The following is a 461,373-nucleotide window of genomic DNA, read 5'->3' as shown; positions in this document are numbered from 1 at the left end:
GGACATGGATCCCAGGGCCGGCATGTTGCGCCTGGTGCTCGGCTTGGGAACCCGTGCCGTGGACCGCGCGGAGAGCGATTACCCGCGCATTGTCGCCCTGGATCAGCCCGGCAAGATTCCCCAGAAAAACGCCTCGGATCTCCGCCGCTTTTCCCAACGGGACGTCGATGTGCTGAATGTAAATAAAAACGCTCCGGAAACGGTATCCTTGCTGACCCTTGCCGGACACCGGCTGAATATGGAGCTGGAGCGTTACGCGGTGCCGGACCGGGAGGCGCTGCAACGACTGGAAGAGCGCGGCCTCAAGTCGCGGCCCGCCTGGTTGCTGACGTTTGAAGGGCTGTTGTCCGAAACCGGCTTCGCAAAGCTGATGCAACGCATGCTCAAGACCCTGGAGAAAACCTACTGTTACCCGGTGGATATCGAATTTACGGTAAATTTCATCGGGGACGATGTGCCCCGTATCAACCTGGTCCAGTGCCGTCCGCTGCAGACCCGCGGTCTGGAGAAGGGCGGCAATATCCCCGAGGCTTTGCCCCAAGAGCGGGTTTTTTTTGAGTCAGAAGGGCATTTCATGGGGGGCAACGTTGTGCAGCCGGTGCACTGCATCATCTGGATCGAGCCGCAGGGCTATTGCCCTCTGCCGCTGTCCGACAAGTATGAAATCGCCCGGCTGGTGGGAAGGATCAATAAAAAGGTCTGTGACAAACAGGATCTGCCCACCTTGCTGATGGGGCCTGGCCGATGGGGAACCAGCACCCCTTCGCTGGGCATCCCGGTGAGATTTTCCGAAATCAACAATGTTTCCGTGCTGGTCGAAGTGGCATTTCCGCCGGGTGGCCTGATGCCGGAACTGTCTTTCGGATCGCATTTTTTCCAGGATCTGGTGGAGACCGAGATCTTCTATCTGGCGTTGTATCCCGAAGATGGGCACTGTTTTTTCAATCGCAGCCTGCTCGATCGGCACCCGAACCGCCTTCTGAGCCTGGAGCCGACCGCCGGAAGGTATGAAGAGATTGTCAAGGTCGTGTTTCTGGACGAAGGCGAACTGCAGTTGATGTCCGATGTGCTGGCGCAAAAAGTGATCTGTTTCGGTCGCTGAAAACAGAAAAGCCCGGCAAAAGCCGGGCTTTTCTGTTTTTCGTGAGCTGTATGGATCAGACCAGGCCCATGGCCAGCATGGCCTTGGCGACCTTGATGAAACCGGCGATGTTGGCGCCGTTGACGAGGTTGCCGGGGGTGCCGAATTCCATGGCGGTTTCGGCGACGTTTTTGTGGATGTTGATCATGATCTCGTGCAGACGTTTTTCGGTGTGCTCGAAGGACCACGAGTCGCGGCTGGCGTTCTGCTGCATTTCCAGCGCCGAGGTCGCAACCCCGCCCGCATTGGCGGCTTTGGCAGGGCCGTAGGCGATTTTGGCGTCGAGGAAGACGCTGACGCCTTCGGGAGTCGTCGGCATGTTGGCGCCCTCACCGACCGCGATACAGCCGTTCTTGACCAGAGCCTCGGCGTCCTTGCCGGTCAGTTCGTTCTGGGTTGCGCAGGGCAGGGCAACCTGGCAGGGGATGTCCCAGATGTTGCCGTTTTCGGTGTAGACGGCATCGCTGTGGTAGCTGGCGTAGTCGCGGACGCGGCGGCGTTCGACTTCCTTGAGTTGTTTGAGCAGGTCGAGGTCGATGCCCTTTTCATGGAACAGCACGCCGTTGGAGTCGGAACAGGCTACTACTTTGGCGCCAAGGTGGAACAGTTTCTCGATGGCGTAGATGGCCACGTTGCCGGAACCGGAAACGGTGCATACCTTGCCTTCCAGCGAATCGCCGCGGGCCTTGAGCATCTCTTCCACGAAATAGACCGTGCCGTAGCCGGTAGCTTCGGTGCGCACCAGGGACCCGCCCCAGGTCAACCCCTTGCCGGTCAGAACGCCGGCTTCGTACTTGTTGGTGATGCGCTTGTACTGGCCGAACATATAGCCGATTTCGCGACCGCCAACACCGATGTCGCCTGCCGGAACGTCGGTGTTTTCACCGATGTGACGATACAGTTCGATCATGAAGCTCTGGCAGAAGCGCATGATTTCGCTGTCGGATTTGCCCTTGGGATCGAAGTCCGAGCCACCCTTGCCGCCGCCGATGGGCATGCCGGTCAGGGAGTTTTTGAAAATCTGCTCGAACCCGAGGAACTTGATGATTCCCAGGTAAACCGAGGGGTGGAACCGCAGGCCGCCTTTGTAGGGACCAAGGGCGCTGTTGAACTCGACGCGGAAACCGCGGTTGATGTGCACGCGGCCCTGGTCGTCCTGCCAGGGTACCCGGAAGATGATCTGGCGCTCCGGTTCGCAGATCCTTTCGATGATTTTGTATTCGCGAAATTCCGGGTATTTGCTCAGAACGGGTCCCAGGGATTCGAGAACTTCGCGCACCGCCTGGTGGTATTCCACTTCCCCCGGATTGCGGGCCAGTACTTCCTGATAGATGGGGGAGACTTTTTCATCCAGTGTTACAGTCATAGTGCCTCCTGTTGCGTTAGATGTGTATGTGTTTTTGCCTAATAAATAGGCAGTCTTAAGCCAAAATTTAAGCAGATCGCATTTTAGTGTAAAAGTGTGGGACATGTCCAGAATAAAAAACAGGTAGGCCTTACCATGTATGACTAAAAATTAGGCAAAATTGCCGGAAATTTCATCAATTTTGCGCATCGGACCTGCTTCCGCCCTTTCCCGCATTGGATTAAACTTTTTGGTCGTGTCGGTCGATGAAGCAACAGGTCCGCTGGTTTGACGCCCAATGGTAATGGGGGTCATCCTTTTTTTTGCAGCGGTTCGGAATCGGCATGCGCAGACCAGGTTTGCACCGCCGGTAGCATGGCTTTTGCCGGTCCGGTTTCCGGACAGGACCCCGGAGGTTGCTTGTGACTTTACGTTTGCGAACCTTTTGCCTGGTTGCCGTGACCTTGCTGGGGTTTTATGCCGTTTTATACGGGATATCCTCAACCATTTTTCTCGGCAGTTTCAAACGGCTGGAACACAAATACATGTTGCAGCGGGTAGAGCTGGCAAGGCGGGTGGTGAACAGCCTGCTGGAAACCCAGTCCTTGTATGTCCGAGACTGGGCTTACTGGGATGATACCTATGCTTTCATGCAGGATGGCAACAGGCAATACGTGCGTTCCAATCTGCCGGTGGCCACTTTTCTGCAGCTGGATGCCGAGCTGTTTCTGTATTTTGGTCCTGACGGCTCCTTGTTTGAAGGCTTCTGGCACAATGGCAGCAATGTCGTGACGGCCCCACCTGCCGCCTGGGTCGCCGCAATTCAGGAAAGCGGAAGGTTCTCGCGTCTTTCGGCAAAGCATCCGCCCGCCAGCGGCTTGATAGGCGTGGAAGGTCGGCCCCTGCTGGTTGCCGCCGCGCCGATTTTGAACAGCAACGCCATGGGGCCAGGTCGCGGCACCCTGCTGGTAGGCCGTTTTCTCGATGACCGGCGTTTGCAGCAGGCCGCGCGGCCTGCCGGGTTGAACCTTTCCCTTGTTTCCCGGCCGAACGATGTGCCCGTTTCAGCAGCCTCACCTGTGGCGGTTCGCACGGAAGGCGCGGATGCCATCAGCGGATATGTTCTGATTGCCGACGATGCGAAGCGCCCGGCGGCTGTTCTGCGCGTTCAGGATGCTCGCTGGATTTATCGGCAGGGGAAAGCCGGACAACACTATCTGATGGCAAATCTGGCCGCGGCGGCGGTGGTCTTCCTGATAGTTCTGATGCATCTCATGCACCGTCTGGTTCTGGCGCGACTGAAACGTCTGGACCGGGGCCTGGCGCGTATCCGCGATGCCGGTGAAGCCGATTTGCGGCTGACGGTGGAAGGGAATGACGAACTGGGCATGATTGCCGTCAGCATGAATGAGACCCTGGACAGGTTGCAGAAGGTCCAGCAGGCGTTGCGCCACGAGGCGCTGCACGACCCTTTGACGGGGCTGGGCAATCGTTCCCTGTTTTTCCAGCGTGCGCATTCGGCCTTGCAGAGGTTAAGGGAAAACCAGTCTGCCGGTCTGGCTGTTTTGCTGATCGATATCGATCACTTCAAGCGGATCAATGATACCTTCGGTCATGGCGCTGGCGACGAACTGCTGACGGTAGCCGCGGAGCGCCTCGGCCGCTGTTTCCGGGAGAGCGACACCCTCGCGCGCATGGGGGGAGACGAGTTTGCCGTACTGCTTGATCCTGTGGCACGAAAGGTGGACGCCGTCCATCTCGCCTCGCGGCTGTTGGAATCCCTTCAGGAACCGGCTTTTCACAACGGCCATCCGGTGCGTTTTGCCGCCAGCATCGGAGTGGTTTTTGTTGGAGGTGGCCATATCGATATTGAGCAGTTGCTGCGCGAAGCTGACGCCGCCATGTACCGTGCCAAGCGGGAGGGCAGAAGCAGAGTGGTAGTGTTTCAGCAGGCCATGCACGAAGAGTTTTCGGCGGGGCTTCCGCTCTGAGTTTTGCAGGCGGTTTGTCAGGCATCAAACCGTGCATTGTGAAAAAAGGCGGCAGGATTTCCTGCCGCCTTTTGATCGTGGGTTATTTCCGAATCAGCCGAGGATTTCCTTGAGATCGGCATCCGGGGTGCTGATGGGGGCGATGTTGAAGTTTTCCACCAGGTAATTCAATACGTTCGGCGAAACAAAGGCCGGCAGGGTGGGGCCAAGCTTGATATTCTTGATGCCAAGGTGCAGCAGGGTCAGCAGGATGACCACCGCCTTCTGCTCGTACCAGGACAAAATCAGCGACAGAGGCAGATCGTTGACGCCGCATTCGAAGGCGCCGGCCAGGGCGATGGCGATCTGGATGGCGCTGTAGGCGTCGTTGCACTGTCCCACGTCGAGCAGGCGTGGAATGCCGCCGATGTCGCCGAAGTCAAGTTTGTTGAAACGGTACTTGCCGCACGCCAGAGTCAGGATCACGCAGTCCTTGGGGACTTTTTCGGCGAACTCGGTGTAGTAGTTGCGCCCCGGTTTGGCGCCGTCGCAACCGCCGATGAGGAAGAAATGTTTTACCGCGCCGGCCTTCACCGCTTCGATGACCTTGTCGGCTACGCCCAGCACCGCGTCGTGGCCGAAACCGACCATGATTTCCTTGCCCGGTGCTTCGGGCAGGTCGGGGCAGGCGAGGGCCTTGTCGATAACCTCGGAGAAGTCCCATCCTTCCAGATGCCTGACGCCGGGCCAGGCTACGCAGTCCCAGGTGAAAAGGCGGTCTTTATAGGAATCGGCCGGACGCTGGATGCAGTTGGTATTGAAGATAATGGCGCCAGAAAATTCGGGGAATTCCTTGGCCTGGTCCTGCCAGGCGCCGCCGAAGTTGCCGGCCAGGTGCTTGTATTTTTTCAGACCCGGATAGCCGTGGGCCGGCAGCATTTCCCCGTGGGTGTAGACGTTGATGCCCTTGCCCTCGCTTTGCTTGAGAACTTCCTCCAGCATTTTCAGGTCGTGTCCGGAAACCAGGATTCCCTTGCCCTTGCGGGTACCGGTGTTGACCATGGTCGGTTCGGGTTTGCCGTAATGTCCGATATTGGCCTCGTTGAGCATCCCCATGACGGTCAGGTTGACCTTGCCGCATTCCATGGCCAGGTTGACGAAATCCATCAGTCCCAGGTTGGGGTCGCAGGTGGCGGCCAGCGCCCGGTGGAAAAAGGCGAAAACTTCATCGTCGGTTTTACCCAGGATCATTGCATGGTGGGCATAGGCCGCCATGCCTTTGAGGCCGTAGATCAGGATTTCAATGGCTGAACGCACGTCCGGATCGGCGTGCAGATGCTCGATGCTGTAGCTTTCCCCCTGTTTGATCAGATCGGAAGTCGGTTTCCAGTCCTTGGCGTCCGCCGGCACCCCGGGTTTGAAGGCTTCCTTGATGCCGCTCACCAGCTTGCCGATGCCGCAGCAGGAGGTTCCGGCCAGATCCATGGCTTTTTTTTCCATGTTGTAGCAACGGGCGATGAGTTCTTCAAGGTGCTTGGGATCGAAGTCGACATTGGTCACGATGGCAAACAGCCCGGCCAGCATGAACTTGTCGATCTGCAAATCTTTTTTGCCTTGTTTGCGCGCCTCGTTGGCGTAGTAGGCCAGACCCCGCAGGCCCTGCAGCAGGTTGTCCTGCAGCGCCGCCGTTTCCGGTTGCTTGCCGCATACGCCGGTTACCGTGCATGCTACGCCTTTTGCCGCCTGTTCGCATTGGTGACAGTACATGTTTCCTCCTCGTCTTGGTGGGATATGCCTGGGCGATATCTGTTCAGAAGCGTTTCAGGGTGTCTTTGATGGCAACCTAACCCGGATCGACAAGAGAAAAATTGATGCCGGTCAACTTTGCACCGATTTACCTGACCGTCCTGTGAATTTATCAGAAACTTCTGCGAAATCAATTTCATGCGTTGATATTTCGCAGGGTTTTGCGCAGCGCTGCGATCAATGCCTGTTGCAGCCTTGCCCAAGTGTTTTTGCCGCTGAGCGGGATGGCCTGGTTGATTTCGATTTCGATGCCGAGATAGCTGTTTTCCCCAAAATTTTGGCGAAGAGAGGTAACCAGGGCGTCAGCGTTGCCGCGATAGGGGTAGTTACGACGGATGCGCAGTGTCGGTTGTGTTGCCGCGAGGGCTTTTTGCCACTGGCGGCAAAACAATTTTTCGGCGCTCCGCGACGGGTCGTACAGCAGGCCGATATCGGCATTGCGGACCTTTCCGTTGAGGATCGGCGTGAAGCTGTGCACCGAAAGGTGCAGCGCGCGATCGTTTTGAGCGATGATGCCGGCGACGATGTCTTTGGCGGTGCGCCAGTAGGGCCGGTGGTAGTGTTGTTGCAACAGTTGCTGCTCCGAGAAAGGCAGGTGGCGGCTGAATTCGGAAAACAGCGTACGGTTGGCGGCAGACCGGTTGAGGTCCACGAGCAGGCGGCTGACATTGGCGACAAGCAACGGTGCCTGGAAGGCTGCCGCCAGACTTTCGGCAAAAGGCAGTATGCCGATATCGTATCCACGATGGGTTTCGAGTACGGCCCGCCGATCTTCGAAAAGGTGCCGGTATCGCACTGGAATCCGATTGCTGGCATGTTCGCAACTGACAAAAATCCGGGGCGTGCAAGTCATGGGGTGATCCTTTGATCCGGTTGGGTCAGGAGTGCAAAGAGCCATGGGTTTATCTGCTCTGCCGCTCACTCGGCAAGAAACATGCGGCCTTTGCCAAGGCAGTCGCACAGGGCTCGGTAGATTGCGGCTATATTATCCAGACCGGGATGTTTGCCCAGGGCATCAAGGATGCGCCGCGCCAGTGGCCCCCGATCCAGGATGGTTGTCAACTCCGGCAGAAACGATTTCAATTCCCCCCATTGCTCCCGCCCCAGAGTGGTTACGAGGTGCCGCCACAACTCTTTCGCCGTGGCACGGTCGCGGTCGAGACCGAACATAGAGAGATAGGCGCGGTTGCCGATGACAGCTTGTTCGGCGTCGCGGATGGTGGCGGAAAGTATTTCCGCCAGTGGTTCCACCGGCCAGTCCCGCATCTTTGCCGGCGACTGCCAGCGTTGTTTGGTCAAGGCTTTGAGCGTGGCTACCACGGCAGCGGCAATCGCCAGGTCGGCCACCGGCGTTTCCTGCACATCCAGGGTGCGTATTTCGATGGTGCCCCGCTCGAACCGGGCGATGGCACCCCGCGAATTGAGCCATTCTTCCTGCAGAACGCCTTGCGGGTCGTCGGTGGCGATGGCGCGGTAGAGTGGCCACAGGATCTGCTCCCGGTAGGTCCGCCGGCTGAACACCGCTTCAGGGATTACCCGGCCGGTAATCATCGGGATACGTTTCTGATTGTCGCGGTAAACCTGCAGGCGGGTGTCGAGCAACCCGCTGAAGCGACCGTCCATAAAAGGCGAGCTGGCCGACAGTGCCGGCAGGATCGGCAGCAGCAGGCGAATGGCGGCGTGCAGACTGCCGAATTCCGCATCGCCGCAAAACGGCAGGTTGAGGTGACAACTCTGCAGGTTGGCCCATCCGTGGCCGCGACAGTCGAAAATCCGATGGTAGGTCTGGTAGATAAGGCTGTTGTCATGGGGCCACAGACGGCTGTCCCTGGCGGGGTCCATCCAGGGGTGCATGGCGGTGGGCATCAGCCGTGCGTTAAATGTTTCCAGACGCCGGTTGACCGCGGCAACACCTTCTTGAAAAATCGGCGCTAACTCGGTCAGGCCGGCGGCGGGGCCGTTGGTTTTCAGCTCGATCACATGCAGGACCAGCTCGTTGGACCAGCGCAGCGGTCCGGCCTCCACTTCGTCCGTAAGATGCCCGGCCTGGGCGGCCAGCAGCCGGTCGGCCATGGGTGCCACCGCCAGGGATTGCCGGTCGACGAGCATGTACTCCAGTTCCACGCCAATGCCTTCGAACAGATGCAGCCTTCTGGATGTTGTCATTTGCCCGGAATCCCCTTGCGCATCTCCACCCGCCGCATCAATCCCTGCATGATGATGCGATACAGGTTCTCCTTGAGAACGGCGTCTTCCACTCCTGCATCGATATTTGGATTGTCATTGACCTCGATGACATAGACCCGTCGGCCCACCTGTTTGAGGTCCACCCCGTACAGACTGTCACCGATGAGGTTGGCGGCCTTGAGCGCCGTGGAAACGACCCCGGCGGGGACGTCCTGGATTGGCAGCGTTTCCCAGCGGCCTTCGTCGAGCAGCCTGCCATCAAGATCGTGGCGCAGGATCTGCCAGTGCCGGGCCGCCATATAATAGCGACAGGCATACAATGGCTGACGATCGAAGATGCCAATGCGCCAGTCGAAAGTTGTTGGCAGGTAGCGCTGGGCAATCACCAGGTCGGAATGGGCCAGCAGGTGGATAAGTTCCTGACGCAGGTCTTCTGCCCGATCGACCTTGAGCACGCCGCGGGAAAAGGAACCATCCGGCTGTTTCAGAATGCAGGGCAGTCCCAAACTGGCGATCACCGGTTCCGGGGCGGGGCGGTGCAGGATCAGGGTATCCGGCACAGCGATGTGATGTCGGCGCAGCAGTTCTGCCAGAAATACCTTGTTGGTGCATTTCAGAATCGACTCCGGACTGTCGATGACGACCAGGCCTTCAGCGACAGCGCGGCGGGCGAAACGGAAGGTGTGGTGATTGACGCTGGTCGTTTCTCGCAGAAACAGCGCGTCAAACTCGGCCAGGCGGCCGAAATCATTGCGCCCGATGATCTCTGCTGAGAATCCGACCTGCCTGGCGGCATGCAGAAAGCGCTGCAGGGCTCGGGTGTTGGATGGCGGTTCGGCTTCATCGGGGTTGGTCAGGATAGCCAGGTCGAAGCGCGCCCGGCCGTGCCGCTGCGTTCGCGGTCGGGGACGCTGAAAATATTCGACGGCCTTCTCGAGGGCAAATGCTCGATGTTCTTCGGGGATTTCGCTGGCGGCCAGCGGCATGATGTTCTGCATCTGCCACTTTTCCCGTTTGGGGTTGTAGGCGAAGCAGGCCCTCAGAAACGGTGCCGGAAACAGGCTGAACAGTTGCTGGCTCAGTCGGTCGTAGCGTTTGGCAAAATTACGTCCAAGGTAGATGCTGAGGATGAATTCTCCGGAACGCAGGGGACGCAGGCTTTTCTGGATCGTATCGTCCAGTTCGTCCGACACGGTACGAATCATGCTGTTCGATTTCAGATCCTGAATCGCCGAGACATCCGGCAGCGGACGGTGACCGCGGGCCTGGGCCAGCAACGAGACGTAATACCCCAGGCTCTGGTAGCGGTAGGAGCGACAGAGGTTGAAAACCTTGACACGCCGCCGGTTTTGATATCCAGGGTCGGTCAGGTAGTGGCGTGCTTTAACGAGTTCCGTGCCGGGGATATCGATAGGCCAGGCGGCCGGGTCATCAACCACGATCAGGGTGTCGAGAGGCATGGCGTTGTCGCTCCTGTCGGGGTTGGATGATCAGCAGGTTGGCGTCATAGGTCAAAACACCCAGCAGTATGGCGCACAGCACCCGTTCGATGGGAACATTGTAAATCTGCCGATCCGCCACCGGATTGGGCAGCAGCGGGTCGGCCACGGCGATGGTGCGCCGTTCCTTGTCGTAGCCACATAAAACGACGAAATGTCCCGAAGGTTCGCCGCGGATATCGTCGTATTCGCAGAGTGGACCATACTCGCGGGGAGTGCGGTACAGGTAGGTGGCGCTGAGCCCGGTGATGATCGGCAGTTCGCGCTTGACGTAACGTCGGATAAGATCGAGGGTAAGATCCTCGAAGCGCAACTGCCCTCCCAGATCAAGAAAACGCAGGTAAGCCCGTGAGGCGGCCTGCAGTTTCGGATCGTTTTTGAACAGCATCTGTTTTTGCAGGCGGTCCCGAATATCCGGCCCGCCCGGCATCAGCCAGGTGGGGTCGAAAAGCTGCATCTTGTAGCTGTAGATGGTGGCGCGAAATCCCTTGTCCAGAGCGTGACAGGCCAGCAATACCGCCAGGGTGCCGCCGCCTTCGAGCATCGGCACCTCCCGGATCACCTGCGGCAGGGGCATTTCCTGGTTGAAATAGCAATAAAGCGCATGGAGGCAGGTCGGGCCGCAGGTTGTTTCATCCGGTTGCGGTAAAATATCAAAGGGCAGATGCATGTGCCGCATGCGACAGCCTCCTTTGAGCATGGGATTTCTTTCCTTATTCTAGCAGATTGACGGGTGGTGGCGTGGCATGCGGATCTGTAAAATGAATGCTTTTGGTTGCAGAAAAAACATAATAGATGTAAAAAATATCTATTAACAAAAAACATGATACACCAAGGGAAATGATATGGCTTTTGGTTTTGGCAGAGGTGGCAGACGAGGTGGAAATCCCTGGAGTGGCTGCAAACGGCCCGGCGGTCCGCCCAGCCATTGCGTGTGCCCGGTATGCGGGCTTAAACTTCCTCACCAGCTCGGAGTGCCCTGTTTCAAGCGGATCTGTCCTGAATGCGGCTCGCCCATGACACGGCAGCTCGTTACCGAAGAGAGGTAGCGGCATGACTGAGGTCTGTGTTCAACGAGCCCAGACGGCCCGGCTTCAGCGCGGCCAGAGAATCGCCCTGCTGGCGACGGCGGCCACCTTTGGTCTGGCCGTCGGCAAGGCTCTGGTGGGCTGGCATTACAATTCTCCGGTGCTGATCGCCGACGCTTTTCACAGCGGTGCGGATCTGCTGGCGATTTTTGCCAGCTTCTTTGGCCTCTGGCTGGCCGCCAAGGAAAAGACCGAGCGGTTTCCCTACGGTCTTTACCGGGCGGAAACCTTTGTCACCCTGCTTGCCGGGGCGGTGATCTGCTGGGCGGGACTGGAATTGATTCCGGAAGGGCTGGACAAACTGGGGCATGCTGCGGGCAGGGGAACCATGCCATTGGTACCGATGCTGGCCAGCGCCGTTTCCATGGTGGTATCCCTGGCGATCGCTTTGGCGGAAAGACACGTCGGCCGCGCCATCAATTCCCAGTCGCTGCAGGTCAATGCCGGCGAATCGTTTCTTGATATCGCGACCTCGAGCGTGGTGCTGGCGGGATTGCTGCTCGACTATCTGGGTATCCGTTATATCGAGGGGGCTGTCATTCTGCTGATCGCCTTTCTGATTATCAAACTGGGCTGGAGCAGCGTGCGGCAGTCTTTTCTGGCGCTGCTGGACGCCAACCTCGATCCCCGGTTGACCCATGCCATCGAAGCGTGTGTCAACAGCATCTACGGTGTCAAGGGCATCAGCGAGGTGCGTATTCGTCAGGCCGGCCCGTTTCGCATGGTCGATTGCGTCATCTATACCAGTCCCACCCTGCCTTTGTATCGCGCCCACCATCTGGCGGATCTGGCCGAGCAGGCCATCCGCAAGCAGAGCGAACACATTGAATCGGTTTTCGTGCATGTCGAGCCGGCCACCGATCATGAATTGACCGCTATCGTTCCGGTCAAGGATATCAAGGGACTGGAATCCCGGGTACACGGTCATTTCGGGCGTGCGCCCTTTTTCGTGGTGCTGCGTTTGCATGCGCAGGGCGAGGAAATCGAGGACTTTTATTCCAACCAGTTTCTCGACCAGAAAAAATTCATCGGCCTGAAGGTCATCAAGACCATGCTGGCGCAAAAAATCGACCTGCTGTTTACCCCCCGTATTGGCGAAATTTCCTTCTATATGCTCAAGGACAATCTGGTCGACATCTACCAGGTGGCCGAGGACCAGAGTGTCAGCGAAGTCATTGCCCGATTCCGCGAAAAACAGCTGCCGGTCCTGAGCGAACCGACCCATTCCGTCGAAGAATCCCTGGTGGAATAATCACCCTTGACAAGGCGGCACACGGGTATTATCTTTTAAGTGTAAAGAACATCTACAAGCAATTTGCGTGGATCGCAATAGTGAAAAGGATCCCGCAGAGGCCGCGCAAGCGGCGGAAAGGAGGGCGAAATGCCACGTGGAGATGGAACAGGACCGATGGGATATGGGCCGTTGACCGGTCGGCGGATGGGGTATTGCGCCGGTTTTGATATGCCTGGCTTTGCCTATGGTGCAGGTTTCGGCATGGGCCGGGGGCGCGGCGGTGGCCGGGCCATGGCCTGGCGGCGCGGTTTTGGCGGGTGGGGTTTTCCTGCTGCCTATCCTGTACCGGGTCCAATCGCGCAGGCTCCGGACAGCAACCAGCTCAAGGCTCAGATCGATGCGCTTGAGCAGTCGTTGACGGTGTTGAAACAGCAGCTTGAGGCCATGGAGAAAAGCAGCGAATAAATGCTGCCATTCATGAAATGAAAAGAGGTGATGCGGGAAATATCGGCATTGCCTCTTTTTTATTGAAAGACCGAAAAGTCCGCTGGATGCCGGAATATTAAAATTCCAACTTCCCGGTTTCGTCCATCGGGCCAATCTGTTAAAGTATGCAGTGATTTGGTTGCCGTTTGTTATGGAGGTATGTATGCGCCAATTATCCAGTCTGACAGCGGGCCTGCTGTTTGCGGCGTTGTTGTCGGGGTGCTCCGGCTCGGGAGACGCTCTTCTACGTTTGCAGGAAGAGAATCGGCTCCTGCAGCAGCAGCTGGTACTTGCCCAGCAGAACATCGCGGACCTTACCGGGGAGAAGGCTTCTCTGGACGAAAAGGTCGCCGATCTGACGCGGGTATCGGGTACCTTGCAGCGGGAAAAGCGCGCCAGGGTCGAAGAGGCGGAGCAATTGCGCAAGTCCATGCGCGGTTTCGTGCAGGCGCAGATGGATGCCCTGCGGGAATTCTCCATCAGGCAGGATTTTTTCGACTACATCGGTGCCGAACTGGTGAATCGCCAGCACAGCGGCGAAGAGAATCTCACCCTGGTCGACCATGGCAATCGCATCCCTGGCAGCGGAACCCTGCTGGCGGTGCGGGGGTACTTTATCGTGCCCTGCAGGTTGCGGGTGCTGGTACTGCGGCCAGCCCAGAACGTATGGGAGGTGGTGAAGGTGTCGGAATTGCAGGAAGTCGCCAAGCCCGGCATGGCCCAGGTCGAGCTTGATGTGCCCATGGCCGTGCAGGCCGGAGATATCCTCGGTTTTGCTTTCGCGGGCCCGGTGGGGGTTCCCTATGATGAGAAAACCGGAGCCACGGTGCTGTTTTCCGATCCCCTCAAGGCGGGCAGCCGCCTGCATATCCCGGAAATCAAGGGGACTCCCAGGCGGCGCGCCTATTCCATCGGCGGCGTGGGTTTATTTGATTAGACCGGTGCTCTCCGGCCGCGGATAATTCAATAGGAGTTTATTAAGGCAGGTCGGGATTTTCCCGGCCTGTTCTGTTTGGGGAAAGCTCCGGATTAAAAATGCATTGCGCGGCAGGGAGTGTCAACACCATGCCTGTGCCTGCCGGCTGTATGCTTCGGCCTGCAATCCGGATCAAGCTCTTGTGTCGTTTTTACAAACGATAATTTGGCGGCGGTCCGATTCCCGGCCCATCTGCAAAAATGTCTAAAGGAAAATAAGAGTGATCATCGAATGCGAGCAACTGTGTCACACCTACGGTGAAATGGATGTTTTGCACAACATATCCTTTAGTGTGCAAAAGGGCGGCGTGTTTGGGCTTCTGGGTAAAAACGGCGCCGGAAAAACCACCATTATCAATATCATCATGGGATTTCTGCGTCCCACCGCTGGATTTTGCCGGGTTCTTGGTGAGCCCGGTCACGCCTTGTCGCCTCCGACTCGCAGTCGCATTGGCCTTCTCCACGAGCGCTTCATTCAGTATGACTTCATGTCCATTGCCGAACTGGAACGTTATTACGCCGGTTTTTATCCCCGCTGGGAGCGCGAACTTTTTTTCGATCTGGTCAACCGTCTCCAGGTGCCTTATGAGCGTACGCTTGGCCGCTTGTCCTGTGGACAGCGATCTCAAGTGGTTTTGGGGCTCATCGTGGCGCAGCGCCCCGATCTGATGATCCTCGATGATTACAGCATGGGGCTTGATGTCGGTTATCGGCGGCTGTTCGTCGAGTATCTGGGAGAGTATGTGCAAAAATATGGAACCACCATTTTAATCACCTCCCACATCGTTCAGGAACTGGACCCGATCATTGATAATCTCATCATTCTCGACCATGGCCGGGTCTGCATTTCGGGCCGCAAGCAGGCCTTTATGGAGGAGTTCCAGTGCTTCAGTTTCGAGCGTTCGCCATCTGCGGAGCGGCTCGAGGAGGGTGAAATGTTGGTGCGCGTGGAGCATGTGGGTGGGCGGACCCTCGTGCATGGCTTTATTACCGGCGCAGAGTTGGCCGGCTATCTGGATGCGCACGGTGTTTCGCATGAGACGCTGCGGCGGTTGCCAATGAACTTTGAAGATGCCTTTATCGGTTTGACCGGAAAGTACTGAAAATGCTCAGGCGTTCACCTTTGCATTCCTTGCTGTTGAAGGAACGCATCAAATTGCGATACATAGTCTGGCTTTTGCCACTGCTGTTGTTCTATGCAACTGTAGACAGTTTTCTGATTCTCAAGGCCGTGCATCGCGCGCACGGAAGCTTCGGTCTGGTTTTCACACTGTTGACCCGGGAACCCCTTTTTTTCAGGAGTTTCCGGGTGCTGCTGGTGGCCGGCGTGCTGCTGGCCTTTATGCAGGTCTGGCCGGAAGTGCGTGGCAAGCGGTTGCGCCTGCTCTTTCACACGCCTTTGCCACCGGAGAAACTGGTCGGCATGACGTTGCTTTGTGGCATGATAATCATGCTGACGGCCAACCTGGTTGCTCATATGCTGCTTGCCGGCACCATGTTCTTTTTTCACATCCCGACCGATATTATCGGGCCGGTGTTGCTGACCTTGCTGCCGTGGAGTTTGTTGAGCCTGATTGTTTATCTGGGTTGCGCGGCGCTTCTCTATAACGACAGCATGGTTTTTCGCGGTTTTGTCTTGCTTGCCTGTATCGCCATGCATGGGTTGATGGCCCCTTTTGCGGGATACGGTCTGCAGGCGCACGCTTCCGGCCTGTATGCGGTTTTTTTGCTGTTTTTCAGCGCACTGGCTTTTTTCGCCTGTCTGCGCTTGTCAAGTGCCCCCGACCAGAGATTAATCTACCGTCTTGCCCGTGCCATCAGTCTGACCTTGATCATCCTGTCTTTGTGTTCGCTGCTTCCCGATCTGTACTGGCGTTTCGCCACGCCCAGGCAGGTGCGCCACAAGCTTTTTTACAGTCCGGTCCATGAACAGTTTGTCGTTGTAAAACAGTTCCCCGACAAGGTGATCGGTCCGTCGGGCACGGGGCACAGCCGCATCGAGCTGGAGGACGGCACGCCGCTGAGCCGTAGACAGATGGTTTATGCCCTGCCGATCCTGCATGCGGACAGCCTGCTCAAATGGAACGCTTTTCCCGACAATATTCAGGGGATCCACCTCACTCCGGAACAGGCCCGCAACAGCTGGCGATACCTGACCCTTCATCCGCATGACTGGAATGCGCCGGAACCCAGGCTGCACTTGCTGCTGGAAAGCGAACCGGAGGGGGCCAGGCTGGAGTTGCCGAGCGATTTCTTCCGCCTGAGCGCCGCCCGCAGCGCGTTGGAGTTTATCAACCCCCGGACCGGTTGTGTCGATCGGGGCAAGAGCACACACTTCACGGCGGCCCTGCGCGGGGCAGGATTCAGTTTCCCGGTGCGGGCTTTGGCCGGCAATCCCGACCCGCGCAAGGATTACGACGAAGGTTATCTGCTGCTTGATGGGCAAAACCGTTTGTTTCAGCTCAAAATGGCCCGTGGGGCGCCGGTCTGCCGTGCGGGCGGTGTGCTGCCGACAGGCGTGGTGCGGGGCATGATTCTGATGGAACACCGTAGCAGCGAATTGCTTGGTCTTATCATCACCGCTGCCAAGGTTTTTGGCGTCATGCAAAAGGATCTGTCTTTGCATGCTATCCCGATTTCCGGGTTTGATGCCGACCGGACCCGTTTCAGCCTGTGGGCCGATCTGCTTGGCAAGTGCGTGGTCAGCGGGGACGTAACGGATCCCTGCGGGGGCAGCCTGGGGCAGGCCATGACGCCCGATTTCAGTATCCGGCGGGAATATTACCAACCCCGGGAAGCGTCGGACATTTTATCCATGCGCCGACGGGAACAGGTTGCCGCCGTGCTGTTCCCGTTGCGCCTGGTTCAGCAGGACATCACCCGTACCTTTGCCCATTTGCGCCTGGAGCCGACCCGATTTGCCGGTCTCGGGGCAATCGGCAATCTGCTGTGTGTTTTGCTGCTGATGGTGCTCCGCTACTGGAAGCGGGTCTCTTTACGTTGGTGGGAATATGCCCTGGTCGGGATTTTCGGACTTGTAGCTCTGGTGTTGCTCTGGTTGGAAAAGTTCCCCGTAACGCCCAAATGGCGCCGGTTTGGAATGTAATATCATGCAGCCCTCGTTCCCCGGAGCTGGTCTGTAGCCGGCCCCGGGGACGAAAGCCCAGGGGAGGGGTCAGAATTCGAAAGCGAGCTGTGCGGTAAGCACGTCCTGGTTATCGTGGTTTTCAAATTCGCCGTGCAGATATTCGAGGGACAGGGTGGTGCTTTCGAACAGCCCGTAGCTGGCGGCGATTCCGTACTGGTTGTCCGGCAGCAGATCGCCGAGGTCGTCGCCGCCTTCGTATCTGGCGGCGACAGTCAGTTTGTCGGTGACCGCGTAGCCGAGTTCGGTGTTCCAGGTTTTGGGCTCCAGGGACTGCCCGTCGTCGAAGGCCAGTTCACCGGCTCTGAATTTTTCCAATGCACCGACGTATTCGGCGATCAGGGTCAGGCGATCCTGCCAGGTGGCGCTGAAAAAGGCTCCGACGCCATTGATTTTTCGACGGATGCTGTGGTCGATTTCCTCCGACAGCACATCGCTGTCGGCCAGGTTGGAAATCCAGGATACCCCGGCACTCAATGCCAGTCCGGGAATGGCTTCACGCGGCATGTTGTAGACCGCGCTGGCGACAAAGCTGTCAAGATGGCTGTCTTTGCCTGTTTCGTCGACATCGCCGTTAAAAACGCCGAAGGACAGCTCCAGCAAGTCACTGGCGTAGCCGATGACCACCGCCGATTCGCGGGTTTCACCCAACTCCAGCGTAAGCGGGTCGCTGATGAAGTGGGTTTCGAAGTTGCCGAAGGGGACATACATTTTTCCGGCCTGCAGGTACATGGGCACCACGTCTTCTCCGTCGAGACGGATGAAGGCTTCATCCACGTCCAACGGTTCGGTTTCGTCTTCTTCCCACAACAGCAGGACGTGGCCCGAGACATGTTTGACGAAATCGACATCGATGCCAAGTTCCACCGTCGCCAGGGTCAGGTCGCTTTCGTTGCCGTCAGCGTCGGGGTCATCGGAATCGACGTTGACATAGGCTGCTTCCACTTCGATCAGTCCGCCGATGCTGATGCGGTCCAGCCAGCTGTGCAGACCGCCAGCCGATTCCTCCAGCGTTGCGACGCGGTCGGCGAGACTCCGGGTTTCAGGTTCGGCGGCCAGAACCCAGGCCGGAAAAGTTAATGCGAGTCCCAGAATCAGAAAAATGGAACCTGATTTGCCCTTAGCGATCATGGCGTTGGGTTTCGCCTTCTGTCGATGCACGGTGTTTCTCCTTTTCGGATGTCAGTGGTTGATGGCAGGTGCCGCAATTTCCTGTGCAGCAATTCATGTTGGCTGTGTTGAATTTTTGGAGCAGTTGCCGGATGCCATAAACAGCGGCTATCAGAACAATCGTGCCAACCAGCAGTTTTTCCATGGGCCGTTATCCTCCAAACAGGGTTAAGGATCCGATCTGGTAGACCAGGGTTGCCAGGATGAAGGCCAGGGTGGTGTTGAAGATCACGGAAAAGGCCCCCCATTTCCATGAGCCGGCTTCGCGGGCGATGCACACCACCGTGACAAAGCAGGGGGCATAGAAGATGGTAAACACGATCAGGCTCAGGGCGACCGCCGGATTCCAGGCCGGCGAGCTTGCCAGGGTCTGGGACAGGGAGGCGGTTTCTTCCGGGTCGACTGCTCCAAGGGAATAGGCGGTGCCGAGAGTGGAAACCACCACTTCCTTGGCGGCAAAGCCGCCGACCAGGGCGATGTTGGTTCGCCAGTCGAATCCGGCCAGGCGTGTCACGTTTTCCATGGCGATGCCGATGCGACCGGCGATGGAATGGCGCAGGGCGGCCTCGGCCTGGCGGGCGTCGATGGCCTGCAGCTGTTTTTCCATGTCCCGCGGGGCGAGGGCGGTGACGGCGGCCCGTTCCGTTTCAAAGCTCTGCTCGCGGTTCTCCGGCAGGCCGGGAAAGGTCATAAGCGCCCACAGCAGGATGGAGATGGCCAGAATCACGGTGCCGGCTTTTTTGATGTATTGCCAGGTGCGTTCCCAGGTGTGGATCAGAAGCCCGCGAAACGTCGGCAGACGGTAGGGAGGCAATTCCATGACGAAGGGGGTCGACTCGCCTCGGATGATGGTGGAGCGCAGCAGCTTTGCGGCCAGCAGAGCACCGATCCAGGCCGTAATCGTGATGAAAAGCATGACCCTGGCTTCGTTTTCGGCGAAAAAAGCCCCTACCAGCAGAGCGAAGACCGGCAGTTTGGCGCCGCAGTTCATGAACGGAGCGGTGAGCAGGGTCGCCAGCCGTTCTCGCGGCGATTTCAAGGTGCGGGTGGCCAGCACGCCGGGTACCGCGCAGCCGCCGGCGATGCCGCCGGAGACGATGAAAGGCATGACCGACGCACCGTGCAGGCCGAAGCTGCGAAACACCCGGTCGAGCATGAAGGCGACCCGCGCCAGATAGCCGGAATCTTCCAGAATCGCGATGCCGAAGAACATGAACATGATGATCGGGGCAAACCCCAGCACGCCGCCGACGCCGTCGATGATTCCCGAAACAATCAGTGATTTGAGAAGCCCGTCGGCCAGGTTGGACTCGGCGATGCCGCCCAGCCATCCGAAGAGGCCTTCCAGCCAGGCGACGGGCCATTCGCTGTAGGTGAAGGTGAATTTGTAGAGGCCCATAATAACTGCAAGCATGATCAAGGGGCCGGCGATGCGGTTGGTGAGAACCTGGTCGATGCGATCGGAGAGAAACAGGCGATTGCGGTCCTGATTGTGGCTGACCACGCCCTGCCTGATCAGTGATTTGATATAGCCGTAACGGTGATCGGCAATCACTGCTTCGGGACAGGTGGCCAGCGTGTCGTCAATGTGCTTGACGACCTGCTTGCGGACGGCTTCCAGGGCGATGAACAGATCGATGCTTTGTTTCTGGCAAAAGGTTTGGATCTGTTCGTCGTTTTCCAAAAACTTCAGTGCCAGCCAGCGCGGCGGGCAGTTCAGGTCCGGCAGCACGGCGCAAATGATCCCCTGCATTTCTTGCAGGGCAAGGTCGATGTCCTTGCCATAGGACAGCGCCAGTGGTTCGGTTTTGCTGCCGTTTTCTATCAGTTGTGCCGCGGCGCGCATGAGTTCGGTTTTGCCCTGTCCGCTGCGCGCCACGGTAGGAACCACGGGGATGTCCATCAGCCTGGACAGCTTTTCGCCATGAATTTCGATGCCGCGTTTCCGGGCCGCATCGACCATGTTCAGGGCTATGCACACAGGTATGCCCAGTTCCCTGAACTGCACGGTAAGGTAGAGATTCCGCTCCAGATTGCTGGCGTCGACGATATTGACAATGGCCGCCGGTTTTTCCTGGATCAGAAAATCCCTGGCGACCATTTCTTCCATGGAGTAGGCGGTTAGGGAATACATGCCTGGCAGGTCGATAAGGTTGAACCGCTGTCCGTTGAGAACGTAAGCCCCCTCTTTTCTCTCCACCGTGACCCCCGGATAGTTGCCAACGTGCTGGCGCGCACCGGTAAGGGCGTTGAAAAGCGTGGTTTTTCCGGAATTGGGGTTCCCCGCCAGGGCTATGGTGATACCTGTGCTCATTTTTCAGTCCTCCACGGTCACGTCAATGTAATCGGCTTCACTGTTGCGCAGGGTGAGGGTAAATCCCATGATCCGGATGGCCACCGGATCGTACAGGGGCGCCCGTCCCTGGATCTTGACCTCGGCGCCGGGAACCAGCCCCATGTCCCGGATCCTTTTTCCCAGCTCTCCTTTTGCCCGCACCTCGGTGATAACTCCGCTCTGGTTTTCCTTCATTTCCCGCATGCTGAGTCTGAACATTGGCTGTCTCTCCCTGATGCATGTTGCGGCATGCCGCGGCACGCGAACACCCGTTCAAATGTGCAACGCCTGTTGTGAAATTGAAAACAATTTTCAGGAAAATAGACGACCGTTTCTGCGATGTCAAGTTTAAAATTGACAATCGTTTTCATTTGTTGCGACGCCATCGTCACTGTCAAGTTGCAGCGTTGATGTCTGTCGTTATGCCTTCGGAGTTTTTTTTGTCGCCGGTTTGGGGTAGTATGCGGCGGGGCGGACAGGCGGAGGCCGTTCGCCATTCTGAATCGGGCTCTTTTTTATCGGGAGGAATGTCGTGAAAAAAAACGATTGGTTGTTTATTCTGTGCCTGGGACTGTTTTTCGGCCCGTTCGTTGTGTCGCGCCAGCTGCTGGATCTGTATCTGGCGGCAGTCGGCTCCCGGCCCTTGTTGATGAGCTTCGTCAAGTTCGCCGTTCTTGCCACTTTGGGCGAGGTTATCGGGCTGCGGATTTCACGGGGCGTCTATTACCGGAAGGGCTTCGGCGTGCTGCCGAAGGCGTTCGTCTGGGGGTGTCTGGGTATTGCAATCCAGTTGGTTTTTGTGATGTTTGCCGTCGGCGCACCGGCGGTGGTGAGCAGATTCTTCACGGCATTGCCGGCGGATGTTTTAAAGCAGGGAGTCAGCGGCGCCAAGCTGCTGGCGGCTTTCGCCATCAGTGTCAGCATGAACCTGATTTTTGCGCCGATGTTCATGACGCTGCACCGGATAACCGACATGCATATCCAGCAGACCGGCGGTTCCTTGAGGGGTTTTTTCCGTCCTATCGATTTCAGTCGTATGCTGCAGCAGATCGACTGGCAGGTCATGTACGGCTTTGTGTTCCGGAAGACGCTGCCGCTGTTCTGGATCCCGGCCCATACCGTTACTTTCCTGCTTCCGGAAGTGCATCGGGTATTGTTCGCGGCCCTGCTCGGGGTCGTTTTGGGTACAATCCTGGCAGTAGCCGGCCTTGCCAGGGGAGAGCGTGCGGCGTCGGCGTAACAAGGCCGGGGCCGGGATGCGCATAAAAAAGACGCGTTGCTCAGGAGGTGAGGCAACGCGCCAAAAATGGAGGTGTTGGTTTGTGATTTGCCAACCGTTCTTATCGACGGCCTGTCGATGGACTGAGCATACCCCGCCCGCGGTTGTCGGGCCACGTGGATTGCCGTAAAAAATCAGCGGCAAACCCTCGCCGCAAAGCTGTGCTTTTGAACAGGCGGGTTCCGCTTTGGGGTTTTTCAGGCCGATTTTTCCATGCCTTGTTCCATAGCCATCACCAGATCCTCGATGCTGACCACGCTAAGGTAGTGACGTTCTGCAAAGGTGATGATTTCGGACAGGCGCGCCATGCTGCCATCTTCGTTGGTCAGTTCACACAGCACCCCCGCCGGTTTGTAGCCGGCCAGACGCATCAGGTCGACGGTTCCTTCGGTATGTCCGCGCCGGGTCAGGACGCCGCCGGGACGGGCGCGCAGAGGGAACACATGGCCAGGTCGAGCCAGATCGTCGGGGCGGCAGTCATCGGCGATGGCGGTGCGGATGGTGGTGACCCGGTCGGCTGCCGAAACTCCGGTAGTGACGCCGTGGCGCGCTTCGATGGAGAGGGTGAAGGCGGTCTGGTTGGCGCTGGTGTTGTTCCCAACCATCTGCGGCAGTTCAAGCTGTTTGAGTTTTTCATCGGTCAGACACAAACAGACGATGCCGCTGCACTCACGGATCAGCATCGCCATTTGCATCGGCGTGATGGTTTCGGCGGGAAAGATCAGGTCGCCTTCGTTTTCGCGGTTTTCATCGTCCACGAGCAGCACGCCGCGACCTTGGCGCAGGCGCTCTACAGCTTTGTTTACGCGTTCAACTGGGGTTCCGAAACGGTCGAGCAGAGACAGGGACATCACGACGCTCCTTGAAATGGTGAAGGGTTGCATCTCAAGGCGTGATGGGGTTGCGCGTGGTTCGCGGGGAGTCGAGGCGGCAGGCGCCTGCAGGCATGCATTCTCTCCCGTCCGGACTGTAACCGTCGGCCCCGGATTCCAACCGGGTCAGCTGGCCTTCCCTGGGGGACAGGCGCTCGCGGGCTTGTTTGCGCATGGCAACATCACCGCCGGTGGGGACTTTCACCCCGCCCTGAGAATTTTTATCGCGCTCAACATATCGCCGGTCGCCGAAGGTGTCAACGGTTTTTTACGCCAGCAGAATACAGCATGGCGTCCCGCCGGCAAGGCCCGAGTTGCAGGCTTTCCCGGCGGGACAGTCGCACCTGTTCTCTGTCACCCGACTGTTTCCAGAAGGGTGGCCTGCTTGCCCAATCGGCGGCTGAGTTTACGCAGCATGCTGTCTTTTTGCTCCGAGTCCGCGATTTGGATGGTCAGGCGGTCGCCTTCGATGAAAATGCGCCCCAGTTCGGGGTTGTCGGCAGCGGAAGGTTTGCGGTTGCCTTTTTCCAGCCAGGGGAAAGCCATGCGACGGGGCTGGCCCTGTTCATTTACCTCGGTATCCGGGGGTAACTCATCGTCACCCAGCTTCCAGCTCAGGGTGCGCAGCGCTTCGAAGGCCTCCCGGACAGTGCAATCCAGCCGGTACGCCAAGCGCGCCCCGTTCCCGGAAGTCACGGGAGACGTTTCCTGCTGTGCTGTGGCCACGGTATCCCCGGCGCTATTTTCCTGCTCTTCGTCCAGCTTTTGCATTTCGCTGCGGATTTCGAAATAGCAGCTCCTCAGCCGATCCGCCATGGCAAAGAGCGTGTTGCGATCGATACCGCCGAGATTTTTTTGCATGGCGTCGCGTACCTCGATAAGGCGTACCTGATAGGCGTCGGGGATGGCAAAGGGCGCACAGCCGAGCAGGATGGCCGCGTTGTCGATGGGCAGTACCTGGGTGTACAGGAGATTGCCGCGGGACAGCAATGTGGAGGCTTTCTGCTCGAACACTTCCAGTTCCCGCGGCCAGAACAGGTCGCGCAGGGTTATGGAGATTCCGGGGTTGAGGTCGGAGACGACGAAAAAGCTGAAGGGTTGACGGCAGGCTTCATCCAGAAATCGACGCTGCATGATGGGGAGTCGATGGCCCATGCGACGGCGATAGCGGCCGGCCAGGCTTTCAAGCGGCTGCTCGCCGGCTCCCGTTTGCCAATGCAGCAGCAACCAGGACAGGAAACAGGTATTGGCCTCAGGCTGGGACTGCGGATCGGGAAGGTCTTCCCGGCTTCCGCAAAAAACTCGCCAGGCCTCCGTAATTCCTTCGGGGCCCAATTGGTTTTGGGCCTGCTGGAACAGGATGTGGAACAATTCTTCTTCGGCTTTGCGCAACGGTTCCACCGGTGGGCGCGCCTGGCCAAGGTCGTTTTTTACGAGACAGCATTTCTTGAATTTCAGGCCGCTGCCGCAGGGGCAGGGCGCATTCCGGTTGATTTTGCTCATCGGGCTACTCCATGGGCTTTTCCGGAGGGTGGTATTCCGCCGGGCAAGGTGAATCGGGGTGAATCACGGTTTTATCGCATGATCGATCCAGTCTTCGATTGGGCCTCACGGCCAGGGGCGCCTGTCTGCACGGCGGGATTATGCGAATCCGGATAAAGCTCACTCCCAGTACAAAAAGCTTCTAGATATCACAGGTCAACCCGAAACTGCAAAAAAAACCGCAGAAGTTTCTTTGATGGATGCGATGTCGGGAAGCAAAACCCGTGGATCGGGAAATCGTCCGCGAAAATAAGGCATCAACGACGAATGGTCAGCTCAGGGCGCTTTGCGGTGATGGCGCAATCCGCGCCAGAGAGACAGTGTAAGCGTGATCGCGGTAAGGGGTATGAAGAAAAAAACCATGGCCTGCACGAAGGCCCCCATGCGGGGGTGATGCATGGAGTTGAGGACGGTGAAAGCGGTATAGGCTATAAAATAGGCCAGGAACAGCCCCCCTTCCCAGCGGGCGATGCGATGTTCAGTGAGGAAAATGGGCAGGCAGGCAAAGCTCGCCGCGAGCATGATCGGCAAGTCGACCATCATGGCCTGCCGGGGAATGTCGATGGCCACTGGTGCAATCCCGGAGGTCAGCCCCAGCACCACGAGAATATTGAAAATATTGCTGCCAACCACGTTGCCCACGGCAATATCCCGCTGACCGCGCAGGGCGGCCAGGGCCGAGGTGGCCAACTCGGGAAGGGAGGTCCCGACCGCCACCACGGTCAGACCGATGACCATATCGCTGACGCCGAACCAGGTTGCTATATCGACGGCGCCGCCGACCAGCCAACGGGATCCAAGCCCGAGCATCGCAAGGCCGGCGACGATCTGAACGATCTGCAGAAGACGTCTGGGCCGCGGTCGTCCGTCCAGTTCACATTGTGGCGCCTGGCCGTTGTTTTCGCGCCGGCTGCGCAGAACCGTCCAGGTGACATAAACCGCGGCGCAGGCAAACATCAGCAGCCCTTCCCCGCGGCTCACGCTGCCATCGAGGCTCAGCAGCATAAACAGCAGCGCCGCGCCGATCATGATAGGCACTTCGAGCCGCACCACCTGACGGGATACCACCAGGGGCGCGATCAACGCCGAAACACCGAGGATCAGGAGGATATTGCAGATATTGCTGCCCACCACGTTGCCGAGCGCCAGCCCGGCCTGACCGTTCCATGCCGAAAACGCGCTGACGGCCAGTTCCGGTGCGCTGGTGCCGAAGGAAACCACGGTGAGGCCGACCACCAGCGGTGAGATGCCCATATCCGAGGCCAGCTGCGCCGCTCCGCGAACCAGCAGTTCGGCGCCGCCGATAAGAATAATGAAGCCTGCCAGAAGCAGGATGAATGTCAAAAGCTGCATAATTTCCCCCGGGAAAGAATCGCATGAAAATCCGCGCCGCCGATAGCCATGGCGCGGTGGTGAACGCCCACGGTAATATGATGCAACCCGTAAATTTTTTCAAGGCGCTGCCGTTAATTGCCGGGGGGAACAGGCCCGCCAGGTTTTTTGCCCTTGTCCCGGCCGCCGTAACACCCGCCCGGACACCGCCGCAAAATGGGCTGGCACCGCCGAGCCCGGACCGGAAGCGCGGTTTTGCCGATGCGGAGGCAAGATTACTCCTGATCCTGCCCGGGCCACGGCAGGACCGACCCTTCGTTGCCCGGAGCGATAACGGTTTGCAAAATCCAGCCGGTATTGTCCCAGGGCAGGCGTTCGTAGCCGGGCTCGATGCCGCTGTGGAAGAATCTGCCCAGGGGCGTATCGTAGTATCCCCCGGATCCCTGGGCATCATGATCTCCTGTCCTTTGTAATAGAGCCGCCCCTCAAGGCCTTCACTGCGGGTGCCGGGGTTGCGGATTTTGACCGCGTAAGTCCAGTCATCCTTGCTGATGGTCCGGTTCTGGCTTTGTGACGGGCGCGCAACGACCATTTTCCCGATTTGATCAGCCGGCATCTGGCCGGGGGGACCGCCGCAGGCTGCCGCTGCCAGCAGACCCAGTCCGCCGGCCAGTGTAAGTATCCGTTTCATCGTTGAGTTCCTTTGTACTGGCTGCATATCAAAACGGCAGGCCCCGTCGCGGGGCCTGCCGTTTGTCACATTGCGAGCGGAGCTTATTTGTCCTTGCACTGCCGGTAGCCTTCGCGGCAGCCTTCCAGGGCCTGGTCGTCGCCGGCGGCCTGCTTGATGCAGTCCATGAACACTTCGGCACAGGCGGTGGTTTTGGCCTGGCGTTCCTCGCACTGCTGGCTTTGTTCCTGGCAGCGGTCGAGACAGCGCTGGTAAGCGTTGGCATTTTTGGATTGCTCGGCCATTTCGTCGCAGGCTTTTTCACAGCGCGAAGCCTGTTCCCCACAATGATAGTCCGGCATGCTCCCAGCGGAGGCGGGAATCGTGAGAATGGTCAGAAACACCATTGCCAGAGAAAACAAAAGCGTGCTTTTCATGGTAGCGATTTCTCCTTTCCGTTCATGTTTGCAAAAAACGATCGATACCTCTACCTATCATTAATCGGAGGAAATTTGAAGTTTTTTCACTCTGTTGGCATTTGTTGCCGGCTGCCGGCGGATGCTATCCCCGGCCTCGCGTTTTTGTTTTGCCGGGGCGGGTATGCTTTTCGATGAAGTGGATAATCGCGTCGGCGACATCCTTGCCGGTGATCGTTTCAATGCCCTCCAGCCCCGGTGAGGAATTGACCTCCATGACAATCGGACCGCGATCCGATTGCAGGATATCGACTCCGGCGACGTTCAGTCCCATGATGCGCGCCGCCTTCACTGCCGTGACACGCTCCGCCGGGGTGAGCCGCACGGTCGAGGCTTTGCCACCGCGATGGATGTTGGAGCGGAATTCACCTTCGGCTCCCTGGCGTTTCATGGCGGCGACCACTTTGCCGCCGACCACCAGGCAGCGGATGTCCGCACCGTGGGCTTCCTGAATGAATTCCTGCACCAGAATCTGCGCTTTGAGGCCCTTGAAGGCTTCGATGACGCTCTCGGCGGCTTTGCGGGTTTCGGTCAGTACCACACCGATGCCCTGGGTGCCTTCCAGCAGTTTGACCACCAGCGGCGCGCCGCCGACCCTGGCGATGAGATCCTGCGTATATTGGGTCGAATGGGCAAAACCGGTTACCGGCAACCCGATGCCCTCGCGGGACAGCAGCTGCAGACTGCGCAATTTGTCGCGGGAGCGGCTTATGGCCACCGACTCGTTGACGCTGTAGACGTTCATCATCTCGAACTGTCGCACCACTGCCGTGCCGTAAAAGGTGATGGAGGCTCCTATGCGCGGAATAATGGCGTCGAATCCGCACAGTTCGTCGCCCTTGTAATGGATGGTCGGGCGTTCCGAGGCGATGGTCATATAGCAGCGCAGCGGATCGATGATCCTGGCCTGGTGACCGCGGATAATGGCGGCCTCGTACAATCTGCGGGTGGAATAAAGTTCGGGGTCGCGCGACAGGATGCCGATTTTCATGGGTGGTGTCCCGGATCGTAGGCTTGGCTCAATTGACGTCCCCGCAGATAGGAGGCCGCCGGGTCGACCAGCAGCTGGCCGGCCATGGCCGAGCGGCCCAGCAACATGCGAAACCGCATGGTTGTACGATCGGTAAGGGCGATTTCGATGGGCCACTGCATTTCGCCGAAACGTACGGCGGTCTGGATGATATAGCGCATTTCCCGGTGGCCGCCGCTGTCGGTGATTATCCGGCGGTCCTTGACCGGCGCTTCACAATTCATGGCGATATCGGTGCGGCGCTGCAGGGGGTGCAGGCCGAAACGGACATGCTCCGCGCCGTTTCGGCGAAAGGGTTCGATAAACCAGGCATGCAGCGACGACGTGCGTGCGCCGGTATCGATCTTGGCCTTGATGGCGGGTACGCCCAGTTCGGGCAGGGCCAGCCATTCGCGCCAGCCTACGGATGATTTCATGGTGAAGCCTCTGCGGTGAAAGGGCACGGCCCGACCACGGGGATGGAAAGCCTGTATATGAAGCAAGCGGGCCCAATTTGCAACATGTATTATCGCGCCAAAGCGAATTTTATCGAACCGGGCATGAAAACATAACCCCGGCGTAATCCGTTTCTAATGGCGTCACGATAGCCTCCTGTCCGAACCGCTGATACAAGGAGGCGAGGCCGATGCAGCATAACTACGAAAACAATCCCTTTGACATTCCCTGGCCGATGCGTGGCAGTCGCATGGCGCAATCCCTGCTGATAACTCCCCTGGAACATCTGTTTGGCATCAGGCAGTTCCGCAAGCTGTATCAACTTCTGCCGGAGACATCTTCCCCCGAGGCGTTTTGCCAGGCAGCGCTTGAAGCGCTGTCCGTCGGCTGCGTCTGAGATGGCGGCTGCGCTCCCTGCAAAGGCAATGTGTCTTTTTGCAGAAGCGCATGCAGGCCGCCAGTCACTGAATCCATATGCGATTCTAACAAACACCTTACATGTTCGGGGAAGAATAAGACGCAGGTTGGCATTCGACAGATGCGGAGGTAAACGCCATGGCATTTCTTTTCGGCTTGCTGATGCTGGCTGGTTTTTGCGGTCTGGGCTATGCCTACTACCGGATTGTCCGCAAAGCTGCCCGCCGGTTGCAGCGGCTTTTCACGGACGAGACGTGACGGGCCGGCCGGCGCCACCGGCAATGATTTTTCTTTCGACATTGGAGGAGCGATGGACACATGCCGCTGAAGCTAACCCTGGTTTCCGAAACCTACATGCCGCAGATCAACGGCGTGTCCCGTACCCTTGAGCGGCTGGTTGAGCACTGCCTGCAATGCGGCGATCAACTGCAGCTTCTGGTGCCGCACTATCGGGACCGGGTCGCGGACAGCGCTGGCGTGGTGCGGCATGCCTGGCGCGGTATGCGGCTGCCATTTTACCGGGAAGTCTGTCTGCCCCTGGCGGTGACATCGCTGGTGCGCCGTCAGCTGCGCCGTTTCGGTCCGGACCTGGTGCATGTGGCCACGGAGGGGCCGCTGGGCCTGGCGGCGTTGAAGGCCTGCCGGCAGCTCGGCCTGCCGGTGGTGAGTTCTTACCACACCAATTTTCCGAACTATCTGGCTTCCTATCGATTGGGGCGGCTGGAACCGCTGGCATGGCGTTATCTGCGCTGGTTCCACAACGCCACATCAACAACCCTGTGCCCGACCCCGACAATTCGCGATATGCTCGCGGCACGCGGCTTCGAGCGTGTCAAGGTCTGGGGCCGGGGGGTGGATACCCGTCTGTTCGACGTTTCCCGTCGCGAGGAAGCGGTGCGCCGCAAACTGGGAATCGGTGCCCGGGAGGTGGTGGCGGTATATGTTGGACGGCTGGCGGCGGAAAAAAATCTTGAGCTGCTCATGGAAGCCTGGCGGCAGCGCTCACCCGGGGGCCCGGACCGTCTGCTGCTGGTCGGGGATGGACCCTTGCGGTCTCTTCTCGAAAGGCGGGCGCAACCGGATGTGATATTTGCCGGATATCGCCAGGGCGAGGACCTGGCGCGCTGCTACGCCGCCGGTGATTTCTTTGTTTTCCCGTCGCTTACCGATACCTTCGGCAACGTCATGCTGGAGGCTATGGCGTCGGGGCTGCCGGTCATCGGCTTCGACGTTGCCGGCCCGCGGGATATTATTCGTCACGGTCAGACCGGTCTCATTGTGGAAGAACGTAACGCGGCGGCGCTGGCGCTGGCCATGGGACAGCTGGCGGGCATGGCGCGGCAGCGGGCCCATATGGGCCGGGCGGCGCGCAAGTTTGCCAAAACACAGAGCTGGCAACAAATCCTGGAGCAAATTCGTGATCAGTACCGTGTTGTCATGTCCTTTGTCCAACATGGAGAAACTCGCCCCGGATATGCTGGCCGAGATCCTGAACGACATTATTGAAAACCGTCGTCTGACATTCGTCTGACATCTTTGTACCAACCGATCATCGAAATCAGGACCGGTGGTGTTGTGGGGCATGAAGCGCTGCTGCGCGGCCCTTCCGACAGCCCGTGAACGCGGCGAAACACAACTTTAGCGAACCTCTAATCAACCCGAAATTACGGGCCGCTATCCTTTGGCGCATAATCCCGGGCCGCGTCGCGGCATCTTTTGTCTTTTGCCAGGAGGGGGTGGTTATGTCCGGTTCTTACGCGCACAGAAGATGGGTTGCCGGTTACACACATTATGTAACACCTGTCGAGGCTGCTTTGATGCGGCGTCTTGGCTGGCTGCGCGATTATCCCTGGCTGACAGCAGGGTTCAAGTTGGTGAGCCGCCTTGGCGACGGCGTTCTTTGGGGAGCCGTCGCCGTCACTCTGCTGCTGGTCGGAGGTACGCGCGAACGGGCGGCGGTGGGGGCGGCAGCTGTAGCCGCTGTGTTGGCGATTGCCCTGTTCAGTATCATGAAACGGGTGATTCGCAGGCCGCGTCCCTTCGAGCGCTGGTCGGATCTTTCCTGCCTGATGATGCCTCCGGACCGTTTTTCCTTCCCTTCAGGTCATACCCTTACCGCATTTGCCATGTATGGCAGCCTGGGGGGGCTGCTGCCGGTATTGGTGCCTCTGCTGCTGACCTCGGCCGTGTTGATTGGTCTGTCGCGGGTCTACCTCGGTGCTCATTATCCGACCGATGTGTTGGTCGGTGGCCTGCTCGGCACCTTGCTGGGGCGCCTGATTGCCTGGAGTTGGTGCGCTTGGCTGCCTTTTTAAAGTGCCATGTTCTGATTGGTTTACCGATGTGCTGATCCAGAAAATCCTGCAGAAAGTTGAACTCAAATCCGCGGTGGCGGCGTCGACGTATCAGGCGTTGCGGGAAATGGCGCGACCTGGCCCGATCCTTGAAAAGAAAACGGTTTGGTGTAAGAATGGTCCGATATAAATCCAAGGACGACCTGACCGTTGATACGACTTTCGGTTTCACAAAAAATTGCCGCGGGATACCTGCTGGTGGTGGTTTTCTGCCTAACGGCCATCATTTATGCTCTGACGGTGCTCGGCGATCTGACCCGCCGTTCCGAACAGCTGGTGGTCAGGGAATTCGGGGCTGTGGTGCTGGCGCGGGATCTCTCCCAGGCATTGTGGGATCAGGAACGTCTGGAAAAGCAGGTCCTGATTCTCAAGGACGCCTCCATGATTCCCCTGATCGACGCGCGGCAGCAGTCTGTTGACACCCTTATGGAGCGGTTGCGGGCGCTCTCCCTCGGGCAGCGCCTTGATGCGGTTGAGCAGCGCTTTGCCAGCCTCGAAGCGGCGCAAAGCGAGGCCCGCGCTCTGCTCGATGAGGGGCTTTGGCAACGGGCCGAACGTCATTCCGCGGAGGTGGTCACGCCTTTGCACGAGGAGACGGTCGATAGCCTTGAAGCGTTTCGTCAGCGTCAGGAAGCTCTTATGGATCAGATGCTGCACGACTTTTCCGATCGGAGCGGCAACGCCTACCGTCTGACATTGCTGCTGGCCGCTGTCGGCATCGGGCTGGCCGCCCTGGTGGTTACCGCCGTCATTCTCAAGATGCAGCGTGCCCTCGCCCGCCTTACCGAGGCCACCCGGGTGATTGCATCCGGCCGCTTCAATCATGCCGTCGGGCTCGAAGGGGAAGACGAGTTCGGACGCCTGGCGCGTGACTTCTCTGAAATGGAGAACAAGCTCAACGAGTTGCAGCGACTCAATCTGGACGCCAATCCGCTGACCCGTCTGCCGGGAAACCTCGCCATCGACCGGGAACTGGAAAACCGCATTGCCTCCGATCGGCCCTTTGCCCATATTTATATCGACCTCGACTATTTCAAGGCCTACAATGATCGCTACGGGTACCTGTCCGGCAGCGAAATTATTGCCCGGGTCGGCTCCATGATCAAGGATGTTGCCGCGCGTCTCGGCAACGCGGAGGATCTCATCGGCCATATCGGAGGTGACGATTACGTGGTGTTGAGCACCCCCGACCGGGCCGAAGCCATATCGGCTGCCCTGATTCGGGAATTTGACGCCATGGTTCCCGGATTTTACTCGGAACAGGATCGCGTCGCCGGTTTCTTCAAAGGGCTGGATCGTTATGGGGTCGAGCGACAATTTCCGCTGTTGTCCATGTCCATCGCCATTGTCTGCTCGGACAATCTGCGCAACCCCTCCGCCGAAGCCATTGGCCGCGAGTGCGCCAAAATGAAGGAATATCTCAAAAAACTGCCTGGCAGCAATTACCTGCTGGACCGCCGGGAGAAACGGTAATGATGCGTTTGCTGTGCTGCCTGTGCCTTGCCTTGCTGGTCGGGGGGTGTGCCTCGCGACCCATGCCCGGGCTTTTTACTCCGCGCGATCAGCAATTGTTTGTCCAGGGGATGGACGATCTGTTGGCCCACAGGCATCCGTCACCCGCCTTCGCTGCTTTGCAGCAGGACTGGCCGGAGAGCCCCTGGACCCGCAAATCCCTGGAAATCGCGGAGCTGGTGAAAACCATCCAGACGCAGCAAAAGGCCATCGACCAGCTGCGACGCGACCAGGCTAACCGCGTTCGGTTGCAGAACACGCTTCAGGCCAAGGTCAAGACTCTGGAAAACGAGCGGGAAAAGTTGCGGCAGCTTCTGATCGATCTGGAAACCCGCGGCAGGTAGCTCGTCTACGGGTTGGTTCGTTTGGGGGCACATGGCTCCATGGTCGTCAGTGCACCGTTCCCCCAGGCCTCCCAGCCCGAGGTGCAGCCAGAGAGGCAGCCTTGTCGCGGCAAACAGATTTCCGTTGCCCGGCACCACGGCTTCCATGCAGTCGGTTGCTGGCCCGGAAGGCCGCAGCCCGGTTTTCACCGGCTGTTCTGCAGATACCTGTAAAAATCGCTGTCCGTACTGAGCACCAGTCTGCCATTTTTGCCGACCGATTTGCGGTAAGCTTCGAGGCTGCGCAAAAATGCGTAAAAGTCACGATCCCCACCGTAGGCGGCCGCGTAGATGGCCGCCGCTTCGGCGTCGGCCCGGCCTCGTATCTCTTCGGCCTGGCGATAGGCGTCGGAAGTGATGCTTTTGAGTTCCTTTCCCATCTGGCCGAGGATGTCGGCTTTTTCCCCTTCGCCTTCGCTGCGGAATTCCGCGGCGACTTTTTTGCGTTCGGAGATCATGCGCTCATAAACGCGCTTGCGCACCTGCTCCACATAGTTGATGCGCTTGATCTGTACATCAATCAGTTCGATGCCGTATTCCGGCGTGCTGGCGCGGGCTTTTTTCAAAAGATCGGCCAGAATTTCCTCGCGGCCGACCAGATGTTCGCTTGCTACGGGAACACCTTCAAGCTCAATCTGTTCCATCGCATTGCCGGGCGGGCGGTAGTCCTTGCCCCGTACCAGTTCGACCAGCAGATGCCCGGAAACGGCATCGCGCACCACCGAGTCCAGAATATCGTCAAGGCGGCTTTGGGCGCCGCGCTCGGTGGCGACGGTTTTGAAAAACAGCAGCGGATCGGCAATGCGCCAGCGTGCGGTGGTGTCGAGGAAGATGTAGCGCTTGTCCTTGGTCGGGATCTGGTTAGGGTCGCCGTCCCACTTGAGGATCCGGTTTTCGAAGCGATGCACTTTCTGGATAAAGGGTATTTTCAGATGCAGCCCGGGGCCGAGGACCCCGCCGACCGGTTTTCCGAACTGGGTCACCAGGGCCTGTTCGCCTTCTTCAACGATGACCAGGGGGGATTGCACAAAGCCCGCGATCAGCAGCATAAGTACCAGCAGCAACAGGGGCTTTTTCATGGCTGACCTCCTTTGGTCTCGCTGCGCAGGGGCAGCAGCGGCAAGGTGCCGGTGCCGGCGCGGTCCATGATGTAGATTTCCTCGAGCCTGGGCAGGATCTGCTCCAGCGTCTCCAGGTAGAGGCGCTGCCGGGTTACCTGTGGCGCCTTGCGGTATTCGGTCAGCAGGTCGAGAAACCGGCGGGTTTCGCCGCGAGCCTTGTTGATCCGCTCCACAGCGTAGCCCTCCGCCTCCTGGATGGTTCGACGCGCCTCCCCGCGGGCTCTGGGCACTTCGCGGTTGTACTGTTCCCTGGCCTGGAAGATCAGGCTTTCCTTCTGCTGCTCGGCTTCGTTGACTTCATTGAAAGCGGCTTTGACCGGATCCGGCGGATTGACGTCCTGGAATTTGACGGTGACGATACGGATGCCAATATCGTAGCTGTTAAGGATTTCCTGCAGCTCCCTGTGGGCCGCGTCGGCCAGCATTGCGCGCTCCGTGGTAAGCACCTCGGTGACTTTGGAATTCCCCACCACCTTGCGGACCACAGCTTCGGCCAGATCGCGGATGGTCGCTTCCGGCTGACTGATGCGGAACAGGTATTTGTAGGGGTCGGCGATCTGGTACTGGACGATCCACTCCACATCGCTGACGTTGAGGTCGCCGGTCAGCGTCAGGGATTCATCTTCAAGTGCTTGTTTGGTATAGAGGGAGCGTCCCTTGGTCTGCAGGGTGCGAAAACCGAACTCCTCCTTGAGTACCCGGCCGGTCTGCACTTTGTGGATGCGATCGATACCGAAGGGAAGTTTCAGGTGCAGTCCCGGCTCGGCAAAACCGCTGAAGCGGCCGAAGCGCAGAATCACGCCGGTTTCTTCCGTAGCCACCTTGTAGAAGCTGCTGAACAGGCCGATCACCAGCAGCAGTCCGGCCACGGCAGCAAACCGCAGCCGCGGTGACAAAGGGTGCGATCTGAGGTTTCTGGCCAGGTTTTGCAGATTGTCGCCGGAAAACCTTGCGGGCATGGTTCCTCCTGTCTGAATCCGGTTCGAAGCCTTGTTTTCGTCCGGGAACGGTCTTTTCCCCGGACGCAAACGGTGTTGTGTCCGTTTGCGTTTTGCGGATGAACGTCAGGTAGTGTCCATCATGAAACAAACGGGTCGTGGCAGGATTATAACAGAGATTTTATAAACTCCGGCAGAAAAGCTGCTGAACCATCACAGCGGCTGTCCGCCGCCGGGCATTCCGGGTTGCCGGGCAGGCTTGGAAGTTCGACGGCAAGTGTGATAGGATTTTTGAAAAACGACCGTGCAAGGGGGAGAAGGTGAGTCAGAAAAAAACGTCGGCGGATATTCATGTTCACGACCAGACCGCGGCCCGGACGGCACCGCCATCGCTCTACAGGGTATTGATGCACAACGACGACTACACCACCATGGAGTTTGTTGTGGAGGTTCTCGAGGGGATCTTTCATAAATCGGCAACGGACGCACATCACATTATGCTGAACATCCACAATGAGGGGACGGGCGTATGTGGAACCTTCCCCCATGAAATCGCCGAAACCAAGGTTGCCCGGGTTCATCGGCTGGCACGTCAGGCCGGTTTCCCGCTGCGCTGCAGCCTGGAAGAAGCCTGAAGGGAGCGATCTTATGTTCGCACAGGAAGTACAGATAACCTTTTCCCTGGCGGTGCGTGAAGCTCAACGGCGACGCCACGAATACCTGACCACCGAACATGTCCTCTATGCCATGCTGCTTGAACAGCACGGCAAGGATCTGATCGCGGCCTGCGGCGGTGACACCGAAGCCCTCAAGGTGCAGCTGGAAAGGTATTTTGCCGAGCATCTTGAAAGCCTTGTCGATGATGCCGATGCGGTTCCGGAGCAGACCGTCGGGCTGCAGCGGGTTCTGCAACGGGCGGTGCTGCATCTGCATTCCGCGGGCAAGAAAGAAATCACCATCGGCGATTTGCTGGCGGCCATGTTTGCCGAAAAGCACACCCATGCCGTCCATTTTCTCGAAGCTCAAGGCGTGTCGCGGCTCGATGTGCTCAATTACATCTCCCACGGCGTGACCAGGGTCCCGCCACGGCACGATGCCCCCTCCGCCGGGGATCCAATCCCTTCGGACAGCGGCAGCCGCGAAAAAAGCGACGAAGCACGAGACAAGCCGAAACAGGATCCTCTGGCCCTGTTCACCGTCGATCTGGTGGCGCGGGCGCGTCAGGGGCGCATCGATCCGCTTATCGGCCGTGAGGCCGAACTGAAGCGTACCGTACAGGTGCTGTGCCGCCGCCGCAAGAACAACCCCCTGTTCGTTGGTGAAGCGGGGGTTGGCAAGACCGCCATGGCCGAAGGCCTGGCACTGATGATCAGCCAGCAAACGGTGCCGGAAATTCTTCGCCAGTGCTCGGTGTTTGCTCTGGATATGGGGGCCTTGCTGGCAGGCACCAAGTTCCGGGGGGATTTCGAGGAGCGCCTCAAGGCGGTTGTCAAGGCGCTGGAAAAGCACCCCGATGCCATCCTGTTCATCGACGAGATTCATACCGTGGTCGGTGCCGGCGCCACCAGCGGCGGTTCCCTCGATGCGTCCAATATCCTCAAGCCGGTGCTGGCCAGCGGCGATTTCCGCTGTATCGGATCGACGACCTACGAGGAATACAAGAATCTGTTCGACAAGGATCGTGCCCTGTCCCGGCGTTTTCAGAAAATCGATATTGTCGAGCCGAGCGTCGAGGAAACCATTGGCATCCTTCACGGACTCAAGGATCGTTATGAAGAGCACCATGGCGTAACCTACACCGAAGACGCCATCCAGGCCGCCGCCGAGCTGTCCGCGCGCCATATCAACTTCCGCCACCTGCCGGACAAGGCCATCGACGTTATCGATGAAGCGGGGGCGGCCATGCGTCTGGCCGGGGGCCGGGTGGTGCATCTGGACGATATCGAACGGGTGGTGGCCGGCATCGCCCGCATCCCTGAACGCAGCGTCTCGACGTCCGACCGTCGTCGGCTTAAAACCCTGGCGCGGGATCTGAGCCGCAAGGTGTTCGGGCAGGATGAGGCGGTCGAGACCCTCTCCCGCGCCGTGCTGCGGGCCCGCGCGGGGCTGGGGCATCCGGAAAAGCCGACCGGATCTTTTCTGTTTACCGGCCCGACGGGTGTCGGCAAGACCGAAGCGGCCCGGCAACTGGCTTCGCAGCTGGGTGTGGCCTTTATCCGTTTCGACATGAGCGAATATATGGAGAAGCACTCCGTTTCACGGCTGATCGGTGCGCCTCCCGGCTATGTCGGTTTTGATCAGGGCGGGCTTCTGACCGAAGCCGTGATCAAGCAGCCCTACGCCGTATTGTTGCTCGATGAAATTGAAAAGGCCCATCCGGATCTGTTCAGCATTCTTTTGCAGGTCATGGATCATGGCAGCCTGACGGACAATAACGGCAAGAAAGCCGATTTTCGCAATGTTGTGCTGATCATGACCAGCAACGCTGGCGCCCGGGAAATGAGTGCCAACCCCATCGGTTTCGGCAAGGAGGAGGGGGGCAGCCCCCGGCAGGCGGTGGAGAGGACCTTCTCGCCGGAATTTCGTAACCGCCTCGACGCGATTATCCCCTTCCATGGTCTGGGCGAAGACACGATGCTCAAAATCGTCGACAAATTTATCGAAGAGTTGCGCAGTCGCCTGACGGAGCGCCGGGTCAAGCTGGCGCTGTCTCCGGCCGCCCGTTCCGATCTCGCCCGCCGCGGTTACGATCCCCGCTTCGGCGCACGTCCTCTTGCCCGGCTCATCCAGGCCGAAATCGGCGATACCATTGCCCAGGAAATATTGTTCGGGGAACTGCAGGATGGTGGGGAAGTGCGGATCGGCTGTCGCTCGGGCAAGTTGACCTACCATTTTTCCAAAGGGTAGCATGCCCATATATCAGCTGATCGATGACATGATCTTTCCGCCTGTGGAACATGCCGAGGATGGCGGAATCCTTGCGATCGGGGGGATCTTTCCCCCCGGCGCCTGTTGCTTGCCTACAGCATGGGCATTTTCCCCTGGTTCGGCGATGACCAGCCGATTCTCTGGTGGTCTCCCGATCCCCGCTGTATTCTTGAGCCCGGAGCGCTGCGCGTGAATCGCAGCATGGCCAAGGAGCTGCGACGCGCCCGTTTTAACATTACCTACGACCGCGCTTTTTCCCGGGTCATCGAGGCCTGTGCCAAAACCCCGCGCAGGGAAGGGCCCGGTACCTGGCTGACGAGGGATATGCTGGAGGCGTACAAACTGCTGCACGGTCTCGGTTATGCCCATTCCGTCGAAGCCTGGCTCGAAGACCGGCTCGTCGGAGGCCTGTACGGCATCGCGGTGGGGCGCTGTTTTTTCGGGGAGTCGATGTTTCACTCCATCGACAATGCCTCCAAGGTTGCTTTCGCAACCCTCGTAACCCGCCTCGCCGAGCTTGGATATCAGCTGATCGACTGCCAGCAGACATCCACACATCTGTTGTCCTTCGGTGCCCGGGAAATTGCCCGCGACCTGTTTCTGCAACGCCTGGAAGCCGCTGGCATATTGCCTTCCACGCATCCGGCCAAGGGGATTTTCCCTGTCTGATGCGGGCATGTTCCCTGCGCCATGCCGCTGCACCCTGATGCTTCGGCCGGCGGTTATGCAGCGGCCTGTCCTCGGGTTTTTACCGGGGGCAACCCGCCCTGTTTCTGGCTATTTCTGTCTGCTTAAAAAATATGCAAAGAGCCAGAAGTGCCCTTTGTATCAAGGGTCTGCGGGGGATGCATGCCCGTTCCCCACAGGGTTTTCCACGGATCTGTGGATGGATTGAAAAACATCTGTGAAAATAGCAAATTAAAAGTTGTGATGAAGGTGGTTTCAGGGGCGCTGCCGGTCTGCGCCGGGCCAACTGCGCGAATTTTAAACGGTCCCTGGATTTTCTCCAGTGGTTTGCCTGACAGCCAAATTTTTTCGGGAAGAGGTCGCTGTGAAAAGGCTGGACAGACCCAGCCTTTTCACTGGGGCGGGGCCGGCTTTTTTTGCCGATTCATGCGGGCAGTGCGGATGAATTTCTCGAGGCGTTTTTGATCTTCGGCCATGATGGCCGTGAATTGCAATCCTGCCATGCAGGTATCGGCGCTTCCATGTCCATGGCTCCACACTACTTCCGCCACAGTGCAGATCGGGGCGTCGTCGGGTTCGATCTGCATCAGCAGCAGGCACAGCTGGGCCTTGTCGATCGGGGTCTTGAAACCGAGGCGGATGCCGCCGCTACTCAGGTTGACCATGCCGCAAGGCAGCTTGGGCAGGGACCCGGGCGGGGTGTTGGCAAGTCTGTGGATATTCTGTTGCCACTGTTGACGCACCTCCTGCAGGTCTCCTGTTGAGCGGGTGTAACGAATGCCGATGGGCAGGTTGATCCGCTCGGCTGGCCGTATCTGAAAAAACTGCAGATGCCCGTCGAATCGCAGCTGAATTACATCCCTGCCAATATGATTGTGGTAGAAGGCCTGGGCTTTCAGACCCAGCCCCAGACTCTCGGAAACCACGGACAGCCGGTTGCCGGCGGCAAACAGGGAGGTGTCGGCCCGGTAAGGCAGGCTCAGCGTCAGGATGCCGTTTTCCACGGACTGGCAGCAGGCGGAAAAGTTTTCGATACGGTCCTCGCCTCGGTCGGGGCTGGCAGAATGGATGAGAACTTTTTGTCCTGGCTTGAAGTGTTTATTGTACATGGCACGTGTTTTCCGTTGCGGATTCCGGTTATAAGGCGCGATAAGAAAGGATGTCGGAACCTCAGATTAGCAGGTTTTGTGCCATGCTGGAGGATCCTGCCGGCTGGCCGGAACCGCCACCGGCATGGCGTGCAGGCAGGTACTGCCGCCGTGGGTATCAGGACGGCGTGTCCGCAGGGTGTCGGTCAAGCGCCAGGCGGCCCCTCAGATCATCGATGAACTGGCGGGCCACCAGTCCGGAAAACCGCCCGCGCCGTTCGGCCCACAACAGGGCGGCACGTTTTTGTTCCTCATCGTCCACCGATAGATTGTGCCTTTTTGCTAAGTGCCGGCAGATGTCGAGATAGGCGGCCCGTTGTGGCAGAGGCAGGTCCAGAACGACGCCGAACCCCGCGCAGGCTGCGAAGGGTGCTGTCTGCGGCGGTCCTTCCGGGGCGGCAAGCGTGTCGGGTGCAGCGTTGTCGGTGTTGTGCAGAGGCTGTAGCGAGGTGTCCATGGTCGCGTAGATCCGCAGGTTTTCCGGACAGGTTTCGATATTGCCCTGCAGCAGGTTTCTGAGTTCCCGGAAACACGCGGGATCCTTGCAGGGAAACACCTCCCGACAATACAGGATAAAGCGGAACGGGAGATTGCGCAGGCGGGAAACCATGATGGGCAACTGCTGCAAATCGTCGCTGCGGATCTCGATCATGCGCAGTCCCTGATCCTGGAATTTTTCCAGCAGCCCTACGATGGCCGAACGCTTGCCGGTGCCGGGTTCCCCCCGGAGAAGCACATGGTTGGACGGCAGGCCATGAGCGAACTGAGCTGTGTTCCGGCACAGGTTTTCGAGGATGGGGTCCAATCCTTTCAGGTCGGCATGGCTCTGCAGGCCAGGCCGGGCGATTTCCTCAAGATAGCCGGTATGGTGGTTTTTTATCCAGCGAAAGGCAATGTATTCATTGAACATCTGGGGAGCGGGAGCGTATTCGACCAGACTGCGTGTCAGGTACTCCTCGCCGAGATCAAGAAAACGCTCCAGCCTTTCGAAGAGATATTCCCAATCGATTTCCATATGGTTGAATTCCATGCCGCTTCTTTCCTTGCGTACCGGTGAAAAATGGACCCGTAATGAATAATAACAGAATTTTCTCCAGGTGTTCTCCATGCAAAGGCCGGCCTTGCTGACGGATCGGCAACAAATCATGCGAGACGCGGGACAGTGTTGGTCATGGCTGCGGGGAGGGTGTAAAATACTGCATTTTACGGGAGAGGTTCGTGGAAAAAAGAGTATTTGAGCTGTTTGCCGTAACGGCCCTTGGGCTGGAGGCGGTTTGTGCCGGAGAATTGTCGGCGTTGTCCTTGCCCGGAATCCGCATCGCAAAGGGCGGCGTCTGTTTCAGCGGCGGGCTTGAAGAGCTGTACCGCGCCAATCTGTGGCTGCGTAGCGCGTCGCGTGTCGTGGTCAGGCTCGGGGGTTTTGCCTGCAGGGATTTTCCCGCCTTCTACCGAAAGACCCTGCAGCTGCCCTGGGGCCGGTTTGTGCGGCCCGGGACCCCTTTGCAGGTCCGGGCGACCAGTCACCGGTCGCGACTGCAGCATACCGGCCGTATCGCCGAAACCCTGCGGCAGGCCGTGGACCGGGCCCTCGGAGGCGTCCCTCTCTGCACGGATCGGCCTCAACAGCTAATTCTGGTGCGTTTCGAGGACAACCAGTGCCAGATTTCCATTGACAGCAGCGGGGCTCTGCTGCATCGCCGCGGCTATCGGACCATGACCGGCGCCGCGCCACTCCGGGAAACGCTGGCCGCCGGGATTCTGATGTCGCTGGACTGGACTGCCGGCCAGCCGCTTGTCGACCCCATGTGCGGCTCCGGCACCTTTGTCATCGAGGCGGCCCTTTTGGGCATGGGGCGGGCGCCTGGCATCTCACGCGAATTTGCCTTCATGCATTGGCCCCGGTATCGTCCCGGTTTGTGGCAGGTTCTTCGAACCGGCGCTTTGAGCCTGGAACGTCCGCTAGATGTGCCGCTGATCGGTCGGGACCAAGATAACGCCGCCATCGACCTGGCCAACGCCAATGCGCAGGCCGCAGGGGCGGGGGCTGCCAGCCGTTTCGAGGTTGCCGAGCTCGGCACGGGCATGGTGCCGGACCGGCCCGGGCTGATGGTGTGCAATCCCCCTTATGGCCAGCGGCTTGGCCGCGGTGTCGACCTTGCCCGCCTCTACCGTCGACTCGGTGCATACTGTCGCGAATCCTGCAAGGGTTGGCGGGTTGCGGTCGTCTGTCCTGTCGGTCCCCTTGGCGCCGCCCTTGGCCCTGATTTTCAGTGTCACTCCGTGTTGTATAACGGCGGCATGGCGGTCGGTCTGCATGTTGCTCATCCGTAGCAGGGTTCTGAAAATCCACGTCTGCCGCTTCCGCAAGCTGATTCTTTTTCAGGAATCTGCTGGCTCGTGGCTGTTGGCGCATTGTCGACAGAGGTTGCTTATCCACTGTCTGGTACATATATTTTCCTTGCATTGAAACAACGTAGACACTATAATCCCCCTTCGTGTCGTCCGGCGGTGCCGGTCAGCACAACTTGATTGAAGGAAAGCGAGGTGAAGGTTACGTGGAAATTCAAGTCGTCGACAACAATGTCGAAAAGGCTATCCGTGTGCTGAAGCGCAAGTTGCAGCAGGAAGGTTTGTTTCGTGAAATGAAGCAACGCAAATTTTACGAAAAACCCAGCGTCAAGCGCAAGCGTAAGGAAAAAGAAGCACAGCGGCGTCTGCGCAAAAAAATGCGCCTGATGAAAAAAGCCTGATGCCTCGCAGCTATAGGGTTATGATACAAAAAGGGACGATTCTTTATGAATCGTCCCTTTTTGCGTTGTGCGCGGCATTCAGTGGTTTTTTACGGCGGCCGGGTTTTGGCAGGTATTCCCTGCTGGTCCGCGCGATAAAAAGCCGACCCTCCTGATGGCGGAGGTGCCGGCGTTTTTGTCAGGCAGACTGCTGAAAATCAGTTCGGCATGATCGGCAGTTCGATTCCGGCGATTTTCTGCAGCAGGCGAACGACCTGACAGGTGTAGCCGAATTCGTTGTCGTACCACACGTACAGTACGCAACGGTCTCCGTTGACAATGGTGGCCAGGGAGTCAACCACCCCGGCATGACGGGAACCGATGAAATCGCTGGAGACCAGCTCCGGTGAATTGACGAAGGCGATCTGATTCTGCAAATCGGAGTGCAGAGCGATGTCGCGCAGATAGTCGTTCAATTCTTCGACGGAGGTTGTCTTGCTAAGGGACAGGTTCAGAACCGCCAGGGATACGTTGGCTACCGGCACGCGAATGGCGTTGCCGGTGAGTTTTCCGGCGAGTTCGGGCAGGGCCTTGGCGGATGCCTTGGCCGCTCCGGTTTCGGTAATGACCATATTGAGGGCGGCGGCTCGGCCGCGGCGGCTCTTTTTGTGGTAGTTGTCGATAAGGTTCTGGTCGTTGGTGTAGGAATGGCAGGTTTCCAGATGTCCGTTGACGATGCCGAAACGGTCGTTGACGGCCTTGAGCACCGGCACCACGGCGTTGGTGGTGCAACTGGCAGCCGAAAAAATATTTTCGTTGGGCGTGGCCAGTTCGTTGTTGATTCCGAAAACGATGTTGGGGATGTCGCCTTTGCCGGGGGCGGTCAGGATGACCTTCGATACGCCTTTGGCCTTGAGGTGCCGTCCGAGTCCCTCCCGGTCCCGCCAGAGGCCGGTATTGTCGATAACGATGGCATCTCGGATGCCGTAAGCGGTGTAATCGATGTCTTCCGGTGCATTGGCATAGATCAGACGGATCATGTTGCCGTTGGCGATGATGGCGTTTTCCTCTTCGTCGAAGCTCAATACGCCATGAAAGGGACCGTGCACCGAATCTCTTTCCAGCAGACTGGCACGTTTCATCAGGTCGTTGTCGGTGCCTTTGCGGACCACGATGGCGCGCAGCCGCAACTTGTCGCCTCCTCCGGTTTTTTCCACCAGCACGCGGGCCAGCAGGCGGCCGATGCGACCGAAGCCGTAAAGCACCACGTCGCGGGGTTCGTTCAGCAGGGAGCCTCTGCCATTGTTGACCGCCGTGAGTTTGTCCGCAACAAATTGCTCTAAGGACAATTTATCCTTCTGCTCCCGGAACTGAACCGACAGTTTCCCGATGTCGATGCGGGACGGGGACAGGTCGAGCTTGCTCATGGCCTGCAGGACGGGATACGTATCAAGGATCGAAAGTTCGCTTCCGAGTACCTGTTGGGCAAAACCGTGGGCGTTCAAAACATCGATGACCGTTTTGTTGACCAGCGACTGACCGTAGACGTTGATGTTGACGCCACGGTCGCGGTAGAGGTGGCCGATCAGGGGAAGCATGGCCTCTGCGGCTTCATCTTGCCTGATCCAGTCATTCAGGTACTTTTCCTGCTTTTGCATGCTCATCGCTCCCTTCTGGAGCCCGATGGGAATATCGGGCCTGCGGTTGAAAAAACGGCCATCATCCTATAAAAACAGGAGAGGCATTTCAATGGTTTTGTGCCGCGCGGGGCACTTTGGGCTGGACTTCGCATCCGTATCTGATATTAATATGCATTAGGGTTGCCCGGCAGGCGGGGGCAGGGAGGCGATGCACCAGATTGCATCGGCGTTATGGGCAAACAGTCCCTGTCCGGGGTGGTTTCTCATTCTTTTTTAAACTTTTTTATTCTAAACCAACTGTCTTGCCTTTTCAATCAATTGTTGATAGTTTCTGGTACTTTTTACTCAATCTGGATGCCGTGCTCCTGGGCAGGGACACATGCGTGCCCGGCCAACAGGCAGGTGTCTTTTGCGAACCGAAGGGGAGGTGCGGGGAATGGTGGACAAAACCTTTTATCGGGAGCTGGGACTGGTCAATACGCGCGATATGTTCCGCAAGGCAATGGCCGGCGGATATGCCATCCCCGCCTACAATTTCAACAACCTCGAGCAGCTGCAGGCGATTATCCAGGCCTGCGCCCAGACCGGCTCGCCGGTCATCGTTCAGGTCAGTAAGGGCGCTCGAAACTATGCCAACGAGACCATGCTGCGCTATATGGCCATGGGTGCCGTTCGCATGGCTCGCGAGATGGGTTCCGAGATTCCCATCTGCCTGCATCTGGACCACGGCGACTCCTTCGAGTTGTGCCAGTCCTGCATCGAGTCCGGTTTCTCCTCGGTAATGATCGACGGCTCCCATCTTGCCTACGATGAAAATATCGCTCTGACACGCAAGGTCGTTGAGTACGCGCATGCCCATGATGTAACGGTGGAGGGGGAATTGGGGGTGCTTGCGGGTATCGAAGACGAAGTGTCGGCCGAGCATTCGACCTACACCAAGCCTGAGGAAGTCGAGGATTTTGTCGGTAAAACCGGTGTCGACTCCCTTGCGATATCCATCGGTACCAGTCACGGAGCCTACAAATTCAAGGTTCGGCCCGGTGAGCAGCCGCCACCGCTGAGGTTCGATATCCTTTCGGAGGTTGAAAAGCGCATCCCGGGTTTTCCCATCGTGCTTCACGGGGCATCGAGCGTGGTGCCCGCCTATATTGAACTTATCAATCGATATGGCGGAAACCTCGAAGGAGCCATCGGCGTTTCAGAAGAACAGCTGCGCAAGGCCGCGGCCAGCGCCGTATGCAAAATCAACATCGATTCCGACGGCCGCCTTGCCATGACGGCCAAGGTAAGGGAATACCTGGCGAACAATCCCCGGGAATTCGATCCTCGCAAGTACCTTGGCGCCGGGCGTCAGGAGCTGATCGATCTGATCACTCATAAAAACAGAAATGTGCTTGGCAGTGCCGGTCGGGTTTGACCACGACAGGCAGGGGCCGAGCCGGAAAAATTGGGATGTCACCAGAAAGAGGCCGCCGGTTGGGGCCTCTTTCTTTTATCGGGGCAGACCAAAATGGCAGTTGGTGTCTTTGTGTTGTTTCTTTGTTGCCCAGTGTCAGCAGGCCATGCGCGATGAAATATCGGCTCTGCCTGCAATGCGGGCGGATAGGGCCGCGGCTTATTCGCCTGGAGGAGGAGGGGAGTGTACGCTGAAGATTGTTCGATGGGAACAACACTGAAGTTTTCTGATCCGGATCTTGAGAAGCAGTTCCAGAATCAAAAGATTACGGATAATCTATTTGTTCCAAGATTAATTTATTTGTCCGGATCTTTTTTATACGCAGTATTTTTCGTACTCGATGTGTTTTTGCTGAAAAATGTAATATTTATATGTGCCTTTATAAGATTTTTGATTGTATGCCCCTTGCTTTTGGTTTCCTATTTTATGTTGGGAAAGCCATTATATAAAAAATATAGAACTTCTATTGAAGTCTTTAATGGTTTCGCTGCCAGTGGTGGAATTCTGGTGATGATTTCAATAGCGAATCCTCCTGGAAGTCACCTTTATTATGGTGGCCTCCTATTATGCTGTTTGTTTTTCTATGTCTTTGAACCAAGACAGATTATTTCGAATGTCCTTTCATGGGGTACCTTTTTTTCGTATTGCATTGTTGCAATGTGTTTTACGGAAACTCCAAGTTCAATATTTCTAAATAATGTTTTTATTTTTTTCTTTTTTAATATTGGCGCCATGTTTGCCTGTTATTCAATAGAACTTTTTCAGAGAAAAGAATTTTTGCAAAAGATTACCATACAGGATCAATCTGATCGTTTATATCAGGCTTTATGTGAAGTCGACCTTCAGCGTGAAAAAGCTGAAAAGCTGTCCCTTTTGGACCCGCTTACCGGACTGGCAAATCGGCGCCACTTTTTTTCCGTATTGCAGGTCGAGTTGGGAAAATCAGTCAGGACCCAAACCCCGCTAAGCCTTATGTTGATCGACATTGATTACTTCAAGGAGGTCAACGACCGCTTCGGCCATGTCGCCGGAGATAAGGTTCTTGCACTGGTTGCGGTCATTCTCCAGGATTCGGTGCGGCCCGGGGATGCCGCCTGCAGATATGGAGGTGAGGAGTTTGCGGTGCTGCTGCCCGATAGTGATCGAAACGTCGCGGAAAAGGTTGCCTTGCGGCTTATGGAAAAAATCAGATGTGCCCGGATCCCGGTTGGTAGCGAGCAGATCGCCCTGAGCATCAGCGTCGGTATTGCGGCTCTGACTGGAGGCTCGTCAAAGACCATGGAGGATCTGGTCCGCCAGGCGGATGAGGCATTATATGCAGCTAAAAACAGTGGTCGCAACCAGGTGTGCCTGGCGGATGAAGATTATCATCTTGCCGGGGCGATGTGCGATTGAGCCATGAATTGCCATGTTTTTGCCGTATTTATTGGGGAAACGGGCAGCGTGAAAGAGGCGGCCCAGGCCGTGCTGGGGAAAAAATCGATAGTGCAGGATTAAAAAGGGGCTGCCGCCCAGGCGTGGCATGATTCTTATAAACCAACGGGGCGATCCTGCTGCAGGGGTCGCCCCGTTGAAGTTTGTCTTAATACTGAAAAATTGCGGCCCGGCAGGGAGGGGTTCCATCATTGCGTCTGATCTTCCGGGAGAGGACTTCGGAAGATTCAGGCTTAAGTGGGTTGCATGGGGAGGACATGCGAATCACTGCCAGGCCGCATTGCATGGGTGTATGGTTATTTCCAGGACGCCGGAAGATATTTCAGTCTGCCCCGCCCAAAATCGGTGATGGTGAAGGTCTCCAGCAGCTTGCCCTGGGCATCGATGTCGACGTCGATTTCCTGGATGAGCCCGGAAGCACGCATGGAGGTCAGATGTTTTTCGAAACTTTTTACGCTGAACTGGCCTTCGTTGCCGTACTCGGCCTTCAGTTCCTTCATAAGATCGTGCACATTTGCCTGGTTCCTGGTGGACATCAGATGCAGCAGGCGAAACCGCAGTGGTAGTTTGATAGCCATGATTTATGCTCCCTGGCGCAGATTGAGAAGTTCTTTGGGGTTGGCCACAACCAGCACACCACCGATGGTGATGATCAGGCCGCCAACCACGAGGTTGGTGGTCAATTGCAGGTCGGTCATGAAATAGCCGAAGACAATCCCCCAGATGACATAGGTGATATTGAGGGCCATGGCGCGGCCGACGCCGGTCATGTTGAGGCTCTTGTACCAGGCCAGGTAGGAAATGCCGCCGATGACGCCGGCGCAGGCCAGAATCCACAGGCTGTTGAACGTGCCGAGGGACTCGCCGAGCAGCGCCCATCCGGCGACAAATGGCAGCACGCCGACGATCGATACGATACAGGACACCGATTCACGGATGCTGATGGCGATGTCCGGATCGACCATATCCATGCCGAAGGTGGAGAGCACGCCCTCGATGCCCCAGCCGAAACATGCCAGAAGCGCACAGCCGATGCCGAGATAGAAGTGGGGCATGCTGCCGCCTTCAGGAGGGGTCCAGCCGACGATAAGGGCGCCGACAACCGAAAGCGCAATGCCCGCCCAGACCAGCGGGGTGATTTTTTCCTTCAGGAAAACCGCTGCCATGATGGTTCCCACCACTGGGAACATGGCGGTAATCGACAACGCATAGGATGCGCCGGCGAACTCGATGCCGAGCAGGTATCCGCCCATGGCGATGGGGCCGCCAAAGATAGCGGCGAGACAGACCAGTATTCCCGGCCAGGTTTTCAGGGTGCGAAAAATTTCACTGCCACGTCCCGTGAAAATATTGGACAAGGTCAGGAAGATTCCGGCAAAGCCGTCGTGCATGGCGGCGCCGACCAGCGGCCCGGTAAAGATCGTGGCGCCACCGGTAAAGGGAGCCATCGCAAAGGCAATGCCCATGACGACACCGGCAAACCCCCAGGACATTCCGCCGAAGGCTCCCCAGAGCAAACCTGCCTTGGCGTGGCTCAGCTTTCGTTTGTTGCTCAGATCTCTCGCGAGGACCTTCGATGAGGAAGGCGCTCCAACCACTTGTGCTGCGACTCCATTGGCCATAATGTTTCTCCAGTAGAAAATAAATCGAATGTTCCCCCGCTATGGGGTCCGGGTGTTGAAGCTGTCCACGTTTTTTGCGGCACCTGCTGGTTTTCATCCGGAAACGGGAGCAGCGCTCTAGTCGGGCTGTGATTTACAAAACAAACAGGGTTGAACATTTTAAAACAATTTCGGTGCATCTCGGGTGCTGATGGCAGCGCCTTGCGAATCTATAATGATATGAAAATTTTGCTACTTTCTTAACATGTTTAACAACATCCAGAAAAACAAGGTTTGAGATTTTTCTTTCGAGTTGCAGCTGGCGTTACGATAAAATATGTTTGTTTTTGTTGTCAAGTGAAAGTTTTTGCCAAAAATGAAAAAAATATGCCCATTCGGAAGGGATGTTTTTCTGAGGTTCTGAGTGGATTTCCCGAATATAAGTTAAAATAAAAAGAAAAACAATTGGTTGCGATTGTCCTCTGAATGGTCAGGAAATGGTGAGGTTTGTTTGTCTTTGTTTGTTTTTATGTTGTGTGGGTTTTGATGTGCGTGAAAAGTGGGAGGACGTGGAAGACGTGCCGAAATATTCCGGCGGCCGGGACAGGGAATATCTCGTCGGTTTCGATGTTTGTGATATGCTTTCCAAAAAAACTTCACATCAAGGCGATAAGCAGGGGAGACAGTGTCTCTCTCCGGAGTTTCCGGATGGACACCAGCAAGGAAGAAATATCATGCCCCGGCGTGTCCTTATCGTGTTGCCGCACCGGCTTGGCCTTTAAAGCCGGAATCATCTGTTCCCTCAACATAGACAAGGAGAGAATCATGGCATTAACCGTTATCGCAAAATTTGTTGCCAAGCCTGGTAAGGAAGAAATTCTGAAAAAAGAACTGCTGGCACGCATCGAACCGACTCGTGCCGAAGATGGCTGCATCGTTTACGATCTGCATCAGGATGTCGACAATCCCGCGGTTCTGGTGTTTCTCGAAAGCTGGAAAAGCAGGGAAGATCTGGAGCAGCACCTGCAGATGCCTTACCTGCAGTCGCTTTTAGGCATGGTTGACGAAATTTGTGCCGAACCGCCGGAGATCCGCCTGGCCAATCAGATCGGCTGACCCCGCGCTGCGGCAGATGCCGGGACGAAACAAAAAACGGGGTCCGGCCAAGAGGCCGGACCCCGTCAATTATTCCCTTTGGTGATGGGCGGGCCTTAGCCGCCCCAAGGCATCTGGGCATATTCCTCAAAAGCCTTGTCATGATAGCGCTTAAAAAGACTTTCGTGGCCCCGCTCCCATTCAGCCAGCATGCTCAAGGCCTTTTTGGTATCGCCTTCGGCCTGGGAGGCAGCATGTTCATAAAACTCGGCAAAATCCCGCTCGATCAGGTAAGCCATGCGCAATACGGGCAAATCCGGAACCATAGACTCCAGAACTGTTTGATCAAGGATTTCGGTAACGGCCCTTTCTGAGAAAAATCCTTCCTTTTCAAGTGCTTTGCCCATCTCAAGGCTTGGCGCGCCGCCTTTTTTAATCTCCTCGATCTGATTTTCTATAAAGTCGATATGCTTCTGCTCCTCGGCCGCCAGATTTTTGAATGCACCAACGGCTGCAGCATGACCCAGCCGGTCTGCATTCTGCTCAAAAAAACGCTTGCCCTCATGTTCACGCTGCAGGGCATACTGATAGACTTTGAGGATGTCCATTGGCTTTGCCTTTCGGTTAAGGATTCATACCTGTCTTGCAACGTTTGCACTGTCTCAACATGTTACTTCCTCCGGGTTGGTTGTCAACACTATTGCCTTCTGATGTCTCTTTTCGAAGAGATTTCCCCGAGTTTTTCGACTTCATCAAGCACTGCTTCGGCAGCCTGAATCAGATCAAGAACAAGGCGCTCGCTGACTTCGAGAAGGCCCTCGTATTCCCCCCGGTTGCGCAAGTTGTGGCAGTGAGCCAAGACACGCCAGACTTCAGGGCCTGCACCTATCGTGTGCTGAAGACACTGAAAAACGATGTAGCAATTTTCCGAACGATATCCATGCCAGCGAAGCGCGGCTAGCGATAACGCATGTGCAGCATTGTAAGCCAGGTCGAAGCGACTCTCCAACGATAAGGCAGCCATCCGGGAGTCTTTGATCTGCGTGCGCCCTGAGTGGAGAAGCCCATCAAATTCTTTCTGATCACCTGGTTCTTGCTTTATCTGTCCGATATCAACCAGGTTTTTAAACTGTTGGGAGGTCATCTTGCGATCCAATCAGAAAAACTATGGGTTGCTCGATTACCCTGACAACAAAGCTGCTTTCCGCCGTAATTTTGCTTCGGAACTCTTCGTCAGTATAAATCGTCGGGTTGATCTGTCTTCCCAACTGGGTTTCCAGCTCAGAAAAGCTGACAAGCAGGTCCGGGTAGGTCAGCTGGTCTGAAATCAACATCAGATCGATGTCGCTTCCAGCGGTGTCCGATCCTTTCGCTACAGAACCGTAGATGAAGGCAACTTTGATTTTCTCCTTGAATTGGTCCAGGGCCAGACGCAACGGGCCGGAAAGACCAAAGGTTTTGCGGACGATTCCTTTCAGCTCTTCGAAAATAGGCGATGAAGGGTTTGCCTGGTAATGTTTCTGGTTCCCGATCTTTTTGACCGTCAGAAGGCCAGAAGCTGAGAGCTTTTCCAGTTCTCGCAGGACAGTCCCGGTGCCTATTCCTGCCCGATCGACAATCTCTTTCGAATAAAAGCTTTTATCCGGTTGCCCAAAGAGAAGGCGCAGAAGCTGCTGCTGTGTTTTGGTAAACAGAGCATCGCTGATGTTAAATGTTTTGCTGTTGATGTTTCCCATATTGGGAACTATATAACCCAAAATGGGATAATGCAAGCAGGTTTTGATATGAGGGATTTGAGTTCTGTGGGGTAAAATCATCCAGAACAAGAGGCAGTATTGCCAGCTCCTGCGGGAAGTGATGGAACGAGAGATATGGGAGCCCTGGATTCTCTATATGCTTGCCGCCGTGGAAGAAACTGCCCGCTGGACTTGCGGAAAAATCCTGGCGATCCGGGACCTTCTTGAAGAAACAGTTTCTTTTTGCCGGGAAAAGCTGCCTAGGCGCGTAAGAGTAGACGGTTTGGCGGAAGTATGAGAAAGAAGTTCGATTTTTTGAATTTCTCTAAGTGCTTGAAAATAAATCGTTATATGGATTTCCGACGACTTTTTTAGATCACAATGGACAAAGAAAAAGCCCCTGACGGATCAGGGGCCATTTTCTCTATTGGTGCCGAAGGCCGGAATCGAATGTGAGATATAAGGCTATGATATAAAATGAATTTTTATTATCGGAAAAATGATATGACCCCGGAATCTACCCCATGATGGACAAGACGAGCCCCTAAAAACCCAGTTTTTGTCTTAATGCATCAAGCATTATATTGAACTTGCCCGGGTTCCGCTTCTTCAGGATCTCAAGGTTCATGAGTTTCCACTTGATTGCGGGGAGGTCGGCGACGTCTGGAAGTCCCAACAGGTCCCAATCGGGAGCAAGCCTGTGGAGCGAATCAAGAAATGCTCGCTCGGTGTGGTCAAGAGCTAGCGGCAACTCCTCAAACAGCCGGTCGCGCGTCTTTTCAAGTTCCTGAAGGCTCACGTCCCGGGTCGTCATGCCGACAAATTCTTTTTCGTAGGCGTCATTCATGCTGTTTGTCTGCGGTGGCAACAACTCATGCATGGGACGATTATGCCCGGCCAGATAAATCACAAACGCCCGGCGCATTCGTGGCGTGATCCCGCCGTTTTCATTCAGCAGCAAAACATCAAAGAGATCCCGTGGGTGCTGACGATCAAGCGCCGCGACCAGCTTGCTGGCATAAAGCTCATCAATATCGAGCATCGGCACATTCAGTTCGCGCTCAAACAGTTCTTCGGCAGCCGCACTCAAATTGCCTTCAACGATTGGATAAACCGAGCCACGAAATACATGGTTTACTTCTATCTTGACCCGTGTGTCACCTCGACTGACAAAAAGTTTCGTTTCCTGATCAGAACCTGAAGTGGTTCTCTGGACTGTCACGTGCAATTTATGTTTCAGTTGTTCAGCAACATGTTGCAGACTCTCCTGGATTGCGGCAAGAGCTTCAGCCCTTTCAGGCGAGGTGGGATCAACGAACACCAGGTCAATGTCAACTGACAACCTCGGCATGTCACGGCAGAACAGGTTGATTGCCGTGCCACCCTTCATTGCAAAACATTTCTGCGTGAACACATGCGGTATGGCATCCAGCAGGAGAGCCACCGTGTCCCGGTAACGTTTATCCATTCGGGTTCCTCAGCACCAGGGTTTTTTCTCCCTGAAGGATGTACGCAGACTTTGAGCCGAAATCGATTTTAGTAGCGTCTATCTTTTTCAGCACCGGTAGACGCAGCTCTTCCGCAACCTGCCAGAAAAGCCTTTTAGCCTTGATTTTTTTACAGTGTGTCAGCAACTCCTGCATCTTCTTCGAGCGTAGCGATTGAAGCCCTTCCATGATCTGCCTGGCTTCTTCAAGGGTCTGTTGCTTCGGAACAAGATCCAGCATTTCCAGAACAGCGCGTTCCGGCTCGGAAACGAATGGAGCATCTGCCGTCTGGCTCAAACGTGATACGCAATACCGCTCGGCGGGTTCTTCTGGCTCATTGAACAGGAGACTGTTCGATAAGACAACTTTGAATTGTTGCTGAAACCATTTGGGCAGATTTCTCACCCCGCGTCCGTACAGAGTCAGGGTTGCCTCACTCATGCTCAGATAATGAGTAAAGCCTTTGAGGGACAAGGCACTTTTCCCGCCGATATGAACGGCCACACCGTTGGCTTGGAGAGAGGCAACCGATCCTGTTTTGGTCAGTTTGTCGCCGGGGCGGAGATAATAACCATAGCCCAGTTGCGTCAGCCAGCCGTGCTGAACATAGTGGTGGACAAGTTGACGGGATAGCCCAAACCCTTTTAAATGGCTCATCGTCACCGGCAGGCCCGGAGGCAAGCCAAATAGCGCTTTTTTTAACATTTCACTGGAATGTAAAGCTTGACTTGACATGTCTACGCTTTTCAAAATAGAGATAGCTTCCCAAGCAACCAATATTGGATTGTCGTAAAAAAGTAAAGCATTACTTTACATTTTTGCAATTTCTAAATAATGGTGCCCAGTCTCATTGCATTTTATATCAAAGGTGCTGGGGTTTGTGATGGACGACTCGGATCATTCACCCGTGTAACCACAGACTCCGGCGCGTGGCGAGTTGGGGATCGGTAGATAATCGGCTTCATCGCCGCAACTGTGCTGGGTTGCGCACTTCCGGCAAAGCCAGCCTTCACCCTCCCAATTGCATTCGGGGCAGATACACACAGCGGGACGCTGATCGCAGTCATCGCAGGGTATTTCCGGGGGATGATTGCGGGCCAGGATTGTTATCGACTTTCCTTTGGGCGCCAGGCCCTGATATGCACCGAGAACCTTGATCCGAAGCTCCGTGGTGTCGCCCATGTCGTAGTCATAATCAATTTCATCACCCGGTCTCAGCGACGTGGTCAGCCGTCCCTGCATACCGATGGTCTGCCGCCCGACGAAAAACTGGCTCATATGGCCACAGCATTCCAGCCAGAGCTTGCGCAAAAACGTATCCAGCGTCTTGAAGGTAGCTCGCTCATCCACGTGCAGATGCAGCCAATAGCCCGAGGGATAACGGGTCATGACCTGCAGGTGCAGGCTGAAACGCTCATCATCCACAATTGATTCTTCGGGTCGTTTCGTCAGGCAGCTGGCTAGGTGTTTGCCCATGCCCGAACGGGTATATTCTTTGCCGCAGAGGGTGCAGGCTCCCTTGGTGGCCTTGGGTGTCATGCAATGCACTCCTTCATGGTTTGAGTTGTCTGTATCTCCGCCTGCTCGTCATAGTTCCGGTCAGGGAATTGATCCTGACCCGTTACCACTCCCGATGCCCCCTCTGCTCAAGCGGCATTGCCAGGATCTCTGGAATCTGGTTGAGCAGTTGGGTCGCCAGTTCCCGAATCTTTGATGGGGTGACGCCTTCGAATTCATCGAGGCTCCAGAGATCCACCTAGTCCTGCGGATGGGCCTGGATGCCACGCAGATGTTTCTGCACGCCGCACAGCCAGTCGTCTTCGTGGCGATGGTCGCGGCTCATCGCACCAAGTTCCGCCTTCAGGGTGTCGGAGACTTGCGCTGCCTGTCGGAGGATGGCATAGGCAATGTCGGAAAAATCATCGGTGTCCATGGCCCACCCTGTCTGTTTCAGCGTTCATACCGGCTCCAGAAACTGGTTTTGCGGCCGTGCTGCCGGCGCAGCTGTTCAACATAGACCGTGTGCGGCTCAATGTCGCGCCAGTCGTTGACGGTTTGGGCCAGCAGGTCGAGTTTATGCAGGTAGCGCACGCCGTGGCCGTAGGTCGTGGTCCTGGCCCGGCGCAGGATTGAATCGAGCAGGGCACGGTAGAGCAGGCTGGCGGTCAGCGGGCGTGCCAGGGATTCGAAGGTTTCCGCCAGCGGCAGAAGAAACTGATAGTGATCGCCATCCAGTTGTTCAGCGCGGGCCTGAAGATAGCTTTCGGCGGCGTCCCACTGTTCCATGGCGGCCAGGAAGGCGGCATCGGTCAGGGAGAGGCGAGGGGCGTCAAGGATGATCCGCACCTCCTGGTTGAGCAGGTCGGTACGTTGATCGTCGCCGACGATCGAGATCCAGCGTTCAAAACCTGACCGGCTGCGCTGCCGGTGGAAGCTGCGCCGGGCGACTTCGGCCTGCCGCTGTTTGTCTCCCTGGCGGCCGTAGATGGCAAGCAGCAGTTCATCCCGCTCCTGCTGGTGAAAACTTTCACCGGCCGGAATCCGCTCCAGCCAGTCGAGGGCGGTCTGCTCCTCGCCACATTCCAGGTAGACCCGAGCGATGTCGACACAAGCGGCAATGCCGGGATCATCGCCCCATGCAGCGTGGCGGGTCTGTTCGAACAGCGGCGCATCCTTGAGCTGCCGGGCCAGGGATTCGACCTGGTAGAACCAGTGGCGGCGCTGAAATTCCTCTTTTTCCTCCTCCGCCAGCTGCTGGCACTGATCGATCAGCCAACGCAGTTGCGCTTCCGGCAGGAAATCGACGGCGCTTTTCACCAGGACATCGCGCACGCCGTAATCATCTTTCAGGCTGGTCTTGAGGATCAGCTTGGCGAGCCAGGACTTGTCGGCGCAGCGCTTCGCGTAGCTGACGAACAGCTCACAGGCGTCATAGCGGTAGATATCCCCCACATGACCGCTGGAATCGTCGCATCGGTCGAAGATGCTGCGGTCGCTAGTGTAGAAATCGGCCACCAGCGTGCAGCCGGACTTGGCATCCTCCACCTGATTCTCGATCTGCTGCAGGAGCTCGCGCAACTCCCGTGCCAGCACCGCCGATTCACCCCAGCGGACGAAGCGTCTGCTGCGTTTCAACGCCGCGAACCTGGATTTCAGATCATGTTCGACAGTCATTTGTTTGTTTTTCAAATAGGCTATGGTCGTTCAACATGGGCGGCTATATTCTCTGGCCTTGGTGCCTTCGTTGTCGTCATGGCACCGGATCAGGTCGGACGAGGATTCCATCATGGTCTTCCGGCACTGACATGGGCCACATCGGAAAACATCGCCTGGGCCGCCGGGTGCTCGGAAACCTGCTTCCCCGACACGCCCGACAGATCATGCACTCCACCACCTTCCAGCGCTTGATTTCAGCATCCATCCGGGATCTGGCTTCGTGGTTCTTAGGGGACTCCCCCCGCGCGCCTGGTTCTTCGTGGACATTCTGATCCAGATCCCTACTTCCATTTTTCTCACACAGATGAAAAGCTCTCTACACGTTTGTGTGTACTCTGTCCAGAAAAGACAGGTAGTGTTCCATGTCCAAGCAGGACAAGCAAAAGCGACCGCCTCTTTTCACACCTTTTTGCCGGTCCAGATGACACGCCCGACAATCCGCAGCGACTGTGCTCTTTCCTTGGGGATGATCTCCGGTTCGTAAAACGGATTGTCGCTTTTGATGGCCACCGAACCATCGAAGCGCCTCTGAATCCTTTTGACCAGAAGGGCCTCGTCGAACTCGATGACGTAAATGGCGCTGTCCTCGATCCGGTCTGACCTCATATCGATCAGAATGAGATCACCGTCATTCATGGTTGGAGACATGCTGTCGCCCTTTACGTTCAGCAGGGCCAGCTTCTGGCGGGGCACGCGCAAGTAGCTGCGCACCCAGTCCTCCTTGAACGACACAAAATCGACAACCTGCTCGCTTTCCACAAGCCGGCCCGGGCCAGCTCCTGCCTGAATTTCATAACGCGGAAACATGACATAGCCCTCCTGTGCCTGATGGTCCCCTCTGTGTCTGGCTCCTTCTCCCGTCAGCAGCCATCCGGGATTCGTGCCGGGAATTTCCTCAAGCAATTTCGCAAGAAATTCGGTGTCAGGCGACCTTTTGCCGTTTTCGTAATTCCTGATCGTGTTCGGGTGAACCCCCAATTTTTCGGCGAGTTGGTCCAGGTGGATATTGCCCCGAAGTTCTCTGATGCGATCCCCGATATGCGCCATATCACCAGACCCCATATTTATACGTTTGTCTAAATCCAAACATAAAATTTTCTTGACATACACGTATGGCTATTTTATACACAATTGTATAGATAAAATTATTTTCATATAGCTGGCCCAATTTATCCAAGTTTAAAAATGACTCATGCTAACACAAATTCTTGTTTTTCCAAAGCAACATTTGAATTTCGCGAGGTTGACCCCGACCTGGTGAAGGCTAAACACATTCGGATTATGAGGATTTTCGTCGAAGCGTTGCATCGGTAAATGGTGGAGAAGTCAGATATCGCGGCAACAAAAAACCGCAACAATCTAACCAGCGGGCGCTTGTGACAGCAAAAAGGTTACCGACATGGCTCACCCGCAGCGCGATTTCTTCGTAGCGGACATCCTCGATCCTTCACCGAAAGCAGACATGACCAGCATGGAGCATCCGCTATTTGCCCTGAAATCAGGCGACAAGCGAATCCGCAGCTACGGAAGAAACGGTTTCTCCGTGACCATCAAACCGGGGCATAGCGGCTGCGCAACCATCCACGACAAGGATTTGTGGATTTACTGCATCAGCCATCTCATGGAGGCGATCAACAGGGGCCGGGAGGATGTGGGGCGTACCGTGCGTTTCACGGCCTACGATTTCCTGGTAACCACGAACCGCCCCACCGCTGGTGTGGGCTATCAGCGCATGACCGAAGCGCTAGGACGCCTCGCCGGGACGCGGATCGAGACAAACATCAAAACGGACGATTACCGCGAGCGGCGCGGTTTCGGGCTGGTCGAATCCTGGCGCGTCATCGAACGCAACGAAGACAACCGTATGGTGGCCGTCGAAGTAACGCTTCCCGAATGGCTGTGGCGCTCAGTGAAAGCCCGTCATGTGCTGACCCTGAGCCGGGAGTATTTCCATCTGCGCAAGCCGCTCGAGCGGCGCCTTTATGAACTGGCACGCAAGCATTGCGGAGGACAACCCAAGTGGCGGGTAAAACTCAAGGCATTGCACGAGAAAAGTGGCAGCACCGCGCCACTGCGAAACTTCAGGGGCGATATCAAAAAACTTACCAGAACCAACGAACTGCCCGACTACCGCGTGGATTACGACCCCGAGGCCGACGCGGTGACATTCTACGTCCGAGCAACAAAGGGGGCCAAGGCGCAAATGGCCGACCTGGTTGCGAAGCTGGACAAACCCAGGCGGAGGCAGGGCCGATGACCCATGGCTTCAAAGGCTCCCGATCTGTGGATAGACACGTACTTTCACGTGCGCTGAACCTGTGGATAGGCACGTACTTTCACATGCGCCCCGACACGTACTTTTAGATGCACAAACAGGCAAAAAGTTTAAAAACGACAGGTAGTTGCAAAACCCGTAACACGCGCGCGCGTTTAACTTTAAACCTTAAAATCTTTAACGCGCAGGTGGCCAGAGGGGTCACCGGCAGCCAGATTTTCCGATGTTCCACTGGAAGATTGAGCGGAATCAGGGAGGCAACATGATGAAAAACAAGGAACCCACGAGCGAGGAGGCGGTTCGGTGGGTAAATCAAAACGCGAAGACTATCCTTGGCCATATACGGAAATACCTTCCCTTTGGCCCCTACGACCAGGAGGACTATCTTCAGGATGCCTATGCAGCGGCGTTGGCGGCAGTTCAAATCGCCAGAGATCGGCACATACCTTTCGTGCCCTGTTTCTGGATTATTTTCAGACGCCGCATAACGGAAGTGACTCCCCATCCGGAATCGAAACACCACGGGGGGTCCAAATCGCCTCCGGCAACTATCTGCCACTCAGAGGACGACCGCCCCTGGGATTTTGTGGACCGGCAGGACAAATCCAGATCCCAGGTCGACATCGACCGGCTCTACCTGCTTATTCAACATCACCTGACTGAGGCGGAAAAGAAGGTTCTGTCCAGGGCGCTCGGTATCCACGGCGGGCGGCAGGCTATCAGGGAAATCGCGCGAAATCTGGAATGCTCTCCAGCCAATGTCAGGCAATCGCTGAATCGGGTATACCGCCGCCTGGCTCGCCTTGTTGCCAATCGACAATTGGCGATTCAAAAGGCAGACATCGAGACCCGCAGGCTGGCTGTTATCGATGGGCTATCCCGACCGACACATCAACATTTAAGCAAGTCGAGGGGCAACAAAATCCATGAATACCGAATTGCCTGAAAAATTTTCGACCCTGGGCAAGAGAATCCGATACCTGCGAGGCACGAAAAAAGCCGCCGAATACGCCGAGAAGCTTGGGGTCCACGCAAACACCCTGCTGAATTACGAAAGAGGGGAGAGGCCGCCGAATTCAAATTTTCTGATCAAACTTTGCCATCTCGAGCAGGTAAATGCCGACTGGCTGCTCCTGGGCATTTCAGAAAACGAAAAGCCCGCGCTGAAAGTGGGGTACAAAAGACCCCTTCTTGAACATATCGGCAGCGCTGCCCGCGAGCTGGCTCCTCCCGGGCTTGGCCCACGGTTTGGAAAAATGCTGGCCATGGCCTATGAGCAGGCCGTGCTGTATGAAGTTGACCCGCAACGTGCCGGGGAGATCATCAAGAATCTGGTAGACCTTCTGGAGCCCAAATCAAAAAACGGAGGACGCGATGCAGGGAACGCCAATCAAACTTGCCGCACAGCTTGTTGAGCTTCCGAAAGCGGTCCTGTCCCGCTTGCACAGGGATGGCGTAATCACAGATCCTGTTTCCGACGACGACCTGCGCGGCCTTGTGCTCCTCGGGCATGTCTGGGGGAAGCCCTGGTACGCGCGAAGGATGTTGGCGCCACTTAGCAAGGATTATCGCCGGAAGCTGCTTCTGGAGCCCGATTTGAGCCGGGCCGAGAGATATGCGCTTTCCTGTTATTTGAATGCGAAGAAAGGCACCCGCGTGTACACCAGGGACATTATTGGCAGGGTCAGGCACTATCTGGGCGCGAATCTTTCAGAAGAACAGGTTAAAAAGGTAAGGACGATAGCCTACGACATTCGCCGTGGCAAGCGCCTGGATTTTCGAGAGGCAAAGGAATAGACAGGGACTGTCTCGTTGAGGCCGGAAACCGGCTCTTCCTGTTCATGATGATTTATTTTAACGGTCTGCGCTGCTTCGCACGGTATTGGCGACGGTAAAGACGCTGGTAGCAACGATTACATGCGCCATGGGCGGCAATAACCTCCAGCTTGTGGCAGATCCGGCAAACGCGTTTCTTGCGTTTATCATATCGGTAACGGTTTTCCCCAAGAGAGAAGCACTTCCGGCAATATCCCTTGATGGACACCTCGGCCTTTATGCCACACTTTTTGCAAATTCCTATTCGTGCCATGGTTCTTGCCTTTTGTATGCAATGTTGCAAGGCAGCCTATCACATCCCCGCGCTGCATTAAAACAGGCAAAATATTGCCGAGAGCGTTGACGTCCTCTTGGCAGCATCATGGTTCTCTGAATTTTCTTCCGCAAATTCCTCCCCCTTTTCCCGATCCATATTCAGAGGGCATATTTACATTTTCGGCTAAGTTGATTTTTTAGGAGACAAAAAGCCATAAAACACGTACATCTCCACATCTTAGTAGCCGAAACGGTCAACTGAAGTAGACACACTACCGGCGCCGTCAACATTTTTGTAAACAAGGGAGGATCAAGATGCTTTTTGTATGCGATTTGGGATTTTCCTCGCTGAAATGGATCTATGGGGAAAAAAGAGGAAGAATCTTTTCCGCCTACCGGCGCGGCTCGGACGGCCAAACGGTCGTGGGTGACGAGGCACTTCTCAGCGCCGGGTCCAGCTATATCAAAACGGTGGAAGAACTGGTTCACTGCTATCCGGTGTTTGTCGAAGCAGCTGCCTCGGCAGGAAATGTTACGCAAGACTCTCCGTTGGTGGTCGGCGTTCCCTACGGGGCCTGGACTACCGACAAGGGGCGGCCGGCCGGTTTGATAAGGACGTTGACCAAAGTGCTTAACGGCAGCGGGTGGACTGATGTTCGAGTGCTTCCGCAAGGGCTTGGTGGCATCCGGCTTTTTCTTAGCCAGCATCCCGATGAGAATGGAAATGTCCTGGCAGTGGATATCGGATTCAACACGGTCATCTTTACGCTCTTTTCCGGAGCCAACCGGGAGATCATCTACGGCGACACCTTCTACAAGCGTGGCGTCCATCAGATGGCAACCCAACTGCTCCTGCCGAACATCCGGGATTTCGCGCCCTCGCGCACCTTTACGCCGGTCGAGGTCAGCTACCTGATCGAGCAGGGCTATATCCAGTACGGCTTCGACCGCCACGATATCCGTCATGACATCGAAAAAGCGGCCAAGACGTACATCGAGGACGTTCTGCGGGATATCCACGGGGAACTTCAGGCCCACCTGGGACTTAAGGCCGATTTCGGAACGGTGTTGATTTTCGGGGGAGGGGCGACCTTGATCAGGGACACCATCTCATCGACGAAGGTGACCATCAAGATCCTGGCTGAACCCGAGTTCGCCAATGCTTCAGGGTTTGCCCTGGCGGACGGTTAAGGAGGTGAGGCGCATGGCAACCTGTCTTTTACGGCTCACCGTTCATGATCCCGATATTCTCAAGGCGTTGGATGCTCTGCGGGGGGCAAGGAAACAGTCTGCGTTTGTTGTCGCTGCGTTGCGGCACTATCTTCGGACGGAGGAAGGCCAAGCACAACTGGCTGCTTTTCTAAGGACCGTTCATCCTCAGGAGGTGGAACTCAAACCAGAGATGCTGGAACCTGCAATCACAGAAGATTGTGAAGAAGCAAAGGCGTCCAAAACAAATCTGGACGATATTTTTCGATGAAAAAGATGTGCGAAACTGGCAAAAGATCGCGAAATGTGTCGATTGAAATTCAATGTGCAAAAAAATTTGATCTTTTTATTCGCGGGGCTATTGCGCTCTTGACGAACGGGGTCCTGATAAGGGTTAGGCTTTCTCAGTGCCAGAATCGTCCACTAGAGTAGATCTTTCCATTTGGATGAGATCGCTCAGCGAACTCCCCTCTTGGTAAACCAATGAACTCCTGCGCTCTCTTATCCTCAAGAAATTTTGAGAAACCGTTGCGCCGCAGTGCTTGCTCAGCTTTATCAGACGTGGGGAACGGCATTTTGTCAAACACTCCGCATGTGTCGTCGTAGAACACGACAAGAACGTCGTCTTCTCGCTCGAGCACAACAGCCCAGTTCTGCTGTAAGAAATCAACGATCTTGAACCATGGGTCTTGTGCAAGTTCTTCTGGTATGTCTGTAATCATTTCCATTCTCCAACCTAACGCTCAGCATAACCAGCTGGGGAAAACTGCATAGCGAAGCGGAGCAGCTTTCCCCAGCTGGTTATGCTGTTAGGCAGAATTAGCCCCTTCCCTGCATTCTGGCCACAATGGCATCATGGTGAATGCCAGTATCCTTTCCGCAAACAGGACAAAGCATAGTATCCTTTCCAAACATATGAGAAGTACGGGTACTACGTTGAACAATGCAGTTGGAGCATATCCAGTGGCCACAATGCTTTGATTTCATTCCCGTATTTACTTTTGCACCGCAACAATCGCATTTATCTGAGCTAAAAAAACCCATGGTTTCTCCTTAATCGAATCCTTAGAAAACTCTTACCATTCAGCAAAATAAGAAAACAAAATCGACCCTTTACGTTTCTTTATTTATGGCCCTTCACATTTTTTCCTCCTTTGATAAGAGTTATAAATCGCAAATTTGGGCCTAACGTGGCCATCACCGGCGAGAATGAAGCGCAGCGGAATTCCCGTCCGAGTACATGGCGTTGTTGGCCCTTTCTTTATGTACAGTTACCAACGGGAGAAGTGTCGATATGGGGCCCACGGCAAAGGGTCGAGTCCGGCCTCAGCCAGCACCTCCGAAAACAACTTCAGGGCCTCACCCCGAGTCGCATCCATCCAGTGCCCCAGTTCGTGATCATTAATGCAGTAGGTTTCCAGGTCACGGCCGCGACCGTGGATTTTGATTGCTCCTGAAGCTGCTGCGATCTCAAAACGGCGCACGATCGTGTTCAGCAAGTCGATTACGGCCCCGATCTTCTCGCGCCATGACCGGTTTTCCAAAGCTGAACGCCCAATTGTCTGCGCCAGCACATTCCCATCACGGTCTCGAAGCGTGCCGGTTGAAAGTGCCACGACTGAATCCTGGATCGCCCGATCAAAGGCCGACATGCTCATCTCAACGTGGAAATGGTCTTTGAATGCACTCCGATCAAAGGCCCCCGCATAGATTTTGAGTGCCTCAATATCAGCCGCCTGCCGGGCTGGTAGTCCTTTGTCAAGCTCTTCAATCTCGAGCCGCGCAGCTTGCTCTGACAGTCGCTTCCATTCGCGAAGCAGTTCGACCGTGAAACGTTCCGGTGCATCGTCGACAAGCTTAGCGTGTACTTGGCAAAGCCAGATACCGTTCTCTGCCGAACGCCGCTCTTCCTTCGTTAAATGCGGGTCATAGCGTTTTCCGCCCTTCGCCGCGGCAGTGATATGTGCCGCAACACCCACGTCAACCGTTCCGTCGTCACCATCGCCTGGGCCAGCCGTGAGTACTCGGCAATTGGGATTTGAGCATCGATAGCCGACACGTCGCGCAAGCAGTTCCCTCACTGGCTTTAGAAAATCGTCTCGCGTTGCCATCAGCTTTCTCTTCCCTCTGTTTGCAGGCCAACTAGAAATATACAGTTTGTATAAGACAACTAATAAAGCTCTTCTGGTCTATATAAGCAAGATTTTAGGAATAAATCAAAACGCCGACAAAACCTAAAAATTCAACGTTCTATATATTTTTTAGACATTTTTTTTCCCGATTTATACAGTCTGTATCAGTGGTGTCCCAACGTTAAATCAAAAATTGTTCATAACTAACTGATATAAATAAACTATCGAGAAAAAATGGCTGTTATCGACTTGAAACAAAATCTGCTTCAGCATCATCCTGCGTGTGGTTGCATTACCTCACGACAGGAGCTGTGCTATGGCCACCGGCAAGCTGGTTTTCTCTCAAGTCATCGACCATCTTCCCTTGCACACGTTTCGGCAATGCGTGAAACGCTACCAGGGAAACCGCAAGGTCAAGTCATTCACCTGTCTCGACCAGTTTCTCTGTATGGCCTTCGCCCAACTGACGTATCGCGAAAGCTTGCGCGATATCGAAGCCTGTCTTCGTGCACAGAGCAACAAGCTCTATCACATGGGCATCCGCAGCCAGGTATCGAGGAACACTCTGGCCAACGCCAACAAGGTCCGCGACTGGCGAATTTATGCCGACTTGGCTCACAGCCTCATTCCGGTGGCGCGCAGCCTCTACCTGGACGAGGATTTTGGCATCGAACTCGACCAGGCCGCCTATGCCTTGGACGCAACGACAATCGATTTGTGTCTGACGCTGTTTCCATGGGCCGAGTTTCGGCAGACCAAGAGCGCAATCAAGCTACACACCCTTCTGGATCTGCGCGGCAGCATTCCTACGTTCATTTACATCTCAGACGGCAAAGAGCACGAGGTCGCAGTTTTCGACGATCTGCCTTTGGAAGCCGGAGCCACCTATGTGATGGATCGTGGCTACCTCGACTATTTTCGTCTTTATCGGATGACCAAGGCCCATGCCTTCTTTGTCATTCGGGCCAAGAAGAACATGGCCTTCCGGCGACTCTATTCCGCTCCCGTAAACCGAGAAACCGGGTTGCTTTGCGATCAAACAGTCAAGTTCACCGGGCATTACGCGACACGCGATTATCCGGAGAAACTACGTCGCGTCAGAGTGCGCGACCTGGAGACCGACAAAACCATCGTCATTCTGAGCAACAACTTCACGCTCCCGGCGGAATCGATTGCTTTGCTTTATCGTCGCCGGTGGTACATCGAGCAGTTCTTCCGCTGGATCAAACAGAACCTGCGGATTAAGAGTTTTTACGGCACCAGCGAAAATGCGGTCAAAACCCAGATCTGGATCGCAGTAACCGTTTATCTGCTGGTGGCCATTATGAAAAAACGGCTCAAGATCGAGGCCAGTCTCTACACAATTTTACAGATATTAAGCGTAACCTCGTTCGAGAGAATTCAGTTAAATCAGCTACTTGTTGACGCGGATTACACAGCCGCATCAACGGAAAACGATAACCAGTTGTTTTTATTCAACTAAACGTTGGGACACTACTGAGTCTGTATATATCCAATAAATAAAATCATCCGGACTGCACACGGACTGCACAATCCTTGGTCTCTTTCTTTAAGACCACAAGCATTTATCAGCCTCATTTGGCTTTATTAGACAGCGATTCAAGGATCGCTTGAATCGTTCAGCCGTCCTCCAGCTGATGGATGGCAAAAGAAAGACAGAAGGCATCGTTTCTGACAGGTTTGGCATGGCCGCCTTCAGAATTGATGTCGTTGCAGATCTCTGAAAAAAGTTTCACGGGAACGATGCAACATCTCTTAGGCTGGGTTCACACTATATGCCTTTTGAGGAAAAGTTCCAGAATTTTAATAATCCAACGTCCCGATCCACTGAGCCCACCCACCTCAGATCGTATTGGTTTCCGTGATTCCTGCGTCCCCCTTGGCAAGACTCCTTCCCTGCGGCCCGAATATGAGGAAGAGATCCATATCCCTTTGTCAGGAAACGGGAAGGAGGTTCTTGTGCGGCTGTTTTATGTTGTTTTGCTTCTGGCATCCCTGTCTGTTCCGGCATGGGCAGATACCATCTGCCGCCAGTATCACAATGCCGACTTCGGCGCTGCCGCCACCAGCTATTCCGCCAAAGCGTTCGTCATCACCAACGTTTGCGAGGAACCCAATCTTCCGGCTCAGCGGTCCGTATCCCTTTCCGTGCGGGTTGGACAGCAGACGGCAACTGCCAGTGCAATAGAAACGGGTTCTTTTCCACCGGAGGCTAATTCCAACAGATCGAACCTCGATCCCAAGAGAGATTCGTCGACCTGGACAGTCTGGTTCGATTTTGACCGGGCGGAACTGAGCGAATCGTCCAAAGCCGTCCTCGATGAAGTTCCTTGCACGGCCAAAGTTCGAGTTGCCGGGTATGCGTGTCGGCTCGGTAGCGAGCAACATAACCGGGATCTGTCGCGGTACCGCGCAGAAAGTGTGAGTGCCTACCTTCAGGATCGCGGCGTCACCGTGATGTCCAAAAACGGCCGAGGCGAATGCTGTCCGATCTCCACGGACAACCTGTCCCTTAATCGCCGCGCGGTCGTTGAACAGGTAAAGGAGAGCGCCAAATGAGAAGTTGTCTCTGTGCGGCTCTTGGGGCCTTGCTGCTGACGGGACCGTCCACGTCTGCCGCATCCGGCAATGGGGCAGAGGCTGCTGCCCAAATGAAGCGGATGTTCCCGCAGACGGGTATCGACGGCTTTCTGCCTTCTCCCATTCCAGGCCTTTACGAGGTGACTGCGGGTGGCCAGATTTTCTACTTCAGCCCCGAGGGCTATCTGGTGCTGGGAGAAATCTGGAGCAAGGACGGCCAAAGCATTACCGCCCAAAGGCGGGAACAAATCCTGGCCGGGAAGGTAAAAGAGCTGCCCCTGGATAAAGCCGTGACGATCGGCAACGGGCCTCATCAGGTCATTGAGTTCACCGATCCGGACTGCCCCTACTGTCGCAAGCTCGACGACTACCTGAGCGCCCGGGAAGATATCACCCGGCACATCTTTTTTTGCCCACTGGAAACTCATCCTCAGGCCCGCGACAAGGCCCTGTACATCCTGTGCAGTACAGACCGGGAAACAGCAAAACACGAGGTCTTCACCGGAATGTGGGACGGAACCCGGCCTTCTCTGAAGAACTGTTCAACAACCCTCCTCGATGAACACCTGAGACTTGCCGGTGCCGTAGGCGTGCGGGGGACGCCTACTCTCTGGGTCAACGGAAAAAGGATCGGAGGAGCGAACATCGAGGCCATCGCCTCGATTCTGGACAACCCGAACGCAAAGGTTCAAGCCAAGAAAAGGAGAGCAACCAATGATTAAACGCACGTCGTTGTTGACCGCCCTGCTGCTGATGGCGTTGGCCGGCCCGTCTTTCGCTATCACCGCGCCGACATCCGGCAGTTTCGGCTACACCGTTTATGACATCTTCGTTGTCAACATGCTCCAGGGTGCCTTCGGTTTTGTCGGGGCCTTGGCCCTGATCATCTGGGGAGCCAGCATGCTGCCGCGTGGCGCCTGGCTGCCGGCGGTTTTCTGCATCGTCGCCGGTGGGGCAATCATCAAGGCTGACTCCATCGTCTCCAGCCTGGGAATGTTGATCTGACCCAAGGAGGGGCCCCCGTCCCCTCCCGTTTCCCACCGTTTTCTTCTGGAGTGACCATGGACAAGAAGATGCCTCAATACCTCACCGCCCCCTATCAGCTTCTATGGTTCGAGCCGGACGATTTGGGCATCATGGTTGTCGGCTACATGCTGGCCATGATTTTCGGCGGGATCTTCTGGGTGGTGATGATTGCCGCACCGGTTGCCTACGGCAAGATCAAGCGTCGCTATCCCAGAGGCTTTCTGCGCCACATGTTCTATGTGGCCGGCTGGACCGACCTGCGAGGCTATCCCAGCTATTACGAAGAGGAATTCTTCGAATGAGACTCGATTTTTTCCTGTCGAAAACCAGCAACCTGTTTGCCGAGCGCAGGTTGCTGCGGCTGATGGTGATACTGATTGGCGGACTGACCGCCCTGAACTGCCTGCTGCTGTTTGCTGCCATGGACCGCCAGCGTACGATTCTGGTTCCGCCGGCCCTTGCCGGCCAGGCCGAAGTGGCGGGTTCGACCGCCGATCCAGACTACCTGCGGCTGATGGGCAGATATGTCACCGGTCTGCGTCTGAATTACACCCCCGCTACCGTCCGAAAGCAGTTCGATGAACTGCTGCCGCTGGTGGCCCCCGAGGAATATCCGTCCCTCAATAAAGAGCTTTATCGCATCGCGGATGCCGTGGAAATGACCGGAGCCACCAGCGTGTTTCACCTGGAGGACATGATCCACTTTCCGCAACAGCAGTGCCTGGAAATTCCCGGCCGGATGGAGTTGTACGTCAGGGACCAGAAAACCGAGGACAAGCGAATGGCTTACCGATTGTCCTACAAGATTCGGGATGGCCGTTTCTGGATCACTGGCTTTATGGAAAAGGAGGGTTGAGGTGCGCAGGTTTCTCATTGTGACGCTGGCTTTGCTGGCCGCGTCTCCCTGTTTGGCGGCTTCCTCCGAAAGTACGGAGCTCTGGCCTTCCGTGGTGCCGCCAGAGGTTGCCACCAGAATCCGGCTGTCGAACACGGACGTGAACCGGCTGGTCTGCGAGGAGAGCATCAAGGACGTGGTGTACAGCAAGGAGAAGGGCATCGAAGTCAAGATTTCCGGGCGTGACGCCTTTATCAAGTTCACGGCTTTGAAACGCGGGGACCAGTTGTTTTACACCGAGGTTCCTTCCGAGTTTCATGTTGTCTGCGGCGATGAAATTTACACGCTTGTCGGACTTCCCCAGAGGGTGCCCACCCAAACCATCCGGCTGTCGTCCGGGCGGAAGAAGCGTATTGAGAAAAACCTGTCCCTGTTCGCGGGGCTGCCTTTGGAGAAGAAGATCCTGACCCTGATAAAGCAGGCTTATGCGGGGGATATCCCGGAGAGCTACACGATTCGGCCGGTTGGCAGACAGATGGATCTCTTCCGGGATCTTTGGGTGACCGCCCGACAGGACATCATTGTCGAAGGAGAAGGACTGGTCGTCCGGGAATTTCTGGTGTCGCTGAAGTCGGGCATCGAGGCGCTGCGGCTTTCCGAGCAGGCGTTGCTGCGCAAGGAACTGACCCGCAGCCCGCTGGCCGTGGCACTGGACGAGCCCCTGCTGGAACCAGGAGGGATAACCCGGGCATTCATTGTGGAGTGCCGCGACGAGAACCATGCTCCGGCCTGGGTCGGAAAGGGGGGCGGTCATGGATTTTAAACGGCTGAAAGTGGCTTGGCGAAATCTGGAACCCGGGACCCGGAAAAAAGCCGTTCAGATCCTCGGCATTGCCGGGGTGCTGCTTTTGGCGACCCTTGCGTACATGGCACGGTCCAAGCCGGCGCCGCCACCTCCCGTGGCGGAAAAGCCGGTCTCCCTGACCTCCGATGCGCATCTTCTGGAAAAATCGCTTTACCAGAAAAGCCGGCAGGAGATGGAGCGCCGTGACCGGCAGATGGAGGAATTGCGCCGGCAACTTGACGAAATGGTTCTGCAGGATCGGCAAAAACAGGTTGAACCGGCTCTCGAACCCGCCAGCGAAGCGTCCCGGTCTCCTGCCGGGCTGCCCTCCTATCCGCCTCCGCCCCCGCCAGGCACGGTCAACCCGCACGCCGGAGCTTCCTCCGCTTCTGTGCCGGCTGCGGTTCCGGAGGAAATGGTCGTGGTGGGCGGCATCAGCACCGTGTCCGCACCTGCAGGCGCCATCCCGGACGAGAGTAAAAAAAAAGCCGAACGGAAACAGTCGATTTACCTGCCTCCCTCCTTCATGGCGGCGACCCTGCTTTCCGGCCTGGACGCGCCGACGGCGGAATCGGCGCGGGGCAATCCGGTTCCGGCGCTGTTGCGGATCAAGGATCTGGCAGTATTGCCGAACAGCGTCAAGGCGGACCTCAAAGGCTGCTTCGTTATCGCGGAGGGTCTTGGCAACCTCGCTGACGAACGGGCCCACATGCGGGCAGTGTCCCTGTCCTGCCTGACCCGGGAGGGACAGGCGGTAATCGACCACAAGGTCAAGGGGTTCCTGGTGGACCAGGACGGCAAGATCGGCCTGAAGGGCAGGGTGGTCAGCCGCATGGGCGCCGCCATCGCCCGATCAATGATCGCCGGGTTCTTCGGCGGCATGGGCGAGTATGTCGCCTCCCAGAACACCATCGTCAGCTCCAGCCCCCTTGGGACGACCCAGACCATCGACCCCGGAAGCGCGGTGCAGTACGGCGTCGGCAGCGGCCTGGCCGCCGCCTTCAAGGACACCCAGAAATTCTACCTGGAACTGGCCAAGCAGGCCCTGCCGGTCATCGAGGTCGGAGCGACCAAGGACATAACGCTGGTTATAGAAGAAGGGGTCACTCTCGAATTGCGCGACCCGACCAAGGAGGTCAACTGATGCGCTTGCGGACAATGCTTCTGCTGCTTCTGGCCCTGCCCATGGCCGGGTGCATGAATCCCTACGCGAGCAAGTTTGCCTGTCCCGATCCGGATAACGGCAAATGCGTGTCCATGGAGGACGCCTATACGGAATCCATGGAGTCCCGGCTCGATCCGGCCCGGCCACAGCGCCGGGCGGACAGCTCGGAGTACCAGGATGCCCTTTTGGGGAGAATCGCCGGCCTTCTGCGGGAGCCGGAAACGCCCGTGGTGGTGCCGCCGAAGGTCATGCGGGTGCTGATGCTCCCTTACGAGGGGGAGGGAAATGAGCTGTTCATGCTGCGTTATGCCTATATCTTCACCGAGCCGCCTCGCTGGGTATTGAGCGATCCCCTCCAAAAAAGCCAACGGTAGGAGGTTTGACGTGGGCCTGCTTTCCTTGTTTTTCGGTGACGACGGAGGCCTTGCCAAGGCGCAGCTCAAGGCCGATACCCGCCGCAGCAAACTGTCGGATTATCTGCCGTATGTCGCCTGGGACCCGGATACGGGCGTGTATGTCAACAGCGACGATACGGTTGGCGTGCTCTGGGAATGTTCCCCCGCGCTGGTTTTTGCCGGCGAGAAGACCATCATGGCGCTGAACGGCTTTTTCAGGATCGGGTTCCCGCCCGGCACCATCGCACAGTTCATTCTGCACGGTGATTCGCACATTGATCCGATCCTGGATTGCTACCAGACGCTCAAAGTCCGGGATGACGCATTGTTCAACAGGATTTCCGGCGCCTTGTCCGAGCATTTCCAGGCTGGGGCGGCGGGCCATTGGAGCGTTGGTCCGGTCCTGCGAAACTTCCGGGCCTTCGTGGCTGTCAAATGGCCCCAGAAAAGACGCGCCAACCTGGCCGACATCATCAGCATGGCGGAGGAATCCCTGGCCGGCGCCTCCCTGCATCCCCGCCTGGTGAAGCCCGGCAGCCTGCTGGAATGGCTGCGCCGGCTCCTGAACGATAAGCCAACCGGCGAACTGAGCCACTATGACGAAACCGTGCCGATCAGCAAGCAGGCTCTGTTCGGGGAAACGGTCACCCGCAAGGCCTTCGATCATGTGCGGATCGGGCAAAAGGAGTGGCGCTGCCTGACGCCGAAGGGGTATCCGCCCGCCGTCAACCTGTTTCAGACCAACCAGCTTTTCGGTGGGGTCGAAGGGGGAACCTCGGACGCCGACCAGATTCCCGGCCCCTTTCTCTATTGTCTCAACATTCTGCTGGACGATCAGAAAACCCGGCTCCACGCCAAGTGCAACATGATTCTGATGCAGCAGGGCGTCGGTTCCTTCGCCCCGAGCCTGGCGCGGAAAAAAGAGGAATACCTGTGGGCGACGGGGGAACTCGACAAAGGCTCGCGGTTTTATAAAATCCTGCCGGTGATGTGGGTCTACGACACCGCGGAAAAGTCCCGGCGGGCACTGGATCGCGCCCGGAGGCTGTGGGAGAGCCAGGGTTATCTGATGCAGGAGGACCGTGGCATCCTGCCGGTGCTGCTGATCTCGTCGTTGCCCTTCGGACTGTACGATGTCGGGAAAAATATCGAGCAGCTTGACCGCGACTATATCGTTCCCGCCGACACCCTTTCCTCGATCCTGCCGGTACAGGGGGATTTCAACGGCGTTGGCAGCCCGCAACTGCTCTTTGTCTCGCGCAAAGGGCAGGTTGCCGGCCTGGACCTGATGGCCAGGGGCGCCAACAACCATAATGCGTTCATTGCCGCCACCTCCGGTTCCGGCAAATCCTTTTTCCTCAATTACCTGGTCACCAACTATTTCGCCGCCGGGGCCAAGATCCGCATCATCGACATCGGCGGCAGCTACAAGAAGATGACCAAGATGTGCGGCGCCCGATACCTGGACTTCACCGACGCATCGAGTATCTGCATCAACCCGTTCTCGCGGGTCGTCGATGCCGAGCACGATATTCCGGTCATTGCCCCCATCATCGGCCAGATGGCCTACTCCTCGACGGGGACCGCGCCCACGGAAATCGAGATGACGCTGCTCAAAAACGCGGTGCGGTGGGCGTGGGCGCAAGAGGGTACGGAGGCGGAGGTGGATACCGTTCACCGCTATCTGTCCGAATTCCGAAACCACGGGCACGACGGGGAGATTCTGGAGGCGGCACGGAAGCTGGCCTTCAACATCGAGGATTTCACCCGCCGAGGGCCTTTTGGGCGTTTCTTCAACGGCCCTTCCACCTTCGACATCTCCAGCGATGAATTCGTGGTTCTGGAACTGGAGCACCTGGAGCCGAAGAAGGAACTGTTCCGGGTGGTAACCCTGCAGATCATCAATGCCGTCACCAAGGACCTGTATCTTTCCAACCGTAAAACGCCCCGGTTCATCATTTTCGATGAAGCCTGGAAGTTTCTCGGCAAGGCCGGACATCTGCGCGAGGTCATCGAGGAGGGCTACCGGAGGGCCAGAAAGTACAAGGGAAGTTTTTCCATCATCACCCAGTCGCCTCTGGACATCAAGCAGTTCGGCCCGGTGGGGGACGTCATCCAGGGCAACAGCGCCTTCAAGTTCTTCCTGGAATCCGGCGACTTCGAAAGGGCGGCGGCGGAAAAGATCATCACCTACGACGAGTTCGCGTTGCGGATGCTCAAGAGCGTCAAAAGCCGCAAGCCGCATTATTCGGAAATTTTCATGGATACCCCGTTCGGCTTCGGCGTAGGGCGCCTGATGGTCGATCCGTTCAGCTACTACGCCTTTACGTCAGACGGCGACGAAATAGCCGAAATCGAGGAACTGGTGCAGGGAGGGCTGTCCTATGCGGATGCGATCAAAGCGATGGTGGACAGGTATCGTCGCGGCTAGTTTTGCCCTGGCGCTGCAAACGGGCGTGGCGTGCGGGGATGAGGCGGAATCCATGGCGGAAGGACGAGGCAGCGGCCAAGCCGCCGGGCAGATGATACGAAGCAAGTTCGGCAGCAAGGACCTTCTGCGGCAGAACATCCTGAATCCGGCAACCTCTTCTGGAACCCCCTGAGGACCCTGGACGATGACACGGCCTTTCCCGGGCAAATGCTGTTTCCCAGTTCGAAAAAGTTCCTCGAAGCCTTCATGCAGCCGGGTCCGACCGGGGATCTGGCGACGGTGATTATCGGGGCGGATCTGGATTTCGACGGGACGACCGATTATTCCTACCAGGTTCCCTTTCCCGTCTCCGGCGTGTGTGGAAACGGCGTCATATCCTGCACACCCGGAACCTGGAGCGATTGCCGGCGATACATCTGGCAGGCGGACCCGGAGGGCCGAATCTGCCTGCAGGAGGACTTTTATAACCGAACCGGTGGCTGTTACTGCATCAACAGCGATTGCGGCAGCAATCTGGTCTGGAGCAATGCGAAGGTCGTGCTTCAGGATCTTGGCGGCGGGATTGTCGGCGCGATGCAACAGGCCAATTCTGGCTTTACCGTTTCCGACGTGAACGTTGAAGATACGACCATCGCCTATTACGGACAGGACACCACCCGAACCACCGGCCCTGACGGAACCCCTTCCGCCGCGTCGCCTGTTCCGCCGGCGCAGGCGGCCTACCTGTCGGCTCCCCTGGAAATCCGGGATGCGGCCCAAAACACGGTCGCCGCCCAGAGCGGGGACGCGAAGAGCCTTTACAGCCTGGTCAGCGGGATGGGCACGGGCCAGCAGCGGAATCAGTGCGAAATCCACAAGCAGGTCGTTATCGAGGAAAAAACCATCCATGACGTTATCACGCCACTGGGCGGAACAGGGTCCGTCCAGTACTGCGGCCCGGGCTGCATCGACGTGGTTCTGGGAAGGATAGGGGACAACTACTGGTCAGGCAACTGCACCATTTTCGAAAGGGATTTTCGTTTTTACATCCATTTTCCGGAACTGATCAAGTCGGCAACCATCATACGGGCCAAATGGGATGACTACATGCAGGTCTGGATCGGCGGCGAGAAAGCGTGGAGTGGCCCCAACGACAACTTCCCGCCAGAAACCGGGGGAGCCTGCGAATTGAATACAAACTGGAACCGGAATCCCAACAAGGATGTGACCGGCTATTTCCGGAAGCATGGCGAGGTGCAAGCCAAAATAAGGGTTTCCGTTACCGACAAGGGGGAAGGCTTTGCGTTCATCCGGGTTCGGCTCAAGGACAACTTGTGCGTCTCATCGATAACAATTCTGGACGGCTGCGACGCGCTCGCTTCCCGCTCCGATTGCACCCTCCAGGAAGAGAAGGTTGACGGTGTTTATACCTACCGCAATGCCAACCCGACCAGCCTTGCGCCACTACCCTCCATGAGGAGCATCCATCAGGGCAACTGTTCCGAAGATCTCCTCCAGGACTGGTGGGGAAAACAGCGCGTCTACCTTTGCGACGCCCCCGCTTATGACTTTTCCGACGCCAAAACCAGATTCGGCCAGGTTGTCGGCAGCCTGCACGAGGACGGAACCTCAGCCTGCTACCAGGATGCCCTGAAAGTCCCCGGTGGATGGGCATCGACCTCGGAATCGTTTGATCGAATGTCCCTCCCTGTCCACGATGAATGCGAGAAGGCGTGCAAGACGCGAAAGCCCCGGTTGGACTCACAGGTGGTTCTGGCGGGACATTCCGAGCAGTTCCAGACCGACACGGCCAGCTATGACATCGTTTATCACACCTGTGTCGATGGCCGGTGCCCGGTGGAGCCCGGCGAGGAGATACTGAAGGACTGCCAATGCCTCAACGAGTTTGCCGAGGCGGCGTCCATCATCCAGATGCTCAGACTGGCCGGACAGGACACGATCTGCTCGGACGGGATTCCCAAGACGCCGTAGGAGCCCGGTAATGAGAAGCGAAATGCGAAGCAAGGCCATCGCTCTTTTCACCCTTGGCGTTTACCTGCTGACAGGTTCGGGCCACGCCCTGGCCGATTATGCCTGCGGCCAGGATCTGGACGGCGACGGGTTTGCCGACGGACAAGGGGAAACCGCCCTTTGCCTCGGGACGGGCGGCGGCTGGTTCTGCCCGGTAGGCGCGGTTGCTTGCAGCCACACCCAATCCGCGCCGGTTTGCCCTCCGGGTGGCACATTCAGCCCTGATCTTGACGTGTGCCTGGCGGACACCACCCCTTCCTGTCCCGCCGGCTACACGTATCAACCTTTAGAGGACAGGTGCGCAGCAGATTTTTCCTGCCCGCAGGGAACGACCTACGATCCGGAGGGCGACCTGTGCCTGGGGGAGGAGACCTGTCCTCTGGGGGCACAGTACCCCTGTGTCGGTGCGCCGGGAGCGTCCCGATGCTCGCCCAATGTCTGCATCGATTTGTCCGAGCCCGGCAACGAGATAATGGAGTTGCCTGAGGAAGACGCCATGTATCAGAACGACGGCGAACTCGACGAGGACGGCAACTGCCTCGGGCAGCTTTATATTTTTTCCGGAAAGGCGACCCGCTGCCGGCCGCCCGGGGTAACGGTCGGCTATCTCAACGATTGCTGTGACAACGATGCCCAGGCCTTAAGCGACCCGACAACCGGCAGCCGTGTCACCACCATGGTGAACGCCGCCAAGCGAAGCTACGAGGTCGCCAAGGTAGCGTACTACTCCTACCAGATTGCCTCGGGAGCCATGACGGCCGTGCAGGGAGCGGGCGGTGCCGTTGCCATCGTGAATACCACAACAGGAGCAACAGTCGCCACCTTCGGATCGGGCTCGGCCATTGGCGCGGGGGTTGTGGCCGCCGAAGGAGCGGTCGCGGGAGGGGCCACCGCCAGCGGCGCCGTCAGCGCCGGGCTTCAAAGTTATGCCGGCGCTCTGATCAACCCGGGCACCATCGCGGTATCCGTGGCGGTGATGGTGGCTATGAAGGTGCTGTTCGGCGGTGGCTGCGACCAGAGAGATGTCGAAACCGCTCTGCTCAACGATTCGGACTACTGCGTTTACCTCGGGTCGGTCTGCGAAAAAAGATGGGCGATGGTGGGTTGCGTCCAGAGATCCAGAAGGTTCTGCTGCTTCAACAGCAAAATGGCGCGGATTATCCATGAGCAGGGCCGCCCGCAACTCAAGGCCTTCGGACCCGATGGCGGGTGGGGCGACAAGAAGAACCCCAACTGCCGGGGGTTTACGCCCGAGGAATTCCAGCAGCTCGACTTCGCAAAAATTGATCTCTCCGAATATTTTGGAGACATCACCAGGGATATGTCGCAAAAGATCCAGGGCACACAGGATCGGATTCAACAGGGCATCCAGCGACACTATGAGCAGGTCAGATAATGGCGATGACGATATTGCGATGCATGCCGGCTCTGGCTCTCTGCCTGTTTTTCTCCGGGACGGTTCACGCGAAAACCCTCGGCGTTGTCGGCAAGGTCTATCCGATTGCCGAAAGGGATGCGCTGGAGGAGATCGAGGAGCGGGCCGGACAAGTCGATTGGCAGTCCGCTCTGAACGAGCAACGTCCGGAGAATTTCAGGCCGCCGAATCTGGTCCCTCTGCCCAGGGCCGCCCGGGAACGATTCTTTCTGGTGGACATGACCTACACCCTCGACTTCAACATTCCGGACGGCCAAGGAGGCATCCTCTATCCAAGGGGGTTCCGGTTTAACCCTCTGGATTACGTGCCGTTCAATCAAACACTGGTGGTGATCGACGGCGAGGACCCGGAGCAGGTGGACTGGCTCAAGGCTTCCCCATGGGTCGGCCAGCCGGACACGTTGATTCTTTTGAGTGGTGGCGCGTTCTCCGAGATCGGTCAGAAATTGGGGCGGGCGGTATTTTATGCGGTCCGGGGGCTTGTCGAACGATTTCAACTGAAAGCGGTGCCGTGCGTGATTCGCCGTCAGGGCCGTATGATGGAGGTGCGGGAAATTGAGATTCCGGTCAAGTAGATATCTGGTTCAGGGGCTGGCGCTGCTGGCGTGTCTCGGCCTGCCCTGGACAAGCGTGGCGAAATGCACAGGGCGTCCAATCAACCCGGTTACGGATATCTGCTGGCAGTGCATTTTTCCGGTCCAGATGGGCGGTCGGCTGACGATGGGGAATTTTCAGGGGGATGAACCGCCGGAGGATATGTCTCCGCCGGTCTGTGCCTGTCTCAACGGAGGAAGCCTGACCATCGGGGTGACGGTAAGTTTTTACGAGCCGGCCCGAATGATCGAGACGGTAAGCGATGCCTACTGTTTCCCCTCGCTGGGAGCATCGATCAGCAATCCGCAGCCGGGCCTGCTCAGCGGTTCCACCGATGGCATGGATTTGACGGGCGGCACCCAGACGTTTCAGCAGGCACATTACTACATCCTGCCGGTATTCAGCATGATGGATCTGTTTTTTGATTTGCCCTGCCTGGAGCAGGAGGGGTTCGACCTGGCCTACATGACCGAAATCGATCCTCTGTGGAGTAACGATTCCTTGGCGTTCCTGATCAATCCCGAAGCCCTGTTGTTTGCCAATCCGGCCTCGCAGCTTTCCTGCATACCGGACAGCACGGCGGCGGCGCTGGGCTATCCGCTTGATTCGCTGTTCTGGTGCATGGGGAGCTGGGGCAGCGCTTATCCTTTGACCGGGACGATCGCGGACCGCAATCCGATCACGGCCAACGCGGGACTGGCGGCGCGGATGCTGTTCAAGCTGGGCCGGGAAATGCTGCTGTGGGATACCGGCAGCAACGCCTGCGGGGCGGTCATGTCCCCCATCTGGCGCAAGAGCCACTACCGCCTGCAGATTGCCAGGCCGGTGCGAGGCAGCGACTGTGTGCCCATCGGACGCAGTGACCTGCTGTGGGGCTCTGGCAAGAATCCCCCGGGTGGGGCGGGGGCGAATTCGGAAAGCAATTTCCTGTGGGTGCTGACGCGGAAGAACAAGTGCTGCGTGGGTTATTCGCCATGACAGGGGACAAAGCCATGTGGCTTTCACGCATAGCTGTTGCGAGCCTTGCGGCACTGCTGCCGCTGTCCCTTGCGGTTGCAGGGGAGGGTTCTATCGAGGCCCGCGCCGGGGAACTGGTGCAGCAGGCAAAAAAGATGGAAGTGCGAATGCCGAAATTCGATCCGGAAGGAAAAGATGCCGCCAGGGATTTGATGCGGCAATACCAGTCCCCGGAGTTCCAAAGAGAGCTTCAGAAAGAGCGCCAAAGGCTTGCAGAAACCTTTTTCGGGCAGAAGACAGCCGAGGATATTCACAAAGAATCGAAACCGGATCAAGGCGGCGTTCTGCCCCCCGGTGGGCGGATTTACATCTTTGTTTCCTCCTCCATGCCCTTGAATGCGCTACGCAACTATGCCGCCGACATGGAGCGGTTGGGCGACCAGGCCGTTGTGATGGTGCTGCGCGGGTTTGTCGGCGGGGCCAAGAGAATCGGGCCAACGGCCAAACTGGCCGGGGAGGTCCTGAAGACCCGACCGGCTTGCGATTTGGCGAGGGGTGGCTGTTCCCTGCGGAATCTTTCGTTCATCGTCGACCCGATGCTGTTCCGGAAATTCGGCATTTCACAGGTTCCGGCCGTGGTGTTCGCGCCCGCCACCAACGAGGCTGAAGCCATGATCGCTTACGGCGATGCCAGCCTTGGGTACATCCTGGAGTTGTTCGCGCGGGAAGGGGCCGGCAAGAAACTGGCCGGGGTCGCGGAAAGGCTCAGGGGCCGGTCTTCCCCCTGGCCCGATTAGCAAGGGAGAAAGAGGGGGAAAACACTTCTTCTCTGGAAATCGCAAAATTCGAATCTGGAAATCGCTGAACATAATAAAGAGTAGTTCTTATCTCTGGAAAATGGAGAGGAGTTCTTCGTGAACGAGTCGCCCCGCCAGCCACCCGGAAACGCTTCCTCCCCCGGGCCGGACCTAAGCCTGCCACTCCCCCTCCGAGGGCAGGTCGGGGACCGGTCCGGCTATTTTTTCTGATCGCTCTGGTTTCTCTTTCTGTCTCCATCGGCTCTGTCTGGGCCTATGACCGCTACTTCGCCCAAAAGGTCGTTGCGGTGGACATCCAGGGCTTTCTCGATATCCAAAAGCAGGAGTTCCTTCGCGGCGCCATCGACGAGAGGGAACTGGAGCGCCGCATGGATCGCCTGGAGAAAGTCGTGGACACCATCCCTTCCCGGTATGCGGTGCTCATGGGGGACGTAGTGATTCGCCATGTTGAGGTGATCAAGCCTTGATCGGGTTTCCGGCAAAAAAGCGTCTGGCTTTTCTTCTGGCGTTGCTGCTTGCTTCGGGGGCGGGCCTGGCTCTCCGGCGTGTCAGTATCACCCTGACGCCCTCGGTAAAATACCGGATATGGTGGCTGTCGGACGATCTGGCTCAGGTTCAGCGTGGACGGTATGTGCTGTTCCGGCTTCCAGGGGATAAGGCCAAAGGCGTGCGGGTCTCCGAAGCGGTTCGACAGGGAGAAGACATACGGGCCATCAAGCGGATCGGCTGCGATGAGGGGCAAGTGCTGCGTCGGCGGGGCAGGGTTTTCTACTGCGGTCGGGAGTTTCTGGGGATTGCCAAGGAGAAATCATTGTCAGGCGAGCTATTGACACCGGCCGATATTTCCGGACGGATTCCGGCGGGGAGCGCCTTTTTGATTGGCGACAATCCGGACAGCTTCGACTCGCGTTATTTTGGCCTGGTTTCAAAAGATCAATTCCTGGCCTGGGCAAGGCCCATCTTCTAGGAGCGTTCGCATGTCCTGGCTCGACACGTTCAATCCATTGACCCATGTGGAAAACGCAGAGTACGCCAACTTCTGGCAAACGCTTTTCGCCACCATCTTTCTCGGCTTCTGGAGCCGGGCCTTTGCCGTTGCCTTTCTGGCTCTGTCGTTTTGGTATGGCATTCGCCGTCGCAATTTCATCGTCGGCTTCTGGACGTTCCTTATCGCCGGATTCATTGCTTATGGCGCGGCATTGTTCCGGTTTTTCGGGCTTCTGGCCCGGTAGGAGGTTGTTGTGAGCAGAGGTGCAAGCCCCGACATCATGCCCATGCCGCCCGGCCAGGAGATCCATCCGAAAGGGTTTTTGGAGGCGATTTCATTCATCGAGCAGAATTTCGCCAATGAACTGGGAGGCGCGGTTATCCGCGATACCTTCCTGACGACGAAGCAGCGTATCGAGTTTTTCGAGGTCGGCTTTCGCAGTTCCTTTCTTTCGGGTCTGATCGCGGCGCTTTTGACCCCTGTCGCAATCGGCGTCGTGGAACGCTACATCCCCGTATTTGGCTCCACCGATCCCGACACTTTTGACCTGGTTTTCGCCTTTCTGCTGGCTGTGGGGTATTCGCTCGGGTTCGGTATCTTTCTGGCCTACGCCGCCACCAAGTTCATCGGCAACTACACCAAGGCGATGATTCGCAACCTGCTGGGCGGTGTGGTGGCCGGCGCGATCCTGAAAGCGATTCTGGCCTTCATTGCCTTTCATTTCCTTTATTTCGCGGTGCTGTCGGACGCACATATGCAGTGGGCGGCAAAGGCGCTGTACAGGCTCCACGTCCCCCAGTCCGCGGTTCTGGCCATTTATCACTGGGTCTATGGCTTCAAGCCGGTCTTGCTGACCTCGGCCTGGCTGGTTTTGGGCGTGACCGCCGTGTTCATCGCCATCCCAACCGTTGCCCTGCTCCTGGCGACCCGCCGCAACCGCAAGCTAATCGAAGCGGGTGTGGTACATGTCGATTGATCCGCCTGAGGGGAAAGAGGCCGCCACAACAGCGATCATAGGCGAAGCAAAACATTCGCACCATGCCGACCAATGGAGTTGCATCAATGCCTAAATCCCTTGTACCCCTTTTCGGCACCTTGTGCGCCATCCTGGCGGTGCCCGCCCCGGGTTTTTCCCTGGACGCTGAATTCCACACCTACAACGGCTTCGATCCGGTGGTCAGCGGTTTTCAGCGGCTGGCGCTGATTTTCAGCGATGGTGGTTACAAGGGCCTGTTTTTCTCGGTTGTCATAATGGCCCTGATTCTGGGTGGACTGGCCATAACCGTTCGGGCCGCCACCGGAGCCCGGGCCAATCCCATTACCTGGATGGTGCCCATCATGGTTGGGGTGATCCTTTACCTGAGTCTGGTCATCCCGACGGGAACCGTTCATATCTACGACCCCACCACCAACCGCTATCAGGCCGTGGCGGGCATTCCGGATGGCATCGTGGCCGTAGCCGGCATACTGAACCTGGTGGAGCGGGGCATGACGGAGATCATCGCAACCTCTGGCGATCCCCGAAGCTACATCAACCAGGCTGGTGGCAGCGGTTTTCTCGGACTGTTTCAGGCAACCACCAAGGTTCTCACTTCCGATGACACCCTGATCGACAGCTCGATCAACAAGTACCTGGAAGACTGCGTGGCGTTTGAGATCAACCGGCCGGGGGCCACCCTGACCGTGGATGAACTGCGCCGCACTGCCACGGATTTTTCCTCTTCTTTTGCAAAGGCCGATTCTCCCGCCATCTATACGGTGTATTACGACCTGGCCATGCCGCAGGGCCAGACCATGACCTGCCAGGAGGCATGGGGCAACATAAACACCTATCTCGCGTCGCCGGCCCACCTGGAGGAAAACCTGAAGGGGATTTGTTCCCAGCTTGGCTATGACTCCGGCGACACCGCAAGCTACCAAAAGTGCAAATCGGATCTTCAGGCCACCTTGCAGGATCTTGGAGTCAGCGGCATGACCACGGACGATTTCATGCGCCAGGCGTATCTCTCGCAGCGACTCCACGATGTGTTCCGTTCGGGCGATACCGCCGCTGTTGCCAACTACAAATTCCTGACCGGGGCGAGCGGCAGCATGAAGGCGGCCAACGAATGGCTGCCGGTCATGAAAGGGGTGCTGACGGCGATTGCTCTCGGCCTGGTCCCGTTTCTGGCGTTGTTCATTCCGACACCCCTGTTCGGGAAGGCATTGAGTGTCATGCTCGGGTTCTTTATCTGGCTGGCATCCTGGGGGATTACGGACGCTTTGCTGCATCAGTTTCTGATGGACTATGGCACCAAGGTGCTTGAAGGCCTGCCGGCGAAGGGCAGCGGCTTGGGCATGGACGCTTTTTATTTCGTGCCGGGAGAGATGGTCAAGGTTCTGGGCATGTTCGGCACGGTGAGAATGTCGGGCCTGATGCTGGCCACCGTCATGACAGGCATTCTGGTCAAATTCGGAGGCCATGCCCTGGCGACGCTGGCGGGAAATTTGACCGGGCAGATCAAGACAGCCGGGCAGCTGGCCGCCAATATGACGGAGGACCCTTCCGGTCGGGCTTCCGCCCTCAAATCCAACGCCTGGTCCATGCCAACGGAAACCATTGCCAACCATCCGCGTTACGGATTTGGCCCGATGATGGATGAAGGCATGGTCAATCAGGTTCGCGGGGTCGAAGGCGCTGCCGCCGTGCGCCGCAACATCGGAAACCTGCAACAGGCTGGGCAGATGCCGACGGGCATGAGCGACATGAGCAGCCTGGGTCATTACATGCGGCGCTCGCAGATGGGAGGCGCCATCCAGACCGAACAAGGCACGTTGAGCTTTGGCGGCACGGAAGGCGGGCTTGTGACATCCGCGCTGCGCGGCGGGCATACTACCGCGACCACCCTTGGTGCCGGCTGGAAACTGGACGCGAACGCTGAAAAGGATGCTTCGGGGAATGTTCTGGCGGAAAACCGGAGTCTTTCCAGTGAAGCGGTTGGAAAGATACACCATCTGATCGAACAGGGCGGCCAGGAGCGCTGGCGTGTCGAGGCTGCGGGCATGGGCGCCAGGTTTGGAAAGGCTTACCAGGAGCTGGCCATCGAGAAAGGGGCGCATACGCTATCGGCCGGCAAAAACTGGAATCAGCACTGGCAGGCACTGGAAGAAAGCAGAACCAACAGCGGGGAAGCCCGCTCCTACCAGGAGGAACTGAGCAACTCCATCAAGGATTCCGTCACGCAACGGGTGGCAAACGGTTCGGCCTTCGACCAGGTGTCAAAGCAGACCAGGGACCGCCTTTTTAAAGCGGGGGCAAGCATTGGACTCAACGCGGGTGCCCTTTTGAAAAACCTTACCCTGGGCATGCTGGAGATTAAAGCCGGGGTAAGTGGAGAGTACCAGATGCGAAATTCCAAGGGGCAATCGGCCACGTTCAAGGCCAGCGAAGAGGAAATATCTGCTCTTGAAAATACGGCAGCAAGCATCCGCAAGGAGGCTCTGGTGAAAACCATGAATACCTCGGCTGGCCGCGCTTATGCCGCGTCCACGGCCGCCCAGGCCAACGCCGCCGAGGGGTGGAGCCATCTGCGCGAGGCTGCGACCCGGGACACGACCTCTGCCGATCAAAACATGGAACTGATGACGGCCTATGCGATAGACCGGGCGCAGAGCCAGTATGGCATTGTCAGCGAGCAAGCCATAATGGCGGTACTGGATGACATGGCCGCAGCAAGGGGCGGTAGTGGCCAAGAACAGAATGCGCTCAATAAGGATATTCAGGGCTGGCTGGCCGAGCGGTACAAGCTTCTCGACACGGAAAAAGACGGTAACTGGGTTCTGCGGGACCAGGCCGCGATTCACAACCGGGTGGGCCAGCAGTTGGGACAAAGAAGGGACTTGGGAGAGGGTGCTGCCGAGCGGGCCAGAGAGGCCGTCGCGGAAATTTCCTTTGCCGATCCCCGACCGGGGAACCTTAATGCTCCCACCGATTCCGTGGCAAAGAAAAGGGAAGCTCGACGGAAGGCGCTGGAATCCTTGACTGATCCGAAGGGTTCCGAGACGAACTCAAATCCGGACAAGCCAAAACCTGGATTTTCGCTGCGCCCTGAAGCCTATGATCCGGCAAATTCCGGAGCTTCATTGCGTCCCGGAGCCTATGATCCAGAAAAATCCCGCTCATTTTTGCAGCCTGGGACCTACGATGCTGCAAAACCTGGATTTTCGCTGCGCCCCGAAGCCTATGACCCGGCAAAATCTGGATCTTCGCTGCGGCAGGTTCGTGATAATTCGCTTCAGTCACTGAAGCAGACTCAAATAAAAAAGAAGCCTAATTTGAGCAATCTGGATATGGAAGCCTTTTCCAAGCTGGAGGAGAAATTGAAGGAGTTGGATAAATATTGATTCAAGGAATTGGATTCATACGGATGGCACATTGGCGATCTTGTTCATTTTTTGTTCATTTTTTTTTTACCGGGTCGGTTTCATGTTTCCTCAAGTCTTTCCTTAACAAGACTACCTCTTCCCGTAGCAGACGAACCTGCTCTATAAGCACGGGTAGGCCAACTTCTATGGTGCCAAGGCCACTACGGACGCCATGGGCCCGCGCCAAACCAACATCCAGCAGCGAGCCCGGGAAAGGTTTGTCCTGGGTGTTTTCTTTTTCCTGCTTTTCCTCGCTTTGCGTTTGCTGGGATTGGTTCTTTCGACCATTCAGAAAATCCCACTCTTGGTTCTTCGCCCTTTTTCTGGATGCCGTCAGAATTCCCGCGTTGATCAGCAATATGACCGCAGTGCCTCCAAAAAAGATGAGGAAAATCGGTAAAAATTCCATTTCAAAATCCTTATTTTTGTTGGTAGAAAAACCAATTTTTAACCTTTTCCAGTTTTGATCGGGAACACGGGAACGTAGTAAAAGAGGGGAGGCTTAAAAAGCCAAAGGGGAAGGATGGGACCAAAATAATCTTCCGATTATTGCCGGAAGCCGGTCCAACATCTCTTAGATAAAGTGAGAAGCAATTTGAGACAAAATACAAGACAGCCCAACCTGAGTGAAATAGATTGGGCTATTTGGTGTTATTTAAATCGTGAATTATAGGGAATGAGATTTTCTTCAACTTAACAACTTGAAAGCCTGTCGTTTTCCTTACTAGTGTCGCCACAGGAGCCGTTCGGCGTCTGTTGAGTTCCTGCGGAGTTCTTTGGCTGTCTGTGTCAGATTAGTTGGAATGCCGTCTTGCTCACTTTGCCCTTTCGTGCTCGTCGAGCAGTTTCCGCCCCTTGTCGGTCAGGCGATAGCGCTGCTTGCTGCTGCGAGGTTTGCCCGGTATGGTCATTTCTACCAATCCAGCATCCAGGGCAGGTTGGAGATAAGAGTTTAGGTGCCTACCATTTCCCAAACCTAGGGTAGCTTGAACATCATTTCGACTCATTTCACCCTTAAGAGCAGAAATCAAAGCCTTGACTTTTTCGGAAGCGTTCGTTTTCTCAGGTTCTTGGAGAACCTCATCAGGCTTAATGTCCACGAGGCATTGCCAAAATGCTGGATCTATGGGAGTTCGAAAATGTCGACTCGCAAGGAGATCCAGCCATACCAGACCGGCTTTGCTGGCAGATGATTCGAATGGCTCCTTGACGGGAGATTCAGCGCGTGTCCTTATGATTTTCTTTCGCATTTCCTCGGCCTCCGATGGTACATCCACTGGCGCCTCTGAAATACCACTGTCCCACTGAGCCGGCCCCAGATACATGAAGTCATCGGTTTTCTGGTCTGGGTACCAAATCTGAAAGCAAGTGCCTTTCAGCGCATCTTTTAGGAACGCCACCAAATTTACATATGCTTGGTCTTCACCCAATACTGCAGCCCATTGAGCAATGATCGGTATCATCCAAGAGGTTTCTTTCAGCTTGGCCATGTCCACATCCTGCCTGTCGATTTCGAATGCAACAAGATCGTCGAAAGAATCGGTAGAAAGAGGGAACCATCGGCCGACTCGAAACCCAAAATTAAGCCGGCCGATCAATTCTCTCAACCAAGCCTTTGCATCCTCCCTTCGGCCAGCGAGAACTAGAAGTAGCAGCCCTAGAGAGATGTCTGCAACTTGCCCATCGTAGCAGGGCGACCCGGAACATCGATGCGAATGAAGAAACGCATTGAGGGTATCGGCTACCGCTCGAGCACCCTCAATGCGGTTTTGATCCTTAGTCTCAGCCCCCCAGAGAAAATGGGAGAGACCGATGCATGAAATTCGACCGATCTCCTCAAAGACACGCTCGGTAAGGAGTGCCGATTCCGAATAATACCGGGTCAATGAATCCCTCGTGTGGAGGTGGTCCTGAACCTTATTGAAGTACTCCACAGTAGTTCTAAAATAGAGGTCGATAAGCCTCATGTATCCCGTAAGAATCTTTTTGTCACGCGCGAAATCTCCATCTCTAATAGCATTCCATGCCCAAAGAAGCGTTCTTTCACAAGCGATTACAGCGTTTCGCAAGTTTCCTTCTTGGTCAGCCCATCGACAGACAACGCCCAGCGCAAGGCCGGTCGTGACGAGTGAGCGATGGCATTCGCGTTTATTCTTTGCCTTCTTGTCAGGCTTACTCTCTCCCCAATTGAGTAAAATTTTTAAAAGGTCAAAATAATGCTCCAAGTCGTAATCGGGCTCGCCAATGAGTGAGAGTGCGCGGCGCAGGTGAGAGCGAGCTTCAGGGGGAAGCGCGTATTCGTTGAAGAGATGCTTCTCAAGTAAAGCCGCAACTCGATCGCCATTCCAGAACTCGTATGCCCTTCCTGGTTGGGTATTCGCATCTGTGTAGCCAACCCGATTTTGCTCAAAGTCCTGTTTAAAATCACCGGTGGTAGCTACGACAATTTTAACCGGCAGTTCCGCATGCTCCGGGGCAACATGATTGCGCAGATAAACGTCCTTAACCTCATCTAAAGACTGGCGGACTGACTGAGACCCGGTGTCCCAGTCACGTCGCCCGAGGTCGCCTCGCTTGAGGAGAAAAAGCCATAGTGTCTTTTGACCGGCGTCATCATTTCCCACAGCGGCTATGTCTACGCCGGCTTGCCTGACGCCCACTTGGGGTTTGCTAACTGGGACAAGATTCATTGCCAGCAGAAGATCGGGGAGCAAAGCATCGAACTCCCCTGATTCTTTCAGCATGCCGAGGTATTCCCTGATAACGAGCCTCATTTTTTATCCCTTTTGGCTCTCCGAAAAAGCAGCCTGTCGCGCTCTGCTCCGGCCGGATCAGAGATTACACTTCGCGGTAAGGGAATCGAATGCGACATCCCCTTCAACTCCATCGGGTCGGTATACTTTCCTTCTATCGTTTGAAAACTCCGCACCCCCGCCTTCAAAGGGATGCGTGTTGCAAGCCGGTAGAAAATTGAGTTTTTACTCGCCTCCTCAATAGCTTCATCCATTTGACGCCTCCGTTCCTTCACAAAATGGCGCCTTTTCAATGATGACGGATGAAATTCTTTGAGATCGGGGAGGTTATCGAGGGCATCCAAACCGGCTTGCAAGTCGGCAATTACCTGGCCGCAAAGCGCCTTTATTTGGTCGGATTCGTTTTCATCGATCTGCTGAGCTTTAAGGTACTCTATTGTTTGGGAAGGATAGTTATACCCGACTTGGTCCAGTAGCACCGATGCAACATACCCGAAAGTTCTGATTTCCGCATCCCGAGTACGAACCAGAGAGAAAACAAGTTGAATCTCCGCTTTATAACCGATGACATACCCAAGAATGCGGCGCAGGAGGAACTGAATATCCTCGTCTCTTAGCTGGCCAATAATCGCGTGGTCGAGTTCAAGGGTGGGGCTTTCCGCAAGAAAGCGGGAAAGCAGTTTTTGTGCTACCAGTGGATAACGGGTATCGTCGTGCAGAAGCCATTCCGTAATTACTCGGGTAAGAATATCTGGTTTATTTGCCAATCCATGCATTGTGGCTGAGTAATATTCTTCCAAGCCATCTTCTTTGAAGACATGCATGGGTTGTTTGGAAATCCACCTGTTTAAAAATTCAATAACACGTGGGGTTTTCTCGGAGACCGCCACCCAGCCGTCTAGCACCATGTCGATGTTTTCGAGTATACCCTTATGCTCAGCTTTGGCAGAAACCAAATAAAGAAACATAGGCCAAAACCATTCTTTAGTCTCGACTGATTTTTCCTCTCTCAAAAGAAAATCCGACAGAGCCAAAAGAGCCTCCGGCTCCGCTCTTTTTCCAACCTCGTCAAGCATGCTGACAATATCGTTTTCACTCAGAAAGACCAGATTACATAGCGTGCGTACAGCCGTGCCGAGCAATTGATGGTCATTTGTTCGGATAATTTCACTGCATATTTGAACAGCTTTATTCAACGCAGCGCTGCGAGATGGGTCGGTGTAATCAACCAACCCCATTACATGGACGGCTGGTCTTGAAATCCATATATTCGGTGAATGACTGGCACTTTCCAATAGTTCAAAGGCACCCGAAAACTCCGTCGCACTCAAACCATGCAGGGAGCAAGCATATAGACCATGGCATTTCTCATCAGGGTTGCTCTCGTGGCGCAGGATAACCTTTCGCGCAATGTCAGGATGTTCAGCAAACCAAGGCCTAAGATTTGAAAAAATCATGCCCCCAGCGAGATCATTTTTGACATTGTCGTAGTGGCCAGCGAAGAATTGAAGAATTGATTCTGGTCGAGCAGTATCGAAATTATTGACGGCCCCTTCCATCACGTGAAGGACAGTGAATACCCTGACACCTGCAATGATTGCCTGTCTGCCCCAATCATACGCGTCGATTTTTTCAGAGTTGTGTAAACGGGCGAGTACACGCCCAGATACCCTCTCTTTCTTTCCGATTTCCTTCTTATAAATCTCATTTAGTTCTTCAAAACAGGTTTTAGGCGCACTGGTCAGGAGTGGCCCCTCGGCTTGAAAGATGTACTGAACGACCGCTTCGATGTAAGGTGATTCGTTTGCAAAACGGTACCTCTTCTCATCCTCTAAAAGTATTCCGGCCCGAACCGCGGGCTCGAGCTCTGCGCGGGTGCCTGCATCATCAACTTGGGCTGGGGAACCGTCACCGGACCAAATGTGCCAAGCGAGCGTAAGTAGCGCCTGAGTGGTGGGTTGATTCACTGACATCAGAGCCTCATTTCCCCGTGAATCGGTGATTGGTCGAAGTCTTTTCGGTGGTCGCTATCGGGAAAGTGATAAGTTGTTGATGGAACGCTTTTTAAGAGGCCGCTACGAGTTCCGCGACTGACACTACTTGGATTTGTGAAAGCTCGGTGAGCTGTCCAGCATTGATTTCACGACGGAGCGCCGCGCGCAATGGCTCGTCTTCGGTGACCAGCCATTGAATCTCTGGCCGGAACGAGACGTCGGCATCATCAAATCCATAGATCAATGAAGCGACTTGGCGTGCATCGCCGACAGACACGCCAGGCATTTGTTCAATACGCTGTTCAAATGCTTCAGCAATTGCCCAGTCAGGTCCAGCAATACGGAAAGAAACATCAAGGCGTGAGTATTGGTCGTCTGTTTTGCTACAGGGATAGCCTAGCCAGCGAACGCCTAGTCTTTCCGCAATCGCGAGTTTTGCTTGATCTCTCTGGGCAAATTCAGGAATCCGGTCTGGGTCGATACGCGGATTTTCACGACCGATGATCATCTCGACTTGTGTGATCTCGGCCATCCATAATTCGTAGTGCCCCATCAAAGCCTCAAACTCAAAGAGCCGTAGAGCGTCAACATGCTGCCCTTTGTAAATCCCGTTCGCCATGCGGTGCAGGTGGTCTATAACTTGATAGTCCAGAAAAGCAACTTTAGATGGCATCAGTCTACTCACCTAATTCGGAATCTATCTGGATTGCTCATTTTACCCTCCAGGAAATCCATCTAAATAAAGTAACCCCAATGTAACCTAGCAGGAAGCCTCGGTCAATCTTTCCAACCGTCTGATAATTTTTCCTAGGTTAGCAGTAGAGGGAATCGGAGGGATGGCATCTCTGATCTCAGATCCCCTGGTCTGAGAGAAAAGCCCGCCTGGCAGTCCGGACGTACATTGGTGTCTGACGGGCAGTAAATTTTAAGCCGACCGAAACCTCTTTAGCTGTTCGAATGCCCAGGCATCGCAATCTCGCTCAATCTCTCCGGTTGGCAAGTCCTGGTGCAAATCAAGCCTTAAGTAGTGTGCAATTTCGTGAAGCAGCAGGTGCATTGCAAAAACGGCCGGATCATCTAACTTTTCTATGTCTTCGCGTGGGAAGCCTCGTCCGCAAATTGGAACCATCGCGTCGACCGGGTCGGTGTGATCCCACAGAAGAAACATGGGGCCAGAGACAGACTTGATGCACTTCGCGGCGCGAGTGTTGCTTGTCTCAAGCTCTGGAAATCCAATCTGTGAACAGTATTCGCGAATCGACTGATTCCCGAGGATGACCAGCGCATCAATGGGCAGGCCGAACTCCGCAACAAGAGCTTCAAGCTGTGTCCAGAAGGGTGAAAATATAGCAGTCACTGGTTCACTATTCGTAATTTTTGGGATACCCACAAGTTAGGTTGAGGTGTCTATTTTATCAGGGGAAGGTCCTGAGACCGCTGCCCCCGCGGGTTAGCTCTCTATCGTTCTGAGGCATTCGACAGCATCATCAACTCTCCAAAGGGTCTTGCAGTTGAATAACTTGTCGTATTTAAGCAGGGCCTGTGTCACAAGATGACATAGCCTTTTTTCAGTGAAGAAATAGTCACAATACCCGAGTGCAGCCGTCGCATGTCGGAAATCATGCATATCATTGTCTTGATATTTTTGTTTCTTATCCCATCTAACAGCCGCATGAAGCCCCGCATGAATTCTGAATGATGGAAGCTCCTGTTTGACTTTGTTGAGCTTGAACAGATTGTATATCATGTTTGCGAACAGTTGGCCTGATTCACTCTGTTCAAGTTCGTCTGGATTTGGTGGGCAACCATATTGTTTCTCAAATTTGTAAGCGAATAGGTCCTTAAAGTCGGCCTTATAAGAGTCAACCATGCCTGCAATTTCAGATAGAAACATTTCATTGAATGTATTGTTTTGGTGCATATGCGCAAATTTCCCGGCATTCAGTCGCTCCGAATAACCTCGGATAGGCGGGAAATTAGGCGCACCATTCCGGGACATTGTTTCAACTATATCCATCAGTGACGCGGACCACATTTGATCAAAAAATGCCTTTTGAATCAGAGTGTTGGTGTGTTTAGGAAATTTGTCATGATAGGGAGACGAGTACCCAAGATTGTACGCCACCTTCGTCCAAACCAGCTCCTGCAGACAGAAAACAGAACTGCCGAGGCATGTCTCCAAAAAGTGAAACATCTCCAAGCGAATTCTTTCCTCTCCTGAGAGAAGAGATACTCCTTTCGAAAAAGAGTCGATCAAAACCACAGTAGATCTTAAGGTGTCTGGATCTGTCTGCTTTAAGACCTCTACAAAAATATCTTCACATATCGGAAAGATGTACCGTCCTGACGATGAAACTCGCTCTGCTAGGGCTAGCATCTGAACTTGCTTTTCATCTCTCGCCCGTCCAAGCTTTGCATCGCGCAACAGTAGCCAATATTTTGTATCAAGGTAGATTTTTTTCGTAGGGAGGAGACCAGCCCCCAACTCAAGCCTCCTCTCCTTCGCGTACGCGTCTGCCGACTTGTATGGCTCGCGTTGGTGTTTTTCAAATGTATCAACGAATTTCATTCTCATCCTAGAGCTAACCTTGAAAATAACCGGTGCAAAGGGAGCGCAGTGGAGTTTGCACCCGAGTTAATTTGCCTTGTTAGGGAAATAGAGCAGTGCTTGGTCAATCCGAACCAGCACTTGCCTTCAACGTTTCTTCCGTGACCTTATTGATCTCATGGACCATGTTTTTGATACTGCGGCTCTCTTCCTCTGTGAAATCACCTTCAACAACTGGCGCTTCAAGCTCGCCATCCTCAAGCAGCACCTTGATCATTTCGGCATAGATGAAGGTACGCTCATTGCCATCGACCGACTGAAGGACGGTGATCTCCTCTTGGTCGTTTTTCCTAAACACGAGTTTCATTTTCCCCCCTGAACCGCTTGAGGTTGTATTTTTTTACGCGCTTCTTGATTGATGACTTTCCGCCGTCGGTAGTGGCTGCTATCACATCCACAACATCGAGGTCTTCTATCTCACCTTCAAGAGGGCTTGATCGAATCGTCATGAACTTGTCCTCAGTCCTACACACAATCACGTTCTGAGCGTCGCCCAACATCGGTATCGTTGCGTTGTGTGAGACTAAGATGATCTGCCGTGCTGCCTTGCACTGCTTGATTGCCTTGAGAAGTCCTGTATTGATGTAAGTAGTCGCGAGATTGTCCTCTGGCTGATCAATGATCAGTGGAGCCGTGTCGGTTGCACATCCCAATACGAGGTCGAGTATCACCGATGTCTTCCATCCAGCGCTTAGCTGATCGAAATCCTTTCCTTCGCAGGTGGTGATGCGGTACTTCTTCCGGTTCATCGCTTGAAATCGATTTAGAACCTCACGATGTAGGTCTGCGTAGTTGGTAACCTTAGGCGCTCTCTTCCGGAATCCAACGGATGAAAGGGCCGCAGGAGTAATTTCCTCGAAATTGCGAATTTGATGACCAGACAGGAGGGTCTGGTTCAGAATTTCAACGAACTTGGCGGGAGAGAGTTCGAAGGCATTTTCGATGAACAGTCGGTGTCCCATGGACTCGACAACTCTGGTGCTGCACGTTATGGAGAATTTCGCGATTCGGTCTCGAGATGCGTAAAACACCCGGGTGTATCTCAGGTAGTTTCGAATCGCCCTTAGTAGAGTGTCAAACTGGTAACTCTTTGTCTTCGTCTCACGGTTTTCGCGAGTCTGCAACTGGTGTATAGTGTCAGCGTGCTCGATGATCACCTGACGGACGTTCGATTCAAAGCGTGCCGTTGAACGCGCCACATCAAGTTCTGCCTTCAGTCCTTCTACGAGGGCCTTGTCGTGGTCGACAAACGGGTTCGTTTCGAGAAAACTCTCGATGACATCTAGCGACTTCTTATGCTGCAAGTAAGTGGCCTCAGAATACTCAAAGGTTTCTACGTTTGAGTCGGTCGGCTTGAGATATTTCAGGGGGTTCCGCTTGATAAGTGTGGTCACCACAAGTCGCGACAGCACTGGAATTGTTTTCAACTCTTCTTCAATAGCCTCTATCTTCTCCGCGGCTTCCACCATCTGGCTGAGACTCTCGCTCAGTTGGGTCAGCCCTGTATCAATTGCGGTCCTTTCATCCTTGTCTCCAGGGAAGAGCCTCCGCAGCAGGGCGATGCTGTCAATCGTGTTGTCGTGGTCTTTCTGATCACACACCTTGACGATGTAGTTTTGCTCCAAGAAGTGCGGCACCTGACCTGTGGGGCTATCAACTAATATTTGGTCAACGCCATATGCAAGATAGTTGCTGTCTGAGAAGTCCCCCCGGAGCCTCCGGTACACCGAGTCGACGAACAGTGTCTTACCGCTGGATGATCCTCCGATGACCACATTGAGTCCCGGCGTAAGAGCCGCATCAATATCCAGATAGTCATTCGATAGCGATACGTGACGTATGAATTCAGCCCAAGTGTCTGGCCGTGTTCCGTATACAAGACGATCCGACTCCGACAGCGATAAGCGCAGTCCATTGAAAGTCGGACTCGCTAGCATCCAAGTGGTAACAAAAGGCTCTGCCTGCGTTGCCTTCGACTCTGGATACTTCTTCGGATTGTAGTTGTCGGTCGAGGTGATGAGGTTGACGAAATCTGAGATGCCAAGCCGGCGTAAGTAGTCCTGTGTATCCTCCAAACCAGAATTGCTGCGTGCTGTAAAACCGTCGAAGTGATTGTAGTAAATGCTCCGCTCAATTGTGGTGTCAAACTGCACACCCTTTGGAATCGACTTATCGAAGGTGGAATGCGATTGGCCGCCGTGAGGGAGGAGGACGAATTCGTAGGCATCAAAGTGCTTCGCAATCTCCTCGATACTTGGAATCTGGTCGGAGGCACACACTGTCTTCTTGGGATACAGCGCGTCAAGGACCATATTCAAGGCGTCGATGGTGACTGCGTCGACCGAACTGCGAAAGAAGATGTGGCAATGGTATGGCGGCTCATCTCGGTAGTTGCGAACGTGCAACTCTGCCCCAATCAACATATGGGGAAACAAGGACGCAGCATTTAAGTAGGCCACCTTGTTTATGGTGTTATGATCAGTCAGCGAGATGAGACACGGCGATCCCATAGCGCATTCCTGAACTTTTTTTTGCAGCGTGGCAATGTCGTATTCAGCATTAAGTTGATCGGGGTCCTTAGACGTGTGTATATGAAGGTCTAGGTATACAGGTTCCAAAGAATCCACCTCTCGGTTTTCGGTTCAAAGATAGCACCCGCCCTCGGCTGGCAGCATAGTCTCCACTGCACGCCAAGCGACGCAAACGTTCTGCATTTCCCACTCGCTCTATAACGGTTCGCAATAACTGGTGGCGACGCAAAGTTACGGCCACACCGCAATTTAGATTTTGCTTTTCAATTTTTCACAGACGGGGATGGCTCACGGGGACATTCTTGCTTTATTGAATTAGCATGCCCCAGTGGATCAGGGATAATCCTCGCTCAAAAAATAAAAAACCGCCAGTCGGCTAATGCCGATCTAGCGGTCTGGAGTTCGATTTTTTAAATTTGCGGTGACCTTGATTCTGCTAACCACGTCCACCCTCCTGCAAATCCACCCAAATAAGACGATGTCAATGTAGTGCATTAAAAATCATTGGTCAAGTTCCACGACTGTCCTAAAAGATATGTCGGATGGCATTATGAGCGGATCAGACGAGTATGGCCGGCATTTCCAACAATCCCTGACATAACAGAAAACCCCGCCTGGCGAACCGGACAGGGTTTGTGTGTTTTAGAACTCGTGAACTTTAGGGCTGGCTTTTTTTCATAGGAAAATTTCCTTTCTTGGATCACAGGTCAAGCCTGTTCACCCAGTTTACAATCCGCTGCTCTGCGTTTTGAATGCGGTCACGAGAGATAGTGAGACCGTCCAGAATCTTCGCCTCCGGCTCCAGTTGCTGGATCGTCTTGGGCGTTCTGGCAAATCTGCTGCCGCCGAGGGTGCTGAAGGGCACAATGGTTTTTCCAGCGAAGTCGTATCCCTCAAAGAAGGTATACAGAATCATGGGCATATCGCTCCACCAGATGGGATAGCCGATGAAGACCGTGTCGTACTGCGCGAAGTTTTCAATCTGCTTCGCAGTGGCTGGGCGGGCGTTTGCATCCTTTTCGTCCTCTGCCCGGTCGACCAGTGTCGCATGATTGGTGGGATAGGGGGTTACCGGCTCGATGCGGAAGATGTCCGCCCCAGTGGTCTTCTGAATTACATAGGCCATGTACTGGGTGTTGCCCAACACCTTGCCGTCGATGACCACGACGCTGTTGTCCTCATCGGTGGTCATTTTGTTGGGGTCGGTGGTCTCCGGCATGGAGAAGTAGACAATCAAGGATTTCTTTCCAGAAACAGTTGTGAGGCTTTCTGGATTGCTTTTCATTTCAGTCTCGTTTCCCTTTGCTTCTTTGCTGAAGCCGATGGTGCTACACGCCAACGCAGCGAGGATCACAGTTGTAAACAAGATTGTTTTCATGGTTTTTCTTCCTCGTTTTTAAAGGATGACCTGCTGGCGTATTGCTCGTCGCGGACATGTTCCATCCACTCCACGGTAGAACCATTCATGGGATCGGAAATTGCCACATGCGACATAGGGCTATCCGGCGTAGCACCGTGCCAATGGCGCTCATTTGCTGGAATCCAGACCACGTCTCCCGGCAGAATTTCCTGTATGGCATCTCCTTCAGATTGCACCAGTCCCCGCCCGGAAATAACGATCAAAGTCTGTCCGAAAGGATGGGTATGCCATGCGGTGCGTGCCCTGGGTTCGAAATTCACGATTCCGCCGCGATAGCTGTCAGGTGTTTCTGAAGAAAACCTCGATTCGACAGTGACATTGCCGGTGAAATAATCCTCCGAGCCTTTTGTCGGTGCTTGATTTTTGATGACCTTGACGGATGGATTCCGGCTCTCAGGAAGGTTGATACCCAGGAAATCGTTGAGTGTGTCAGCGGCTCTTTGAGCTGTCTCTACATTGACTTTTTGTTCCAGCACTTGGATAAAATCAGCGAGCTGGGATTTGCTCCACCCTACGTTCATGGAAACTCCGAAATGGGATCGTAGCTGGGGTTCTGTCCCTGTCTTCGCGGCCAGAATACTGATAGTCACCAGTTGACGTTCCTGATGAGTGAGAACATCTCTGACAAAAATCTCGGCAAACAGATGCTCCACTAAAAACTGATCGATAACGGGCGTAAATACCGCATACCCGCTGGTACGGTTTGAGATATCCCTGCCGACAAGGGCGTTCCGAACCTGATGGCCATAGGCATTTCGATCAAAATCGGCAGGTAAGGGACTTGCTTCTTTACCTGGGGTGTCGCTTATTCCCTGCTCCCGGCGCTGATCCAGCACCGCCATAAAGGTATTAATGCCGTTAAGGGCGCGGGGGAAACCGGCATAGGCATAGGAGTGCACCAGTATTTCCTTGATTTCATTAATTGTCAGACCGGCGTTTAACCCCTCAGCAAGGGCGGTTTCCAGCTGTGGTAAATTTCCCGTTGCCGTGAAAGCGGCGATGGGAATGATTCCTTTCTCCTTGGTGGTCAAGGTTTTGTTTTCATCAGCCTGTGCTTGAGAAAAGCTCACAATAGAGACCAGTACAACCATCAATGTCGTGATAGTTTTTGCGTATTTTTTCATGTTCTTTCCTTTTCATCTCGCCAGTCAGTGACTGATTGCTGTGTTCAAATGTTGTTCCCAGAACTGAACCGCAAGATCCAGCCATCCTTCGGCGTCTGTGCCTGTGCCTAGCCCGAAACCGGCCGTTCTATAGCGAAATCATTTGATCTCAACGCCGGTTTCACACAGATGAGTAAATTTGCTTTTTACCGGAGAACATTTACCACTGATACTCAGGTGCAAGGATCTTAATCAGATTCCGGTCATGCCCATGTACGAGAGTGCTTTTTGTGTCCAAAATCATGGTTGCTTCAGCAGCCCTAGTATATGGTTCCCAGGTAGGTAATGCTGTCGCTGCAGGCTTTCCGGTCTTGGCAAAAGAAATCCATGCATTGCTTACGGTATCAGCGACCTGTGCGGCCTCATCCCATTCCGCCTCGGTTCTTTCAGTGTTTGCGGAAATAGGAGATGGTTCTCTGACGTTATTGAACACATACGGTATTTCCGCCGTATGAACGGCAAGGGGAGATCCGTAGGTGAAGACGTAGCCGAATACGGGAGCACCGTTCTGATCAGCCTTATGGCTCATGATCTTTAGAATTGGCAGGCGGAGAAAAGTATCAAAATGCAGGGCGTCGCGTTTTGTTTTTGACGGATAAGCCTTAAGGAACTCTTCAACTACCCGGTCCTTTTTATCACCATAAGTAGCCTGCAGACGTGCTTCAATCTCCGCATCGGTAAAGGTTTTTCCTTTATCAGGGCCCATAACAAGATTCAGCGAGGCCCACTCATTGAGATTTGTCCCAATGAGCAGGGAAATATCTTTTCCGGCAGCAGCAAATGAATCGGCTGTCACAGGATTCGTCGGCAGAAAATCACCATCCACAACCGGTTCCCAATCCATGGAAACCTGGCCGCTCAAGGCGCCCAAGAGCCCAAACTCACCGGCAGTCTTAACCATAGCCTTCTGTGTTGCTTCTACCAGCTTTTCGTAAGGGACAGTCTGGATCGCATCGATGTTTTCCGGTGTGATGCCAAGATTTGCAAGCGTCAATTCTCCAAGACGGCGGCTGGCCTCAAGGATAGTAAAATTCACTCCCATTGATTCTGTAGCCCCGCTTTGCACAATACCTTTATGAAACAGTCCCTTGGCATAAGGACTTGTCATCAGCGCCAGTATTTTGGCACCACCGCCGGACTCTCCGAACAGTGTTACGTTGCTGGGATCACCGCCGAAACTCGCGATGTTTTCCTGTATCCATTGCAGGGAATCAACGATGTCCTGCACGCCGACATTTGCGGAGTATCTGTATTTCTCTTCATAGGCGGAAAGATCAAAATGCCCCATGATATTGAGACGGTGATTAACCGAGACGACGACCACATCGCCTTTTCTGCTCAGCTTTTCTCCGTTGTAGGAAGGCGATTCCTGGGCTGAACCAGATGAAAAGCCACCGCCGTGCAGCCACACCATGACAGCCCGTTTCTTACCGTCAAGACCCGGAGTCCAGATATTGAGGTTCTGGCAGTTATTGTTCTGAGTACCCTCTGGGACAGGAAAACCTGATGCAGATGACTGCAATGATATTGATCCGTATTCGACGGCATTACGCACACCGCTCCAGGGCTTTGCTTTTTCTGCAGGGACAAAACGTTCGTTGGCTTCGGCATAAGGGACTCCGAAATAGGTATAAATCCCGCCACTTTTGCCGCCTTGGAGGGCTCCGTATTCTGTCAGTACAATTCCGTTCCCGCCCGTAGCCCGTTTTTCATGAATGTTCGTTGTGCAACCTACTGCGACAAGTAGTATCGCAATAATAATGGTCAAGTTTTTCATCATGTAATCTCCGTTTTTATCTCGTCATTCAGTGACTGATCGTTTCATTCAAGTGTTTTTCCCAGAATTGAACCGCAAGATCCAGCCATCCTTCGGCGTCTGTGCCTGTGCCTAGCCCGAAACCGTGACCGGCCGTTCTATAGCGTCGATATTCGACCTCAACTCCGGCTTCACACAGATTCTTGACGCGTCTGTCGACAGACAAGACATTTGCAATACCGTCATTTGCGCTGGTTGTCATAAATGTCGGCGGAAAATCTTCAGAGAAACTGGACTGGCCGGTATAGGCGATAACAGCGGTTGACGGTTTCGGCAGATCGTCGCCCTGATACGCGGCGACTCCGCTTAAGGCGATATTGCCAACCATCCTGGCTCCGGCAGAGCCGCCCCATAGTGAGTAACCGGCAGTGCTGACCCCGAGTGCTTCCGCATTCTCGAAGATATAGGTTATAGCCGCCGCCAGGTCCTCCGTCGCCTTTTGCTGGCTACCGATGCGGTATCTTATGACAAAGGCGTTGTACTTCTTTTTGCTGATTTCCAAAGCAAGCGGATATCCTTCATGCAGAGAGCCGATATAGGAAAACCCTCCGCCAGGACAGACAATGGCAAACGGTGCCCCCTTTTCGCCCCGATAGAAGAAGAGTCCGGTGTTCTCTTTTGCGAAGTCGTCCCGCTTTTGCTGTTCGGCGTAGAAGTCGTAGAAAACAGCCTTGCCGTCGTTGACATCATCAATCATACGGTTCAGCGCCCCGACAACGGTGTCGGGGTGCACGTGGCCGTGGTAAGGCATGAGCGAGCGGACATTGCTGAGCGGCGTATCGAGGTAACGAGTGTCTTGCTCTGTCGGTAGGATGAGCTGACTGAAGCTTTCAAAAGCCGGGTGCTCCACGATGTCACGAACCGAACCAGCGGTCGTAAGATGGGCATAACGTCCTTGCCCGTTTCCTTTTGTACCCAAGGATGCGCCTGTCTTTGCTTCCGCCATGGCGACACCACCCGTGAAACAGGTCAGAAATAGCATCAGGATGAATATCGATCTGCTCATTGCTCCATATTCTTGCTGGGAAGACATAGGTTGTTCTTGTTCGCTCGGCTTAAACCCCACGCTGCTAGCCTTAATCCAGCTCTTTCTTTGCCAGCCAGGCGGATAAATGATCCGCGACCTCAACATTGTTCAGATCCGAGAACGGAAAATGCGTGTTGCCCTTGATCCCAACCTTGGGCAGGTGCACGACTGTCACGTCTCCGCCGTGTTTGTTGACCGTCTCGGCCCACTTTTCCGCCATTTGAACAGCGGCGTACCAGTAATCCAGGGCGGGATTTTCGTGGCGGGTGTCGGGGATATTGTCACCGTAGTAGATGACGATGGGAATCCGAGTCAGCTTTTTGAAGTCTTCCATCGGAACGCCGTAGGCTTCGAGTTTTTTGTTGAACCTGTTGGGAATGGGCGTAGGAACCTTGTTATCAGGAAAGGGAAAGCCGCTGCCCGATTCATAGGTCACCACGGCTTTGATGTTCGGGCTTTTCATAACGGAAGCCCAGCCCGGCCCGCCGCCTTGGGAGTGTGTGACCAGGATTCCCGGTCCGGTCCTGGCGTACAACGCCGCGATGGCGTCGGATATCACATCCATGTCGAACGGGCCGGTGTTGGGCGTCATCTGGCGGAAGTATTGGTTCAGGGATTCCTCGTTCTTCGGAAACTGCACTCCCGGATAGAAATCGGGCCATACGCCGAGGCGAAATTGCTGGAACCACATCTGCTCATCCGTATTCGGGGTAAGGTTCATGGCCACGGTACTGCGCCCGGCGTCACCGCGGCGGGGCTGGTCGAGCAGGTAAACGCTGAAATTGCGCCGCAGGAAGATGTTTTGAAATCCCTCACGACCGTCGGGCGTGCTCTCCCAGGTTTTGGAAAACTGTCCGGCTCCGTGCAGGAAGGTGAGGGGATATTTGCGGGCGTTCACCGGCTTCTGGTAAAATACGTAGGCATGGTCGCCGTGCAGGGTCTGCCCGGCCGGTTCAAACGGTTTGTTCGGGTTAAAGGTGCCTGGTGTGCTGATGACCGTTCCACCAACGGCAAAACTGCCTTGCTGCTGAATGACCAGCGGTTCAAGTTTGCCACTACTCTGGGCGACGGCACCGGCGGAGAAGCTCAAGCTGACCAATATCAGCGTGAGCGCAACGATTAAGCTACGAAAGGTTTTCTTCTTCATGGTTCAGCTCCTTATTTTAGCATCCTGCCGAAGAACTCGGTCAATTTGCCCATGGCCTGGTCCACATATTGCCGCTTCCAATAGGTTTCGATGTGGGTTGCACCAGCGATCATAAACAGCTCTTTATCTTTGGAACTGTGCGCTTCCTTGAAAGCATCCAGGGTCATGTACAGGGAATCGGCCTTGGCCCCTGCCATCATAAGTAACGGCTGGTTGATCAGGTCCATATTGCTGGCGGCATCAAATCTCATCAGATCGAGCAGGCTGCTCATGGTGTACCGAAACGTTGAATCCGGGTGTGCGTGCGTCTTGCCGTAGTACCCGAACCCTTCACGATAGAGATCAAACGGCAGCTTGGCGATTTGTTCATCTGTCAGCTTGGCATCGGCGGCATAGAGTATTTCGCCTCCGGCCGCTTCTTGTGCGCGGGCGTCTGAGGCTTGCTGCAAACGTTTCTGGATGGTGGCGATCTGCGAGTCCATATAGCCGTTGCGTCTCACCCGACCGGAATTAAACATGCTTAAGGTGGCAATGGCCTTAAAACGCTTGTCGGTTTGTGCTGCTTTTAAAGAATAGCCGCCACCGCCGCAGATACCAAGGAGGGCCAGCCGGTTGGCATCGACCCCGGCATATTGCGTGATGAAATCAGCCATGCCATGAATATCTTCAATCCGGTTGGCCGGTTTATCCACATTGCGCGGCTGACCACCGCTGGCCCCCTGATATGCAGCGTCCGCAGTAATGGTGATATATCCCTGCTCTGCCAGACGTTGTGCATACAGCCCGGCAACCTGCTCTTTAACACCGCCATTGGGATGAGCCACCACCACGGCCGGATATTTATGACTGGGATCATAGTTGGCCGGGGTGTAAACGTTGGCCGAAATATCGAGACCATTCAGTTTGTAAGTGACCGGGTGGATGTTAACTTCACCTTTGACATTCTCGGTAAGCGCGCCTTCGTAGGTCAGGGTAAACGGATTGAGTTTGTAATCTGCAGCCATCGCGGTTCCTGCTGAAATGCTGATAATTGCTGCCAATAGCAAGGTTACGATTTTCAAACTGGACATTGTGTTCTCCTTATTTTCCTTTGTCATGTTGGTTATAAAACGCCCGCCCGCCCCGGAGCATCTAGAGTTCGAGTTTTCTCTCGCCCAGCAACTTGACCATCGCCGAATCGCGATGGTCGAAGAAGTTGCCCTGCTTCCGGTCCAGGCTGGCAATAGCCGTCATATCTTCCGCACTCAGTTCAAAACCAAGCACGTTGAAATTCTCCACCATCCGCTCCCTGCGAACCGATTTGGGGATGGCGACAACCCCTCGCTGGGTCAACCAGCGCAGCACGACCTGGGCGATGGTTTTGTCGTATTTGTCACCAATTGACTGCAATAACTCATTGGAGAAGATATTGTTCTTCCCCTCGGCAAAAGGCCCCCAGGATTCGATCTGAACATGGTTCTCCTGGAGAAATTTCCGGGCTTCAACCTGCTGGCAGAACGGATGGGGTTCGATCTGGTTGACGGCAGGCACGACGTCGTTGTGGACGATGAGATCCATGACCCGGTGGGCTGGAAATTGCTGATCCCGATGGCTCTGATTTTCCCTGCTCGATAGAGGTCTTCCATCGCCCGCCAGGAGCCGTAGACATCGCCGAAAGACTGATGAATCAGGTAGAGATCCAGGTAGTCGAGCTGCAACTTGTTCAGCGATTTTTCAAAAGCTCTTTTGGTGTTGTCCTAACCGGCGTCCTGAATCCACAGCTTGGTGGTGACGAAAAGCTCTTCCCGCGCTATGCCACTTTTTTTAAGCGCATTGCCGACAGCCTCTTCGTTCATGTACGCTGCTGCCGTATCGACCAGGCGATAGCCGATTTCCAGCGCCTCCAAAGCGCAGGCTTTACATTCGTCCTGATCGGGGATCTGATACACCCCGTAACCAAGAATCGGCATCTCGACCCCGTTATTCAAAACAACTTTTTCCATCATTCTTCTCCTTTGGACCGTAAACAGTCCTTATTTTCCAGCTCTGGCGGGAATCAACAGCAACATCGACAGCAAACAGCCGAGTCCGCTCATGGCAATCACCAATCCCAACGGCCAAGGCGTGCCATCAGCCCACAGCCCCACCAGCCCGGAACCGAAGATTCCGCTGCCGTACTGAACGGCACCGGTTAAGGCGGAGACGGCACCGGCCCGTTGCGGAAAGTCGACCAGGGCACCGGTAATCGAGTTGGCGACAATGAGACCGGTAGTTGACGCAAACAGAAACAGCGGCACAACCAGTCCCCACAGTCCTCCCAGGCCGCTATAGGCAGCGAAACCTGACCAAAGACCGGAGCACATGGCGGTCACCGTCCCGAGCAACAGAATCCGGTCATAAGTGTAATGACCCACCAGCCACCGGTTCAGGATGTTGGCCAGCATGATGCCGATGATGCCGAGCCCGAACAGGAGGCCATAAAAGCGAGCCGGGAAATGGTAATAACTGATGTAGACGAAGGGGGTTCCGGCAACGTAAGCAAACATGCCAGCATAGAGAAAACCGCCTGCACCGAGATATCCCAGCAACCGGCGATTCTTCAGTAGCTCGACATAGCGTAACAGTGCCCGACCAAGTGGCTCCGGGTTGCGGTTATGTGCAGGCAGGGTTTCGGGGATGGTGTAAAGAGCGCTCATGGTCACCACACCAACTGCGACCAGAACCCAGAAAATAGCCCGCCAACTGGCCATGGCCACAATCTGACCACCGACCAGCGGCCCGACCAGCGGCATAATGGCCATCACCGTGATCAGGGTCGACAGCATCTGGGCGGCCTTGGTTCCTTCATAAAGGTCACGCACCATGGCACGCGAAAGAGCAACGCTGGCGCAAGCGCCAAGAGCCTGAACGATCCGCCAACCGATCATCATCAGCGCACTGTTCGACAGTGCACAACCGGCCGAGCCGATCACAAACAGGATCAGCCCGCTGCCGACTGCCAGTCGACGACCGTAACGGTCACTGATCGGCCCCCATAACAACTGACCTGAGCTGAAGCCGATCAGATAGCCTGAGATCGTCCATTCGATCATGCCGGCATCTGCGTGCAGGGAACGCTCCATGGCGGGCATGGCGGGAAGATAAAGATCAGTAGAAATGGAAGCAAACCCCATCAACAGGCTGAGGACTGCGAGTACATACAAACGGGGCTGTGGAGCCTCGGCATCCCCATGAGGCTTCAATTGATCCAAGTAGGCCATCACAATTCCTGAGCCGTCGGCCGATACAGGATTTCGTTTATATCCACATTATCAGGCTGGCTCATGGCAAAGGCGACCGCTCGCGCAAAGGAATCAGCCGGGATCGCATATGCCTCATAGAAATTGCGAATATTGTCGGCGACATCCGACTCGGTGACACTGTCCGGCAGCTCCGTGGCCACCGCCCCCGGCGAGATTATTGTCGTTCTGATGTTGTAAGGTTTTACCTCCTGGCGGAGTCCCTCAGACAGAACCCGCACCGCGTGCTTGGTCGCCGCATAGACCACGTTTCCGGGGCGGACCTTGTGCCCGGCCACCGAGGAAACATTGATGACCTGCCCGCTCTTCTGCTCCTGCATATACGGGAGCGCCGCAGCGATGCCATTCAGCACACCCTTAATGTTAACGTCAATCATTTGGTTCCAGTCGTCGATCTTGAGGCGTTCAAGCAGCGAGAGCGGCATCAGCCCGGCATTGTTGATGATGACATCGATACGCCCGTAGGTCTGTACGGTAGTGTCGACCAGTCGCTTCACTTGGTCGAGTTCGGTAACGTCCGTAGGGATGGCCAAAACCTTGCCACCGCCCTGGTTCAACTCTTCTGCCAGTGTCTGGAGGCGCTCGAAACGCCGCGCACCCAGCACGACGCTTGCGCCCTGGGCCGAGAGGAGCCGGGCGGTTGCCTCACCCAGCCCGCTGCTTGCGCCAGTAATGACTACGACTTTTCCTTTGATGTTGTTGTTCACGATGTCTTCTCCTTGTGGTCGAGCCGCCGTTCAGCGACCGACCCGCTTCTGAAGGGCCTCAGGGTAGCGATTCCCTTGAATAGTGATTTTAGCCATCGCGCTCTCGATTTCGCGCAGATCCTCGGCTGTCAGCTCGACGGAAGCCCCGGCGATGTTCTCTTCTAGACGGTGGAGTTTCGTGGTGCCGGGAATTGGGACAATCCAGGGCTTTTGGGCAAGAATCCACGCAATAGCAACCTGAGCGCGTGACGCCTGCTTGCTTGCTGCAATGTCTCCAAGCAAATCGACCAGAGTCTGGTTCGCCTTACGTGCCTCGGGCGAAAAGCGCGGCACACAGTTACGAAAATCATTTTCAGAAAATGTTGTGTCCTCGTTGATTGCACCGGTCAGAAAGCCCTTTCCAAGAGGGCTGAAGGGCACAAAACCAATCCCGAGTTCTTCAAGAGCCGGCAAAATGTCTTTCTCAGGCTCGCGCCACCAGAGAGAATACTCACTCTGAAGAGCGGCAACCGGTTGAATCTGGTGAGCACGGCGGATTGTGCCTACTCCAGCTTCGGATAGCCCAAAGTACTTAACCTTTCCTTCCTGGATCAGGTCACGAACAGTTCCGGCGACATCTTCGATGGGCACCTCGGGATCAACACGGTGCTGGTAATACAGATCGATGATGTCTGTCTTCAAGCGCTTGAGGCTTTCTTCAGCGACCTTCCTGATGTGCTCAGGTCTACTGTTCAAAATTTGCTGCTTGCCATCATCTCCAAAGGTAAAACCGAATTTAGTGGCAATGATGACCTGGTCGCGAACCGGGGCGAGGGCCTCGCCGACCAACTCCTCGTTGGTGAACGGCCCATAGACTTCAGCGGTATCAAAAAAGGTCACCCCTCGCTCAACGGCAGCTCGGATTAAAGCGATTCCTTCTTTCTTATCCGTCGCCGGGCCATATCCATAACTCAATCCCATGCAACCAAAACCAATCGATGAAACTTCCAAATTGCTGTTTCCCAGTTTGCGTTTTTTCATTTGGCACCCCCTTATAAAGGTCAGTATTTTTCCTGCCCTAATATTCCCACCATACGCACACAAGGAGGTAGGCCAATCCTGTCTGATTATTGCCTATTCGTCTTGGATGGAGCAAAATGATTGATATTTCATGCTTAGGCGAGTACCGTTATCTCAAAAACAGAAGATACCTAAAACAAGGGGTTGCCAATGAAAAGGCAGAAGCTAATGCTTGATTCTGCCATGGGTGGTCTGGTGGAAAGCATTGCACGGTTAGCTGAGAAAGGAGAGTTGCGACCAACAGCCATTCCCGAACTATCGCTCTTTCGCAGAACCGAGCCTTCCGAGCCGATTACCGGGATGTACGAACCGAGTGTCTGCTTGATTGCTCAGGGCGCTAAACGAGTACAGTTAGGTAATGACACTTACATATACGATGCGAGCCACTATCTTTTCGCCGGCCTGCATTTACCTGTCGTTGCCCAGGTAATCGAGGCCAGCCATGAAAAGCCGTATCTGGGCCTTAAGCTGACGTTTGATTATCGCGACATTTCCCAGCTCATGGCGGATAGCCTGCTCCCTCCTCCACGAACCCAGAAAACAGACAGGGGAATGGCTACCGGGGAATTGACAGTGACCTTAGTGAACGCTTTTCAAAGGCTGGTGGACCTGCTTGATGACGAGCAAGACATTCCAATACTTGCGCCGGTAATCCAGCGTGAGATTTATTATCGATTACTGGTGGGAGATCAGGGGGCGAGGTTGCGGCAACTCGCAGCGATGGGCACCCAAAGCCAGCAAGTTGCCCGAGTCATAACATGGTTAAAAGCAAACTTTTCAAAGCCGTTAAGAGTCGACGAACTTGCAGAAATGGCCAATATGGGCACATCAACCTTTCATCACCACTTTCGCAGCATGACGGCGCTCAGTCCACTCCAGTACCAGAAGCACCTGCGACTGCAAGAAGCCCGGAGATTGATGCTGTCCGAATCTATCGATGCCGCATCTGCCGCCTTTCAGGTCGGCTACGAGAGTCCGACCCAGTTCAGTCGTGAGTACAGTCGCCTATTCGGTGCACCTCCAATGCGCGATATCACCAACCTTCGACAAATGGTGACCCTTGAAAATGAATGATCTACGATTTGGTCAGGATACATAACTTGATCTGGGCGGCATAATGTTTGGCACAAGGGAATATTTCCCTCTCCAGAAAGAATTTTGTCTTCTTTTGGGCATCAAATAAGCCCAAATGGCCCCGAATAAACCAGGGGCAGGAAGAGCGAAGTGAAACCACTGTCAAATCAGGACCGGAAATCCTATCCAGTAAAAACGGATTGCGCATGCTCGCCAAATCAGAGGCTTTGGTGTCGGAAGGGTGGTTCATGAGGTGCGTTGAGGGCCTCTAGGTCCGTAATCCAATTTCGCAGTCAGGGGACCGAAAGTTTTCAGGGCTGCAGGTGCATCCTCAGGATCCAGAAGAAGTTCAATGAAGCAGGCGCAGTTGCATCCCTCGACTTTTTGAAGGACCTCTTCGAGCTTATCCTCAGTTCCTACAGTTTCAACAAAAGTATCTATATCGGGCGCGAAGACGGCAGGCAGCGCAGAGTATCGCCAGTTGGCGATGTCGTTATAGGCCTCGCGCATGCCCAGTATATAGCGCTCTATTGTGTATCCGCGATTGTTCAGTAGAAAAATGATGGGTTTCAGTTCCGATTTTAGGATTGTCGATAGTTCTTGTCCTGTGAGTTGAAACGACCCGTCGCCGATGAACAGGACGTGTCGTCGATCGCGTGCGGCCATCATCGAACCAAGCAGCGCTGGTAGCGAATAACCGATAGAACCCCAGATGAGTTGGGATATGTACTTGGTATTTTCCGGCAACCGCACGTCAGTCAGGGAGATATTGGAGGTGCCGTTGTCCGCGACAACAACGTCGCCCGGACGAATGAACCCTCTCATTCTCGGCCATAGGCGAGCCTGCGTCAACGAAGCCCCAGGTTGAGGGGTGGGAACATTTGTGAAGGATGTAGGTTGCTCAAATCTTTCTGGACAGCTCTCAACCAGTTCTGTCAGTCGGAAAACCAACTCTCTCGCCGTCACCCCTTCGTAGACCTCGCCCTCGACGGTGACGTCTCCCCCCCGAATATATACGTGGGCTGTGATGGGAATGCCGCTCGGTGATACCATCGGGCTGCTCTCGACAAAGCACGGTGCTGTTGCAATCAGGCAATCGGATGTCCCAATCGCTTCTTTTACTGAAAGTTCTGAAGCCTCGCCGATGTAGACGCCCAGAAAGAGAGGATCAGTTTCACTCAGAAGCGCCTTTCCGGTACGGAATGCGGCATAAGGCACCTGTCTTTTCTTCACAACTGAGGTGAGACCTTCTACGAGCATGGAGCGGTCGGCATCCATATCGATAAGCAGGGCTGGTTTTTTGGCTTCATTCAACAGTTTGGCAATGTGTCTGGCGGCACTCTCCAAGCGTTCGGGATCGCTTGCGGGAAGTTTCAGTTCCAGCTTAAAGTCCGAAACGTCGACCATCAGGTACGAGATGTTTGAAGGAACTTGGAGGTAGACAGGCATTTTTTCCCTCCAGCAGCGGATAAGAGCGCGGTCTATTTCTTCCGCGGCATTGCCAGGAGTCAGCCTTGTGTTCACGACCGTGAATTCCTTGAGGCAATTCATAATATTATCGAAATCCCCTTCAGCTAGCGAGTGATGGACCCGCAACCGATTCTTCATTGCGTAGAGAGGGGGAACACCGGAGATGAAAACGACGGGAACGTGTTCGGCACAAGAGCCGGCAATCCCGCAGACGGCGCTGAGATCTCCTACGCCATAAGTCGTGAGTAACGCTCCAACCCCGTTTGTGCGGGCGTATCCATCCGCAGCATAGGCAGCGTTCAACTCATTACAGGTGCCGATAAATTCTATGCCATCCACTTCTTTCATTTGCTCCAATAACTGGAGATTGTAGTCACCGGGAACGCCAAACATATGCCCTACTCCAATCTGCTGGAGGCGCATAAAAAGAAAATTTCCAATTGTCATTTTCATTCTTTGTCTCCTGTTAATCCATCATTGATTTGGAATTAAACAGAACAACTGCTGCAAGGCCTATTCCTAGCAACTCCTCTATGATGATATTTTCTTGCCGAGGTTGTCTTTAATGCCGAATTTTAAATGTCTGTGCTTAATATTTGTAGTCCTTAAGACCTTTCTTTCCTTTTAGAGCCGTAAATATTTAAACCGTTTTTTTGTCCCGTTAAAAATTTTAACACTCTCAACAAGAGGTTTTTGTCTTCTCCTTTTCCAGAATTCCCTATAGGGGATTTCCATTTCGTTCTCAAGAAAGTGCTATTAAAACGAATGGTTGAAACGGAAATGAAACGATGTTGTACGGAAAAATGGCGAATTTCCGCCTTGGCAAAAAAACATGGTGCTCCCCTTGCACAATGACCATGAGTGTGTGCCCTGGTCCTTAGGTGGAGATTAAGAAAGGAGGTGCTTTTAGGAAGGGCATAAAGAAATCGGTAACAAATAAAGTAAAAGACATATGGCAACATCAAATTAACCTCAAGTGATTAGGAGAGAAGAAATGGAATTCATGTTTGGTATCCCTAGCTTTGTTCAATTTGGTTGTGGCGTTGCAAAACAAACCGGTGAGGTAGCAAAACAGCTAGGAGCGAAAAAGGTATTTTTTGTCTATGACAAAGGTGTCAAGGCCGCCGGTTTGACAGATGTGGTGCTCAGTTCATTGAAGGAAGCGGGTCTTGAGGTTATGGAATATGACGAGGTGTTGCCCAATCCTCCTGACACTATTGTTGAAGAAGCTGCCCAAAAGGCAAAAGCTTTTCAAGCTGATGTTATGGTGGCACTCGGCGGTGGTTCCTCCATCGATTGCGCTAAAGCCATCAACATTCTGCAGACTAACCCGTCTCCTATCAATCAATATGATGGCCTTAATCTGGTGAAAAATCCGACCAAGCCGCTTATCGCTATCCCCACCACCTCCGGGACTGCCAGTGAAGTAACGGCTTTTTCCATTGTCACTGATACTACCAAAAAGAAGAAGATGGTTATCGGTGGCCAATTTGTCGGTGCTACCATGGCCCTGGCCGATCCCGAGATGACCATGGGGATGCCGCCGGCTATTACTGCTTCCACGGGTATGGACGCCTTAACTCATGCCATTGAAGCCTATGTTTCCAAAGGGGCCATGGTGCCCACTGACCTGTTTGCCCTCAAGGCCATCGAACTGATCTATAAAAACTTGGAAAAAGCAACCAAGACCGGGCAGGACCTGGAAGCCCGAACAAATATGTTGCTCGGTTCTATGCTTGCCGGCTATGCCTTCAACAGCGCTGTACTTGGCTTGGTGCACAGTATCGCCCATCCCCTAAGCGTTCATTGCGGCTTGCCTCATGGGGTTGCAAACGCTATTGGTCTGCCTTTTGTTATGGAATTCAACGGTGTTGCCGTTCCAGAAAAAACCAAGGATATTGCCTTGGCTATGGGGCTTGACGTAGCCGACAAGTCGGCTGAAGAGGCTGTAACTGTTGCTGTTGAAGCCGTTAAATCTCTGTCCAAAAAACTGGAAATTCCCAAATTACATGATTTGGATGTTCCCAAAGACTTGTTTGATCGGCTGGCCGAGGATGCGCTGAAAGAAATTTCGACCATGTTCAATCCTCGCGATGTTACCAAGGAGGATGTACTGCAAATCCTTGAAAAGGCCTATTAAGCAAATGATTTGCGGAGGTAGGCATGGTGAAGGGCCCGCCTCCGCTTAATTAGATCAAAAAGAATTCGTATTAAGCAGTAATAAAATTTCTAGCATACCAATCATGCTTTGACTCGTTGTCCGAGTTTCAGAGGAGTAGATAAATGAAGAAGTTTCTGCGCATCAACATGGCCGACAAGTCAGCCGTTTTTAGCGCCCCCCCCAAGGGATGGAGCTGTTTGGTGGGCGAGCACTCATCGCCAAAATTCTTAATGATGAGGTTGACCCCAAATGTGATGCCTTGGGGAAGGAAAACAAACTTATATTTTGCGTTGGCCTTCTGGCAGATACGCCTGCGCCTTGCTCGGGTCGACTTTCCGTTGGTGGCAAAAGCCCCCTGACCGGCACCATCAAGGAGGCCAATGCCGGGGGTACTTTTGCCCAATACCTTTTTAGCCTGGGCCTGAAGGCTTTCATCATCGAAGACCAGCCTGCTGATGACGATTGGCACATTGTCGTGCTCGGAGAAGATTCTGTCGAATTCCTGCCTGCTGAAAAGTATCTTGGCATGAATAATTACGAGCTGGTTGCCTGTCTTCAGCAGGAGTTTGGCGCCAAAATAAGTATCGCATCGATCGGTTGCGCGGGTGAGCGTGGCTACCGCAATTCGACGGTTCAAATTACAGATCCCGATGGGAAACCCGCCAGAGCAGCGGCACGCGGAGGGCTTGGTGCAGTTATGGGCTCCAAAAAAATCAAGGCCTTTGTCATTAAAGAAAAAGGGAATTACCGGGGTGAGATGCTTGATAAGACAGCCTTTGCGGTAAGAAATAAAACTTATTCTAAGGCGCTTCTTGGCAATCACGTTGTCGGCGGCTTGCGCGCGCTGGGTACGGCTGTTTTGGTCAATGTAACCAATGGCATGGGGATTCTTACCACCAAAAATTTCAGCAAGGGTACCTTTGAGCATGCCGAGGCCATCAGTGGTGAACACATTGCCGAATTGCAGGGAGATCGTAATGGAGTAATGGTACATGCCTGTCACCCTGGTTGCATCATCAAGTGTTCACAGATTTATAACGATGCTGACGGCAACTATCTGACTTCCGGCTTTGAATACGAAACCATAGGTTTGGTTGGGGCCAATTGCGAAATTAAAGACATTGACGCCATTGCACGGATCGATCGGATGTGTGATGACCTCGGAATTGATACCATGGATGCAGGGTGTACCATCGGTGTGGCCATGGAGGCCGGAGAAATTCCTTGGGGCGACGGAGAGGCTGCCATTCAGCTCGTTCAGGAAATGATTGATGGTACGGAACGCGGCCGAATTCTTGGTAATGGCACTGAAACTGCCGGCAAGCATTTTGGCGTAAAGCGAATCCCCACTGCTAAAGGTCAGGCCCTTGCGGCCTATGATCCTCGGGGTCTTAAGGGTACCGGCGTGACTTATGCCACCTCGCCTATGGGAGGCGATCATACATGCGGAAATGTTATCGGTATGCCTGGCGATCCCGCTGACAAAGAAGGCAAGGTCGAGCTTTCCCGGAATGCGCAAGTTGCCATGGCATTGATGGATTCCTTGGGCATGTGTATCTTTGCCAGCTTCGCTTTTGAGAACCCGGAAAACATTCAACTGCTTGCCGAGATGGTAGGAGCTAAATACGGTGGCGATTGGGATATCGAAAAACTGATGGGCTTAGGAGTCCAGTGCCTTTCTCTGGAGAAAAACTTCAATCGATTGGCAGGTTTCACGGAAAAAGATGACCGACTCCCCGCTTTCTTCTCTGAGGAAGCTTTGCCTGAGTCTGGAAATGTTTTCGACGTTCCCAATGAAGAACTCGATGCGGCACTGCCTTTCTAGAGTTGTTTTATGCTCACCTTAATTGGCAGAAGTCTCTTGCTGATTAATTTCGGGACAATGGCATTTCTAACCGGAGGGGGGGCTTCCCCCCCCTTGCTGAACAGGAGTTGTGTGCATGGAAGATAAGAATGTGTACTCAAACTATCGATGGTTGGTGTTGCTTGCTGGAAGTGTGGCCATTTTGTCTCTTTATATCAACATGATTGTTTTTGCCCCGGTTCTCGGTGACATCGCCTCAAATTTGCAGATTGATGTTGGTTCAGCCACCAACCTTATGATGGGTTTCGTTCTGGCGGTGGCGTGTGTGCTGACTTTCGGGGGCGTCGTTTGTGATAAGTGCGGGATTACCGCCGCACTTGTACTTGGATTGCTTTGCACCTCAGTCCCCGCGGTTTTGATGCCAATTATCGGAAGCAACTACGGAACAGTCTTTTTGTGTCGATTGGTACAAGGGGCCTCGGTCGGTTTTGTATTTGCGACAATAGGACCGATTATGGCTCTGTGGTTTCCCCCCAAAGAACAGGGGCTGGCTGCAGGGATTCTTTTTGGTTCCCTCTCGCTTGGTTCCACTGTTGGTGTGGTCTGTTCTCCCGCCTTACTTACCCTTTTGGGGAGTTGGCAAAAGATGGTTGCGTTTATGTCGATCCCGGGGTGGATAGCAATAGTGCTTGCCTTGGTCTTTACCCGCAGGCAGCCCTCTCCCGCAGTGCTTAAGTCGCTTGGGGATGTTATGGCTTCGGGCGTTCAGGTTTCTTTCATCAAGGCCCTCGCGTTGCCAAAAACTTGGCTAATTACCTTGGTGATTGTTTGCAATGCCTGGGGGTTGTACGTCTTATACAACTTGGTTCCTCCTTATCTGGCATCGCCGGCGTCCATGGGGGTTGGATTGCCCCCGGTAACGGCAGGTAATATTTCGTTGGCACTGACTGCAGTCGGAATCTTTGCTCCGTTTGTCGGCGGATTGTTTTTCGATAAAATTGCTCGTGGAAACCCCAAGCCCGCAGTACTCTTTGGCTTTTTGATTTCAGGGGGGTTCGCTTATTTGATTCTGCTGGAACCCGTTTTCAGCCAAATGGGGTATTTGGTGTTGTGTCTTATGATCGCTGGGTGGGGGATTCCGTTTATGAACGCCTCCCTTAGTGCCTTTATCAGCATGAATTACCCACCGAGTATTCTCGGCCGAATGGTTGGTTTTTGTTATGGCGTCGGCACATTTGGCGGTGCCTTGGGTCTTTATCTGGGTGGTAAAGCAATCGCAACGACAGGCAGTTTCTATTGGGCTCTTGCCATGATTACAATTGTTTCGGTTTTTGGGATGGCGATAATTCTTTTAATACGAGAGAAAAAAACTTCAGTCTCAGATGAACGGTGTGCCGCCGAAGCTTCTTGAGAGAAATGGAATGTTTAGTAACCCAAAAATTATTCACTCATGATTTGAACAAGTTCTAGGCATTACACAAGGGGGTGTTATGAAGTTGAAAATACAAATTTTTTTTCTTTTGCTGGTTTGCCTGCTTTTCTGGACAGGAACGGCCGTGGCCGGTGGAGGCGCCGGCAATCATTTCACCAACGGCGGTGAAGGTATCAAGGTGGCTACGGTTGGCCCTCCCGGTTTTTACTATCGCTTATACAATTTCTTCTATCATGTCGACACGTTGAAAGATGGCCATAAGGACTCGTCTGGGGATCTGGACCTATTTGTCTTCGCTCAGGTTCACAGGCCAATCTGGGTAACTAATATCAAGCTTCTCGGCGGGGATTGGCTTCCCAACGTGGTCATCCCAGTTGTCTACACGGATTTTGATCTTGATTTTGATTCTTTCTCCATTTCAGATGAACGAGTCTCCCTCGGTGACTGTGTTGTTGAGCCTATTGCCATTGCCTGGCATGGAAAACAGTGGGACGCGGTATTCGGCGCGATGGCCTGGGTGCCTGTCGGTCACTATGATCCCGACCATCCTGCGGGGGCGGGGAAAGGCTACTGGACAGCACAGTTCGACCTTGGCGGCACCTATTACCCCGACAAGGAAAAAACATGGAGCCTGTCCTGGCTTGGTCGTTATGAAACGCACTTCAAGCAGCGTGGCCACGATGTTACGTACGGTGACGACTTCCACTTTGAGTGGGGGATAGGAAAGGCTCTACCTCCTTCGATGGGAATCGGTCTGCTCCGGGGCTTTGAACTCGGCGTGGTGGGATATGCCCAGTTCCAGATCACGGACGACCGGGGCAAGGATGTAACATGGGATAAAGTGCATGACCGAGTGTTTGCCGTTGGTCCGGAAATTAGGTTTGCCATTCCCAAGTGGAAAACCTTGATCGAAATGCGGACAAACATCGAATTTGGAGCCGTGGACCGTACCGAAGGGATAATGACCAGTTTGAATATCACCAGGGCTTTTTAAACAGTTGGGCCGGCAGTATAGGAGTTAAAGGGTCTTCTTTCAAGCAATTGAGCAAATCTCAAATATTGCCGGCTCTTAAATGGTAATCTACGAATTGTAGTAAGGATATTTTATGAAAAAGAATGACTTTTGGTTTCTGGTAATTCTAGTAGCCTTTTTCAGCCCCTTTTTCCTATCGGAAACCGCTCAGTATTATTACAACACAGCAACAACTCAGCACGCTCTGCTTATGAGTTTTGCAAAGTTCTCTATTTTAGCAACTCTGGGTGAAGTAATCGGGCTTCGAATTTCACAAGGAATTTATACCAAGGAAGGTTTCGGACTTCTCCCTAGGGCAATTTTCTGGGGCTTTACTGGTGTGCTGATCAAAATTGCATTTGTGATTTTTGCAACGGGTTCTCCTATGCTGGTTGATCACTATTTTTATAAATTAGGTGAAAACCCCCTCGCAGGAAACTTGACTGCTGCGAAAGTTTTGGTCGCCTTCTCTATCAGCGTCTGCATGAACCTCATGTTCGCACCATTGTTTATGACCCTTCATAAAGTTTCCGATATCCATATCGAGGAAACAGGGGGTACGTTGGGTGGATATTTCTCCAAGATCGATTTTGCGAGAATTTTGAAGAAAATCGACTGGTCGGTCATGTGGGGGTTCGTTTTTAAGAAGACTCTGCCTCTGTTCTGGATTCCGGCGCATACCATTACTTTTTTACTTCCACCTAACTTTCAGATTCTTTTTGCCGCTCTTTTAGGAATCGTTCTGGGTCTTATTTTAGCTGTAGCGGGGATGAGCAAGCCAAAAAAGATGACAACAGCCGCGGCTGTCTGAAAAAGTTCGACAGCCAGATTCCTGCAAAGCGACCTAGAAAAATTTCAATCTTCAATAATAAGACCTCATCCATTTAACCAGCGGATGAGGTCTTATTATTTAGCTTCAGATCGCTTCGAACGAGGCGCATCGGGTGATAGCGGCCGGACTCCGGCTTTTTCAGGCGGTGCGCGGAGCCTCCTCCCTGTCCTGGAAGCGGTGGTTACCCTTCTCGAGTCAGCCTAAACGAAACAGTGGTTTCAACTTTGGTGTGTTTCGCAGTGCAGTTCAATCTGGTTCGTATGTCAAAAAATGCTTCACGTAAAGAAATCTCACATCTGTTCAGTTGTAAAAAATATTAACACCACGCGGGAGCAAAACAACCTTAAAGATTACGGCCATAAATTGTTATCATCGCCACACCCCCAAAAAAATCCTCAATATTACAACAGGTTCTCTTCTCTTTTTTTGTCTAGTTAAAATATATTTTTTACATGAACAGCAGTTCTACAATTGGCATTTTCCTTGCTTTCTATTTGCACATAGAGACGATGAGGAGCTTGCAGTTATTTTGAAAGTTCGCTGTGTAGTAGAACTTATCAATAAAATAGTACTGCAGGAAGTTGAATAAAACGTTCATAAGCTTTGTTGACGGTCTTCGTTTGTCCAAAATTTTGAAATTAGTTGGGCCAGCAATGCTGGAGGGGTAACGGCGAATCCGCCGAGCAATCCGCTACACCAGAGGTGGGAAACTCTGAAGTACTGTCGACCCTTAATTCAAAACGTTGGATTAAACAGTTGGATCGGCAGTACCGGGGGAAATGGTGGGTCCTCCTTGGCCACTCCATTAATTCCGGGGATGGAGAGTGTCCCAGTGCTGCCGAACCTTGCTTCAGCCTGAATCCGTGAGACCTGGACGGTAAATAGCGCAAGCCATTGACCCGCCTAAGGCTTCCCAAAATCGCCGGTGAACCTATGGGGGCACCTCAGATTTTTGAAAACCTTATCCAGGCCAAGCGCTTACACTCTTTATCCGCCGCCGCCCCACGGATTCAGGTTCAAAACATTCGGTTTCAAACAGCTGAATCGAGGGCGCTGGAGGATAAGGTACTTGAAACGGCACTATATCTGGCGAGGACGGTTTTCCAGTGCTGTCGGACATACGACTGAGAAAAATTCTTGGCAAACATTGAGCGGTTTACAAACGATGTCTCCGGAAAATTGGTTGTTTCCTTGAAAGATGGTGGCGTCGATTATATCGAAAAGGTAAAGCAAAGCAGGTAGCTGAACCGCAGCTCAATACCACAATTAAATAGTTACGCGCTTACTTCGACCTCTGCTTCGGCAGACTTGGCGAAACCCGCATTGATTCCGGTATTTACTGGATTTTGGTGTGGGTTTTTTTGTTATTTGCACAAAGGGATAAAAGACCGTTGCAAATAACCACCCGTGGAACTTGGCCATAGGATCAGCTACGAAAAGGTGCCAAAGCTTAAACAGCGAGGGAGCGAAACCCTCTGGTACTGTTGGCCCTTAATACAAAATAGTTGGCTTCGAATAGTTGGATCAGCGGTACTGCTTCTCAGCTATAACCGGCGGCGTCTTCACTCAACTGTCGGCTACAAAAATCTACCGATTGGGAAACATCCCACTTCAAACGTGTAGTTTACACCCGGTGTCCGTAAAGCCGGGACAATGTCAACCGTAGGACATTAAAAGAGAAAGGTGGATGGGTATGGCTTTAAGAAAAATATGGCTCAACTTGAACGGAGCAGACAGGATGCTGGTTTGTGATCCGGAGAAGGATTCACTCGCGGACGTAATCAGAAGGGCAGGCCTCACAGGCACTAAAGTTGGCTGCGGAACAGGACAATGCGGATCTTGCAGCGTGATACTCGACGGCAAGGTAGTGCGCTCCTGTGTAAAAAAGATCAAAAACGTTCCCGACTACAGTAAAATTATCACAATTGAAGGGATTGGGACTCCTACCAATCTGCATCCTTTGCAGCAGGCTTGGATCACATACGGTGGGGTGCAATGCGGCTTCTGCACGCCTGGGTTTATTGTATCCTCTTATGCGCTTTTGCAAGAGAACCTGAACCCGACCAGGGAAAAAGTACGTGATTGGTTCACAAAAAACAGGAATGCATGCCGTTGCACAGGATACAAGCAGCTCGTAGATGCCGTAATGGAAGCCGCTAAAGTTATGCGCGGTGAAAAAACAATGAACGATATCACGTACAAAGTACCTGAGGACGGGCGTATTTATGGAACGAATGTACCGCGTCCCGCCGCGCTTGCCAAGGTTACAGGTACTTGCGACTATGGTGATGATGTTGCGCTTAAAATGCCTCCCGGAACACTTCATTTGGCAATCGTGCAGCCTGGGGTGAATCATGCCAACATAAAGGGGATCGACACTTCAGAGGCGGAAAAAATGCCTGGCGTTGTTAAAGTAATCACCGCCAAAGACATAAAGGGAACCAACAGAATTATGTTCCCATTGGGTCATCCGCGTGCAAAATTTAATGGGATTGACCGTCCCATCATTGCTGACGAAAAAGTATTTCGATATGGTGATGTTGTTGCTGTTGTAGCGGCAGAAACCGAAGATCAGGCACGTTCTGCAGCTAAAAGGGTCAAACTTGATCTTGAAGAGTTGCCTGTTTACATGAGCTATCTGGAAGCAGTTGCACCGGGAGCAGCCGAAATACACCCGGGAGTTCCGAATATGTATCTGACAATGCCTCTACTCAAAGGTGAAGACACCCGTGAGGTACTTGATAAATCCGATTATGTTGTAGAAGGAAGCTTTCAGACTACAAGCCAACCGCATCTCGTCATTGAGCCTGAGGTTACCCAGGCTTATATAGATGAGGATGGAATGGTTACCGTTCACAACAAAAACCTTGCGCAGGTTCTTGCACTTATCATGCTTTGTCCCGGACTTGGGATCCCAGAAGGGAATTTAAGGGTAATTGAAAACCCGGTTGGAGCAAGCTTCGGCTATGCTCTTTCACCTGCCAGCACAGCTCTCGCAGCTGCTTGTACTTTGGCGCTCGACGGAAAACCTGTAACGTTGACCATGAGCTATGCTGAGCACAATGCATATACCGGCAAGCGTGCAGCTTCATATTCAAATGCACGGCTCGGATGTAATAAGGATGGGAAAATCACCGGTTTTGAGTTTGATTTTGCATATGATCACGGTGCCTATTCAGAACTGGGCGATGTTCTTACCTCCAAAGCTATCCGTTTTGCAGGATACGGCTATAACATACCGAATGCCAGAGCTATTGCCCGCTGCGGTGCTTCAAATCAGACATACGGTACGGCTTACCGATCATTCGGCAACTCTCAGGCAATGACCATGTCCGAATCAATGGTTGATATGTTGGCAGAAAAAGCCGGGATTGATCCTTTCGAATTCAGGTGGATCAATATCGCAAGACCCGGAGACCTGAATATCAACAGCTATCCTTATAAAGAGTACGCATATGAAGCAATCATGAAAAAAATGCGTCTTTATTATAATGAGGCGGTAGCCAGGGCCAAGAAGGAAGACTCTCCCGAGAAGAAACGTGGTGTCGGTATCGCTATTGGCGGATACAACATTACCGGGAACCCCAATGACCATGCAGAGGTTGCCCTTGAACTCAATCCAGACGGAACAATTACTCACTGGAACGGATGGGAAGACCAGGGGCAGGGAGCTGACGTAGGCACATTGGTTCATACGCATGAAGCCTTGAGAGAGCTCAACCTCAATTATACTCAAATCAAAATAATCAGGTGTGATACCAAAACTTGTCCTATAACAGGGCCTGCAGGCGCAAACCGTTCACATTATATGGCTGGAAATGCAACAAAGGATGCTGCAAAACAGCTGCTCGAGGCAATGCGTAAACCGGATGGCACCTTCCGCACCTACGATGAAATGGTTGCTGAAGACATACCGACAAAATATCTCGGTGTGTTTGACACAACAGATATTACAATTGATCTTGATCCCAATACCGGAGCCGGTGACCCAACCCCCGAACACAACTATGCAATGTTTCTTGCAGAGGTTGAAGTTGAAGTTTCCACCGGCAAAACTACAGTCCTTGGCGTAAGAATGGTCTACGACATTGGTGAAGTTGGAAGTGTGCAGGCTGTTGATGGTCAGGCATATGGATCAATGATGCATTCAATTGGTTGGGCTCTATCGGAAAACTATATTGACAATAAGGATTACGATAGTCTGGTTAAGTGTGGATTTCGTTTTGCGGCCGATATTCCGGATAATATGACGGCTGAAAGTGTTGAAAATCCAATACCCAGAAAAACTGCTGCACAGGGTTCGGTGGGCTGCTGTGAAGTATTCCAGTCTGCAACTCAGTCTGCAATACTGAATGCAATCAACAAAGCAGTTGGAGTACGGATATATAGTTTGCCGGCCACACCTGATAAGGTTAAGGAGGCCATGAATGCTAAAGCTCAAGGAAAAGAAATCAAACCTGAAAAATTCTTCCTTGGATCTGGCCTGTTTGAAGAGCTTGATTATATCGCAGAACATCCGGTTGAAGCCGCCGGGCCCGGGATGGCTCTGTAGGATATGATGCAGAAGAACTAGGCACTTTTGGCAGATAAAAAGGCGGAAGGGGAGCCGCAATTATAGCGGCCCCCTTTCGTTGGAGGGAGCACCGATCGTTTCCCCGGTGCCTTGTCGGCGGCAAACTTTAGTGAAATTTCGTCTACCTCAGGTCAAGAGTTTTGAAAAAGGCTCTCTCCGTAAACAAATTTAACCGGTCATACCCGCAGCACCCCACCTAATCAAAATGGCCCACACAATCCTAAGGCCTTTTATCTTATTGGCTAACCGTTCAATTTTCTTAACAAATTTCTTGGAACAGCATCTTTTTTCATTCAAAAATCCTTTCACAATTTTTCCGTATACATCAATGGCATTGCCCTTGCTGCTACAAAAAACCATAGGAAGTTGTTCTCTGTCATAAATCACGAAAGGAGGGAAGCCTTCCCCATTTTATCACCAAAGCCCTTTGCCAGCCCGAAGAAAACACTTCTTCACGGATCTCTGCGAATGGAACGTCCCCATCAGGCTGTTCGAGGGCAACGCGGAGGCGGCTGACAATAACAGCGACAGCAGTATATGGTCCGGTGTTACGGCGCTCCGTTTGGTAAAAACCGGTTGAACCTCTTACACATTCATTTTTTTGAATATGCACAACAAGGCGTCACAAAGTGTAAGCGCTTGGCTTGGATAAAATTTTCAAAAATCCTGGGAGCACCCATAGGTTCATCGATGATTTCTGGATGCCTTAGACAGGTCAATGGCTTGCGCTATTTGCCGTCCAAGTCTCACGGATTCAGGCTTTATTCACGTCACTGCGGGAACAATACATGAGCAGGGTCTACCATGAACCGTTTTGGCAAAATCAGGGGACTCTGACCCCGACCCAAGAACGGAGATTTCCACTTTGCATTCAAAAGGAGGGTATTTTTGTGAGGATTGAATCAACCATTGTTTTTCTGGCGCTTTTGATGGCCATGATGTCTTGCCCGGTCGGCGCGGAACAAAACGGGAAAGCGACATTTGAGGGGAGTCAGTCTGGAACAGCGGGAGGTTTGAAAGCGAATACTGCGCCTGCATTTTCGGAATTTTTGTTCGGGGGCGATATCCGGCTTCGTGAAGTATACTTCGATAATATCCCCTACACCAACGGCGGTGAAGCGCGTGGTGGGGTGAATCATTTCCAGCGTTATCGGACCCGCCTCTGGGGGGAGTACCGCCGGAGCGAAAACTTCATGGTGAAAGCCCGCCTCGTAAATGAATTCCGTACCTATCTGGAGCCGGACAACAACTCCTGGAACTCGTTAGACGAGATCGTAATCGACAACCTGTTTTTTGACTGGAAATGGAACGACTGGACTCTGCGCCTCGGGCGTCAGGATCTGATCTATGGAACAGGGAAACTGATCCTTGACGGAACAGCAAAGGATGGCTCCAGAACAATTTACTTTGATGCTGTGAAATTGACTTATTCCGGTTTAGCCGACACCACGGTCGATTTTCTCCTGCTGAATACCAATGCCCAGGATCCGCTAGCCATGCATTCCGAAGACCGCGACATCGCCGGGTTCACAGGTGGAAACGCTTTTGACGGCACGGAGACGGGCGGCGGTGTTTATGTCAAAAACAAATCCATCCAACAGTTTCCGTTTGAGGCGTATTATCTCGTTAAGACCCATGAACAGGATGTCGCTTTTCTTAACAACAATGACCGCCATACCATTGGAACCCGCTTGATGCCGGTCTTCACCAGTCATCTTAAGGGCAATCTTGAGGCAGCCTATCAGTTTGGTAATGACATTTCAGCGTTTATGATCGATGCCAAGGCGGCTTATGCCATAGAACCCCTTGCTGCGCAGAAGGCACGCATCGGTCTGGGCTGGTATTATCTTTCAGGTGATGATCCCGAAACGTCCAAGGATGAGGGGTGGAATCCGCTCTGGGCCCGTTGGCCGCAATACAGTGAACTCTTTGTATATGCATATGACACCGACGGCGCAGGCCGCTGGTCCAACTTGAACATGCCCTACATTGACTTTTCTATTTCACCCATTAAAAAATTGAAAATTGATCTCTTGCTCGGATATATGTGGGCACCTGAGGGCAACGGTGCGGGCGGAGGCAAGGATCGCGGTTTGCTTATTACCTGCAAAAACAACTTCACCCTCAAAGAAAAACTGTTTACTCCGAAAGATAAACTTTCTGGTCACCTTCTGTTTGAGTTCCTGGAGCCGGGAAATTACTATACAGACGATCAACAGGATCATGCGGCCGCGTTCCTTCGTGCTGAATTGAGTTATTATTTCTGAATATTATGTTCAAGATAATCAACCGTTTGAGCAGTATGAATAATAATATTTTTGCAGAATAACTCAAGAAAAGCTGAATTCGCAACAATAAGGCCTCATCCGTAGATAAAATGGATGAAGCCTTATTGTTTTCCATGTTGTTGCAATTATAGTGTAAATAATTGTCTAATGGCTATACTGAAGAATTTGAATCGTTTTCAAGGCTTTCCTTGAGTCTACTTAGTTTTTTGCTTTTATTGATTTTTGAATAGAGGGTAGGTTTGCTGATCCCTAAAGCTTTTGATATTTTTGTTATGTTGCCATTTTCTTGAATAAAAACTTTTTCAATGGCGATTTCTTCAGCAATTTTTAAAATGTCCAATTTTTCGGAATCTTTTCCAGTTGCTGAGAAGCAGGGTTCCAAAACCTTTTTTGTATCTTTGTATAAGTGTGACTTTATTATCCTCTCTGGCAGCAAGTCCAGGCTTAGTTCGGTGCTTTCCTTTCTTAAAACAATGGCTCTCTCAATTACATTTCTGAGTTCGCGAATATTTCCTCTCCAGGAGTAGTCGGACAGAGCATTTAGGAATCTGCCCTCCATTGTCAATTGCATTGCTCCTAACTCAGATCCACATAATTTGAGAAAATGCTTAGCAAGCAGTGGGATGTCATTTTTTCGATCACGCAATGAGGGTAGGTTAACCAGGATAGTGCTGATTCTGTAATAAAGATCTTCTCTGAAATTCCCTTTGTCGGCATCATCAAGTAAATCACCTTTGCAGGCGGAAATCAGTCGTATATCGATGGGGATTTCATCTACGCCACCTACCCTGCATATTCTCTTTGTTGAAAGGGCTCTAAGTAGCTTGATTTGCACATTGAGCGGCATACTTTCAACTTCATCAAAGAATAAAGTGCCTCCGTGGGCCAGTTCCAATTTTCCTGTCTTTCCGGACTTGAGTGCGCCAGTAAAGGCTCCGGCTACGTAGCCAAATAATTCACTTTCGATTAATTCTGGTGGGATCGCGCCGCAGTTAATGGCGACAAAAGGTTCATTTGCTCTGTCACTGCTGTTGTGTATAGCTTGGGCAAAAAGTTCCTTTCCGGTCCCGCTCTCCCCTACGATCAACACGGGTACGGGGCTGTCTGCAACCTGTAGTGCAACTCCCTTGGCCGCAAGTAATTGCGAGTTTTCTCCGATGATGTGATCAAATGTATAGACAGCTTTGTTCCCTCGTAATTTTGCGAGAGATTTTAAGGCTTCTTCAGTGTCCTCCATGATTAGGAACTGGCCACGAAGAGAATTTTTGTTGGTGAAAATATTTTTGGTGGTAACTAGAAAAGACTTTTTTTTGCCCTGAATATCTAAGAGTAGTTCCTTTTTAGAGATGTCCTCTCGCTTTTTAATATATTCGAGATTGGAGGCGAATTTTTCAATTTGATATTTTATGTCTTCAGATGGGCCAAGAGAGAGAAGCTTTAAAAAAGCGTTGTTGAATGCCTTAAGATCGCAATTTTGTCCTAAATAGGCAATGCCTTGCGGAAGATATTTGACGATGTGCCGCATGGCAAACTCATAAACGTTTAATTCTTCAAGAACATTGGTGACAAGGGATCGATTGTCAAAAATAGAAGCCAAGAACACGGTCAAGGGGAGTGCATCTATGTTGCTTTCCTGCAGGGTGCAAAATACATTCAAGGCTCCTATGACATTGTTTTCATTGTCATGGATTGGAGCACAGGAACATATATTGTTGTGAAAAAGAGAGTGAAAGTGTTCTGGTCCAACAAGTTGTACGGGTTTTCCTGTGTGGAGGCAAAGAGAAACGGCGTTTGTGCCTACATGTTCCTCATTGATGTCGCGCACAATATAAGAGTTTAGGGTGATGGGAGTTTCCTTTTTGCTGCTGGACAAAATTATATTAACGCTATATCCGTTTTTGTCAAATAGTTGTAACTTTAGTTTGTTCTTGTGGGCAATTTCCTGGATAATATTAACGGCTCTGCCAAATGATTTGATCAAATCTTCATGGCTATAAGCTTGCTTTTGAGCATCTTCCTTATTGAAAATTATTGAGGGGCTAAAATTAAATGGGTCGACCCCCGCTTTTTTGCTACGGGCCCAAGATTCATAAACTTCTTTCCGTATATATTTTGGGGTTGCGGTGTCTCCCTCAAGAAATTTTCGCCATTCATTTCGGAGGTTGGTCAAATAGATTGGCGATGTTCTTGTTTTCAAGTCAGAAGCAAACATAAGACTTAGTCCTGTTGGTGTTGAGGCTAGGCCTGGGCAAAGGGTGGTTGGGGCAGGTTCTTCGTATAAAGGGGTACACAATCTGTTCTGCTGGTCCGCAACTAAATGCGCCTAAAGTGAATTGTGGGCCGGTTTTCCGGTTCGGGTTTCATGTCAGAAAAACGTGCTTGCGCCAAGCTTTAAGAAACGGTGGCTTCGGGTTTTGTTCTCCCTTTGCGTCTCGGTTTGGCCCGGCTTTCCAGAAATGCCCCTTCACAGTGGTCTCCTTTGGGTAAAGAAGTTTCCCTTCCGATTTGTAGTAAAAAAAATTTACACCTCATCAAGGTCAAGGTCAATAAAAATATGGTTTTAAGATCGTAGAACGTAAAAAATTTTACCGATAAAAATATCGACATTATAAATGCTTATCCCTCCCCATATTAAACCAGTCCCCAATTTACTTCTCAGTCAGAATGGTATTTAAAAAACTGGCATTACCTTTGCTAATAAATTTTTGACAAAGCAAACATTTGAAAAAATTGCGTGTAAAATCCTTATTTGTGTATTTCATGAAATAAAACATTAATAACATTATGAAAAGTTAAATCAGTTAGGAGAGTAAAGGTATGAGCAAACAAAGCCACAGTATTTTGGCTATTAACCCTGGTTCAACATCTACTAAGGTTTCGTTGTTTAAAGATCTTTTACCCGTTATTGAAACTACAATTAACCATAGTGCCGAGGAACTAGAGGTTTTTGAACGCGTCCTTGACCAATATGAATTTAGGATTAAAAGCGTCATTTCATGGCTTGACAACATAAGCCCTAGGGTTACTTCATTGGATGCTGTTGTTGGTAGGGGCGGTCTTTTGCCTCCTCTTAAAAGCGGTACCTATGCAGTGAACGGAGCCATGCTTGATGATATACGCTCACCAAAAACTCGTGAGCATGCGTCAAATCTTGGGGCGCTGATTGCCAATGAAATTGGAAGCAGGTTCAATGCGCCTGTTTTCACGGTAGACCCTGTTTCGGTAGATGAATTCGAGCCTGTTGCCCGGTTGTCAGGCCTGGCTGGAATGGAGCGCAAAAGCTTTTCGCATGCATTGAATATTAAGGCTGTTGCTCGTCGTGCCGCTGAATCACTCTGCAAGAAATATCAAGATATAAACCTTATCGTAGGTCACCTTGGAGGTGGCATTTCTATCACGGCCCACCGAAAGGGCTCTATGGTTGATGTCTCGGGTGGTATGGATGCTGGGCCGTTTTCTCCTGAACGATGTGGCGCATTGCCGGTGTTTGATGTCATTGACATGTGCTACTCGGGGATTGCTAAGGAAGACCTGAAGAGAAAGCTCTCTGGAAAGGGGGGAATGGTGTCCTACCTCGGCACTAATTCCGGCTTGGAAATCGATGAAAAAATTAAGGCCGGCGACAAAGAGGCGCTTCTTGTTATGCAGGCGATGGCCTATCAGATCGCTAAAGAAATCGGCAGTATGGCGCCGGTTCTGAATTGCGATGTCGACGCCATCGTCCTTACTGGTGGGATCGCCAGATGGCAGTCATTGGTCGAGGAGATCAAACCTCGCGTCGAATGTTTAGCTGAATTTATGGTTTTTCCTGGCGAGAATGAAATGCTTTCATTGGCTGAGGGTTCATTGAGAGTTCTTTGTGGTGAAGAAGTCGCAAAGGAGTATGTGAATATTATATAAGTTCGCTTGTTCGTGGGTTGGGAAGCTCAGAAAGGGGCACTAAATTGAAATTCATGGAAAAAATAATTAATAAGGCAATATGCGGACCAAGAAAAAAAATTGTTTTTCCTGAAAGCTATGATGTGAGGATGCTCAAGGCAGCCGAAATCATAACCAATAGAAAAATCGCAAAAATTATACTTATTGGAGACGCTGAAGAAATAAATATGTGTGCCGAGATTAATCATATTGATATATCCGGGTGTGAAATCATTAAATTTCGTGACGATATAAATAAAAATCAATATTTAAAGGAATTTGTTTTTTTAAGAAAAGACAAAGGAATTACCTCATCTCAAGCTTACGAGGTCTTGTCAAATTTAACTAATCTCCACTATGCCGGGATGATGCTTCAATCTGGTTATGTCGATGGATGTGTGGCTGGTGCCGCTAATACAACTGGTGATGTGATACGTGCCGGGGTTCAAACAGTAGGGTTAATGATTGGTGTGAGTTTGGTGTCCTCTGCAATCTTGGTTGATACCGGATTGAAAGATTTTGGAGAGGAAGGGGTGTTTTTAATGGCGGATGTGGCGGTCAACCCAAACCCTGATGCCCAACAATTGGCGGGAATTGCTGTTTCCTCTGCACAAACTTTTGAATCGATTTTAGAAGTGCCAGCAAGGGTGGCTATGCTTTCTTTCTCAACCAAAGGCAGCGCTGAGCATCCAGATATCCAAAAGGTTAGGGAGGCCACGGTTTTGGCAAGAGATATATCGAAAAATATGATTATCGATGGTGAGCTTCAAATTGATCCGGCTGTTTGCCAACGAAGTGCCGGTATGAAAACCCCGGATAGTCCACTTGCTGGAAAGGCCAACGTTTTAGTTTTTCCAGATCTCGATGCTGGAAATATTGGATCCAAAATTCCCCAGGTTCTATACGGCGCCAAAGGAATAGGCCCATTGCTTCAAGGTCTACGAAAACCATTCAATGACCTTTCAAGAAGCTGCAGCGTTGAAACTATTGTGGGGGTCACTGCCATGACCTGTCTTCAGGCCTCAATAAAACTAAATCATTGTGAAGAGGTTGTTTGTGCACACGCAGCTTCTTTGTAAAGCCTTGTTTCCATGCTTGGTTGAAAAGATTGAGTTATTACAACTTCTCAAAAAGGTGTAACAAATGAAATCAACAATTGATTGTTTGGTAGCGAACGCACAAGAAGCGCTTAAGTCTTTTTCCGCTTATTCTCAGGAGCAGGTTGATCACATTGTTGAAAGCATGGTAGCGGCAGGTGTCGCCAATGCTGAAAGACTGGGGCAAATGGCTTATGAGGAAACCTTGATGGGGGTTGTAGGGCACAAGGTGGCAAAGAATATGGCCGCTACCCAAGTTGTTGGTGACTATCTACGCGATAAAAAGTCCGTTGGGGTCATTGGCGAGGAAGATGGCGTTATACAGATAGCGGAACCGTTTGGGGTTATTGCTGCTCTGACGCCCACCACCAATCCTACCTCAACAATATTATTCAAAGCGATTATCGCCCTTAAGGGCAGAAATACGGTTGTTTTTGCTTTCCATCCTAGGGGCCAGCAATGTGGTGTTGAAGCTGCCAGGCTTATGCTTAATGCCGCCGTTGAGGCCGGTGCCCCAAAGAATTGTATCCAGTGGATTGCGGAGCCCTCTGTTGAGGCAACGTCCTATCTGATCAAGCACCCGGGGACCTCGCTTATTCTGGCAACTGGCGGCAAGGCCATGGTCCATGCTTCTTACACTTCGGGTCACCCTGCTTACGGTGTTGGCCCCGGCAATGTTCCCGCTTATATCGAAAAATCAGCGAACCTTGAACAAACTACGGATAACATCATTCTCTCTAAGACGTTTGATAATGGTGTGATTTGTGCTTCTGAGCAAAATTTAATTTTTGATGATCAGAAGATTGCCGACGCAACTCTTGAGAAATTCAAAGAAAAAGGCGCCTATATCGTCAATGAGGAGGAAAAAGCGAAACTTGCAGAAGCCATGTTCGATCAGGAAAAGAATATTCCGGTATTGGATGTTGTTGGCCGATCTGCGGCAAAAGTTGCTGAATTTGCAGGTTTCAGGGTCCCAGAGGAGACTACCGTTATATTGGTCCCACTGGATGATATTGGTGCCGGAGACCTCTTAAGCGGCGAAAAGCTTTCGCCGGTATTAGGTTACGTCGTTGTGGACAGCAGAGAAAAGGCCATTCAGCTCGCCTGTGAAATGCTCGAATTCAAAGGCGCAGGTCATTCGGCCGCGATCCATACCTGTGATGATAAGGCCTTTGAAGAATATGCTTTGGCCGTTCCTGCGGGCAGGATTCTCATGAACCAACCTTCGGTGTTGGGAGCTGTAGGCGGAGAGTACAACAACTTGCTGCCTACCTTTACTCTCGGGTGCGGTGCCAGAGGCGGTAATTCCACGTCTGATAACATTCAGTATTTTCATCTGCTGAATATCAAGAGGGCTGCCAAGCCGAAAAATTGATTTTTTATAGTCTGTAACACTAGTGTCCGGTTAAAAAATTGCAAAATGACGTAAGTCGTTGAGAATAAAAGCTCTTTGACATAACTGATCCGTTTTCGAATTGAATTCGCCTCGGCAAAGTGGGGTAATACCTTCCTGATAACGGAGGAGGGTATCCGTGAATTCAGGTCAAACCTTTTTCCGGCAACTGTTGCAGTTTCTGCCACGGCATGATTTCAATCTGTCTGTTCGTCGCTATCGCGGCAATTACAGGGCCAGAAGCTTTTCCACGTTCGATCAGTTTCTGTGCCTCGCTTATGCTCAAATGGCTGGCCGTGAAAGCCTGCGGGTTATCGAAACCTGCTTGAATTTCCATCGGGAGAAGCTTTACCACGTCGGTTTTAGAGGTGCCGTCTCGCGGTCGACCCTGCTGATGCCAACGATCGCAGAGATTGGCGCATCTTTCAGGATTTCGGCAATGTCCTGATCCGGATGGCGCAACAGCTTTACTGTGGCGAACCGTTCGCGCTGGAACTCGATCAACCGTTGTACGCCTTTGATTCCACGACCATCGATCTGTGCTTGACCTTGTTCCCTTGGGCCGAGTTCCCGACGACCAAGGCCGCAGTGAAAATGCACACGCTACTCGACCTGCGGAAAACCATCCCGACGCATGTGGCTATTATGGCCGGCAAGGTTCACGATGTCCGGATGCTCTATGTTCTGCCGGTGACCGAAGATGCCATCTACACGATGGACAAAGCCTATACCGATATCTCGTGACTCTATGCATTGCACCGACAAGAAGCCTTCTTTGCCATCAGGGCCAAAGACAACTTGCGATTCAAGCGCCTGTACTCTGCCCTGAAAGACAAAGCGGCCGGCATCAAGGCGGATCAGACGATCATTCTGGTGACCCATAAATCGAAAACGGACTACCCGGAAAAACTACGCCGGATCAGTTATGTTGACAAAGGGGGCAACAAGCATCTGGTTTTTCTGACCAACAGCTTTACGATTCCTGCCAGTACCGTCGTCGAGATCTACAAACAGCGCTGCCAGGCGGATCTGTTTTTCAAGTGGGTCAAAGGCCATTTGCGGATCAAGTCGTTTTATGGAACGTCGATCAACGCTGTGAAGAGCCAGATCTGGGTGGCATTGAGCATTTATCTGCTGGTGGTGATTGCCAAAAAGAAGCTCGATATCCCATGTCCGCTCTACACTTTTCTACAGATTTTGGAGGTCAACTTGTTTGAGAAAAAGCCCATTTCTTCACTGGTTGCAGACTCTCTCAAGCAGATTCAAGACCTCCAAGTTGGTAACCAATTGAATTTATTCATTTATTGATCGGGCGCAAGTGAGTCTGTAATAAGGAAGAAATGTTTTGCTTTTTTTATAGAAAGTGGATTCATCTTTATTTCTATTGCGTAACAAGAAAAGGCTGTGGTGCACATTAAAATTGGAGTTCCAAGTGCATCACAGCCCATAAAATTTTATAATAAACTATAACCTTTAAGACATATTTTTCACGATTTTAACAATAAAGATTACACCTCTTGGAGGTAGTTTATGTCGTACCAGAAACTAATTCACAACATTGTTAAAAATTTTGACAGCCGATATCTCGTGCCGTTGTCTTATAGGTATGACGCCAAAACCTGGAACGCAGCCATGAAAGAGGCGTTAGAGATTATGGGGGTAGGTGGGAAACATGGGAGCAACATGATTGCCAGATTTAGCGACCATGTCAATTCCCTCACCACAGATCAAATGTCTGACCTGCTTGCACTGCACAATGTTTTGCTTGAGCGAATGCAGGAATTCTTACAGATTAGCACTGAAACCAATAAGAGCGCTTGGCTCTCAGCAAGAAACCAACTGCAAAAGTTCATCGACTGTCATGACTCAGTCTGGGCTCCAAGAACATCTGTAGGTGAACCGGAACGGTTCGAAAATAACAAAGAGGCTGGGGAGGAGGATTTGGCTGGCCGGTGCAATCAAGTAAGCTCCGACAACTTAATCGCCTTTTGGCTTCAAAAAATCACTTAACCTACCTGACGTTCCTTTTGAATCGGGCTGGACCGCAGGTTGTCATTTCCGCAAAATCGTTATAAATGGTCGGTGTCTTGGACCGTTATCGTGCCATTATGAATATATAAAGGTCTTGCAAACTACCTTTTTTCGCGGCGCCGTTGCCAAGGTGGAGTGGGATCTGGTTCGCTCCATAAACCACGCCTCGCTTTGCGAGCCTCGGCTTCCAGTGCCGTCAGTTCCTGGTCGTTTGAGTATCGCCGGTATTGCCAGGCCAGTCCAAGGTGAACCAGTTCCCTGTTCAGGCTACGCCCATCGGAAAGAAAGACATCACCAATAGTTCTGCCATACCAATCCTTCGATTGGGTTTCGATGCGAACGGTTTTTTCGGCCGCCATATCGCGAACCGCCTGGGTTGCCATTCGGCTAAATGGCTGGCCCCTCTCCGGGGCATCGATTCCGGCCAACCGCACCCGTACCGTGGTTTTCTCGGGCAACAGGACCTCGATAGTGTCGCCATCCAAAACCTTTACGACCCGGCCGTCAAAAGATCCAGCCCATGCCGCAAACGCCGAAATAGCCAAACACGCTATAGCGACAAACATTTTCCTGGTGAATCCTATCCCTCTTTTGTTTGTCACTCAACTTTCCTTTCTTCTGCAAACATCGGCAAGTTCATGCCAGGCCTAATCCGCCGAACAGGTCCAAGGCTCAGGAATCAATCCCGTTCCCCACTGGCAGCCAACCGTCCCGCTCCCATTTTGACCGAGATTTCCTTCGTGTAACGCGCCTGTCCCCGCTCGATGATGTGGGCATAACCGGCTGAGGTTGAAATGTTGCTGTGACCAAGGGTCTCCTGGACGGCCCGGATGTCTCTTGTGGCCTGGTAGAGCAGGGCTCCGCAGGTGTGACGCAGGGCGTGACAGGAAAGCCCTCTCCGTTTGAGATCTGCCTTAACCAGGTAATCATTGATGACGGAGTTCACACCCTGCCGCGTGATGCGGCCGCCGGGTACGCCTCCCTTGCGAATCTGAACAAAGATCGGGTCCCCGGTTACATCCGGCGCCACCGGGCCGCGCAGGGCTAGATAGTCCTGAATGGATTGGACGGTATCATCCCTGGGGTAAATATAACGATCCTTGCCCTTGCCGTGTATCAGAATTCGCGTGCCATCCCCGGTCTGTTCAATGTCGGTTGCGCAGGCCCGGACAATTTCGATACGTCGCAGGCCCTCAAGAGCCATGAGACCGATCATCGCCCGGTCACGGGAAGGTTTGAGGCGCCGGTCGGAAGGTACGGCCCGGAAAAGCAATTCGGCTTCCCCTGCCGACAGGTACTTGATCTGCTCTTTTCGGGCACGCCGCTCCCTTGGAGCTCTGACATTTGCCGCCGGATTGCTCGAAATCAGACCACGGTCCACCGCAGACTGGTAAAAACGTCGAACGGTGGTCAGCTTCAGGGAGATGGTGGAAGGCTTGGCCCCGGCAGCGACCAACGCCTGCCGCCATGCTTTGACATCATCGACGGTCGCTTGGCCGGGAGGAATACTGTGCCCATAGCACCAAGCCAGCCAGGCTTCAATCTGGCACTGGTAAGTCTGCAGGGTATCGGCACAGGCGTCACCGTTGGCAACATCCAGATGCAGCCACTCGGCCAGGATGGGCAAAAGATCCGGAGCGGTGGCGATAACCGACGCGGGAAAAACAGCTTTTTCCTTCATTTAAACATCCAATCTCACCCGGTAGCGGGTCTTGCCCACTAAGACATCCGAGGGGCCAATCCATTGAGCCTCGATCAGGATGCGCTCCCCCCGCTTCCGGGTAAACCTTTCGGACTTGAGAGTGCGCCAATGACGGCGGCGCTCGTGGGGTTTTCGCCCTGTTGGCTCGCTTTCGACGGAAGGTTTCACGCCCATGATCTTTCGAATCGCCTCCGGCTTCAGCGGAACGAAATGCGGTCTGTCGGGACTTCGGGTGATGCGACCCTTCTTCGCTTGTCGAACTTTCGCTGGAGAACGCTCCAGAATGAAATACTCAGGATTTTTGTTGATCAGCATCAATTCCTCGATGGCGGTTATGGCATTGCCCAAAACGCCCCGGCACGCCGCCTCCGCGTCAGGAAAAAGCCTCATTTGACCGGAGTTCAGGTCGGACAGGATCTCACCGCGGCCGTTTATGATCAGCAAGCGGTCTACATACCCGGCAATTTTGTAATCGGTATGGCCACCCGGAAGTTCCACCGAAACCAGGCGGCCGAAGGCAAATTGATGCAAAGCCTCCTGCTGTGCCCATTGGCGCATTTGGCTGTTTATCGCACGATTATAGTCTTGAAAGGCCTCGGGGTCACTGCCACCAAGAGCTATCACGTCGATGAAGCACCGTGGGGATGACAGCCCGATTTGCTTCTCGACGCCATCAAAAAGGAAGGTGCAGGTTGCCCGGTCCTCAATGGCGACCTGGGAAAAGGGAAGAAAGAATTGATCCAGATCGTCCTGGGTGAACATGCCGGGACGAACAGTTTCATGGGCTTGATAGGGGAAATCGAACAGGGCAGTCTTTTCCATTAATTCCACCATCTGGGGAACATGGCGCTCAACAAACCCTGCCAGTTTATCGAATAGCATGCTTCAGACCTCCTGCCGTGCAAGCAGCCATGCCGCGAAAAATGGGTTGGTAAAGCGCCATCTTTGTCCATCATGGAAAACGATCTTCTGATCGGCCATGCGTTTGAGGGCCGGTGGAATGGCGGAAGGATTGGAAACCGCTGCCCGCCGAACGAAAGCACTGGCGGTCGGTCGTTCGCCGCCGAGTTCGGCCAGTGTTTGCAGCATCCGCACATAGCTGGCCGTAAGCCGAGCAAGTATCATCTCATAGGATTTCTGTTCCCTGGCGAAGATAAGCTGCAAGGCTTCCGGAATTTTTCCTTCTCCAATGGATTCCCCTTCGTTGCTTACCGTCCAAAGGGCTTCACAGAATTGCTGTATATCCCCTGTTACAGCGTCAGTCATTTTGAAAATTTTTCCCAGCAAAACCCCGTCAATTGTTCTCTTTCCCGTCTGGAATTTTTTGACCAGGTGTTCGATAAAGTCCTGCCCGGAGAGGGGGCCGACCGTAAGAGTCAAGGCCGACTTGAAAAATGGCGAATCCGGGTGATTGAAAATCTCGTCCATCCGGTTTCGAATGCTCTCGGCAAATAGGTAGGGGATATCGCCTTGGTGCTGAATCGTGCCACGAAGCTGAGCCAACACGCCCCTTGGGTCCTTTTCCACCCTGAGCACGTCTTGAAATTCGTCGAGGAAAACCACCAACGGCTTTTCGTGGTGCAGGTTTGCCACCAGGGTCAGCACTTCGGGGATGGAATCGGCATGGAGCTGAACCAGGGAATCGAAACTGACCGAAGGTTCTCCGGTGATCGGATTGAGTCCTAGAGTCGGACGAAGATAGGCCAAGGTTTTCATCAGGCGGTCGAACCGGGAGCCACCGCGTTCAAAGGCCAAAATGGCATGGAGAACCCGCTTGCACAGCGTATCGACATCTTTGACCTCCATGAGGTTGACCTTCAGCATACGGTGCTTCTTCATGCGCCGGACGGTTTCAACGGCCAGGGAGGTTTTGCCGATGCGCCTTTCTCCCTGAAGGACGACATTTTGCCCGGCCTCGATGTAACCGGTCAGTTGGTTGATCAGTTCCTGGCGGCCACAGAAGTCTTTGCCCAAGACAACGGTTCCGTAACGAAATGGATTCGACATTTTTGCACCCTCCTTCTTTATATCTTGAGATATTATATTAAGTGCTATAATACGAACCAATATAAAAGTGCTCGACCCTGAAGAATCGTCCGACAGTTTTCAACCTGTGCGCGGCTCGCCGGATTAGTTTACAGAAGAGCCATTATGTATAGTAAAAACAGCCTCAAAAACCGGGCGATACAGCCCGGGTTATCCACAGCTTAAGATGCACAAGTCGACCGGTTTCTGTGGATGGAAGTCTGTCGACGAGCCTTCCTATGGAGGGCATAGCCAATTGCTGAAAATATAAGCAGAAGGACGATTTTACTTTCCAGGGGCAAAGAAGATCTCGGAAATCTTACGGCACAGGCCGATTTCCCCCGCCAGGTTATGCTTGGCATCCAAAATCGCCTTGCAGTCCGGCAGCAGGAGTGTCCAGTTGATTTGATGGCGCCGGACGGCAGCGGCCAAGTTCGGGGTGGAGTCATCCTCCGTCCAACGCGACTTTACCAGCCAATACTGATCCGTTCGTAAATCGATTCGGCAGGGTCGTTTCAGGCTGTTCAGAAAAAAAGTCAATCCTTCCTCGACCGTGTCCCGCAGGCTGTTTTCCTTCCCGGCGACATATCTCTTGAGATGATCGACCCCCTGGTACCGCATTTGCGCTCCGACAATCAGAAGGTCTTCCCGCTCCATACAAGTCAGCGTCACATACAGCATCGATTCCCTCGCTAGTCAGCGATCAAGCCGGTGCCATTGCAACGCCGGCAGGAAGTCCGAATCTCTCTGTTTTCGTCGTCGTAATCAATATACACTCCCCGGCCCCAGCAGGAAGGGCAAGTCTGCTTCCAACGATGTTCAAGGTGATACCGAATCCAACAATCCCAGATCCGGCTGAACACCTGATCCCCGTCTGGGAGAAGTTTGTGGGGCTCGATTCCCAGTTCCACTCGGCCTCGTATGACATGCAGGGCAGCCTGATAGTATCTGGGGTCCAGCAGACACAGTTCCGTGATATCGAGCTGCCAGTCACTGCCGTTGTAGGCACTCAGAACGACCTGAGCAGCGGCTCTGCCTCCAGAGGTGTCGGTTTGGGCAAGTGCGGTGAGAAGTTCCACGGCCCTTTGATACTCTTCCATGCTGATTGTCGTTAATGCCAGCTTAGCAGCCATCGCAATTCTCCCAAGATTCGTTTTTCTCCGAAATAACCCTTGTCAGCGGCGACCAGCAGGCTGATCGCCATAATGCCAGAGACCACGAGGGTTTCGGTGATGGTGCGGGTGATGTAAAATCCGGCTCCGAAGCGCCGGCCATTCGGGGTGAAGAGAGGCACTCCGCCCCGGCTCAGTCCATCCTGAACGATGTGGCAGAGACAGCCGAGAATCAAAAAAGCGGTCACCAGCCCGGCCGGCAGAAAAAATGCCCGGGCCATCGGAACCATAATCACGCCGGTAATGATGTAGAAGGGAGTCCAATGGGTAAGGGTTCGGTGCCGGACCAAACCGGCCTCCAACAGATCGGGAAGTACGGAGCCGAAGCCGGCGACAATCGCGGGGAGGATACGGCCCACTGCGGCGAACACTATGCAGACCGTGCAGATTTTGTGGTTCTGCCAGCGCATTCAATTCTCGTCCCGGTAATACGTTTCCGAGTTGTCCCTCAATACTATTATTTCTTCACCAGCCGGAGAGGGCTTTCCCAAGGGATTGTGTACCAATTGACGGAGATTGTTCCGGATCTTGCCAGGCAAGCCATGATTCCAGTTGGCTTGTGGACGAGCAAGCATTACATGTTGCCCGCTTCGGACGGCAGAGGGTTGTGTATCACGCATCGACCAGACCAACAGAGCAATCCCGGTCAGGACCAGCAGGATTTTCAGCCAAACAGGAACAACGTTAAGACGCATGTTCCCCTCCACCAGCCAATGGCATCATTGAGGGAGTGGTGACCAGATGCGGAAAGGTGCCCTGTTCTTGCCGGCACAGTTAGTCGCGAGGCTGAAGCACCTGGTAGACTCTTTTGCGGCCGGGACTGGTTTTCTTCAGGACGATCCGCTCGAAAGCTTGTTCGGCTTCGCTCTGATCCCAGAAAAACCAGGCACGCCTGTCTCCAAGATGGCCTTTGCGACCCGAGAGCTTTTCAACGACAAACCCTTCCTGGAGCCGCAGTAGCTTGAGCTGATACCAAGCATTCATTGCGGATTCGGCCTCCAGCATGATATTTCGAAGAATGGCCGGGGTTTGCTCTCTCACGTTTCACTCCAAGCTTTTTCGTCTATTTCCTTTATCGGGGAGGGGGAAATGCCTCTGGGAGGAGTGGTTCACCATGCCGCACCTTGGGAAGGTTGACGTATAGTTATTTTGGAATAGACAGAATTGAACCCCACCAGAAATACCTGCCTTTATTCAGGCGACTTATTGGGGAACAAATTCTTTTCCTTGGGCCGATGCCAGGGTTGCCTTGGCGTCGTTCTATTTAGGTGTATATTCAGAAGATATTGGGGCGGAGTCCGAGCGTAAAATTGCGAAAAATTGATCGTTGGTTTCGGCGCCGCCCACTGATTGAGGTGTTGAGGGGGAACAGATTTTTGCTGAACGAGTCAGGAATTCGGCAGATTTCTGAAGTCTGGGCGGCGGAATGAATTAGTAACAGAATAACCGAAGCGATCGCTGCATATGAATCCGCCTCCCAAGGGTGACTCCGGCCCCAGGCCCAAATAACTTAACCCAAGTACTTCCGACAAGCTCCATCACTTGGAAAAATTCGGCGAAATTGATTGAGATTCATGGCAAGCCTCTTTTCAAAAGGATTGCCCATCATACTCGCGCCAAGTTATGTCACACCCACGTTCTTTTGGTGGATAGATCTGTGAAAATTGGCGTCAGAGGCAAAGTGTCTTGCGAAAATGGCTAGGTGAACATAACCCGAGAAACGCAACCTGCCCTCTCACTGATTCAAAAAAGAACCTAAAGAAATTATAAAAAATAAGACCATCGTATGCCTAAAGTTTGAGTTTTAGCGCCACTCTCAATATCAAAATTATTTAGATATTCAATCATTATCTGTTGATTGTTTTTCAAACTCCAAAACATTGAAGCACCAATAGCATGATTTTCTTGTTTGTCTCTTTTCCTAATGCCATCAATTTCTGTTTCACCTCCACTGTTGAAAAAATAGTCTAATGAAACAAAAAATTCTTTTTTAAGGTTGTAACTTAAATGAGTTTCTAAGCCAAATAAGTCGGATTGTGATTTTTTGACTCTCTTTTGTCCAGAAAAAAACTCGTCATTGTCCGCATGAAATTTTATATTCATAATAAAGTCCAGAAAAAGATCTTCGCCGAATCCTTTAACAATCCCTATTTCAGGCTTAATAGTCCAGCGATTTTCCCCAAGGTTCAATGATCTATTGGTGTGATAGCTTCCCACAGGAATCGTGACATAAGGAGAAAATCCGATCCAAAGCTTTTTCTCAGGAGCACTGACAAACCAGAAGGTGGCCAAAATCATCGGGTCAAAAAAGCCCGAATCTGACAGGGCCTCTCCCCCTAATGCCATATCCCTATCTCCAAACATCATAAAAATCTGAGGATTAACAATAAAATCGCCTTCTCCGTACAAGGCTTTGCCAATTTTCTTGTAATATACCGGCCTGAATATACCTATATTTGATGACAGATTAAGATCACTACTTATTTTTTTATTAGCCGCATACATATTGTTGGCTGAAAAATGTTTAAAATAGGTACAAAACAAGAAGGTCCCTTCAGGGAAAGGCTTATATCCTCTTGCGTTCCCAGCCCAGGATTGTAACGGTACGCATAGGCCAATCAAAATTGAACAAATAGCTATTTTCTTCAATTTTTTCTCCAAAAATCTGGAAAACCACACATCAAGAAGCCCCATAGGTTTCAAACCTACGCTCTAAATATCAACCAGTACGCCAATTCAAAAGAAGAAGACTTAAACACTTGTAAACCCTAGTGCTTAATTTTAAAAACTCGCTAAACACATAGTTGACTGCATATTTTATTACAATAAAAGTATATGATTACAAAATTATAAAAATTACTGTTTTTTAGAATTTATTTTAAAAAAGTCGACAATTGCTATTTTTTATCAGTTTTTGCCTGGAAAAATTTCTACAAATTGTCCTTTTTATTCCAGAACAAAAAATGGGCGCCTGCCCGTTTGACGCCCAATCAATCAGAATTAAAATCTATATCAACCTAGAAAAAATAGCACCAGCGTGCACCAAAAGTTTTATCTCCCCAACCGGTCTCAACCGAAAAATCATCCCGATAGGAAAACAACAACTGATGATGATCGCCAATCATGAAAAAGGATGTAAGACCTACACCATGATTTTTCATCTCATTGTCTTGATCGACTCCGTCTACTTTAGTTTCCCCTCCCGCAATGAAAAAATAGTCCAGTGATACCGACCAAGTCTTGGTAATGTCATAACTCAGGTGAGCCTCAAGCTGAAAAGTCGGATCCTGCTCCAACTCACTATCACCCAAGTATTCGTCATTATCGGTATAGAACTCCTCGCCAAAAATAATATCAAGATAGGTTTTATCGCCGAACCCTTTGACGATGCCTAGCTCCGGCTTGATAACCCAACGGTTACCTCCCGGACTAGCCATCCTGTTCTTGTCATAGCGGCCTATGGGTACGGTCACCCAGGGAGTAAAACCGATCCAAAACTTATTTTGGGGATCGTTAACAAACCAGAAGGTAGCCAATATCATGGGGTCGCCCATTCCGGATGTGGAAAAATCCGTTCCACCGATATAGTCCCCACTCAACTCGAGATCGACAAAAGGAATGATAAACTGGGGATCAACGGTAAAACCACCATCACCATACAGCGCATCCCCAATATTCACATAATGCACTAGCCTGAGAAGCCCCAGATTGAGGCTCTTGTTAAAAGAGTCTGTTACCTTGTTGTCATTTACGTAATAATTATTTGCAGAAACATGATTAAAGTAAGCGGCGAAAAGGGTATAACCCGCAGGCAATGGAAGGTAATCGCGAGCATAAGCTGCCAAGGAGACCTTCGGAGTTGCTACAATTAACCCCAACACGAACAGGACAATAAACTTTCTCACTACCCACCCCCAAACACGATAGTCTGTTTAAATTTATTAGAATCAACATTCTCCTTTTTCGAAAGTGAGAGGGAGGGGGAATACCCCTCCCTTCACCCCTGTTGTTACATGGCTTTCTTGTAGAGGTCGATCAGGATATCCACTGTAATGTCTCTAGGATTGAAGAAGGTGCAGAAATCGTTATAGGCATTTTCAGCCAGTTTCTGAATATCAGACTCCTTTATGCCGATTGCTGCATAACCGGAAGGGATGCCGATATCGGCCGACAACGTCCGGATGGCTTCGATGGCCTTCAAGGCCGCCGCTTTCGGAGAAAGTCCGGAAATGTCTTCACCCATTGCTATGGCAATTTCGCCAAACCGTTCCAACCGGGCCATAAGGTTGTATTCGCATACCACGGGCAACGCAATTGCATTGCAGACCCCGTGCGGCAGGTTCAGCATGCTGCCAGGCTGATGGGCCATGGAATGAACGCAGCCGAGACCGGCATTGCCGAAGCAGAGCCCTGCCAAGTATTCGGCATAGGCCATGGCTTCGCGAGCCGCCATGTCCTGGCCGTTAGCAACGGCCTTGCGCAACCACTTGGCGATGAGCCTGACCGCTTCAAAACCGCAGGCATCCGTAACCGGTGTCGTCAACTCAGTCAAGAGCCCCTCGATGGCATGGGTCAAGGCGTCCATGCCGGTAGCCGCGGTCAGCCCCGCCGGCATGCCCCGATGCATGAGGGGGTCGTTGATGGCAACATTCGGCAGCATATTCGCATCGCCAAAAACCTTTTTGACGTGGATGCTTTCATCGGTGATCACCGCATAGCGAGTCATCTCACTCGCTGTCCCGGCGGTGGTGTTAATGCTGATGTAGGGAGGGAATGGCTTGGTTAGAACAGCCGGGAAGATGTAATCGCTGAGATCGCCGTCCTGGCTGATCACGATGCCGACCCCCTTGCAGGTGTCATGGGAACTGCCGCCACCGAGCGAGATGAGGCCATCGCAATTGTTGTCCTTATAGGCTTTTACCCCTTCGCTGACATTGCCATATGTGGGATTGGGCTGGGCCCCATCGAAAAGCACAACCTCCACCCCCGCCTTTTCGATCAGTTCAATGATCCGGGCGGCAACGCCAATCTTCGACATGCCGGGGTCGGTGACAAGCAGAACCTTGGTCGCACCGAGTTTCTTCGCTTCCTCGCCAACCTGCTCAACAGCTCCTGCACCCATCAGCGCGACGGGGGGGGTAAAAAAAGTGTAGACCTGCTTTACAAATTCTCTCGACAAAGCCATGAGGTGTAAGCTCCTTTGAAAATGGGCACGCTTTATCTGCGCACCAAAAATCCCATCTTTTGCCAGGCGATCTGCGACCCCTTACCCGAAAAAGGCCCTCCCACTTCCTGACAACTCCCCAATCCACCTTCGCGCAGGAACATCAGATATCGGTCAAGCATGGTCACCCCCTTTCCCTGATATCCTGCCAAAAACGGTGGCGATTCAATGTTTCGTTGTCCATACAAGGCAAAGACCGTACCCAGTCCAAGCGATCGGTAATTATCTAACGATAACTGATAGTTACATGTGTATAGCGGGAATCACTGTTCTTTTGGCTGGTGCAAAAAAACATACAGGAAGGTACACAGCAGGTGAGTAACAAGGCAGGTTGTCATCTCGCGCAAACATCTTCTAACCGACCAAAGCCGGCCGGGGTCGCAATGCTGGTAAAGGACCACACCCGAGACGATGTCAAACATCGTTACAATTTTTATTTTTTCGCACCCTCACAAAAAGGCCCGTCTGAGTTACTCATGGGGAATGCCTGTTCTGCAACAACTCCCTTGAAGCAGGTGCCCCCCCCTGACATAAGCGATGAACAAAAGAAACAGGACTATCCGAAATCCAGTCAGCCAAGAAATCTCTCCAAAACGAGGTTTTACCTAGTTAGCTGTTTCCCACCCAGACCGTGCCGGTGGTCTGCAAATTTTTACCCCAAATCGCTCTAACATCTGTCAGGGAAGCTGCAACATTTTTGCGACTTTCCCGACACTCGCCCGCCGGCCGGCAGCCTCCTTTTCAGCCGGCAGCAGGCGCCGAAACCGTGTCCAGAAAGGCATCCGCCAACTTGTACGGATCCGATCACATCCTTAGCCCTCTTTCGCATCCACCGTCCACCAGCCCCCTGTAAACAATTTTTCTGGCTGTAGAAATTTTCGCACCCCTTGGAATAGGTCACAACGACCTCTTTCCTCTATCAATTAATACAAGCACCCGAATTTAGGCAATTTTTTCAACTCCAAGGAATATGGTACAGCTTGTGCTCAAAGGCCCTTTGACAAGAATTGGCATAGCGTATCCGACTTTGGCGAACGCTTCCCCTGCATTGTGGATGTCACGTCCACGGGAAAGTGTTCGTCTTTCCAGCACTCATTTCATTGCATCGGAGGAAAAACCTTCACAAGGAGCAATCATGGGAGACAAAATCATTCGGGTAAACATGTCCAGCCTGACTACGGCCATCGAACCGGTTCCGGAACATTGGCAAGGCCTCGGCGGCAGAGCCCTGACCTCGGTTATTGTTACCGAGGAAGTTCCGCCCCAGTGCGACCCGCTTGGTAAAAACAACAAACTGGTTTTTGCGCCTGGACTGTTGACCGGCACGGCCGTAGTTAACTCCGGCCGTCTTTCCGCGGGATTCAAAAGTCCGCTTACCGGGGGCATCAAAGAAAGCAACGCCGGTGGTTCTGCCGGACAAAAGCTTGTAAAACTCGGCATCAAGGCCTTGATCATCGAGGGCCTTCCTCTAAAGGACACCTGGTACAACGTGCACATTCAAAAAGATGGTGCCGTCATCACGGAGGACACGGAATATGTCGGCAAGGGAAATTATGAGCTGTTTAAGGCCATCGGCGAAAAACGAAGCAGCCAATGGGGCGTCCTCGCCATCGGGCCTGCCGGAGAATTCCGAATGACCTCCGCCAATATCTCGGTCAAGGACCCGGACGGCAACATCCGCAGCCACGGACGTGGCGGAGGCGGCGCCGTCATGGGCACAAAAAGGATTAAATACATTACCATCGACGATGCCGGCGGTCCCGGTGTCACCCTCGCCGATCCGGAAAAATTCAAACAGCAGGCCCGCATGTTCGCCAAAGGGCTTCTTGACCATCCCATTACCGGCCATGGCTTGCCCACCATGGGAACCAACGCCATGGCAAACATTGTCAACGAGGCCGGCGCCTTTCCCACCAAGAACTTTCGCTATGGCCAGTGGGAGGAGGTGGATAAAATTTGTGGGGAAACCATGCAAGAGGTAATCGTATCCCGCTCCGGCAACCCCAGCCATGGCTGTCAAAAGGGCTGCATCATCAAATGTTCCCAGATTTACACTGACCCGAAGGGCGAGTATGTGACATCGGGCTTCGAATATGAAACCATCCAGCTGTTAGGTGCCAACGCCCTGCTGAAAGACCTGGACATCATCGCTAAGTGCGACTGGGTGATGGATGACATCGGCATCGATTCCATCGAGGGCAGCGTGGCTATCAGCACGGCCATGGAAGCCGGTATCCTGGATTGGGGAGATGGAGAGGAAACCTACCGTCTCTTGGAAGAGGAAGTCCGCATAGGAACCCCACTCGGACGCATTCTCGGAAATGGCGCCGGATCCGTTGGAAAGGCCTATGGAATCACCCGGGTACCGACTGTCAAAAACCAGGCTATACCAGCCTACGATCCACGCACCATAAGAGGCTTCGGCATAACCTATGCCGTTTCAACCATGGGAGCTGATCATACGGCGGGGTACGCCATTGCCACCAACATTCTCAAAATCGGCGGCTTCGTAGAGCCCCTGGAAGACGATGGGCAAGTGGAACTTTCTAGAAATCTGCAGATCGCAACGGCGGCCCTTGACAGCACCGGGCTTTGTCTAATGGTCGCTTTTCCGGTTCTTGACGTACCCGAGTGCTTTACCGCTATCTACGAACTGATAAATGCCCGCTACGGTCTCAGCCTGACCGCCGAAGATGTTACGGCCTTAGGCAAGATGGTACTTAAGGCCGAACATGCCTTCAATCAAAAGGCAGGACTTACCAATGCCCACGATCGCTTACCGGAATTTTTCGACGAGCCTCTGCCGCCGCACAATATCGGCTGGAATTATCCGGGAGATAAGATAGACGAATTCTGGAATTTTTAGCCGTTTTGGCAGCGCGCTCCGTTTTTAGCGAATCGGCAGAAATGCATTTCTGGTCTTGTGACCGAAGGGCCCGAATATGGTTTGCTGGGGCCAGCCGTTAAAATGCAGACACATTCAACCATAAGCGCAAGGTGGGGCGAACCGGTGCGCCCCACCTATATTCCACACATTAGGCCAGCGGATCCCGCCAACCACTCCCCCTCGAATGCTAAGAATATAGAATCAAAAGAACTATTCCCGGTCTCTGCAAATACCAAAACTTTGTTTTGTTTAAATCTATGCCTACCAAATCTGCGAATAACTTTGCGGCTATACCCCTTGTAAAAAACGTTTTCAGCATGTTATGGTCCGTATACACTTTTATGCAATTCATGGGTAATCCTCCGGATTTTTCGGGAGTTCACTCAATTCTCTAAAAATTTCAAAACTCGATAAAACAACAATTTAGAAGTTTGCTGCAATCGCGCTAGGGCCTTTCATAGATCAGGCCTGCAATAGCCTATTGGTATAGCTTTTCCAAATCCGGACCCCTTGCTGGAATGGACCTTCTTGCGTACCAGGATTAGTCAGGATTGGGAGAGAGCTGTATGATGTGGCGAAGGATTGCCGGGTTATCCGCTCTTGTGTATTTAAAAGAACATCAACGAGGCCCGACCATGTGCATACCGAAAAAGCAGCTCCTGAATATTTTGAACTCCCTTCCGAATTTAAAATTCATTGTGGACAAAAATCTTTGCTTGGCTTTCTCCAAATCCGAAGGCTTTTATCGAAAACCTCCTTGCTTCGAAGATTTCAGAAACGCGGCAATGTGCGACCCCGACGACATCCAAAAAGTTTTTGCAACGGGAGAAGTTCTGAGCACTGAAAAAAAACACTCGGCCCAGGGGCCGACCCAAGTAAGTCTTTTTCCCATATTTGACGATGTCGGCACCGGCATGGTCGGCATATGTCACCATCCCTCCAAGATACGGCAGCACGTTGAAAACACCGTCGTTGACAATCAAATCGCCTTCGAATCGATTATCGACACAGCGCCACTGGCAACCATCGCCCTCGATAACAACCTGAAAGTCATCTACTGGAACGCTGCCGCGGAAAAAGTTCTGGGGTGGAAACGAGAGGAAGTCATCGGGCAGCCTTATCCGGTACTTGCAACAAGCTACCGCAGCGAAATCCTGAAAAATTTGCGGCGGATACATCAGGAAATGCCCCCCCGTTTTCTGGATAGCCAGCGCATTCGCAAAGACGGCACCCTTATCGATATCAGCCTGTCCTGCTCCATCTTAAAAAATCGCCAGGGACGCCCTATCGGCTACGTGGCAATTATGGCAGACATTACCGCCCGCAAGGAAGCACAACGGGCTCTCAAGGAGTCGGAAGCTAATTATCGCACCATTTTCGATGCGGCCAATGATGCCCATTTCGTATTCGATGCTGAAGATGCCACGATTCTGGACGTCAATCTGAAAATGTGTGAAATGTATGGTTTCGAGAATCGCGAAGAGGCCTTGAGGCATAACGTTGAAGAAATGATGGCGGGCTACCCGCCCTATACCTTGAGCGATTTGCTGCCCCTCATCTGGAAATCCAAGGATGGCCGCTCACAGAACTTCGAGTGGTTGGCCAAACATACTTCCGGTCGTCTTTTCTGGATGGAAGTGGTCATGAAAGGCATTGTCATAAGCGGGGAATACAAGGTTCTTGCTGTTGTGCGGGACATCATGGAGCGCAAAGCCAGGGAAGAGGAAAACAAAAGAATGCAGCAATCACTGCTTCAGGCAGACAAGATGGCCGCTATTGGCACCATGGCGTCAGGTATTGCCCACGAAATAAATAACCCCAACAATTTTATTCTTTCCAACTCCCAATTCCTTTCCGATATCTGGAAAGACATTATTCGTATCCTGTCTCTCTATTGGGAGGAGAACGGAGAGTTTCATCTTGGTAAAATGCCTTATTCTTCGGCCCAAAAAACCATCCCCAAAATGCTCGAAGGGATATCCGATGGGGCCAATCGCATTAAAAATATTATTACAGCCCTAAAGTCTTTTTCACGCCAGGAGAAAATATCCCTGGATCAGACAGTGGATATCAACAAAGTCATAAAAGCCGCTCTATTGATGCTTCGAAATAAAATATCCAAGCACACCGATTATTTCAACTTTCATTTAGAAGAAAATGTTCCCTTGGTAAAGGGCAACTTTCAACTCTTAGAACAGGTTATTGTCAATCTGAGCTTGAACGCGCTTGAGGCACTGCCGAACAAGAATCGTTCTATCAACATAAGTACGTCATACTCAGAGGCCGAAAATAAAGTTAAAATAATGGTGCGGGATGAAGGTGTCGGCATAAAGGATGATGCCCAAAACTTGATTTTTGATCCATTTTTTACAACTAAATTCGAAACTGGCGGAACCGGGCTCGGTCTTTCGATTTGTTTTACTATTATCAAGAAACACAATGGCACCATACAGTGCTTTTCGAAATTGGGAGAAGGAACTACATTTACAATAGAGCTACCTGCTGAAAACCTTAAAAATGGAGAAAACTGATGAAGATCCTGATTGTTGACGATGAGGAACACATTTTGCTTTCTACGAAATCCGTGCTCTCTTTTGCCGGCATTCAGGATGTGAAAACCATTGAGGACAGTCGCCTGGTCATGCCAATTTTAGCTTCAGAAATTATTGACCTTATCATCCTCGATCTGTTTATGCCCTATATGTCCGGCAAGGATCTACTTAACGCCATCAGCCAGAACTACCCGCATATCCCGATCATTGTTATGACGGCTGCAGATGAGGTTGAAACGGCCGTCGAATGCATGAAGGCAGGCGCTTTTGACTACCTGGTAAAACCTGTGGAAAATACCCGTTTGACCACTTCAGTTAAGAGGACGATAGAAATCCACAGCTTGAAATATCAGGTAATGCAACTTCAGGAACACCTGCTTGGCAACACGATCAAAAACCCGTCAGCCTTTGATCCAATTATTACAGCCAGCCCGAAGATGTCTTCTCTTTTTCAATATTGCGAAGCTATTGCGGAATCCGGTCAACCCGTCACAGTTATCGGGGCCACGGGCGTGGGTAAGGAGCTGGTGGCAAAAGCCATCCATGACGTGAGTGGACTTGGTGGCAATTTCGTGGCGGTCAATGTTGCTGGCCTGGATGATCACATGTTTTCCGACACCCTTTTCGGCCACAGAAAAGGTGCCTTTACCGGCGCGGACCAAACGCGCAGAGGCTTGATCGCTCAGGCAACCGGCGGAACTTTGTTTCTTGATGAGATCGGTGATCTGTCGGAAACATCCCAAATCAAACTCCTCCGCCTACTTCAGGAACAGGAGTACTATCAGGTTGGCTCGGATATTCCGCAGATAAGCGATGCGCGAATCATCGCCGCCACCAACAAGGATTTACGTAAAATGGTGGAAAAAGGCACGTTCCGCAACGACCTCTATTTTCGCCTCTGTACTCACCAGGTTCAAATCCCGCCTCTTCGGGATCGCCTCGAAGACATTCCGCTGCTGCTTGAGCATTTCCTAGACAAGGCGGCTAAAACCATGAAAAAGAAAAAGCCCAGCTACCCCGCTGAGCTGATAACGCTTCTTTCCTCCTACGATTTCCCCGGGAATGTGCGTGAACTCAAAGCCTTGGTCTTTGACACGGTTGCCCGTCACAATAACGGCATGCTTTCCCTAAAAAGGTTCAGGGAACTTGTCGGCAACCAGCCGTCCCCCCCGGCTTCAACGCCCTTCAAAACAAAGTTGTGGTCGATACACTGCAGGGGAGACTGCAGCGATTGCCAAAAATCTGCGAGGTAGAAAAATTCCTCATTGAGGAGGCCATGAAACTAGCCAAGGGAAACCAAGGCATTGCGGCTTCCATGCTGGGGGTTACGCGCCAAACTCTCAACAAGCGCCTGCAAAAAGCCAAGAAAAAACCGGCTCAATTTTTATAATTTTTGAGTCCGAGGATATGGTATTAACAAGGGCTGGTTCGGGCTTGAGGTCGCATTGTTTTTGAAAACGGGATCGTCGACTTTGAATTGTCAGGTCCCGACGAGTTAATTCGGGACAGGGGAAAACAATGGTAACTGCAAGTCCCTGGTGCTCAACTGCTTCGTATCGGTTGGTTCTTTGGCCTCAGTTTTCCCCGGATAGTCGCTTCCGACCCCACTCGCCGATCTGGCCGCCTTTCTTTCGGCGCCCCTTGCCCGCGCTATCAGGCTCAGGTATTCCTCGTCGCTCAACGCCTCGTATTCCTCTTTTGAAATGTCTCCGGGAAGCCCCGGCCGCCAAGGCTCTCTCTTTTCGACAACAAATTCCGGTCTGTTCGCGGCATTGGCAACCATCGAAGCAACCAGGAGCGGAAAATGGATAACCTCGCCGAGGGGGTTGGCAAGGGCGACAAAACCTGTTTCCTGTTCCGCTTTTCGGAGTGAGGCAGCAGAACAGCCCGACAGTATCAGCGCAGCTATTACAAAAATGGCCGTATTTATCATCATTTTTCTCCTTTAACACAGGGGTAGGGCAAAGAGGATAGCAGTACTATGTCTTCCACGAAAAAGACCATCGCGCCATTCTCCAAACCTGAAGCCAAAGCCTCAGCCAAAAAGAAAACGCGATGGTCGGATTTCTCAGAAATTGCCGGTGTCCGCGAAGGAATAGAATCCCTTCTCACCGACAATCAAATGATCCAGCACCCGGATGCCAAGAAGGTCGCCGGCTTGCTTGAGCCGTTTGGAGATCTCGATATCCTCCCGGCTTGGTGTCGTATCCCCCGAAGGGTGGTTGTGCAGGAAGATGACCGCTGCCGCCGAAGACAGCAGCGCCGATTTGAACACCTCTCTCGGGTGAACAATGCTCGCGCTAAGCGAACCGATGGACACCGTGTCGTAGCAAATGATCCGGTTCTTGGTGTCCAGGTGCAGCGCTACAAAGTGCTCCTTGGATTCCCTGCCAAGGTCACGGAAAAGTTCGAAGGTGTTTTCCGGACTTTTGCAGGTTTTTGTCACCCAGGCCGGAGCTTTCTCCCTGACCACCTCGTTTTTAAAGATGGCCCGAATCGAACGGATGCGGATTCGTTTGGTTTTCTGTTCCGGCTCAAGGCCGAAGAAGTTTATGGCTTCCATGTCTTGTCCTCCTGTGGGGGGCAGACATGGGCCCCTTCCGGGGGCTGTGTCAGCCCCCGTGTTGGGGTGATTTTAATTTAAAATCCATGTGGCGACCGGTTTCCGGGTCGTTTTTCCAAGTGACGTTTCATTCCGACCCCCGCATGGGGGCGACTTCTAGCGTCCTCAGGGGGGGCATGACGGTGGTCTCCTCCAGGACGACTTTGGGATGAACTTTTTTGACCAGGATTCAATTCTCCGAGGAAGCTTCAAGGTCAGAGTGGTTGACGACAAACTCCCGCCTCTCCTTAAACTCCTCCCGCTTGCCCCTGTTCCATTGCTGGACGGGGCGGAAAAATCCGCACACCCTGGAGTAGACTTCGGTTTTAGCATTGCATCTGGTTACCATTATTGTCTCCTTCCTTGATTACTTATCCAATAATCCCCACGCCAAACTTCAGTTACTTTTCCGTCAGGGCGTCCCTGAGCATCCCAAAGACCGTTTCCGGCAGTTCCGAAAGCTTCTTTAGGGTTTGATTCTTACGGAAATAGCGTCCGGTTACACCGTTGTCCAGAATGCCCAGTCCCATCATCTCAATGCCTTCGGCTTCGAGTTTCCGGATCATGGCCTTGACGGTTGCCGGATTTCTTGGCTGGCCATCGGTTGCAACCAGGACAATTTTCCTGGATTCCCGCCGAACGGCCATTCGAGCGCGGGCCCAGCCCAAGGCCGGAACCAGAGGCGTACCTCCGCTTGCGCCGATGCCATAGCCGGTTTTCGACCTGGCGACCGACTGGCCGAACCGGGTCAAAGGAACCACCCGATTATCCGTTCCGGGGAAAGCCGCTGTCGCCACACTGACGCCGGGAATGGTTCCCAAGGCGTCGGCCAACGCCAGGACCGCCTTTTTTGCCAGCCCGATCCTTGGACCATCCATTGATCCCGAACGATCCAGAAGGATGAGAACCGCAGTGTGGATGGCGCTTCTTTCCTCCTTGCGCCTGAAGATGCGCGGATCGCTGGTGGGCAGGCGATGCAGAACACGGTGATCCACCAGGCGCCCCCATCTGCCCGCACCGGACCTTTTGAGCCTGGAGGCCTGCACCAGCCTTGTCAGCCTGGAACGCAGGCCAACCGTTTCAGCCCGAACCTGATGAAGGTCGGGCGGTGGCCCGGAAAGGAGTTCATGGGCAGGGGTTTCTCCGGGGTAAATCCCGGTCAGGGCATGCTCCTCGCTGTTTTGGGAAGTGGCGCTCAGTTTTGCGGCGCAATGGGTGCCGATGTCTCCGAACGCTCCTGGATCTTCATCGAGGATTTTTCTCAGTGCCTTGCGGCATCGGGAAGGGTTGGGGTCGGAGGCTGTATTCGCCTTCTCTCCGCCGTCCCGGTCCGAACCGGACAAGGCATCATGATCCTGGAAGGAAGGGGAGCCACTGGAGGCATCCTGCTTGCTGTCTCCGTCCAATTTCGACGGGGGAGGGCATTGCCCTTCTTGCCCTTGGTCACTCTGGCCATCGGCCTCGCTTTTTTGTTCTTGAGCCTGATTTTTCTGTTGCTTATCGGCCGCATCCTGTTCCTGGCGGAGCAATTGAAGAATCTCCTCCGCCATGGTTGCTGCCTGCCCGGTTGATTGCAGGGCTTTCACACCTGTCAGCACCTTCTCGATTTTCCCAACGAGGCAAGGGCCAAGAAGTCCTTCCAGCTCCTGGCGTGCTTTCCGGGCAATGGGCTCCAGGGCTTCCTGTTTCAGCACTCGGCTTCGACACGCGGTCAATATCCAGGCCGGCAGAAGCTGTTCTGGCCGATTGGCTTCCGGGGTGAAGGCTCCTTCCTGCGCAAGATGATTCGCCAGGTTTCGTAGGTTTACCGCGCAACCGGGATAGGACCCGCCCATCTCCAGTTCAATGCGGATGTCTTCAAGAATGTTGGTGAGCGCCCTGTGGATCGGTGTGCTCCCCACGTGAGAAAAATCGGTATGGCGTATATGCCCGGCTTCGTGATCGATGTACCCACGGGCCAGAATCCAAAGGGACTTGTCACCTTCGGGAAGGGCCGGCAAGTAGATGGTGTTGCCATCGGTTCTGGCCTGGCTCCCCTGCATGACGACCTCGACGCCCATTTTGTTGCCCATCGCCATGGCGACCACGGGCAGGGATTTGATGAATAGGTGTTGGCTCATGGTTCCTCCGGCAAGACGCCCCCCGTTCGGGACGTCTCAAAAAACGCCCCGGAACGGCGGGGGAAGGATCAAAACCAGGTTGCTGGCATCGTTACGGGCTGAACCGCTGGCTGAATCATCTCCTTGATCTCGTGTTCGGAACTTTCCGTTTCGCCATGCGACTCCCATTCCTCCAGACCAGGCTCACTGGGCAGCATAATCCCGTCGAGGTTGGTCAGGGTGTTCAGGATGCCCACAAGGGTGTGAAAGTCACGGCCTTCGAGCCGACCAGACCTTGGCAATCCGGCCAGTTCAGCCTCGATGCCGTCGATAACCGGGGCCAGGCTGCCGTCCAGAAAGGACAGACCCTTGGCCTTATCCAGAATGGCTCGAATGGGGCGCAGGGCCTTCTGCCCGGCCTGCGTCTTCCCTCGAAAGGAAGCTTCCCACGATTGCCTGGCGGCCTGCGCGATTTCCTGAAACAGTTGGCCACCCAATCCCTGGAGCGACTGCTCAAGGCCACCGTTCAAGCCCTCAACGCTCTGAACCTGATAGGTCTGGAAGGCGAAGGAGAGCCGCTCGGAAACGTGCTCCGGCAATTCGACGGCCTGTGCGACCATCAACCGCCAGCGATCCGGGATGGTGTCCATCCAGTCCGACACGGACTGCTGGTAGTTCCTCAGAAATGCGGATTTTTCCGCCTCGAATTCCGCCGCGACCTTTTCCAGCTCAGCGCCTACCGCCTGAGCTTTGTCTTCGGGAACGGCGAAGCCACCCAGAAAACGGACGCCCGAGGCTTCACAGATGCGTTCCGCACGACGGCGAAGTGTTTGGAAAGGTTTAAGCAGGCTCGGGTTGCAGATCTTCTTGATGCCGAGCGAGGCGAGTTTTTCCGGGGGGATTTCCCCGGCTGTGAGATTGAGATCGGCGGCCTGAAGCTTTTTCTGGCCGCTCCAGATATGAATGTCGAGGCTGATGCAAACCAGTTTCTGGAGCAGATCGAACATGGTGGCTTCTCCTTGTCGTCAACGGACTGCGGGAAAGACACCAGGCCCCCAAAGCGGGGAGCGTCTTTCCCGCAGCGGGGTTTCGGTTAGAACCAGGCTTGGCTGCTGCCTTCTATCCATCGGGACACGGCCTGAGCCTGCCGGTTTTCCTTGGGTGGAGCGTTTTGCGCTGGGCCGGGCGGATCAGGTATCAGCCCGGGTTGAAAATCTGCCGACCTGGACCAGACAGCGCCATACGTTACGGCGATGATGTCGTAGCCTTTGGCCAGCTTCTCGTTGATTTTGCGTTTTAACATATTTCGGGAGGGATGGTTGCTGAGCACCCTGGACTGGCGGATCTGCCCGGTACGTCCCCAGCAGGAGAGCACATGCTCACCGGTCAGAAACCCCAGCCAGTCCTTGCCTCCATGGGCGTTGGGACAGCGCATCCAGACGCCGCAGATCGTGTTTTGCGGTATTTGCATGTCACCCTCCGAAGATCCGCTGGACAATTTCCGACAGGGCGCTGCGGCTCTCCGGCTCGGCCCTGAAGGACAGGGCGCGTTCCAGGGCGTGGTGCAGCGGGTTTATCCCCTGGGCCGCCATGGGCCGGAAGAACTCCGCGAGCTTCGCCCACCGGACCAGAGTCCGGGTGGAGAGGGTGACTTCGATCTGTCCGCCAAGAAAGAGCTTTCGCACCTCGGCGGCGTAGCTGATCATTCCCTTCCTGATCTCTTCGGGGATTGTGGGGGCCGCCTGAGCCAGGATCATGGTTTCCTGTTCCGCTGTCGGATAGCCGACCTCGACCATCCAGAAACGGTCCAGAAAGGCCAGGTTCTGGCGCAGGGTTCCCTGGTAAAGTCCGGTCTGGTCACCGGAGCCTGCCGTGTTGCCGGTCGCGATGAACGCGAAACCGAGAGCCGGGAAAACCATTTCACCGCCCTTTTCCGGGATCACAAGGGGCGCCCCCTCGACAATCCCGTTGAGGCCGGCAGCGGTTGCCGGATCGAGAAGGTCGATCTCATCCAGAAGGAACCAGTGTCCTTGGCGCATGGCGATGGTCAACGGCCCGTCCACGAAGGACATGCTGCCGTTCACCAGCGCGTAGTGGCCAATCAGTTCAGGCGTTTCCAATCGGCTGTGGGCCGTGACCCGCTGCACGGAAATGTTCAGGCGAGCGGCGGCCTGGGTGATAAGGGTCGATTTCCCGGAGCCGGTGGGTCCGGTCAGGTAAAGACCTTCGGTACCGCCGAGCATGTGCCAGGCCAGCAGATCCGAGAGGAGTTCCTTGCGAAAGCGGTAGGCCGGGTCCACAGCAGGAACGAACGAGGTCCGTTCCGTGTATCCCCGTACCGTGAGCTTTTCGGGGATTCCTTCCAGATCGAAGGTTTTTGCGATGCTGAAGGATTTGGGAGTCATCGTGTCTTCTCCTTGTCGATGATCGACCGGGGAAGACACGTTCCCCGCCAAGGGAGAAGGTCTCCCCCGGATCGGGGTCGGATCATAAAAAAGGTCTGCCCCTTGTTGAAGGACAAACCCCTGTTGTTTGGCAAAGGTCCGTGCGGACAACGCCTATTTCTGATTATTTAATTCTGACGCTTGTGATGCCTTGTCACCCACCTATCATGGGCAATAATTCCAGCTGCGAATACAAAAAACAGGACCACAAAAAGCAATAAGGGGCCTTGGTTTTGATTTAATTCAAAGCTTAATCGAGGTGCTTTCCATCCAAAGAATGGCTGTTTCCTTCCCGGGGCGCAAAACGCCCTCCTGAAAAGGAAGTCCCTCGCCAGGGCGGTGGTTCGCAGCCTGTTTAAGGTTGGCAGCGTCAGGCGGCTTTGGCGTTTCTCGGCTTGATATCGAGCCTAATGTAACCGGCCCGTTCGGACTTCACCTCTTCGTAAACCTCCGGATACCTGCTTCTGAGCGCCTTAATATCCACGGCTTCGGAAGGTCCGACTTCGAACGCAGCGATAAACAGCGCGTCGGACGCGCCCTTGAAGCGGGTGCCGGTAAAGCCATAAATGTCGCTTTTGAGCTTTTTCAGGCGGTTGTCGCACTCTTTTTTGGCCTGGCTTGTTTCCAGATATTGCTGTGCCAGGATTTCGACCTCCTCGGGAACGTCGCAAGCGCCATCGAGATGCGCCGGGCAGGTCCCGCAATAATCGCAATATCCGCACAGCAGGCCGGGTTCCGGGGCAACAGCGTCCGCCTTCGTAGCATCGAGGGCGGATTTTATGACTTGCCCCTTTTCGACCAGGTGTTCAAAAAGAATTTCATTCGGTTTGTAGTTATTGAACTCATGCCACTGGCCGGCGTTCAGATCGACAGCGAGTATGCTCCCGCCGATCTCCGCGTCCGGAAAGCTCATTTCCAGCAAACCCATCTGGACATGAATCTGGTTTACCCAGGAGGCATAGGGCGCCTCGGGAATGCCGTTGGTGGTCTTCAGTTCCATGATGTGCACCCGGCCGTTCTTCCCGACAAACAGAAAGTCGATATGGCAGCGAAGCCAGGGGTACTTGGGATGGCGTACTTCCACTTCACGCTTGGGGTTCTGTCCTCCCGCGCGAAAGATGCTGTCCACCAGGCCCTCGGCTGCGTGCCCTCGTGCGAAACGCATCAGTGTGGCGGCGTTCTGCTCGACAGGGTGCAGGCGGGACATGACAGCCTTGCGGGGGCAGCCGGCTATATCGGATGCGCCGATATATTTGCTGCGGTCCCCGAGATGCCGGGAATCCTGCGTGCTTTTTTGAATCAGGGCGTATTCGAGGAAGGCTTGAAGTTTGCTCATGCTCCGTCTCCTTTAAAAAAAGGGGGCGGATACAGAAAACCCCTCCGGGGCATGTACCGCCCCCCAAGGGGTTGAAGTGTGGCTTGGATGTTTTTGCGAGCTGTGGTCCGAATTACCTGCGGCGCCCGTTGAACAGCGCGGCCAGCAGTTCCCCTGCCCAATCGGCAATCGCCACGCGATCACGGATGGAATCGGGGTCCTTGCTGTAAAGACCGCCTGTCGGGACGTCTTCGTAGTTTTTCAGCAGATACCTGTTGAAAATGTGGAGATCGGAAATCAAGGCTTCATGGGCCAGTTTCCGGTTCTTGTCCAGCACCTCGGTCAATTCCCGCAATTCCTCGCCTTCCAGCCGCAGCCTGGCTGTCTTCATCTGGCCCTCCATAAGGACGACCTTGCCAAAATAGCCTTCGGCAGTGGAGAGGAGTTTTTCCAGAAGACTGACAGCAACCTCGTCCTGGCTTACCAGCCGGGAAATGATGTTGAGCCGGTCCATGGCGGACAAATCGGGGTTGAAGTGCATGCAAATATACTCCTTGATGGCCAGTCGGTTCACTCTGTCCCCTCCTTTTAACATCAAGCGAGGAAGAAAGCGAGAACCGCAACCAGAGGCGAGCCGATTACCACGCCGGTAGCAACGTTTCCAACGTCGATGTGGAACAGGGTATCAAGGGTATTTTCAATGAATGCGTTCATGTTCTTGCCTCCTTTTGGTGGTCGATGACCCACGGAGAAGACAAGACGCCCCTTGCAGGGAGATAGTTGTCTCCCCTGTGGGGTGGGTGTTGCTGCTCATGGTTTGGGTTAGCTGGCCGTCAGAAACCAGGACTTGGCTTTTCCGTCCCACTGGAAGCCCAATGACTTGAGCAGATTCCGGTGTTCGTAGGATGCCGCATGGATTGTCCGGCTTTCTTCATCCAGTCGCGCTTCGATGTTATGCGCCCGCAAGGCCGACATGATGGCGACCAGGCTTTTGGGTACATCCAGATTGGTTTTTCTACCGGCTTTTTTCTGCCCGAGGGTTTCCATTGCTTCCTGGTAGCGGCAAGCGGGGAGGGTGGTGAGAGCAGAAACGCCGAAGTATTTGAGAAACTTCGCGAGGTCCGTTCCGGTTTCCCGGATCATGTTCGACAAGGTGGAAACCTGTCCCTTGGATAGAAGGATTTCCGCCTCCGCACCTGGCTCGGGTTCTTCGTGGCTGTCACTTTGCGGGGATGGCTCCATGTTGACGGGCGCTTCCTCCAGCATATTTTCGGCCTGGTCCATCTCTTCCTGGACATACAGTCCCGAAAGTTCCTGGGGAAAAGCCCGGCGAATCGCCAGTGCCTCTGCTACCTTGGCAATCATCAGATCCGGCATGGACGCCCAGAAGCGGGTCAGTCGACCTTCCTTGGTTCTCTGGGCATAGGTGGAAAACCTGGCGACGGCCCACAAGGGTTCCTGAAAATCCGTTCGAAGAACGCCAACCTTCGCAGCGAGCGGAGGAGTGCCTTCATCGAGCCAGACTTCCACCCAATTACCGTCCTTGCCGCACCAGTAGGGTCCAAGCTGGCCGGAATATTTCCCGGTACGCTCGGCAATCAGCCGGAAGCCGTCGATAGATGTCTGGATGGACATGACTTCTCGCTTCTGACTGGAATCCCATCGTTTGATGGCGTGGATCTGGCGGGCAAAGGGGTCGAGGCCGGTGCGCTTGCACTGGTTGACAAACAGTTGCAATTCGTCATTGGTGGCTCCCTTGCAGATGGTCCGTTTGATGAGGTTGACTTTTTCCTCGTCGAACAGGAGCGCGGAAGCCGGTGGCCTGTGGGTGTGAGGTACGAGTTGCGTTGTTTGCGCGATCATCTCTGTCTCCTTTCTCGGGCTGAAGCCCAAGCAGGGGAGACAGAATGCCCCCGGTGAGGGAGATTTTTGTCTCCCCTGTGGGGTGGCGGGATGTTGGTTGGCCGTTATTCGTCGTTAGATGGGATCTTCACTTTGCGGCGCGGGCTTGTCGTCGAACCAGCACAGGTCCTCGACCTTTTCCAGAAACCTCACCTGATCCGCCACGATCTCCGAGATGTAGCGGTCCTGCCCGTCCTTGTCCTGATATTTCCGCTTGCGAATTTTCCCATCGACGTAGACGAGCTTGCCCTTGGTCAGATAGTTGTGGCAGGTATCGGCCAGGCTGCGCCAAACGACGATGTTGTGCCATTCGGTGAGTTCCCTGGCCGCTCCGTCCTTGCCCTTGAACCGCTCCGAGGTTGCCAGTGAAAAAGTCGTCACGGGCGTTCCGGAAGCGGTATGGCGGTAGTCCGGATCGGTTCCAAGCCTTCCAATCAGTTGAACCTTGTTGAGCATGACTTCTTCTCCTCTCTTGGGTTTCCCCGGCAAGAAGGAGTCATCCCTGCGCGGGAAGAAGTCTCCTCCCGTCCGGGATGGTTGGTTTTCAGCAACAAAAAACCCCTTCCGGCAGAATGCCAAAACGGGTCTGGTTAATTCGGTATTCCGGCACACGTCGAGAATCGCGTGCACTATAATCTGTCAGCCGCTCTTCGAGGTTGAACCCGGGAAAGCGGGTTAAAGCAGGGGGGCTGCTGTTGCGTGCAGATCAGGTCTCCGGGCAATCCGGTTCCCCTGCGGTTTACGTCCCATGCCTGGGGCTTTGAGATTAGGGGCTTTCCCTAAAATTTCAGTCCTGCTCGAAAGAGCAAGGAGTCACTATAAAAATAGTGTGGATGAATGATTGTATTCTAAAAAATCGGCTCAGGATGTCAAGGGAAAGTCGGCTCCACTGTCTGTCTGAGCATGCCAGGAGCTAACTGACGGCAGGTGTTGCCCCGGATTTTTTGTCCACTGCCTTTTCAAGCGGGTTTTGGAAACCCCGGGGCGCCCGGTAAGACATGCCCATCGCCTCGCACATCTCGGCATTCAGGCGGTTCATTTCCTGCCGCAACTGCTCGTTGCGCTCCAGAAACCGGACCGCCTGATTCACCGGCACGCCGTTGGGGCGGCCGAGCTGATTTCGCAAGCGGTTGATGATGAAGTCATTGGCGGTGAGCAGCCGGATGGAATCGTTGGTTTCCAGGGCCCTGCGGGGGATCACTTCCATGTCGTCCCGCTGAGCCATCTCCAGCTTGCGTTCCCGACGAGCCTGCCGATAATCCTTCTTGCCGTTGCTTGCGTCATCCTTCGCCATGCCTCTGCTCCCTTCGGTAGAAACTGTTTTCAGAAACTGGTTACCCGGTCAGCCACGCCTTCCCCGAACCTCTGCCTGAGGGACTGGTAGGCTTCTTCCCGGAAGGTTTTCTGTTTCCGCACGAACTCGTAAATGGTATTCAGTTCGTTCACGGTGGTTGCATATTCACCCTGGACCAGGGCGATCATGTTTGAAAGGCGCTCCTCGATTTTCTCGACTGCGCCTATCGCCTCCATGACGTTTTCCACCCGGCAGGTTTCGGTTCCGTTGGCGCCGACCGGATCGTTCTGTGAGCTCATGATGCTCTTGCTGGTGGCGAAGATCCCCTTGGCCTTGGCGTACATATCGGTGAGGATGGCGTAGGCATATGCCTTGGCCGTTACATCCGAAAGCTGGGCTATGACCTGCGGCGCCTGTTTCTCTGCCACGGCGGTCTTGAGCACCAGGCCTACGGCCAGCGGGGATGCGTTGATGAACGCCTCGTCGGAACTGTCCAGGATTTGTCGGGCCTTATATTTCGAGGCAACGGCATTCATGCGCTGCTGCACATACTGCCGCAGATTTCGGTTGGCGTCGGTTATGGTGGTACAGGCCCCGTTGCTTTCCTTGCCCTGTGCCGTGCCATTGAGCAGGTCGTCCAGCCCTTTGTTCTGGTCGCAGGGGGCGTCATAGACCACCTTGTAGCCATTGATGCCCATTGCAGGATCGGGAGGCTGCACGAAGATGTCACCCACATAGCCGCGAATCACCGCGAGGTAGGCGGCATCCGTAATTCCAACCCTGGCGGCGGCCTGAGCCAGAACGCTCCCCCCGCCAAAGACGGCCCTGAAATCGGCGCTGCACCCGGCCATGGTGGCGGTGGAAGCCGCCGGATCGGGCTTGTTGTCATCGGCTTTCCGGGCGTCCTGGAAGGCGGTCCAGAGGTCCCCGCCCCCTGTGGACTGCCACCAGTCAGCCTGGATCGCCGCCAGTTCCCCTTGTTTGTTCTGGGGCGCGAAGGGGCTGGCGATGGTTGCCACCAGAGCGCGGGAGGACTTGCATTCGTCAAGCTGGATGTTGTTCAGTTTGTCTGCAATCACTTCCAGCGAGCGGATGGTGTCGGAAACCTGGGGTGCCAGGGTCTTCAGCGCGATATCGAATGCGGCGGCGGGCGCCGCTGACATGATGCGCTGAAGCTTCTGAACCAGATAGTCGGCATTCAGGAACGAAAAACCGCCCATGAACGCGTCGATCCCGCCGCACCCGGACTTCAGGCGTGGTGGAGTCACCGACCAGACATAATCGTTCTGCAGGTTCCACCGGGCTGAAAAGCCGCCGCCAGTGTAGTACCCGCGTTTCTGCCCCTCGAAATATCCCGGGGAAGAAACCGCCTTCTGGTCCACCCAGTCGTCCACCCATCCCGCCGAAGCTGGCAGGGAGACAACCATCAGCAGGGCAGTGACCGCAGCCGGCTTGCCGATGATCCCTAATTTTCTACGCACCCATGTCATGGTTCGCGGCATCCCATGTTTTCGGCCTGAGCCGGGATTACGAGGCGATCATGCGGAACGACCAGATTCGCCACGGAGCACCCGACGGCTGTTGCCAGCGCTTTGCTGGTAATATGCTGCCAGGAAGGGCGCCCCTTTCGTATTGTGACAATAGCCAGACGGTTGCCCGGCCACTTGTCCCCATAAACTGCCGCGTCGCTATAATGCTCGACCAGCACGGCATTGTTGGAGGCGCAGTGTTCTCCCTGAACGGTTCGCCATATGCCATGAATGGCGTTGGTAATGGAAGGACCTGGGTTGTGGCGGATTTCGCTGGCAATGTAGAGGGTTTTCCTCTGACCCCGGACGATACGCAAATGGCAGACGCCCCATGAGCCGGGAACGAATCCGGGAAAAACCAGATAGCGGTCACGGGTTTTAACGTCCTGCGCGGACATCGAAACCACCTCCCTGCTGGAATTCGTAGAGATTGAAGTTGTCCGGGGTGATCTCTCCGCGCAAAAGGCGAATCCCACGGAACACCCGGGCCGTTATTTCCGCCACCGAAGCGACCCCGGCCGCCACCGGGATATAGTCCGGCGGTTCTCTCTGGATCAGCATCAGGGCAGGGGTCGTCAGGATTCCGAACCGGCTCGCCAGTTGGGGTTGCCGGTCGATATCGATCGGTTTCACCTGCCATCTGAACTTGTCCATGAAATACTGAAGGATGGCTTCCTGCTCATGGCAAAACGGGCAGCCGTCCGAATGGAAGTAAAGCAGGGCAAAATCCTCCCTGGCCCCGGCCAGCGTCCGTTCCTGTTCCGCAAGGCGTTGGCGGGTCACGGCTTCCCGCCCGGGCGCCGCCAGAGGGTCATCCTTGGCGACGGACAATTCGGGGTATTTCTGCCAGACCAGATCGGAAGCGTTGGTGAAAGCCAGGGCCTTGCGGCGAATCACGTCCTGAACGGTGTAAAATTCCCGGACATTGGTTTCGGTTGGATTGCGAACCGCTTCCTTGAGAACCCGTTCCGCATATTCCTTTAGTTGGTCCGTATCCATGCTCGCCATCTGATCCACGGAATAAACCGGCTCCTTAGGAAGGTTCTTGTCCTGCGCCTCTTGCTCCTGCTTTGGCGGATCTTCATACCACCACCAGCCTTTCTGGCCTTTCTCCCCGTAAACCTTGGCCCTGGCAGAAACCGTTACAAGCAGGGCGCAGGCGATGATGCCCGCTGCCGCAATTTTCCAGTGACTAGCCATGGCCGGATTCCCTGACGGTCTTGACCTTCTTCGCCATCCTGTTCAAATCTGGACTTTTCAATTTTTCCAGTGCCGACGGCAAAAGACCGAAGGTCTCCACACGGAAAGGGATCAGGGGAACCTTCATGGCTTTGCCATTCTCCATCACCACCAGGCACTGGGTTGTATGGAATCCATGCTTCAGCAGGTCGCCGGCTATCGCCTGTTTTTCACGGTCGAGCCTGGACACGATCCGTCCCAGAATTTCCCGCTTCCGGCCCTCGTCTCCTTCGGCCATCTGGATGGCGGGGGTGGCGCCAATCTGCTTTTTGAGCTGTGCCCATAATTCGTCAGGCTGGACCAGAACCAAACCATCGAGAGTCGATATTATCGACCAGCGCCCCTTTTCCAGTTTGTTGATCCGAAGTCTGAGCACCGACAGCAGTTTGTCGAGGTCAAGGTTGTCAAGACCGCCAAGAGCGTTGCCGGAAACCGTCGCGGCAGGATGCGCTTCTTCCCTGCCTATCGGGGCGGGGGGAATCTGCTCTTGTGGTGCGTTACCCGCAGGTTTGCTCATTTTTGCTGTTTCCGCCTGTTCTTGTTTGGAATCGACAGCCTCTGAGGTATGCGGCTCGGTCAGGGGCTGCGCGTTCTGCCTGGTCTCGGGCAGCGGGCCGTCGGTCAGACGACTGATCTCCGCCAACCGGGTTTCCCGGTCGGCTTCCTTCAAGTCGGCGCCGAGGGGAGTTTCCGCCTTGACCAGGTGGTGCTGGCGAACGGCGAGGCTGATGTCGTCCCGGTTTTTCAAAGACTCGTAACCGGGTATCCGGTTCAGTGCGATGATCGACACGATTGGATGGTCGCCTGTTCGATACAGGGCTTCCTGGTAGGAAGGGATCTTGCCCAAATCGTGGCCAAGGCCCGCGATCAGGGCATCCGGCAGCATGATGGCCTGCTTCATACGCCCGGCCAGGCTGCCGGCCACGTCCAGGCTGTGCCGCCAGAGGGGAACGGTCGCCAGTTTGTCGAATACGCTGCGGTCGTATTTTTTCTCGGACTCGTTTTCGTTGCGCTGGACAACGGAAGGGCAATCCCCGTGCTGGTCAAGAATGGACAGGATGCCCTCAATGACCGCCTTCTTCTCGCCCCTGACCATCGGCCGCTGTACCCATTTGGCGTGGAAAGCCGCGATTTCATCATGTTGATACTTCGGCGCGGATGGGGCCTGGATGGTTTCTTGGGTAATTCGCCAGATCCTTGCAATCTCCCGAAAATCGAGGACTTCCTTTCTCCCGACCCAGATACGGGAAACATCCGCCAGGGTTTTGCTCTCCCTTTCACCGGATTTTTTAGGGCCAGCCGGTTCTGCTGTGATCATGGTTTTCTCGGTTTTGGCAGGGCGAGCCAAAAGCCGAATGCCGTAGGCCAGCGCCATCAGCCCGAGACTGCCCGTGATCGCAGCAACCAGGTCAATGCGCATCGGGCGTCTCCTCCCTGTTGGCGCGGATGGCGGCCGGCGCGTCGGGGAAACGGATTTCCAGGTTGGGGTCGGCCACTTGCGCCGTTCGGCCCCGGTAGCGTCCGCTGTAGGTCATCATGAAAAAGTCGCGCGGCTGAAGGCTCAGGACGTCGTTGACCCGCAACACGTCTTCCTCGATCTCACGCGTGGTGATCTGGGCCTGGCTGTAGATGCTGTTGAGGACTTTCTTCGTTCCGAAATGATTCACGACGTATTCGGAGGTTTCGGCATCCGAGCAGCGCATGAAGATCTTGGTGTTGGTGTTGTCGAGAATGGACTTGGCGAATTCCTCGCCCACGGCGGCGTAGAGCTGATTCACCGACTGGGCGAAGGCATGGACCATCACATCCGCCGACCCGGCCTTGGCGAACAGGTCCTCCACGCCCTGATAGAAGAGGCTTTGCGCCTCGTCGATATAGATGGACAATCCGGGTTTGACCTTTTGCCGTCCGGAGAGGTATACCCGGCCCACGAAGGATTGAATCATGGAGAGGATGACGCGGCCCAGGGTTTCCCCGGCCTCGCGGGTGATCATCGAACCGGTGTGGACGACCAGGATGACGCGCTTCCCGGCTTCCAGTCGTTCCATAAACCTGTTGGAGTCGGCCTTGCCGATGATCTGGCCGATGTTGCCGCTGGATAGCTCATTTAGGCAAGTGCGGAGGGTGGAGGAGACCTTGGCGTAGTAGTCCTGGGGGGACGTCAGAATGTCCTGTATAACACCGGCCACCGATTGCGCTTCGGGATCGTCGATGCGATTCAGGGACTGGATCATGGATTCCAGGGAACTGCGGCGGATGGCCTGGCGGATGGCGTCGAGGTTCTGGGTCGGCACGCGGCCTTCTTCCCGCGCGAGAAGAATGTTGCCCATGATGACTGCCGAGGTGATTTCCTTGGCAATGTTGCGGTAGAATGGCTCCCTGCCGCCCTTGATGCCGCTGACGATATGGCCCACCAGTTCATCGGGCATGAAGTAGTAGGCGAGGGGGTCGATGACAGCGGAGTATTCGGGAAAGACCGGAGTGACCAGCAACATCTCGTCTTCCCGGTCGCAGTGCCGGGCTATATCGAAAATCTTGGTGAAGATCTGCTGATCGCCTTTCGGATCGAGAAAAACGACGCTTTTCCCGGCGTGGATATCCTGCTCGATCATCATTTCCGCAAGGCGGGTCTTGCCGACTCCGGTGGTTCCGAAGACGAAGACATGCCGCTTGCGGTAGCTGTCCGGCAGGGCAATCGGGACGATCTTGCCGGGCTGGTCCATGTTGACCCCGGTGCCCAGGTGAACAAGCGTTTCAGGATTTTTCCCCTTCGACAATCCGAACAATGATTCTCTCCTTGAGTTCGTTGCTCACCTCCTGGATGGCGTGCTTGGGGAGTTTTCTTTTTGTTTCGATTGAGCTGAAGGCCCCGGCAATTCTGCGCACACAGTAAATGGACGGTTCACCCGTCCGTTCTTTCAGCAATGCCTCCGGCAGGATCTTGGTAGTCCGGCTCAGGCGGATCAGGACCTTTGCGCGGCCGTTTTTCATGACTGGCAAGACGCTCGTAACCAGAAAGGTTTTTATGTCTCCCACTGCCAGGGTTTGCCGTTCTCTTGGCGGGATGTAGCGGGCAGGGCATACGCCGGTCAGGGTCAATCTGCTGAAATGGTCTTCCATCTCCAGAGCAACGGTGGCTTCCCCGTCCGATGAGATGTGGCGTATTTCGCCTGTTACAGGCCTTCCGCGCAGAGCCGTCAGGGTTTCCTGTTCATAAAGCGCCTGGCGTTTTTCCAGTTCGCGTTCGATTTGGAAGCGGATCTGGCGCTGCAGTTGCCGGGAAAGGCTGGCTGTTTCGATTCGACGTAGGGGGGAATCTGGAGAGGGCAGTGCATAAACTTTCAGTGTGCCTTGGGCTCGCACCATCATGTCCATTCTGAACGCCGCAGAAAGAACGCGGGAGATGGCCGTTTCGATGGCGCTGGTAACCTGGCTTTCAGGGAGGTTGTACTTTTCAAGAAGGTCGAGGGGAATCATCGGATGCTCCCTGCTTCTTTCAGAATCGCGGCAATCCGGCCAGCGTAGGCATCCCTGTGACTCGGAGTTCGGCTGTGATAGCAGCCGACAGCCTGCCAGGTGTAGCCATAGTCCCGAACGCACTGGCTCAAAATCCAGGCGCCAGCCATGACATTTGTGCAGGGATCGTGGAGATAGTCCCAGGTCGGCCCGAGTTGATCGGCCCAGAGTGAGTTGACCTGCATCAGGCCAACATCCGTGGTGCCGTTGCGGTTGTGGTTGACAGCGGAGGGGTTAAGACTGCTCTCCGCCTTGGCGATGGCCCAGAGAAGCTGTGGCGAGACGGCGTACCTCTGCCCGGCCTCCTCAAAACAGAAGGCGTGAGAGGAAAGGGGGAGCAGGGATATAAAAAGAACGGCAAGGAGCTTTTGCATAGGCAACGGCCTTGGTTAGGGTGTTGCCCTGGAAATCGGGAGAGAGGGAAGAGTCTTTGTGCTTTTCCTTTAAGATCATCCCAGATCGGCTGAAATCGTTTGACCTTTACCAAAAATTATTGCATCTTAAGGTTGGTTTTGGGTAAGGAAATCCTTCGGTTCTCGCACGTGTTATGAAAAGCATTTTTTCGTTTTTTTAATCCTGCTTGGAGTTTAAAAGATGACCAACACGGAAAACCGCTGGTTTTCGATCCATGCAATCTGCGAGCACCTCGGTGTTAGCAGAGACACGGTTTATAAATGGATCGACAAGCATGCGATGCCCGCCCATCGCATGGGCCGTCTTTGGAAGTTCAAGAAAGATGAAGTGGACGAGTGGGTCAAGGCTGGCGGCGCGGCAGCAGAAGAGAAGAAACAGGAATCAGGAGATAAAAAATGAACAAAGAGAAAATAACTTTATCCCAGCTTGAATCCTTCCTGCTGAAAGCTGCCGATATTCTACGTGGTAAAATGGATGCTTCCGAGTTCAAGGAATTCATCTTCGGCATGCTTTTCCTGAAGCGGCTCTCTGATGAATTTGATCGTAAGCGGCACCAACTGCGCCACGAAACCTTCGCACATTTGAAAGATCAGCCCGACCTGGTCGATGAGCTCCTTGAGGATAAAACATCCTACGGCGAGACCTTTTACGTGCCCAAACGTGCCCGCTGGCACGAAACATGGGTGGATGAGGACGGTAACACCGTCCCCGCTTTGAAAGATTTAAAGCACGACATTGGCAATATGCTCAATAAAGCCATTGCCGCCATTGAGGACGAGAATGATTCCCTAGCCGGAGTGCTCAAGAACAATATCAATTTCAATGAAATCAAGGGAAAAACCAAGATTCCCGATCAGAAATGGAAAGACCTCCTCGACCATTTCAATCAGCCCAATTTTGTCCTGGTAAACGACAACTTTGAGTTCCCTGATCTTCTCGGGGCAGCCTATGAATACCTGATTAAATATTTTGCCGACAGCGCGGGCAAGAAAGGTGGCGAATTCTATACCCCCGCCGAAGTCGTCCGTCTGCTGGTGCAGCTCGTCAAGCCACAGGCAGGCAATACCATTTATGACCCAACGGTCGGCTCAGGCGGTTTTCTGATTCAGGCACATCAATATGTCGAAGAACAGGGTCAGGACCCCAACGACCTGGCTCTTTATGGACAGGATTCCAATGGCACAGTCTGGTCCATCTGTAACATGAATATGATCCTCCATAACATCAGCCGTTTTACCATCGAAAACGGAGATACTCTGGAGGACCCGCAAATTCTCGACAATGGCCAGATTCGCAAATTCGACCGGGTGCTGGCCAATCCTCCTTTTTCACAGAATTACAACCGAGCCAGCGTTAAATTTACCCATCGTTTTCGTGAGTGGTGTCCCGAGACCGGTAAAAAAGCCGACCTCATGTTCGTCCAGCACATGCTGGCCAGCCTCAAGGGCAATGGCCATATGGCCACCATCATGCCCCATGGCGTGCTGTTTCGTGGCGGCAAGGAAAAGCTTATTCGGGAACTTTTCATCAACGATGACGTCATCGAGGCCATCATCAGCCTGCCGCAAGGCCTGTTTTACGGCACCGGCATCCCCGCCTGTGTGCTGGTCTGTAATAAGAACAAGCCGGATCATCTGCGCAATAAGGTGTTGTTCATCAACGCAGACCGTGAATTTGCCGAGGGTAAGAACCAAAACAAGCTGCGCCCGGAAGATATCGAGAAAATCGACACCATTTTCACCCTGAAACAGGAACTCCCAAAATACAGCCGTCTGGTCGACACCTCCGAAATCGTCGATAAACACGATTACAACCTGAACATTCGCCGTTATGTCGACAACACCCCGGAACCGGAGCCCGAAGATGTACAAGCCCATCTCATCGGCGGCATTCCGGAAGATGAAGTAACGGCGCGACATGAGGACTTTGCCCGTTTTGGCCTGGCTGCTGAAACCCTCTTTCAAGCGGAACGTCCAAAGTACCTCGCCTTTAAGGAGACCGTTCAGGAAAAGACGGATATCAAAAAACTTATCGAAGCCAATTCGGCCGTTGTCCAGACTCTTACCACTCACGCGCAAGCCCTTGAGGATTGGTGGCAGGTGGCGCAGAACGATTTTGCCCGACTTGAGCGGGCCAATAACGGCAATGGTAACGGAAAAAAAATGCCGGATGTACGCCTTGAGCTGCTGACAACGCTCAAGGACAAGATGATACCCCTTAGCGTACTTGACGAATTCAAGAGCGCAGGCGTGTTTGTGAACTGGTGGCAACAGATCCGGTACGATCTGAAAACCATTGTTTCCATCGGTTGGCATCACACCCTGATCCCCGATGAATATCTGATTGCGGAATTCTTTCAAGCCGAGGCCGACGCTATTGAATCCTTGGAAACCAAAACCAGCGAACTGCAAAGCGAGCTGGCCGAGGCTGTCGAAACCGCCCAGGAGACGGCAGCCTACGAGCCGGACGAAGACGAGAAGGTCACTGCCGCCGTCATCAAAAAGGCATTGAAGGTACTCATCGATGATTTGAAGGACACACCCGGGGCCTCTGCCAGGCGGGAACTGGATGAGCTGAAAAAACTGGATACCGCCATCAAGAAAATCGAGAACAAGATCAAGGACGCCAGGGCCGCACTGAAAGAGAAAACTACCGAGCTGGAACTGAAACTCGAATTGAAACGTCTGGGCGCTGAAGGGTTCACGGATGAAAACCGGGAACTGATCCGACAGGTTGATAGGCAAATGATCGAACTTGATGCAAGCAATAAGACGGATAAGAAAAAAATCACCGCCCTGCAAAAAGACAAAGCAGCTTTGCAGGCACGCATTGCCCGAACCGATGCTCTGCTGGCGGAAATTGGAGGCCAACTGACTGTCGAAGAAGCTAAGCGACTCATTCTGAAGAAACTTTACGACATTGCCGGTCGAGAGCTGGAACGATACTTGAGCGCGGAAAAGCGTGCGCTGATTCAGGGAGTTGAAAATCTCTGGAATAAATATGCGACAAGTAGCCAGAAGCTTGAGCAGCAACGGGAAGAGACGCTTGAGGAGTTGAATGGATTTCTTGCTGAACTGGGGTATTTGAAATGAATACTGAAAATTGGATACAGACTAACCTCGGCGATACAGAATATTTTCAACCACAAAGTACGGGTATAACTTCATTTACTGGTACGAAGGATTATTTATCAACGAGTTCAGTTGATGGCAACAAAATAACCAGTATTGAAGAAGAAATAACTTATCGTTCGCGTCCATCTCGGGCAAATCTGCAACCACAACCAAATACTGCTTGGTTTGCGAGGATGCGTGAAACGCATAAAGTGTTGAGCACATCTCAATATTTGCGTGATCAAGCAATTCTTTCAACAGGTTTTTGTGGAATTCAAGCTGAACAAATTGACACTGTTTATTTAACACAGTATTTAAGTTCAGATTTTTTTGAGAGGCAAAAAGATCGCTATGCCGAGGGATCGACCCAGATCGCTTTATCTAACATTCAGCTTCCGTTCATAAAGATACAATTCCCAAAATCAAAACCCGAACAATCCAAAATCGCCGAAGTCCTTTCCAAGGTCGATCAGGCCATTGAGCAGACGGAAAGCTTGATTGCCAAGCAGCAGCGCATCAAGACCGGTCTGATGCAGGACCTTCTCACCCGGGGTATTGATGAGCATGGAAATCTTCGCTCCGAAGAAACCCATGAGTTCAAGGATTCCCCCCTGGGGCGAATTCCGGTGGAGTGGGATATTGCACCAATTAGTAAATATGGTTCTCGATCACGTTCTTATTTAAGGACAGGACCTTTTGGGTCTGATCTGAACACAAAGCACTGGGTTGAATATGGGACTCCTGTTTTGACTATTGGCTCACTTGGTGGAGGGCTAATAATTGATTCCGAACTGCTTTTTGTTGATGAGAAAACTACTGACAGATTGAAAGGGTTCAGTGTCGAGGAGGGCGATATAGTTTTTTCAAGGGTTGCTGATATTGGTCGTTCACTCGTAATTGATTCAGAACGTCAGGGCTGGATAATTTCATCCAATTTGATGCGCATATCTCTTAATGAAAAGCTTGCATCCCCTGAGTTTTTATACAGAAATATCGCTTTCAATTCAAAGATTGTAGAACAGCTAAGAAAGACATCCAACTCTGGTGGAAGAGATCTTGTAAATGGCCCGATACTAAACGCTTTGCTTTTTCCTTGGCCGTCGATTGAAGAGCAAATAGCGATTAATAACCGGCTTCAATCAGCTGATGCGCGATTTGAAAGTATAAAAGGTAGTGTCAACAAGCTCAGATCCCTCAAAACCGCCTTGATGCAAGACCTACTCACCGGCAAAAAACGGGTGACGCCGTTATTGGAAAAGACGGAGGTCCACTCATGAGCACAAAGAAAACCGCAAACCATATCAAGCTCGATGAGCGCAACCATGTTGAAAAGCCGCTGCTCGATCAGCTATCCGGCCTTGGCTGGGAAATTATTGACCTGACGGATGAGAAGCAGACTCCGGCCCAGACCTTCCGTGGCAATTTCACCGAGGTGGTCATGCCGAAGGTCCTGCGAGAGCAGGTCAAGGTGATCAACCCCTGGCTGGACGATGACCAGGTTGAAGAGGTCGCCAAGCAGTTGACGGCAAGTTTTCCAGGAACGGGGCTTATTGAGAACAATCAATACGCACTCCATTTGCTGCTGGAAAACACCAGCGTCAGCGAAAACCGCAAGACGGGAGAGCAAAGCCCGACGGTGCGGTTTATCGATTTTGATAAGGACCCATCGAAGAACAACCGGTTTATCGCGGTTTGTCAGTTCAAGGTCCGCATTCTTGGCACCGAGCATCATATCATCCCGGACATCGTTCTGTTTGTTAACGGCTTGCCAGTGGTGTTGATCGAGTGCAAATCCCCCAAGGTCAAAGACGCCATACCCGAAGCCATCGACCAGATGTTGCGTTATAGCGAGCAGCGCGGGGCCAAAGGTGAAGGCAGTGCGCCGCTTTTCTATTTCAATCAGATCGTCATTGCCGCTTGCCGCCAGGAAGCCAAGTTCGGGACGATCACCACCCACAGTGAAAAACATTTTTACCGTTGGTCCGATCCCTACCCACGCACATTGAATGACCTCGACCACGGCTCGGGCAGTCCCAACGATCAGCAGCGCCTGGTGGCGGGCATGATGGACAAGGGCAATCTCCTCGACCTGATTCGCACCTTCACCCTGTTCTCCACCAATGACAAGGGGCAGACGATCAAGATTGTCGGCCGTTACCAGCAGTTCAGGGCGGTGAAACTGGCAGTTCAGCGCCTGCTCCAGGGGAAAAGTCCACGCGAACGCAGCGGCATTATCTGGCACACCCAGGGGTCGGGTAAGTCGCTCACCATGATGTTCATGGTGCGTGAGATGTATCGGCATGCGGCATTGTCCAACTGGAAGGTCGTGTTTGTGACCGACCGGACCCAACTGGAAGGCCAGCTTAATGAAACCAGTCGCAGTATAGGCTTTACGGTCAAGGTGGCGAACAGCATCAGGAAACTCAAGGAGCTGCTCAGCGCCGACACCTCGGATCTGGTGATGGCCATGATTCATAAGTTCCGCGAGGCGGACCTGACCGAAACCTTCCCGCAACTCAATGACAGCCCCAATATCCTGGTCATGACCGACGAGGCCCACCGTTCACAATACAAAATGCTGGGCGCGAACCTGGACAAAGGCATCCCAAACGCCGCGAAAATCGGCTACACCGGCACTCCCATCGACAAGACTGAACGGGTCTTTGGCGACTACATCGACAAATACACCATGCGTCAAGCCATCGACGATGGGGTGACTCTGGAAATCGTTTACGAAGGCCGCACCCATAATGCGGAAGTGCCCGATCAGGCAGGCATGGACCAGGCGTTTGCGGATATGTTCAGCGATTACAATCTGCAAGAACGCCTTGAAATACTCGGTTATGGGTCGCGAGACGCCTATCTTGAGGCTGAATCGACCATAGAAGCCAAGGCGAAGGACATGGTGGACCACTACCTTACCCATGTGTTCCCCAATGGCTACAAAGCTCAGGTTGTGGCGACTTCAAGGGAAGCGGCGGTTCGGTACAAGAAATATATAGATGCCGCTTTAAAGGCGAAGATAGAGGATCTGCAAAAGGCTAACCCGGGCGGTCTGGACATTGAACAGCTTAAGAGGATGCAATCGGATGTCATCATTTCCGGTGGACATAACGATCTACCGCATTTGAAAGAGTATTCCGATAGTTCGAAACATGAGCGCAGCATAAAAAGTTTCAAACTGAGCTTTGGCGGCAAGGACGAAGGGGTGACCGGCGACATGGGCATCCTCATCGTCAACAACATGCTCATTACCGGCTTTGACGCGCCAGTAGAACAGGTCATGTACCTGGACAAGGTTATTACCGATCACAATCTTCTTCAGGCCATCGCCCGGGTTAACCGTGTTGGCGGTGACACAAAAGACAAGGGCTTTGTCGTTGACTATGTCGGTGTGGGTCATCACCTGAAGAAAGCCATCGATGCCTATGACGAGCGGGAACAAAAAGAAATCATCGATACGCTGAGCTTCCCGGAAGAAGAGCTCCGCGACCTCCAAAATAGCTATGCTGAAATTATGGGCCTGCTTCAAAAACATGGTCTGACGGACCTCACGGACCATGATGCGTTCTTTGATGTTTTTTATGATGAAGATTTGCGTTTTGATTATATGCAGGCCTTCAAGAACTTCACGAAATGCATGAATCTGGTCTTTCCCGCCCGGCAGGCGTTGGATTTTATGAGCGACTATAATGCTCTTGCGGAAATCAATGTTCTGGCCGGAAAGCATTTCCGTGACGAACGCTTAAGCATGAAAGGCATACCTCCAAAGCTTCGTGCGATTACCGACCAGTATCTGGAATCGAAGAATATCGATCAGAAAATTGAGCCGATTTCTATTCTTGATGAAGACTTTGAAAAAAATGTCGGCAAGCGTAACCGCACCAAAACCAAGGCTGCGGAAGTGGAACACGCTATTCGCCATCACCTGGATGTTGAACTGGATGACGATCCGGATTTACAGGCATCCTTCGCCGAGGCACTGGCGCAGATATTCCAGGATTTTCGAGATAATTGGAAAAAAATTTATGAAGAGCTGGAAAAATTGCGAGAGCGCATCAAGAGCGCCAGCAAGGAGCCGACCTATGGCCTCCACCGTAAGAAGCAGATGCCGTTTTTCCGGAGTTTCAAACGTGAAGTTTTTGGCGAAAAGGAACTGGATGAGGATGAAATTTCCGCTCTCGTCGATCTCACCCAGCAGGTTTTCCTGGTTGTCGAAAGGGAATTAAAACTCGCCGGTTTCTGGGAGAGCATTCCTGCCCGTAATAAGCTCAAGGCCGATATTCAGGCGACACTACTGCAGCCTGCTTATACAAAGCTGCCGAACCTGCTTCAAAATCGCTCCCAGATCATCAGCCGGGTGATGGAAATAGCAGAAAAGAATAATGATGTGATTCTTTACGCGGAGTAAACATGGAGCTGGTCTATACCATCAAGCGGTCGCCTAACCGTAAAAAGCTGACGATTACCGTCGAACGGGATCGCAGTGTGGTTGTCCATGCGCCGGAATCCACTTCCGAGGAGAAGATTCAGGCTATCATCGAATCAAAACGGAAGTGGATTTATGAAAAGACCAAACATGCGCAAAAATACGCATTACCTCATCCGCCGGGCAAAGAGCTGGTCAACGGCGAATCCGCACTCTACCTGGGCCGTCAATATCAGATCGAAGTAGTCCAAAACAACTCGGAAGAGATTCGTTTCGAGCAACGTTTCCTGATCCCGGCGAGGCTTTCTGCTGAGCGCAAGCAGGTCCTGCGAAATTGGTACATGGACAAGGCCAGGGAAAAAATCCTGCCCCGGACCAAAAAGTTTGCCAATGATCTCGGAGTGGCATTCACCAATGCCAAGATCGTTGATAATCGCTATCGCTGGGGTTCCTGCACGATCAAGGACAACATAAATTTCAACTGGCGACTCATTAAGGCACCGATGTATGTCGTGGATTACGTGATCATCCACGAACTGACTCACCTATTGGAAGCGAACCACACACCTCGGTTTTGGAATATCGTTCGAGCGCAGTCCTCGAAAATGGACAAGGCAAAGCAATGGCTACTCGAAAATGGCCAGATCCTTGAGGAGGATATCTGAATGTCCGTGAAGGCTGCCGCCACTGAGGTGCTGAAAAAGGCAAAAACCCCGCTGCACGCTAAAGCAATTGCTGAGCAGATCATCGCTGCTGGGCTCTGGACCTCTGATGGCAAGACGCCTGAAGCCACCGTGAGCGCCAGTCTGTATTCGGACATCAAGAAAAATGGTGACAAATCGACCTTTGTAAAGGTTGGCCCTCAGACCTTCGCGCTTCGGGATTCCACTAAAATATCGAGCGGCGCTGCGCCGATTCCTGCGACCGTCCAAGAGGCTCCAAAACCTCATCCTACAAATGCGGGGTTCTCCTTCACCGATTGCGCTCAGAAGGTGCTCGAGGAGTTCGGCGGCAAGAAGCCGATGCACTACAAGGAAATCACTGAGAAGGCCCTGCAAAAAGGCTGGCTGGTAACCGGCGGAAAAACGCCCGAGGCCACCATGTATGCCCAGGTGATTACCGAGATCAAACGCCAGCAGAAACGCGGTGAGCGGCCCCGCTTCGTTCAGCACGGCCGTGGCTATGTGGGCCTGAGCCAATGGATGGGTCGCGGGCTGGCGTTCCAGATCGAGCAACACAACCACCAAGTTCGAAAGGCCCTGCGTGAACGTCTGCTGGCGATGAAGCCCGGCGAGTTCGAGGAGCTTATCTCGCAGTTGCTGGCGGAGATGGGTTTCGAGATGGTCGAGGTGACCAAACTTAGTGGCGACGGCGGCATCGATGTTCGGGGCACCCTGGTGGTGGGTGACGTGGTCCGCATCAAGATGGCTGTCCAAGTCAAAAAGTGGAAGCTCAAGAACAACATCCAGGCTCCGGTCGTGCAGCAGGTGCGCGGCAGCCTCGGAGCGCACGAGCAAGGCCTGATCATCACCACTAGCGATTTCAGCCCGGGAGCCGTCAAAGAGGCTGTTCAACCCGACAAGACCCCCATCGCCCTGATGAACGGAGAGCAACTCGTGATGCTTTTGATGGAGCACGGTATCGGCGTCCATCGCTCCACACCGGATCTGTTCGAGATCGATGAGGACGCTCTGGTAACCGGGGAAGGAAAATTCGGCTAAGGGCCATCCTGTCATCGCCATCCAGGGTAAGGCTGAATTCTTCCGGCCAAACAAGACCAAGTCTCATCCGTTCGCCAAAGTGGGTCAAATCTATACTGGCTGTGACCTGAGAGGAATTGGTACCCAATGCCCCGACGGCTTTCAAAGCTTCGTCAATAACCGTATGGTGCTGAAGCAGGGTGTACTGGGGAGAAACGATCCCAACAGGAATTTCCGAAACGTTGGTCCCTTCCGATGCCAATGGCATCCTGACAATAGTGTCATACCAGGGGTTGACCCCGGACGGCACCTCCGGATTCTCAAACAGGGTGGGCTCCCCTCGATATAGAGGAGCCGCAAGGCTGGGGCCGAAGGATCGACGCTCGAATTTTGGAATATACTTCCGAACGCTCTCGATCGGCCCTTTATACGAGATCACTGGAGAAGCATGCCATTTCTCTTCGGTTGTCTCGATTGCCACGTTAGCTTGTGCCATGCCATCCTCCACCAAGTGATCACCACTGGCCATCACTCACACGCCCTTTTTGCCCTAAAGAATGATGTGGCTACACTATCCCGGACACACAAAATGAGGCAAAATACCTGACCATGGAGGTGTGTCCGATGCCATCGAAGTACTCGCCAGAATTTAAGCAAGACGCCGTGAAGTTGGCCGTCGAATCTGATCAGCCGATTTCCCAGACGGCCAGAGCGCTGGGGGTCAATCCGAACACTCTGTATACCTGGGTTGCAAAGTATCATCAGCCCCAAGCCGTGGACGAAGAAGGCGCGGGGGACAAGCATCCCTACGAAGAGCTTAAGCGCTTGCGGCGCGAAATTGCCCAACTCAAAGAGGAGCGTGACATCCTAAAAAAAGCGGCGGCGTACTTTGCAAAGAACAGTCGGTAAAGTACGCCTGGATGAGACAGCAGACTGAATTCGGCGTCCAGGCCATGTGTCGTGTTCTGCAAGTTTCCCGAAGCGGCTACTATGAGAGCTTGAGCCGAGCGCCCAGCAACCGCAGCCTTGCCGATGACGCGCTTCGCCCCCAAATCAAAGGGGTATTCGAAAAAGGCCGAAAAACCTATGGCACCCGGCGAATCAAAGACGATCTGGACAAGCAAGGTACGGTCATCAGCCGCCGGCGCATCGCCCGGCTCATGCAGGAAGAAGGTTTGGCGGTCAAAACCAAGCGCAAATTTAAGCCGACAACCAATTCCAAACATGACAAGCCCATTGCGCCTAATCTGCTTGAGCGCGAATTTAACGTCGAAACGCCCGACACCGCTTATGTCGGCGATATCACCTATATTCCGACGCGTGAAGGCTGGCTGTACCTGGCCGTTGTCATAGATCTCTTCTCTCGGGCCGTGGTCGGCTGGGCCATGGGTTCACGGATCAACGCCGCGCTGGTCAATGATGCCCTGCGAATGGCGATCTGGAAGCGCAAGCCAGCCCGGGGCCTGATTTTTCACAGTGATCGCGGCAGTCAATATGCTTCTGAGAGCCATCGGAAAATTCACCTCACCCACGGCATTTTGGCCAGCATGAGCAAAAAGGGTGATTGCTGGGACAATGCTGTCGCTGAGAGTTTTTTCCATACTCTGAAAACTGAACTGGTCCATCATTGCGACTACGAAAGCCGCGTCGAAGCCAGAGCGTCGATCTTCGAGTACATCGAAGTGTTTTACAATCGCCAGCGGCGTCACTCCGCCAACGGGAACGAAGCTCCGCTGGTCTTTGAGGCCATGAAAAAAGCTGCGTAATCATGTGTCCGGAAAAGTGTTGACAGATCAGAAACGATTCGCGTTGGATTGACAGGGTCATTCCCCTTAAGAAATTTTTTCCCATACTTGACCACCTTTGCGGCGATGCTGTCCAGTTCTGCTAAGGCCTTGGCTCCTTGCAGGGCTTTTTGATCGGCTGCGTAATAATCGAACCAAGGCATTCCAGCATTGGTGTATTGTTTCGCTGTCGGAGGTTCGGTGGGCGGAACATGCCCAGTTATGTCCAGATACTGCTCGCTATTGGCGAGATGAACAAAACAACGGGCCATCTCTGTCGCATCCCAAACCTCGATCCCGTATTCATCCTCAAAAATTTCCTGATGCATTAACCCGCCTGGAGCGAGCCCCATAGTGGCGCTTTCCTCGCAAACGCTCTGGTTTAAACAAAACCTGATGCCGGAATCTTCGACGGGGGGAATAGCTTTTGATGCACTTCTTTTTTCATCGGGAAGACGCTGATTTGAATCCCTCCGATATCCGCCTTTCCGGTCAGTTGCTCTTCTGCGGTAAACCCTTGCCCGAGGGGCATGGCAACGAACTGGCGAATCAAGCCTTTGCCCACACTGAATCCGTCCAGCCAGGGCTGCTTAGGAATCACGACATAATCCTGAGGTTTCGCTGAAAGCTCATTCCGCCAGGACTCGCCAGTGATGGCGTTGATTTTACCGGCGGCAATTTTGACCGCACAAGGATAATAACCCTGGAAATTTATCCACAAAGCTTCCGCCTGGTACATCGGCAAAAAAACACCCCCGCGTTCCCGCCAGGTCGCCGGCGCTGTTTTTGCGTAGTCTTCAACATGCAGGAGAGGGAAGGCCCCTAGCCCGGGTGGGAGAGGGTATTTCCTGTTATCATCGGGGATGCGAAGCGTCCTTTGAAACTCGATGGAGCAATGAGCGAGTGAAGATACGTCCGGGAAACTGAACTCCAACGTATTTTTTGTGAGGCTGACCATGGTTTCCTCCCTGTCCGCTACCAGTCTCCGTCCTTGACTTCCCGGACCACGCGTAGCACCGCATGATCGGGCATCTCTTTGATTTGTCTCAAAAGCTCCGCAACCAGCTTTGGCCGCTGGACAATGATCTCCATCAGATCCCTGGAAACCTTACCTGCAAGCGCCAGAAGGATATCCGCATTCTCTCCAAGTTCGTGCGCAAGCTTTCGTATGACATCCTCAGAAGGGGGAGCAAAATCGCCCCGTTCAATCTTGCTTAAGTACGCAGGTTCAATGCCGACACGTCCGGCAACCTGTCGGAGAGAAAAGCTCCTGTCATCCTGAAACAGCTCCTCGCGGCGCTGTCTGATATATGGCCCAAATGCGTTCATGTGTAATGTTTACTACACACTATACATATTGTCAACAATTCTCCTATTTTTTCCAGAACGCCATGCCGGGAACTTAGGTAAAAGGTGTCACGACCTCGAAAAACTTTTTTGTTGGTTTTTTTCTTCGACTGGATAGCTTGCATGGGTAGGTTTCCTTGTTGCCGAGAGTAAATCGGTCCTCCGAATTTGCTCTCAGGAGCTCTCTAATGCAGCCGAGTCGGAATCCTCCGCCACCATTCGGGCAGGGTGGAAGTCAACACCGGCTCCTTCTGCAACGCAGACATGATGCCGATTTGGCCGGGGAAGGGCAGGGCCGGTGGCAGTTCTTCAGGCAAGGCTTTAGGCGGCACTGGTGACTCAGGCCGACGTGGATGCCGTTGGCCCTAGTCATCAGCGGACTCGGGTTGCCAGGTGCCGTTGACTAAAGCGCGAATTTCTTCGGATTTCCAGACAGTGACCCTTTTGCCGATGCGCACTGGCGCTGGGTAGTTCTTGTTTTTTATTCCCTGCCACCAGGAACTGCGAGAGATCGGAATGATTGGCGGGATGGGTGGCTTCGCCTTGGGATCACCGATGATCTGTTTGAGTCGCAGGAACCCGGTTTCGGGGAGAGGGTTGTTGGCCATGAACTTTCTCCTTTACGTGTCTGTGGTGAACAACCTGGACTTTTGACGTCCTTGTCAGGCAAATCGGGTAGGGGGGAAGATGGACAGGGATAAATCTGTCATAAAAAAGGAAAACTGATCCAGCATTGTCCATTGCGGGAAAGAGGGTTTTGGGCGGATCAACGACAAGAATGGGAGCTCAATCACCAGAGAGTGGTTGGTGGAACGGAATTCAAGAGACGTATCAAATTTCTATTAGTTGCCGGTTTTCCAAACAAAGGTGCGACCGGAATGTAGAGAGAAGGAAAGATAAGGCGCGAGTAGGTAAATTTTTTCAGGCGGCGATTGCGCGAAGAAGAAAAGAGCCGTTCGTTAGTTGGAACCGGTTCGTTTGACCAGAGAGATCACCTTGGTCGCGTTCTTCAGGCCGTCAAGATAACTCCCCCAGCGGTTCATCAACGCCCGGCGCTCCTTCAGGAAGCTGGTGCGATTGTAGGCCCGGCCGAGGGCGTCGGAAACCTGATGGGCAAGTTGAGCCTCGATGATGTCGATCCGTTCCTGCAACACTTCGTCGGCCAGGGTGCGGAAGATCGCCCGCCAGCCGTGGGAAACAAACTCTGTTCCGTCATAGCCCATTCGACGCAGGGCTGCATTCAGAGTGTTGTCGGAGATTGGCCGTGCTGCTGAACGGGATGATGGAAAGAGATAGGTTCCCTTACCGGTGATCTGCTGCAACTCGCGCAGAATCGTCAGCGCCTGCGGCGAAAGCGGCACGATGTGCGGATTTTTCATCTTCATGCGGCCGGCCGGAATTGACCAGAGGGCCTGGTCGAGGTCGATTTCTGTCCATTCCGCGTGACGCAGTTCGCCGGGGCGGGTTGCTACCAGAGGGTGCAGGCGCAGGGCGGCCTTGACGGTTGGATTGCCGTCGAACCCGTCAATTGCCCGCAGCAGGGCCCCGACCTTGGCGGGGTCGGGAATCCCTTCACTATCAAGGGCGGCACGGTGCTTACGCTGGATCGGTTTCAGTGCTCCTCGCAGGTCGACGGTTGCGTCCCGCTCACACAGGCCGCAGGCCACGCCATAACGCATGATCTGGGACAAGGTCCCCCGGACACGATGGGCGGTTTCCAGGGTGCCGCGATCCTCAATAGGGCGCAGCACCTTTTCGAGAATTTCTTTGGCAACCAGATCAGCTATAGGGGTGCTACCAATGGCGGGGTAGACGTCATTGGCCAGGCGACGTTCAATCCTGTAGATGGTTTTGGGGGCCAGAACGCCTTCCTGTCGATGCAGCCACTCTTTGGCGACAAGCTCAACCGTATTGGCGATCTGCGCTGCTCTCTCTCGTTTCTGGCGTTGTCTTTCCTTGGCAGGGTCGATGCCATTGGCGATCAACTTGCGGGCCTGGTCCCGTCGTGAGCGGGCTTCCGCAAGGCCGATTTCGGGATAACTTCCCATAGACAGGAGTTTTTCTTTGCCGTCAAAAAAGTACTTGAACCGCCAGGATTTTCCCCGCCCGGGTTTTTGGGTTGGGGAGATGAGGAGGTAGAGTCCGTCGCCATCAAACATCTTGCGTGGTTTTGCGGTTGGTTTGGCGTTTCGGATCTTCATGTCGGTCAGCGGCATTTTTTCACCTCAGTTTTTTCAGCAGGTCAGCAACGAATTGTGATTCTTCTTCGTTCAACCGGAGCGTTGAGCGGCCTTTTCGGATCACCACGTCTCCATCCATATTGAGACTTACGGACGGACCGGGATCCACTGTTGAGGCCAGAATTTTTTCTTCAGCTTTCGCTTCTCGGTAGGCTTCGCCAGGGTTCAGTTGTTTCGCCAGCAGTTGCCGCGCATGTTCACAACGGACGCGTGCTTCAAAAAGAGACACTTCAGGGTAGGTGCCGAGCGCAAGAAGCTGTTCCCTGCCCTGAAAGTGGTATTTGAATCGCCAGCATTTGCTGGTACCGCTGTTTTTTTCGGTGCAACGAGAAGAAAGAGCCCTTTGCCATCGAAGAGTTTGAACGGCTTTTCCGCTGCGACGGCCTCTTCGACCTGGCTGTCCGTGAGAGGGACGGCTGATTTGGGCGTGAAAATCTTGCCTCCAGGGGTAGGGTTTTTTTGCCGGGGGCCAAGTTTTGGAAAATTCTACCCCGGAATTTGCCGGATGTCAAAGGATGAAATGGTATAAGAGTGGACGGTTTGGCAAAAGGATGAGAGAGAATTTCGATTTTTTGAAATTGTCTAAATGCTTGAATTTAAGAAAATATACGGATTTTTTAAGACGGTATTGGATCACATTGGACAAAGAAAAAGCCCCTGACGGATCAGGGGCCATTTTCTCTATTGGTGCCGAAGGCCGGAATCGAACCGGCACTGCCATAAGCAATCGGTTTTTGAGACCGACGTGTCTACCAATTCCACCACTTCGGCAAAGTGGGATGGATTATAAAGACATGTTTGCCGATGGTCAAGAGGTTTTGGTAGAGACTGGCCGTTTGTTCAGGATGCCGCGCCATTGCGGATGGCCTGCAGCAGCTCCAGGGCCAGGGGGCCGCGTTTAAGGGGGAAATTTTCCAGCCGGGCAATGGGCATGATTTCGATAATGGCATTGGTGAGAAAAGCTTCATCGGCCTGGAAAAGAGTCTGCATGTCGATGGGCTGCTGTCTGACGGTAAAGCCGAGGGTATCGGCCGCCTGCAGGACCTGGCGACGCATGACGCCGGCCAGGACCAGTTCTCCGGCGGCCGGGGTAATCAGGGTTTTGTCCCGGATAAGGAACAAATTGCTGGTGGCGCCTTCGAGTATATGACCCTCGTCAGTGCGGAACAGTGCCTCGCGGGCCCCTCGTGACTGGGCGTAGCGGGCGGCGTAGAGGCAGTCGGCGTAATTGCCGCGCTTCATCTGCGGCAGGTGGGAGAGGGGGTTGACGCGCCGGTTGGGGGCAAAAACGCACGTGGCTCCGGCCTTGCGCTGAGTGTCGTCGGGGTCGCTGCAGGAGACGGCGGTGATGATGGTTCGGGCATGCTGTGCTGGCGGTACCGCAAGTCCATTACAGATTCCCCTGGTGAGGGTCAGGCGCAGGCGCGCCAAAGGCCAGGGGCAGCGTTCGGCGGTTTGCAGAAGGTTGGTGCGGACCTCGTCGTGGTTGCGGGGGAAGTCGAGCAGCGAGGCCGACAGCGCCAGTCGGTCCAGGTGGGCTTCGATTCGCAACACCTTGTTGTTTTGCACCTTGATGGTTTCAAACAGGGAGTCGCCGAACAGCAGGGCGCTGTCTTGCAGTGGCAGGCAGGCTTGTTCGGCGGTGCAAAACCGGCCGTCGAGGTTCACGATCATGATGCCAGTCCGAGGGCCAGGCGCAAGGCCGCGGCCTTGTGCAGACATTCCTGCCATTCGCGGGTCGGATCGGAGTCGGCAACAATGCCGGCGCCGACCTGATAGGTCAGTTCCCTGTCGAATTTCTGGAAACTGCGGATCAGAATATTGAAATCCATGTTGCCGGTGATGCTGACATAGCCGGCGCTTCCGGTGTAAGTGCCGCGCCCCGTCGGTTCGAGTTCCTCGATGATTTCCATGCAGCGTTTCTTCGGCGCGCCGGTAATGGTGCCGCCGGGAAATACCGCCCGCAGCAGGGCAAAAGGCCCGACATTTTTGCGCAGGCGTCCCTTGACGTTGGAAACGATGTGGGTGACGTGGGAATAGCGCTCCAGCACCATCAGTTCGTCGACCTCAACGCTGGAGGGTTGGCAGACCTTCCCCAGATCGTTGCGTTCCAGATCGAGCAGCATGATATGTTCGGCGCGCTCCTTGGGATTGGCCAGCAATTCCTGGCGCAGCCGCTCATCGTCGGGGGCGCTTTCACCCCGCGGCCGGGTGCCGGCGATGGGGCGGGTCTCCGCAATGCCGTTTTGCAGCCGTATCAGCCTCTCTGGTGAAGCGGAGATGATGTCCAGGTGCGGGGTGTGCAGCAGGGCTGCGAAAGGGCTGGGGTTGATGCGGCGCAACCGCCGGTAGAGGTCGATGGCGGAAATGTCACAGCGCGAATCGAAACGCACCGAAAGATTGGCCTGATAGATATCCCCGCGGGCGATGTAGTGTTTGGCGCGGCGCACCCGCTCTTCGAACGCCTGCTGCTCCATGCCGGGGGCCGGGCAGCTGACACGGAAAGGCTGCGTGTCTGCCGCCGGCTGCCGCAGCGCCTGGCGTATCGCGCGTTCCCACTGTTCCAGATTGTCCCGCGGGTCGAGGGAAACGAGCGTGAGGATTTGCTGGTGGTGGTCGAAGATTGCAGCAAGGTCGATCCAGTCCAGCCACAGGCCGGGAATGTTTCGGTCCCGCCTGGCAATGCAGGGCAGGTTTTCGATGTGCATCGCCAGGTCGTAACCGAGAAAGCCAAAAAAACCGCCGGCAAAAGGCAGTTGAAAGGTATCGGAAGAGAGTTTGCGTTGGTTCAGGATGGCGTCCAGCGTGACGAAGGGATCGCCGGGCAGAGGGGTCGTTCGGCCGTTCTCGATACGTTCAAGGCCGCTGCCATCCAGGCGGTAGGACTCCCGTCGGCGTAGCGGCACGATGCTGAAGCGCGCCGTCCCGGAAGCAGTTTGCGGGCTCTCAAGGAAACCGGGACCGGTGGGATAGAGGCGCTGGTAAATGATCAGCGGGTCGAAATGGTCCAGGGGAAAACTGTACAAGAAGCAGATCATGGGGTGTTTTTCGATAAGGGGTGACAGCCTGAGGCCAGTGATCGTGCGGCGTGAAATGCGGCGCACGAAAAATTCTGCCCATGTGGTTTTTCTCAGTTGATGAGCTTTCGCTCCTTGGCGGCGATAACGGCTTCGAGGCGACTTTTCACATCCAGTTTTTTAAAAATGTTTTTGATGTGGGTTTTGACGGTTTCCGGGCTGATGAACAGGCTGTTGCTGATTTCCTTGTTGCCCTGGCCGCGGGCCAGGCAGTCGAGGATCTGTTTTTCCCGGCGGGTGAGAAAATCCTCAGGGTCGTCTTCTTCGTCCGGTTCCATGTCCGGGCGGGTGTCTTCCCAGTCGACGGCCAGATCCATCAGGTATGGCGACATGGGGTGTTCTTTGTTGACAAAAGCCCGGATAAGCTCGACCAGATCGGTGATGTCGATGCTTTTGAGCACATAACCGTCGGCTCCGGCCTGCATGGCTTCTTCGATGAAGTGCTTGTCGCTGTATGAAGAAAGAATCAGCAGGGTCATCTCCGGATAATGTTTGCGCAGCATGCGCACCGCCGCCACTCCGGAAAGCCCGGGCATGTCGACATCGATGAGCGCCGCGTCCGGGGGGTTCTGCTTGATCCTTTCCACAGCCTTGAAGCCGTCGTTGGCTTCACCGATAAAGTCGATGTCGGAAAACTGGCTCAGGCCCATGCGCAAGCCGGTGCGAAGCAGGGGGTGGTCGTCGGCCAGAAAAACTTTAAACGGTCCGCTTTTGGGCATTTGTACCTCCGGGCAATGCGCGGGTTGAATCCCCTTCAAATATCTTTTGAAGGGTCGGGGACCGGCAGGGCCAGCACGATGCGCAGGCCGTCGTCCGTGGTCTCCGCCCAGATATGTCCCCCGTGTCCCTCCGCAACGAGCTTACAAAAGTTAAGCCCCAGGCCCAAGCCTTTTTTGGCGGCCGGGTTTTTGTGATTGCTCGTGTAGAACTTGTCGAACATGGCTCCCAGATCCTGCATGGGCAGATCCTTGCCGCGATTGTGAAAGGCGACGAAAATGTGGGCAATATCCGGCCGCAAGCGGACAGATTCGCCGTGCCGTTTACCGCCTGACGGCGCGCTTCGGCGTGTTTCGATGGTGACCAGGTCTTCTCCTTCACTGAACTTGATGGCGTTGTCCAGCAGGTTGGCAAAGGTTCGCAGCAGGCGCAGCCGATCCCCGTAATACGGCAGTTCGTCACTGAAGTCCGATTGGTAATCGATGCGGATTTTGCGATCCTGACAGGAATAATAGGATTGATTGACGACCTCCTGTAAAGCCTGGTGGATGTCGAAGCGGCTCTGCCGCAAAACCAGCATGCCGTAATTGTTGCGAAACACATCGAGAAAGTCGGACACCATGCCCATCAGGTCATGGTTGGTGTCGGCGGCCATTCTGAGAATATCCGTCTGTTCCTGGTTCAGGTGCCCGACCTGACCGTCCAGCACCAGCTTGAGGGCCGATTTGATAGCCAGGATGGGGTTGATCATGTCATGGGTAAGCATGCCGAAAAGATCGCTCTTCATCCTCTCGATGGTTTTTTCTTCGGTCATGTCGCGCATGACGGCGACGAAGCCGTGCAGCTCTCCCTTTTCGTTTTCCATGCGGGAAAGGGACGTATCGACCTGGGCCAGTTTTTTATCGGAAAGCAGCAATCCCAGGCTGAGGCGTTCCGGTGTGTCGCGGGTCTCGCGCAGCTTGGCCATTTCCCTGACCAGCGGGGTACGGTCCAGAAACAGCGATTCGATGGGTTGGCCGGAAAGGTCGCCATCGGGGCGCCCCAGTGCTTCAAGCAGGGCGCGGTTCTGATTTTCGATGAAACCCCTGGTGTCGGTGGCGATAATGTAATCGGAAACACTGTTGATCAGCTGAAAAATGCGTTTGCGCGAGACGCTTTTGAGGCGTTTATTGTTAGTGGCCAGGCTGCCAAGGGTTCCGGCGATGAGGCTCTGCAGAGTGGCGAAGTCGTGCAGGCGTTCATAGCTTATTTTCGGGATTCGGTACAAAGCTTCCATGTAGCCGGCCATGTCCCGAATGCCGATGGCGCTGGCATGATGAAAAGCGAGATCCCGGTCGATGACATAATCTTCCGTTCTGACCTGGCCGCAGATCATTACGGCCACCATCTGCCCTTCGACGGTGATGGCGGATGCACAGTCCACCAGTCCCGAATTAAGGCAGGAGTAGATGGTCGGTCCATCCTTGCGCAGCGCCTCGCGTGCGCCATAGCGGGCGCTGGCCGTGCATTTGTGCAGGCCTTCATGGGTACCGCGGCAGAATTTCAGGCAGAAGTCGGAGAAATTGTAGGGTCCGGCAAGGATGTTTCCCTTCGTGTCGTAAATGCAACCACCCATGCGGGTCGCCTTGGTGTAGGCCACCATGATTTTATCAAGGGTGTTTTTATCGATCAGATCCAGAAGATATGCCATGTGGATGCTTTGCCCGTTGTCAGTAGCAGGAGCATCATTGTCCCACAAATGGGCATTTTGATCAAAGCGCAAAAAAATTTCGAAAATCACTCCATTGAGGGATAAAAACCCCTCGCCCTAGCGATGGCAACGACAGGCAGCCCTGATGTACTGTTATTACGGACAACGGGCAATGCTTCCCGAACACTGGGGATGCTGTTTGAAATCAACACCGGACAACAGGTCTGGGATGGTTTTTTAGCCGAGGTTAGCCCCCGGAGCGTACTCATAGAGATCACGTACAAAGTCATGCGACACAACGGTTTCCCTGGCGGTCTGATGTTGGTCGACGAAATTTTTCCTCCCCTGTGAGCTTTTCTGTTCGCTTTTTCCCTCCTCAAAAGCAGATTCACGCAATCGTCACCGACTCAGGCCGCAATTTTTATCTTCAACGCTCCACGGGTAGCTTCTCCCGCGGGGCGTCTTTGTATCCAGGCACGTCCTCGTGCGTTCACGGACGCCAAGGTCGGGCGTTTTGGCCGTTTTGCATAAACCTTGCGTTTGGTCAGGGTGAAACTGCCCGAAGCAGTTTACGGATATCTCGATCAGGAAGCCCCCCCTCGCCAACCTGGACGGTGAGGTGGTGTATCAGGTGTGATATTAAATTTTTTATAATAATATCTATACCCATCGAGTTTTGTTCGGACGGAAATAAAAAGCCCTCAGAAGCAAAAATGCTCTGAGGGCTTTGTGTGTTGAGGACTCTAAAATGTGTACGCATGTGTACGCGACAACTGAAAAGGGGTTACGGAAAAGTTCCGTAACCCCTTGATTTTGGTGGAGCTAAGCGGGATCGAACCGCTGACCTCTTGAATGCCATTCAAGCGCTCTCCCAGCTGAGCTATAGCCCCGTGTGTTGTGGACTGGGTTATAGCAAAAGCCCCTGAAGGGTGTCAACAGGTTTTTTTCCTGTGGTTGCCGTTTTTTTCGCATCGTGCTGAGGGCTGTCAATTGTACAGGCTGATCAGGGAAAGCACCGCTGCGCCGTATAAAAAAGGGCTGCATTGACGCCATTTGCCGAGCAGGACTTTGATCAGCACGTAGGATAGAAATCCGAAAGCCAGTCCGGTGGATATAGAATAGGCCAACGGCATGAACAGGATGGTAAGAAACGCCGGAGCGCCTTCCTCGAAATCGTAGAAGTCGATCTGGGCGACACCGCGCATCATGAATATGCCGACCATGATCAGTGCCGGGGCGGTGGCACAAGAGGGCACGGTGCTGACGATAGGGGAAAAGAAGGCGGCCAGAAGGAACAGGAGACCGGTGACCACACCGGTCAGGCCGGTGCGCCCGCCGTCGGAGACGCCGCTGGCCGATTCGAGATAAGCGGTGGTGGTACTGGTGCCGAGCACCGCTCCGCCGACGGTGGCCAGGGCGTCGGCGGTCAGCATGCGTGGCAGGCCCGGGATTCTGCCATCTTCCCTGACCATGCCCGCTTCCCGGCAGACGGCCAGCAGGGTGCCGAGGCTGTCGAACAGGTCCATGAACATAAAAGTGAATATGGCCGACCAGAAAGACAGGTTAATGGCGCCCGCTATATCCAGTTTGAAGGCGATCGGGGCCGGCGAAGGCGGCAGGGCGATCAGGGTCTCGGGCAACCGCGTTTCGCCGCTGAAGATTGCCAGGAGCGTAACGAACAGGATCGAAATCAGCAGCGCTCCACGTACCCGGCGGATTTCCAGCAGGATGGCGAGCAAGACGCCAAAGAGCCCCAGCATCGCTCCGCGGCTAATGGAACCAAGGCCGATCAGGGTGGCCGGGTTGCCAACGATCAGGCCGAGGTTCTGCAGGCCGATGAAGGCGATGAACAGGCCGATACCGACGGCGGTGGCCTGCTGCAGGCAAACCGGGATGGCCCTGAGTATCCGCTCCCGGAATCCCAGCCAGGTAAGTATGAGGAAAAAGATACCGGACAGAAAAACAATCCCCAGGGCGGTCTGCCAGGGGATCTGTCGCTGCAGAACCAGGGTATAGGTGAAGAAAGCGTTGAGACCCATGCCTGGCGCCATCATGATAGGCGAGTTGGCCCAGAGGGCCATGAGCAGGGTGGCGAGCCCGGCCACCAGGCAGGTGATGGTGGTCAACGCGCCCTTGTCCATGCCGGTAGCGGCCAGCATGTCCGGATGAACAAAAATGATGTAGGCCGCCGCCAGAAACGTAGTGATGCCAGCCAGAATTTCATTGCGCAGGCAGCTGCCGTGCGCCTCCAGATGAAAAAAACGCTCCAGCATACGGGCCTCCTGGGGGAATGTGAAGGAGAAGAAGTCGTGCCTGTCTTATCACATTCCCCGGGGAGGCAACAGCTTTTTATGCCGGAGTCTGCGGACGGAACATGGTCAGCAGCATTTTCATATCGGTGGCGGCGCGCACCGCATGGGGGATGTTGGCGGGCATGACGATCAGGCTGCCGGCTTCGGCACCGATCGTCTTTGCGTCAATGGTGATTTCGGCTCGCCCCGCCAGGACTTGCACAAAGGCATCGAACGGAGCGCTGTGCTCGGATAATGCCTGGTTTGCGGCAAATGCGAACAGGGTCAGAGTGCCTACCGGGGTCTGGGTCAGGGTGCGGCTGACGATGGCGCCCGGCTGAACGGTCACCAGTTCGCTTATGGAGTGTGCCGTGGCCGGGGCAAGGGATCCGCTGTCGGGGTGTTTGTCCATGGGGTTCTCCTGGGTTCGAGGTTGAAAATGACTTGTCATGGGGAAAGTATGCCACTGCTTGCCTTCGGGTTGTTTGATGCGGATCAAGGATCGGGCGGTTTTTCGCCATATTCAGTGGTGGCAAACATCAAGGGCTTGATACATTTGAAAAATTCAAGCGGGATGGCCATCCCGCTGTTCAACAGCGGTTTTGCGGTTTGGGTTGTTCCTGAATTGCGGCTGTTTTGGCGCAATCGGCAAGGGTTGTCGGGCTCTTGCAATAATTGTAGATTGTTTTCGGCTTTATGCTTGACAAGGTCGAATCTCCTGGTTTATATAAGAGCCCACCTGAGGGAGACCCTTTGGTGCAAACCCGATAAAAAAGGCGGTGTAGCTCAGTTGGTTAGAGCATGCGGCTCATATCCGCAGTGTCCGGAGTTCGAATCTCTGCACCGCCACCAATTATAAAAGACCCTCCTGGATCGCAGTGAGGGTCTTTTCTTGTTTGAGCTGCCGGAGGTCTTGTGGATCAATGCAGTCTCTGTTCAATCACACCCTTATAAGTTGTATAGGCCTGCAGCCGAAAGACAGGATACTGGTGGGCGTTTCGGGTGGCGTCGATTCGGTGGTCCTGCTCGATTTGCTGTGGCAGGCGGCGGGGAAGCTGCAACTCGAAATCAGGGCCGCGCATCTCGACCACTGCATGCGTAGCGAGAGTTGCCGCGATGCCGAGTTCGTGCGGGAGCTCTGTCTGCGACTTCAGGTGCCGCTATCGCTTGGTTGCATCGATGTGCCAACGTTGGCGGCGCAGCGCAAGCGGGGTCTGGAAGAAGCGGCCCGGGATGCGCGGCGGGATTTTCTGCTGCGTACAGCCCGTCTTGAGGGGTGCCGTTTTGTCGCGCTGGGCCATCATCGCGATGACCAGGCCGAAACCTTCATGCATCGCCTGCTGCGTGGCAGCAGTCTGTCGGGGCTGGCCTGCATGCGCCTGCGGAGCGATCCTTTTATCCGACCGCTGCTGACATTTTCCAGAAGTGACATCCTGCAGTATCGTGATTCCCGCCAGCTCGGCCACGTTGAAGATTTGAGCAACGCCGATCCGTCTTTTACCCGCAATCGCCTGCGCCATGAATTGCTGCCGCTGCTGCGCGAATACAATCCCCGCATCGATCATCACCTGGCTGCCCTTAGCCGGCGTATCGCCGTTGAGGAAGACTATTGGGAACAGCAGGTTGGTGACGCCATGGCGAGCCTCTGTGTTGCCGGGGACGACGGTTTATGGTTGTGCTGCAACGCGCTGGAACTGCTGCATCCGGCGTTGCGCCTGCGCGTGCTGCGAGCCGCCCTGGAGCGATTGCGCGGGGATCTGCGGGGTATTGGTGCGCCGCATCTGGAGGCTCTGCAGAATTTGCTGCATGGTGCCAGGCCCGAGGCGGAGGTGCACCTTCCCGGGGCGTGGGCGGCGCGGCGTTATGATCGTCTCTGGATGCGAACCACCCCGCCGTTGCCGCGGCAGGGGTTTGCGGTTGCGATTCCGGGGCCGGGGGTTTACGATTTCCCCGGAGGTGGGCAGCTGCACGTAACACTGCAGGCGGACTGTGGCGGAGAAACCCGCTGGGTGGCGGAATTTGATGCGGCTCTGGTGCGGTTTCCGCTGCAGGTGAGATCCTTTCGTCCCGGTGATCGGTTTTATCCCAGCGGCGCGCCGGGGCATCGCAAGTTGAAGGATTTTTTTATCGACGCCAAGCTGCCCCGCGAGGTCCGGCAAGCCTTGCCGCTGGTGGTGGCCGACGAAATTATCTGGCTGCCGGGCTTGCGCCGATGTCAGGGGTTGCGTCCGAAACCCGGGGGCTCACAGGTGTTGCGCCTGGCTGTAACCGGTCGGTCGGGGGACAATCAAGGCTTGTGAAACCATGGGGATTATGATAAATTTCGAAAACATTTCAGTGGTTTTGGCCCTATTTTGGCATAGAGGGGGTCGCACTGCGCAAAGTAAGGGGGAAGAGTGAATCCGATTTTCAAGAACCTGGCACTTTGGTTGGTTATATCCCTGGTCATGATCACCCTGTTCAACCTGATGACCACCTCCAAAGATGAGCCCAAAGCGATATCCTACACGGCGTTTCTCGATGCCGTGGAAGACGGGACGGTAAAGGAAGTCGTTCTGGAAGGTCCGAATATCGAGGGCAAGGACCAGGAAGGCAATGCCTTCAGGACCTTTGCGCCCGACGACCCACGGTTGGTCCAAGTACTGCGCGACAAGGGGGTCACCATTCAGGCCAAACCCGAGGAGGATCGGGGTTTCTGGATGTCGCTGTTGTTTTACTGGGGGCCGATCATTTTGTTTATCGGGGTGTGGATTTTCTTCATCCGGCAGATGCAGTCCAGTGGCGGCAAGGCCATGAGTTTCGGCAAAAGCCGGGCACGTCTGCTTACCGAAAGCGGGAACCAGGTGACCTTCAAGGATGTGGCCGGCATCGACGAAGCCAAGGATGAGCTGCAGGAAATCGTGGCGTTTCTCAAGGATCCCAAGAAATTTTCACGCCTCGGCGGGCGCATTCCCAAAGGGGTTTTGCTGGTGGGGCCCCCCGGTACCGGCAAGACGCTTCTGGGGCGGGCCATTGCCGGGGAGGCGGGGGTGCCCTTTTTTTCCATTTCCGGCTCCGACTTTGTGGAAATGTTCGTCGGGGTTGGCGCCAGTCGGGTGCGCGACCTGTTTCTGCAGGGTAAGAAAAACGCTCCCTGCATCATCTTCATCGACGAGATCGATGCGGTGGGCCGGCATCGTGGCGCCGGCCTGGGCGGCGGGCATGACGAGCGGGAACAGACCCTCAATCAACTGCTGGTGGAAATGGACGGCTTCGAGTCCAACGAGGGCGTTATCCTGATCGCCGCCACCAACCGACCCGACGTGCTGGATCCTGCTCTGCTGCGGCCCGGGCGTTTCGACCGCCAGGTGGTGGTGCCGCGTCCGGACATCAAGGGCCGCGCCATGATTCTCGATGTTCATGCGCGCAAGGTGCCCCTTGGCTCCGATGTCAACCTCGATGTGGTCGCCAAAAGCACGCCCGGTTTTTCGGGCGCCGATCTGGCCAATCTGATCAACGAAGCCGCGTTGCTGGCTGCCCGCCAGAACAAGGACAAGGTCGATATGCAGGATCTGGAAGCGGCCAAGGACAAGGTTCTCATGGGTGCAGAGCGCCGTTCGCTGGTGATTACCGAAAAGGAAAAGCGCGTTACCGCCTATCACGAGGCGGGTCATGCCATCGTGCCGTTGTTTCTGCCGGAGGCCGACCCGGTGCACAAGGTGTCCATCATTCCCCGCGGTCGGGCCCTGGGGGTGACCATGTTTCTTCCCGAGGAGGAAAAATACAACCAGTCCCGCATCGGGCTGGAAACCGCTATTTGCGGCCTGCTTGCAGGTCGTGTCGCTGAAGAACTGATGTTTGACGAGGTGACCAGCGGCGCCAGCAACGACATCGAACGGGCTACCCATATTGCCCGCAAGATGGTATGTGAGTGGGGAATGAGCGCCAAGATCGGTCCGCTGGCTTTCGGAGAGAAGGAAGGCGAGGTATTCCTGGGACGGGATCTGGGGCATGCCCGCAATTACAGCGAGGCGACGGCTGTCGAAATCGACAACGAAATCCGCCGCATCGTTCGGGAAAGTTACGACAAGGCGCGACAGATTCTGTCCAATCACCGCGATGGGCTGGTCGCGGTGGCCGAAGCATTGCTGGAGCGCGAAACCATTGACGGTGGAGAGGTACGTCGCATGATTTTCGGTGAGTCGGCGCCCGCCGGCAACGAAACCTCTGCCGGCACACCGGAGAATACGGCGACGGTTGAGGTGTGATGGCTTCCCACCGGTTTCCAGACAAGCCTGCGGACTTGCCGGAGGAAGGGGGGCCGTTCGACGTTTTTCCGGTGCCGACAATCCTGCGGGGACGCCGCTGCCGACTGGATCTGGAACGTCCCCTGATCATGGGAATCCTCAACATAACCCCCGATTCCTTTTACTCCGGTAGCCGCGCGACGTCGATTGACGATGCCCTTGGCCGGGCTCGGCGCATGCTGGACGAAGGGGCGGACCTGATCGATGTTGGCGGAGAAAGCACCCGGCCGGGGGCGGCGCTGATCAGCGAGCAGGAGGAACTCGACAGGATCGTGCCGGTCGTCGAGATCCTGTCCCGGGAGTTGCCGTGCCCTTTGTCTGTCGACACCAATAAAAGCGTCGTGGCTCGCGCCGCGGTTGCCGCCGGTGCCGATTTCATCAACGACATCAGTGGCTTTGCCTTTGATCCGGCGATGGCCGATACGGTTGCGGCTTGCGGGGCCGGGGCTTTTCTGATGCATACCCGGGGCAAACCCGAGGCGATGCAGGCCGATACCGCCTACGGGGATCTTTTTGCCGATATCGTCAATTACCTGCGCAAAGCGGTGGCTCGTGCCGAAGCCGCGGGTATCCCCCGCTGTCGACTCGCGATCGATCCGGGTATAGGTTTTGGCAAGGATCTGGCCGGCAATCTCGAGATTCTGCATCGTTTGAGAGAGCTTCTCGTCCTGGGTCTGCCGGTGCTGCTTGGCACCTCGCGCAAAGGATGCATCGGCCAGGTCGTGGGACAGTCCGATCCTGCGGAACGTCTCTACGGTACCCTGGCCACGGTGGCGCTGGGCGTGGCGAGCGGCGTACAGATTTTTCGGGTACATGATGTGCGGCCCGCCAGGGAGGCGGCTCTGATGGCCTGGGCTGTGGTGCACCGGCGCCGTCCTTGATCCCTTGTCCTGTGATGGATATTAAAAATGAGCGGATTTCTAGATTTTATTCAGAATTTCAGGTGGTTGCTCGATCCGCTCGATGTGATTATCGTCGCTTTTATCATTTACCGCATCATTCTGCTGATCAAGGGAACCCGAGCCGTTCAGATGCTGTTCGGGCTGGCGGTTATTTTGCTGGTGTACGTGAGTTCCCAGGTTGCCGGTCTCTATACGCTGCACTGGATTCTCGACAATTTCCTGTCATCCATCATTCTGGTGATTGTCGTGCTGTTCCAGAACGACATCCGCCGGGCTCTGATTCATGTCGGCGCCAACCCGTTTTTTACCGATCTGTCTTTTCGGGAAGAAAACGAAGTCATTGCCGAACTTGTCAAAGCCTGTGTGAATATGGCCAATCGGCGCATTGGCGCTCTGCTGGTCATCGAGCGGGAGACCGGGATCAAGGATTTTCTGGAAGTCGGGACCGAAATCGACGCCAAGGTGACAAGTGATCTGATCACCTCCGTCTTTTTGCCCTATTCACCGTTGCATGATGGCGCCCTGGTGCTGCAGCAGGGGCGGTTGACGCGGGCCGGGTGTTTTCTCCCCCTGTCGCAGAATCCGGATATCAGCAAATCCCTCGGAACCCGGCATCGGGCGGCCATTGGCCTGACCGAGCTGGTCGACGCCGTAGCCATCGTGGTGTCCGAGGAAACCGGGAAAATTTCCATGGTTGTCGCCGGGCGGATTACCCGTGATCTCGATTCCACCTCTTTGACCAGGGTGCTCAAATCCCTTCTTGAACCCCGGAAGAAAAAGTGATCATGCTTAAAATACTGACGGAAAACTGGGCATTGAAGGTGCTGTCACTGGTTTTTGCGCTGATCCTGTGGTTTTTTGTCATGGGCGAGCGCAAGCTGGAGCGGTCCTATGCCGTGCCGTTGGAGATCACGAATGTTCCCAAGGGGATGATGGTCGCCAACGAGGTGCCTTCCGAAGTGGAGGTACGCATCAACGGGCCCCGTACTCTGCTGATGAATCTGCGTGCGGAAGACATGCGCATTACTGTGGATCTCAAGGATCTCCCTGCCGGGCTGACTTCCTACAAACGCCTGGAGGAACGTCTCGATATTCCCGCGCCTCTCAAGGTGACGCGGCTTACCCCATCCTATGTCGACATTCTCGTGGATCGGATCCGAAGCAAACAGGTGCCGGTCAAACCGGTTCTTGCCGGACGTCCGGCTGCCGGCTTTGAGGTGCGGAAGGTGGCTGCCGTGCCCGAATCGCTGGTGGTTGAAGGGGCCGAAAGCGAACTGGATTCACTGCAGCGTGTGGAAACAGCGCCATTCAGCATTGAAGGCGCAACCGGCAATCTGGCCGGCAGGGTTCCCCTGAGGTACGGCAGGAAATTCAGCTGGATCAAAGACCCCGGAGACGTTGAAATCAAAGTTATGATCGGGCGGCGTTCCGGAAATTGATATAGTTTTGTCAGGAGACAGACAATTACCATGATCATGAAAAAGAAATTGTTCGGCACGGACGGTGTCCGTGGTGTGGCCAATATTTACCCCATGACCACCGAAATCGCCATGCAGCTTGGCAGGGCTGCTGCCCACGTATTCAAGAAGGACAGGCATCGCCGACATCGCATCGTGATTGGCAAGGACACGCGCCTGTCGGGGTACATGATTGAAAACGCTCTTGTGGCAGGCATTTGTTCCATGGGGGTGGATGTTCTGCTGGTTGGCCCGCTGCCGACACCAGGCATTGCCTTTATCACCTCATCCATGCGGGCCGACGCAGGCGTGGTTATTTCCGCGTCCCACAACCCCTATCAGGACAATGGCATCAAATTCTTTTCCGCCGACGGTTTCAAACTGCCGGACGATACCGAACTGGAAATCGAAAAACTGATTTTTAGTAACGAAATCGATTCGTTGCGGCCGGTGGCCGATGAGGTGGGTAAGGCTTTTCGCATCGATGATGCCTGTGGTCGTTATGTGGTGTTTTTAAAAAACTCCTTTCCTCACAAGCTGGATCTCAACGGCCTGAAGATTGTTCTGGATTGTGCCAACGGCGCCGCCTACAAGGTTGCGCCTGCGGTGCTTGAGGAACTGGGCGCCGAGGTGATCCCGCTGGGGATCAAGCCCAACGGCTCCAATATCAACGCGGGTTGCGGTTCTCTGTATCCGGAAGTGATCGCCAGGGCCGTCAAGGAGCACGGCGCACATCTGGGCATGGCGCTGGACGGCGACGCCGACCGGGTCATCTTTGTCGACGAGCAGGGCCAGGAGGTTGATGGCGACCATATCATGGCGATTTGCAGTCTCGACATGCTGCAGCAAGGTAAACTGGCGCATCGCACCCTGGTGGCGACCGTGATGAGCAACATGGGGCTCGATATTGCCTTGCGCAACGCCGGTGGCCGTGTGATCAAGACCGCCGTCGGCGATCGCTATGTGGTGGAGGAGATGCGCCGCGGCGGCTACAACCTCGGCGGCGAGCAATCCGGCCACATGATTTTTCTCGAGCACAACACCACCGGTGACGGCATGGTTTCGGCCCTGCAGTTGCTGGCCATCATGCAGCGTACCGGCAAGCCCCTGTCGGAGCTTTCCGGCGTCATGACGGCGCTGCCCCAGGTTCTGCTGAATGTGCGGGTGGCAAGCCGTCAGGATATTTATATCGTTCCTGAAATTTCCCGGACCATCAAGGCTGCCGAGGAAAAACTGGCGGATAGCGGGCGGGTGCTGATCCGGTATTCGGGGACCGAACCGCTGCTGCGCATTATGCTGGAAGGCCAGGACGAGCTTCAGATTACTGAAATGGCCCAGGAAATCGCCGACGTCATCGACCGGCATCTGGGCGTTGGGACAAAGGAGCACTAACCGTGGCATTGCTTGGCGTAAATGTGGATCACGTGGCGACCATCCGGCAGGCGCGCGGCACCAGCGAGCCCGATCCTGTAACGGCGGCAGCTCTGGCGGAACTGGGCGGTGCCGACGGCATTACCATCCATCTGAGGGAAGACCGTCGGCATATCCAGGACCGCGATGTGGAGCTGCTGCGGCAGACCGCCAAGGTGCCACTCAATCTGGAGATGGCAGCTACCGACGAAATGGTCGGGATCGCTCTCAAGATACTGCCCGACGCGGCGACCCTGGTTCCGGAAAAGCGACAGGAACTGACAACCGAAGGCGGCCTGAATGTGGCGCTCTTGCGGGAGCCGCTGAAAAAACACGTGGATCTTTTGCGACAAGGCGGCATCAGCGTGAGTCTGTTCATCGATCCCGATCTGGAACAGGTCAAGGCGTCGCACCGGCTTGGGGCCGACGCTGTGGAAATTCACACCGGCAGCTACTGCGATGCTGCCTGCCCGCTCACGCGTCAGAAGGAACTCGACAAGATCGCCGCCGCGATCAGGGCCGGCAACAAGCTCGGGCTGAAGGTGCATGCCGGACACGGTCTGACCTATTTCAACATTAAGCCGGTCGCCGCCCTCGGCGGCATCCGGGAGTTCAACATCGGGCACAGTATCATTTCGCGCGCCGTTCTGGTCGGCCTGGAGAGGGCGGTACGAGAGATGAAAGCATTGGTGGGCGACGCCTGATATGACCGGCATCAGTGGCCTGGGCAACGACCTGGTAGCCGTGCGGCGGTTTCGCCGTTTTGTGCTGGAAGGAAAGGTTGCGTTGCTGGAACGCCTGTTTGACGATGCGGAGCGGGAATACTGTCTGTCCAAAAAAGATCCGGCGCCGCATCTGGCGGTGAGATATGCCGCCAAGGAGGCTTTTCTCAAGGCGCTTGGCACCGGTTTGCGGCAAGGCATCCGCTGGCGGGACATAATCGTGGTGCGCGATGCAGCCGGCAAGCCGGCTTTGGCCCTGCAGGGGCAGGCCGCCCGGCTGTTTGAAAAGAACGGCCATAAGCGGCATCTGCTGTCCTGCACCCACGACGGGGATTACGCTTTTGCCACCGTTGTTTTTGAAAGTGCGCAGGTCTGTTTTTCAAATCGTTTCGAAAGGGATACAAGTATGCTGAAGGCCCGCGATATCATGACCGTTGATGTGCACACGGTTTCCATGGAAACCAGCGTCGAGGAACTCGCCCGCCTGTTTGTCAAGACCAAAGTCAGCGCCATGCCCGTGGTCGACGATGAAGGGATGCTGCAGGGGATCGTCACGGAAACCGACCTTGTCTCGCAGGATCAGGCTTTACACATCCCGACAGTGGTTTCCCTCTTTGACTGGGTGGTTTACCTGGAAAGCGAGGACCGTTTTGCCGAGCAGGTGCGGAAAATGACCGCCCGCCTGGTGCAGGAAATCTGTACCCGGGATGTCGCCACCTGCACGCCTGACGCGCCGGTATCCGAAATCGTTTCCCTGATGCTCGACAAAGGGATTCACATGGTGCCGGTGGTTGACAAGGGCAAACTGCTTGGCGTTGTGGCGCGACTTGACATCATCCGCAGTATGGAGCTTTAACGCTGTGACGCAATGGCAGGTCGATACCGTTTCGGCAGAGGAAACCCAGCGATTCGGTTGCTGGCTGGGACGAATGATCGGCGCCCCCGCGGTCATTTTGCTGAACGGCGATCTGGGGGCCGGAAAAACCTGCATGACGCAGGGGATTGCCCGCGGTCTTGGCGTATCCGAGAATGAAGCCGTCACCAGTCCTACCTATACCCTGATGAACCAGTATGCAGGGCGACTGCCTCTTTACCATTTCGACCTTTATCGTCTTGCCGACCGCGACGAACTGGAAGAACTGGGCCTGGATGACTATTTGCCCGGCGACGGTGTCGCCGTGGTGGAATGGGCCGAGCGGTTTCCGGACCTGTGCCAGGACGGGCTGAATATTCATATCGGTCACCGGGGCATGGATCGTCGCAGCATCCGGGTACACGCTATCGGCGCAGGGGGAGAGCGTTTGCTGCGGGCTCTGCAGTCTGCCTGGCAGGGGCAAAAATAAAGGTCCGGGGGGACACCCTGATCAGATCGACATTGCCGGCAAAAATACTTTGACCGGCAACCGGATTCCTGTTATGCAGAAACTTTCGCCTTGCCGGTACGCCATTGTTTCCACGCTGTGTATAGGGCAGGGAACGGCGCGGACCGGTGCGAAAGCACGGCTCGCGGCCCGAACCAGACCGAAAGGATCCAGGCAAGCGACCCGATGCATGCAAACCGGTGTTGGCGCTCGGCCTGATTTTTCATATTGAAAAGGAGGAAGGGGACTATGGCCCTGGTAGTACAGAAATATGGGGGGACGTCGGTCGGAACCGTGGACAGGATCCGCAATGTCGCCCGTCGCGTTGCCAAGACCTACGATGACGGCAACGATGTGGTGGTGGTCGTGTCGGCCATGTCCGGGGAAACCAACAAGCTGGTTACCCTGGCCAATGAAATGTGCGATTTTCCCAGTGAGCGCGAATACGATGTCCTGGTTGCCACCGGCGAACAGGTCACGATTTCGCTTCTGTCCATGTGCCTGAATTCCATGGGGTACAAGGCCAAGAGCTATCTGGGTCACCAGATTCCTATTATTACCGACAGCACCTTCAGCAAGGCGCGCATCGAGGAGATCGGTGACAGAAATATTCGCGAGGATCTCAAAAACGGCAACATCATCGTCGTGGCCGGTTTTCAGGGGGTCGATCGTGAAGGCAACCTTACCACCCTCGGCCGCGGCGGCTCCGATACCTCCGCCGTGGCGGTAGCCGCAGCGCTGAAGGCCGATGTCTGTGAAATTTATACCGATGTCGATGGCGTCTATACCACCGATCCGCGCATCGTTACCGATGCGACCAAAATCGATAAAATTTCCTACGACGAGATGCTGGAAATGGCATCCCTCGGGGCCAAGGTGCTGCAGATCCGCTCGGTGGAATTCGCAAAAAAATACGGCGTGGTGGTCCACGTGCGTTCCAGTTTTAACGATAATCCAGGGACCCTGGTAACCAAGGAGGACGAGGATATGGAGACCGTTCTGGTTTCGGGCATTACCTACAACAAAGACGAGGCCAAGATTTCCGTAATGGGGGTTCCGGACAAACCCGGGATCGCAGCCAGGCTGTTCACTCCTTTGACCACGGCCAATATTACCATCGACATGATTATCCAGAACGTGTCCAACGACGGGTTGACCGACCTGACCTTTACCGTACCGCACGGCGATTTCAAAAAAGCCCTCAAGGCCGTCGAGGAGACCGCCCTGGAAATCGGCGCAGCTGGCGTGCGCAGCGACGAGAACATTGCCAAGGTTTCCATTGTGGGGGTTGGCATGCGCTCCCATTCCGGCATCGCCAGCAAGATGTTTCAGGTGCTCTCCCAGGAGGGTATCAACATCCAGATGATCTCCACCAGCGAGATTAAAGTTTCGTGCATTGTCGATGCCAAATACACGGAACTGGCGGTGCGCGTTCTGCATCAGGCCTTCGGTCTGGACAAAAAAGACACCAGGGCTGAATGAAGACTGTCCACCGGATGTCCGGCGGCAGCCACGAGGTAGGTCAATGACTGCGATTCGATTGTACGACACCACCCTGAGAGACGGTACCCAAGCCGAAGAAATATCCTTCCTGGTCGAGGACAAGATCCGCATTGCGGAAAAACTCGACGAACTGGGGATTCATTATATCGAGGGCGGATGGCCGGGATCCAATCCCAAGGATATCGACTTTTTTCGAAAAATCCGCAAGGCATCCATCAAACAGACCAAAATCGCCGCCTTCGGTTCGACCCGCCGGGCCAAAAGTACGCCCGAAAAGGACAACAACCTGCGCACTCTGATCCAGGCCGAGCCGGACGTCATCACGATTTTCGGCAAGACGTGGGATTTTCACGTACGCGAAGCTTTGCGCATCGGCCTGCAGGAGAATCTGGATCTCATCCATGATTCCCTGGTCTATCTCAAGCAGAATGTCGCCGAAGTCTTTTACGACGCCGAACACTTTTTCGACGGCTACAAGGCCAACCCCGAATATGCCATTAACACCCTCAGGGCGGCTCAGGACGCCGGAGTGGATTGCATCGTACTGTGCGATACCAATGGCGGCACGCTGCCCTTTGAGCTGCCGCCGATCATTGCCGAGGTGCGCAAGCATATTGCCACCCCTCTGGGTATTCATGCGCATAACGACAGTGAATGCGCCGTCGCCAATTCCCTGGTGGCCATCGATTGCGGTTGTGTGCATGTGCAGGGTACCATCAACGGATTCGGCGAACGCTGTGGCAACGCGAATCTGTGTTCCATTATCCCGTCGTTGATGTTGAAAATGGGCAAGCAGTGCCTCACGGACCAACAGCTTGTTTCTTTGCGGGAGGTCTCGCGATTTGTCTACGAGTTGGCCAACCTGGTGCCCAACAAGCATCAGCCGTATGTCGGCAATTCGGCCTTTGCCCATAAAGGCGGTGTTCATGTTTCCGCTATTCAACGCCATGCCGAAACCTATGAGCACATCCGTCCCGAACGGGTCGGCAACGTCAGTCGCGTGCTGGTCTCCGATCTGTCCGGACGCTCCAACATTCTGGCCAAGGCCGAGCAGTTCAACATCAAGCTTGACAGCAAGGACCCTCTGACCATCGAGATTCTGGAAAGGCTCAAGGATCTTGAAAACCAGGGCTACCAGTTTGAGGGAGCCGAGGCTTCCTTCGACCTGCTGATGCGCAGGGCCTTGGGGACGCTGCGGCCGTTTTTTTCGGTGGTCGGTTTCCGTGTCATCGACAGCAAGCGCGAAGGGGAGGAAAAACCCTTTTCCGAGGCTACCGTACAGATCAAGGTTGGCGGCCATGTCGAGCATACCGCCGCCGAAGGCAACGGGCCGGTGAATGCACTGGACCACGCCTTGCGCAAGGCTCTGGAAAACTTCTACCCGCAGATCAAGGAAATGCAGTTGCTTGACTACAAGGTCAGGGTGCTGCCGGCGGGCCGGGGCACCGCGTCGGTGACGCGCGTGCTTATCGAATCGGGCGACAAGACCATGCGATGGGGCACGGTTGGAGTCAGTGACAACATCATCGATGCCTCCTACTATGCCCTGATAGACGCCTTTTTGTACAAGCTTCTCAAAGACAGTAAAGGGACCTGACCAACATGGGACGAGACAACGGGACGCTGCTCCTGGTTGCCGTTTTGCTCGCCATAGTGTTGCTGCGCATGTGCCGGGCTATTTTCCCCTGGGGGAGGATAGCCCGGTTTTTTATCATCAAAAGCCCGATCATATGGCTGTTTGCCTTGGTAAGGGGTTTCGAGATCCAGGGTGCCATCACTTTTTTGACGCAACTTTCGCGGAACGCGTCATCCAAATGGCGGCTTGTAAAATGGACGATAACATCAGGAACGATTTGTTGGTTTCGTTGCCCGTGCACAGCGGCGAAACTCTGGAACTGGTTTGTCAAGAGGGGCATGCCATTGATTTATCGCGAAAATTTATGCCGGCGGCGCAGCGCATGACCCTGGGGATTCCGTTGCATCCCGATTCCATGAACTTCAGTGATTGGCAGGCCTTGCCGGGCATCGGGCCCAAATTGGCGGAACGAATCATGGATGAGCGCCAAAAAAATGGCGCATTTGGCAGTCTGCAGGCCCTGCAGAGGGTGCGAGGGATCGGGCCAGGGACGATTCGACGCATTCAAAAATTTTTTTGAATTAAAACCCAGTTCCTAACTGTCTGTAAAATAGATGTTTTATCTATTTCCATTAGACCCCTTAAAAAATTTACCGACATGTGGCAAGTACTGGCACGGGACGTGAAATGATGTTTTACATACCCGTTACCTGTAGGCAGTACTTATTCAACCAAGGGGGAAAACATGAGATGTCCTAAGTGCAAAGGCCGCATGTATGCTGAAAAATACTACGACTTCGTGAGGGTGTTTGACGCTTGGAAATGCTCTGCCTGCGGTGAAATTATTGATCATACCATCCTTGCCAATCGTGCGCGCAGCCGCAACCTGTATCTGGGCTGAGTTGCCATGCTGGAAAGGTTTTAATACTGCGTTTTATATGCTGCCAGTAATCTGAAAAAGGCCGGACCTTGCTCCCGGCCTTTTTGTTTTGTTTGAGGGGGATTTCTTCCCTGTTTTAAAATACGACAAACAACCGCAGGGTAAAGATGTTGGCCCACGGGATTCCTGGGCGGTATCCTGGCATCGGGGTCGAAAGCGGAGCCGCCGAAATGGGCCGGCATGCGGTAGGATTTGCCGTCTTCAAACGTGAACATATCGAACCTCCTTCAAGGTTGAGGGGGGGCTTCGGAAAAGGAAATCAAACCACCTTTTTGGTGCCATCCGGGCTCTTGTCCAGCACGACCAGGATGCTCAGAAGATACAGCAGGACACAGCCGTTCGCGGCAAGAATCACACCGATGACGAGCGTGGCAACCAGGCCCGGGACGAGCATCGACACGCCGAACACGACCGTCAGCAGGTTCTCATTCCACACCAGAAGCCCGGTCAGGATGGAGAGCACATAGACGGCGCTGCAACTGGCAATCAAATGTCGGGAAATCCCCCCGTAGCCAGCCCACCGCCTCAGCTTGTCTTTGCAAAGACACATCTGCAAAAGCAGCAGCAGGCCGCCCGGGGCAAAACACAGAAACAAGAGCAGCCGTGGAATGAGGCCAAAAACCGGGATGAAACAGGTGACAATGCCCACCGCAGCCACCATCACGCCGGCGACGAGCAATGGCTTGGACCTCTTCATGTCGCCGAAGGGCGTCTTTCCGAGGGATATCGCCTGAAGGGCGAACATGACGAGTAACAATCCATACAAACCGTTGGCATAGTACGGGAGTAAGCCGGCCGACACCGGCAACAGCAGCAACCCCGTAATCAGCATGGCCAGTCCGCCAAGCATCAGGATTACCACCTCCAGGGGCAGTTCCGTCTCCTTGAACACCCCATACCTTGTCCGGTTTTTTGCGCGCATGGCAGTGCGACCGTCCCCCCCCTGGTTTCCGGTATCCCGGCGAGTCTGCCTGCACAGGCAGACTGGCGCGTCTGCGCTGCTGCGGCGCAACAACCGGCTCATCGTTTTTGAGGCTGTCGGCAGCGTCTGCGGACTGCGGTGGCATGGTGCGCAAGGCGCTTCCGGCATGTCACGGACTTCAAGGCATTCAGATGACAAAATTCCTGCGTAAACAAGTGTATAGCATCACGTTGCTTTTTGCCCGGTAGCGGAGAATCCTGTTGGTGATACGCGATGACCGTGGGGTTGCTGTTTCAATGTTTCTTTGAAGCCATTGCTGGTTTTTGTAGGCCTGGGTCTTTGTCGCCGCGTAATCCTCCCTGTCCATCTCATAAAGCTGTCTTCGGTAAGCGTCTGTCAGTGCGTACCAGCGGTGGATTCTCTTTGCAAAGCGGCTTTCCCGCGGGACGCTCAGCGTATCCATAAAGGCCTGGAAAGCAAAAAAATACCGCACGGCGTTGCGTTCAAGTGCCGCCCGCGGACCTTTTATGTAGACGGGGCGGCCATTTGTGTCCGTGCCGGTTGTCGTAAATCCGATTTTGTTGCGGCCAAGGGTGGCGAAGTAGGCTTGCTCCGCGAGACGAAAGGCTCCGCTGCTGCTGTAGGCATACCTGACGTGGACGAAAGATCTGTGCTTGTCCAGCGGCAGGGCCTCGAAACAGAGGGTATGGTCTCTGGTGCCGAAAGGCCCGCTGGCGGCGGTCAGCGCTATGCGCAGGTAGTCCGGCTGCTGGCTCGCGATCCGGAAGTTGTAAAGGACCGGGTGGGTGTCTTCCGGCGCCTGATACTTTTTGCGGCCCAGGTAGAGAGTCAGAGCCCAGCCGTTCTGCCGTTTCTGCCAGGTGCTTGCCTTGATGTTCGGGTGGAGAAATAAAATGTCGCACCAGTTTGCCGGTATTCTGAGGGTGTCAACGACCTCTTCGAAGGGATACTCGAAAATCCCGTAAACATCCACCGTCGAGTGCTCGCCCTGCTCGGAGGATTGGACAAGAAGAGGGAGGCCGAAGCTGTTTTCATCCAGGCGGGCCAGATTCCGGCGATACGTATCGAGCAGCTTGTCCCTGTTGCCTGGCGGCTGAGCGGCAGCCGGCATGCAGCAGGTCAGAAGCCAGATCGCGGCCAGTATTGCATAGCACAATCGCTGCAGGAGGCTTCTGTTCGCATCCATAGGTGGCGATCTTTCAGGCCAGGGGACAATATGAGTTGCCCGGTGGTCCCTCGATCATGGCCGGGGCTCTGATGCTTGTCGCACGAGGTGTTCTTGAAGAATATCTTTTCGCAAAGAAATCGCAACATTCCAACCGCGCGCAGGGTGGTCATCCGCCCAGGCGGATGACCACGAGCGGCTAATCGGTCAGGGCTTGTTACAGGGGGGGCCGGTTTGGGATGAGACGACCTCGGCTTAGGAGGGGTTGGGTTGGTGTTTTTGCTTCCTCTAGAATGGATAGGCTCTTTATGAAAAATGCAAAATATTTAATAAAAAACAGTTGACCAAATCCTTCAAATAAAATATAAAAAGCTAATTGATGGATATGTTTTCATGAAGAGAAAACGCTTTTCTCCTAATGTGCATATCGGGTGCGTTACTTTTGGTGAATATTTGAAAATTCCTTTCTCCACCGATAGATCGGACCCAGCGTCAATTCCTGATGCACATTGTAGAAATGACAAAATTTACCATGTTTCCCAAGCGTAGTTTTCGCGGCCGGGGACTTCAAATTTATAACAAAAATACTCGGAAAATCGGTGTCGTTTTGGAGCGGATGGGCTTTAACTAAAATGGTGGTCCGATACGATCAAGGCCCAATTGAAGCTCGTTCAGCTTTGTCCTGCAGTTGGGGACGCTCCTGAAAAGCGGACTCTTAACCACGATATTTCGCGCAGAAATCCGTAGAAGAAGGGATCAATGATGACGCTGATGAGAATCAAGGTTTGCGTTCTTGTCTTCTGCGGCTTGATCTTCAGCAGTTTTAACTCTTGGGCCAATGAAACCATAACTGCTGACCAGAGAATAAAATTGTGCAGTTTTGAGCTGTCCGAAGAGGACCGGGATGCTATCGGCCGGGTGACGTATGCGGAAGCTGGAGATCAGGGAGACAGTGGAATGGCCGCCGTTGTTCATGTGATTCTGAATCGACTGATATCCGGGGAATTCGGATCTTCTATTACCCAAATCCTCAACGCGAAAAACCAGTTCGAGCCAGCAACCCGGGCAGGAGGATGGAAAAATCTGCCAAGTCTTACCCCAAGGCAGAGGGCAAGAATTGACACCATCATTAACCTGTCCCTCGATGGTCGCCTCCCCGACTTAACAAATGGTTCCCTTTATTTTCAGAACCCGGTGATAGTCGCACAACGAGAGGCGGCCGGGCAAACACCCAAGGGGTTGATTCGTTTCAATGGTTCGACACCCGCCGCTGTTATCCGGGATCACGAGTTTTATTCCGTGATCAAAAACCAAAAGACGATCCCTGTTTTAGTTCAGGCCCAAAAACCACCGGCTCCGGAACCCTGGGATATTTATGCCATAGCCCGGCGGCTCAATCTTCAGGAAAACGCCTCTCGGGACGTTTTCACCCGGAAGGCAACCGGGGTGATCCAATAAATGACAAGGAGAAGAAGCTATGCAGACCACACAAACTGCTGTCACCGAAGCCTCATCCCGAAAACAACAAGCCCTCTCCATTATGGCTTTGGCAATTATTTTTGTACTGTCTTCGTCTAGTCTGGCCTTTGCAGGACCTATCGAGGACGGTGTGGATTGGGTGCTCGATCTTTTAACCAATGGTATTGCCCGCAGCGTAGCGATCATCGGGATTGTTATTCTTGGCTATCTGGCCTGGGCAGGGAAGATTACGGGCGAAGCCTGTTTGAAATATGTTCTGGGCATTGTTCTGGTTTTTGGTGGCGCGACCATCGTCGATCTCATTATTGCTGCCGTATCCTGAGGGAGTGTGGACATGGATGGAACAGATCCGTTGTTTGTCGGGCCTACCAGGCCCGCAATGAAGTGGGGCGTTACAATGGACGGCATCATCGTCGGGTTTGTCCTGGTGGCCATTCTTATGATTGGTACCGGCAATCCGTTTACCCTGCTTCTGTACCTTCCCATTCATGGCACCTTGTACTTACTTTGTATGCGTGATCCCAGGATTATCCGACTCCTGTTTCTGTGGGTTCAAACCAAATTAAGATCACTCGGGTGGCGTCATTGGGGAGCCGCGACGGCTTGTCCCCTGGTTAATACGCGGGCCGGAAAAAGGTTACGATCATGACCAGACAGCAGGCCAAAACACAGGGGGTGTGGCAGCGCGAAAATCCGGTGGCCGACTTTATCCCTTATTCCGTTCAGGTCAATGAATCGACGGTTAAAACAACCGGAGGGCATTATCTTCAGGTTATAAAGCTGAGCGGTGTGGCCCATGAGGCTGCCGATCCGGAAAATGTCATTCTCTGGAAAAACCAGATCAATATTTTGCTTCGCAATATATCATCCCCGCGGGTCTGTCTTTGGTCGAATACCATCCGACGCGAAGAGAACACTTATCCGGACGGAAAGCATAGCGGACTTTTAGATAGGGCGTTGGATGAAAAATACCGAAAGCACTTAGCTGAGAAGAAAATGATGGTCAACGAACTTTACCTGACAGTCATTTACCGTCCAGAAGCTTCCGGGCCTTTCAGGATTTTTTCACGGTTGGAAATAAATCCGGAGGTTCTGAAACAGCAACAGGACGAAGCCATAGAGAAGTTGAATGAGCTCGTCTCTGTTGTGGTCGGTTCTCTTGCAGCCTACGGTCCTCGTATTCTCGGCACCTATGTCCGTTTAGGACGACTGCATTCGGAGACTCTGGAGTTCCTTGATTATCTGGCTAATGGCGACTGGATCCCCCGCGCACTCCCACGTCAGAAAATTTCCGATTGCCTGGCCAGAAACAGGCCCTTTTTCGGATCGGATGCACTGGAACTCCGCGGGGTCGTGGAGAGCAAAGTAGGCGCGATTCTGGGGATTTCCGAATATCCGGAAGGTACCGAACCGGGGCTTCTTAATGCACTGCTGTCCGCTCCCTTTCCGCTCATCCTCACACAGAGCTTCCAATTTCTGTCAAAACCGGTGGCCATTGAATTATTGCTACGTCAACAACGCAGGCTGCAAACCGCCGGAGACCTTGCCGTGTCCCAAGTCGAAGAAATAGACGACGCTCTGGACGATCTGGCCTCCGGACGCATTGTTTACGGCGAGCATCATTTGTCTTTGGCTGTTTTCGCGGAAAATCTCCGGCAATTAAGGGCCAACCTGGCGGCCGCTCGGGCGGAAATGGCAGATTGTTCGATAGTGGTGGCCCGTGAGGATTGGGCCCTGGGAGCTGCCTATTGGGCACAATTGCCTGGTAATTTCAGATATCGGCCCCGGCCGGCTCCGATAAGTTCGAGAAATTTCGCCGGATTCTCCAGCTTCCACAACTACCCGACGGGCCGACCGACCGGAAACCAATGGGGACCTGCTGTGGCCATGTTTCGCACCAGTTCCGGAGCTCCTTATTACTTTAATTTCCATGAGCCCCTGGACAACGCCAAAGCCAAAATGAAAGCCGTAGCCGAACGGGAGTTAGGTGCTGACAGTTTGCAGGAAGAAAGAGAAGAGCAAAAGGCCCTCGGCAATACCCTGATTATCGGGCCGTCAGGCTCGGGAAAAACAGTTGTTCAAGGCTTCCTGATGTCCCAAGCCAGAAAGTTTCGACCTACTCAGGTTGTTTTCGACAAAGACCGGGGATTGGAGATTTTCGTGCGGGCAAGCGGGGGCATATATTCTCCCCTTAAAACAGGGGAACCCACCGGGTTCAATCCTTTCAACCTTGCGACCACCGAAGCGAGCATGCTGTTTCTTAATCACCTGGTTAAAAAGATTTGCGGCGGCGGGTTCTCAAACCGACAGGAAAAGGAGATCGACAACGCTATCCGCGGTGTTATGGGTTTGCCGGAGCATCTGCGTCGCCTGGGTCGCTGTTTGGATTTTCTCGATCCCGTGGACCCAGAAGGCCCTCATGCCAGGCTATCAAAGTGGTGCGGAGAGGGCTCCCTTGCCTGGGTGCTTGATAACCCGGAAGACCGTCTGGATTTTCAAAACAATACCATTTTCGGGTTCGATGTGACGGAGTTTTTGGACCATGACGAAATCCGCACCCCTATCATCATGTACCTGTTTTATCGCATCGAGCAGTTGATCGACGGACGCAGATTCATGGCGTTTCTGGATGAATTTTGGAAACTCCTGCTGGATGAGTATTTCGAGGATTTTGCGCAGAACAAGCAAAAGGTCATTCGGAAGCAGAATGGCATCATGGTCTATGGTACCCAGTCGGCGAAAGACGTGCTCGAATCGCCCATCGCCCACACCCTGATCGAGCAATGCGCCACCATGATCTTCATGCCGAATCCGAAAGCCGACCGGAAAGACTACATGGACGGCTTCCATCTGTCCGAAAGGGAATTTCAATTAATCAAAGAAGATATGGCTCCCGGATCGCGGCGGTTTCTCATCAAACAAGGACAAAGCAGCGTAGTTGCAGAATTGAAATTGCAGGGCTTTGATGACGAACTGGCGGTGATTTCCGGGACTACTGACAATGTGCAGATGGTTGCCCGCATTATCGAAAACCATGGCGAAGATCCGGCCGTATGGCTGCCGATCTTCCATAAGCAAAGGAGGCTTGCAAAATGAAATGCAAAACGGTCGCCGTCATACTGGCCGGAGCGCTCACAGTTGCCTCTTTTTTCCCCAGAAAGGCAGTTGCGGGGGGCATTCCGGTTATCGATACAAGCAATTTGGCCCAGTCTATTAAGCAGGTCATGTATATGGTAAAGCAAATCGAACAGCTGAAAAATCAGTTGGAAATCGCTGAAACCCAGCTGGACCGCATCAGCGGATCGCGGGGCATGGGAGGGATTATAAGCTCTCAATACGACGTAGCCATGGATCTGAACCAGGCCGAAATATTGGAAGATCTGGGGCTTAAGAGTGCGGAAGAAAACGGTCTAACAGGAAAAGAGGCCTCACTTTATGACGAGGCGAACGAGAATGTGTCTTCATGGCTTGGACAGTCTGAAAAATCACTGGAGCAAGCCCGGGATAGATTCAGTGAGCTTTCAAAGCTGGTGGCGAAGGTAAACAACTGTCCGGACCAGAAAGACATTTTGGATCTGCAAGCCAGGATTCAGGCAGAGCAAGTTCTTTTGCAAAATGAAATGGTCAAGCTTGCCATGCTTCAAGCCCGGGCCGAAGCTCGGGAAGCTGCTCACAAGCAAAAAATCCGGCAAATGACCGTTGAGACAACTGGAGAGTATACCCCTATTGACTGGTAAAGGAGAAAAAATAATGGCTAAAAAAACTTTGTCCGTACGCAATGCCGTTCTTCTTATTGTTGTTTTTTCTTGCTGCTTTTTGGGCGGCTGTGGCCAGGATAAATCGCTTGTGACAGGAGAAACAAAATCCTTCGAATGGTTTATAGAACACCCTGACGCAAGACGCAAAGCTTTGTCTGTCTGTAGCGAAAACAATTGGGAGCTTAAAGATTTGCCTAACTGTGACAACGCCATAGAAGCTGAAACAGTTGTCCGGGTACGGCGGAAAAGGATGAATAAATAAAGGAGCGCCAACATGGGGCCCGATCTTTTTCAAGGAATTTTTGGCCTGATAGACACAACGCTAGGCACCTATATTATCGACACGGCCACCAATAGCATAAAGTTTGTCAAACCTATTTTTCAAAGCCTCATGATTGTCTGGATGGCGATATGGGGCTATATGGCCATGATGGGGCAAACGAATGAACCTTTAAAGGAAGGCATTTTTCGTATTTTAAGGATAGGTTTCATTTTTGCCTTGGGTTTAACCCTTGGTACCTATATGAATGTTACTGCAAATTTCCTTAACAAAGGCCCCGAACAAATTGCCGCAGTAATAATGGGGACCAATCCTGATAAAATAAACAGCTCAATAGGTGGTTCCTTAGATAATCTTTACATCAAGGTTTTTGAAATAACCGATGAGTTCTTTGAAAAAGGCGGGGTACTAAATGGGAATTTTGGAATGTATATTCTTGGATTTGCATTTATGATTTTAGGCACAGCCCTTTTGTTAGCTGTAGCATTTTTTATGATATCGGCAAAAATTATGACAGCAATATTATTAGGTGTTGGGCCATTATTTATAGTTTTTCTTTTACCTGAATCAGTGAGAAGCCAGTCTGCACCTCTCGGGTAATGCTCGCGTAGCCATTTTCGCGAGACACTTTGCCTGTGACGCCACCGCCTTGAACCGTTTTTCCGGTCAGGCGGGGCCGTTCTTTGACAATTCAGCTGATTCTAAGGCGATGTTGAGCGGGTTCTCCTGTTTCTGGGCGAGCGGCATTGGCCACACCCTCGGTTGCGGTTTTTCAGAAGCTATGCTGTGCCGGCTGGAGCCTTAGCCGTACGCAAACCGGGCGTAGGTTGTTGCAAACGACGCGGCCTGATCGTGGGCATGACAACTGAACCGCAGGGTCAGGCCACGACAATGGCGGATCAACCGAGCGGCGCAGTAGATCAGGTCCTGAATCACCGTCTTGATCCGCCGCCGCTGCTTGGCGCGTTTCGCCTGGGCCTTGCCCATCAGGCCGACCTGGCCCACGGCCCGCAGGATATTGTAGGCCAGGGCCGAACAACTCATGACCAGGGCATTGGTGGCGAACTTGCCTGACGGCAACCGCTCCAGGTCCATGTCGCTCTTGAGTTCGGAATGGTACTGCTCGCACAGCGCATGCCCCTTGTAAAACTCGATCACCTTGTCCTTGGCGACGGTCAGGTTGGTCCACCAGCCCTCGATCATGACGTCGGGGACCAGCAGCGGCGTGCCATCCTTCTCAAAGTAGCGCTCCGTGGCCCGCAGCACACGGCGGACTTTGATGGTTTTTTCCTTGCCATCCTCGTCCTTGTAGGTGCGCTCGACGATTTCCGTCATGATGGCGATGCGGCCCTTTTTGTCCTGTTTGATCATCTTGCCCTTGGCGAAGACCTCGCTGGCTCTGGCCGGCACGTCGGTTCCCCGGGGATTCCACTTGACGATGAAGTCGACCCGCTCACTGACCAAGGTCACCAACGTCATGATCGCATCGTGGGCGCTGTCCAGCCGCACCAGCAAGGGGGCCTCGGTCAATAGCCGGCTCTTGTGGATGGCCCGCAACAGAAAAGGGACGAAACCTTCCTGGGCATGCTGGGAGCCGGGGCGCTGCTCGATCTCCAAGCACCACCCCTCCAGGCCAAGCCAGGCTGCAATCGGTGCAAAACCGTTGAACTTGCGGTAGGTCCAGGAGACACCCTCTTTCTTGGTGTTGGAGTTGTCCTGTGTGAAGACGTCCAAATCCAGCGGCATGTGACCCGCTGGCAGCGTGGACAGCGCGGCCTTGGCCTTCTTCAGCAACTCGACGGTGCAGAGGTTGACGATGGGGCGCACCGCTTCGGCGACCTTGTCCATGCGCTGGCGCAGGGTTTCGGGGGAGGGCACGTTCTGCACTCCCAAGGCCGCAGCAAAGAATTCATCATCCTCCCAGAAGGGGCGGATGGCCTCGAAGTCGCTCTTGCCCTGACAGAGCAGCCCGAGATAGCAGCGCAGCACGTCGGCGGTGGCGATCCCTTGGCAGGGCGCGGCCTTGGCCACCCGAGAAGCGAGCGTGGTGTAGCGGTTGACGGCCAGTCCGACCAGGGCCATGCCGGACTGGGAGGTGTAGAATTCGCTGTCGGACTGCTCGATAGTGAACCGCGGAAACGTCATGAAAAAATCTCCTTGGGTGAATTTCGAAGCGGTTCGATAGTAGCAGAAAAGCCCAACAAAATCAGCTGATTGTCAAAGACCAAACAAGAAATTACGATTACAAACTCACTGATTCAGGTTTTATTTAAAGGAACACAAAGATTTTTCGAAAGCTGGTTAAACCAACTATGTAATTACGGAATGATTCTTATCTTGACGGTTGGCTTAGGATTGGTGGCCCTTAAATTAGCAAATGCCTTTGTGATAAAAATGGGTTTTCCTGATGGAGCAATGGGAGACATAGCAACAACCTATGCTAAAGGATTGACCAATATAGACAGTATTCTGAAGCTTTTGATTGTGTTCGCAATAACAGTTCTTCTCCTGCTACAGATTCCATCAGTAGCCTCCGCCCTTGGGGGAGGCGTCGCCCTGGGAACTGCGGCCATCATAGGTAAGACTTTAAGTCTTATGAGCCCTACAGGGATTATGAGAGCAGGCAATACCTATAGAAAAGGTGCCAGGAGTATAAAAAATAAAACAAGAACCTCAAAAAAAGGGACAGAGGCTTTTAAGAAGACTTTCGGGCGGGGGAATTCCATTACTCAGGTCTGAAGAAAAAAGGAGGGCAATTTTGAAACACCCTGTATTTATCATTTTCCTGCTTTTTACGCTGGTGGCTTGCTCTCCCCCGAGACCGCCCTGTTGTAAAGACGTCGGTGGGATGGGGCTGCATCCGATCAACCCTGAAATGATGTCCGGAGAGCAGATTAAGGCTCTTCAGGCCCGGGGCAGCTAAAAAGGTTCGAGGAGATCCATACGATGGCTAAAAAACCCGGGAAAACAAAGGCCGCTTTGGAAAAGGAATATTTTTCAGAAGCACGCAGCTGGGACATAGACACGACCTTCCGGATGAAAAAATCTGAAAGGCGCGCGTGGCTTGTTGCCGTAATAGCGATAGCCCTCGCCGTAATCGAGGGCTTTGCAATCGCCAGCCTGACTCCGCTGAAAAGCATTGAACCGTTTGTCATCCGGGTGGACAACAATACCGGTTTGGTAGACGTTGTTTCTGTCCTTGCCGAAACCGACGGCGTGGTAAAGCAGGAAGCTCGAGAGGCCCTCGATAAGTATTGGCTGGGGCAATATATCCTTTATCGGGAACGCTATCAATGGGATACGCGGGATTATGACCGTCGCATAGTAGGCCTGTTGTCAGCCTCCGGCATTCAACAAGAATATGCAGATTATACGGATCCCAAACGCAACCCTGCGGCGCCGGTTCTGGTTTTTGGGCAAAATGCCGAAGTCGCAACCCATGTCAAAAGCATTTCTTTTATCAACTCCGGCGAAGTTGTTAACGGGGAAAAACGGATAACCGCTCTGGTTCGATACACCAAGACGGTTAAACGCCCCGGTGAAATAAATGCGATCACACACTGGGGGCAACAGTGACTTTCGTTTATCGTAATGCCGCCATGAAGGTTGAGGATCGCCTTAAAAACCCTCTGGGCTTCCAGGTCGTCGGATACCGGAACGATCAGGAAAGCATAGGGGGCTGATATGATCCGGACCGCATCCTTTACCGTTTTGTTCGCTGCCTTTTTATTTCTGCCGGCATCTCTTTTGTCTCTTGAAGTGCCCAAAGGCGGTCCTTGCGATAAGCGGGTTAAATTCATCGATTATAACGCTGCCGAAGTCGTGCAGCTGGTAGGACATTACGGGTTTTCGACACACATCCAATTCGCTGTGGGGGAGATGGTGCAACAGATCGCCATGGGCGATAAGAAAGCCTGGGAAGTGGCCCCAGTGGAAAACCATCTTTTCCTCAAGCCCGTAGGAGACAAAGCCGCCACCAATATGACGGTCATTACCTCGCGTCGCGTTTATAACTTTGAACTGTCGGCGCATTGGTCCCGGAACGGTGCACATCCTCGTCCGAATGATATGTTCTTTCAGGTCAATTTTTGCTACCCGCTGGATGAAGCCGCCAAAGAACGTGCCAAAGCGAAAGTGCAGGAACTCCGGGAACGTTTAAAACGGGATAATATACCCGTTCCGACCAACTGGAACTATTGGGCTCAAGGTTCCGCGGAAGTGATTCCCAACAGGGCTTTTGACGATTCGCGTTTCACTTATTTCCAATTCACCAATAACCGGGAAATGCCTGCCATTTATGTGATCAATCCGGATGGCTCGGAAAGCCTGGTTAATACGCATATCGATCCGGCACGGCCGGATACCATTGCGGTGCATAAAATTGCGCGGCAAATGGTATTGCGAAAGGGAGGGGCCGTGGCCTGCATCCTCAACAAATCATACGATCCGGACGGTATCGGAAACTCGGCCGGCACGACTGTGCGCGGTGTAGAGCGGGTGGTGAAGGGAGCAGAACGATGACGGATCGCAAGAAAAACCCTTCCCCGAGGAAACTCCGGATCGCGGAATGCCATCGATCTCGCGCAAGAGCAAAGCCAGCGGGGTAGGACAAAAGATTGTTCTCGTAATCATCGGGTTTTTAACCATCCTTGCCCTTATTGCTGTCAATGGCGGTTTTAGCAGGCATGACAACAGCGAGACGGACGCATCACAGGTTCTGTCGAAAAGGGAAATAGGCAACCGCTTGGGGCCGGCCCCTGCCCCGCCGCCACCGCCGACCGAGAAGAAGCAAGAGCTCGGGAAAATTATCGATACAGGCCGGGTCGGGAAAACGACCCCGATCGGTAGAAACAAGGAAATGACCCCCGAACAGCGCAAGCGAAGCCAGGGGCTGCTGATGGCCGTGCGGAGAAACGGCTCAGATCAAAAACCACCCCTGACCGCAGCCGAACAGGCTCGAATGGGAGCGACAGCAAACGCTGTAAGTTTGGGCAAAGCAGGTAGGGCCGATGGCCTGGAGGCAAACCTCCGACCGACAATTGTTGATGGTGCCCGGGCCGGACTTCTGACGGATCCCAATATGTTCATCACCCGCGGCACGTTTTTGGATTGCGCGCTGGAAACGGCCATTGCGTCGGATCAGCCTGGCATGACCAGTTGCCGGATGACTCGCGATGTCTACAGCACCAATGGGAAAGTCTTGCTCCTGGAACGCGGCTCCCGGATCACCGGCCAATATCAGGGCGGTCTCAAACGCGGCCAGGCCCGGATCTTCGTTTTGTGGACCCGGGTTGAGACCCCGAATGGCGTCATTATCAACCTCGATTCTCCCGGTACCGATTCTCTCGGCCGGTCCGGACATTCAGGATACATCGATACACATTTCTGGGCCCGTTTCGGAAGTGCGATTATGCTCAGTCTTTTGGATGACGTTGGAAATTATCTGTCCAGCCTGGCCCAAAACAATGACGGAGATACCATCCAATTCGGCAATACCTCCGATAGTGCAACCGATGCTTCCGGCATCGCTTTGGAAAATTCCATCAACATTCCGCCGACACTGGTTAAAAACCAAGGGGAACACATCAACGTTTATGTGGCGCGGGATCTGGATTTCAGGGGGGTATACGATTTAAAAACCGCTTCGCGGTAGGAGTACGAATTTCGTGCCTGAGGAATTGTTGCAATGTCCCCATCGGACATAAAGAGGATCTGTCGCCCCTTTTTATGTCCCGCTATATTTCAGTGCGACATCAGAAAGAAAAAACCATGCGTTTATTATTAGCCATTCTTTTGCCCTGGCTTCAATTCTTTACGATTGGGCGACCGGTTTCAGGCTTTATTTGCTTGATTCTTCAAATAACCCTCTTTGGCTGGTTGCCGGCGGCAATATGGTCGGTGTTTGCCCTCAGCCAGCACAACACAGACAGGAAAATTAAAAAAGCTCTTGCCTCCCAAAATGCTAAATGAGTGTCTATCCGGACACCCCGGATAGACACAGCGTAATTTTCGTATGGGAAACGAGAATTTTTGAAAGATGCGGAAAAGCATCCATTTGCGCGAAGACGTGATGCTATAAGTACGTGTGCAGATTGATGCAGGGATCGAAAGGAAAAGCCTTTCCCGGATAAAAACCGAATAAAAGGTAATATCCTTGCGGGGCTATTATGAACTTCAAAACCGTGCCGATCAACACCGACCAGGCAACCTCTTTGCTGGAGTACCTGCGGGTACTCCAGCCTTTTCTTCAGAATCCTGAAAATACGGAAATCGTTATCAATAAACCCGGCCAGGTTCTTACCGAAAGCCGCCTGGGATGGTCCGGTAACGATGTTTCAGGTCTAACTCTGGCGGTCTGCAACCAGATCGCCAAGCTGACGGCCACCTGGTCGAAGCAAAGTCTGGACGAGCGCCAACCGCTACTATCGGCCACCCTGCCGGGAGGGGAGCGTATTCAGGTGGTAATCCCACCGGCGACCCTTTCAGGCCGTGTGAGCATGACGATCCGGAAACCCTCGAATATCGATTTTACGCTGGATGATTATGAAAAGCAGGGGTATTTCGACCAATGCAAAGTCGACTCAAAAGGGATTTCCGAAGGTGATTTAAAGCTACTTGATTTGAAGAATTCCCGAGATTTCAGGTCGTTTTTGGAGATGGCCATTGAGCTTAGAAAAAACATTATCATTTCCGGTTCTACGGGTTCGGGCAAAACCACCTTTTTTAAATCGTTGCTCCAGTTGGTGCCGGATGATGAGCGGCTTATCAGCATCGAGAACGTGGACGAACTGGGACTCTACAAGACACACTCGAACACGGTGAGTCTGTTTTACTCGGCCGGGGGCAAGGGGTGTCTCCGGTTACGCAACAGCACCTTCTCGAATGTAGTCTGCGCATGAAACCGGATAGGATCTTTGTCGCTGAGTTGATCCGCGGCGATGAAGCGTTTTACTACCTCCGCAATGTCAACAGCGGTCATCCCGGAAGTATCACCACCATGCACGCCAATAGCGCTCGGCTTGCTATCGAGCAATTGGTGTTGTTTCTTAAGGAATCCTCCAGCGGTGGGAGCATGAACCGTGGGGATATCAAGCAGTTGCTCTTCATGTGTGTGGATATAATCATTCAATTGCAAAACGTGCGTGGCAAACGGATGATTACGGAGATCTACTATGATCCTGAATTTAAGCAGCAACAGCTGGTTTAAACTCGTTTTGATTATAGGGGGTCTGTCTTTTGCCCTGGTCGGGTGGGCCTGGGTCAGCGGCTATTTTTTTCTGGAGTTGGCCGGGCTCGATGGAGTCAGGGCCACTCCCCTGATCCTCTATCGGTATTGGTATTATTACGGGGGACTTCAGAAGACGGGGGCACTCCTGTGCCTGGCCGGCATAGGGGGCCTGTTCCCGATTGGGTTACTGCTTCTGACGATCCTCACGCCCCATCGGCGTAAGTTGTTCGGGACAGCCAAGTGGGCAACTGCTCGCGACCTCAAGGATGCAGGGCTGTTTTCCAGAGACGGTATTATCGTCGGCCGGCTGTCCGGAGTTTTCGGCTCTGGGAAACGGTATCTGATCTCAGGGGGGACGCAGCATGTCCTTATGGCCGCCCCGACCCGGAGCGGGAAGGGCGTGAGTGTGGTCATCCCTAATTTGTTGTCCTGGAAGGACAGTGTCATTGTCCTGGACTTAAAGCGGGAAAATTGGGATATCACGGCCGGTTTCCGGGCAGCCCACGGTCAAAAATGCTTTCTGCTTAACCTGGCACCTCGGGATTGCAAAACCCACCGCTGGAATCCGCTCTATTACATCAGCGATAACCCGGCCTTCAGGATCAACGATATTCAGAAGATCGGCCAGATGTTGTTTCCCAAGGTTGACGGCGAGGCCCCTATATGGCAAGCCTCGGCCCGCTCCCTATGGCTGGGCCTGGTGCTTTATTTGTTGGAAACGCCCGAACTTCCCGTTACGCTTGGGGAAACCCTGCGCCAGTTGACCATGGGGGACAAGCGCCTGGCTGAAATCATCAAACAGCGCCGACAAGACAAACACCCCTTGAGCGATGAATGCTATCTGGCTTTAAAGGAATATCTGGATACCCCGGAAAAAACCCGGGGATCTGTCCGCAAGGGATTCACAGCTGCCTTGGAGCTATTTTACAATCCCGTCATCGACGCTGCAACTGCCGGAAATGATTTTGATTTGCGGGATATCCGGAAGGAACGCATGTCAATCTATGTGGCCATCTCTCCAGACGACCTGGACCGATTGGCTCCCCTGATCAATCTGTTTTTTCAGCAAGTCCTGGATCTGAACACCCGCGAGTTGCCGGAACAGAATCCGGAGCTGAGATATCAATGTCTGCTGCTGGCCGATGAATTTACCGCCATGGGGAAAGTCGGCATTTTAACCAAAGGGATCAGCTATATCGCCGGCTACGGTCTGCGGATGCTCCCGATTATTCAGTCCCCCTCCCAACTTAGGGAAGTGTATGGTGCTGACACCGCCGAAACCTTCATCGAAAACCATGCCATGCGGATCATTTTTGCACCGAAAAACATCAAGGTAGCAAAAGAAATCTCCGATACGTTGGGCACGACCACAGTGAAGAACAGATCCCGCAACCGCACCCTGGTAGGAAAAGCCCATCGTTCCATCAACACCAGCGAACATAGCAGAGCGTTGCTGCTTCCCCAGGAAGTTATGCAGGTGGACAAAAAGTCCGCTATTTTGCTTATGGAATACTGTCCTCCGATCAAATGCCGGCGGATCGTTTGGTATAAAGATCCGGTATTTAAGGAGCGCGGGAACGGCCGTGATGGCGTCCGTTGGACTTCTCCGATAGTTCCTGAAATCGATCCGGAACGCCGGGTTAAAGGCAAGGTTCAGTCTGTATTTCCCCAATTAAACCAAACGACTGAAGCGGTTGTGGAACGGCCGATTACCGTCAGGGATATCGAGCGGATAGATACCATGGATATGGAGAATTTCAGCTGCGATTTTTCACAGATCGAGATTCCCAATAATGATATTTCGGATAAAACCATGGACGGTCTTGTAAATCAATTTTTCGGCTGTCTGGCGATGGTGTAGGAAGAGGATTTCATAACGGGATCTTTTCAAAAAAACCCTGGGAGGAAAACGGCAACGAAGAAAGAGATGAAGTGCTTGGGGAAAACACCTCGGAGCCACATGGATAAAAAGGGACGCTATTCAGACAGAAAAGGTCGACATGGATCGAAGCCAACGGAAAGTCAAGGCCGAAACCCTTCGGAATGAAAAAGAGGACCTGGCAAATCCTGCCAAGAAAAACCCCGGCCTTGTGAATGAAATCGATGCCATCCAGATCGGTGAAAAACTCAGCCACAATTTTCCCGGCAAAGCTGACCGGCAACGGTTCATGGATAGGGTCTGTGAACGGGTTGCAGGCAACTATCTCAACGGCCGTAAACCGGATGTAATAAAAGTCAGAGAGGGAAGATCTATCGGGCATTCCGTCCAGGGAAAAGAAGTCAGAGAATGAACGATAAACCTCGACGTCGTCATTACAGATAACTTCACGCAAATTCAGCAGACAGTTTACTTCACATAGTCAGGAGGTCAGCAAATGGCGCAGGAGCATGTGATCAGGTTTAAGGATAAACACGATTTGGACCTCTATGTGTATGATGCGAGCGATGCCCGTATTCGTTATGACACGTTATTTATGGGTTTCTATGAAAAAGAGAATGAATCCGACCCCAGAGATATTGCTCCTGGCAAGAGTCCGTGGGATGAAGAGCGCCAAAAGGTTACAATGGGGCTTTTCCCGATCTTTGGCGGTCTGGTCCGCCTCTCCTGGCACGATCTGCGGGACAACTTCATCGAATACACCTTCAACTTTGACGAGATTTTTCCCGACCGCATCATTCCCCATCCCAAGGCATTGGATGACCGGATCTTTTGGTCGGAGCCTTTGGCCTATACCCCCGGTATCATCCTGGAGATTATCGACCGTAGGCTAAATATTTATACGGTGATTGACCTGCATGTTCAGATACCGAATACGAATACGGTTAAAACGAAGACTTATCGGGCCAAAGTCTTCACCCGTGAGTTTTAGCCATGGGACAGTTTTTCTCCAAAGAAGAGGTAAGTTCCCATACCCCTACCCTCGAAGACTGGGAACTATATGGTAAAGCCCTGAAGAATTTGGAATCCTTTGAAGTTTCCCAAATCTATGACCGGAACGATCCCCATAGTCGCCTCTTCTTCGTACTGGCCGACGGCACCGAAAATGATCTGAAAGATCCGGACAAATATACGAATGTCGCTCTTTTAAAATATGAATTAAAAAGGAATGCCGATCCCCATGTTGCCTCCCACTATGTCAGTGGCGTCGGCACCTATCAGGGAGCCGGGACTCTTTGGACCAAAGCTTCCGCCAAGCTCGATGCCGTCTTTTCGCTGACCGACCGGCAAAGGGCCGAAGAGCTGTATGAATCCCTGTCCAAGCAGGTAAACACCTGGAAACGGGAAGACCCCGGCGCCAGAATTTCGGTCGTTCACGTGGGTTTCAGTCGGGGAGCGGGGGTGGCCACTCTGCTCAACCGGATGATCCATGAACGAGGAATCAAAGATACAGAAACCAAAAAGATCGTCAATGGAAAGCTGCAGCCAACCGGCGAACACCTCATCAAACCCGGCCAGTTGCGGCAAGCAGCATTGCTTTACGATCCTGTCACGACCTTCATGCAGGGCGATTTCACCCTCTCGCCCTCGACCGTCTCGGCGTTGCAACTCAACGCTGCCCATGAATACCGCGCGCTCTTTCCCGTAACCAGCATTGCCCACGGTCCTGATCAGCTTCAGGCGACCCTGCCCGGATGCCACGCCGACATCGGCGGCGGTTACGAAAAGGACGGCCTGGCACGATATGCGCGGGACCTGGGGACCGCGTATCTGAATCAGCTTGCGGGACACGCACTCTTCAGAAAACCGGTTCTTCCTCCGCGGGACGATCCCTCCTGTGTGATCCATCACTCCTGGGAACACAATGCCGCCTACGGCAAGCTTGCCGAACGGCAGGTCGTTCAGGGGGCAATGGACCGTTCCAAAGAAACCGTACCCTCATCCACATTGCCGGATGTTGAGAGGGCCACTTTACCCCCTACCGAGCGCCTGCCAAAAAACGGCCCATTCAAGGAAAAAGCCGACGACTTCCGGCAGATGGCCAGCACGGATCTGCTGGAAAAATACCCCGGCGACCAAAGTGTGCTCGATGCCGTGGCCGTACGGGAAACCGGCCGGAAATTTGCCGGTCGGTATCTGCCCAACGAAACCGACCGGGCCCGGTTTATGAACCAGGTCGATAGCCGCCTGGCCCACAACCTGGAATATGGCCAGCGCAACCCAGCCCCCCGGATTTTAGAAAAGCAGGAGACCCTAACGCTGGAAGCGGAACGATGAAAATACCGAAATGTTTCACAAACAGGTCCGAAATCATGCGATATCTGACAGATAACTTTTCTTGGGCACATCTTACGCTGGATTATCAGGAGGTCGGCAAATGACGCACGAGCATGTGATCAGGTTTAAGGATAAGCACGATTTGGATGTCTACGCGTATGATGCGAGCGATGTTGTCATACGTTATGCCACATTATTTATGGGATTTTATGGAAGAGACCTCGAAACCGATCCCAGAGACCTCGCTCCAGGTAAAAAGCCGAGGGATGAAGAACACCAAAAAGCTAGGATGGGTATTTTCCCGATCTTTGGCGGCTCCGTCCGCCTCTCTTGGCACGATTTGCGGGATAATTTTATCGAATACACGTTCAGCTTCGACGAGATATTCCCCGACCGCATCATTCCCCATCCCAAGGAACTGGACGATCGGATCATATGGGAAAATCCCTTCTTTTTATCCCGTACACCCGGCATCATCCTGGAAATCATCAACCGGACGCTGAATATCTATACGATTGTCGATATCGGCCTATTGGTTTTAGGAACCAATGACGAGGTGGAATGTTTGACTCACCGGGCCAAAATATTTACCCGTGAGTTTTAGCCATGGGATGGTTTCTCTCTAAAAAAGAGGTAAGTTCCCATACCCCTATATCCGAAGATTGGGAGCTGCATGGAGAGGCCCTGGCGAAATTTGAGGCCTTTAAATTTCCCCAACTTTATGATCGGAAGGACCCCCACAGCCGCCTCTTCGTCGCACTGGCCGACGGTACTGAGAATGACCTGAAGAATCCGCGTAAATACACGAATGTTGGGTTGTTAAATAATGAGTTAAAAAGGAACAATAGTCCCCATGTCGCCCGCCACTACGTCAGCGGCGTCGGCACCTATAAGGGAGGCGGGACTTTTCTGACCAAAGCTTCCGCCAAGCTCGATGCCGCCTTTTCGCTGACCGACCGACAAAGGGCCGAAGAGTTATATGAATCCCTGTCCAAGCAACTCAACACCTGGAAACAGGAAGATCCCGATGCCAGAATTTCAGTTGTTCAGGTCGGTTTCAGTCGGGGAGCAGGAGTGGTCACTCTGCTCAACCGGATGATCCATGAAAAAGGGATTATTGATGAAAACAAGGTTCGGTTCAGAAATGGCCAATATGAATTAACCGGCGAGCACCTCATCAACCCCGGCCAGTTGCGGCAAGCAGCATTGCTTTACGATCCTGTCACGACCTTCATGCAGGGCGATTTCACCCTCTCGCCCTCGACCGTCTCGGCGTTGCAACTCAACGCTGCCCATGAATACCGCGCGCTCTTTCCCGTAACCAGCATTGCCCACGGTCCTGATCAGCTTCAGGCGACCCTGCCCGGATGCCACGCCGACATCGGCGGCGGTTACGAAAAGGACGGCCTGGCACGATATGCCAGAGATATGGGAAACACCTATCTGAACCAACTCGCGGGACACGCACTCTTCAGAAAACCGGTTCTTCCTCCGCGGGACGATCCCTCCTGTGTGATCCATCACTCCTGGGAACACAATGCCGCCTACGGCAAGCTTGCTGAACGGCAGGTCGTTCAGGGGGCAATGGACCGTTCCAAAGAAACCGTACCCTCATCCACATTGCCGGATGTTGAGAGGGCCACTTCACCCCCTACCGAGAGCCTGCCAAAAGATGGCCCATTCAAGGAAAAAGCCGACGACTTCCGGCAGATGGCCAGCACGGATCTGCTGGAAAAATACCCCGGTGACCAAAGTGTGCTCGATGCCGTGGCCGTACGGGAAACCGGCCGGAAATTCGCCGGTCGGTATCTTCCCAACGAAACCGACCGGGCCCGGTTTATGAACCAGGTCGATAGCCGCCTGGCCCACAACCTGGAATATGGCCAGCGCAACCCAGCCCCCCGGATTTTAGAAAAGAAGGAGACCCTAACGCTGGAAGCGGAACGATGAAAATACCGAAATGTTTCACAAAAAGGTCCGAAATCATGCGATATCTGACAGATAACTTTTCTTGGGCACATCTTACGCTGAATTATCAGGAGGTCGGCAAATGGCAAAGGAACATGTGATCAGGTTTAAGGATAAGCACGATTTGGATGTCTACGCGTATGATGCGAGCGATGTTGTCATACGTTATGCCACATTATTTATGGGATTTTATGGAAGAGACCTCGAAACCGATCCCAGAGACCTCGCTCCAGGTAAAAAGCCGGGGGATGAAGAACACCAAAAAGCTAGGATGGGTATTTTCCCGATCTTTGGCGGCTCCGTTCGCCTCTCTTGGCACGATCTGCGGGATAATCTCATCGAACACACGTTCAGCTTCGACGAGATTTTCCCCGACCTCATTATTCCCCATCCCAAGGAACTGGACGATCGGATCATATGGGAAGATCCTTTGTTTAATGATCCCGGGATTATCCTGGAGATCATCGACCGGACTCTGAATATCTATACGGTGATTGAGTTAGATACATTAATACCGGGAACGGACCGAATTGAAACCATCACCCACCGGACCAAAGTCTTCACCCGTGAGTTTTAGCCATGGGACGGTTTCTCTCGCAAGAAGAAGTGAGTTCTCATGCTCCTGTTTCTGAAGACTGGGAACTCTTTGAGAATGCCAGGAAAGCGTTTGAATCCTTTCGCGTGCTCCAACTTTTTGATCGGAACGATCCCCATAGTAGTCTCTTTGTTGCCTTGGCCGACGGTACTGAGAACGATCTGAAGGATCCGGGTAAATACACGAATGTCGGCTTGCTAAGAAGGGAATTTCCGAAAAACAAGGATTCAAGAGTCAGTTTTGAATATGTCAGCGGCGTTGGTACATATCAAGGCGAAGGGACCCTCCTGACAAAAGCTTCCGCCAAGCTCGATGCCGCGTTTTCGCTGAGCGACCGACAACGGGCTGAAAAACTCTACAATGCTCTCTCCGATCAAGCCAACGCCTGGAAACGGGAAGATTCCGATGCCAGAATTTCGGTTGTTCAGGTCGGTTTCAGCCGGGGAACAGGAGTGGCCACTCTGCTTAACCGGATGATCCATGAAAGAGGGATCAAGGATACGCGGACCCGGGTATGGCGTAACGGCAAAAAGGAATTGGCCGGTGAGCACCTCATCAAACCCGGCCAGTTGCGGCAAGCAGCATTGCTTTACGATCCTGTCACGACCTTCATGCAGGGTGATTTCACCCTCTCGCCCTCGACCGTTTCGGCTCTTCAGCTCAACGCTGTTCATGAATACCGCGCTCTTTTTCCGGTGACCCGGATTGCCGCCGGCCCCGGTCAGTTGCAGTTGCGTCTGCCCGGATGCCACGCCGACATCGGCGGAGGTTACGAAAAGGACGGCCTGGCACGGTATGCGCGGGATCTGGGGAACGCGTATCTGAATCGGCTTGCGGGGCACGCGCTTTTTCGGCAGCCGGCTCTGCCTGCGCGGGACGATCCTTCCTGCGTGATTCATCATTCCTGGGAGCACAGGGCTCTTTACCGCAAGCTTAGCGAGCGCCTGAGCGTTCCGGGGTCGGTTGGCGCAGGTCTTGGGATAGATTCATTTGCGTCCTTGCCGGATGCCGCGCGGTCGCTGATATCCCACAGCGACCCTCTGCCCAAAGACGGTCCGTTCAAGGAAAAAGCCGACGCGTTTCGGCAGCTGTCCAGCAAGCAACTGCTGGAAAAATATCCAGGCGATCCGGATATGCTCGATGCTGTGGCCGTGCGCGAAACAGGCCGCATGTTTGCCGAGCGGCACCTGCAACATGGCGGGGACCGGCAGCGGTTTCTGGGCAAGGTCAATCATCGTGTGGCCTTCAACCTGGAACACGGCCAGCGCAACCCCGCGCCCCGGGTTCTGGACCCGCAGCATCGGCACGTGGCGGAGGAGGAGCGATGAGAAGAAAGTTCTCCACAAACAGATCAACAAGATTGGCGGAAATCCACCCTCGCCAATCCCTCCGGTTGAAGGGATGCGATCATGCCGAATCACATACGCTGAAACATCCTGAGCACCGACGGGTGCAGGGCGGTTCGCAAACCGCCTCTACAAAAATCCGCCCACCAGCCGCCATATACGGATCCAGCGCCGGAAACAAAAAACCGCTGCCATATCAGGCAACGGTTTTAGAACCGAAGAAAGTTGCACTACACCAATATTCGAAGTAGTCCTTTCAGGTGGGGCAGGTCACTTCGACGGAGCGAATTCATGTCCGCACGGCGGACATTTTACCATTGGGGTTGCATCCGTGTTGCGGCCGGTTGTGGCGCAACCGACCAGCAAAAGAGCCATCCCCTGTCCCGGGTTGTATCTCAAACCCCTGACCTTGTGGCCCGCGAACAAAAGCACGGCATTTTTCGGAGATGACGGTTCAGCGTTCCTGCCAGTCGGGTTTGCGGTTTTCACGAAAGGCTTCGATGCCTTCCCTGGCGTCCCGGGTTGTGCAAAGCCGCGCGAACAGCTCGTTCATATGATCAAACGCCCGGTAATAATCCATATCCTCGGCCTCGTAAAATCCGCGTTTGGCATTCTGTAGTGCAAGGGGGCTTTTCTGTGCGAGCAGCGCTGCCCAGGCCCGGGCTTCTTTGTCAAGCTCGCTTTCGGGGACTACCCGGTTTACAAGTCCCATCTGCAACGCCTCCGCTGCACCAAGTAAGTTTCCGTAAAACAGCATCTCCAGGGCTTTTTTCCGTCCCACGGAGCGGGCCAGGGGAACCACGGGGCCGACGCAGTTGAGTCCGACGTTGATGGCCGTCAGGCCGATGCGGGCATTGTCGGCGGCGATGGCAAGATCGGCAGCCGCGACGAGTCCGGCGCCGTTGGCGGCGGCAGCTCCATGTACCTGGGCAATGACGGGCTTGTTGATGCGGCTGATGGTGACGAGCGGGCTCTCCATCTGCTGTATCCAGCGCCGGTATTCAGAGGGGCTCTTGTCGGGGAATTCGGTTACGTCGATGCCGGCGCAGAAAGCCTTGCCCGCTCCTTTGACAAGGATGACGCGCACCCGGCCATGGGCATCCAGGGCCTTGAAAGCCGCATCGAGTTCGGCGGCCAGCGCGGTAGAGAATGTGTTCAGCTGCTGAGGGCGATTGAGGGTGATCGAAGCCACGAAATCATCGCCAGTCTCGACAATCAGGGTTTCATAATGCATTGCGCGCTCCTTTCCGTCTTGCACAATTCGCTGCGTAGCAGGCGAAGTGGTTCGGTTCCGGCTGGCGATTCCGCCTTTGTCGAACTGGATGTGTCAGGAAACCTGCGGCGATTCAATGTCTGCTTCTCCCAGACGGTCCGGGTTTTTTGCCGGCAGGTCCTGGCGGTAGGTTTCCTTGAGAAAAATACTGGCGGCAAGTGCCGCAAGTGCGCTTAAAAACAACATGAAAAAGGCATTCTGATATCCGGTCAGGGTAAATTCCGAGACACTTTTTTTATGACTTTCGAGGATCGATCCCAGCAGGGGTTGCATGAAGGCTCCCCCGGCAAAGGGGAACAGGTTGACAAGTCCCAGAGCGGTGCCTGCTATCCGTGCGGGAAAAAGCTCCCGGGCGTTGGTAAATCCTATCACTACGACGGCGCTGGCAAAGATTCCGAGTCCGAAACAGAGGGCGCCAATCACAGGCAAGGACATGTCGCCGGTAGCGAAGGCAAGCGAAGCGGTGATGCCGACCATGGCCATGCTGGCGAAGACGAGGGTCGGTTTGCGCCCTTTGAATATGCGATTCGAGAGACTCCCCACCAGCGGACTGCCAATGATCATGCCAATTGCTATCAGGGACAGAATGCCTCCTGTCTGACTTTTTGTCGCTCCGTATACCTGCATCAGATAGGGTCCCCCCCAAAGCCCGGCAAACGCAGCGAATATCCCGTAGGTAAAGAAAAACCAGAGGGCCAGTGGCCAGAAGGCGGGCAGGCTCAGTACCTGTTTTACCCCGACAGACAATCGGGCAGGCGGCCCTTTTTCTGTTGCGTGCTCTGCGGGTGAGGGCCATCCTATTTCGGCCGGACGGTCCCGTACAATCCGCCAGATCAATGTTGCAATCACTGCGGTCAACAGGCCGATCAGGATGAAAGACAGACGCCAGCCAAGCCAGGAGCTGGCCATGGCCATGGGTGTGGCTGCGGACAGAGAGCCGATCCCGCCCATGGCCATGAGGATGCCGGTCATGGTGGCGAATTCCCGGAGGCTATACCATTCCGCAAGAATTTTCAGTGTGCAGACAAACAGGGTCGAGACCCCGAGCCCGGCCAGAACCCTGCCGAGAATCGCCCAGGATGGAGAAGGAGCCAGGCCCAGCAGGATGGAGCCGATACAGGCTGCAGCCAGAAACAGCGTGATAGTCTTGCGCGGTCCCCAGCTGTCTGAGAGGAGTCCCGTCGGCAGTTGCATGAGTGCATAGGGATAGAAGTAAGCGGAACTCAGAAAGCCGATAAGCGTGCCACCGGCATGAAGATCCGCCATCATGTCCGTAGCGACGACTGCCGGACAAAGACGGTGAAAAAAGACAAGAACATAGCCAAAGGCCAGAATCCAGAAAATACACAGACGATAATGCGATGGATTGGAAAAACCGGAATTGGCCACAGGCTCCCCCTGGGATGCGATTAATTGTAGATCCTTGTCTTATACCAAAAATTATACGAAAATGGTCGCGAAATGAACTGGGCTTCTGGCAGCGGTTGATGGGGCTGTCCCGCCCGTACAAAGCGACATGGGGCTGGGGCGGGGTCGTGCCGGGCGGATAAGGTGCCGCGTTCGAAGCCGAGGAGGATGGTCGGCTGCGGCTGTGTTGATTCAAATGACAGTGGAGTCAGGTTGATATGAAAATACGCAAACCGACGGAGGAAAACCGTGCCAAGGTCTATGCTCTGTTGCGGCGGGCTTTTCCCCGCGGCGAATATGAGAGTTGCCTGGTGCAGGCCTTCCACGAGCATGGCACGCCGATCCACGAGTGGGTCTGCATTCACACCGGCAGGGTCATCGCCTACATCGCCTTTTCCAATGCCTATCACGGTGACGCGGTCTGCGGGCTGCATCTGGGACCCATGGCCGTCATGCACGAGTTCCGGAAACAGGGCATCGGTTCGGAACTGCTGCGCTTTGCCCTGAGGCAGGAGCCGATCAAAAACCAGCCTCTGTTTGTGCTGGGCGAGCCCCGTTTTTTCAAGCGGTTCGGCTTCGAACCCTGCAAGGCGCCCATCTGCCCCTTCGACAAAAACAACGCCCATTTTCTGAGCCTGCGCAACGATGCCGCCGGTAATTTCATGGTCGGCTACGAAGCGGAATTCAGATCTGCCGGCAAACCGCCTCTGCTCAAGGGCAGGCGGTAATGATGCAGCGATAGGCCTCCGCCTGGGCGGCTACAAGGAAGTCGTCTCCCGGAGGTCGAAAGCCAATGTCCCTCGCGGACAATCCGGCATCAGGGTCGGACTGTCCGCGAGGGTTCTTTTTTGGGGGGCCAGATAGCCGTGAAATCCATTGGTGAGTTTGCAGGAGCGAAGAGCAGCTTGCTTCGCATTAAATATTGGAGATTTTGTCTTCTGCTTCCTTCTTGGCCGATTGGCTGGCAGGATGGAAATCGATATAGGCCAGCATGCCCGGAAATCTCTCCTTGAAGATGAGTTCGAGGAATTCATATTTGGGTATCTGCAATACTTCGGCGTATTCTTCCCATTTTTCCAGGGGGAAGGCAGCTCTGCCATTTTCGAGATAACCGATAAAATTTCCGTATCGATACCCGAGAGCTTTCCCGAGTTCCGATTGGGTCATCTTCAGTGCTTCCCGCCGTTTTTTTATTTCCGATCCGATCAGATTTTCCATAGCGCTACCGTCCAGACGATAGAAAAATTAATGTATGGCGTCGGCTTCAGAAAATCAGGGCCGGTGCATAAATCCGCCGCTTTTAGAAACAAAGTAACAAAGTAATTGCTCGCCGTCAAGGATCATTAGCCTTCAAGGCAAGCGGCCTTGTGCGCGCAGGTTTACAGGCACAGTTGTTTCTGGTCCGAGGTTATCGCCTTGCGAATAGCCTGCAAAAGGCGGCCCTTGATGTAGGGTTTGGCCACGAAACCCTTGATTTTATCCCTGATGTCGCGGTTATGGATGAAGTTTTCCGTCAGGTAGGCGCTGGCCACGAGTATCTTGGCATCGGGGTCGATGCCCAGCAACTCGCCGATGCATTTTTCGCCGCCCATGCCCGGCATGATGAGATCCATGATGACCAGCCGGATGTCGTCCCGCCGCTGGCAATAGATTTCGTAGGCCTCTTCTCCGGACTGGGCTTCCAGAACCGTGTAGCCATAGCTGTGCAGATATTCCCGGCCGCGATGCAGGATGTAAGGGTCGTCGTCCACCAGCAGGATGGTTTCGTGCCCGCCAATGGGAAAGCGGATGATCTGGTGGTCGACACGGGTGGCTGGCAGCATGATTGAAATGCAGGCGCCTTTTTCGGCGTTGTTGCCGCAGGTGATGTGGCCTGAATGGTTCTTGACGAAGTTGTAAACGGTCGTCAGGCCCAGGCCGGTGCCCTGTCCCGGTTGCTTGCTGGTGTAGAAAGGCTCGAACAGGTGAATGAGATCCTGGTCGGACAACCCCGGTCCTTCATCGAGGACGCGCACCTGGATATATTCACCGGGACGCAGATTGGGGCGATTGGCGGCATAGGACGGGGTGGCGATGAAATTGCGGGTTTCGATGTGGATCGTGCCGCCATCCGGCATGGCGTCCTTGGCGTTGAGCAGCAGGTTCATGAATATCTGGAAGAGCTGGACCGGGTCGCCGTCCTTGACCTTGCAGTCGGCCTGCAGGGAAAGATCGAAGTCGATGCTGGAGGGCAGCAGGGCGCGCAGGGAGTGGGCGACCTGGTCGATGAGCTGGTTGATGTCGACGGACTGCCGGCAGCCGGGCTGGTCTTCGCGGAACATCAGCAGCCGCTGGGTCAGCTCGCTGGTTTTGATGACGGCCAGTTCGATTTCCTTGAGCTTGCCGTAAATGGGGCTGGTTTTATCTTCCGCGGCCAGCAGCAGCTCCACATTGGTGCCGATGATCTGCGCGAAGTTGTTGAAATCGTGCGCGACACCGGTGGCGAGGTTGGCAATGGCCTCCATCTTCTGCGAGTTGGCCAGCTCCAGCTGGGCCTTGCGCATGGCTTTTTCCGCCTCTTTCTGGGAGGTGATGTCGGTCATGTGCAGCAGCAGCGCCTGGCTGCCCTGCCAATCCATGGCGACGGCATTGGTCTGGACCCACCGGGTTTTTTGCGGATCGTTGACAATGCGGGTGCCTTCCAGCGGGGCGTCTGATGCGCCCTGCCGGGTTTGGTCGAGAAAAGCTCTGAAACTGGCCTGATCCTCGGGGTGAATGAACTGGAAAATATTCTGATTGCTGCCAAAACCGTCAATGATCTTGCGGTTGGCAAACACGATGGTGTCGTTCTGCACCACCATGATGGCGCTGGCGGAATTTTCCACCACCAGGCGGTACCGCTGTTCCGATTTTTTCAGATGCTCGTTGGCCTGGTTCAGGCGCACCTGGCTCAAGCCCATCTCGCCGATGACGATGGCCAGCTTGGAAAAATAATCGGTGACCGATTTGACCTTGTCTTCGGAGAACACCGGAACTTTCAGCAGGGCCTGGATGTACGCGGTCTCGTCAAAGCCGAAATCGCGCGCCTGCTGCATGAAAAAGGCGATATCGGGCGGTTGCAGCAGAAATTGTCCCATGTAGAGATTGGCGATGTGTTCGCCCTGGATCCGGATCGGTGCGGCGGCTTCCATCAGACCGTTCTGACAGCGGTAGATGATGGTGTCGGTCAGGCTGTCTTTAAAATATTTGGGAGGCAGGCAGATGTCGCTTTCAATACAGCGCTGATGGGTGACGGGATGTTTTCGGTGGAAGTTTTCGCAGATTTCCTGCCAATTGCACTTGGCCCAGATGGTGCCGTCCACTCCGATGATGGCCGCGGTAATGCCCACCAGGTCGGAAAACCGCTGGGCCAGTTCCCTGATCTGGGAAATATCGAATATTTCCTCGAACCTGTACAGCATGGGCCCTCCGCTGAAAGATGCGTGCATTTTAGGGCTTGCCCGGATTTCAGAAAGAATCCTCGCGCCGTTGCGCTTGCCATGCGCGCCTGAACGTGTCCCGTTTGTGGTCTCGGGGCGTGTGGCAGGCAAGCGGCATTTAGGCCTTTAAACGCCTTAAGTATGGGCGCTATCGAACAACAAATCAAGTTGTTGGTTTTTGTGAAACACACCCGTTGTCCGGTGGTGGCTCTGCCATGTGCCCAGGGTGTGACAGCGACGGGCTGATATAACCTCGTTTTCGATGAAAAGACCGCTTGACAACCAAGTAATTGATTGGTAGGGTTTTTGAAAAGTAAGTAATTGGTTGAGTTGTTGGGACGCAAACCCCGCTTGGCCAACCTCATTGCGCGAGTGTCCCTGCAGAAAATCCGCATCGAGCATGTTGCAAGCTGTCGACAAGACGAGGAGGTAACTATGTATGACGCATCCGTAGTCAAGGAAACCGCAAAAGTCACTCTGGAAGGTTACGATCCCTATGACAAGGACTACGGGACCGGGACCTCCGGGCTGGAGGAAAATCCGTCTCCTTTTGCGCGCATCAATGCCTGGCGGCAGCAGTTTCTGGATACGCCCCTGGGCGTGTCCGCCGAGCGGGCTGTGTTGTGGACGGAAAAGTTCAAGGAAAACAGCAACAAGCCACATATCATCCGCTGTGCGGAGTGCTTTGCCCATGTGTTGAAAAATGTTTCCATCGAAATCGGCAAGTATGAGCTGGTCGCCGGCAACATGGCGGCGCCGCCGCGTTGCGCGCCGGTTTTTCCGGAGTTCTCCTACGAGTGGCTGGTCGAGGAGATGGACAACAAGCCCTTCGAAAAACGGCCCGGCGACCGTTTCCTGATTACCGAGGAAACCAAGCAGCAACTGCGGGATATCCGCGAATTCTGGAAGAATCGGACAGTGCACGACCTGGCCAAATCCCTGATGCCGGCAACCGCCCTTAAAGGCACCGGTTCCTACGGCAAGGGCATCTACCTGCTCGGCAACTATTTCTTTGGCGGGGTGGGGCACACGTCGGCCCGCTATGAGAAGATCTATGAACTGGGTTGGAAGGGGCTGCAGGACAAGATCGACAGCAAACTGTCCGAACTGGATCCGTGCGACCCGTCGGTGCTGGACAAAATTCAGTTCTATCAGGCGCAGCTCATCTGCCTGGACGGCATCATGACCTATTGCCGCCGTTATGCGAACCTCGCGCGCCAGATGGCACCCGCGGCTGAAGGCGAGCGCAAGCAGGAGCTTTTGCAGATGGCGGATAACCTGGACTGGATCGCCGAGAACCCGCCGCGTTCCTTCTGGGAGGCCCTGCAACTGTGGTGGATGCTGACCGTGGTTATCACCATCGAGGGCAATGGCCATTCCATCCACTGGGGACGTTTCGATCAGCATCTCTATCCCTTCTTCCGCAAGGACATGGCCGAAGGGAAAATCACCAAGGACTTTGTCCAGGAACTGATCGAGGGGGCCTGGATCAAGATCAGCGAGCTGACCAAGATCCGTGACGAAGGTTCTACCAAGGCTTTCGGCGGCGTGGAGCTGGGCGGGCCTTCCTTGACCATAGGCGGGCAGACTCCGGAAGGTGAGGACGCCACCAACGAACTGTCTTTCATGTGCGTCGACGCCATGGCGCATGTGCGCCTCAACGCCCCCTGGCTGACCAGCCGCTGGCACGCCAACTCGCCCCGCGAATGGTGGATCAAGGTTACCAAGGTGGCCAAAATGGGGCTGGGCATGCCGTCCTTCTTCAATGACGAAATCATCATCCCGTCCATGGTAAACCGCGGTCGCACCATCGAGGACTCGCGGGATTACGGCGCGCTGGGCTGTGTGGAGCCCAACTCCGAGGGGCGCGAATACGGCTGGCACGACGCCGCGTTTTTCAATATGAACAAGGTTCTGGAGTTGGCCATCAACAACGGCAAGTGCACCGGCTGCAGCGCCGCGTGCCCCATGTACGATCAATGTGTCGGCGCCGGCGAGACCCTTGGCCTGCAGACCGGATCGCTGGCGGATTTCAGCAGCTTTGACGAGGTCCGGGAGGCCTACGACAAGCAGATGAAGTACTGGGTCGACCGGCTGGTGATGGCGGAATGCGCCATGGATGTGGCGCATCAGACGCGCAAGCCGCTGCCTTACCTGTCCCTGCTGGTCGAGGATTGCATCGACAAGGGCAAGGACGTGACCGCCGGTGGAGCGCGTTACAATTTCATCGGTCCCCAGGGGGTCGGCGTGTCCAACGTGGCCGACGGCCTGAGCGCCATCAAAAAGCTGGTGTTCGAAGACAAGAAGATCTCCGGGGCCGACCTGCTCGATGCCCTGGAAAAGAACTGGGAAGGTTACGAGCCCATCTATGCCCTGATCAACAGCGCCAAGGTGCCGCATTACGGCAACGATGACGAAGAGGTCGACGACCTGGCCCGCTGGGGCGCCAAGTGCTACTGCAAACACCTCGAACGCCGCCCCACACCGCACGGCGGGGAGTTCCAGGCCGGTCTCTATCCGGTGTCGGCCAACGTACCTTTCGGCGCCATCACCCAGGCCAGCCCCGACGGCCGCAAGGCGGGTGAGCCGGTCGCCGACGGCGTGTCTCCGGTGCACACCAGCCGTGGCTCTCACGACGTCTCCGGGCCGACGGCGGTGGTCAAGTCCGTTTCCGCCCTGGATCACGGCATCGCCTCCAACGGCACCCTGCTCAACATGAAGTTCAGCCCGTCAACCCTGGCCGGGGAGACGGGGGATGAAAACTTCATCGGCATGATGAAGGTTTATTTCCAGCGCAAGGGCATGCACAACCAGATCAACGTCATCAGCCGTTCCGTGCTGGAAGATGCCATGGATCATCCGGAAAAATACAAGGGACTGATCGTGCGCGTAGCTGGCTACAGCGCCTTTTTCACCGAACTGGATCCCAGCGTGCAGCGTGATATTCTGGAACGAACCGAGCTGGAATTCTGATGTCAGCGCGATTGCCGGGCCGTACAGCCGGCCCGGCAATCCTGTATCAAGGCCATCGCCAGGGGGCATACGATGAAGATGAATTTGAAGACGGCGTTGCGCATGATCAGCGCAAGTCAGGAAAAAGCCGAACAGCTGGGGGTGCCGGTATCCATTGCGGTGGTGGATGCAGGGGGCAATCTCGTGGCCCAGCACCGCATGGACAACGCCATGCTCATCAGTCAGTTTTTGTCTCTGAACAAGGCCTATACCTCGGTCGCCACCACCATGCCTACGGAGGAATTGGCCCGGCATACCCAGCCTGGCGGACCTTTCTTTGGCGTGCATACCTGCCAGGCCGCCAGTGGCATCTGTATCTTCGGCGGCGGTTATCCGGTGTCCGACGAGGGCTGTATTGCCGGAGGCATCGGTGTAAGCGGTGGGTCGTCCGAAGAGGATAGGGCCATCGCAGCCGCCGGCCGCGATGCTTTCGAGGTGGCCGCGGGACGCTGAGCAACCGTCGCGAAATCCACACGGGAGAGCCACGGACAGGAAGGGAGTTTGCGATGCAAGACAACATCGCTCCAGGCAGGGTCGACAGGCTACAGCCGGACATGGATGCCCGGGGCATTGTGTACAGCATACAGCGTTACACGGTTCATGACGGCCCCGGCACCCGGACCTCGGTGTTTCTCAAAGGCTGCACCATGAGCTGTCTGTGGTGCTGCAATCCCGAAAGCTGGGACAAAAACCCGGAGGTCGCCGTTTATGAGCAACGCTGTATCGGGGTCGAGAAGTGCGGCTATTGTCTCGATGCCTGCCCGTTTACCTCGCAAGGCATTTTTCGCATCAGCGAGGAGGGCCTGGTGGCCGGTATCGATCGAAGCCTCTGCACCCGCTGCATGGCCTGCGTCGATGAATGTCCGGCAAATGCCCTGGCCCGCTGGGGCGAAGACATGACGGTGGCGCAGGTGATGCGTGAAGTGCTCAAGGATCGGGAATTTTTCGATGAGACCGGCGGCGGCATTACCGTTAGTGGCGGCGAGCTGTTCGTGCAGACGCCCTTTGTGGTGGAACTGCTGAAGGCCTGCAGGGCCGCCTATGTGCATACCTGCATCGAAACCGCCCTTGGCGTGCCATGGAATCTGGTGGCTCAGGCCCTGCCCTATACCGAATATGTACTGACCGATATCAAGCACATGGACGCGGACAAGCATCGCGCGTACACCGGCTGTGACCTGGCGCTGGTGCTGGATAACCTGAAAAGACTGGGGCGCTCGGGCATCCCGTCGGTGATCCGCGTTCCCCTCATTCCCGGATACAACGACAGCGATGAGAACATTGAGGCCACGGCCCGGTTCATCGCCAGTGAATTTGGGTCCACACCCCGGCAGGTGCAGGTATTGCAGTTTCACGAACTCGGCAAGACCAAGTACGAAACCCTCGGCAAGGCTTACCCTCTGGCGGATATGAAGAAGCCGCTTCGGGAGGATTATGTGGCCCGGTTGAAAAGTGCCATCGGCATTCTGCGCAACTGGGGATTGCCGGCCTATGTTGGCAGCAATGTGAAAATGACGCGTTAGGCATCATTTCCGATCCTGAAAATTCCAAGGGCGGAGGGTGCGTCGGCATCCTTCGCCCGTTTTCTATCCACGGCATGGCAGGAGCATGCGGCAAAAAGGCGCATGTTGTTAAAATCCCACAAACAATCCCGCAACCGGCCATCCAAACGCAAAGTTCCGGATGCCGTGATTGGGCGAGAGTCCTGGCCTGGTTTCTATTCATGGGCCATGTCCCTGAAGTCCGGCAAAAGGCCGCGTTATGTCGGATCGAAGTGTTCCACTTTTTTGACTTCAACATCTCGTCCTTATTGTGTAATGGTTTTTTGATGGTAGTCTGGTGGTAATCTTTATGGCGGATCGTGCCAGAATGGATTGAAATCCCTGTTGCTTGCGGGAGCCCTATGTAAAATTCAAAACAACCCGGAGTTTGTGACCGCCGGCTTCGGAAGAACAGGGAGGAACAACAGGCGCACAAGGAAAATTCTCTCTATTCTCAAGGTTGAATTCATGCATGAGCGCGAAATCCTCAACCATGTCCATAAAATACGTTGCTGGTCAATCGGAAAGGCGAGCGAGGGTGAGGCAGAGGTCAATCCGATAATTGCAGCGTCCTGGGATCGCTGCCTGCGACATTACCGAATCAACCCGGGTGAGCCCGATCCGGTTCGGGTGCTGATGGGTGCCGAGTTGCGGGAGTATTCCGGGCCGATCGAACGCTTTTTGCGTATTGCCCAAAAGGCGGTTCAGTATCTGCACCGGCAGGTTGCCGCGCTCGGCTATTGCACCATGCTGTGCGACGCCAACGGCATAACCGTCGACTGGCTGGGCGACGAGCGATTGTCGCGGCAGTGGAAGGCTGCCGGTCTTTGTCTGGGATCTGTCTGGAATGAGAGCCGGGAAGGTACCTGCGGGATTGGCACCGCACTTGTCGAGCAGGTCCCCCTGACGGTGTACAATGGCGAACACTTCCGTGCCAAACACGCCGATCTGACATGCTCCTGTGCTCCCGTCATCGGTCCGGGCCATAAAACCATGGGCGGGATAGCTGTTTCCAGCTTTGTTTCCCCCGCATTCAAAGACAGTCAGCACCTTGCGCTGCAGTTGGTTATACAGGCCGCGCGCATGGTCGAATGCGCCTTCTTTCTCAGTCAGTGCGAAGATCGGTGGATTTTACGGCTCAGTGTCGAGAGGGAGCTTGCGGAAGTGTCGAGTGAGTGCTTCCTGGCCATGGATGGCGCCGGCAGGATTGTGGCGGCGGATCGTGTGGCTCACTGCAGGCTGGCGGGTGAGATCGGCGGCGGCAGCCTGCTCGGCAGGCCGATCGGCGAGACGCTGGATGTCGATTTCAGGAAACTGCTGGAAATGTTCTCCCGCTCCAGCATGGTGCTGCCCGTCCGCTTGCAGAAATCAGGGCTGCGGATGTTCGCCTCTCTGCGGTTTCCCCGGGCTGCTGCCGTGTCGTCGGCAGGTTCGATCGTGGCGTCCGCTTCCCGCGGCAGGCGTGTGCCGATGGCGGGGACGCCTTTGTCCCTTGATTATCTCACCGGGGAGGACCCCAAACTCAGGGCCTGTGTCGAGCGTATCAAACGTGTCATGAACAAGCCTATTTCGATTCTTCTCCAGGGGGAAACAGGTACCGGGAAGGAAGTCTTTGCCCGGGCCATCCATCATGCCAGTCGGCGCTCCGATAAACCCTTTGTTGCGGTCAACTGTGCCGCGATTCCCGAATCACTGATTGAAAGCGAACTGTTTGGCTACAAAGAAGGCGCCTTCACCGGGGCGCGCAGCAAGGGGATGCGCGGCAAGATTCTGCAATCGGATGGTGGCACCCTGTTTCTCGATGAAATCGGCGACATGCCGGCGAGCCTGCAAACACGGTTGTTGAGGGTTCTGGCGGAAAGGGAGGTCACGCCCCTCGGCGGGGAGACCCCGATTCCCGTCGATTTGCATGTGATATGTGCAACCCATCACAATGTTGCGGACCTGGTAGGCCTTGGCGCGTTTCGCGAGGATCTGTTTTACCGCCTCAATGGAGTGTCCTTTGAATTGCCGCCCCTGCGTCAGCGCTCCGATCTTGCCAGCCTGATCCGCGACGTGCTGGCGATCGAGGCAGGAACGGGTGGCGCTCCGGCGCTCGTTGAAGACGAGGCCATGCGGATCATGGAGGCGCATCCCTGGCCCGGAAACATTCGCCAGTTATGCAATGTCCTGCGCTATGCCCTGGCGATGTGCGATAAAAGGGTGATTACCTGTGGCGATCTTCCCGCCGATATCACCGGTTCCCGGCACTCCGGCGAGGTTGCGCAGATGCGGTGCCTTGAAAAGGACCGCCGCTGTTTGCCTGAAGCGCCGCCGGAGGACGATACCGCTTTTTTGGCGGACGAAGCCATTGCCGGCTTGAATGCCATGGAACAGGCTGAACGCCAGGTGATTATGCAGTCGCTGCAAAAGCATAAATGGCAGATTACCAGGGCGGTACGGGAGATTGGCATCAGCCGGGCGACCATGTACCGCAAGATGGATAAATATGCCATCGTGCCACCAAACAAGCACTGATTTGATGCCGTCGCGGAGCCGGCCGGCAGCAGGCCGGCTAATCGCGAAACCGCCGCGTCAGCTCCGCATAACAATCGATCCGCCCCTCCGCAAAACCCGCCAACGATCCCTTTCCCGAAACAGATACCCCCAAAGGCACAGCCTGAGTTTTTCTTTGACAGAAAAATGTAGTGATGGCATGATCATGTCGCTTTTATAGGGAACTTATTCGTCCCGATATCCATCGGCACATAGATAGTATCCATCCGGAAACGGCCCTTTTCCGCCGTGGCGGCGTCAATCCGCAGGCTTGCTTGTGCGGCGTACCGATGTACGCCACCGCGCAAACCCTTGATTTCCTTGCCACAACGAAAAATTGCTCGTTTCCCATATGAAAACTACGCTGTATCCATCCGGAAACGGCCCTTTTCTGCCGTGGCGGCGTCAATCCACAGGTTTGTTTGTGCGGTGCAGGCAGTTGCACCACCGTGCAGGGGTTTGGTTCTCTTGGTGGTTGTTGGTGAGTGAACCTTTGTTATTTTTAAATTTTTCATGATCAGTATGAGATGGAGGGTGTCAAGCATGCTCAGGTCAAGAGAGGTTCTGGCTGTATCGCTGGCCGGAATGCTGGTGTTCGGCGCTGCGGCGCGGTTGTGGGCGGCCGCCGATGATGAATTGTACCGTCTTGGCGAGGTGGTGGTTTCAGGGGGCACCCCGATAGTCGAAGCGGTGGGCGTGACGCGCAGGGTGACGGCTGAAGAGATGGAACAGCGCGGCGTGCGCTCTCTTGACGATGCCTTGAACCTGTTGCCCGGGGTAGACGTCCGGGTGGGTGGTGACGGTGCCCCGCGTATCGACATGCGCGGTTTCCGCACGCGGCATATCAAGCTGCTGCTCAATGGTACCCCTTTCAACAGCACCTATGACGGTCAGTTCGACCCGGCGTTGATCTCGGTGGAGAATATCGCCGAAATCGTGGTGACCACCGGCGCCACTTCGACCCTCTACGGTTCCGGCGGCAACGCCGGGGTCATCAACATCATCACCAAAAAAGGCAGCAAGGGCGTGCGTGGCTCCCTGAACGGTGAACTGGCATCGTGGGATACGCATCTGCTACGCGGTACCGGCTCCTATGGGGCGGACAAGTACAATGTTTTCGTCAGTGGCAGCCATTACGAGCAGGATTGTTACGAGCTTTCCGATCACTTTTCGCCGGCCAGGCTCGAAGACGGGGACGAGCGGGAAAACAGCGATCGGAGGCGGGATAATGTCTTTGTCAATGTCGGCGTTACCCCGAACGATGTCACCAGTATCGGCGCGACTTTCAGTTATCTGTCCGGCGACCGGGGCAAGCCGTACACCATCCTGACCAAAAAAGACGACCCCTTTGCCAGCAATCCCAAGTACGAGCGGGAAGACGATCTGGAAGAGTTCAACGTCCAGCTGGCGCTGGACCATGATTTTTCCGGGCCGATCAGTGTCAAGAGCTGGGCGTTTTTCAATGCGCTGGACATGGTGGAGAAGACCTACACCGACGCAACCCTCAGTAAACTTAAAAGCAAACTTGACTCAAAGGTGGAAATCTCCGGAGTCAATCTGCAGCTCGCCTGCGACCTGCAGCATTTCGGCAAGGCCACTTTAGCCCTGATGGCGGAAAACGATGATTGGCAGGCGCAGGAAAAAGTCGCTGACACCAGCGAAAACGAGGATTTCCAGCTCTACTCGGCGGATTTCGAATTCGAGGCCAGACCCTTGCAGGATTTGGGCACGGTGTTTGGTTTCGGCTATCACTGGCAGGACCGTGACGAGAAGGACGAGGAGGATTATTCCTATCTGGTCGGCCTGTATTATGATCTGCTGCCGGGCACCCGCCTGAAGGCGTCTCATGCCCGCAAGGTAAGGTTCCCGACTCTGCGTGACCTGTATGGCGACGAGGGCAATGCCGATCTGGGCGGCGAGGTGACCTGGCACTACGAGACCGGGGTCGAACAGAACCTGCCGGCCGAAACCATGTTTTCGGTGACCGGGTTTTATATCGACGTGGAGGATTTCATCGCCAAGGACGACGCGACCAAAATCCGCAGGAACTTTGAGGAATACGAATTCAAGGGGATTGAGGTGCTGGTCGAAAACCGTTATTTCGACAAACTGCTGCTGCGGGCCGGCTACACCTATCTCGATACCGAGGACAAGTCGTCCGACACCCGGCGGGATGAGATTCAGTACAATCCAAAGCATAAAACGACTCTCGAAGCGACCTACCAGCTGCCCTGGCAGATGAGCATTTATGGCAGCGCTCTGTACGTGGCCGAGGCCTACACCTACGATAGCAATGACAATAAAAAACGCATGCCGGAGTATCTGGTGTGTGATTTTCGTATTAACAAAAAGGCGGCAGGCGGGGCTCTTGATCTTTATTTCGGCATCAACAATCTGTTTGATGCCGACTATGAGCAAAGTTATGCTCTGCCCCGCTCTGGCCGTTTTATGTACGGCGGGGTGACCTGGAAATTTTGATGGGTCGGAAAGGCTTGTCCGAAACAGGGACAGGCCAAAATATCTGTTCGATGGCTCGAGATTGCCAGGTAAAAAGTCACCGCCGGGGTCCTGCCCGGATGTTGGTTTTGACGACCAGGGGATCCAGATACGCGCCGAGGCCGGGAGCAAACATGGAAATTTTCATTTCAATCGACGATACGGACAACATTCACAGCCGTGGAACCGGAGAAATTGCCGAACTTCTGGCCAGGGGAATCATGTCCCGTGGATGGGGTAACTGCGGAGCGGTGACCCGACATCAACTGCTCCTTCATCCTGATATTCCCTATACATCACATAACAGTTCAATGTGCTTTCCCGCGAACATTCCCGAGGGGGACCTGGAAGCGGTAACATGTTACTGCTGCTCCACCCTGGCTGCGGAAAGTGTATCGGGGGCGGATCCCGGGCTCTGCATTATGGTTCCGGAGCGGTTGAGCAATCCGCAATCGCTTGTGGCGTTCGGTCGCAGGGCAAAAACGGCGGTTATTACCAAGGACGAGGCTTATGCGACGGCCGCCACCCAAGGTGTACATCTTTCCGAGCACGGCGGCACCGGTCAGGGGGTCATTGGTGCACTTGCCGGAGCAGGGCTTCGTTATACGGGGAATGACGGCATATTCATGGGGCGGTTCCGGATCCCGGCAAACAACGGGATTGCGGTGGCGAGGGAAATTCGCCGCTCCGGAATCGATGTCGTCCAGACCATGGAAGGAAAGAAGCTGCGGGATGAAGAACCTGTTTTTGTTGGCGAATGGGTAAAACCGGTGCTTTTGGACAATAAGCCTGTTCTCCTGGTGGTCCCGGCAGAAGGGCTGCCGGGGATAACCTGGAAGGCATGCGACAGAAAAATCTACATGAAATTTTAATTTTATGGCGGGTTGGTTCTGCCCGCACTTTTTGAAAAAACACGTGTTGTAGCCGAAAAGACGGGAAAGGTTGCATACCTGATGGAAGCTTCGCGACAGGTTTTGTGGAATATCGGCAGCAGCCGCTTTCTTGACATCTGTACCTTCGTTACCGCTGTGTCTTTGGCAGCAGGTTTCTCCGGGAGGATCCGGGCATGGCTCCGTGGCAGAAAAGGGACAGCGGCGGGGCAGGTGAGTGAAAGACTGCGCGCCTTGCTGCGTGCCGTTTCAAGCCAGAAAGGGATGATTCGCGGTGGCATGTATCTTGGCATGCACCGTTGCATCGTGTACGGAATGCTGTTTCTTTTCACTGGCACGGTCATGCTGGCGATTGAAATGCACCTTGGCGTGAATTTTATTCACGGAGCCGTTTATCTGGCTTTTGGATTGATTGTCGATTTAGCGGGTATTGCCGTTCTGATCGGTCTATCTCTTGCGATATACAAACGGTATGTTGTGAGACCTGACCGGCTCGAAAGCGGCCTTCGTGACATTTTCCCTCTCATGCTGCTCGCCATGGTGGTGCTCAGTGGATTTTTACTGAAGGGCGTGCGCATAGTCGCCACTGCCGATCCCTGGGCAGTATGGTCACCGGTCGGGCATGCTTTTGCCCTGCTGTTGGGCGTCCCCCTTGACCAGCACGGTGCCCTCCGGTTGCACCGGTTTATCTGGCATGGTCATGTGGTGCTGTCCTTTTCTCTGCTCGCGCTTGCTCCATGGAGCAAGCTTCTCCACATGCTGGCTGTGCCATTGAGCATTTTCTCCCGTTTTCCCATAACCATGCGCATGGCGGCAGGGTTTTCAGAAGACAGTGGCCGAGGGGCGTGGACCGTTGCCGACTGTACCAGAAAACAGCTTGTTGAGACCGATGCCTGCGTGGAATGCGGCAGATGCAAAAAACTCTGTCCAGTGTTTCTGGGGGGTATGCCTTTCGCACCCATGATCCTGCTGAAAAGACTGCGAAACCTGGTGCGAAAGGGCAGATGGACCAGTCCGCTTGCCGGCCAGGTTATCGATGAGGCGGCTCTCTGGTCTTGCAGCTTGTGTCTGTCATGCGAGGAACGATGTCCGATGAACGGGGAACATGGCTTCGGGATTGTGGCGATCCGGCGCGGTGAAAATGAAAGGAACCGCGTCCCGGCAATGATAGCCGCCCGCTTTGACAGGAACCTGGCCTCGCTTGCCGATGCTTCCAACTGTCCGACTGCGCCGCATCCCGGTTTTGACGTATATCTGTGGCCCGGTTGCAAAGAGAGCAATCCAGATCAAAGTGAAATCCTGCGGAACGTTCAGCAGTTGTTGAAAAAAGCCGGGGTGAATTTTTCGGTTCTTGAGCCCCCGGCATGTTGCGGCGGCCCTGTTCGCCGGCTTGGCAATGAGCCGCTTTTTCAGCGTAATGTCGCGTTAAACGTCGGCTATCTGGAAAAACTGAAGAATGCGACGGTCGTCACCTGCTGCCCGCACTGCTTCAATACACTTGGAAATGAATATCCGGTTTTCGGAGCGAATGTGAAAATAATGCACCATGCGCAGTATCTCTCCGGGTTAGCTGCGGACAAAATGCTTCTACCCGGAAAAAGCTCAGCTCTCAAAGCGGCCTATCACGATCCCTGTTTTCTCGGACGGTATAACGGGGAGTACACATCGGCAAGGGCGCTTCTTGAGTCGGTGGCCGGGCTTTCCCTGATCGAGATGAAACACAGCCGCCAGAAAAGCTTATGCTGCGGCTCCGGTGGTGGCACGGTTGCGGCGGAGACCGCCAGGCAAGCCGGCCAACGGCTGTTGACCCGGATTTGCGAAGAAGGGGCGGAAGCGATTATAACCGGTTGCCCCTATTGTCGTGAAATCCTGCGGGCCGCAGCCATGGAACAGGCGTCGGAAAAGCCGGTTGCGATTCTGGATGTTGCTGAAATTCTGCATCGTGCTGAAATCCCATGAGCCGCTTTGTGCAACGTATCGTGCCGATGCTGATGCTGGCTGTTTTTCTGTTGGTGAATCGCACCGACGCAGCGCAAACGGTCGATATGTACGGACGGACCGTGGACCTGCCCGGCCGCATCGATAAGGTTGTCGCCGCCTCTCCTCCGGTTACCTACATGGTATGCACCATAGATCCGTGCCTCATCGGCGCATTGAACGTGCCTTCAAGCAGGAAACTGCAGCAATATCTTGGAAAAGATATTAAAAACCTGCCGGTTATCGGCGGTTTCGGGGGAGGCTCAAAAAATTTCAATGCGGAAGTTCTTGTGGAGTCCAGGCCGGATCTGGTGATTGTCTGGCCCCCTCCTTCCGGATTTCTTAATCCAATGGCCAGGCGTGTTCTGGATTTATCAGGAATTCCCTATGTACTGGTAAAACTGGATACGATAGAGGATTATCCGCAGGCCTATGAGTATCTGGGAAAATTGCTGGGACGGGAAGCGCGCGGGAAAAAACTTGCGACCTATTTCAGAAAGGCACTTAAAAAGCTGCGTGCGGATGCAGCCGGAATTTCTGAACGTCAGCGGGTTTCCGTCTATTTTGCGGAAGGATTGGATGGATTGACAACCGTGTCGTCCGACTCGGTTCACGGGGAGGTTCTCGCCCTGGCCGGAGGTCGAAACGTTTACCCGATAAAGTCTGGAAGCCGTCAGCACAAACACCGGCTCTCGATCGAACAGGTGCTGTTATTCGATCCGGAAGTCATTGTTGTCCAGGAACCTTCTTTTTTCAATGAAATCCACCGGGACAGCAGGTGGAGGGAGATCCGGGCCGTTCGCAATAAAAGGGTCGTTCTGGAGCCCAATATCCCCTTTAACTGGATGGATAGACCTCCGTCGTTCCTGCGACTGTTAGGGGCCAAATGGCTGGCCGGCATCCTCTATCAGCATCGTGAAAATGAAAAAGTCCTGTTTGAAACAAGAGAGTTTTTCAACCTGTTTCTGGGTAAGATGCTTGATGATGAGGATCTGCGATCCCTCCTGAACAATACAGACCGCCCATGAGAATGGGAAAAGCCCGGGGACAAACTGCGCGGTGTTCGTTGCCGCAGCAGAGGTCTCTGGAAACATGAGGGGTGATGTTTTCCGATAACACCGATAACCTTGCGATTTTTATGGCTACATCAAAAAAACCCCGCCTTCTGCGGGGTTTTTTTGATTCCGTTCTGGTCGGCAGCAGGAGGGTTAATCGCGAAACCGGCGCGTCAGGTCTGCATAACAATCGATCCGCCGGTCCCGCAGAAACGGCCAGATGCGGCGTACTTTTTCACTGCGGCTGCGATCGATTGTTACCACCAGCACTTCCTCCTGGTCCACCGAACCCTGGGTGAGCATTTCGCCCTGGCTGCCGGCCACGAAGCTGCTGCCCCAGAACAGGGAGCCTGCGCCATGAGGATCGGGAGAGGCTTCGAAGCCGGTGCGGTTGACGGCAATAACCGGCAGGCCGTTGGCCACGGCGTGGCCGCGCTGGATGGTGATCCAGGCGTCCCGCTGGCGCTGCTGTTCGCCCGCGTCGTCCCGGGGATCCCAGCCGATGGCGGTAGGGTAGATGAGCAGTTCAGCGCCGGCCATGGCCATCAGGCGTGCCGCCTCGGGGTACCATTGGTCCCAGCAGACCAGGATGCCGAGTTTGCCCAGCGAGGTTGAGATCGGAGCAAACCCCAGGTCTCCCGGCGTGAAATAGAATTTTTCGTAGTAACCGGGGTCGTCCGGGATGTGCATTTTGCGATAGCGGCCGGCGATGCTGCCGTCTTTGTCCATGACAACCGCCGTATTGTGATACAGGCCCGGAGCGCGGCGTTCGAACAGCGAGGTCACGATGACCAGGTTCAATTCCCTGGCGAGATCTCCGAACAGATCGGTGGCGGGGCCGGGGATCGGTTCGGCCAGGTCGAAGCAGTCGGTGTCTTCGGTCTGGCAGAAGTAGAGGCTGGCGTGCAGCTCCTGCAGGACCACCAGTTGCGCTCCCTGGTTGGCTGCTTCGCGGATTCCCTCGACGCTTTTTTGCAGATTGGCCTGACGATCGGCGCTGCAGGTCTGCTGAATCAGGCCAACGATGAGCTCATTCATGGCAAAACCCCTTTCGGAAGTTGCATGGTGACGCAATGCAGCGAACCGTGCTGCCGGATCAGCGGCAGGCAGTGCACGCCGATAATGGCGCGATCCGGAAACGCCTGTCCAACGGCGGACAGGGCGTGGGCGTCCTGAGGGTCGCCGTAGGTTGGAACCAGCACCGCGCCGTTGATGACAAGGAAATTGGCATAGGTGGCCGGCAGCCGATGTCCCTGTTCGTCATGGCAGGCCCGTGGCCAGGGCAACGGTATGAGCCGGAACGGTTTGCCCTCGAGGGTGCGCAGGTCCCGCAGTTCCTGGGCCATGGTCCGCAATGCGGCGAAATGCTCGTCTTTGGGGTTGTCGCATTGTACGTAGAGAATGGTGTCCCCGGGACAGAGGCGGGCCAGGGTGTCGATATGGGAATCGGTGTCGTCTCCGGCCAGGTAGCCGCTTTCAAGCCACAGCACCCGGCGGACGCCAAGCGTCCGGCTCAGGGCCTGTTCGAGCTGGGTTTTGTCCAGGTGCGGGTTGCGGTTGGCGCTGAGCAGACATTGGCTGGTGGTCAGCAGGGTGCCGCGGCCGTCCGATTCGATGCTGCCGCCTTCCAGCACCAGTCCGCAGGTGGTCATGGGGGTGGCGCCGAAGGCTTCAATGCTGTGCAGACGACGGTTGACCAGGTTGTCGAGGTCGGCGGAAAACTTGAGCCCCCAGCCATTGAAGGTAAAGTCGAGCAATTGCGGGCGATTGTCGTTGAGGATGGTGATGGGTCCGAAATCCCGGGCCCAGGTGTCGTTGGTGGGGATCCGGTAAAGCCTTACCCGCTCCATATCGATTTCGGCGGAAATGAGCGTTTGGCGGACGTTTTCGATATCCGGGGCCACCACCAGAACCTTTTCAAATCGACTGATCTCCCGGACCAGTCGGAGGAAAACCGGTTCGACTTCCTCCAGGCAGGGCAGCCAGTCGCTATCTTCATGAGGCCAGGCCAGCAGGACGGCGTCCTGCGGTTCCCATTCGGCCGGCAGGCGATAAAGCATACGAACCTCGCGCGTTAGGGGATGAACAAAGAAGCGCTATGGTAATGAAAAACGGGACTGGAGACAACTGCCAACCGATCCTCTGTCAACCGATGCTCCATAAAAACAGCAGATGGTCGATGATGCTCAACCCAGCCACACTCAGTGCAGCGGCCCATATGGCTTTCCCCACGAGGCGATCGAATCCCGGTGGCTGCCATTGCCGGTGCCAGAGAGTTTCACCCGTCAGTCTGCGCCGCACCTCCATGGCGGTGATTAAAAACGAAAGCCATAACGCCGCCAGCAGCCAGCCAGCCAATACATCGCTGAGCCAATGGGCTCCGAGAAAAATGCGGCTCAGTCCGATCAGTAATGCCATGAAGCTGGCGCTGGTGATCAACGACAGCCGCGAACGCCATTGACGCAGGGTACCCAGCGCCAGGTAAACGCTCAGTCCTCCCAGCAACAGGGCGAAAAATGCATGTTCGCTGGGAAACCCGGGTGAATCCGGCATGATGGCGGGATGCAGCGGCAGGGGGCGAGGACGGTTGAAGATCGACTTTAAAAGCCCTGTGAGCAACTTTCCGGCACCGGTGCCTGTCAGTATTACGGCGGCGGAAAAAGTTCTTCCTTTGAGTATCAGCCAGACAAACAGCAGAAATCCCCAGAATATAACCACCACAGGATCGGCCATCCCGGTCAAAACCAGCAGCAGGCGTCCGGCGAGGGGGTGGTGATGGTTGAGGATGAGATCATAAAATCGCCGGTCGCTGGCGTGCAGGATGGGCAATGTGCTCAATAGGCCAAAGAACAGGGCCGAGAACAGGGCACAGCACAAAAAACCGGCGGTAAGATACAGCCCCGCTCCGTGTCGCAGGCTGAAGCGGTCCGCGATAAATTGCCAGGTTTGCGGGTATCGGTCGCGACATTTTTTCAGAAGCGGTTTTCCCGCCCATCGGCACCAGATCTGGTGAAATCGGGTGCGGATGGTGCTCAGATGCGCTGACAGTCGTGGAACGGTGCGGCTCCAGAACAGGGCATTGCCAAACAGTATGATCGTCAGGGTGATAAGCAACAGGCTGAAGCGCCCGGTCAGAATCTGGACCTGCCGCCAACTGGCGGCGCCCATGCGGCCCAGCCCGGGATAGGCCAGCCCCCACAGCAGGCAGCTGAACAGGGTGTAGAGGCAAAATCTCGTTGGTGAAAATCTTGCACTGCCGGCCATAAACGCGGTCATCCCGCGCAGCGGTCCAGCAAATCTACCCAGAAACAGGCTCTTGCCGCCATGATCGAGAAAAAACATTTCGGCTTTGCGGATAGCTCCCATGTATTTACGAAATACAGGTCGGCGCAAAAAACGGTAGCCCAGGCGTGCCCCCATCAGATAGCTGAGATTGTCCCCGACAAAAGCGCCCAATGCGGCCGCAATCATGACGCCTCCAAGTTTTCCCTGGCCGTGGGCGGAAAGGAAACCCGCCAGGAGCACCAGGCTGCTGCCTGGTATCGCAAGACCGACCAGGGCGATCGATTCGGCCATGGAGATCAGGCCAAGCAGGGCATAGTAAAGGACCCCGTCGGGAAGATTGCTGGAGATGTATGGGAAAAAGGAATCCATGTTCATGCCGTCGAAAACGGTTTCAAGTCAGCCCTGTGGCGGCAAGGTATTTCCGGCAGCCCGCTTCCTGGGAGTTCCTTGCCCGGATAGTGTTCTGCGTGGCTTGCCAACAGTGGGTGAATTGTTAGTATTAAGGCATGACCGCGACCGCAGATCACCCTGTATTCGGTAATATGTCTCACAGTTTACATGATCTTTGGGGTTTTTCCGCATTCTGGATCCGGTCCGCGGGCGCACCCAATGATCATCTCGGTAATGTGTATTTTCCGCAGCTCCCGGTTATGGACCAAGGAGGCTGAAATTCATGGAACAATTCAGGTTATCACCGCAGGAACTTCTCTGGAAATGCGATCCCGCCCAGTTTGAGTTCTCCAGCACCGGCGAAATCAGCTGCCCGGAGGAGACGATCGGCCAGGACAGGGCCTTGACCGCCATTGAGTTCGGATTGGGTATTGATTCCAACGGTTTCAATATTTTTGTTCTCGGCGAGTCGGGAACCGGACGTTCCTCGACCATCAAGCGGGTGCTGGAGCAGCGTTCCAAAGCGGAGCCGGTCCCTGACGACTGGTGCTATGTCCACGATTTCATAGGTGGCGACAAGCCCGGCTGTATCCGGTTGCCTGCTGGGCTTGGCAAGGCTTTCCGGGATGATATGGATACCCTGATCAGCCACCTGGTGGAGGCCATTCCGAAGCTTTTTGAAAGCAAGGAATATGAACAGGCCAAAAATTCCATCACCCAGGAGTCGCAGGAAAGAAACAAGAAACTTGTTCAGGATCTTGAAGCGAAAGTCAATGCCGAAGGTTTTCTGCTGCAGCGTACCGTGGGTGGACTGGTATTGGTCCCGACCCGCGAAGGGGAGCCTCTGTCGCAGCAGGAATACGGTGAACTCGATGAGAGCGAACGGCAGAAGCTCGAGGTAACGGGCAGCAAGTTGCAGGATCTTCTCAACGATACGCTGCGCCAGGTGGTTGAACTGGAGAAACGGCTGAGGCTGACTCTGAGCGAAATGGAAAAGAATTTCCTGAACTCCGCGCTGCAGCACCTGTTTGAAGAGCTGGAAGAAAAGTACCGCGAACATGCCAAGGTTCTGGAGCATTTCGCCAACTGCCGCCAGGATCTTCTCAATCGCGCCGATGAGTTCCGGCCGTCGCAGGGACCTCAGGTGGCTCTTGGCAACATGCGTGTCGGGCGCCAGGAGCCATCCTTTGATCAGTATCGGGTCAATCTGTTCGTCGACAACAGTACCCTGGAGGGGGCACCGGTTGTTTACGAACCCAATCCCACCTATTTCAATCTCTTCGGGCGGATCGAGCATATCATTCAGATGGGCAATGCCACGACCAACTTTACCATGATCAAATCCGGGGCTCTGCACCGGGCCAATGGCGGCTACCTGATTGTCGACTGCCGGGAGGTGCTGATCAACCTGTTTTCCTACGAAGCCCTCAAGCGCTGCCTGCGCAACAGAGAGATCAAGATCGAAGACATGACCGAGCAGTACCGGTTGATCGCCACGGTGACGCTGAAGCCGGAACCGCTTCCGCTGAAGTGCAAAATCATCATGATCGGCCTGCCCATGTTCTATTACCTGCTGTATCAGCTTGATCCGGATTTCCGCAAGTATTTCAAGGTTAAATCCGATTTCAATAGCATGATGAAAAACACCTGGCAAAGTGTGCAGCATTTTGCCCAGTTCATCGCTACCCAGTGCCGCAAGGAAGACCTGCTGCATTTCTCCCCCGGCGGCGTCGCCAGTGTGGTGGAATACGCCGCTCGCCTGGTCGAGGACAAAAACCGGCTGTCCTGCAGTTTCATGGACCTTTCCGATCTGCTCCGGGAAGCGTCCTTTTATGCCCGGCGGCACAGTGCCGATACGGTGCAGCGGCAACACGTCGAACTGGCGGTGGAGTCCAAGGAATACCGTTCCAACAAACTTGAGCAGCTGGTTCAGGAATTCATCGAAGACGGGCGCATCCTGGTCGATACCGATGGTGAGGTGACAGGGCAGCTGAACGGCCTGTCCGTCTACCTGATGGGCGATTATTCCTTCGGCAAGCCCTCGCGGATCACGGTGCGCACCTTTATGGGCAAGGGAGGCCTGGTCAACATCGAGCGCGAAGTCAAGTTGTCCGGGCCGATCTACGACAAGGGGATGCTGATCCTGTCCGGGTTTCTTGGCGACCGCTATGCCCAGGACAAGCCCCTGTCCCTGTCGGCATCCATATGTTTCGAACAATCCTATTCGGGGGTGGAGGGCGACAGCGCTTCGGCCGCCGAATTATACGGCCTGCTTTCATCCCTGGCCAATGTTCCGATCCGTCAGGGGATCGCCGTAACCGGCTCCATCAACCAGCGTGGGCAGATTCAGCCCATCGGCGGGGTCAATGAAAAGATCGAAGGGTTTTATGCCGTCTGTAAAGCCCAGGGTATTACCGGGCAGCAGGGCGTGCTGATCCCGGCGCGCAACATCCAGAATCTGATGCTCAAAAAAGAAGTGGTCGAGGCCGTGGAAGCCGGAAACTTTCATGTGTGGGCCGTTGACCATATCGACGACGGTCTTGAAATCCTGACAGGAATTCCTGCCGGCCAGAGGCAGGAAGACGGCAGCTGGCCCGACGGAACCATGAATTTCATGGTGAACGAACGTCTGCTGCAGATGGTCGAAACGCTGAGGAGTTTTGGGAAAAACGAAGAGAAGAACGATAAAAACTGAAAATTTTGTTCTCTTACCAGAACATTCCGAAAATCAGGGTGGTTTCAAACGGCAGGGGCAAGATTCCCCTGCCGTTTGTTTGTGTGGTGCCCCGTGCCGGGGCATGTGTTTTTGATGGCAAGGCTACTGGATAAAAAATAATCAGCCACTGTTTCCCTCGCCAAGTTTGCTTAAAAAATAAGCCATCTTTGTTTGTTCACATCTGTAACATATCGAAATCACGCAAAAATAGTTTTTGGTACGGCCTGTGCGATACCTATAGGCAAGCGCGCGCGATTTTTCGGGAAAATGCTTTTTGGGAGCACAGGTGTGGCGATGCCGACCTGTTACAGCTGGTGGCGGGTCTTCCGGAAATCCGCCACCCCATACCTCTTCGCCGGAGGCGTCAAAGGAGACATACCCATGAAAAAGATTGAATGCATCATCAAGCCTTTTAAGCTGGAAGACGTCAAAGAGGCCCTGGCCGACATAGGCATCAGCGGCATGACGGTCAGCGAGGTTCGCGGCTTCGGACGGCAGAAGGGACATACCGAACTTTACCGTGGCGCCGAATACCAGATCGACTTTATTCCCAAAATCAAGGTGGAACTGGTGATCCCGGCGGATCGTGTCGGAGAGGTGGTGAACATTGTCAGGGATGCCGCCCAGACCGGAACGATCGGTGACGGCAAGATTTTCGTCTACGATATCGAACAGGTGGTTCGCATCCGTACCGGAGAAACCGGATCGGAAGCCCTTTAAGCCGCATTTGGCGAGACAGCAAGGAGGAAAGTGGTTATGAAGATTCGGGCAAATATACTGGTCGCCGGTCTGCTGCTGGCGTTGCCGGCCCTGGGGTGGGCCGAAGATGCACCCCTTACCGCCGATGCGGTACAGAATAACCTTAATTTCGTCTGGACCATGATTGCCGGTTTCATGGTTTTCATCATGCAGGCCGGTTTTGCCATGGTGGAGGTTGGTTTTACCCGCGCCAAAAACGCCTGTAACATTCTGATGAAAAATCTGATGGATTTTTCTGTGGGCGCTATCGCCTTCTGGACGGTGGGGTTCGGCCTGATGTTTGGCGCCACCAATGGTTTCTTCGGCACCACCGACTTTTTCTTCAGTGGTGCCAGCGGTGATGGCGAAGCCTGGAACTATGCTTTCTGGCTGTTCCAGGTCGTTTTCGCCGCCACCGCCGCTACCATTATCTCCGGTGCCGTTGCCGAGCGTACCAAGTTCAGCGCCTACCTGGCCTACTCCGCCCTGGTGTCGGCGTTTGTCTACCCCGTTTTCGGTTCCTGGGCCTGGGGCAGTCTCTACAACGGCGGCGGCTGGCTGGAAGGTCTTGGTTTTATCGATTTCGCCGGGTCGACGGTGGTTCACTCCATGGGCGGCTGGTTGGCTCTGGCCGGGGCCATTGTTGTCGGACCGCGTCTCGGCAAGTACGACAAATCCGGAAGGGTCAAGCCGATCCCCGGGCACAATATCCCTCTGGCAGCCTTGGGCGTGTTTATTCTGTGGTTCGGCTGGTATGGCTTCAATCCAGGCTCCACCACCACCGGTGACACTTCCATCGCCCTTATCGCCGTAACCACAACTCTCGCCGCCGCTGCCGGTGCCACGATGGCCATGCTGGCCACCTGGCTCAAGTATGGCAAGAGCGATATCGGCATGACCATGAACGGCGCCCTGGCCGGTCTGGTCGGCATCACCGCCGGCTGTGCCAATGTCACGCCGCTGTCGGCTGTCATTATCGGTGCCATTGCCGGGGTGCTGGTACTGTTCTCGGTTCTGTTTTTCGACAGAATCAAGGTCGACGATCCCGTCGGTGCGGTTTCCGTGCATGGCGTGTGCGGCGCCTGGGGCACTCTCGCGGCCGGTTTGTTCGACAGTGCCGGATTTTCTCTGAAGACCGTCGCCGTACAGTTGACCGGCATCGGCGCATGCTTTCTGTGGGCCTTCGGCATCGGCCTGATCATGTTCAAACTTATCGATCTGGTCATCGGCATGCGGGTTTCAAGGGAAGAGGAAATGGCCGGCCTCGATTATACCGAACACGGCGCCTCGGCCTATCCCGACTTCCAGACGGTGCGCCTGGGCACGGTGTTCGCCCCCGGTCAGGAAAACGTGAACGGTTCCAAACAATGAGGATTTTCCTGTGCCCGGGCGGCCGTTGTGGCCACCCGGGGCGGGAACATGTCAAGGAGGAAGCTGTTATGAAAAGATGGAGCGTTTCTTTGCTGGTTGCGGCTGTGGTTTCCGTTGCCCTGGCGGTTTCGGCCGGCGCCGCAGTGATTGAAGTGGAAGGCGATGTTTATGTCGGTGTGTTTGACAAGTACTTGTGGCGTGGGCACAATCTGAGTGGCAGCATGCCTGTGATCCAGGCCGGAGCCGATCTCTCGAGTCATGGCTGGACGCTGGGTTACTGGAGCAACTGGCAGATCAAAAGCGATGCCGGTGAAGGCTATAAATCCGGCGAAGTGACCGAAACCGATATCATCCTGAGTTATGCCCAGGATTTCGGCGAGTTGCTTTCCGTGACGGTCGGAAATATCTGGTACCAGCTCGATGGCATCGAAGACACCAATGAACTGTTCGTCAATGCCACCATCAACACCCTGCTGTCGCCCACCCTCGGCATGTACTGGGATTGGGATGCCTGTGAAGAAGAAGGGTTGTTCTTCACTTTCGATATCAGTCACTCCTTTGAACTGATGAAAGATCTCACCATGAACCTGGGCGCGCTGGTAAGTTACAATCTGCACAGCGACTATGCGGTGAGTTTCGTTCGCGATTACTCCGGTTTTCACAACTATGAACTGAGCGTCGGTCTCGATTACGCGCTGACCGATCAACTGACGCTAAGCCCCTCTTTCTCCTACTCCTCCGGAATCAGCGACGCTGCCAAAAACAACATCGATACGCAAACCCTGGCCGGTATTAACATCACCTATACCTTCTGACGGTTTTTGCAGGCAATGCATCGACGGGCAGGTGGCTTTCATCCGAAATCAGCTCTTTTCCGTCGTGGCGGTGCCAATTTGCGGTTTTTCCGGTCATTCTCTTTCGGGAGTCACTGTGTTTGCGTCCGCCGCGGTCGGTGCCAACATGTTTTGCCGGAGGAACATCCGGATGGATCATCCGTGTGTTATACTCTAAGTATCCTCGAAGTGCCGGTGGGTTTTAAAGCTGTGGCTGTCGCAGGGGCGGCAGCGCGAAATAACCGCAAGCAGGGAGGATTTATGGTGAAGCGGGTGCAAACGGAAGAGTTTTCTCAGAAGCGGGCGAATGCCGAGATTTTGAGGCGCATGATGTGTCTGGATGAAGACCTGGAAATCATGGACCGCCATGCTTCCGACCTGGTCGATGTCGAGGTGGAAGTAAAGGATTCCATGCGTCGCTGGGACCGGGAGCATAAAAACTCCCGACTGCATAGCGTGCCGCGCCATCTCAAGCATGTACGGTGATGGTTGCGGGTTATTTGCCCGGATCTGAAAACAACGGGGAGTTCCGTGGGGAACTCCCCGTTGTTTCGTCTATTCTTCGGTTTTTTCCGCTTCCTCTTCCGGTGCTTCTTCCTCTTTGATGGTCTCGATCTCCCCTTCAAGCGCCGCTGCCCGGTTTTTCAGGTCATCGAGCTTTTCCAGCAGTTGGGTGACAGCGTCATTTTCCATAATGGCGACAATGCCGTTTTCCCGCAGTTCATCGATCTCCTTGCCAAGGTCGCTATGGGCTGCCGCGATTTTGCGGTGAATGGTCGCCAGATCAACCTTTTTCTGCACGATGCGCTTGTATCTGTTGGCCTGAAACGAAGCAATGTGGAGGGTTTTGCGGGTAGAATCCCAGATTTTTTCGGTGGTGGTTTTTTTCTTTTCGCCCGAATCGTTTTGTTCGTTCATGACAACCTCCAAGGTTTGGCAATCATTGATAATATGTTAAAAATATTAACATCCCGGAAAGACACGTCAAGATGTCCGGCCGCCGCGGTAGCCTTATTGGCCACGCCGGACGGCGCCATGCCGCTTATTCCAATTTTCATGGGGGATCATAACATGGAAGCAACTGCAGGGCAGGCAGGAAAAACCAAGTTTCAGATCGATCTGCGCCGTTATCTGCGGGAAGACGGTGAGGATGAGCAGCTCATTCACCTGATTTGCGAAATCGCCGAAGCCTCCAAATATATTATCAATTCGATCCGCACCGGCGACCTGGGGGTGGCAGGTACCTCCAATCTTTATGGCGAGCAGCAACTGGCTCTCGATGTATTGTCCGATCGTATTTTACGCAAACGCCTGGCACAGTCGGGCGTGGTGAGCAATGTGGTGTCCGAGGAGACCGCCGATATCGTATTTATCGCTCCGCACCGTACCGGTAATTTTTCGGTGGCCTACGATCCCCTCGACGGTTCCTCCCTCGTGGATGTCAACCTGGCGGTGGGCACCATTGTCTCCATTTACAGAGGCTGTGATCTGATGCAGCCCGGCACCAAACAGGTGGCCGCTTTGTATATCCTCTACGGCCCGAGAACCACCCTGGTTTATACGACGGGACACGGGGTCCACGAGTTCGGCATGAATCAGCTGATGGAATATACCCTGCTGCGCCGCAACGTCCGCATGGAGCCCAAAGCCTCCATTTACGCACCCGGCGGTCTGCGCAGCCTTTATACGCCCGGAACCGACAAGTTCGTTCGCCAACTGGAGTCCAATGGCGTCAAATTGCGCTACAGCGGTGGTCTGGTGCCGGATTTCAATCAGATTCTGATGAAAGGCAAGGGGGTTTTTTTCTATCCGCATCTGCAGAATGCGCCGCAAGGCAAGCTGCGATTGCTGTTCGAACTCAACCCCATGGCTTTTCTTATGGAACAGGCCGGTGGCGCGGCTTCCAACGGCCGGCAGCGCATCCTCGATCTGGTGCCGCAAAAGTTCGACGAACGCAGCCCGTTTTTTTGCGGTTGCAGGGATGATGTGGCCATGGCGGAGGCCTGCATCCGGGAGGAAGGATAAAAAAACGGGGACCGCAAGGTCCCCGTTCCGGTTCAGTCGTCAAGCAGGGCTTTGACCTTGTCATAACCGGCGTTGTAAGCTCTTTTGTTGAGATCCATAAAAGCTTCGGGAACCCGGCGCAGCACCGCTTCTTCTCCCGACTCGCGCTTGACGATGCCGGTCAGGGCGACCATGGCGCCGAGGGCGACGACATTGGCGACGATAGCGCGGCCAATGTCGGTTTTCGCCGTATTGATGATAGGGAAACGGTAAATCTTGAAATCGCCCGCCGGCGGATTTTTGACGAAGTCGGCATCGAGCAGCAGCAAGCCTCCGGGCTTGATGGTGTCGGCATATCGGTCTGCCGCTTCCTGGGTCAGGGCCAGACAGGCATCCACCATGGTTGCCTTGGGGTAGTCGATAGGGCCGTCGGAAATGATGACTTCGGATTTGGAGGCGCCGCCGCGGGCTTCCGGACCGTAGCTCTGGGATTGCACGGCATGCTGGTCCTCGACGATGGAAGCAGCTTCGGCAAGGATGATCCCCGCGGTGATAAGCCCCTGTCCGCCGGCACCGGAAAAGCGTATTTCATAGCGTGTGGACATGGTTTTTCCTTTCTCGGTACAGGTCAGGATTTTTGCGCGCGCTTTACGACTTCGGCGTACTGTTCGCAGTATTCCGGGCGTTGTTCCTGATGCAGGATGCCGGTGACGATCTTACCCTCCAGTTCCTCTTTGGACATGCTGGCGGCTTTGGCCACGGGCACTGCCAGTTCCTTGAAGCGCTTCATCATGTCAACCACCGAGCGGAATTTGTTGCGGCGCCCGTAAGTGGTCGGACAGTCATCGAGGACCTCGATGACGGCCATCCCCTTGTGACGAATGCCCTCGGCGATCAGCTTGTCGATTTGCGTGGCGTGAAACGACGTGGTGCGGGCCACAAAGGATGCTCCCGCGCCGATCGCCAGTTTGCCGATATCGAATACCGGGTCGGGGTTGCCGTAAGGGGTGGTTGATGCACGGTCGCCGGTAGGTGTGCAGGGCGAGAACTGGCCGCCGGTCATGCCGTAGATGAAGTTGTTGCAGAGGATATAGGTCATGTCGATATTGCGGCGGCAGGCGTGAATGAAATGATTGCCGCCGATAGCGACGCCGTCGCCGTCGCCGCCAACCACCAGTACGTTCATTTCCGGTTTGGCCATTTTGATGCCGGTGGCAAAGGCTGCGGCGCGGCCGTGGGCGGTGTGCAATGTGTTGAAGTCGACATAGCCGGGCAGCCGGCTGGCACAGCCGATGCCGGATACGATGGCCGTATTGTCCTTGTCCAGCCCGCAGGCGTCGATGGCCCGCAGCAACCCTTTGAGTATGATGCCGTGTCCGCAGCCCGGACACCAGATATGTGGCAGTTTGCCGGGGCGCAGATATTTGTCGTAATCGAATGCCATGGCTAGCAGACCTCCTTGATTTTTTCAATGATCTGGGAGGGAGTGATCGGCTCCCCGTCCACCCGGCCTATGCCATACAGGGCGCAGGCGCCCCGGATGACGCGCTCGACCTCCAGGATCATCTGTCCCAGGTTCATTTCCGGGACGATGAGGGTTTTGCAGCGGACGGCGAGTTCGGCAATGCGACGTTCGGGGAAGGGCCACAGGGTGATGGGGCGGAACAGGCCGACTTTCATGCCCTGCTCGCGCAGTTGGTTGACGGCGTTGCGTGCCGAACGGCTGATGGTGCCGATGGCGACGACGATGATATCGGCATCCTCCACCAGATATTCTTCATTCTTTTCGATCTTGTCCCGGTTGGCTTCCACCTTGCGGATCTGGCGGCGTTCCTCGGCATCGACCAGTTTGGCCTTGGTGGTGGGGAAACCGTCAGCCGCCTTGTTCAGGCCGGTGACATGAAAACGGTAACCCGAGCCGAAGGCGGCCAGCGGCGGTACGTCGCCGAAATCCGGGTCGTAGGGCAGATACTGGTCCGGCGGCACCGAGGGCGTCTGACGGTTGATCACTTCCAGGTCGCCGGGCTCCGGCAGTTCGATGCGTTCGCGCATGTGGCCGTTGATTTCGTCCAGCAGCACCTGGACCGGCATGCGGTAGGTTTCGGCAAGGTTGAAGGCGCGTACCGTCTCGGCGAAGATTTCCTGGCAGGAAGCCGGCGCCACGGCAATCGCCGCGTGGTCGCCGTGGGTGCCCCAGCGGGCCTGCATGATATCCGACTGACTGGGCCCGGTCGGCATTCCCGTCGATGGCCCGCCGCGCATGACGTTGACGATCACGCAGGGGATCTCGGCGATGCATCCGTAGCCGATAAGTTCCTGTTTCAGAGAGATGCCGGGACCGGAGCTGGCAGTGAGCGCCTTGGCGCCGGTCAACGCCGCCCCCAGCACGGATGCCATGGCGCCGATTTCATCTTCCATCTGTATGAACTTGCCGCCGTTTCTGGGCAATTCCCTGGACATCACCTCGGCCACTTCCGTTGAAGGGGTGATGGGATAGCCGCCGAAAAAGTTGCAGCCGGCATAGAGGGCACCGTAAGCGCAGGCTTCGTTCCCTTGCAATAAAGCAATTTTTTTAGCCACCTTGACAGACCTCCTCAAGTCAAAAAAGCATCAATCCCTGTGGACTCTGATCGCAAAATCGGGGCAGCGCAATTCGCACTGCATGCACCCGATACAGGCTTCCGGCCTGACGACCTTTACCAGAAAACCGTCCATTTCCAGGACATTGGTGGGGCAAAATTCCACACAGATGCTGCATCCCTTGCAATATGATTCAATAATTTCCAAGCGTGGGGTACTCATTCCCGGATTCTCCTTGTCAATCATTAACCGATGCGGCAGCAGATATTACACCCTGCCGCTCATTATTCATAAAAAACCATCGGCCATCCTATCATGTTTGTCCTGACCGAATGCAAATTTTTTCTTTGGGGTGGGCGGGCAGAAACTGCCGGTGAGTCAGACGGCGGGGTTTATGGGAGCTTTGGGAATCGTGGCCAGATTGACAGCCAACTCGGCCCGGTTCAGCAGCGCCGGGGTGCAAAAAACGTATTGATGGATGCCGAGGCGACACCGGATCAGCTCCAAGCCAGGCCGGCAAGTAAATATCCGGAAAGGGCAGAACAGCTGGCCGGGGACATCGCCGTTTTTTCCGGTTATTTGTCGCGCCGCTGGAGTTTTTGGTCCTTTTCTTCGATCTCGCAGGCCATCCGCTCCCGGAATGCCAGCAATTTTTCTGACAGGGTCGGATCGCTCAAGGCAAGGATCTGTGCTGCAAGCAGGGCGGCATTGCGGGCCCCGGTCCTGCCGATGGCCGTGGTGGCAACGGGGATGCCCGCGGGCATCTGGACAATGGCATATAACGCGTCGACGCCGTTCAGCGGCCCGCCGCCCATGGGGACGCCAATGACCGGCAGGATGGTGCCGGCCGCCACGACTCCGGGCAGGTGGGCGGCCAGGCCGGCGGCCGCGATGATGACCTGGATGCCGCGACCGGCGGCCGCTTCGACAAGATCAGCGGTTTTGCGCGGTGAACGGTGCGCCGAGGCGATGCGCATTTCAAAGGGAATGGCGAATTGTTCGAGGATTTTGGCGGTTTCTTCGAGTACCGGGCAGTCTGAATCGCTGCCCATGACGATCAGTACTTTGGGGCTCATGGATGCTCCTGTATTTTTTGAAGAGTAATGATCGGGGATGCGAGGCCATGCCGCCCCGGAAGGAGCGGCATGGCCGGGCAAAAACGATAATTCTGATTAATTCGCCAGTTTTTCGTACAGGGCAAAACGGCGTCTGGCCCAGGCGTTGGCCCGCTCTATGAGCGCCTCCGCCGCATCCGGATTGACCTTTTTCAGAGCCCTGAAGCGGTTCTGGGTCTCGGCAAATTCCTCGAAGGAGAGGGTCGGCGCCTTACTGTCGAGTTGCAGTGGGTTCAGGCCCTGCGCGGCCCGCTCCGGGTTGTAGCGGTACAGGGGCCAGTGACCGCAGGCGACCGCTTTTTTCTGCGAATCGATCCCCTTGGTCATGTCGATGCCGTGGGCGATGCAGTGGGCGTAGGCAATGATGATGGATGGGCCCTCAAAAGCCTCCGCTTCCATGAACGCCTTGATGGTCTGGGCCGGGTTGGACAAAGAGACGCTGGCCACGTAGGCGGTACCGTAGGACATGGCCATCATCCCGAGGTCCTTTTTGGGCATGTTCTTGCCGCCGGCGGCAAACTGGGCGACAGCGCCGAGGGGGTAGACTTGGAGGCCTGCCCGCCGGTGTTGGAATAGACTTCCGTGTCGAGGACCAGCAGGTTGACGTTTCTGTCGGTGGCGATGACATGATCCAGACCGCCGTAGCCGATGTCGTAGGCCCAACCGTCGCCGCCGACACACCATACCGATTTTTTCACCAGATAATCGGCCAGGGTGGCGAGACGTTTCGAGGCCGGGTCGTCGCAATTGGCAAGCATCTGTTTGAGCTGCGCGACCCGGGCCCGTTGTTCCTCGATACCCGTCTGAGAGGACTGGTCGGCATCCCGGATGGCCAGTAACAGTTCCTTGTCGGCCGGGCAGCCGGCACAGTCGCATGCGATAACTTGGGCCAGCAGTTCGCCGGCGGCTTCGCTGAACTTATCCACCGCCAGACGCATGCCGAAGCCGAATTCTGCGGTGTCCTCGAACAGCGAGTTGGACCAGGCCGGGCCCCGGCCGTCATCGCGGGTGGCCCAGGGGGTGGTCGGCAGGTTGCCGCCGTAAATGGAGGTACAGCCGGTGGCATTGGCTATCAGCGCACGATCGCCGAACAGCTGCGACATGAGTTTGAGGTAAGGGGTCTCGCCGCAGCCCGAGCAGGCACCGGAAAATTCGAACAGCGGCTTCAGCAACTGGCTGCCTTTGAGGGTGTCACGCTTGATCTTGGCCACATCGGTTTCGGGCAGGGCCATGAAGAAATCCCAGTTGGTGGCTTCCTGCTCGCGCAGAGGCACCTTGAATTGCATGCTCAGAGCCTTGCGGGACGGATCCTGGCGGTCTTTGGCGGGGCAGACGTCGACACAGATGCCGCAGCCGACGCAATCCTCGGGAGCTACCTGCAGGGTGAATTTTCCCCCGGCGAATTCCGCGCCGCGGGCATCGATGGCGCGGAAGGTTTGCGGTGCCTGGCTCAGGCAGGAGGCATCGTAGATCTTCATGCGCAGGGTCGCATGGGGGCAGACAAAGGAACACAGACCGCATTGGACGCACAGGTGCGCGTCCCACACCGGGATTTCCAGGGCGATGTTGCGTTTTTCATAGCGGGAGGTGGCGGTGGGGAAGGTGCCGTCCGCCGGCATGCTCGATACCGGCAGGCTGTCGCCCTGGCCGGCGATGATGGTCGCGACCACGTTCTGCACGAAGGCCGGCGCCCCGGGGGTTACCAGCGGCGGTTTGCTCAGGGCGCTGTCGGCCGTGGCCGGGACGGTCACCTCGGCGATATGGTCGAGGGCGGCGTCGGCGGCGCGGCAGTTCATCTCCACCACTTTTTCCCCGGCTTTGCCGTAGGTTTTGCGGATCGCATCCTTGATGGCTTCCAGGGCCGAATCCATGGGCAGGATGTCGGTGATCTTGAAAAACGCGGTCTGCATAATGACGTTGATGCGCCCGCCCAGGCCGATCTTTTCGGCGATGTCCACGGCGTTGATGACGAACAGCCGCAGGTTTTTGTCGATAATCTGCTGCTGAACCTCGCGGGGGAGCTGCCTCCAGACCGTTTCCGTGTCGAACAGGGAGTTCAGCAGGAACATCGCGCCGGGTTTGGCTTTTGCCAGCATGTCGCACTTCTCGAGGAAGGTGAAGTTGTGGCAGGCGACGAAGTCGGCATCGCTGACCAGATACGGCGCGCGCAATGGGGTCCTGCCGAAGCGCAGGTGGGAGGTCGTTATGGTGCCGGCTTTTTTGGAGTCGTAGACGAAGTAGGCCTGCACATGGTTGTCCGTCAGGTCGCCGATAATCTTGATGGAGTTCTTGTTGGCGCCGACGGTGCCGTCGGAGGCGAGCCCGTAGAAGATGGCCGAGTAAATCCCCGAGGCGTCGTTCCGGTAGGATGTATCGACGGGGAGGCTGGTGCCGCAAACATCGTCCTCGATACCGACGACGAAATGATTTTTTGGTTCGGCAACGTCCAGGTTGTCGTAGACGGCCTTGACCATGGCTGGGGTGAATTCCTTGGACCCGAGACCGTAGCGGCCGCCGACAATGGTCGGGATGGTCCGGCTGATGGTGGCTTCCGCGATGCTGGCGCGCACATCGAGGTACAGGGGTTCGCCGAGGGAGCCGGGCTCCTTGGTGCGGTCCAGCACCGCGATTTTGCGCGCGGAAGCGGGCAGCGCTTCGAGAAACGCCTGTGCGGGGAAGGGGCGGTAGAGGCGGATCTTGAGCATGCCGACCTTTTCGCCAGCGGCGTTCATGGCATCGACGGTTTCGTGCACCGTATCGGCGCCGGAGCCCATCAGGACGATGACCTTTTCGGCATCCGCAGCACCGACATAATCAACCAGGCGATATTGACGCCCGGTGAGCCCGGCAAATTTATCCATCTGCTCCTGCACGATGCCGGGAGTGGCCTCGTAGAAGCGGTTGACCGTTTCCCGTCCCTGGAAATAAACATCCGGATTTTGTGAGGTGCCGCGCAGCACCGGATGGTCCGGGGACAGGGCCCGTGCGCGGTGATGGCCGATCAGATCTTCGTCGAGCATGGCATGCATGTCGTCGAAAGTAAGCTCCTCGATCTTCTGGATCTCGTGGGAAGTGCGGAAACCATCGAAAAAGTGCAGGAAGGGTACGCGCGAGCGCAGGGTGGCAGCTTGCGCGATCAGGGCGAAATCCATCACCTCCTGGGGGTTGTTGGAAGCAAGCATGGCAAAGCCGGTGGAGCGGCAGGCCATGACGTCCGAATGATCACCGAAAATGGACAATGCCTGGGCGGCAATCGCCCGTGCCGAAACGTGGAATACCGTCGGGGTCAACTCACCGGCGATCTTGAACATGTTGGGGATCATCAACAGCAAGCCCTGGCTGGCCGTGAAGGTCGTGGTCAGGGCACCGGCCTGCAGGGCGCCATGGACGGCCCCGGCCGCGCCGGCCTCCGATTGCATTTCCGTCACCAGGGGTACCGTGCCCCAGATGTTTTTTTCGCCCTGCGCGCTTTTGATATCCGAAATTTCCCCCATATTGGAAGACGGCGTTATGGGGTAAATGGCAATAACCTCGTTGGTAGCGTGTGCCACGTGCGCCGCGGCGGTGTTGCCGTCGATGGTAACTTTCTGTCGCATCATGCGTTTTGATCTCCTTGATGGATAACTTTGCCGGTCCGCACAAACAGCGTTTTCCGCGCAGCGGCGGCAGCTGTGCTGGCAAAACCCTTTGAAGCCGGTATTTTCCGCAACCCGGATCTGCCCCTTGACAATCCGTTAGACAAGTAGTAATTATTTTTTTACGTAAAAAAATTCGTGTTTCGAAAACTACCTAAACTTAACCGGGTGAGTCAAGAAAATTTTTAAAGTGCTGGTTGCGCGATACGGTGTTTTACGCAGGAGCGCCGCAATCGATGAAGACACACCACGGCTGCTGCTGGCAGATCGGTGGTGAGGGCCGAGTTTGGGTCGACGGAGCATGGTTGTTTGAGGATAACGGTTTTTTAGCGGCGGAAATTTACAGGTGAGTTGTGGTATGATGCGCTCCGGATGGGTACAAGCCGGCCATGAATCGAGCGTTTGGAAATATTGTGAGATCGGGGCCGGGTTTTTGAGGGGAGGCGGCTATTGAAAGAAGCAGATGTTGGATCTTGCGGAGAGGGTTTCGCCGGCGGGCAAAGGCAGTGGACTTTTTTGAATAATCACGCTCACGTGCTTTTGTGTCTGGCGAGGAATCCGGGCATGGTGTTAAGGGAAGTTGCGTTGAAGGTTGGCATTACCGAGCGGGCCACACAGAAAATCATCAAGGACCTGGTTGACAGTCAGGTCCTTGAACGATACCGGGTGGGGCGCTGTAACAGCTATCGCATCAATCTCGATCTGCCTTTGCGTCATCCATTGGAGCAGCAGCACACTGTCGGCCAATTGCTGTCCATGATGCTTTCGGCCGAGGAGATGGGCCGGGCCCGTTCCAGGGGCAAGGCCAAAACCTGAGGCGCCTGCCAACCGTGTGGAGGTGCGGCGAGGATCTGCCCCTGTTGGTTACAGGGGCAGGTTGTCGACCAGTTTGCGAACTTCGCCCACGGAATGATCGAGCAGCCGGCGTTCGTCCGCCGTCAGTTCGAATTCAATGATTCTCTCCACGCCTTCAACCCCCAGAATGCAGGGCACGCCGACATAATAACCGCTGACACCGAACTGACCGTCAAGCATGGCGCATACCGGCAGCAGCCGTTTCTGGTCGTGAATGACGGCTTCGATCATGGCCACGGCGCTGGTCGCGGGCGAAACGAAGGCGCTGCCGGTCTGAAGCAATTCCACTACTTCGCCTCCGGCATCGCGGGTGCGCGCGACCAGGGATGCCATGATCTGGTGGGCTTTTTCCTCGCTGCCAAATTTGTGTTTCAGCAGTTCAAGGGCGGGAATGCCGTTGACATTGGCGAATCGCACGATGGGAACCATGGCATCCCCATGGCCGCCGAGCACCAGTGCGTTGACGTCGCGGACGGAAACGCCAAGTTCCCGGGCGATAAAGAAGGCAAAGCGTGCCGAGTCAAGCACCCCGGCCATTCCCATGACCCGATTGGTCGAAAAGCCCGTGATCTTCTGGCACAGGGTCACCATGGCGTCCAGCGGATTGGACAGCACGATGGCAATCGCATCCGGTGCATGGGTGCGGATCCCCTCGGCAACCGTGGCCATGATGCGGGCGTTGATCTCGATCAGGTCTTCGCGGCTCATGCCCGGCTTGCGCGGCACTCCGGCGGTCACCACCACGATATCGGCGCCGGAAATCACCGCGATGTCATCGGATCCTTTCAGTTGTACGTCAAAGTCCGAAATAGGAGCGGCCTGCGCAATGTCGAGGCATTTGCCGCGCGCCAGGTTTTCCTTGATGTCGAACATGACCACGTCGCCAAGTTCCCGCATGGCGGCAAGGTGTGCAATGGCGTTGCCGATCTGGCCACCTCCGACAAGGGCTATTTTCGGTTTCGTCATGTAGTTCCCTCCAATGAAATCCGGTGCCGGTGCCAAAGCGCCGCACCGCATCATGCATTCAATTCATGTTCTCGATCATGGCTGTGGCAAATTCGGAACATTTCAGCAAAATCGCGCCGTCCATGAGGCGCGCGAAATCGTAAGTCACCCGGTTCTGGCTGATGGTCTTTTCCAGCGCCTGCACAATCATCCCGGCGGCTTCTTTCCAGCCGAGGTGCTCCAGCATTAACGCGCCGGAGAGGATCATGGACCCGGGGTTGACCTTGTCCAGGTTGGCGTATTTTGGGGCGGTGCCGTGGGTTGCCTCGAAAATGGCGTGACCCGTCTGGTAGTTGATGTTGGCTCCGGGCGCGATGCCGATACCGCCGACCTGGGCGGCCAGGGCATCGGAAAGGTAGTCGCCATTGAGATTCAGTGTGGCGATCACGTCGAATTCACTGGCGCGGGTCAGAACCTGTTGCAGGGCGATATCGGCAATGGTGTCCTTGATCATGATCTTGTCGCGCCACCGCCCCCGCCCGTGGGTCTCCATCAGGGTGTCGAGAGTCGCGGCGACTTCGTCGCGGACAGCTTTCTGCTGTTCCGCAGTCATCATATCGTAGCCGGGGTCGATCATGCGGGAGATCCGTGCATGGTCGGAATCCGGAAATTCATCCCCGGCGGCCAAAATCCAGCTTTCCCTGGCTGTCACCACCTGCTCGCGAAACTCCCGGGCGGCCAGTTCGTAGCCCCATTGTTTGAACGCCCCCTCGGTGAATTTCATGATGTTTCCCTTGTGGACCAGGGTCACGGAGCGGCGCTTGTAATCGATGGCGTACTGGATGGCGGCGCGGATCAGGCGTTCGGAGCCTTCGCGGGAAACCGGCTTGATGCCGATGCCGCTGCTGTCGGGCCATGGAATTTTGGTGACATGCATGCGTTGCCGCAGAAAATCGATGACCTGTTTCGCTTCCCTGCTGCCGGCCGCCCATTCGATGCCGGCATAGATGTCTTCCGTATTTTCACGGAACAGGACGATATCCACATCCCGGGGCTTTTTTACCGGGGACGGCACGCCTTCGAAATAACGCACCGGCCGCAGGCAGACGAACAGATCGAGTTCTTGTCGCAAGGCCACGTTGAGCGACCGGATGCCGCCGCCGACAGGGGTGGTCAAAGGGCCTTTGATGCCGACCCGAAAGGCGTCGAAAGCCTGCAGGGTTTCCGCCGGCAGCCAGCCGAGCCCCATATTGAAGGCCTTCTCGCCGGCGTAGACTTCCATCCAGGCGATGCGGCGCCTGCCGGCATAAGCCTTGTTTACGGCGGCGTCCAAAACCCTGACAGCGGCCCGCCAGATGTCCGGCCCAGTACCGTCACCTTCGATGAAGGGGATAACCGGGTTGTGCGGAACCAGCAGTCGCCCATCCCTGAAGCGGATCGTTTCACCTTCCGGTACCGTGACATGTTGGTAGGGCATGTTCGTTCCCTTCGCGCAGTGACGATGTTTCCCGACGGAGGATTCATGAAGTATACGGTCCGGTCAGTCTACAGAAGGCGCGAAACCTGTCAAGGTCTGTTTTTCGGGAGGTCGTGTTCCTGTCTGCTGCCGGGCTCGGCGCAGCTCAGCCTGGAGGCCCGGCCGGCGCCCCCGTTTCGCGGGGCGCCGGTCCGACAGGAAAGATCCTGGATTTGAGAGCTTTTTCCCGAGCCAGTTTTTTTTCATCCTCGGACAGCTTGCGGGGAATCGTCAGGGATTGGCCAGGGTAGACCTGCCGTGGATCGCGAATCTGGTCGCGGTTCGCCTGGTAAATCAAAGGCCACAGCAACGGGTCGCCATAGATGTCCGGCTGTGCGGCAATGGTCCACAGGGTTTCCCCCCCGCCGACGTGGTAGGTTGCCGGGGGGGCAGGGCGGGCTTTGGGCCTGGCCGCTGCCGGTGGAGCCGCAGGCCGGGCGATGATGGCCTTGCGGGTTTGAGGAGTCGGTTCTCGTACCGGTTCGTTGGGTAACTGCGCGGTGCGCATCAGTTCCTGGGCGCGGATTTTCTGCAGCTCCCTGTCGGCCTGTTCCCGTTGGGCCTGCAGAATCGCGCGGCGCGCATGAGCTTCGGCAAAGGGGAGGATTTCCCTGGCCAGTTTGTATTTTTTATCCTGTACCAGAACTTCGCCGTCCCGCAGGGCATCCTGGGCCGCCTGATACGCGTTGGGAGCCAGTACCGGGGCTTCAGCGGCCAGGGCTTCTTCCAGGGCGGAACGCGCGGATTGCAATTCCTGCAGCGGGGGAGCTACGCAGCCCCCCGTCAGGAAAAGCAGAGCCAGCAAAAATATGATCAGCCGTGGCATAGTCCACTTTCGTCGTCTGTGCAATCAAGGCAGGATTGCTTCAGGGCGAGCGATCCCCGATCAATGCAAATCTCCGAGCTGGTTTTCATCCGGGAACGGCCCTTTTCCGCCGTGGCGGCGTCAATCCGCAGGCTTGCTTGTGCGGCGTACCGATGTACGCCTCGGCACAAACCCTTGATTTCCTTGCCACAACGAAAAATTGCTCGTTTCTCATATGAAAACTACGCTGTATCCATCCGGAGATTCCGGATGGATACGAGCTAATTTGTGCGTGCCGCGCGCCGGATGGAAAGCTCCCGCAGCTGCTTGTCATCCACTGCGCCGGGCGCTTCCGACAGCAGGCAGGTGGCTTTCTGGGTTTTGGGAAAAGCGATAACGTCCCGGATGGATTCCGAGCCGGTCAGGATCATCATCAGGCGGTCGAGGCCAAAAGCGATGCCGCCGTGGGGCGGTGCGCCGTAACTCAGGGCATTGAGCAGAAACCCGAATTTTTCCTCGGCTTCCTCGGCGGTAATCCCCATCAGGGAGAACATTTTGTTCTGTATTTCCCGGTTGTGGATACGAATACTTCCGCCACCGATTTCCGATCCGTTCAGGACCAGATCGTAGGCCTTGGCCCGCGCGCTGCCGGGATCGCCGTCGAGCAGCGCGACATCTTCATCCAAAGGAGCGGTGAAGGGATGATGCACCGCCACGTGACGGCGGGTTTCGCCGTCCCATTCGAGCAGCGGAAAGTCGGTGACCCAGACAAAACGGAAGTCATCCTTGCGGGCCAGCCCCAGTTTCTGCCCGAGCAGGCCACGCAGACGCCCCAGGGATTCATTGGCCACTTTGCAGGTGTCGGCGGCAAACAGCAACAGGTCGCCCGGTTTCGCGTCGGCGGCCTCATCGATGAGCGCGATTTCCTTGTCGGTAAAAAATTTGGTGATGGGAGACTGCCAGGAGCCGTCTTCCTGGACCTTGACGTAGGCAAGCCCTTTTGCGCCGTAAATTTTGACAAACTCGGTCAGATCGTCGAGTTCCTTGCGGGAGAAGGATGCACACTCCCTGGCGTTGAGCAGTTTGACAATGCCGCCTTTTTTCACCGCCTCGGCGAAGACCTTGAAACCGCAGTCCTTGACGATGTTGGAGATCTCGACCAGTTCCAGGCCAAAACGCATGTCCGGATTGTCGACCCCGAAACGGGCCATGGCTTCGGTGTAGGTGATGCGGGGCATCGGCAGCGGCAGTTCGATGCCAAGCGTATCGCGGAACACCCTGGCGATCATGCCCTCCATGATGGTCATGATATCCTGCCGGTCGACGAAGCTCAATTCGCAGTCGATCTGGGTGAATTCGGGCTGCCGATCGGCGCGCAGGTCTTCATCGCGAAAGCATTTGACAATCTGGTAGTAGCGGTCGAAACCGGACACCATAAGCAGCTGCTTGAACAACTGGGGCGATTGCGGCAAGGCGTAAAACATACCGGGGTTCACCCGGCTCGGCACCAGATAGTCGCGGGCGCCCTCCGGCGTGCTTTTCGTCAAAACCGGGGTTTCAATCTCGATGAATCCATTATCGTTGAGATAGGTGCGCACGATCTGCGCCACTTTGTGACGCAACATCAGATTGGATTGCAGGCCGGGGCGTCGCAGGTCGATGTATCGATGCTTGAGGCGGATGTTTTCCGCGACGTCGGCATGGTCCTCGATCATGAAAGGCGGCGTTTCGGAACTGTTGAGAACCCGCAGTTCCTTGACCTCCACTTCGACCTCGCCGGTAGCCATCTTGGGGTTCACGGTGCCTTCGGGACGTGCGGACACGATGCCGCGGACCGCGACCACATATTCGCTGCGCACTTTTTCCGCCTTGGCGTGAGCCTCCGGATCGCGGTCGGGATCGAGAGCCAGCTGGGCGATTCCCTGGCGGTCGCGCAGGTCGATAAAGATCAGGCCTCCATGGTCGCGACGACGCTGCACCCAGCCCATGAGGCAGACTTCCTTGCCAATGTCGGCGGCACGGAGATCGCCGCAGAAATGGCTTTTTTTCCAATCACCCAGAATGTCGATCAAGTTCATCTCCTTGGTCATGCAAAAAGTAATACCAGAAAAGCACGGCACATGCGTGTCGCGATCCTGAAGAAAGCGAATTGCAAATTATAAAGGGTGTCGCCAAAAATCGTCAAGCGGTTATCGGCTGCCCGTTGCGGGCCCGGCAAGGCAGCGGGCCGCAAGGGCCTGCCCGATGCCCTCCAGGGCAATGGGCGTCTGGCTGCCGTCGTCCATGTCACGAAGTTGCGCCTGGCCCGAAGCCAGTTCCTCATCGCCCAAAATCAGGACAAAGCGGGCGCCCAGTTTGCCCGCGCGGCGCATCTGCGCCTTGAGACTCTTGCCGGCAAAGGCCATTTCGGCGCGCAGTCCAAGCCGCTGCAGGCGGGTCATGAGAGCGAAGGCCTCGTCGGTTGCGGCATCGCCCAGGGCGGCCAGAAAAACCTGTGGACGGGGTGGCGCGATGCGCTGATCGCCCTTCATCAGGACCAGCCTTTCGACGCCCATGGCAAAACCGATGCCTGGCAGGGCCGGGCCGCCCAGATCCTGGATCAGCCCGTCATAGCGCCCGCCGGCAGCCACGGCATTCTGTGATCCGAGCTGATTGGTGACCATCTCGAAGGTGGTTTTGGTGTAATAGTCGAGGCCGCGGACCATGCGGGCATTGATGGTGAAAACAATGCCGAGCTTGTGCAGATGGGCCTGAAGCTGGCGGAAATGGGTGTCGCAGTCGTCGCACAGAAGATCCAGTACCGACGGCGCATCGACCGTAGCTTCCTGACAGGCTGGAACCTTGCAGTCAAGCACCCGCAGCGGGTTGGTCAGGTAGCGCCGCTGGCAGTCCGCGCACAGGCTCCGCAGGCGGCTTTCCAGGTAGCCGGTGAGGGTTTCCCGGTAGCGGGGACGGCACTGCTTGCAGCCCAGAGAGTTGATATGCAGTTCGACATTGCGGATGTCGACCGCTTCGAAATAGTGGTCGAGCATGGCCAGGATCTGGGCGTCCATCATGGGGTCGTCAACGCCGATAGCCTCCACGCCGATCTGGTGGAACTGGCGGTAGCGTCCCTTCTGGGGGCGTTCGTAACGAAACATGGGCCCCATGTAATAGAGCCTGGATAGGGGATCCAGCGTGTGCAGTTTATGTTCGATGAAGGCGCGCATGACCGGAGCCGTGCCTTCCGGCCGCAGGGTCAGGGAGTTGTCGCTGCGATCGCTGAAGGTGTACATCTCCTTTTCCACGATATCGGTGGTTTCACCGATGGAGCGGCAGAACAGTTCGGTTTTTTCCACCACCGGCACCCGCACCTCGGCAAAGCCGTACAACTGGAAGATGCGGTGGGCTTCGCTTTCAAGAAACTGCCAGGTTTCGACTTCGCCTGGCAGGATATCGTTCATTCCCTTGATTCCCGTAATGCTCACAACGTTATGTCCCTTCGTTCATGGTTTCATGGCCGCGGCGGCTGTATCCGGAACGGCTAACAGCGGGCCGGCGGCAATAGAAGACCCGCCGGCGCCATGGCGAGCGGGTAGATGTACGCATAAAGCGAATGCGCGTGGCGGCCGCGACGGCCGGAGGTTCATTCCGGGTCGACCGGGGGATCCTCCGTTTCCGCCAGTTGCCAGGCTCCCCTCACCGCATTGCGGCACTTTTTACCCTCGTACATGGCTTTATCGGCCAGGTGAATGAGTTCCTTTTTACTGCCGGCGTCACAGGGGTAGGTGGCATAGCCCACGGTCGCGGTAATCTTTGCGGGGGTGTCGCTTTCAGCGAAGAAGGTATGATTCTGGATGCACTGGCGGATACGTTCGGCCACCACCGCTGCCCCTTCGCTGCCCGTTTCGACCAGAAAGCCGGTAAATTCATCGCCACCGTAGCGAAACAGGATGTCCGATTCACGGACACACTGCCGCAAAATCCGGGCGACTTCCTTGAGAGCATGGCTGCCGGCGAGATGTCCGAGGGTATCGTTGATTTCCTTGAAAAAGTCAAGATCGATGAAAACCAGCGAAAATTCCAGCCCGTAGCGCTCCGCTCGCAGGATTTCCTGATCCAGGATCATCTGCAGGTAGCGATAGTTGTGCAGACCGGTCAGGTCATCGATGAAGATAAGATCCCGCGCGGTTTTGAAACGGCAGGCGTTTTCGAATCCAAGCGCCGTCTGTTCCAGCAGAAAGGAGAGGTTTTCCCGGGACATTCCGGGGGCGAAATCCCCTTCTTCGGGATTACAGAAGATCAGGGCTCCGCCGAATCCGTAGGGGGACTGCATGGGGAAGACGGCGACGGATTGCAGCGCCGGTGGCAGTTGCGGCAACGGCGGCAGATCGGCACAGGAGACGATGTGCAGTTTGTTGCCGTTGGCCAGCAATGGCTGCGCGGCCGCCATGAGGGCCATGGCTTCGGTCTCCTGCAATTTCCGGGTACTGATGAGCTGGGGGCTGTCGTCGCTGTCCAGGAGGCAGGCCAGGCCGCGACCGCTGCCGGCTTCCTGAAGGATGGCGGACAGGGCATCCTCGAACAGCCGGTCGAGGTCGAGCTGCGCGGCCAGTTGCTGCCCCCGCTGATAAAGCCGGATCTGTGCCTTGAGGACGCTGTTTTCGTCAAGCAGGTGTCGCTGTTCGAGACAGGCGCGGACCACATGCAGCAGTTCGGCCGGGTCGAAGGGCTTTACCAGATAGTCTCGCGCGCCGCTTTTGATGGCCTGAATGGCCGATTCGACCGAAGCATGGCCGGTAACCAGGATGACATCCGGAGGGTTGTTGAGTTTGCGACAGTGGTCGAGAATCTGCATGCCATCCATTTCGGGCATGACCAGATCGGCGAGCACAATGTCGATATGCCCCTTGCCAAGGCGGGACAGAGCCTCTTTTCCGGACGCGGCGGATTCCACCTGGTAACCATTTTCGCTGAGAAGGCTGGCATAGAGACGGCGGAAAAACAGCTCGTCATCGACAACCAGAATGGTGGAGGATTTCATCCGGACAGTCTCCAGGTCAGATAATGGTCCAAACTAACAAAGCCATATTCGACTGTCAACGAAAAAGCCCGTCTTGCCAGGATCTTACACGCCAGGAGCGGTTTTCAAGGTCGAATATCAGAGTGCCGTGCAGGTCGGTGCGCCACAGGGACAGCCCGGCGCGTTTTACGCTCTGGAGCGTTTCCTGGTGAGGGAAGCCGAAAACATTGTTGGCGCCGAGGCTGGCAAACACGCAGCACGGGGTGAAATGTGTAAGCAATTGGTCGACGGAGCCGTTGCGGCTGCCGTGGTGAGGCAATTTCAGCAGGGTCACCGGCAATTTTGGCGTGGCATTCAGCAGGTGGGCAACGCCGGCCTGCTCCAGGTCGCCGGTCAGCAGTACGCCATTGCGATTTTCGCGGGCATAAAAAACCAGGGACCGGTCATTCTCGCCAAGATCGTCGTCGGGCGGAGCGAACACCGCTATGGTCGTCTTTCTGGCCGCCGCGACGGGAGTCCACCCCGGGGCAAAGGTGCGCACGGGGATGTTCCTGGCCGCCAGTTGCCGGCGCAACGGCGGCCACAGGGCCGATGCGGAACTGCCGCACCAGAACTCCTTGATCCGAAAATGCCTGGCAATATGCAGCAGGCCGTTGCGGTGATCGGGGTGATCGTGGGTAAGGATGACAGCGGCAAGTTCCCTGACGCCGAAACGGCCCAGTGCGGGCGCGACCAGGCGTTCTCCGGGATCGAAATGGCCATGGGCCTGGCCGCCTCCGTCCACCAGGTAGTGCTGTCCCGCGCTGTCGGTTACCAGCAGGGCGTCGCCCTGGCCGACGCTCAGGGCAATGACGCGCAGGTGCCCCGGCTGTGGCGACGGCTGGACTAACAGGGCCAGCCCCAGCAGCGCAACAGCCCCCCAGCGCCATTTCCGGCGGGGCACCATCAGCGCGATAACCAGCATGCCGGCAAGCACCAGGGTAACCGTCGGCAGGTAGAGTTGCCGCGGAGCCATCAGGGGCAGCGCAAGCACTTTTTCCGACCAGTCCAGTATCCGGTCCAGCAATTCGGCAATTAAACCAAAACAGCCCGCGGCTCCCGCCGGCCACAGCGGCGTCAGCACCAGACCGGCCAGTCCCGCGGGGATCGCCAGCCCGCCGATGATCGGTCCGGCCCACAGGTTGGTCAGCAGACCGGCTGGAGCCAGCAGGTGAAAGTGCCACAAAACCAAAGGCGCGGTGCTGATGGTGGCGGCCAGGGTAACCAGTGGCACCTGCAATATCCGGCGTGGCCAGCAGGGCAGTACGCTCAGGTGGCGGCTCCAGCGCGGCACCAGGATCAGAATGCCGAAAACCCCCGCGAAAGACAGCTGGAAGGAAGGTGCTATCAGGGCCATGGGGGTTGCCGCAAGAATGGCGACGGCGACGGCTAAAGCCACGCGAAGCGGATGGCAGAAACGGCGCAGCCAGCACAAAGCGATCACGGCGACGGCTGCCAGCCAGGCCCGGGTGGTCGGCAGGGCCTGCCCGGTGATGTGCAGATAGCACCACAACCATGGAATCAGCAGGGCCGGCAGCAGGCGGCGTGGCGGGATGGCCAGCAACAGCGTCTCGCTGCGGCGCATTACGGGCAGCAAGGCCAGGTATCCGAACATGGCGACCAGACCCAGGTGGAATCCGGAAATGGAAAACAGGTGCGCCAGTCCCAGGTGGGCCAGTCGCTGCCGCTGCTCAGAAGTCATCCTGTCTTTGTCGCCGATCACCAGAGCCTTTGCCAGGTTGGCTTTGTCGCGGTCGGATATTGAGTGATCGATGAGGTCGGCAACGGTCTGGCGAAGGGTGCGGGAAAACCCGGGGCGGGCCTTCTTGATGACCACGATGCCATCGTCCTGTGGCAGGAACGCGGTTGCCTGTATGGCTTCGGAGGCCAGATGCCGCGGGTAATTGAATTCACCGGGGGTTCCGAACCGGCGCGGCCGTCGCGGACGCAGGCGCACCGCCAGCTCGTCGCCCGGGCAGAAACGCCGCCTGGAGGTTTCGAGATAGAGTCTCAGATTGCCGTTGACGGGTACCGGAGCGTGCCCTTGCACAACGTGATGTACGCGCAGATCAAGCCGCTCTCCGCCATCCGGGCCAGGATTCATGCGCCACAGCCGGCCGTAAAAGGTATGCCAGCGGTGTTCCGTCAGGGATAAAAGCGAGCGCCCGGCAATGGCGGGTGTTTGCTGCAGGTGAAAATTGGAATAGCCGAGTGCCGCCAGGGCGATCAGCAACAGGCAGGCGGCGCCACGGGCGCGGCGCAGAATCACGCCGGCGAGGGCCAGGGCTGCGGCCAGAGCCGGATGCCATGCCGGGGCCGGCACCGCCAGGGCCAGCAGCAAGCCGGTAATATAGGCAGTCGTGACAAGGGCGAGGTTCATGACACGGACGGGTCCCGTCGAATGCCAAAAGTAGCGGATCCCGGAGTCTTCGAACTGTCGCTCCGGATGCGACAGTTCGAAGATTAGCAATCGTTATTCTTGTGCGCAAGTATTTTTGGGCCGGGCCGATGTTTACAGGGTGTTGGCCAGGTCTGTTCATGACCGGCGGGGCGGGTGCCGCCCTTTTGGCAGGGGCTGGGAGGGAAAAAACCGGCGTAGAGAAAACCGATCAACAGCAGCAGTTCGAACATGGGCACCTCCTTGTCGGGTGGTCCCAGTGTGCGGCCGGGGTGCGACAGAATAAGTCGCACCCCGGTTTAATATCAGGGAATCACCGGCAAGGAGTGCGCGGATCGGACAGCGAGAGGCGTGGAATAAGGGCGTCGGGCCGCGCGGCGGGGAAAAGCGCCGGTTTCCCGGCGTACTGTATCAGTGGTGTCCCATGAACGATTCACAGGCCTGTCGGAACGCCTCGGGAATCTTCTCGAGGATGTCGTCGCTATCTTCCTGCTCCAGATCCAGAGTTGCCGCGCAGGGGGATGCGGCAGGTTGCAGTTCCGGCATCGGTGTGCGTTGACCGAAGCCGAGGCGTGTGCAGAACAGGCCGCCAAGGTTGACAAGGTTGGTGAGGATGCGGGCCTGTTCGCCGATTTTTTCAGGGGGGGCGGGAATGTTGTGATAAAGGACGCAGGCGACCAGTTGCGGCGACAGATTCCAGTGATGCAACAGGGCGGCGCCAATGGCGGCATGGCTGTAGGGAAAATGCTGGCGTTCCAGGGTAGCCAGGTCGCCTTCGCCGTTGTAGACATCCTGAACAAGCTGGGAATATTTCTCCGTATCCAGGTTGTTCATGGCGATTTTGCCGATATGCCGCAGCAAACCGCCGAGGAACGCTTCCTCGGGATCGTAGCAACGGGTTTTCCGGGCGATTTCCCGCGCGCAGAGCGCGCAGCCGATGGCATCTTCGAGCAGCAGTTTTTCGATCAGGCCAAAGCGCTTGTTCATGCTTTTGACACCTGCAGCCAGCACCAGGCTCTTGATGGTGGACAGGCCCAGAACCGCAATCGCACCTTCCAGATTGCTGATCTGGCGCTGGAAACTGTAGTAGGCGCTGTTGGCGGCCTTGAGGATGCTGGCGGCCACCACCGGATCCCGGGAAATGACCTGCGCCACGCTTTTGGCGGTCCAGTCGGGGTCCTCGATGGTGACCAGAAAATCACTGACGATATCGGTCATGGCGGGAAGCTCCGCTACGGCGGCAAGGGCGCAGGCCAGCTCCGGATCGGATTCCGTCCATTCGGTGAAAGATTCGGTGGTCAATGAGTTATTGCGCATGGATGGGTTCCTTCGGTAGTGAAAATGGTGCGTCGCATCGGATTGCATCAAAGATTAATGGCCCACCGCCGGTACGTCAACGATTTTAAGCATCTGTGCAGGTGGCCGGATCGGGCAGGGCCGGAAGGTCACACGGGGTTGTCGCAGCCGGCTGCCCGCACCTTTTTCAGGTAGTATCCATCCGGAAACTCCGTATGAAAACCAGATGTGAAAACCACGCCGGTGGTATTCCGTGGCGGCTCCGGATGGACAGGCTTCGGCGGGTCAGAACTTGAAACGCCGCATGCTGACATTCAACAGCAGGCCGACGCCGGTCATGGTAGTGATCATGCTGGTGCCTCCGTAGGAGAACAGGGGCAGCGGCACGCCGACCACCGGCAATAATCCAATAACCATGCCGAGATTGATGACAATATGAAAAAACAGCATGGCACTGACGCCGAAAGCGAGAAACATGCCAAAGCGCGTCGAGGCATGGCGGGACACGTTGAGACCCCAGATGACAAGCAGCAGGAACAGGGCCAGCAGCAGCAGGGCACCGGCAAAACCCCACTCCTCGGCAAAAACCGAAAAGGCGAAATCGGTGTGCCGTTCGGGCAGAAAGGAAAGCTGCGACTGGGTGCCTTCCCTGAAGCCTTTGCCCCAGAAACCGCCGCTGCCGACGGCGATTTTGGACTGAATGATGTGATACCCTGCGCCGAGAGGGTCGCTTTCCGGGTTGAGGAAGGTCAGAATCCGCTGTTTCTGGTAACCGTGCAGCAAAAACCAGCCGCCGCTGGCGGCGCTGCCGGCGAACAGTGCCAGGCCGGTCAGCGTGGTTGGGCGGATGCCGGCGAACAGTGCCATGGATCCGCCGATCATCAACACAATCATGGCGGTGCCGAGATCCGGTTGTTTCATGATCAGAAGAGCTGGCAGGGCGAGCAGCGCGAAAGGAACCCATAATTCCCGGAAGGAGAAGCCCCGGGGATGTTCGTTGCGACTGAAAAAGCAGGCCATGACGATAATAATCACGATTTTCATCAGTTCGCTCGGCTGCAGATTGATCACCTTGAGGTCGAGCCAGCGGGTCGCTCCCATCGAGGTGCGGCCGATCAGCAGGACCAGCAGCAGCAACCCGAGGTTGCCGGCGTAAAGAATCCCCCCAGATGTTCCAGGCGGCGGTAGTCGATGGCGCAGATGCCGGTGACGATCATCATACCCCCGGCAAGCCAGGACAGCTGTTTCAGCGAGAAGGGTGCCGCCGGGGAAGCCCAGGAAGAGGTGACGCTGACCAGGTTGAGAATGCCGAGTCCGGCAATGATCAGTACCAGCAGCAGCAGGCCCCAGTTGAAATGGGTGAGAAGGCGTCTGTCGAACATAGGGATTATCCGTTGGCTTCAGGTATTGAAGGTTCCGGTTGCTCCGGAACGGATGGCGGTGTCGGCAAGAGGTCCGGCGTCGTCGGTTGTGTGTTTACAGGCGGCTCTGCCGGGGTTGATAGCGGCGCTGAAGGCACTGGCGGTGCCGGATCTGGCGAAGCGGGTGTCGCACTGGCCTGCCGCGGCTGGCTTTGGGGGGGCACTGGGGTTTTGTCCAGCCCGAAGTAATGGGCGATAATGGCTCTGGCGATCGGGGCCGCGGCACTGCTGCCGTGACTGCCGTGCTCTACAACGACCGCGACGGCGATCCGGGGCTTGTCGGCCGGGGCATAGGCTGAAAACAGGGCGTGATCGCGAAAACGGTAGGGGATGAGATTTTCATCCCTGACGCCGTCACGCAGTTTGACCACCTGGGCGGTGCCGGTTTTGCCGGCGAACGGCAACGCTTCCAGGCGGCTCGACCAGGCGGTTCCGCCCGGCTCGTTGACCACCGCTTCCAGACCCTGGCGTACCGCGGCCAGGTGGGCGGGAGGGAGAAACACGCGGTGCAGTATTTCCGGTTGCGTGTGGCGGACGATCCGCTTTGCCGGATCCTGAGTGCTTTTGACGATATGGGGGCGGTAGAGCGTGCCGCCGTTGGCCACGGCCGCGGTCATGACCGCCAGCTGCAGGGGCGTGGTGAGGATATAACCCTGGCCGATGGCGGCGTTGAGGGTTTCCCCGCGATACCAGCTGGTGCCGAAGCGCTTCATCTTCCAGGCTTTATCCGGAATCAGACCGGCTTTCTCCATTTCGAAGGGCAGTCCGTAGGTTCGGCCCAGGCCCAGGTCGCGGGCCATGGCGGCGATACGGTCGATGCCGACCTTCTGGGAGACCTCGTAGAACCAGACGTCGCAGCTTTCCTTGAGAGCTTTGTGGAGGTCGGTGGTTCCATGGCCGCTGCGTTTCCAGCAGCGAAAGGTATGATTGCCTACCTTGCTTGATCCCTTGCAGAATACCCTGGTGTCTGCGCTGGCGCCACCAGCCTTGAGAGCTGCCAGCGCGGTAACGATCTTGAAGATCGAGCCCGGCGGATATTGACCACTGATGGCGCGATTCTGTAGCGGGTTCAATGGGTTGTTCTGCAACTCCCGCCACTCTTTGGCGGTCAGTCCACGGGCGAACTGAGCCGGATCGAAGGCCGGCTGGCTGGCAATGGCGAGAATTTCGCCGGTATGTACATCGAGGACTACGGCTGCGCCGGCCTGCTCGCCAAAGGCCTGTTCGGCGACCTGCTGCAGTGATGCCTGCAGGGTCAGCACCACTTCACTGCCCGGTTGCGGATCGAGGGTTTTGAGGATGCGCATGCTTTTGCCCTTTACGTCAACCTCAACCCGGCGTTCGCCGTCGGTTCCCGCAAGAATCGGCTCCAGGTTTTTTTCAAGGCCCGCTTTGCCGATCACGTCCCCTGCGTGATAGCCTTCGAATTCCGGGGCGCCAAGCTCCTTCTCGGTGATTTCTCCCAGGTAACCGAGAAAATGAGGGGCCAGAGGCCCCAACGGAAAGGATCTTACGGGGCGGGTTTCCATCAGCACGCCGGGCAGGTTGACGGCATTTTCCATGATTTTTTCAAGGGTGTCGCGATCCACGTCCCACGCCAGGGGGATGGGGCGGTAGCGGGGCAGGCGTTTGCCAGCCTCCCAGCGCTTGTGCAGTTCCTCGCGGTCCACTGACAGAAATCCGGACAGCCGGTCGAGCAGCATCCCGGGATCATCCACTTCCTGTCGCAGAACCGCGACGTCAAAGGCCGGACGATTGTCCGCCAGCAACTGGCCGTCCCGGTCGAAAACGCGGCCTCGCTGGGCGGCTATGGGGATATAGCGGGTGCGGTTCTTTTCAGAGAGGTTGCGATAGTGCTCGTCGCTGATCACCTGCAGCTGCCAGAGACGCAGCAGCAGCAGCAGAAAAACGATTGCCGCGGCAATCGAGGCATGCACATAGCGTTTGCGCAGATGCGGCGCCGGCTGCCAGTCGGTTTGAAAATCATGGTTCAAGGGCGCGATCCTCTCAACCTTAAATTTCTGTCGGTAGCCGCCCGATTTTCGCAGGCCAAAGCGCCGCAACACGAGCCGAAAAGGGCGCAACGGAGTTTATAGCGGACGGCGACGACGGGCTCGATGCAGCAGAAACGAAGCCTGCAGAAAGAACAGTGCGGCCAGCAGGTTGACCAACACCTGCGCCGGCAGCCCGGCCAGAATCTGCCGCCAGTAGGTACCATGTTCGGCCAGAAAACCCAGAGTGAAAATCATGATCAGAGCTTGCAGCAGGGTGCCGCTGATGACCAGAAACAGCATCAATACCGGGCTTTCCCGGTTCAGCAACCCGGCAACGCTTCGGAGCGACAGGTACAAAATCAGGTAGACAAGCCCGTGCAGCCCCAGGCAGGTTCCGGAAAGACTGTCCTGCAGGCAGCCCAGCAGCCAGGCCGCGGGGCCGCCCACGGCGATTTTTTGCTGCACCCCCAGCATCATGACCAGCAGCAACAGCAGATGGGGTTTGGTCGCCAGAGCGGAGGGTAACAGGGTTTCGGCGACTGCCAGCAGCAGTCCAAGCGCCAGGTATGCCAGCAGTGTTTTCATGAGGATTGATCCAGCAGCACCAGAACCTCCTCCAGACGGGAAAAATTCACCGCCGGTTTGACCACCACGGTCTGGAACAGATCCAGAGTGTTGACTTCGGCCAGACTTACGGTGCCAATTGTCAATCCCTTGGGGAAAATGCCACCATTACCAGAGGTAATAATGCGGTCGCCTGTGACGATATCTTCCTGGGCAAGGGCGAAATCCAGAGTCAGGGTGGCGCCACGGCCGCGACCCACGGCGCGGGCGCGACTGCGCTGGACCAGTACCGCGATCGCCGAAGAAGCATCGGTGATCAGCAGTACCCGGGATTGCCGGGGGGAGCAGCGGATAATGCGTCCCACCACCCCCTCCGGGGCCACGACTGCCAGGCCTTCACGCAGACCGTCATCGAGGCCGCGGTCGATGATCACGGTCTGGAACAGGCTGGTCGCGTCTTCCGCGACGACACGGGCGGCCAGGGTCGGCAGGGGCAGCTGCCGGCGTAATTTGAGCAGGGTGCGAAGGCGCCGGTTTTCAAGCTGAAATTCACGAACCTGGTCCAGGCGGGTGCGCAACCGCCGGTTTTCATGCAGCAGGCGGTCGTTTTCCTCGCGCGCATCGACAAGCCACAGATAATGGCTCCAGATGTCGCCCAGTCTTGCCGTTGAGAAGTCGAACCCGCGTTGCAGGGGACTGGCGAGTTGCAGGATGGTTTTTTCAAACAAGGTGGTTTCCGGCTGTTTGCGCAGGCGTGAAGAATAGACCAGCAGAGCAAAGATGATCAGAAAGACGACCAGCAGGGGAGAGCGGTATTTTCGGAGCAGCTCCAGCATGAAAAACCCTGTATCGCAATGCAAAAGAGGGCGCATGGCCCTCTTTTGCCGGAAATGCTATGTGGCGTGTCCCGGCACCGTTTTTCAGGAGGTGACGGTGACGCGCCGCAGCAGGTCGAGTTCGTCCAGCACCTTGCCCGAACCGAGGGCGACGCAGGACAGGGGGTCTTCAGCGATGACCACCGGAAGTCCGGTTTCATCCCGCAGCAACATGTCGAGATTGCGCAGGTAGGCACCGCCGCCGGCAAGCACGATACCCTTGTCGACGATGTCCGCCGCCAGTTCCGGTGGCGTGCGTTCCAGGGCGATGCGCACTGCCTCGACGATAGCGTTGACCGTTTCGGTAAGGGCTTCGCGGATTTCCCTGGAATCGATTTCCAGGGTTTTGGGGATGCCAGACACCAGATCGCGTCCCTTGACTTCCATGGTGCGTATTTCGTCTTCCGGGTAGGCGCTGCCGATCTCTATCTTGATCTGTTCGGCGGTGCGTTCCCCGATGAGCATATTGTATTTACGCTTCAGATGCTGCACGATGGCTTCGTCCAGTTTGTCGCCGCCGACCCTCACGCTCTTGGCGTAGACCACCCCGGCCAGGGAGATGACCGCCACTTCGGTGGTACCGCCGCCGATATCGACGATCATGTTGCCCGACGCTTCGGTGATGGGCAGGCCGGCACCGATGGCGGCCGCCATCGGCTCCTCGATAAGGTAGACTTCACGCGCCCCGGCGGACTCCGCCGACTCCTTGACGGCGCGCTTTTCCACCTGGGTGATGCCGGAAGGGACGCAGATGACGATGCGCGGCCTTACCAGTGTCTTGCGGTTGTGTACTTTGCGGATAAAATATCTCAGCATCTCTTCGGTTATATCGAAGTCCGCGATGACGCCGTCTTTCATGGGACGGATGGCGACGATGCTGCCCGGCGTCCGGCCGAGCATCTTTTTGGCTTCCATGCCGACGGCCAGGACTTTCTTCTGTCCCATGCTGTCTTTCTGTACCGCGACCACGGAAGGTTCGCTGACCACGATACCTTTGCCCTTGAGGTAAACCAGGGTGTTGGCGGTGCCAAGGTCTATCGCCAGGTCATTTGAGAACAAGCCGAGGATGGAATCGAAAAGATTGAACATGATGGCGGGTTTCTCCTTTCGCCCGTCCCCGACATGGGGACGGCCAGGCAGGTGCCTGAAAAAATGAGCTTAACACTAGCAAAAAGCCGACCTTATTTCAAGGTCCAAAAGGCAGAAATCAGTTGCAATTCCGAGGCCGATTGACTAACATTTCCCCTTATTTTTTCTTATGTGAAACTTTACGCAAAGGAGCCCGCCGAGATGCTTGACCTGATACGCAAAAAGCAGCGTTCAGTGCTCGTCAAAATCGTTTTCTGGACGATCATTGCCGCATTTGTTGGAACGATTTTCCTGGTCTGGGGCAAGGGTGACAGCGGACCTGGCGGGGACAGCAATGCCGTCCTGCATGTCAATGGCGACGCCGTCAGCTATGCGGAATATCAGATGGCCTACCAGAACCTTCGCCAGCAGATGGAGCAGCGCTTCGGCCGCAGCCTGCCGCCGGAGATCGAAAAACAGCTGGGACTCAACGCTCAGACCCATGACATGCTGGTCAACCGGCTGCTGTTGCTGCAGGAAGCCGATCGGCGGGACCTTGAAGTGGGCAAAGCCGAGCTGCGGCAGGCCATTGCCGAAATTCCCGCATTCCAGAAAGATGGCCAGTTCGACAGGACGCTTTATCAGCAGGTTCTGGCCTATCAGCATCTGGACCCGCGGACATTCGAGCGCAGCATGCGCGAGCAGTTGCTGTTGTCGAAGGTCATGGATGCCATTCGGCAAGAGGCCGCGGTTACCGATCAGGATATCGAAACCGAGTATCGCAACCGGAATGAAAAGATCGCCCTGGGTTTCGTAAAATTCTCCCCCGGCGGATTCGAAAACAAGGTCGCGGTCAATGGTGACCTGCTCAAGTCCTACTTTTCCGAACATCGGGAAGAGTTCCGCAAGCCCGAAAAGGCTGCCCTGCGCTATGTTGTCTTCTCCCCGGAAAAATATATCGGTGACGTGACCCTTCAGGAGGATGCCGTCCGCAATTACTACGAACGGCACAAGGACCGCTACTGGGTGGCCGAACAGGTCAAGGCTTCGCATATTCTGTTTCGCACCACGCCCGCTCTGGATGAGGACGGCCGCCGGAAAAAGCGCGCACTTGCCGAGCAGGTGCTTGAAAAGGCCCGTGCCGGCAAGAATTTCGCCGAGCTGGCCCGGCTGCATTCGGATGACGCCGCCAGCGCCGTAAAAGGCGGGGATCTCGGTTATTTCACCCACGGCACCATGGTGCCCGAGTTTGAAAGTGTAGCGTTTACCCTGGCTCCTGGTGAAATCAGCGGCGTCGTCGAGACGCCCCTTGGTTTTCACATCATCAAGTGCGAAGGCCGCATCGAGGCCGGCGTCAAGCCGCTGGACGATGTGCGGGATGAAGTGCGCGACAGCTTGCGGCAGGATCTTGCCCGCCAGATGGCGCTGGACAAGGCCATGCTGGCCTACAGCGCCCAGCGGCAGAGCGGTGACCTCGATGCCGTGGCTCAGGCGAACGGCCTGCGGATCCGGGAAACCGGGTTGTTTGGGCGCGGCGATGCCATCGACGGGCTGGGCAACGACCAAGAACTGACGGCGGCGGCTTTTGCCCAGAAGGCAGACGAATTGTCGCGACCCGTGGTGCGGGATGGCAGCGCCATCGTATTTGTCGTGAAGGAGCGACGCGCCAGTTTTGTGCCGGCCCTCGATGAGGTGCGCGGCGAGGTGGAAAGGGCCTATCGCCGGCAGGAAAGTGTCGGGTTGGCCCGACAGGCCGCGGAAGCCATGCTGAAAGAGCTGAAGGCCGGCAAAAAGCTGTCGGATCTGGCTCGCGGACAATCCCTTGAAATGGGTGAAACCGGGCTGTTTCCCCGTTCTTATGGCAATTTCGTTCCGAGTCTTGGCAACTCCGAGGAACTGGCCCGTACAGCCTTCGGCCTGACACTGAAAAAACCGGCGGCCGATCGTGTTTTCAACCTCGATGGCCGGTTCGTTGTCGTTGCCCTGACGAGCCGGGTGGAGGCTGATCCCTCCAAATTGACCGAACAGCTGCGCGACGAACTGCGGACTTCGGTACTGGCGAGCAAGCAGGAAAGCATGCTCGGCGAGCTTCTTGAGAAACTCAAAAGTGAAGCGAACATCAAGGTCGAACCGGCCTTGCAAAGCATTCTGGAAGGTGAGAAAGCACTATGATACCGGTTGTTTTACAGACGAATTTTCCCGGCCTGAAGAGGGTCAATCAGGGCAAGGTACGCGATATCTACGATCTGGGCGAACACCTGATGATCGTGACCAGTGACCGTATTTCGGCATTTGATGTGGTGATGAACGAGGGGATTCCCTATAAAGGCTTTGTTCTGACCCAGATCTCCAGATTCTGGTTCGAAACCTTCGCCGATCTGGTCCCGAACCATCTGGTATCGGCCGACGTGAACGATTTCCCCGCTGAAACCCGCCCCTACAGGGATCAGCTCGAAGGGCGCAGCATGCTGGTGCGTAAAGCGCAGCCTTTGCCTGTCGAATGCATCGTTCGAGGGTATCTGGCCGGTTCGGGCTGGAAGGAATACTGCCGTCAGGGCACCGTTTGCGGCATCGATCTGCCCGCCGGTATGGTCGAAAGCCAGCAACTGCCCGAGCCGCTCTTCACCCCTTCGACCAAAGCCGAACTGGGTGCCCACGATGAGAACATCTCTTTTGCACAGGCAGCCGAGCTTTGCGGCGCCGACGTCGCTGCTCAGGCCCGCGACGTGGCGCTGGCCATCTACCGCCGCGCCCGCGGCCTGATGGCCGACAAAGGCATTATCGTGGCCGATACCAAGTTCGAATTCGGCCTGCGGGATGGGAAGCTGCTGTGGATCGACGAGGCCCTGACCCCGGATTCCTCGCGTTTTTGGCCGAAGGATGCCTACCGCATGGGGGGAGCGCAGCCGAGCTTCGACAAACAGTTCCTGCGTGATTACCTGGAAACCCTCGATTGGAAAAAGCAGGCCCCCGCACCCGCTTTGCCCGACGATATCGTTCTGAAGACTTCCGAGAAATATCTCGAAGCCCTGTTCCGCATCACCGGCCAGAAACCCTGACAGGGGACCTGATTATCCACTAAGGGCGAAACAAAGGCGCGCCAGTTTGTGACGCGCCTTTGTTTCGCCTGATTTTATTCTGCCTTCTCTTTATCCTTCCCAGAAAAGATAGTGCGGCGCTTCGTTCAGCAGCTCCAGGCACTCCTCCAGCGTTCCGGTAAAATCGTAACGACGCCAGCGCTCGCGGTTCAGATAAAAATCCATTTTCCAGCGATTCTCGCCGGGCAGATGCCGCAGGCGGGCGAAGTCGCCCCAGTTGCACCGCAGGTGGATCCGGTCGCAATGGCTGTATGCCGCATAACCGGCCAGTTCCGGATGCTTTTTCAACATCTCCCGAATGATTGCCAACTGCCTGTCCTTCATGACGCCGCTCCGTTGTCGCATGTTATCTTGATTGTGCAGGTAAACGGCGATTCGTCAAGGGGGCAAGGGGTGAGGGGTGAGGGGTGAGGGGTGAGGGGCCGGCGTTGTTACGACTCCGGCCCCTTGTCAGGTAAAAACTGGTTTCGAAAAGTTATTCGGCCGGCTCAACCTTGATTCTGGCAGCGGCTTCCTTCGCCAACTGGCGGGCGCTATCGACGCTGTCGGCAACCACCAGGGCGACGCCCATGCGGCGTCCGGGGCGGCTGTCGGGTTTGCCGAACAGGCGTACTTTGCTGCCCGGCACGCGCAGGGCGTCCTCCACCCCGGAAAAACGGATATCGTTCTGGCGGTCCGACGCGAGGACCACATGGGAAGCGCCGGGAGAAAGCAGTTCAATGGCCGGGATCGGTAACCCGAGAATGGCCCGCACGTGCAGTTCGAATTCGGACATGTTCTGTGTCACCATGGTGACCATGCCGGTGTCGTGGGGGCGGGGCGACACTTCGCTGAAAAACACCCGATCGCCCTGAATGAAAAATTCCACGCCGAAAATGCCAGCGCCGCCCAGGGCTTCGGTGATGACCCGCGCCTGTCGCTGGGCCTCGGCCAGGGCCTTGTCCGTCATCGGCATCGGCTGCCACGATTCCTGATAGTCGCCGCCCTCCTGGCGATGGCCGATGGGGGGCAGTAGCTGGTGCCGTCGATGTGGCGCACGGTCAGCAGGGTGATTTCGTAATCGAAAGCGATAAAGGCTTCGATGATGACCCGTTCGCCGGCGCCGCGCGCTCCCTGCCGGGCATAGTCCCAGGCTTTATCGATGTCGTCGGCGGATTTGACTGTGCTCTGGCCTTTACCGGATGAACTCATGATCGGCTTTACTACGCAGGGCAGGCCGATGTCCTCGATCCCCTGGCGAAATTCCTCGTAGCTGGATGCAAAACGGTAGCACGCCGTCGGCAGTTCAAGCTCCTCGGCGGCGAGGCGGCGGATGCCCTCGCGGTTCATGGTCAGGTTGGTGGCCCGCGCCGTCGGTATGATGCGGTATCCCTGCTGCTCCAGCTCCAGCAGAAAAGCGGTGTCGATGGCTTCGATTTCAGGGACGATGAGATCCGGGGCTTCCTGCTTGATGATGCGTTCCAGCGCTTCGCGGTCAAGCATGTTGGCGACATGGCTGCGATGCGCCACCTGCATGGCGGGCGCGTCGGCGTAGCGGTCCACGGCAATGGTTTCGATGCCGAACCGCTGGGCTTCGATGACGACTTCCTTGCCCAGTTCGCCGCATCCGAGCATCAGCAACCTGGTGGCGGATTTTTCAGTGGGGTCCCGATCATTTTTTCTCTCCCGATGGTAAGGTCTGTGGCCGGCTGACAGAATGGTCCAGCAATATGCCCAATGGGCGGTGTCTTGTCAAGACCCGGCAGTGCCGCGGATCGCGAGACAGGGCAGCGGCTCAGGGTTTTCCGGTACCGCCGAATTCGATGCCGAGCAGGGTCACATCGTCTCTGAAAGGTGTTTTCTGGCCAAAGGTGCGCAGTGTTTCGATAATCTGGTCGCAGGCCGCGGCGAGTCGGCGTTTGCTCTGCTGCTGCAGCTTGCGGTAAAGACGCTGCGGTCCGAACATGTCCCCCTGGGCATCGGCATGTTCGATGATGCCGTCGGAATACAGGAACACCCGGTCTCCCCGTTCAAGGATGATTTCCCCCTCCTCGAAGGGAACCCGGGCTCCAGCGCCAATGATCGATCCGCCGCTGGCCAGCAACTCCAGAGATCCGGCACGGCGGATACACACCGGCGGCGGATGTCCCGCGGAACTGTATCGGAGGCGGCCGCTCGGAGTGTGCAGCAACAGACAGGAGATGGTGAAGAACTTGCCGAACCTTTCGAAAGGGTATTCCCTCTCGAGTTGGGCAAGAATCGCGGAGGGCGACAGGCATTGGCGGCCGCGTCCCGCCGTGTCCGGATTTTTGAATAACCTGCCGCTGCTTGGGGAGAGACTCTGGAAAACCGAGACGGTGACCATTGCGGCAGAAACGCCATGGCCGCTCACGTCAAGCAGATAGATCAGCAGGAAGTCGTCCGTCAACGGGATGATATTGAACAGGTCTCCGCCGATTTTTTCACAGGGGATAAAGCTCCAGGCGCAATCGAGGTTTGCCTTGGCGGGCTGCCCTGTCGGCAGCAGGGCACGCTGGATTTGCGCGGCGGAGCGGCGGTTTTCGTCCAGTTCCTTCTGCTTTTGCAGCAGCAGCCGCTGGGCGAGATCCCGCTCGTAGGTCAACCTGCGGAGGTTCAGCTGACTGGCGACTTTGTACTCCACCTCCCGAATATCGACGGGATGCCGCAGGCTGTCGGTGGTCCAGGGAGCCAGCGGCTTGACGGGAATCGGATGGCGCCCGTTGGAGGAAAAGAGCAGGCAGGGCAAGGGATGTTCACGGAAAAAACGGATCATCGGCGGCCACTGCTCCGGCCTCGGTTTCTCGGCAATTTCGGTATCGAACATCAGCAGGTCCGGACGCTCACGCAGGGCGTGAAGGGTTTCGTCAAGATCCGAGGCATTGAGGATAAAATAACCTTTTTCCCGCAGCATGCGGTAGAGGCGGTCGGTGGTCGGGGTGACTTTTCGGGCGAGCAGTATTTTTTCCGGCATGGGCCGCTATCCCCGGTTGGTAAATGACGATGGGTTGCTCCCGAGACTCTTTTCTAAGTAAAGTATAGTCGATAAAGAAGCTTTCGGGTCTTGCTGGCGTCCGATGGCGGCCGCTTATGCGAAAGGCGCCGGCTGCTGTTGCTGGCGTTGCAGACGCCGGGTGAAACTTTCGAGGGTGTCCGGCCGGCCAAACAGGTAACCCTGGGCGTGGTGGCAGCCCAGATCCATGAGCATCTCTTTCTGGTGAGGCGTTTCGATCCCTTCGCAGATGATGGTCAGGCCAAGGCTTTCACCGAGAGCGATGATCGCCCGGGTGATGGCGATGGCGCTGGGGGCTTCGGTCAGATCGCGGATAAAGGATCGGTCGATTTTCAATGTGTCGATGGGAAAATTCCGCAGATAGCTGAGGGAGGAGTAGCCGGTGCCGAAATCATCGATGGCGATCTGCACCCCCAGGTTTTTGAGGCGGCTCAGGTGGCTGACGGTTTTCAGGTTATTCTGCATGATGGTGTTTTCGGTCAGTTCGATTTCCAGCTGGCAGGGGCGGATACCACTTTGCAGGATCAGTTCTGCGACAAGATCGGCAATGTTGTCATGGGCGAACAGTTGCCCCGAAACATTTACCGACAGTCGCAGGTCGCCCAGGCCCGCGGTCCGCCAGCGGGCGATCAGATCGCAGGCCTGGCCCAGAACCCAGCGGTCGATGTCGATGATCAGGTTCGATTCAATGGCGACCGGCAGAAAGGACCCGGGGGACTTCAGGCCCTGCTGGGGATGCTTCCAGCGGATCAGCGCCTCGGCCCCGAAAATCCAGCCGCTGCGCATGTCGACCTGTGGCTGAAGGTGGAGGACGAATTCGTCGTTTTTAAGCGCTTTGCGAAGATCGTTTTCAAGAATCAGGTGGTCCTGGATCGGCTCATCCATGGCGGGATGATATTTGCGGAACGAGTCGCGTCCCCGGGTTTTGGCATCCTGCATGGCAATGTTGGCGTGGCGGATCAGGTCTTCCTGGCTGTCGGCGCCTTCGGGAAACAGGCAGATGCCGATACTGGTAGTGAGCAAGACCTCGCAATGGCCGAAGCTGAAGGGTTGGGCGATGGCTTTTATGAGGAGCCGCGCGACCTGGCTGACCTGTTCCTCGTCAAGCACTTCGGGCAGCAGAATGGCAAATTCATTGCCGCTGAAGCGGGCTATGCAATAATCGCAGAGCGTATTGCCCGGGAGCAGAATGTCGCATTGCTGCAGGCATTGGCGAATGCGTTTGGCGATGGTCAGCAGCACCTGATCGCCGATCATGTGGCCGAAGGACTCGTTGATGCGTTTGAAACGGTCCAGGTCGAGCAGCAGCACGGCCAGCTTTGCATGGTTGTGCCGCGCGGAATCGATGGCCGCGTCCAGGGTGTCGATGAAAAACCGGCGTTTGGCCAGGCCGGTCAAAGTGTCGAAGTGGGCCAGACCGAATATTTTCTGTTCGGCCTGCTGGAGATCGGAAACATCCTGTACGATTGCGGTGATGGCGCGGGGCCGGCGGGCATCGGTTTTTTCGATTTCGCCCTGGCTGCTGATATGGCGCTCCTCTTCCCCTGCCATGATGCGATAGCGGACCTGGTAGGGCTGGCGCAAAGCGATAGCCTGCTCCAGGGTTTCCCGCACCTGGGGCAGGTCATCGGGATGAACGGTCTGCAACAGATCTTCGGGACTTGAGAGGCGGGCTTTATCCTCGATCCCGAGCAGGTTGCGAAGATCCCTGCTGCAGGTAAAACGCCCCGAATCGAAGTCCAGCTGCCAGTGCCCGAGTTTGGCAATACGCTGGGCCAGGGACAGGCGACTGCGGCTGGCCTTGAGGTCTTCATGCAGACGGGCGGTGCGTAATATGTGCATGACCCGATAACGCAGCAGCAGCCAGTTGATCGGTTTGCAGATAAAATCGGTGGCGCCGGCATCAAAGGCTTTCTGAATGAGGTTGGCATCTTCCAGCCCGGTCAGCATGATGATCGGGATATCCTGGTATTCCGGCAGGCCGCGCAGCGTTCGACACACGGAAAACCCGTCCATGCCGGGCATTACCACGTCCAGCAGCATCAGGTCGGGGCGCATGCTGCGGAACTGGGCCAAACCTCTGGCGCCATCTTCGGCTTCGATAACCAAAAACCCGGCCTGCTCGAGGGTGGCGCGGGCCAGCAGGCGCATGCTGCAGTCATCATCCACGATCTGGATCATCGCGGCATGGTTCAGGTTTTCCGCTGTCATCCCTGGCCTCCTTCCTGGATCAGGGCGAATTGAACGCGATTATACTCGTTCTGGATGGATGCCATCAACCGATCGCGCTGGCTGGGCGGCAGGTCTCCGGCGCCTTCCATTTTGCGGCACAGATCGGCCAGGGACAGGGCACCAAGATTGGCACTGCTCGATTTGAGGGTGTGGGCCAGTTGGAAAACCATGCGCATGTGGCCGTTCTGCAGGGCCTGTTCCATGTTTTGCAAAACCCTGGGCGATTCCTTCAGGTAGATCTGGATAACCCGGGCGAGCAACCCCGGCTGCTGCTGCCCCTCCAGGGATTTGATGGTGGCGAGCCTGGTCCGGTCGATGGCAACCGTAGGCGGGGGCGGTTGCCGGTCCTGCCCGGGTTCCAGCGAAAAGGATCCATCCACGGTTTCATCACCGGAACTGCGCCGATGGTCGAGGATGCTCAGCCACCGGTTCAGCATGGCCCCGACCTGGAGCAGCGTGAAGGGTTTTCCAAGGTAATCGTCCATGCCTGCGGCGAGGCACTTCTCCCGATCGCCGCTTTGAGTATGGGCCGTCATGGCGATGATCGGCGTAGCCGCCGGGCGGTTTCGTTTTTCCCATTGCCGTATCATCTGCGTGGCCTGATAGCCGTCCATATCCGGCATCTGGCAATCCATGAAAACCAGATCGTAGTTGCCGGTCTTGAAACCCTGCAGGGCTTTCGTCCCGTCGCCGACGGTATCTACCGCGCAGCCATATTTTTCGAGCATGCCGACAGCCACCTGCCGGTTGACTTCATTGTCCTCGGCCAGCAATATTCGGGCCCGGGGCGGCCGGGTCTTTTCCGGGCGGCCGCAAGAAACCGGATCCGTGTTTTCCTCGGGCGCCGCCGACGGCCGGGCAGGGGGCGTGGTCAGGTTCAGCAGCAGTTCGGAAGGACGTACCGGTTTGCTGATATCACCGATGAACCTTATGCCGTCACCATCGAATGCGGGGCAAGGGTGCCCGGCCGGTTTCAGGATGATGACCTGTGGCGGCGGCACGGATGCCAGCGAGGCCATGCGGCGCATCAGTTCTTCCCCCGAAAAATCGGGCAAGGTCGCGTTGGTCAGTACGAAATGGAAATTCTGCATGGTCAGCAATTCCAGCCCCTGGCGGCCATTCGACGCGGTAATGCAGGCCAGTCCCCAACGGCGCAGCTGGCGTTTGATGCTGCGGCGGACCAGCGGATGGGAATCGATCACCAGCGCCCGTTTTTTCCGGAATTCCGAAATCCCGGCGAGCATGCCGGTTCGACCGGCAGGATCTTTGGGCAGAGACAGTTCAAACCAGAAATGCGAGCCATGGCCCGGCTCGCTGCGGACAGCGATGTGCCCGCCCATATGCCCGATCAGATCGCGGCAGATCGACAGTCCGAGACCGCTGCCGCCGTATTTGCGTGTGGTGGAGCCATCGGCCTGCGAGAAGGGTTGAAACAGGCGGGGGATATGCTCTGCCGGGATGCCGATGCCGGAGTCGCGCACATCGATGTGAATGAGGGTTGTCCCGTCGTGGCCCGGTCGGCATTTCAGCGTGATCAGGATATAGCCCCGGTCGGTGAATTTGACCGCGTTGCTGAGCAGATTCACCAGCACCTGGCGCAAACGGCCCGGGTCGCCCACCAGCACCGGAGGCAGCTCACCGGCAATGTCCAGAACCAGTTCCAGCCCTTTGGCCTGGGCCTTGACGGCAAACAGGCCGACGGCATCCTCGATGAGCCGGCAGATATCGAAAGGGATGGTTTCAAGTTGCAGTTTTCCGGCTTCCAGTCTGCTGAAATCGAGGATGTCGTTGATGATGTGCAGCAATGCCCGGCCGGACTGGGCGATGGTTTCGGCGATCTGTTTCTGATTGTCCGCCAGGGGACTGTCCAGCAACAGTTCCGTCATGCCCATAACCCCGTTCATGGGGGTGCGGATTTCATGGCTCATGTTGACCAGGAACTGGGATTTGGCGCGATTGGCCTCCTCGGCCCGTTGCTGGGCCTGCTGCAGCTGGTCGATGGTCGATTTCAGCTGCGCGGTCATGCTCTGCAGGGAGCCGTTGAGGATGCCGATCTCATCATCCGTTGCCGCCGGCCAGGCAATGGTTTGCAGCTCGGCCGGCATGCGTTGCGCGATATGCACGATCTGCCGCAATGGCCGCGTCAGACGGCGGCTCAGCAGCAAGGCGTAGAATACGACCAATACCAGGACGATGGCGCTGCTGCCCATGCCGTACAGCAGCAGGCGCCGATTGGCAGTGAGGTCACGGCTCAGGTCAAGTCCGGTAAGCAGGAAACAGTTCTTCTCATCATGGAACGGCAAGGCCATTTTGCTCGCGAAAACGGCCGGATTGTCCGACCGGACCAATCCCCCGAAGGACCGCGTCCGGGCGCTTTGGACCAGCGGCAGCAAAAACTCCGAGTCGTTGCTGCGGGATTGCACCGTGCCGAAACCGACCAGCAGGCTGTTGGTGAAGGCTGGTCCCAGTCGCAGGGTTTTGCCCGTAAACAGAACGCCGATGACCCGGGTTCCCGAAAGGATCGGCGTGTAGGTCATCATCGCCAGCCGGGAAGGTTTTCCCTTGTCCGCCATGTCGGAGAAAAAGGCAAGAGGCTCGCGGGTAATGGCCCGGTTCAGATAGCTGGCCAGGCGATCCGGATTGTGCTGCGGCAGTTGTCCGATGGCGGCTACCGGCACCGCCTCGGGGGTGAAAACCGCGAGGCAGGCAAGGTCGTTCTGTTCGCGCAGCAGGTCGAGATAGGCCTTGAGCTGGAAGGAAACATCCAGCTTCAGCGGAATAATGAGCTGGTTGTCGGATGCGATGCGCAGGCTTTGCTCACGGAAGTTGTCCAGCTGGGCGATGAACAGCCCACGGTGAATCTGTTCCAGTTGCTGCAGCTTGGTATGCCCGTTCTGCAGAATATGATTGGTCGTTACGCGACCGAAGATCAGAAACCCTATCAGGGTGATCAGCATCGGCATCGGCAGGATGGCCAGCAGCAGTTTGCAGGTCAGGGATTTGCGAAAAACTATTTTTTGCATGGTGTTCCCTTGGCTCCCGCGGAAGCAGAACCGGATGTTTTCAGCAGCGGCATGCTGGTATAGAGTTCCGCGCTTGTCAGCAGCGTGTGCGGGATTTCGATGCCCAGCATGGCGGCCCGCCGGGTGTTGAAGGTGATGACGGAGCGCTCGGCCGATTCGATGGGCAGGGTTCGGATGTCGTGGTGTTGCAGCAGCTTGACCCCCATGTTGCCGGCCTGTTGCCCCATGGCGGCGAAATCAACGGAGGCGCCGCCGAACAGCCCGAGTTGCGCAAAGGAAAAATTCAGGGGAATGCCTGGCTTGCGACAGTGGCGCAGGTAGGTGCGCAGGGTTTCGTGAGGGCCGATACTCTGGTTGTTTTTATTCTTGATGCTCAACACCAGCGGATACACCGCCTGCACTTCCGGACTGGCGTTGATCGCGTGGATCTCCCGAAGGTATTCCTGCATGGTGGCGACGCTGCGTATGCTCAGCCGGATGCCGTTTGCGGCACCGCGCATTTCGATCTGCAGCTGTTTGCGAATCGCCTGGCCGGTCGGAGTCCGGTCAAGCAGGGCTACGACGTGGCGAAGATCCGGCATCGCTTCCCGCATGACGTTCAGGGCCGCCTGCAGATGCAGCTTTTCGTAAACCCCGGTGACATTGCGCACCGGCAGGCCCTGCCGGTCCAGGAAGGGAACGGCGCGGTGGTAATCCCGAGGCTGCCCGTTCAAGCCGGAAAACACCACGGGAAACGGTTGCCCGACCAGTTGCAGCCCCACTTCCCGAAACGCGTTATCGTCCAGCGTAAAGACCAGTTGCGGGGCAAAGGCGCGGATTTTTTTCAAAACCCGTGCGGCTTCGGTGCGCATGCGCCCGGGGCTGCTGTTGACGGTCTTGGTGTTCATGTAGTGGACGCGGACATCAAGCCGCTTTCCAAAACGGTGCCGCAGAACCTCCCTTATCCCGATTTCCTGCGGGATGCCACAGACATCATCGTTACCGTAGCTCTGGACGATGAAAACCCTGAGCCTGTCGCTGGATTCGAGCCTGGTGGGTGCGATGATGCGGATGCCGGGCAGCAGCCAGTCCATAACGTCGAGCTGAGTCTCGCTCGCACTTGTGCCCCTGGCAACACGAAGCTGGCCGGAGGCATCGTGGATGGGACCGGAAAATACCTGCAGGCGGCCTTCCTTGAGGGCTTTTTCCCGGGCTTTGACCTGCTGCACCACTTTCACCGGCACCAGCGGACTGATGGTGCCCAGAGCGGTGACGCCGGTTTCCAGTCCCTGGTATCTGGAACCGGGGGGGAGGGTTCCGGCTTGCAGGGCGCGAATCGCTTCGGCATAAAAAACCGACCAGTCATAAATGGCGGAGGTCAGTAGCCGCTCCGAGGCGTACCGGGACAGGTCGGTGGCGTAGCCAATGGCGAACATGCCGTGGTCCATGGCGACCTGCATCGGAGAAGGGTGGCGGATGCCGTTGAAGTACACGTCCACGCCGTTGCCTGAGAATTTTCTGACGAGGCGGGCGGCCTGCTCGGGAGGGCCGTCGCACCAGGCGGCCTCCACGGCGATGGCGGGCCGTACCGAGCGGGCGCCGAGGACAAAGGCGTTAAGGGCGCGTACCGCGGCAGGATCGGCCGCTTCCCCAAGAAAACCGAGACGCTGTCTGACCGACATGCTGGCGGCGAGGATGCCGGAAAGATAGGCCGGCTGGTGTATTTTCCCGCCATAGCTGATGACGTTGGGGGCGCGGTAGCGGCCGCCGCACACAAAAAACATGACCTCGGGATGTTGGCCGGCCAGGCGGGCCGCCGCCGCGGAAAATCCGGCGTCCGTCGCAAACAGGGCCCTGACCCCCTGCCGGATCAGGTTTTCCATGACATCGGGTGCATCTTCCCGCGAAACACTGGCCAGTGCCAGGGTTTTGACGGAGGGAAAGGCGCGGCCGAGCTTCAGGCGGGCCAGTTCATGGGCATGATTCCATCCACCGTCGCCGACCGGGCTGTTGTACAAAAAAGCGACTTTCAAGGGGCCGCCTGCCTGGCAGGGCAGCGGTGCGGTGCCAAGGGCGATCATGCATGCCAGCAGCACAACGGCCAGGATTGTCGGCCGGCTGCCCCTTGGGGCGAAGGATGTCGAGGGGCATCGGGTTTTTGCCGGAAGGGGGGCGCGATATCGCATTGTCATTGCAGGTACCTCCACAAAAGTGACCGTGACGGTCAAGACTTCAGGTCTTTCGGCAAAACCGCAAGCCAGGCGCGCGGGCCGGTTTCTCAGACTGCGAATATTCAGGGTGTGTCGGGACCGGGGCGTGACAGCCACCCGGGACAGGGATGCAAAAATGGGGCCGCGGGCGGTCCCCGCGAGGGATGTGCGGGAAGCGGCGGTCGGCACCGGGGATCCGGCAAAACGGTTGCCCGTCACAGGGGGCTATGCTACCCTGTGATACCTGCGGATAAAATGGAATCGGGAGACGAAATGGGGAAGAACACGGGCCAGAAGGAACGTCTTGACAAGCTGCTGGTGGTGCGCGGCATGGCGCAATCCCGCGAACGCGCACGAGCCCTGATTCTTGCCGGCCAGGTTGTGGTGGATCACCACACCATCGACAAGGCCGGCGCCCAGGTATCCACAGATGTGTCCCTGCGCCTCAAAGGTGAGGACATCCCGTATGTGTCCCGCGGCGGACTCAAACTCGAAAAAGCCTTGGAGACGTTTGCCATCGATGTGTCGGACAAGGTCGCCATGGATGTCGGTGCATCCACCGGCGGGTTTACCGACTGCCTTCTGCAGCGCGGTGCACTGCGGGTGTATGCGGTGGATGTCGGCTATGGACAACTGGCCTGGTCGCTGCGTCAGGACAGCCGTGTCATCAATCTGGAGCGCACCAATATCCGGCATTTGCGGCCCGAGGCCCTGTCCGAACGGCCTGTCCTGGCGGTGATCGATGCCTCGTTCATATCCCTGGACAAGGTGTTGCCCGCGACCCTGGCGCTGTTGGCCGATCGGGCCGAGGTGGTGGCCCTGATCAAACCCCAGTTCGAGGTCGGACGGGGCGCGGTCGGCAAGGGGGGGGTGGTCCGGGATGCCGGCCAGCATCAGGCGGTGGTCGAGCGTATTGCGCAGTTGGCCGAAACCCTTGACTGCCAGGTGCTGGGGATAACGGAAAGCCCCATTCTGGGACCCAAGGGCAATCGCGAGTTTCTGATTTATCTGCGCAAGGGGGCAGACGCGTGAACCGTGTCTGTTTTGTCGGCGCCGGACCCGGCGATCCGATGTTGCTCACCCTGCGAGGGGCGGCCCTTCTGAAACGCTGCCGGGCGGTGTTTACTTTCCCGCCCCTGGATCAAAGCTTTGCAGGCCTGATCGGCGACCGGCCGGTTTTCGATCCCTTCGATTTTGGTTTTGACGATCTTTTGGCGCGGCTCGATATGCTGCTGACAGAAGGCGATGTGGTTTTCCTGCAGCCGGGGGATCTGACTTTTTTTTCGCCATTTCAGGCGTTGATCGAAGCGCTTGGCGACAGGGCCGAGGTGGTACCCGGCGTCGGCGTCGCCAATGCCGCATCGGCCCTTCTGAAAAGGACCCTGAACCTGTCCGGTTCCTGCACCCGCACGATCCTGGTTTCAACGCGGGCACTGGCCGAAAGTCCCGGGGCGCCGTCCCTGGAGGATGTGGCACGGCCGGGCGTGACGCTGCTGATCTACATGAATCATTACCCTCTGGCGGAGCTTGTCGCACGGCTGCGTAGCGGTTATGGCTGCAATCAGCCCGTGGCACTGGTTCACAGGGTCAGTTTGCCGGGGCAGCGCCTGCTGATCGGCACGCTTGACGATATCGCCGGCAAGGCGCAGCAATGTCCCTTTTGGGGGCCGCAGGGGCGGGCTGATTTGACCCTGATCATCACCGGCGAAGCGCTTGGCGCCCGAGCCGATCGCGGATGGTGGGACAAGCGCCGGGAAGGTGGGCACCGCCACCGCCCCGTTTAAGCTGTCGCGATTTGACCTTTTCATCCTGCCGACACGATGGATATGATACGTATTTCGTACACTGCCGATCTGCATTTCGGATATGGTTTTCACGCGTGGCAAGAACCTGCGACCGGCAGATGCGATGACCAGCCGGCCGGCCGGCTGCTGCGCAGGGTGGGATCCCGAAAAGCGGGCCACGCCGGAATCGAACGACGGCGACCGGAAGCCGTGCTGCGGGCAATCCGGATTCGCCTGCAATCCTCGCATGGAGACGCCTTATGATGCTGCTGCGGCTTGAACTGCAGGCCTTCGGATGCTTTGTGGATGAAGCCATTGATTTCGCACCCGGCATGAACCTGGTGTCAGGCCCCAATGAATCCGGCAAATCCACTCTGGCGCAGGCGGTCCCGTCGGTGCTGTTCGGTGCCCCCGATGTGGCGCGAATCATGCCCTGGGAGCGTCCCGGAATGTGCCGGGCGGCAGTGGTTCTGACGTCTGGCGAACGGCGCATCAGGGTGACTCGGGATTTTGTGTCCGGCAAGGTGCAGTGGTTCGAAGGGACTCTGGACAGCGAGCTGCAACAGAAGTTCTGCGGTTTTCCGGAGGCTGCGGACGCCGTGGCGGATCGGGCAGCCTATCTGGCTTGCCTGCGGGACGGCCTGGGACTGTGTCAGCGTGAATTTCTCGAAGCGATGTTGTATCGGGACACCTTTAACGGGGTTGGCGGCCTGCCGACGGACCATCTGGAGATTTGTCTGTCTGATGGGGGTGCGGGCGCCATGCAGGAGCGCCTGAAAGACCTGCAGGCCGAATACCTGGCGCTTTCCAGCGCCAATCCCTGGGGATTGCCCTGCGCCGGAGACGGACAGCTGGAGGTTATCGCCCGGCAGTTGGGCGAACTCGAACAGGAATGGTTTGCCCTGCAGGACACTATCCGGGGTCTTCAGAACAGCGAGGCCGCGCGGGAAGGTGGCGAAACGGTGTCGGACCAGGACATCGTGACGCAAGGCGAGGTGGCCACGGATTGTTCGCGCTCCGCGGAGGCTTTCAGCCAGACGGCTGCTACGCCGCTGCTTGCGGAGCACGGAGTTCAAGGCGACCTGAACGATCAGCGTGCCGCCCTGGAGGCTGAACTGGCAAAAACCGGTTTGCCCCGGCACATGCCATGCGAGCTTTCCGAGTTGCTGATTGCTCACGGGGAATTGCGTCAGGCGATGGCGGAGCAGAAACGCGCCCTTGGCGCGCGTCAGGAGGAGCGCCGCCGCTGCCGCATGCCATCCCGGAAAGGACCGGGGATTCAGCTCGCGGGGGTCTGGGCCGCGGCGCTGTTCTGGGCGCGGCTGCAATCGGGATGGCTGGCTGCCGGCAGCGGCCTGCTGGCAACCGCGGCGGTGGTCGGCTGGCACTTCCGGAAGTGTTTGCAGGTTCGCGAAGCCGGACGGCAGAGCGACCGGCAGATTGACGCCCTGGAACAAGGGGTAGGTGAACTCCAGGAACAGCTCAACGTCCTGAACGAACGCCTTGAGCAGCTCGGCTTTGCACTGTCGCCGGTGGACATGGTGCGTCTGCAGAAAAATCTTCCACGCCATCAGCAATTGCTGGAACAATTGCGCAGCCTCGATACAGCGCCAGCCGTAACCGGCCATCCGGATGCCGCATCTTCCGGTCCCGCCGAAACCCATGGTACCGGTGATGCGTGTTTGGCAAGCGGTGCGGCAATCTCCGGCACAGTCAGCGCCGAAGCCTGCCCGCAACAAAGTGAGGACCCTCCGTCCGCTCAACAAAACCCTTCCGGTCTTGACGAACTGCTCGACGCCCGGTCGCGCATCGAAGCCCGGGGCGAAGCACTGCGGCTCCGGGAAACACAGCTCAAACAGCGCAGGGAGACTCTTCGGACAGCCTGCGATCAGCTGCGCGAGGCTCTTGCCGAACCGACCTCTGTCGACAGGGATGCCTTCGCAAGTCTGCTCGCCCGATTGCTCTCAGGCTTGACCGGCGGCGCCATCGAGCAGGTACGGGTTACGGAGGATTACCAGCTGCAACTGCCCGGCCCGAATGGCAACTGGCTGTCCCAGGAGCGTTTCGGCAGCGCCACCCGGATGCTGCTGCAACTGGCATCCTGCATGGCGTTGAACGGCCTGCGCGACGAACCTTTGCGCCTGCCGCTGTTACTCGATGAACCGCTTGGCAATCTGGACAAAAAACGCCGCGGCCAGGCGTTGAAGGTTCTGGAGCAATACACGGCCGGTCAGCAGGTTATCTTATTCAGTCATGACGAAGGCTTGCGCCGAAGGGCCATGCGCGAGGGGTGGCATCTGCTGTCCCTGGGCGGCGAGGGGCTCAAGGTTGCGGCCGGTGGCGAGGAGAAACACAACGATGGCGGACAACTGTCTTTTCTGTAAAATCATAGCCGGTGAGATTCCGGGAACGTTCATTTATCAGGACGACCGGTTGGTGGTGCTGCAGGATATCGCTCCGCAGTCTCCCCATCATTACCTGATCATTCCGCGCAAGCATATTCGCACCACCCTGGACCTTGCGGCGGAGGATAACGATCTTGTCGGTCATGTCTACCAGGTGGCCGCCCGGCTGGCCGAACAGCATGGTTTTGCCGAGGGCGGCTTCCGCGTTGTCAACAATTGCAATGAAGGTGCCGGTCAGACCGTCTGGCATCTTCATTTTCATCTGCTTGGCGGCCGTATTCTGACCTGGCCTCCGGGGTAGGTGCCATTCACGGCGGCTATTCACCGATCAGAACTTGCCCCTGGTCGTTTCGGCCCTGGCGGTTTTTTGGCATTCGGCCTGGCGCTGGCATTGCAGACACAGCCGGGTAAACGGCAGCACATCCAGCCGTGCATGCTCGATGGCCTTGCCGCAGCTTTCACAGCTGCCGTAGCTGCCATCGCGCAGGCGTTGCAGCGCGTCATCGATGGCCAGCACTTCCTCGCGCGCCGCGTCGCCGAGCAGGTGCAGGTAGTCCTGGAGACTGTCGGTCAGCCCCTGATCCGCCGTATCCGCAACCCCATTATCGAGCAGGGCGGCGGCGTCGGCGTGTTGGCGACGACAGGCATCCAGTCGCTCCTCGCGCAGGGCCAGCAGCTTTTTGCGGATGTTCTCCGTGTGTTCCTGAGTCATGGCGTTCTCCTTGGGGTAGTGCTGATCCGGAAACTCCGGATGGATACAACGTAATTTTCAGATGGAAGTTTTCGGTGGAAACGGTATCGCCGAGGGATCTTCCTAAACAGTAAACCGGTTGGTCCGGAAGTCAAAAAACATCTTCGGTCAGCGCGCCGGTCCGGCGGTCTGTGCCGAGGCCGTAAGGCCACCTGCCGTGGAGGGTGTGTGCCAGAAAACAAGAAAAAAGAACGACGCATGGTCAACGAAATCCTCGAACTTCTGGTGACCCACTACGGAGGCGGGTTGAGCGAAGAGGAACTCGACCGGGGAATCGTGGATTTTCAGCACGCCATTGCCATCGCATCGAAAGCTCACGAGGGGCAGTATCGCAAATCCGGCGAGCCTTTTTTCATTCATCCGCTGCGGGTGGCCCATGAGGCCGCGCGTCACTGGATGGATTTCTCCTCGGTGATCGCCGCCCTCCTGCACGACGTGGTGGAAGATACGCCCATGACCCTTGCCGAGGTGGAGGAAGCCTTTGGCGGGGAAGTGGCACGGCTCGTCAATGGGCTGACCAAGGTTTCGTCGGAAAAGCTAAGTCGCGAGGCGCTCAAGACCGAAACCTACCGCAAGCAGTTGCTGCTGGCCATCGAGGATGTGCGGGTTCTGTGCCTGAAATTCTGGGACCGCATGGACAATCTGCAGACCATTTACGCTCTCGATCCCAGCAAACAGGCTCTTATCGCCAAGGAAACCCGCGCTGTCTACGTGCCCCTGGCCAGGCATCTCGGCATGGGGTATGTCGCTTCCCACATGGAAGCCCTTTCCCTGAACATCCTCTACCCCGCCCGGGCCAACCGCTATCGGCGGGTCGTGCAGGTGCTGCGCACTCAGGTTGAACCGCAGTTGCGGAAAATTCGCGCCAGTTTTCGCCAGGCCTTCGAGCACTACCGGCTCGCTCCGACGATGAAGGACCGCTGGCGGCCTTTTTCCATCGACGCCACCCGGACCATGGGACGCGGCATATCGTCTCTCTACACCCTGGAGATCCATGTGGCGCGTACCATGGATGCCTATCTGGCCCTGGGTGTCGTGCACGAACTCTGCAACGCCATTCCCGGCAAGTTGCGCGACCATCTCACCATCCCGTCTCCGTTTGGCTATCAGGCCCTGAAAACCACCGTTCAGGCTGGCGAAATCCGGCTGCGGGTCGAAATCACCACTCACAAGCTGGCCCGTTTTAACGAATCAGGGGTATTGACGCCAGGTTTTGAATTCCGCAGGGAGAACTTCCGGGAGCTGATGAAATCCCTGCTGGAAGGCGAGGCGGCCTTCGATACCGAGAGCCTGCGCCTGGCGGCGTCCACGATCCAGGTCTATACCCCCAGGGGGGATATCTGCACCCTGCCTGCCGGCAGCAGCGCCCTCGATTTTGCCTTTGCCATTCATGAAAAAGTCGGTCTGTTCGCATGGCGGGCGCGCGTCAACGGTCAGACCCGGCAGCTCAAATCGCGGCTGATGGACGGCGATCAGGTTGAAATCGAGCGGGGCATGAATCCCAAAGTGTTGCCCAAATGGCTGGAGTGGTGCATCACGCCCCGCGCTCATAATCATATCCGTCGCTATCTGCGCACCCGGGTTCAGGACGGCGAATTTTAGGGGGCTGAGGAAGGCGTGGCTTTTGAGTCGGCGGCATGCAACAAGGCCCCGTGGCGTGAGCTTCGGGGCCCTGGTTTTATGCTTCCTGCTGTTTGGTTGCCTGCACGTGGGGTTTTTTGGCGGGGCGGCTGGCATGGATCAGGATTTTCTGGTCGGTAAAGCTCTCCACCTCGCCGGCGAAGGTTTCCACCTGGAAAAAATCCTGGATTTTGGCGGATGCTTCGATAAACAGCTTATTGAGTTTCTGCACCCGGTCGCGGTTGAGGCCGGTGCGCCGCGCCCATTCCTGAAAATCGTGGGTCTTGGGCAGGACCTTGATGTCGTGCAGGATAAAATCGGCGGCTTCCACCATCTGCGTCCATTCCTGTCTGGAGTAGGAGCGCACATGGGTGGGGTCCCGCATCTGCTCGTAGGCATGCATGAATTCGGCGATTTCCGGGTCATCCGGCAGCAGCGTATCGATGATGGCCATGCGGCCGCCGCGGCGCAGTACCCGGTGGAATTCGGCCAGCGCGCGCGGCACGTCCGGGAAGTGGTGAGGGGCGATGCGGCAGGTCAGCAAGGTAAACGCCCCGGCCGGAAACGGCAGGTCCTCGGCGTCGGCTTCCCGGAAGGTGACATTTTCCACGCCGCCGTCTTCGCTGATGAATTCCTGCGCGCGCTTCAGCATCTGCATCGCCAGATCGGAGGCCACGACGCTGCGCACCATGGGGGCAAAGAACAGGGCCGTGTGGCCGCCGCCGCAGGCCACGTCGAGCAGAATGTCATCCTGCGTGGGCTTGAGCAGGCGCGCGGCCTCTTCCAGATCCTCACCGTGGGCGAATCCGGGACTCTGCACATAGCTTTCCGCCGTGCGGCTGAACTGCTCCCTGACTTTATCCTTGAAATTCTTGGACATTCATTTCTCCTGGAATGAATCGATTATAGCACCCTTGCAGGAGCTTGTCCCGGTTGAAAGCCATCCACAGGCCTGCCCACATGGATCAGGGAGGATAGCATGAATGGCAAGGCTTTGGGAAGTAGCGGAATGTGCATCCCGGGGTGTTTTCCCGGATGAGCGCCGGATCAGTTTTCCTCTCCGTTCTCTTCCATCGTGAGCGCCGCCGCATCGAGCCATGCAACGATATCGCGCAGCACATCCAGGTGTTCCGGCGGCATGTCATCCATCTCCTCCAGCGCCGCGTTCAGCCGGCGTGCCGCCGACAGGGCCTGCCTGAACAGGCGTTGCTGTTGCATCCGGTCGGAATGGGGCTGCGGGGCGAGGCTCTTGAAGCATTTGACAGCCGTCGGATGACTGCGTTCCTGTTCGATGACAGTCTGTCGCAAGGTTGCGTAGTCTTCCTCGGAAAAAGACTGCTCCTCGCGCGCCTGCCGCAGCAGATCGATGCTGCGGTAGTCAGGTACCGATTGCAGGGGGGAGCCCTCGGCCAGCAGGTGGGGCTCTTCGCGGCTTATGAAGCGATATGCCTGGGTCAGCTTCTGCGCTGTTGGTTTGCGGATACGGATTTCCTTCTGACAGTATTCCTCAAAGGAATCATAGCCCCAACTCCGGTACAGGGACGCCTGGCTGACCTTGAGAAGCTCTTCTCCAAGTTCGACCCAGGACGATTTGAAGCGGCGGGCCACATCGAGCACCCGGTAGCGATCGGAGCCGGGTTCGAGATGTTCCATAAGGGTTTCGATATGCGACTCTGCGGCGGTTTTGGGTGTTTCGTTCATCGATTCTACCTCTATCGCAAAACCTTCTGGCTTGAGAAGGCAATGGCGGTTAGAATAAAGCTTTTTGAGTGGCGTTTCCAGCCGGAAACCCGGCTTATGTCAAAGGATCTGATCGCATGCAAAAATCCGCTTTCATCGTTGGCCCCCAGACGGCGCAGATGCTGCAGCTCGGCCATCCCTGGGTGATTGCCGATCGTTATACCCAGCAATGGCCCAAGGCCCCCGCCGGTCAAATCATCCAGCTTGCCGACGAGACGGGACGGCAGCTGGCCACTGCCCTGCTCGATCCCGACGACCGGGTGGTGGCGCGGGTGCTGGATTTTTCTCCCATGGACCTGACTCCCGACTGGATCCAGGGCCGGGTCCGGCAGGCCCTCGATCTGCGGCGCCGCCATCTCGACCTGGGCGATACCAGCGCCTGGCGCCTGATCAACGGTGAAGGGGATTTTCTGCCTGGCCTTACCGTGGACTGTTATGGCGATTACCTGATGATTCAGCTGTTCAGCCGTGCCTGGCGTCCGCATTTGCCGATGCTGGTAACGGTATTGCAGAAACTGCTGGAGCCGGCCGGCATTTATGAAAAATTCCGCCCTCAGCAGACCCGCAGTCTGGCCGACCGGTCGAAAAAAATGAGCCGCCTGTTGTGCGGTCGGGCCGTAGCCGGCCGGCTGACGGTGCGGGAGAACGGCCTCAATCTGCTGGTGGATATGGAAGAGGGACTCAACACCGGCCTTTTCGGGGACCAGCGGGAAAATCGGCGGGATCTGATGAAACGGGCGGCAGGTGCCAGGGTGCTGAACCTGTTCGCCTACACCGGCGCCTTTTCGGTGGCCGCGGCTGCCGCCGGCGCCGTCAAGGTCACCAGCGTCGATGCCTCCGTCGCTTACCTGGACTGGGCGCGGGATAACTTCGCGGCCAACCGCCTCAACCCGAAACGACATGAATTTCTGGCCGGAGACTGCCGTCAGGTGCTGCAGGAACTGCGCCGCGGCGGTCGTGGGTTCGACCTGATCATCATGGACCCGCCGAGTTTTTCCACCGTCGGCAAGAGCCGCTTCACCACCAGCGGCGGCACCGCGGAGCTGGTTGCCGAGGCTATGCCGTTGCTGGAGGATGGCGGATTGCTGATCACGTCTTCCAACCACCAGAAGGTCGACCTCGCCGATTATCTCAAGGAACTGCGACGTGGCGCCCTGGCGGCGGGTGGCAGCCTGAAAGTGATCGGCAACTTCGGTCAGGCCGGCGATTATCCCTACCCGGTGACGTTTCCCGAGGGGCGCTACCTGAAATATCTGGTCAGCGTCAAAGGCTGTTCGCCAGGGACTCACTTCTGATGTATGCAGCCCGTGGCTTGCCCGGATTCCATGAATCCGGGCGGTTCCGCGGTTTATTCGAGAATGGTGATGCGTTCGATCATCACCGGCTCAACGGGTACGTCGCGGTGGCCGTTACGGCTGCCGGTGGCTACCCCGGCAATGGCGTCGACGGTTTCCATCCCTTCCAGGACCCGGCCAAAGACGGCATAACCGAAGGCTGACGGTGTCGGCGCCTGGTGATTGAGAAAATCGTTGTCCACGACATTGATGAAAAACTGGCAGGTAGCGCTGTCGACGATCTGGGTGCGGGCCATGGCGATGGTGCCGCGTTTGTTGGCAAGACCGTTGTCCGCTTCATTTTTGATCGGGTCCCGCGTCGCCTTGTTTTCCATGTCGGCGGTCAGTCCCCCGCCCTGGATCATAAAGCCGGGAATGACGCGGTGGAAAATCGTGTTTTCATAAAACCCGCTGTTGACATAATCGAGAAAATTCGCCGTGGTGATGGGCGCTTTTTCCATGTCGAGTTCGATGGTTAGGTTTCCCATGCTGGTCTCGATGCGGGCCATGGTTTTGATGGGCGTCATAAGGCATTCTCCTGTAATGATTTTTGCGTTTTCCGGCACAAAGTGCGCGGGAGGCTGGTTGTATAACACTCCCGTGGATATTTTTCAAGATGGCGGCGGTTCCCTGTGCAGCAAAGCTGTTGCATCCTGGCGCTGATGAAAGGGCGATGAAATGCATGGTGTAATCAAAACGGTATTGCTGGCAAGTTTACTGTGGTTTGTATCCATGCCGATGCCCGCGGTCGTTCATGCCTTGACCGCAGCGGATGACACCCCGCAGGTGACGCTTGCGGGTGCGGCATGCCACTATCATGTCCGCGCGGGCGATCTGGCCGAAGCGCTGGGACTTTCCCGACAGGTGGATAAACACAGGACCTTAAAGGAGCTGGGGATTGGCACCCGGGATCTTGAGACGGCGCTGAAGTCCGTTGCCATCGGCGAAACAGAACCGCGGCGCGCCATGCATCGCGGTGCGGGCAGGGGCCTGGGCGGCGGCGCGGGCCGCGGTTATGGTGCTGCCGGACAAAACGGGACGCAAGGGCATCAGGAACGGCAGGTGGTGAGAGATGCTTATTGCTACCTGTTGTGGCCGGTGCTGCTCGGCGGCATGCTTTGGTGGCTGTTGCGCGGCGGGAGGTTCGAGGACGGCAGGCTCCTGCCGGTGACGAAGCGCTATGCACCCCTGGCAGGCCGTGCAACCCTGCTTCTGGTGGTGCTGTTTTTCGGTTTCGCCAGTGGCAAGTCACCGAATCCCATGGAAGCTCTGGTGAAGTATTTCAAGGCTCTGGCAGGGTTTTACGAAGGGGCCTGGAAATATTTCGGCGTCCTGATGTTTTTTACCCTGCTGTCCATTGTTGGAAACAAGCTGATATGCGGATGGGGCTGTCCCCTGGGTGCGTTGCAGGAACTTCTCTACGATCTGCCGTTGGTACGTCGCCGCAACAGGCTGCGTTTGCCCTTCAGGTGGACAATGCTGCTGAGAACCCTGCTTTTCGGCGGTTTTCTGGTGTTTACTTTCGGTCTGTTCGGTCGCAAATGGGTACTATACCACGGCATCAATCCCTTCAATCTGTTCGGTTTCGAGTTCGACTTGTTGTCCATCGGCGCGGTGGTGGTGGCGGTTTTGCTGCTGGCGCCGGCTGTCTATCGTCCCTTCTGCCAGTTGGTGTGTCCTTTCGGCTGGTATGCCTGGTTTTTTGAAAAAGCCAGTCTGACCGGCATCCGCATCGATCATGACCGCTGTATCGGCTGCGGTGCCTGCGATCGGGCCTGCCCGGTGGAAGCGGCGGGGGATCGCCTGTCCGGGAAAAGCTGGCCGGCGGAGTGTTACTCCTGTGCGCGCTGTCTGCGGGTGTGTCCGGTCGATGCCATTGATTACGGTCCGCGCTGGCGGCAAAAGAGCGAACCCTCCGGGGAGTGAGTCACAAAAATGCGCCTCGGCCGGCTGTCGACAGGGCTATCCCTTCCGATAACCCGGCTGGTTTTCCTGCGCCTTCCGCATCAGCTCGCTGCGCAGGCGATGCAGCGCAGCGCTCATGGCGACTTTGTAGACATGGGGATTGGTCAGGCGGGTCGTGCCTTTGGGAAGCCTGAGCATCTGCACGGCACAGCGGTCGGCCATGACCTCCAGGCCGGGAGCGGGAGACAGGATGCGTCCCGCACGCATCACCACCTGGCGTACTTCCTCGAAATTGACCTCGGTGGGGATTTTCTTGCTGCGGGACGGGTTGAGGGGGTCGAAGACGGTTGCGCCGGGCCGGGGCTGCTCATCTTCCAGGCAAATGATGTCGAGAACGTACCCGCCATCGGGCAACACGGCTCGCCAGAGTTTTTTGCGGTCCGGAAGGGTGGCTTTGGCGATATCGCTGGTCACTTTCAGTTTCGGCTGGTGATCGAAACGCACCAGCTTGTAGACGCCGCCGAGGGCGCCGCCGCCTTCCCCGCCACAGGTTGCCAGCTGTGTTCCCACCCCATAGATGTCGACACGGCCGCCTTCGCCCCGGATCGACTGGATGACGGTTTCATCCAGATCGCTGGAGGCGACGATTTTTATATCGGGGAACCCGGCTTCATCGAGCATGCGCCGCGCCTGTTTGCTCAGATAGGCCAGATCTCCGGAGTCCAGCCGGATGCCCTTGACCTCATGTCCTCTGGCGCGCAGTTCGCGGGCGACGATGATGGCGTTGGGCACACCGCTGGCCAGGGTGTCGTAGGTATCCACCAGCAGGATGCACTGTTCGGGAAAACAGTCGGCATAAGCCCGAAAGGCGCCCAGCTCATCGGGGAAGGCCATCACCCAGCTGTGCGCGTGGGTGCCTTTGACCGGAATGCCGAAGACCTGCCCCGCCCAGGTGTTGCTGGTGCTGCGGGCGCCTCCGATATAGGCGGCACGGGCTTCGCTGAGGCCACCGTCGGGGCCGTGCGCGCGGCGCAGACCGAACTCAACCACCACGCCGGGGGCGGCCACGCTGACGATACGGGCGGCCTTGGTGGCTACCAGGGTCTGAAAATTGATGATGTTGAGCAGGGCGGTTTCCACCAGCTGTGCTTCAGCCAGCTCGCCTTCAACTGTCAGCAGCGGTTCGTTGGCGAATACGATGGTGCCTTCCGGCGGGGCGATGACCTTGCCGCGGAACCGGAACTCCCGCAGAAAATCGAGGAATGCCGGTTTGAACATGCCGAGGTTTTGGAGGTAGGCCACATCCTGTGCGGTGAAATGCAGCTGAGACAGGTATTCGAGGGCCGGCTGCAGACCGGCGAAGACGGCGTATCCGCCCTGGTACGGGTTGCGGCGGAAAAACAGGTCGAATACCGCCGTCTGCCGGTGCATGCCTTTTTCGAAGTAGCCGGCCAGCATGGTCAGTTCGTACAGATCGGTCAGCAATGCGGAATAGCGGTAAGCGTCCATGACTCCTCCCTCGCTGCCGGTGTGACGTACGTGATGTCGCTATCAATTATAGCAACTGTTTCAATTATGCTAGTGTCGGCTCAGGGCTGGGCTACCTCGACCATGGCCGGGTGCAGCACCCGGATCAGATCCTGCGGTGCCATGGCTACCAGAAAGCCGCGCTTGCCGCCGTTGATGTAGATGACGGGCAGATCCGCGATGGTTCGCTCCATGTAAACCGGCATGGTCTTGCGGGTGCCGAAGGGAGAGGTGCCGCCCACCTGGTAACCCGAGTGCCGGTCGGCGGTCTGCGGCGCGCAGGGGATGACCTGTTTTGCCCCCAGCAGGCGCGCCAGTCCCCTGGTGGAAACCTCGCGATCGCCGTGCATCAGCACGATGAGCGGTTCTCCGGTTTCGGTTTCGAATATCAGGGTTTTGATCACGGCATGCTCATCCACCCCCAGTTCCCGGGCGCAGACGGCTGTGCCGCCATGGTCCTCATAGGTGTACAGGTGGCCGGTGAAGGTGATGTCGTGTTGCCGCAGCACGCGGATCGCGGGGGTGACGGGGTGCTTTTGCCTGGCCATGGCGGAAGTCCGGGTCAATGGGGGAAGGGAAAGGCGATCTGCAGCAGCAGACTGGCCAGCGTAACGGCGGCGGCCAGCATGGCCAGCCCGGAAAACAGGCCGGTGAGGGCGTTGCGGCCGCGTCCGGTCAGCGGCAGAATCAGTCCGAACGCCGCGCCGCCAAGTGCGCCGCCGAGATGTCCGGCATTGTCCGCGCCCATGATCAGCCCGAAAATGAAGGCAATGGCGGCCCACTGAAACATGAAATTGCGTACGCCGTGGCCGCGGGGACCCAGTCGGTGGAAATAGGCCGCAGCAAAGCCGATCAGTCCGAACAGCGAACCGGAGGCGCCCACCACCGGCACCAGCGGATGCCATGCCAGGCCCAGCAGGGTGGCGGTCAGGGCGGTGAAGGTGTACAGCACGAAGAACCGGGCCGGGCCGATCTGATCTTCGACCAGAGGCCCGACCTGGTAGAGTACCACCATGTTGAAGGCAAGATGTATGAGCCCGCCGTGGGTGTAGGCGTAGGTCAGGCAGCGCCACCATTGGTGGAACAGCAGCACTTCCGGGTTCCAGCGCTGGGCGCCGAAGTACATGAGCAGCCCCGTGGGGGATGCAGGATGGTCCCCAGGCCGAGACCGGCCAGCAGCGCCCGCAGTATCATCCAGGCGAACCAGAGCAGGTTGACGCCGATGATCAGCCGGGAGACGCACACCGGGCTGTAGGGCAGCCGCGGGTCGGAGACATAACCGGACAGGACGCGTTTCCAGCGCTGCAGGCGCCAGTGCCAGTGGAGGCGCGCAAAGGGCAGGACAAGATTATCCATGGTATTCAAAGACAGGGTTCCTTTCTGGGTCGGCTGTCGATACTATGGCAGAAAAGCATTCGCGGTTCAATAACTGACATTTTTTTGCATCAGGGACCAATGGCTATCCACGGACAAATCATCCCGCCGTAACAACGATCCCCGTAAAAGGACAAGGAGACGTATTGATGAGCATGGTATCCATAAATCCTGCCAGCGGTGAGCAGATCGAAACATTTGAGGAATACGATGCCACGAAGGTTATGGACATCATCGAGCGGGTTCATCGGGCATGGCTGGACTGGAGATATGCTTCTTTCGACCAACGCAGTGCAAGATTTCTGCGGATGGCGCGGCATTTGCGGGACCGTTCCGCGGACCTGGCGAGGCTGATGAGCCGGGAAATGGGCAAGCCGGTTGCCGAAGCCCGGGGGGAAGTCGAAAAATGTGCGTGGGTCTGTGAATACTATGCGCAACAGGCCTCTGCCATGCTGGCCGAACAACCTGTTGCCAGCGATGCATCCCGGTCCTGCGTGGCTTATCGTCCGCTGGGGGTGGTGCTGGCCGTGATGCCCTGGAATTTCCCCTTCTGGCAGGTGTTCCGGTTCGCGGCTCCGGCCCTGATGGCCGGCAACGCGGCTATCCTGAAACATTCGTCCAACGTGCCGCGCTGTGCCATGACGATTGAGGAACTGTTTACCGAAACAGGCTTCCCTGCGGATGTTTTCCGGACCTTGCTGGTCGGTTCCAGCGGCGTCGACAGCGTCATCGAGCATCCCCATGTCCGCGCCGTGACCCTGACCGGCAGCGAGCGGGCCGGGCGTAAGGTGGCCGCCAAAGCCGGGCAGATGCTCAAAAAAACGGTTCTGGAGCTGGGGGGAAGCGACCCTTTTATTGTTATGCCCGGCGCCGATCTCCAACAGGCTGCCATGGCCGGGGCCCGGTCCCGCTGCCTGAATTCGGGGCAGAGCTGCATCGCGGCCAAGCGGTTTATCGTGTTCGATGAGGTTTATGATGCATTTCTCGAACATTTCGGGGATGCCATGGCACGGCTGGTGATCGGCGATCCGCTGGACGATGCCACCCAGGTCGGTCCGCAGGCCCGCGGCGATCTGCGCGATGAACTGCATCAGCAGGTACTGACATCCATCGCTGCCGGCGCCCGCCTTTTGCTCGGCGGGCAGCCTCTGGAAGGGCCAGGGTTTTTCTACCCTCCGACCATTCTGGCCGAAGTCGCACCGGGTATGCCCGCTTACGATGAAGAGCTGTTCGGTCCGGTGGCGTCCGTGATCCGGGTGGCCGATGAACAGCAGGCGCTGACGGTGGCCAACGATACCCCCTTCGGCCTGGGCTGCTCGGTTTGGAATCGCGATGCGCGGAAGGCCGAAGCGCTGGCGGCGCGCGTCGAGGCCGGAGCGGTATTCGTCAACGGCATGGTCAAAAGTGATCCGCGACTGCCGTTCGGCGGCGTCAAGGCTTCGGGATACGGGCGGGAACTGGCCCGCTTCGGCATTCAGGAATTCGTCAATGTTCAGACCGTCTGGATCGCCTGAACACGTCGGCAACGAAAATATTGTAAACTTGATAATCACAGCAAGCTTTTGCCATAATGGCTGACAGCTCGATGCGGTAAGGCAGGCCATTGGAAATCGTGCGGATAAGCCGCGATGGCCGCTTTGCCACAGGGGAAAGGTTGACCGGTATTGCGTTTGGCGCTTCGGAAAAGGTGGATTGGAATCGGCTTTTTGGGGCTGGTTTTCGTACTGTGTTCTGTTTGGAGTCGGGCCGATAACAGGCAGCCGGAAGACACCGTCCGGCGGCACCTTCAGCAGATGATCGGGGAGACCGCAGCGGCCGGTGCGGTGGCTGATGCGTTTCTCGACGTGGAGGGGCTACGCATCCCCCTGCATCGGCATCTGCCGGATTTTTACCGGCGCCGCGATTTCAATCCGGCCTGGACCGATGCGCAGGGCCGCGTTTCCGTGGTGGCCTGGCAGTGGCTTGATCGCATCCAGGGGGTTGCGGCCGAGGGCTTGGATCCCCGGGATTATCATGTCGGGGTATTGGCCGCATCACTGGAAGCCGCACACGTCTCACGCGCCTATGAGGTTGACTGCGAGCCGGCGGGCCTGGCACTTATCGACCTGCTGCTGACCGACTCCTTTTTGAAGTATGTTTCCCAATTGTTCCCCAGCGGCGACGACGCGGCAGGGGCGGGGATGGAAGGGGCAAAGGTCGCCGTTGCCGATGCGGTTTCGGTGCTGAACCAGGTGCTGCGAAGACAGCAGGTGGGGGCTGTTCTGGACGCCCTGGCGTCCGAGCGTGCCGGTTACCGGCGCCTGCTGGTCTATCTGGAGCACTATCGTCGTCTGGACCTGGCCGGCGGCTGGCCGGTGCTGGATGACGGTCCGCCCGTGGCTTTGGGGCAGAGGGATTCCCGGTTGCCGGCGCTGCGGAGGGTTCTGGCTCTTGTCGGAGATCTGGATGCCGCTGCGTTGTCTTCCGGTCAGGTCATGGATCGCGTCACGGCGGAAGCCCTGAAGCGGTTTCAGGCGCGGCACGGGTTGCGCCCGGACGGTGTGCTCGGCCAACAGACACTGGCGCAGATCAATGTACCTGTTGTCCGGCGTATCGAACAGATCACCGTCAATCTGGAAAGGGAGCGCTGGCCCGACCGTGACGTCGGAGCTCGCTATCTGCAGGTCGACATTACCGATTTTCACCTGTCGGTATTCGATAGCGGTATTGAAGTCATGCGCATGCCGGTTGTCGTGGGCACCTCGTTTCGTCGCACGCCGGTATTTTCAGCCCTGATGACCTATCTGGTGTTTGCTCCTTACTGGACGGTGCCACCAACCATCCTCCAGCAGGACAAGCTGCCGCTGATCAAGGCCAACCCGAATTATCTGAAGGCCCATCACTACGAAATCGTGGCCTGGGGCAAGGATCCCGACCGCACTATCGATCCGCGGGGGATAAACTGGAAACAGGTGACGGCGGAAACCTTCCCCGGATTGCTGCGGCAGAAGCCGGGCCCCTGGAATCCGTTGGGCAGGGTAAAATTCATGTTCCCCAATGCCTACCATGTGTATCTGCACGATACGCCTTCCCGGCATCTTTTCGAAGAGCAGCAACGTACCTTCAGCTCCGGCTGCATTCGTATTGCCAGGCCTCTGGACCTGGCTGTTTTTCTGCTGGAAGGGCAGCAGGGCTGGAGCAAGGAGCGAGTCGCACGGGAAATGGCCCGGTCCAGGCCCTACACAGTATACCTGGAGCGTCCGCTGCCGGTGCACATCCTGTATCGCACCGCCTGGGTCGATACCCGGGGCCGCCTGCAGTTCCGCAACGATATCTATGAAAAGGACTCGGAGCTGCTTGGCGCGCTACGGCAGCGTTCCGTGCCGTCGGAAAATGACGGCAACGCGCCAGGTCCAAAGAACGATGCGCTCAACAGCGAACAGGACGGGGTCCGCCCGATGGTCAGATGAGGTTTTTGAGCCAGCCAAACGCCAGCAAGGTGCCGGCCGTTGACCCGAGGTTGGAAAACATGAAGACCAGCAGCACGCGGGTGAGGCGGTTTCCCCACCAGCCGCGCAGCGTGGCGATGTCGTCGCCGACGCTTTCAAGATCCTGCACCGTGGGGGCGGCCAGCCAGGCCTGAACCATGCCGCTGACGAATCCCGCGCCGATAGCCGGGTTCAGGGAGGTAAAGGGGGCCGCGACAAATGCGGCCGCAATGGAAAGGGGGTGCCCCAGGGCGACAACCGCTCCCAGCGCGGAGAGGATGCCGTGGGCCAGCAGCCAGGCCACCGCCGCGTCCGCGACAAGAGCCCGATCACCCATGAAAAAGCCCGCGGCGAACAGGACCGCCACCAACGCCGGAATCAGCCAGGGCAGCAGCCGGGATACGGAAGATTTGGGCGGAATTTCTTCCAGGGCCGCCAGTTCCCGTTCCGTCAGGGAGCAGGTGAGGTTTTTACGGATGCCGGGCAGATGCGCGGCGCCGACCACGGCCACGATTCTGTCGCCCGGCGCGTTGGCAATGTGATGCGCCATGAAGCGGTCCCGCTCGTCCACCAGCACCGCCTTGAGATCGGGCAGGCTGTCGCCCATTTCCTGCAACAGCGCGGACAAGGTGTCCTCCTGCCGCAGTCGGGCAAGCTGTTCTTCATCCAGTTGCGGATTTTCGAACATGCCTGTCAAAAGCGCGGAAAACAGCCTGAGCTTTTTGCAGAAGCCGGTGCGACGCCAGGCCCGCAGCAGGGTGGTGCGGATATTGCGGTCGATCAGGCACAACTGCATATGGCGGGTTTCCGCTTCCTCGGCGGCCGCGGCGAGTTCTTCCCCGGGCTTTACGCCGGTGCCGAGCCCCATGCGTTTCTGGAATGATGAAAGGGCCAGGTTGGCCAGCAAATAGGCACCCTGGCCGCGGCGCAGAACCTGCATCAAATTGAGGGAGCGCCAGCGATGAGGATCCTTGAGCGCCTGGTAGCGCTGTTCATCGAGTTCAACGCAGACCGTGTCCGGTTGCTCGGTGGCGATCACCTGGCGGACTGTCGCAACAGAATCCCTTGAAATATGGGCCGTGCCGATCAGAACGATCTGCTTGTCGGCCACATCGATGCGCAATATGTCGGTATCGCTGGATTCGGTGTTCATTGGCGGTTCCTGCACGGGTTGAAAGGAAGTATTTCGCGCTTCGGTACGGGTGCCCAGGGGACACGTTTGCCCCGGGACACTGTTGTCCGGCAAGGGGATCGTTATCGGCGGGATGCGTTCCTGGACCAGTTCCCATCCGGAAACGGCCCTTTTCCGCCGTGGCGGCGTCAATCCGCAGGCTTGCTTGTGCGGCGTACCGATGTACGCCTCCGCGCAACCCCTTGATTTCCTTGCCACAACGAAAAATTTCTCGTTTTCCATATGAAAACTACGCTGTATCCATCCAGAGTTTCCGGATGCGAACAAACTAGAAAGCGCCCGGCTCTTGTCCGCGCGCTTCCTTGATGCAAGCTCTCCACTGCTGCCGTGGGTTCTCAGGCCTCCAAGCGAGTCCTGAACAGGTGGGTATCGCAGAAGGCGCATCAGGCGTCCCAATCCAGGTTGGGCTGGCACACAGCACCTACGTGCTCTCCCCGTTTACAAAATTATACCGCTGGGGCAATCAGAACCTCACCTGCAGAGCAGAGAGCTTTTTCGCAACTTCACTATAGACAAAACCCCCGGCAGTGACAAGGGGGAATTTTTCAGGGTTTCCTTGCGCGATCGGGGACAGCTGGCCCGGAGTTTGCTTCTGGTGTGTTTGGCGCCTGAGTCGCCGGGGAGTACCGTCCCATTCACCTTTAAAAACCGCGGCATGGCTGCGGGCCTGTTTTGCGGATGTTGCCCGGTTACAATTCGCGGGGCAGGTGGGTGGCGTGTCTCTCATTAGATAGTGTTCGTCCGGTGTTGTGAGGTGATCCGTTTACACCGGAATGCGTGCCAGACAGGATATTATGAAGATTCGTACCAAAGTAATCGGCATGGGACTGATGCTGGTCGTGGTGACGGCATTGTCCATCGTGGGGATCGCCATTGACCAGGTGCATATCCTCGATGTCGCCATTCATGGAGAGCTGGAGCGGTTTATCCGCAGTGAAACCCAAAAGGTGGCGGAAAACGTCTATCTGATGTGCCGATCCGTTCAGCAGCAGCAGGATGAGGAACTGGAGCGCAATCTGCAGGTTGCCGCGCGTTTGCTGCGGGATGGCGGTGGGCTGTCTTTTTCCCGGGAAGAAGTCCTCTGGCAGGCTGTCAACCAGTTCGATCACAGCCGCAAAGCTGTCCGGCTGCCGATGGTGTCGGTCGGCGGCTCCTGGCTTGGCATGGATTCTGATCCGCACCGTCGCATGCCGGTGGTCGATACGGTGCAGAATCTTCTGGGGGTTACCTGCACCCTTTTTCAGCGCATCAACGAGCAGGGCGACATGTTGCGCGTAGCCACCACCATTCTTGACAATGATGGCCGGCGGGCATTGGGATCCTACATTCCGCATCGCAATCCGGATGGCCGGTTCAATCCCGTCATTGACGCACTGCTTCGCGGCCAGCCTTACACCGGCAGTTCGTTCGTGGTGAACGACTGGTATGTCACCCGCTACGAACCCCTGTTCGATCCCACCGGCAAAAAACTTGTCGGGGCCTTGTTTGTCGGCTATCTCCAGAAAAGCCTGGCGGGCTTGCGCAGTGCCATTCAGGATATTTCCGTCGGCAGAACCGGCTATGTTTCCATTCTTGGCAGCCAGGGAGGTCAGCGCGGCAAGCTGCTTATCGCACCCCGCAAGGAACAGTCGCAAGAGCCGGGCATAGCTGCTACGGATCGACAGAGTCTGCTCATAACCCAGCGCCTGTTGCAAAAAGCCTCGCGGATGGTCCGCGGGGGCGGCTCGGGAAAGATCCCCGTAACCTTCGAGCATTTTGTCGAGCGGGACACTGGAAACGGGAAGTTCCGGGATAAGCTGGTGGCCGTAACCTATTTCGAACCCTGGGACTGGGTTATTGTGGCCGGCGCCTACAAGGATGATTACGGCGATATTCAGAAAGGATTCGATGCTTCGCTGTCACGGGCTACTTTTCTGATTTTTCTCGTTGCTCTGGGGATCGTACTGTTTTCTCTGCTGGCGGGATTCTACCTCTCCCGCGGCATCGTTCGCCCACTGGAAAAGGCGATCCTGTTGTTCGACTGCATCGGCAAGGGGCGTCTTGACCACCACTTGAAGCTGGATCGCAAGGATGAAATCGGGCAGCTTGCCAAGGCGTTCAACCGCATGATCGACAATCTCAGGGAAGTGACGGCATCCCGTAATGAACTGAATCGGGAAATTATCGAGCGCAGCCGGGTTGAGATGGAACTCCGTGCTACCTCGGCTCAGCGCCGGGAGCTGGAAACGATTGTCAATCACAGCCCGGCCATGGCTCTTTTATGGCGTCTCGGGGAAACCTGGACGCTGGAATTTGTTTCGGACAATATCAGCCAGTTCGGTTACAAGGCCCAGGATTTTGTTTCCAGAGCCGTTCCGATGACCGATCTTGTGCCCGCCGATGATCTGGACAGACTCGCCGCCGGGCTCGATGCCTGCATAAAGCAGGGGCAGGAAGACCGCTTTTCGATGGAATGCCGCGTCATAAAGCACAGCGGCGAGATCTGCTGGGTGGATGCCAGACTGTGGCTGCGCCGTGACGAAAACGGGACGGTCACCCATTTGCAGGGGGTGCTGCTGGATGTCAGCGACCGAAAAAAAGTCGAGGAACAGGTGCGGATGCTGGCCTTTTACGATGCCCTGACCGGCTTGCCCAACCGCGCCCTGTTCATCAACCGCCTCGAACAAAGCCTGGCGCAGGCCACAAGGGATGGCCGGCTGCTGGCGCTGATGTATCTGGATCTTGACCATTTCAAGGCGATCAACGATACCTTCGGCCATGCTGCCGGCGATACGGTGCTGCAGTCTTCGGCTCAACGGATCAATTCCTGCCTGCGGCGCAACGATACGGTGGCGCGACTGGGCGGCGATGAGCTGGTCGTACTGTTGCCCGGTCTGGACGGGCCGGAGCAGGCCGAAACCGTTGCGCAAAAGATCATAAAGGTGATGTCGGCGCCTTTTCAGCTGGAGTCCTTCCAGGTGAGTGTAACGCCAAGCATCGGCATCGTGCTGTTTCCGGAACATGGGAATGTGATGGGAGAACTGCTCAAACGCGCGGATATTGCTTTGTATGCCGCCAAGGAGGGCGGCCGCAACAGGTATGCGCTGTTTTGCCCGGAAATGGAGCAGTCCAGCAAGATCGTCGGCGTCCGCCTGCATGGGCGCGCCGCAAGGCCGCTGGAACCAACGCAATCGAACGGGCCGGCGGAAGGGAATGTCTGAAAGACTCAGTCCGTGCGTTTGTTGACGCGGTAAACGAAGGCCAGGATTTCAGCGACCGCCTGGTAGAGTTCCGGCGGTATTTCCCGCCCCAGCGGAATTTTGCCGAGCACTTCTACAAGATCCGGATCGCGCACCACCTCCACGCCCGCTTCCCGCGCGACCGCCAGAATATTGGCCGCTACGGCGCCCTTGCCACTGGCGACGACCACCGGCGCGCTTTTGCCGTCCTGCTTGTAGGTCAGGGCGACCGCTTTATCGTTTTTCAGCTTGTCGGCCATGCATGCCTCTCAAATTCGCGTGTTGACGAAGCCGCGTATTGCTTCGCCGCATCTGTTTTCGAGTTTTTCTTCGGGGCGCGGGTTGCCGGTGGTGAACAGAATCTCGCGCCGCGACCCCAGATGCAGTGCCTCTTTGAGTTCCGCCGCACAGGCGCGAAGCCGCTCGCTGGCATGTTCCGATTGGCAGGTGAACCGGACCCAGAGGTCGTCCTTTTCCAGCAGCATGTCGACGCGCATCTCACCGAGGTTTTCCAGGTCGAGAAAAAGGCTCAGTTTTTTAGGCGTGGCGGGTTTTTCCCGCGGCGCGTCCACCGGATATTCAATAAGCAGCAAGCCCTGTTGCAGAAATGGCAGCGGCAATGGCAGCAGCGTGACGCCGGGCGTCTCCGACGCAAGATTGAACTGCTGCATCATCCGTAGCCCCTGGGCAAGTTTCGCTGCCCATTCAGCAAGGCTGTCATCCTCTTGACAATCGGCAGGCACGGCCTGTTCGATAGTCTCCATCAGAGAGGTTGACGTCTCCCCCCGCCGCAGCCGTGCCACTCCGAGATTTTGCAGCAACGCGGACAGGGCCGTGCCGTCGGCCGTTGCCGTTTCCAATCCAGCCATGAATGTCTGCAGAGCACCCTGGAAAACCTCGGGCCAGCGCTGTTTGGCGGCATTGCCGTCATTTTGCATCTGGCGCAGAAACGCTGGCAGCTGCCAGCCGGTTTCGAGAAGCTGCAGTGTCGCTCCCGTCGGGCTTGCCTGATTGTGGCCCAGGGCTTGCAGCCGGATCTGAGGCGCGGTTGCCGTGACATGCAGCAAAACCTGCTGTCCTTGCTGTAACGCCAGGGCGCAGCGCGCCGGCACCGCCTGTCCCTGCACATCCAGCAGGACTTGCCCGCCATCGCGAGCCAGAACCGTAGCCTGAAGAATCTGCCCCGGCTTCCAGGCCGGCTGCTGGTGGTCGGGCGACGGCCTGGTCCGGTTGTTTGCCGAGACCGGGGCGATAGTAAAGGTTGTGTCGGTAATTTTCATAGGGTCTCGTCGGCCGACCTGGTTCCAATCTTTAATGCATGCACCGTTTTTTCGTTCCCGCTTCGAAAAAAGTGCTAAAGATCGGATTTTGGTATGCCGATAGATAATTAAACTGGCTGTTATTTTTGCGGGAGATTATTCATGGCGTACACGGCACTGATATTGGGCGACTCTTCGGCGAGCCGGGAAAAGGTTGCGGCATGTCTTGAAGGCACCGGGCTGATCCAACGCAAGCTGTATTGCAAGGACGCGCGACGGGCCATACGCTGGTTGAGCGAATACGATATCGACATCGTGTGCTGCGACTGGCGCTGGCAGGCCCGCGAGGAAATCGCGGACATGGTCGGGGTTCTGCGGCGGCGGCCCGAGTGGCACGATCTGCCGGTATTGCTGTTCACGCGCGGCGACGACCGCGAACTCTGGATGGCGGGGATGGAAATCGGCGTCAGCGAATGCCTGCCTCTGGAACTGGCCATGCAGGAGCATCGTGTCAAGATCCGCTGGCACCTGAAGAACCGCGAGCGTATCCAGGAACTGCACAAGGCCCAGAGCCAACTGGCCCGCATTGCGCTTTCCGACAGCCTGACCGGGCTGTTCAACCGGGCCTATTTCGATGCGAGCATCGGTCAGGAAATCGCGCGATGCGCGCGGCGCAACCTGTCGCTGACGCTGCTTATGGTCGATCTGGACCATTTTAAAACGATCAATGACACCTACGGCCATCTGGCCGGCGACCGGGCCCTGGAAGCGGTGGCTCAGGTGCTCACTGCCCAAAGCCGGACCAGCGACACCGTGTGCCGTTTCGGTGGCGAGGAGTTTGCCATTATCCTTCCTGAAACCAGCGGCGCCAACGCACTGGTGGTGGCCGAGCGGATCCGGAAAAAAATCGCGGCACTGGATGTCGGATTTCCTCTGACCGCCAGCATCGGTGTCGGTTCCGCCAAAGTGACCAATTCCCTGACTCCCGATCACCTGATCGCTGAAGCCGATGGCGCCCTGTATGAGGCCAAACGACGAGGCCGCAACCGGGTTGAATCCTCGGCTCTCAATACCGGTGTGGTATCCGAGTTGCGCCTGTTTCGTGGCTTCAGAGCCGCCGTGGCGACGGCTTGAGGTATGGCGGGACGCGGTTTGCGCAGCGCGGGACGCGAAAACCTGGTCTGTTGACAACAGCAACCGCCGAAGACACCGCAACTGCCAACTGATTACCTGCTGCCCATCATCAGTGCCATCAGCCGGGTTTTTGCCTGCATGCCGCGAAAATGTTCGGCCAGGCAGAACATCGCGATTTTTTCCCTGTCTTCCGATGTGATTCGAACGATTTTAAGGGCCATTTTGCGACCCTTTCTGGTTGCGTTTCCCAGGCTTAAGACCTGCGCTTCGCAATGCAGGGATTCCAGGGTTGTGCCGGGCAGAATCATTTGCAGGCTGAGCAATGTGCCCGTGCGAAGGGTGTCCTCGGTCAGGAAACTCAATCCCTGCTGGCTGAGGCTTACCTGGGTGCGCGCTGGTTGTGGCCGTGCCATTTCGCCAGGTTGGTCTTTCCAGAAGGCCAGATAAATTGCGGTTTCAACACGCAGGTTGCGTCGCTGGTGGTCGTGAACCTCATGCTGCTCGATGCGCAACCGAATCCGGCGCGGATGATCCTGTTTTTCAAGGCTGGCCCGGATGGTATGGAAATGCATCCCCTGATCGCACTGAAGGTGCCATCCGGCGTGCGGGTCCAGCCCTGACACGGGCCAGTCGGAGGGAAACAGCTGCAGGTCGAGCTGGTTTGTGCCGTGCAGCCGGGCCATGCCGTCGAGCTGCAGCGGTTCGCCCTGGGTGGTCGGAACAAGGATCTCGACCAGGTGCCAGTCATGAAGGACGTTCAGTGGCTCGTCGGTCAGTGTCATGGCGTTGACTTCCATCCGGAGTCAATAAAAGTCGCGGGTCCGAACCTTCTCACGCAAAAGTTCGCGCTCCCTGGCAAGACAGAAAGCGACGATCTTGTCGCGATCCTGATTTTCGATCTCGACAAAATGCATGGCGGCGGCCATCTCGCCATTGGGGAGAGTGCTGAAACGCACCACCTGGGCGAGGCATTCGACATTTTCAAGGCATTTGCCGCCATCCAGGCATAGAACCATGGCCAAAAGATCGCCGGTCTGCAGTGGTTCGGCGGCGGGAATGCGGATGCCGCTGCCGCTCAGGTTGACCCTGGCGTTGACCGTATGCGGCTTTTGCGGCATCTCCGAAGCCAGACGGTAATAGCTGAGTTCGACCCGGGTGTCGATGCGGAAATATTGCCGTTCCTGCAGGGCGATCGCCGGCGGTTTGGGTTTGACCAGCAGGTCCGATGCGCCCGGAATGGCCTGAATGCGGGTCAGCAGGCGGTATTCCCGGCCCTGCAGGGTGAACAGTATCTGGCAGATTTCGCGGGGATCGACAAGCTGGCTGAAATCGCGATCATAGGGCAGGGCGATACCGAGGGTCTCGTCGTCCGCGGTGCGGACGGAACCGTCCACGGCGATGGAGCGTTGCCCGTGCAAAGGCAGCAGTATCCTGGCGTCGCGGCCGTCTCGAAAATGGTCCAGTATGGTGCTAAGCATTTCGCTCCAGAGGGTGTCGGCGGGCTGTCTTGCCAGAACGCCTGTGCTGATCGCGACCGCGTAAGCCATGTCAACAGCTCCCGAGGGTGGAATGATGCATGCCCTGGCTGGATGCCCGATAGCCTCCAAGAGCCTTGCGTCCGTTTTTAAGCCGTGCAAGTTCCTCGCCGGTCAGAGCCTGCAGGGTGCGGGCCCGTTGCAGAAGCTCCTGGCAGCGGTGGCAGATCCGGAACATGAGTTGATTCCGGTCATGCAATGCCGCCAGGTGCCGGGGAGTCGGATGCGCGGTTTGCAGCAGGGCCATGAGCTGGTGGTCGGTTTGGCGAGCTTCCTCGTCCAGAGCATGCCATTGTTGCAGCGCTTCCTGCAGGGCGTCGGCTTGCCGTTCCTGCAGCAGCTCTGCCAGCCTGTCGAGTTGTTCCCCGATGGCCCGATATTGCCGCGTCGACTTTTCTACGAGTTTTTCCATGTCCGTGTCAACCCCGTTGCATGAAATCCGGCTTATTTTTCGTTTTTTCGCCTTTCGCGATACCTACAGGCTGGCCTTGAGCGGCTGATAGCCGGCATTCACGGCCGGACTCAGGCGGGATTCGTTGCCCGCAATGACGATCGCTTCCTTCCAGGTGTCCCTCAGATCCGCCAGCATGGCATGTACCGCCTGCAGCTTCTGCCGATCCTTTTTGAGATTGGCCTGGATCATTTCCCGGATCATGTAGTCGTACAGGGCATCGAGATTGGCGGCGATCTCGCCACCGATATTGTGGTCCAGCGTATTGCGGAATTCCATGACGATGGCCATGGCCTTCTGGATGCCGCGGTTTTTCAATTCGATATCGTTGTCATCGATCCCCTGCATGGCCTGAGCGAGAAACCGCAGCGCGCCGTCGTACAGCATGATCATGATCTGTTCCGGGGAGGCGGTGTTTATCTGGTTGTTTTTGTACTGGTTCAGATACGGATTCATGGTTTTTCCTTCCGCTGCCCTCGAGGTCAGGAGTTTAACTGGCTCAACTGCTGAGTCAGGTAGGAACCGGTGCTGTTCAGGTTACTGATCAGCAGTTCCATGGCATCGAACTGAGCGCGCAGTATTTCTTCGCGTTTATCCAGGCGCACTTCCATTTTAAGGATATTTCTTTCGATGGTCTTCAGTGTTCGGTCGGTGCTGGCCTGCCGGGTGGCGGACAGCCCGTCAACGGAATCGGTGGTTGTGTCCAGATAGTTTTTGAATAGTGTGGCGATGCCGTCGACTCCGTCGCTGCCCGCCAGCAGTTTTTCCAGACCGTTCATGTCGCTTGAAATGGTCTCTGTCAGGGCCGTGTCATCGATGGACAACGTGCCGTCCTTCTGTGTTTTCAAGCCAAGCTGGGACATGGTGGTTAACGCGCCGCCGGTGTCAACGGGAGAAGTGAGCATGCGTTGCAGGTTGCGTTTGACGGCCATCATGCCGCTGTCTCTTCCCCAGTCGCTGTCCTTCTGTTCGCTCATGAAATTGATCACGGCATTGTAGGCCGTCACCACATCCTTGATTTTTGTTTTGACCGTCTCGACATCCTCGCTCACAGTCATGAGCGTGGTATCACCGAGGGTGGCATGGGTTTTGTTTACCGTCAGGCTTATCCCCGGGATAGCTTTATCAAAAGTGTTGCTGCCGCTGGTTATCGTAATCCCATCGACCACGATAGAGGCCATCGATTGGGTCTGGGTAGTGCTGAAGGCCAGCGGCTCGTAACCGTTGGCTGTGGCGCCGCCGCTCATCGATGCGGTAAAGGAACTGGAAGCGTCCTCGCCGGTCAGTACCAGGCGATATCCACTACCATCCTGAATGATGCTGGCCGCGACGCCGGTGGCATTGTCGCCGGCGTTGGCGGCATTGATCTTTTCCACCAGGCTATCCAGGGAATCGTTGTCGATGCTGATGTCGGCGCCATTGATGGTCAGCGTTCCGGTGGTGAAATTGGTGTCGCTGCGACTGGCATAGCTGCCGCTGACATCCTTTTGTTGCCGCGCCAGGCTTTTGACCTCGATGTTGTAGCTGCCGGGCAGGGCGCTGGCCATGGCGGAGACGGAGAAATACTCTTCATTGGCGGCTTTCGCGGCATAAGCACGCACCTCGCTGCCAGAATCGATGTCCGCGAATTTTTCCTGCAGCGTCTCCAACTTGGAATTCAGTGTGTTGAAGGCATCCTGACGGCTGCTGAAATATTCCTTGTCCGACTCCAGACGATCCAGCGGTTTCCGCTCGATTTCCATCAGGGCTTCGACAATGCCTTCCGTATCCATGCCACTGGCGAGACCACCGAAATTGATTGTAGACATGGCCTGTTCCTTTGCTGTCAGGTCGTGGTATCGAGCAGTGAGCCGCGCAGGGCGGTGAGTTTCTCGGAGGTGCCCAGCACTTCCTCCGGTGGGATCTGGCGGATCACCTCACCGGAATCGGAGTCGACCAGGCTGATGATCAGCTCCTTGCTCTGTTCGTCGTTTTCAAAGCGCACGCTGTAGATGCCGTCGTCCGTCAGAGCCTTGATTCTGGTCAGGATTTCCTCGGGCGCCACGAGTTTTTCCGCATCAGCCGCTGCCGGCCCGGCTTCGAATTTCTGGCGGTTTTTCTCGATATTTTCGGCCGGCGCCGGCGCCGCTGTCGGGGCGGTGCCGCCTATGGATGTCATTTCTATTTTCACGGTATCCTCCCCGGGATCTTGTTTGACATTGGTAAAAAGGGGCGGCGCCGCCGCCCCTTTTTACGGTTGATGCCCCTGGACTTAACCGAGCAGCGACAGAGCCAGCTGCGGGGTCTGGTTGGCCTGCGCCAGGATCGACACGCCGGCCTGCTGCAGGATGTTCATCTTGGTCATCTCGGAAGTTTCGGTGGCGATGTCCGCATCGACGATGCGGGACCGCGCAGCGGAGAGGTTCTCTGAAACGTTGTTAAGGTTGGCAATGGTCGATTCGAAACGGTTCTGTTTGGCACCGAGGTTGCCGCGCATGGAATCAACTGTTTTGAGGGCACCATCGATTACGTTCATTGCTGTCGAGGTGTCACCTTGGGCCGAGATGCCGGCAGCATCCAAGGTATTGCCGGATCCGTCACTTAACTTGGCGGTGCTTACGGTGCCGATTTCAACGGAGATGACCTCTCCTGCGTTGGCGCCCACCTGAAAAACAGCAGCCTGACCAGTTCCGTAGGTTCCGTCAAGAAGTTTTTCACCGTTGAACTTGGTGGTGCCTACAATGCGATCCAGTTCGTCGCGCAGTTCGCCGAATTCCGAGTCTAGAGCGAGTCGGTCATCGTTGCTGTTGGTGGCGTTGGCCGATTGGACGGACAATTCGCGCATGCGCTGCAGGATGTTGGTCATTTCGCCAAGGGCACCTTCCGCCGTCTGGGCCAGTGAAATGCCGTCGTTGGAGTTACGTACCGCCTGATTCATGCCCCTGATCTGGGAGTTCATCCGGTCGGAGATGGCGAGCCCGGCGGCGTCGTCCTTGGCGCTATTGATGCGCAGGCCTGATGACAGGCGTTGCATCGAGTTAGCCAGAGCGGATTGGGATTTGGACAGGTTCCGTTGTGCGTTCAGGGACTGAACGTTGGTATTAATTGTTAATGCCATGTTTTTTCCTCCATGAAAATGGTTTTTCGGGCTTCCGTGCCCGCTTCTCTCTTTTACTCATTACCGATAAAGAGTTAAAAGTACTTCGGTTGGTTTCACCCCCTTTCCATGGCAATCAAGGGGCTTCGATAAGCCTGCATCGATCATCTGGGTTGTTAGCGAAGATGCTGCCCGTCGCCCAGCAGTGACCCGAGAATTTTGCATGCCTGTTAGTTCAAGCAGAATTAATGCTCCCGGGCAAACCCCGAAACCCTGGTTTGCGGGTTCATGGTTTTTGCCCTTTGAGTTAGTGTGGCCCACAAAGGAGCCACGCCGTTACTCATCGTTACTGAAGCAGGGATAGGGCCAGTTGGGAGCTTTGGTTTGCCTGCGAAAGGATGGATACTCCAGCCTGCTGCAGGATGTTCATTTTGGTCATTTCAGAGGTTTCGGTGGCGATGTCCGCATCGACGATACGGGAGCGCGCGGCGGAGAGGTTCTCCGAAACGTTGTTAAGGTTGGCAATGGTCGATTCGAAACGATTCTGTTTGGCGCCAAGGGTACCGCGCATCGAATCGACTGTTTTAAGAGCACCATCGATGACATTTATTGCTGTAGATGTGTCACCCTGGGCCGAGATGCCGGCAGCATCCAAAGTATTGCCGGATCCGTCACTTAACTTGGCGGTGCTTACGGTGCCGATTCCAACAGAAATGACCTCTCCTGCGTTAGCGCCAACTTGGAAAACTGCGGCATTGGCGTCACCAAAGGTTCCGTTAAGAAGGTTTTCACCGTTGAATTTTGTGGTGCCAACAATGCGATCCAGTTCGTCGCGCAGTTCGCCGAATTCCGAATCCAGAGCGAGTCGGTCATCGTTGCTGTTGGTGGCGTTGGCCGACTGCACGGACAGTTCCCGCATCCGTTGCAGAATGTTGGTCATCTCCCCCAAGGCCCCCTCGGCTGTTTGGGCGAAGGAAATGCCGTCGTTGGCGTTGCGGACCGCCTGATTCATGCCGCGGATCTGTGCCGACATGCGGTCGGAAATGGCCAAACCGGCGGCGTCGTCCTTGGCGCTGTTGATGCGCAGACCCGACGACAGGCGCTGCATCGATTTCGCCAGAGCAGTCTGGGATTTGGAAAGGCTGCGCTGAGTGTTGATGGATTGAACGTTGGTGTTGATCGTGATAGCCATGAGTTATTCCTCCGTGAAAGTTGTGCCAGAGCATCCGTGCCCTGCCATTGATCAAGTTGTCTTTCAGCCAGTTTTTGTCCGGTGTTTCAACAATTTTTCCAACTTGCCGCAGATTTTGTGCAGATCTTGTACGATCGGTTTCCCCAGGGTTCAATATCCATATCGGCTTGTTGGTGGCAGACTTTAGAAAAAATTTTTTACAGGAGAATTTTTGCCGTTATTCGCTCCTGTCCTCAAAGAGGATCTTTGCTTGATCTTTGGCGCAGAAATTGAAATGAAATGGGCCAATCAACATCAAGGAGGCGGGATTTTGACACTTGAGGGAAAACAGGTTCTGGTGACGGGGGCCGACGGTTTCATAGGCTCTCACCTGGTGGAAGCTCTGATCCACCGGGGCTGTCGGGTTAGGGCGCTCGCCCTATATAATTCCTTCAATCACTGGGGCTGGCTGGACGGTCTTGCCTGCGGTGAGCGTATCGAAGTGGTCTGCGGTGACGTGCGCGATCCCCATTTCTGCCGGGAGATCACCAAAGACATCGAGGTGGTTTTCCACCTGGCCGCCCTGATTGCCATCCCTTATTCCTATGTCGCTCCCGCCAGTTACGTGGACACCAATGTCACCGGCACCCTGAATATCTGCCAGGCCGCCATGGAAAACGGCTGCCAGCGCGTACTCCACACCAGCACCAGCGAAGTTTACGGCACGGCACGCTACGTTCCCATCGATGAAGCGCACCCGCTGCAGCCCCAATCGCCCTACAGCGCCAGCAAAATCGGGGCGGATGCCCTGGCCATGAGTTTTTTCAACAGCTTCGGCCTGCCGGTGACGACCATGCGGCCGTTCAATACCTACGGACCAAGACAATCGGCGCGTGCCGTCATTCCCACCATCATTTCGCAGATCGCCGCCGGCAAGGCATCGATCCGGCTCGGTGATCTGAGGCCGACGCGGGATTTCAATTATGTCGCCGATACCTGCGCCGGACTTCTGGCTCTTGCCGAATGCGACGCAGCCGTGGGGAAAACGGTAAATATCGGCTCCAACCGTGAGATATCCATCGGCGATCTGTTCGGCCTGATCCGGGAACTGATGGGCCGTGAGGTCGCGCTGGAATGCGACGCGCAGCGATTGCGTCCCGGGCAGTCCGAGGTTTTTCGCCTGTGGTGCGATAACGGACTGATCAGGAAACTGACCGGTTTCGAACCGCGGCACACATTGAGAGAAGGGCTTCGCCGGACCATCGACTGGTTCACGGACCCCGCCAACCTGGCTCGCTACAAAACGGAAATCTACAATGTTTGAGGACATTATCGGTTTTATCCGCGACCAGTATCCGGGGGGTGAAACCATCCCCCTGCATGCCCCGGTTTTTCCGGGCAGGGAAAAGGCCTATCTGGAGGAGTGTATCGACAGCACCTACGTTTCCAGCGTCGGTCCTTTTGTCGAAGCCTTTGAAAAAGCGCTGGCGGATTTTGTCGGCAGCCGTCATGCGGTGGCCGTGGTCAATGGCACCCAGGCCCTGTTCGTCGCCCTGAAGCTGGCCGGTGTCGAAGGGGGCTGCGACGTTCTGACCCAGTCCCTGACCTTTGTAGCTACGGCAAATGCCATCCGCTACGCCGGGGCACAGCCGGTTTTCATCGACGTGGAAGAGGATACGCTCGGTTTGTCGCCCCGGGCGTTAGAAAACTTTCTGCAATCCCAAGCCGTGATCAGTGCCGGTCGTCTGCTGAACCGCACGAGTGGCCGACCCCTGGCTGCCTGCCTGCCCATGCACACCCTTGGCCACCCTTGCCGCATCGACGAGATCTCCCGCATCTGTACAGAGTGGGGGGTGCCGCTGGTCGAGGATGCTGCCGAGAGCCTGGGCAGTTTTTATCTGGGTCGCCATACCGGCACCTTCGGTCGGCTCGGGGTGTTCAGCTTCAATGGCAACAAGATCGTCACGACCGGCGGCGGTGGCATCATCGTGACGGATGACGAGGCGCTTGCGCGACGTGCCAGACACCTCACGACCACCGCCAAGGTACCGCATCCGTGGGAATTTCTGCACGACGAACTGGGCTACAATTTTCGGATGCCGAACCTCAATGCCGCCCTCGGTCTGGCGCAAATGGAAAGCCTGCCCCGCTTTCTCGGCCATAAGAGGGCATTGGCCGGGCGCTATGCCGGTTTTTTTGAAGGCACGGGCTGGCGGTTTGTCCAACAGCCTGCGGCGGGCATGTCAAACTATTGGCTGAATGCACTCCTTCTGGATGACGAACCGCAGCGCGATGCCTTTCTGAGAACCACCAACGAGGCAAAAGTAATGACCCGCTGCCTGTGGCGGCCCATGCATATGCTGGATCTGTACCGTCATTGTCAAAGAGGCGCCCTGCCTGTGACCGAAGGTCTGTACCGCCGGCTGGTCAACCTTCCCAGCGGTGTTTTTCTGTGAACAGAATGGATATCATTCTCGTCGGAGGCGGCGGGCACTGCCGGTCGGTCATCGATATCCTCGAAGCTTCGGGCGCTTACCGCATTTTCGGTGTGCTCGATCTTCCCGCAAAAGGGGGCACCGGGATACTTGGTTACCCCGTGATTGGCTGCGATGACGACATACCCCGCCTGATAAGGGAAGGGCAGTTCCGGTTTCTGATAACGCTGGGCCAGATCAAAAGCCCCGCGCGGCGGATTGCCCTGTTCCAGATTATCAAGGACCATGGCGGGTGTCTTCCCAGCATCGTGTCGCCGCTTGCCCGCGTCAGTCGGCATGCCGTTGTCGGCGAGGGCACCATCGTTATGCACGGCGCGCTGATCAATGCGGGGGCGAGAGTCGGCTGCAACTGCATCGTCAACAGCCGGGCCCTGGTCGAACACGACGTATCGGTTGGTGACCATTGCCATTTGTCCACCGCCTGCGTGGTCAACGGCGCGGTGCAAATCGGCGAGGGGACCTTTGTCGGCAGCGGCGCCGTGGCCAGGGAAAACCTCGAAATCGGATCCGGCTGCATCATCGGGGCTGGCGCACTGGTGCGGAAGTCCCTGCCGCCCAACAGCATTTATATCGGTGGCGGGAATGGTCGCTAAAAAGGAAATATCCATGCAGAAACCTGTATTTATTATTGCCGAGGCGGGCGTCAACCACGACGGTTGCCTCGACCGTGCCAGAATGCTGGTGGATGTTGCCGCACAGGCGGGTGCCGATGCGGTGAAGTTTCAGACCTTCCGCGCCGAAACCCTGGTGTCCCGCAGTGCCCCCAAGGCCGATTACCAGCAGCAGACCACCGGGTCGAGCGAATCACAGTACGACATGCTGCGCCGGCTGGAATTGTCGATGGAGGACCATCGGGCGCTTATCGCACATTGCCGGCAGGCAGGCATCCGTTTTCTGTCCTCGCCTTTTGATCTGGCCAGCATCGATCTGCTTTGCGATCTGGGGCTCGACGTCTTTAAAATTCCCTCCGGTGAAATCACCAATCTGCCCTACCTGCGTCGCATCGGAAGCCTGGCTAAAGACGTCATTCTCTCCACCGGCATGGCCGATATGGATGAAATTTCGGCCGCGTTGCGCGTGCTGACCGACGCCGGCACCCCGAAGGACCGGATCACCATTTTGCACTGCAACACCGAGTATCCGACGCCCATGGGTGATGTCAACCTGCGGGCCATGCGCAGCATCGGCGCGGCCTTCGGGGTGCGGGTGGGTTATTCGGATCATACCGAAGGGATCGAAGTGCCGATCGCCGCCGTGGCGCTGGGAGCCACGGTCATCGAAAAACATTTCACCCTCGATCGCCGCCTGCCTGGCCCGGATCACCGCGCCTCCCTTGAGCCGGTTGAACTGCACGCCATGGTGTCCGCCATCCGCAATATCGAAGTGGCGCTGGGCGACGCTCAAAAGCGGCCGTCGCCTTCCGAATCCAGAAACCTTGTCGCGGTGCGGAAGTCTATCGTCGCGGCGAAAAACATCCGTAGCGGTGAAATTTTTACCGAGGACAACCTGGCCGTCAAACGTCCCGCCGGTGGTCTCGATCCCATGTGCTGGGACGAGGTGATCGGCAGGTGTGCGTTGCGCCAGTTTGTCAGCGGAGAGCCGATCGAATGTTAGAACTCCCGGCCTTTTCTTTCTTTTTCCGGGATTTGTTCCTGTAATTCGAAAAAAGGGATCCCATGCAAAAAAAAGTCTGTGTCTTTACCGGCACCAGAGCTGAATACGGTCTGTTGCGTCCGCTGATGGAACGGATCCGTCGTGATCGCAAGATGCGTTTGCAAACCCTTGTGACCGGCATGCATCTTTCCCCGGAGTTCGGATTAACCCGTCGTGAAATTGAAGAGGACGGGTTTTTTATCGACGAGGCGGTTGAAATCCTGCTCAGTTCAAATACCGCGATCGGGGTGTGTAAATCGGTCGGGATGGGAATGTTCGGGTTTGGCGAAGCTCTGCAGCGGCTTGGCTCCGATTGCCTGGTGGTTCTCGGAGATCGTTTTGAAGCGTTGACGGTTGCCATGGCGGCCCAGATACTCGGCATACCCATTGTTCATATTCATGGGGGCGAAGTAACCGAGGGCGCCATGGATGATGCCTTTCGTCATGCAATCAGCAAGATGAGCCTGTTGCACTTTGTCGCGGCCGAGGAATATCGGCGACGTGTAATTCAATTGGGGGAAAACCCGGCGTCTGTTTACAATGTTGGCGCGCTGGGGGTGGAAAACATCCAAAAGCTTAAATTCCTGGCGCGCGAGGAATTGGAAAAACGTTTTGGTTTTTCCTTCGGTGAAAGAAATCTTCTGATAACTTTCCATCCGGTCACTCTGGAGCCGGGGACCGCGGTCATGCAATTTGGAAATCTCCTGGCGGCCCTTGACCAGATGCCACCTGCGCAGACGATTTTCACCAAGGCAAATGCCGATGCCGACGGTCGCATTGTCAACCGGATGATCGATGACTATGTAGCGACCCACCCTGGTCGGGCTGCGGCATTTCCCTCCATGGGGCAATCCGGTTATCTGAGCACCATGCGGCAGGTCGATGCCGTGGTCGGAAACAGCAGCAGCGGCATCATCGAGGCGCCCAGTTTCGGGGTGCCCAGTGTCAACATTGGGGCCCGCCAGCAGGGGCGTATCAGGGCGGCCAGTGTCATTGATTGCGACCCTGCGGTGGAAGATATCGTCGCGGCTTTGAAAAAAGCCTGTACGAATACATTTAAGAAAATGGCGGCAACGGTCGATAATCCTTATGAGGGACAAAACACCTCCCTGAGGATCAAGGAAATCATCAAGGAAACGGATTTTTCCGGAATCCGCAAGAGCTTTTATGACATTCCGGTCGACATCTTGGAGCAGCGCCATGAGAAGTGCCAGGAAGGTAACGGTAAGCCCCCGGGCCACCATTCGTGAAGTGCTTGAAACCATCGATCAGGCGGCCATGCAGATCGCCCTGGTCGTCAAAGAGGATCGGCTGGTCGGCACCATCACCGACGGCGATCTGAGACGGGCGTTTCTGCGTGGCAAGAGCCTGGATGACTTTATTGACGACATATACAATGTTTCACCGGTAAAAGGTTATCTCAGCCAACCCAAGGAGGATCTGCTGCAGATGGCGCTCGCCGCGGGTGTCAAGCAGGTGCCCATGGTTGACGATCAGGGGCTGCTGGTCGGCGTCGAAGTGATCGACGAATACCTGCGTATCAGCGAAAAACCCAATACGGTGGTCGTTATGGCCGGCGGTCTTGGCACCCGGTTGCGCCCCCTGACAGAAAATACCCCCAAGCCGCTGCTCAAGGTCGGTTCCAGGCCCATCCTTGAAACCATCATCCGCAATTTTACCCAGTACGGTTTTCGTCGCATCTTCCTGAGTCTGAACTACCGGGGCGAGCAGATTCAGGACTATTTCGGCGATGGCAGGGAGTTTGGTGCGAGATTGCATTATCTGGTTGAAAACAAGCGGCTGGGGACGGCAGGAGCTCTTAGTCTGCTCCCGGAAAAGTGTGAGCAACCGGTGATTATCATGAACGGCGATCTTTTGACCAATGTCAATTTCGAACACCTGGTCAATTACCACAACCTTTCCGGAGCCAGCGCAACCATGTGTGTCAGGGATTATGAGTTGCAGGTGCCCTACGGCGTGGTGCATTCCGATGGTGCGACCATAAAGCAAATCGAGGAGAAACCGATCCACCGTTATTACGTCAACGCCGGCATTTACGTGCTGAGTCCCGAAGTTCTTGAAAAAATTCCCCGGGATCGATATTTCGATATGCCGCAGCTTTTTCAGAAACTGATTGATGACGGGGCCAAGACCTGTTCCTTCCCGGTGAGGGAATACTGGATGGATATCGGCCAGCCCGCCGATTTTGAGCAGGCCAACGAGGAATATGCGGAGGTGTTCGGTGTTTGATGGCAGGCGGATTCTGGCGCTCATTCCGGCGCGGGGGGGCAGCAAGGGGCTGCCGGGCAAGAACATCCGCGAATTAGCCGGTCGTCCTTTGCTTGCCTGGAGTATCGAAGCGGCCAGGCAGAGCCGCTATGTCGATGTTGTGGCGCTGTCCACGGACAGTCGGGACATCGCCGAGGTGGCCGAGGCTGAAGGGGTACCGGTACCTTTTTTGCGGCCGGCCCATCTTGCAACGGACAGTGCCAGCAGTTTCGATGCCCTTGTTCATGCCCTGGATTGGTATGCCGGGAACGGTGAGCGTTTTGATCTCGTCGTCTGGCTGCAGCCGACTTCGCCTTTGCGCACGGCGGCGGATATCGATCAGGCCATCGAGTTGTATTTTGAAAAGCAAGCTGATGCCATCGTGTCGGTATGCGAAACGGATCATCACCCCTGGTGGAGCAATACTCTGTCCGCTGATGGCAATATGGCCGGTTTTTTGCGGCATGAAGTACTGAATACCAACCGGCAGGAACTGCCTGTCTATTATCGTTTAAATGGCGCCATTTATCTTGGTGCACCTGAGCTTTTACGCGAGCAGCGCTCTTTTTTTGGACGTGCCACCTACGCTTATGTCATGTCCAGGGAAAGGTCTGTGGATATTGATGACCTTATTGATTTCCGCCTTGCTGAATGTCTCATTCTGGAAAATGAATTTGCCAGAAAACCCTGAAAAAATGTATCCGGTTTTTGGGCGCTTCAGGTGACCAGTTCATTCAGCAGCAGGCGAGCATCCCTGTTTTCAGGATCGTTTGCCAACAAATACTCGAAAACCGCTGTTGCGGACTCGCGTTGTTCAATCTCTTTATATAATTTCCCGACCTTCAGCAAAACGACCGGATCCCCCGGAGCTGTTTCAAGATAATCCGCGTAGGCATTCAGGGCGGTTTGCGTCTGGCCCATCAATTTGGCCAGATCCGCATACTGTGCAAGATAAATCGGCGTCATGGCCGAGAGGCACTGCAGCGCCAGTAAAGCATTTTGTCCGTCACCCAGATCCAGAGACAGTGCGGCAATTCTTGTTAAAGCGTCTTCCCGGGCCATGGCGGAGTCTGTTTCGATGACCTGGTGGTATGCATCGAAAGCCGCCGCTGGATTTTCGCACAACTCGGCGAGATATCCCCTGACCAGGTGCAGTACCGGCAACGCCTCTTTCTGTTTCATAACGGCAAGACCTTCGGCCAGGCCGGACAGGGAGTCGCGATCCTTGTTCTTAAAGAGTATGCGGGCTTTACTGCGTGCCACGGATGGGTCCGCATCGCGATAGCTGCGTTGCAGGTGACCGGAATCCTGACAGTGCATGAGGGTTTTGAACTCCTCCTCCAGTTTTTCGATTTCTGGACAGGCAGATGTCAGGGAGTGGTTCATGGCAAAGCCCTGCCGTTTTTTCCAGAGCTTTACGCGGCCGGGTTCGCCGAACTGACGCCAGGACCGGGCCAGTACGCCGGCATCAGTCTGTGGGTTTTCTTCGGCAATACGCAATTCAACACGCTGACTGGCGTTTTTCAAAAGACTCTGCAGCTCCCGGGCGCCGTCACGAAAGGCTTCGTAATAGATGCGGCCGGTTGCCTCGATCTGCTCATCACTCCACTCAAGGTCGGTGTCCGGCCTGGCAATGTTCACGAACTGGCGCAAACCGTATTTTTTGACCAGGTCCGCATAAGGCGCCAGGGATGGCCGGGCCAGGGCTTTTTCGATCTTGTCCATGCGAATCTTGTATTTAAAGTCCTGCTTTAAGCCATTCCTTCCGAACAGGCCATCGTTGCATTTCAAGCCGTCGTTGGCAAGTTTCTGAATGGCCGTGATTCTGGCTTGGGCCATCGAGAGCTTTTCCAGAAGCGCCCTGTAATGCCTTAGCCGCGCGGCAGGGTCGTCTGCTGGCAGGACGCTTTGCAAAATGTCGAAGGCCGGCTCGTGTAAAGGCTCGAAAGAGATTTCGGTTAAGGGGTGATAGAAAACATTGTCAATACGGGCTGCCTTTGCGGCAGGATTGATGGTCCTGCATCCAGATCGCTGCGCGCAACCGGCTTGCATAGCAAATGTCGGGATAGCTTCAGCCATGGCTCGGTGAGTAAAGGCTCTGGAGCCGTCGTTGGTCTCGACCATGGTGTCGAAATGGTTGAATTGGGGACCGGCGAGGCTTTCATTGCTGCCTTTAGCGTGAGATTGGCCGGTTTGACTGAAGCAGAGGTCAACGCCCGCCAGAATAATCTGGCTGAAGCCCATGGTGACGGCGATGGCAAAGGCAGTATTGGTAACTGTGGGACCTGCGCCGAATGCTATTCCACCTTCATTTTCCGCCCAGGGGAAACGTGCGCCAGTATACAGGCTTCGCCCCGTCCATTGGCTCAGTAACGGCGGATAGACATGATAGCTGTTGATAAAGATGCTCTTGTTTGCGAAGTCAAGCATTTCCCTGCTGACGTCGAAGCTGACCGCATGAGGGTCAACGGAAAAGAAGATGTCCGGAACGAGGCCGATTTGCTGCAGGCGTCGAGCGATGCGGGAAACGGCCAGAACCACCAAATTCTTACGATTCTCCCGAACCCAGGGGAGAATCTCGTCGAGGGATGGACCCCCGGCGAGCAGAACGGCTGTCTTGCCGGTGAAAACCCCTTTCAGGCAAGCGGCCGACACGCGGTTGTCAGCGAGATTTTCCAGTTGGCGCTTAATGAATATCTGCGAGCCCAACTCCACTTTTGTATGCCACGCAATGGCATCGACCGTGTTGCGTATCCTCCAGTAAAGATCTGGATAGTCGGGCAAAAAGGCATCGTTGCCGGCAAAGGATTTCCAGATGTTGATGCGTTCGGTATACAGATAGTTTGAAACCTGGAATCTGGCAAGTCCGTCTTGCAGGTCTTGTTCGCAGACACAGGCAGTCCGTTCGTCCAGATTGGACAGTACGCCTTCTGCGTTCAACCGCTCCAATATCCAAGGCAATTCGACAAAGAGATATCGGGATCCTTCCGGCAAGCCGTTTTTAAGAAGATAGGACAACAACAGACCGGAATCCGTACCGGCAATAATGTGCAGGGTTTTTTCCCGGAAAAAACCCTCTCCGAATTGCCTTTTATACAGTGTGTGCGATCCGATCCGCTTGAAGGTGTCACGGTTCACCGGGTAGAGATATCGATCACCGTATTCATTGACGATAAAAGGGCCGAGCTGATGGGCAGGCTGGATGCTCAAAACATGCTCCTGGATTACGGTGGGACGCAAAGTAAATCGGTGTATGCCTGGCTTTGCCACTAAACCGGCAACGGCTCCCGCGTCTTGTACGGACTGTTTTCCAGTACCACCTGAATGGCGCGGTTGGTGGCCGGGGCGAACAGGAGCGGCGCCATGAGGTTGAGGGTCACCTTGCGATCGGGCGGGACCGTGACCACGGCCAGGGCGTGGCATTCATCGTCCTTGCCGATGCCGAGCTTGTCCCGTTCCCGGCCGTCGGGCAGCACTTTGTAGTCGAGGAAAAAGTTGGTCGGATCGGTCAGCACGAAGGCGATATCCGGATCTTCGACGCTCTGGATCCAGAACAGTGGGCCGTTTTTGCGGTTGGGCATGACGATAAAATCATGCAGATTCTCGAAACCGATCATTCCCTCGACGAACCGCACGATGTTTTGCGGATCGAACTCGACCTCGCCGAAGCGTGTCATGATGGTTTGTTTCATAACGATTCCTTCTTCACCATGGCTGAAGTCAGCATGTCGAGATCGGCAAGGTTCCACTGGCTGGCCTCCCTGTTTTCAAGGCAGATGCGGTCGTAGACTTCCTGACGGTAGATTTTTTTGCCGGCGGGGGCTTCGATGCCGATGCGGATGCCGGCCCCCTTGGTTTCGATAAAGGTGATCTTGATGTCGTCCCCGATGACGATGCCCTCACCGGGTTTTCTGGTCAGAACCAGCATCTCGCCCTCCCTGGCTGCGCGGGTCCCTTCTCCAAGGGTCGCATGATGGATGTCGGCCGGCTCTCAGTCGGAGCCTGCGACGGTATGGCTGGGTCGGATCGCCCTGGCGGCGGCTCAGAGGTAGTCGAGGATGGACAACTGGCTGACTTTGGCCGTCACGCTCAGTGCTGCTTGCAAGGCCTGTTCCTGCTGGGCGAGATTGGAGTAGGCTTCGACAATGTCGGCTTCCCGATAGCTGGCAAGCCGGGCTTCCATGCTGTCGGTGAACTCCTGCATGCGCACCCCGGCCTCCTCGGCGCGTGATGCGGCGATGCCCATTTTGCCGCGCAATCCCCGCACCTGGTCGGCTCCGGCCTCCAGGTCGCTGAGCCGGGCCAGCGCAGCCTGCGGATCGTTGCCGATCAGGTTTTGCTCCAGATCGCCGAGAAGAGCCAGAAGATTGGTGCCACCGCCGTCACCCTGGAACAGTTCGGCACCGGTCAGGTTAGTGACGATTTTTTGACCGGGGCCGATCTGCAATTCCATATGGTTGGCGTCGCCCTGGTAATTGTCCGGGGCGCCGGCGTCGGGGAAAGGCATGGTGTCGGTGCTGTACCCGGAAAACAGGTATTTGCCTTCAATCCGGGTGTTGGCAATATCGTACAGCTCCTGCTTCAGGCTGCTCATTTGTTGCGCATAGGCGTCGATGTCGCCTTCGGCCAGGGAACCGTTGCCGGTCGCCAGCACCAGTTCCCTGGCGCGCACCATGAGGTTTTCCAGCTGGTCCATGGTCGAATCGAGATTGTCGAGCTGCAGGCCCGCCGAGGCGATGGTGCTGGCAAAACGCTCACCGCTGCGGATCTGGCTGGCGGCGCTGATGACCGGAGCCACGGCGGAGGGATCATCCGAGGGCTTGTTGAGCTTGATGCCGCTGGCGGCGATCTGCTGGTATTGCTGGAGCCGGGCGCTTGAACGGTTTATGCGGGATTGGAGGGTGCGGTAGGTTGCGGTCAAGGTGGTTTTCATGGCCTGCCTCGCAAGGGCTGTCGCGGTAACGTCACGCTGTCAGGAGAATTCCGGAAAATCTGTGGCGGCCACGGTCAGCGCTTGATGGACAATACGGTATCCATCATTTCGTCGACGGTGGTCAACAGTTTGGCGGAAGCTTCGAATCCCCGCTGGTATTGGATCAGGTTGATCATTTCCTCTTCCAGGGAGACGCCGGTTTTGCCGTCCCGCAGGTTCTCCATCTGCAGCATGGTATCTTCCAGTCCGGATACGGAAAGCTGGTTCTGGGCGCTTTCGAGGCCGACATCGGAAGCGATGCTGGCGTAATAGGTGCCGAAACTGTGAACGCCGCCGACGACCTTGGCGTCTTTGAGGGCCGCCATCAGCAGGGCGTTGCGGTTGTCGCCGGTGGCGGCGGATTGTCCGGCGGCAATCTGTCTGCTGTCGGTCAGGACGGTTTCGATACTGGCGGCGGCACCGCTCCAGGGATTGTCTCCGCTGCTCGGTGCCAGGCTGAAGAAAGCCTGCCCGGTGGAGCCGTCGAGACCGGTGCCGGCGCTGTGCAGGCCATTGACCTCGGTTGCCAGGCTGTAGGCCAGCTGATCGAGGTTGTCCATAAGCTGCGGAATGAATTCATCCCGCAGGGTGGTCAGGCCTTTGAATTCACCCCCCAGGCTGTTCGCGTCGACCGGTCGTGAACTGGTGCCGAGATTGACCTGCAGAACCGCGCCGGATGCGCTGTCAACGGTTTCCAGGGCAAAGGCCTGATTGCCGCTGACCAGAGGCAGGCCGGATTGCAGCTGCACGTCGATGCTGCCATCCTTGTTTTCATAGGATTTGATGCCGAGACTGTAGGAAAGCTCTTCCAGCAGCGCATCGCGGCTGTCGCGGTCGGCGTTGGCGTTGACACCGCTGGCTTCGACGGTGGCAACGCGCTGGTTCAGATCGGCAACCTGCCGCAGTTTCTGATTGATGCCGGAGAGACTGTCGGCGAGGGTGCTGTCGAGCTGTTGCGACAGCTTGCCCAGATCATTGGACATGGCATGAAAAGCGTCGCCGAGCAGGGTTGCATTCTGCAGCACGCTGTCGCGTTCGACGCTGCCGTCGGGGGTGACGGACAGTTGCTCCCAGCTGTCGAAAAAACGGTCGATTCGGGCGCTCAGGTTGTCCTCGTCGAGGTTGAAGAGGGTTTCCAGCTCCGCCAGGGGCGTGGTCTGCGCCGCCTGCTCGCCGAGCGCGCTGTTTTTATCCAGGATCTGACGGTTCAAAAAAGTGTCCTGTGCCCGCAGGATGTTGCTGGCGGTGACACCGCGCCCGATCTGAAACCCGCGAAAGTTGAGGGCGGGGACGGTGCCGAGTTCGACGCTCTGCCGGGAATAGCCCTCGCTATTGACGTTGGCGATATTGTTGCCGGTCACCTCCATCAGGGTCTGATGGGTGGCGAGGCTGGTTTTTCCCATGTTCAGAACGTCGCTAAGGCCCATCTCAGATCCTCCCCGAGAGCAGGGCGCCGCCGTGGGTGACTTGGCGGGGGGCGGCGCCGGCACCGTACAGGGTGTCGCAGCTGTGCCGCCCGAAAAATCCCATCAGGTCGCGTACCCAGCGCAACGCTGCCCAAAACAGGTAGGCATTGCGGCGGTTTTCCTCGCGCACGGTTCTGGCCAGTTCCTGCACCTGTGCATCGGCGAGATCGGCCTTTTGCAGATCGATGCCGGCAAGCAGCTGCTCTTTTTCCCGCACCGTGGCCAGCATCTGCTCGATGCGCAGCGCCTTGGCATGCTCTCGTTCCCGCAGGATCAGATCGTGCAGCTGATGCAGTTTCTGCTCAAGATCGCGGTTCATCATTCACCCTTGTTGTCCGCCAAAAATTTAAGCAGGCTGGCCGCGACTTTTGTGGCGTCGGGACGGTAACTGCCCTCGGCGATCTGCTCCTTGAGCGACTGCAGCTTTTCGGCACGCGCCGCTTCGGACGTTGCGGCCGTTTCCCTGACGCGGATGGCCTCGGAAATGACCGAGGAGAACTGGACCCGATCGAGTCCGGTTGTACCGGCATTTTCGTTTTTCCGGGGCTTGTCGTTTTTTTTGAGGCGATCGACGGGGCCGACGCCGTTGAAGCCGTTACCGTTGATTTTTATGCTCATGGTCCTACCCTCCGTGGTAGCAGCCGGTTCTACGCAGCCGGGGACGCTAACTGGTTTTCATCCGGAAACGGCCCTTTTCCGCGATGGCGGCGTCAATCCGCAGGCTTGCTTGTGCGGCGTACCGATGTACGCCTCCGCGCAACCCCTTGATTTCCTTGCCACACTGAAAAATTGCTCGTTTCCCATTTGAAAACTACGCTGTATCCATCCGGAGTTTCCGGATGGATACTAACTGGCCCGGCTGAAAGGGGCTTTGATCTTCATATCGGCAGGTTGCGCGAATACTTTAGATCTTTTTCTGAAAAAAATCCGCTCCAACCGCACATCAGTCCCCCGGGCCGATTTAAGGTTTTTGCTCAGCTGCCTGAAAAGGCTATCCGCGATGCCGATACCCTGGCTGCGCGCGATTTGCGTGGCCACTTCCTGATCCATCAGATCCCGGAACATCTCCTGGTCGTTGCCCTGGTCCAGCAGGCCGTCCCTGGGTACCGTGGAACGCATCTCCTTGAGGAGGCTCTTGAGCATGATGGCTTCAAAATCCTGACAGCTTTTGCGCAGGCTCGCGACCTCATCCTTTTTATTCGATGAGATATTCCGGGATTGCCCACCAAAAGCGGTAGCAGCGACAGCAGGATTAAAGGTGTTGGTCATGCGGCAGACTCCCGTCAAAAGGTCGATAGCGGACGATGTTTCGTGCCTTGATATCTTTTCGGCACAACAAGAGGAAAGGTTTAGGGGAAAGGTTCGAGGCCCGAGGCCAAAGGTGGAAGCAAAAATCCTGGGCGCGGTTTGCGGGACGCGGAAAACCCTTTGATGGAGGAGCGTCGCGCCAACTGGCAACTTTCGCTGCTGGGGCGACGCGTTAGGGGCTGACGCTTTTACAGAACGACCAGTTCCGCATGCAGCGCGCCGGCGGCCCTGATCGCCTGGAAGATGGCGATGAGGTCGCGGGGGGTGGCGCCGATGGCGTTGAGTGCCCGGGCGACGTCGCCGATGCTGACCCCCATTTCCATCACTACCAGGTTGCCGGCTTCCTCGGTGGCTTCGACGGTGGTATCGGGAACTACCACGGTTTCCCCCCGGGAAAAGGGCATGGGCTGGGATACCTGGTCGTGTTCGCTGATCACCAGGTTGAGATTGCCGTGGGAGACGGCGACGGTGGCGATGCGGACGTCCTCGCCCATGACGATGGTGCCGGTTTTTTCGTTGACCACGATGCGCGCCATGCTGTCCGGCCGGATGGCAAGACTTTCCAGACGGGCAATAAAGTTCACCAGCCGGCCCCGCTCGTCCTCGGGGATGTGGATCTGCAGGCTGCCGCTGTCCCTGGGGTGGGCCAGCGGTTGTTTGAAATGGTTGTTGATGGCTTCGGCCATGCGTTTGACCGTGGTGAAATCCGGCATGGAAAGCTGATATTCAAGCTTACCGCCGGGATCGAGGGCGAAGGGCACTTCCCGTTCCACCAGCGCGCCGCCGGGGATGCGCCCCACCGTGGGATGGTTTTTCTGCACGGTGGCGGCTTTGCCGCCAAACGCCAAACCGCCCACCGCCAGAGGGCCCTGGGCGACGGCGTACACCTGGCCGTCGGGGCCTTTCAGGGGGGTCATCAGCAGGCTGCCGCCGACCAGGCTGTCGGCGTCGCCGATCGAGGAGACCAGCACGTCGATGGCCGATCCGGTCTTCGAAAATGGGGGCAATTCCGCCGTGACGATAACCGCAGCCACATTGTCGACCTTGACGTCGTTGGCATTCACGGTGACCCCGAGGCGTTCCATCATGTTGACCAGGGAACGGACCGTAAACTCGGTGCTGGCACTGTCGCCGCTGCCATTGAGGCCGACCACCAGACCGTAGCCGACCAGCTGATTGCTGCGCACCCCCTGCAGCCGGGCAATATCCTTGATGCGGGTCGCGCCGGCCGGTGTGCAAAAGGCACACAGCATCAAGCCGGAGCAGAGCAGGGCAAGCGTATGTCGAAACATAATCGGAATCCTTGGAACGGATAGCTGTAAGTTTTGAACCTCGAACCTCGAACCTCAAACCTCGAACCTCGAACCTCGAACCTCGAACCTCGAACCTCGAACCTCGAACCTCGAACCTCGAACCTCGAACCTCGAACCTCGAACCTCGGGCCTCGGGCCTCGGGCCTCGGGCCTCGAACCTTTTACCTTAAAACGGCCAGATATGATCCAGCACGCGGGTCATCCAGCCGGGGCGCTGCTTGTCGCTGATTACGCCTTTGCCGGTATAGGCGATTTTGGCATCCAGTATGTGCTTGGAGTTGACCACGTTCTGGGAGTTGATGTCCGACGGGCGGATAATGCCTTCCAGCAGAATGATCTGGTCCTCGTTGTTGACGGTCACCGTCTTGCCGCCGGCGATGCAGAGGTTGCCGTTGGGCAGTTCCTCGATAACCTGGGCGGTGAGGGTGGCGACCAGGTCTTCCTTGCGCGAGGTGCTGCCGGAACCGTCGAAATCGTTTTGATAGCTGGTATTGACCAGGCTGGCCGGATCGATGAACCTGTTGAGATTGGCGATATTGCCTTCGATGCCGAACAGGTTGGTAAGGCCCGCGGACATGCTGCTGGAACGGCCGGTGGCGGTGCTGGCCTCCTTGCTGGCGCTGGCCTGTTCGTAAATGGCCACGGTAACGATATCCCCCACGTGCCGGGCCTTGTTGTCCCGGAACAGGCTGCCGCGGCCTTCGGTCCACAGGGATCCGGGGGCCGCGGGTTGTTCCGGCTGAACGTGGCGCGCGGCGATCTGCCGATGGTAGCCCTGTTGCTCGGCGATGCGTGCGTTGGAACAGCCGGTCATCGACATCAGCATGGCGAGAAGGGCCCAGTGGCGCAGCGCGAATTTCATGTCAAAACTCCACTTCCACGGAAGAGGGTGCCGTCACCCGGCAGAAAAGCTCTCTTTGGGAGCTGATGTTTTTGACCCGGATGGTATCGTCCTCGGCGCCGTTTTCCTGCGCCAGACCTTTTGCCGTAACGGTCAGGGGACCCGTGCTGGCGGTGATGGTGACCATCTCGCCCCGTTTTACCAGGGGCGGTGTGTCGATCCAGGTTCCGCTAAAGGCGGAACCCATGCGCATCGGACGCCGCAACTTCTTGCCGATCAGGGCTTCCGCGTCAAGACAGGGGGAGCGCAGCCCCGCCAGGTCCATGGTGACCATGTTGATATCTTCGTGGTCGAGGATGGCGCCTCGCGGCAGATCGGTGGTAGCCACCGCCACCGGCGCCAGCGCTTCCAGGTCGGCATACAGGGTCATGTTTTTGACGACCCGGCCATTCGCCCGCAATATCAGGTTGAAGCGGCGGCTGTCGAGCAAGCGGGGGCTGGATGGGGTGACTTCCCAGTGCAGGCGTCCGGAGGGAACGGCAAACGGCGTGATGCGCTGAATATCCCGCAGGCGGATTTCGGCGCCGGGATAACGTTTTTGCTGCCGCTGCAGATAGCCGGTCAGGATTTCGCGCACTTTCGCGTCATCGACCTTTGCCGTTCCGGCGGCGCTGGCCGTTGCGGGGAAGTTCAGGGTCATCAGGAAAGCCATGAGCACTGCCATAGGTCGAGCCACGGACATTCGGCGCATCCTTTTATACGAGGTTGTTGGTCATCTGCAGCATCTCGTCGGCGGTCTTGATGGCTTTGGAGTTGATTTCGTAGGCGCGCTGGCCTGCGATCATGTTGACCATCTCTTCCATGATGCTGACGTTGGAGCCTTCCAGAAAACCCTGAGAGAGGCTGCCGAAACCGTCTTCGCCGGGATTGCCGGTCACCGGGGCGCCGGTGGTCGGGGTTTCGGTGTAGAGGTTGTGGCCGATGGCGTTGAGGCCGGCCGGGTTGCTGAAGCGGGCCAGGGTAATGGTGCCGACTTGAGTCGGCGTACTCTCGCCGTCGAGCATCACCTCCACCGAGCCGTAACTGCCGATGGATACCCGGGTAGCGTTTTCGGGAATGATGATCTCCGGCGACAGTGGATAGCCGTCCGACGTTACGAGCCTTCCGGTACCATCCTTTTTGAAGGCGCCGGCGCGGGTATAGGCGGCATCGCCGTTGGCCAGGGTGACCTGGAAAAATCCGGCGCCCTCGATGGCGACATCGAGATCGTTGCCGGTCTGCTGGAAATCGCCGGTGGTGAAGACCTTCTGGATGGAGGCGACACGGCTGCCGAGGCCGACCTGCACACTGGTGGGCTGCTCCACGCCGGAGTCGCTGCTGGTGCCGGCCATTTTGACGGTCTGGTAGAGGATGTCCTGGAAATCGGCGCGGCTTTTTTTGAAGCCGGCGCTGTTGACGTTGGCCAAGTTGTGGGCGATCACATCCATGTTGATCTGCTGGGCTTCCATGCCTGTGGCCGATGTCCATAACGCCCTGATCATACTGCAGACTCCTTTGCGCCTTGGCGCTTGCTGCCCCGGGTCGCGACAGCGCGGCCGCGTGGGGGAAATTCGGAAATGACTTTGTTTCGGACGGTTCGTCTTATCCCAGACTGCCGAGCTTGTTGGCTTCCGAAGCCAGGGTGTGGTAGGTCTTGAGCATTTTCTGGCAGGCCTCGAAAATGCGTGTCGACTCGACCATGTGATTCATTTCCTGCATGAGGTTGACGTTCGAGCCTTCCAGTTGTCCCTGAAAGATGTGCGGCTCTTCAACCCGCACCTCCAGTTCCTGTTCGCGCCCTTCGGGTACGCTGAACTGTCCTCCCCCCTGGCGGATCAGCACGGAATAATCGTCGAAGGTATACAGGGGGATGCGGGTTCGCTGCCCGTCCTTCTGCTGGATGGTGCCGTCTTCGGTGATGGTGATTTCGGGATCGGCCAGCACGATGGGGCGTCCGTCCTCGCCGGCCAGGGACATGCCCTGAGAGTTGATCAGGCGCCCTTCGCTGTCGAGGCGCAGATTGCCCTGGCGGGTGTAATACATGCGGCCGTCATCGTTCAGCACTTTGAAAAGGCCTTCGCCCTGGATGGCGATGTGTGTCGGCACGCCGGAAGGCGACAGGTTGCCCTGGGAAAAATCGGTAAACCCCTCCTCGATCTCTGCGAGGTTGACCCGTTCCACCGTATCCCCGGTGGCGGCTCTCTCAAGCATGACCTTGAACACCGACTGGCCTTTTTTGAAGCCGACGGTTTCGTTGTTGGCCAGGTTGTTGCTGACGGTGTCCATCATTCTCTGACGGACAATGGCCCCTGACAGGGCGATATAGGTTCCTCGATTCATAGGGCCTCGTCTTGGTTTTCGGATCGATAATCTTTTATCGACCGAACGGCGCCATTTCTTTAGGGGCCTTTGCCGCATCGGGGCGCGATCGGTTGATTTTGCTCAGATTCACAAGCTGTCGCACCTCCGCTGGGGGCAGTCCCAGCAGATCGGCGATCTGCTGGGCCGTCATCCCCTGGCCCAGCAGATCGGCGGCCAGTTTGTAGCGGTCCGGCACGGCGCGGTGGAAGGGGTTGCGGTGCAAGCGTTCGCTGAGGGCCGCCTGCAGCAGGGGCGCCTGGAACGCGGAGCACGGTTCCGCTGCCGGTGTCTCCCGGTGCAGCTGCCGTTCAAGGCGCCGCAGTCGCAGTGCCAGCGTCACGGCGACGCCGACCCCGGCCAGTCCGAGCAGGGCTGCAAGTATGAGCACGATCAGCAATGGCGACATCGGAATCAGCGTACCGGGTGGAGCTGCGCGGCCGCGTCGCCCTGCGCCCGCCTGATGCAGGTCCGCAGTTTGAGCAGTGCCTGGCTGTGCAGCTGTGACACACGTCCCTCGGAGAGTTCCATGACCTCGGCGATCTCTTTCTGGCTGAGTTCTTCATAGTAGAGCAGGGACACGACCAGACGTTCCTTCTCGGTGAGCCGGTCAATCTGACGCGCCAGTTCCTGGGTGAGCTGACTGTTTTCGATCATCTCCACCGGGCACGGGCTGTTCGGATCTTCGATGCTGTCGAGCAGGCTGGGGCCGTCGGCCGTGTCTTCGATTGTCTCGTGCAGGCTGACGCAGCCCAGGTAGCTGACCTCGCCGAGCAGTTGACGGTAGGCGTCAAGGCTCATGTCCATTTCGGTGGCGACCTCCGCTTCCTCCGGCGGACGCCCCAAACGCTTTTCCAGACTTTCGATGGCGTGGCAGACCCGCGATTGTTTCTGGCGCATGGAGCGCGAAAACCAGTCCATGCGGCGAACTTCGTCCAGCACCGCGCCGCGCATGCGCTTCTCGGCAAAGGTTTTGAAAAGCACTCCCATACTGGGTTTGAAGCGGTTGGCAGCGTCGACCAGCCCCACCATGGCGGCGCTGGCAATGTCTTCGCGCGTCATGAAGGCCGGAACCTGGCTGACCATGCGTTCGGTCAGAAAACTCACCATGTGCAGGTGGCTTTTGATCAGACGGTCCTTTTCCTCGGCTCTGACGGGAGCGTAAGCGGGTCCGAGACTCATGGCATGCCCCTTTCGCCGGCGGCCAGCAGACGTTTCCAGAAAAACTGCAGCGTGCCCTTGGGCAGCACATCCGGCGGCGCGTCCATGATGTAGCGGGCAAAGGCGGTGAACGCCTGGCTGGTTTTGCTGCCCGGATACAGCTCGACCATGGGGCTTTGCCGGCGGATCGATTCCCGCAGGCGCTTGTCGAAAGGTATGCAGCCCAGATAATCGATGCTTATGGAAAGGTAGCGGTTGGCCACCGTGGTCAGTTTCTGGTAGACATCGAGCCCTTCTCCGGTGCCGCTTACCGAGTTGACGATCAGTTGAAACTGCTTCTGGTGGTAACGGGTGGAGAGCAGTTTCATCAGGGCGTAGGCATCGGTGATGGCCGTCGGTTCGGGGCTGGCGATGATGATGGTTTCCTGGGCGGCGACGGTGAAGTAGGTGACGTTTTCGGAAATACCCGCCTCGGTATCGATCAGCACCACGTCGAATTCTTCCTGCAGGCCGTCGAGGTCTTCAATCAGGCGCATGCGTTGCCGGGCATCGAGATGCGTGAACTGCTGCACCCCGCTGCCGGCAGGCAGGATCTTGATCCCCCAGGGGCCTTCGACCATGATTTCTTCCAGGCTCTTGAGGCCTTCGAAAAAATGGTTGAGGTTGTAGCGCGGATTGAGGCCGAATACCACGTCGATGTTGGCCAGTCCCAGATCTGCGTCGATGATCAGCACCTTTTTCCCGAGTTGCGCCAGGGCGTAGGCCGTGTTGGCCACCACGGCGGTTTTTCCCACCCCGCCTTTGCCACTGGCCACGGCGATAACGCGCGCCGGCGGCAGGGCGTGGCGGATCCCTTCCGTTTCAGCATGCAGTTCCTTCAGGGAACGCAAGGTTTCAGCCTGATCGGCATGCTCGTATTGCGTGTTCATACGGCCTTCTCTCGGTAACTGCCGGTGATGAAGCCGGTAATGGCTTCGACATCCGCTTCCATGAAATCTTCCGGCACCCGCTGTCCGAAGGTCAGGTAGGACAGGGGCAACTGCCGGGTCAGGGACAGGTTGAGCAGCGCGCCGCACTGCTCGCACTCGTCCAGCTTGGTGAAAACCAGGCTGTGCAGGGGAATGCGGCTGAAACGCTGCACCGTCTCGGCAAGCTCCCGGTCGCGGGTGGTCGCGGATACGACCAGATGGTTTTCCGTTTCGGCCTTGCCCAGAAAGGCGGCCAGTTCGGCGATGCTCATGTCATCGCGGGGGCTGCGTCCGGCGGTGTCGATAAGGATGAGTTCCTTGTCTGCGTGTCGGCTCAGGGCCTGGTGCAGCTGCTCCGGGGTGGTGACCACCTCGACGGGGATATGCATGATTTCCCCATAAACCTTAAGCTGTTCCACGGCGGCGATGCGGTAGGTGTCGATAGTGATCAGGGCCACGCGGCCGACCCCCTTGAGCAATTGTCCGGCGGCCATTTTAGCGATGGTGGTGGTTTTCCCCACCCCGGTGGGGCCGACCAGCGCAACGCGCTTCTGGCGCCCCGGCGCGATGCGGACGGCGCCGCTGACATGGACCAGCCGGCCGATGGCGTCGGACAGAAATTCGCGAATCCCCTGCGGGTCGCCAAGCTGGCGGGGGGAAAGATTCTCCCAGGCATACTGTTCCAGGGTCGCGGCCGCTTCACCGCTGATGCCGAGGCGCTCCAGTTCGTTCTGCAGCAGCCCCATCTCCTGTACCTCGGTTCCGGCTGGCCGTTTCCTTGGCGCGGCTGCCGCGATCGCCGGCCCGGGCGGTGCCGGTTCGGAGGGCCTGGCCAGCTGCCGCACGAGAGCCTTGAGTTCATCGATTTCGTTGCGCACATCCCTGAGACTGTCCTCAGGCTGCCGGGGGACGCTGGCGGCGGTCGCCGGCTTCGGCTGTGGCTGTGTTTCCGGCTGCCGCCACAGATCCTGGTAGCTCAACTCGTCCATCTCCGCCGCCGGTACGATGCCGGGTTTGGCCTGTGGTTCGGAGAAGGACTCGGTATCCGCCGAGTCGATGGCCGCGGTGACCTCGCACAGCGGCTTGCGGAATACTCCCAGCCCGCTCTTGCGCACCGTGCGGGTTGACAGGATCAGGGCATCCGGGCCCAGGGCTTCCTTGACCTTTTTCAGGGCCAGGGCCATGGTTTCGGCTTCAAACACTCTAACCAGCATTGATACTCACCGTTCCTACCGATTGCACCCTGAGGTGAGGGGCGATCTCGTTATGGGACAGGCACACCAGGTTGGGCAGGTAGCGTTCGGTCAAGCGCTTGACATGCGGTCGAATCGTTGGCGGACACAAAAGAACCGGCGTGGAGCCGCCGCCGAGAGACTGCATGACGCCGCCCAGACTCTCCAGAAACGCCTGGGCGGTACCGGGATCAAGGGCCAGATAACTGCCTTCGTTGGTACGATGCACCGATTGTTCGATGGTCTCCTCGAGCTGCTGGTCCAGGGTCATCAATTCCAGCAGTTCGCCGTCCCGGACGTGGCGGCCGCTTATGGCGCGGGCCATGCCCTGGCGCACCTGTTCGGTGAGCAGGTCGGGATCCCTGGTGGCGCTTCCCCAGTCGGCCAGAATCTCCAGGATGGTGCGCAAGTCCCGGATCGAGACCTGTTCGCGAAGCAGATTCTGCAGAACCTTCATAATGCATCCCAGCGGCAGGGGGTTGGGCGTCAACTCTTCAACCAGTTTCGGATAGCTCTTGCCAAGGTTGTCTAGCAAGTTCTGTACCTCTTGGCGGCCGATCAGTTCGTGCGCGTGGCGTTTGATGATTTCCGTGATGTGGGTGGTAATCACGGTATGGCCGTCGACCACCGTGTAACCGGCGATCTGCGCCCGTTCCCTGAGATCCTCGCCGATCCAGGTGGCCGGCAGGCCGAAGGCCGGTTCCGTGGTCGGCACCCCCTTGAGGGTTTCGGTGGCGATCCCCGGATTCATGGCCAGGTGATGATTGGGCAGGATCTCGCCGCCGGCGATGCGCATGTTCTTCAGGAGCACCGCGTATTCGTTGGGTTTGAGCTGCAGGTTGTCCTTGATGTGAATGGGGGGGATGATGAAGCCGAACTCCAGCGCGAACTGTTTGCGGATCGACTTGATGCGTGGCAGCAGTTCGCCGTTCTGGTTGGCGTCCACCAGCGGAATCAGGCCGTAGCCGACCTCCAGTTCCAACAGGTCGACGGACAACATTTCCTCGTAGTTTTCCTCCTTCGCGGCCTGGGGCTGACGTTCTTCCCGGTAACGCTCGATTTCCTGTTCCGCCAGGGATTTCTGAACCCTGTGGGCGGTGAAGGCCAGGCCGGCGGAAATCAGCAGAAAGGGCAGGGTCGGCAGGCCCGGAATCAGGGCGAAGGCCAGCAGGATGCCGGATACCACCCACAGTGCCTGGGGATGAATGGTGAACTGGGATTTGAGGGCACCGCCGAAATCCTCATCGCCGGCGGTGCGGGTGACGAGGATGCCGGCGGCGGTGGAGATGATCAGGGCCGGGATCTGCCCCACCAGGCCGTCGCCAACGGTAAGGATGGTGTAGGTTTCGGCCGCTGCCGCGGCTGGCATGCCCTTTTGCACCACGCCGATGATGAAGCCCGCGCCGATGTTGATCAGGGTGATGATGATGCCGGCAATGGCGTCGCCCTTGACAAATTTGCTGGCGCCGTCCATGGCGCCGTAAAAGGTGGCCTCGGCGGCGATTTCCTTGCGCCGGTCGCGGGCCTGGGTTTCGGACAGCAAGCCGGCATTGAGATCGGCGTCGATCGCCATCTGCTTGCCGGGCATGGCATCCAGGGTGAAGCGGGCCGCCACCTCGGCCACGCGCCCGGCCCCTTTGGTGATGACCATGAAGTTGATGACCACCAGGATGACGAACACCACCACGCCGACCACGTAGTTGCCGCCGACCACGAACTGCCCGAAGGACTGGATGACCGAACCCGCCGCCGCCGGACCCTCGTTGCCCCGCAGCAGAATCAGGCGGGTCGAAGCCACGTTCAGGGACAGGCGGAACAGGGTGGTGGCGAGCAGCACCGAGGGGAACAGAGCAAACTCCAGGGCCTTGTTGGTGTACAGGCAGATGATCAGGATCAGCAGCCCCAGGGTGATGTTGAGTGACAGGAATATGTCCAGCATGAAGGACGGCAGCGGCAGAATCATGACCATCAGAATGGCCACCAGTCCGACCGCCACCATCACGTCGCTGCGCAGCAGCAGGTTTTTCCAGTCCAGTTTTCTGTAGTGATCAAGCATTTGAAACCTATCGGTTGTCGGTTGTCAGTTGTCAGTTGTCAGTTGTCTAACGCCTGTTCAACGTTTTTTAAGTCCGTAAACGTAGGCCAGTATTTCCGCGACCGCAGCAAACATCTCTTCCGGCACCTCCCTGCCGAGTTCGATCTTGAACAGGGCGCGGGCGACGGGTTTGTTTTCCACCAGCGGCACCCTGTGCTCGCGGGCGATTTCGCGGATGCGCATGGCGACGGCGTCGGCGCCCTTGGCCACCACCTGCGGCGCGTTCATGCGGCTGCGATCATAGGCCAGGGCGACGGATAAATGCGTCGGGTTGGTGATGATCACGTCGGCCTTGGGCACCTCCGCCATCATGCGGCGCCGGGCAGCCTGAAACTGCAAAGAGCGGATGCGCGACTTGATCTGCGGATCCCCTTCGCTCTCCTTGTGCTCTTCCTTCTGTTCCTGCTTGGTCATTTTCATTTTCTGTTCCATCTCCCAGCGCACGAACAGAAAGTCGAACAGGGCCAGCAGGATCATGATGCCGCAGGCGCGCAGCAGGATACGTCCGGCCATGCTTGCCAGAAATCCGACGGTATCCCGGATATCCATGTCGACCAGGTCGAGAGCCTGTCCGAATTCCGAGATGATGACCTTGTAGGAGACCACTCCCACCAGCAATACCTTGAGCAGGGATTTGACCACCTCGATGATGGCGCGCCTGGAAAAGATGCGGCTCAGGCCGCTGACCGGGTTGAGCTTCGACAGTTTCGGCGCCATCGGTTCGGTGGTGAACAGCCAGCCGATCTGCAGATAGCTCGACAGGAATCCGACAACCAGGGTGGTTAGCAGAACCGGCGCCAGAAGCCGGGCCATCTGCCCGGCAATGCGGCCGAACAGCATCACGGTTGCCACCGGCGTGACTTCGAAATCGCCGGCAATGCTCCACAAGTGACCAAGAATGCCTTGCAGGGAACGCCAGAAACGCGGGGCGTAAAACATCCACAGCAGCAGCATGCCAGTCATCAGGGCGGCAGTATGGACTTCTCTGCTTTGCGCCACCTGGCCTTTTTTGCGGAAATCCGTGCGCCGCTTGGCTGTGGCCTGTTCCGTGCGTTCCTGATCCGAATCCGCCAAGAGTGTCTCTCCGCCGTTAAAGCAGGTTCAGCAAGGTGTGAAAACGCTCCGGCAGAGCGGCGAATTCCCGATTCAGCATCACCGCCAGCAGTTGCAGTGTCAGGCCGATGGAAATGAACGAGACGCCGATATTGACCGGAAAGGACAGCATGAAAACGTTGAGTTGCTGAAAAATGCGCGCCATCAGGCCGAGGGCCAGTCCCGACAGCAGCAGCACGACAAGCACCGGAGCGCTGAATCTGACCGCCAGAACAAACATCTCGCCGGTCAGGCGCGACAGGAACAGCGCGGCTTCGCCCCCCAGGTTCATCTCTCCGGCGGGGAGCAGTCGGTAGGAATCGGCGATCAGCCGCAGAAACAGGTGATGGATATCGAAAGCCAGGAAAATGAGAATCGCAAACACGTTCTGGAATTGCGAAATCAGGGATATCTGATTCTGGCTCGTCGGATCGAACACGTTGGCGGCGGCAAAGCCCATCTGATAACCGATGATGGCGCCGCCAAACTCCACCGCGATGAAGACCAGGCGGGCGATGTAGCCGATCATGAAACCGACCAGGGCTTCCCGGGCCAGCAGCAGGCCGAGGCCGACAGGGGCCAGAGGGGTGGCGGGGAGCAGCCGCGGCAGTACCGGAAACACCACCATGGCGATGGTCACGGCAAGTGCCACTCTTATCCGCATCGGCACCTGGGCGCTTCCGAATACCGGCAGGGCGCTGAACAGGGCGGCGACCCGGGCCGCGCACACCAGAAAAGCCTGGAGGGTTTCGAGGGGAAGCAGTTCGATGCGCATCAGCCGCCCAGGGTCGGGATCTGGTTGAAAATATCCCGGGTAAAGGACACCAGCACACGGATCATCCAGGGGGAGCAGATCAGCAGGGTCACAAACACCGCGACGATTTTGGGGATGAAGGTCATGGTCTGCTCGTTGATCTGGGTTGCCGCCTGAAAAACGCTTACCAGCAGACCGACCAGCATGCCGGCCAGAAGCAGCGGCGCGGAGAGCATCAGGACCGTTTCAATGGCCTGGCGGCCGAGGGATATGGCGAATTCCGGGGACATGCAAGTTGATCCTTCCTGGCGTATCCTGGGCCGGTTTCCATCCGCGGCGTGCGGATGCAACCGGATCAAAGCATGTGAAAGCTCTGCACCAGGGAACCGACGATAAGGGTCCAGCCATCGACCAGAACAAACAGCAACAGTTTGAAAGGCAGGGAGATGATGACCGGCGGAAGCATCATCATGCCCATGGACATCAGTACCGAAGCCACGATCATGTCGATGACCAGAAACGGGATATACACCATGAAGCCGATCTGGAAGGCGCGCTTGAGTTCGGACAGCATGAAGGCCGGTATCAGCGTCAGGGTGGGCACTTCCTGCTGGTTGGCCGGATCCGGATGGCCGGAAATCTCCATCAGCAGTTCAAGTTCCTTTTCCGAGGTCTGGGCGAACATGAAGCGGCGCATCGGCCCCACGGCCAGATTCAGGGCCTGTTTCTGGTCGATTTTCTGCGCCAGGTAGGGTTGCACGGCCTGCGCGTTGATCTGGTTGAAAACCGGCGCCATGATGAAAAAGGTCAGAAACAGCGCCAGCCCGATGATGATCTGATTGGGCGGCATCTGCTGGGTGCCCATCGCCTGCCGCAGAAAAGACAGCACGATGGCCAGGCGCACGAATGCGGTGGTCATCAGCAGAATGGCCGGCGCCACCGACAGTACCGTCATGATCAGCAGAATCTGCATCAGCGTCGACGGTGGTGGCTGACCGCCGGCCTGGCCGATGCCGATGCTGATGGCCGGCAAAGGGTCGGCGAGCGCGGCGCCGGCCAGCGACAGCAGCAACGCTGTCAGCAGGGCGACATGTTTCATGGCCGCTCCTTCAGACGCTTGCGCAGCATTTGAGAAAAGATTTGGTTTTCGGCGCCATCGACAGGCTCATCGCCATCCGGCAGGGGGGCGTCGTTCAGCAGGCAGATGCGCTCCGCCGTGACGCCAAGCAATAGCTCCCGGTCTCGCACCTGCACCAGATACAGGTATTTTTTTGGGCCCAGAGGGCGGGTTTCACGGATTCGGATCACGCCGGAGCGACCGCCGGTCGGCCAGCGCAGCCAGCGCTGGGCGGCGGCATACAGCAGCAGAATCAGTGCCATCACCACGGCCAGCCCGGCCCACATCCGCAACCCTCCGGCGGCGGGCAGCGCCGCCGTTTCTCCCGCTTGTGCAACAAGCGGCAGCGTCAGAATCATCAGACAGGCGAAGCGCAGGCTCATCCGAGATTCTCCAGGCGCTCGGCGGGGCTCACCACGTCTGTCAGGCGCAGCCCGTAGCGGTCCTTGACCATGACCGCCTCGCCGCGGGCGATAAGCCGGGAATTGACATACAGGTCCAGCGGTTCGCCGGCCAGTTTGTCCAGCTCGATAATGCTGCCTTCCTGCAGTTGCAGCAGATCCTTGATGGGCATGCGGGTGGAGCCGATCTCGACGGAAACCTCCAAAGGGATGTCGAGCAGAAATCCTAGGTCGCGGATTTCCGTGGAAGTCGGCGGATTGTTGTTCTGGACTTTTTCTTCGGTAGGCATGGTGTCCTCGCTAGGGAATCTTGGTCGGAATAGGGGGGCGCTGGATGCGGCCGGTGATGCACACCGCCTTCATCCCCTGATGGGTGCCGGCCATGGCCTGGAATTTGGGCTGTCCGGCGGCGCGGATCTGCAAAGGGCTGGATGGTGCGCAGCCCAGATCGAGGATGTCCCCCACCTGAAAATTGAGGATGTCCCGTACCGTCAGATTGAGGCTTGCCAGCCGGGCGGTGAGTTCGACATCCATCAGCTGGATCTCCTGCTCCAGCATCGCCTGCCAGGGGCGGTCCTGGCTTTCGGGAAATACCGCCGTGCGGGCGCGCATCTTTTCCTTCAGCGGGTCGAGCATCGCCATGGGCAGCACCAGGATAATCTCGTCTTCGAGATTCTGTCCGCTGACGACGAAGCGCGCCGCCAGCACCGAAGCGTCGCCGGGAACGATATTGATCAGCCGTGTCGAGCTTTCGATTTTGACCAGCGTGCTTTCGAGCTTCTCCACCGGAGAAAAGGTTTTGTTCAGATCCAGACAGGCATCGGCGATGGTGTTGCGCAAAACGTTGGACTCGATGACGGTCAGGGGGCGGCCCGGCAGGCTCAGCTCCACGTCCGGCGCGCCGCCCAGCAGGTACTCCAGCAGGTAAAACGACAGCCGCTCCCGGAAGATGATCACGCCGCGCCAGCGCAGGGGATCGAGACGGATGACTCCCAGCGCGTCACGGCCGGCGAGCTGCTGCAGAAAGGCGTCGTATTCATAGACTTCCATGATGCCGCGGCGTACGCCGATACTGCGTTGCAGACGGTTGGTGAGGGAAATGCCGAGGTGCCGCGCCATGGTGTCGAGAATCAGATCGAAATTCTCAATCTTGCAATGCCGCGGCCCCTGCAAGGCGACCAGGTTCAGGCTGGACACTTCGCGCCGGGTCTGGGCGGGCGCATCCGGTTCTTCATCGCGCAGCGGGATTTCCCCGTCATGCACTGCCGACAGCAGTTCGGCGATTTCCTCTTTGGAAAGAATACGTTCCACGCATCGCCCCTTACTGAACGACGAATTCGGTGAAATAGATCTTCTGGACCTTGCCTTTGCGGAAAAAGCTGTTGATTCTGGACAAAAGCTCAGCTCGCAGTTGCAGCTTGCCTTGCAGATCCGACATTTCACTAAAGGTTTTGTTGCTCATCAACAGCAGAATCGCGTCGCGAATCTGGGGCATGCGCTCGCCGGCCTCCTTCATGGCCAGCTCGCTGTCCACCTCCAGGGTGATGGCCGCCTTGAGGTAGCGGGTGCCTTCGACATCGAGGATGTTTACGATGAACGGCTCGATCTCCACCATCAGGCCGCTCAGCACCTTGGTGCCTGCATTCGGTGCGGTCTCGGTACCAACCTCCGATGGCGGCTCCGCCGCCGGCGTGCTGGCCCTGCCCATCATATAGGCGGCCACACCGATAGCGGCCAGCAGCAGTAGGCCGAGGACGCCGATGAGGATGAGGTTCTTGCTGTTTTTTCCGGAAACCGGGCCGTCTTGCTGAAAATCCTTTTCCGCCATGATGCGTGTCCTTGCAGGTTAAAATGGAAGTTGATCCGCCGCGTCGATCAGGTAAGGGAGTTTATCCTGGTACTGGTTGAGGTTTTCCAGAACGAACTCCACCCGTCGATTGAGAGCTTTTTGCTCGTTGCCAAGGTTGGGAGCCACCGGCCGCCGGTCCCCGTAACCGACCGCCGACAGGCGGTCCAGTGGCAGAAGGTCTTCGGCGGCGAAAAATTTAAGGACCGTCACCGCACGCTGTACCGAGATGTCCCAGTTGGTGACGGCCGGATCGGAGGGCGGCTGGTCGTCGGTGTGTCCTTCGATGCGCAGCAGCAGCGGCAGCGGCTGGACCAGGCCGGCGATTTCCCGCAGGACCGGGCCGGCTTCCGGCCGCAGGGTAGTGCTGCCGGCTTCGAACAGGATGGCGTCCTTGACGCGCAGGATGACGGCTCCCCGGTCCTGCACCAGGTCGATATCCCGGTCGATGCGCAGGCGGGTCAGCATGGCCTGTACCCGGTTGTAAAGCCGGCTCACGTAATCGTCATCCATCGGCGCGTAGCTGATGACCTGCGGCTTGTTGATTTCGCTGACGCTGGAACTCTGCAGGAACCCGAAGGCGCCTTTCAGCGATCCCAGGGCGTCAAAGAATTTGCGCTTGTCCAGATTCGCCATGGACAGCAGCAGCACGAAGAAGGTCAGCAGCAGGGTCACCATATCGCTGTAGGTCACCATCCAGGCAGGAGCGCCCGCCGGCTGTTTTTTCTGTTTTTTTCGCGCCATGATTATTTCTTTTTGCCGAAGTGGGATTGACGGTCCCTGGGTGCCACGAAGGCGTGCAGGCGATGTTCCAGAACCCGCGGGTTCTCTCCCTCGAGAATGGAGCGCATGCCTTCGGCAATCAGGGTTTTGTCCAGGACCTCTTCCGCCGAGCGGTTCTTGAGCTTGCCGGACACCGGCAGGCAGATGATGTTGGCGATGACCGAGCCGTAGAAGGTGGTCAGTAGCGCCACCGCCATGGCCGGCCCGATGGTCGAGGGGTCGTTCATGGTCTGCAGCATCTGCACCAGGCCGATCAGGGTGCCGATCATGCCCATCGCCGGGGCGTAGGTGCCCATGGCCACCATGATCTCCGAGCCCCGGTCGTGGCGCTCCTCCAGATACTCGATCTCCCGGTCGAGCATCTCCTTGAGTTTTTCCGGTTCCTGGCCGTCGACGGCCATCTGCAGACCTTTGAGGAAAAACGGATCATCGACCTCCTTGGTCACCGATTGCAGGGAAAGGATCCCCTCCTTGCGGGCCTTGCCGGCGTAATTGATGATCTGGGCGATGCGATCCGTCGACGAGAAACGGTGGGTAAAAAAGGCTTTTTTGACAACCGAAACGGTGCCCATCATGTCCTTGAAGGTGTAGTGCACCAGGGTGGTGCCGATGGTGCCGCCGATAACGATCATGGCCGAAGGGGGATCGATGAACAGGGTGACGCCTCCGCCGGAGGCAATGGCCAGAATCATGAGGATGAAAGCCGCCGCGATACCGGCGATGGTTGAGAAGTCCATGGTGTCCCCCGGTGAAGTAAATATGAATCCGGGCGCTGCCTGCCGCTGGCCGGCCAGTTCGCCGAATGTGTCACGGGGGCTTTTCGCAAGGAGCGTGCCAGCTGCTGAAAGCCGTTTGTCCGGGTGGATTGGTGGAGCAAAAACGTTGATTTATTAAATATTTAAAGGTTCTTTATTCCAGTATGATGGGTTTTTTCGCGAAACCGGTGCAGAAGTCGGCCACGCAAGTGGTCTGCGCAAGCCGGTTTTGTCAGGATTTTGACGATGAGAACCGTCGCCCCCGGCGCATCCCCGGGCATCGATCCGGGCGGTCGCTTTGAAGCATAGGCGGGGTGTACGGGTCAGATTCATGACCCGAATGACGATGCCGACCGTCAGGGCGATAAAAACAGGAGCAGGTCCCGGGGTTGCCTTTACCCCGCGCCGATCATGGTGGGCACCCTGTTGCGATCACGATTTTTGCCGGACCGGGATCATGCCGCACCGGATTCAAGGATCGCGAAACGCCGAAACTTGACGCGCGTCAAATGTCTCGCGGTCGATTTCGGCTATGATGGGCTTAAAACGGCGGAACCATAACAGCCTGTGACGCCTCTTTCCGGAAACATTCAGACGAAAGGCAACGCCATGAAAATCGTTGATGTCAAAACGGCAGCTCTTGTCGAGAATCCGCACCGCGTAAAAGTCAGCAAACTGCATGATTCGGAACACGCCCAGGTCATGCACATTACCCTCGAACCGGGCGAGTCCCTGAAAAAACACATTACCCCCGTCGACGTGGTTTTTTATGTTCTGGAAGGGCGCGGGGTGGTGGAGATCGGGGATGAGAAGCAGGAGGTCGGGCGCGATACCCTGATCGACAGCCCGGCGAAGATACCCCATTGCTGGTACAACCAGGGCACCTCGGTTCTCAGGATTCTGGTCGCCAAAATACCCCGTCCGACGGAATCGACCCGGCTGCTGTAAGTATCATCGCCTTGTCCATACGGGAAATCCCGCCGCGCGAAAAGGCAAGTTTTGCGAAATACCAAAGTGGTGTAAAAAACCGAAGACCCGCCAGGTTATCCCGGCGGGTCTTCGCTGTTCTGTCGCATGTTAATGCCGGCTGGAGCGGCAGGTTTTTATTCAGCATGTCGCGGGTGTTCACCCGGAAATCGGGGTTGGACACAGCGCGGTTTTTTGATGGTGGAAGGGCCGTATCCGTAACAAAACTAATCGGCTTCCATGTCGGTGCTCCAGACTTCCCAGACCCTGCCGACAAGATCCGGTCCGGGCTTGAGGGTCAGTTTGCCAGGTTTCCAGCCCGAAGGCGTCGCCTCGGCACCGTCCGTCGCCCTGACCAGCTGAAATGCCTGAATCTGCCGCAGGGTTTCGGCGACATTCCGGCCGACGGGCGGACTCAGGACTTCGTAGCCCTGAATGATGCCATCCGGGTCGATGATGAACCTGCCCCGGTTTTCCACGCCGGCATCCTCGTTGTAGGCGCCATACGCGGTTCCGACTTTGCCTCCGGCGTCCGAAAGCATATGAAAAGGAACGCCGCCGTCCACCATTTTCGACAACTCCTTGTCGTTCCACATCTTGTGGACAAAAACGCTGTCGATGCTCATGGTCAGCACTTCAACGCCAAGATCCTGAAATTTTTTGTAATTAGCGGCGACCGCCGCTATTTCCGTCGCTCAGACAAAGGTGAAGTCCCCCGGGTAAAGGCACAGTACGACCCATTTCCCGAGAAAATCGGACAGCTTTACAGAAGTGAAATCGCCCTTGTAATAGGCCGGGGCGCTGAAGTCAGGGGCCGCCTTGCCGAGCTGAATGGTCATGCGCATTACCTCCTTCGCCTGTTGTGTCACCTCGTTTTTTTCGGTGGATTCCGTCTGGCCGACCAGGCCGCCGGTCGGCCGGGCACATCCTGCCTTGGGCTTATCGGTCATAAGCTGCCTCCTCTGCTGGTGTTTGCCGATGTTTCTTGGCTGCTGCTAAAAGACTATCACCCATGGTGGAACTCGCAGCTATCTGTTGAAAATTTTCCGTATACATTCTGTTTCAACCCCGCTGCCGCCACACGTTCGGCAGCCTCCGGGAGACTTGATTCCAGCGATTTTGAAGCTGCCGTGGTTGATCTTCATCGGGTTGCGGACGGTGGTGACCAGGGGGTGGCGCCGGTCATGATCCTGCCACGGCCCTCCGTTTGTAACTAATGGAAAAATATTAAGGAAATAGTGTTAATTGTTGACTTGAATTTGACACTCGTCCGGCCTGGGCTATCATTAAAACATTGCCCGCAGGGGGGCGTATCGCGGATATCAGGATTATTGATTGCCAGCAAAAGGAGGAGCGATCTCTATGGCCGGTAAATTCGAATTGAAAAAGGCGAAGGATGGTCAGTTCATGTTTAATCTCAAGGCTGCCAATGGTCAGGTCATATTGACCAGTGAGCGCTACAAGGCAAAACCCAGTGCGGAAAACGGAATCGAATCGGTACGCAAAAACGCCCTTCGCGAAGGCGCTTTCGAAAGATTGGAAAATGCCCGAGGGGAACCCTATTTCATCCTGAAAGCGACTAACGGCCAGGAAATTGGCCGTAGTGAATACTACTCTTCCAAAACAAGCATGGAAAACGGCATCGAATCGGTCAAGAAGAATGCCCCTGAAGCCAGGATCGAGGATTTGACCGGGTAAAGCTTCTTCAGAGCGAGGTGAAGCCTGCCTCCTTCCTCTGGGCCGGAGGCGGGCTTTCCTGATGTCCAAAAAGGGCGCGATGTGGCTTTCTCTGGCTGTTATGCGCTTTGCCCGATGCGATATTGCCTGCAACATTGTGCATGTTTGGGCGCTTTTTCTTTTTTGGAGCAGCATGACCAGCCCGCCACAAAGCGCCAGTGTGCCGTCCGGAAGCTGTAGGGGCGACAGTATCTCCTGATAGAGAATCCATCCTGACACAGACCCCTCGGCTGTTTTCTTTTATCGGTATCAGAAATTAAGGTTTTTGTTTTCTCAAAGGAATTCAGAAATTCGCTGCGATATCGAGTTTCAGCGCATGGCTGGTGGCGCCGCCGCTACTCTGCAGATCGCAGTTATAACCGAGACCGACCTGCAGTCTTTCGGACAGCCGGGCCCCGAGCGACACGCCGAGCAGCAGGTTGTCCGAGGCGAGATCCCGGCCGGGCGTGTCGAAGCGCCCGCCGCCGCCCGCCAGGGTCGCCGACAGATCCTCGGTTTGGCGGTCGAACTCGTGCCGCCACTCGGCCCGCAGTTCCGGCAGCAGCCGCCACCGGGACAGATCGACGGGACGGCTGAGACGCATTCCCACCAGGCTCCGCAGCGAGTCGTTGTGCCGCGTGCCGACCTTTAGATCGGCGCTGTCGGCGCCCTTCTCCCGGAAACTCTCCTCACGCAGGTGGACGAAGCTCAGTCCCGCCGTCGGATCGAGGATCCAGTTCCCCAGATTCAGGCGATAACCGCCGCCGATCGCGGCGCCGTACAGCGTGCCGTCATGGTCGCTTTTGGCGGTCCGCGAGGCAAAGGGGATGCTCCGGTCGGCGTCCAGCTGAACCAGGCCGCCGCCCAAGACAGCGTTCAGATGCCAACCGCTTATGCCGGACTCCCGCCAGGCGGCGTAGATATAGCCCTGCTGGCTGTCGCTCTCGCCGTCGTCGCGGGAGTGCCGGGCTTCGTAGCGGTTTTCGGCCATGGCCACCGCCGCTCCCAGGGTCAGTCCCCCGGCGGTCCGTTCCACGCCCAGCATCAGGCCGTACAGGTCGGCCTGCAGGGCGTCGTAGGCGCCGTCCCGACGGTAGCCGGCGTCCCGCCCGAGCAGTTCCAGCCAGCCGGTCCATGTCCCGGGTTTCGCATCGGCATCGACTTGCCGCAGGTGCCGGCCGAGATCGGCCAGCCGCGCCTGGGCTTCGTCCAGCACCAGCACGCTGGCCGCGCCGTGAATGCGGGGGGTCAAACTCTCCAGGTTGGCATTCAATGCGTCCCGGCTCAGGGCCAGATCGAGGGAATCGAGCAGATCGGCGAAGTCACTCTCGGCGGCCGCTCTTTCACTGTCCAACACGGCCGCCAGATCCCGGTTGTGCGAGTTCGCCAGACTGGCGTAGCTGTTGCGCGTCACCTCCAGGCTCAGGCTGTCCGCCGCGCTTTGCAGGTCGAAGCTCAGGATGGCCGCGCCGGCCAGAGTGTTGAAGCCGCCGATGACAGAGCCGGCCTCCAGAAAGGTGTAGCTGCCGCCGGTGGCGTAGCTGTCCGGCAGAAGCAGCAGAGTGCCGGCCAGGGCGGCGGTACCGGTGACGGTCAGCCGGTCGGCGACACCGTCGCCGATCTCGATTTCCAGCGTGCCGTCCGCGGCCTGGGTGAAATCCCCGTCGATGGTCAGATGGCCGACGGAGGCGCCCGGCGCCACTCTCCCCCGGCTGTTCACGTCGCCGGTCAAGGAGCCGTTGCCGCCGAGGATGCCGCCGCCGAGAACCGTGGTTTGTCCGGCCAGTGCGCCATCGACTCCCAGTCGCCCGAACATCACCTGTATCGAATCGAAGGCGGAGTCGCCGCTCAAAGACCAGTCCTCGCCCATCATCATCAGATTTTCAGCTCCGATGAAGCGTGTCTCCTCGCTGCCGGTGCCGAGCAAACCCACCAAATCCGATGTCCCCGATAAAAAAACGGAGCCGATAAGATTCGAACCCGTGTCCAGGATCAGCTCGGTATTTCCTGACGCGTAGACAGAGGCGATCGCGCCGCTGATGGTGCCGGAGTTGAGAATCACCGCTTCCTCCAGGGACCGGACGCCAATGCTCATACCGGCCTCCAGATCCGGATCGTCGTAAGAAGCCTTCGCCTCGATGACACCGCTGTTACTCAATAGGGCGGGACCGCCGCTGAGCAGCACCCCGATGGCATAATGGGCGGCGTAGGCGTTAATGGTGCCGCTGTTGATAATGCTCACGGACTTGCGGCTGTCGCCCCAGACGCCATATGCAATGTTTCGTTGACTGTCCCAGACGCGGGCCGTAATTTCACCGCTGTTGTGAATTTCCAAGGGATTGCCGCCATTGGCCGCCCAGATGCCGAAGGCCATTGCCTGATCCGACTCGGCGGTGGCGAGCGCCGTCATGCTCCCGCTGTTGTCCAGCAGACCACCCTGCAGGCAGACGGCGTAGGCGATTGCCTGTTGGTTATCACTTGAGGCAACTCCCTCGATGCCTCCCTCATTGATCACCTGCCCCGCGGGGCCGCCCCAAAGATAGATGCCGCGAGCTGTTGCCAATTCATCCACACCGCGCGATTCGGCGGCAATCGTGCCGCGATTGAGGACACTACCGGCGGCGCTGCCCCAGAGATCGATTCCGTGGGCATTGATGGTCCCCCCGGCGATCCAGGGAACGGCTATGAGGTTTTGATTGTTTTCCACGGCAAGGTTCGCACCTTCCCAAGGGGTGGTGATAAGATAGGTCCCTTCCAGATTGACAGCCGCCGATGTGTAGCGGATATTCATGTATCCGCCGTTGCCCCACTCGCTGCCCCAGCTGTTTCGCAAGATCCAGCTCCCCATTCCGCCATCGGCTGACTCGTCGTTCCAGCCCACCAGAGCAATGGCATGGTTAGTAGCCGTGTAATAAGGAACGGTATCCCTGACGGTTGAATTGGTATTCTCGAAAATGTCGCCGGAATAGGCAGCAAAAGCATTGTCGACCAGCACGGCGGCATCGATCGCACCGATCCGATAAAGGATGCGTTTGGTGGTCTCGATATCATTGGGCGGAATGCGATACCAATCGAGAAAGCTGTTCCGTGCAGCGTCCCAGTGCACATCAGGACCGGGATCAGCGGTGACATAGGGAAAAACCGATTCCAACGGAACGCCGTACTCGGTCAAGGCCGTCAGTTCTTCGTAATCGTAGTTTGCTCCGCCACAACCGTCAAAACCGTCATACAGCGGACTCAAACTCCAAACGATGAAGGCTTCCGACAGATCGATGGCCTGATCGTCATACCGCCCATGGGTCCGGTTCCAGGTACTTTCCGCCGCTGCCAATGCCCCGAAGCTGTAACAGCTGCCGCAAGCACCCTGATCCCGGATCGGTCCGATATAGCTGTGACCGTCGATGTTTCTCAGGTCGAAGGAGGACGGAAGGTCGAGTCCCCAGGCGACTCCGATGAAAAGAAAGAAGCCGAACAGGCAGGTGAGCAGGCTAAATCTCATCATGGCTCCGGAATTACTGATACGATAACGTTATTACTTAGTTTTCATCCGGAAACGGCCCTTTTCCGTCGTGACGGCGTCAATCCGCAGGCTTGCTTGTGCGGCGTACCGATGTACGCCTCCGCGCAACCCCTTGATTTCCTTACCATAACGAAAAATTGCTCGTTTCCCATATGAAAACTACGCTGTATCCATCCGGAGTTTCCGGATGGATACTACTTGACAGTCAGCGGAAGTTCGGCGGTACCGACATAGAAAACGATGATCTCGGCCGTTTCCATGCCTTCGTTTTTGCCGTAGTGCCACTTGTCCACCACCTCGATGATCGGGTCCCCGGCCTGCATGTGAAGGGTTTCGTTTTTTTCGGTGACGACGGTCAGCTCGCCCTTGGTCAGAACTCCGGCATTGATCACCGGATGCTTGTGCAGCGGCAGGGTGGTGCCAGGGGGAATCTGGATGCGCAGGATGGTCAATTGCGGTTGTCCATCGGGATAAGCCGGCAGCGGGGTCCCATCCCAACTGGCGCTCCCGCGGACCAGGGTTTCGACCGCGACTCCGGGACTGTCAAGCGCGAAGGCAGGACAGGAAAGGGCCGCAAATAACATCAGGGCCGTGAACAGTCTAATCATGGTTTTCCTCCCGTTACTCACCGCACTCTTCCACACATTCCAAGGTCACCATATCCAGTCTGTTCACCAGGCAAAAAACCAGAAAGTTGGCGAAAACCCCGATCAGCAGTCCGTCGAACCCGCCGGGAGTGCCAAGCAGATGATTCCAGCCGAAGACCCCGACAAGCCCGGCCGCTGCACCACAGATAAAGGCCCGGGGGGTGGATTTGAACCCCAGCAGGGTGGCGGCCAGCGGCACCAGAATGATCGGCGACCAGAAGTTATAGGCAAACAGCAGTATATCGAGCAGGCTCTGAATGCGGATGGCGATGATGATCGCCAGGGAACCGGTGATCAGGGTCGCCAGCCGCGCCCAGAGCAGGCCGGTGCGGTCGCTCAGTTTCTCCTTTCGCAGGGGATTGACGATATCGTTGACGAAAGCCACGGAAGCGCTGTTGAGAAAGGAATCGGCCGATGACATGACAACCGCCAGAATGCCGGCGATGACCAGGCCGCGCATGCCGATCGGCAGAACGCCCTCGACGACGAAGGGAATTGCCAGGTTGGGATTGAGGTCGGGTTTGAGAACCAGCGCGACCAGGCCGATGCCGCCGGAAATGGCGAAAAACGGCACCGAAAAGAGCCCGCTCCAGAGCGTGCCCCGGGAGATGGCCTTGATGTCGCGGCTGATGAACAGCCGCCGCACGTAGGGAGGGACCAGGGTTTCGCCCAGCACGAAGGTCAGGAACAGGGAACCGAACTGGACCGGCGTCATGTTGCTGAAAAATTCTAAATGGCCGTCCGGCACCTGCGCCAGAAGCTCGCCCGGACCGCCCAGTTGCTTGATCCCCAAAAACAGCACCAGGGGCATGCCGATGGCCAGCACCCCGAACTGCAGCACATCCGTGGCAACCACCGCCCGCATGCCGCCGATGGTGTCGTACAGGATGATGATGCCCATGCCGATCATGATGCCGGTCGGCACCGACAGTCCCAGAAACAGATTGAAAAGGTATCCCATACCCCCGATCTGGGCACCCAGAATGCCGGCGCACAACAGCACGGAAAAAATTCCCGTGATGAACTTGCCGGTTTTACCGTAGTCGACCTCCATCACGTCGCCCACGGAGATCGCCTTGGGAAAGCGGCCCGATCTGGGAGCGATGAAGCGGGCCACCAGCACTTCCTTGAGACTGAAACCCCAAAGTGCCACGATATTGACGATACCGATGGTGAAGACCTTTTCGGCATTCCCCATGGTGAAACCGCCGCCGATGAAGGAGGCGGACAAGGTCGCGGCGATGATCGGGGCGGTATAGTTGCGGCCGGCCACCGCATACTCCTCCAGATCGTTCACCCGCCTTCCTGCCCAGAGGCCGACGCCCAGGACGCATCCCAGATAGAGAATGATGGTCACCTGGTCAATCATCGTGAGATCAAGCATGGAAGTTTTCTCCCTCCCCGTCTTAAGGGGTGCAAGTTAATATGAATCCGGGCGTTGCCTGCCGCCGGCCAGTTCGCCGAATGTGTCACGGGGGGGGTCGCAAGGAGTGTGCCAGCTGCTGACAGCCTTTTGCCTGGGTGGACTGGCGGAGAAAAAATGCCTACTTATTAAATATTTAAAGGTATTTTACACCGGCATGATGGTTTTTTTTAGCGCAACCGGTGCTGAAGTCGGCCTCGCTAGCGGGCTGCGCAACCCGGTTTTGCCATAATGTTGACGATCGAATTGAAAAGGGCGAAGGACGGTCAATTAATGTTCAATTGCCAGGGCGGTGCATTGTTACACCACTTAGGTTGGGCTCTAACATTGACTGGATAGCAATGTCCCCATTGGTTCTCCTTTGGTTCCTCATGCGGCGCTGGGCGGGGTATGACCGCAGCCGGGGGTCGAAATTCCTGGTCCTGTTACAGCTCGAAAAGATTCTCGACCTGGTCGGCCGGGTGTGCCCGATCTTGACCTGTGACGAGCCGCTTAGGTCTTTGGGGCGCTCTTTTCTGCCAGCATTCCCGCCGTGAGAGCGGTAATGGGAATGGTGGCAATGAGCCCGACGCTGCCGGCCAGGGCCCGGACGATTTCCGCGGCGAGGTTGTCGCGTCCGATGATTTCGTTCAGGGGGATATCGTAGGTGGTGAACAAAAGCAGCAGGTTGAGGCTGCTGCCGACATAGGCAAGTATCAGGGTGTTCGACATGGTGCCCATGATGTCCCGCCCGACATTCATGCCCGCACTCACCAGGCTGCCCGTCGCCATGCCGGGGTTGGTGGTCCTGATTTCGTGGATGGACGAGGATATGGAAATACCCACATCCATAACGGCTCCCATGGCGCCGATGATGATGCCCGCGAACAGCAGTCCCCTGAAATCGAGGTTGCGGCTATAGAGGATCAAATGGATGGCTTCGTCGTTGCCCAGGCCGGTGAGGTGGGCCATGGAACCGATGGCAAAGGCCAGCAAGCCCGCGACGCCTATGCCGCCGCTGGTTCCGATAATGGCGGCCAGGGTCTTGTGGTTGAAGCCGCTTACGAACAGCAGGGCCATGACGGTGATGACCTCGCAGGTCAGGATGGCGACCAGGGCCGGGTTGTATCCCGCCAGGATCAGGGGTAGCAGCACCTTGAGGATGAGCAGGACCGTCACCGACAGGGTGACGATCGTTTTCAGGCCTTTTCGACCGCCGACGATGACCAGACTGCCGAGAAATATGGCCGCCAGGTAAAACAGCGCCACCTTGTCTTGCAGCAGTCGGTCCGTGATGAAATGATTGGCCAGCCACCGGATGGCCAGCAATACGCCGGCCAGGTAGACCCAGGCCATGCCTTTTTTGCGCCACATCGGTCCATCTCCTCCTTTGAATCCATGCCATCAGAATGAAACGTCGCCGACGCCCGGCAGGGCCGGCCCATCTTTTCCAGCTGCACTTTGTCCGGCGCGGCGACCTTTGGCCGCCTGAGCGGCCGCCGCTCGGGCCTTGCCCAGCCAGAATTCCAGCAAGCGGGTATTGGCCGTGGTGGTTTCGAGGGTGAGGTTGAAGTCCTCGCAGAATCGACGCGCTCCGGCCAGCAGCGCCTGTCGGTCGCCCACGCCGGTGTCGATGAAGAGCCCCCGCCGGTAATGGGTGAACAGACGCCGCGCCATGGCCATGGGGTCCTTGCCGTGGCGGGCGAGGCGGTCCAGGTTGAGAGCCTCGATCACCATCTGGGCGCTTACCTCGGCGTAGCCGGGCGGCATGAACCAGGTGCCGGCCTCGCGGCGGATTTCCTCGGCGTGGCGCTGCGGGGTCAGCAGCAACGAGATGCAGTCGTCGATTTGCGGCAGGATGACGGGCACGTCGAATTCACGCTCCAAGCCGCGCAGGGAGCGGCAGAAGCCGTAGCCGAGGAAGATCGCGTCCACCAGGGGCGCCAGGGCGCGGATCTCCGCCTTGAGCCGCTGCCGCATGTTTTGCGGATGGTTGTGCAGGGCGGCTTCGAGGTAGATGACCCGGCTCACCTCCGGTAGCGGCGCCAGCAGGCGCTCGAGTTCGGGCTTGAGGGCGGTGCAGGCAATGACGCCCAGCCGCATGGGCTCTTCTCGTGGTTCGCTGTCCATTGCCGGGATCAGAAGCCGAGGCATTTCACGAAAACCCGGTCGAAGTCCGGAAAATTGGCCAGTTCGATGACTTCGACAGCCGAGACCAGGGCGGTCATTTCATTGCGCAGGTTTTGGTTGAGCAGCAGGGCCTGGCCACCGGTTTTCGAGGTGTTGCCGACGAAGTCGACTCTGCCGGCGAATTCCCTGGGCAGCAGCCCGAGGTTGAGCAGGCTTTGTTCCTGCAGATGGTAGCCGAAGGAACCGGCGATCAGCACCCGGTCCACCTGCACGGCAGCTATGCCGCTGTTCTGCAGCAAGAATTCGATGCCGGCCCGGATCGCTCCCTTGGCCAGCTGCACCTGGCGGATATCCTTCTGCGAAAGAAACACGTCTTCAGTCACCTGAAAGGCAGTTTTGCCTTCGCGCGGGACCAGCCTTTCCAGGAGGGAAACGGGCAGGTGGGGCGCACGGTCGGGGGCGAGGAACCGGCCGTTGCCGCCGATGACGCCGTGCGCGACCAGCTCGCCGACGATATCGAGCAGACCGCTGCCGCACAGGCCGGTCGCTCTGGCGTTGCCGATAGTGCGGATGGTCAGGCTGCCGTCACCGTCCACGGCGAAGTATTCCACGGCGCCCCGGCTGGCACGCATGCCGCAGGAGATGTTCATGCCTTCGAAGGCGGGTCCGGCAGCGGTGGAGGTGGCGCGCAGTTCGCCGTTGCGGGCCAGGATCATCTCGCCGTTGGTGCCGATGTCCACCAGCAGGGTGGTGCCTTCGCGCCGATGGAGGCCGGTGGCAACAATGCCGGAAGTCAGGTCGGCTCCGACATAGCCAGAGATGACTGGCGGCAGGTAGATCAGGCCGCTGTCCGCAATATGCAGCCCCTGCCCTGCGGCGGTCACATGCTGGCTGCCACGCAGGAGCGGGGTGTAGGGGTAGCGCCCCAGGGAAGCGGGGCTGGTGCCGGTGGCCAGGTGAAGCATGCAGGTGTTGCCGCTGTAGACAATCTCGTAGATGTGGCGGCTGTCCAGCCCCGACTGCCGCGACAGGTCCGCGGTCAGCCGGTTGATCTCCTCGACCAGGTCCGCGTGCATGGTCTGCAGGCCGGTTTCTTCGGAGGCGAAGTGGATGCGCGAGAGCACGTCCTGAGCCTGGCGGCTCTGGGGGTTGAGGGCCGCGGCTGTGGCGATTTCCCGTCCGCTGGTAAGATCGACGAGGGCGGCAACCAAGGTGGTGGTGCCGATGTCGACCACCATGCCGGCATGATGGGGGCGCGTGTCCCCCGCCTCGGTGGCCAGCAGCCGTTCCCCTGCGAACACGCTGGTGGCCTGCTTTTCTTCCAGGTAGACCTTGCGGATGCAGGGGGCCAGCTCGATGGCGCCGGCCTCGCCGTGGCTCAGCACCTGGAGGGTGTCGTGCTGTTCGCCGGTCGGGATTTCCACGGTGACGTCGCCATGCACCTCCGCCTGGCAGGACAGAATCTCGACCGGGCCGGCGGCGCCGTGGGGGGCGGGGCGGGCGCCCCGGATGTTCACCTGCCACAATGATTCGACATCAAGGCGCACCGTGCATTTGCCGCAGGTGCCGACCCCGTTGCAGGGCGATTCGAGCATGACGCCTGCCCGGCGGGCTGCCTCGAGAATGGTGGTGCCCGGGGCGACGGCCACGGACTGCAGGCCGGGGAGAAAACGGACGGTAAACATGGTGTTCCTGTCCTCGCGTCAGGCCGCCGAACGGTGCCGGCGCACCGTTTCGGATACGGCCTGCAGGTTTTTCATGGGGGTTCCGGGGCCGATGCCGCAGGCCGGAGCCAGGATGTCGACGCCATGCTTCAGGCATTGCCCGCTGACCCTGGCCAGCTTTTCCGGTGTGCCGCGCTCCAGCAGAAAGGTGCTGATGTTACCCATGGTCACCTTGCCGGGCGCGAGGCTCCGAAGCTGGGGGATGCCGACCACCGAATCGACGCTGACGGCCGCGGCGCTCAACTGCCGCAGGGCGGTGCCCAGGCTCTTGACATCGCCGCAGATGTGCACGATGGTTGGCCGGGCGTGGCGCCGGCGGAAGTGGTCCGCCATGCGGTTGAGACAGGGCAGCACGAATTCCTCGAAGGCGCGGCGCCCGATCAGTTCGCCGGTGGCGCTCGGGTCGGCGATGCAGACCAGGTCCGCGCCCGCCTCCACGAGGGCATCCCCCAGCGCCAGGGTGTTTTCCACCGCGCGCTCGTTGAGGGCGTGGGCGGCCTGCTGGTCGCGGCGCATGGCGCGGTAGTACAACAGCGGATCGACCAGGGAGGTCGCCAGGCTGACCGGGCCGCTCAGGTTGGCGATGATCGGCACGTCGGGCGCCCGCTCCTTGAGCAGGCCGACGGCCTCGGCGCAGACCTTGGCCCGGCCCCGGGTGACGTCGATCGCGCCGAGGCGGTCCAACTGCGTCAGGTTGTCCATGACGTAGGCGGTCACGCGCGGTTCGCTGTTTTTGCCGCCCATATCCACCGTGGCGCCCATGGCTTCGGCCTCTACCGTCATGCAGAAGGGCAGGCCGAGGTTTTCGACGCCGCTCAGACGGTTGGCGCCGAGGGTGAGTTCAGCCATTCTGGCCGGGTCGCTGTGCGCCTCGGGCCAGAAGGTTTCCACTGCGTGCATCACCTCGGTGACGACCATGGTCATCATGCCGCCGGGGCAGATGAAGGGCGCGCCGTCCACCGCCCGGCCGGCCAGCGTATTGATCAGGCGTTCTTTCTGGGTCATGGTGTCTCCTCTTTCCGGTGGCTCAGCTGCGCCAGCGCAGCAGCTTCTTCTCGATCATTTCAAAGAAAAACGTGATTGCCGTGACGACCATGCCGATGAAGATGATGCCGGCCACCACCCGGGGATAATCCGCGAAATCGGAGAAGTACTTGACGTACCAGCCCAGCCCCGAGGAGGAGCCGATCATCTCCGCGGCCGTGAGCAGAATGAAGGAAAATACCAGACCGAGGGTGGCGCCGCTGATGATGGCCGGCAGGATGGCCGGCAGGATGATGCGGAACAGCAGGGTTTTCTCCCTGACGTTGAGCACCCTGGCGGAATCGATGATCTTCGGTTCAATGTTGAAGGTGCCGTTCAGGGTATTGATGAAGATCGGCCAGAACGCCCCGATGAAGATGATGAAAATCGAGGAACATTTGAAGGTCGGAAAGATGGCGATGGAATAGGGAATGTAGACGATGGGCGGAATCGGCCCCAGCACCTTGGTCATGGGGTTGACCACGGCAAACAGCCGCTTGCGCCAGCCGATGAGCAGCGCCAGGGGGATGGCCGTGACCAGCGCCAGGCTGAATCCCGCGCCCAGCAGTTGCAGAGAGCTGGCCAGGCATTTCATGAACATGGGTATTTCCTCGATGAACACCGCGATGACCTTGCCCGGCACGGGGAAGATGAGCCGTTCGAAAAGATCCAGTTTGCTCGTGGTCAATTCCCAGAGGATGATCCCGGCCAGGACGATGGCCGTGAGGTCCGTGGCGGATCTTCTTTTCATTTCGCTGCGGGCCCGGCAAAGAACCGATGCGCCGTACAGGGCCTCCACGAACAGCAGAAATCCGGCCAGATGCCAGGTGTGGATGTCGGCGACCGGGCGTTTGCCCGGCACGGCCATCAGCAGCAACGCGATGCCGAACAGGATGTTGGCATGGTTCAGCAGGTGCGCGCATGCCTGCCGGGACCGGTCTTTTTGCAGCTCTTGCTCCTGCGGCTCCTTCCGAGGGATGTCGATGTTTCTGGCTGTGTTATCCATGTCAGAACCTGTCATATGGCAAGCTTCGTTTCCTCCACCAGATCGGTGAACAACAGGCCGATCAGCCGGTTTCGAAGCGCGGTATAGGTTGCCGTGTTGGCCAGCAGCGACCAGTTGCGGGGGCGGGACAGCCCCACCTCGATCTGCTCTTTGATCCCTTTGGAGCAGGCGGACAGTACCACGATGCGGTCGGAAAGCAGGATGGCTTCATCCACGTCATGGGTGACGAAGACCACGGTCTTTTTCTTTTCGCCCTTGCGCCACAGTTCCAGAAGCAACTCCTGCAGTTTCATCCTGTTGCGGGCGTCGACCGCACTGAAAGGTTCGTCCATCAGCAGGATGTCAGTATCCATGGCGAACGCCCTGGCGATAGTCACCCGCTGCTGCATGCCGCCGGACAGCTGGTTGGGATACTTGTCTCCGACATCATGCAAGCCCACCAGGTCAAGATAGCGGTCGGCCATGGCCGAGACGTTTTTTCTGGTCATGCCGCCGGGGCATTGCCGCAGGCCGAAAATAACGTTGTCGCGGGCCGTCATCCATGGGAACAGGGCGTAATGTTGAAAAACCACCCCGCGCTCATGGCCTGTCCCCGCGATTTCCCGGCCATTGAGCAGAATGCGCCCCCCGCTGGGACGGCTCAGTCCCGAAAGCAGTCGCAGCACCGTGCTTTTGCCGCATCCGCTGGGGCCGATGAAGCTGACGAACTCACCCTCGCGGATGGTCAGGCTCACATCCTCGACCACCGGGCCGGCCACTCCCTGTTGCTGGTAGGAGAACGTGACGTTCTCCAATCTGATCTTTCCCATCCTCTCCCCCATATCATGGTTCCGCCCGCCGGATTTCCGGCGGGCGGAACCGTTGCGATCCATTGAATTAAACCGGCAACCGCGGCGGTCAGTTGTTGGCCGTGAATTCCGTGGCAAGCCGGGCGTAGTTTTTGTTGCCGGGGTCTTCCTTGATCAGGCGATCCAGCGCGGCCTGGTAGACACGCGTATCGATGTGAGCGTTGATATCGATAGCTGTTTTGATGAAGCCCGTGTTTTTCATGATGTCCCAGTATCTGTTGACGGATTTTTTCAGGGGGTCGGGGCTGCAGACCATGGTGGCATCGGCCGCGTAGGTTTCCTTGTCGAGATATTTCTTGTCGACCTTGACGTATTTGGCGGTGATATCGATGGTTTCTTCATGGTTGGTTTGATAGAAATCGTAGGCCTTGATCAGGGCGGCCATGAAGCGCTGCCAGAGTTCCGGGTTTTGCTCCAGGTTGGAGCGCATGACGGCCTGTCGGCAGCAGACGTTGTTTTCGAACAGTTCGGTGATGTACATGGCGACCTTCACGCCCATGTCTTCCGCCATGGCGACGAACGGCGTCCAGATCAGGGCGGCGTCGACGGTGCCTTTTTTCAAGGCTTCCATGGTAGCGGCCGGCGATTCCATCTCGGTGATGGTTGCGTCCCCCTTGCGCCAGTCGATGCCGGCATCGATCAGCGCCCCCCGGAAGATCACGTCGGCCGTGGAGAGCCTGACACTGGCGATCTTCTTGCCGCGGTAATTGCGGATATCCTTCAATTCGTCATAGCGCTCGGGCGCGCACACCAGGGCGCACGCACCGGAGTTCTGCCCGCCGATGACCACCACGTCCGCGCCCTTGGCCACGAACGCCAGCGGTGCCGAGACGCCGAAGCTGCCGACATCGAGCTTGTTGGCGATGGTGGCGTTCAGTCCCTCTGCCGAATTGGTGAACAGGAACAGCTCGGCGTCGATGCCCTCTTGTTCGAAGAAACCCTTCTCCTTGGCCACGAAATAGAGCAGGTGCTCCGGCGAGGCCAGGTAGCCGACATTCACCTTGTCGAGTTTTTTGGCGGATGCCGCGCCATCGACGGCGGCATCTTTCTTGTTGTCGCATCCCGTGAGCAGAATGCCGGCGGACAGACAGATCAGCGCTGCCACCGAAAACCACTTTTTCATCATTGTTTCCTCCTTGAGAGATGTTCGGCCCAGCGAAGTTGTGTTCGATGGCCGTGCAGTATATTGCAGATGCGCCTTACGGCGTGAACGGTTATCCTGAATCCGCGGGAGCCGGCCGCACTGGCAAAACCGATCGCCTGTCTGGACGATCAGGTCATGGAGTCGAGCTTGGCCACGGTGACGGGCCAGCCGACTTCCCGCACCGTGTCGAGCATGGCGTCGATGTTGGCGAAGGGCACCTCGGTCGGCAGGCTGCAGCCCGAGGCGACGATGAATCCACGCGGGTTGTCGTGAGCTTTGCGGATGCAGTCCAGGGTTTCCGCCCGCACATCCGCGGGACTGCCCTGGAGCAGGGTTTCGGCCGTGGCCACGTTGCCCATGACCCGCACCCGGTGGCCGACGGATTCCTTGGTTTTGCGCAAATCCTCCATTTCGTCGATGCTGATGCAGTCGGCGCCGGCGTCGGCCATCAGCGGCCAGATGCGTTCGGTCTTTCCGCAGATATGCAGCGTGACCGGTTTGCTGTGCTCATGCATGAAGTCGCACAGGCGCTTCAGGTAGGGATAGGAGAATTTCTCGAAGTGGGCTGGACTGATAATGGTGCTGCTGGAGACCGGTTCGGTCAGGCCGAAGGTGCAGCCGATGTCCAGCACCGCCCGGGCGTAGTTGAGGGCCGAGGCCAGCGCGATTTCGCACAGGCTGTGGACCCCTTCGGGGTTGCGGTGCATCATGCGGACCAGGTTGTCGGTGCCGATCAGAAACGAGGCGGTGGTCAAGGGGCAGACCACCGCGCCCGCCACCGGCACCTCGTGGCCAACCCGCTCATGGGCGATTTCCAGAGCCTGCAGCAGAGCCGGCAGGTTGCCGTCCCGCCGGGGATCGACGGGCTGCAGACGCCCGATATGGGCGATGTCGTCGATGGCCGAGTTTTCCAGGTGGGCGGTTTCGTCGGGGGGATAGCAGACATTCGCTCCCATGGCCTCGGCCAGCACGTAGAGGTCGGTGAATATCCGGACCGTGTCGTAGCCGAAACGCCGGTAGGCCGCCAGGTGGGCTTCGGCGATGAGCGGTCCGTTGTCGCGAAATTCGGAAATTTTGCATCCCAGAACCCGGGCCGCGCCATTGCCGACCACGGGCACGCAGGGCAGACGATCCAACGGCTCGCCCTTGTCATAGGCGGAAAACCGCTCCATCGGTGTCATTTGATCCTTGTTCATGAGCTTTCCGTTCTCCTGGGAGGATAAAAAACAGGCATGGCGGCCGGTCGGGCCTGACATGCCGGGTTGCCGGCATCGGTCCGGGTCAGGCGGCCTTGACGTCGGCGAAGAGCTGGTTGGCGACCCGCACCGCGCTGGCGGCGTTGTCGGCGTAGCCGTCCGCTCCGATGCGGTCGGCAAAGGCCTGCGAGATCGGTCCGCCGCCGATCAGCACCTTGAACTGGTCGCGGATGCCCTCCTGCTCGAGCATGCGGATGATCGCGGCCATGCTGTCCATGGTCGTGGTCATCAGGGTTGAGAGGCAGATCAGCCGGGCGCCGACCTCCTGCGCCTTGCGCACGAAGTCGGCCAGGGGAACATTGCGGCCGAGATCGTAAATTTCGAATCCGGCGACATCGAGCATGATTTTGACCAGGTTTTTGCCGATGTCGTGGGTGTCGCCCTCGACGACCCCGATCACGCAGCCGATCCTGCTTCGCGCGTTATCCTTTTTGATGTGGGGTTTGAGGACCTCCAGACCGGCATACAGGGCATCCGAACAGATCAGCAGTTCGGGCACGAAATATTCCTCCTGATCGTAGAGTTCGCCGGCCCTGTTCATTCCCACCACCAGACCGTTGGTGATGGCATCAAACGCGTCCAGGCCGATATCAATCGCCTCCCTGGCCACCGCCACGGCCAGATCCTCATCCATGTTGAGCACTCCCTCCGCCAAATCCTTGAGAATTTCTTCCCGTGATCTAGCCATCTGCAGCCTCCTTCCACTGTACTGAATGAATAAACTTCTCGTTCCGTTACGCACGGAAAACGATTTATGGTCAGAAAAAAACCGCTCCAATGCCTGCTGAAAGGGCATGATCAGAGCGGGTTTCGTCGGGTCCGCACGTCGGCGGAGGGCGAAATAGGCGCTTATGTTGCCTGATGAACCCGGATCTTGACGGCGGGTTGACGGCCGAAACAACGCCGGCTTCGTGAGAATAAGGACTGCTCGCGGTTTCCCGGTCAGGCGATTTTTTTGCGGCAGATCATTTCGATGAATGCCTCGATGCGCACCTTGAGCTGTTCGGTATCCGATGCAGAGTAGTCGGTTTCGATCTGCAGAAAGGGCACTTTCGAGGTGTTCCGCACATGGTTTTTCAGACTGGCAGACTCGATGTTGTAGGTGTGACAGGCCTGCCAGGTGAGATCGACGACACCGTCCGCCCGGAAATCGCGGACAAGTTTCTCGACCAGTTCCATGCGTCCCTGGTTGGGTGACATGCATGAACAGGGTACGCGCAGGTAACGTTCGGCCAGGGCGGCGAGCGGATCGCCGTCACTGGCAACCGGGTCAACCTTCTTGTAGGCAGTGCAGCTTTCGAAGCAGACGACGCTGGCACCGCAGTCCTCGATGATCCGCACCACCTTGTCCGAGCCGATGCCGATGGGTACGCCGCTGAGCAGAATGCGCGGAGTTGCCGGCGTGTAGGGCGACCGTCCTGCCGTAGCCATGTCCTGCAGTTCGGCCGTGAGCCGGTCCACCAGCTCGATGACTTCGCGCTTGTCGCAGGAAAACCCGCGGTTATGAAGTACGGTGAGCATGTCCAGCCCGCTGATGGGTGCGGGCACATGCCGGCAGACATCCTGCAGTGCTTGCAGGGAGCGCCGTTCGTCGTTCATCAGGCGGATGGCTTCGCGCAGTTTCTCTTCAGTTATCTCTACGCCGAACATCTCTTCAAGCCGACGCTTAAGGCGCAGCATTTCGCCGGTCCAATAGGTCAGCGCCGTGTCGTCCTGCGTCTGCGGCAGCTGCATGACGTGCAGCGGTTTCATGGCGCTGAGCAGTTCATACATCTTCTTTTTACCGTCACAGGTCGTTTCGGCCAGTATAAGGTCTGCAAAATGGAAGTACGGGCAGGTATCGGTGACGGCAAAGCCGTAGCTGGATTTGATGAGCGGGCACAGATTGCGCGGCAGGATCTTTTCCGCTGCCGGGATCGGGGTCTGGCTTGTGCCGCAGAGGGATACGGCAACGGCCCCTGCCGCCACGACCAGTTCCACCGGGGAGTAGAGACAGTAGGTTCCGACCACGCGCAGTCCATTTTCCCGGGCTTCTTTCAAGACCAGCGGATTTCTTTCGCGCAATGTGGATATTTCGGCAAAGGTTTCTGTTTTTATCATGGGAAAGGTTCTCATTCGGGTGAAAAGGAGGTCGTGATTTCATGGCCGATCAACGCTGCGCCCAGGGCCCCGACAAACTGGGGGCAGGCAGGAACGTGCAGTTCTGTACTGAGGCTTGCGGCGATTTTTTCACAGATATCGCAGTTCTGGGCGATGCCACCGGTAAAAATGACGGAATCCCGCAGGGGCACTTTGCCGGCGAGACAGTGGAGCCGCCGGGCAATGGTGTCGATGATGCCGGCGGCGATGCCTGCTTTTTCGACGCCGCGCGCCAGCAGGCCGATGACCTCCGACTCCGCGAAGACCGTGCACATGCTGGAGAGGGGCACCGGTTCGGCCGTAGCCGCCAGGGCGCCGAGTTCGTCCAGGCTGACATCCAGGCTCGCCGCCATGACCTGAAGAAAACGGCCCGTACCGGCGGCGCACTTGTCGTTCATAATGAAGTCGGACACCGCACCCTGCTCGTCGAGGGCGATGACCTTGCAGTCCTGCCCGCCGATGTCGATCACCGTGCGGGTCGCGGGGTGGAGAAAATGGGCGCCCAGGGCGTGACAGGTGATCTCCGTGACCCGGCGGGTGAAGATGGGCAGGGAGATGCGTCCGTAACCGGTGCCGATGATGGCGCCCACCCGGTCCTGTGCCACGCCGGCGGCCTCCAGGGCTTCGTCCAGCACCTGCAGGCCGGCTTTTTTAGGGTCCCAGCCGGTGGGTGTGACGGCCTGGCCGAGAACCCTGTCGGTCAGCACCACCGCCTTGGTGGCGGTGGAGCCGATGTCGATGCCGACGCTTATGGGGCCTTGGTCATTGGGCGGCATGGACCGTCTCCTGTTCAAGCCGGGCGAGGATGTGTACCGCCAGGGCGCCGTAGCGCGGGTTGGCCCGGTCGCGCGGACGGGGCATGGGGACATCGATGATTTCCCGGATCATGCCGGGGGTGGCGGACATGACAAAGATGCGGTCGGCGAGAAAGATCGCCTCGTCGACGCTGTGAGTGACGAACAGGATGGTTTTGCGGTTGGTCTGCCAGATGCGCAGCAGTTCCTTCTGCAGCACGATGCGCGTATAGGCGTCCAGCGCGCCGAAAGGCTCGTCCATCAGCAAAACATCGGGATCGGTGGCCAGGGCGCGGGCGATGGCGACCCGCTGCTGCATGCCGCCGGACAACTCGTAGGGAAAGGCCTGGGTGAATGATTCCAGCCCTACCAGTTGCAGGTAGTCGAGGGCCCGCCGTTCCCTGTTCCTTCGTTCGTAGCCGGCGAATTCCATGCCTGTCGCAACGTTGTCCAGGACCGTGCGCCACGGGAACAGCGAATATTCCTGAAAGACCATGCCGATCTGACGATGGGGCGCCCTGATCGGGGTATCCTGATACATGACGCTGCCCGAGCTGGCCTGCTCAAGACCGGCGATGATCCGCAGCAGGGTCGATTTGCCGCAGCCGGAGGGACCGACGAGGCAGATGAATTCATGGGCGCCGACCTCAAAGTTGATATCCTTCAGAGCCTGGACGCATTGCCCTTTTTCCGTGATGAAGCTCTTTTGGGTTTTGGTGACCCGGATGACCTGTTCCATGGAACCCCTCAACGGCCAAGTGCCTGCCATGTAAATTTTTTGTCTTCAAACCAGCGGAAGCCGAGGTCGAGCAGGGCGCCCACGGTACCGATACTGATCATGCCGGCGATGACCACGTCGGTGCGGGCGATGGTAAAGGCATGGGTGATCAGGTACCCGACGCCGGACATGCTGCCGGGTAGCATTTCCGCCGACACCAGGCACATCCATGAAACGCCCAGGCCGATACGCATGCCGATGACGATGCCCGGCGCGGCGCCCGGCAGGAGCACCTTGAGAAAGATGTCGCGTTTGCGCGCGCCGAGCACGCGGGCAGAATCGATCAGGGTCTTGCGCACGCTCCGCACCCCGGTGATGGTGCTGGTGAGTACCGGGTAGAAGCCGCCGATGAAGATGATGAAAATCATGGAGAATTTCAGGTTGTTCAGATACAGGTAATATTGGCCCGGCTCGACTTCCAACAGGGTTGCCAGGCTTGCGACGCCGAACCAGGCGAGCACCAGGGGCACCCAGGCCAGAGGAGGGATGGGCCTGAAAATTCCAAGAAAGTTGCTGAAAAACCGGTTGACCGTGCCGTAGTACCCCATGAGAATGCCGAGGGGCACGGCCACGAGTACCGCCGTGAAATATCCGGACGCCACCCGTGCCAGGCTCACGATGATGTTCCCCAGCAGCGATCCCATGCTGATGAGGTCCCGGTCCGGGTGGACGAGAATGGCGAAGACGCTGTCCGGCGAGGGCAGAATGATCTCGTTGTCGATATACGGCGCGAGACACTGCCAGCACAACAGCAACAGCAGCGGTGCAATGATCGGGATGGTGTATTTGATTGCTTTATCTTTCATGGCGGCCAGGTGGCCGAGCTTTCCCTGCTTTGCGGTGATTTGCAGGGATGTCCGCCCGGCCAGGTAAATCGTTTGGGCCCGGCCGGTGCCGCCGCATGCGTCAGGGAGGCGGTACGGATGCGGCGGCACCGGCCAGGCCGGAAGTGTGTGCGGGCAATCAGGGCAGGTAGTCAAATTCGAACAGACGACCCTTGGCCTCCTCGAGGTTTTTGCCGGCCAGGGGACCGGAGAGCTTGTGGAGCCGGTTCAGCATGTCCAGATAGGTGGCGGCGCCGCGCATCCAGTTTTGCGAGGGCTGCACGGTGTAGATGATGGTCGATTTCTCGACCGCCGCGGTCGGGGTGCCCATCCATTTTTCCGCGATGGCGGCGACCTCCTGTTTGTGACTGTTGCTCCACGAGGCACTGGCGGCCATGAGCTTCACCAGCTTCTCCACCGCTTCGGCGTTGGTGGCCAGCGTCTCCTCCCTGGCTGCCATGACGCAACAGGGGAAGTTGTGCCATGCGCCTGCGGGCGGCAGGTCGCGCAGGTCGGTGACAATTGTGCCTACCCCTTTAAGTTCGATCATCTCGGGGAAGGGGGCGGGCGCCACGACGCCGTCCACCTGGCGGCTGGTGAGGGCGGGAATGAAGTTCGCGGTGGATTTGATGTCGACCAGCAGAATATCCGCCGTGGCATCGTTGGGGTTTTCCGTAACCTTGATATCGGTGCCTGCCAGGGCGCTTTCAAGGATGATTTTCGGCGCGCTGGTCGGCGAGTGATAGCCAATAGTCAGAGGGCGCGGCGATTTTTTAGCCCGGTCGATGAAAGCGTCCCATGTAGAGAGGTTGCTGCCCTTCGGAGCGACCAGGGCCATGCCGTCCACATGGGTGGGACAGAGGATTTTGACCTGCGCCCCCCGGTCGATGCCTGACATGATGGCGGTCACGGAAGCCATGGCCATGTCCAGACGCTTCATGGCGAACATGGTGGCGGTCTCCGATCCGCTCTTGTTCAGAACAAGGTCGATCCGGGCCAGTTTTCTGCCGTCGGCATACAGTTCGTATTTTTCCCTGGGCAGCACTTCCTTGAAATAGGCGCCGGTATTTTCAAAAGCCTTGCCTTTGGCCAGGGCGGCGATCAGCGGCATGTGATGGGTGGTATAAATGTAGCCGAAACGGATAGTCGGAACGGCCGGACCGGCCGCGCCGGAAAGAGTCGGCGCCAAGCTCAGCGCGCCGAGGATGGCCAGAAGGGAAAAAACGGTGTTTACGAGACGGGTGGTTGTTGATTGCATGATGAAACGGCCCCCTTTTCATTTAATGAGAAGTCCAATGAACACGGGCATGATAAAAGGCGGCATGAGGGGTGTCAAATGGATAATTCCTATAAAAGCGATACCGTCAAGCGGTATACTCCATATGTCCAGGGAAGCAGAGGGTGATGCGACTCCTTTTCGGTTTGGCCTTGCTCGCTGGAACCCTCGGGTTGTGGGTTGCGGGAACGGCCGCGTCCGGCAGGGAAAAAACTGTCTCAAAAAGTGTTTTTGTTTGTTTGGTGCGGCGGATAGCGGCGATGCGCTTTTGGGAGGGGGGGGCAAGGGGATAAGTCGGCGTCGCGGCCGGTTGCCGATTCGCCAGGTCGGCTTCAGTGTGATGGAAAACTGCCAGCAGGCTGAATCCAGCCTTTTCAGACAGTGTTAAACCCGGCTGCCGGTCTCATCGTAACCCTTAATGGTCTGATAATCCCCGCCTTCCCGGCGATACAGCTCCCACTCCGGAATACCGGTTCCGGCAACCATCGCCAACAGGCGTTCGAGAACATCAGGGTGGAATTCCACCGCCATGCCGCAATCGGAGGAAATCTGTCGGGGCGTCGGAATCAATTCTACGGGAATCCCCTGGGTCTTCGCTCCCTTTTCAACCTTCAGGATGTGATGGATCGAGGGAAGAATCAGTACGTAAAAGCCCTCTTTTTTCATGCTTCCTCCTGCTCGGCTATCGCATGCAGAGCCCGAACGGCTTGCTGCATATCGTCTAACGTGTTGAAATAGCTCATGGAAAGCCGTACTGTCCCCTCGGGGCAGGTTCCCAGGGTCTGGTGAGCCAGCGGGGCGCAATGCAGGCTGGCCCGACAGGCGATACCGAAATCCCGGTCCAGGGACCGGGCGATGGCACCGGGATCCCGGCCGTTGATGGTGACGGATACCACCGCGGTCTGCCTTGCCGGATCCGCCGGGCCGTGAATGCGGATCCTGTCGTGTCCGGCAAGGCCGTCGATCAACAACCGGGTCAGGGACATTTCGTGCGCCCTGACCGTTGCGACCCCCGTCTCCTGCAGAAACCGTACTCCCGCATGCAATCCGCATACTCCAGGCACATTGGGTGTGCCGGCTTCCAGTGCATCGGGCATAAAACCGGGATGGGCCAGGTCCTCCGAACGGCTGCCCGTTCCACCCTGCATCACAGGCGCAAGGCGCAGCGACGGAGCGACATACAGGCCGCCGGTCCCCATCGGCCCAAGCAATCCCTTGTGACCGGCGAAGGCCAGCATGTCGATGCCGGATTGCACGATATCGATGGGCAGGGCACCCGCTGTCTGCGCCGCATCGACCAGCAGCGGTACCTCGGGCAGACGCTGCTTCACGTCGGCGACAGGAAAGATCGTGCCGCAGACATTGGAGGCGTGGGTAAGGACCACAAGCCTGGTGTCGGCTTGCACGGCCCGCTTCACATCGTCCGGATCGAGCTCGCCCCGCGGGCTGCAGGGCACCACCGTCAGGGTGATCCGCCCTTGCTGCTGCAGGGTGTGCAGCGGCCGCATCACCGAATTGTGCTCCATGGAGGAGGTGATGACGTGTCCACCATCGGTCAGGTAGCCGTAGAGGGCCGTGTTGAGGGCCATGGTGGCATTGCAGGTGAAGACGATGCGGGAGGAATCCCCGGCATTAAAGAATTCCGCCAGAGCCTCGCGGGCGGCGAATATCTCGCGGGCTGCCGCCGCAGCCAGCGGATGGCCGCTGCGTCCGGGGTTGCCGCAACTGTTCCTGCCGCAATCGACAACCGCTTCCCAGACCGAATCCGGCTTGGGGAAAGTGGTCGCGGCATTGTCGAGATAGATCATGGCTGCACCACCCGCTCGAAGGTGCGCAATGACGTGATGACATCGAACATGTTGGTGGCTTTACCGACCCGCAGCTGTTCCTTGAGACCGAAAAAATCGAGGCAGGTTCCACAGGAAAAGATTTCCACCCCCTGTTTTTCCAGGTGCTGCAGGGTCTCGAGAACCGCGGAACCTTCCGTCGCCAGGCGCACGGCGCTGTTGAGGAAAATCATCCGTTTCGGCAGCGGCGGCATGTCGAGGAGCGATTTGATGAAACTCTGCATCAGCAACTCTCCCAGCTTATCGTCCCCGCTGCCGATCCTGTCCGACACACAATAGACCAGGGTCGCATCCTGCTCCGCGGCAGAACTCGGTCGAGGCTCCCCGATGGCGGCATTCTCCGCTCTCAGCAGAAGATGAATATCGCTCCCCTTGCGGGTCACGTCGACAACCGCCCACTGACGGCCGGCGGCAAGTCGCGAAACGTTCTCGAAGGCGATGTCGTCGTTCAGCAGCACTTCGATCTCTCCGTCCGGCGACGCCTCCATCGCCTTTTTGGTCTTCACCACGGGCTGCGGGCAGGGCAATCCCCGGCAATCGATAACACATTTGGCCATGCTTCCTCCAAAAAATAAGGGCATTCGGGGTGTGAAATCCCTTTTCCGACACAGATTCACATCTGGATCAAGGGAAAAAATGGAAACGATTCTAAACCGAATCCACAACCTGCAAAACCTGTTTTTCGATGTCAAACCGGGCCAACGGGGAGACACCTGTGCTTGCGCCGCGCGACTTTCAATTCAGATGAAGTGACAAGAATTTGATTTATCGGGGCCGGGCAGGCGTCTGAAAGGTGATGAGCTGCTAAGGGTGACAGGTCATCGCCGCAGGCGCCCGAAATCGGCAACCGGCGGCGCTCGCATCCATATTCGAGAACCTATCACCCCTGCATTTGGCCGGTCAACGAAAAATCCTCATGCCGGCTCCGCTCTACGGCCAGCACGCTTCCTCAACCCTCAAAATCCGTTAAATTACCTGAAGGTGGCTTTACAGAGTCCAAAAAATGAATTCTGTAGACACGACCCCAATGACACTGCGACCCCAATGACACTGTTTCTGTTTGTTTTCGAGTTGCGGTTTTTTCTAGCGGCAGTAGGATTTCTATTGATTCCGTTTGAAAGAAATTTCGAAATCGACGGGCTGTACACGCTAGTATCCATCCGGAAACTCCGGATGAAAACAAGCTATAAGGACGATAAATTCTGCTTGCCAAAACTAAGGATATGAGCATGTCTTCCGAGTATAGGTGGGAAACTAACGTTAACATGGTGCTCGCCGGTGCAGCAGGTCAAGGCATACAGACCATTGAACAGGGGGTGACCCGATTGCTGAAACAGGCCGGGTTTCATGTCTTTGCCACCAAAGAGTACATGTCCCGCATTCGTGGCGGCAGCAATTCTACGCAGATCCGTATCGCTTCTCATCCGATTGCCGCCCCCCTGGATCGAATCGACCTTTTTATTCCCCTTGACGAGGCGGCTTTTATACGCTACTCGCCAAGACTGACTTCTGCCAGTCTGGTTCTCGGCGATCGGTCTCGGCTACCGAGTCATCCAGGGCTTGTCGATATGCCGCTAGCAGCCCTGGCTGAAAAAGCCGGCGACAGCCGCTATGCCAACAGTGTGGCCATTGGTGCGGTTATGGGCCTCTTGGGCGTTTGTCCGAATCTGATGAATGACTTCTTGTGCCAGCGTTATGTTGACCAGCCAGAAAAGGTGATCGAAGGTAACCAGGCGGCAGCAACCGCAGGCTATGAAGCCGGTCGCAATTTGGTGGAAAACGGCCGGGTGCAGATAGCGCTGCAATCCTCTCCAGGCGTATCCAATGACCTGCTTCTGAACGGCAGTGAGGCGGTTGGACTCGGCGCCCTGGCCGGAGGCTGTAACTTTATCTCGTCCTACCCGATGTCGCCAGCTACGGCTGTGCTGACTTTCCTGGCCAGGCAGGCGGCCGATTTTGGCCTGGTGGTCGATCAGGCCGAAGATGAAATCGCCGCCGTCAATATGGCGCTCGGTGCCTGGTTCGCCGGTGCGCGCGGGCTGGTTTCCACCTCCGGAGGCGGATTCGATCTTATGGCCGAGGGACTCAGCCTTGCGGGTATGATTGAATCGCCGCTGGTTGTCCATCTTGCCCAACGCCCCGGGCCGGCCACCGGGCTGCCCACCCGCACCGAGCAGGGTGATCTGCTCTTGGCACTCCACAGCGGTCACGGCGAGTTCCCGCGGCTTCTTCTGGCCCCCGGCGGCCTGCAGGAAGCCTTTGCCCTGACCCGCCAGGCGTTTCACCTCGCTGACAAATACCAGGTTCCGGTGATCATTCTCACCGACCAGTTTCTGGTCGATTCATTCGGCAATATTCCGGACCTCGATATCATTGACCTGCAAGTTAAGCATCATTTCATAAAATCCGAGGCCGATTATGCCCGTTACCAGGTTACCGCCAGCGGCATATCGCCCCGGGCTTTACCCGGCTACGGCGAAGGGATGGTCTGTCTCGACAGCGATGAGCACGATGAGTCGGGACACATCAGCGAAGACCTTGCGTTGCGCCGCACTATGACGGAAAAACGCTTGCGCAAAGGCGGTGAGTTATTGAATGACGCCATTGCTCCGAAGCTTTTGGGGAGCAGCGATTATCACACCCTTGTGATCGGCTGGGGATCCACCTGTCATGTCCTTCGGGAGGCTTTGGAAACCCTCGGGGAACAGCCGGTGGCCGGGCTCCATTTCAGCCAGGTTTATCCATTACCGCCTCAGTCCGAACAATGGCTGCTGCGGGCCGAACAACTGGTGGTGGTGGAATGCAACGCCACCGGGCAGTTTGCCGATCTGCTTGAGCAGGCTGCCGGTTGCCGCATCGATCATCGGATATTGAAGTACGACGGACTGCCTTTTACCGTGGAGGACCTTGTCGCCCGATTGCGGGCCGCGCTCGATCTGCCGGACCAAACAGACCAGGAAGGTGGTATATGATGCCCCAGGATTACGAGCTGCCCGATTTGGATATCGCCTGGTGCCCCGGATGCGGCAATTTTGGCATTCTAACGCTACTCAAGAAGGCCTTGGCGGAACTTTCGATAGAGCCCCGGCAACTTGTCATCGCTTCGGGGATAGGGCAGGCCGCCAAAACCCCTCATTATCTGAAATCCCACGTGTTCAACGGCCTGCATGGCCGGGCTCTGCCAGCCGCTACCGCCATCAAGGCAGGTAACCCGCAATTGACGGTCATCGCTCAAGGGGGCGACGGGGACATGTACGGCGAGGGGGGAAACCACTTTTTGCATGCCATCCGACGCAACCCCGATCTGACACACCTGGTGCACGACAATATGGTTTACGGTCTGACCAAGGGGCAGGCCTCGCCGACCAGCCAGCCGGGATTCGTCACCCCCCTGCAGGTCGACGGCGTCTGCCAGGAACCCTTCAACCCCCTGAGCGTCGCTATCGCCCTGAACGCCAGTTTCGTGGCGCGCATATACGTCGGCGCCGTTGCACACGCGGTGACCGTTCTGAAAGCGGCCCTCCGCCATCACGGCTATGCATTGGTCGATATTCTGCAGCCCTGCGTCAGTTTCAATCGGCTCAATACCTATGAGTGGTTTGAAGAACACTGCTATTTTTTGGAAGAGGGACATGACCCGGAGGATCGTCAGGCAGCCTTCGCTCGGGCCTGCGAAACCGAGCGACTTCCTCTCGGCATTTTTTATCGTGATTCAAAAAGAAAAACCTTCGAAGAACATTTGGCGGCATACAGGCACGATAGTCGTCCTCTTTACCAGCGGTCCCCGAACACAGGCAGGTTGCATGAGCTGATAAATGATAAACGTCTCAATTAATCAATGACATCTGCTGGCAAAACAGCAAAATCCGGTCGGGACATATGCCAAAAGAAGGCCGGGAGTGAACTCCCGGCCTTGGTCATTTCACAAGAGTTCGCTTATCACCATATTACGGGCACTATGTTTGAGCATGTCAATGTGTCACTCTCGCATACCTGGTAGGTGGCTGAACCGCCTCCTTTGCCCAAAGGACCGTCCGTGTACGCCTCATCGTTAGGGGTGGTGGTGATTTTGTCGCCGTTGCGGTAGACATCCACGTTGCTTGAGGCCGCGCCGTTCCAGGTCAGGTCCGCATATTGGGTGCCTCTGACTTTGTAAGCGGCAACGTTGAGCACAATGGTATCGCCCCCGCTGCCATCAACGGTGATCGCAATACTGGTGCTGCCGGTTAAGCCGCCGGAATCGGCCACAGAAGCGGTGATGGTGTGTAAGCCGCCGCTAAGGATCGCGCTGAAAGAGCCACCCGTACCGATCGGTCCGTCCACATCGGAGGCCCAGCTCAAAGTGTCGGTGAGGTCTCCGTCTTCCGTGTCGGATGCTGTGCCGGTGAAGGTTATGGTAGCGCCAGAGTCGAACGAAGCCCCATCGGTCGGATTAGCGATATCGGCGGTAGGAGGATTATTGGTTGGAGCAGGGCCGCTACCGCTCCCAGCAACCAGCAAGGGAGCAAAGACACTTGAATCGCCGACATCAAGAAGCGCTTCCTGGACACCGTCGCCGGAGTCATCGCTCCAATTGAAGTTGCCCTGGCTGATTACCTGGTTGTAAAGGGTGGCAACATCCGTCGCGTTGTCGGGGTTGTTCCTGCTCGCCAGCAAAGCCAGCGCCCCCGCGACATGAGGGCTGGCCATGGAAGTGCCGCTGATGGTGCCGTATTCTCCCTGCTCCAGGGGAAAGGTGGACAGAATGCAGACGCCCGGGGCAGCCAGGTTGACAGCCGAACCCCAGTTGCTGAAATCGGCCAGGGTGTCGTCCAGGTCGACGCGGCAGGTCGGATCGCCATAGCCGCCCTCCAGCCCATCGAAATCAGCCAACGCGCTGACCGTCAGCACATTGTCAAAAGCGGCCGGGCTGTAGTTGTTCGCATCGGCGCCGGAATTGCCGGCGGCCACGGCGAAGGCCACCCCCTTCTTGACGGCTCCCTGGATGGCATCGTATTCGGCCTGGTTCCACCCGCTACCGCCGAGGCTCATGTTCGCCACTTCGATCTTGTCTGCGTTGGCGGCGACCCAGTCGATGCCGGCAACGATCCAGGAAGTATAACCGGATCCACTGGAATTCAGGACCTTGACCGCCCACAGGCGCGCCCCGGGTGCGACGCCGACAACGCCGATGCCATTATCCAATGCGCCGATGGTGCCCGCCACGTGGGTGCCATGATAATGGTCGTCGTCGCCTCCCGTCTCGCATTTTGCTTTAATCGGGTTGCCGCCGCTGCAGTTTATTCCGCCCACTACATTCAGGTCCGGATGCTGAAAGTCCACGCCCGTATCGATGACGGCCACGTCGACATCGACCCGCCAATCATCGACGCCGTCAATGTCGATAGTATTGTTAAGATCGGCGTAAATTCGCGCAATTCCCGTGGGAAGGGATTGGGCAAAAGCATAGCGGACATCATCCGTCGCCACATAGTTGACCTTGGGGTTTTGTTTCAGGGCGGGCAGCGCCTGGGCTGGTACTGCTATGGAAAACCCCTTGAGTGCGTGCTCATAAACGAATCCCATTTGACCACCAAGCTTTGCGGAGATCTGCCTGGCTTCTTGCGCAGGGGAAGCCACCCAATCATGGAAAACGACGATATATCTTTCATGCTTTAAGGGGTCCGCTTTTATCGCGGGGACGAGACTCAGAGCTATCGCCAGAGCCAATGAAAAGCCGAGCGCAATGCGTTTCATACTCTCCCTCCCTTCACAAATGCCTGAAAATTGGTTTCCTCGGGTCTTTTGTTAATCTGGCTGCCCGTATTCGCAAGGTTTAATCCATAAAGAAAAAGGCCGAGCTGCACCGAAGTAAACCTTCGGCAGCTCGGCCATCTTCCTCCCGGAAGACCCGCGGCTTTCCGTCACTTTCTCGCAAAAGTTCTGGCTTTTTCGAGGGTTTGATTGTAATCAATTATTCCCCTTGGAGACAGCTTGTCAACAGGGGGAAAAATTTACCTTTCTGATGCCGCGATATCCTTTGGAATTTATTTTTTCCTTTCCTGCCGCTTCTGCAGATTTTTGAATATGCTCAGCCGTGCCAGCAATGACAATCGAAAATGCCGCCCGGCCAGCATAAGTGCAGCCGGGGCGGCATTTTCACCGAAACAACCGGCTACGGCGCCGTGAACGTGAGGATTCGCGGGGTCAGGAGTTTGGATGGATCCGGGCCGCTGGTGGTTCCGGGGGCGATGTAGTTGCGCAGGCTGATAATGATCATTCCCTGCAGGGCCGGATCTCCCTGGGTGGACATGCCGCTGATCTCGGTGCAGTTCTCCATGCCGCCAGGCACGTCCTCAAGTGCGGCGCAGTTGTCGGTAAAGTAGCGGACAAAGAACTTGTCGGTGTTGGCCACGGTGGATGCGTAGACGTCCGCGGATCCTTTTAGTTGCGTGTCCAGAAGGGTCCCGTTCGGGACGCCCCCCATGATCGACGCGTCGTTGGCCGACAAGCCGACATAGACGGCGTTATCCGTTTCCGTCGCCAGGGTGGCGACCACGGCATAGACCTCCCCGGAACCGGTCGGGCGGGGCGTTGAGAAGTAGTAGGCCGCCTCCTGCTGGTCTCCCAGGCAGTCCATGCCGATATCGCGGCAGTACGGTCCGGTCCAGCCGTAGTCACTCACAAGATTTGCGAGGAAGGACGAATCCGGCGGGAGCTGTGCACAGTCGGGACTGGTGAGGTCCGTATTATTGCTGACGCTCTCGCACACCGCAGCGACGAGGTCTTCCAGATCCGCTTCCATGTCGAGCTCGCTGTTCGCCGTTCTCGGTGCATAGAAAAGCGACCCGTAGCGCTGCGCCGGCCCTAGGGATTCTTGGGCCCGTACGCGCAGCACTTTCAGCGGAGGATTCGCCCGCCAGATCTCTGCGGCAACATTGTCGTCGGGGACGGCGTAACGGAAGGCGGTGAAAAAGTCGATGGCATTTTTACCCATGCCAAGCGGGCCGATAGGACCGAACTCATCCTGGCGGGGGATCTGCTCGGTAAAGATGTGGTTGTCCGCAACCCCCTGTGCCTGCAAGGCTTCGCGAACCGCCCGGTCCGTCGCCGCGCTCGGGGTGACGATGAAATACCGCATTTCCCCGAAGGGGTAGCCCGACTGCCGCTCCATAACCATGTTATTGACGACATCCCCGAGAGAGGAAAGAGTGATGATGCGGTGCGACCCGGGATTATCGGGCGGGATCGTGGAGAACAGGTACTGCATGGGGAAAGGCAGATCCGGCGTGTTCGCCCACATTTCGTAATCCTTGGTCTTCCAGAGCCCGTGCCCACTGAATGCAAATGTCTGCAGTCCCATGTAGCGGCCCGGGGGCGGCATCTCGCCGTAGATCACCAGCGCCTCGCGTTGGTCGAGGCGGTAGGTGACGCTGTACCCGGGATCCGTTTCGACGAACGCATTCACCGAAGCAGGGTCAACATACTCGTCCGGCCATAATTTCACGACCGGCAGAACGTAGGGGGCCGCGGGGTTGGCTTGAAAGCAGTTCTTCAGGACCGGGTAGGTACGGTCGTAACAGTCCTGCTGGGTGTAAAGCGCTGCATAGCCCTGACTGACCCGAAATCCGCCGGCCTCGAGGTCGGCGATGAGCGCCCCGGTGAAGGCATCGGTCTCAATTTCCGATACAATGACCCTGTTTGCCGACTGTTTGTCCGTTTTGGCCGCAGTGCTGCTTAGCGCCGGAGGTGCGAACGCAAGTCCGCCAAAAAGAAGCGCAGCTACCAGCAGATATCGGAGATCCGACATTGTCCCGGTCATAATCGCCCCCCCTTTCTCGTGGGTGTAATGGCTAAAAATTTTTCCTGCCCCGTGCGCAGGATCCCAATCCCTGCTTACTCTCCGTCACGCACTGCGACAATGCCGCCCAGAACACCTACATATAGCGTTCCGTCGGGGCCCAGGTACGCTCCGGCATAATGATTGTTGTAGAGGACTCCCACCCCGGCGAGAATCTTCCAGACGGTCTCGCCGGTTTCAAAATCGATGGCCGTGAAATACCAGGGATCGGTGGCTGCGGGCCCCTTCGGCTTGGTATAGGTGTAAATGAGACCGGTGGCCAGCGACATCTTCGTGATCAGGGTAGGAATGCTCTCGGATTCATTCGTCCACACCGTTCGGCATGCGTCATTCTCCACATCGATCCGGGCGAGGCCCGGGGTGGTGGTTCGTCCGTGGGTCGTATCCTTCAGCGCGTTCTTGTAGCCAAAATTGTTTTCCACGATGATCGAGGTGTCGGTGGCAACCAGCGAATTTTCGTTGGAGGCCTGACCGGGCTGGAATACCGGCTCGGAGCACACCAAATGTCCATCTGCACGGTCGTACACCAGCACATGCATTTGCGGCTGTCCGTTATCGGTAATGGTTACGAATCTGTCGCCCATCAGAGTCGGGGTCGTTCCCGTCCCGATATCCGTCTGTCCTTCTTTGATATGGGTCCCGGCGTCATATGTTTTCCTCCAGGAGATGGAGGGTGCTCCGTCGGAGTCTGCATCAAAACGATACATTGCCAGGGTGGAGGCAATGTAAACGCCTCCTTCTTCCCCGGCGGCGTGGCCGTTCACGATCCGCTCACCCGGGAGCTGCAGAGAATCGATCACCAGACCCGTATCCATGTCGAGTGTGCCCACAACACCGCCCTTGCTGGTAAACCAGAGAAGCCCCGACCAATCGGGCTGCAATCCCTGGATCGAGTCGCCTTGAGGAATATGGGCGGTCAGATCCCACGGAGCCGCTTCATTGTCATGATGAAAGGACCACAGCCCCGTCGGGCTATCAAAGGAGTAGGAGACCAGCCAGATGGTACGGTCCTTGGTTCCGATAACGATTCGGTTGTCTTGGGCCATGTAGAAATAGGTCCCTGCCGGCCGGAAGCCGGTTCCGGTCAAGGTCTCCCTGGGAAGGTCGAATCGGGCCAGGGTCGCCAGGGTTGTGGCATCGATCAGGGTCAGTTGAACAAAGGCAAATCCCTGCTCTCTCAACACCTTGATGGAGGCCGCAATCAAAAGATTGTTTGCCCTGTCGAATGTCATGCCGACAACGATCGCCTGGATGCCGTCCGGGGGCCCCAGCCAGGTCGATGAAACGACAGGATTACTACCGAGCGGGCCCGGGGTCGGATAGACATCGCTCTGGTAACTGTCGTTGTGCATGCAGTTCCAAGGATTTTCGGCCATAAATGGGTTCTGCGGGACAGGCGTCGTGCCCGTCACCGCTTTCGCCGTTACCGTTTCACCGATGAACATCGGGACAGGAGAAATTTTCTGATTGGGAAGGATGGAACTGTTCGGTATCGGAAGCGCGGCAACGGGATAGATACTTTCAGCTATCGCCGATGAATATCCCGATGCCAGAATAAATAATGACACAATTACTGCAGAAGCCCTTGCGACGATTGAGACCTTCATGGGATCCTCCTCTGCCGGTAAAATTCCGTTTCAGGAAAATTCGACTCCGTTTTTATCGATTACCTCAGATGTAGAGGCATCAACCTAAATTTGCCGTCCAATCTGTCCGGGACATCACGCAACGGCTGCCATGACCATATCGACTCACTCCAGATGAACGGTTTCCCCTCGACCCGGGGGTGCCGTAGAGAGCATCCAGAAGCCTGTATTCTTGGAGTAAGTGTCCAGCTCTCCACGCAATGTCATGAAAACACGCACCTTTTCAGTCGACCCCACCTTCGCGGCGAGCGCCCCGTCCGGGAGTTGCCTGGGATAATCGGTTTCGCCATAACCGCAATCCCACCGCCCGAAAATCCAGAGGGGAGTATACGGATCGGTGTAGGTGGATTGCGTCAATCGGGCCGCTGCAGCCGGAGCGCCCTCGAAGGCAAAACAAGAGCCGAGTCGGGTGCCCGCTGTGTGTCCGGCTTGATATAGTCGCGCACCCCAACCACGATACTGTCTCCTTCCGGGATCATCGTGATCGGGAGTTCGACGCAGTGGTCGTCCGTAATGTCTTGCAGGCCGGAACAATCCCGGGTGCCTCGACCCCATATTTCTTGAGGCGATCCCGGTAAAAAGGCTGCTCCATGGTGTATTTGGTTCCCAGCAACGCAACGGTGCGCAGGCCTTTTTTTTGGATCGCCTCTCCTGTCGCATCGGCGATATGCAGGACGGGAAGGCCGACTTCCTGTTCGACGGCGCCTGCAAGCGAGTTAATCGTGTTGGAAGCGATGACGATGAAATCCGCGCCGCCCCGCTCCAGCCGCCGTGCGGCGTCAAGAATGGTTCGGGTCATCAGCGTCCAGTCGCCTTTGTCTGCCAGTCGCTCCTGCTTGGAAAATTCGCCGAATTCGATGGAGTACATCAGGATCTGCGCGGAACTCAGGCCGCCCAGCCGGTCACGGGCAAGTTCGTTCATGATGCGGTAGTACTCGATCGAGGACGCCCAGCTGACCCCGCCGATGATGCCGATGGTTTTGATGGGACGTTTTTCCGAGACATTGGCAATAGAAAGGTCGTGTATGCGCGCACTATCTTTGTCTAAATCCCGCGCAGGAGGCACGGCGCATCCGCCTATCGTCATAATCAACAGAAGGAGAATGCACAACCAGCTACGCATCAACATCTGTTTCATGATTTTTTCCTTTTGGCCAACGGGGTAAGGTTTGCATCTCATGGTTTCATCTCATGGTTTCATCTCATGGTTTCATCTCAAGGTGATTATTCCTGGATCTGAACCGGAGGCGGTACCCACTTTCCCTTCAGGGCGGCCTTGTCCGGCCAGTACATCCGCAGGGTGAGACTGTAATTGCCCGAGTTCGGGACATCAGGGTCAGCCACAGGCGTGGGGAGCCAGAAACCCAGCTGACTGGAGTCCGGCGGCGGATCCGGCTGCAGCAGGATGTCCACGGCGGTTTGTCCGATAATCGCCTGGTCAGTGCTGTGGATTGCGTAACGGCAGATGGGGTTGTCCACCAGGTAGCCGCCCTTGTCGTAAACCGTTACGGACCAGAACGCGTTGGCCGGCGGTGCCGGGTCGAAATGGATGACATAGTTCTGCGAGCTGTCCAGCTGGACCAGGTTCTCATCGACCACGGCATTGTTCGTGGTTGGATAAAAGCCATCTTCCGGGAGGTTCGCGCCCGGTGCTCCCCAGGCGATGGTCGCGCGGTTCAGGTAGTTCGTGCCGTAGGTGCCGATATCGGACACTGTCACTCGCCAGCCATTCACTGTCTCCCCCAGATTCAGGAATCGATCGCTCATAAGCAGGACGGCGGCGTGCGGGGCGGCATTGATGTCCGCCACCATGTTCGCGGGAGGATTGAAGGGTTCGCCCGGAACGAAGCCGATCGCTTCGAAACTCTTCAGTGCCGGCATGTCCTGGCCGGCGGCAGGATTGTCCCACATGAGATCGGAGAGCATCTGGAAGAACTCGACCCCCGACAGCTGCGCCACCCGTTCGGGAGGAGTGATGGAGGGGACTGGAGACGGACATTCGAAAGGAGGCGCCTCTTCTGCGGGCCACTGGCTCAATGGTGTGAGCGTATACTGCTGCTGGATGTCATGCACGTCGGAATAGTCAATGGACAAACACGTCCCTTCCGGCGGTACGCCGGTATTCACCTGGGTGCGGCCGATGATCCAGACCATGTTGGTGGGGGATTTGATGACCTTGATGGGCCGCGGCAGTTGTCCCTTCCAGTCCGGCCCGACGATGGCGAAGTTCTGGGCGGAAGAACCTGTGGTTCGTGTGCCGGGGGCGGCGAACGTATTGGTCCAGGCATCCATGATCTGCATGACGTAATAAAAACCCGCAGTATCCGGAACGTGCAGGATAATGGGCTCGGTTCGCAGATCCAGGAAGGCTGATGAGTAGAGGGTGTCGTTGTTGGGGCGCCTGACGCTCGTATCGTCGGGAGTCAGTAGCTGGCAGGTATGGGTGAATTGATTCATCGCCTGCAGCTGCCCGGACGTCAGCATGATCTGCCGGGTGAATTCGATCAGTACCAGCGGATAGCCGTAGATGTAGGCATCGATGGCGGTTTCCAGCGTGTCGGAGTGGGCAGGGGTTTGCATCGTGACTGCGTCTATCCCGGCAGCTTCCCCGAACCACAAGGCTGCTGACAGGAGAACAGCGGCAAGAACAGACAGGCAAGCAACTCTGTTTTTGCGAAGCATCGGCACCTCCATTATTGAGGGTTGAATGTCCGTCGCTTTGAGAGGAAAGGGATTACGGTTGATCACGTCACTTCAAGTACAAAGGCATCAACGTAAATTTGCCGTCCAGCCGGTCAGGAACGTCCCGCAAGGGCTGCCAGGACCACATGGATTCGCTCCAGATGAAGGGCTTGCCATGGATCCGGGGGGTGCCGAAGAGCATCCAGAAACCGGTATTTTGTGACGAAAGATCGAGCTCGCCGGATAAATCCATGAAGGCACGCACCATTTCCGTCGACCCGACCTTCGCATCGAGGGCCCCGTCCGGGATCTGCTTGGGATAATCGGTCTCCCCATAACCCGGATCCCATCGCCCGAAAATCGATAGGGGATTGTTCGGATCGGTGTAGGTGATGACCTGTTTGGCCCTCTGTACGTTATTGACATGGGGGAGCAGCTTCGCGAACTGCACCCTGCGGGCGGGACGGTTGTCGGTGGATTGAAGATCCTGGCGCACCTGCAGCGAAGCCGGATAGTTGATGCCCATCAGGTATTCCGGCGTGACCATCTCGCCGTCGTATTCGGTGGAGCAGGCGCCGCCGTCCAGCGACAGGCTGGTGACCGTGTAAGGGCCGCCGGTCGAGCGGTAAAAGATGAAGCAGCGATGGGACATCTCCACCAGACCGGTTTCGCCGGTGTTGGCATCCGCCAGCATGTAGCCGTTCTGGTAGGTGCCGGTATTGTCCAGGGAGATGTAAGCAAAGAAATCGTCAATGGAGCGTGAGAACTGTTCTGCCAGGGCTGCTCGCCAGAAGACCCACAGCCCCAGGGGCTTGACCTGGCTGTAGGACGCCCTGTGGGTGGTCTCGTTGAACATGATGCCCTTGTTGTTGTAGCCAAAATCGGTGTTCGAGCCGATCAGGCCGGGGCTCACGGCGTTGAAGGTCAACAGGTCGTCGTTGACGGCGAGGGTCTGAATCATGGTCTGGGAGAGAAAACCCGACCAGGTGTTGTGGGTGAGGATGACTTCGCTGCCGACGCGCTTCAGGAAGGCGGAGCATTTTTCCGGATGATCGGTGAGCCGCGCGCCGCCGGGCGCCAGTTCCGGCGAGAAGGAGATGACGTCCAGCAGGTCGCAGAAGGCGTTCACGAAATAGAGATCCAAAAAGGTGAGGTCCTCGGCTTCATATCCCAGCGCAAGCTCCCAGGGCTGAAAATAAATGCCGTCGGGAAGCCAGTTCCCGGAAAAGTCGAGATTGGCCGGCCGGTCGAGCACCACCCCGTGATAGATGCCGAGCATCCTGAACAGCAGTCTCTTCAGGCGCCAGGCCACGGCTGCGTTGGTCTCCGGATTTTCGAGATAATCGAGAAATGCAGCATAATTGGCGTTCAGCAGTCCACCCGCTTCTTCCAATTCATTCAGGCTGGGGCCGGGCTGTTTGGGAAAGGAGTGGGAAGGGTCGATCAGGTAGGCGTTGTCCCAGGCATTGTCCCGGGCCGACAGGATGGTTTCTCCCTGGAGTTTGCCCTGGACGAACCCGGCCCGGTACTCGGCTTTCAGGTCGTTGGTGTCCCTGGAAACCACCGTCATGTTGACGATGTTGTTGATTGTTTCGATCGTTCCCGAGGCATGGGCGTCAAGGGTGTAGGTCGTGAGCCCGGGCGCTTTCTCCGCCTTATCTCCGGCCAATGCCGTCTGGGGATAAAAGATTGCCAGAAGCATCAGCACCTGAAACCATTGTCCCTTCATGGGATTTCTCCTTCCTCTGTTGGCCTTTCCAGTTGAAGCATTCTTGACGGCAGAACGAGTGAGGAGTTAGGGCCCCGTCGGGTGCCGGGCTTGATGTAGTCGCGCACCGCGAGGACGATGCTGTCTCCCACCGGGATCAGCGTCGTAGGGATCTCGACGCAATGGCCATCCGTCAGGTCCTTCAGGTCGGAGCAGTCCCGGGTGAAATAGACCAGAAAGAGCTTGTCGGTGTTGTCCACATCTGGGCTGTACCCGTTCGCGCTGCCTGTGATCTCTTCATGGGGGATGTTCTTGATCCCTTTGAAGTGCGATCTCTGATTGATGCTGAGGGCGACGTAGGTCGCATTCCCTGTTTCCGTGCCCAGGGTGCCGGCGACGGCGTAGATCTGGCCGTCGTCGAGGGACTTGGGCAGGAGGAGCTGATAGGCGGCGTCCCAGTTGTCGCCGATGCAGTCCTGGTTGTACTCGTTGCAGAGCGAACCGATGAGATGGATGGGCGCATTCTGCACGTCCCGGAAGTTCTCCGCCCGGTCCGTACAACCCTCTTCGGCGCAGGGCTGACCCCACTTTTCGGCGACTGCCTCCAGAAGCCTCCCCACGTCGGGCTCGAGCCAGTGTTCGTCCTCCGCCGTTCTCTCTTCCAGTTCGACCGGCGGATAGGTTTCAGGGTGACGGTTGGTCCGGGAATCCCTGACCCGCAGAACGACCATCGGCAGCTCTTTCCTCCAGTCATCCGCAGCGATTGTCTCGTCCGGGTCCGGGTGGGCATAGCGGAAGAACGTGAAAAAATCATCCGCATCCTCGTAGAGGCCGATATTCATGTCGGAGGGGATCTGCTCGGTGAAAACCTCCTCGTCCTTGACCGAGATGCGGGCGAAGGACTTGCGCACCGCCCTGTCCATGAACTTGTCCGGGGTGATGATGATATGGCGGATCTGACCGAAGGCTGAGCCGGACGATTGTTCGATGACCACGTTGTTGACGGCATTGCTCAGACTGGAAACGGCCTGATAGCGTTCGGGAGCGGAAGGGACCTGCTGGAAAAAGATATGGACGAAATCGCCCAGATCCTCCTCGATTTCCCGGTATCGGGGATTGTCTTCGACAATGGTCCCCCACCGCGAAAAGAGGTACGTCATCTCGCTGAAATAGCTGGCCGGGGGAGGCAGCTGGCCGAGGATGACGATTGCCTCGCGCGGGTCGAAGCGATAGACGTCGATGTATCCCGGCTCGGAGGGCCCCCACATGGTGCTGGTGACGGGATCGACGAATTCCTCCGGCCAGGGGGGGACGGCGAAGGTGATGTAGGGCGCGGCGGGATTGTTGCCGTAGCACATGCCCATTTTCTGGAACGTGTATTCGCATTCCTCGATCGACCAGATTTTGAAATAGCCTCGGGCGACCTCGAAACCCTCCTTCCTCAGGTCGTGCATCAGGCGGCGGGCCTTGCTCTCGACCTGCCCGGGGACCTTGTTCTGGGACATGACGCTGGCGCCCCATGCATTGGCCCCTGCGATTCCAAAAAAGAGGGCGAAAACGAACAGAAAACGGACGAGATTCTTTCCATGAGCGATCATTTTGTCATCTCCTTTCGAATCAGGGGCCGAAGTCTGGAGGTCTGGTTCGAATGAATGCCGGCAGCCAGACTCTTTTCCTTCGATTTTTTCCAATAAAAAAACGGCCGAACTGCCAAAAAAGAACCTTTGGCAGCTCGGCCGTCTTCTTCGGGAAGACCCGCCGCTTTCCGTCCCCCCTCACGAGGGGTTTAGCTTTGACTATGGCTCACTCACTTGTCATATTGTAAAAAGATATCCTCCAGATTTTGGTTGTCAACTTATCATTTTTTATAGGGAAACAGCCCTTTTTCGCCATGGCGGCGTCAACTCGCAGGCTTGCTTGTGCAGCGTATCGTTGTATGTCTCCACGCAACCCATTGATTTCCTTGGCACGATGGGAAATAGCTCGTTTCCCATATGAAAACTACGCGGTATCCACCCGGAATTCCCGGATGGATACCAACAAACTTCCGCAGGTGGGTGGTTCAAATACTTCAGAATGACGTTGAATTGCAGATATCCCGGTATCTGATAAATGTTCTATTGGAAGCTGAAGCCTTTGTCCCTGGTATAAATGCTGATTTAATTGGTCATCAATAGGTTGGGGAGGGGAGCTGATTAGACCTATGCGGGCGCCAAGGACCGATCATGGGCCGCGGCGGAACCAACCACAGCAAGCCAGAGGAGAGAAGCGAATGAACACAGGTGCATTCAGCCTTGTCGTCACTGCGCTGCGCGCGGGCGTGGAGATCTGCTTCGCAAACCCCGGCACCACCGAGATGCCGATTGTGGTGGCCCTCGACCGCGTGTCTGGAATGCGTGTCGTGCTCGGGCTGTTCGAGGGCGTTTGTACCGGCGCTGCCGACGGATGGGCCCGCATGACGGGACGGCCAGCTGCGACGCTGCTGCACCTCGGGCCCGGCTTTGCCAATGGAATCGCGAACCTGCACAATGCCCGGCGCGCACGCACCCCGGTCATCAACTGGATCGGCGATCACCCTGCAAGACATCTCGTTTTTGATGCGCCTCTGACTTCAGACATCGCGGCCCTTGCCGGCAGTGTCGGCTGGACACGTACAGTCAAGTCGGCACACGAGATGGCGGAAGCGAGCCTCGCAGCCGTCGAGGCGGCACTCGGACCACCGGGACGCGTGGCGTCACTGATCATCCCGGCTGACTGCCAGTGGGAACCGGGACCTGAGCCCCTCTCCGCGCCCCTGTCGTCCGCGCTGCGTGAAACCTGCAATCCCGCGCCCCAAGAGGCGGCCCGCCTGCTACGCAAGGGGCGAGGGGGCATCCTGCTCGGGGGCAATGCGCTTACCGAACGCGGCCTGCGCGCCGCCGCGCGGGTGGCGGCTGCAACAGCTTGCGGAGTCTGGGTCGAGACCTTCCCGGCGCGCCAGGAGTGTGGCCGCCATGTGCCTCTTTTTCCCGCTTTGCCCTATTTCCCGGAGCAGGCCACCGAGGCACTGGCGAACGTCGCAAGCCTGGTGCTGGCGGGGACGCGCGATCCGGTCGCCTTCTTCGCCTATCCGGATCAGCCTTCACGGTTGCTGCCCGAAGGCGCAGCGCTTTGCACCCTGACGGACCCGGAGACCGGTGTCGATGCCGCACTTGCGCTGGAGGCGCTCGCGCAGGAACTGGACGCGCCAGCGGTTGCCATGCTGCCACGGACCATGCCAGCTTTTGTGCCAGGTGGCCAGCCCCTCACCCCGGATGCCTTGTGTCGCGCCCTGGCAGCGTTTACGCCTGAGAATGCGATCGTCGTTAACGAAGCGGCCACCACCAGCTTAACCTGGAACGCAGTTCACGCTTCCAATGCAGCGCCGCACACCATGCTCTTCATCACGGGCGGGGCGATCGGCCAGGGCCTGCCCAATGCCCTAGGCGCCGCGCTCGCTTGTCCGGACCGGCGCGTCATTGCGTTCCAGGCCGACGGAAGCGGTCTGTACACGCTGCAGGCCCTCTGGTCGATGGCGCGGAAGAACGCAGACGTGACCGTCGTGGTGTGCGCGAATCGCCGCTACCGCATTTTGCAGGCCGAACTCGCACGCGCCGGTGTCATAGAGCCCGGACCCAAGGCGCAGGCTCTCACTGATCTCACGCGACCCGTGGTCGACTGGCCTGCGCTGGCGAAGGGGTTTGGTGTGCCGGGTTGCAGCGTGCGCACCGACGGCGAGTTCGCCGACGCGCTCCTGCGTTCGTTCGCCGAGCGTGGTCCCAGCCTGATTGAGGCGGTTCTGGCGTGATTTGAACGACGTGAGGCGCAACAGCCAGTGCCATCGATAAAGCATGCTTTTGGACGGCCTGAAATTGGAGCGTGCAGCAGCGAGTCGGGTTCGGGGACAAGGAGGTATGAGATGGATGAATATATGCAGGCCGCTTTAGAAGAAGCTAAGAAGGGTTTGGCGTGCGGCGGTATTCCGATTGGATCCGTATTGGTCCTGGACGGAAAAATCGTCGGCCGCGGACATAATCAGCGGGTTCAAAAAGGAAGTGTGGTACTGCATGCGGAAATGGACTGTCTGGAAAATGCGGGCCGCTTGAAGGCTGTTGACTATAAAAGGTCCGTTCTCTACACGACGCTGTCTCCATGTGATATGTGCAGTGGAGCTGTCCTCCTCTATGGCATTCCCAAGGTAGTGATCGGTGAGAATGCAACCTTTAAGGGCCCGGAGGAGTATTTGAAATCCAATGGGGTGGAACTTGTCGTGGTCGACAGCAGGGAGTGCAAACAGCTCATGGAAGAATTCATCAAAGAAAATCAAGACCTGTGGAATGAAGATATTGGAGAATGACGCGATGGCCTTCTTTTTTCAAGAGTGCTGCCCTGTTACACCACTTGATTGGACTCTAACAAAATGACTCCAGCCCAGTTCGGGCAAGGTAGTATCCATCCGGAAACTCCGGATGGATACATCGTGGTTTTCATATGGGAAACGAGCTATTTTTCGTTGTGGCAAGGAAATCAAGGGGTTGCGCGGAGGCGCACATCGGTACGCCGCACAAGCAAGCCTGCGGATTGACGCCGCCACGGCGGAAAAGGGCTGTTTCCGGATGAAAACAAGGTAAGGGATAATTTAGACATGGTAATCCCCCTTCGGATTGAGAATCCGAATAGTAAAAATTCTGGCAAACAGATGCCAAATCCCTCTGGTGGGTTTCTCGATTTGTGAAGAAACCCGGTTTTGATACCGGGCAAAGAAAGAATTGGGGATGGGAAAATAGTTCCTTCATCTGGTTTTTTGGATTGACCCGTCTATTGGTTTACAGTTTACAACAGGCATTGTCAGGGCCGTGACAGAGATAAAAACCCTTTTCCAAGGAGATTGACAATGCAAAAAAATGTGGGCAAAGAAGACTGGGTAGCTATGTTCAAGGAGGTTGGACTAGATGATGATGCCATGAAACAATGGCACCAGATATTTGAGAAGCGTCATCCGGAAGCTCATGCCGAATTCCTGAAGTGGCTTGGGCTCTCGCCCGATAAGATCGCCAACATTCGCACTTGCTGCTAACAGAGGCTTTATGTCGGTGGCTGCAAGCGTAGCCACCGACATGGAATGACACACAAAACATGAAAACCTATTCCATCTCACAGTTGGCTCGCGCATTTGGGCTGTCGCAAAGCACGCTTCTCTACTACGACCGTATCGGATTGTTGCGTGCGGCAAAGAGAACCGCCGCTGGTTATCGTCGCTATTCAGAGAACGATCGAAAGTACCTGGAGCGTATATGCATGCTTCGTGGAGCAGGGCTATCCCTTGCTGATGTGGAACGAATGCTCTCAGGTGATTCCGGCCCAAGTGTAGCAATCCTTGAAAAACGTTTGGGAGAGCTTGGCGACGAGATCCTCTTCCTCAGAAACCAGCAACACTCGATTGCTGCCATGCTTAAAAACATGACCAGTCATAAGTGTGTCACTGTGATTGACAAAAAAATGTGGATAAAAATGCTTGAGGCTGCGGGAATGAACGAAGAGTCCAGGAAAGCTTGGCATGCTGAATTTGAGCGACGCGCATCGGAAGCACATCATGAATTTTTGTTGTCTCTAGGTATCCAGGAGAGTGAGGCACGAGATATTCAAGAATGGTCACTTGGAAAGCTATGACTCTTGTTTATTCCCATCGAGCTAAAGTCCCATAAATCAACACTTCTCAGACACCAAAAGCCCCCAATCATCTCCATTGGGGGCTTTCACATAAACCAGCAGAAAGAGGTTACTCTGAAAACCTGGCGACCAGCCTTATTTCAGTCCCGGCCAGCGCCTTAGAGACCGGGCAGTTTCTTTTAGCCTCTTCGGCCTTGTCCTGAAAGACCTGCTCCGTGAGATTCGGCACCACTCCCTCAGTTTCAAGGGTAATCGAGGTAATGGCGGGCCCATCACCCAGAACAACAGCAGCGGAAGTCGTGATGCGCGTCGGCTCAAAACCGGCGTTGGAAAGAAGTGCCGACAGGAACATCGAGTAACAGCCAGCAATTGCAGCCCCGATAAGCTCTTCTGGATTCGTTCCTGGACCGTTCTCAAACCGGGAGGCAAATGTATAAGGCCCCTCGTATGTCCCGCTGGCCAGAGACATGGTACCGCTACCTTTTTCCAATGTGCCTTTCCATTCAGCGTTAGAAGTGCGAACTTGCATACCATCCTCCTTTTCATCCCGGCACTGCAAAAACGGGGTTTTTCAATTTATTTATAGGTCTTCTTACGCCACTTGGTTGGACTCTAACAATAAATCAACGAATTAACGTCTGAAATGAAAAACCATTTTTAGCCAATTTGTAAAAATACTACCAATAAAAACGCATTTTGCAATTGAGCTTAATTTAATAAAGGAGGATCTATCTTTTGAACAAGAATCACCATCTGTCAGACACCAAAGGCCCTCGACCACTTGGCGTCACCATCGAGAGCTGCTACACCCGCATCCGCAGTGACAAGGTTCAGCAGTTCAAAGACAAGGTCAGGCGCATAACCCGGCGCAACTCCCCGGTCAATCTGGAACAGGTGATCAAAGATCTGAACCCGGTTCTGCGGGGATTCGCCAACTCCCTCCGGGTAGCGCACTGCTGCAAACAGTTCCAGGAGCTGGCCCGTTGGGTCCGCAGGCGCCTGCGAGCCAAGCAGTTGGCGTTGTGGAGAAAGCCGCAACGGCTCCATCGTAGACTCCGGCAACTTAGGTTATCAAAGCGAGTTCAAGGCGATCAGGATGCAATCGTGGCGTAATGCCGCAAGTTCCTTGGCCAACTATGCGATACCCAACAGCTGGCTTGAAGAGCTGGGATTATTTGATTTGAGCAGAGTGAAAACGGGTTATCTGCCTCAAGAATATTGAGAGAAGAATGGACAGGAGCCGTGTACGAGGCCCGTACGCACGGTTCTGTGAGAGGGATGAGGTGAGTATTGATCAACTCACCTCATCCTGCTCGATTGGACTCTATTCATCCAGGGGAATTTGAGCATAGGGCTTTGATCTTCGCGCCCATTCGCTCTGTGGATACCTTTCCGACAGGGATTCATAGGCCAAGCGCAAAGGCTTGGGGTCTTGGAGCCTTCTGTAGCCGGCCACGCCGTTCAAGAAAACCGCTTCAGGGACCGCTCCCGCTTTCGGGTGCCGGTTGACTACCGCCTGAAAATGGTCCCCCGCCTCGGCATATCGGTCCTCGTTGAAGGCGATCTTTCCCAAGCCCAACTCCAGGTGGGCAAGAAAGTCGTCATCGGGGATGTACCCCACCATCCGATGGTGTTCCTTACCTTCGGCGTCGAGAATCAGCAGAGTGGGTGTCCACTTGACCAGGAACCGATTCATGAGGTCGGTTCGCTTGTCCCAGAAACATTCGCTTTTCAACGGGATGAACCGCTGTTCTATGGATTTCTGTACTTCCTGGCTGGAATACGGACCCGTATTCATGGCGATGCAGCCCAGTCACCCATCGAACCAGAAATCGAGAAAAATCGGCTTTTTTTCTGCCTTTGCCCGCTTCTGCACGGCGCTGAAATCTTTCTCCCACCTGATCTCGGCCATCGCCCGTCTCCTTTCGCTCGTAGTAGAGAAAATGACCGTTTAATCTCAGCCTAGTATCCATCCGGAAACTCCGGATGAAAACCACCTATGTTTTTCTGCCCAAGGTGTTTCAGCACTCAACAATTAAGAATCAGGGAGCAAAAGGCAGAGGTCGCTCAGTCCTTAATTACTTACCCGTGGCGCTTACAGTTTTAGCTACTAAGTAAGTTGATTACGATGCGACCTCGCAAAGCACCTTTAAGGATGGCATGGATTTCCTGCTCAAGGTTCTTGAGAGTGCATTCCATGCTGATGCTCTCCAGATGGTTCGGTTTCCATTCGCCGGCAAGCTTCTCCCATGCCAGTTTGCGTGGCCCCATGGGACACTGTACCGAATCGACCCCCAGCAGGCTGACCCCCCTTAGGATGAACGGCAAGACATTGAGAGGCAACTCAAGGGAACCGACCAGTCCGCAGCATGCCACGGACCCGTTATAACGGGTCGACTTGATCGCGGCGGCCAGCATGTCGCCACCCACTACGTCCACAACGCCGGACCACCGCTCCTCCATCAGGGGTTGATCCAGCCCGGCAAGAACTTCTTCCCTGCCAATGATCCTGGAAGCGCCAAGGCCAGTGAGAAACCCCTTCTCCGACGCTTTGCCGGTCGCTGCTACGACCTGGAATCCCAGCTTGGCCAGTATCGCCACAGCTATGCTCCCCACGCCACCTGTAGCGCCGGTAACGAGGATATCACCTTCCTCAGGTTTTACACCGTTACCAATTAGCTTCCGAATCATCATCCCGGCGGTTAAGCCCGCCGTACCCAAAATCATACTTTCTTTCAGAGAAAGACCTTCTGGCAGAGGCAGTGCCCATGCGGACGGGACACGAATATACTGGCCAAAGGCGCCCGGGGTGTCCATGCCCAGGTCATAGCTTGTCACAATTACTTTGTCACCCGGCTTGAAGGCGCTGACGGCGGATTCAACCACCTCGCCCGCAGCGTCGATACCCGGAGTATGAGGATACTTCTTGGTTATGCCGAATTGGCCAGTAGCGGACAAAGCATCTTTATAATTCAAAGATGAGTAGTGGACCTTTACCAAAAGCTCTCCAATCGGTAGATCCTGCACAGATCTTGTGCCGACTTTCATGGAAAAGTTTTTTGGTTCTTTTTCTTCAACAATAAAAGCTGAAAAAGTTTTCACCGACATCGCAGTCTCTCCCTTTCGAAACGCAGATGTTTGATAGTGCAAAAAGGCTCTACCTCTAATTTATAAAAGAAAAAAGAAGACTTCCAAGTCGCAAACATAATTTTTCAATACAAAGCTTTATGGGCCCCTCCCATATGTGGGGGGGGTCGAGAATCTGGCGATCACGCGGCTTATGCCTCGGCTCGCACCGGCCAAGGTCGCGGTCTTGTTTTTCATGTGCATGGTGGATGACTCAGAAATGGAACAGAGGGGTCTGGAGACGAACAGGAACGCGGGCCTCAATACCAACAAAGCCCGCCCGTGACGTTAATATCCTGGCCGGTCATGTGCGCGGCCTCCTCGGAGCAGAGGTAGATGCACATGTTGGCGGTATCCTCAGGTTCGACCAGGGTGTTGAGGGGGCCTGTAAAATTCTTCTCGGCGTCCTTGAGGGAGATGCCCAGAGCCTGGGCCTCGTTGGCAATCACTTTGCGGATACGCGGGCCCTCGGTCGCGCCCGGGCAGACCGTGTTCACGGTGATGCCGTACTCACCGACCTCAAACGCGAGGGTGCGCGTGAGGCCAAGGACGGCCATCTTGGAGGCGGCGTAGGGGGAACGGTGGACGAGAGGGCGCTTGCCGGTTATGGAGCTGATGTTCACGATCCGGCCCGCGCGGCTTTCCTTCATGATGGGCACCACGTGCTTGCAGCAGAGGAACATGCCGGTCACATTCACCCGGAAGCAATCCTCCCAGCCATCCATGGAGATCTCTTCGAGGGGCCCCATCTCTCCAGCCACACCCGAGTTGTTGACGAGGATGTCGATGGTGCCGTAGGCCGAGAGGGTGTCCCCCACCATCTGGCTGACCGCGCTCTCGGCGGTGATGTCCGTGGGAAGGATCAGGCAGGTACCGCCCTTATCCGCGATCTGCTTGGCCGTTTCCTCGAGATTGGCCTTGGAGCGGGCCACGAGCACCACTTTGGCGCCTTCTTCGGCCATTCGCGTGGCGATCACCTGTCCGATGCCCTGGCTGGCGCCTGTGACGATGGCGACTTTGTCTTTGAGTCGCAAGAGGTTCTCCCTTTGCAATTTCTGCGCTAGGGCAGATCCACACTGAAAAACCAGTAGCCCAGCTCAAGCGCCGCGGTGTCCGAGACAGTTGAACCATGGTTGGCGTTGCGTTCGATGCTCTCGGTGATGGTGATAAGAAATTGCCTTTTCAGGGTCGGCGGAGCCGGCGCCAAAATCGGCCCCCTGCGACGACCGCAACCCTGCTTGCGAACTTATCACCCCTTCATGAGAACGGTCAACAAAAAATCCCTGTTCCCGGCCCCGATCTCTATATGCAGCAAACCTCCTCAACCCTCAAAACCCTTGCTCTACGGATCTGCAAAGGAACTGAAAATAACCTCCATGAGAAAATGGGAATCTTGTTCATACATGCTAATAGATATACGAGGATAGTTTGAAGTATCGATACGAAGGAGGCTACTATGAATTTGTTCTGGTCCACACGAGCTTTAACGGCAGCAAGAGAAGACCACCTCACCGAATTTCTTGCAGCCGCGATTGAGAACTCCGGGCCTTTCCGTACGGCCTACACTGAGTGTATTCTTGGCGATTTTTCGAAATTAAGCGGTAGGGCCATGCCAATGATTCAGGAAGTGAAGACCCAGGCCAGCTTTCCAGGTACAACATGCTGCCCTGACATGCTCCTTACCCTTTCTGATGGTAGAAAAATTGCGTGTGAGCACAAGCTCGATGCTCTCGAAACAATGGGCCCAGAAAAAGACCCACGTGCCCAACTCAGGCGGTATCTTGATCTTCCAATTGACGGATTGTTGTACGTACGAACTTTATGGAAGCCTCCCAGTTCTGAAGTGATTAATCATCCAAAGTACATTCGACCAAAAGGTCGAGAACATTTCCTCTGGCGAGACTTTTTCCCTCTGCTCTCCTGCGAAACACATGTAATTCTTGACTGGTTGCGCGACGGTTTCGAGCGGCTTGGGTTTACTCCACCGCATCCCTCTGTAGGTGAAATGTCAGGGCCAGATGAAGAAATTAACCTGGCCAACCGCAAAAATTTCGCCAAACTGTGGCAGAGTACACGATCTGCTGCACATTCCCTAGGATGGAAAGTTACCACTGGATCAATTGTGGAACTTTACCTATCGAACAATTCTTCGTCTCTGGCATCATGGATTTTTATTTCTCCCGCCAAATTTGATCGTTTTCTTTTTCGAGTGACACCAAATGACGGCAAAATCAAGGCAGTGATCAGTCAACTCAAGCAGGTTGCTGGACAATTAAGTGACAGATTGGAAATCAAAAACTATCAGATTTCCAGAAAAGGTGGGAAGGAGGAGGTAGTAGATGTTACGACTTCCCTGCGAAAGCTTCTCGGGACCGAACCACAATCACCAGAGGGAATCGAGGCCAGGCTTCTGGGTACTGTGGAGCCACTTCTGCTTGCTTTACAAACATGAATGATATTTCGCACGGCCAAAAAACCACTTGGCAACAGGCTGGGTCTTTTCTATTTATGAGTAATTTTAAGATTATCAACTACCCCCTTCAATGAATACCAAATTTTCAGTAGGACAACTTTTTGGAACATGACAGTGATTGACTGTTCTTCATGCTTTCATAATGCAAAAGCCCTTTGATTCCTTAACCAGGGGCTTTTGTATAGCGGCTTTTGCTGATTGATCACTATTTTTTCAAACGATTTTTCCCAGTTCTCGGCGTATATGGTGTAGACCGATGCCTGGCTTATACCTAATGCTCGGCCGCCGCGGCGCGCGCAATGTCCGGTTTGCTTCAACCTGGTGCCTTCAAATCCCTGATCAGCTCGTCGGTCGCCTTCTTATTCAATCATGAGTTGTGGTCTTGACAAACAACAAGATCATGTGCATACTGATCGGTATGAAACAACAAAGAGATCCAGACCATACGCGTCACACAATTCTGGAGGCGGCCGCCCAGGAAATCCACCTCCATGGTTTTCAGGCGGCCAGTCTGAGCCGCATTTTGGCCACGACCGGATTAACCAAGGGGGCATTATACCATCATTTTCCTAACAAACAGGCCCTTGGTTACGCCGTGCTGGAAGAAGTGATTGCTGTTGAAGGGCGGAAAACCTGGGTCAGCCCTTTAGAGCAGTGTGCCGACCCCGTTGACTGCTTGCAGGGGATGATCGCCAGCCGGTTCAAAGACATGACCGAACAAGATCTTTTGCTCGGCTGTCCTCTGAACAATCTGGCCTTGGAAATGTCGCCCATCGACGAAGGGTTTCGCCGGCGGGTGGAATTTGTCTATGACCGATGGACGCAGGCCCTAGCTGCAATCCTCGCCCGCGGGCAGGGCAGTGGCAGTGTCAGGCGCTCTATCGACCCGTTCAAGGTGGCGACCTTTATTGTCGCGTCCATCGCCGGGATCCGTAGCCTGGCCAAAACCTGTCAGAACCATGCGGTGTTGGAGGCCAGTGCCGAGGCGCTCATCGATTATCTGGAAACGTTGCGTCGCGAATAACCACTTTTTTTGCTCACAAAAATACCGACCGGTATGGATCTGATTGACTTTTTTTTTCTGTGGGCGACCTTAGCAAACAGCTATGGAGAAAGGCAGTTGTCGCCCTTAGACGGGAGAGAAGCTTGGCAGGAGAAATAATATGGAAAACCTCCCGATGTTAATTGGTTTTCATCCGGAAACGGTCCTTTTCCGCCGTGGCGGCGTCAATCCGCAGGCTTGCTTGTGCGGCGTACCGATGTACGCCTCCGCGCAACCCCTTGATTTTCTTGCCACAACGAAAAATTGCTCGTTTCCCATATGAAAACTACGCTGTATCCATCCGGAGTTTCCGGATGGATACTAATTGGGTCCCGCCTTAATCGGTAAGGCGGAACTCGACATGCGAGATTATCCAAACAGAGAGGAGAGCGATCATGTTCAGTGCCAATCAACAAATCGATCAGTTGGCAGCCAAAGCCAGAAAAGCCGCGGGCGTATTCAAAACCTTCACCCAAAAGCAGGTTGACGAGATTACTGCGGCCATGGATAAGGCGAGCGTGGCGAACGAGCAATAGCTTGCCGAAATGGCTGTTGCAGAGACCGGCATCGGCCGCGCGGATCACAAGGCCATCAAAAACCACCTCGGCGCGCATGTGGTCGATAATTGAGCTTGGCAAATCTCATGAATTGAAACTTATACAGGATTTAAAGGAGCGGTAGCGATGACCAGACTGTTTGAGAGAACGATGATAAAAAATCTCGATTTGCGCAACCGTTTTGTGCGTTCGGCAACCTGGGAGGGGATGTCTGACGACCAGGGGGCGCCGACTTCCGATCTGAACAAGCTGATGGCAGATCTGGCCCATGGCAAAGTGGGGCTAATCATTACAGGCCATGCCTATGTCAGTCCCGAAGGCCAGGCAGCCCCCTGGCAGATGGGAGCGCATAGCGAAGAGTTGTTGCCGAAACTGGCGCTGATGCCGCAGGCGGTTCATGCCGCAGGCGGTTGCATTGCCATGCAGCTGTCCCACGGCGGTGTCTACGGCGTGGTGCCGGGACAGGCGATAGGCCCCTCGGCTATGGCCAATCAGGAAGGGGAAAAATGCCAGGCGATGACCAGGAACGACATTCGGCGAGTTGTGGCCGCCTTCGGGAAGGCTGCTGCGTTGGCAAAGCGGGCTGGTTTCGACGCTGTGCAAATTCATGCCGCTCATGGATATCTGCTCAGTCAGTTCCTCTCGCCCTATTACAACCACCGAGAGGATGAGTATGGCGGCAGCGTCGAAAACCGCGGCCGCATGGTCCTTGAGGTACTGGCGGAGATCCGGCAGGCTGTGGGCGAAGATTTTGCCGTCATGGTCAAGATCAATTCCGACGACTTCATCGAAGGCGGCCTGACGGTTAGCGACATGCTCCGGGTGGCGGAGCTGCTGCAAGAAACCGGTATCGACGCTATCGAAATCAGCGGCGGCACCATCTGGGGGCCGAGCCGGCATCATGCGGTGCGCTCCGGAAAGGCGGCTCTGGCCAGCGAGGCCTATTATCGCGAAGCGGCCAGACTCGCCAAAGCGCGGCTGCAGGTCCCGGTCATGCTGGTGGGGGGCATCCGTTCTCTGAATGTCGCTGAAGAACTGCTGGCGCAGAATGAAGCCGACTACATTAGCATGTGTCGGCCCTTAATCCACGAGCCGGATCTCATCAAACGTTGGTCAGCAGGCCAGCGGGAACCGAGCGGCTGCCAATCAGAAAACGCCTGTTTCGGACCGGCACTGTCCGGCAAGGGAGTTTCCTGTGCCCTAAAGCAAGCCCCGGTCTTGGGCTGATACTGCAGAGGGCATCAGCCCCATGGGCACAGGCGCATCAATGCAGCCTTTTTCCTGACCGCCGGGCTGTTCTGCTTTCCGTTGGGACGGCTCAGCGATCATGCCGACAGGAAAAATATTGGCGTGAATTTCACGCGACTAACCAATATGGTCACCCTCTTCAAGGCTCTGGGCGGAGGGAGCGAGACGAGAAAGGAGCAATCGATGACTGACGCGTCCCGTCCGGAGGCTCCAACGGTCTTATCGCCTGCGTACCGGGTGCCACCTGGCGTTCTCGCCGGCCCGATCACAACGACGATGCTTCGCCTTGCATTGCCTACGATTGTTGTGCTCGTTATCCAAACGCTTGTCGGGGTGGCTGAAACCTATTTTGTCAGCTTTCTTGGAACCGACGCGCTCGCCGGAGTCACCCTGGTCTTTCCGGTTCTCATGCTCATGCAGATGATGTCGAACGGCGGCATCGGCGGGGGTGTCTCCTCGGCCGTTGCGCGGGCTTTAGGGGCCAAACGCCGCGCGTATGCCGACGCCCTGATCTGGCATGCGATCCTCCTCGCCTGCGCATTCGGCTTCATCTTCATGGCAGCGGTTATTCTGGGTGGACCGATCCTATATCGGGCGATGGGCGGAATGGGACCGTCGCTGACGGCAGCACTCACCTATTCAGGCGCCGTGTTCGCAGGCTCCATTCCGATATGGATTACTGCTTTGCTGTCATCAGCCCTTCGCGGCGCCGGGGATGTAAAGGCACCGGCACTCGTGATCTTTTCCGGCGCCGTCATCCTTATTCCCTTGTCGCCGGCCTTAATCTTTGGCTGGGGGCCCTTTCCGCAGCTCGGAGTTGTCGGAGGCGGGATCGCGGTTGTCATCTATTACGTATTCGCCGTGCTTATGCTGATGCTGTATCTTCGATCGCCATGCAGCCTCCTGAAACTCAGGATCGTTCCTCTGCGCCTCTGCCTGTTTAAAGACATCCTGGGCGTCGGCCTGCTGTCTGTGATCGGCACGGTCCAAGTCAATCTCACGGTCGCCTTCGTCACCGCCGCCGTCGGCCGGTTCGGCGCTGACGCCATTGCCGGGTACGGCATCGCCTCGCGCCTCGATTACATGCTGATTCCGCTGATCTTCGGCCTTGGTACCGCCATCGTAACCATGGTTGGCATCAATATCGGGGCCAAGCAGATGGCGCGGGCGCGCCGCATCGCCTGGATCGGCGCCGCACTTGCCTTCGGAGTGACTGAGCTCATCGGCCTCGCTGCCGCGATCTTCCCGCATGCCTGGGTTGGCCTGTTCAGTGATGAGCCTCAGGTGTTGGCGCTGGGCGCGCTCTATTTGCGGAACGTCGCACCCGCCTACGGGGCCATCGGATTGGGCTTGGCGCTCTACTTTGCAAGCCAAGGGGCGAAGCGTGTCCTGTTGCCCGTCCTGGCCGGCACCGTACGCATGATCATTGCAGCCTTCATCGGCTGGTCGGTGGTCATCTGGTTCGGCGCAGGCCTTTCGACCCTGTTCCAGATCGTCGCGCTGGCCGCAGCCGCTTACGGCCTTCTAACGGCAGCAGCCATGCTAGGTGGCGCCTGGAGCCAGCGTCCTGCAAACCAGACTCTCGCTCAAGTCGGCAACGCGGAATAGTTGGAGATGGAGGCGGAGGGGGATATCAACCCTATTACATCAAATACCAAGAGAGGTAGATTATGAGCGACGAAAAAAAGTTTATCCGAGATGATGTTGTGGCGGAGGTTAAGAATAAAGCCAGAGGGGACATGGAGTTTAGAAAAATGTTATTTGACAATCCCCCTGAGGCGCTCGGCCAATTTGGTTTTGTCATTCCGGGTTCTCCCGGTGATGACAGGAATTACCAGGAAACAGTGGAAGCGATGTTTGTCCGGGCAGATTTTTACCAATGGTTTAACACGGAAATCCTGAGTGAATTCAGGGATGAAACGCGGTCGTTTGTAACTGCTACCGAAAGTGAAGATATGGATTGGGATTTTGAGGTCACGACATATAAAATCAAGCCTGATTAGCGTCATTTTTCAGCTGTTTGCAGAAGCGACCCTGACACGGCTTAGCAACCTGATGACGCTCTACAAGACGCTTCTCGAGGGGAATGAGTATAGAGAAAGGAGCAAGATCGATTACTCCTGGAAAACGTCCTGAATTCATGGAGGGGCGGGTCTCTCCATCCAGGAATCCGCCCCTTATTCTTAAATCTGATTAGCACCAATCTTCCGCCGAGACAGTGTGACATATTCTGACACGGCGCCGGCCTAACCTCACGGCATCACTCTCAGGGAGGTATGCCGTGAAGATGAATCGAATCCAGTTTCAAGCAGGAATGAGCTTGAACCAGTTTCTCACCAATTGTGGTGATGAGGCCCAGTGCGAGGCCGCCCTCGAAAACTCCCGCTAACCCCAAGGGTTTCAGTGTCCGAAATGTATGAGCAAGACCCATTCCTCCTACTGGCGGGGACGAGTCAAGGTCTTTCAGTGTCGTGCCTGTCGAACGCAGGACGCCCAGAATCTATCGGATTCCCACCTTTAATCCGAAGAGAGAACCTTGTGCCCTCCCCACCTAAGGACACAAGGAACCTTTTAACCCGACTTCAGCCGATGTCGGGGGTATTTATGCAAAGGGTAGGTGATTTGCCCGACTGCCCCCTTCTCCGCAGCCGCCATTCTCCTGTCCCACCCCTTCGCTTCCTTCGGCAGACGATTGAATAATCTTCTGCGACTGGTAAACCTTCTTTTAGAACTACACCATGTGTGGGTTTCCCGCGTTGCTGAAAAGGGGTGCAGCAACTGGGAAGTATGTACTCTCACCAACGGAGGCAATCATGGCGAAAAGAATCTTCTTCATCTGCATGGCACTGCTCTTTGCGGCCAGCAGCGCCTCGGCAAAACCGTACCTCAGCCTGGGCGGTATGTGGGTCGATTTGAGCGATGCCGATGTTCGCGCACCTGGCCCTGACTGGGATGTTGCTTTCGACGATGGCTGGGGCGCATTTGTTGCCGTCGGCAAACAGTTTGAACGGTTCCGGCTGGAAGGCGAGGTGGCTTACCGCCGCAATGATATCGACGGCATCGGCATCGGTGGCATCAAAGCGGGGAGAGGCGACAAGGTCGAGGTCATGAGCGGCATGGTCAATGCCTACCTCGATTTCGACTTGTTGCAGTTCCGCCCCTTCATCGGCCTCGGTGTGGGCATGGCCAGCATTGACGCCGATTTAGGCACGGTAACGGGTTTCGGGCGGGTGGACGACGACGATGACGTCTTTGCCTGGCAGGCCATGGTCGGTCTCAGTTTCGCCATGCAATCGGTGGTTTTCGACGTCGGCTATCGCTATTTCGATGCTGAAAATCCCAAGTTTGGTAATTTCACAGGCGAATACGAAGGACACAACATTTACGTCGGTATTCGCTTCTAAGGAAAGTAGGAAGGCAAGCAGCCTGCGGCAGTCATAACCGCGGGCTGCTTAATTTATCGGAAGAGGGCAGATGGTTTTCCCGGTCAGCGCGAGGCCCTGGTGGCGAGCGCAGCCGCAGCTTCTCGCTGCCCTTCCCGTTTAGAAGGTGCGGGCCCTCCAGCGGGAAGCGCCCGCGCCGAACGAGCCCTCAGAGAGGCCCTGCCTCTTTGAGGAGGATGAAGCCGATTTTCTCGTGGGGCTTTTCGACCGGCGCCTGCTGGCCCTGAAGTGGGTGGTCTCCGACTCGAAAGAGGCGGGCGCCGCGCGCCTCCAGGAGGCCGTGCAGGCGGCAAAGAGGTCGGGGGGTGCTATGACACGGATCAATTGGTTGCCATTGCCGTCCAGTGGCTCTTTACGGCCAAGGACATCGAGGCGGCACAGGCCACTGCCGCTGGATAAGCCGACTGCCGAAGCCTGACCGGCCCTTTGCAGGAGGCTATTTCAAAAACGGCCACCACACAATGATAATTTGACCAAACAGGGAGCCCGCCCATGCGCACTGATTTCCCCGAACCGTACTTTATCCGAGCCCACGGTATTCGCCTGGCCGTTTATGAGCAGGGCGGCGGATTTCCGGTGGTTTTCTGCCACGGTTTTCCGGAACTGGCTTTTTCTTGGCGCTATCAGTTGCCTGCGCTGGCGGCCGCTGGATTTCGGGCCATTGCTCTCGACCAGCGCGGCTACGGTAGGTCCGATAAGCCCGACTCGGTAGCGGAGTACGACCTCCCACACCTGGCAGACGACCTGATCGGTGTGCTGGATGCTCTGGAACTGGAAAAGGCGGTGTTCTGCGGGCATGATTGGGGTGGCCATGTGGTCTGGGAAATGCCGATTCTACATCCTGAGCGAGTGGCTGGAGTCATCGGACTCAACACGCCGCATCGTTATTTTCGAAGAATGGGCGAAGACCCGGCAGGCTGGGTGCGCAACCATTTTAGCGCCGGCAATTACCGATTGGCTTTTCTGCAGAAAGGAATCGAGAACGAACTGACGGCGGATCTTTTGCCCAGATTTCTGGGAGGGCTGTTCAGAGCTCGTCCCCTGACCATGGCCGAATTTATCGACGCACCCCCGGCGGTCCGCAATCTCGAATGGGATTTCATCCAGGCCGCCGCTCTGGACCCGGACCCGGCTGGCAGCCCATTGATGGCGCCGGAAGATTTGCAGGTCTATGTCGAAGCCTTTTCTGCCGGGGGATTGACCGGCCCCATCAACTGGTACCGCAACCTGCACAGGAACAACCAGCTTCTTGCCGGCACCAGTGACAGGATATCCGTTCCATGCCTCATGGTTTCCGCAGAAGACGACATCTTTTTACCTCCGGAATTAGCAGAGGGTATGGAAAAATACGTTCCCGATCTGGAAAAAAGCCTGATCCCCGAATGCGGTCACTGGACTCAGGTCGAAAAACCCGACGAGGTCAACCGTTTACTCATCGATTGGCTGGTACGAAGGTTTGTTTGAAAATCACTCTTTTTCAGACGCAATAGCCCCCGATTTTGTGACCGGGGGCTTTTTCTGATTTACCGCTGTTTTTTAGACACTTTTTTCGCGGTTCTCGGCATACAGTCGATAGACCGATGACCTGCTGATACCGTAATGCTCGGCAATCTCCGTTTTGCTGCAACCTGGAGCTTCAAAATCCCTGATGAGATCGATAGTTTCCTTTTTGGTCAGTTTCGGTTTGGCGCCAAACTTTACTCCGCGAGCAAGAGCCTTTTCGCGGCCTTCCATAGATCGTTCTTTTATCAGCTCCCGCTCGAATTCTCCAATCGCGGCGAGAATGTTGAACTGTACCCGGCCGTACAGGGTTGTAGTGTCGATCCCTTGGTCTAGCACAACCAGATCGACGTTCTTCCCTTGTAGCCTTTGGACAATCCCAGCAAGATCAATGACTGACCGTGCCAGGCGGTCAAGCTTGGTGACCACAAAAACATCCTCATCCCGAACAAAATCCAACGCTTTTTGCAACTCTGATCGATCCTTCGCGGTTGCTCCAGACGCCTTCTCATGGAAGATTCGATCGCAGTCGGCCAAACGACCCAGTTGAACATCCAGTTTTTGCCCAGCAGAACTTACCCGTGCATATCCGATCCTCATTCCCATGACTTTCTCCTTCCTTGTTGTTTTTTCTTGCCAGATGTATCAAGTTTGATACAATATGGCCGACATGGAAACTCCGACGCCACTACAAGTAAATTTTTTCCGGCAGGACAGCGGAAGAGAGCCCGTCCGCGAGTGGCTGAAGGATTTGCCGCCGGAGGAGCGGAAGATCATTGGTGAGGACATCAAAACGGTGCAATGGGGCTGGCCTCTCGGCATGCCTTTGGTGCGGCCTTTAGGAGAGGGGCTTTTTGAGGTTCGCTCCAGGCTGGGAAACCGCATCGCTCGCGTTCTTTTTTGCACCCACGGCCCGCGGATCATCCTCCTTCACGGCTTCATAAAGAAGACTCAGCAGACTCCGGCCGACGACATGAAACTGGCACGCAAAAGAAAGGCTGAATTCGATGGCAACCCATAAAAACATCGGCACCGATTTTGATGACTTCCTGGCCGAGGAAGGCATCCTGAGCGAGGTCGAGGCGACCGCGGCTAAGCGGGTTTTGGCTTACCAGATCCAGCAGGAGATGGAGAACCAGAGCCTGACCAAAACCGAAATGGCGGCCAAAATGCATACCTCCAGAGCGGCGGTCAACCGACTTCTCGATCCACAGAACACCGCCGTCACGCTCAAAACCTTGGAACAAGCCACTGCTGCCCTTGGAAAGCGTTTGCGGATAATTATTGAGGATCCGGTGAGGCACTGACCGACACAGCCTCTAGCGCCCTTTCAGTCCAGCCGCTAGCCACCATTCATTATCCGGCTCGTCGCTGCTGAAGCTTTTTTCCACTCATCCGCCGATGGAGGAGAGGATTGCGCGACTGGAGGCGATGACTTATTCCAGGGATTACTTCAGCAGGCGGTAAAAAAATTCACCCATCATCAAACTTGAAAAACCCACCAAACGAACCGGTGGGTTTTTCTCATAGGCCAGGTTATTTGAGAAAAAGGGAGGTGCATAAAACGAGTGGCAAAAAACTTCTGCCTAACGAATGCAAGTTTTTTCGATGGACAGTTGGACGTCGCTGATATATTTCGTGTCGAACCCAACGGCACAAGAGGTGAGGTAATAATCCCATTTCCCCAAAAAGGCTTCATCGAAGCCGAGGCTCAAAATTTCTTCTTTTTTAAATGGAACTTTTTTTGCCAGGCGAGGAGCGTTTTTACATAGCTTTCACTGATGTCCTCGATGTCCTGCAACTTGAGTTTGTTGCGGGCAAGCTCTTTCTTGACCTGGCCTAACGAAAGGAGTTCCCCCCGGGAAAGATGTGCTTTTTGATGAATCCGGGATTCCTGAGGTATTGCCTGAACTGTGAATCGGGAATGGTGATTATCTGGTAGACCATTCTGCCGTTCGGTTTCAGCGAGGCCTCGCATCGTTCGATGAACAGGGGAACATATTTATGCCCTAATGCTTCCATCATCTCGATGGAGACAATCTTGTCATAGCTCCCTGTAATATCCCTGTAGTCAGCCAGGCGCAGATCGATATTCCGCAGCCTTTCCTTGGCATAGTGGTACTGCTCCCAAGAAATTGTAATGGTAGTGATCCTGCAGCCATAATGCTTCTGGGCAAATTCAGCGAAGCCTCCCCAGCCTGTACCTATTTCCAGAACATGGTCCGTTTTCTTGAGATCAAGCTTCTCACATATCCTGTGATACTTATTTTCCTGAGCTTCCTGAAGGGTCATGCCCTCATCGAACATTGCACAGGAGTAAGTCATCGATTCATCCAGCCAGAGCGAATAGAACTGATTAGACAGGTCGTAATGGCTTTGGATATTGCGCCTGCTCCCATTTTTTGTGTTCTTGTTCAGGCCGTGGTTTATTCTTCCCATGATTTTCGCCCATTCCATTTGGTAGAAGGGGGAGTGGTCCAAGGGAAGCTGGTCCTTGTTTTCAATAAACCAGGCCAGTAGCCCGTAGAGGTTGTCCGTCTCAAATTCTCCGAGAAAGTAAGATTCACCGAATCCAGTATCTCCATAGAGGATGACCCGCCTGAAAAAGCGTTTGTTTTTGACCTTTATGCGGACTTTTGGCCCATCGCCAAAGGTGTGCAGACCTTTATAGTCTATCTCGAGGGTACCTTTGAGATCTTTGCCTTTGAACAGACTGAAGAACACCTGCTTGAATATCATCTCAATCCTCTTATGATCTCATCATCGCTGGTGCTTTTATCCCTGAAACGGACCTTTTTAAGCCAGAGTTTCAAGGCCTGCCAGTGTATGAATATGATAGTAAAGAGCGGCACCATCGGGTAGCGCAGGAACAGCAAAAGGATCGACGTTGAGCTGAGCTGCCGACGGTCTCCGGCCAAAGAGGTTTTGAGTATGGCTTGTCCGTCTTTGACCGAGTTCACCTCCATCAACAAGGTCTCTGCCGGTTCTTCGAAAGACCAGGTGATTTCGGTGTCCATATCGATAAAGGGTGAGACATAGAAGTTTTTTTTCTGCTTGTCGCGGTGTCTCTTGTTGCCCGGAGTTAAGGCCGTATAAAAGAGTTTCTGATCTCTGTAGGTGTTGTTGACTTCTGAGAGTAGAACCCGTAGTTCGCCCTGCGCATCGTAGCAATAGTAGAAGCTCACCGGATTGAAAATATAGCCGAGATTCCTGAGACTGGTCAGCAAGCAGACCTTACCGAGTTCAAAATCGAAGCCCAGCTCCCCGAGAGTCTCCCGCACCCGTTCCTTGGTGCTCTTGCCAACATAATATTCCCTGGTGTAATCGAAAGTCGCGCGAGCTATGCGATCCCGCTTGCCTTTTTGGCGGACGAAAAGAAAGTGGTCATCGTCGTAAAAGCTCAGGAGATTCCAGCGGTTTTTGCCCAAAAGTTTAAAACGGTCGGCCAACAGGTCGATTTCATCGAGGTCGAGATAGAACATGTATATTTTGTAGGCGAATCTGTTTTTATTTGGCCTGTCGTGCTTGAGTCGGCAGACATAGGCGCACGAGTTCATTGCAATCTCCTGACCACGTCCATTCCGGACTTGCAGCCGTCCTCGTGGAAACCGTGTCGGAAATAGGCACCGGCGAAAAATATCCTGGTATCTTCGTTCAGTTCCTGCAGGCGTTTCTGCAGTTCGAAATTCTCGATGGTGAACAAAGGGTGATCATATTGAATGGTGCGGATGATCTTATCTTCCCGGATCTTTTGAAAAGGGTTGATGGAAACAAAATAGTTGGTCGGCGTCTTTGGTCCTTGAAGCATGTTCAGCCAGTATACGGTGGATGTCTTTTCTCCATCGATGATGTGATTCCAGCTTGACCAGACATCCCTCACAGGAGGCATCACAGCCTCGTCACAATGGAGCACGGCAAGGTTCTTATTGTAGCGGAACTTGCTAAGCAGTTCCTGTTTCTTTTCAGGCAGCCCTTTGGCAATGGCCAGACTTTCATCGGAATGGCAAGCCAAAATCACATAGTCGAACACATACGCTTGCCTGGCTGTTTCAAGTTGCATGGCCGAACCTTCTTTTACCGATAGCACCGGCTCATTGAGGTGAATGTCGAGTCCTGCGGCGATCTTTTTGGTATAGGTGTCGGACCCTCCCTTGACCGTGTACCACTGGAATTTTTTGCGGGCACTCAGCAACCCGTGGTTGTGGAAAAAAGGCAGGAGCAGCCCGATGGGAAACTCCTTGGTATCGGGGGTTGACCAGATAGCGGAGGACAACGGCACAATGAAGTTTTCGAGGAAGTAATCGGAGAGTCCGTTCTTTTTGCAGTATTCCCTGATCGATTCTGGATTATTCTTTTGCAGATCCCTCTGGCCGACCCTGAAGAATGTCTGGATTTCGCGCAGGAATTTCCAGTGCCTGGGCGACAGGAGGTTCCTCCTTTGCGCAAAGGGCTTATACCCTGTGTATTGGAGGCCGGTTCGAAGATTGTGGACAGCAAAAGACATGTCGCTTTTCCGGCGCTCTATACCGAGCTCTTCGAACATTTTGAGCAAATTCGGATAAGTGTGAAGATTGAAAACTATGAATCCCGTGTCGAGGGTAAAGCCGTCCATGCGATGCGTGTGGGTGTGACCGCCGAGGTAGTCGTTTTTCTCGAAGATCGAGATGTCGTACTTCCCTTTGAGGTAGTGTGCGCAGGTCATTGCTGAAATGCCGGATCCGACGATTGCAAGTTTCATGGCGCTCTTTCTAGTTGGTGGTTATTTTATGGGTCGCACCCGTCGCTTGTTTCTACGCTCCCTGATGTCGAGGATGACGGTGAAAATAGTCCACACACAGAGCAGGAAGAACAGGAAATAGGAGTCTTCCGTGATGATCATGATCTGGTCGCGGATGAGGAATGTTCCTGCGATGAGAAGTAGGTAATACGGGATGTTCAGCAGGCCGGCATAGAGGATTACCTTCTTGTGGGAACGCGAGACCCCGAGCTGAAACATGTAGAGGGCCAACAGGTTGATATGCAGCATGGCGAGCAACAACTCCTTGATCCGGAAGTCCCTCTGTTTCGTCTCTCGCAATGAGCCGAGCAGGTAATTGAGTGCAGCAGAGATAGTCACCGCGACAATGGAGACCATGGTCAGTACGATCACATTGCCCCAGGTAAAATCGTTAAGCAGTACGATGAGCACCGCGAAAAGCTGGCCCGGAAAATAAAAACCGACATATAGCGATGCTCTCGATCAAAATCACCAGGAACAGCAGCAGGAATGACCATTCCTGGTAAGCGCTGTCCAGCACCCGTAAAAAGAATGCCGGGTCCGGGATGATCTGCAATCTCTCAAGAATGAGAATCCCGGAATAAACCACAAGGCCTGAGAGGGGCACGAGGCTCTTCATTTGAAAAACCTGGGTATCATCGCAGGAGTCTCCCGTTTATAAGCCTGAAATGCCTGGTTGTCTGCATATCGTTCTTCCGCGGGCGGCACCCCCGAGACATATCGGAGCAGAAAGGTGATCAGAAGCCAACTTATGAACGCCCATAAGGAAACCTGTGCCGCCACGATACTCGCGCCCAGCCAGAATGCGCTCTCGCCGAAATAATTTGGGTGGCGGGAGTATTTCCATAGTCCCCGGGTCATGATCTGCCCTTTCTCCCTGGTCTTGATGAATGAGCGCAGTTGCAGGTCGCCGATCGTCTCATAGAGCAGGCCGAAGAGCGCGACAGCAGTGCCGGCGGCGGTGACCAGACCCAGTGGAGGAGGTGCGCTATTGACGAGAAAAATCGGGATGGCGATGATCATTACCAGCACTCCCTGGAGCACATAGATCTGGAAAAATGAGCGAAGATAAAAGTGCTGCCATTGCTCACGCCACCTGGCATAGCGCGGATCTTCGTCTTTTTTTATCCACTTTTTTGAAAGTATATAGGAAACAATCCGCATAGCCCACAGCGCAACAAGGATGGTAAACAGCACCTGGGAAGGCGTTCTCGTCTCCGAGCGATAGATGGCGTGGAGCGCAACCTGCAAAAAGCCCATCCCCCAGAAGACATCAGCTATCGAGTTGTCCTTGAGGACGATAGATAGCAGGAACAGCAAAGAATAGGTGACACAAAGGCCGGCGATGATTTCGATCATTATTTTAGGAATAGGCTCCTTGTGAAGAAACCAATAAAAGCGATAGCGGAGCAGAGGAACGTCCCCCATGCAATGTCGACGAGCACAAATTTAGTCGGATAGTTGGTGATGAAGGTAAGATTGGTCAAGTCATATATCGCGTAGGCTATGAAGCCAAAAACCGCTCCCATAAAAGCTGCTCTGCCGGCAGAGCCCGCAGGCGCCACCGCGAAGATGTAGGCACCGGCAGCTATGGCAAGCCAAGCCAGCAGTCCGACAGGAATGTTGGTTTGGATAGAGCCATCCTTCACCGAGATGAGCGACCCGAACTGGTCTATAATAAATTTCTTGGTAAGAATACCGAGCCAGATGTAATCGAGAATGATGATAGCGATGTACATGGCGAAGAGTACGCCGAAGGGCAAAAGGAGCTTCATGAAACCTCCAAGTGCGTTGGGGAAGATAAGCAGTTTTTTCTTTTCAGGTATCAGGGATGCATGACTTTATAATAGCATTTTGACCGTATTTGTACGTTTAACCTTAAATTTAACTGCTTAATTAGAATGGTCAAGTAGCCGCTCGGTTATTTGGTTTTCAAAAGAGCCATTTTCAAAATTCACAATTCAAAAATGAAAAAGCCCGGAAACTCGATAGGTTCCGGGCTAAAATGTACACTTTATGCGGGATGGTACGTCAGCGCTTGAGGTTGATCAGCTCGCTGAGCATTTCGTCGGTGGTGGTGATGACCTTGGAGTTGGCCTGGAAGCCGCGCTGGGTGGTGATCATCTTGACGAATTCGGCGGCCAGGTCGACGGTGGATTGCTCCAGGGCGTTGGTGAAGATATTGCCGAGTTCGCTGCCGGGCACGCCGATGCGCGGGGGGCCCGATTCGCCGGTAGTGGAGAACAGGCTGGCGCCTTCCTTGCGCAGGCCGCTGAAATTGGAGAATTTGGCCAGCACGATGCGCGATACCGCCATTTCCTCGCCGTTGGAATATTTGGCCAGCACGTTGCCTTCGTTGTCGATGGAGATATTGGTCAGGTTGCCGGCGCCATAACCGTTCTGGGTCTGGGAGATGACCTGGGAGTCGTTGGCGAACTGGGTGGTGTTTTCCAGGGCGAAATTGATGGTCTGGGGAGCGGTACCGGCTCCGAGAGTGAGGGGTCCGAGGGTGGCGGTGCCGCCGGAAATCTGTGCGCCGCTGGTGTCGAATATCAGGGTGTTGCCGGCGCTGGCGGAAGAATAGACCAGGCTGTTGCCTTCATCGACGACATTCCAGTCCCAGGTGTTGTCGGCGCTTTTCGTGAAATAGGTGGTCAGCAGGTGGGTGTTGCCCAGCGAATCGTAAATGGTCGCCGAGTTCGAATAATTGTAGGTTGCTGTGTCCGTCGGATCGAAGGGCGCGGTAATGATGGTCGAATTGGCATCCAGATTGGTGGCGAGGGTGATCTCGTCGGTCATTTTGGCCGGAATGCCGGCATTGATGTCGACCCGGATGTCGGAGGCGCCGGCGCTGGAAAGCAGGCCGTTGACATAGGGTTTGCCCTGCACGCGGTAGCCTTCAGCGTTGGTCAGGTAGCCATCGCCGTCGAAACTGAAGGACCCGGCGCGGGTGTAATACAGGCTCTGGCTGCCATCTTCGCGCACCACGAACAGACCCTCGCCCTCGATAGCCAGATCGGTCTGGGATTCGGTGGTTTCAAAGGTGCCCTGGCTGAACAGGTTGTCGACGGTCGACAAGCCGGTGCCGCGGCCGACCTGGGAGGCGCCGCCGGAGCCATTGACGGAACTGGCCAGCAGGTCGGAGAACACCGTGCGGCTCGATTTGAAGCCGACGGTATTGGTATTGGCGATGTTGTTGCCGATTACGGACATGGCCGTGCCGTTGGTGTTCATGCCGCTGATGCCGCTGTAAAGTGCGCTTGAAAGGGCCATTTTTTTCTCTCCTTTGTAAGGGATCGCGTCTGTCGGTCGGCGATCCGCGAACCTCCTGGAAAGGACCGGTTCGGTTAAGCGATAATAGCGCTGTCGATATGGGTAAAAACGTTGTTTTTAAGCTGGGACTGATTCATGACCGTGACCACCTGGCGGTTTTTGACGCTGACCACCAGCGCCGTGGTGTCCATCAACACCAGGGCGTCACGTCCGCCCTTGGCCTGCAGCTGATCGACCGCTTCGCCGAGTCGCTGGACATCCTGGTCGGAGAAGGTTATGTCGCGGCTGGCCAGGCGGTCCAGGGCGTGGCGGCTGAACCCCACCGGATTTGCCATCTGCCGGGACAGGGCCTGTTCAAACGCTTTGCCGGGGCTGCCGGTTGCGGGCCTGGCGGTTCTGTCCGGGGTGGAAAGCGGCCAGGCCGGTTGCGGAATGATGGTCAGCTGCTCGCCCATGTTATCCGTTCCTGACGCTGGTGATATTGCCGAGGCCGTAGTTCCCCAGGCCGGTAGCCAAGGTGCTGCCGCCGCCATCGAGATCGACGCCGGTGACCCGGGTCTTGAGCAGGGCCGTGCCGGAAGCGGTGCTCTCGCCATCGCGGCGGGTGGTGATGTTGAACTGATAATCGCCGGCAGGCAGTGCCGCTCCGGCAGCGGTGGCGCCGTTCCAGGTCATGAAATGTTCGCCGGCGGAAAGCTCCGTGCCCTGCAGGGTGGCGACGGTCTGGCCGTCGGCGTTCTGCACGGCGATCCGGACCTCGTCGACGTTGCCGGAAAGCCGATAGCCGAGGGTGACGGGTTCGCTGCCAAGGGTGAAGTTGTCGGACTGCACCACCACATCCCGCCCCATAAGTCCCAGCGCGGTAAGCTGCATCACGTTGCCGTTGGCTGTTTCCAGTTGCTGCAACTGGTCATTGACGGTAAACAGCTGCTCCAGCGAACTGTACTGGGCCAGTTGTGAGGTGAATTCGGTGGGGTCCTGGGGGTTGAGGGGATCCTGGTTCTGCAACTGGGTGACGAGCAGCAGCAGAAAATCATCCTTGCCCAGATTGTTCCCGCCGGTGAGGCTGCCGGTGGCGCTGCTGGCGGCAGCCTGGTTGATGCCGGAAATGCTTGTCATGGTGCGGACCTTTCTGGTTAAACCCTTAAGCTGAGACCGGAGGCCGTTGACGGCCGGTCGGCCGTTGCCGTCGCGGGGGCAACGGTAGCGTCCGGGTTGGCAACACCGGATCTTTGCCATGGGCCGTGTTGCGGTGCCCGCTGCTGATGTTCGAACATGCCCTGCTGATGCTGGCGCTGTCCGTCGACGCTGACCTGGACGCTGTCCAGGCGCAGCCCCTGCTGCTGCAGCGCTTCCTGCAGCCGCGGCAGATGTTTTTCGAGGATGTCGCAGACTTCGTGGGTCGCGGCCTGAAGATGCAGCTGGAGGCGGTCCTTTTCCTGCACCAGGTCGAGTTTTACCTGTCCCAGTTCCGCCGGGTGCAGTTCGATCGTGAGTTGCCGTTTCTCGCCAAGGTCCCGCAACGATGCATTGTCGATGACCTGCTCGATGACGGGTGCTTCGGGTACGCTGAAGAGGCTGGCGGCGGCCGTGGGTGTGACCTGTGCGGCAGTTGACGGTGCCGCGGCGGACGCTGCAAGGGACACGCTGCCGGCGATGGCCGCCTGTTCATTGGCTCCGGCCAGAATCGGGGCTTTTCCCGGGAGCGTCGCGGATGCGGCAAGATTTGCGCTGGCCGGCGGTGTCGCCATCGTTCCGGCCGTCAGGGGTGACGCGTCAACCACGCTCGGCGTGGCCATTGCAAAGGACGATTGTTCGGCGACAGCTGCCGGACGGATGCTTTTGCCGTTCAGGATTCCTGCGGTGCTCACGGGCCCGGGGTCCATCGCGGTTGTTTCCATCGGCTGCTTCAGGTGCGGTTCCAATATGCCTGTCGTCGCGACAGGCGATTGTTGAGTGAAGGGCGCTGTCGCAGCGCGTGGCATAAGCTGCGCAAAGCGGCTTTCTCCGAGGGGTGCTGCTTCGCCTTCCAGTGCTGCGGATCGGGCTGTCGGACCCTGTGCCGGGGTGCTGGAGATTGCTGCAAAAGGGTGGCCGGCTGCCATGGTCCGGAGTCGCGGCGTGGCCGGGTCTGTCAGGGCTTGCGGTGCCGGGGTCGCTTCGGCAGGTGCTGTCGCGTCGGCGCCGGCGGGCTGTCTGATTTTTTGGGGCCCGTCCCCATCAAGACGGGCGGGAACCGGCATATCCTGTCGCAGGGTGGCCGGGACCCTGGCCTTGGCATGTTGCATGGCGACCACGGTATCCTGGCTGCCGACGGTGACGGTGGGTTCCGCGATGGTGGCGGACGGAGCCCTATCCGCGGGCTGCCGGGAAGCAGGGATGGCAGCTTCAGGGTCGGTCATGGTGTTTCGCGAAGCACCGTCGCTGGTGTCAGGATCGGCTGCCGCAGGCGCCTCGGCCAGTGGTTCGGACCCGGCCATGGCCCGGATTTTTTGCTCGGCGATGGACGCGACAGCCATGCCGTCCGGCGCAATCCGTGCCATGACATTTTGCGGGACGCCATCGGCCTGCGGCGGATTCGGGACGCTGCAAGCTTGCGCCTCGGGCGGCAAAGGTTTGTCGGAGTTCTGGCGGCGCGTGGACAGGTGTTCGGGTTGGTATCCGTTTGCCGCATCGGCCGGCAGCGCCATGGAGGCTGCGTCGTCGCCATTTCCTGTGCCAGATGCTATGGCCGGGCCTTGCCCGGTCGCTGCCGGCGCGGTGAAAACGTAGGCCATGGCGCCGCTCGGCACCGGGTCGGGCTCCTGTTCCGGGGCCTGGAGGTTCTGGAGGTCTTTGGCCGGAAGTTGTGTTTCCGGCCGTTCCTCCGTGTCGCTGAGGGGTTTTGCCGCATCCATGACCGCAAGCTCCTGCTGCTGCGGGTTTTGCGGCTGAGCTGCGGATGCCGGTTGTGGGGTATTGGTGATGTGCGCGTCGGCAGCCGGTTCTTCGGCCGCAGCGGCGCTGGCTCGGGCAAGGGGATCCGTGCCGGGATCGTGGCTGTCCGCGGTGCGCTCGAGCAGATTCCGGAATGCATTCCCGGCGTTTCTTCCCGTCGCTCTTGGGCCGGTGGCCACCGGAGCGTTTTCGGACAGAATGACGGCTGGCATGTGCATGGGGTTTCACCTCCTTTCCTCAGGATTGGTGGTGGAAACCCGGCCCGGCCGCCTCAAACAGCGGGAGGGCTCAATCCCGCGCCAGGGCGGGAAAGGAAGTGCTCAGCCTGGCGGCGGTTTTCGCATCCAGGTTGTCCAGGATGCGGCCGGCGGCCTTGACCTTCATGTTTTGCAGGATTTCCACCGCAAGCTCGAGTTCCAGTCCCGCAAGAACGGATGCCGCATTGGCGGGATCCATTTTTTCGTAAATCTTGCTGAGGGCTTTGGCCTTGACCGCCTCCTGCGCGGTTTTGCGTTGCAGCAAGCGGCTGACCTCGGCGCGGGTCTTCTCAAGCTCGGTCAGTTTCTTATCGACCTCGGTCCTCAGGGTCTTTAGCTCCATTTCCCTTTTTTCCAGCGCCTGGGTGCGGGTTTTGAGATTTTTCAGTTCCATCTGGATGGCGGCTTCGATGCGGCGCTCGGCCACAGAACCTTGCGGGCTGTCGGTTTCCGGCGCGAAGGCGTTTTCCGCCAGGGTAAAAACAGGCCACCCGATAAACAAAAGGCTGGCGGCCCACAGGATGCGTGTCCGATGTGAAACGGTCATAGGCGATTTTTTCCGAGCCGCAGGGCAACTTCGTCCAGATGTACCATCTCCCGGCGAAGCATTTCCTGGCGGTGCTCGTCCTCCATTCTGGTCCTGAGTTTTTCCATCAGGGTTTTGTCCCGGCTGGCCTCGGTCAGGCAGGCGCGACGCTGCTCGCTCTGTGCTTGCAGTTCCCTGGCCTGGGCCTGCAGTTCCCTGAGCCTGGCCGCACGGCGCTTGAGACTGCGGTCGTAGATCAGCAGTTCCGCCCAATCCATGCCAAGGGCCTTTTTATCCTCGAATTCCTGTTGCAGCGCCTGCCGGGCCTGGCAGTGTTCTTCGATGACCTGCTGCAGAGCGGCTTCTTCCGCCAGGGCTTCGGCAAGGGCCTGCCGCGCCTGGTTTTCGAGCAGGGTGCGATGTTTGAGCAGCGGTTGCAGCTTGAAGGTAAAAGACATGACGGCCTCCCGCGGCGGCGGGCGTTACAAAGTGACTGAGGGCATGGCCGGGACCCGGCGCACCCCTAGCACAGACGAAGTTCCTTGAGCTGGGCGATGGTGGTTTGCAGATCCACCGGTTCGTGGACCCGCTGACGCAAAAATCCGTTAACCCGGTCGATATGGGCCAGCGCAAAATCGATTTTGGGATTGCTGCCTTTTTTGTAGGCGCCGATGTTGACGAGGTCCTCGGCTTCCTGGTAGGTGGCCAGCAGTTCCCGCAGCCGGCCGCCGTGTTCCTGGTGCTCCCGGTCGGTCACGGCGTTCATGACGCGGCTGGCCGAATGCAGGATATCGATGCAGGGATAATGATTTTTGGCGGCCAGCCGGCGCGACAGCACAATGTGACCGTCGAGAATCGAGCGCACCGCGTCGGCGATCGGTTCGTTCATGTCGTCGCCTTCCACCAGCACCGTGTACAACCCGGTGATACTGCCGCCGTCGCGGAAACTGCCAGCCCGCTCCAGCAGCTTGGGCAGGGTGGCGAACACCGACGGGGTATAGCCTTTGGTGGTGGGCGGTTCGCCGACGGCCAGGCCCACTTCCCGCATGCCCATGGCAAAGCGGGTCACCGAATCCATCATCAGCAGCACGTTTTGCCCCCGGCCGCAGAAATATTCGGCGACGGTGGTGGCGACAAACGCGCCGCGCATGCGCAGCAGCGGCGACTGGTCGGAGGTGGCCACCACCACCACGCTGCGCGCCAGCCCTTCTTCGCCAAGGTCCCGCTCGATGAATTCCCGCACTTCGCGGCCGCGTTCGCCGATCAGGGCGATGACGTTGACATCGGCCAGGGTATTCTGGGCGATCATCCCCAGTAAAGTGCTTTTGCCCACGCCGGAGCCGGCCATGATGCCCATGCGCTGGCCCTGGCCGCAGGTCAGCAGGCCATTGATGGCGCGAATGCCAAGATCGAGGGGGCGATCGATGGTGTCGCGCTCCATGGGCCCGGCCGGCAGGGCGTAAAGGGGCATTTCGGTGTCGCGGGGCAGGGGCGGGCCATTGTCGATGGGCTGGCCCATGGCATCGATCACCCGTCCCAGCAGGCCCTGACCCACCGGCAGCGCGGCGCTGTTGGAAACCACCCTGATGCGGCTGCCCGGGCCAAGCCCGCGCAGCTCGCCGAGAGGCATCAGCAGTGCCCGCGACTGGCGGAAACCGACCACTTCCGCCGGCACCGGCGGGCCACCGTCCCGCGGGATCAGTTCGCACAGGGTGCCGACGGAGGCGGCTGGGCAATAGCCTTCCACCACCAGTCCGACGATCTGGGTTATCTTGCCGCTGACCTGGATGGGGGCGAGCGTGTCGAGACATTCCAGCAGGCGGTTCATCAGCTCTGATCCAGGGTCGCGAGCAGGCTGCGATGAATCTGGTCGAGCTGCCCGTCGATGGTGGCGTCGACGTCGCCGAATTCCGATTCAAGCAGGCAGCCGCCACGGCCGACGGCCGGATCCGCCTGGAAGGAAAGGTTTTGCAGACCGTTGATGGCGGCCAGAAACAAAGGTTTACGCTCCGTCACAACCTCCAGATCCGCCGGATTCACCCGCACATGATAATAGTCTGCCCGCACTGCCATTTTGAGGGCTCTGTCGATGGTTTCGGCAATGATCCGCGGATTGACGCTGATTTCGGCATGCAGCACCTGGCGCACGATGGACATCACCAGCCGCAGCATGTCGTTGCTGCTGTTCTGCAGCAGGGAGCCGCGCATCTGGCTGACCTCCTCAAGGGCCTGGGCCAGCATGTCGCTGGCATGGCCGAATTGTTCTCGGGCTTCGCGAAGGGCGTCTTCGCGGCCCTGCCGATAGGCTGCCTCCAGGGCGCATCGGTTCTCCTCCTCCGATGCAGGAGCCGCCGCGCGCTGCTCCTGCGGCTCGATCGGGGGCGCGGGAGCGTGCGATGGCCGGGCCGCTTCGGCTTCCGGCGCCACGACCGGCTCGAAAGGGACGAAATTGTCCGCCGGCATGCCTTCGCCCAAATCCCGCAATTGCAGCCGTTTGAGATCCCGGGCGTCGCAGGGGTGAATCATTCTAGACAAGAGCATCCTGCCCACCTCTTCCCGGCAGCACTATTTTGCCGTCTTCTTCAAGCCGCAGGGCGATCTTGACAATCTCCTGCTGTATGGACTCGACCTCCGACAAACGTACCGGACCCATGGCTTCCAGGTCGTCCTGGATCATTTCCGCGGCGCGTTCGGAGATGTTGTCGAAAACCTTGTCCTTGAGGTCATCGGACGCCGATTTCAGGGCCATGGTCAGCTGTGTGTTGTTGACCTCGCGCAGCAGCACCTGCATGGTGCGGCCGTCCATTTTCGCCAGATCCTCGAAGGTGAACATCTGCTTGCGGATGTTTTCCGCCAGCATGCGGTCGGTTTTTTCGATATTGACAAGGATGCTGCGGTCGGCGCCGCTGCCCAGGTGATTGATGATCTCCACCGCCTTGCCGATGCCGCCGATCTGATGCTGTTCCTTGTGCGCCACAACACGGATTTCCTGCTGCAGGGCGCTTTCTATCTGGCCGAGCACCTCCGGCGATACCTTGTCGATTTTGGCGATGCGGAACATGATGTTCGATTGCGCCTCCTCCGGCAGAAAGCTGAGAATCTTGGCGGCGTGGTCGACCCGCTGGGTGGACAGGATGACGGCCACCGTCTGCGGCATTTCGCTGCCGAGCAGGCTGGCCACCATGCGCGGATCCATCATGGCGATGGTTTCCAGCGGGCGGGCACTCGATTCAAGCTGTTCCATGCCGATGGAGACCTGCGCCATGAGCTTTTTGGCGCGTTCCGCATTACCGCTGTTGGAAATCGCGTTTTTGACGAATTCGTTGCTGCGCACGAAAAAGCCGGTTTTGTTTTTCTGCGCCATGGCGAATTCCTCCAGGATCTGGTCCGATACCCTGGCCGGGATGTGGTCGATGGCGAGCATGCAGCGGCTTATCTCCCGTACCTCGCTGTCCGACAGGGTTTCGAAGACCTGGGCGGTTGCCTGCTCGCCCAGGGTGAGCAACAGCACCGCGGCTTTTTCCGCGCCGGTCATTTTCTTGATATCCATGCTGTGTCTTTCACGGTTTCAGGCGGCCAGCGGACCGCCGGGGTGTTTGCCTGGAGTTTCCGGATGGGTACTAGCTGTCCTTGAGCCAGGCCTTGATGATCTGCGCCGGATCGTTCTGCGAGGCAGCGCTGCCCGCCGGAAGGCTCAGCGGAGCTTCGCCGCGGGTGCTGCCGTCGGGCAGGCCGGCCATCTCCGATTCCAGTTGCTCCACGGTCTTGTAGTGCTCGATCATGCGTCCCTCGCTGCGCAGAATCTGCAGCAGCGGACGGATAACCAACAGGTAGAGCAGTCCCGCCGCCAGGCACAGCAGCGCGTATTTGAGTATCGGCGTGACCTGATGGACCCGCGTCCAGACCGACGGCTGCAGGGTGGGGTCGGTGCTGTAAGCGGTTTCGAAGGGACGCGAGATGACGGCGATCTGGTCACCCCGTTTCGGGTCGATTCCCAGCGCCCGGCTGACCATTTTTTCGATGGCTGCCAGTTCCTTGGCGTCACGCGGTTCGTAGACCGGCGCCTTTTCGGAGTCACCGGCGGCCTCCGTCAGTCGGTCGGCGACCAGCACCGCCACCGACAGGTTCTTGATGGAGCCCACCGGATCGACCTGTTTGCTGACGATCTTGCTGATTTCGTAATTGATGGTTTCGTCGCTGCGGCTGGTCGGGATGAAGGACGCGCCGCTCTGCTCGTTGTTGATGTTGGACTGCACTCCGGGCACGCCTCCGGCGCCGGCGATGCCGCCTTTTTCGGTGGTGGTATGCTCGCTGCGCACCGCGGTGGTGTCGGGATCGTAACTTTCTTCCATGCGTTCCCGCTGGGTGTAGTCGATGGCTGCCGTGACCTGCACCATGGAGTTGCCCATGCCCAGCGCCCGGTCGAGCAGCGCCTGGGCCCGCAGTTCGAGCCGTTGTTCGAGGTTCTGCTGATAGTCGAGCATGTTGGGCGCCATGCCGTTCTCGCCTGTCTGTTCGGAGGCTTTGGACAGCACCCGGCCATTGTCGTCGATAACCGCGACCTGTTCGGCGTCGAGCCCTTCCACGCTGCCCGCCACCAGGTTGACGATGCCGAGAATCTGGCCTTCCCGCAGATTCTGCCCGGCAGCGAGCTTGACAATCACCGAGGCACTGGCTTTTTGCTGCTGCTCGCGAAACAGGCGCTTTTCAGGCAACGCCAGATGCACCCGTGCCGCTTCCACCGGCGCCAGCGACGCGACGGTTCTCGCCAGTTCTCCCTGCAGAGCGCGCAGATAGTTGATTTTTTGAGCGAAATCGGTCATGCCGAAGCTCTGCTTGTCAAAGATCTCGAAGCCCACGCCGCCGCCGCGCGGCAAACCGCTACCGGCCAGGTCGAGACGGATTTCATGTACCTTGGCGGCGGGAATGAGAATGGCACGGCCGTTGTTTTCGAGCCGATAGGGTATTTTCTGTTCCTTCAGGCGCTCCAACACGGCGGCCGCGTCGGCGCTTTCGAGGTTGCCGAACAGCAGCTGATAATCGGCCTTGTTTGCCTGCAGGATAATGAGAGCAAAAAACACGACGCATGCCAGCACCACCCCGAGCAGGCTCAGTTGCCGTTTGCGGGGCCAGTGGCGAATGGTTTCGAGTAAGGTCGCAGGGGTGGTTTTTTCGCCCATGGGGCAAACCTTTCATAGTCGTGGATTTTCGCTGTCCGGAAAGTGATTCCCGGCGCCGCGTGCCACTGTCACGGATATGACAGCTCGCGGCGGATTCCGCACCATGCGGGCGCAAGGGGTGATTTCAGGCCGTGCCGCAGCGAACCATTCAGATCTGCATGCGCATCACTTCCTGATAGGCTTCGACGATCTTGTTGCGCATGTTCACCATCAGTCGCATGGAAATGCCGGCTTTTTCCATGGCGATCATGACCTCGTGAATATTGCGGGATTCGCCGGTCTGAAGCTTTTCAATGGCCTGGTTGGACTGGTTCTGGGCCTGCTCGACGTTATCGATGGCGTTGGCCAGCAGGTCTCCGAAGGAGGTTTCGGGGGGCCGGCCTGAAGCCGCGGTTTCGGCCGAGGCGGCCTGCGCGATGCGGGGGATTTCTCCGATATTTTTTATCATGATTGTCAGCGTCCTATGTCGAGGGCCTTGGTGGCCATGCGTTGGGCGGATTTGATGGCGGAGACGTTGGCCTCGTAATTGCGCGTGGCGGTCATCATGTCGACCATCTCCTCCATCACATTGATGTTGGGCAACGTCAGCATGCCGTTTTCGTCCGCGTCGGGGTGGCCTGGCTGGTACACGGTGTGGAAGGCCCGCGAGTTCGGCTGGATGCGGGCCACTTCAACGCCTTGCACGTCCTTGTCCATGGCTTGACGCAGGCTGTCTTCGAAAACGTTGCGGCTCGACTGGAACACCACGTCGCGTTTGCGGTAGGGGCCGCCTTCCGGCGTGCGGGTGGTACCGACATTGGCCAGGTTGCCGCTGATCACGTTGAGACGGGTCTGTTGCGCGGCCAGGGCCGAGGCGCTGACCTGCATCGCTGTAAAAATATCCATGCTGCTGCTCCTTTAGCGGCCGTCCTGACAGACGTATTTGAGGGTCGCCAGTTTTTTGCTGATGATCTGCGCGGAGGTTTCGTACAACAACTGGTTTTCGCTCTGGGCGATCAGTTGCTTGTCGAGATCCACCCCGTTGCCGTCCATGCCGACACCGCGATCGGCACGCCGCTCCGTGGTTCCTTCGAGGTTGTCGATGCGGTTCGCAACGATCGGGATGTGCCGCGGGTGCGGTTGTGCCTGCGGTTGCGGCCGGTTTTCCAGGGCTTTTGCCAGGTCCTTTTCAAATGACATGCGGGCCGGAATGTAACCCGGTGTTTCGGCGTTGGCGATGTTGGAAGCGATCAGCTCCTGCTGACGTTGGCGAAGGTCAAGAACCTTGCCAAGCATCTGGATGGTGCGGTCGAACAGTCTGATTTCAGGCATGGTAAGCACCTTTTTTCATGGGAAAACAGCCGAGGAAGCATCCAATTCATTTTTGAGCGGCGATAGCGTCGCGGGCCAGTCGGGCCCAGAAGGAATTATTTCCGTTTTCGGTCAGTCGGGCGAAAAGCTTTAGGGCCAGGCGCCGCTCGCCGGTGCGCAGTTTGATCTGGGCGCAACGATAGGTCGCCTGTTCGGCGTATTCCTCGTGCTGGCGTAACCCCTCGTAAAGGGGATACGCTTCTGCCTCGTGCGCGGCATGGAAAAGCGCTTCGGCTCGCAGCAGCTGTCCGTCGGCGGTGTGGTCCAGCAGCGGCGGCTGATCGATGATGTCTTGGGATGCGCCGCGTTTCCAGTGAATGCGGGCTCCCTGCAATGCGATGGTTTCAGTGAGCGGCTGCCGGGCCTGCTTCAGCAAAGCGGCCGCTTCGTCCAGGCGTTTGGATTGTTCCAGAGCCGCGAGCTGCAGCTCGAACAGCTTGTCCCGCTGTTTGCCGTGACTGAACTTTTGCAGGTAGCGCTCCGCCAGTGAGGCGGCCATTGCGTATTGACCCCGATCGATCAACAGCTGTACCAGGGGCAAATAAGCAGCTTCGTCCTGACTGCCCGCTGGGCCACGATCGATCATGAAATAGTAGCTTTTACAGGCCTTTTCCCATAATCCGAGCCGTCTGTAGGCCTGTGCCAGGGCGGGCAGAAAAGGCCATGAGAGATTGCCGTCGATCAGCAGTTCTCGATTTTCTTCCACCAGAGTTACGGCTTTCATGTCCTGTCCGTTGCGGATCAGATTTTCGATCAGCCGCGGCAGGATTTCCGATAACAGGGCAGTGGCCTCTTTCCGCAGGGGGCCGCCGGCAAAATTGCGCAGGAAACCCTGCAACAGCCGGGCGGCTTTTTCCGGCTGGCGGTGCAGGTAATGTACCAGGGCCTGCTTCAGCGCGGCTTCTTCACGCAGTGGCCGCAAAGGCGCATGACGGGCGATGGTAGCGTAGTCCCTGGCGGTTTGCAGGAAATCGGGGTTCCGGTCGCTTGCCATGCGGTGGTCGAGCAGTGCCAGCCAGGCCCGGAAACCCGGCTCGCTTCCCTCGAAGTTGTCGCGAAGCTGTTCGAGGATTACCAGTGCTGTTTTCAGATCATTGTCGAGATATGCGGCCCTGGCGGCATAGAACAGGGCCTTGCCCCGACCTGTCGGAGTGCGCAGTTGCTTTTCGAGCAGCGTGAAAAGATTTCCAGCTTGCCGGTATTGTCCGGATTTCAGGCTGGCCAGCCCCGCATGATAACGGATATCGGCGTACTTCGCCCAGTGGTCGGAACGGGAAAACAGGCGGCGGAAGAGCTGCTCGGCCTGTCCGGTTCTGCCGGTTGCGGCCAGGGCTTGGGCGCGCCGCCACTGGACCGGGCGTTGCAGGGCGACCGGCCATTTCTGCACCGGTTCCTCCAGGATTCCGCAGGCCTCTTTGCACCTGCCGATGGTCAAGAGCAGTTCGGCCTGGAGCAGACGCGCCTGGGGTGTCAGGTGGGATTCGCCCGGTTTCCGCTCCAGCAGCAAGGACAGGGTACAGCGCGCCTGGTAGGGCAGGCCACAGCGCGCTTCCGCCACAGCCTGGAGATAGGTGGCGCGGTCCGCCAGGGGTTCGTGGTCGCCGGGCCGGTGCGCCCCCTGCTTTTCAAGCACCCTCAGTGCCTGACGGGGCTGCCCGGTCCGGAGCAGGGTTTCGGCGTGCAGCAGGAGCCGTGGGTGCGATGGGCTGGCGGGCGAGTTCTGCAGCTTTTTGGCGAGCGCCTGCCAGTGGCCGGCGTTGGCCATCTGCAGCAGTTGGTTGAGGCTGTTGTCGACGGGGTTGGCCGCCAGTGGCGGCAGCGGCGGCAGCGTCGCTCGGAGCGGAATGCTGATTTCGAGAGGCGTGGCAAAGGTGCGGAAAAAATCCTTCCAGTGCCCGGCATAGGCCGAAGACTGCTGCAAGGTGGCGATACCTTGCAGGGTTTGGTGCGCTGCGGGCATGCCGCTGAGCTGAAAAGCGATGGCGGGACGGTGTTTATCGTCGGGCCGCCAGCGGATGTCGAGAGTGATCTGGCCTGTTGTCGCGGATCTGGTGGCTGAAACCTGTGCCGGTATTTTGCGCAGCAGGATGGAAACCAGAAGCTCCTGCGGCTTGCCGGCAAACAGGACCCGGACGATCTTGTCGTCTTCTGGCAGGGTTTTGAGGGAAGCAGCGACGCTTGTTTGGTGCAGCAGCAAATCGACACGCTGACCGGATGTTTTAAGCTGAAATCCCGGCAGTTTCGAGAAGCCGAACAGTAAGCGCGACTGATCGAACTCATCGGTTCGCTCCATGCTCTGCAGCACGTAATCACCGGCGGCCGCTGCGGGCAACGCTGTGACGATGCAGATTATGAGAGTGATGAGCAGTTGCCGCTTTGCCATAATGGATCCGGAGGTTGCCTTGGTCAGGGGTTGAAGTGCGCCTGTCGGGCTCGTGGTGGGTTTATTTTGCGATTATTGTGCCAAACATTAACTTGTTGAAATACAAGTGTAATTTTTCACAAGCTGCTGCTTGTTGCACGCTGCCTGGGGTGGTGGACAAGTTTTTGACATGGACAGGTGTGGCACAGGCGCAGGTGGGGCGCAACATGAGTGGGGCGGGGCAGCTGTCGTCCGTGTACGGCGGGGCTGGCGTATCGCCAAAACCCTCCGGGCACGGCGGAAACAGCGTGATGATTAAAAGTTCCGGGAATTCATTGAATGTGGCGTGAAATTTGAAGTATCATCGGCGCGCCGGTTTATCCCCGCGACCGATTCCGGCTTGTTCCGATTCCGTTTGGTGCGGGATGGCTTTGGAATCAGGTGGAAGAATACCCCATCAGAGAGGCATCGATGAGTACTGATTTTTTATCAGAACAGGCTGAAATTGTTAATGAATTTCTTATGGAGAGCCGGGAGATGCTGGACCAGCTCGAACCCACCATTATCGAGCTGGGTCAGAGCTGTCAGGCTGTCGACTGCTGGTCGGCCAAGGGATGCCCGCATACCGCCTGTCAAAGATATGGTCGGTCTGTTGACATTCCCTGCTGGTTGCATGCCGGCTATATTGAAGGCGGCAATCAGTCCTGCATCCATGCTTCTTCCGCCGAGGAATGCCGTTCGTGCCCGGTGTTTCAGTCGATTAACGGTCACGGCGAAACCATGAATGCCATTTTCCGGCTGTTTCATTCCATGAAGGGCAGTGCCGGGTTTCTGGAACTCAACAATATCGCTCATGTCGCCCACGCCGCGGAGAGTCTGCTGGATCTGATCCGTGCCGGGAAAATCCAGATGCTGCCGGAACACGTCCAGTACCTGTGCCAGTCCTGTGATTTCGCCCGCGAGGCCATGGATCATGTCGAGCATGCCCTCAACGACCAGGACATGGAAGCATCTGCCACTTATATTTCGGAATTGCTCGCCCGGGCCGCCGAGGATGCGCTTTCCGCCATCCGCCAACAGGGTGCGGGTGCTTGCGCGGCAACTGTTGCGGCCTGCGACGAGGCCGCCGAAGCCGTTGCCCCCGATAATGCCGAACTCGATGAGCTGATGCAAATGCTCATTTCACCCGAGATGCTGGAACGCTTCGTACAGGAAGCTGACGAGTTGCTGCAGAATGTCGAGCAGGGTCTGTTGGCCTGGAGTGATGACAAGCTCGATGCCGAAGGCATCGCCGAGTTGTATCGCAATGTGCACAGCTTCAAGGGAAACAGCGGTTTTTTCAGTTTTCGCGACATGGAAAAGCTGACCCACCAGATGGAAAGCCTGCTCGATGTGGCCAAGGAGGGAGGCGACTTTCCCAATGGCTCTCCCGCCGAAGCCCTGCTCGGCTGTCTTGACGCCTTGCGTGCGGCGGTTGCCGATATTTCGCAGGGCGGCAAGGGCGAGATCGAAAATGTTCAGGTGTATCTTGAGCTTCTTTTTCGCCATGTGCCCGACAGCGAGTCTGGGGAACTCTCCGCTGAGGCCTGCGGTTCCGCCAGTGCCGGCGGGCGACTTCCGGAAACCGCTTTGCAGGAATCGCCGGCTTCGGAAACGGCTGCCGGGCACGGCAATGAGGACTCGAATCCGGTACCCGCTTCGCCACGGCTGATCGGGGAAATTCTCGTCGAGGAAGGGCTTGCCAGCGAGGAAGAGATCGAGGAAATCATCGAAGAACAGCGCAAGCCCCTGGGCGAGTTGCTGGTGGCGCGCGGCAAGGTGCAGCCGGAGGCTTTGGCCAAGGCCCTTGAGATTCAGAAGTCCGGCGCATCCACGGCTGCCAAAGCGCCCGTTGCGCAGTCCGCCGGCAAAGCCAAACCGGCGGCCATGAACCGCCAGGATATCCGTGTCGATCTGGCAAAACTCGACGATCTGATCAACCTGATCGGGGAGATGGTTATTGCCGAAAACATGCTGCTGCGCAGCCCTGACCTTGAGGGACTGGAGCTCGACAATTTCAGCAAGGCCGCCCAGCAGATGAGCAAAATCGTTCGTGATCTGCAGGAAATGGCCATGATTATCCGCATGGTCCCTGTTTCCGGATTGTTCCGGCGCATGATCCGATTGGTGCATGACCTTTCGGTCAAATCCGGGAAAAAGGTCGATCTGCAATTATACGGCCAGGAAACCGAGGTCGACAAGACGGTCATCGAGCAGATCACGGATCCGCTGGTGCATCTGTTGCGCAATTCCCTTGATCACGGGTTGGAGACCCCGGCCGAACGTCTGGCCAGCGGCAAGGCCGAAAAAGGAGTCGTCAAACTTTCCGCCCGCCACCAGGAAGGGGAGGTCTGGATCGAGGTCGAAGACGACGGCCGGGGTCTGAACCGGGAAAAGATCCTTGCCAAGGCCATCGGCAAGGGGCTGGTGGCTGGCGACGGCAGTCATCTGAGCGACAAGGAAATCTACAATCTCATTTTCCAGCCGGGCTTCTCGACCGCTGACAAGATCACCGACGTATCCGGCCGCGGGGTCGGCATGGACGTGGTTAAAAAAAACCTGGAAAAAATCAAGGGCAAGATCGAGGTACACAGCAACCCCGGACGCGGTTCCCGCATGACCCTGCGTATTCCGCTGACCCTGGCCATCATCGACGGCATGCTGGTACGGATCGGCGCCTCCCGCTGCATCGTGCCGCTGTTGGCGATACGGGAAATTTTCCGGCCGACGCCGGAGGATATTACCGTCATGCCCGACGGACTGGAGCTGGCGCGGGTGCGGGAAAGCTTTCATCCGGTGATTTATCTTGACCGGCTGCTCGACGAGCCCGCGGATTACAACACCATCGAGGATGGTGTGCTGATCGTGCTGGAATACCAGGATAAATTCCTGTGCCTGCTGGTCGACGAGATTCTCGGTCAGCAGCAGACGGTGATCAAGGGACTGTCCGACTATATCGGCAATGTGCGGATCGCTTCCGGGTGCACCATTCTCGGCAACGGCGAGGTCTGTCTCATCCTGGATGTGGCCACGCTCATCGAGGAGCACGTGGGTCAGCGGCATCTGCAGATCCAATAACGTGTTTCCGGATATTCGGCTGCGATAGCTCGCGTCGTCGTCACGGTTTTTATTAAAAGGAGATTGGATGGTATGACTGCTGGAATGGATTGGGATGTTGCCGCCAGAGCGGATGTTTCCTCTGAAGACACCCTGCACGGGAAATTTCTGGTATTCAAGGTCGGCAATGAGGACTTTGGCATTGAAATCCGTCATGTCACCGAAATCGTCGGCATTCAGAAGATCAATGAAGTGCCCGATCTGCCGGGGTACATGAAGGGAGTCATCAACCTGCGCGGCAAAGTCATTCCGGTGATGGATATCCGATCCAGATTCGGTATGGTCGGCCGGGAATACGATGAACGTACCTGCATTATCGTGGTGCATGTGGAAAGCGGCACCGCGGGCCTGATTATCGATCAGGTCAAGGAGGTTACGGAAATCGCCGATGGCCAGATCGAGCCCCCGCCGGCGGGAGCCGGGCGTTCCGGCCAGTATGTGCAGGGACTCGGCAAGGTCAATGATGAAGTCAAGATCCTTCTGGACGTACAGAGACTGTTTTATGTCTGATGCGTTAATTGCAGGCCAGGCCGCTTTTCCTGACAGCGGCATGCTCATGAGCATCTCCGACGAGGAGTTCGGTTTGCTGCGTTCGCTGATCTATCAGCGTTTCGGAATCAATCTGACGGATCAGAAACGGTCTTTGCTGGTCGGCAGGCTGCAAAAGATCCTTCGGCAAAGCGGCCATGCCAGTTTCAAAAGTTACTATGAGGCGTTGCTGGAGGATAAAACCGAGCAGGCGCTGAGTTTGCTGGTCGATCGTATTTCGACCAACCACACCTATTTTTTTCGGGAAAAGTCGCATTTCGAGTTTTTCAGCGATACCGTATTGCCGCAGCTTGCAACAGCTCTGGAGCAACGGGGCAGCCGCGACATCCGTATCTGGTGCGCCGGCTGCTCCAGCGGTGAAGAAGCGTACATGCTGCTGATGCTGCTGCGCGAGTTTTTCGGCAACAGGTATTGCCAGTGGGATGGCGGCATACTGGCCACCGATATTTCCTCCCGGGTTCTGGATATCGCCCGGCGCGGCATCTATCCGCGGGACCGGGTCAAGATGCTGCCCGAATCGCTGCTGCGCAAGTATTTTCGCAGTTTGTCCGACGGCCAGTACGAAGTGGTGCCGGAGTTGCGACAGGAGGCAACTTTTCGGCGGTTCAATCTCATGAATGACGTTTTCCCGTTCAAAAAGCCTTTTCATGTCATTTTCTGTCGCAATGTGATGATTTATTTCGACGACCCGACGCGCAAGGCCCTGGTGCAGAAGTTTCATCGGCATACCGCCGAAGGCGGCTACTTTTTTCTGGGGCACTCGGAAACCCTGGGACGGGGCCAGAATCTGTTCAGATATCTGGCTCCCGCCGTCTACCACAAACAGTGATCCGATATTATCGATGCCAAAAAAAATTCGTGTTCTGGTTATAGACGATTCCGCTCTTGTCCGGCAGATTCTCAGCCAGGGGCTGTCCCTGGACCCCAATATCGAAGTTGTCGGGACCGCCGGAGATCCCTACATCGCCCGGGACAAGATCGTAAAACTGCAGCCCGACGTCCTTACCCTGGATGTTGAAATGCCGCGCATGGACGGGGTCGACTTTCTGCGCCGATTGATGCCGCAATATCCGCTGCCGGTGGTCATGGTCTCCTCTCTGACCCAGAAAGGCAAGCAGATCACCCTCGATTCCCTGGAGGCCGGCGCCGTTGATTTCGTCTCCAAGCCGACCAGCGATATCGCCCGGGGACTCAGGGAAATGCTGGCAGAATTGTGCGCCAAGGTCAAGCTGGCGTCCACCGCCAATGTTTCTCATTGGAAAGCCGCGCGTCATGCTGTGCCCAGCCAGCTGAAGACCCTGGAAAAGCGTGCCCTGGCGGAATCGACGGATAAAGTCATCGCCATCGGCGCTTCCACCGGAGGAACCGAGGCGATTCGCAAGATCATCGCCCAGTTTCCGGCGACCATGCCGGGAGTCGTCATCGTGCAGCACATGCCGGCCGGTTTTACGCGGCTGTTCGCCGAGCGTCTCAATCAGCTGTGTGCCATGGAGATCAAGGAAGCCGTCAGCGGCGATCGTATCATGCCCGGCCGGGTGCTTATCGGTCCCGGGGGGTACCACATGAAGGTGGTGCGCTCCGGTGGTATGTATCAGGTGCGCTGCGAGCCGGGGCCTCCGGTCAAGGGACATTGTCCCTCTGTGGATGTGATGATGCATTCCGTCGCCCAGCATGTAGGAGGCAATGCCATCGGCGTGATGCTGACCGGCATGGGTTCCGACGGCGCCGAGGGAATGAAAGCCATGCGCGACGCGGGGGCGCGCAATCTGGCCCAGGACGAAGCCAGCTGCGTCGTGTTCGGCATGCCAAAGGTGGCTTATGAACTTGGTGGCGCCCACGCCCTGGTGCCGCTGGACTGCATGGCGGGAAGAATTGTCGATTTGCTTTCGGAGCGGCGCGTATGAGCGATATCATTCTGGGGATCGGGGGGCTGGGCGCTACCAGCCAGCCCGGTGCGGTGGTCAAGACCTATGCCCTGGGTTCCTGCGTGGCCGTGACCATGTACGATCCCAACCTTAAAATTGCGGGGATGGTGCATGTCGCGCTTCCCGAATCGAAGCTCAACCGCGCCAAGTCCGAGGAATGCCCGGGCTATTTTGCCGATCTTGGCGTCCCTTTGCTGTTCAGGGAGATGGCGCGCCTGGGCTGCCAGGCCAAAGGCCGCGGGCTGGTGGTGAAAATGCTGGGCGGGGCGTCGGTAATGGCCGGCAACGACACGTTCAACATCGGCAAGCGCAACATATTGGCGGTAAAGAAAATTTTGTGGACGCTTGGCATGGGGCCGGTTGCGGAAGATGTCGGGCAGAATTTCAGCCGTACCGTCACGTTGCATGTGGATACCGGGCTGGTGGCCGTGTCGTGTCCCGGCCGTGGCCAGTGGCAGATATGAAGGGGGGGGATGGAATCCATGATCAGCGCCGGGCATATCCGGGAAGCTATTGAAAAACTGCCGATGCTGTCGCCCAATGTCAGCCGCTTGCTGCAGCTTCTGGCAGGGGAAGATTATGAACTTGACGACGTCGTCAATATCGTCAAATATGATGCAGCCCTTACCGCCAGGGTTCTCAAGGTCGTCAATTCGCCGGTTTTCGGTCTGTTGTCTCCGGTGACATCCCTTGAGCGTGCCATCAGCTACCTCGGAAAATGGATTGTGGTGAGCACCGTTCTGGCGGACAGCACCGGCGATCTTTTCAGCCAACCGCTGGACGGGTATGATGGCCAGGAAAACGCTTTGTGGCGCCATGACCTGTTTGCGGCTTTTTCCAGCTGCGAAGTTGCCAGGTTCGCACGTCAGGGTTTTGAAACCGGGCTGGCGTTTACCGCCGGACTGTTGCACGACATCGGCAAATATGTTTTTTCGCCGTTCTGGAAAACCGCGGCTCCCCAGGCGCTGGAGCGAATCCAGCAGGGCAGCGTTGCCGATTACCTGGCGGCCGAACAGGCTCTGGCCGGGATGAATCATGCCCAGGTCGGATATGAAATGGCGCGGCACTGGAAGTTTCCCGAATCCCTGCAGCAGGCCATTTTGCACCATCATACGCCGCAACAGGCGCCGGAGGAATACCGTGCCCTGGCATTTGCCGCGCATCTGGGTGACATGTGCGCCATGATGGCCGGCTGCGATACCGGTAACGACGGCATGCAATATCAGCTGGATGCCGGTTACACGGAGTACTTCGAGATTACGTCTCAGTCCCTGGCGCAAATTCTGCTGGAGGCGGAAGTCCAGTTTAAAAAAGCAGTTTCGTCTCTTTCTTCTGAAGAGGAGGTTTATAAGTGAAACGCATCGTCATTGCCGACGACTCGGCCACGGCGCGCATGGTTATCCGGCGCTGTCTGGAGATCATCGGTCTGGGAGACGCCGGCATGGTGGAAGTTCCCAATGGCAGGGAGGCCCTTGCCAGACTCAAGGAAGAACCGGCCGATCTGCTGGTCACCGACCTCAACATGCCCATCATGGACGGTGAAACACTGCTCAAGTGGGTCAAGGGCAGCCCCAAGCTCAACCATGTGCCGGTGGTGGTGATCACCAGTGCGGGAAATCCTGCGAAGGAGGCGCTGCTGTCCGAGTTGGGGGCGTTCGCGGTCCTTGACAAGCCGATTTCACCGGCCACGCTCCTGAAGAAGCTCGAACCGCTGATGCAATGAACAGGGAGAAATCATGAACCGCAATTTTGATGAACTGGTTCGCCAATCCATTGCCGTGACGCTCGAGAATATGGCGTTCATGGAAGTTCTGCCGCAAACCGGCGATACCGCCGAAGAGACCGCGGAAAACAGCATGTCGGCGCGTCTGCTGGTTCTCGACCCGGTGCAGGCGGAGTTGGTGCTGACGGTGCCGGTTTCGCTGCTCGGGAACGTCATCGATGTGGTGCACGCCTTTCCGGACGACGAGGTGGTCGAGCAGATCCAGACCGATATGCTCGGAGAGCTTCTCAATACGGTTGCCGGACGTCTGCTTAACGACTTTTTACCCGGCGACCAGACCTATCGGCTCGGTTTGCCGGAGGTGTGCCGGGAACGGCCGGTTTTATGCGACGGTCCCAGAAAAACCTGGAAGTACGATGTGGAGGGAGATCCGCTGTCCCTGACCATTATCGGCTGCGGGTTGTTCCCGACGGATTCGGAAACTGCCTGAGGCCTCATAACGGGCCGGGCTTTACACCCTTTATGGAAGGATAAACGGCATCATGGGAAAAAAGGTTCTGATTGTTGATGACTCCAACACCATGCGGAAAATTGTCGCACGCTCCTTGCGCCAGGCCGGCTTCGAGTTTGAAAAATTGCTGGAAGCCGCTGACGGGCAGGCTGCCCTGGAAATTTTGGCGGGAGAAACCGTCGATATTGTGCTGAGCGACATCAACATGCCGGTTATGGATGGCATCGAATTCTTGCGCCAGAAAAACGCGGATGCCCAGATCAAGGCCATCCCCGTCGTGATGATAACTACCGAGGCGGGTACCGACGTGCTTAACGAAGCCTTGTCCCTCGGCGCCGTGGGCACGATCAAAAAGCCCTTCACACCGGAGCAGGTCCAAGAGGTGTTGGGCAATTTCCTGTGATAAGGAGAACATTCCGTGGATTTAGGTAAATGTATTTCGGATGCAACGCAGGAAATTTTTCAATCCATGCTGATGTGCGAGGCACATCCGTCCGCGCCTCTGGCGACGCGCTCCAACAAATTTACCGATTCGGTTTCCGGCCTGGTCGGACTGGCTGGCAACTATCGCGGCATGCTGGCTATCCATGTGCCCAATGACGTTGCCATGGCCATCACCAGCAAGTTTCTGTTCATGGATGTCGAGGAGATCAACGACGACGTCAAGGATGCCATCGGTGAACTCGCCAATATGCTCGCCGGCAGCGTCAAATCCATGCTCACCGAGACCGGCACCGGCCTCAAACTGGCCATTCCCTCGGCGATCTCCGGAGCCGAGTACGAGGTGGAGTGCCTTTCGGATGGCGATGGCGTGATTGTGCCTTTTTGCATCGAGGAAGGCGCGTTTCTGGTTGAATGCTATCTGCAGAACAGTTGATGGTGAAAACCGCGCGATCGGCTGCCGGGGGAGCGCCTCCCGGCGGCGGATCGTGCGGTTTTTTGATTTTCAACGGGTGATTATTTCCTGTGCCCCGGAGCCGGACCGCCTGATGGCGGCCGGCGGCGGCGATTGTTGACGGTTATGGGCGAAAACCAGCATATAACAGCCATACTTGATACGCTTGCGGAAAAACTGGCGGTCGGTCTGGGCGATCTTCTCGGTTGCGAAGTGGCCGTATCTCTGGCCGCCGAGCGCCGTGTGACCAAAGCCGGCTTTTTCGCATCTTTCCAAAAAAAGCTGGTGATGGCCGACTTTGACGTCAGTGGCAGCCGCGAAGGCAAGATGTACTGCTTCAATCAATTGAAGGACGCAGTGCTGCTTGGCGGCACTTTGATCATGCTGCCGCCTGCCGAGCTGGAAAAACAGGTACGCAAGGAAGCCTTCAATGAAGATGAGGCCGATGCCTATGGCGAGATCGTCAACATCATCTCGGGCGAGCTGATCCAGGCCTTTGACGAAGCCGCGCTGGACAAGCTGCATTTTAAAAAAAATACGATTGAAGTGGTGGTTCCCGGCAGGATCGAGGCCGAAAGCGACAAGCCTTTCGGGCCGGGGGACCTGTACCAGGTGTCTTTCGGCATGACCCTGGACGGGCAGCCACTGCAGTGCATGGAGATGCTTTTTCCCTCGGATCTGCTGGGGCTTGAACCGCTTGTGATCGAGCCCGCCGCGCCTCGGCAGGCGGCTGCCGTTGTCGAGGCCGTGCCGACGCAGGCCGCGGACAGGGCGGAAGATCCGCGAAATACGGTGCTGGTGGTGACGGGGCGCAAGGAGGGATCGCATGATCTCGCCGATGCCTGCATCGCCGAAGGTTTCGTGCCGCAGGTGGTCGGATATCAGGATGACTTCCAGCCTTTCGGACCGCAAGGCACCGCTCCGGTGAAAGCAGCGGTGTTCACCATGGACGACACCAAGGAGCAGGGTCTGGCGGCCATCATCAAGGCCAGGGCGGTTCTGGGAGAGAAGGTGCCGCTGATTGCCGCGGGCGGTCAGTGGACCCGCAGCCAGGTACTGCAGGCGGTAAAATACGGTGTGCGGGATATTGTGGTACTGCCCAGTTCCCCGGAGGACATCAGGGACAAGCTGAGACAGCACCTGGCCTAGTTTTCATCGGGTGACAGCTCTTTCCAGCCGCGGCGGCCTCAGCCCTCGCCGGTCTGGATGTTTTTGCGTTTCAGTTTTTCGATCAGGGTGGTGCGCTTGAGGTTGAGCAGTTTCGCGGCTTCGCGCTTGTTGCCGCCGGTGATATTGAGCGCCTGCAGAATCAGCTGATTCTCGAAACGGCTGACCAGCAGATTGAAGTCAACGCCGCCTTCTTCCAGACTGATGGTGTTTTCAGGCCCTTGCGAGGTTTGCTGCGCGGGAGCCGCTTCGTCGAGGCATTGGTACTTCTCCGGAAGATCCTCGCGGTTGACGGTCTGCCCGGCAAAAAAGATGGACATGCGCTGTACCAGGTTTTCCAGTTCGCGTACGTTGCCTGGCCACGGGTATAGTTTCAGCGCCTGCATGGCGTCTTCCTCAAACCCCTTGAAGGGGTTTTTTTTCTTGCGATTGTAGATGGCGACAAACCGGTCGATGAGCAGCGGGATGTCGTCCTTTCGTTTGCGCAAGGGCGGAATCGGCAGAGGAATGACATTGAGCCGGTAATACAAATCCTCGCGGAAACGTCCTTCGGCAACGGATTTTTCGAGGTCGCGGTGCGTCGCGGCCACCACCCGCACGTCGATGGAAACCGGCTTGACGCCGCCGACGGGTTCGAACTCCTTTTCCTGCAAGACCCGCAGCAGCTTGGCCTGCAGGCTGGCCTTCATGTCGCCGATTTCATCCAGAAACAGGGTCCCGCCATCGGCGTATTGCAGACGTCCCATCTTGGCCTGATTGGCGCCGGTGAAAGCCCCCTTGACGTAGCCGAACAATTCGCTTTCCAGAAGGTCCTCGGGAATGGCGGCGCAGTTCACCGGTACGAAATTCTTGCGACTGCGGGGCCCATGGGCATGGATGGCGCGGGCCACCAGTTCCTTGCCGGTGCCGCTCTCCCCGAGTACCAGCACCGAAGAATCCCCCTCCACAGCCAGCTTTTCAATACAATTGAAAAGCTGCCGCATTTTCGGGGACTGGCCGATAATCCCGTGAAAACCGTCGGATTTGCGGAATTTGCGACCGCGCACTTCGCCTTTGGTGAGCAAATCGTGATGCTGCAGGGCGCGGGAAGTGGCAATGATGGTTTCCTCGTGGTTGTAGGGGGTGTTGAGGCAGAAAAAGGCGCCGAGCTTCAACGCCTCCAGCCCCATGTTGCGCTGGTCGACCGGGGTGCCGACAATGGTCACGACCTGGGTGTTGAGTTGCGAAGCCTGCTTCAGAAGGTCCAGCCCCTGGTTGGTGGGCGCGAAAAGATCCGTGAGGATGACGGATATTTCGTCTTCCTGCATCAATGCCAGGGCTTCTTCGGGGGAATTCGCCTCGAGGACGGCGCAGTCGACGGTGCGCCGGATGGCGACGGCCAAATCGTTTCTCTCTTTGGCATTGTTGTGGACAAGGAGGACGCTGCGCAATGAATAGAACATGGGTATCCGTTCAGGTTGCCTCCGCTTGCTGCATGCCCCTGACTATGGCGGTGGCTCGTAACAAACAGGGTGTGACAAAAAATACGCCGGTATACTAGCAAAAAATCCGGCTATGTAACAGGAATTTTTGTTTTTTAAACCTCGTTTCAGGGTAAAAAGGGCATCGATCCGGGAAGCACAGCCGATCGTGACATAAAAAAAGTGTGGTTGGAACGCCGCTTTTTTCGGTGTTTGCCGTTGCACTAAACCAGGATATCGATTTGCGATCCCCGTCGCTCCGCCGGCCAGTCGGAGTCGCCAGGTTGTTTTTCGTAGGATTCGCGAATCCGCCGGCGCGCCGCCGGAGTTTCCGCTGGGCTTTCCGCAACCGCCCCCGCATCGGATACTTCGCTGGATGCGCAGGGAGCGGGCAGGGCGATGGCGTAGGCGTCGGCTGGCCGCCGGATACAGTTGCTGAAGCGGGCGGCGGCAGCAAGTCCTGATGCCGACAGGGTTATGCGGTCGACGGGAGTCACCGATTGCGTCGTTGCGGTGCCCGCCTGGCGTGGGCCGATCCGCCCCCGGATCATCGGTTCCAGAAGCGAAGCCTGCCAAGGAGCCCTGGCTTTCGGATGAATTTTGGTCATGGTGCAAAACCGATTATCGGGTTGATGTTTGCTGCATTGCCTGCTGCAAGCTTACCCCGGCTTGAGGGAAGATCAACGGCGTTTCATCGTGATTCCTTGCCGCAGCGAGGTGTGAAGCAGGGTCGGGGGAGCAGTTGTCCACAGTGTTTGTGGAGAACCCCGGGAATCGCCGGGGTGGAAGCCGTGTAAGTTATCGGAACAGCGATCAAGTTAGCGTATTGCCAGAATTCTGTGCAGTTTGTGCAAGTCGCGATGGCCGCCGCGGACACCCCGGCGCACTATGGTTGGTCGCCAAAAACCTGGGCCGAAAAGATGTAAATATCCGCATTTTCGGAATCCCAGGCATTGGCCGGCAGCCCCGCTTTGGTGCAGGTCTGCTGCAGGAAGGTGTCCCGATCCCAGCCGTATTCAACGGCAACCTGGGGCAGCAGCACCCCCCGGTGAAAGCCTTTTTCTATATACAGGCCATGGGTTCCAACCTGAATGGCCTGTATGTCGTCGATTTTCTGCAAAGGTGAAAGCACCGAGATCTCCACGTGGAACTTGTCAAGATCGGTTTCTTCCATGGGATAGAAGCGCGGATCCTTGGTGGCGGCGGCGCAGGCCATTTCCGCAACTTCGCGGTAGAGGGGCCATTGAGACTGGAAATTGCCGATGCAGCCGCGCAGGCGTCCATCCTTTTTGATGGATACGAAACAGCCGAGCCGTGCATTGAGGGCTTTTTCCTCTCTCGGTTCGACGCAGAGCTGGCCGGTGCGGACGCAGCACGCGATGGATTGTCTGGCAATGGCCAGCAGAATGGACTGATGTTGGGTCGACAGTGCCTGATGCATGAACCCTCCTGACAGCAGAGCTTTGTCCAGCATGGTGTGGATAGGGGCGTGAAATCCGATTTGATCCGAATATAGTCAGATTGCCCGGTTATGACAAGACAATCAGTTGGTGAAAAATGGAAAAAGCGGCCCGTTGATACAACGGGCCGCCGTTCAAAACGGGCTATTTGTTTTTATCGAACTTTTTGCGGGCATTGGCGTCGAGCAGTTTCTTGCGCAGCCGAATGGAGGTCGGGGTGACTTCGACCAGTTCGTCGTCGTTGATGTATTCGAGAGCCTGCTCCAGGCTCAGCAACCGCGGCGGCGTCAGGCGAATGGCATCATCGCTGCCCGATGCCCGGACGTTGGTAAGCTTTTTGCCTTTGCACGGATTGACCACCATGTCGCTCTGCTTGGCGTTTTCACCGATGATCATGCCTTCGTAGACCCTGACGCCGGGGTCGACGAACAGGGTGCCGCGATCCTGCAGGGTGAAGAGGGCGTAGCCCGCCGTTTCGCCATCTTCCATAGCTACCAGCACGCCGTTGCTGCGGCCGGGAATGGGGCCTTTGTAGGGTGCGTACTCATTGAAGGTGTGGTTCATGACGCCGGTGCCGCGGGTGTCGGTCAGAAACTCGGTACGGAAACCAATCAGGCCGCGGGCCGGTATGCTGAACTCCAGCCGGTTGATGCCATCCATGGGGTGCATGGAGATCATTTCCGCCTTGCGTTTGCCGAGTTTTTCAATGACCGTGCCCTGATGCTCCTCGGGAACATCGATGATCAGATGTTCCATGGGCTCGCAGCGCTGACCGTCGATATCCCTGAAAATGACTTCCGGTTTGGAGACGGAGAGCTCGAACCCTTCCCGGCGCATGTTTTCGATGAGGATGGAAAGATGCAGTTCGCCGCGCCCCGAAACCCGAAAGGTATCGGTGTTGTCCGTTTCTTCGACGCGCAGGGAGACGTTGGTGCGTAACTCGCGCATCAGGCGGTCGCGCAGATTGCGCGAGGTGACGAATTTTCCTTCCCGGCCGGCGAAGGGCGAGGTGTTGATGGAAAAGTTCATGGACAGGGTCGGCTCGTCGATGGCGATGGAAGGCAGCGCCTGGGGGCAGCTTTCATCGGCGAAGGTTTCCCCGATGCCGACCTCTTCGAATCCGGCGATGCTGACAATGTCGCCGGCCGGGGCCTGTTCCAGTTCGATCTGGGTAACCCCCTGGTAGCCGATCAATTTGCTGATGCGCCCCTTTCCGACACTGCCGTCCCGCTTGATCAGGGCGATGGTCTGGCCGGTGCGAACCTTGCCGTTGGCAATCTTGCCGGTGGCGATGCGACCCAGGTAGTCGTTGTAGCCGATGCTTGTAACCAGCATCTGGAAGGGGGCATCCGGGTTCCCGGCGGGGGGGCTGACTTTCTCGCGGATCAGGTCGAACAGCGGTTCGAGGTTGTCCGATTCCTGGTCAAGGTCGCGCTTGGCGATGCCGGCCTTGGCGTTGGTGTAGATGATGGGGAAATCGAGCTGTTCCTCGCAGGCGTTGAGTTCGCAGAACAGATCGAAAACCATGTCCACCACCTGGGCCGGCCGGCAACCGGGGCGGTCGATCTTGTTGATGACGACGATCGGCTTCAGTCCCAGATCGAGGGATTTTTTCAGCACGAAGCGGGTCTGGGGCATGGGGCCGTCGAAAGCGTCCACCAGCAGCAGCACGCAATCGACCATCTTCAGTACCCGCTCCACCTCTCCGCCGAAATCGGCATGGCCGGGAGTGTCGACGACATTGATCTTGAGGCCGTTGTGATGGATGGAAAGGTTTTTTGAAAGGATGGTGATGCCCCGCTCTTTTTCCAGGTCGTTATTGTCCATGACCCGTTCGGCAACCACCTGGTTGTCTCGGAAGACGCCGGATTGTCTCAGCATGGCGTCCACCAGAGTTGTCTTGCCGTGGTCGACGTGGGCGATAATGGCGATGTTACGAATGTTTTGCAGCATAAAACGTCTATGGTCTCCTTGCCCGGGTTGTTGTATTGAAAAATCTCACCATGCTATAACAACACAGATTTTTATGCCAGATAAAAATTCGAGCACAAATCTTCCGGCCGCTGACAACCGCACCTGTGCCGGCGAAGCATATCAGCCGGGGGCGAACGATTGGCGCAATTGCCCGGGATAACCCTCTTGCCGCGGCGGCAGCGGCGTTTTATGATAAAAAATATTTGATGTCGTCTGTTTGTCTCACGAATTTCCGAGAAGGGAGTCGCTATTATGCGTATCACATCTGTTCGGTTGGTGTCTGTTGCGGCATTGGCATGGCTGTGTACGGCGGGCTGTGCCGTCAATCCGGTTACGGGCCGGCAGGAGCTGGCGCTATTTTCCGTGTCGCCCTCCCAGGAAATTCAGCTGGGCAAGGAGGCTTTTCCGAAAGCCGTGCAGCAGATGGGCGGCGAGTATGCCGATAAGCAGCTTGCCGGTTATGTCAACAGCGTCGGTTTGCGTGTGGCCAGGGTCTCCGAAAGGCCGGAGATGCCTTACGAGTTCTGCGTGCTTAACGATTCCACCCCCAATGCCTTCGCCCTGCCGGGTGGCTATATCGCCATTACCCGGGGGTTGCTGGCCAGTCTCGAAAATGAAGCCCAGCTGGCAGCCGTTCTCGGTCATGAGGTGGGGCACGTCACCGCTCGCGATTCGGTGCAGGGCATGCAGCGCGGTACCCTGCTGAACGTCGGACTGGCGGTGCTCTCGGCGGCGACCGGTTCCAGCGCCTATGGCACCGCCGCCACCCAGGCAGGGCAGCTCGCCGCCGGCTTGCTGGACAACCGGTTCAGCCGGGACCAGGAACGCCAGGCCGACCGCCTGGGGGTCGATTACATGGTGCGCGCCGGTTACAACCCCCGCGGCAGCATCCAGCTGCAGGAATTTTTTTACCGCACCGTGGAGGGCGGGGCCGAGCCGATGTGGCTGACGGGACTGTTCCGTACCCATCCTTTCTCCAAGGAACGCATGCAGGATCTGCAAGCCTATGTTGCCCATCGCTACCCGGCCCAGACGGCTGATTCCCGTTTTGTGCTTAACGCGCAGCCTTTTCAGCGTGCCATTGCCGGCTTGAAGACAACCGCGAAGGGGTACGAGCTGTATGACAAGGCCCGCGAGCAGGAAGCGCAGGGGGACGTGTCCGGTGCCATCGCGACATATCTGCAGGCTGCCGCCGCGGCCCCGGATCAGTCCCTGATTCTGACCGGGCTGGGCCTGGCCTATCTGCGTGCCCAAGATGTCCGCGCCGCCCGTCCGCACTTTGCCAGAGCGGTGCAACTGGATGACAATTATTATCTGTCGCGTCTGGGGCTGGGCATGGTTCATCTGGAACTGAACGAGATTCCCGCGGCGGTCGGCCATCTGCAGAAGAGCATGGATCTTCTGCCGACCGATCGCGGCGGTTACCTGCTGGCCACCGGTTACGAAAAACAGGGTCGTACCGCGCAGGCGCTGGAACTGTACGAGCAAATCGCAAAGGCTTATCCGCAAAGCAGCGTGGGACAGGCCGCCGCCAGAAAGGTGACTGAAATGCGGGGCAAATGATGCGGGAGTGCATTTTGCCGGAGGCCGGTGAACGGCTTATCTGGCAATCCTGCCCGGCGCCGAGGGCCTTTGTTTTCCGTCGCTGGCGATGGACTGTGGCTTGTCTGCCGATCTGGGTATGGGCCAGTCTCTGGTGGGTACAGGGGCCGTATCGGGGTGCTGTCGCGGCTTCCGGTCCGGCAACCCTTTACGGGCTGCTCTGGCTGTTGGCCGGATACGGGACCGTCGGCCATCTTCTGCTGGCCCGCTGGCGCTGGCGGCATCAGCGCTATTGGCTGACCGATCGCAGGCTTGTGGCCCGTCGGGGGCCCAGGCCGGGGCAGGTGCGGGAAATGCCGTTGGCGGATGTGGAAATCCGGGCCGTGGTTCCCCTTGGCGGACACATTGCCAGCGTGCGATTGCGCTCACGCATCAGCGGTGCCGCGTTGACGCTGCAATGTCTGGAAGGAGCCGATGTGCTGGTGCGCTTGCTGGGTGCCGGCAATGGGAATGGCGGGAAACCGGTTGACACTCCGCGGGACCCTTGATTAACATGCCCAATCAACTTTAATGACCCCTGCGTCTGGTGGATGTGAAAACGGACTCGGGCAGAAAGATCCGCGGGAAACCATGGTTTCCCGCGGATCTTTCTGCCCCTTTTTGCCCATTGGGTTTCGATGGGTCGTATCAGGATCGGTAATTTCACGTATGAAAACATTCTACCTGGAGACCTTCGGGTGCCAGATGAACGTGGTCGACTCCGAGCAGATCGTTGGCATTGCGCGGCAGCTCGACTATGTTCTGGTCGACAGCCCGGACCGGGCAGATCTCATTGTTCTCAACACCTGTACCATTCGCGCCCGCGCGGAGCGCAAGGTTTACGGACACCTCGGCCGCTTCAAACCTCTCAAGCAGCAGCGCCCTTCGCTAATCGTGGCCGTGTGCGGTTGTGTCGCTCAGCAGGAAGGCCGGCGCATGCTGGAAAAGACACCGCATCTCGACATCGTCTGCGGCACCCACAACCTGCACCTGTTTGCCGATATGTTGCGCCGGGTGCAGACGCGGCGTGAACGCTGCGCCGAGGTATCTTTTCTGGATGCCGGACAGCGGCGCCGGCTGTTTCCCGAGCGTTTGCCGAGTGACGAGGTTACGCGGTTCGTTACCGTGATCCAGGGCTGTGATAATTTCTGCACCTATTGTATCGTGCCGCACGTGCGCGGGCGGGAAGTGAGTCGACCCAGCGCCGAAGTGCTTGAAGAAGTGCGTGCCCTGATGCGCCAGGGGGTGCGGGAAATCACCCTTGTCGGGCAGAACGTCAATTCCTACGGGTGCAAGGAGGGAGATGAAATCAGCTTTGCCGCGCTGTTGAGACAGATCAATGCGGTAGAGGGGCTGGAGCGGATTCGCTTCATGACGTCTCATCCCAAGGACCTGTCGGATGAACTGGTCGCCTGTTTCGGTGAGCTGGAAAAGCTGTGCAAGCACATTCACCTGCCGGTGCAGGCCGGCGCCAATTCCGTGTTGCGGGCCATGCGGCGCGGTTACAGTCGCGAACAGTATCTCGACCGCATCGCGCGCCTGCGGCAGGTGTGTCCCGAGATTCGCGTGACCTCCGACGTGATCGTAGGTTTTCCCGGCGAAACCGGGGCCGATTTTGAACAAACCATGGATCTGCTGCGTCAGGTGCGATATGCCGAGATCTACACGTTCCTTTATTCCGCCCGGCCTGGAACCGCGGCGGCCGAGTTGCCGGACGACACCCCCGCAACCCTCAAACAGGAGCGTTTTGACCGCATGCTGGCGTTGCAGGAAGAGATTACCGGAAACTATCATGAATCGGATGTCGGCAGGGTGCTGCCGGTACTGGTTGAAGGCAGCAGCCGGCAGGGCAGCGGTCAGTTGTTCGGGCGCACCACCTGGAATCGCATCGTCAATTTCGATGGTGACGCGGCTTTGATCGGTCACGTTGTTCCGGTGCGCCTGGTCCGCGCTTTTCGCAATTCCCATTTGGGCGAACTGGCCTGAACGGCGGCCGCCGTTTTCGTGAGGAGATGTCATGATCGATCTGCATACCCATACTGTTTTCAGCGACGGCGAACTGATCCCGGCGGAGCTGACGCGTCGCGCCGCGGTTGCCGGTTATCGTGCCATCGGCATCACCGATCACGGCGACCCGAGCAATATCGACCTGATCATACCGCGCATTGCCCGGGTTGCCGCGGTGCTGGGCGATGCCTGGGGATTGACGGTGCTGCCGGGCATCGAGCTGACCCACGTGCCTCCGGCGATGATCGCCGAAGTGGCGCGCGAGGCGCGCAAGCTCGGCGCCAGACTGGTGGTGTGCCACGGGGAGACGATTGTCGAGCCGGTTGCGCCGGGGACCAACCGCGCTGCCCTCGAAGCCGACATCGATGTCCTGGCCCATCCCGGTCTGCTCAGCGAAGAGGAGGCGACACTCGCCGCGCGACGCGGCATCTGTCTGGAGATCACCACCCGCAAGGGCCATTCCCTGACCAACGGCCATGTGGCCCGGCTGGCTCTCGCGGCCGGGGCGGTTCTGATCGTCAACACCGACAGCCATGCGCCGGGTGATCTGACACCGCTGGCGCAGGCGCGTCGCATCGCTCTGGGGGCCGGCCTCAGCGAAACCCAGTTTCAGCAGACGCGGCAGAATTCGGAAGACCTGGTGCGTAAACTCGGGGGATTCTGACAAACCATTTGCGAAGATTGAACCTTCCTTTGATATCAAGGTGAAAGACTATGAATGATCGTGCAGTGAATTTTTTGAAGGAGCTGGTCGAAACCCCGAGTCCTTCGGGGTTCGAACAGCCGGTGCAGCGTGTCATGCGCCGCGAGCTGGAGCCCGTGGCCGACGAGGTGCGTACCGATGTGATGGGTAACGTCATCGCGCGCATCGGCGCGGCATCCGATGGGGCGCTGCGGGTGATGCTGGCCGGGCATTGCGATGAAATCGGTTTCATGGTGCGCTATATCGACGACAAGGGATTTATCTATTTTGCCCCCATCGGCGGCGTCGATGCTCATCTGGTGCCGGGGCAGCGGGTGCATGTGCATACCGCCGCCGGCCCGGTGCTCGGCGTCGTGGGTAAAAAGCCCATTCACCTGATGGAGGCCAAGGATCGCGAAACGGTGGTTAAGTTGACCAGCCAGTTCATCGATCTGGGCTGCGTGGACGCCGAGGCCGCCCGCAACCTGGTGGCGGTGGGGGATCCGGTCACTTTCGCCGTCGGTTTCGAGCCACTGCAGGGCGCGTTGGCAGCCTCCCGGGGATTCGACGACAAGATGGGGGCGTTCATCGTCGCCGAGGTGTTGCGCGCCGTGCGTCGGCGCGGTGTGCCACCGGTCGAGGTTTTCGGCGTCTCCACGGTGCAGGAGGAAGTCGGCCTGCGGGGCGCGACCACCAGCACCTTTGGCATCGATCCTCACATCGGCATTGCCGTCGATGTCGGTTTCGCCAGCGATGTGCCGGGGGTTGAAATGAAAGAGATCGGTGAGTTCAAGGTCGGCGGCGGTCCCATCATCTCCCGCGGCGCCAATATCCATCCGGCTTTGTTCGAACTGCTGGTGCGTACTGCCCGTGAAGAGGATATCCCCTGTCAGATCATGGGCGCGCCGCGCGGTACCGGTACCGACGCTAACGCCATGCAGTTGTCCCGCGCGGGGGTGGCCGCGGCCCTGGTGCAGGTGCCCCTGCGCTACATGCATTCGCCGGTAGAGGTGCTGTCCCTGGATGACATCGATGCCACCATTCGGCTGTTGACCGGGGTGCTGTTCCGGTTGGACAACAGGTTTCCCATCATTCCGGATTGACCGTGGCCGATTTCTACTTGGGGATCGGTTTTCGGAGCACGGAGAAGGCACGGGGATGTTCCGGTTTTGCTGCCTGGAGAATCCCTGTGCCCTTTGTTGTTGTGCCGCGCGGCGAACCGTGAAGCCGGCCTCGCGGTGTCCCCTTGAAAAATCGGGCAGGCGACGGGAGCCTTGTGCCTCTGTTATGTACGGCGGAAAAAAATTGACAAATGATGGTGGTCCGCGATAGGGTGCTCGATTAATATTTTACCTTCACTCAAGGAGATGGCGATGCAGGCTCCCGGCAATATTATCGAAGGCCTAACTTTTGACGACGTTCTGCTTATTCCCGCACACTCAACGGTTCTCCCCAAGGAAGTCGAGCTGACCACGCAACTGACCCGCGATATCCAGCTCAATATCCCGCTGCTGTCCGCCGCCATGGATACCGTTACCGAGTCCCGCGCCGCCATCGGCATGGCACGGGAAGGGGGCATGGGGATCCTTCACAAGAATATGACACCGCAGGATCAGGCCCTGGAGGTTGATCAGGTCAAGAAGTCCGAGAGCGGCATGATCGTCGATCCCATTACCATGCGCCCGGAGCAGAAAATCTACGAGGCTCTGGAAGTGATGGAAAAATACCGCATCTCCGGTGTGCCGATCACCACCAACGGTCGTCTGGTCGGTATTCTGACCAATCGCGATCTGCGTTTTGAAACCCAGTTGGACCAGCCTATCTCCAATGTCATGACCAAGGATGACCTGGTCACCGTTCCGCCCGGAACCACCCTCGAAGAGGCCAAGTATCATCTGCACAAGCATCGCATCGAAAAACTGCTGGTGGTCGACGATGATTACCAGCTCAAGGGCCTGATTACCATCAAGGATATCGAGAAGGTCCGCAAGTATCCTTTCGCCTGCAAGGACGATATCGGTCGCCTGCGCGTCGGCGCGGCGGTTGGCGTCGGAGCTGATCGCGAGGAACGGCTTGAGGCGCTGGTGCGGGCCGGTGTCGATGTTGTGGTGCTCGATACCGCTCACGGCCACTCCCAGACGGTTCTGGACGCGCTGGCCGATACCCGACGCGCCTATCCCGAGCTGCAGCTTATCGCCGGCAACATCGCCACGGCCGAGGCCGCCGAAGCGCTGATCCGGGCCGGCGCCGATGCCGTCAAGGTCGGCATCGGACCGGGTTCCATCTGCACCACGAGGGTGGTTGCCGGGGTTGGCGTGCCGCAGATCTCCGCCATCATGGATGTGGCCAAGGTGACCCGCAAGGCGGGCATTCCGCTGATCGCCGACGGCGGAATCAAATATTCCGGCGAGGTGCCCAAGGCCATTGCCGCCGGTGCCGATGTCATCATGATCGGTTCGCTGTTTGCCGGAACCGAGGAGTCCCCCGGCGAGACCATCCTCTACCAGGGGCGTACCTATAAATCCTATCGCGGTATGGGCAGCCTCGGCGCCATGAAGCAGGGCAGCAAGGACCGTTATTTCCAGAGTGACGTCGAGTCGGAGGTCAAGCTGGTCCCGGAAGGGATCGAGGGGCGCGTGCCGTTTCGCGGCAGCCTGTCGGAGAACATCCATCAGCTGCTCGGAGGCCTGCGTGCCGGCATGGGGTATACCGGCTGCCGCACCCTCGGGGAACTGCAGACCAGGGCCCGGTTCATTCGAATCACCAACGCCGGTTTGCGCGAATCCCACGTCCACGATGTCGCCATAACCCATGAAGCGCCCAACTATCGCGTCGAACGCAGTTTCTGAACACGGGCGACGATAACAGGCAAAATCCTGAGTTGTTAACAGGGATGGAAGGGGACCTGGACTCTCGGTCATGGTCATTATCCCCGTTTATGCAGGGTTTTGATATGTCGCAAATCGGAAAATAAAATCAAAAGTTCAACGGAGTGCCCATGTCCCAGGATATCCATGGTGAAAAGATACTTATACTCGACTTTGGCTCCCAGTATACCCAGCTGATTGCCCGGCGGGTGCGCGAGGCCCATGTCTATTGCGAGTTGCATCCCTTTGACATGGATCTGCAGGCGATCCGCGCGTTCGAGCCCAGCGGCATTATTCTTTCGGGTGGTCCCAAGTCGGTGTACGAGGAGGGCGCGCCGGTGGTGGAAGAGGCCCTGTTCGAACTGGGTGTTCCGGTTCTGGGAATCTGTTACGGCATGCAGCTGATGTCCCGCCATTTCGGTGGTCGGGTGGTGCCGGCCGGCAAACGCGAATACGGGCATGCCAACCTGATGCCCTGCGGCACGCCCGGTCCGCTGTTCAACGATTTTTTCGTCGAGGGCAAAAGCCCGGTATGGATGAGCCACGGCGACCATGTCGAGGCCGTGCCCGCGGGATTCGAAGTGGTTGGGTACAGTGACAACGCGCCGGTGTGCGCCATCCAGAATGTGGAGCGTAACCTGTACGGCGTACAGTTCCACCCCGAAGTCAATCACACGCCGCGCGGCGAGCAACTGCTCGATACTTTTGTGCGCCAGGTCTGCGGCTGTACCGGTCAATGGACCCCCGGCCACATCATCGAGGACGCGGTGAACCGCATTCGCGAGCAGGTTGGCCGGGAGCGGGTGATCCTCGGCCTGTCCGGTGGCGTCGATTCCTCTGTCGCCGCGGCGCTGATTCAGCGCGCCATCGGTGACCAGCTGGTCTGCGTTTTCGTCGATAACGGGCTGCTGCGCCTGGACGAGGGGGATCAGGTGATGCGCACCTTCGCTCAGAACATGGGCGTCAACGTAATCCGTGTCAATGCGCAAGACCGTTTCATGACCGCCCTGGAAGGGGTTGAGGATCCGGAGCGCAAGCGCAAGATCATCGGCAATCTGTTCGTGGAGATCTTCGAGGAAGAGTCCGTCAGAATCGAGGATGCCACCTGGCTGGCCCAGGGTACCATCTATCCCGACGTCATCGAGTCGGCCGGTGCCAAGACCGGCAAGGCCCACAACATCAAGAGCCACCACAATGTCGGCGGGCTGCCCGAGCATATGAAGCTCAAACTGCTGGAGCCGCTGCGCGAACTTTTCAAGGACGAAGTGCGTGCCATCGGAGAAGAGCTCGGCCTGCCTCACCAGATGGTTTACCGTCACCCTTTCCCCGGACCGGGGCTGGGGGTGCGCATACTCGGCGAGGTCAAAAAGGAATACGCCGATATCCTGCGCCGCGCCGATGCCATCTATATCGAAGAGTTGTACCGCACCGGGCATTACGACAAGATCAGCCAGGCGTTCGCCGTGTTTCTGCCGGTCAGGAGCGTCGGCGTCATGGGCGACGGACGCACCTACGAATATGTCATCGCCCTGCGCGCCGTGGAGACCCGGGATTTCATGACCGCCGGCTGGTATCCGCTGCCCTATGCGGAGATGGCTCACATCAGCGGCCGCATCATCAACGAGGTCAAGGGCGTCAACCGGGTGGTCTACGATATTTCCAGCAAGCCTCCCGCGACCATCGAGTGGGAATAGGGCGGTGACGGCCGCGAAAGCCGACGGCCGCGGTCGCCCGCCGCGCAAGTACAGTCAGGCGGCGCGTCTGCACGATCTGGTCCGCATGCTTGAAGCCCGTCACGGCAGTACTGTGGAAGAACTGGCGGAGGAGTGCGGCGTCAACCGCCGCACCGTTTATCGCGACCTGCAAGCCATTCAGGAAGCCGGCTATCCCCTGGTCAAGGAGTTCTCGGGGGATGGCCGGATTCTTTACCGGTTTGTTTCCGGTTTCTCCAGGATCCCGCCCATCACCTTTTCCCTCTCCGAGCTGATGACCCTCTATCTGTGTCGCTCCCAGCTCGGCCTGCTGGAGGGAACACCCTTCATTGACGATCTGGACGCCGTGTTCGGTCGCATTCGCGCCAGTTTGCCGCCGCGCAGCGTGGCGCATCTTGAACGCCTCTCCCAGACGGTCACACCAATGTTCCAGGGACGCCGCGACTACAGCGGAAAACGGGACATTCTGGAAGCGCTGCGCCGTGCTCTGCTGTATCAGTATCGATGCTCCCTCCGTTACGCTCCGGCCCGCCGGCCGGCGGCCGATTATCTGTGTGATCCGTATACCCTGCTGTTTTTCAAAGACGCCCTGTACCTGGTCGGTTACGTGCACAACCGCAAGGCGATGCGCCGTTTTCTGGTCGATCGTATCGAAACGGTGCAGGTCCTGGAAGGCCGTTTTGAGATGCCGGAGAAATTCGATCTCGATGCCGTCGACCGGCAGGCCTTCGGCATGGTCGGTGACAAGCCGCAGTTGATACGGATACGGTTTTTTCCTGAAGTGGCGCATCTCATCCGTGAACGCCGCTGGCACCCTACGCAGAACCTCGATGAACAACCTGACGGATCCCTGATCCTGTCCCTGCGGGCTGGCGGGCATAAAGAGATTCTTGCCTGGCTGTATTCCTTTTTGCCCCATCTCGAAGTTCTGGCGCCGGACGCTCTGCGGCAGGACTTTATTGCCGGCTTACAGAAGCCTCTGGACAGAATGGCGCAGTTGTGACTTATTCTGTCACAGCGAAGGCTTATCCTTTTGCTGCAGGATAAACATTCCACAGGAAAGGATAATGTCATGCTGATGCTTACCGTCGGGGAAAAAACGGGGGAAACGGTTTATCTCGATATTCATCATGCCGAGTGGCGGCAAGCTTCCGGAGCTGCCCATTGGGCCGTTTCCGCATTGCTGGGGGACGGCTGTTACGAGGGAGAGGTATTGATCGAGGCCGGAGAGCGGGTCGAAGTCACTTTCGCCGATGAATGGCTCGGGCGGCCCCAGATCGGCGAACTGTTCGACAGGTTCGGGCGCGAAACCCTGCTGCAGGCCATTCGCGACGCGCTCTGCAAAAACGGATCGGCTGGCACCAGTCCGGGTCACCGTCTTCCGGCGGCCTTGTTTTCCTGATGGCTGCGGCCGTTCGGTTAGCGCAGGAAGATCCCTGTCCATACAGGCTGCGGCGTTTTGCACTTCCCTGGATCGGACGGCCGAGGCTGTTGTCGTTGCATTTAACGACCGACTGAAGTAAAAAGAAGAGCATATTTTACTTCAGGAGCGTTTTTATGAAGATCCTGGTTCTCGCTTCCACCAGCCCTTACCGGATGCAGCTGATGCGGCAGCTGGGTCTGCCGTTTCATGTCGCTGCGCCCCAGTATCAGGAACGGATATCCCAGGACATCGCGCCGGAGTTGCTGGTCAAGCATCAGGCTGCCGGCAAGGCCCGAAGTCTGGCGGAAAAATACCCCGATGCGCTGATTGTCGGATCCGATCAGGTGTTTGTGGACGCGACCGGAAGAATCGTCGGCAAACCGGCCGGTTTCGAAGCCGCGGTGCGGCAGTTGCGCGGCATGGTCGGCAAAACCCACACCTTTTATACCGGATTGTCGGTCTATGACAGCAACCGGGATGAGGCCGTGACCGATTTTACGACATTCCGGGTGACCCTGCGGCCTCTTTCGGAAGATCAGATCCGGACATATCTGCTGCGGGAAAACCCCCTGGACTGCGCCGGCGCCTTCAAGATCGAAGGGTTGGGCATCGCTCTTATGCAGCGCCTTGACGGGGAGGATTATACGGCCCTTATCGGCTTGCCTTTGATCAAGCTGGTGGATTTCCTGGCGCATTTCGGGGTCAGGGTGCTCGGGGACGAGACGCATTCTTGACCCGTCGCGGATGCGGTGATACAGTGGCGCCGCTTCGTTCCCGCAAACCTGTCGCTGCTCCCATTGAACATCAACACGAGAATAACGTGACCGCTCCCAGGCAAGGGCCTGCTTGTCCGAACACAGGCCGAACATCGGTGCCGACGGCGGTTGCGACGGTTGGATAGTGCATGCATAAATCCTCGTTTGTCCATCTCCACGTTCACACTCAGTACAGTCTTCTCGACGGCGCCATCCGCATCGGCGATCTGGCCA

The 461,373-nt window shown here is 56.4% G+C and carries 423 protein-coding genes, 3 tRNA genes, 1 other RNA gene, 8 pseudogenes and 3 riboswitches (2 of these 438 running past the window's edge); of the genes and pseudogenes, 191 read left to right on the top strand and 244 right to left on the bottom strand.

Going from position 1 to position 461,373, the window contains the following annotated elements:
• Positions 1 to 1,102, top strand: partial view of a PEP/pyruvate-binding domain-containing protein gene (locus A6070_RS11415; protein WP_072285870.1) — the 3' portion only. It extends 1,484 nt beyond the left edge of the window; only the last 1,102 of its 2,586 coding nucleotides appear in the window; the start codon falls outside the window, past its left edge; the stop codon is at positions 1,100 to 1,102.
• 55 nt (positions 1,103 to 1,157) lie between these two features.
• On the opposite strand, the gene gdhA is transcribed toward A6070_RS11415, so the two are convergent.
• The gene (gdhA, locus tag A6070_RS11410; RefSeq protein ID WP_072285869.1) at positions 1,158 to 2,507 is read right to left on the bottom strand and encodes an NADP-specific glutamate dehydrogenase; all 1,350 of its coding nucleotides are present in this window, start codon (positions 2,505 to 2,507) and stop codon (positions 1,158 to 1,160) included.
• Positions 2,508 to 2,908: 401 nt separating this feature from the next.
• Between gdhA and A6070_RS11405 the strand changes: the two genes are divergently transcribed.
• Positions 2,909 to 4,477 carry a diguanylate cyclase domain-containing protein gene (locus tag A6070_RS11405; RefSeq protein ID WP_072285868.1) on the top strand — a complete coding sequence of 523 codons (1,569 nt, stop codon included), beginning with the start codon at positions 2,909 to 2,911 and terminating at the stop codon, positions 4,475 to 4,477.
• Positions 4,478 to 4,570: 93 nt separating this feature from the next.
• Here A6070_RS11405 and hcp read toward each other — a convergent pair whose 3' ends face one another.
• From hcp to A6070_RS11380, 5 genes are all read right to left on the bottom strand, one after another.
• A complete protein-coding gene (hcp, locus tag A6070_RS11400) occupies positions 4,571 to 6,223 on the bottom strand; it encodes a hydroxylamine reductase (RefSeq protein ID WP_072285867.1) in 1,653 nt (550 codons plus the stop codon).
• A 175-nt stretch (positions 6,224 to 6,398) separates the two neighbouring features.
• Positions 6,399 to 7,115, bottom strand: coding sequence for an N-formylglutamate amidohydrolase (locus A6070_RS11395; RefSeq protein WP_072285866.1), 717 nt, complete (start codon positions 7,113 to 7,115; stop codon positions 6,399 to 6,401).
• Positions 7,116 to 7,180: 65 nt separating this feature from the next.
• Positions 7,181 to 8,428 (bottom strand): carboxylate-amine ligase, encoded by a 1,248-nt coding sequence (locus A6070_RS11390; RefSeq protein WP_072285865.1) that lies wholly within the window; start codon positions 8,426 to 8,428, stop codon positions 7,181 to 7,183.
• Positions 8,425 to 9,909 (bottom strand): RimK family protein, encoded by a 1,485-nt coding sequence (locus A6070_RS11385; RefSeq protein WP_072285864.1) that lies wholly within the window; start codon positions 9,907 to 9,909, stop codon positions 8,425 to 8,427. The genes A6070_RS11390 and A6070_RS11385 overlap by 4 nt, the downstream gene beginning before the upstream one ends.
• Positions 9,881 to 10,627, bottom strand: coding sequence for a cysteine peptidase family C39 domain-containing protein (locus A6070_RS11380; RefSeq protein WP_083558844.1), 747 nt, complete (start codon positions 10,625 to 10,627; stop codon positions 9,881 to 9,883). The genes A6070_RS11385 and A6070_RS11380 overlap by 29 nt, the downstream gene beginning before the upstream one ends.
• A gap of 374 nt (positions 10,628 to 11,001) precedes the next feature.
• Between A6070_RS11380 and A6070_RS11370 the strand changes: the two genes are divergently transcribed.
• From A6070_RS11370 to A6070_RS11350, 5 genes are all read left to right on the top strand, one after another.
• Positions 11,002 to 12,288, top strand: coding sequence for a cation diffusion facilitator family transporter (locus A6070_RS11370; RefSeq protein WP_072285862.1), 1,287 nt, complete (start codon positions 11,002 to 11,004; stop codon positions 12,286 to 12,288).
• 129 nt (positions 12,289 to 12,417) lie between these two features.
• Entirely contained in the window at positions 12,418 to 12,735 is a 318-nt protein-coding gene (locus A6070_RS11365; protein ID WP_072285861.1) for a DUF5320 domain-containing protein, read from the top strand.
• A 184-nt stretch (positions 12,736 to 12,919) separates the two neighbouring features.
• The gene (locus A6070_RS11360) at positions 12,920 to 13,693 is read left to right on the top strand and encodes a hypothetical protein (RefSeq protein ID WP_072502089.1); all 774 of its coding nucleotides are present in this window, start codon (positions 12,920 to 12,922) and stop codon (positions 13,691 to 13,693) included.
• A gap of 259 nt (positions 13,694 to 13,952) precedes the next feature.
• Positions 13,953 to 14,834 (top strand): ABC transporter ATP-binding protein, encoded by an 882-nt coding sequence (locus tag A6070_RS11355; protein ID WP_201257966.1) that lies wholly within the window; start codon positions 13,953 to 13,955, stop codon positions 14,832 to 14,834.
• A gap of 53 nt (positions 14,835 to 14,887) precedes the next feature.
• Positions 14,888 to 16,837: a DUF4857 domain-containing protein gene (locus tag A6070_RS11350; RefSeq protein WP_158515879.1), complete on the top strand. Its 1,950-nt coding sequence runs from the start codon at positions 14,888 to 14,890 to the stop codon at positions 16,835 to 16,837.
• Positions 16,838 to 16,906: 69 nt separating this feature from the next.
• Here the strand turns inward: A6070_RS11350 and A6070_RS11345 are convergent, their stop codons facing one another.
• Genes A6070_RS11345 through A6070_RS11330 form a run of 4 tightly spaced genes read right to left on the bottom strand, consistent with a single transcriptional unit; the run spans position 16,907 to position 20,600 of the window.
• Positions 16,907 to 18,037, bottom strand: coding sequence for an LbtU family siderophore porin (locus tag A6070_RS11345; protein ID WP_145926351.1), 1,131 nt, complete (start codon positions 18,035 to 18,037; stop codon positions 16,907 to 16,909).
• Entirely contained in the window at positions 17,997 to 18,191 is a 195-nt protein-coding gene (locus A6070_RS11340) for a FeoB-associated Cys-rich membrane protein (protein ID WP_072285857.1), read from the bottom strand. Before A6070_RS11340 ends, A6070_RS11345 begins: the two co-directional genes overlap by 41 nt.
• A 6-nt stretch (positions 18,192 to 18,197) precedes the next feature.
• Positions 18,198 to 20,360 carry a ferrous iron transport protein B gene (gene feoB / locus A6070_RS11335; protein ID WP_072285856.1) on the bottom strand — a complete coding sequence of 721 codons (2,163 nt, stop codon included), beginning with the start codon at positions 20,358 to 20,360 and terminating at the stop codon, positions 18,198 to 18,200.
• Positions 20,361 to 20,363: 3 nt separating this feature from the next.
• Positions 20,364 to 20,600 carry a FeoA family protein gene (locus tag A6070_RS11330; protein WP_072285855.1) on the bottom strand — a complete coding sequence of 79 codons (237 nt, stop codon included), beginning with the start codon at positions 20,598 to 20,600 and terminating at the stop codon, positions 20,364 to 20,366.
• A gap of 313 nt (positions 20,601 to 20,913) precedes the next feature.
• Here A6070_RS11330 and A6070_RS11325 point away from each other — a divergent pair, with 313 nt between their 5' ends.
• Positions 20,914 to 21,621 (top strand): Mpv17/PMP22 family protein, encoded by a 708-nt coding sequence (locus tag A6070_RS11325; RefSeq protein WP_072285854.1) that lies wholly within the window; start codon positions 20,914 to 20,916, stop codon positions 21,619 to 21,621.
• A gap of 236 nt (positions 21,622 to 21,857) precedes the next feature.
• Here the strand turns inward: A6070_RS11325 and ribB are convergent, their stop codons facing one another.
• The 3 genes from ribB to A6070_RS11310 all read right to left on the bottom strand — a co-directional run bounded on the left by ribB (position 21,858) and on the right by A6070_RS11310 (position 25,427).
• Positions 21,858 to 22,511 (bottom strand): 3,4-dihydroxy-2-butanone-4-phosphate synthase, encoded by a 654-nt coding sequence (gene ribB, locus A6070_RS11320; RefSeq protein ID WP_072285853.1) that lies wholly within the window; start codon positions 22,509 to 22,511, stop codon positions 21,858 to 21,860.
• A 95-nt stretch (positions 22,512 to 22,606) separates the two neighbouring features.
• A riboswitch (FMN riboswitch) is annotated at positions 22,607 to 22,755 on the bottom strand.
• A gap of 131 nt (positions 22,756 to 22,886) precedes the next feature.
• Positions 22,887 to 24,035 carry a YecA family protein gene (locus A6070_RS11315; RefSeq protein WP_072285852.1) on the bottom strand — a complete coding sequence of 383 codons (1,149 nt, stop codon included), beginning with the start codon at positions 24,033 to 24,035 and terminating at the stop codon, positions 22,887 to 22,889.
• A gap of 315 nt (positions 24,036 to 24,350) precedes the next feature.
• Positions 24,351 to 25,427 carry a calcium/sodium antiporter gene (locus A6070_RS11310; RefSeq protein ID WP_072285851.1) on the bottom strand — a complete coding sequence of 359 codons (1,077 nt, stop codon included), beginning with the start codon at positions 25,425 to 25,427 and terminating at the stop codon, positions 24,351 to 24,353.
• A 23-nt stretch (positions 25,428 to 25,450) separates the two neighbouring features.
• On the opposite strand from A6070_RS11310, the gene A6070_RS11305 reads away from it, so the two are divergent.
• Positions 25,451 to 25,879 (top strand): hypothetical protein, encoded by a 429-nt coding sequence (locus A6070_RS11305; protein WP_072502088.1) that lies wholly within the window; start codon positions 25,451 to 25,453, stop codon positions 25,877 to 25,879.
• A 301-nt stretch (positions 25,880 to 26,180) separates the two neighbouring features.
• On the opposite strand, the gene A6070_RS11300 is transcribed toward A6070_RS11305, so the two are convergent.
• The 3 genes from A6070_RS11300 to A6070_RS11290 form a co-directional block, all read right to left on the bottom strand.
• Complete coding sequence (locus A6070_RS11300; protein ID WP_072285849.1) at positions 26,181 to 26,513, bottom strand: hypothetical protein; 333 nt, start codon at positions 26,511 to 26,513, stop codon at positions 26,181 to 26,183.
• 124 nt (positions 26,514 to 26,637) lie between these two features.
• A complete protein-coding gene (gene rimK, locus A6070_RS11295; protein ID WP_072285848.1) occupies positions 26,638 to 27,543 on the bottom strand; it encodes a 30S ribosomal protein S6--L-glutamate ligase in 906 nt (301 codons plus the stop codon).
• Positions 27,540 to 27,998, bottom strand: a complete 459-nt coding sequence (locus A6070_RS11290; RefSeq protein ID WP_072285847.1) for an ATP-dependent zinc protease family protein — start codon at positions 27,996 to 27,998, stop codon at positions 27,540 to 27,542. The genes rimK and A6070_RS11290 overlap by 4 nt, the downstream gene beginning before the upstream one ends.
• Positions 27,999 to 28,207: 209 nt before the next feature.
• Here A6070_RS11290 and A6070_RS11285 point away from each other — a divergent pair, with 209 nt between their 5' ends.
• The 5 genes from A6070_RS11285 to A6070_RS11265 all read left to right on the top strand — a co-directional run bounded on the left by A6070_RS11285 (position 28,208) and on the right by A6070_RS11265 (position 32,644).
• Entirely contained in the window at positions 28,208 to 28,414 is a 207-nt protein-coding gene (locus A6070_RS11285) for a hypothetical protein (RefSeq protein WP_072285846.1), read from the top strand.
• Between the two features lie 338 nt (positions 28,415 to 28,752).
• Entirely contained in the window at positions 28,753 to 29,940 is a 1,188-nt protein-coding gene (locus A6070_RS11280; RefSeq protein WP_072285845.1) for a glycosyltransferase family 4 protein, read from the top strand.
• Between the two features lie 236 nt (positions 29,941 to 30,176).
• Complete coding sequence (locus A6070_RS11275; protein ID WP_083558455.1) at positions 30,177 to 30,749, top strand: phosphatase PAP2 family protein; 573 nt, start codon at positions 30,177 to 30,179, stop codon at positions 30,747 to 30,749.
• Between the two features lie 189 nt (positions 30,750 to 30,938).
• A complete protein-coding gene (locus A6070_RS11270; RefSeq protein WP_072285844.1) occupies positions 30,939 to 32,261 on the top strand; it encodes a diguanylate cyclase domain-containing protein in 1,323 nt (440 codons plus the stop codon).
• Positions 32,261 to 32,644 carry a hypothetical protein gene (locus A6070_RS11265; RefSeq protein WP_072285843.1) on the top strand — a complete coding sequence of 128 codons (384 nt, stop codon included), beginning with the start codon at positions 32,261 to 32,263 and terminating at the stop codon, positions 32,642 to 32,644. Before A6070_RS11270 ends, A6070_RS11265 begins: the two co-directional genes overlap by 1 nt.
• A 185-nt stretch (positions 32,645 to 32,829) precedes the next feature.
• Here A6070_RS11265 and hflC read toward each other — a convergent pair whose 3' ends face one another.
• Complete coding sequence (gene hflC / locus A6070_RS11260) at positions 32,830 to 33,762, bottom strand: protease modulator HflC (protein ID WP_072285842.1); 933 nt, start codon at positions 33,760 to 33,762, stop codon at positions 32,830 to 32,832.
• Positions 33,759 to 34,763: an FtsH protease activity modulator HflK gene (gene hflK, locus A6070_RS11255; protein ID WP_072285841.1), complete on the bottom strand. Its 1,005-nt coding sequence runs from the start codon at positions 34,761 to 34,763 to the stop codon at positions 33,759 to 33,761. Before hflK ends, hflC begins: the two co-directional genes overlap by 4 nt.
• A gap of 299 nt (positions 34,764 to 35,062) precedes the next feature.
• On the opposite strand from hflK, the gene clpS reads away from it, so the two are divergent.
• The 3 genes from clpS (at position 35,063) to aat (ending at position 38,339) form a co-directional block, all read left to right on the top strand.
• Entirely contained in the window at positions 35,063 to 35,377 is a 315-nt protein-coding gene (gene clpS / locus A6070_RS11250) for an ATP-dependent Clp protease adapter ClpS (protein ID WP_072285840.1), read from the top strand.
• 13 nt (positions 35,378 to 35,390) lie between these two features.
• A complete protein-coding gene (clpA, locus tag A6070_RS11245; RefSeq protein ID WP_072285839.1) occupies positions 35,391 to 37,649 on the top strand; it encodes an ATP-dependent Clp protease ATP-binding subunit ClpA in 2,259 nt (752 codons plus the stop codon).
• A gap of 105 nt (positions 37,650 to 37,754) precedes the next feature.
• Complete coding sequence (aat, locus tag A6070_RS11240) at positions 37,755 to 38,339, top strand: leucyl/phenylalanyl-tRNA--protein transferase (RefSeq protein ID WP_236718883.1); 585 nt, start codon at positions 37,755 to 37,757, stop codon at positions 38,337 to 38,339.
• Between the two features lie 410 nt (positions 38,340 to 38,749).
• On the opposite strand, the gene A6070_RS11235 is transcribed toward aat, so the two are convergent.
• Positions 38,750 to 39,466, bottom strand: coding sequence for a PilZ domain-containing protein (locus tag A6070_RS11235; protein WP_072285837.1), 717 nt, complete (start codon positions 39,464 to 39,466; stop codon positions 38,750 to 38,752).
• A gap of 157 nt (positions 39,467 to 39,623) precedes the next feature.
• Entirely contained in the window at positions 39,624 to 40,535 is a 912-nt protein-coding gene (locus A6070_RS11230; RefSeq protein ID WP_072285836.1) for a DUF815 domain-containing protein, read from the bottom strand.
• Positions 40,536 to 40,723: 188 nt separating this feature from the next.
• Between A6070_RS11230 and A6070_RS11225 the strand changes: the two genes are divergently transcribed.
• Positions 40,724 to 41,836, top strand: coding sequence for a THUMP domain-containing class I SAM-dependent RNA methyltransferase (locus A6070_RS11225; RefSeq protein ID WP_072285835.1), 1,113 nt, complete (start codon positions 40,724 to 40,726; stop codon positions 41,834 to 41,836).
• Between the two features lie 224 nt (positions 41,837 to 42,060).
• On the top strand, positions 42,061 to 42,255 hold the full coding sequence (gene rpsU / locus A6070_RS11220; protein WP_072285834.1) for a 30S ribosomal protein S21: 195 nt from the start codon (positions 42,061 to 42,063) through the stop codon (positions 42,253 to 42,255).
• Positions 42,256 to 42,452: 197 nt separating this feature from the next.
• On the opposite strand, the gene A6070_RS11215 is transcribed toward rpsU, so the two are convergent.
• Positions 42,453 to 43,898, bottom strand: coding sequence for a glyceraldehyde-3-phosphate dehydrogenase (locus tag A6070_RS11215; RefSeq protein ID WP_072285833.1), 1,446 nt, complete (start codon positions 43,896 to 43,898; stop codon positions 42,453 to 42,455).
• 412 nt (positions 43,899 to 44,310) lie between these two features.
• Between A6070_RS11215 and A6070_RS11210 the strand changes: the two genes are divergently transcribed.
• Both A6070_RS11210 and A6070_RS15160 read left to right on the top strand, forming a co-directional pair.
• A complete protein-coding gene (locus A6070_RS11210) occupies positions 44,311 to 45,291 on the top strand; it encodes a class II fructose-bisphosphate aldolase (protein ID WP_072285832.1) in 981 nt (326 codons plus the stop codon).
• Between the two features lie 222 nt (positions 45,292 to 45,513).
• A complete protein-coding gene (locus tag A6070_RS15160; protein ID WP_145926350.1) occupies positions 45,514 to 46,725 on the top strand; it encodes a GGDEF domain-containing protein in 1,212 nt (403 codons plus the stop codon).
• A gap of 335 nt (positions 46,726 to 47,060) precedes the next feature.
• Here A6070_RS15160 and A6070_RS11200 read toward each other — a convergent pair whose 3' ends face one another.
• Both A6070_RS11200 and A6070_RS11195 read right to left on the bottom strand, forming a co-directional pair.
• Entirely contained in the window at positions 47,061 to 47,342 is a 282-nt protein-coding gene (locus A6070_RS11200) for a DNA-binding protein (RefSeq protein WP_072285830.1), read from the bottom strand.
• Between the two features lie 3 nt (positions 47,343 to 47,345).
• Positions 47,346 to 48,386 carry a DMT family transporter gene (locus tag A6070_RS11195; protein ID WP_072285829.1) on the bottom strand — a complete coding sequence of 347 codons (1,041 nt, stop codon included), beginning with the start codon at positions 48,384 to 48,386 and terminating at the stop codon, positions 47,346 to 47,348.
• Between the two features lie 804 nt (positions 48,387 to 49,190).
• Between A6070_RS11195 and A6070_RS11185 the strand changes: the two genes are divergently transcribed.
• A complete protein-coding gene (locus tag A6070_RS11185) occupies positions 49,191 to 49,481 on the top strand; it encodes a putative quinol monooxygenase (protein ID WP_072285828.1) in 291 nt (96 codons plus the stop codon).
• A 95-nt stretch (positions 49,482 to 49,576) separates the two neighbouring features.
• On the opposite strand, the gene A6070_RS11180 is transcribed toward A6070_RS11185, so the two are convergent.
• From A6070_RS11180 to A6070_RS11140, 10 genes are all read right to left on the bottom strand, one after another.
• Positions 49,577 to 50,068 carry a ferritin-like domain-containing protein gene (locus tag A6070_RS11180; RefSeq protein WP_072285827.1) on the bottom strand — a complete coding sequence of 164 codons (492 nt, stop codon included), beginning with the start codon at positions 50,066 to 50,068 and terminating at the stop codon, positions 49,577 to 49,579.
• Between the two features lie 89 nt (positions 50,069 to 50,157).
• Positions 50,158 to 50,604 (bottom strand): hypothetical protein, encoded by a 447-nt coding sequence (locus tag A6070_RS11175; protein ID WP_072285826.1) that lies wholly within the window; start codon positions 50,602 to 50,604, stop codon positions 50,158 to 50,160.
• A complete protein-coding gene (locus tag A6070_RS11170; RefSeq protein ID WP_072287983.1) occupies positions 50,585 to 51,196 on the bottom strand; it encodes a nucleotidyltransferase domain-containing protein in 612 nt (203 codons plus the stop codon). The genes A6070_RS11175 and A6070_RS11170 overlap by 20 nt, the downstream gene beginning before the upstream one ends.
• Before the next feature lie 544 nt (positions 51,197 to 51,740).
• The gene (locus tag A6070_RS11160) at positions 51,741 to 52,664 is read right to left on the bottom strand and encodes a nucleotidyl transferase AbiEii/AbiGii toxin family protein (protein ID WP_072285825.1); all 924 of its coding nucleotides are present in this window, start codon (positions 52,662 to 52,664) and stop codon (positions 51,741 to 51,743) included.
• Positions 52,657 to 53,418, bottom strand: coding sequence for a type IV toxin-antitoxin system AbiEi family antitoxin domain-containing protein (locus tag A6070_RS11155; protein WP_083558452.1), 762 nt, complete (start codon positions 53,416 to 53,418; stop codon positions 52,657 to 52,659). The genes A6070_RS11160 and A6070_RS11155 overlap by 8 nt, the downstream gene beginning before the upstream one ends.
• A 162-nt stretch (positions 53,419 to 53,580) precedes the next feature.
• Entirely contained in the window at positions 53,581 to 54,222 is a 642-nt protein-coding gene (locus A6070_RS11150) for a hypothetical protein (RefSeq protein ID WP_072285824.1), read from the bottom strand.
• Between the two features lie 82 nt (positions 54,223 to 54,304).
• Positions 54,305 to 54,439, bottom strand: coding sequence for a hypothetical protein (locus tag A6070_RS16350; RefSeq protein WP_268807507.1), 135 nt, complete (start codon positions 54,437 to 54,439; stop codon positions 54,305 to 54,307).
• Positions 54,440 to 54,616: a hypothetical protein gene (locus A6070_RS15610; RefSeq protein WP_158513970.1), complete on the bottom strand. Its 177-nt coding sequence runs from the start codon at positions 54,614 to 54,616 to the stop codon at positions 54,440 to 54,442.
• Positions 54,617 to 54,633: 17 nt separating this feature from the next.
• Entirely contained in the window at positions 54,634 to 55,857 is a 1,224-nt protein-coding gene (locus tag A6070_RS11145) for a DUF6880 family protein (RefSeq protein ID WP_072502086.1), read from the bottom strand.
• A gap of 441 nt (positions 55,858 to 56,298) precedes the next feature.
• Positions 56,299 to 56,946: an XRE family transcriptional regulator gene (locus A6070_RS11140; protein ID WP_072285822.1), complete on the bottom strand. Its 648-nt coding sequence runs from the start codon at positions 56,944 to 56,946 to the stop codon at positions 56,299 to 56,301.
• A gap of 352 nt (positions 56,947 to 57,298) precedes the next feature.
• Here A6070_RS11140 and A6070_RS11135 point away from each other — a divergent pair, with 352 nt between their 5' ends.
• From A6070_RS11135 to A6070_RS11110, 6 genes are all read left to right on the top strand, one after another.
• Positions 57,299 to 58,156, top strand: coding sequence for a replication initiator protein A (locus A6070_RS11135; protein ID WP_072285821.1), 858 nt, complete (start codon positions 57,299 to 57,301; stop codon positions 58,154 to 58,156).
• A gap of 280 nt (positions 58,157 to 58,436) precedes the next feature.
• Positions 58,437 to 59,120 (top strand): hypothetical protein, encoded by a 684-nt coding sequence (locus A6070_RS11130; protein ID WP_072285820.1) that lies wholly within the window; start codon positions 58,437 to 58,439, stop codon positions 59,118 to 59,120.
• Positions 59,101 to 59,589, top strand: coding sequence for a helix-turn-helix domain-containing protein (locus tag A6070_RS11125; RefSeq protein WP_072285819.1), 489 nt, complete (start codon positions 59,101 to 59,103; stop codon positions 59,587 to 59,589). Before A6070_RS11130 ends, A6070_RS11125 begins: the two co-directional genes overlap by 20 nt.
• Positions 59,549 to 59,971, top strand: coding sequence for a hypothetical protein (locus A6070_RS11120; RefSeq protein ID WP_072285818.1), 423 nt, complete (start codon positions 59,549 to 59,551; stop codon positions 59,969 to 59,971). Before A6070_RS11125 ends, A6070_RS11120 begins: the two co-directional genes overlap by 41 nt.
• A gap of 609 nt (positions 59,972 to 60,580) precedes the next feature.
• Positions 60,581 to 61,456, top strand: coding sequence for a ParM/StbA family protein (locus A6070_RS11115; RefSeq protein WP_072285817.1), 876 nt, complete (start codon positions 60,581 to 60,583; stop codon positions 61,454 to 61,456).
• A gap of 13 nt (positions 61,457 to 61,469) precedes the next feature.
• Positions 61,470 to 61,745: a hypothetical protein gene (locus tag A6070_RS11110; protein ID WP_072285816.1), complete on the top strand. Its 276-nt coding sequence runs from the start codon at positions 61,470 to 61,472 to the stop codon at positions 61,743 to 61,745.
• A 133-nt stretch (positions 61,746 to 61,878) separates the two neighbouring features.
• Here the strand turns inward: A6070_RS11110 and A6070_RS11105 are convergent, their stop codons facing one another.
• Positions 61,879 to 62,196: a hypothetical protein gene (locus A6070_RS11105; RefSeq protein ID WP_072285815.1), complete on the bottom strand. Its 318-nt coding sequence runs from the start codon at positions 62,194 to 62,196 to the stop codon at positions 61,879 to 61,881.
• 549 nt (positions 62,197 to 62,745) lie between these two features.
• Positions 62,746 to 63,585: a hypothetical protein gene (locus tag A6070_RS11100; protein ID WP_072285814.1), complete on the bottom strand. Its 840-nt coding sequence runs from the start codon at positions 63,583 to 63,585 to the stop codon at positions 62,746 to 62,748.
• Between the two features lie 337 nt (positions 63,586 to 63,922).
• On the opposite strand from A6070_RS11100, the gene A6070_RS11095 reads away from it, so the two are divergent.
• From A6070_RS11095 to A6070_RS11000, 20 genes are all read left to right on the top strand, one after another.
• Positions 63,923 to 65,089 (top strand): IS4 family transposase, encoded by a 1,167-nt coding sequence (locus A6070_RS11095; protein ID WP_072285813.1) that lies wholly within the window; start codon positions 63,923 to 63,925, stop codon positions 65,087 to 65,089.
• Positions 65,090 to 65,268: 179 nt separating this feature from the next.
• Complete coding sequence (locus A6070_RS11090) at positions 65,269 to 66,186, top strand: OmpA family protein (protein ID WP_083558449.1); 918 nt, start codon at positions 65,269 to 65,271, stop codon at positions 66,184 to 66,186.
• Positions 66,187 to 66,215: 29 nt separating this feature from the next.
• Positions 66,216 to 66,929: a DsbC family protein gene (locus A6070_RS11085; RefSeq protein ID WP_235605454.1), complete on the top strand. Its 714-nt coding sequence runs from the start codon at positions 66,216 to 66,218 to the stop codon at positions 66,927 to 66,929.
• The gene (locus tag A6070_RS11080) at positions 66,922 to 67,212 is read left to right on the top strand and encodes a hypothetical protein (protein WP_072285810.1); all 291 of its coding nucleotides are present in this window, start codon (positions 66,922 to 66,924) and stop codon (positions 67,210 to 67,212) included. The genes A6070_RS11085 and A6070_RS11080 overlap by 8 nt, the downstream gene beginning before the upstream one ends.
• A 56-nt stretch (positions 67,213 to 67,268) precedes the next feature.
• Positions 67,269 to 67,535, top strand: a complete 267-nt coding sequence (locus A6070_RS11075; RefSeq protein WP_072285809.1) for a type IV conjugative transfer system protein TraL — start codon at positions 67,269 to 67,271, stop codon at positions 67,533 to 67,535.
• Positions 67,532 to 68,089 (top strand): type IV conjugative transfer system protein TraE, encoded by a 558-nt coding sequence (locus A6070_RS11070; protein WP_072285808.1) that lies wholly within the window; start codon positions 67,532 to 67,534, stop codon positions 68,087 to 68,089. The genes A6070_RS11075 and A6070_RS11070 overlap by 4 nt, the downstream gene beginning before the upstream one ends.
• A gap of 1 nt (position 68,090) precedes the next feature.
• Positions 68,091 to 68,891, top strand: coding sequence for a TraK domain-containing protein (locus A6070_RS11065; RefSeq protein ID WP_072285807.1), 801 nt, complete (start codon positions 68,091 to 68,093; stop codon positions 68,889 to 68,891).
• Positions 68,881 to 70,056, top strand: coding sequence for a TraB/VirB10 family protein (locus A6070_RS11060; protein ID WP_072285806.1), 1,176 nt, complete (start codon positions 68,881 to 68,883; stop codon positions 70,054 to 70,056). Before A6070_RS11065 ends, A6070_RS11060 begins: the two co-directional genes overlap by 11 nt.
• The gene (locus A6070_RS11055; protein WP_145926349.1) at positions 70,056 to 70,451 is read left to right on the top strand and encodes a TraV family lipoprotein; all 396 of its coding nucleotides are present in this window, start codon (positions 70,056 to 70,058) and stop codon (positions 70,449 to 70,451) included. Before A6070_RS11060 ends, A6070_RS11055 begins: the two co-directional genes overlap by 1 nt.
• Before the next feature lie 10 nt (positions 70,452 to 70,461).
• Positions 70,462 to 72,903 (top strand): TraC family protein, encoded by a 2,442-nt coding sequence (locus tag A6070_RS11050; RefSeq protein WP_072502085.1) that lies wholly within the window; start codon positions 70,462 to 70,464, stop codon positions 72,901 to 72,903.
• A gap of 246 nt (positions 72,904 to 73,149) precedes the next feature.
• On the top strand, positions 73,150 to 74,874 hold the full coding sequence (locus A6070_RS11045) for a hypothetical protein (RefSeq protein WP_145928209.1): 1,725 nt from the start codon (positions 73,150 to 73,152) through the stop codon (positions 74,872 to 74,874).
• A 10-nt stretch (positions 74,875 to 74,884) separates the two neighbouring features.
• Positions 74,885 to 76,309 (top strand): conjugal transfer protein TraN, encoded by a 1,425-nt coding sequence (gene traN / locus A6070_RS11040; protein WP_072285803.1) that lies wholly within the window; start codon positions 74,885 to 74,887, stop codon positions 76,307 to 76,309.
• Complete coding sequence (locus A6070_RS11035; protein WP_235605453.1) at positions 76,309 to 76,923, top strand: hypothetical protein; 615 nt, start codon at positions 76,309 to 76,311, stop codon at positions 76,921 to 76,923. Before traN ends, A6070_RS11035 begins: the two co-directional genes overlap by 1 nt.
• Positions 76,904 to 77,920 carry a TraU family protein gene (locus A6070_RS11030; protein WP_072285802.1) on the top strand — a complete coding sequence of 339 codons (1,017 nt, stop codon included), beginning with the start codon at positions 76,904 to 76,906 and terminating at the stop codon, positions 77,918 to 77,920. The genes A6070_RS11035 and A6070_RS11030 overlap by 20 nt, the downstream gene beginning before the upstream one ends.
• Positions 77,896 to 78,696 (top strand): type-F conjugative transfer system pilin assembly protein TrbC, encoded by an 801-nt coding sequence (locus A6070_RS11025; RefSeq protein WP_145926347.1) that lies wholly within the window; start codon positions 77,896 to 77,898, stop codon positions 78,694 to 78,696. The genes A6070_RS11030 and A6070_RS11025 overlap by 25 nt, the downstream gene beginning before the upstream one ends.
• Positions 78,697 to 79,004: 308 nt before the next feature.
• Positions 79,005 to 79,184 carry a hypothetical protein gene (locus tag A6070_RS15435; protein ID WP_145928208.1) on the top strand — a complete coding sequence of 60 codons (180 nt, stop codon included), beginning with the start codon at positions 79,005 to 79,007 and terminating at the stop codon, positions 79,182 to 79,184.
• Positions 79,181 to 79,684, top strand: coding sequence for a S26 family signal peptidase (locus tag A6070_RS11015; RefSeq protein WP_072285799.1), 504 nt, complete (start codon positions 79,181 to 79,183; stop codon positions 79,682 to 79,684). The genes A6070_RS15435 and A6070_RS11015 overlap by 4 nt, the downstream gene beginning before the upstream one ends.
• A gap of 10 nt (positions 79,685 to 79,694) precedes the next feature.
• The gene (locus tag A6070_RS11010; protein ID WP_072285798.1) at positions 79,695 to 79,949 is read left to right on the top strand and encodes a hypothetical protein; all 255 of its coding nucleotides are present in this window, start codon (positions 79,695 to 79,697) and stop codon (positions 79,947 to 79,949) included.
• Positions 79,950 to 79,958: 9 nt separating this feature from the next.
• Positions 79,959 to 80,681 carry a hypothetical protein gene (locus A6070_RS11005; protein ID WP_072285797.1) on the top strand — a complete coding sequence of 241 codons (723 nt, stop codon included), beginning with the start codon at positions 79,959 to 79,961 and terminating at the stop codon, positions 80,679 to 80,681.
• A gap of 86 nt (positions 80,682 to 80,767) precedes the next feature.
• Positions 80,768 to 84,088, top strand: a complete 3,321-nt coding sequence (locus A6070_RS11000; protein WP_072285796.1) for a conjugal transfer protein TraG N-terminal domain-containing protein — start codon at positions 80,768 to 80,770, stop codon at positions 84,086 to 84,088.
• A 55-nt stretch (positions 84,089 to 84,143) separates the two neighbouring features.
• On the opposite strand, the gene A6070_RS10995 is transcribed toward A6070_RS11000, so the two are convergent.
• The 18 genes and pseudogenes from A6070_RS10995 to A6070_RS10905 form a co-directional block, all read right to left on the bottom strand.
• Positions 84,144 to 84,518 (bottom strand): hypothetical protein, encoded by a 375-nt coding sequence (locus A6070_RS10995; protein ID WP_072285795.1) that lies wholly within the window; start codon positions 84,516 to 84,518, stop codon positions 84,144 to 84,146.
• 406 nt (positions 84,519 to 84,924) lie between these two features.
• On the bottom strand, positions 84,925 to 86,883 hold the full coding sequence (locus A6070_RS10985; protein WP_072285794.1) for a Fic family protein: 1,959 nt from the start codon (positions 86,881 to 86,883) through the stop codon (positions 84,925 to 84,927).
• Positions 86,880 to 88,835, bottom strand: coding sequence for a hypothetical protein (locus A6070_RS10980; protein ID WP_072285793.1), 1,956 nt, complete (start codon positions 88,833 to 88,835; stop codon positions 86,880 to 86,882). Before A6070_RS10980 ends, A6070_RS10985 begins: the two co-directional genes overlap by 4 nt.
• A 91-nt stretch (positions 88,836 to 88,926) precedes the next feature.
• On the bottom strand, positions 88,927 to 89,529 hold the full coding sequence (locus A6070_RS10975; protein WP_072285792.1) for a hypothetical protein: 603 nt from the start codon (positions 89,527 to 89,529) through the stop codon (positions 88,927 to 88,929).
• A 252-nt stretch (positions 89,530 to 89,781) separates the two neighbouring features.
• Positions 89,782 to 90,213, bottom strand: coding sequence for a hypothetical protein (locus tag A6070_RS10970; RefSeq protein WP_072285791.1), 432 nt, complete (start codon positions 90,211 to 90,213; stop codon positions 89,782 to 89,784).
• Positions 90,214 to 90,306: 93 nt separating this feature from the next.
• Positions 90,307 to 91,425, bottom strand: a complete 1,119-nt coding sequence (locus tag A6070_RS10965; protein ID WP_145926346.1) for a hypothetical protein — start codon at positions 91,423 to 91,425, stop codon at positions 90,307 to 90,309.
• 103 nt (positions 91,426 to 91,528) lie between these two features.
• A complete protein-coding gene (locus tag A6070_RS10960) occupies positions 91,529 to 91,771 on the bottom strand; it encodes a hypothetical protein (protein ID WP_072502082.1) in 243 nt (80 codons plus the stop codon).
• Positions 91,755 to 94,082 carry a PHP domain-containing protein gene (locus tag A6070_RS10955; protein ID WP_072285788.1) on the bottom strand — a complete coding sequence of 776 codons (2,328 nt, stop codon included), beginning with the start codon at positions 94,080 to 94,082 and terminating at the stop codon, positions 91,755 to 91,757. The genes A6070_RS10960 and A6070_RS10955 overlap by 17 nt, the downstream gene beginning before the upstream one ends.
• A 613-nt stretch (positions 94,083 to 94,695) precedes the next feature.
• Entirely contained in the window at positions 94,696 to 95,373 is a 678-nt protein-coding gene (locus A6070_RS10950; protein ID WP_072285787.1) for a flavodoxin, read from the bottom strand.
• Positions 95,370 to 96,539, bottom strand: a complete 1,170-nt coding sequence (locus tag A6070_RS15605; RefSeq protein WP_072285786.1) for a (R)-mandelonitrile lyase — start codon at positions 96,537 to 96,539, stop codon at positions 95,370 to 95,372. Before A6070_RS15605 ends, A6070_RS10950 begins: the two co-directional genes overlap by 4 nt.
• A 199-nt stretch (positions 96,540 to 96,738) precedes the next feature.
• Positions 96,739 to 98,358, bottom strand: coding sequence for a carboxylesterase/lipase family protein (locus A6070_RS10940; RefSeq protein ID WP_145926345.1), 1,620 nt, complete (start codon positions 98,356 to 98,358; stop codon positions 96,739 to 96,741).
• A 25-nt stretch (positions 98,359 to 98,383) separates the two neighbouring features.
• Positions 98,384 to 99,427, bottom strand: coding sequence for an alpha/beta hydrolase (locus A6070_RS10935; RefSeq protein WP_201257965.1), 1,044 nt, complete (start codon positions 99,425 to 99,427; stop codon positions 98,384 to 98,386).
• A 43-nt stretch (positions 99,428 to 99,470) separates the two neighbouring features.
• Positions 99,471 to 100,568 (bottom strand): alpha/beta hydrolase, encoded by a 1,098-nt coding sequence (locus A6070_RS10930; RefSeq protein ID WP_072285785.1) that lies wholly within the window; start codon positions 100,566 to 100,568, stop codon positions 99,471 to 99,473.
• An 11-nt stretch (positions 100,569 to 100,579) separates the two neighbouring features.
• Positions 100,580 to 101,638 (bottom strand): alpha/beta hydrolase, encoded by a 1,059-nt coding sequence (locus A6070_RS10925; RefSeq protein WP_072285784.1) that lies wholly within the window; start codon positions 101,636 to 101,638, stop codon positions 100,580 to 100,582.
• 61 nt (positions 101,639 to 101,699) lie between these two features.
• A pseudogene (locus A6070_RS16565) lies at positions 101,700 to 102,550 on the bottom strand (aldo/keto reductase).
• 30 nt (positions 102,551 to 102,580) lie between these two features.
• The gene (locus tag A6070_RS10915; protein ID WP_083558443.1) at positions 102,581 to 103,807 is read right to left on the bottom strand and encodes a multidrug effflux MFS transporter; all 1,227 of its coding nucleotides are present in this window, start codon (positions 103,805 to 103,807) and stop codon (positions 102,581 to 102,583) included.
• A complete protein-coding gene (locus A6070_RS10910) occupies positions 103,807 to 104,553 on the bottom strand; it encodes an SDR family oxidoreductase (protein WP_072285783.1) in 747 nt (248 codons plus the stop codon). The genes A6070_RS10915 and A6070_RS10910 overlap by 1 nt, the downstream gene beginning before the upstream one ends.
• A gap of 30 nt (positions 104,554 to 104,583) precedes the next feature.
• Positions 104,584 to 105,573: an aldo/keto reductase gene (locus A6070_RS10905; protein ID WP_072285782.1), complete on the bottom strand. Its 990-nt coding sequence runs from the start codon at positions 105,571 to 105,573 to the stop codon at positions 104,584 to 104,586.
• A 189-nt stretch (positions 105,574 to 105,762) separates the two neighbouring features.
• On the opposite strand from A6070_RS10905, the gene A6070_RS10900 reads away from it, so the two are divergent.
• Positions 105,763 to 106,686 (top strand): AraC family transcriptional regulator, encoded by a 924-nt coding sequence (locus tag A6070_RS10900; protein WP_072285781.1) that lies wholly within the window; start codon positions 105,763 to 105,765, stop codon positions 106,684 to 106,686.
• 246 nt (positions 106,687 to 106,932) lie between these two features.
• Here the strand turns inward: A6070_RS10900 and A6070_RS10890 are convergent, their stop codons facing one another.
• Positions 106,933 to 108,609 carry an alpha-keto acid decarboxylase family protein gene (locus tag A6070_RS10890; protein WP_072285779.1) on the bottom strand — a complete coding sequence of 559 codons (1,677 nt, stop codon included), beginning with the start codon at positions 108,607 to 108,609 and terminating at the stop codon, positions 106,933 to 106,935.
• A gap of 541 nt (positions 108,610 to 109,150) precedes the next feature.
• Here A6070_RS10890 and A6070_RS10885 point away from each other — a divergent pair.
• The 7 genes from A6070_RS10885 to A6070_RS10850 all read left to right on the top strand — a co-directional run bounded on the left by A6070_RS10885 (position 109,151) and on the right by A6070_RS10850 (position 122,237).
• Positions 109,151 to 110,296 carry an iron-containing alcohol dehydrogenase gene (locus A6070_RS10885; protein ID WP_072285778.1) on the top strand — a complete coding sequence of 382 codons (1,146 nt, stop codon included), beginning with the start codon at positions 109,151 to 109,153 and terminating at the stop codon, positions 110,294 to 110,296.
• A gap of 208 nt (positions 110,297 to 110,504) precedes the next feature.
• Entirely contained in the window at positions 110,505 to 112,142 is a 1,638-nt protein-coding gene (locus A6070_RS10880; RefSeq protein WP_201787901.1) for an aldehyde ferredoxin oxidoreductase family protein, read from the top strand.
• A 115-nt stretch (positions 112,143 to 112,257) separates the two neighbouring features.
• Complete coding sequence (locus A6070_RS10875; RefSeq protein ID WP_072285776.1) at positions 112,258 to 113,532, top strand: MFS transporter; 1,275 nt, start codon at positions 112,258 to 112,260, stop codon at positions 113,530 to 113,532.
• Positions 113,533 to 113,611: 79 nt separating this feature from the next.
• The gene (locus A6070_RS10870) at positions 113,612 to 114,547 is read left to right on the top strand and encodes a SphA family protein (RefSeq protein ID WP_072285775.1); all 936 of its coding nucleotides are present in this window, start codon (positions 113,612 to 113,614) and stop codon (positions 114,545 to 114,547) included.
• Between the two features lie 112 nt (positions 114,548 to 114,659).
• On the top strand, positions 114,660 to 115,376 hold the full coding sequence (locus A6070_RS10865) for a hypothetical protein (RefSeq protein WP_072285774.1): 717 nt from the start codon (positions 114,660 to 114,662) through the stop codon (positions 115,374 to 115,376).
• Positions 115,377 to 117,090: 1,714 nt separating this feature from the next.
• The gene (locus A6070_RS10860; protein ID WP_072287976.1) at positions 117,091 to 119,949 is read left to right on the top strand and encodes a molybdopterin-dependent oxidoreductase; all 2,859 of its coding nucleotides are present in this window, start codon (positions 117,091 to 117,093) and stop codon (positions 119,947 to 119,949) included.
• Between the two features lie 809 nt (positions 119,950 to 120,758).
• Positions 120,759 to 122,237 carry an alginate export family protein gene (locus A6070_RS10850; protein ID WP_072285771.1) on the top strand — a complete coding sequence of 493 codons (1,479 nt, stop codon included), beginning with the start codon at positions 120,759 to 120,761 and terminating at the stop codon, positions 122,235 to 122,237.
• A gap of 172 nt (positions 122,238 to 122,409) precedes the next feature.
• Here the strand turns inward: A6070_RS10850 and A6070_RS10845 are convergent, their stop codons facing one another.
• Positions 122,410 to 124,470 carry a sigma-54-dependent Fis family transcriptional regulator gene (locus A6070_RS10845; protein ID WP_072285770.1) on the bottom strand — a complete coding sequence of 687 codons (2,061 nt, stop codon included), beginning with the start codon at positions 124,468 to 124,470 and terminating at the stop codon, positions 122,410 to 122,412.
• Between the two features lie 605 nt (positions 124,471 to 125,075).
• Between A6070_RS10845 and buk the strand changes: the two genes are divergently transcribed.
• The 5 genes and pseudogenes from buk (at position 125,076) to A6070_RS10820 (ending at position 130,676) form a co-directional block, all read left to right on the top strand.
• On the top strand, positions 125,076 to 126,158 hold the full coding sequence (gene buk / locus A6070_RS10840; protein WP_072285769.1) for a butyrate kinase: 1,083 nt from the start codon (positions 125,076 to 125,078) through the stop codon (positions 126,156 to 126,158).
• Between the two features lie 53 nt (positions 126,159 to 126,211).
• Positions 126,212 to 127,255 carry a phosphate acyltransferase gene (locus A6070_RS10835; RefSeq protein WP_072287975.1) on the top strand — a complete coding sequence of 348 codons (1,044 nt, stop codon included), beginning with the start codon at positions 126,212 to 126,214 and terminating at the stop codon, positions 127,253 to 127,255.
• Between the two features lie 64 nt (positions 127,256 to 127,319).
• The gene (locus A6070_RS10830; protein ID WP_072285768.1) at positions 127,320 to 128,648 is read left to right on the top strand and encodes an aldehyde dehydrogenase family protein; all 1,329 of its coding nucleotides are present in this window, start codon (positions 127,320 to 127,322) and stop codon (positions 128,646 to 128,648) included.
• Positions 128,649 to 128,805: 157 nt separating this feature from the next.
• A pseudogene (locus tag A6070_RS10825) lies at positions 128,806 to 129,974 on the top strand (IS4 family transposase).
• 222 nt (positions 129,975 to 130,196) lie between these two features.
• The gene (locus A6070_RS10820; protein WP_072285767.1) at positions 130,197 to 130,676 is read left to right on the top strand and encodes a hypothetical protein; all 480 of its coding nucleotides are present in this window, start codon (positions 130,197 to 130,199) and stop codon (positions 130,674 to 130,676) included.
• A gap of 122 nt (positions 130,677 to 130,798) precedes the next feature.
• On the opposite strand, the gene A6070_RS10815 is transcribed toward A6070_RS10820, so the two are convergent.
• The 12 genes from A6070_RS10815 to A6070_RS10760 form a co-directional block, all read right to left on the bottom strand.
• Positions 130,799 to 131,299, bottom strand: coding sequence for a thermonuclease family protein (locus tag A6070_RS10815; protein ID WP_083558442.1), 501 nt, complete (start codon positions 131,297 to 131,299; stop codon positions 130,799 to 130,801).
• Between the two features lie 77 nt (positions 131,300 to 131,376).
• The gene (locus A6070_RS10810; RefSeq protein WP_072285766.1) at positions 131,377 to 132,378 is read right to left on the bottom strand and encodes a tyrosine-type recombinase/integrase; all 1,002 of its coding nucleotides are present in this window, start codon (positions 132,376 to 132,378) and stop codon (positions 131,377 to 131,379) included.
• Positions 132,379 to 133,281, bottom strand: a complete 903-nt coding sequence (locus A6070_RS10805) for a hypothetical protein (RefSeq protein WP_072285765.1) — start codon at positions 133,279 to 133,281, stop codon at positions 132,379 to 132,381.
• 3 nt (positions 133,282 to 133,284) lie between these two features.
• Entirely contained in the window at positions 133,285 to 134,406 is a 1,122-nt protein-coding gene (locus tag A6070_RS10800) for an AAA family ATPase (protein ID WP_072285764.1), read from the bottom strand.
• 303 nt (positions 134,407 to 134,709) lie between these two features.
• A complete protein-coding gene (locus tag A6070_RS10795; RefSeq protein ID WP_072285763.1) occupies positions 134,710 to 135,105 on the bottom strand; it encodes a ribonuclease H family protein in 396 nt (131 codons plus the stop codon).
• An 11-nt stretch (positions 135,106 to 135,116) separates the two neighbouring features.
• Positions 135,117 to 135,557 (bottom strand): DUF7673 family protein, encoded by a 441-nt coding sequence (locus A6070_RS15150; protein WP_201257964.1) that lies wholly within the window; start codon positions 135,555 to 135,557, stop codon positions 135,117 to 135,119.
• Positions 135,536 to 136,006, bottom strand: coding sequence for a metal-dependent hydrolase (locus tag A6070_RS10785; RefSeq protein ID WP_072285761.1), 471 nt, complete (start codon positions 136,004 to 136,006; stop codon positions 135,536 to 135,538). Before A6070_RS10785 ends, A6070_RS15150 begins: the two co-directional genes overlap by 22 nt.
• Positions 136,007 to 136,291: a hypothetical protein gene (locus tag A6070_RS10780; RefSeq protein ID WP_072285760.1), complete on the bottom strand. Its 285-nt coding sequence runs from the start codon at positions 136,289 to 136,291 to the stop codon at positions 136,007 to 136,009.
• A 79-nt stretch (positions 136,292 to 136,370) separates the two neighbouring features.
• Positions 136,371 to 136,637 carry a hypothetical protein gene (locus A6070_RS10775; protein WP_072285759.1) on the bottom strand — a complete coding sequence of 89 codons (267 nt, stop codon included), beginning with the start codon at positions 136,635 to 136,637 and terminating at the stop codon, positions 136,371 to 136,373.
• A 723-nt stretch (positions 136,638 to 137,360) separates the two neighbouring features.
• On the bottom strand, positions 137,361 to 138,290 hold the full coding sequence (locus A6070_RS10770) for a transporter (RefSeq protein ID WP_072285758.1): 930 nt from the start codon (positions 138,288 to 138,290) through the stop codon (positions 137,361 to 137,363).
• Between the two features lie 323 nt (positions 138,291 to 138,613).
• On the bottom strand, positions 138,614 to 139,501 hold the full coding sequence (locus A6070_RS10765) for a transporter (RefSeq protein WP_072285757.1): 888 nt from the start codon (positions 139,499 to 139,501) through the stop codon (positions 138,614 to 138,616).
• 104 nt (positions 139,502 to 139,605) lie between these two features.
• Complete coding sequence (locus tag A6070_RS10760; protein ID WP_072285756.1) at positions 139,606 to 140,781, bottom strand: iron-containing alcohol dehydrogenase; 1,176 nt, start codon at positions 140,779 to 140,781, stop codon at positions 139,606 to 139,608.
• 1,174 nt (positions 140,782 to 141,955) lie between these two features.
• On the opposite strand from A6070_RS10760, the gene A6070_RS10755 reads away from it, so the two are divergent.
• The 4 genes from A6070_RS10755 (at position 141,956) to A6070_RS16560 (ending at position 147,649) form a co-directional block, all read left to right on the top strand.
• Positions 141,956 to 143,686: an aldehyde ferredoxin oxidoreductase C-terminal domain-containing protein gene (locus tag A6070_RS10755; protein ID WP_072285755.1), complete on the top strand. Its 1,731-nt coding sequence runs from the start codon at positions 141,956 to 141,958 to the stop codon at positions 143,684 to 143,686.
• A 587-nt stretch (positions 143,687 to 144,273) separates the two neighbouring features.
• Entirely contained in the window at positions 144,274 to 146,238 is a 1,965-nt protein-coding gene (locus A6070_RS10750; RefSeq protein WP_083558441.1) for a PAS domain-containing sensor histidine kinase, read from the top strand.
• On the top strand, positions 146,238 to 147,512 hold the full coding sequence (locus A6070_RS10745; protein WP_330220578.1) for a sigma-54-dependent transcriptional regulator: 1,275 nt from the start codon (positions 146,238 to 146,240) through the stop codon (positions 147,510 to 147,512). The genes A6070_RS10750 and A6070_RS10745 overlap by 1 nt, the downstream gene beginning before the upstream one ends.
• A 23-nt stretch (positions 147,513 to 147,535) precedes the next feature.
• Complete coding sequence (locus A6070_RS16560; RefSeq protein ID WP_327191991.1) at positions 147,536 to 147,649, top strand: helix-turn-helix domain-containing protein; 114 nt, start codon at positions 147,536 to 147,538, stop codon at positions 147,647 to 147,649.
• 105 nt (positions 147,650 to 147,754) lie between these two features.
• Here A6070_RS16560 and A6070_RS10740 read toward each other — a convergent pair whose 3' ends face one another.
• The 19 genes from A6070_RS10740 to A6070_RS10650 all read right to left on the bottom strand — a co-directional run bounded on the left by A6070_RS10740 (position 147,755) and on the right by A6070_RS10650 (position 164,573).
• Positions 147,755 to 148,195, bottom strand: coding sequence for a hypothetical protein (locus A6070_RS10740; protein ID WP_145926343.1), 441 nt, complete (start codon positions 148,193 to 148,195; stop codon positions 147,755 to 147,757).
• Between the two features lie 132 nt (positions 148,196 to 148,327).
• On the bottom strand, positions 148,328 to 148,822 hold the full coding sequence (gene radC, locus A6070_RS10735) for a RadC family protein (protein WP_072285752.1): 495 nt from the start codon (positions 148,820 to 148,822) through the stop codon (positions 148,328 to 148,330).
• 229 nt (positions 148,823 to 149,051) lie between these two features.
• The gene (gene nrdD / locus A6070_RS16765) at positions 149,052 to 149,210 is read right to left on the bottom strand and encodes an anaerobic ribonucleoside-triphosphate reductase (protein ID WP_072285751.1); all 159 of its coding nucleotides are present in this window, start codon (positions 149,208 to 149,210) and stop codon (positions 149,052 to 149,054) included.
• Positions 149,211 to 149,262: 52 nt separating this feature from the next.
• On the bottom strand, positions 149,263 to 150,981 hold the full coding sequence (locus tag A6070_RS10725) for a cobaltochelatase CobT-related protein (RefSeq protein WP_072285750.1): 1,719 nt from the start codon (positions 150,979 to 150,981) through the stop codon (positions 149,263 to 149,265).
• 68 nt (positions 150,982 to 151,049) lie between these two features.
• A complete protein-coding gene (locus A6070_RS10720) occupies positions 151,050 to 151,967 on the bottom strand; it encodes a DUF3150 domain-containing protein (RefSeq protein ID WP_072285749.1) in 918 nt (305 codons plus the stop codon).
• Between the two features lie 86 nt (positions 151,968 to 152,053).
• Positions 152,054 to 152,431, bottom strand: a complete 378-nt coding sequence (locus tag A6070_RS10715) for a hypothetical protein (protein WP_072285748.1) — start codon at positions 152,429 to 152,431, stop codon at positions 152,054 to 152,056.
• A gap of 1 nt (position 152,432) precedes the next feature.
• Positions 152,433 to 153,365, bottom strand: a complete 933-nt coding sequence (locus A6070_RS10710) for an AAA family ATPase (protein WP_072285747.1) — start codon at positions 153,363 to 153,365, stop codon at positions 152,433 to 152,435.
• Positions 153,366 to 153,774: 409 nt separating this feature from the next.
• Positions 153,775 to 154,740: a hypothetical protein gene (locus tag A6070_RS10705; RefSeq protein WP_072285746.1), complete on the bottom strand. Its 966-nt coding sequence runs from the start codon at positions 154,738 to 154,740 to the stop codon at positions 153,775 to 153,777.
• 112 nt (positions 154,741 to 154,852) lie between these two features.
• Positions 154,853 to 155,293 carry a DUF3232 domain-containing protein gene (locus A6070_RS10700; RefSeq protein ID WP_072285745.1) on the bottom strand — a complete coding sequence of 147 codons (441 nt, stop codon included), beginning with the start codon at positions 155,291 to 155,293 and terminating at the stop codon, positions 154,853 to 154,855.
• Positions 155,294 to 155,541: 248 nt separating this feature from the next.
• Complete coding sequence (gene bet / locus A6070_RS10695; RefSeq protein WP_072285744.1) at positions 155,542 to 156,582, bottom strand: phage recombination protein Bet; 1,041 nt, start codon at positions 156,580 to 156,582, stop codon at positions 155,542 to 155,544.
• Between the two features lie 114 nt (positions 156,583 to 156,696).
• A complete protein-coding gene (locus A6070_RS10690; RefSeq protein ID WP_072285743.1) occupies positions 156,697 to 157,077 on the bottom strand; it encodes a single-stranded DNA-binding protein in 381 nt (126 codons plus the stop codon).
• 457 nt (positions 157,078 to 157,534) lie between these two features.
• Positions 157,535 to 157,915, bottom strand: a complete 381-nt coding sequence (locus A6070_RS10685) for a hypothetical protein (RefSeq protein WP_072285742.1) — start codon at positions 157,913 to 157,915, stop codon at positions 157,535 to 157,537.
• Positions 157,916 to 157,944: 29 nt separating this feature from the next.
• The gene (locus tag A6070_RS10680) at positions 157,945 to 159,405 is read right to left on the bottom strand and encodes a conjugal transfer protein TraH (protein ID WP_072285741.1); all 1,461 of its coding nucleotides are present in this window, start codon (positions 159,403 to 159,405) and stop codon (positions 157,945 to 157,947) included.
• Complete coding sequence (locus A6070_RS10675; RefSeq protein ID WP_072285740.1) at positions 159,402 to 159,842, bottom strand: hypothetical protein; 441 nt, start codon at positions 159,840 to 159,842, stop codon at positions 159,402 to 159,404. The genes A6070_RS10680 and A6070_RS10675 overlap by 4 nt, the downstream gene beginning before the upstream one ends.
• Entirely contained in the window at positions 159,823 to 160,644 is an 822-nt protein-coding gene (locus A6070_RS10670) for a conjugal transfer protein TraF (RefSeq protein WP_072285739.1), read from the bottom strand. The genes A6070_RS10675 and A6070_RS10670 overlap by 20 nt, the downstream gene beginning before the upstream one ends.
• Positions 160,637 to 162,103, bottom strand: a complete 1,467-nt coding sequence (locus A6070_RS10665) for an HD domain-containing protein (RefSeq protein ID WP_072285738.1) — start codon at positions 162,101 to 162,103, stop codon at positions 160,637 to 160,639. Before A6070_RS10665 ends, A6070_RS10670 begins: the two co-directional genes overlap by 8 nt.
• Entirely contained in the window at positions 162,093 to 163,406 is a 1,314-nt protein-coding gene (locus tag A6070_RS10660) for a type IV secretory system conjugative DNA transfer family protein (RefSeq protein WP_083558843.1), read from the bottom strand. The genes A6070_RS10665 and A6070_RS10660 overlap by 11 nt, the downstream gene beginning before the upstream one ends.
• A gap of 31 nt (positions 163,407 to 163,437) precedes the next feature.
• The gene (locus A6070_RS10655) at positions 163,438 to 164,160 is read right to left on the bottom strand and encodes a hypothetical protein (RefSeq protein ID WP_072285736.1); all 723 of its coding nucleotides are present in this window, start codon (positions 164,158 to 164,160) and stop codon (positions 163,438 to 163,440) included.
• The gene (locus A6070_RS10650) at positions 164,157 to 164,573 is read right to left on the bottom strand and encodes a lytic transglycosylase domain-containing protein (protein WP_072285735.1); all 417 of its coding nucleotides are present in this window, start codon (positions 164,571 to 164,573) and stop codon (positions 164,157 to 164,159) included. The genes A6070_RS10655 and A6070_RS10650 overlap by 4 nt, the downstream gene beginning before the upstream one ends.
• A gap of 220 nt (positions 164,574 to 164,793) precedes the next feature.
• Between A6070_RS10650 and A6070_RS10645 the strand changes: the two genes are divergently transcribed.
• The 7 genes from A6070_RS10645 to A6070_RS10610 all read left to right on the top strand — a co-directional run bounded on the left by A6070_RS10645 (position 164,794) and on the right by A6070_RS10610 (position 175,621).
• Positions 164,794 to 165,012, top strand: a complete 219-nt coding sequence (locus A6070_RS10645) for a helix-turn-helix domain-containing protein (protein ID WP_072285734.1) — start codon at positions 164,794 to 164,796, stop codon at positions 165,010 to 165,012.
• A complete protein-coding gene (locus A6070_RS10640) occupies positions 165,009 to 167,705 on the top strand; it encodes a type I restriction-modification system subunit M (RefSeq protein WP_072285733.1) in 2,697 nt (898 codons plus the stop codon). The genes A6070_RS10645 and A6070_RS10640 overlap by 4 nt, the downstream gene beginning before the upstream one ends.
• Positions 167,702 to 169,003, top strand: coding sequence for a restriction endonuclease subunit S (locus tag A6070_RS10635; protein WP_083558438.1), 1,302 nt, complete (start codon positions 167,702 to 167,704; stop codon positions 169,001 to 169,003). Before A6070_RS10640 ends, A6070_RS10635 begins: the two co-directional genes overlap by 4 nt.
• Complete coding sequence (locus A6070_RS10630; protein WP_072285731.1) at positions 169,000 to 172,137, top strand: type I restriction endonuclease subunit R; 3,138 nt, start codon at positions 169,000 to 169,002, stop codon at positions 172,135 to 172,137. The genes A6070_RS10635 and A6070_RS10630 overlap by 4 nt, the downstream gene beginning before the upstream one ends.
• A 2-nt stretch (positions 172,138 to 172,139) precedes the next feature.
• On the top strand, positions 172,140 to 172,820 hold the full coding sequence (locus tag A6070_RS10625) for a M48 family metallopeptidase (RefSeq protein WP_072285730.1): 681 nt from the start codon (positions 172,140 to 172,142) through the stop codon (positions 172,818 to 172,820).
• Positions 172,821 to 173,876 carry an HTH domain-containing protein gene (locus A6070_RS10620; protein ID WP_072285729.1) on the top strand — a complete coding sequence of 352 codons (1,056 nt, stop codon included), beginning with the start codon at positions 172,821 to 172,823 and terminating at the stop codon, positions 173,874 to 173,876.
• Positions 173,877 to 174,479: 603 nt separating this feature from the next.
• Positions 174,480 to 175,621 (top strand): IS3 family transposase gene (locus A6070_RS10610; protein ID WP_145926341.1). Its coding sequence is split into 2 segments (ribosomal slippage): positions 174,480 to 174,732 and positions 174,732 to 175,621, totalling 1,143 coding nucleotides; the frame shifts between segments, so codons are not numbered across the junction.
• Here the strand turns inward: A6070_RS10610 and A6070_RS10605 are convergent.
• The 14 genes from A6070_RS10605 to A6070_RS10540 all read right to left on the bottom strand — a co-directional run bounded on the left by A6070_RS10605 (position 175,561) and on the right by A6070_RS10540 (position 187,413).
• The gene (locus tag A6070_RS10605) at positions 175,561 to 175,992 is read right to left on the bottom strand and encodes a hypothetical protein (RefSeq protein ID WP_072502081.1); all 432 of its coding nucleotides are present in this window, start codon (positions 175,990 to 175,992) and stop codon (positions 175,561 to 175,563) included. The genes A6070_RS10610 and A6070_RS10605 overlap by 61 nt on opposite strands.
• 29 nt (positions 175,993 to 176,021) lie before the next feature.
• Entirely contained in the window at positions 176,022 to 176,597 is a 576-nt protein-coding gene (locus tag A6070_RS10600; protein WP_072502080.1) for a hypothetical protein, read from the bottom strand.
• 17 nt (positions 176,598 to 176,614) lie between these two features.
• Positions 176,615 to 176,968, bottom strand: coding sequence for a helix-turn-helix domain-containing protein (locus A6070_RS10595; protein ID WP_072285726.1), 354 nt, complete (start codon positions 176,966 to 176,968; stop codon positions 176,615 to 176,617).
• 383 nt (positions 176,969 to 177,351) lie between these two features.
• Complete coding sequence (locus A6070_RS10590; RefSeq protein ID WP_072285725.1) at positions 177,352 to 177,594, bottom strand: helix-turn-helix transcriptional regulator; 243 nt, start codon at positions 177,592 to 177,594, stop codon at positions 177,352 to 177,354.
• Positions 177,595 to 177,945: 351 nt separating this feature from the next.
• Positions 177,946 to 179,202: a tyrosine-type recombinase/integrase gene (locus tag A6070_RS10585; protein WP_072285724.1), complete on the bottom strand. Its 1,257-nt coding sequence runs from the start codon at positions 179,200 to 179,202 to the stop codon at positions 177,946 to 177,948.
• 4 nt (positions 179,203 to 179,206) lie between these two features.
• Positions 179,207 to 179,647 (bottom strand): Arm DNA-binding domain-containing protein, encoded by a 441-nt coding sequence (locus A6070_RS15145; protein ID WP_083558437.1) that lies wholly within the window; start codon positions 179,645 to 179,647, stop codon positions 179,207 to 179,209.
• Between the two features lie 264 nt (positions 179,648 to 179,911).
• Positions 179,912 to 179,997: transfer RNA gene (locus A6070_RS10575), tRNA-Leu, on the bottom strand.
• A gap of 69 nt (positions 179,998 to 180,066) precedes the next feature.
• Positions 180,067 to 180,900 carry an aminotransferase class IV gene (locus tag A6070_RS10570; RefSeq protein WP_072285722.1) on the bottom strand — a complete coding sequence of 278 codons (834 nt, stop codon included), beginning with the start codon at positions 180,898 to 180,900 and terminating at the stop codon, positions 180,067 to 180,069.
• Positions 180,897 to 182,264: an anthranilate synthase component I family protein gene (locus tag A6070_RS10565; protein ID WP_072285721.1), complete on the bottom strand. Its 1,368-nt coding sequence runs from the start codon at positions 182,262 to 182,264 to the stop codon at positions 180,897 to 180,899. The genes A6070_RS10570 and A6070_RS10565 overlap by 4 nt, the downstream gene beginning before the upstream one ends.
• A gap of 92 nt (positions 182,265 to 182,356) precedes the next feature.
• Positions 182,357 to 183,022 (bottom strand): response regulator transcription factor, encoded by a 666-nt coding sequence (locus tag A6070_RS10560; RefSeq protein WP_072285720.1) that lies wholly within the window; start codon positions 183,020 to 183,022, stop codon positions 182,357 to 182,359.
• A gap of 35 nt (positions 183,023 to 183,057) precedes the next feature.
• Positions 183,058 to 184,710, bottom strand: a complete 1,653-nt coding sequence (locus A6070_RS10555) for a PocR ligand-binding domain-containing protein (RefSeq protein WP_145926340.1) — start codon at positions 184,708 to 184,710, stop codon at positions 183,058 to 183,060.
• Positions 184,711 to 185,524: 814 nt separating this feature from the next.
• Positions 185,525 to 185,600, bottom strand: a tRNA-Ala gene (locus A6070_RS10550).
• Between the two features lie 96 nt (positions 185,601 to 185,696).
• The gene (locus A6070_RS10545; RefSeq protein ID WP_072285718.1) at positions 185,697 to 186,983 is read right to left on the bottom strand and encodes an NCS2 family permease; all 1,287 of its coding nucleotides are present in this window, start codon (positions 186,981 to 186,983) and stop codon (positions 185,697 to 185,699) included.
• 76 nt (positions 186,984 to 187,059) lie between these two features.
• Positions 187,060 to 187,413: a cupin domain-containing protein gene (locus A6070_RS10540; protein WP_072285717.1), complete on the bottom strand. Its 354-nt coding sequence runs from the start codon at positions 187,411 to 187,413 to the stop codon at positions 187,060 to 187,062.
• 363 nt (positions 187,414 to 187,776) lie between these two features.
• Between A6070_RS10540 and A6070_RS10535 the strand changes: the two genes are divergently transcribed.
• The 15 genes and pseudogenes from A6070_RS10535 (at position 187,777) to A6070_RS15725 (ending at position 201,119) form a co-directional block, all read left to right on the top strand.
• Positions 187,777 to 187,853 (top strand) — tRNA-Met (locus tag A6070_RS10535).
• Positions 187,854 to 187,924: 71 nt separating this feature from the next.
• On the top strand, positions 187,925 to 189,301 hold the full coding sequence (tilS, locus tag A6070_RS10530; RefSeq protein WP_072285716.1) for a tRNA lysidine(34) synthetase TilS: 1,377 nt from the start codon (positions 187,925 to 187,927) through the stop codon (positions 189,299 to 189,301).
• 96 nt (positions 189,302 to 189,397) lie between these two features.
• Positions 189,398 to 191,248 carry an ATP-dependent zinc metalloprotease FtsH gene (gene ftsH / locus A6070_RS10525; protein WP_072285715.1) on the top strand — a complete coding sequence of 617 codons (1,851 nt, stop codon included), beginning with the start codon at positions 189,398 to 189,400 and terminating at the stop codon, positions 191,246 to 191,248.
• Complete coding sequence (gene folP, locus A6070_RS10520; protein WP_145926339.1) at positions 191,248 to 192,168, top strand: dihydropteroate synthase; 921 nt, start codon at positions 191,248 to 191,250, stop codon at positions 192,166 to 192,168. The genes ftsH and folP overlap by 1 nt, the downstream gene beginning before the upstream one ends.
• A 27-nt stretch (positions 192,169 to 192,195) precedes the next feature.
• A complete protein-coding gene (cdaA, locus tag A6070_RS10515) occupies positions 192,196 to 192,972 on the top strand; it encodes a diadenylate cyclase CdaA (protein ID WP_072285714.1) in 777 nt (258 codons plus the stop codon).
• Between the two features lie 2 nt (positions 192,973 to 192,974).
• Positions 192,975 to 193,628: a CdaR family protein gene (locus A6070_RS10510; RefSeq protein WP_072287971.1), complete on the top strand. Its 654-nt coding sequence runs from the start codon at positions 192,975 to 192,977 to the stop codon at positions 193,626 to 193,628.
• A gap of 36 nt (positions 193,629 to 193,664) precedes the next feature.
• Positions 193,665 to 195,038: a phosphoglucosamine mutase gene (gene glmM / locus A6070_RS10505; RefSeq protein ID WP_072287970.1), complete on the top strand. Its 1,374-nt coding sequence runs from the start codon at positions 193,665 to 193,667 to the stop codon at positions 195,036 to 195,038.
• A 2-nt stretch (positions 195,039 to 195,040) separates the two neighbouring features.
• The gene (locus tag A6070_RS10500) at positions 195,041 to 195,760 is read left to right on the top strand and encodes a pyridoxine 5'-phosphate synthase (protein ID WP_072285713.1); all 720 of its coding nucleotides are present in this window, start codon (positions 195,041 to 195,043) and stop codon (positions 195,758 to 195,760) included.
• A 1-nt stretch (position 195,761) separates the two neighbouring features.
• Positions 195,762 to 196,139, top strand: a pseudogene (gene acpS, locus A6070_RS16760) (holo-ACP synthase); the annotation flags it as partial.
• Positions 196,140 to 196,184: 45 nt separating this feature from the next.
• A complete protein-coding gene (locus tag A6070_RS16755) occupies positions 196,185 to 196,634 on the top strand; it encodes a CBS domain-containing protein (protein WP_072287969.1) in 450 nt (149 codons plus the stop codon).
• Between the two features lie 4 nt (positions 196,635 to 196,638).
• Positions 196,639 to 197,121 (top strand): tRNA (adenosine(37)-N6)-threonylcarbamoyltransferase complex ATPase subunit type 1 TsaE, encoded by a 483-nt coding sequence (tsaE, locus tag A6070_RS10485; protein ID WP_072285712.1) that lies wholly within the window; start codon positions 196,639 to 196,641, stop codon positions 197,119 to 197,121.
• Positions 197,122 to 197,388: 267 nt separating this feature from the next.
• Positions 197,389 to 198,621, top strand: coding sequence for an aspartate kinase (locus tag A6070_RS10480; protein WP_072285711.1), 1,233 nt, complete (start codon positions 197,389 to 197,391; stop codon positions 198,619 to 198,621).
• Between the two features lie 43 nt (positions 198,622 to 198,664).
• Entirely contained in the window at positions 198,665 to 200,239 is a 1,575-nt protein-coding gene (gene cimA, locus A6070_RS10475; RefSeq protein ID WP_072285710.1) for a citramalate synthase, read from the top strand.
• 232 nt (positions 200,240 to 200,471) lie between these two features.
• Positions 200,472 to 200,798, top strand: a complete 327-nt coding sequence (locus A6070_RS10470) for a ComEA family DNA-binding protein (protein WP_072502079.1) — start codon at positions 200,472 to 200,474, stop codon at positions 200,796 to 200,798.
• 165 nt (positions 200,799 to 200,963) lie between these two features.
• Positions 200,964 to 201,119: a hypothetical protein gene (locus A6070_RS15725; RefSeq protein WP_169824166.1), complete on the top strand. Its 156-nt coding sequence runs from the start codon at positions 200,964 to 200,966 to the stop codon at positions 201,117 to 201,119.
• Between the two features lie 298 nt (positions 201,120 to 201,417).
• Here A6070_RS15725 and A6070_RS10460 read toward each other — a convergent pair whose 3' ends face one another.
• Positions 201,418 to 202,080, bottom strand: coding sequence for a hypothetical protein (locus tag A6070_RS10460; RefSeq protein ID WP_072285707.1), 663 nt, complete (start codon positions 202,078 to 202,080; stop codon positions 201,418 to 201,420).
• A 187-nt stretch (positions 202,081 to 202,267) separates the two neighbouring features.
• The gene (locus A6070_RS10455) at positions 202,268 to 203,287 is read right to left on the bottom strand and encodes a hypothetical protein (RefSeq protein ID WP_072285706.1); all 1,020 of its coding nucleotides are present in this window, start codon (positions 203,285 to 203,287) and stop codon (positions 202,268 to 202,270) included.
• A 738-nt stretch (positions 203,288 to 204,025) separates the two neighbouring features.
• Between A6070_RS10455 and A6070_RS10445 the strand changes: the two genes are divergently transcribed.
• Genes A6070_RS10445 through A6070_RS10415 form a run of 7 tightly spaced genes read left to right on the top strand, consistent with a single transcriptional unit; the run spans position 204,026 to position 209,383 of the window.
• Entirely contained in the window at positions 204,026 to 204,724 is a 699-nt protein-coding gene (locus tag A6070_RS10445) for a cell wall hydrolase (RefSeq protein WP_072502078.1), read from the top strand.
• Positions 204,725 to 204,743: 19 nt separating this feature from the next.
• The gene (locus tag A6070_RS10440) at positions 204,744 to 205,067 is read left to right on the top strand and encodes a TrbC/VirB2 family protein (RefSeq protein WP_072285703.1); all 324 of its coding nucleotides are present in this window, start codon (positions 204,744 to 204,746) and stop codon (positions 205,065 to 205,067) included.
• A gap of 12 nt (positions 205,068 to 205,079) precedes the next feature.
• The gene (locus A6070_RS16750) at positions 205,080 to 205,394 is read left to right on the top strand and encodes a VirB3 family type IV secretion system protein (RefSeq protein ID WP_072285702.1); all 315 of its coding nucleotides are present in this window, start codon (positions 205,080 to 205,082) and stop codon (positions 205,392 to 205,394) included.
• On the top strand, positions 205,391 to 207,841 hold the full coding sequence (locus A6070_RS10430; protein WP_072285701.1) for a VirB4 family type IV secretion/conjugal transfer ATPase: 2,451 nt from the start codon (positions 205,391 to 205,393) through the stop codon (positions 207,839 to 207,841). The genes A6070_RS16750 and A6070_RS10430 overlap by 4 nt, the downstream gene beginning before the upstream one ends.
• Positions 207,838 to 208,482, top strand: a complete 645-nt coding sequence (locus A6070_RS10425; protein ID WP_072285700.1) for a type IV secretion system protein — start codon at positions 207,838 to 207,840, stop codon at positions 208,480 to 208,482. Before A6070_RS10430 ends, A6070_RS10425 begins: the two co-directional genes overlap by 4 nt.
• Positions 208,483 to 208,495: 13 nt before the next feature.
• Complete coding sequence (locus tag A6070_RS10420; protein WP_072285699.1) at positions 208,496 to 208,765, top strand: EexN family lipoprotein; 270 nt, start codon at positions 208,496 to 208,498, stop codon at positions 208,763 to 208,765.
• Positions 208,766 to 208,777: 12 nt separating this feature from the next.
• Positions 208,778 to 209,383 (top strand): TrbL/VirB6 family protein, encoded by a 606-nt coding sequence (locus A6070_RS10415; RefSeq protein WP_072285698.1) that lies wholly within the window; start codon positions 208,778 to 208,780, stop codon positions 209,381 to 209,383.
• Between the two features lie 201 nt (positions 209,384 to 209,584).
• Here A6070_RS10415 and A6070_RS10410 read toward each other — a convergent pair whose 3' ends face one another.
• Positions 209,585 to 210,928, bottom strand: coding sequence for an IS1380 family transposase (locus A6070_RS10410; RefSeq protein ID WP_072285697.1), 1,344 nt, complete (start codon positions 210,926 to 210,928; stop codon positions 209,585 to 209,587).
• A gap of 69 nt (positions 210,929 to 210,997) precedes the next feature.
• Between A6070_RS10410 and A6070_RS10405 the strand changes: the two genes are divergently transcribed.
• The 9 genes from A6070_RS10405 (at position 210,998) to A6070_RS10375 (ending at position 217,872) form a co-directional block, all read left to right on the top strand.
• Complete coding sequence (locus A6070_RS10405) at positions 210,998 to 211,522, top strand: type IV secretion system protein (protein WP_072285696.1); 525 nt, start codon at positions 210,998 to 211,000, stop codon at positions 211,520 to 211,522.
• A gap of 207 nt (positions 211,523 to 211,729) precedes the next feature.
• The gene (locus A6070_RS10400) at positions 211,730 to 212,359 is read left to right on the top strand and encodes a VirB8 family type IV secretion system protein (RefSeq protein ID WP_083568960.1); all 630 of its coding nucleotides are present in this window, start codon (positions 211,730 to 211,732) and stop codon (positions 212,357 to 212,359) included.
• Between the two features lie 23 nt (positions 212,360 to 212,382).
• Positions 212,383 to 212,466, top strand: coding sequence for a VirB8/TrbF family protein (locus A6070_RS16745; RefSeq protein ID WP_145928217.1), 84 nt, complete (start codon positions 212,383 to 212,385; stop codon positions 212,464 to 212,466).
• A gap of 1 nt (position 212,467) precedes the next feature.
• Entirely contained in the window at positions 212,468 to 213,304 is an 837-nt protein-coding gene (gene virB9 / locus A6070_RS10395) for a P-type conjugative transfer protein VirB9 (protein ID WP_072285694.1), read from the top strand.
• Between the two features lie 46 nt (positions 213,305 to 213,350).
• Positions 213,351 to 214,436, top strand: a complete 1,086-nt coding sequence (gene virB10, locus A6070_RS16740; RefSeq protein WP_072502077.1) for a type IV secretion system protein VirB10 — start codon at positions 213,351 to 213,353, stop codon at positions 214,434 to 214,436.
• A gap of 116 nt (positions 214,437 to 214,552) precedes the next feature.
• A complete protein-coding gene (locus tag A6070_RS10385; protein ID WP_072285692.1) occupies positions 214,553 to 214,753 on the top strand; it encodes a YqaE/Pmp3 family membrane protein in 201 nt (66 codons plus the stop codon).
• Between the two features lie 212 nt (positions 214,754 to 214,965).
• Entirely contained in the window at positions 214,966 to 215,682 is a 717-nt protein-coding gene (locus A6070_RS10380; RefSeq protein ID WP_201787899.1) for an ATPase, T2SS/T4P/T4SS family, read from the top strand.
• Positions 215,679 to 215,990, top strand: a complete 312-nt coding sequence (locus tag A6070_RS16345) for an ATPase, T2SS/T4P/T4SS family (protein WP_201787898.1) — start codon at positions 215,679 to 215,681, stop codon at positions 215,988 to 215,990. The genes A6070_RS10380 and A6070_RS16345 overlap by 4 nt, the downstream gene beginning before the upstream one ends.
• Positions 215,956 to 217,872, top strand: a complete 1,917-nt coding sequence (locus tag A6070_RS10375) for a type IV secretory system conjugative DNA transfer family protein (RefSeq protein WP_072285690.1) — start codon at positions 215,956 to 215,958, stop codon at positions 217,870 to 217,872. The genes A6070_RS16345 and A6070_RS10375 overlap by 35 nt, the downstream gene beginning before the upstream one ends.
• Positions 217,873 to 217,882: 10 nt before the next feature.
• Here A6070_RS10375 and A6070_RS15420 read toward each other — a convergent pair whose 3' ends face one another.
• Entirely contained in the window at positions 217,883 to 218,344 is a 462-nt protein-coding gene (locus A6070_RS15420; protein WP_145926338.1) for a hypothetical protein, read from the bottom strand.
• 42 nt (positions 218,345 to 218,386) lie between these two features.
• On the opposite strand from A6070_RS15420, the gene A6070_RS10365 reads away from it, so the two are divergent.
• The 6 genes from A6070_RS10365 (at position 218,387) to A6070_RS10340 (ending at position 224,118) form a co-directional block, all read left to right on the top strand.
• On the top strand, positions 218,387 to 218,881 hold the full coding sequence (locus A6070_RS10365; protein ID WP_072285688.1) for a hypothetical protein: 495 nt from the start codon (positions 218,387 to 218,389) through the stop codon (positions 218,879 to 218,881).
• A gap of 2 nt (positions 218,882 to 218,883) precedes the next feature.
• Positions 218,884 to 220,227 (top strand): T6SS phospholipase effector Tle1-like catalytic domain-containing protein, encoded by a 1,344-nt coding sequence (locus A6070_RS10360; protein ID WP_072285687.1) that lies wholly within the window; start codon positions 218,884 to 218,886, stop codon positions 220,225 to 220,227.
• Between the two features lie 100 nt (positions 220,228 to 220,327).
• Positions 220,328 to 220,831 (top strand): hypothetical protein, encoded by a 504-nt coding sequence (locus A6070_RS10355; protein ID WP_072285686.1) that lies wholly within the window; start codon positions 220,328 to 220,330, stop codon positions 220,829 to 220,831.
• A gap of 2 nt (positions 220,832 to 220,833) precedes the next feature.
• Positions 220,834 to 222,177, top strand: coding sequence for a T6SS phospholipase effector Tle1-like catalytic domain-containing protein (locus tag A6070_RS10350; protein ID WP_072285685.1), 1,344 nt, complete (start codon positions 220,834 to 220,836; stop codon positions 222,175 to 222,177).
• A 100-nt stretch (positions 222,178 to 222,277) separates the two neighbouring features.
• On the top strand, positions 222,278 to 222,772 hold the full coding sequence (locus tag A6070_RS10345) for a hypothetical protein (protein WP_072285684.1): 495 nt from the start codon (positions 222,278 to 222,280) through the stop codon (positions 222,770 to 222,772).
• Positions 222,773 to 222,774: 2 nt separating this feature from the next.
• The gene (locus tag A6070_RS10340; RefSeq protein ID WP_083558435.1) at positions 222,775 to 224,118 is read left to right on the top strand and encodes a phospholipase effector Tle1 domain-containing protein; all 1,344 of its coding nucleotides are present in this window, start codon (positions 222,775 to 222,777) and stop codon (positions 224,116 to 224,118) included.
• Positions 224,119 to 224,590: 472 nt separating this feature from the next.
• Here the strand turns inward: A6070_RS10340 and A6070_RS10335 are convergent, their stop codons facing one another.
• Positions 224,591 to 225,370 carry an enoyl-CoA hydratase/isomerase family protein gene (locus tag A6070_RS10335; protein ID WP_072285682.1) on the bottom strand — a complete coding sequence of 260 codons (780 nt, stop codon included), beginning with the start codon at positions 225,368 to 225,370 and terminating at the stop codon, positions 224,591 to 224,593.
• Between the two features lie 93 nt (positions 225,371 to 225,463).
• On the bottom strand, positions 225,464 to 226,798 hold the full coding sequence (locus A6070_RS10330; RefSeq protein ID WP_072285681.1) for an MFS transporter: 1,335 nt from the start codon (positions 226,796 to 226,798) through the stop codon (positions 225,464 to 225,466).
• A 236-nt stretch (positions 226,799 to 227,034) separates the two neighbouring features.
• Between A6070_RS10330 and A6070_RS10325 the strand changes: the two genes are divergently transcribed.
• Complete coding sequence (locus tag A6070_RS10325) at positions 227,035 to 227,544, top strand: GNAT family N-acetyltransferase (protein ID WP_072285680.1); 510 nt, start codon at positions 227,035 to 227,037, stop codon at positions 227,542 to 227,544.
• A gap of 187 nt (positions 227,545 to 227,731) precedes the next feature.
• On the opposite strand, the gene A6070_RS10320 is transcribed toward A6070_RS10325, so the two are convergent.
• Together A6070_RS10320 and A6070_RS10315 are read right to left on the bottom strand one after the other, a co-directional pair.
• Positions 227,732 to 228,034 carry a helix-turn-helix domain-containing protein gene (locus A6070_RS10320; RefSeq protein WP_072285679.1) on the bottom strand — a complete coding sequence of 101 codons (303 nt, stop codon included), beginning with the start codon at positions 228,032 to 228,034 and terminating at the stop codon, positions 227,732 to 227,734.
• A 161-nt stretch (positions 228,035 to 228,195) separates the two neighbouring features.
• Positions 228,196 to 230,256 carry a PocR ligand-binding domain-containing protein gene (locus A6070_RS10315; RefSeq protein ID WP_072285678.1) on the bottom strand — a complete coding sequence of 687 codons (2,061 nt, stop codon included), beginning with the start codon at positions 230,254 to 230,256 and terminating at the stop codon, positions 228,196 to 228,198.
• Between the two features lie 453 nt (positions 230,257 to 230,709).
• Between A6070_RS10315 and A6070_RS10310 the strand changes: the two genes are divergently transcribed.
• From A6070_RS10310 to A6070_RS10275, 8 genes are all read left to right on the top strand, one after another.
• On the top strand, positions 230,710 to 233,247 hold the full coding sequence (locus A6070_RS10310) for a glycyl radical protein (protein WP_072285677.1): 2,538 nt from the start codon (positions 230,710 to 230,712) through the stop codon (positions 233,245 to 233,247).
• A gap of 72 nt (positions 233,248 to 233,319) precedes the next feature.
• A complete protein-coding gene (locus tag A6070_RS10305) occupies positions 233,320 to 233,739 on the top strand; it encodes a GlcG/HbpS family heme-binding protein (protein ID WP_072285676.1) in 420 nt (139 codons plus the stop codon).
• Positions 233,740 to 233,792: 53 nt separating this feature from the next.
• The gene (locus A6070_RS10300; RefSeq protein WP_083558433.1) at positions 233,793 to 234,809 is read left to right on the top strand and encodes a glycyl-radical enzyme activating protein; all 1,017 of its coding nucleotides are present in this window, start codon (positions 233,793 to 233,795) and stop codon (positions 234,807 to 234,809) included.
• Between the two features lie 486 nt (positions 234,810 to 235,295).
• Positions 235,296 to 237,344 carry a sigma-54-dependent Fis family transcriptional regulator gene (locus tag A6070_RS10295; protein WP_072285675.1) on the top strand — a complete coding sequence of 683 codons (2,049 nt, stop codon included), beginning with the start codon at positions 235,296 to 235,298 and terminating at the stop codon, positions 237,342 to 237,344.
• Positions 237,345 to 237,905: 561 nt separating this feature from the next.
• Positions 237,906 to 239,840 (top strand): TonB-dependent receptor plug domain-containing protein, encoded by a 1,935-nt coding sequence (locus A6070_RS10290; protein ID WP_072285674.1) that lies wholly within the window; start codon positions 237,906 to 237,908, stop codon positions 239,838 to 239,840.
• Between the two features lie 152 nt (positions 239,841 to 239,992).
• A complete protein-coding gene (locus tag A6070_RS10285; protein WP_072285673.1) occupies positions 239,993 to 240,730 on the top strand; it encodes a hypothetical protein in 738 nt (245 codons plus the stop codon).
• 231 nt (positions 240,731 to 240,961) lie between these two features.
• Complete coding sequence (locus tag A6070_RS10280; protein WP_158513968.1) at positions 240,962 to 242,707, top strand: heterodisulfide reductase-related iron-sulfur binding cluster; 1,746 nt, start codon at positions 240,962 to 240,964, stop codon at positions 242,705 to 242,707.
• Entirely contained in the window at positions 242,704 to 243,753 is a 1,050-nt protein-coding gene (locus A6070_RS10275) for an ABC transporter substrate-binding protein (protein ID WP_072285671.1), read from the top strand. The genes A6070_RS10280 and A6070_RS10275 overlap by 4 nt, the downstream gene beginning before the upstream one ends.
• A gap of 180 nt (positions 243,754 to 243,933) precedes the next feature.
• Here A6070_RS10275 and A6070_RS10270 read toward each other — a convergent pair whose 3' ends face one another.
• The 3 genes from A6070_RS10270 to A6070_RS10260 all read right to left on the bottom strand — a co-directional run bounded on the left by A6070_RS10270 (position 243,934) and on the right by A6070_RS10260 (position 247,434).
• The gene (locus A6070_RS10270; protein ID WP_072285670.1) at positions 243,934 to 244,818 is read right to left on the bottom strand and encodes a carbon-nitrogen hydrolase; all 885 of its coding nucleotides are present in this window, start codon (positions 244,816 to 244,818) and stop codon (positions 243,934 to 243,936) included.
• Positions 244,815 to 245,840 carry an agmatine deiminase family protein gene (locus A6070_RS10265; protein WP_072285669.1) on the bottom strand — a complete coding sequence of 342 codons (1,026 nt, stop codon included), beginning with the start codon at positions 245,838 to 245,840 and terminating at the stop codon, positions 244,815 to 244,817. The genes A6070_RS10270 and A6070_RS10265 overlap by 4 nt, the downstream gene beginning before the upstream one ends.
• A gap of 85 nt (positions 245,841 to 245,925) precedes the next feature.
• Positions 245,926 to 247,434, bottom strand: a complete 1,509-nt coding sequence (locus A6070_RS10260; RefSeq protein WP_072285668.1) for a bifunctional DedA family/phosphatase PAP2 family protein — start codon at positions 247,432 to 247,434, stop codon at positions 245,926 to 245,928.
• Positions 247,435 to 247,738: 304 nt separating this feature from the next.
• Here A6070_RS10260 and A6070_RS10255 point away from each other — a divergent pair, with 304 nt between their 5' ends.
• From A6070_RS10255 to A6070_RS10235, 5 genes are all read left to right on the top strand, one after another.
• A complete protein-coding gene (locus A6070_RS10255; RefSeq protein WP_072285667.1) occupies positions 247,739 to 250,150 on the top strand; it encodes a Lon protease family protein in 2,412 nt (803 codons plus the stop codon).
• A 402-nt stretch (positions 250,151 to 250,552) separates the two neighbouring features.
• Entirely contained in the window at positions 250,553 to 250,891 is a 339-nt protein-coding gene (locus A6070_RS10250) for a P-II family nitrogen regulator (protein WP_072285666.1), read from the top strand.
• Positions 250,892 to 250,927: 36 nt separating this feature from the next.
• Positions 250,928 to 252,280 carry an ammonium transporter gene (locus A6070_RS10245; RefSeq protein ID WP_072285665.1) on the top strand — a complete coding sequence of 451 codons (1,353 nt, stop codon included), beginning with the start codon at positions 250,928 to 250,930 and terminating at the stop codon, positions 252,278 to 252,280.
• A gap of 68 nt (positions 252,281 to 252,348) precedes the next feature.
• Complete coding sequence (locus tag A6070_RS10240) at positions 252,349 to 253,095, top strand: TorF family putative porin (protein ID WP_072285664.1); 747 nt, start codon at positions 252,349 to 252,351, stop codon at positions 253,093 to 253,095.
• A 279-nt stretch (positions 253,096 to 253,374) separates the two neighbouring features.
• Entirely contained in the window at positions 253,375 to 253,599 is a 225-nt protein-coding gene (locus tag A6070_RS10235; RefSeq protein ID WP_072285663.1) for a hypothetical protein, read from the top strand.
• Positions 253,600 to 253,668: 69 nt separating this feature from the next.
• On the opposite strand, the gene A6070_RS10230 is transcribed toward A6070_RS10235, so the two are convergent.
• Positions 253,669 to 254,031, bottom strand: coding sequence for a hypothetical protein (locus A6070_RS10230; protein WP_072285662.1), 363 nt, complete (start codon positions 254,029 to 254,031; stop codon positions 253,669 to 253,671).
• 153 nt (positions 254,032 to 254,184) lie between these two features.
• Here A6070_RS10230 and A6070_RS10225 point away from each other — a divergent pair, with 153 nt between their 5' ends.
• Positions 254,185 to 255,138, top strand: a complete 954-nt coding sequence (locus tag A6070_RS10225; protein WP_072287967.1) for a class 1 fructose-bisphosphatase — start codon at positions 254,185 to 254,187, stop codon at positions 255,136 to 255,138.
• 32 nt (positions 255,139 to 255,170) lie between these two features.
• Here the strand turns inward: A6070_RS10225 and A6070_RS10220 are convergent, their stop codons facing one another.
• The 6 genes and pseudogenes from A6070_RS10220 to nifJ all read right to left on the bottom strand — a co-directional run bounded on the left by A6070_RS10220 (position 255,171) and on the right by nifJ (position 262,411).
• Positions 255,171 to 255,722: a 2-oxoacid:acceptor oxidoreductase family protein gene (locus A6070_RS10220; protein WP_072285661.1), complete on the bottom strand. Its 552-nt coding sequence runs from the start codon at positions 255,720 to 255,722 to the stop codon at positions 255,171 to 255,173.
• A 23-nt stretch (positions 255,723 to 255,745) separates the two neighbouring features.
• The gene (locus A6070_RS10215) at positions 255,746 to 256,561 is read right to left on the bottom strand and encodes a 2-oxoacid:ferredoxin oxidoreductase subunit beta (RefSeq protein WP_072285660.1); all 816 of its coding nucleotides are present in this window, start codon (positions 256,559 to 256,561) and stop codon (positions 255,746 to 255,748) included.
• Positions 256,562 to 256,563: 2 nt separating this feature from the next.
• Complete coding sequence (locus A6070_RS10210; RefSeq protein ID WP_072285659.1) at positions 256,564 to 257,697, bottom strand: 2-oxoacid:acceptor oxidoreductase subunit alpha; 1,134 nt, start codon at positions 257,695 to 257,697, stop codon at positions 256,564 to 256,566.
• Positions 257,698 to 257,727: 30 nt separating this feature from the next.
• A complete protein-coding gene (locus A6070_RS10205; protein ID WP_145926336.1) occupies positions 257,728 to 257,919 on the bottom strand; it encodes a 4Fe-4S binding protein in 192 nt (63 codons plus the stop codon).
• A 353-nt stretch (positions 257,920 to 258,272) separates the two neighbouring features.
• A complete protein-coding gene (gene purE / locus A6070_RS10200; RefSeq protein ID WP_072285657.1) occupies positions 258,273 to 258,773 on the bottom strand; it encodes a 5-(carboxyamino)imidazole ribonucleotide mutase in 501 nt (166 codons plus the stop codon).
• 96 nt (positions 258,774 to 258,869) lie between these two features.
• Positions 258,870 to 262,411, bottom strand: a pseudogene (gene nifJ / locus A6070_RS10195) (pyruvate:ferredoxin (flavodoxin) oxidoreductase).
• A 570-nt stretch (positions 262,412 to 262,981) separates the two neighbouring features.
• Between nifJ and A6070_RS10190 the strand changes: the two are divergent.
• Positions 262,982 to 263,263, top strand: a complete 282-nt coding sequence (locus tag A6070_RS10190; RefSeq protein WP_268807518.1) for a winged helix-turn-helix transcriptional regulator — start codon at positions 262,982 to 262,984, stop codon at positions 263,261 to 263,263.
• Between the two features lie 48 nt (positions 263,264 to 263,311).
• Here A6070_RS10190 and mdh read toward each other — a convergent pair whose 3' ends face one another.
• The 14 genes and pseudogenes from mdh to A6070_RS10125 all read right to left on the bottom strand — a co-directional run bounded on the left by mdh (position 263,312) and on the right by A6070_RS10125 (position 281,246).
• On the bottom strand, positions 263,312 to 264,268 hold the full coding sequence (gene mdh, locus A6070_RS10185) for a malate dehydrogenase (protein WP_072285654.1): 957 nt from the start codon (positions 264,266 to 264,268) through the stop codon (positions 263,312 to 263,314).
• Positions 264,269 to 264,326: 58 nt separating this feature from the next.
• Positions 264,327 to 265,724: an NADP-dependent isocitrate dehydrogenase gene (icd, locus tag A6070_RS10180; protein WP_072285653.1), complete on the bottom strand. Its 1,398-nt coding sequence runs from the start codon at positions 265,722 to 265,724 to the stop codon at positions 264,327 to 264,329.
• 145 nt (positions 265,725 to 265,869) lie between these two features.
• Positions 265,870 to 266,589, bottom strand: a complete 720-nt coding sequence (locus tag A6070_RS10175) for a DUF4398 domain-containing protein (protein ID WP_072285652.1) — start codon at positions 266,587 to 266,589, stop codon at positions 265,870 to 265,872.
• Positions 266,590 to 266,849: 260 nt separating this feature from the next.
• Positions 266,850 to 268,640 carry an aspartate--tRNA ligase gene (aspS, locus tag A6070_RS10170; RefSeq protein WP_072285651.1) on the bottom strand — a complete coding sequence of 597 codons (1,791 nt, stop codon included), beginning with the start codon at positions 268,638 to 268,640 and terminating at the stop codon, positions 266,850 to 266,852.
• A gap of 117 nt (positions 268,641 to 268,757) precedes the next feature.
• Complete coding sequence (hisS, locus tag A6070_RS10165; protein WP_235605449.1) at positions 268,758 to 270,011, bottom strand: histidine--tRNA ligase; 1,254 nt, start codon at positions 270,009 to 270,011, stop codon at positions 268,758 to 268,760.
• Between the two features lie 182 nt (positions 270,012 to 270,193).
• Complete coding sequence (locus tag A6070_RS10160; RefSeq protein ID WP_072285649.1) at positions 270,194 to 271,591, bottom strand: GGDEF domain-containing response regulator; 1,398 nt, start codon at positions 271,589 to 271,591, stop codon at positions 270,194 to 270,196.
• 55 nt (positions 271,592 to 271,646) lie between these two features.
• The gene (locus A6070_RS10155; RefSeq protein WP_072285648.1) at positions 271,647 to 273,989 is read right to left on the bottom strand and encodes a DNA internalization-related competence protein ComEC/Rec2; all 2,343 of its coding nucleotides are present in this window, start codon (positions 273,987 to 273,989) and stop codon (positions 271,647 to 271,649) included.
• A gap of 83 nt (positions 273,990 to 274,072) precedes the next feature.
• The gene (locus tag A6070_RS15600) at positions 274,073 to 274,240 is read right to left on the bottom strand and encodes a hypothetical protein (RefSeq protein ID WP_158513967.1); all 168 of its coding nucleotides are present in this window, start codon (positions 274,238 to 274,240) and stop codon (positions 274,073 to 274,075) included.
• Positions 274,241 to 274,418: 178 nt separating this feature from the next.
• Positions 274,419 to 275,324: an HDOD domain-containing protein gene (locus tag A6070_RS10150; RefSeq protein ID WP_072285647.1), complete on the bottom strand. Its 906-nt coding sequence runs from the start codon at positions 275,322 to 275,324 to the stop codon at positions 274,419 to 274,421.
• A 264-nt stretch (positions 275,325 to 275,588) separates the two neighbouring features.
• Positions 275,589 to 276,685: pseudogene (rodA, locus tag A6070_RS10145) on the bottom strand (rod shape-determining protein RodA).
• Between the two features lie 5 nt (positions 276,686 to 276,690).
• On the bottom strand, positions 276,691 to 278,718 hold the full coding sequence (gene mrdA / locus A6070_RS10140) for a penicillin-binding protein 2 (RefSeq protein WP_083558429.1): 2,028 nt from the start codon (positions 278,716 to 278,718) through the stop codon (positions 276,691 to 276,693).
• A 96-nt stretch (positions 278,719 to 278,814) separates the two neighbouring features.
• Positions 278,815 to 279,303 carry a rod shape-determining protein MreD gene (gene mreD, locus A6070_RS10135; protein ID WP_072285645.1) on the bottom strand — a complete coding sequence of 163 codons (489 nt, stop codon included), beginning with the start codon at positions 279,301 to 279,303 and terminating at the stop codon, positions 278,815 to 278,817.
• A complete protein-coding gene (mreC, locus tag A6070_RS10130) occupies positions 279,300 to 280,154 on the bottom strand; it encodes a rod shape-determining protein MreC (protein WP_235605448.1) in 855 nt (284 codons plus the stop codon). Before mreC ends, mreD begins: the two co-directional genes overlap by 4 nt.
• 48 nt (positions 280,155 to 280,202) lie before the next feature.
• Positions 280,203 to 281,246: a rod shape-determining protein gene (locus tag A6070_RS10125; RefSeq protein WP_072285644.1), complete on the bottom strand. Its 1,044-nt coding sequence runs from the start codon at positions 281,244 to 281,246 to the stop codon at positions 280,203 to 280,205.
• A 201-nt stretch (positions 281,247 to 281,447) separates the two neighbouring features.
• On the opposite strand from A6070_RS10125, the gene A6070_RS10120 reads away from it, so the two are divergent.
• Together A6070_RS10120 and A6070_RS10115 are read left to right on the top strand one after the other, a co-directional pair.
• Positions 281,448 to 283,397 (top strand): SurA N-terminal domain-containing protein, encoded by a 1,950-nt coding sequence (locus tag A6070_RS10120; RefSeq protein WP_072285643.1) that lies wholly within the window; start codon positions 281,448 to 281,450, stop codon positions 283,395 to 283,397.
• Positions 283,394 to 284,284 carry a phosphoribosylaminoimidazolesuccinocarboxamide synthase gene (locus A6070_RS10115; protein WP_072285642.1) on the top strand — a complete coding sequence of 297 codons (891 nt, stop codon included), beginning with the start codon at positions 283,394 to 283,396 and terminating at the stop codon, positions 284,282 to 284,284. The genes A6070_RS10120 and A6070_RS10115 overlap by 4 nt, the downstream gene beginning before the upstream one ends.
• A 90-nt stretch (positions 284,285 to 284,374) precedes the next feature.
• Here A6070_RS10115 and A6070_RS10110 read toward each other — a convergent pair whose 3' ends face one another.
• The 6 genes and pseudogenes from A6070_RS10110 to A6070_RS10085 form a co-directional block, all read right to left on the bottom strand.
• Positions 284,375 to 284,647, bottom strand: coding sequence for a DUF3024 domain-containing protein (locus A6070_RS10110; RefSeq protein ID WP_072285641.1), 273 nt, complete (start codon positions 284,645 to 284,647; stop codon positions 284,375 to 284,377).
• A gap of 151 nt (positions 284,648 to 284,798) precedes the next feature.
• A pseudogene (gene purT / locus A6070_RS10105) lies at positions 284,799 to 285,937 on the bottom strand (formate-dependent phosphoribosylglycinamide formyltransferase).
• A gap of 160 nt (positions 285,938 to 286,097) precedes the next feature.
• The gene (locus tag A6070_RS10100; protein WP_072285639.1) at positions 286,098 to 287,294 is read right to left on the bottom strand and encodes a PP2C family protein-serine/threonine phosphatase; all 1,197 of its coding nucleotides are present in this window, start codon (positions 287,292 to 287,294) and stop codon (positions 286,098 to 286,100) included.
• Positions 287,295 to 287,408: 114 nt separating this feature from the next.
• A complete protein-coding gene (locus tag A6070_RS10095; RefSeq protein WP_083558428.1) occupies positions 287,409 to 289,544 on the bottom strand; it encodes a putative bifunctional diguanylate cyclase/phosphodiesterase in 2,136 nt (711 codons plus the stop codon).
• A complete protein-coding gene (locus A6070_RS10090; RefSeq protein ID WP_072285638.1) occupies positions 289,541 to 292,588 on the bottom strand; it encodes a response regulator in 3,048 nt (1,015 codons plus the stop codon). Before A6070_RS10090 ends, A6070_RS10095 begins: the two co-directional genes overlap by 4 nt.
• Complete coding sequence (locus A6070_RS10085; protein ID WP_158515877.1) at positions 292,576 to 294,600, bottom strand: ABC transporter substrate binding protein; 2,025 nt, start codon at positions 294,598 to 294,600, stop codon at positions 292,576 to 292,578. The genes A6070_RS10090 and A6070_RS10085 overlap by 13 nt, the downstream gene beginning before the upstream one ends.
• 46 nt (positions 294,601 to 294,646) lie before the next feature.
• Here A6070_RS10085 and A6070_RS15595 point away from each other — a divergent pair, with 46 nt between their 5' ends.
• The 5 genes from A6070_RS15595 (at position 294,647) to A6070_RS10060 (ending at position 299,267) form a co-directional block, all read left to right on the top strand.
• Positions 294,647 to 295,018 (top strand): hypothetical protein, encoded by a 372-nt coding sequence (locus tag A6070_RS15595; protein ID WP_158515876.1) that lies wholly within the window; start codon positions 294,647 to 294,649, stop codon positions 295,016 to 295,018.
• 32 nt (positions 295,019 to 295,050) lie between these two features.
• On the top strand, positions 295,051 to 295,809 hold the full coding sequence (locus A6070_RS10080; RefSeq protein WP_145926334.1) for a TlyA family RNA methyltransferase: 759 nt from the start codon (positions 295,051 to 295,053) through the stop codon (positions 295,807 to 295,809).
• On the top strand, positions 295,806 to 296,561 hold the full coding sequence (locus A6070_RS10075) for an SAM-dependent methyltransferase (protein ID WP_072285635.1): 756 nt from the start codon (positions 295,806 to 295,808) through the stop codon (positions 296,559 to 296,561). Before A6070_RS10080 ends, A6070_RS10075 begins: the two co-directional genes overlap by 4 nt.
• 260 nt (positions 296,562 to 296,821) lie before the next feature.
• The gene (locus A6070_RS10065; protein ID WP_072285633.1) at positions 296,822 to 298,945 is read left to right on the top strand and encodes an ATP-binding protein; all 2,124 of its coding nucleotides are present in this window, start codon (positions 296,822 to 296,824) and stop codon (positions 298,943 to 298,945) included.
• Positions 298,920 to 299,267, top strand: a complete 348-nt coding sequence (locus A6070_RS10060; protein WP_072285632.1) for a histidine triad nucleotide-binding protein — start codon at positions 298,920 to 298,922, stop codon at positions 299,265 to 299,267. Before A6070_RS10065 ends, A6070_RS10060 begins: the two co-directional genes overlap by 26 nt.
• Before the next feature lie 27 nt (positions 299,268 to 299,294).
• Here A6070_RS10060 and A6070_RS10055 read toward each other — a convergent pair whose 3' ends face one another.
• Entirely contained in the window at positions 299,295 to 299,678 is a 384-nt protein-coding gene (locus A6070_RS10055; protein ID WP_072285631.1) for a TraR/DksA family transcriptional regulator, read from the bottom strand.
• 207 nt (positions 299,679 to 299,885) lie between these two features.
• Here A6070_RS10055 and A6070_RS10050 point away from each other — a divergent pair, with 207 nt between their 5' ends.
• Positions 299,886 to 301,319 carry an HD domain-containing protein gene (locus A6070_RS10050; protein ID WP_235605447.1) on the top strand — a complete coding sequence of 478 codons (1,434 nt, stop codon included), beginning with the start codon at positions 299,886 to 299,888 and terminating at the stop codon, positions 301,317 to 301,319.
• Positions 301,320 to 301,395: 76 nt separating this feature from the next.
• On the opposite strand, the gene A6070_RS10045 is transcribed toward A6070_RS10050, so the two are convergent.
• Entirely contained in the window at positions 301,396 to 302,217 is an 822-nt protein-coding gene (locus tag A6070_RS10045; protein WP_072285629.1) for a class I SAM-dependent methyltransferase, read from the bottom strand.
• Positions 302,218 to 302,384: 167 nt separating this feature from the next.
• Positions 302,385 to 303,038: a hypothetical protein gene (locus A6070_RS10040; RefSeq protein ID WP_072285628.1), complete on the bottom strand. Its 654-nt coding sequence runs from the start codon at positions 303,036 to 303,038 to the stop codon at positions 302,385 to 302,387.
• 116 nt (positions 303,039 to 303,154) lie between these two features.
• On the opposite strand from A6070_RS10040, the gene A6070_RS10035 reads away from it, so the two are divergent.
• Positions 303,155 to 304,372 (top strand): class I SAM-dependent rRNA methyltransferase, encoded by a 1,218-nt coding sequence (locus A6070_RS10035; RefSeq protein ID WP_072285627.1) that lies wholly within the window; start codon positions 303,155 to 303,157, stop codon positions 304,370 to 304,372.
• 53 nt (positions 304,373 to 304,425) lie between these two features.
• On the opposite strand, the gene A6070_RS10030 is transcribed toward A6070_RS10035, so the two are convergent.
• Positions 304,426 to 304,938, bottom strand: a complete 513-nt coding sequence (locus A6070_RS10030) for a peptidylprolyl isomerase (protein WP_072285626.1) — start codon at positions 304,936 to 304,938, stop codon at positions 304,426 to 304,428.
• 205 nt (positions 304,939 to 305,143) lie between these two features.
• On the opposite strand from A6070_RS10030, the gene A6070_RS10025 reads away from it, so the two are divergent.
• Positions 305,144 to 306,337 carry a 4Fe-4S binding protein gene (locus A6070_RS10025; RefSeq protein ID WP_158513966.1) on the top strand — a complete coding sequence of 398 codons (1,194 nt, stop codon included), beginning with the start codon at positions 305,144 to 305,146 and terminating at the stop codon, positions 306,335 to 306,337.
• Positions 306,338 to 306,373: 36 nt separating this feature from the next.
• On the opposite strand, the gene A6070_RS10020 is transcribed toward A6070_RS10025, so the two are convergent.
• The 4 genes from A6070_RS10020 to A6070_RS15415 all read right to left on the bottom strand — a co-directional run bounded on the left by A6070_RS10020 (position 306,374) and on the right by A6070_RS15415 (position 309,208).
• Entirely contained in the window at positions 306,374 to 307,825 is a 1,452-nt protein-coding gene (locus tag A6070_RS10020) for a nicotinate phosphoribosyltransferase (protein ID WP_072285624.1), read from the bottom strand.
• Between the two features lie 80 nt (positions 307,826 to 307,905).
• Positions 307,906 to 308,391: a Cys-tRNA(Pro) deacylase gene (gene ybaK / locus A6070_RS10015; protein WP_072285623.1), complete on the bottom strand. Its 486-nt coding sequence runs from the start codon at positions 308,389 to 308,391 to the stop codon at positions 307,906 to 307,908.
• Positions 308,392 to 308,405: 14 nt separating this feature from the next.
• The gene (locus A6070_RS10010; protein ID WP_145928206.1) at positions 308,406 to 308,969 is read right to left on the bottom strand and encodes a rhomboid family intramembrane serine protease; all 564 of its coding nucleotides are present in this window, start codon (positions 308,967 to 308,969) and stop codon (positions 308,406 to 308,408) included.
• Positions 308,903 to 309,208 carry a hypothetical protein gene (locus A6070_RS15415; protein ID WP_145928205.1) on the bottom strand — a complete coding sequence of 102 codons (306 nt, stop codon included), beginning with the start codon at positions 309,206 to 309,208 and terminating at the stop codon, positions 308,903 to 308,905. Before A6070_RS15415 ends, A6070_RS10010 begins: the two co-directional genes overlap by 67 nt.
• 158 nt (positions 309,209 to 309,366) lie before the next feature.
• Here A6070_RS15415 and A6070_RS10005 point away from each other — a divergent pair, with 158 nt between their 5' ends.
• Both A6070_RS10005 and A6070_RS10000 read left to right on the top strand, forming a co-directional pair.
• Complete coding sequence (locus tag A6070_RS10005) at positions 309,367 to 310,731, top strand: NAD-dependent succinate-semialdehyde dehydrogenase (RefSeq protein ID WP_072285621.1); 1,365 nt, start codon at positions 309,367 to 309,369, stop codon at positions 310,729 to 310,731.
• A gap of 279 nt (positions 310,732 to 311,010) precedes the next feature.
• Positions 311,011 to 312,666, top strand: coding sequence for a L,D-transpeptidase family protein (locus tag A6070_RS10000; protein WP_145926333.1), 1,656 nt, complete (start codon positions 311,011 to 311,013; stop codon positions 312,664 to 312,666).
• Here A6070_RS10000 and A6070_RS09995 read toward each other — a convergent pair.
• Positions 312,659 to 313,837 (bottom strand): TraB/GumN family protein, encoded by a 1,179-nt coding sequence (locus A6070_RS09995; protein WP_072285619.1) that lies wholly within the window; start codon positions 313,835 to 313,837, stop codon positions 312,659 to 312,661. The two genes, A6070_RS10000 and A6070_RS09995, sit on opposite strands and share 8 nt — an antisense overlap.
• 348 nt (positions 313,838 to 314,185) lie before the next feature.
• A non-coding RNA gene (gene ssrS / locus A6070_RS09990) (6S RNA) lies at positions 314,186 to 314,368 on the bottom strand.
• Positions 314,369 to 314,670: 302 nt separating this feature from the next.
• On the opposite strand from ssrS, the gene A6070_RS09985 reads away from it, so the two are divergent.
• Positions 314,671 to 317,076, top strand: coding sequence for a Cache 3/Cache 2 fusion domain-containing protein (locus A6070_RS09985; RefSeq protein ID WP_072285618.1), 2,406 nt, complete (start codon positions 314,671 to 314,673; stop codon positions 317,074 to 317,076).
• Positions 317,077 to 317,081: 5 nt separating this feature from the next.
• On the opposite strand, the gene A6070_RS09980 is transcribed toward A6070_RS09985, so the two are convergent.
• On the bottom strand, positions 317,082 to 317,354 hold the full coding sequence (locus tag A6070_RS09980) for an EscU/YscU/HrcU family type III secretion system export apparatus switch protein (RefSeq protein WP_072285617.1): 273 nt from the start codon (positions 317,352 to 317,354) through the stop codon (positions 317,082 to 317,084).
• 9 nt (positions 317,355 to 317,363) lie between these two features.
• A complete protein-coding gene (fliK, locus tag A6070_RS09975; RefSeq protein ID WP_072285616.1) occupies positions 317,364 to 318,374 on the bottom strand; it encodes a flagellar hook-length control protein FliK in 1,011 nt (336 codons plus the stop codon).
• Between the two features lie 141 nt (positions 318,375 to 318,515).
• Here fliK and A6070_RS09970 point away from each other — a divergent pair, with 141 nt between their 5' ends.
• Positions 318,516 to 319,487 carry a GGDEF domain-containing response regulator gene (locus tag A6070_RS09970; RefSeq protein WP_072285615.1) on the top strand — a complete coding sequence of 324 codons (972 nt, stop codon included), beginning with the start codon at positions 318,516 to 318,518 and terminating at the stop codon, positions 319,485 to 319,487.
• Positions 319,488 to 319,579: 92 nt separating this feature from the next.
• Here the strand turns inward: A6070_RS09970 and A6070_RS09965 are convergent, their stop codons facing one another.
• The 8 genes from A6070_RS09965 to A6070_RS09930 form a co-directional block, all read right to left on the bottom strand.
• The gene (locus A6070_RS09965; RefSeq protein WP_072502076.1) at positions 319,580 to 320,269 is read right to left on the bottom strand and encodes a PilZ domain-containing protein; all 690 of its coding nucleotides are present in this window, start codon (positions 320,267 to 320,269) and stop codon (positions 319,580 to 319,582) included.
• Positions 320,270 to 320,290: 21 nt separating this feature from the next.
• Positions 320,291 to 321,034 (bottom strand): flagellar brake protein, encoded by a 744-nt coding sequence (locus A6070_RS09960; RefSeq protein ID WP_072285613.1) that lies wholly within the window; start codon positions 321,032 to 321,034, stop codon positions 320,291 to 320,293.
• A 1-nt stretch (position 321,035) separates the two neighbouring features.
• Positions 321,036 to 321,434 carry a hypothetical protein gene (locus A6070_RS09955; protein ID WP_072285612.1) on the bottom strand — a complete coding sequence of 133 codons (399 nt, stop codon included), beginning with the start codon at positions 321,432 to 321,434 and terminating at the stop codon, positions 321,036 to 321,038.
• 63 nt (positions 321,435 to 321,497) lie between these two features.
• A complete protein-coding gene (fliS, locus tag A6070_RS09950; RefSeq protein WP_072285611.1) occupies positions 321,498 to 321,929 on the bottom strand; it encodes a flagellar export chaperone FliS in 432 nt (143 codons plus the stop codon).
• Between the two features lie 26 nt (positions 321,930 to 321,955).
• Complete coding sequence (gene fliD, locus A6070_RS09945; protein ID WP_072285610.1) at positions 321,956 to 323,281, bottom strand: flagellar filament capping protein FliD; 1,326 nt, start codon at positions 323,279 to 323,281, stop codon at positions 321,956 to 321,958.
• A gap of 17 nt (positions 323,282 to 323,298) precedes the next feature.
• A complete protein-coding gene (locus tag A6070_RS09940) occupies positions 323,299 to 323,643 on the bottom strand; it encodes a flagellar protein FlaG (protein WP_235605446.1) in 345 nt (114 codons plus the stop codon).
• 81 nt (positions 323,644 to 323,724) lie between these two features.
• The gene (locus tag A6070_RS09935) at positions 323,725 to 324,570 is read right to left on the bottom strand and encodes a flagellin domain-containing protein (RefSeq protein WP_072285608.1); all 846 of its coding nucleotides are present in this window, start codon (positions 324,568 to 324,570) and stop codon (positions 323,725 to 323,727) included.
• Positions 324,571 to 324,895: 325 nt separating this feature from the next.
• Positions 324,896 to 325,741 (bottom strand): flagellin N-terminal helical domain-containing protein, encoded by an 846-nt coding sequence (locus A6070_RS09930; RefSeq protein WP_072285607.1) that lies wholly within the window; start codon positions 325,739 to 325,741, stop codon positions 324,896 to 324,898.
• A 310-nt stretch (positions 325,742 to 326,051) separates the two neighbouring features.
• Between A6070_RS09930 and A6070_RS09925 the strand changes: the two genes are divergently transcribed.
• From A6070_RS09925 to A6070_RS09895, 7 genes are all read left to right on the top strand, one after another.
• Entirely contained in the window at positions 326,052 to 327,044 is a 993-nt protein-coding gene (locus A6070_RS09925) for an NAD-dependent 4,6-dehydratase LegB (RefSeq protein ID WP_235605445.1), read from the top strand.
• On the top strand, positions 327,037 to 328,176 hold the full coding sequence (locus A6070_RS09920) for a LegC family aminotransferase (protein WP_072285606.1): 1,140 nt from the start codon (positions 327,037 to 327,039) through the stop codon (positions 328,174 to 328,176). The genes A6070_RS09925 and A6070_RS09920 overlap by 8 nt, the downstream gene beginning before the upstream one ends.
• Before the next feature lie 5 nt (positions 328,177 to 328,181).
• Positions 328,182 to 328,808 (top strand): acetyltransferase, encoded by a 627-nt coding sequence (locus A6070_RS09915; RefSeq protein ID WP_072287964.1) that lies wholly within the window; start codon positions 328,182 to 328,184, stop codon positions 328,806 to 328,808.
• 13 nt (positions 328,809 to 328,821) lie between these two features.
• Positions 328,822 to 329,829 (top strand): N-acetylneuraminate synthase, encoded by a 1,008-nt coding sequence (neuB, locus tag A6070_RS09910; protein ID WP_072285605.1) that lies wholly within the window; start codon positions 328,822 to 328,824, stop codon positions 329,827 to 329,829.
• A gap of 62 nt (positions 329,830 to 329,891) precedes the next feature.
• Positions 329,892 to 331,118 carry a UDP-N-acetylglucosamine 2-epimerase gene (neuC, locus tag A6070_RS09905; RefSeq protein WP_072285604.1) on the top strand — a complete coding sequence of 409 codons (1,227 nt, stop codon included), beginning with the start codon at positions 329,892 to 329,894 and terminating at the stop codon, positions 331,116 to 331,118.
• Positions 331,069 to 332,118, top strand: a complete 1,050-nt coding sequence (locus A6070_RS09900; RefSeq protein ID WP_072285603.1) for a nucleotidyltransferase family protein — start codon at positions 331,069 to 331,071, stop codon at positions 332,116 to 332,118. The genes neuC and A6070_RS09900 overlap by 50 nt, the downstream gene beginning before the upstream one ends.
• The gene (locus A6070_RS09895) at positions 332,111 to 332,827 is read left to right on the top strand and encodes an acylneuraminate cytidylyltransferase family protein (protein ID WP_072285602.1); all 717 of its coding nucleotides are present in this window, start codon (positions 332,111 to 332,113) and stop codon (positions 332,825 to 332,827) included. Before A6070_RS09900 ends, A6070_RS09895 begins: the two co-directional genes overlap by 8 nt.
• A 26-nt stretch (positions 332,828 to 332,853) precedes the next feature.
• Here A6070_RS09895 and A6070_RS09890 read toward each other — a convergent pair whose 3' ends face one another.
• From A6070_RS09890 to A6070_RS09750, 28 genes are all read right to left on the bottom strand, one after another.
• The gene (locus A6070_RS09890; RefSeq protein ID WP_158513965.1) at positions 332,854 to 335,346 is read right to left on the bottom strand and encodes a motility associated factor glycosyltransferase family protein; all 2,493 of its coding nucleotides are present in this window, start codon (positions 335,344 to 335,346) and stop codon (positions 332,854 to 332,856) included.
• 59 nt (positions 335,347 to 335,405) lie between these two features.
• Positions 335,406 to 335,828: a flagellar assembly protein FliW gene (locus A6070_RS09885; RefSeq protein WP_072285601.1), complete on the bottom strand. Its 423-nt coding sequence runs from the start codon at positions 335,826 to 335,828 to the stop codon at positions 335,406 to 335,408.
• The gene (csrA, locus tag A6070_RS09880) at positions 335,825 to 336,064 is read right to left on the bottom strand and encodes a carbon storage regulator CsrA (protein WP_072285600.1); all 240 of its coding nucleotides are present in this window, start codon (positions 336,062 to 336,064) and stop codon (positions 335,825 to 335,827) included. Before csrA ends, A6070_RS09885 begins: the two co-directional genes overlap by 4 nt.
• A gap of 114 nt (positions 336,065 to 336,178) precedes the next feature.
• Positions 336,179 to 337,069 carry a flagellar hook-associated protein FlgL gene (flgL, locus tag A6070_RS09875; protein ID WP_072285599.1) on the bottom strand — a complete coding sequence of 297 codons (891 nt, stop codon included), beginning with the start codon at positions 337,067 to 337,069 and terminating at the stop codon, positions 336,179 to 336,181.
• Between the two features lie 74 nt (positions 337,070 to 337,143).
• Complete coding sequence (gene flgK / locus A6070_RS09870; RefSeq protein ID WP_072285598.1) at positions 337,144 to 338,535, bottom strand: flagellar hook-associated protein FlgK; 1,392 nt, start codon at positions 338,533 to 338,535, stop codon at positions 337,144 to 337,146.
• Position 338,536: 1 nt separating this feature from the next.
• Complete coding sequence (locus A6070_RS09865; protein WP_072285597.1) at positions 338,537 to 338,896, bottom strand: hypothetical protein; 360 nt, start codon at positions 338,894 to 338,896, stop codon at positions 338,537 to 338,539.
• Positions 338,893 to 339,192, bottom strand: a complete 300-nt coding sequence (gene flgM, locus A6070_RS09860) for a flagellar biosynthesis anti-sigma factor FlgM (RefSeq protein WP_072285596.1) — start codon at positions 339,190 to 339,192, stop codon at positions 338,893 to 338,895. Before flgM ends, A6070_RS09865 begins: the two co-directional genes overlap by 4 nt.
• A gap of 228 nt (positions 339,193 to 339,420) precedes the next feature.
• Positions 339,421 to 339,843 carry a rod-binding protein gene (locus A6070_RS09855; RefSeq protein ID WP_072502075.1) on the bottom strand — a complete coding sequence of 141 codons (423 nt, stop codon included), beginning with the start codon at positions 339,841 to 339,843 and terminating at the stop codon, positions 339,421 to 339,423.
• A 227-nt stretch (positions 339,844 to 340,070) separates the two neighbouring features.
• The gene (locus tag A6070_RS09850; RefSeq protein ID WP_236718931.1) at positions 340,071 to 341,135 is read right to left on the bottom strand and encodes a flagellar basal body P-ring protein FlgI; all 1,065 of its coding nucleotides are present in this window, start codon (positions 341,133 to 341,135) and stop codon (positions 340,071 to 340,073) included.
• A 226-nt stretch (positions 341,136 to 341,361) separates the two neighbouring features.
• Positions 341,362 to 342,057: a flagellar basal body L-ring protein FlgH gene (locus A6070_RS09840; RefSeq protein WP_072285593.1), complete on the bottom strand. Its 696-nt coding sequence runs from the start codon at positions 342,055 to 342,057 to the stop codon at positions 341,362 to 341,364.
• Position 342,058: 1 nt separating this feature from the next.
• Positions 342,059 to 342,778: a flagellar basal body P-ring formation chaperone FlgA gene (flgA, locus tag A6070_RS09835; RefSeq protein ID WP_158513964.1), complete on the bottom strand. Its 720-nt coding sequence runs from the start codon at positions 342,776 to 342,778 to the stop codon at positions 342,059 to 342,061.
• 13 nt (positions 342,779 to 342,791) lie between these two features.
• Complete coding sequence (gene flgG, locus A6070_RS09830) at positions 342,792 to 343,577, bottom strand: flagellar basal-body rod protein FlgG (protein ID WP_072285591.1); 786 nt, start codon at positions 343,575 to 343,577, stop codon at positions 342,792 to 342,794.
• A 100-nt stretch (positions 343,578 to 343,677) separates the two neighbouring features.
• The gene (locus A6070_RS09825; protein ID WP_072285590.1) at positions 343,678 to 344,415 is read right to left on the bottom strand and encodes a flagellar hook-basal body protein; all 738 of its coding nucleotides are present in this window, start codon (positions 344,413 to 344,415) and stop codon (positions 343,678 to 343,680) included.
• A gap of 34 nt (positions 344,416 to 344,449) precedes the next feature.
• Complete coding sequence (locus A6070_RS15410; protein ID WP_072285589.1) at positions 344,450 to 344,842, bottom strand: hypothetical protein; 393 nt, start codon at positions 344,840 to 344,842, stop codon at positions 344,450 to 344,452.
• A 5-nt stretch (positions 344,843 to 344,847) separates the two neighbouring features.
• Entirely contained in the window at positions 344,848 to 345,615 is a 768-nt protein-coding gene (locus A6070_RS09815) for a FliA/WhiG family RNA polymerase sigma factor (RefSeq protein WP_072285588.1), read from the bottom strand.
• On the bottom strand, positions 345,612 to 346,523 hold the full coding sequence (locus A6070_RS09810; protein WP_072285587.1) for a MinD/ParA family protein: 912 nt from the start codon (positions 346,521 to 346,523) through the stop codon (positions 345,612 to 345,614). The genes A6070_RS09815 and A6070_RS09810 overlap by 4 nt, the downstream gene beginning before the upstream one ends.
• A complete protein-coding gene (gene flhF, locus A6070_RS09805) occupies positions 346,520 to 347,776 on the bottom strand; it encodes a flagellar biosynthesis protein FlhF (protein ID WP_072285586.1) in 1,257 nt (418 codons plus the stop codon). The genes A6070_RS09810 and flhF overlap by 4 nt, the downstream gene beginning before the upstream one ends.
• Complete coding sequence (gene flhA / locus A6070_RS09800) at positions 347,766 to 349,850, bottom strand: flagellar biosynthesis protein FlhA (protein WP_072285585.1); 2,085 nt, start codon at positions 349,848 to 349,850, stop codon at positions 347,766 to 347,768. Before flhA ends, flhF begins: the two co-directional genes overlap by 11 nt.
• A gap of 57 nt (positions 349,851 to 349,907) precedes the next feature.
• The gene (gene flhB / locus A6070_RS09795) at positions 349,908 to 350,963 is read right to left on the bottom strand and encodes a flagellar biosynthesis protein FlhB (RefSeq protein ID WP_072285584.1); all 1,056 of its coding nucleotides are present in this window, start codon (positions 350,961 to 350,963) and stop codon (positions 349,908 to 349,910) included.
• Between the two features lie 16 nt (positions 350,964 to 350,979).
• Positions 350,980 to 351,756 carry a flagellar biosynthetic protein FliR gene (gene fliR / locus A6070_RS09790; protein ID WP_072285583.1) on the bottom strand — a complete coding sequence of 259 codons (777 nt, stop codon included), beginning with the start codon at positions 351,754 to 351,756 and terminating at the stop codon, positions 350,980 to 350,982.
• Positions 351,756 to 352,025, bottom strand: coding sequence for a flagellar biosynthesis protein FliQ (fliQ, locus tag A6070_RS09785; RefSeq protein WP_072285582.1), 270 nt, complete (start codon positions 352,023 to 352,025; stop codon positions 351,756 to 351,758). Before fliQ ends, fliR begins: the two co-directional genes overlap by 1 nt.
• Before the next feature lie 65 nt (positions 352,026 to 352,090).
• Positions 352,091 to 352,834, bottom strand: coding sequence for a flagellar type III secretion system pore protein FliP (gene fliP / locus A6070_RS09780; protein ID WP_072285581.1), 744 nt, complete (start codon positions 352,832 to 352,834; stop codon positions 352,091 to 352,093).
• Complete coding sequence (fliO, locus tag A6070_RS09775) at positions 352,831 to 353,235, bottom strand: flagellar biosynthetic protein FliO (protein ID WP_072285580.1); 405 nt, start codon at positions 353,233 to 353,235, stop codon at positions 352,831 to 352,833. Before fliO ends, fliP begins: the two co-directional genes overlap by 4 nt.
• Positions 353,232 to 353,543, bottom strand: coding sequence for a flagellar motor switch protein FliN (gene fliN, locus A6070_RS09770; RefSeq protein ID WP_072285579.1), 312 nt, complete (start codon positions 353,541 to 353,543; stop codon positions 353,232 to 353,234). The genes fliO and fliN overlap by 4 nt, the downstream gene beginning before the upstream one ends.
• 10 nt (positions 353,544 to 353,553) lie before the next feature.
• A complete protein-coding gene (locus tag A6070_RS09765) occupies positions 353,554 to 354,564 on the bottom strand; it encodes a flagellar motor switch protein FliM (RefSeq protein ID WP_072285578.1) in 1,011 nt (336 codons plus the stop codon).
• 10 nt (positions 354,565 to 354,574) lie between these two features.
• Complete coding sequence (locus tag A6070_RS09760) at positions 354,575 to 355,081, bottom strand: flagellar basal body-associated FliL family protein (RefSeq protein WP_072285577.1); 507 nt, start codon at positions 355,079 to 355,081, stop codon at positions 354,575 to 354,577.
• A gap of 18 nt (positions 355,082 to 355,099) precedes the next feature.
• The gene (locus tag A6070_RS09755; protein WP_072285576.1) at positions 355,100 to 355,843 is read right to left on the bottom strand and encodes an OmpA/MotB family protein; all 744 of its coding nucleotides are present in this window, start codon (positions 355,841 to 355,843) and stop codon (positions 355,100 to 355,102) included.
• Positions 355,844 to 355,845: 2 nt separating this feature from the next.
• On the bottom strand, positions 355,846 to 356,619 hold the full coding sequence (locus A6070_RS09750) for a motility protein A (RefSeq protein WP_072285575.1): 774 nt from the start codon (positions 356,617 to 356,619) through the stop codon (positions 355,846 to 355,848).
• A gap of 627 nt (positions 356,620 to 357,246) precedes the next feature.
• Here A6070_RS09750 and A6070_RS09745 point away from each other — a divergent pair.
• Entirely contained in the window at positions 357,247 to 357,585 is a 339-nt protein-coding gene (locus tag A6070_RS09745; RefSeq protein ID WP_072285574.1) for a cupin domain-containing protein, read from the top strand.
• A 245-nt stretch (positions 357,586 to 357,830) separates the two neighbouring features.
• Here the strand turns inward: A6070_RS09745 and prxU are convergent, their stop codons facing one another.
• Positions 357,831 to 358,553: a thioredoxin-dependent peroxiredoxin gene (gene prxU / locus A6070_RS16150; protein ID WP_235605444.1), complete on the bottom strand. Its 723-nt coding sequence runs from the start codon at positions 358,551 to 358,553 to the stop codon at positions 357,831 to 357,833.
• 412 nt (positions 358,554 to 358,965) lie between these two features.
• Between prxU and A6070_RS09730 the strand changes: the two genes are divergently transcribed.
• Positions 358,966 to 359,301, top strand: coding sequence for a YegP family protein (locus A6070_RS09730; RefSeq protein ID WP_072285571.1), 336 nt, complete (start codon positions 358,966 to 358,968; stop codon positions 359,299 to 359,301).
• Positions 359,302 to 359,623: 322 nt separating this feature from the next.
• Here A6070_RS09730 and A6070_RS09725 read toward each other — a convergent pair whose 3' ends face one another.
• From A6070_RS09725 to yedF, 20 genes are all read right to left on the bottom strand, one after another.
• A complete protein-coding gene (locus tag A6070_RS09725) occupies positions 359,624 to 362,821 on the bottom strand; it encodes an autotransporter domain-containing protein (RefSeq protein WP_235605443.1) in 3,198 nt (1,065 codons plus the stop codon).
• A 212-nt stretch (positions 362,822 to 363,033) separates the two neighbouring features.
• Positions 363,034 to 363,447: a cupin domain-containing protein gene (locus A6070_RS09720; RefSeq protein WP_072285569.1), complete on the bottom strand. Its 414-nt coding sequence runs from the start codon at positions 363,445 to 363,447 to the stop codon at positions 363,034 to 363,036.
• Positions 363,448 to 363,460: 13 nt separating this feature from the next.
• A complete protein-coding gene (locus A6070_RS09715) occupies positions 363,461 to 364,870 on the bottom strand; it encodes a sodium:solute symporter family protein (protein WP_083558421.1) in 1,410 nt (469 codons plus the stop codon).
• 531 nt (positions 364,871 to 365,401) lie between these two features.
• Positions 365,402 to 366,262 carry a YibE/F family protein gene (locus tag A6070_RS09710; RefSeq protein WP_072502073.1) on the bottom strand — a complete coding sequence of 287 codons (861 nt, stop codon included), beginning with the start codon at positions 366,260 to 366,262 and terminating at the stop codon, positions 365,402 to 365,404.
• A 30-nt stretch (positions 366,263 to 366,292) separates the two neighbouring features.
• Positions 366,293 to 366,991, bottom strand: coding sequence for a DUF1638 domain-containing protein (locus A6070_RS09705; protein WP_072285567.1), 699 nt, complete (start codon positions 366,989 to 366,991; stop codon positions 366,293 to 366,295).
• A 35-nt stretch (positions 366,992 to 367,026) separates the two neighbouring features.
• Positions 367,027 to 368,703: an ASKHA domain-containing protein gene (locus tag A6070_RS09700; protein ID WP_072285566.1), complete on the bottom strand. Its 1,677-nt coding sequence runs from the start codon at positions 368,701 to 368,703 to the stop codon at positions 367,027 to 367,029.
• An 18-nt stretch (positions 368,704 to 368,721) separates the two neighbouring features.
• Positions 368,722 to 369,747, bottom strand: a complete 1,026-nt coding sequence (locus tag A6070_RS09695) for a uroporphyrinogen decarboxylase family protein (protein WP_072285565.1) — start codon at positions 369,745 to 369,747, stop codon at positions 368,722 to 368,724.
• Between the two features lie 22 nt (positions 369,748 to 369,769).
• Entirely contained in the window at positions 369,770 to 370,771 is a 1,002-nt protein-coding gene (locus A6070_RS09690) for an ABC transporter permease (protein ID WP_083558419.1), read from the bottom strand.
• Between the two features lie 11 nt (positions 370,772 to 370,782).
• Positions 370,783 to 371,580 (bottom strand): ABC transporter ATP-binding protein, encoded by a 798-nt coding sequence (locus tag A6070_RS09685; RefSeq protein WP_072287959.1) that lies wholly within the window; start codon positions 371,578 to 371,580, stop codon positions 370,783 to 370,785.
• An 88-nt stretch (positions 371,581 to 371,668) separates the two neighbouring features.
• Positions 371,669 to 372,745, bottom strand: a complete 1,077-nt coding sequence (locus A6070_RS09680; RefSeq protein WP_145926332.1) for an ABC transporter substrate-binding protein — start codon at positions 372,743 to 372,745, stop codon at positions 371,669 to 371,671.
• Positions 372,746 to 372,891: 146 nt separating this feature from the next.
• Positions 372,892 to 373,959, bottom strand: coding sequence for a uroporphyrinogen decarboxylase family protein (locus A6070_RS09675; RefSeq protein ID WP_072285564.1), 1,068 nt, complete (start codon positions 373,957 to 373,959; stop codon positions 372,892 to 372,894).
• Between the two features lie 85 nt (positions 373,960 to 374,044).
• Positions 374,045 to 374,707, bottom strand: a complete 663-nt coding sequence (locus A6070_RS09670; RefSeq protein WP_072285563.1) for a corrinoid protein — start codon at positions 374,705 to 374,707, stop codon at positions 374,045 to 374,047.
• Positions 374,708 to 374,961: 254 nt separating this feature from the next.
• Complete coding sequence (locus A6070_RS09665) at positions 374,962 to 376,119, bottom strand: double-cubane-cluster-containing anaerobic reductase (RefSeq protein ID WP_072285562.1); 1,158 nt, start codon at positions 376,117 to 376,119, stop codon at positions 374,962 to 374,964.
• A gap of 11 nt (positions 376,120 to 376,130) precedes the next feature.
• The gene (locus A6070_RS09660) at positions 376,131 to 376,934 is read right to left on the bottom strand and encodes an acyl-CoA dehydratase activase (RefSeq protein ID WP_072285561.1); all 804 of its coding nucleotides are present in this window, start codon (positions 376,932 to 376,934) and stop codon (positions 376,131 to 376,133) included.
• Positions 376,921 to 377,691, bottom strand: coding sequence for an ABC transporter ATP-binding protein (locus A6070_RS09655; RefSeq protein ID WP_072285560.1), 771 nt, complete (start codon positions 377,689 to 377,691; stop codon positions 376,921 to 376,923). Before A6070_RS09655 ends, A6070_RS09660 begins: the two co-directional genes overlap by 14 nt.
• An 8-nt stretch (positions 377,692 to 377,699) precedes the next feature.
• A complete protein-coding gene (locus tag A6070_RS09650) occupies positions 377,700 to 378,536 on the bottom strand; it encodes an ABC transporter permease (protein WP_072287957.1) in 837 nt (278 codons plus the stop codon).
• A 157-nt stretch (positions 378,537 to 378,693) separates the two neighbouring features.
• Positions 378,694 to 379,812 (bottom strand): ABC transporter substrate-binding protein, encoded by a 1,119-nt coding sequence (locus A6070_RS09645; protein WP_072285559.1) that lies wholly within the window; start codon positions 379,810 to 379,812, stop codon positions 378,694 to 378,696.
• Positions 379,813 to 380,214: 402 nt separating this feature from the next.
• Positions 380,215 to 380,496 (bottom strand): DUF3343 domain-containing protein, encoded by a 282-nt coding sequence (locus A6070_RS09635; RefSeq protein ID WP_072285557.1) that lies wholly within the window; start codon positions 380,494 to 380,496, stop codon positions 380,215 to 380,217.
• The gene (locus A6070_RS09630) at positions 380,493 to 381,638 is read right to left on the bottom strand and encodes an aminotransferase class V-fold PLP-dependent enzyme (protein ID WP_072285556.1); all 1,146 of its coding nucleotides are present in this window, start codon (positions 381,636 to 381,638) and stop codon (positions 380,493 to 380,495) included. Before A6070_RS09630 ends, A6070_RS09635 begins: the two co-directional genes overlap by 4 nt.
• Complete coding sequence (yedF, locus tag A6070_RS09625) at positions 381,635 to 382,234, bottom strand: sulfurtransferase-like selenium metabolism protein YedF (protein ID WP_072287956.1); 600 nt, start codon at positions 382,232 to 382,234, stop codon at positions 381,635 to 381,637. The genes A6070_RS09630 and yedF overlap by 4 nt, the downstream gene beginning before the upstream one ends.
• A gap of 672 nt (positions 382,235 to 382,906) precedes the next feature.
• Here yedF and A6070_RS09620 point away from each other — a divergent pair.
• The gene (locus tag A6070_RS09620; RefSeq protein ID WP_162493575.1) at positions 382,907 to 384,649 is read left to right on the top strand and encodes a 2-oxoacid:acceptor oxidoreductase subunit alpha; all 1,743 of its coding nucleotides are present in this window, start codon (positions 382,907 to 382,909) and stop codon (positions 384,647 to 384,649) included.
• The gene (locus tag A6070_RS09615; RefSeq protein WP_145926331.1) at positions 384,646 to 385,512 is read left to right on the top strand and encodes a thiamine pyrophosphate-dependent enzyme; all 867 of its coding nucleotides are present in this window, start codon (positions 384,646 to 384,648) and stop codon (positions 385,510 to 385,512) included. Before A6070_RS09620 ends, A6070_RS09615 begins: the two co-directional genes overlap by 4 nt.
• A 104-nt stretch (positions 385,513 to 385,616) precedes the next feature.
• Here the strand turns inward: A6070_RS09615 and A6070_RS09610 are convergent, their stop codons facing one another.
• The 7 genes from A6070_RS09610 to A6070_RS09580 form a co-directional block, all read right to left on the bottom strand.
• Positions 385,617 to 387,413 (bottom strand): S8 family serine peptidase, encoded by a 1,797-nt coding sequence (locus A6070_RS09610; protein WP_072285554.1) that lies wholly within the window; start codon positions 387,411 to 387,413, stop codon positions 385,617 to 385,619.
• A gap of 121 nt (positions 387,414 to 387,534) precedes the next feature.
• A riboswitch (cyclic di-GMP riboswitch) is annotated at positions 387,535 to 387,614 on the bottom strand.
• 217 nt (positions 387,615 to 387,831) lie between these two features.
• A complete protein-coding gene (locus A6070_RS09605) occupies positions 387,832 to 389,478 on the bottom strand; it encodes a hypothetical protein (RefSeq protein WP_072285553.1) in 1,647 nt (548 codons plus the stop codon).
• A gap of 74 nt (positions 389,479 to 389,552) precedes the next feature.
• Positions 389,553 to 390,893 (bottom strand): PQQ-binding-like beta-propeller repeat protein, encoded by a 1,341-nt coding sequence (locus tag A6070_RS09600; RefSeq protein ID WP_158515875.1) that lies wholly within the window; start codon positions 390,891 to 390,893, stop codon positions 389,553 to 389,555.
• A 745-nt stretch (positions 390,894 to 391,638) separates the two neighbouring features.
• Positions 391,639 to 392,301, bottom strand: a complete 663-nt coding sequence (locus A6070_RS09595) for an aspartate/glutamate racemase family protein (RefSeq protein WP_072285551.1) — start codon at positions 392,299 to 392,301, stop codon at positions 391,639 to 391,641.
• An 86-nt stretch (positions 392,302 to 392,387) separates the two neighbouring features.
• Positions 392,388 to 393,845, bottom strand: a complete 1,458-nt coding sequence (locus A6070_RS09590; protein ID WP_158513963.1) for a DUF1254 domain-containing protein — start codon at positions 393,843 to 393,845, stop codon at positions 392,388 to 392,390.
• A gap of 67 nt (positions 393,846 to 393,912) precedes the next feature.
• Positions 393,913 to 395,574, bottom strand: a complete 1,662-nt coding sequence (locus A6070_RS09585; RefSeq protein WP_072285550.1) for a hypothetical protein — start codon at positions 395,572 to 395,574, stop codon at positions 393,913 to 393,915.
• Positions 395,571 to 397,151 carry a hypothetical protein gene (locus A6070_RS09580; RefSeq protein ID WP_072285549.1) on the bottom strand — a complete coding sequence of 527 codons (1,581 nt, stop codon included), beginning with the start codon at positions 397,149 to 397,151 and terminating at the stop codon, positions 395,571 to 395,573. Before A6070_RS09580 ends, A6070_RS09585 begins: the two co-directional genes overlap by 4 nt.
• Positions 397,152 to 397,276: 125 nt before the next feature.
• Positions 397,277 to 397,354, bottom strand: a riboswitch (cyclic di-GMP riboswitch).
• Between the two features lie 471 nt (positions 397,355 to 397,825).
• Here A6070_RS09580 and A6070_RS09575 point away from each other — a divergent pair.
• From A6070_RS09575 to A6070_RS09560, 4 genes are all read left to right on the top strand, one after another.
• Positions 397,826 to 399,379, top strand: coding sequence for an acetolactate synthase large subunit (locus A6070_RS09575; protein ID WP_072285548.1), 1,554 nt, complete (start codon positions 397,826 to 397,828; stop codon positions 399,377 to 399,379).
• Between the two features lie 111 nt (positions 399,380 to 399,490).
• Positions 399,491 to 399,928, top strand: coding sequence for a nucleoside deaminase (locus A6070_RS09570; RefSeq protein ID WP_072285547.1), 438 nt, complete (start codon positions 399,491 to 399,493; stop codon positions 399,926 to 399,928).
• Positions 399,929 to 400,465: 537 nt separating this feature from the next.
• Positions 400,466 to 400,648 (top strand): MerR family transcriptional regulator, encoded by a 183-nt coding sequence (locus A6070_RS09565; RefSeq protein ID WP_072285546.1) that lies wholly within the window; start codon positions 400,466 to 400,468, stop codon positions 400,646 to 400,648.
• Positions 400,649 to 400,707: 59 nt separating this feature from the next.
• The gene (locus A6070_RS09560; protein WP_072285545.1) at positions 400,708 to 401,241 is read left to right on the top strand and encodes a MerR family transcriptional regulator; all 534 of its coding nucleotides are present in this window, start codon (positions 400,708 to 400,710) and stop codon (positions 401,239 to 401,241) included.
• Between the two features lie 109 nt (positions 401,242 to 401,350).
• Here A6070_RS09560 and A6070_RS09555 read toward each other — a convergent pair whose 3' ends face one another.
• Entirely contained in the window at positions 401,351 to 401,770 is a 420-nt protein-coding gene (locus tag A6070_RS09555; RefSeq protein ID WP_072285544.1) for an OsmC family protein, read from the bottom strand.
• A 206-nt stretch (positions 401,771 to 401,976) separates the two neighbouring features.
• On the opposite strand from A6070_RS09555, the gene A6070_RS16735 reads away from it, so the two are divergent.
• A complete protein-coding gene (locus A6070_RS16735; protein WP_072285543.1) occupies positions 401,977 to 402,354 on the top strand; it encodes a group II intron maturase-specific domain-containing protein in 378 nt (125 codons plus the stop codon).
• Positions 402,355 to 402,565: 211 nt separating this feature from the next.
• On the opposite strand, the gene A6070_RS09545 is transcribed toward A6070_RS16735, so the two are convergent.
• The 4 genes from A6070_RS09545 to A6070_RS15590 form a co-directional block, all read right to left on the bottom strand.
• Complete coding sequence (locus tag A6070_RS09545) at positions 402,566 to 403,039, bottom strand: thioredoxin fold domain-containing protein (RefSeq protein WP_072285542.1); 474 nt, start codon at positions 403,037 to 403,039, stop codon at positions 402,566 to 402,568.
• A gap of 305 nt (positions 403,040 to 403,344) precedes the next feature.
• Positions 403,345 to 404,349 (bottom strand): YhdH/YhfP family quinone oxidoreductase, encoded by a 1,005-nt coding sequence (locus A6070_RS09540; protein WP_072285541.1) that lies wholly within the window; start codon positions 404,347 to 404,349, stop codon positions 403,345 to 403,347.
• Between the two features lie 278 nt (positions 404,350 to 404,627).
• Positions 404,628 to 405,401, bottom strand: coding sequence for an SDR family NAD(P)-dependent oxidoreductase (locus A6070_RS09535; RefSeq protein ID WP_072285540.1), 774 nt, complete (start codon positions 405,399 to 405,401; stop codon positions 404,628 to 404,630).
• Positions 405,402 to 405,427: 26 nt separating this feature from the next.
• The gene (locus tag A6070_RS15590; RefSeq protein ID WP_158513962.1) at positions 405,428 to 405,574 is read right to left on the bottom strand and encodes a nucleoside-diphosphate kinase; all 147 of its coding nucleotides are present in this window, start codon (positions 405,572 to 405,574) and stop codon (positions 405,428 to 405,430) included.
• Positions 405,575 to 405,823: 249 nt separating this feature from the next.
• On the opposite strand from A6070_RS15590, the gene A6070_RS09530 reads away from it, so the two are divergent.
• The 10 genes and pseudogenes from A6070_RS09530 (at position 405,824) to A6070_RS09490 (ending at position 414,594) form a co-directional block, all read left to right on the top strand.
• Complete coding sequence (locus tag A6070_RS09530; RefSeq protein ID WP_072285539.1) at positions 405,824 to 406,819, top strand: hypothetical protein; 996 nt, start codon at positions 405,824 to 405,826, stop codon at positions 406,817 to 406,819.
• Between the two features lie 439 nt (positions 406,820 to 407,258).
• Complete coding sequence (locus A6070_RS09525) at positions 407,259 to 407,864, top strand: TetR/AcrR family transcriptional regulator (protein WP_158513961.1); 606 nt, start codon at positions 407,259 to 407,261, stop codon at positions 407,862 to 407,864.
• Positions 407,865 to 408,003: 139 nt separating this feature from the next.
• The gene (locus tag A6070_RS15585) at positions 408,004 to 408,165 is read left to right on the top strand and encodes a hypothetical protein (RefSeq protein ID WP_158513960.1); all 162 of its coding nucleotides are present in this window, start codon (positions 408,004 to 408,006) and stop codon (positions 408,163 to 408,165) included.
• Positions 408,166 to 408,277: 112 nt separating this feature from the next.
• Positions 408,278 to 408,418, top strand: coding sequence for a hypothetical protein (locus A6070_RS16140; RefSeq protein WP_235605441.1), 141 nt, complete (start codon positions 408,278 to 408,280; stop codon positions 408,416 to 408,418).
• 147 nt (positions 408,419 to 408,565) lie between these two features.
• Positions 408,566 to 409,666: an NADH:flavin oxidoreductase gene (locus A6070_RS09520; protein ID WP_072285538.1), complete on the top strand. Its 1,101-nt coding sequence runs from the start codon at positions 408,566 to 408,568 to the stop codon at positions 409,664 to 409,666.
• Positions 409,667 to 409,870: 204 nt separating this feature from the next.
• Complete coding sequence (locus A6070_RS09515; RefSeq protein ID WP_072285537.1) at positions 409,871 to 411,295, top strand: MATE family efflux transporter; 1,425 nt, start codon at positions 409,871 to 409,873, stop codon at positions 411,293 to 411,295.
• A 62-nt stretch (positions 411,296 to 411,357) separates the two neighbouring features.
• Positions 411,358 to 411,690, top strand: coding sequence for a hypothetical protein (locus A6070_RS09510; RefSeq protein WP_072285536.1), 333 nt, complete (start codon positions 411,358 to 411,360; stop codon positions 411,688 to 411,690).
• A 278-nt stretch (positions 411,691 to 411,968) separates the two neighbouring features.
• Positions 411,969 to 412,175: pseudogene (locus A6070_RS16730) on the top strand (transposase); the annotation flags it as partial.
• A gap of 325 nt (positions 412,176 to 412,500) precedes the next feature.
• Entirely contained in the window at positions 412,501 to 413,091 is a 591-nt protein-coding gene (locus tag A6070_RS09500) for an outer membrane protein (RefSeq protein WP_072285535.1), read from the top strand.
• Positions 413,092 to 413,622: 531 nt separating this feature from the next.
• On the top strand, positions 413,623 to 414,594 hold the full coding sequence (locus A6070_RS09490; RefSeq protein ID WP_072285533.1) for an alpha/beta fold hydrolase: 972 nt from the start codon (positions 413,623 to 413,625) through the stop codon (positions 414,592 to 414,594).
• Positions 414,595 to 414,666: 72 nt separating this feature from the next.
• Here the strand turns inward: A6070_RS09490 and A6070_RS09485 are convergent, their stop codons facing one another.
• Positions 414,667 to 415,236, bottom strand: a complete 570-nt coding sequence (locus A6070_RS09485; RefSeq protein ID WP_083558413.1) for a recombinase family protein — start codon at positions 415,234 to 415,236, stop codon at positions 414,667 to 414,669.
• A 64-nt stretch (positions 415,237 to 415,300) separates the two neighbouring features.
• Here A6070_RS09485 and A6070_RS09480 point away from each other — a divergent pair, with 64 nt between their 5' ends.
• The 3 genes and pseudogenes from A6070_RS09480 to A6070_RS16725 all read left to right on the top strand — a co-directional run.
• Entirely contained in the window at positions 415,301 to 415,651 is a 351-nt protein-coding gene (locus A6070_RS09480) for a type II toxin-antitoxin system RelE/ParE family toxin (protein WP_072287951.1), read from the top strand.
• Complete coding sequence (locus tag A6070_RS09475; protein ID WP_072285532.1) at positions 415,638 to 415,937, top strand: XRE family transcriptional regulator; 300 nt, start codon at positions 415,638 to 415,640, stop codon at positions 415,935 to 415,937. Before A6070_RS09480 ends, A6070_RS09475 begins: the two co-directional genes overlap by 14 nt.
• A gap of 28 nt (positions 415,938 to 415,965) precedes the next feature.
• Positions 415,966 to 416,097: pseudogene (locus A6070_RS16725) on the top strand (protease HtpX); the annotation flags it as partial.
• A gap of 372 nt (positions 416,098 to 416,469) precedes the next feature.
• Here the strand turns inward: A6070_RS16725 and A6070_RS09470 are convergent.
• The 20 genes from A6070_RS09470 to A6070_RS09370 form a co-directional block, all read right to left on the bottom strand.
• Entirely contained in the window at positions 416,470 to 417,369 is a 900-nt protein-coding gene (locus tag A6070_RS09470) for an SAM-dependent methyltransferase (protein WP_072502070.1), read from the bottom strand.
• Positions 417,366 to 418,187, bottom strand: a complete 822-nt coding sequence (locus tag A6070_RS09465) for a DUF1365 domain-containing protein (RefSeq protein WP_072285530.1) — start codon at positions 418,185 to 418,187, stop codon at positions 417,366 to 417,368. Before A6070_RS09465 ends, A6070_RS09470 begins: the two co-directional genes overlap by 4 nt.
• Positions 418,184 to 419,368, bottom strand: a complete 1,185-nt coding sequence (locus A6070_RS09460) for an NAD(P)/FAD-dependent oxidoreductase (protein WP_072285529.1) — start codon at positions 419,366 to 419,368, stop codon at positions 418,184 to 418,186. The genes A6070_RS09465 and A6070_RS09460 overlap by 4 nt, the downstream gene beginning before the upstream one ends.
• A 21-nt stretch (positions 419,369 to 419,389) precedes the next feature.
• Complete coding sequence (locus A6070_RS09455) at positions 419,390 to 419,818, bottom strand: hypothetical protein (protein ID WP_145926328.1); 429 nt, start codon at positions 419,816 to 419,818, stop codon at positions 419,390 to 419,392.
• Positions 419,819 to 420,022: 204 nt separating this feature from the next.
• Positions 420,023 to 420,766, bottom strand: coding sequence for a DUF1295 domain-containing protein (locus A6070_RS09445; protein ID WP_072285526.1), 744 nt, complete (start codon positions 420,764 to 420,766; stop codon positions 420,023 to 420,025).
• The gene (locus tag A6070_RS09440; RefSeq protein ID WP_072285525.1) at positions 420,766 to 421,182 is read right to left on the bottom strand and encodes a DUF2177 family protein; all 417 of its coding nucleotides are present in this window, start codon (positions 421,180 to 421,182) and stop codon (positions 420,766 to 420,768) included. Before A6070_RS09440 ends, A6070_RS09445 begins: the two co-directional genes overlap by 1 nt.
• A 256-nt stretch (positions 421,183 to 421,438) precedes the next feature.
• The gene (locus A6070_RS09435) at positions 421,439 to 422,680 is read right to left on the bottom strand and encodes a flagellar hook protein FlgE (protein WP_072285524.1); all 1,242 of its coding nucleotides are present in this window, start codon (positions 422,678 to 422,680) and stop codon (positions 421,439 to 421,441) included.
• A 74-nt stretch (positions 422,681 to 422,754) separates the two neighbouring features.
• The gene (locus A6070_RS09430) at positions 422,755 to 423,135 is read right to left on the bottom strand and encodes a TIGR02530 family flagellar biosynthesis protein (protein WP_072285523.1); all 381 of its coding nucleotides are present in this window, start codon (positions 423,133 to 423,135) and stop codon (positions 422,755 to 422,757) included.
• A gap of 1 nt (position 423,136) precedes the next feature.
• Positions 423,137 to 423,799, bottom strand: coding sequence for a flagellar hook assembly protein FlgD (locus tag A6070_RS09425; RefSeq protein WP_072285522.1), 663 nt, complete (start codon positions 423,797 to 423,799; stop codon positions 423,137 to 423,139).
• A 17-nt stretch (positions 423,800 to 423,816) separates the two neighbouring features.
• A complete protein-coding gene (locus A6070_RS09420) occupies positions 423,817 to 425,835 on the bottom strand; it encodes a flagellar hook-length control protein FliK (RefSeq protein WP_072285521.1) in 2,019 nt (672 codons plus the stop codon).
• 70 nt (positions 425,836 to 425,905) lie between these two features.
• On the bottom strand, positions 425,906 to 426,421 hold the full coding sequence (locus tag A6070_RS09415; RefSeq protein WP_072285520.1) for a MotE family protein: 516 nt from the start codon (positions 426,419 to 426,421) through the stop codon (positions 425,906 to 425,908).
• Positions 426,418 to 426,858, bottom strand: a complete 441-nt coding sequence (gene fliJ / locus A6070_RS09410; RefSeq protein WP_072285519.1) for a flagellar export protein FliJ — start codon at positions 426,856 to 426,858, stop codon at positions 426,418 to 426,420. The genes A6070_RS09415 and fliJ overlap by 4 nt, the downstream gene beginning before the upstream one ends.
• Positions 426,859 to 426,923: 65 nt before the next feature.
• Positions 426,924 to 428,228, bottom strand: coding sequence for a FliI/YscN family ATPase (locus tag A6070_RS09405; protein ID WP_072285518.1), 1,305 nt, complete (start codon positions 428,226 to 428,228; stop codon positions 426,924 to 426,926).
• Positions 428,228 to 428,926: a FliH/SctL family protein gene (locus A6070_RS09400; protein WP_072285517.1), complete on the bottom strand. Its 699-nt coding sequence runs from the start codon at positions 428,924 to 428,926 to the stop codon at positions 428,228 to 428,230. The genes A6070_RS09405 and A6070_RS09400 overlap by 1 nt, the downstream gene beginning before the upstream one ends.
• A gap of 1 nt (position 428,927) precedes the next feature.
• A complete protein-coding gene (gene fliG, locus A6070_RS09395; RefSeq protein ID WP_083558409.1) occupies positions 428,928 to 429,950 on the bottom strand; it encodes a flagellar motor switch protein FliG in 1,023 nt (340 codons plus the stop codon).
• A gap of 70 nt (positions 429,951 to 430,020) precedes the next feature.
• Positions 430,021 to 431,580, bottom strand: coding sequence for a flagellar basal-body MS-ring/collar protein FliF (fliF, locus tag A6070_RS09390; RefSeq protein ID WP_072285516.1), 1,560 nt, complete (start codon positions 431,578 to 431,580; stop codon positions 430,021 to 430,023).
• Between the two features lie 148 nt (positions 431,581 to 431,728).
• The gene (gene fliE / locus A6070_RS09385) at positions 431,729 to 432,028 is read right to left on the bottom strand and encodes a flagellar hook-basal body complex protein FliE (protein ID WP_145926327.1); all 300 of its coding nucleotides are present in this window, start codon (positions 432,026 to 432,028) and stop codon (positions 431,729 to 431,731) included.
• 5 nt (positions 432,029 to 432,033) lie between these two features.
• A complete protein-coding gene (gene flgC / locus A6070_RS09380; protein WP_072285514.1) occupies positions 432,034 to 432,465 on the bottom strand; it encodes a flagellar basal body rod protein FlgC in 432 nt (143 codons plus the stop codon).
• Positions 432,466 to 432,477: 12 nt separating this feature from the next.
• Positions 432,478 to 432,891 carry a flagellar basal body rod protein FlgB gene (gene flgB, locus A6070_RS09375; RefSeq protein WP_072285513.1) on the bottom strand — a complete coding sequence of 138 codons (414 nt, stop codon included), beginning with the start codon at positions 432,889 to 432,891 and terminating at the stop codon, positions 432,478 to 432,480.
• Positions 432,892 to 432,937: 46 nt separating this feature from the next.
• Positions 432,938 to 435,313 (bottom strand): tetratricopeptide repeat protein, encoded by a 2,376-nt coding sequence (locus A6070_RS09370; RefSeq protein WP_072285512.1) that lies wholly within the window; start codon positions 435,311 to 435,313, stop codon positions 432,938 to 432,940.
• 35 nt (positions 435,314 to 435,348) lie between these two features.
• Here A6070_RS09370 and A6070_RS15390 point away from each other — a divergent pair, with 35 nt between their 5' ends.
• The 12 genes from A6070_RS15390 (at position 435,349) to A6070_RS09315 (ending at position 445,200) form a co-directional block, all read left to right on the top strand.
• Complete coding sequence (locus A6070_RS15390; RefSeq protein ID WP_145926326.1) at positions 435,349 to 435,642, top strand: hypothetical protein; 294 nt, start codon at positions 435,349 to 435,351, stop codon at positions 435,640 to 435,642.
• A gap of 121 nt (positions 435,643 to 435,763) precedes the next feature.
• A complete protein-coding gene (locus tag A6070_RS09365; RefSeq protein ID WP_072285511.1) occupies positions 435,764 to 438,409 on the top strand; it encodes a chemotaxis protein CheA in 2,646 nt (881 codons plus the stop codon).
• 72 nt (positions 438,410 to 438,481) lie between these two features.
• On the top strand, positions 438,482 to 438,958 hold the full coding sequence (locus A6070_RS09360) for a chemotaxis protein CheW (protein WP_201257959.1): 477 nt from the start codon (positions 438,482 to 438,484) through the stop codon (positions 438,956 to 438,958).
• Positions 438,951 to 439,826, top strand: a complete 876-nt coding sequence (locus A6070_RS09355; protein WP_083558408.1) for a CheR family methyltransferase — start codon at positions 438,951 to 438,953, stop codon at positions 439,824 to 439,826. The genes A6070_RS09360 and A6070_RS09355 overlap by 8 nt, the downstream gene beginning before the upstream one ends.
• Before the next feature lie 13 nt (positions 439,827 to 439,839).
• Positions 439,840 to 440,901 carry a protein-glutamate methylesterase/protein-glutamine glutaminase gene (locus A6070_RS09350; protein WP_072285509.1) on the top strand — a complete coding sequence of 354 codons (1,062 nt, stop codon included), beginning with the start codon at positions 439,840 to 439,842 and terminating at the stop codon, positions 440,899 to 440,901.
• On the top strand, positions 440,898 to 441,386 hold the full coding sequence (locus tag A6070_RS09345; protein ID WP_072285508.1) for a chemotaxis protein CheD: 489 nt from the start codon (positions 440,898 to 440,900) through the stop codon (positions 441,384 to 441,386). The genes A6070_RS09350 and A6070_RS09345 overlap by 4 nt, the downstream gene beginning before the upstream one ends.
• Before the next feature lie 9 nt (positions 441,387 to 441,395).
• Positions 441,396 to 442,277, top strand: coding sequence for an HDOD domain-containing protein (locus A6070_RS09340; protein WP_072285507.1), 882 nt, complete (start codon positions 441,396 to 441,398; stop codon positions 442,275 to 442,277).
• Positions 442,274 to 442,645, top strand: a complete 372-nt coding sequence (locus tag A6070_RS09335; RefSeq protein WP_072285506.1) for a response regulator — start codon at positions 442,274 to 442,276, stop codon at positions 442,643 to 442,645. The genes A6070_RS09340 and A6070_RS09335 overlap by 4 nt, the downstream gene beginning before the upstream one ends.
• A 13-nt stretch (positions 442,646 to 442,658) precedes the next feature.
• Positions 442,659 to 443,135 carry a hypothetical protein gene (locus A6070_RS09330; RefSeq protein ID WP_072285505.1) on the top strand — a complete coding sequence of 159 codons (477 nt, stop codon included), beginning with the start codon at positions 442,659 to 442,661 and terminating at the stop codon, positions 443,133 to 443,135.
• 52 nt (positions 443,136 to 443,187) lie between these two features.
• Positions 443,188 to 443,559 (top strand): response regulator, encoded by a 372-nt coding sequence (locus A6070_RS09325; RefSeq protein ID WP_072285504.1) that lies wholly within the window; start codon positions 443,188 to 443,190, stop codon positions 443,557 to 443,559.
• 15 nt (positions 443,560 to 443,574) lie between these two features.
• Positions 443,575 to 444,033: a chemotaxis protein CheX gene (locus tag A6070_RS09320; protein WP_072285503.1), complete on the top strand. Its 459-nt coding sequence runs from the start codon at positions 443,575 to 443,577 to the stop codon at positions 444,031 to 444,033.
• 144 nt (positions 444,034 to 444,177) lie between these two features.
• The gene (locus tag A6070_RS09315; protein ID WP_072285502.1) at positions 444,178 to 445,200 is read left to right on the top strand and encodes a hypothetical protein; all 1,023 of its coding nucleotides are present in this window, start codon (positions 444,178 to 444,180) and stop codon (positions 445,198 to 445,200) included.
• A gap of 38 nt (positions 445,201 to 445,238) precedes the next feature.
• On the opposite strand, the gene A6070_RS09310 is transcribed toward A6070_RS09315, so the two are convergent.
• The 4 genes from A6070_RS09310 to typA form a co-directional block, all read right to left on the bottom strand.
• Positions 445,239 to 446,660 carry a sigma-54-dependent transcriptional regulator gene (locus A6070_RS09310; protein ID WP_072285501.1) on the bottom strand — a complete coding sequence of 474 codons (1,422 nt, stop codon included), beginning with the start codon at positions 446,658 to 446,660 and terminating at the stop codon, positions 445,239 to 445,241.
• A 242-nt stretch (positions 446,661 to 446,902) separates the two neighbouring features.
• Complete coding sequence (locus tag A6070_RS09305) at positions 446,903 to 447,286, bottom strand: hypothetical protein (protein ID WP_072285500.1); 384 nt, start codon at positions 447,284 to 447,286, stop codon at positions 446,903 to 446,905.
• A gap of 278 nt (positions 447,287 to 447,564) precedes the next feature.
• Positions 447,565 to 448,119, bottom strand: coding sequence for an AmmeMemoRadiSam system protein A (amrA, locus tag A6070_RS09300; RefSeq protein WP_072285499.1), 555 nt, complete (start codon positions 448,117 to 448,119; stop codon positions 447,565 to 447,567).
• Positions 448,120 to 448,282: 163 nt separating this feature from the next.
• Positions 448,283 to 450,091 carry a translational GTPase TypA gene (gene typA, locus A6070_RS09295; protein ID WP_072285498.1) on the bottom strand — a complete coding sequence of 603 codons (1,809 nt, stop codon included), beginning with the start codon at positions 450,089 to 450,091 and terminating at the stop codon, positions 448,283 to 448,285.
• A gap of 273 nt (positions 450,092 to 450,364) precedes the next feature.
• On the opposite strand from typA, the gene A6070_RS09290 reads away from it, so the two are divergent.
• The 11 genes from A6070_RS09290 to dnaE form a co-directional block, all read left to right on the top strand.
• Positions 450,365 to 451,675 carry a M48 family metalloprotease gene (locus A6070_RS09290; protein ID WP_072285497.1) on the top strand — a complete coding sequence of 437 codons (1,311 nt, stop codon included), beginning with the start codon at positions 450,365 to 450,367 and terminating at the stop codon, positions 451,673 to 451,675.
• Positions 451,676 to 451,689: 14 nt separating this feature from the next.
• The gene (locus A6070_RS09285) at positions 451,690 to 452,202 is read left to right on the top strand and encodes a hypothetical protein (RefSeq protein WP_145926324.1); all 513 of its coding nucleotides are present in this window, start codon (positions 451,690 to 451,692) and stop codon (positions 452,200 to 452,202) included.
• A 151-nt stretch (positions 452,203 to 452,353) separates the two neighbouring features.
• Positions 452,354 to 453,679, top strand: a complete 1,326-nt coding sequence (miaB, locus tag A6070_RS09280) for a tRNA (N6-isopentenyl adenosine(37)-C2)-methylthiotransferase MiaB (RefSeq protein WP_072287948.1) — start codon at positions 452,354 to 452,356, stop codon at positions 453,677 to 453,679.
• Positions 453,680 to 453,710: 31 nt separating this feature from the next.
• Positions 453,711 to 454,364 (top strand): histidinol phosphate phosphatase domain-containing protein, encoded by a 654-nt coding sequence (locus A6070_RS09275; protein WP_072285495.1) that lies wholly within the window; start codon positions 453,711 to 453,713, stop codon positions 454,362 to 454,364.
• Positions 454,365 to 454,414: 50 nt separating this feature from the next.
• Entirely contained in the window at positions 454,415 to 455,485 is a 1,071-nt protein-coding gene (locus A6070_RS09270; protein ID WP_072285494.1) for a M42 family metallopeptidase, read from the top strand.
• 270 nt (positions 455,486 to 455,755) lie between these two features.
• Positions 455,756 to 457,231, top strand: coding sequence for an IMP dehydrogenase (gene guaB, locus A6070_RS09265; RefSeq protein ID WP_072285493.1), 1,476 nt, complete (start codon positions 455,756 to 455,758; stop codon positions 457,229 to 457,231).
• A gap of 149 nt (positions 457,232 to 457,380) precedes the next feature.
• Entirely contained in the window at positions 457,381 to 458,943 is a 1,563-nt protein-coding gene (gene guaA, locus A6070_RS09260; protein WP_072285492.1) for a glutamine-hydrolyzing GMP synthase, read from the top strand.
• Positions 458,944 to 458,947: 4 nt separating this feature from the next.
• Entirely contained in the window at positions 458,948 to 459,964 is a 1,017-nt protein-coding gene (locus A6070_RS09255) for a helix-turn-helix transcriptional regulator (protein ID WP_072285491.1), read from the top strand.
• A 69-nt stretch (positions 459,965 to 460,033) separates the two neighbouring features.
• Positions 460,034 to 460,363, top strand: coding sequence for a hypothetical protein (locus tag A6070_RS09250; protein WP_072285490.1), 330 nt, complete (start codon positions 460,034 to 460,036; stop codon positions 460,361 to 460,363).
• Between the two features lie 155 nt (positions 460,364 to 460,518).
• Entirely contained in the window at positions 460,519 to 461,118 is a 600-nt protein-coding gene (locus A6070_RS09245; RefSeq protein ID WP_072285489.1) for a Maf family protein, read from the top strand.
• A 170-nt stretch (positions 461,119 to 461,288) separates the two neighbouring features.
• A protein-coding gene (gene dnaE, locus A6070_RS09240; RefSeq protein ID WP_072285488.1) for a DNA polymerase III subunit alpha crosses the window boundary here: on the top strand, positions 461,289 to 461,373 show its 5' end (the start). It continues 3,386 nt past the right edge of the window; the window shows 85 of its 3,471 coding nt (coding positions 1-85); its start codon is at positions 461,289 to 461,291; its stop codon lies beyond the right edge, outside the window.

Source organism: Syntrophotalea acetylenica (assembly GCF_001888165.1).
Taxonomy (GTDB): Bacteria; Desulfobacterota; Desulfuromonadia; order Desulfuromonadales; family Syntrophotaleaceae; genus Syntrophotalea; species Syntrophotalea acetylenica.
This window is presented reverse-complemented; position numbering and strand designations above follow the sequence as displayed.

Coding starts and splice junctions, on each gene's coding strand:
- gdhA (WP_072285869.1), bottom strand. CDS start 2,507: ATGACTGTAACACTGGATGAAAAAGTCTCCCCCATCTATCAGGAAGTA.
- hcp (WP_072285867.1), bottom strand. CDS start 6,223: ATGTACTGTCACCAATGCGAACAGGCGGCAAAAGGCGTAGCATGCACG.
- A6070_RS11395 (WP_072285866.1), bottom strand. CDS start 7,115: ATGACTTGCACGCCCCGGATTTTTGTCAGTTGCGAACATGCCAGCAAT.
- A6070_RS11390 (WP_072285865.1), bottom strand. CDS start 8,428: ATGACAACATCCAGAAGGCTGCATCTGTTCGAAGGCATTGGCGTGGAA.
- A6070_RS11385 (WP_072285864.1), bottom strand. CDS start 9,909: ATGCCTCTCGACACCCTGATCGTGGTTGATGACCCGGCCGCCTGGCCT.
- A6070_RS11380 (WP_083558844.1), bottom strand. CDS start 10,627: ATGCGGCACATGCATCTGCCCTTTGATATTTTACCGCAACCGGATGAA.
- A6070_RS11370 (WP_072285862.1), top strand. CDS start 11,002: ATGACTGAGGTCTGTGTTCAACGAGCCCAGACGGCCCGGCTTCAGCGC.
- A6070_RS11365 (WP_072285861.1), top strand. CDS start 12,418: ATGCCACGTGGAGATGGAACAGGACCGATGGGATATGGGCCGTTGACC.
- A6070_RS11360 (WP_072502089.1), top strand. CDS start 12,920: ATGCGCCAATTATCCAGTCTGACAGCGGGCCTGCTGTTTGCGGCGTTG.
- A6070_RS11340 (WP_072285857.1), bottom strand. CDS start 18,191: ATGGAAAAACTGCTGGTTGGCACGATTGTTCTGATAGCCGCTGTTTAT.
- feoB (WP_072285856.1), bottom strand. CDS start 20,360: ATGAGCACAGGTATCACCATAGCCCTGGCGGGGAACCCCAATTCCGGA.
- A6070_RS11330 (WP_072285855.1), bottom strand. CDS start 20,600: ATGTTCAGACTCAGCATGCGGGAAATGAAGGAAAACCAGAGCGGAGTT.
- ribB (WP_072285853.1), bottom strand. CDS start 22,511: ATGTCCCTGTCTCTGCTCGACCGTTTCGGAACCCCAGTTGAACGCGTA.
- A6070_RS11315 (WP_072285852.1), bottom strand. CDS start 24,035: ATGAGCAAAATCAACCGGAATGCGCCCTGCCCCTGCGGCAGCGGCCTG.
- A6070_RS11310 (WP_072285851.1), bottom strand. CDS start 25,427: ATGCAGCTTTTGACATTCATCCTGCTTCTGGCAGGCTTCATTATTCTT.
- A6070_RS11305 (WP_072502088.1), top strand. CDS start 25,451: ATGAAAATCCGCGCCGCCGATAGCCATGGCGCGGTGGTGAACGCCCAC.
- A6070_RS11300 (WP_072285849.1), bottom strand. CDS start 26,513: ATGAAAAGCACGCTTTTGTTTTCTCTGGCAATGGTGTTTCTGACCATT.
- rimK (WP_072285848.1), bottom strand. CDS start 27,543: ATGAAAATCGGCATCCTGTCGCGCGACCCCGAACTTTATTCCACCCGC.
- A6070_RS11290 (WP_072285847.1), bottom strand. CDS start 27,998: ATGAAATCATCCGTAGGCTGGCGCGAATGGCTGGCCCTGCCCGAACTG.
- A6070_RS11285 (WP_072285846.1), top strand. CDS start 28,208: ATGCAGCATAACTACGAAAACAATCCCTTTGACATTCCCTGGCCGATG.
- A6070_RS11280 (WP_072285845.1), top strand. CDS start 28,753: ATGCCGCTGAAGCTAACCCTGGTTTCCGAAACCTACATGCCGCAGATC.
- A6070_RS11275 (WP_083558455.1), top strand. CDS start 30,177: ATGTCCGGTTCTTACGCGCACAGAAGATGGGTTGCCGGTTACACACAT.
- A6070_RS11265 (WP_072285843.1), top strand. CDS start 32,261: ATGATGCGTTTGCTGTGCTGCCTGTGCCTTGCCTTGCTGGTCGGGGGG.
- hflC (WP_072285842.1), bottom strand. CDS start 33,762: ATGAAAAAGCCCCTGTTGCTGCTGGTACTTATGCTGCTGATCGCGGGC.
- hflK (WP_072285841.1), bottom strand. CDS start 34,763: ATGCCCGCAAGGTTTTCCGGCGACAATCTGCAAAACCTGGCCAGAAAC.
- clpA (WP_072285839.1), top strand. CDS start 35,391: ATGTTCGCACAGGAAGTACAGATAACCTTTTCCCTGGCGGTGCGTGAA.
- A6070_RS11235 (WP_072285837.1), bottom strand. CDS start 39,466: ATGTACAATAAACACTTCAAGCCAGGACAAAAAGTTCTCATCCATTCT.
- A6070_RS11230 (WP_072285836.1), bottom strand. CDS start 40,535: ATGGAATTCAACCATATGGAAATCGATTGGGAATATCTCTTCGAAAGG.
- A6070_RS11215 (WP_072285833.1), bottom strand. CDS start 43,898: ATGAGCATGCAAAAGCAGGAAAAGTACCTGAATGACTGGATCAGGCAA.
- A6070_RS11210 (WP_072285832.1), top strand. CDS start 44,311: ATGGTGGACAAAACCTTTTATCGGGAGCTGGGACTGGTCAATACGCGC.
- A6070_RS11200 (WP_072285830.1), bottom strand. CDS start 47,342: ATGGCTATCAAACTACCACTGCGGTTTCGCCTGCTGCATCTGATGTCC.
- A6070_RS11195 (WP_072285829.1), bottom strand. CDS start 48,386: ATGGCCAATGGAGTCGCAGCACAAGTGGTTGGAGCGCCTTCCTCATCG.
- A6070_RS11185 (WP_072285828.1), top strand. CDS start 49,191: ATGGCATTAACCGTTATCGCAAAATTTGTTGCCAAGCCTGGTAAGGAA.
- A6070_RS11180 (WP_072285827.1), bottom strand. CDS start 50,068: ATGGACATCCTCAAAGTCTATCAGTATGCCCTGCAGCGTGAACATGAG.
- A6070_RS11175 (WP_072285826.1), bottom strand. CDS start 50,604: ATGACCTCCCAACAGTTTAAAAACCTGGTTGATATCGGACAGATAAAG.
- A6070_RS11170 (WP_072287983.1), bottom strand. CDS start 51,196: ATGGGAAACATCAACAGCAAAACATTTAACATCAGCGATGCTCTGTTT.
- A6070_RS11160 (WP_072285825.1), bottom strand. CDS start 52,664: ATGGATAAACGTTACCGGGACACGGTGGCTCTCCTGCTGGATGCCATA.
- A6070_RS11155 (WP_083558452.1), bottom strand. CDS start 53,418: ATGTCAAGTCAAGCTTTACATTCCAGTGAAATGTTAAAAAAAGCGCTA.
- A6070_RS11150 (WP_072285824.1), bottom strand. CDS start 54,222: ATGACACCCAAGGCCACCAAGGGAGCCTGCACCCTCTGCGGCAAAGAA.
- A6070_RS15610 (WP_158513970.1), bottom strand. CDS start 54,616: ATGGACACCGATGATTTTTCCGACATTGCCTATGCCATCCTCCGACAG.
- A6070_RS11145 (WP_072502086.1), bottom strand. CDS start 55,857: ATGACTGTCGAACATGATCTGAAATCCAGGTTCGCGGCGTTGAAACGC.
- A6070_RS11140 (WP_072285822.1), bottom strand. CDS start 56,946: ATGGCGCATATCGGGGATCGCATCAGAGAACTTCGGGGCAATATCCAC.
- A6070_RS11135 (WP_072285821.1), top strand. CDS start 57,299: ATGGCTCACCCGCAGCGCGATTTCTTCGTAGCGGACATCCTCGATCCT.
- A6070_RS11130 (WP_072285820.1), top strand. CDS start 58,437: ATGATGAAAAACAAGGAACCCACGAGCGAGGAGGCGGTTCGGTGGGTA.
- A6070_RS11125 (WP_072285819.1), top strand. CDS start 59,101: ATGAATACCGAATTGCCTGAAAAATTTTCGACCCTGGGCAAGAGAATC.
- A6070_RS11120 (WP_072285818.1), top strand. CDS start 59,549: ATGCAGGGAACGCCAATCAAACTTGCCGCACAGCTTGTTGAGCTTCCG.
- A6070_RS11115 (WP_072285817.1), top strand. CDS start 60,581: ATGCTTTTTGTATGCGATTTGGGATTTTCCTCGCTGAAATGGATCTAT.
- A6070_RS11110 (WP_072285816.1), top strand. CDS start 61,470: ATGGCAACCTGTCTTTTACGGCTCACCGTTCATGATCCCGATATTCTC.
- A6070_RS11105 (WP_072285815.1), bottom strand. CDS start 62,196: ATGATTACAGACATACCAGAAGAACTTGCACAAGACCCATGGTTCAAG.
- A6070_RS11100 (WP_072285814.1), bottom strand. CDS start 63,585: ATGGCAACGCGAGACGATTTTCTAAAGCCAGTGAGGGAACTGCTTGCG.
- A6070_RS11095 (WP_072285813.1), top strand. CDS start 63,923: ATGGCCACCGGCAAGCTGGTTTTCTCTCAAGTCATCGACCATCTTCCC.
- A6070_RS11090 (WP_083558449.1), top strand. CDS start 65,269: ATGGCAAAAGAAAGACAGAAGGCATCGTTTCTGACAGGTTTGGCATGG.
- A6070_RS11080 (WP_072285810.1), top strand. CDS start 66,922: ATGATTAAACGCACGTCGTTGTTGACCGCCCTGCTGCTGATGGCGTTG.
- A6070_RS11075 (WP_072285809.1), top strand. CDS start 67,269: ATGGACAAGAAGATGCCTCAATACCTCACCGCCCCCTATCAGCTTCTA.
- A6070_RS11070 (WP_072285808.1), top strand. CDS start 67,532: ATGAGACTCGATTTTTTCCTGTCGAAAACCAGCAACCTGTTTGCCGAG.
- A6070_RS11060 (WP_072285806.1), top strand. CDS start 68,881: ATGGATTTTAAACGGCTGAAAGTGGCTTGGCGAAATCTGGAACCCGGG.
- A6070_RS11055 (WP_145926349.1), top strand. CDS start 70,056: ATGCGCTTGCGGACAATGCTTCTGCTGCTTCTGGCCCTGCCCATGGCC.
- A6070_RS11045 (WP_145928209.1), top strand. CDS start 73,150: ATGCAGCCGGGTCCGACCGGGGATCTGGCGACGGTGATTATCGGGGCG.
- traN (WP_072285803.1), top strand. CDS start 74,885: ATGAGAAGCGAAATGCGAAGCAAGGCCATCGCTCTTTTCACCCTTGGC.
- A6070_RS11035 (WP_235605453.1), top strand. CDS start 76,309: ATGGCGATGACGATATTGCGATGCATGCCGGCTCTGGCTCTCTGCCTG.
- A6070_RS11010 (WP_072285798.1), top strand. CDS start 79,695: ATGTCCTGGCTCGACACGTTCAATCCATTGACCCATGTGGAAAACGCA.
- A6070_RS11000 (WP_072285796.1), top strand. CDS start 80,768: ATGCCTAAATCCCTTGTACCCCTTTTCGGCACCTTGTGCGCCATCCTG.
- A6070_RS10995 (WP_072285795.1), bottom strand. CDS start 84,518: ATGGAATTTTTACCGATTTTCCTCATCTTTTTTGGAGGCACTGCGGTC.
- A6070_RS10985 (WP_072285794.1), bottom strand. CDS start 86,883: ATGAGGCTCGTTATCAGGGAATACCTCGGCATGCTGAAAGAATCAGGG.
- A6070_RS10980 (WP_072285793.1), bottom strand. CDS start 88,835: ATGTCAGTGAATCAACCCACCACTCAGGCGCTACTTACGCTCGCTTGG.
- A6070_RS10975 (WP_072285792.1), bottom strand. CDS start 89,529: ATGCCATCTAAAGTTGCTTTTCTGGACTATCAAGTTATAGACCACCTG.
- A6070_RS10965 (WP_145926346.1), bottom strand. CDS start 91,425: ATGAAATTCGTTGATACATTTGAAAAACACCAACGCGAGCCATACAAG.
- A6070_RS10960 (WP_072502082.1), bottom strand. CDS start 91,771: ATGAAACTCGTGTTTAGGAAAAACGACCAAGAGGAGATCACCGTCCTT.
- A6070_RS10950 (WP_072285787.1), bottom strand. CDS start 95,373: ATGAAAACAATCTTGTTTACAACTGTGATCCTCGCTGCGTTGGCGTGT.
- A6070_RS15605 (WP_072285786.1), bottom strand. CDS start 96,539: ATGAAAAAATACGCAAAAACTATCACGACATTGATGGTTGTACTGGTC.
- A6070_RS10940 (WP_145926345.1), bottom strand. CDS start 98,358: ATGATGAAAAACTTGACCATTATTATTGCGATACTACTTGTCGCAGTA.
- A6070_RS10935 (WP_201257965.1), bottom strand. CDS start 99,427: ATGTCTTCCCAGCAAGAATATGGAGCAATGAGCAGATCGATATTCATC.
- A6070_RS10930 (WP_072285785.1), bottom strand. CDS start 100,568: ATGAAGAAGAAAACCTTTCGTAGCTTAATCGTTGCGCTCACGCTGATA.
- A6070_RS10925 (WP_072285784.1), bottom strand. CDS start 101,638: ATGTCCAGTTTGAAAATCGTAACCTTGCTATTGGCAGCAATTATCAGC.
- A6070_RS10915 (WP_083558443.1), bottom strand. CDS start 103,807: ATGGCCTACTTGGATCAATTGAAGCCTCATGGGGATGCCGAGGCTCCA.
- A6070_RS10905 (WP_072285782.1), bottom strand. CDS start 105,573: ATGAAAAAACGCAAACTGGGAAACAGCAATTTGGAAGTTTCATCGATT.
- A6070_RS10900 (WP_072285781.1), top strand. CDS start 105,763: ATGAAAAGGCAGAAGCTAATGCTTGATTCTGCCATGGGTGGTCTGGTG.
- A6070_RS10890 (WP_072285779.1), bottom strand. CDS start 108,609: ATGAAAATGACAATTGGAAATTTTCTTTTTATGCGCCTCCAGCAGATT.
- A6070_RS10885 (WP_072285778.1), top strand. CDS start 109,151: ATGGAATTCATGTTTGGTATCCCTAGCTTTGTTCAATTTGGTTGTGGC.
- A6070_RS10880 (WP_201787901.1), top strand. CDS start 110,505: ATGGAGCTGTTTGGTGGGCGAGCACTCATCGCCAAAATTCTTAATGAT.
- A6070_RS10875 (WP_072285776.1), top strand. CDS start 112,258: ATGGAAGATAAGAATGTGTACTCAAACTATCGATGGTTGGTGTTGCTT.
- A6070_RS10870 (WP_072285775.1), top strand. CDS start 113,612: ATGAAGTTGAAAATACAAATTTTTTTTCTTTTGCTGGTTTGCCTGCTT.
- A6070_RS10865 (WP_072285774.1), top strand. CDS start 114,660: ATGAAAAAGAATGACTTTTGGTTTCTGGTAATTCTAGTAGCCTTTTTC.
- A6070_RS10860 (WP_072287976.1), top strand. CDS start 117,091: ATGGCTTTAAGAAAAATATGGCTCAACTTGAACGGAGCAGACAGGATG.
- A6070_RS10850 (WP_072285771.1), top strand. CDS start 120,759: ATGAGCAGGGTCTACCATGAACCGTTTTGGCAAAATCAGGGGACTCTG.
- A6070_RS10845 (WP_072285770.1), bottom strand. CDS start 124,470: ATGTTTGCTTCTGACTTGAAAACAAGAACATCGCCAATCTATTTGACC.
- buk (WP_072285769.1), top strand. CDS start 125,076: ATGAGCAAACAAAGCCACAGTATTTTGGCTATTAACCCTGGTTCAACA.
- A6070_RS10835 (WP_072287975.1), top strand. CDS start 126,212: ATGGAAAAAATAATTAATAAGGCAATATGCGGACCAAGAAAAAAAATT.
- A6070_RS10830 (WP_072285768.1), top strand. CDS start 127,320: ATGAAATCAACAATTGATTGTTTGGTAGCGAACGCACAAGAAGCGCTT.
- A6070_RS10820 (WP_072285767.1), top strand. CDS start 130,197: ATGTCGTACCAGAAACTAATTCACAACATTGTTAAAAATTTTGACAGC.
- A6070_RS10810 (WP_072285766.1), bottom strand. CDS start 132,378: ATGAAGGAAAAAGCTGTTTTTCCCGCGTCGGTTATCGCCACCGCTCCG.
- A6070_RS10805 (WP_072285765.1), bottom strand. CDS start 133,281: ATGCTATTCGATAAACTGGCAGGGTTTGTTGAGCGCCATGTTCCCCAG.
- A6070_RS10800 (WP_072285764.1), bottom strand. CDS start 134,406: ATGTCGAATCCATTTCGTTACGGAACCGTTGTCTTGGGCAAAGACTTC.
- A6070_RS10795 (WP_072285763.1), bottom strand. CDS start 135,105: ATGCTGTATGTGACGCTGACTTGTATGGAGCGGGAAGACCTTCTGATT.
- A6070_RS15150 (WP_201257964.1), bottom strand. CDS start 135,557: ATGGCTGCTAAGCTGGCATTAACGACAATCAGCATGGAAGAGTATCAA.
- A6070_RS10785 (WP_072285761.1), bottom strand. CDS start 136,006: ATGCGCTGGCAGAACCACAAAATCTGCACGGTCTGCATAGTGTTCGCC.
- A6070_RS10780 (WP_072285760.1), bottom strand. CDS start 136,291: ATGCGTCTTAACGTTGTTCCTGTTTGGCTGAAAATCCTGCTGGTCCTG.
- A6070_RS10770 (WP_072285758.1), bottom strand. CDS start 138,290: ATGGGGCTTCTTGATGTGTGGTTTTCCAGATTTTTGGAGAAAAAATTG.
- A6070_RS10760 (WP_072285756.1), bottom strand. CDS start 140,781: ATGGCTTTGTCGAGAGAATTTGTAAAGCAGGTCTACACTTTTTTTACC.
- A6070_RS10755 (WP_072285755.1), top strand. CDS start 141,956: ATGGGAGACAAAATCATTCGGGTAAACATGTCCAGCCTGACTACGGCC.
- A6070_RS10750 (WP_083558441.1), top strand. CDS start 144,274: ATGATGTGGCGAAGGATTGCCGGGTTATCCGCTCTTGTGTATTTAAAA.
- A6070_RS10745 (WP_330220578.1), top strand. CDS start 146,238: ATGAAGATCCTGATTGTTGACGATGAGGAACACATTTTGCTTTCTACG.
- A6070_RS16560 (WP_327191991.1), top strand. CDS start 147,536: ATGAAACTAGCCAAGGGAAACCAAGGCATTGCGGCTTCCATGCTGGGG.
- A6070_RS10740 (WP_145926343.1), bottom strand. CDS start 148,195: ATGATGATAAATACGGCCATTTTTGTAATAGCTGCGCTGATACTGTCG.
- radC (WP_072285752.1), bottom strand. CDS start 148,822: ATGGAAGCCATAAACTTCTTCGGCCTTGAGCCGGAACAGAAAACCAAA.
- nrdD (WP_072285751.1), bottom strand. CDS start 149,210: ATGGTAACCAGATGCAATGCTAAAACCGAAGTCTACTCCAGGGTGTGC.
- A6070_RS10725 (WP_072285750.1), bottom strand. CDS start 150,981: ATGAGCCAACACCTATTCATCAAATCCCTGCCCGTGGTCGCCATGGCG.
- A6070_RS10720 (WP_072285749.1), bottom strand. CDS start 151,967: ATGTTCGATCTGCTCCAGAAACTGGTTTGCATCAGCCTCGACATTCAT.
- A6070_RS10715 (WP_072285748.1), bottom strand. CDS start 152,431: ATGCAAATACCGCAAAACACGATCTGCGGCGTCTGGATGCGCTGTCCC.
- A6070_RS10710 (WP_072285747.1), bottom strand. CDS start 153,365: ATGACTCCCAAATCCTTCAGCATCGCAAAAACCTTCGATCTGGAAGGA.
- A6070_RS10705 (WP_072285746.1), bottom strand. CDS start 154,740: ATGAGCAAACTTCAAGCCTTCCTCGAATACGCCCTGATTCAAAAAAGC.
- bet (WP_072285744.1), bottom strand. CDS start 156,582: ATGATCGCGCAAACAACGCAACTCGTACCTCACACCCACAGGCCACCG.
- A6070_RS10690 (WP_072285743.1), bottom strand. CDS start 157,077: ATGCTCAACAAGGTTCAACTGATTGGAAGGCTTGGAACCGATCCGGAC.
- A6070_RS10685 (WP_072285742.1), bottom strand. CDS start 157,915: ATGGCGAAGGATGACGCAAGCAACGGCAAGAAGGATTATCGGCAGGCT.
- A6070_RS10680 (WP_072285741.1), bottom strand. CDS start 159,405: ATGACATGGGTGCGTAGAAAATTAGGGATCATCGGCAAGCCGGCTGCG.
- A6070_RS10675 (WP_072285740.1), bottom strand. CDS start 159,842: ATGTCCGCGCAGGACGTTAAAACCCGTGACCGCTATCTGGTTTTTCCC.
- A6070_RS10670 (WP_072285739.1), bottom strand. CDS start 160,644: ATGGCTAGTCACTGGAAAATTGCGGCAGCGGGCATCATCGCCTGCGCC.
- A6070_RS10665 (WP_072285738.1), bottom strand. CDS start 162,103: ATGCGCATTGACCTGGTTGCTGCGATCACGGGCAGTCTCGGGCTGATG.
- A6070_RS10660 (WP_083558843.1), bottom strand. CDS start 163,406: ATGGACCAGCCCGGCAAGATCGTCCCGATTGCCCTGCCGGACAGCTAC.
- A6070_RS10655 (WP_072285736.1), bottom strand. CDS start 164,160: ATGATTCCCCTCGACCTTCTTGAAAAGTACAACCTCCCTGAAAGCCAG.
- A6070_RS10650 (WP_072285735.1), bottom strand. CDS start 164,573: ATGCAAAAGCTCCTTGCCGTTCTTTTTATATCCCTGCTCCCCCTTTCC.
- A6070_RS10645 (WP_072285734.1), top strand. CDS start 164,794: ATGACCAACACGGAAAACCGCTGGTTTTCGATCCATGCAATCTGCGAG.
- A6070_RS10640 (WP_072285733.1), top strand. CDS start 165,009: ATGAACAAAGAGAAAATAACTTTATCCCAGCTTGAATCCTTCCTGCTG.
- A6070_RS10635 (WP_083558438.1), top strand. CDS start 167,702: ATGAATACTGAAAATTGGATACAGACTAACCTCGGCGATACAGAATAT.
- A6070_RS10630 (WP_072285731.1), top strand. CDS start 169,000: ATGAGCACAAAGAAAACCGCAAACCATATCAAGCTCGATGAGCGCAAC.
- A6070_RS10625 (WP_072285730.1), top strand. CDS start 172,140: ATGGAGCTGGTCTATACCATCAAGCGGTCGCCTAACCGTAAAAAGCTG.
- A6070_RS10620 (WP_072285729.1), top strand. CDS start 172,821: ATGTCCGTGAAGGCTGCCGCCACTGAGGTGCTGAAAAAGGCAAAAACC.
- A6070_RS10605 (WP_072502081.1), bottom strand. CDS start 175,992: ATGGGGCTCGCTCCAGGCGGGTTAATGCATCAGGAAATTTTTGAGGAT.
- A6070_RS10600 (WP_072502080.1), bottom strand. CDS start 176,597: ATGGTCAGCCTCACAAAAAATACGTTGGAGTTCAGTTTCCCGGACGTA.
- A6070_RS10595 (WP_072285726.1), bottom strand. CDS start 176,968: ATGAACGCATTTGGGCCATATATCAGACAGCGCCGCGAGGAGCTGTTT.
- A6070_RS10590 (WP_072285725.1), bottom strand. CDS start 177,594: ATGGCCAACAACCCTCTCCCCGAAACCGGGTTCCTGCGACTCAAACAG.
- A6070_RS10585 (WP_072285724.1), bottom strand. CDS start 179,202: ATGCCGCTGACCGACATGAAGATCCGAAACGCCAAACCAACCGCAAAA.
- A6070_RS10570 (WP_072285722.1), bottom strand. CDS start 180,900: ATGATCGTGAACCTCGACGGCCGGTTTTGCACCGCCGAACAAGCCTGC.
- A6070_RS10565 (WP_072285721.1), bottom strand. CDS start 182,264: ATGATCTGCTTCTTGTACAGTTTTCCCCTGGACCATTTCGACCCGCTG.
- A6070_RS10560 (WP_072285720.1), bottom strand. CDS start 183,022: ATGCCCAAAAGCGGACCGTTTAAAGTTTTTCTGGCCGACGACCACCCC.
- A6070_RS10555 (WP_145926340.1), bottom strand. CDS start 184,710: ATGGCATATCTTCTGGATCTGATCGATAAAAACACCCTTGATAAAATC.
- A6070_RS10545 (WP_072285718.1), bottom strand. CDS start 186,983: ATGCTGGAGCGTTTTTTTCATCTGGAGGCGCACGGCAGCTGCCTGCGC.
- A6070_RS10540 (WP_072285717.1), bottom strand. CDS start 187,413: ATGGACAAACACCCCGACAGCGGATCCCTTGCCCCGGCCACGGCACAC.
- tilS (WP_072285716.1), top strand. CDS start 187,925: ATGCAGTCTCTGTTCAATCACACCCTTATAAGTTGTATAGGCCTGCAG.
- folP (WP_145926339.1), top strand. CDS start 191,248: ATGGCTTCCCACCGGTTTCCAGACAAGCCTGCGGACTTGCCGGAGGAA.
- cdaA (WP_072285714.1), top strand. CDS start 192,196: ATGAGCGGATTTCTAGATTTTATTCAGAATTTCAGGTGGTTGCTCGAT.
- A6070_RS10510 (WP_072287971.1), top strand. CDS start 192,975: ATGCTTAAAATACTGACGGAAAACTGGGCATTGAAGGTGCTGTCACTG.
- glmM (WP_072287970.1), top strand. CDS start 193,665: ATGAAAAAGAAATTGTTCGGCACGGACGGTGTCCGTGGTGTGGCCAAT.
- A6070_RS16755 (WP_072287969.1), top strand. CDS start 196,185: ATGCTGAAGGCCCGCGATATCATGACCGTTGATGTGCACACGGTTTCC.
- A6070_RS10480 (WP_072285711.1), top strand. CDS start 197,389: ATGGCCCTGGTAGTACAGAAATATGGGGGGACGTCGGTCGGAACCGTG.
- cimA (WP_072285710.1), top strand. CDS start 198,665: ATGACTGCGATTCGATTGTACGACACCACCCTGAGAGACGGTACCCAA.
- A6070_RS10470 (WP_072502079.1), top strand. CDS start 200,472: ATGGACGATAACATCAGGAACGATTTGTTGGTTTCGTTGCCCGTGCAC.
- A6070_RS15725 (WP_169824166.1), top strand. CDS start 200,964: ATGAGATGTCCTAAGTGCAAAGGCCGCATGTATGCTGAAAAATACTAC.
- A6070_RS10460 (WP_072285707.1), bottom strand. CDS start 202,080: ATGCGCGCAAAAAACCGGACAAGGTATGGGGTGTTCAAGGAGACGGAA.
- A6070_RS10455 (WP_072285706.1), bottom strand. CDS start 203,287: ATGGATGCGAACAGAAGCCTCCTGCAGCGATTGTGCTATGCAATACTG.
- A6070_RS10445 (WP_072502078.1), top strand. CDS start 204,026: ATGATGACGCTGATGAGAATCAAGGTTTGCGTTCTTGTCTTCTGCGGC.
- A6070_RS10440 (WP_072285703.1), top strand. CDS start 204,744: ATGCAGACCACACAAACTGCTGTCACCGAAGCCTCATCCCGAAAACAA.
- A6070_RS16750 (WP_072285702.1), top strand. CDS start 205,080: ATGGATGGAACAGATCCGTTGTTTGTCGGGCCTACCAGGCCCGCAATG.
- A6070_RS10430 (WP_072285701.1), top strand. CDS start 205,391: ATGACCAGACAGCAGGCCAAAACACAGGGGGTGTGGCAGCGCGAAAAT.
- A6070_RS10425 (WP_072285700.1), top strand. CDS start 207,838: ATGAAATGCAAAACGGTCGCCGTCATACTGGCCGGAGCGCTCACAGTT.
- A6070_RS10420 (WP_072285699.1), top strand. CDS start 208,496: ATGGCTAAAAAAACTTTGTCCGTACGCAATGCCGTTCTTCTTATTGTT.
- A6070_RS10415 (WP_072285698.1), top strand. CDS start 208,778: ATGGGGCCCGATCTTTTTCAAGGAATTTTTGGCCTGATAGACACAACG.
- A6070_RS10410 (WP_072285697.1), bottom strand. CDS start 210,928: ATGACGTTTCCGCGGTTCACTATCGAGCAGTCCGACAGCGAATTCTAC.
- A6070_RS10400 (WP_083568960.1), top strand. CDS start 211,730: ATGGCTAAAAAACCCGGGAAAACAAAGGCCGCTTTGGAAAAGGAATAT.
- A6070_RS16745 (WP_145928217.1), top strand. CDS start 212,383: ATGAAGGTTGAGGATCGCCTTAAAAACCCTCTGGGCTTCCAGGTCGTC.
- virB9 (WP_072285694.1), top strand. CDS start 212,468: ATGATCCGGACCGCATCCTTTACCGTTTTGTTCGCTGCCTTTTTATTT.
- virB10 (WP_072502077.1), top strand. CDS start 213,351: ATGCCATCGATCTCGCGCAAGAGCAAAGCCAGCGGGGTAGGACAAAAG.
- A6070_RS10385 (WP_072285692.1), top strand. CDS start 214,553: ATGCGTTTATTATTAGCCATTCTTTTGCCCTGGCTTCAATTCTTTACG.
- A6070_RS16345 (WP_201787898.1), top strand. CDS start 215,679: ATGAAACCGGATAGGATCTTTGTCGCTGAGTTGATCCGCGGCGATGAA.
- A6070_RS10375 (WP_072285690.1), top strand. CDS start 215,956: ATGATCCTGAATTTAAGCAGCAACAGCTGGTTTAAACTCGTTTTGATT.
- A6070_RS10365 (WP_072285688.1), top strand. CDS start 218,387: ATGGCGCAGGAGCATGTGATCAGGTTTAAGGATAAACACGATTTGGAC.
- A6070_RS10360 (WP_072285687.1), top strand. CDS start 218,884: ATGGGACAGTTTTTCTCCAAAGAAGAGGTAAGTTCCCATACCCCTACC.
- A6070_RS10355 (WP_072285686.1), top strand. CDS start 220,328: ATGACGCACGAGCATGTGATCAGGTTTAAGGATAAGCACGATTTGGAT.
- A6070_RS10350 (WP_072285685.1), top strand. CDS start 220,834: ATGGGATGGTTTCTCTCTAAAAAAGAGGTAAGTTCCCATACCCCTATA.
- A6070_RS10345 (WP_072285684.1), top strand. CDS start 222,278: ATGGCAAAGGAACATGTGATCAGGTTTAAGGATAAGCACGATTTGGAT.
- A6070_RS10340 (WP_083558435.1), top strand. CDS start 222,775: ATGGGACGGTTTCTCTCGCAAGAAGAAGTGAGTTCTCATGCTCCTGTT.
- A6070_RS10335 (WP_072285682.1), bottom strand. CDS start 225,370: ATGCATTATGAAACCCTGATTGTCGAGACTGGCGATGATTTCGTGGCT.
- A6070_RS10325 (WP_072285680.1), top strand. CDS start 227,035: ATGAAAATACGCAAACCGACGGAGGAAAACCGTGCCAAGGTCTATGCT.
- A6070_RS10320 (WP_072285679.1), bottom strand. CDS start 228,034: ATGGAAAATCTGATCGGATCGGAAATAAAAAAACGGCGGGAAGCACTG.
- A6070_RS10315 (WP_072285678.1), bottom strand. CDS start 230,256: ATGCTGTACAGGTTCGAGGAAATATTCGATATTTCCCAGATCAGGGAA.
- A6070_RS10310 (WP_072285677.1), top strand. CDS start 230,710: ATGTATGACGCATCCGTAGTCAAGGAAACCGCAAAAGTCACTCTGGAA.
- A6070_RS10305 (WP_072285676.1), top strand. CDS start 233,320: ATGAAGATGAATTTGAAGACGGCGTTGCGCATGATCAGCGCAAGTCAG.
- A6070_RS10300 (WP_083558433.1), top strand. CDS start 233,793: ATGCAAGACAACATCGCTCCAGGCAGGGTCGACAGGCTACAGCCGGAC.
- A6070_RS10295 (WP_072285675.1), top strand. CDS start 235,296: ATGCATGAGCGCGAAATCCTCAACCATGTCCATAAAATACGTTGCTGG.
- A6070_RS10290 (WP_072285674.1), top strand. CDS start 237,906: ATGCTCAGGTCAAGAGAGGTTCTGGCTGTATCGCTGGCCGGAATGCTG.
- A6070_RS10285 (WP_072285673.1), top strand. CDS start 239,993: ATGGAAATTTTCATTTCAATCGACGATACGGACAACATTCACAGCCGT.
- A6070_RS10275 (WP_072285671.1), top strand. CDS start 242,704: ATGAGCCGCTTTGTGCAACGTATCGTGCCGATGCTGATGCTGGCTGTT.
- A6070_RS10270 (WP_072285670.1), bottom strand. CDS start 244,818: ATGAATGAGCTCATCGTTGGCCTGATTCAGCAGACCTGCAGCGCCGAT.
- A6070_RS10265 (WP_072285669.1), bottom strand. CDS start 245,840: ATGCTTTATCGCCTGCCGGCCGAATGGGAACCGCAGGACGCCGTCCTG.
- A6070_RS10260 (WP_072285668.1), bottom strand. CDS start 247,434: ATGGATTCCTTTTTCCCATACATCTCCAGCAATCTTCCCGACGGGGTC.
- A6070_RS10255 (WP_072285667.1), top strand. CDS start 247,739: ATGGAACAATTCAGGTTATCACCGCAGGAACTTCTCTGGAAATGCGAT.
- A6070_RS10250 (WP_072285666.1), top strand. CDS start 250,553: ATGAAAAAGATTGAATGCATCATCAAGCCTTTTAAGCTGGAAGACGTC.
- A6070_RS10245 (WP_072285665.1), top strand. CDS start 250,928: ATGAAGATTCGGGCAAATATACTGGTCGCCGGTCTGCTGCTGGCGTTG.
- A6070_RS10240 (WP_072285664.1), top strand. CDS start 252,349: ATGAAAAGATGGAGCGTTTCTTTGCTGGTTGCGGCTGTGGTTTCCGTT.
- A6070_RS10235 (WP_072285663.1), top strand. CDS start 253,375: ATGGTGAAGCGGGTGCAAACGGAAGAGTTTTCTCAGAAGCGGGCGAAT.
- A6070_RS10230 (WP_072285662.1), bottom strand. CDS start 254,031: ATGAACGAACAAAACGATTCGGGCGAAAAGAAAAAAACCACCACCGAA.
- A6070_RS10225 (WP_072287967.1), top strand. CDS start 254,185: ATGGAAGCAACTGCAGGGCAGGCAGGAAAAACCAAGTTTCAGATCGAT.
- A6070_RS10220 (WP_072285661.1), bottom strand. CDS start 255,722: ATGTCCACACGCTATGAAATACGCTTTTCCGGTGCCGGCGGACAGGGG.
- A6070_RS10215 (WP_072285660.1), bottom strand. CDS start 256,561: ATGGCATTCGATTACGACAAATATCTGCGCCCCGGCAAACTGCCACAT.
- A6070_RS10205 (WP_145926336.1), bottom strand. CDS start 257,919: ATGAGTACCCCACGCTTGGAAATTATTGAATCATATTGCAAGGGATGC.
- purE (WP_072285657.1), bottom strand. CDS start 258,773: ATGAGCCCCAAAGTACTGATCGTCATGGGCAGCGATTCAGACTGCCCG.
- mdh (WP_072285654.1), bottom strand. CDS start 264,268: ATGACGAAACCGAAAATAGCCCTTGTCGGAGGTGGCCAGATCGGCAAC.
- icd (WP_072285653.1), bottom strand. CDS start 265,724: ATGCCCTACCAACATGTCACGGTACCGGAAGGTGAAACGATCCGCTTC.
- A6070_RS10175 (WP_072285652.1), bottom strand. CDS start 266,589: ATGCCACGGCTGATCATATTTTTGCTGGCTCTGCTTTTCCTGACGGGG.
- hisS (WP_235605449.1), bottom strand. CDS start 270,011: ATGAACGATATCCTGCCAGGCGAAGTCGAAACCTGGCAGTTTCTTGAA.
- A6070_RS10160 (WP_072285649.1), bottom strand. CDS start 271,591: ATGAAATCCTCCACCATTCTGGTTGTCGATGACGAGCTGTTTTTCCGC.
- A6070_RS10155 (WP_072285648.1), bottom strand. CDS start 273,989: ATGAACCTCGCCCTTGTCACGACTGCCTATATTACCGGCTTGCTGCTG.
- A6070_RS15600 (WP_158513967.1), bottom strand. CDS start 274,240: ATGTTCGAACTGCTGCTGTTGATCGGTTTTCTCTACGCCGGTTTTTTC.
- A6070_RS10150 (WP_072285647.1), bottom strand. CDS start 275,324: ATGCGCAATAACTCATTGACCACCGAATCTTTCACCGAATGGACGGAA.
- mreD (WP_072285645.1), bottom strand. CDS start 279,303: ATGAAAACACTGCTGGCATACCTGGCGCTTGGACTGCTGCTGGCAGTC.
- mreC (WP_235605448.1), bottom strand. CDS start 280,154: ATGCGCCCTCTTTTGCATTGCGATACAGGGTTTTTCATGCTGGAGCTG.
- A6070_RS10125 (WP_072285644.1), bottom strand. CDS start 281,246: ATGTTCAATCTTTTCGATTCCATCCTCGGCTTGTTCTCAAATGACCTG.
- A6070_RS10120 (WP_072285643.1), top strand. CDS start 281,448: ATGCTTGACCTGATACGCAAAAAGCAGCGTTCAGTGCTCGTCAAAATC.
- A6070_RS10115 (WP_072285642.1), top strand. CDS start 283,394: ATGATACCGGTTGTTTTACAGACGAATTTTCCCGGCCTGAAGAGGGTC.
- A6070_RS10110 (WP_072285641.1), bottom strand. CDS start 284,647: ATGAAGGACAGGCAGTTGGCAATCATTCGGGAGATGTTGAAAAAGCAT.
- A6070_RS10100 (WP_072285639.1), bottom strand. CDS start 287,294: ATGCCGGAAAAAATACTGCTCGCCCGAAAAGTCACCCCGACCACCGAC.
- A6070_RS10095 (WP_083558428.1), bottom strand. CDS start 289,544: ATGACAGCGGAAAACCTGAACCATGCCGCGATGATCCAGATCGTGGAT.
- A6070_RS10090 (WP_072285638.1), bottom strand. CDS start 292,588: ATGCAAAAAATAGTTTTTCGCAAATCCCTGACCTGCAAACTGCTGCTG.
- A6070_RS15595 (WP_158515876.1), top strand. CDS start 294,647: ATGCATGCCAGCAGCACAACGGCCAGGATTGTCGGCCGGCTGCCCCTT.
- A6070_RS10080 (WP_145926334.1), top strand. CDS start 295,051: ATGGGGAAGAACACGGGCCAGAAGGAACGTCTTGACAAGCTGCTGGTG.
- A6070_RS10065 (WP_072285633.1), top strand. CDS start 296,822: ATGATGCTGCTGCGGCTTGAACTGCAGGCCTTCGGATGCTTTGTGGAT.
- A6070_RS10060 (WP_072285632.1), top strand. CDS start 298,920: ATGGCGGACAACTGTCTTTTCTGTAAAATCATAGCCGGTGAGATTCCG.
- A6070_RS10055 (WP_072285631.1), bottom strand. CDS start 299,678: ATGACTCAGGAACACACGGAGAACATCCGCAAAAAGCTGCTGGCCCTG.
- A6070_RS10045 (WP_072285629.1), bottom strand. CDS start 302,217: ATGTCCAAGAATTTCAAGGATAAAGTCAGGGAGCAGTTCAGCCGCACG.
- A6070_RS10040 (WP_072285628.1), bottom strand. CDS start 303,038: ATGAACGAAACACCCAAAACCGCCGCAGAGTCGCATATCGAAACCCTT.
- A6070_RS10035 (WP_072285627.1), top strand. CDS start 303,155: ATGCAAAAATCCGCTTTCATCGTTGGCCCCCAGACGGCGCAGATGCTG.
- A6070_RS10030 (WP_072285626.1), bottom strand. CDS start 304,938: ATGACGCCCATCAAAACCATGGCCCGCATCGAGACCAGCATGGGAAAC.
- A6070_RS10025 (WP_158513966.1), top strand. CDS start 305,144: ATGCCGATGCCCGCGGTCGTTCATGCCTTGACCGCAGCGGATGACACC.
- A6070_RS10020 (WP_072285624.1), bottom strand. CDS start 307,825: ATGGACGCTTACCGCTATTCCGCATTGCTGACCGATCTGTACGAACTG.
- ybaK (WP_072285623.1), bottom strand. CDS start 308,391: ATGGCCAGGCAAAAGCACCCCGTCACCCCCGCGATCCGCGTGCTGCGG.
- A6070_RS10010 (WP_145928206.1), bottom strand. CDS start 308,969: ATGTACTTCGGCGCCCAGCGCTGGAACCCGGAAGTGCTGCTGTTCCAC.
- A6070_RS10005 (WP_072285621.1), top strand. CDS start 309,367: ATGAGCATGGTATCCATAAATCCTGCCAGCGGTGAGCAGATCGAAACA.
- A6070_RS10000 (WP_145926333.1), top strand. CDS start 311,011: ATGATCGGGGAGACCGCAGCGGCCGGTGCGGTGGCTGATGCGTTTCTC.
- A6070_RS09995 (WP_072285619.1), bottom strand. CDS start 313,837: ATGAACACCGAATCCAGCGATACCGACATATTGCGCATCGATGTGGCC.
- A6070_RS09985 (WP_072285618.1), top strand. CDS start 314,671: ATGAAGATTCGTACCAAAGTAATCGGCATGGGACTGATGCTGGTCGTG.
- A6070_RS09980 (WP_072285617.1), bottom strand. CDS start 317,354: ATGGCCGACAAGCTGAAAAACGATAAAGCGGTCGCCCTGACCTACAAG.
- fliK (WP_072285616.1), bottom strand. CDS start 318,374: ATGAAAATTACCGACACAACCTTTACTATCGCCCCGGTCTCGGCAAAC.
- A6070_RS09970 (WP_072285615.1), top strand. CDS start 318,516: ATGGCGTACACGGCACTGATATTGGGCGACTCTTCGGCGAGCCGGGAA.
- A6070_RS09965 (WP_072502076.1), bottom strand. CDS start 320,269: ATGACACTGACCGACGAGCCACTGAACGTCCTTCATGACTGGCACCTG.
- A6070_RS09960 (WP_072285613.1), bottom strand. CDS start 321,034: ATGGCTTACGCGGTCGCGATCAGCACAGGCGTTCTGGCAAGACAGCCC.
- A6070_RS09955 (WP_072285612.1), bottom strand. CDS start 321,434: ATGGAAAAACTCGTAGAAAAGTCGACGCGGCAATATCGGGCCATCGGG.
- fliS (WP_072285611.1), bottom strand. CDS start 321,929: ATGAATCCGTATCTGAACCAGTACAAAAACAACCAGATAAACACCGCC.
- fliD (WP_072285610.1), bottom strand. CDS start 323,281: ATGTCTACAATCAATTTCGGTGGTCTCGCCAGTGGCATGGATACGGAA.
- A6070_RS09935 (WP_072285608.1), bottom strand. CDS start 324,570: ATGGCATTAACAATTAATACCAACGTTCAGTCCCTGAACGCACAACGG.
- A6070_RS09930 (WP_072285607.1), bottom strand. CDS start 325,741: ATGGCTATCACGATCAACACCAACGTTCAATCCATCAACACTCAGCGC.
- A6070_RS09920 (WP_072285606.1), top strand. CDS start 327,037: ATGTTTGAGGACATTATCGGTTTTATCCGCGACCAGTATCCGGGGGGT.
- A6070_RS09915 (WP_072287964.1), top strand. CDS start 328,182: ATGGATATCATTCTCGTCGGAGGCGGCGGGCACTGCCGGTCGGTCATC.
- neuB (WP_072285605.1), top strand. CDS start 328,822: ATGCAGAAACCTGTATTTATTATTGCCGAGGCGGGCGTCAACCACGAC.
- neuC (WP_072285604.1), top strand. CDS start 329,892: ATGCAAAAAAAAGTCTGTGTCTTTACCGGCACCAGAGCTGAATACGGT.
- A6070_RS09900 (WP_072285603.1), top strand. CDS start 331,069: ATGAGAAGTGCCAGGAAGGTAACGGTAAGCCCCCGGGCCACCATTCGT.
- A6070_RS09885 (WP_072285601.1), bottom strand. CDS start 335,828: ATGAAACAAACCATCATGACACGCTTCGGCGAGGTCGAGTTCGATCCG.
- csrA (WP_072285600.1), bottom strand. CDS start 336,064: ATGCTGGTTCTGACCAGAAAACCCGGTGAGGGCATCGTCATCGGGGAC.
- flgL (WP_072285599.1), bottom strand. CDS start 337,069: ATGAAAACCACCTTGACCGCAACCTACCGCACCCTCCAATCCCGCATA.
- flgK (WP_072285598.1), bottom strand. CDS start 338,535: ATGGGCCTTAGCGACGTTCTGAACATGGGAAAAACCAGCCTCGCCACC.
- A6070_RS09865 (WP_072285597.1), bottom strand. CDS start 338,896: ATGATGAACCGCGATCTTGAGCAGAAACTGCATCAGCTGCACGATCTG.
- flgM (WP_072285596.1), bottom strand. CDS start 339,192: ATGAGCATAAAAATCAACGGTAACGGCTTCAACGGCGTCGGCCCCGTC.
- A6070_RS09855 (WP_072502075.1), bottom strand. CDS start 339,843: ATGACCAACACCTTTAATCCTGCTGTCGCTGCTACCGCTTTTGGTGGG.
- A6070_RS09850 (WP_236718931.1), bottom strand. CDS start 341,135: ATGCTGTGTGCCTTTTGCACACCGGCCGGCGCGACCCGCATCAAGGAT.
- A6070_RS09840 (WP_072285593.1), bottom strand. CDS start 342,057: ATGAAATTCGCGCTGCGCCACTGGGCCCTTCTCGCCATGCTGATGTCG.
- flgA (WP_158513964.1), bottom strand. CDS start 342,778: ATGTCCGTGGCTCGACCTATGGCAGTGCTCATGGCTTTCCTGATGACC.
- flgG (WP_072285591.1), bottom strand. CDS start 343,577: ATGATCAGGGCGTTATGGACATCGGCCACAGGCATGGAAGCCCAGCAG.
- A6070_RS09825 (WP_072285590.1), bottom strand. CDS start 344,415: ATGAATCGAGGAACCTATATCGCCCTGTCAGGGGCCATTGTCCGTCAG.
- A6070_RS15410 (WP_072285589.1), bottom strand. CDS start 344,842: ATGTCGCCATTGCTGATCGTGCTCATACTTGCAGCCCTGCTCGGACTG.
- A6070_RS09815 (WP_072285588.1), bottom strand. CDS start 345,615: ATGAGTCTCGGACCCGCTTACGCTCCCGTCAGAGCCGAGGAAAAGGAC.
- A6070_RS09810 (WP_072285587.1), bottom strand. CDS start 346,523: ATGAACACGCAATACGAGCATGCCGATCAGGCTGAAACCTTGCGTTCC.
- flhF (WP_072285586.1), bottom strand. CDS start 347,776: ATGCTGGTTAGAGTGTTTGAAGCCGAAACCATGGCCCTGGCCCTGAAA.
- flhA (WP_072285585.1), bottom strand. CDS start 349,850: ATGCTTGATCACTACAGAAAACTGGACTGGAAAAACCTGCTGCTGCGC.
- fliR (WP_072285583.1), bottom strand. CDS start 351,756: ATGCGCATCGAACTGCTTCCCCTCGAAACCCTCCAGGCTTTTCTGGTG.
- fliQ (WP_072285582.1), bottom strand. CDS start 352,025: ATGTCCCCGGAATTCGCCATATCCCTCGGCCGCCAGGCCATTGAAACG.
- fliP (WP_072285581.1), bottom strand. CDS start 352,834: ATGAAACATGTCGCCCTGCTGACAGCGTTGCTGCTGTCGCTGGCCGGC.
- fliO (WP_072285580.1), bottom strand. CDS start 353,235: ATGAGCCTGCGCTTCGCCTGTCTGATGATTCTGACGCTGCCGCTTGTT.
- fliN (WP_072285579.1), bottom strand. CDS start 353,543: ATGCCTACCGAAGAAAAAGTCCAGAACAACAATCCGCCGACTTCCACG.
- A6070_RS09760 (WP_072285577.1), bottom strand. CDS start 355,081: ATGGCGGAAAAGGATTTTCAGCAAGACGGCCCGGTTTCCGGAAAAAAC.
- A6070_RS09755 (WP_072285576.1), bottom strand. CDS start 355,843: ATGGCGCGAAAAAAACAGAAAAAACAGCCGGCGGGCGCTCCTGCCTGG.
- A6070_RS09750 (WP_072285575.1), bottom strand. CDS start 356,619: ATGGACTTCTCAACCATCGCCGGTATCGCGGCGGCTTTCATCCTCATG.
- A6070_RS09745 (WP_072285574.1), top strand. CDS start 357,247: ATGAAAATCGTTGATGTCAAAACGGCAGCTCTTGTCGAGAATCCGCAC.
- A6070_RS09730 (WP_072285571.1), top strand. CDS start 358,966: ATGGCCGGTAAATTCGAATTGAAAAAGGCGAAGGATGGTCAGTTCATG.
- A6070_RS09725 (WP_235605443.1), bottom strand. CDS start 362,821: ATGATGAGATTTAGCCTGCTCACCTGCCTGTTCGGCTTCTTTCTTTTC.
- A6070_RS09720 (WP_072285569.1), bottom strand. CDS start 363,447: ATGATTAGACTGTTCACGGCCCTGATGTTATTTGCGGCCCTTTCCTGT.
- A6070_RS09715 (WP_083558421.1), bottom strand. CDS start 364,870: ATGCTTGATCTCACGATGATTGACCAGGTGACCATCATTCTCTATCTG.
- A6070_RS09710 (WP_072502073.1), bottom strand. CDS start 366,262: ATGTGGCGCAAAAAAGGCATGGCCTGGGTCTACCTGGCCGGCGTATTG.
- A6070_RS09705 (WP_072285567.1), bottom strand. CDS start 366,991: ATGCGGCTGGGCGTCATTGCCTGCACCGCCCTCAAGCCCGAACTCGAG.
- A6070_RS09700 (WP_072285566.1), bottom strand. CDS start 368,703: ATGTTTACCGTCCGTTTTCTCCCCGGCCTGCAGTCCGTGGCCGTCGCC.
- A6070_RS09695 (WP_072285565.1), bottom strand. CDS start 369,747: ATGACCCAGAAAGAACGCCTGATCAATACGCTGGCCGGCCGGGCGGTG.
- A6070_RS09690 (WP_083558419.1), bottom strand. CDS start 370,771: ATGGATAACACAGCCAGAAACATCGACATCCCTCGGAAGGAGCCGCAG.
- A6070_RS09685 (WP_072287959.1), bottom strand. CDS start 371,580: ATGGGAAAGATCAGATTGGAGAACGTCACGTTCTCCTACCAGCAACAG.
- A6070_RS09680 (WP_145926332.1), bottom strand. CDS start 372,745: ATGATGAAAAAGTGGTTTTCGGTGGCAGCGCTGATCTGTCTGTCCGCC.
- A6070_RS09675 (WP_072285564.1), bottom strand. CDS start 373,959: ATGAACAAGGATCAAATGACACCGATGGAGCGGTTTTCCGCCTATGAC.
- A6070_RS09670 (WP_072285563.1), bottom strand. CDS start 374,707: ATGGCTAGATCACGGGAAGAAATTCTCAAGGATTTGGCGGAGGGAGTG.
- A6070_RS09665 (WP_072285562.1), bottom strand. CDS start 376,119: ATGATAAAAACAGAAACCTTTGCCGAAATATCCACATTGCGCGAAAGA.
- A6070_RS09660 (WP_072285561.1), bottom strand. CDS start 376,934: ATGCCGCCCAATGACCAAGGCCCCATAAGCGTCGGCATCGACATCGGC.
- A6070_RS09655 (WP_072285560.1), bottom strand. CDS start 377,691: ATGGAACAGGTCATCCGGGTCACCAAAACCCAAAAGAGCTTCATCACG.
- A6070_RS09650 (WP_072287957.1), bottom strand. CDS start 378,536: ATGAAAGATAAAGCAATCAAATACACCATCCCGATCATTGCACCGCTG.
- A6070_RS09645 (WP_072285559.1), bottom strand. CDS start 379,812: ATGCAATCAACAACCACCCGTCTCGTAAACACCGTTTTTTCCCTTCTG.
- A6070_RS09635 (WP_072285557.1), bottom strand. CDS start 380,496: ATGAAAAAAGAGGGCTTTTACGTACTGATTCTTCCCTCGATCCATCAC.
- A6070_RS09630 (WP_072285556.1), bottom strand. CDS start 381,638: ATGATCTATCTCGACAATGCCGCGACCACTTTCCCCAAGCCGGATTCG.
- yedF (WP_072287956.1), bottom strand. CDS start 382,234: ATGGCCAAATGTGTTATCGATTGCCGGGGATTGCCCTGCCCGCAGCCC.
- A6070_RS09620 (WP_162493575.1), top strand. CDS start 382,907: ATGTCTTCCGAGTATAGGTGGGAAACTAACGTTAACATGGTGCTCGCC.
- A6070_RS09615 (WP_145926331.1), top strand. CDS start 384,646: ATGATGCCCCAGGATTACGAGCTGCCCGATTTGGATATCGCCTGGTGC.
- A6070_RS09610 (WP_072285554.1), bottom strand. CDS start 387,413: ATGAAACGCATTGCGCTCGGCTTTTCATTGGCTCTGGCGATAGCTCTG.
- A6070_RS09605 (WP_072285553.1), bottom strand. CDS start 389,478: ATGACCGGGACAATGTCGGATCTCCGATATCTGCTGGTAGCTGCGCTT.
- A6070_RS09600 (WP_158515875.1), bottom strand. CDS start 390,893: ATGGCCGAAAATCCTTGGAACTGCATGCACAACGACAGTTACCAGAGC.
- A6070_RS09595 (WP_072285551.1), bottom strand. CDS start 392,301: ATGAAACAGATGTTGATGCGTAGCTGGTTGTGCATTCTCCTTCTGTTG.
- A6070_RS09590 (WP_158513963.1), bottom strand. CDS start 393,845: ATGCTTCGCAAAAACAGAGTTGCTTGCCTGTCTGTTCTTGCCGCTGTT.
- A6070_RS09585 (WP_072285550.1), bottom strand. CDS start 395,574: ATGAAGGGACAATGGTTTCAGGTGCTGATGCTTCTGGCAATCTTTTAT.
- A6070_RS09580 (WP_072285549.1), bottom strand. CDS start 397,151: ATGATCGCTCATGGAAAGAATCTCGTCCGTTTTCTGTTCGTTTTCGCC.
- A6070_RS09575 (WP_072285548.1), top strand. CDS start 397,826: ATGAACACAGGTGCATTCAGCCTTGTCGTCACTGCGCTGCGCGCGGGC.
- A6070_RS09570 (WP_072285547.1), top strand. CDS start 399,491: ATGGATGAATATATGCAGGCCGCTTTAGAAGAAGCTAAGAAGGGTTTG.
- A6070_RS09565 (WP_072285546.1), top strand. CDS start 400,466: ATGCAAAAAAATGTGGGCAAAGAAGACTGGGTAGCTATGTTCAAGGAG.
- A6070_RS09560 (WP_072285545.1), top strand. CDS start 400,708: ATGAAAACCTATTCCATCTCACAGTTGGCTCGCGCATTTGGGCTGTCG.
- A6070_RS09555 (WP_072285544.1), bottom strand. CDS start 401,770: ATGCAAGTTCGCACTTCTAACGCTGAATGGAAAGGCACATTGGAAAAA.
- A6070_RS09545 (WP_072285542.1), bottom strand. CDS start 403,039: ATGAATACGGGTCCGTATTCCAGCCAGGAAGTACAGAAATCCATAGAA.
- A6070_RS09540 (WP_072285541.1), bottom strand. CDS start 404,349: ATGTCGGTGAAAACTTTTTCAGCTTTTATTGTTGAAGAAAAAGAACCA.
- A6070_RS09530 (WP_072285539.1), top strand. CDS start 405,824: ATGAATTTGTTCTGGTCCACACGAGCTTTAACGGCAGCAAGAGAAGAC.
- A6070_RS09525 (WP_158513961.1), top strand. CDS start 407,259: ATGAAACAACAAAGAGATCCAGACCATACGCGTCACACAATTCTGGAG.
- A6070_RS15585 (WP_158513960.1), top strand. CDS start 408,004: ATGGAAAACCTCCCGATGTTAATTGGTTTTCATCCGGAAACGGTCCTT.
- A6070_RS16140 (WP_235605441.1), top strand. CDS start 408,278: ATGTTCAGTGCCAATCAACAAATCGATCAGTTGGCAGCCAAAGCCAGA.
- A6070_RS09520 (WP_072285538.1), top strand. CDS start 408,566: ATGACCAGACTGTTTGAGAGAACGATGATAAAAAATCTCGATTTGCGC.
- A6070_RS09515 (WP_072285537.1), top strand. CDS start 409,871: ATGACTGACGCGTCCCGTCCGGAGGCTCCAACGGTCTTATCGCCTGCG.
- A6070_RS09510 (WP_072285536.1), top strand. CDS start 411,358: ATGAGCGACGAAAAAAAGTTTATCCGAGATGATGTTGTGGCGGAGGTT.
- A6070_RS09500 (WP_072285535.1), top strand. CDS start 412,501: ATGGCGAAAAGAATCTTCTTCATCTGCATGGCACTGCTCTTTGCGGCC.
- A6070_RS09490 (WP_072285533.1), top strand. CDS start 413,623: ATGCGCACTGATTTCCCCGAACCGTACTTTATCCGAGCCCACGGTATT.
- A6070_RS09485 (WP_083558413.1), bottom strand. CDS start 415,236: ATGGGAATGAGGATCGGATATGCACGGGTAAGTTCTGCTGGGCAAAAA.
- A6070_RS09480 (WP_072287951.1), top strand. CDS start 415,301: ATGGAAACTCCGACGCCACTACAAGTAAATTTTTTCCGGCAGGACAGC.
- A6070_RS09475 (WP_072285532.1), top strand. CDS start 415,638: ATGGCAACCCATAAAAACATCGGCACCGATTTTGATGACTTCCTGGCC.
- A6070_RS09470 (WP_072502070.1), bottom strand. CDS start 417,369: ATGATATTCAAGCAGGTGTTCTTCAGTCTGTTCAAAGGCAAAGATCTC.
- A6070_RS09465 (WP_072285530.1), bottom strand. CDS start 418,187: ATGAACTCGTGCGCCTATGTCTGCCGACTCAAGCACGACAGGCCAAAT.
- A6070_RS09460 (WP_072285529.1), bottom strand. CDS start 419,368: ATGAAACTTGCAATCGTCGGATCCGGCATTTCAGCAATGACCTGCGCA.
- A6070_RS09445 (WP_072285526.1), bottom strand. CDS start 420,766: ATGATCGAAATCATCGCCGGCCTTTGTGTCACCTATTCTTTGCTGTTC.
- A6070_RS09440 (WP_072285525.1), bottom strand. CDS start 421,182: ATGAAGCTCCTTTTGCCCTTCGGCGTACTCTTCGCCATGTACATCGCT.
- A6070_RS09435 (WP_072285524.1), bottom strand. CDS start 422,680: ATGGCCCTTTCAAGCGCACTTTACAGCGGCATCAGCGGCATGAACACC.
- A6070_RS09430 (WP_072285523.1), bottom strand. CDS start 423,135: ATGGGCGAGCAGCTGACCATCATTCCGCAACCGGCCTGGCCGCTTTCC.
- A6070_RS09425 (WP_072285522.1), bottom strand. CDS start 423,799: ATGACAAGCATTTCCGGCATCAACCAGGCTGCCGCCAGCAGCGCCACC.
- A6070_RS09420 (WP_072285521.1), bottom strand. CDS start 425,835: ATGCACATGCCAGCCGTCATTCTGTCCGAAAACGCTCCGGTGGCCACC.
- A6070_RS09415 (WP_072285520.1), bottom strand. CDS start 426,421: ATGACCGTTTCACATCGGACACGCATCCTGTGGGCCGCCAGCCTTTTG.
- fliJ (WP_072285519.1), bottom strand. CDS start 426,858: ATGTCTTTTACCTTCAAGCTGCAACCGCTGCTCAAACATCGCACCCTG.
- A6070_RS09405 (WP_072285518.1), bottom strand. CDS start 428,228: ATGAACCGCCTGCTGGAATGTCTCGACACGCTCGCCCCCATCCAGGTC.
- A6070_RS09400 (WP_072285517.1), bottom strand. CDS start 428,926: ATGATTCACCCCTGCGACGCCCGGGATCTCAAACGGCTGCAATTGCGG.
- fliG (WP_083558409.1), bottom strand. CDS start 429,950: ATGGATATCAAGAAAATGACCGGCGCGGAAAAAGCCGCGGTGCTGTTG.
- fliF (WP_072285516.1), bottom strand. CDS start 431,580: ATGGGCGAAAAAACCACCCCTGCGACCTTACTCGAAACCATTCGCCAC.
- fliE (WP_145926327.1), bottom strand. CDS start 432,028: ATGATAAAAAATATCGGAGAAATCCCCCGCATCGCGCAGGCCGCCTCG.
- flgC (WP_072285514.1), bottom strand. CDS start 432,465: ATGGATATTTTTACAGCGATGCAGGTCAGCGCCTCGGCCCTGGCCGCG.
- flgB (WP_072285513.1), bottom strand. CDS start 432,891: ATGCCTGAAATCAGACTGTTCGACCGCACCATCCAGATGCTTGGCAAG.
- A6070_RS09370 (WP_072285512.1), bottom strand. CDS start 435,313: ATGGCAAAGCGGCAACTGCTCATCACTCTCATAATCTGCATCGTCACA.
- A6070_RS09365 (WP_072285511.1), top strand. CDS start 435,764: ATGAGTACTGATTTTTTATCAGAACAGGCTGAAATTGTTAATGAATTT.
- A6070_RS09360 (WP_201257959.1), top strand. CDS start 438,482: ATGACTGCTGGAATGGATTGGGATGTTGCCGCCAGAGCGGATGTTTCC.
- A6070_RS09355 (WP_083558408.1), top strand. CDS start 438,951: ATGTCTGATGCGTTAATTGCAGGCCAGGCCGCTTTTCCTGACAGCGGC.
- A6070_RS09350 (WP_072285509.1), top strand. CDS start 439,840: ATGCCAAAAAAAATTCGTGTTCTGGTTATAGACGATTCCGCTCTTGTC.
- A6070_RS09345 (WP_072285508.1), top strand. CDS start 440,898: ATGAGCGATATCATTCTGGGGATCGGGGGGCTGGGCGCTACCAGCCAG.
- A6070_RS09340 (WP_072285507.1), top strand. CDS start 441,396: ATGGAATCCATGATCAGCGCCGGGCATATCCGGGAAGCTATTGAAAAA.
- A6070_RS09330 (WP_072285505.1), top strand. CDS start 442,659: ATGAACCGCAATTTTGATGAACTGGTTCGCCAATCCATTGCCGTGACG.
- A6070_RS09325 (WP_072285504.1), top strand. CDS start 443,188: ATGGGAAAAAAGGTTCTGATTGTTGATGACTCCAACACCATGCGGAAA.
- A6070_RS09315 (WP_072285502.1), top strand. CDS start 444,178: ATGGGCGAAAACCAGCATATAACAGCCATACTTGATACGCTTGCGGAA.
- A6070_RS09310 (WP_072285501.1), bottom strand. CDS start 446,660: ATGTTCTATTCATTGCGCAGCGTCCTCCTTGTCCACAACAATGCCAAA.
- A6070_RS09305 (WP_072285500.1), bottom strand. CDS start 447,286: ATGACCAAAATTCATCCGAAAGCCAGGGCTCCTTGGCAGGCTTCGCTT.
- amrA (WP_072285499.1), bottom strand. CDS start 448,119: ATGCATCAGGCACTGTCGACCCAACATCAGTCCATTCTGCTGGCCATT.
- typA (WP_072285498.1), bottom strand. CDS start 450,091: ATGCTGCAAAACATTCGTAACATCGCCATTATCGCCCACGTCGACCAC.
- A6070_RS09290 (WP_072285497.1), top strand. CDS start 450,365: ATGCGTATCACATCTGTTCGGTTGGTGTCTGTTGCGGCATTGGCATGG.
- A6070_RS09275 (WP_072285495.1), top strand. CDS start 453,711: ATGATCGATCTGCATACCCATACTGTTTTCAGCGACGGCGAACTGATC.
- A6070_RS09270 (WP_072285494.1), top strand. CDS start 454,415: ATGAATGATCGTGCAGTGAATTTTTTGAAGGAGCTGGTCGAAACCCCG.
- guaB (WP_072285493.1), top strand. CDS start 455,756: ATGCAGGCTCCCGGCAATATTATCGAAGGCCTAACTTTTGACGACGTT.
- guaA (WP_072285492.1), top strand. CDS start 457,381: ATGTCCCAGGATATCCATGGTGAAAAGATACTTATACTCGACTTTGGC.
- A6070_RS09250 (WP_072285490.1), top strand. CDS start 460,034: ATGCTGATGCTTACCGTCGGGGAAAAAACGGGGGAAACGGTTTATCTC.
- A6070_RS09245 (WP_072285489.1), top strand. CDS start 460,519: ATGAAGATCCTGGTTCTCGCTTCCACCAGCCCTTACCGGATGCAGCTG.